At 45.2% G+C, this 461,373-nt stretch carries 418 protein-coding genes, 6 tRNA genes, 1 other RNA gene, 3 pseudogenes and 1 riboswitch (2 of these 429 running past the window's edge); of the genes and pseudogenes, 148 read left to right on the top strand and 280 right to left on the bottom strand.

Annotated features, from left to right (window positions below; translation table 11 throughout):
* The 17 genes from NKE59_RS03690 to NKE59_RS03610 all read right to left on the bottom strand — a co-directional run.
* Positions 1-180, bottom strand: partial view of a BLUF domain-containing protein gene (locus NKE59_RS03690; protein WP_353439630.1) — the start only. The gene continues 222 nt to the left of window position 1, outside the view; the window shows 180 of its 402 coding nt (coding positions 1-180); it begins with the start codon at positions 178-180; the stop codon falls past the left edge of the window.
* Between the two features lie 8 nt (positions 181-188).
* Entirely contained in the window at positions 189-1,016 is an 828-nt protein-coding gene (locus tag NKE59_RS03685) for a prepilin peptidase (RefSeq protein ID WP_353439629.1), read from the bottom strand.
* Entirely contained in the window at positions 1,007-2,041 is a 1,035-nt protein-coding gene (locus NKE59_RS03680) for a transglycosylase SLT domain-containing protein (RefSeq protein WP_353439628.1), read from the bottom strand. The genes NKE59_RS03685 and NKE59_RS03680 overlap by 10 nt, the downstream gene beginning before the upstream one ends.
* A gap of 12 nt (positions 2,042-2,053) precedes the next feature.
* A complete protein-coding gene (locus tag NKE59_RS03675; protein ID WP_353439627.1) occupies positions 2,054-3,286 on the bottom strand; it encodes a type II secretion system F family protein in 1,233 nt (410 codons plus the stop codon).
* On the bottom strand, positions 3,283-5,088 hold the full coding sequence (locus NKE59_RS03670; RefSeq protein WP_353439626.1) for a GspE/PulE family protein: 1,806 nt from the start codon (positions 5,086-5,088) through the stop codon (positions 3,283-3,285). The genes NKE59_RS03675 and NKE59_RS03670 overlap by 4 nt, the downstream gene beginning before the upstream one ends.
* Complete coding sequence (pilQ, locus tag NKE59_RS03665; RefSeq protein ID WP_353439624.1) at positions 5,085-6,671, bottom strand: type IV pilus secretin PilQ; 1,587 nt, start codon at positions 6,669-6,671, stop codon at positions 5,085-5,087. The genes NKE59_RS03670 and pilQ overlap by 4 nt, the downstream gene beginning before the upstream one ends.
* Positions 6,668-7,798, bottom strand: coding sequence for a hypothetical protein (locus NKE59_RS03660; RefSeq protein ID WP_353439623.1), 1,131 nt, complete (start codon positions 7,796-7,798; stop codon positions 6,668-6,670). Before NKE59_RS03660 ends, pilQ begins: the two co-directional genes overlap by 4 nt.
* Positions 7,795-9,378, bottom strand: coding sequence for a pilus assembly protein PilM (pilM, locus tag NKE59_RS03655; protein WP_353439622.1), 1,584 nt, complete (start codon positions 9,376-9,378; stop codon positions 7,795-7,797). Before pilM ends, NKE59_RS03660 begins: the two co-directional genes overlap by 4 nt.
* Entirely contained in the window at positions 9,378-12,956 is a 3,579-nt protein-coding gene (locus NKE59_RS03650) for a VWA domain-containing protein (protein ID WP_353439621.1), read from the bottom strand. The genes pilM and NKE59_RS03650 overlap by 1 nt, the downstream gene beginning before the upstream one ends.
* A complete protein-coding gene (locus NKE59_RS03645) occupies positions 12,931-13,302 on the bottom strand; it encodes a hypothetical protein (protein WP_353439620.1) in 372 nt (123 codons plus the stop codon). The genes NKE59_RS03650 and NKE59_RS03645 overlap by 26 nt, the downstream gene beginning before the upstream one ends.
* A gap of 80 nt (positions 13,303-13,382) precedes the next feature.
* Entirely contained in the window at positions 13,383-13,922 is a 540-nt protein-coding gene (locus NKE59_RS03640; protein WP_353439619.1) for a hypothetical protein, read from the bottom strand.
* Positions 13,888-14,541, bottom strand: coding sequence for a type II secretion system protein (locus tag NKE59_RS03635; protein ID WP_353439618.1), 654 nt, complete (start codon positions 14,539-14,541; stop codon positions 13,888-13,890). The genes NKE59_RS03640 and NKE59_RS03635 overlap by 35 nt, the downstream gene beginning before the upstream one ends.
* Before the next feature lie 3 nt (positions 14,542-14,544).
* Positions 14,545-15,042 (bottom strand): prepilin-type N-terminal cleavage/methylation domain-containing protein, encoded by a 498-nt coding sequence (locus NKE59_RS03630; protein ID WP_353439617.1) that lies wholly within the window; start codon positions 15,040-15,042, stop codon positions 14,545-14,547.
* Positions 15,023-15,568: a prepilin-type N-terminal cleavage/methylation domain-containing protein gene (locus NKE59_RS03625; protein WP_353439616.1), complete on the bottom strand. Its 546-nt coding sequence runs from the start codon at positions 15,566-15,568 to the stop codon at positions 15,023-15,025. Before NKE59_RS03625 ends, NKE59_RS03630 begins: the two co-directional genes overlap by 20 nt.
* 4 nt (positions 15,569-15,572) lie before the next feature.
* Positions 15,573-16,583, bottom strand: coding sequence for a PilT/PilU family type 4a pilus ATPase (locus NKE59_RS03620; protein WP_353439615.1), 1,011 nt, complete (start codon positions 16,581-16,583; stop codon positions 15,573-15,575).
* 22 nt (positions 16,584-16,605) lie between these two features.
* Complete coding sequence (locus NKE59_RS03615; protein ID WP_353439614.1) at positions 16,606-17,034, bottom strand: type IV pilin protein; 429 nt, start codon at positions 17,032-17,034, stop codon at positions 16,606-16,608.
* A gap of 18 nt (positions 17,035-17,052) precedes the next feature.
* Complete coding sequence (locus tag NKE59_RS03610) at positions 17,053-17,562, bottom strand: prepilin-type N-terminal cleavage/methylation domain-containing protein (protein ID WP_353439613.1); 510 nt, start codon at positions 17,560-17,562, stop codon at positions 17,053-17,055.
* 182 nt (positions 17,563-17,744) lie between these two features.
* Here NKE59_RS03610 and NKE59_RS03605 point away from each other — a divergent pair, with 182 nt between their 5' ends.
* Positions 17,745-18,191 carry a hypothetical protein gene (locus tag NKE59_RS03605; RefSeq protein WP_353439612.1) on the top strand — a complete coding sequence of 149 codons (447 nt, stop codon included), beginning with the start codon at positions 17,745-17,747 and terminating at the stop codon, positions 18,189-18,191.
* Positions 18,192-18,213: 22 nt separating this feature from the next.
* On the opposite strand, the gene NKE59_RS03600 is transcribed toward NKE59_RS03605, so the two are convergent.
* The 4 genes from NKE59_RS03600 to NKE59_RS03585 all read right to left on the bottom strand — a co-directional run bounded on the left by NKE59_RS03600 (position 18,214) and on the right by NKE59_RS03585 (position 22,688).
* Complete coding sequence (locus NKE59_RS03600; RefSeq protein ID WP_353439611.1) at positions 18,214-19,119, bottom strand: DMT family transporter; 906 nt, start codon at positions 19,117-19,119, stop codon at positions 18,214-18,216.
* Positions 19,120-19,161: 42 nt separating this feature from the next.
* Positions 19,162-20,127, bottom strand: a complete 966-nt coding sequence (locus NKE59_RS03595; protein ID WP_353439610.1) for a tripartite tricarboxylate transporter substrate binding protein — start codon at positions 20,125-20,127, stop codon at positions 19,162-19,164.
* Between the two features lie 69 nt (positions 20,128-20,196).
* Positions 20,197-21,621: an amidase gene (locus NKE59_RS03590; protein WP_353439609.1), complete on the bottom strand. Its 1,425-nt coding sequence runs from the start codon at positions 21,619-21,621 to the stop codon at positions 20,197-20,199.
* A gap of 8 nt (positions 21,622-21,629) precedes the next feature.
* Complete coding sequence (locus NKE59_RS03585) at positions 21,630-22,688, bottom strand: malate/lactate/ureidoglycolate dehydrogenase (protein WP_353439608.1); 1,059 nt, start codon at positions 22,686-22,688, stop codon at positions 21,630-21,632.
* Between the two features lie 82 nt (positions 22,689-22,770).
* Here NKE59_RS03585 and araD point away from each other — a divergent pair, with 82 nt between their 5' ends.
* Positions 22,771-24,513, top strand: a complete 1,743-nt coding sequence (araD, locus tag NKE59_RS03580) for an L-arabinonate dehydratase (RefSeq protein WP_353439607.1) — start codon at positions 22,771-22,773, stop codon at positions 24,511-24,513.
* A 36-nt stretch (positions 24,514-24,549) separates the two neighbouring features.
* Here the strand turns inward: araD and NKE59_RS03575 are convergent, their stop codons facing one another.
* From NKE59_RS03575 to NKE59_RS03565, 3 genes are all read right to left on the bottom strand, one after another.
* The gene (locus NKE59_RS03575) at positions 24,550-25,617 is read right to left on the bottom strand and encodes a hypothetical protein (protein WP_353439606.1); all 1,068 of its coding nucleotides are present in this window, start codon (positions 25,615-25,617) and stop codon (positions 24,550-24,552) included.
* 68 nt (positions 25,618-25,685) lie between these two features.
* A complete protein-coding gene (gene parC / locus NKE59_RS03570; RefSeq protein WP_353439898.1) occupies positions 25,686-27,998 on the bottom strand; it encodes a DNA topoisomerase IV subunit A in 2,313 nt (770 codons plus the stop codon).
* 86 nt (positions 27,999-28,084) lie between these two features.
* Positions 28,085-30,073, bottom strand: a complete 1,989-nt coding sequence (locus NKE59_RS03565) for a DNA topoisomerase IV subunit B (RefSeq protein ID WP_353439605.1) — start codon at positions 30,071-30,073, stop codon at positions 28,085-28,087.
* 59 nt (positions 30,074-30,132) lie between these two features.
* Between NKE59_RS03565 and NKE59_RS03560 the strand changes: the two genes are divergently transcribed.
* The 4 genes from NKE59_RS03560 (at position 30,133) to NKE59_RS03545 (ending at position 32,858) form a co-directional block, all read left to right on the top strand.
* Positions 30,133-31,356, top strand: coding sequence for a CaiB/BaiF CoA-transferase family protein (locus NKE59_RS03560; RefSeq protein WP_353439604.1), 1,224 nt, complete (start codon positions 30,133-30,135; stop codon positions 31,354-31,356).
* A gap of 56 nt (positions 31,357-31,412) precedes the next feature.
* On the top strand, positions 31,413-32,579 hold the full coding sequence (locus NKE59_RS03555; RefSeq protein ID WP_353439897.1) for an MFS transporter: 1,167 nt from the start codon (positions 31,413-31,415) through the stop codon (positions 32,577-32,579).
* 31 nt (positions 32,580-32,610) lie between these two features.
* Complete coding sequence (locus tag NKE59_RS03550; RefSeq protein ID WP_353439602.1) at positions 32,611-32,772, top strand: hypothetical protein; 162 nt, start codon at positions 32,611-32,613, stop codon at positions 32,770-32,772.
* An 11-nt stretch (positions 32,773-32,783) separates the two neighbouring features.
* Positions 32,784-32,858 (top strand) — tRNA-Arg (locus NKE59_RS03545).
* A 306-nt stretch (positions 32,859-33,164) separates the two neighbouring features.
* Here the strand turns inward: NKE59_RS03545 and NKE59_RS03540 are convergent.
* Complete coding sequence (locus NKE59_RS03540) at positions 33,165-34,829, bottom strand: thiamine pyrophosphate-binding protein (protein ID WP_353439601.1); 1,665 nt, start codon at positions 34,827-34,829, stop codon at positions 33,165-33,167.
* A gap of 36 nt (positions 34,830-34,865) precedes the next feature.
* On the opposite strand from NKE59_RS03540, the gene NKE59_RS03535 reads away from it, so the two are divergent.
* The 6 genes from NKE59_RS03535 (at position 34,866) to NKE59_RS03510 (ending at position 40,915) form a co-directional block, all read left to right on the top strand.
* On the top strand, positions 34,866-35,684 hold the full coding sequence (locus tag NKE59_RS03535; protein ID WP_353439600.1) for an NUDIX domain-containing protein: 819 nt from the start codon (positions 34,866-34,868) through the stop codon (positions 35,682-35,684).
* A 76-nt stretch (positions 35,685-35,760) separates the two neighbouring features.
* A riboswitch (TPP riboswitch) is annotated at positions 35,761-35,859 on the top strand.
* 47 nt (positions 35,860-35,906) lie between these two features.
* Positions 35,907-37,814 (top strand): phosphomethylpyrimidine synthase ThiC, encoded by a 1,908-nt coding sequence (thiC, locus tag NKE59_RS03530; protein ID WP_353439599.1) that lies wholly within the window; start codon positions 35,907-35,909, stop codon positions 37,812-37,814.
* Between the two features lie 10 nt (positions 37,815-37,824).
* Positions 37,825-38,940 (top strand): FAD-dependent oxidoreductase, encoded by a 1,116-nt coding sequence (locus NKE59_RS03525; RefSeq protein ID WP_353439598.1) that lies wholly within the window; start codon positions 37,825-37,827, stop codon positions 38,938-38,940.
* Complete coding sequence (gene thiS / locus NKE59_RS03520; RefSeq protein ID WP_353439597.1) at positions 38,937-39,137, top strand: sulfur carrier protein ThiS; 201 nt, start codon at positions 38,937-38,939, stop codon at positions 39,135-39,137. The genes NKE59_RS03525 and thiS overlap by 4 nt, the downstream gene beginning before the upstream one ends.
* A 24-nt stretch (positions 39,138-39,161) precedes the next feature.
* Positions 39,162-39,989 carry a thiazole synthase gene (locus NKE59_RS03515; protein WP_353439596.1) on the top strand — a complete coding sequence of 276 codons (828 nt, stop codon included), beginning with the start codon at positions 39,162-39,164 and terminating at the stop codon, positions 39,987-39,989.
* Positions 39,986-40,915, top strand: a complete 930-nt coding sequence (locus tag NKE59_RS03510; RefSeq protein WP_353439595.1) for a thiamine phosphate synthase — start codon at positions 39,986-39,988, stop codon at positions 40,913-40,915. The genes NKE59_RS03515 and NKE59_RS03510 overlap by 4 nt, the downstream gene beginning before the upstream one ends.
* Positions 40,916-40,930: 15 nt before the next feature.
* Here the strand turns inward: NKE59_RS03510 and thiD are convergent, their stop codons facing one another.
* Complete coding sequence (gene thiD, locus NKE59_RS03505; RefSeq protein ID WP_353439594.1) at positions 40,931-41,806, bottom strand: bifunctional hydroxymethylpyrimidine kinase/phosphomethylpyrimidine kinase; 876 nt, start codon at positions 41,804-41,806, stop codon at positions 40,931-40,933.
* A 43-nt stretch (positions 41,807-41,849) separates the two neighbouring features.
* Between thiD and NKE59_RS03500 the strand changes: the two genes are divergently transcribed.
* Both NKE59_RS03500 and NKE59_RS03495 read left to right on the top strand, forming a co-directional pair.
* Positions 41,850-41,925, top strand: a tRNA-Asn gene (locus NKE59_RS03500).
* A 180-nt stretch (positions 41,926-42,105) separates the two neighbouring features.
* Positions 42,106-42,294 (top strand): hypothetical protein, encoded by a 189-nt coding sequence (locus tag NKE59_RS03495; RefSeq protein ID WP_353439593.1) that lies wholly within the window; start codon positions 42,106-42,108, stop codon positions 42,292-42,294.
* 157 nt (positions 42,295-42,451) lie between these two features.
* Here the strand turns inward: NKE59_RS03495 and NKE59_RS03490 are convergent, their stop codons facing one another.
* The 6 genes from NKE59_RS03490 to NKE59_RS03465 all read right to left on the bottom strand — a co-directional run bounded on the left by NKE59_RS03490 (position 42,452) and on the right by NKE59_RS03465 (position 45,562).
* On the bottom strand, positions 42,452-43,096 hold the full coding sequence (locus NKE59_RS03490) for an MIP/aquaporin family protein (protein WP_353439592.1): 645 nt from the start codon (positions 43,094-43,096) through the stop codon (positions 42,452-42,454).
* Positions 43,093-43,572, bottom strand: coding sequence for an arsenate reductase ArsC (locus NKE59_RS03485; RefSeq protein WP_353439591.1), 480 nt, complete (start codon positions 43,570-43,572; stop codon positions 43,093-43,095). The genes NKE59_RS03490 and NKE59_RS03485 overlap by 4 nt, the downstream gene beginning before the upstream one ends.
* Before the next feature lie 18 nt (positions 43,573-43,590).
* Entirely contained in the window at positions 43,591-44,055 is a 465-nt protein-coding gene (locus tag NKE59_RS03480; protein WP_353439590.1) for an ArsI/CadI family heavy metal resistance metalloenzyme, read from the bottom strand.
* Positions 44,052-44,381: a metalloregulator ArsR/SmtB family transcription factor gene (locus NKE59_RS03475; RefSeq protein ID WP_353439589.1), complete on the bottom strand. Its 330-nt coding sequence runs from the start codon at positions 44,379-44,381 to the stop codon at positions 44,052-44,054. The genes NKE59_RS03480 and NKE59_RS03475 overlap by 4 nt, the downstream gene beginning before the upstream one ends.
* Positions 44,382-44,538: 157 nt before the next feature.
* A complete protein-coding gene (locus NKE59_RS03470; RefSeq protein ID WP_353439588.1) occupies positions 44,539-45,270 on the bottom strand; it encodes an SDR family oxidoreductase in 732 nt (243 codons plus the stop codon).
* A gap of 16 nt (positions 45,271-45,286) precedes the next feature.
* Complete coding sequence (locus NKE59_RS03465) at positions 45,287-45,562, bottom strand: hypothetical protein (RefSeq protein WP_353439587.1); 276 nt, start codon at positions 45,560-45,562, stop codon at positions 45,287-45,289.
* Positions 45,563-45,645: 83 nt separating this feature from the next.
* Here NKE59_RS03465 and NKE59_RS03460 point away from each other — a divergent pair, with 83 nt between their 5' ends.
* Positions 45,646-45,918: a hypothetical protein gene (locus NKE59_RS03460; RefSeq protein ID WP_353439586.1), complete on the top strand. Its 273-nt coding sequence runs from the start codon at positions 45,646-45,648 to the stop codon at positions 45,916-45,918.
* A 3-nt stretch (positions 45,919-45,921) separates the two neighbouring features.
* On the opposite strand, the gene NKE59_RS03455 is transcribed toward NKE59_RS03460, so the two are convergent.
* From NKE59_RS03455 to NKE59_RS03440, 4 genes are read right to left on the bottom strand one after another with little or no spacing between them, the layout of a single operon-like run.
* Positions 45,922-47,622, bottom strand: a complete 1,701-nt coding sequence (locus NKE59_RS03455; protein ID WP_353439585.1) for a GMC family oxidoreductase N-terminal domain-containing protein — start codon at positions 47,620-47,622, stop codon at positions 45,922-45,924.
* Between the two features lie 33 nt (positions 47,623-47,655).
* The gene (locus NKE59_RS03450) at positions 47,656-48,528 is read right to left on the bottom strand and encodes a fumarylacetoacetate hydrolase family protein (RefSeq protein ID WP_353439584.1); all 873 of its coding nucleotides are present in this window, start codon (positions 48,526-48,528) and stop codon (positions 47,656-47,658) included.
* 36 nt (positions 48,529-48,564) lie between these two features.
* Positions 48,565-49,002 carry a GGDEF domain-containing protein gene (locus tag NKE59_RS03445; RefSeq protein ID WP_353439896.1) on the bottom strand — a complete coding sequence of 146 codons (438 nt, stop codon included), beginning with the start codon at positions 49,000-49,002 and terminating at the stop codon, positions 48,565-48,567.
* A complete protein-coding gene (locus NKE59_RS03440) occupies positions 48,998-49,603 on the bottom strand; it encodes a nucleotidyltransferase family protein (protein ID WP_353439582.1) in 606 nt (201 codons plus the stop codon). The genes NKE59_RS03445 and NKE59_RS03440 overlap by 5 nt, the downstream gene beginning before the upstream one ends.
* Before the next feature lie 73 nt (positions 49,604-49,676).
* On the opposite strand from NKE59_RS03440, the gene NKE59_RS03435 reads away from it, so the two are divergent.
* The gene (locus NKE59_RS03435; protein ID WP_353439580.1) at positions 49,677-50,624 is read left to right on the top strand and encodes an XdhC family protein; all 948 of its coding nucleotides are present in this window, start codon (positions 49,677-49,679) and stop codon (positions 50,622-50,624) included.
* Here the strand turns inward: NKE59_RS03435 and soxA are convergent.
* The 6 genes from soxA to NKE59_RS03405 are packed head-to-tail and all read right to left on the bottom strand — an operon-like array spanning position 50,621 to position 55,256.
* Positions 50,621-51,382 carry a sulfur oxidation c-type cytochrome SoxA gene (gene soxA / locus NKE59_RS03430; protein WP_353439579.1) on the bottom strand — a complete coding sequence of 254 codons (762 nt, stop codon included), beginning with the start codon at positions 51,380-51,382 and terminating at the stop codon, positions 50,621-50,623. The genes NKE59_RS03435 and soxA overlap by 4 nt on opposite strands.
* Positions 51,379-51,708, bottom strand: a complete 330-nt coding sequence (gene soxZ / locus NKE59_RS03425; protein WP_353439578.1) for a thiosulfate oxidation carrier complex protein SoxZ — start codon at positions 51,706-51,708, stop codon at positions 51,379-51,381. The genes soxA and soxZ overlap by 4 nt, the downstream gene beginning before the upstream one ends.
* Positions 51,705-52,148: a SoxY-related AACIE arm protein gene (locus tag NKE59_RS03420; RefSeq protein ID WP_353439577.1), complete on the bottom strand. Its 444-nt coding sequence runs from the start codon at positions 52,146-52,148 to the stop codon at positions 51,705-51,707. The genes soxZ and NKE59_RS03420 overlap by 4 nt, the downstream gene beginning before the upstream one ends.
* Positions 52,145-52,582 carry a sulfur oxidation c-type cytochrome SoxX gene (gene soxX / locus NKE59_RS03415; protein ID WP_353439576.1) on the bottom strand — a complete coding sequence of 146 codons (438 nt, stop codon included), beginning with the start codon at positions 52,580-52,582 and terminating at the stop codon, positions 52,145-52,147. The genes NKE59_RS03420 and soxX overlap by 4 nt, the downstream gene beginning before the upstream one ends.
* A 3-nt stretch (positions 52,583-52,585) precedes the next feature.
* Entirely contained in the window at positions 52,586-54,796 is a 2,211-nt protein-coding gene (locus NKE59_RS03410) for a molybdopterin cofactor-binding domain-containing protein (protein ID WP_353439575.1), read from the bottom strand.
* Between the two features lie 10 nt (positions 54,797-54,806).
* Positions 54,807-55,256, bottom strand: coding sequence for a (2Fe-2S)-binding protein (locus NKE59_RS03405; RefSeq protein WP_353439574.1), 450 nt, complete (start codon positions 55,254-55,256; stop codon positions 54,807-54,809).
* Positions 55,257-55,522: 266 nt separating this feature from the next.
* Here NKE59_RS03405 and NKE59_RS03400 point away from each other — a divergent pair, with 266 nt between their 5' ends.
* The 3 genes from NKE59_RS03400 (at position 55,523) to NKE59_RS03390 (ending at position 59,003) form a co-directional block, all read left to right on the top strand.
* The gene (locus NKE59_RS03400) at positions 55,523-57,085 is read left to right on the top strand and encodes a cryptochrome/photolyase family protein (RefSeq protein WP_353439572.1); all 1,563 of its coding nucleotides are present in this window, start codon (positions 55,523-55,525) and stop codon (positions 57,083-57,085) included.
* Between the two features lie 413 nt (positions 57,086-57,498).
* Entirely contained in the window at positions 57,499-58,407 is a 909-nt protein-coding gene (locus NKE59_RS03395) for a ChaN family lipoprotein (protein ID WP_353439570.1), read from the top strand.
* A complete protein-coding gene (locus NKE59_RS03390) occupies positions 58,404-59,003 on the top strand; it encodes an MOSC domain-containing protein (protein WP_353439569.1) in 600 nt (199 codons plus the stop codon). The genes NKE59_RS03395 and NKE59_RS03390 overlap by 4 nt, the downstream gene beginning before the upstream one ends.
* A 2-nt stretch (positions 59,004-59,005) precedes the next feature.
* On the opposite strand, the gene NKE59_RS03385 is transcribed toward NKE59_RS03390, so the two are convergent.
* The gene (locus NKE59_RS03385) at positions 59,006-59,425 is read right to left on the bottom strand and encodes a DUF393 domain-containing protein (RefSeq protein WP_353439567.1); all 420 of its coding nucleotides are present in this window, start codon (positions 59,423-59,425) and stop codon (positions 59,006-59,008) included.
* Positions 59,426-59,475: 50 nt separating this feature from the next.
* Between NKE59_RS03385 and NKE59_RS03380 the strand changes: the two genes are divergently transcribed.
* Positions 59,476-59,772, top strand: coding sequence for a hypothetical protein (locus NKE59_RS03380; RefSeq protein WP_353439565.1), 297 nt, complete (start codon positions 59,476-59,478; stop codon positions 59,770-59,772).
* A gap of 4 nt (positions 59,773-59,776) precedes the next feature.
* Here the strand turns inward: NKE59_RS03380 and NKE59_RS03375 are convergent, their stop codons facing one another.
* From NKE59_RS03375 to NKE59_RS03345, 7 genes are read right to left on the bottom strand one after another with little or no spacing between them, the layout of a single operon-like run.
* Positions 59,777-60,379, bottom strand: a complete 603-nt coding sequence (locus NKE59_RS03375) for a hypothetical protein (protein WP_353439564.1) — start codon at positions 60,377-60,379, stop codon at positions 59,777-59,779.
* A 59-nt stretch (positions 60,380-60,438) separates the two neighbouring features.
* The gene (locus NKE59_RS03370; RefSeq protein WP_353439563.1) at positions 60,439-60,576 is read right to left on the bottom strand and encodes a hypothetical protein; all 138 of its coding nucleotides are present in this window, start codon (positions 60,574-60,576) and stop codon (positions 60,439-60,441) included.
* Between the two features lie 54 nt (positions 60,577-60,630).
* Positions 60,631-61,689, bottom strand: coding sequence for a selenide, water dikinase SelD (selD, locus tag NKE59_RS03365; RefSeq protein ID WP_353439562.1), 1,059 nt, complete (start codon positions 61,687-61,689; stop codon positions 60,631-60,633).
* A 17-nt stretch (positions 61,690-61,706) separates the two neighbouring features.
* Positions 61,707-62,501, bottom strand: coding sequence for a hypothetical protein (locus tag NKE59_RS03360; RefSeq protein WP_353439561.1), 795 nt, complete (start codon positions 62,499-62,501; stop codon positions 61,707-61,709).
* Between the two features lie 25 nt (positions 62,502-62,526).
* Entirely contained in the window at positions 62,527-62,790 is a 264-nt protein-coding gene (locus NKE59_RS03355; RefSeq protein ID WP_353439560.1) for a SemiSWEET transporter, read from the bottom strand.
* Between the two features lie 36 nt (positions 62,791-62,826).
* The gene (locus NKE59_RS03350) at positions 62,827-63,108 is read right to left on the bottom strand and encodes a heavy-metal-associated domain-containing protein (protein ID WP_353439559.1); all 282 of its coding nucleotides are present in this window, start codon (positions 63,106-63,108) and stop codon (positions 62,827-62,829) included.
* A gap of 40 nt (positions 63,109-63,148) precedes the next feature.
* On the bottom strand, positions 63,149-63,847 hold the full coding sequence (locus NKE59_RS03345) for a haloacid dehalogenase type II (protein ID WP_353439558.1): 699 nt from the start codon (positions 63,845-63,847) through the stop codon (positions 63,149-63,151).
* 88 nt (positions 63,848-63,935) lie between these two features.
* Here NKE59_RS03345 and NKE59_RS03340 point away from each other — a divergent pair, with 88 nt between their 5' ends.
* Complete coding sequence (locus NKE59_RS03340; protein WP_353439556.1) at positions 63,936-65,081, top strand: alpha-hydroxy acid oxidase; 1,146 nt, start codon at positions 63,936-63,938, stop codon at positions 65,079-65,081.
* Between the two features lie 2 nt (positions 65,082-65,083).
* On the opposite strand, the gene NKE59_RS03335 is transcribed toward NKE59_RS03340, so the two are convergent.
* Positions 65,084-65,896 carry an extracellular solute-binding protein gene (locus NKE59_RS03335; RefSeq protein WP_353439555.1) on the bottom strand — a complete coding sequence of 271 codons (813 nt, stop codon included), beginning with the start codon at positions 65,894-65,896 and terminating at the stop codon, positions 65,084-65,086.
* Positions 65,897-65,972: 76 nt separating this feature from the next.
* Between NKE59_RS03335 and NKE59_RS03330 the strand changes: the two genes are divergently transcribed.
* Positions 65,973-66,968 (top strand): substrate-binding domain-containing protein, encoded by a 996-nt coding sequence (locus NKE59_RS03330; RefSeq protein ID WP_353439554.1) that lies wholly within the window; start codon positions 65,973-65,975, stop codon positions 66,966-66,968.
* Positions 66,969-66,973: 5 nt separating this feature from the next.
* Here NKE59_RS03330 and NKE59_RS03325 read toward each other — a convergent pair whose 3' ends face one another.
* Genes NKE59_RS03325 through NKE59_RS03315 form a run of 3 tightly spaced genes read right to left on the bottom strand, consistent with a single transcriptional unit; the run spans position 66,974 to position 69,190 of the window.
* Entirely contained in the window at positions 66,974-67,441 is a 468-nt protein-coding gene (locus NKE59_RS03325) for an isoprenylcysteine carboxylmethyltransferase family protein (RefSeq protein ID WP_353439552.1), read from the bottom strand.
* Positions 67,438-67,962: a ribosome biogenesis factor YjgA gene (gene yjgA / locus NKE59_RS03320; RefSeq protein ID WP_353439551.1), complete on the bottom strand. Its 525-nt coding sequence runs from the start codon at positions 67,960-67,962 to the stop codon at positions 67,438-67,440. Before yjgA ends, NKE59_RS03325 begins: the two co-directional genes overlap by 4 nt.
* 43 nt (positions 67,963-68,005) lie before the next feature.
* Positions 68,006-69,190 (bottom strand): aminotransferase class V-fold PLP-dependent enzyme, encoded by a 1,185-nt coding sequence (locus tag NKE59_RS03315; protein WP_353439550.1) that lies wholly within the window; start codon positions 69,188-69,190, stop codon positions 68,006-68,008.
* Positions 69,191-69,385: 195 nt separating this feature from the next.
* On the opposite strand from NKE59_RS03315, the gene NKE59_RS03310 reads away from it, so the two are divergent.
* Positions 69,386-70,285 (top strand): 3-hydroxyacyl-CoA dehydrogenase NAD-binding domain-containing protein, encoded by a 900-nt coding sequence (locus tag NKE59_RS03310; RefSeq protein ID WP_353439549.1) that lies wholly within the window; start codon positions 69,386-69,388, stop codon positions 70,283-70,285.
* Here the strand turns inward: NKE59_RS03310 and NKE59_RS03305 are convergent, their stop codons facing one another.
* The 7 genes from NKE59_RS03305 to NKE59_RS03275 all read right to left on the bottom strand — a co-directional run bounded on the left by NKE59_RS03305 (position 70,286) and on the right by NKE59_RS03275 (position 79,997).
* Positions 70,286-71,419, bottom strand: a complete 1,134-nt coding sequence (locus tag NKE59_RS03305) for an alanine--glyoxylate aminotransferase family protein (RefSeq protein ID WP_353439548.1) — start codon at positions 71,417-71,419, stop codon at positions 70,286-70,288.
* Between the two features lie 59 nt (positions 71,420-71,478).
* Positions 71,479-74,295, bottom strand: a complete 2,817-nt coding sequence (gene ppc, locus NKE59_RS03300) for a phosphoenolpyruvate carboxylase (protein ID WP_353439547.1) — start codon at positions 74,293-74,295, stop codon at positions 71,479-71,481.
* 4 nt (positions 74,296-74,299) lie between these two features.
* A complete protein-coding gene (gap, locus tag NKE59_RS03295; protein WP_353439545.1) occupies positions 74,300-75,322 on the bottom strand; it encodes a type I glyceraldehyde-3-phosphate dehydrogenase in 1,023 nt (340 codons plus the stop codon).
* A gap of 34 nt (positions 75,323-75,356) precedes the next feature.
* Positions 75,357-76,421 carry a class II fructose-bisphosphate aldolase gene (fba, locus tag NKE59_RS03290; RefSeq protein WP_353439544.1) on the bottom strand — a complete coding sequence of 355 codons (1,065 nt, stop codon included), beginning with the start codon at positions 76,419-76,421 and terminating at the stop codon, positions 75,357-75,359.
* A 27-nt stretch (positions 76,422-76,448) separates the two neighbouring features.
* Positions 76,449-78,440, bottom strand: a complete 1,992-nt coding sequence (tkt, locus tag NKE59_RS03285; protein WP_353439542.1) for a transketolase — start codon at positions 78,438-78,440, stop codon at positions 76,449-76,451.
* An 8-nt stretch (positions 78,441-78,448) separates the two neighbouring features.
* Positions 78,449-79,459 (bottom strand): class 1 fructose-bisphosphatase, encoded by a 1,011-nt coding sequence (locus NKE59_RS03280; protein ID WP_353439540.1) that lies wholly within the window; start codon positions 79,457-79,459, stop codon positions 78,449-78,451.
* Between the two features lie 79 nt (positions 79,460-79,538).
* Entirely contained in the window at positions 79,539-79,997 is a 459-nt protein-coding gene (locus NKE59_RS03275) for a tetratricopeptide repeat protein (RefSeq protein ID WP_353439539.1), read from the bottom strand.
* A gap of 91 nt (positions 79,998-80,088) precedes the next feature.
* Between NKE59_RS03275 and NKE59_RS03270 the strand changes: the two genes are divergently transcribed.
* Positions 80,089-80,286 (top strand): hypothetical protein, encoded by a 198-nt coding sequence (locus NKE59_RS03270; RefSeq protein WP_353439538.1) that lies wholly within the window; start codon positions 80,089-80,091, stop codon positions 80,284-80,286.
* 118 nt (positions 80,287-80,404) lie between these two features.
* Here NKE59_RS03270 and NKE59_RS03265 read toward each other — a convergent pair whose 3' ends face one another.
* The 9 genes from NKE59_RS03265 to NKE59_RS03225 all read right to left on the bottom strand — a co-directional run bounded on the left by NKE59_RS03265 (position 80,405) and on the right by NKE59_RS03225 (position 89,167).
* Positions 80,405-81,820 (bottom strand): PucC family protein, encoded by a 1,416-nt coding sequence (locus NKE59_RS03265; RefSeq protein WP_353439536.1) that lies wholly within the window; start codon positions 81,818-81,820, stop codon positions 80,405-80,407.
* Positions 81,821-81,922: 102 nt separating this feature from the next.
* A complete protein-coding gene (locus tag NKE59_RS03260; RefSeq protein ID WP_353439535.1) occupies positions 81,923-82,129 on the bottom strand; it encodes a light-harvesting protein in 207 nt (68 codons plus the stop codon).
* Positions 82,130-82,141: 12 nt separating this feature from the next.
* Complete coding sequence (pufB, locus tag NKE59_RS03255; protein WP_108508170.1) at positions 82,142-82,294, bottom strand: light-harvesting antenna LH1, beta subunit; 153 nt, start codon at positions 82,292-82,294, stop codon at positions 82,142-82,144.
* A 271-nt stretch (positions 82,295-82,565) separates the two neighbouring features.
* The gene (locus NKE59_RS03250) at positions 82,566-82,964 is read right to left on the bottom strand and encodes a VOC family protein (protein ID WP_353439534.1); all 399 of its coding nucleotides are present in this window, start codon (positions 82,962-82,964) and stop codon (positions 82,566-82,568) included.
* A 4-nt stretch (positions 82,965-82,968) separates the two neighbouring features.
* Positions 82,969-83,547, bottom strand: coding sequence for a c-type cytochrome (locus NKE59_RS03245; RefSeq protein ID WP_353439533.1), 579 nt, complete (start codon positions 83,545-83,547; stop codon positions 82,969-82,971).
* Positions 83,548-83,561: 14 nt separating this feature from the next.
* Positions 83,562-84,836 carry a PQQ-dependent sugar dehydrogenase gene (locus tag NKE59_RS03240; protein ID WP_353439532.1) on the bottom strand — a complete coding sequence of 425 codons (1,275 nt, stop codon included), beginning with the start codon at positions 84,834-84,836 and terminating at the stop codon, positions 83,562-83,564.
* A 145-nt stretch (positions 84,837-84,981) separates the two neighbouring features.
* Positions 84,982-87,129, bottom strand: a complete 2,148-nt coding sequence (locus NKE59_RS03235) for a TonB-dependent receptor (RefSeq protein ID WP_353439531.1) — start codon at positions 87,127-87,129, stop codon at positions 84,982-84,984.
* A gap of 213 nt (positions 87,130-87,342) precedes the next feature.
* Positions 87,343-88,542: an NAD(P)/FAD-dependent oxidoreductase gene (locus tag NKE59_RS03230; protein ID WP_353439529.1), complete on the bottom strand. Its 1,200-nt coding sequence runs from the start codon at positions 88,540-88,542 to the stop codon at positions 87,343-87,345.
* 118 nt (positions 88,543-88,660) lie between these two features.
* Positions 88,661-89,167: an HPP family protein gene (locus tag NKE59_RS03225; RefSeq protein ID WP_353439528.1), complete on the bottom strand. Its 507-nt coding sequence runs from the start codon at positions 89,165-89,167 to the stop codon at positions 88,661-88,663.
* Between the two features lie 69 nt (positions 89,168-89,236).
* On the opposite strand from NKE59_RS03225, the gene NKE59_RS03220 reads away from it, so the two are divergent.
* Genes NKE59_RS03220 through NKE59_RS03205 form a run of 4 tightly spaced genes read left to right on the top strand, consistent with a single transcriptional unit; the run spans position 89,237 to position 92,847 of the window.
* On the top strand, positions 89,237-90,121 hold the full coding sequence (locus tag NKE59_RS03220; protein WP_353439527.1) for a lipid A biosynthesis acyltransferase: 885 nt from the start codon (positions 89,237-89,239) through the stop codon (positions 90,119-90,121).
* A gap of 32 nt (positions 90,122-90,153) precedes the next feature.
* Complete coding sequence (gene pcaD / locus NKE59_RS03215) at positions 90,154-90,945, top strand: 3-oxoadipate enol-lactonase (protein WP_353439526.1); 792 nt, start codon at positions 90,154-90,156, stop codon at positions 90,943-90,945.
* Between the two features lie 41 nt (positions 90,946-90,986).
* Positions 90,987-91,973: a tripartite tricarboxylate transporter substrate binding protein gene (locus NKE59_RS03210; protein ID WP_353439525.1), complete on the top strand. Its 987-nt coding sequence runs from the start codon at positions 90,987-90,989 to the stop codon at positions 91,971-91,973.
* Positions 91,942-92,847, top strand: coding sequence for an amidohydrolase family protein (locus NKE59_RS03205; RefSeq protein ID WP_353439524.1), 906 nt, complete (start codon positions 91,942-91,944; stop codon positions 92,845-92,847). The genes NKE59_RS03210 and NKE59_RS03205 overlap by 32 nt, the downstream gene beginning before the upstream one ends.
* A gap of 52 nt (positions 92,848-92,899) precedes the next feature.
* On the opposite strand, the gene NKE59_RS03200 is transcribed toward NKE59_RS03205, so the two are convergent.
* Positions 92,900-93,478, bottom strand: a complete 579-nt coding sequence (locus NKE59_RS03200) for a urate hydroxylase PuuD (protein WP_353439523.1) — start codon at positions 93,476-93,478, stop codon at positions 92,900-92,902.
* Positions 93,479-93,579: 101 nt separating this feature from the next.
* Here NKE59_RS03200 and NKE59_RS03195 point away from each other — a divergent pair, with 101 nt between their 5' ends.
* Positions 93,580-94,497 carry a hydroxymethylglutaryl-CoA lyase gene (locus NKE59_RS03195; protein WP_353439521.1) on the top strand — a complete coding sequence of 306 codons (918 nt, stop codon included), beginning with the start codon at positions 93,580-93,582 and terminating at the stop codon, positions 94,495-94,497.
* 1 nt (position 94,498) lies between these two features.
* Here NKE59_RS03195 and NKE59_RS03190 read toward each other — a convergent pair whose 3' ends face one another.
* Together NKE59_RS03190 and NKE59_RS03185 are read right to left on the bottom strand one after the other, a co-directional pair.
* Positions 94,499-95,233: an enoyl-CoA hydratase/isomerase family protein gene (locus NKE59_RS03190; RefSeq protein WP_353439519.1), complete on the bottom strand. Its 735-nt coding sequence runs from the start codon at positions 95,231-95,233 to the stop codon at positions 94,499-94,501.
* A 2-nt stretch (positions 95,234-95,235) separates the two neighbouring features.
* The gene (locus NKE59_RS03185; RefSeq protein WP_353439518.1) at positions 95,236-96,396 is read right to left on the bottom strand and encodes a CoA transferase; all 1,161 of its coding nucleotides are present in this window, start codon (positions 96,394-96,396) and stop codon (positions 95,236-95,238) included.
* Positions 96,397-96,534: 138 nt separating this feature from the next.
* On the opposite strand from NKE59_RS03185, the gene NKE59_RS03180 reads away from it, so the two are divergent.
* Positions 96,535-97,161, top strand: a complete 627-nt coding sequence (locus NKE59_RS03180) for a cysteine dioxygenase (RefSeq protein WP_353439517.1) — start codon at positions 96,535-96,537, stop codon at positions 97,159-97,161.
* Here NKE59_RS03180 and NKE59_RS03175 read toward each other — a convergent pair.
* The 4 genes from NKE59_RS03175 to NKE59_RS03160 are packed head-to-tail and all read right to left on the bottom strand — an operon-like array spanning position 97,158 to position 101,036.
* Complete coding sequence (locus NKE59_RS03175) at positions 97,158-98,486, bottom strand: NAD(P)/FAD-dependent oxidoreductase (protein WP_353439515.1); 1,329 nt, start codon at positions 98,484-98,486, stop codon at positions 97,158-97,160. The two genes, NKE59_RS03180 and NKE59_RS03175, sit on opposite strands and share 4 nt — an antisense overlap.
* A gap of 40 nt (positions 98,487-98,526) precedes the next feature.
* Complete coding sequence (locus NKE59_RS03170) at positions 98,527-99,300, bottom strand: 3-hydroxybutyrate dehydrogenase (protein WP_353439514.1); 774 nt, start codon at positions 99,298-99,300, stop codon at positions 98,527-98,529.
* Between the two features lie 42 nt (positions 99,301-99,342).
* A complete protein-coding gene (locus NKE59_RS03165; RefSeq protein WP_353439512.1) occupies positions 99,343-99,843 on the bottom strand; it encodes a YqaA family protein in 501 nt (166 codons plus the stop codon).
* On the bottom strand, positions 99,843-101,036 hold the full coding sequence (locus NKE59_RS03160; protein ID WP_353439510.1) for a CaiB/BaiF CoA-transferase family protein: 1,194 nt from the start codon (positions 101,034-101,036) through the stop codon (positions 99,843-99,845). Before NKE59_RS03160 ends, NKE59_RS03165 begins: the two co-directional genes overlap by 1 nt.
* 77 nt (positions 101,037-101,113) lie before the next feature.
* Between NKE59_RS03160 and NKE59_RS03155 the strand changes: the two genes are divergently transcribed.
* From NKE59_RS03155 to cynS, 6 genes are all read left to right on the top strand, one after another.
* Positions 101,114-102,283, top strand: coding sequence for an acyl-CoA dehydrogenase family protein (locus NKE59_RS03155; RefSeq protein ID WP_353439508.1), 1,170 nt, complete (start codon positions 101,114-101,116; stop codon positions 102,281-102,283).
* Between the two features lie 16 nt (positions 102,284-102,299).
* Positions 102,300-103,478, top strand: a complete 1,179-nt coding sequence (locus NKE59_RS03150) for a CaiB/BaiF CoA-transferase family protein (protein WP_353439506.1) — start codon at positions 102,300-102,302, stop codon at positions 103,476-103,478.
* 158 nt (positions 103,479-103,636) lie between these two features.
* The gene (locus NKE59_RS03145) at positions 103,637-105,016 is read left to right on the top strand and encodes an ABC transporter substrate-binding protein (protein ID WP_353439504.1); all 1,380 of its coding nucleotides are present in this window, start codon (positions 103,637-103,639) and stop codon (positions 105,014-105,016) included.
* Positions 105,017-105,018: 2 nt separating this feature from the next.
* The gene (gene ntrB, locus NKE59_RS03140) at positions 105,019-105,906 is read left to right on the top strand and encodes a nitrate ABC transporter permease (RefSeq protein ID WP_353439502.1); all 888 of its coding nucleotides are present in this window, start codon (positions 105,019-105,021) and stop codon (positions 105,904-105,906) included.
* Complete coding sequence (locus tag NKE59_RS03135; RefSeq protein ID WP_353439500.1) at positions 105,896-106,804, top strand: ABC transporter ATP-binding protein; 909 nt, start codon at positions 105,896-105,898, stop codon at positions 106,802-106,804. The genes ntrB and NKE59_RS03135 overlap by 11 nt, the downstream gene beginning before the upstream one ends.
* A gap of 14 nt (positions 106,805-106,818) precedes the next feature.
* Positions 106,819-107,262: a cyanase gene (cynS, locus tag NKE59_RS03130; protein ID WP_353439894.1), complete on the top strand. Its 444-nt coding sequence runs from the start codon at positions 106,819-106,821 to the stop codon at positions 107,260-107,262.
* 67 nt (positions 107,263-107,329) lie between these two features.
* Here the strand turns inward: cynS and NKE59_RS03125 are convergent, their stop codons facing one another.
* Both NKE59_RS03125 and NKE59_RS03120 read right to left on the bottom strand, forming a co-directional pair.
* Positions 107,330-107,509: a hypothetical protein gene (locus NKE59_RS03125; RefSeq protein ID WP_353439499.1), complete on the bottom strand. Its 180-nt coding sequence runs from the start codon at positions 107,507-107,509 to the stop codon at positions 107,330-107,332.
* An 18-nt stretch (positions 107,510-107,527) separates the two neighbouring features.
* Positions 107,528-108,076, bottom strand: a complete 549-nt coding sequence (locus NKE59_RS03120) for a TIGR00730 family Rossman fold protein (protein WP_353439497.1) — start codon at positions 108,074-108,076, stop codon at positions 107,528-107,530.
* 89 nt (positions 108,077-108,165) lie between these two features.
* Between NKE59_RS03120 and NKE59_RS03115 the strand changes: the two genes are divergently transcribed.
* The 3 genes from NKE59_RS03115 to NKE59_RS03105 are packed head-to-tail and all read left to right on the top strand — an operon-like array spanning position 108,166 to position 110,201.
* Positions 108,166-108,861, top strand: a complete 696-nt coding sequence (locus NKE59_RS03115) for an ABC transporter permease (RefSeq protein ID WP_353439495.1) — start codon at positions 108,166-108,168, stop codon at positions 108,859-108,861.
* On the top strand, positions 108,854-109,543 hold the full coding sequence (locus NKE59_RS03110; RefSeq protein WP_353439494.1) for an ABC transporter ATP-binding protein: 690 nt from the start codon (positions 108,854-108,856) through the stop codon (positions 109,541-109,543). The genes NKE59_RS03115 and NKE59_RS03110 overlap by 8 nt, the downstream gene beginning before the upstream one ends.
* Before the next feature lie 31 nt (positions 109,544-109,574).
* Entirely contained in the window at positions 109,575-110,201 is a 627-nt protein-coding gene (locus tag NKE59_RS03105) for a YbhB/YbcL family Raf kinase inhibitor-like protein (protein WP_353439492.1), read from the top strand.
* A gap of 51 nt (positions 110,202-110,252) precedes the next feature.
* Here the strand turns inward: NKE59_RS03105 and NKE59_RS03100 are convergent, their stop codons facing one another.
* The 12 genes from NKE59_RS03100 to NKE59_RS03045 form a co-directional block, all read right to left on the bottom strand.
* Positions 110,253-110,549: a hypothetical protein gene (locus tag NKE59_RS03100; protein ID WP_353439490.1), complete on the bottom strand. Its 297-nt coding sequence runs from the start codon at positions 110,547-110,549 to the stop codon at positions 110,253-110,255.
* A gap of 4 nt (positions 110,550-110,553) precedes the next feature.
* Positions 110,554-111,609, bottom strand: a complete 1,056-nt coding sequence (locus NKE59_RS03095; RefSeq protein WP_353439488.1) for a formate dehydrogenase subunit gamma — start codon at positions 111,607-111,609, stop codon at positions 110,554-110,556.
* A gap of 39 nt (positions 111,610-111,648) precedes the next feature.
* Positions 111,649-111,867, bottom strand: a complete 219-nt coding sequence (locus NKE59_RS03090; RefSeq protein WP_353439486.1) for a hypothetical protein — start codon at positions 111,865-111,867, stop codon at positions 111,649-111,651.
* A complete protein-coding gene (fdh3B, locus tag NKE59_RS03085; RefSeq protein ID WP_353439484.1) occupies positions 111,864-112,511 on the bottom strand; it encodes a formate dehydrogenase FDH3 subunit beta in 648 nt (215 codons plus the stop codon). Before fdh3B ends, NKE59_RS03090 begins: the two co-directional genes overlap by 4 nt.
* A gap of 28 nt (positions 112,512-112,539) precedes the next feature.
* A complete protein-coding gene (locus tag NKE59_RS03080) occupies positions 112,540-115,521 on the bottom strand; it encodes a formate dehydrogenase subunit alpha (RefSeq protein WP_353439482.1) in 2,982 nt (993 codons plus the stop codon).
* A gap of 58 nt (positions 115,522-115,579) precedes the next feature.
* Positions 115,580-115,801, bottom strand: a complete 222-nt coding sequence (locus tag NKE59_RS03075; protein ID WP_353439480.1) for a formate dehydrogenase — start codon at positions 115,799-115,801, stop codon at positions 115,580-115,582.
* A gap of 143 nt (positions 115,802-115,944) precedes the next feature.
* A complete protein-coding gene (locus NKE59_RS03070; RefSeq protein WP_353439479.1) occupies positions 115,945-116,583 on the bottom strand; it encodes a molecular chaperone TorD family protein in 639 nt (212 codons plus the stop codon).
* An 8-nt stretch (positions 116,584-116,591) separates the two neighbouring features.
* Positions 116,592-118,649, bottom strand: a complete 2,058-nt coding sequence (locus NKE59_RS03065) for a 4Fe-4S binding protein (protein WP_353439478.1) — start codon at positions 118,647-118,649, stop codon at positions 116,592-116,594.
* Positions 118,650-118,712: 63 nt separating this feature from the next.
* Positions 118,713-119,378: a DUF3306 domain-containing protein gene (locus NKE59_RS03060; protein ID WP_353439476.1), complete on the bottom strand. Its 666-nt coding sequence runs from the start codon at positions 119,376-119,378 to the stop codon at positions 118,713-118,715.
* A complete protein-coding gene (locus NKE59_RS03055) occupies positions 119,375-119,938 on the bottom strand; it encodes a DUF3305 domain-containing protein (RefSeq protein WP_353439474.1) in 564 nt (187 codons plus the stop codon). Before NKE59_RS03055 ends, NKE59_RS03060 begins: the two co-directional genes overlap by 4 nt.
* Before the next feature lie 15 nt (positions 119,939-119,953).
* Positions 119,954-121,042: an iron-sulfur cluster carrier protein ApbC gene (apbC, locus tag NKE59_RS03050; protein WP_353439473.1), complete on the bottom strand. Its 1,089-nt coding sequence runs from the start codon at positions 121,040-121,042 to the stop codon at positions 119,954-119,956.
* A 111-nt stretch (positions 121,043-121,153) separates the two neighbouring features.
* A complete protein-coding gene (locus tag NKE59_RS03045) occupies positions 121,154-121,951 on the bottom strand; it encodes a DUF3047 domain-containing protein (protein ID WP_353439472.1) in 798 nt (265 codons plus the stop codon).
* A 27-nt stretch (positions 121,952-121,978) separates the two neighbouring features.
* On the opposite strand from NKE59_RS03045, the gene NKE59_RS03040 reads away from it, so the two are divergent.
* Genes NKE59_RS03040 through rlmJ form a run of 7 tightly spaced genes read left to right on the top strand, consistent with a single transcriptional unit; the run spans position 121,979 to position 129,564 of the window.
* The gene (locus NKE59_RS03040; RefSeq protein ID WP_353439471.1) at positions 121,979-123,154 is read left to right on the top strand and encodes an MFS transporter; all 1,176 of its coding nucleotides are present in this window, start codon (positions 121,979-121,981) and stop codon (positions 123,152-123,154) included.
* A 9-nt stretch (positions 123,155-123,163) separates the two neighbouring features.
* The gene (locus tag NKE59_RS03035) at positions 123,164-124,051 is read left to right on the top strand and encodes an NAD(P)-dependent oxidoreductase (protein WP_353439470.1); all 888 of its coding nucleotides are present in this window, start codon (positions 123,164-123,166) and stop codon (positions 124,049-124,051) included.
* A 15-nt stretch (positions 124,052-124,066) separates the two neighbouring features.
* Positions 124,067-125,602: a glycosyltransferase family 39 protein gene (locus tag NKE59_RS03030; RefSeq protein WP_353439469.1), complete on the top strand. Its 1,536-nt coding sequence runs from the start codon at positions 124,067-124,069 to the stop codon at positions 125,600-125,602.
* On the top strand, positions 125,599-126,612 hold the full coding sequence (locus NKE59_RS03025) for a lysylphosphatidylglycerol synthase transmembrane domain-containing protein (RefSeq protein WP_353439468.1): 1,014 nt from the start codon (positions 125,599-125,601) through the stop codon (positions 126,610-126,612). The genes NKE59_RS03030 and NKE59_RS03025 overlap by 4 nt, the downstream gene beginning before the upstream one ends.
* Positions 126,613-126,661: 49 nt before the next feature.
* Positions 126,662-127,918, top strand: a complete 1,257-nt coding sequence (locus NKE59_RS03020) for a glycosyltransferase family 9 protein (RefSeq protein WP_353439467.1) — start codon at positions 126,662-126,664, stop codon at positions 127,916-127,918.
* A gap of 13 nt (positions 127,919-127,931) precedes the next feature.
* On the top strand, positions 127,932-128,705 hold the full coding sequence (locus tag NKE59_RS03015; protein WP_353439465.1) for a phosphatase PAP2 family protein: 774 nt from the start codon (positions 127,932-127,934) through the stop codon (positions 128,703-128,705).
* Positions 128,698-129,564, top strand: coding sequence for a 23S rRNA (adenine(2030)-N(6))-methyltransferase RlmJ (gene rlmJ / locus NKE59_RS03010; RefSeq protein ID WP_353439464.1), 867 nt, complete (start codon positions 128,698-128,700; stop codon positions 129,562-129,564). The genes NKE59_RS03015 and rlmJ overlap by 8 nt, the downstream gene beginning before the upstream one ends.
* On the opposite strand, the gene NKE59_RS03005 is transcribed toward rlmJ, so the two are convergent.
* The 9 genes from NKE59_RS03005 to NKE59_RS02965 all read right to left on the bottom strand — a co-directional run bounded on the left by NKE59_RS03005 (position 129,548) and on the right by NKE59_RS02965 (position 136,762).
* Positions 129,548-130,210, bottom strand: a complete 663-nt coding sequence (locus NKE59_RS03005; protein ID WP_353439463.1) for a heme-binding protein — start codon at positions 130,208-130,210, stop codon at positions 129,548-129,550. The genes rlmJ and NKE59_RS03005 overlap by 17 nt on opposite strands.
* Positions 130,204-131,148, bottom strand: coding sequence for an LD-carboxypeptidase (locus NKE59_RS03000; RefSeq protein ID WP_353439462.1), 945 nt, complete (start codon positions 131,146-131,148; stop codon positions 130,204-130,206). Before NKE59_RS03000 ends, NKE59_RS03005 begins: the two co-directional genes overlap by 7 nt.
* On the bottom strand, positions 131,145-131,603 hold the full coding sequence (tadA, locus tag NKE59_RS02995; protein ID WP_353439461.1) for a tRNA adenosine(34) deaminase TadA: 459 nt from the start codon (positions 131,601-131,603) through the stop codon (positions 131,145-131,147). Before tadA ends, NKE59_RS03000 begins: the two co-directional genes overlap by 4 nt.
* Positions 131,603-132,079: a 6-carboxytetrahydropterin synthase gene (locus NKE59_RS02990; protein WP_353439460.1), complete on the bottom strand. Its 477-nt coding sequence runs from the start codon at positions 132,077-132,079 to the stop codon at positions 131,603-131,605. Before NKE59_RS02990 ends, tadA begins: the two co-directional genes overlap by 1 nt.
* Positions 132,079-132,732, bottom strand: coding sequence for a 7-carboxy-7-deazaguanine synthase (queE, locus tag NKE59_RS02985; protein WP_353439459.1), 654 nt, complete (start codon positions 132,730-132,732; stop codon positions 132,079-132,081). Before queE ends, NKE59_RS02990 begins: the two co-directional genes overlap by 1 nt.
* A gap of 25 nt (positions 132,733-132,757) precedes the next feature.
* Entirely contained in the window at positions 132,758-134,365 is a 1,608-nt protein-coding gene (gene guaA, locus NKE59_RS02980; RefSeq protein WP_353439893.1) for a glutamine-hydrolyzing GMP synthase, read from the bottom strand.
* Positions 134,366-134,385: 20 nt separating this feature from the next.
* Positions 134,386-135,852, bottom strand: coding sequence for an IMP dehydrogenase (guaB, locus tag NKE59_RS02975; protein ID WP_353439457.1), 1,467 nt, complete (start codon positions 135,850-135,852; stop codon positions 134,386-134,388).
* 105 nt (positions 135,853-135,957) lie between these two features.
* Entirely contained in the window at positions 135,958-136,338 is a 381-nt protein-coding gene (locus tag NKE59_RS02970) for an RnfH family protein (protein ID WP_353439456.1), read from the bottom strand.
* The gene (locus NKE59_RS02965; RefSeq protein WP_353439455.1) at positions 136,328-136,762 is read right to left on the bottom strand and encodes a type II toxin-antitoxin system RatA family toxin; all 435 of its coding nucleotides are present in this window, start codon (positions 136,760-136,762) and stop codon (positions 136,328-136,330) included. Before NKE59_RS02965 ends, NKE59_RS02970 begins: the two co-directional genes overlap by 11 nt.
* A 35-nt stretch (positions 136,763-136,797) precedes the next feature.
* On the opposite strand from NKE59_RS02965, the gene smpB reads away from it, so the two are divergent.
* A complete protein-coding gene (gene smpB / locus NKE59_RS02960; RefSeq protein WP_353439454.1) occupies positions 136,798-137,247 on the top strand; it encodes an SsrA-binding protein SmpB in 450 nt (149 codons plus the stop codon).
* 54 nt (positions 137,248-137,301) lie between these two features.
* On the opposite strand, the gene ppsA is transcribed toward smpB, so the two are convergent.
* On the bottom strand, positions 137,302-139,686 hold the full coding sequence (ppsA, locus tag NKE59_RS02955; RefSeq protein ID WP_353439453.1) for a phosphoenolpyruvate synthase: 2,385 nt from the start codon (positions 139,684-139,686) through the stop codon (positions 137,302-137,304).
* Positions 139,687-139,819: 133 nt separating this feature from the next.
* Between ppsA and NKE59_RS02950 the strand changes: the two genes are divergently transcribed.
* On the top strand, positions 139,820-140,656 hold the full coding sequence (locus tag NKE59_RS02950) for a pyruvate, water dikinase regulatory protein (RefSeq protein ID WP_353439452.1): 837 nt from the start codon (positions 139,820-139,822) through the stop codon (positions 140,654-140,656).
* 6 nt (positions 140,657-140,662) lie between these two features.
* On the opposite strand, the gene NKE59_RS02945 is transcribed toward NKE59_RS02950, so the two are convergent.
* From NKE59_RS02945 to rpsB, 16 genes are all read right to left on the bottom strand, one after another.
* Positions 140,663-141,481 carry an RNA methyltransferase gene (locus tag NKE59_RS02945; protein WP_353439451.1) on the bottom strand — a complete coding sequence of 273 codons (819 nt, stop codon included), beginning with the start codon at positions 141,479-141,481 and terminating at the stop codon, positions 140,663-140,665.
* The gene (gene rnhB / locus NKE59_RS02940; protein ID WP_353439450.1) at positions 141,474-142,058 is read right to left on the bottom strand and encodes a ribonuclease HII; all 585 of its coding nucleotides are present in this window, start codon (positions 142,056-142,058) and stop codon (positions 141,474-141,476) included. The genes NKE59_RS02945 and rnhB overlap by 8 nt, the downstream gene beginning before the upstream one ends.
* 6 nt (positions 142,059-142,064) lie before the next feature.
* The gene (gene lpxB, locus NKE59_RS02935) at positions 142,065-143,234 is read right to left on the bottom strand and encodes a lipid-A-disaccharide synthase (RefSeq protein WP_353439449.1); all 1,170 of its coding nucleotides are present in this window, start codon (positions 143,232-143,234) and stop codon (positions 142,065-142,067) included.
* Positions 143,235-143,241: 7 nt separating this feature from the next.
* Positions 143,242-144,036: an acyl-ACP--UDP-N-acetylglucosamine O-acyltransferase gene (gene lpxA, locus NKE59_RS02930; protein WP_353439448.1), complete on the bottom strand. Its 795-nt coding sequence runs from the start codon at positions 144,034-144,036 to the stop codon at positions 143,242-143,244.
* Entirely contained in the window at positions 144,036-144,485 is a 450-nt protein-coding gene (fabZ, locus tag NKE59_RS02925; protein WP_353439447.1) for a 3-hydroxyacyl-ACP dehydratase FabZ, read from the bottom strand. Before fabZ ends, lpxA begins: the two co-directional genes overlap by 1 nt.
* Before the next feature lie 62 nt (positions 144,486-144,547).
* Positions 144,548-145,609 (bottom strand): UDP-3-O-(3-hydroxymyristoyl)glucosamine N-acyltransferase, encoded by a 1,062-nt coding sequence (lpxD, locus tag NKE59_RS02920; RefSeq protein ID WP_353439446.1) that lies wholly within the window; start codon positions 145,607-145,609, stop codon positions 144,548-144,550.
* A 4-nt stretch (positions 145,610-145,613) separates the two neighbouring features.
* Positions 145,614-146,141 (bottom strand): OmpH family outer membrane protein, encoded by a 528-nt coding sequence (locus NKE59_RS02915; protein ID WP_353439445.1) that lies wholly within the window; start codon positions 146,139-146,141, stop codon positions 145,614-145,616.
* A 17-nt stretch (positions 146,142-146,158) separates the two neighbouring features.
* Positions 146,159-148,438, bottom strand: coding sequence for an outer membrane protein assembly factor BamA (gene bamA, locus NKE59_RS02910; RefSeq protein WP_353439891.1), 2,280 nt, complete (start codon positions 148,436-148,438; stop codon positions 146,159-146,161).
* A 71-nt stretch (positions 148,439-148,509) separates the two neighbouring features.
* Positions 148,510-149,631, bottom strand: a complete 1,122-nt coding sequence (locus NKE59_RS02905; RefSeq protein WP_353439444.1) for an RIP metalloprotease — start codon at positions 149,629-149,631, stop codon at positions 148,510-148,512.
* A gap of 3 nt (positions 149,632-149,634) precedes the next feature.
* Positions 149,635-150,846 (bottom strand): 1-deoxy-D-xylulose-5-phosphate reductoisomerase, encoded by a 1,212-nt coding sequence (gene ispC, locus NKE59_RS02900; protein ID WP_353439442.1) that lies wholly within the window; start codon positions 150,844-150,846, stop codon positions 149,635-149,637.
* Between the two features lie 22 nt (positions 150,847-150,868).
* On the bottom strand, positions 150,869-151,702 hold the full coding sequence (locus NKE59_RS02895) for a phosphatidate cytidylyltransferase (protein WP_353439441.1): 834 nt from the start codon (positions 151,700-151,702) through the stop codon (positions 150,869-150,871).
* A gap of 5 nt (positions 151,703-151,707) precedes the next feature.
* Positions 151,708-152,496 (bottom strand): polyprenyl diphosphate synthase, encoded by a 789-nt coding sequence (gene uppS / locus NKE59_RS02890; RefSeq protein ID WP_353439439.1) that lies wholly within the window; start codon positions 152,494-152,496, stop codon positions 151,708-151,710.
* A gap of 18 nt (positions 152,497-152,514) precedes the next feature.
* Positions 152,515-153,075, bottom strand: a complete 561-nt coding sequence (frr, locus tag NKE59_RS02885; protein ID WP_353439437.1) for a ribosome recycling factor — start codon at positions 153,073-153,075, stop codon at positions 152,515-152,517.
* Positions 153,076-153,088: 13 nt separating this feature from the next.
* A complete protein-coding gene (gene pyrH / locus NKE59_RS02880; protein WP_353439436.1) occupies positions 153,089-153,799 on the bottom strand; it encodes a UMP kinase in 711 nt (236 codons plus the stop codon).
* 5 nt (positions 153,800-153,804) lie between these two features.
* Positions 153,805-154,686, bottom strand: a complete 882-nt coding sequence (gene tsf / locus NKE59_RS02875) for a translation elongation factor Ts (RefSeq protein WP_353439435.1) — start codon at positions 154,684-154,686, stop codon at positions 153,805-153,807.
* Positions 154,686-155,435, bottom strand: coding sequence for a 30S ribosomal protein S2 (gene rpsB / locus NKE59_RS02870; RefSeq protein WP_353439434.1), 750 nt, complete (start codon positions 155,433-155,435; stop codon positions 154,686-154,688). The genes tsf and rpsB overlap by 1 nt, the downstream gene beginning before the upstream one ends.
* A 185-nt stretch (positions 155,436-155,620) precedes the next feature.
* Between rpsB and map the strand changes: the two genes are divergently transcribed.
* Entirely contained in the window at positions 155,621-156,457 is an 837-nt protein-coding gene (map, locus tag NKE59_RS02865) for a type I methionyl aminopeptidase (protein ID WP_353439433.1), read from the top strand.
* A gap of 29 nt (positions 156,458-156,486) precedes the next feature.
* Entirely contained in the window at positions 156,487-159,063 is a 2,577-nt protein-coding gene (locus tag NKE59_RS02860) for a [protein-PII] uridylyltransferase (protein ID WP_353439432.1), read from the top strand.
* On the opposite strand, the gene ligA is transcribed toward NKE59_RS02860, so the two are convergent.
* Genes ligA through smc form a run of 3 tightly spaced genes read right to left on the bottom strand, consistent with a single transcriptional unit; the run spans position 159,052 to position 165,610 of the window.
* A complete protein-coding gene (gene ligA / locus NKE59_RS02855) occupies positions 159,052-161,067 on the bottom strand; it encodes an NAD-dependent DNA ligase LigA (RefSeq protein WP_353439430.1) in 2,016 nt (671 codons plus the stop codon). The two genes, NKE59_RS02860 and ligA, sit on opposite strands and share 12 nt — an antisense overlap.
* A gap of 8 nt (positions 161,068-161,075) precedes the next feature.
* Positions 161,076-162,095: a cell division protein ZipA C-terminal FtsZ-binding domain-containing protein gene (locus NKE59_RS02850; protein WP_353439428.1), complete on the bottom strand. Its 1,020-nt coding sequence runs from the start codon at positions 162,093-162,095 to the stop codon at positions 161,076-161,078.
* Complete coding sequence (gene smc, locus NKE59_RS02845; RefSeq protein WP_353439427.1) at positions 162,095-165,610, bottom strand: chromosome segregation protein SMC; 3,516 nt, start codon at positions 165,608-165,610, stop codon at positions 162,095-162,097. The genes NKE59_RS02850 and smc overlap by 1 nt, the downstream gene beginning before the upstream one ends.
* A 179-nt stretch (positions 165,611-165,789) precedes the next feature.
* Here smc and dapD point away from each other — a divergent pair, with 179 nt between their 5' ends.
* Genes dapD through prmB form a run of 3 tightly spaced genes read left to right on the top strand, consistent with a single transcriptional unit; the run spans position 165,790 to position 168,730 of the window.
* Positions 165,790-166,617 carry a 2,3,4,5-tetrahydropyridine-2,6-dicarboxylate N-succinyltransferase gene (gene dapD, locus NKE59_RS02840; protein ID WP_353439426.1) on the top strand — a complete coding sequence of 276 codons (828 nt, stop codon included), beginning with the start codon at positions 165,790-165,792 and terminating at the stop codon, positions 166,615-166,617.
* A 17-nt stretch (positions 166,618-166,634) separates the two neighbouring features.
* Positions 166,635-167,783 carry a succinyl-diaminopimelate desuccinylase gene (dapE, locus tag NKE59_RS02835; RefSeq protein ID WP_353439425.1) on the top strand — a complete coding sequence of 383 codons (1,149 nt, stop codon included), beginning with the start codon at positions 166,635-166,637 and terminating at the stop codon, positions 167,781-167,783.
* A 35-nt stretch (positions 167,784-167,818) separates the two neighbouring features.
* Complete coding sequence (prmB, locus tag NKE59_RS02830) at positions 167,819-168,730, top strand: 50S ribosomal protein L3 N(5)-glutamine methyltransferase (RefSeq protein WP_353439424.1); 912 nt, start codon at positions 167,819-167,821, stop codon at positions 168,728-168,730.
* Between the two features lie 6 nt (positions 168,731-168,736).
* On the opposite strand, the gene radA is transcribed toward prmB, so the two are convergent.
* Genes radA through NKE59_RS02815 form a run of 3 tightly spaced genes read right to left on the bottom strand, consistent with a single transcriptional unit; the run spans position 168,737 to position 172,441 of the window.
* Positions 168,737-170,101 carry a DNA repair protein RadA gene (gene radA, locus NKE59_RS02825; RefSeq protein ID WP_353439423.1) on the bottom strand — a complete coding sequence of 455 codons (1,365 nt, stop codon included), beginning with the start codon at positions 170,099-170,101 and terminating at the stop codon, positions 168,737-168,739.
* 4 nt (positions 170,102-170,105) lie between these two features.
* Complete coding sequence (locus NKE59_RS02820) at positions 170,106-170,603, bottom strand: hypothetical protein (RefSeq protein WP_353439421.1); 498 nt, start codon at positions 170,601-170,603, stop codon at positions 170,106-170,108.
* A complete protein-coding gene (locus tag NKE59_RS02815; RefSeq protein ID WP_353439889.1) occupies positions 170,600-172,441 on the bottom strand; it encodes a potassium transporter Kup in 1,842 nt (613 codons plus the stop codon). Before NKE59_RS02815 ends, NKE59_RS02820 begins: the two co-directional genes overlap by 4 nt.
* A 210-nt stretch (positions 172,442-172,651) precedes the next feature.
* On the opposite strand from NKE59_RS02815, the gene NKE59_RS02810 reads away from it, so the two are divergent.
* Positions 172,652-172,728, top strand: a tRNA-Met gene (locus NKE59_RS02810).
* 413 nt (positions 172,729-173,141) lie between these two features.
* Here the strand turns inward: NKE59_RS02810 and NKE59_RS02805 are convergent.
* Genes NKE59_RS02805 through NKE59_RS02795 form a run of 3 tightly spaced genes read right to left on the bottom strand, consistent with a single transcriptional unit; the run spans position 173,142 to position 175,912 of the window.
* The gene (locus tag NKE59_RS02805) at positions 173,142-173,954 is read right to left on the bottom strand and encodes a TatD family hydrolase (RefSeq protein WP_353439419.1); all 813 of its coding nucleotides are present in this window, start codon (positions 173,952-173,954) and stop codon (positions 173,142-173,144) included.
* 4 nt (positions 173,955-173,958) lie between these two features.
* The gene (locus tag NKE59_RS02800) at positions 173,959-174,657 is read right to left on the bottom strand and encodes an ABC transporter ATP-binding protein (RefSeq protein ID WP_353439418.1); all 699 of its coding nucleotides are present in this window, start codon (positions 174,655-174,657) and stop codon (positions 173,959-173,961) included.
* Entirely contained in the window at positions 174,650-175,912 is a 1,263-nt protein-coding gene (locus NKE59_RS02795) for a lipoprotein-releasing ABC transporter permease subunit (RefSeq protein ID WP_353439417.1), read from the bottom strand. The genes NKE59_RS02800 and NKE59_RS02795 overlap by 8 nt, the downstream gene beginning before the upstream one ends.
* A gap of 68 nt (positions 175,913-175,980) precedes the next feature.
* On the opposite strand from NKE59_RS02795, the gene NKE59_RS02790 reads away from it, so the two are divergent.
* From NKE59_RS02790 to lysS, 4 genes are all read left to right on the top strand, one after another.
* The gene (locus NKE59_RS02790; protein WP_353439416.1) at positions 175,981-176,892 is read left to right on the top strand and encodes a hypothetical protein; all 912 of its coding nucleotides are present in this window, start codon (positions 175,981-175,983) and stop codon (positions 176,890-176,892) included.
* Positions 176,871-178,637, top strand: a complete 1,767-nt coding sequence (gene recJ, locus NKE59_RS02785; protein WP_353439415.1) for a single-stranded-DNA-specific exonuclease RecJ — start codon at positions 176,871-176,873, stop codon at positions 178,635-178,637. The genes NKE59_RS02790 and recJ overlap by 22 nt, the downstream gene beginning before the upstream one ends.
* Positions 178,638-178,663: 26 nt before the next feature.
* Positions 178,664-179,768, top strand: a protein-coding gene (gene prfB, locus NKE59_RS02780; RefSeq protein ID WP_353439414.1) for a peptide chain release factor 2 whose coding sequence is annotated in 2 segments (ribosomal slippage) — positions 178,664-178,735 and positions 178,737-179,768 — 1,104 coding nt in all. Because the reading frame shifts where the segments join, the coding sequence is not laid out codon by codon here.
* Between the two features lie 19 nt (positions 179,769-179,787).
* Positions 179,788-181,335 (top strand): lysine--tRNA ligase, encoded by a 1,548-nt coding sequence (lysS, locus tag NKE59_RS02775; protein ID WP_353439412.1) that lies wholly within the window; start codon positions 179,788-179,790, stop codon positions 181,333-181,335.
* Positions 181,336-181,339: 4 nt separating this feature from the next.
* Here lysS and NKE59_RS02770 read toward each other — a convergent pair whose 3' ends face one another.
* The 9 genes from NKE59_RS02770 to uvrB all read right to left on the bottom strand — a co-directional run bounded on the left by NKE59_RS02770 (position 181,340) and on the right by uvrB (position 189,377).
* A complete protein-coding gene (locus tag NKE59_RS02770; protein WP_353439411.1) occupies positions 181,340-181,693 on the bottom strand; it encodes an HNH endonuclease in 354 nt (117 codons plus the stop codon).
* Between the two features lie 18 nt (positions 181,694-181,711).
* Positions 181,712-182,050 (bottom strand): ISC system 2Fe-2S type ferredoxin, encoded by a 339-nt coding sequence (fdx, locus tag NKE59_RS02765; protein ID WP_353439410.1) that lies wholly within the window; start codon positions 182,048-182,050, stop codon positions 181,712-181,714.
* Positions 182,051-182,066: 16 nt separating this feature from the next.
* Positions 182,067-183,932: a Fe-S protein assembly chaperone HscA gene (gene hscA / locus NKE59_RS02760; RefSeq protein WP_353439409.1), complete on the bottom strand. Its 1,866-nt coding sequence runs from the start codon at positions 183,930-183,932 to the stop codon at positions 182,067-182,069.
* A 19-nt stretch (positions 183,933-183,951) separates the two neighbouring features.
* On the bottom strand, positions 183,952-184,476 hold the full coding sequence (gene hscB, locus NKE59_RS02755) for a Fe-S protein assembly co-chaperone HscB (protein ID WP_353439408.1): 525 nt from the start codon (positions 184,474-184,476) through the stop codon (positions 183,952-183,954).
* Complete coding sequence (gene iscA / locus NKE59_RS02750) at positions 184,454-184,777, bottom strand: iron-sulfur cluster assembly protein IscA (RefSeq protein ID WP_353439407.1); 324 nt, start codon at positions 184,775-184,777, stop codon at positions 184,454-184,456. Before iscA ends, hscB begins: the two co-directional genes overlap by 23 nt.
* 14 nt (positions 184,778-184,791) lie before the next feature.
* Positions 184,792-185,175 (bottom strand): Fe-S cluster assembly scaffold IscU, encoded by a 384-nt coding sequence (gene iscU, locus NKE59_RS02745; RefSeq protein ID WP_353439406.1) that lies wholly within the window; start codon positions 185,173-185,175, stop codon positions 184,792-184,794.
* A gap of 33 nt (positions 185,176-185,208) precedes the next feature.
* Positions 185,209-186,468: an IscS subfamily cysteine desulfurase gene (locus NKE59_RS02740; protein ID WP_353439404.1), complete on the bottom strand. Its 1,260-nt coding sequence runs from the start codon at positions 186,466-186,468 to the stop codon at positions 185,209-185,211.
* Between the two features lie 2 nt (positions 186,469-186,470).
* Positions 186,471-187,040, bottom strand: coding sequence for a Fe-S cluster assembly transcription factor (locus NKE59_RS02735; RefSeq protein ID WP_353439402.1), 570 nt, complete (start codon positions 187,038-187,040; stop codon positions 186,471-186,473).
* 168 nt (positions 187,041-187,208) lie between these two features.
* Entirely contained in the window at positions 187,209-189,377 is a 2,169-nt protein-coding gene (uvrB, locus tag NKE59_RS02730; RefSeq protein ID WP_353439400.1) for an excinuclease ABC subunit UvrB, read from the bottom strand.
* A 135-nt stretch (positions 189,378-189,512) separates the two neighbouring features.
* Between uvrB and NKE59_RS02725 the strand changes: the two genes are divergently transcribed.
* The 8 genes from NKE59_RS02725 to NKE59_RS02690 all read left to right on the top strand — a co-directional run bounded on the left by NKE59_RS02725 (position 189,513) and on the right by NKE59_RS02690 (position 196,068).
* Positions 189,513-190,718 carry an amino acid aminotransferase gene (locus NKE59_RS02725; RefSeq protein ID WP_353439399.1) on the top strand — a complete coding sequence of 402 codons (1,206 nt, stop codon included), beginning with the start codon at positions 189,513-189,515 and terminating at the stop codon, positions 190,716-190,718.
* A gap of 28 nt (positions 190,719-190,746) precedes the next feature.
* Positions 190,747-192,018 carry a polyhydroxyalkanoate depolymerase gene (gene phaZ, locus NKE59_RS02720; RefSeq protein WP_353439397.1) on the top strand — a complete coding sequence of 424 codons (1,272 nt, stop codon included), beginning with the start codon at positions 190,747-190,749 and terminating at the stop codon, positions 192,016-192,018.
* Between the two features lie 20 nt (positions 192,019-192,038).
* Positions 192,039-192,710: an electron transport complex subunit RsxB gene (gene rsxB / locus NKE59_RS02715; protein WP_353439396.1), complete on the top strand. Its 672-nt coding sequence runs from the start codon at positions 192,039-192,041 to the stop codon at positions 192,708-192,710.
* 7 nt (positions 192,711-192,717) lie between these two features.
* Positions 192,718-193,374, top strand: coding sequence for an endonuclease III (gene nth, locus NKE59_RS02710; RefSeq protein WP_353439395.1), 657 nt, complete (start codon positions 192,718-192,720; stop codon positions 193,372-193,374).
* Positions 193,361-193,792, top strand: coding sequence for a DUF1841 family protein (locus NKE59_RS02705; protein ID WP_353439394.1), 432 nt, complete (start codon positions 193,361-193,363; stop codon positions 193,790-193,792). The genes nth and NKE59_RS02705 overlap by 14 nt, the downstream gene beginning before the upstream one ends.
* A gap of 56 nt (positions 193,793-193,848) precedes the next feature.
* On the top strand, positions 193,849-195,072 hold the full coding sequence (locus NKE59_RS02700) for a TolC family protein (RefSeq protein ID WP_353439393.1): 1,224 nt from the start codon (positions 193,849-193,851) through the stop codon (positions 195,070-195,072).
* Between the two features lie 27 nt (positions 195,073-195,099).
* On the top strand, positions 195,100-195,399 hold the full coding sequence (locus tag NKE59_RS02695) for a hypothetical protein (RefSeq protein ID WP_353439392.1): 300 nt from the start codon (positions 195,100-195,102) through the stop codon (positions 195,397-195,399).
* Between the two features lie 264 nt (positions 195,400-195,663).
* Positions 195,664-196,068, top strand: coding sequence for a hypothetical protein (locus tag NKE59_RS02690; RefSeq protein WP_353439390.1), 405 nt, complete (start codon positions 195,664-195,666; stop codon positions 196,066-196,068).
* A gap of 6 nt (positions 196,069-196,074) precedes the next feature.
* Here the strand turns inward: NKE59_RS02690 and NKE59_RS02685 are convergent, their stop codons facing one another.
* From NKE59_RS02685 to clpB, 4 genes are all read right to left on the bottom strand, one after another.
* Positions 196,075-196,506 (bottom strand): HIT family protein, encoded by a 432-nt coding sequence (locus tag NKE59_RS02685; RefSeq protein WP_353439388.1) that lies wholly within the window; start codon positions 196,504-196,506, stop codon positions 196,075-196,077.
* Positions 196,507-196,607: 101 nt separating this feature from the next.
* On the bottom strand, positions 196,608-197,906 hold the full coding sequence (aceA, locus tag NKE59_RS02680; RefSeq protein ID WP_353439387.1) for an isocitrate lyase: 1,299 nt from the start codon (positions 197,904-197,906) through the stop codon (positions 196,608-196,610).
* A gap of 315 nt (positions 197,907-198,221) precedes the next feature.
* The gene (locus NKE59_RS02675; RefSeq protein WP_353439386.1) at positions 198,222-199,463 is read right to left on the bottom strand and encodes an MFS transporter; all 1,242 of its coding nucleotides are present in this window, start codon (positions 199,461-199,463) and stop codon (positions 198,222-198,224) included.
* Between the two features lie 42 nt (positions 199,464-199,505).
* The gene (clpB, locus tag NKE59_RS02670; protein ID WP_353439385.1) at positions 199,506-202,109 is read right to left on the bottom strand and encodes an ATP-dependent chaperone ClpB; all 2,604 of its coding nucleotides are present in this window, start codon (positions 202,107-202,109) and stop codon (positions 199,506-199,508) included.
* 94 nt (positions 202,110-202,203) lie between these two features.
* Between clpB and NKE59_RS02665 the strand changes: the two genes are divergently transcribed.
* A complete protein-coding gene (locus tag NKE59_RS02665) occupies positions 202,204-202,443 on the top strand; it encodes a GIY-YIG nuclease family protein (RefSeq protein ID WP_353439384.1) in 240 nt (79 codons plus the stop codon).
* 16 nt (positions 202,444-202,459) lie between these two features.
* Here NKE59_RS02665 and moaE read toward each other — a convergent pair whose 3' ends face one another.
* The 6 genes from moaE to NKE59_RS02635 are packed head-to-tail and all read right to left on the bottom strand — an operon-like array spanning position 202,460 to position 208,470.
* Positions 202,460-202,915, bottom strand: a complete 456-nt coding sequence (gene moaE / locus NKE59_RS02660; RefSeq protein ID WP_353439382.1) for a molybdopterin synthase catalytic subunit MoaE — start codon at positions 202,913-202,915, stop codon at positions 202,460-202,462.
* 1 nt (position 202,916) lies between these two features.
* Positions 202,917-203,174 carry a molybdopterin converting factor subunit 1 gene (moaD, locus tag NKE59_RS02655; protein WP_353439380.1) on the bottom strand — a complete coding sequence of 86 codons (258 nt, stop codon included), beginning with the start codon at positions 203,172-203,174 and terminating at the stop codon, positions 202,917-202,919.
* 10 nt (positions 203,175-203,184) lie between these two features.
* Positions 203,185-204,405 carry a gephyrin-like molybdotransferase Glp gene (gene glp / locus NKE59_RS02650; RefSeq protein WP_353439887.1) on the bottom strand — a complete coding sequence of 407 codons (1,221 nt, stop codon included), beginning with the start codon at positions 204,403-204,405 and terminating at the stop codon, positions 203,185-203,187.
* A gap of 41 nt (positions 204,406-204,446) precedes the next feature.
* Positions 204,447-205,889 (bottom strand): threonine synthase, encoded by a 1,443-nt coding sequence (gene thrC, locus NKE59_RS02645; protein WP_353439379.1) that lies wholly within the window; start codon positions 205,887-205,889, stop codon positions 204,447-204,449.
* Positions 205,890-205,903: 14 nt separating this feature from the next.
* Positions 205,904-207,214 carry a homoserine dehydrogenase gene (locus NKE59_RS02640; RefSeq protein ID WP_353439378.1) on the bottom strand — a complete coding sequence of 437 codons (1,311 nt, stop codon included), beginning with the start codon at positions 207,212-207,214 and terminating at the stop codon, positions 205,904-205,906.
* On the bottom strand, positions 207,214-208,470 hold the full coding sequence (locus NKE59_RS02635) for a pyridoxal phosphate-dependent aminotransferase (protein ID WP_353439377.1): 1,257 nt from the start codon (positions 208,468-208,470) through the stop codon (positions 207,214-207,216). Before NKE59_RS02635 ends, NKE59_RS02640 begins: the two co-directional genes overlap by 1 nt.
* An 84-nt stretch (positions 208,471-208,554) precedes the next feature.
* Here NKE59_RS02635 and NKE59_RS02630 point away from each other — a divergent pair, with 84 nt between their 5' ends.
* The 10 genes from NKE59_RS02630 (at position 208,555) to NKE59_RS02585 (ending at position 218,656) form a co-directional block, all read left to right on the top strand.
* On the top strand, positions 208,555-208,941 hold the full coding sequence (locus tag NKE59_RS02630; RefSeq protein ID WP_353439375.1) for an Mth938-like domain-containing protein: 387 nt from the start codon (positions 208,555-208,557) through the stop codon (positions 208,939-208,941).
* Positions 208,942-208,952: 11 nt separating this feature from the next.
* Positions 208,953-210,647, top strand: a complete 1,695-nt coding sequence (locus tag NKE59_RS02625; RefSeq protein WP_353439374.1) for a glycosyltransferase family 39 protein — start codon at positions 208,953-208,955, stop codon at positions 210,645-210,647.
* Between the two features lie 4 nt (positions 210,648-210,651).
* A complete protein-coding gene (locus NKE59_RS02620; RefSeq protein WP_353439372.1) occupies positions 210,652-211,809 on the top strand; it encodes a DegT/DnrJ/EryC1/StrS aminotransferase family protein in 1,158 nt (385 codons plus the stop codon).
* A gap of 33 nt (positions 211,810-211,842) precedes the next feature.
* On the top strand, positions 211,843-212,823 hold the full coding sequence (locus tag NKE59_RS02615; RefSeq protein ID WP_353439371.1) for a glycosyltransferase: 981 nt from the start codon (positions 211,843-211,845) through the stop codon (positions 212,821-212,823).
* A 4-nt stretch (positions 212,824-212,827) separates the two neighbouring features.
* Positions 212,828-213,730 carry a formyltransferase gene (locus NKE59_RS02610; RefSeq protein ID WP_353439370.1) on the top strand — a complete coding sequence of 301 codons (903 nt, stop codon included), beginning with the start codon at positions 212,828-212,830 and terminating at the stop codon, positions 213,728-213,730.
* A gap of 39 nt (positions 213,731-213,769) precedes the next feature.
* Entirely contained in the window at positions 213,770-214,810 is a 1,041-nt protein-coding gene (locus NKE59_RS02605; protein ID WP_353439369.1) for a bifunctional UDP-4-keto-pentose/UDP-xylose synthase, read from the top strand.
* Between the two features lie 12 nt (positions 214,811-214,822).
* On the top strand, positions 214,823-215,755 hold the full coding sequence (locus NKE59_RS02600) for a polysaccharide deacetylase family protein (protein WP_353439368.1): 933 nt from the start codon (positions 214,823-214,825) through the stop codon (positions 215,753-215,755).
* A 24-nt stretch (positions 215,756-215,779) separates the two neighbouring features.
* Complete coding sequence (locus NKE59_RS02595; RefSeq protein WP_353439367.1) at positions 215,780-216,247, top strand: peroxiredoxin; 468 nt, start codon at positions 215,780-215,782, stop codon at positions 216,245-216,247.
* A gap of 215 nt (positions 216,248-216,462) precedes the next feature.
* The gene (locus tag NKE59_RS02590) at positions 216,463-218,130 is read left to right on the top strand and encodes a PhoH family protein (protein ID WP_353439366.1); all 1,668 of its coding nucleotides are present in this window, start codon (positions 216,463-216,465) and stop codon (positions 218,128-218,130) included.
* Positions 218,111-218,656, top strand: coding sequence for a C40 family peptidase (locus NKE59_RS02585; RefSeq protein WP_353439365.1), 546 nt, complete (start codon positions 218,111-218,113; stop codon positions 218,654-218,656). Before NKE59_RS02590 ends, NKE59_RS02585 begins: the two co-directional genes overlap by 20 nt.
* Here NKE59_RS02585 and dnaB read toward each other — a convergent pair whose 3' ends face one another.
* The 6 genes from dnaB to NKE59_RS02555 all read right to left on the bottom strand — a co-directional run bounded on the left by dnaB (position 218,657) and on the right by NKE59_RS02555 (position 222,704).
* Complete coding sequence (gene dnaB, locus NKE59_RS02580; RefSeq protein WP_353439886.1) at positions 218,657-220,063, bottom strand: replicative DNA helicase; 1,407 nt, start codon at positions 220,061-220,063, stop codon at positions 218,657-218,659.
* Positions 220,064-220,127: 64 nt separating this feature from the next.
* Positions 220,128-220,580: a 50S ribosomal protein L9 gene (gene rplI, locus NKE59_RS02575; protein ID WP_353439364.1), complete on the bottom strand. Its 453-nt coding sequence runs from the start codon at positions 220,578-220,580 to the stop codon at positions 220,128-220,130.
* A 13-nt stretch (positions 220,581-220,593) separates the two neighbouring features.
* Positions 220,594-220,875, bottom strand: a complete 282-nt coding sequence (rpsR, locus tag NKE59_RS02570; RefSeq protein WP_353439362.1) for a 30S ribosomal protein S18 — start codon at positions 220,873-220,875, stop codon at positions 220,594-220,596.
* Positions 220,876-220,884: 9 nt separating this feature from the next.
* Positions 220,885-221,193: a primosomal replication protein N gene (gene priB, locus NKE59_RS02565; RefSeq protein WP_353439361.1), complete on the bottom strand. Its 309-nt coding sequence runs from the start codon at positions 221,191-221,193 to the stop codon at positions 220,885-220,887.
* A 39-nt stretch (positions 221,194-221,232) separates the two neighbouring features.
* Positions 221,233-221,607 carry a 30S ribosomal protein S6 gene (rpsF, locus tag NKE59_RS02560; protein WP_353439360.1) on the bottom strand — a complete coding sequence of 125 codons (375 nt, stop codon included), beginning with the start codon at positions 221,605-221,607 and terminating at the stop codon, positions 221,233-221,235.
* 101 nt (positions 221,608-221,708) lie between these two features.
* Positions 221,709-222,704, bottom strand: a complete 996-nt coding sequence (locus tag NKE59_RS02555; RefSeq protein ID WP_353439359.1) for an asparaginase — start codon at positions 222,702-222,704, stop codon at positions 221,709-221,711.
* A gap of 64 nt (positions 222,705-222,768) precedes the next feature.
* On the opposite strand from NKE59_RS02555, the gene lexA reads away from it, so the two are divergent.
* Positions 222,769-223,479, top strand: a complete 711-nt coding sequence (lexA, locus tag NKE59_RS02550) for a transcriptional repressor LexA (RefSeq protein WP_353439358.1) — start codon at positions 222,769-222,771, stop codon at positions 223,477-223,479.
* A gap of 13 nt (positions 223,480-223,492) precedes the next feature.
* On the opposite strand, the gene NKE59_RS02545 is transcribed toward lexA, so the two are convergent.
* The 5 genes from NKE59_RS02545 to uvrC all read right to left on the bottom strand — a co-directional run bounded on the left by NKE59_RS02545 (position 223,493) and on the right by uvrC (position 226,805).
* Entirely contained in the window at positions 223,493-223,957 is a 465-nt protein-coding gene (locus NKE59_RS02545; protein WP_353439357.1) for a hypothetical protein, read from the bottom strand.
* A gap of 80 nt (positions 223,958-224,037) precedes the next feature.
* Positions 224,038-224,111: transfer RNA gene (locus tag NKE59_RS02540), tRNA-Cys, on the bottom strand.
* 72 nt (positions 224,112-224,183) lie between these two features.
* Positions 224,184-224,259, bottom strand: a tRNA-Gly gene (locus tag NKE59_RS02535).
* A 65-nt stretch (positions 224,260-224,324) separates the two neighbouring features.
* Positions 224,325-224,894, bottom strand: coding sequence for a CDP-diacylglycerol--glycerol-3-phosphate 3-phosphatidyltransferase (gene pgsA / locus NKE59_RS02530; RefSeq protein WP_353439355.1), 570 nt, complete (start codon positions 224,892-224,894; stop codon positions 224,325-224,327).
* Between the two features lie 30 nt (positions 224,895-224,924).
* Positions 224,925-226,805 carry an excinuclease ABC subunit UvrC gene (gene uvrC / locus NKE59_RS02525; protein WP_353439354.1) on the bottom strand — a complete coding sequence of 627 codons (1,881 nt, stop codon included), beginning with the start codon at positions 226,803-226,805 and terminating at the stop codon, positions 224,925-224,927.
* On the opposite strand from uvrC, the gene earP reads away from it, so the two are divergent.
* Entirely contained in the window at positions 226,804-227,847 is a 1,044-nt protein-coding gene (earP, locus tag NKE59_RS02520) for an elongation factor P maturation arginine rhamnosyltransferase EarP (protein WP_353439353.1), read from the top strand. The genes uvrC and earP overlap by 2 nt on opposite strands.
* Positions 227,848-227,927: 80 nt before the next feature.
* Positions 227,928-228,488, top strand: coding sequence for an elongation factor P (gene efp, locus NKE59_RS02515; RefSeq protein WP_353439352.1), 561 nt, complete (start codon positions 227,928-227,930; stop codon positions 228,486-228,488).
* Here efp and nagZ read toward each other — a convergent pair.
* From nagZ to NKE59_RS02430, 17 genes are all read right to left on the bottom strand, one after another.
* Positions 228,485-229,564 (bottom strand): beta-N-acetylhexosaminidase, encoded by a 1,080-nt coding sequence (gene nagZ / locus NKE59_RS02510; protein ID WP_353439351.1) that lies wholly within the window; start codon positions 229,562-229,564, stop codon positions 228,485-228,487. The genes efp and nagZ overlap by 4 nt on opposite strands.
* A 9-nt stretch (positions 229,565-229,573) precedes the next feature.
* On the bottom strand, positions 229,574-230,008 hold the full coding sequence (gene acpS, locus NKE59_RS02505) for a holo-ACP synthase (RefSeq protein ID WP_353439349.1): 435 nt from the start codon (positions 230,006-230,008) through the stop codon (positions 229,574-229,576).
* Positions 230,005-230,754, bottom strand: coding sequence for a pyridoxine 5'-phosphate synthase (pdxJ, locus tag NKE59_RS02500; RefSeq protein WP_353439348.1), 750 nt, complete (start codon positions 230,752-230,754; stop codon positions 230,005-230,007). Before pdxJ ends, acpS begins: the two co-directional genes overlap by 4 nt.
* A 9-nt stretch (positions 230,755-230,763) precedes the next feature.
* Positions 230,764-231,498 carry a DNA repair protein RecO gene (gene recO / locus NKE59_RS02495; RefSeq protein WP_353439347.1) on the bottom strand — a complete coding sequence of 245 codons (735 nt, stop codon included), beginning with the start codon at positions 231,496-231,498 and terminating at the stop codon, positions 230,764-230,766.
* Positions 231,499-232,461, bottom strand: a complete 963-nt coding sequence (gene era / locus NKE59_RS02490; protein ID WP_353439346.1) for a GTPase Era — start codon at positions 232,459-232,461, stop codon at positions 231,499-231,501. It lies immediately after the preceding gene.
* Positions 232,462-232,463: 2 nt separating this feature from the next.
* The gene (gene rnc / locus NKE59_RS02485) at positions 232,464-233,255 is read right to left on the bottom strand and encodes a ribonuclease III (protein ID WP_353439345.1); all 792 of its coding nucleotides are present in this window, start codon (positions 233,253-233,255) and stop codon (positions 232,464-232,466) included.
* 2 nt (positions 233,256-233,257) lie between these two features.
* The gene (lepB, locus tag NKE59_RS02480; protein ID WP_353439344.1) at positions 233,258-234,061 is read right to left on the bottom strand and encodes a signal peptidase I; all 804 of its coding nucleotides are present in this window, start codon (positions 234,059-234,061) and stop codon (positions 233,258-233,260) included.
* Complete coding sequence (gene lepA / locus NKE59_RS02475; RefSeq protein ID WP_353439343.1) at positions 234,058-235,866, bottom strand: translation elongation factor 4; 1,809 nt, start codon at positions 235,864-235,866, stop codon at positions 234,058-234,060. The genes lepB and lepA overlap by 4 nt, the downstream gene beginning before the upstream one ends.
* A gap of 194 nt (positions 235,867-236,060) precedes the next feature.
* Positions 236,061-237,521, bottom strand: a complete 1,461-nt coding sequence (locus NKE59_RS02470; RefSeq protein ID WP_353439342.1) for a DegQ family serine endoprotease — start codon at positions 237,519-237,521, stop codon at positions 236,061-236,063.
* 46 nt (positions 237,522-237,567) lie between these two features.
* Positions 237,568-238,815 (bottom strand): beta-ketoacyl-ACP synthase II, encoded by a 1,248-nt coding sequence (gene fabF, locus NKE59_RS02465; protein WP_353439341.1) that lies wholly within the window; start codon positions 238,813-238,815, stop codon positions 237,568-237,570.
* Positions 238,816-238,836: 21 nt separating this feature from the next.
* Positions 238,837-239,079, bottom strand: a complete 243-nt coding sequence (gene acpP / locus NKE59_RS02460) for an acyl carrier protein (protein WP_353439339.1) — start codon at positions 239,077-239,079, stop codon at positions 238,837-238,839.
* Between the two features lie 79 nt (positions 239,080-239,158).
* Positions 239,159-239,902 (bottom strand): 3-oxoacyl-ACP reductase FabG, encoded by a 744-nt coding sequence (gene fabG / locus NKE59_RS02455; protein ID WP_353439338.1) that lies wholly within the window; start codon positions 239,900-239,902, stop codon positions 239,159-239,161.
* A 19-nt stretch (positions 239,903-239,921) separates the two neighbouring features.
* Positions 239,922-240,860 (bottom strand): ACP S-malonyltransferase, encoded by a 939-nt coding sequence (gene fabD, locus NKE59_RS02450; protein WP_353439337.1) that lies wholly within the window; start codon positions 240,858-240,860, stop codon positions 239,922-239,924.
* 38 nt (positions 240,861-240,898) lie between these two features.
* Positions 240,899-241,891, bottom strand: coding sequence for a beta-ketoacyl-ACP synthase III (locus NKE59_RS02445; RefSeq protein ID WP_353439336.1), 993 nt, complete (start codon positions 241,889-241,891; stop codon positions 240,899-240,901).
* Positions 241,888-242,898: a phosphate acyltransferase PlsX gene (plsX, locus tag NKE59_RS02440; RefSeq protein WP_353439335.1), complete on the bottom strand. Its 1,011-nt coding sequence runs from the start codon at positions 242,896-242,898 to the stop codon at positions 241,888-241,890. The genes NKE59_RS02445 and plsX overlap by 4 nt, the downstream gene beginning before the upstream one ends.
* A gap of 74 nt (positions 242,899-242,972) precedes the next feature.
* Complete coding sequence (rpmF, locus tag NKE59_RS02435; RefSeq protein ID WP_108507995.1) at positions 242,973-243,152, bottom strand: 50S ribosomal protein L32; 180 nt, start codon at positions 243,150-243,152, stop codon at positions 242,973-242,975.
* A gap of 73 nt (positions 243,153-243,225) precedes the next feature.
* On the bottom strand, positions 243,226-243,759 hold the full coding sequence (locus tag NKE59_RS02430; protein WP_353439334.1) for a YceD family protein: 534 nt from the start codon (positions 243,757-243,759) through the stop codon (positions 243,226-243,228).
* 73 nt (positions 243,760-243,832) lie between these two features.
* On the opposite strand from NKE59_RS02430, the gene NKE59_RS02425 reads away from it, so the two are divergent.
* Both NKE59_RS02425 and NKE59_RS02420 read left to right on the top strand, forming a co-directional pair.
* Complete coding sequence (locus tag NKE59_RS02425) at positions 243,833-244,420, top strand: Maf family nucleotide pyrophosphatase (RefSeq protein WP_353439333.1); 588 nt, start codon at positions 243,833-243,835, stop codon at positions 244,418-244,420.
* On the top strand, positions 244,413-245,198 hold the full coding sequence (locus NKE59_RS02420; RefSeq protein WP_353439332.1) for an SAM-dependent methyltransferase: 786 nt from the start codon (positions 244,413-244,415) through the stop codon (positions 245,196-245,198). Before NKE59_RS02425 ends, NKE59_RS02420 begins: the two co-directional genes overlap by 8 nt.
* Here the strand turns inward: NKE59_RS02420 and NKE59_RS02415 are convergent.
* The 3 genes from NKE59_RS02415 to NKE59_RS02405 are packed head-to-tail and all read right to left on the bottom strand — an operon-like array spanning position 245,195 to position 247,920.
* A complete protein-coding gene (locus NKE59_RS02415; RefSeq protein WP_353439331.1) occupies positions 245,195-246,160 on the bottom strand; it encodes a S49 family peptidase in 966 nt (321 codons plus the stop codon). The two genes, NKE59_RS02420 and NKE59_RS02415, sit on opposite strands and share 4 nt — an antisense overlap.
* A gap of 8 nt (positions 246,161-246,168) precedes the next feature.
* Entirely contained in the window at positions 246,169-246,870 is a 702-nt protein-coding gene (locus NKE59_RS02410; RefSeq protein ID WP_353439330.1) for an HAD-IA family hydrolase, read from the bottom strand.
* Between the two features lie 12 nt (positions 246,871-246,882).
* Positions 246,883-247,920 (bottom strand): RluA family pseudouridine synthase, encoded by a 1,038-nt coding sequence (locus NKE59_RS02405; RefSeq protein WP_353439329.1) that lies wholly within the window; start codon positions 247,918-247,920, stop codon positions 246,883-246,885.
* Between the two features lie 403 nt (positions 247,921-248,323).
* Between NKE59_RS02405 and NKE59_RS02400 the strand changes: the two genes are divergently transcribed.
* The 5 genes from NKE59_RS02400 to NKE59_RS02380 are packed head-to-tail and all read left to right on the top strand — an operon-like array spanning position 248,324 to position 254,295.
* Complete coding sequence (locus tag NKE59_RS02400; protein WP_353439328.1) at positions 248,324-250,900, top strand: Rne/Rng family ribonuclease; 2,577 nt, start codon at positions 248,324-248,326, stop codon at positions 250,898-250,900.
* A 44-nt stretch (positions 250,901-250,944) separates the two neighbouring features.
* Positions 250,945-252,060, top strand: a complete 1,116-nt coding sequence (gene moaA / locus NKE59_RS02395) for a GTP 3',8-cyclase MoaA (RefSeq protein WP_353439327.1) — start codon at positions 250,945-250,947, stop codon at positions 252,058-252,060.
* A 4-nt stretch (positions 252,061-252,064) separates the two neighbouring features.
* Complete coding sequence (gene mobA / locus NKE59_RS02390) at positions 252,065-252,682, top strand: molybdenum cofactor guanylyltransferase MobA (RefSeq protein ID WP_353439326.1); 618 nt, start codon at positions 252,065-252,067, stop codon at positions 252,680-252,682.
* Positions 252,682-253,986, top strand: coding sequence for a gephyrin-like molybdotransferase Glp (gene glp / locus NKE59_RS02385; protein ID WP_353439324.1), 1,305 nt, complete (start codon positions 252,682-252,684; stop codon positions 253,984-253,986). The genes mobA and glp (NKE59_RS02385) overlap by 1 nt, the downstream gene beginning before the upstream one ends.
* Positions 253,987-253,998: 12 nt before the next feature.
* Positions 253,999-254,295 carry a hypothetical protein gene (locus tag NKE59_RS02380; protein WP_353439322.1) on the top strand — a complete coding sequence of 99 codons (297 nt, stop codon included), beginning with the start codon at positions 253,999-254,001 and terminating at the stop codon, positions 254,293-254,295.
* Positions 254,296-254,311: 16 nt separating this feature from the next.
* Here NKE59_RS02380 and NKE59_RS02375 read toward each other — a convergent pair whose 3' ends face one another.
* The gene (locus NKE59_RS02375; protein WP_353439321.1) at positions 254,312-255,298 is read right to left on the bottom strand and encodes a D-glycerate dehydrogenase; all 987 of its coding nucleotides are present in this window, start codon (positions 255,296-255,298) and stop codon (positions 254,312-254,314) included.
* A gap of 133 nt (positions 255,299-255,431) precedes the next feature.
* Here NKE59_RS02375 and fdxA point away from each other — a divergent pair, with 133 nt between their 5' ends.
* Genes fdxA through NKE59_RS02360 form a run of 3 tightly spaced genes read left to right on the top strand, consistent with a single transcriptional unit; the run spans position 255,432 to position 257,088 of the window.
* The gene (gene fdxA, locus NKE59_RS02370; protein WP_353439320.1) at positions 255,432-255,755 is read left to right on the top strand and encodes a ferredoxin FdxA; all 324 of its coding nucleotides are present in this window, start codon (positions 255,432-255,434) and stop codon (positions 255,753-255,755) included.
* A 34-nt stretch (positions 255,756-255,789) separates the two neighbouring features.
* Positions 255,790-256,584: a thymidylate synthase gene (locus NKE59_RS02365; protein ID WP_353439319.1), complete on the top strand. Its 795-nt coding sequence runs from the start codon at positions 255,790-255,792 to the stop codon at positions 256,582-256,584.
* Positions 256,585-256,596: 12 nt separating this feature from the next.
* Complete coding sequence (locus NKE59_RS02360; RefSeq protein WP_353439318.1) at positions 256,597-257,088, top strand: dihydrofolate reductase; 492 nt, start codon at positions 256,597-256,599, stop codon at positions 257,086-257,088.
* On the opposite strand, the gene pmbA is transcribed toward NKE59_RS02360, so the two are convergent.
* A complete protein-coding gene (gene pmbA / locus NKE59_RS02355) occupies positions 257,089-258,435 on the bottom strand; it encodes a metalloprotease PmbA (RefSeq protein ID WP_353439317.1) in 1,347 nt (448 codons plus the stop codon). It abuts the gene before it with no gap.
* 20 nt (positions 258,436-258,455) lie between these two features.
* Between pmbA and mog the strand changes: the two genes are divergently transcribed.
* Positions 258,456-259,079, top strand: a complete 624-nt coding sequence (gene mog / locus NKE59_RS02350) for a molybdopterin adenylyltransferase (RefSeq protein WP_353439316.1) — start codon at positions 258,456-258,458, stop codon at positions 259,077-259,079.
* A 32-nt stretch (positions 259,080-259,111) separates the two neighbouring features.
* On the opposite strand, the gene orn is transcribed toward mog, so the two are convergent.
* Positions 259,112-259,687, bottom strand: coding sequence for an oligoribonuclease (gene orn, locus NKE59_RS02345; protein ID WP_353439315.1), 576 nt, complete (start codon positions 259,685-259,687; stop codon positions 259,112-259,114).
* A 15-nt stretch (positions 259,688-259,702) separates the two neighbouring features.
* On the opposite strand from orn, the gene NKE59_RS02340 reads away from it, so the two are divergent.
* Both NKE59_RS02340 and rsgA read left to right on the top strand, forming a co-directional pair.
* Positions 259,703-260,953, top strand: a complete 1,251-nt coding sequence (locus tag NKE59_RS02340) for a M48 family metallopeptidase (RefSeq protein ID WP_353439314.1) — start codon at positions 259,703-259,705, stop codon at positions 260,951-260,953.
* 13 nt (positions 260,954-260,966) lie between these two features.
* Positions 260,967-261,962 carry a ribosome small subunit-dependent GTPase A gene (rsgA, locus tag NKE59_RS02335; protein ID WP_353439313.1) on the top strand — a complete coding sequence of 332 codons (996 nt, stop codon included), beginning with the start codon at positions 260,967-260,969 and terminating at the stop codon, positions 261,960-261,962.
* Here rsgA and NKE59_RS02330 read toward each other — a convergent pair.
* The 6 genes from NKE59_RS02330 to rpsP all read right to left on the bottom strand — a co-directional run bounded on the left by NKE59_RS02330 (position 261,907) and on the right by rpsP (position 265,750).
* Positions 261,907-262,863, bottom strand: a complete 957-nt coding sequence (locus NKE59_RS02330) for a CobD/CbiB family protein (RefSeq protein ID WP_353439312.1) — start codon at positions 262,861-262,863, stop codon at positions 261,907-261,909. The two genes, rsgA and NKE59_RS02330, sit on opposite strands and share 56 nt — an antisense overlap.
* Positions 262,860-263,591 (bottom strand): CoA pyrophosphatase, encoded by a 732-nt coding sequence (locus tag NKE59_RS02325; RefSeq protein WP_353439311.1) that lies wholly within the window; start codon positions 263,589-263,591, stop codon positions 262,860-262,862. Before NKE59_RS02325 ends, NKE59_RS02330 begins: the two co-directional genes overlap by 4 nt.
* A 70-nt stretch (positions 263,592-263,661) precedes the next feature.
* A complete protein-coding gene (rplS, locus tag NKE59_RS02320) occupies positions 263,662-264,060 on the bottom strand; it encodes a 50S ribosomal protein L19 (RefSeq protein ID WP_353439310.1) in 399 nt (132 codons plus the stop codon).
* A 99-nt stretch (positions 264,061-264,159) separates the two neighbouring features.
* Positions 264,160-264,912: a tRNA (guanosine(37)-N1)-methyltransferase TrmD gene (trmD, locus tag NKE59_RS02315; RefSeq protein ID WP_353439309.1), complete on the bottom strand. Its 753-nt coding sequence runs from the start codon at positions 264,910-264,912 to the stop codon at positions 264,160-264,162.
* Between the two features lie 17 nt (positions 264,913-264,929).
* A complete protein-coding gene (gene rimM / locus NKE59_RS02310; RefSeq protein WP_353439308.1) occupies positions 264,930-265,472 on the bottom strand; it encodes a ribosome maturation factor RimM in 543 nt (180 codons plus the stop codon).
* Between the two features lie 32 nt (positions 265,473-265,504).
* Complete coding sequence (gene rpsP / locus NKE59_RS02305) at positions 265,505-265,750, bottom strand: 30S ribosomal protein S16 (protein ID WP_353439307.1); 246 nt, start codon at positions 265,748-265,750, stop codon at positions 265,505-265,507.
* A 202-nt stretch (positions 265,751-265,952) separates the two neighbouring features.
* On the opposite strand from rpsP, the gene NKE59_RS02300 reads away from it, so the two are divergent.
* Together NKE59_RS02300 and NKE59_RS02295 are read left to right on the top strand one after the other, a co-directional pair.
* A complete protein-coding gene (locus NKE59_RS02300) occupies positions 265,953-266,459 on the top strand; it encodes an META domain-containing protein (protein WP_353439305.1) in 507 nt (168 codons plus the stop codon).
* A gap of 86 nt (positions 266,460-266,545) precedes the next feature.
* A complete protein-coding gene (locus tag NKE59_RS02295; protein WP_353439303.1) occupies positions 266,546-266,911 on the top strand; it encodes a hypothetical protein in 366 nt (121 codons plus the stop codon).
* A gap of 7 nt (positions 266,912-266,918) precedes the next feature.
* On the opposite strand, the gene NKE59_RS02290 is transcribed toward NKE59_RS02295, so the two are convergent.
* The 3 genes from NKE59_RS02290 to NKE59_RS02280 are packed head-to-tail and all read right to left on the bottom strand — an operon-like array spanning position 266,919 to position 269,562.
* Complete coding sequence (locus NKE59_RS02290; RefSeq protein WP_353439302.1) at positions 266,919-267,848, bottom strand: electron transfer flavoprotein subunit alpha/FixB family protein; 930 nt, start codon at positions 267,846-267,848, stop codon at positions 266,919-266,921.
* Positions 267,849-268,598, bottom strand: a complete 750-nt coding sequence (locus NKE59_RS02285) for an electron transfer flavoprotein subunit beta/FixA family protein (protein WP_353439301.1) — start codon at positions 268,596-268,598, stop codon at positions 267,849-267,851.
* Between the two features lie 43 nt (positions 268,599-268,641).
* Complete coding sequence (locus NKE59_RS02280; protein WP_353439299.1) at positions 268,642-269,562, bottom strand: histone deacetylase family protein; 921 nt, start codon at positions 269,560-269,562, stop codon at positions 268,642-268,644.
* Between the two features lie 91 nt (positions 269,563-269,653).
* Here NKE59_RS02280 and NKE59_RS02275 point away from each other — a divergent pair, with 91 nt between their 5' ends.
* Positions 269,654-270,916 carry a lytic murein transglycosylase gene (locus NKE59_RS02275; RefSeq protein WP_353439297.1) on the top strand — a complete coding sequence of 421 codons (1,263 nt, stop codon included), beginning with the start codon at positions 269,654-269,656 and terminating at the stop codon, positions 270,914-270,916.
* Between the two features lie 2 nt (positions 270,917-270,918).
* On the opposite strand, the gene cysM is transcribed toward NKE59_RS02275, so the two are convergent.
* From cysM to gyrA, 15 genes and pseudogenes are all read right to left on the bottom strand, one after another.
* Entirely contained in the window at positions 270,919-271,845 is a 927-nt protein-coding gene (gene cysM / locus NKE59_RS02270; protein WP_353439295.1) for a cysteine synthase CysM, read from the bottom strand.
* Between the two features lie 41 nt (positions 271,846-271,886).
* Entirely contained in the window at positions 271,887-272,330 is a 444-nt protein-coding gene (locus NKE59_RS02265) for a helix-hairpin-helix domain-containing protein (RefSeq protein WP_353439294.1), read from the bottom strand.
* A gap of 93 nt (positions 272,331-272,423) precedes the next feature.
* A complete protein-coding gene (rfaD, locus tag NKE59_RS02260) occupies positions 272,424-273,443 on the bottom strand; it encodes an ADP-glyceromanno-heptose 6-epimerase (RefSeq protein WP_353439293.1) in 1,020 nt (339 codons plus the stop codon).
* Positions 273,440-274,369, bottom strand: a complete 930-nt coding sequence (gene rfaE1 / locus NKE59_RS02255; protein ID WP_353439885.1) for a D-glycero-beta-D-manno-heptose-7-phosphate kinase — start codon at positions 274,367-274,369, stop codon at positions 273,440-273,442. Before rfaE1 ends, rfaD begins: the two co-directional genes overlap by 4 nt.
* A gap of 32 nt (positions 274,370-274,401) precedes the next feature.
* The gene (locus NKE59_RS02250; RefSeq protein WP_353439292.1) at positions 274,402-275,766 is read right to left on the bottom strand and encodes a UDP-glucose/GDP-mannose dehydrogenase family protein; all 1,365 of its coding nucleotides are present in this window, start codon (positions 275,764-275,766) and stop codon (positions 274,402-274,404) included.
* Between the two features lie 74 nt (positions 275,767-275,840).
* Positions 275,841-277,052, bottom strand: coding sequence for a lipopolysaccharide assembly protein LapB (lapB, locus tag NKE59_RS02245; RefSeq protein ID WP_353439291.1), 1,212 nt, complete (start codon positions 277,050-277,052; stop codon positions 275,841-275,843).
* A gap of 115 nt (positions 277,053-277,167) precedes the next feature.
* A pseudogene (locus NKE59_RS02240) lies at positions 277,168-277,464 on the bottom strand (integration host factor subunit beta); the annotation flags it as partial.
* A gap of 40 nt (positions 277,465-277,504) precedes the next feature.
* Positions 277,505-279,178 carry a 30S ribosomal protein S1 gene (gene rpsA, locus NKE59_RS02235; protein WP_353439290.1) on the bottom strand — a complete coding sequence of 558 codons (1,674 nt, stop codon included), beginning with the start codon at positions 279,176-279,178 and terminating at the stop codon, positions 277,505-277,507.
* A 104-nt stretch (positions 279,179-279,282) separates the two neighbouring features.
* A complete protein-coding gene (cmk, locus tag NKE59_RS02230; protein WP_353439288.1) occupies positions 279,283-279,957 on the bottom strand; it encodes a (d)CMP kinase in 675 nt (224 codons plus the stop codon).
* Between the two features lie 9 nt (positions 279,958-279,966).
* Positions 279,967-281,280: a 3-phosphoshikimate 1-carboxyvinyltransferase gene (gene aroA, locus NKE59_RS02225; protein ID WP_353439287.1), complete on the bottom strand. Its 1,314-nt coding sequence runs from the start codon at positions 281,278-281,280 to the stop codon at positions 279,967-279,969.
* Complete coding sequence (locus NKE59_RS02220) at positions 281,280-282,149, bottom strand: prephenate dehydrogenase/arogenate dehydrogenase family protein (RefSeq protein ID WP_353439286.1); 870 nt, start codon at positions 282,147-282,149, stop codon at positions 281,280-281,282. Before NKE59_RS02220 ends, aroA begins: the two co-directional genes overlap by 1 nt.
* Positions 282,146-283,282, bottom strand: a complete 1,137-nt coding sequence (gene hisC / locus NKE59_RS02215) for a histidinol-phosphate transaminase (protein WP_353439285.1) — start codon at positions 283,280-283,282, stop codon at positions 282,146-282,148. Before hisC ends, NKE59_RS02220 begins: the two co-directional genes overlap by 4 nt.
* Before the next feature lie 30 nt (positions 283,283-283,312).
* On the bottom strand, positions 283,313-284,395 hold the full coding sequence (gene pheA / locus NKE59_RS02210) for a prephenate dehydratase (protein ID WP_353439283.1): 1,083 nt from the start codon (positions 284,393-284,395) through the stop codon (positions 283,313-283,315).
* A complete protein-coding gene (serC, locus tag NKE59_RS02205) occupies positions 284,395-285,489 on the bottom strand; it encodes a 3-phosphoserine/phosphohydroxythreonine transaminase (RefSeq protein ID WP_353439282.1) in 1,095 nt (364 codons plus the stop codon). Before serC ends, pheA begins: the two co-directional genes overlap by 1 nt.
* A 28-nt stretch (positions 285,490-285,517) precedes the next feature.
* Positions 285,518-288,205, bottom strand: a complete 2,688-nt coding sequence (gene gyrA, locus NKE59_RS02200) for a DNA gyrase subunit A (RefSeq protein WP_353439281.1) — start codon at positions 288,203-288,205, stop codon at positions 285,518-285,520.
* Between the two features lie 167 nt (positions 288,206-288,372).
* Between gyrA and ompA the strand changes: the two genes are divergently transcribed.
* The 4 genes from ompA (at position 288,373) to ssrA (ending at position 290,857) form a co-directional block, all read left to right on the top strand.
* The gene (ompA, locus tag NKE59_RS02195) at positions 288,373-288,978 is read left to right on the top strand and encodes an outer membrane protein OmpA (RefSeq protein ID WP_353439280.1); all 606 of its coding nucleotides are present in this window, start codon (positions 288,373-288,375) and stop codon (positions 288,976-288,978) included.
* Between the two features lie 94 nt (positions 288,979-289,072).
* A complete protein-coding gene (gene ubiG / locus NKE59_RS02190) occupies positions 289,073-289,768 on the top strand; it encodes a bifunctional 2-polyprenyl-6-hydroxyphenol methylase/3-demethylubiquinol 3-O-methyltransferase UbiG (protein ID WP_353439279.1) in 696 nt (231 codons plus the stop codon).
* Between the two features lie 2 nt (positions 289,769-289,770).
* Positions 289,771-290,442 (top strand): HAD-IA family hydrolase, encoded by a 672-nt coding sequence (locus NKE59_RS02185; protein WP_353439278.1) that lies wholly within the window; start codon positions 289,771-289,773, stop codon positions 290,440-290,442.
* A 56-nt stretch (positions 290,443-290,498) separates the two neighbouring features.
* Positions 290,499-290,857, top strand: a transfer-messenger RNA (tmRNA) gene (ssrA, locus tag NKE59_RS02180).
* A gap of 72 nt (positions 290,858-290,929) precedes the next feature.
* On the opposite strand, the gene NKE59_RS02175 is transcribed toward ssrA, so the two are convergent.
* The 3 genes from NKE59_RS02175 to NKE59_RS02165 are packed head-to-tail and all read right to left on the bottom strand — an operon-like array spanning position 290,930 to position 293,692.
* A complete protein-coding gene (locus NKE59_RS02175) occupies positions 290,930-292,264 on the bottom strand; it encodes a Gfo/Idh/MocA family oxidoreductase (protein ID WP_353439277.1) in 1,335 nt (444 codons plus the stop codon).
* A gap of 9 nt (positions 292,265-292,273) precedes the next feature.
* Positions 292,274-293,131, bottom strand: a complete 858-nt coding sequence (locus NKE59_RS02170; RefSeq protein ID WP_353439276.1) for a pirin family protein — start codon at positions 293,129-293,131, stop codon at positions 292,274-292,276.
* A 3-nt stretch (positions 293,132-293,134) separates the two neighbouring features.
* Complete coding sequence (locus NKE59_RS02165; RefSeq protein WP_353439275.1) at positions 293,135-293,692, bottom strand: carboxymuconolactone decarboxylase family protein; 558 nt, start codon at positions 293,690-293,692, stop codon at positions 293,135-293,137.
* A gap of 67 nt (positions 293,693-293,759) precedes the next feature.
* Between NKE59_RS02165 and NKE59_RS02160 the strand changes: the two genes are divergently transcribed.
* On the top strand, positions 293,760-294,554 hold the full coding sequence (locus NKE59_RS02160) for a sulfurtransferase (protein WP_353439273.1): 795 nt from the start codon (positions 293,760-293,762) through the stop codon (positions 294,552-294,554).
* On the opposite strand, the gene NKE59_RS02155 is transcribed toward NKE59_RS02160, so the two are convergent.
* Positions 294,551-294,853, bottom strand: a complete 303-nt coding sequence (locus tag NKE59_RS02155) for an antibiotic biosynthesis monooxygenase family protein (RefSeq protein WP_353439272.1) — start codon at positions 294,851-294,853, stop codon at positions 294,551-294,553. The two genes, NKE59_RS02160 and NKE59_RS02155, sit on opposite strands and share 4 nt — an antisense overlap.
* Before the next feature lie 84 nt (positions 294,854-294,937).
* Between NKE59_RS02155 and NKE59_RS02150 the strand changes: the two genes are divergently transcribed.
* The 3 genes from NKE59_RS02150 to NKE59_RS02140 are packed head-to-tail and all read left to right on the top strand — an operon-like array spanning position 294,938 to position 296,982.
* Entirely contained in the window at positions 294,938-295,909 is a 972-nt protein-coding gene (locus tag NKE59_RS02150) for a D-2-hydroxyacid dehydrogenase family protein (protein ID WP_353439271.1), read from the top strand.
* A 21-nt stretch (positions 295,910-295,930) separates the two neighbouring features.
* Positions 295,931-296,464 (top strand): chromate transporter, encoded by a 534-nt coding sequence (locus tag NKE59_RS02145; protein ID WP_353439270.1) that lies wholly within the window; start codon positions 295,931-295,933, stop codon positions 296,462-296,464.
* Positions 296,458-296,982 (top strand): chromate transporter, encoded by a 525-nt coding sequence (locus tag NKE59_RS02140; protein WP_353439269.1) that lies wholly within the window; start codon positions 296,458-296,460, stop codon positions 296,980-296,982. The genes NKE59_RS02145 and NKE59_RS02140 overlap by 7 nt, the downstream gene beginning before the upstream one ends.
* On the opposite strand, the gene crcB is transcribed toward NKE59_RS02140, so the two are convergent.
* The 3 genes from crcB to NKE59_RS02125 are packed head-to-tail and all read right to left on the bottom strand — an operon-like array spanning position 296,975 to position 297,746.
* On the bottom strand, positions 296,975-297,367 hold the full coding sequence (gene crcB, locus NKE59_RS02135) for a fluoride efflux transporter CrcB (RefSeq protein ID WP_353439268.1): 393 nt from the start codon (positions 297,365-297,367) through the stop codon (positions 296,975-296,977). The genes NKE59_RS02140 and crcB overlap by 8 nt on opposite strands.
* A 21-nt stretch (positions 297,368-297,388) precedes the next feature.
* Positions 297,389-297,526, bottom strand: a complete 138-nt coding sequence (locus NKE59_RS02130; protein WP_353439267.1) for a hypothetical protein — start codon at positions 297,524-297,526, stop codon at positions 297,389-297,391.
* A gap of 58 nt (positions 297,527-297,584) precedes the next feature.
* Positions 297,585-297,746 carry a hypothetical protein gene (locus tag NKE59_RS02125; protein WP_353439266.1) on the bottom strand — a complete coding sequence of 54 codons (162 nt, stop codon included), beginning with the start codon at positions 297,744-297,746 and terminating at the stop codon, positions 297,585-297,587.
* Between the two features lie 28 nt (positions 297,747-297,774).
* On the opposite strand from NKE59_RS02125, the gene NKE59_RS02120 reads away from it, so the two are divergent.
* Positions 297,775-298,443, top strand: coding sequence for a site-2 protease family protein (locus NKE59_RS02120; RefSeq protein ID WP_353439265.1), 669 nt, complete (start codon positions 297,775-297,777; stop codon positions 298,441-298,443).
* An 89-nt stretch (positions 298,444-298,532) separates the two neighbouring features.
* On the top strand, positions 298,533-299,012 hold the full coding sequence (locus NKE59_RS02115) for a cytochrome c (RefSeq protein ID WP_353439264.1): 480 nt from the start codon (positions 298,533-298,535) through the stop codon (positions 299,010-299,012).
* A 32-nt stretch (positions 299,013-299,044) separates the two neighbouring features.
* Here NKE59_RS02115 and NKE59_RS02110 read toward each other — a convergent pair whose 3' ends face one another.
* From NKE59_RS02110 to NKE59_RS02100, 3 genes are read right to left on the bottom strand one after another with little or no spacing between them, the layout of a single operon-like run.
* Positions 299,045-299,707 carry a cytochrome b/b6 domain-containing protein gene (locus tag NKE59_RS02110; protein WP_353439263.1) on the bottom strand — a complete coding sequence of 221 codons (663 nt, stop codon included), beginning with the start codon at positions 299,705-299,707 and terminating at the stop codon, positions 299,045-299,047.
* Position 299,708: 1 nt separating this feature from the next.
* Positions 299,709-300,650 (bottom strand): 3-hydroxyacyl-CoA dehydrogenase NAD-binding domain-containing protein, encoded by a 942-nt coding sequence (locus NKE59_RS02105; protein WP_353439262.1) that lies wholly within the window; start codon positions 300,648-300,650, stop codon positions 299,709-299,711.
* Between the two features lies 1 nt (position 300,651).
* A complete protein-coding gene (locus tag NKE59_RS02100; RefSeq protein ID WP_353439261.1) occupies positions 300,652-302,436 on the bottom strand; it encodes an IlvD/Edd family dehydratase in 1,785 nt (594 codons plus the stop codon).
* A gap of 72 nt (positions 302,437-302,508) precedes the next feature.
* On the opposite strand from NKE59_RS02100, the gene NKE59_RS02095 reads away from it, so the two are divergent.
* From NKE59_RS02095 to NKE59_RS02080, 4 genes are all read left to right on the top strand, one after another.
* A complete protein-coding gene (locus tag NKE59_RS02095; protein ID WP_353439260.1) occupies positions 302,509-303,438 on the top strand; it encodes a 2-hydroxyacid dehydrogenase in 930 nt (309 codons plus the stop codon).
* A 12-nt stretch (positions 303,439-303,450) separates the two neighbouring features.
* A complete protein-coding gene (locus NKE59_RS02090; RefSeq protein ID WP_353439259.1) occupies positions 303,451-304,371 on the top strand; it encodes a dihydrodipicolinate synthase family protein in 921 nt (306 codons plus the stop codon).
* A gap of 67 nt (positions 304,372-304,438) precedes the next feature.
* On the top strand, positions 304,439-305,389 hold the full coding sequence (locus NKE59_RS02085) for a TAXI family TRAP transporter solute-binding subunit (protein ID WP_353439257.1): 951 nt from the start codon (positions 304,439-304,441) through the stop codon (positions 305,387-305,389).
* A 70-nt stretch (positions 305,390-305,459) separates the two neighbouring features.
* Positions 305,460-307,475: a TRAP transporter fused permease subunit gene (locus tag NKE59_RS02080; RefSeq protein WP_353439256.1), complete on the top strand. Its 2,016-nt coding sequence runs from the start codon at positions 305,460-305,462 to the stop codon at positions 307,473-307,475.
* A 65-nt stretch (positions 307,476-307,540) separates the two neighbouring features.
* Here the strand turns inward: NKE59_RS02080 and NKE59_RS02075 are convergent, their stop codons facing one another.
* Both NKE59_RS02075 and NKE59_RS02070 read right to left on the bottom strand, forming a co-directional pair.
* Positions 307,541-308,677 carry a mandelate racemase/muconate lactonizing enzyme family protein gene (locus NKE59_RS02075; RefSeq protein ID WP_353439254.1) on the bottom strand — a complete coding sequence of 379 codons (1,137 nt, stop codon included), beginning with the start codon at positions 308,675-308,677 and terminating at the stop codon, positions 307,541-307,543.
* 47 nt (positions 308,678-308,724) lie between these two features.
* Positions 308,725-308,976, bottom strand: a complete 252-nt coding sequence (locus NKE59_RS02070) for a hypothetical protein (RefSeq protein WP_353439253.1) — start codon at positions 308,974-308,976, stop codon at positions 308,725-308,727.
* A 170-nt stretch (positions 308,977-309,146) separates the two neighbouring features.
* On the opposite strand from NKE59_RS02070, the gene NKE59_RS02065 reads away from it, so the two are divergent.
* From NKE59_RS02065 to ccmI, 10 genes are all read left to right on the top strand, one after another.
* On the top strand, positions 309,147-310,496 hold the full coding sequence (locus NKE59_RS02065; RefSeq protein ID WP_353439252.1) for a M23 family metallopeptidase: 1,350 nt from the start codon (positions 309,147-309,149) through the stop codon (positions 310,494-310,496).
* Positions 310,497-310,503: 7 nt separating this feature from the next.
* Positions 310,504-311,130 carry a cytochrome c biogenesis heme-transporting ATPase CcmA gene (gene ccmA, locus NKE59_RS02060; protein WP_353439251.1) on the top strand — a complete coding sequence of 209 codons (627 nt, stop codon included), beginning with the start codon at positions 310,504-310,506 and terminating at the stop codon, positions 311,128-311,130.
* A complete protein-coding gene (gene ccmB / locus NKE59_RS02055; RefSeq protein WP_353439250.1) occupies positions 311,127-311,813 on the top strand; it encodes a heme exporter protein CcmB in 687 nt (228 codons plus the stop codon). Before ccmA ends, ccmB begins: the two co-directional genes overlap by 4 nt.
* A gap of 68 nt (positions 311,814-311,881) precedes the next feature.
* The gene (locus tag NKE59_RS02050; RefSeq protein WP_353439248.1) at positions 311,882-312,619 is read left to right on the top strand and encodes a heme ABC transporter permease; all 738 of its coding nucleotides are present in this window, start codon (positions 311,882-311,884) and stop codon (positions 312,617-312,619) included.
* Positions 312,619-312,798 (top strand): heme exporter protein CcmD, encoded by a 180-nt coding sequence (gene ccmD, locus NKE59_RS02045; protein WP_353439246.1) that lies wholly within the window; start codon positions 312,619-312,621, stop codon positions 312,796-312,798. The genes NKE59_RS02050 and ccmD overlap by 1 nt, the downstream gene beginning before the upstream one ends.
* A gap of 15 nt (positions 312,799-312,813) precedes the next feature.
* The gene (ccmE, locus tag NKE59_RS02040; protein WP_353439244.1) at positions 312,814-313,290 is read left to right on the top strand and encodes a cytochrome c maturation protein CcmE; all 477 of its coding nucleotides are present in this window, start codon (positions 312,814-312,816) and stop codon (positions 313,288-313,290) included.
* A complete protein-coding gene (locus NKE59_RS02035; protein WP_353439243.1) occupies positions 313,287-315,224 on the top strand; it encodes a heme lyase CcmF/NrfE family subunit in 1,938 nt (645 codons plus the stop codon). The genes ccmE and NKE59_RS02035 overlap by 4 nt, the downstream gene beginning before the upstream one ends.
* A 1-nt stretch (position 315,225) precedes the next feature.
* The gene (locus tag NKE59_RS02030) at positions 315,226-315,750 is read left to right on the top strand and encodes a DsbE family thiol:disulfide interchange protein (RefSeq protein ID WP_353439242.1); all 525 of its coding nucleotides are present in this window, start codon (positions 315,226-315,228) and stop codon (positions 315,748-315,750) included.
* On the top strand, positions 315,747-316,256 hold the full coding sequence (locus NKE59_RS02025) for a cytochrome c-type biogenesis protein (RefSeq protein ID WP_353439241.1): 510 nt from the start codon (positions 315,747-315,749) through the stop codon (positions 316,254-316,256). The genes NKE59_RS02030 and NKE59_RS02025 overlap by 4 nt, the downstream gene beginning before the upstream one ends.
* 2 nt (positions 316,257-316,258) lie before the next feature.
* Positions 316,259-317,128 (top strand): c-type cytochrome biogenesis protein CcmI, encoded by an 870-nt coding sequence (gene ccmI / locus NKE59_RS02020; protein WP_353439240.1) that lies wholly within the window; start codon positions 316,259-316,261, stop codon positions 317,126-317,128.
* Between the two features lie 6 nt (positions 317,129-317,134).
* Here ccmI and NKE59_RS02015 read toward each other — a convergent pair whose 3' ends face one another.
* Positions 317,135-317,575, bottom strand: a complete 441-nt coding sequence (locus NKE59_RS02015; RefSeq protein WP_353439239.1) for a universal stress protein — start codon at positions 317,573-317,575, stop codon at positions 317,135-317,137.
* Between the two features lie 90 nt (positions 317,576-317,665).
* On the opposite strand from NKE59_RS02015, the gene NKE59_RS02010 reads away from it, so the two are divergent.
* The gene (locus tag NKE59_RS02010; RefSeq protein ID WP_353439238.1) at positions 317,666-318,082 is read left to right on the top strand and encodes a DUF2177 family protein; all 417 of its coding nucleotides are present in this window, start codon (positions 317,666-317,668) and stop codon (positions 318,080-318,082) included.
* 11 nt (positions 318,083-318,093) lie between these two features.
* Here the strand turns inward: NKE59_RS02010 and NKE59_RS02005 are convergent, their stop codons facing one another.
* Together NKE59_RS02005 and NKE59_RS02000 are read right to left on the bottom strand one after the other, a co-directional pair.
* Positions 318,094-319,314, bottom strand: coding sequence for an MFS transporter (locus NKE59_RS02005; RefSeq protein WP_353439236.1), 1,221 nt, complete (start codon positions 319,312-319,314; stop codon positions 318,094-318,096).
* A gap of 9 nt (positions 319,315-319,323) precedes the next feature.
* Entirely contained in the window at positions 319,324-320,067 is a 744-nt protein-coding gene (locus NKE59_RS02000) for a 2OG-Fe dioxygenase family protein (RefSeq protein WP_353439235.1), read from the bottom strand.
* A 166-nt stretch (positions 320,068-320,233) separates the two neighbouring features.
* Here NKE59_RS02000 and NKE59_RS01995 point away from each other — a divergent pair, with 166 nt between their 5' ends.
* Positions 320,234-321,001, top strand: coding sequence for an SDR family oxidoreductase (locus tag NKE59_RS01995; protein WP_353439234.1), 768 nt, complete (start codon positions 320,234-320,236; stop codon positions 320,999-321,001).
* A gap of 7 nt (positions 321,002-321,008) precedes the next feature.
* Here NKE59_RS01995 and NKE59_RS01990 read toward each other — a convergent pair whose 3' ends face one another.
* Together NKE59_RS01990 and NKE59_RS01985 are read right to left on the bottom strand one after the other, a co-directional pair.
* Positions 321,009-322,079 (bottom strand): extracellular solute-binding protein, encoded by a 1,071-nt coding sequence (locus tag NKE59_RS01990; RefSeq protein WP_353439233.1) that lies wholly within the window; start codon positions 322,077-322,079, stop codon positions 321,009-321,011.
* Positions 322,080-322,167: 88 nt separating this feature from the next.
* Entirely contained in the window at positions 322,168-323,817 is a 1,650-nt protein-coding gene (locus NKE59_RS01985) for an iron ABC transporter permease (RefSeq protein WP_353439232.1), read from the bottom strand.
* A 21-nt stretch (positions 323,818-323,838) separates the two neighbouring features.
* On the opposite strand from NKE59_RS01985, the gene NKE59_RS01980 reads away from it, so the two are divergent.
* On the top strand, positions 323,839-324,909 hold the full coding sequence (locus NKE59_RS01980) for an ABC transporter ATP-binding protein (protein WP_353439230.1): 1,071 nt from the start codon (positions 323,839-323,841) through the stop codon (positions 324,907-324,909).
* Positions 324,910-324,913: 4 nt separating this feature from the next.
* Here the strand turns inward: NKE59_RS01980 and NKE59_RS01975 are convergent, their stop codons facing one another.
* Positions 324,914-325,837, bottom strand: coding sequence for a DMT family transporter (locus NKE59_RS01975; protein WP_353439229.1), 924 nt, complete (start codon positions 325,835-325,837; stop codon positions 324,914-324,916).
* Positions 325,838-326,106: 269 nt separating this feature from the next.
* Here NKE59_RS01975 and NKE59_RS01970 point away from each other — a divergent pair, with 269 nt between their 5' ends.
* A complete protein-coding gene (locus NKE59_RS01970; protein WP_353439228.1) occupies positions 326,107-326,310 on the top strand; it encodes a hypothetical protein in 204 nt (67 codons plus the stop codon).
* Positions 326,311-326,595: 285 nt separating this feature from the next.
* Positions 326,596-326,763, top strand: coding sequence for a hypothetical protein (locus NKE59_RS01965; RefSeq protein WP_353439227.1), 168 nt, complete (start codon positions 326,596-326,598; stop codon positions 326,761-326,763).
* A 346-nt stretch (positions 326,764-327,109) separates the two neighbouring features.
* Here the strand turns inward: NKE59_RS01965 and NKE59_RS01960 are convergent, their stop codons facing one another.
* From NKE59_RS01960 to NKE59_RS01945, 4 genes are all read right to left on the bottom strand, one after another.
* A complete protein-coding gene (locus NKE59_RS01960) occupies positions 327,110-327,490 on the bottom strand; it encodes a rhodanese-like domain-containing protein (RefSeq protein ID WP_353439226.1) in 381 nt (126 codons plus the stop codon).
* A 96-nt stretch (positions 327,491-327,586) separates the two neighbouring features.
* Positions 327,587-327,670: a DUF2892 domain-containing protein gene (locus NKE59_RS01955; protein WP_353439884.1), complete on the bottom strand. Its 84-nt coding sequence runs from the start codon at positions 327,668-327,670 to the stop codon at positions 327,587-327,589.
* A 51-nt stretch (positions 327,671-327,721) separates the two neighbouring features.
* Positions 327,722-328,246: a DUF2796 domain-containing protein gene (locus NKE59_RS01950; protein ID WP_353439225.1), complete on the bottom strand. Its 525-nt coding sequence runs from the start codon at positions 328,244-328,246 to the stop codon at positions 327,722-327,724.
* Positions 328,233-328,697, bottom strand: coding sequence for a transcriptional repressor (locus tag NKE59_RS01945; protein ID WP_353439224.1), 465 nt, complete (start codon positions 328,695-328,697; stop codon positions 328,233-328,235). Before NKE59_RS01945 ends, NKE59_RS01950 begins: the two co-directional genes overlap by 14 nt.
* Positions 328,698-328,804: 107 nt before the next feature.
* Between NKE59_RS01945 and NKE59_RS01940 the strand changes: the two are divergent.
* Together NKE59_RS01940 and NKE59_RS01935 are read left to right on the top strand one after the other, a co-directional pair.
* Positions 328,805-329,449 (top strand): annotated as a pseudogene (locus NKE59_RS01940) (GTP-binding protein); the annotation flags it as partial.
* Positions 329,450-329,536: 87 nt separating this feature from the next.
* Complete coding sequence (locus NKE59_RS01935; RefSeq protein WP_353439883.1) at positions 329,537-330,034, top strand: GTP-binding protein; 498 nt, start codon at positions 329,537-329,539, stop codon at positions 330,032-330,034.
* 158 nt (positions 330,035-330,192) lie between these two features.
* On the opposite strand, the gene NKE59_RS01930 is transcribed toward NKE59_RS01935, so the two are convergent.
* From NKE59_RS01930 to NKE59_RS01920, 3 genes and pseudogenes are all read right to left on the bottom strand, one after another.
* Complete coding sequence (locus NKE59_RS01930; RefSeq protein WP_353439223.1) at positions 330,193-330,648, bottom strand: hypothetical protein; 456 nt, start codon at positions 330,646-330,648, stop codon at positions 330,193-330,195.
* 235 nt (positions 330,649-330,883) lie between these two features.
* Positions 330,884-332,149, bottom strand: coding sequence for a hypothetical protein (locus NKE59_RS01925; RefSeq protein WP_353439222.1), 1,266 nt, complete (start codon positions 332,147-332,149; stop codon positions 330,884-330,886).
* A 164-nt stretch (positions 332,150-332,313) separates the two neighbouring features.
* Positions 332,314-332,463, bottom strand: a pseudogene (locus tag NKE59_RS01920) (HU family DNA-binding protein); the annotation flags it as partial.
* Between the two features lie 325 nt (positions 332,464-332,788).
* Between NKE59_RS01920 and NKE59_RS01915 the strand changes: the two are divergent.
* The 5 genes from NKE59_RS01915 (at position 332,789) to asnB (NKE59_RS01895) (ending at position 337,597) form a co-directional block, all read left to right on the top strand.
* Entirely contained in the window at positions 332,789-333,790 is a 1,002-nt protein-coding gene (locus NKE59_RS01915) for a transporter (RefSeq protein WP_353439220.1), read from the top strand.
* A gap of 109 nt (positions 333,791-333,899) precedes the next feature.
* Positions 333,900-334,664, top strand: a complete 765-nt coding sequence (locus tag NKE59_RS01910; protein ID WP_353439218.1) for an alpha/beta fold hydrolase — start codon at positions 333,900-333,902, stop codon at positions 334,662-334,664.
* A gap of 173 nt (positions 334,665-334,837) precedes the next feature.
* Entirely contained in the window at positions 334,838-335,179 is a 342-nt protein-coding gene (locus NKE59_RS01905; RefSeq protein WP_353439217.1) for a DUF6072 family protein, read from the top strand.
* A 164-nt stretch (positions 335,180-335,343) separates the two neighbouring features.
* Positions 335,344-335,625 carry a hypothetical protein gene (locus tag NKE59_RS01900; protein WP_353439216.1) on the top strand — a complete coding sequence of 94 codons (282 nt, stop codon included), beginning with the start codon at positions 335,344-335,346 and terminating at the stop codon, positions 335,623-335,625.
* Positions 335,626-335,629: 4 nt separating this feature from the next.
* Positions 335,630-337,597 (top strand): asparagine synthase (glutamine-hydrolyzing), encoded by a 1,968-nt coding sequence (gene asnB, locus NKE59_RS01895; RefSeq protein ID WP_353439215.1) that lies wholly within the window; start codon positions 335,630-335,632, stop codon positions 337,595-337,597.
* A gap of 12 nt (positions 337,598-337,609) precedes the next feature.
* Here the strand turns inward: asnB (NKE59_RS01895) and NKE59_RS01890 are convergent, their stop codons facing one another.
* From NKE59_RS01890 to NKE59_RS01825, 14 genes are all read right to left on the bottom strand, one after another.
* On the bottom strand, positions 337,610-338,395 hold the full coding sequence (locus NKE59_RS01890) for an enoyl-CoA hydratase/isomerase (RefSeq protein WP_353439214.1): 786 nt from the start codon (positions 338,393-338,395) through the stop codon (positions 337,610-337,612).
* Between the two features lie 12 nt (positions 338,396-338,407).
* Positions 338,408-339,673: a beta-ketoacyl synthase N-terminal-like domain-containing protein gene (locus NKE59_RS01885; RefSeq protein ID WP_353439213.1), complete on the bottom strand. Its 1,266-nt coding sequence runs from the start codon at positions 339,671-339,673 to the stop codon at positions 338,408-338,410.
* Complete coding sequence (locus tag NKE59_RS01880; protein WP_353439211.1) at positions 339,615-339,860, bottom strand: acyl carrier protein; 246 nt, start codon at positions 339,858-339,860, stop codon at positions 339,615-339,617. Before NKE59_RS01880 ends, NKE59_RS01885 begins: the two co-directional genes overlap by 59 nt.
* Positions 339,861-339,927: 67 nt before the next feature.
* Entirely contained in the window at positions 339,928-341,193 is a 1,266-nt protein-coding gene (locus NKE59_RS01875) for a hydroxymethylglutaryl-CoA synthase (protein ID WP_353439210.1), read from the bottom strand.
* Positions 341,193-342,437, bottom strand: a complete 1,245-nt coding sequence (locus NKE59_RS01870; RefSeq protein ID WP_353439209.1) for a cytochrome P450 — start codon at positions 342,435-342,437, stop codon at positions 341,193-341,195. The genes NKE59_RS01875 and NKE59_RS01870 overlap by 1 nt, the downstream gene beginning before the upstream one ends.
* 95 nt (positions 342,438-342,532) lie before the next feature.
* Positions 342,533-363,286 (bottom strand): amino acid adenylation domain-containing protein, encoded by a 20,754-nt coding sequence (locus tag NKE59_RS01865; RefSeq protein ID WP_353439208.1) that lies wholly within the window; start codon positions 363,284-363,286, stop codon positions 342,533-342,535.
* 68 nt (positions 363,287-363,354) lie between these two features.
* The gene (locus tag NKE59_RS01860; RefSeq protein WP_353439207.1) at positions 363,355-364,674 is read right to left on the bottom strand and encodes an NAD(P)-binding domain-containing protein; all 1,320 of its coding nucleotides are present in this window, start codon (positions 364,672-364,674) and stop codon (positions 363,355-363,357) included.
* A gap of 8 nt (positions 364,675-364,682) precedes the next feature.
* Positions 364,683-385,721, bottom strand: coding sequence for an SDR family NAD(P)-dependent oxidoreductase (locus tag NKE59_RS01855; RefSeq protein ID WP_353439206.1), 21,039 nt, complete (start codon positions 385,719-385,721; stop codon positions 364,683-364,685).
* Between the two features lie 15 nt (positions 385,722-385,736).
* Positions 385,737-388,028 carry an ACP S-malonyltransferase gene (gene fabD, locus NKE59_RS01850; RefSeq protein WP_353439882.1) on the bottom strand — a complete coding sequence of 764 codons (2,292 nt, stop codon included), beginning with the start codon at positions 388,026-388,028 and terminating at the stop codon, positions 385,737-385,739.
* Positions 388,029-388,094: 66 nt separating this feature from the next.
* The gene (locus tag NKE59_RS01845; RefSeq protein ID WP_353439205.1) at positions 388,095-388,934 is read right to left on the bottom strand and encodes a prohibitin family protein; all 840 of its coding nucleotides are present in this window, start codon (positions 388,932-388,934) and stop codon (positions 388,095-388,097) included.
* Between the two features lie 447 nt (positions 388,935-389,381).
* A complete protein-coding gene (locus NKE59_RS01840; protein WP_353439204.1) occupies positions 389,382-391,073 on the bottom strand; it encodes a cyclic peptide export ABC transporter in 1,692 nt (563 codons plus the stop codon).
* Positions 391,042-392,697 (bottom strand): cyclic peptide export ABC transporter, encoded by a 1,656-nt coding sequence (locus NKE59_RS01835; protein ID WP_353439203.1) that lies wholly within the window; start codon positions 392,695-392,697, stop codon positions 391,042-391,044. The genes NKE59_RS01840 and NKE59_RS01835 overlap by 32 nt, the downstream gene beginning before the upstream one ends.
* 71 nt (positions 392,698-392,768) lie before the next feature.
* Positions 392,769-393,428 (bottom strand): 4'-phosphopantetheinyl transferase superfamily protein, encoded by a 660-nt coding sequence (locus tag NKE59_RS01830; protein WP_353439202.1) that lies wholly within the window; start codon positions 393,426-393,428, stop codon positions 392,769-392,771.
* Positions 393,429-393,505: 77 nt separating this feature from the next.
* On the bottom strand, positions 393,506-395,167 hold the full coding sequence (locus NKE59_RS01825) for a carboxylesterase family protein (RefSeq protein WP_353439200.1): 1,662 nt from the start codon (positions 395,165-395,167) through the stop codon (positions 393,506-393,508).
* A gap of 228 nt (positions 395,168-395,395) precedes the next feature.
* Here NKE59_RS01825 and NKE59_RS01820 point away from each other — a divergent pair, with 228 nt between their 5' ends.
* Positions 395,396-396,205 (top strand): FkbM family methyltransferase, encoded by an 810-nt coding sequence (locus tag NKE59_RS01820; RefSeq protein ID WP_353439199.1) that lies wholly within the window; start codon positions 395,396-395,398, stop codon positions 396,203-396,205.
* A gap of 16 nt (positions 396,206-396,221) precedes the next feature.
* On the opposite strand, the gene NKE59_RS01815 is transcribed toward NKE59_RS01820, so the two are convergent.
* The 6 genes from NKE59_RS01815 to rpsU form a co-directional block, all read right to left on the bottom strand.
* Positions 396,222-397,478 carry a cytochrome P450 gene (locus tag NKE59_RS01815; RefSeq protein ID WP_353439198.1) on the bottom strand — a complete coding sequence of 419 codons (1,257 nt, stop codon included), beginning with the start codon at positions 397,476-397,478 and terminating at the stop codon, positions 396,222-396,224.
* A gap of 73 nt (positions 397,479-397,551) precedes the next feature.
* Positions 397,552-398,847, bottom strand: coding sequence for a cytochrome P450 (locus NKE59_RS01810; RefSeq protein ID WP_353439197.1), 1,296 nt, complete (start codon positions 398,845-398,847; stop codon positions 397,552-397,554).
* Between the two features lie 850 nt (positions 398,848-399,697).
* Entirely contained in the window at positions 399,698-402,163 is a 2,466-nt protein-coding gene (gene rpoD / locus NKE59_RS01805; protein ID WP_353439196.1) for an RNA polymerase sigma factor RpoD, read from the bottom strand.
* Positions 402,164-402,402: 239 nt separating this feature from the next.
* Positions 402,403-404,337 (bottom strand): DNA primase, encoded by a 1,935-nt coding sequence (gene dnaG / locus NKE59_RS01800; protein ID WP_353439195.1) that lies wholly within the window; start codon positions 404,335-404,337, stop codon positions 402,403-402,405.
* A gap of 13 nt (positions 404,338-404,350) precedes the next feature.
* Positions 404,351-404,797, bottom strand: a complete 447-nt coding sequence (locus NKE59_RS01795) for a GatB/YqeY domain-containing protein (RefSeq protein ID WP_353439194.1) — start codon at positions 404,795-404,797, stop codon at positions 404,351-404,353.
* A gap of 128 nt (positions 404,798-404,925) precedes the next feature.
* Complete coding sequence (rpsU, locus tag NKE59_RS01790) at positions 404,926-405,138, bottom strand: 30S ribosomal protein S21 (protein ID WP_011903537.1); 213 nt, start codon at positions 405,136-405,138, stop codon at positions 404,926-404,928.
* Between the two features lie 86 nt (positions 405,139-405,224).
* On the opposite strand from rpsU, the gene tsaD reads away from it, so the two are divergent.
* Positions 405,225-406,286, top strand: a complete 1,062-nt coding sequence (gene tsaD, locus NKE59_RS01785; RefSeq protein ID WP_353439193.1) for a tRNA (adenosine(37)-N6)-threonylcarbamoyltransferase complex transferase subunit TsaD — start codon at positions 405,225-405,227, stop codon at positions 406,284-406,286.
* 5 nt (positions 406,287-406,291) lie between these two features.
* On the opposite strand, the gene folE2 is transcribed toward tsaD, so the two are convergent.
* The 4 genes from folE2 to xseB are packed head-to-tail and all read right to left on the bottom strand — an operon-like array spanning position 406,292 to position 410,261.
* On the bottom strand, positions 406,292-407,116 hold the full coding sequence (gene folE2 / locus NKE59_RS01780; protein WP_353439192.1) for a GTP cyclohydrolase FolE2: 825 nt from the start codon (positions 407,114-407,116) through the stop codon (positions 406,292-406,294).
* 45 nt (positions 407,117-407,161) lie between these two features.
* Positions 407,162-409,084 carry a 1-deoxy-D-xylulose-5-phosphate synthase gene (gene dxs, locus NKE59_RS01775; RefSeq protein WP_353439190.1) on the bottom strand — a complete coding sequence of 641 codons (1,923 nt, stop codon included), beginning with the start codon at positions 409,082-409,084 and terminating at the stop codon, positions 407,162-407,164.
* Position 409,085: 1 nt separating this feature from the next.
* Positions 409,086-409,997 (bottom strand): polyprenyl synthetase family protein, encoded by a 912-nt coding sequence (locus NKE59_RS01770; RefSeq protein WP_353439189.1) that lies wholly within the window; start codon positions 409,995-409,997, stop codon positions 409,086-409,088.
* Positions 409,998-410,018: 21 nt separating this feature from the next.
* On the bottom strand, positions 410,019-410,261 hold the full coding sequence (xseB, locus tag NKE59_RS01765; RefSeq protein WP_353439188.1) for an exodeoxyribonuclease VII small subunit: 243 nt from the start codon (positions 410,259-410,261) through the stop codon (positions 410,019-410,021).
* Positions 410,262-410,460: 199 nt separating this feature from the next.
* Here xseB and NKE59_RS01760 point away from each other — a divergent pair, with 199 nt between their 5' ends.
* Together NKE59_RS01760 and NKE59_RS01755 are read left to right on the top strand one after the other, a co-directional pair.
* Positions 410,461-411,573: an aromatic ring-hydroxylating dioxygenase subunit alpha gene (locus tag NKE59_RS01760; protein WP_353439187.1), complete on the top strand. Its 1,113-nt coding sequence runs from the start codon at positions 410,461-410,463 to the stop codon at positions 411,571-411,573.
* A gap of 19 nt (positions 411,574-411,592) precedes the next feature.
* Entirely contained in the window at positions 411,593-412,426 is an 834-nt protein-coding gene (locus tag NKE59_RS01755) for a sulfurtransferase (RefSeq protein ID WP_353439185.1), read from the top strand.
* Positions 412,427-412,442: 16 nt separating this feature from the next.
* On the opposite strand, the gene NKE59_RS01750 is transcribed toward NKE59_RS01755, so the two are convergent.
* The 3 genes from NKE59_RS01750 to polA form a co-directional block, all read right to left on the bottom strand.
* Positions 412,443-413,225: a ZIP family metal transporter gene (locus tag NKE59_RS01750; RefSeq protein ID WP_353439184.1), complete on the bottom strand. Its 783-nt coding sequence runs from the start codon at positions 413,223-413,225 to the stop codon at positions 412,443-412,445.
* A gap of 29 nt (positions 413,226-413,254) precedes the next feature.
* Positions 413,255-414,109 (bottom strand): dienelactone hydrolase family protein, encoded by an 855-nt coding sequence (locus tag NKE59_RS01745; protein ID WP_353439881.1) that lies wholly within the window; start codon positions 414,107-414,109, stop codon positions 413,255-413,257.
* Positions 414,110-414,189: 80 nt separating this feature from the next.
* The gene (gene polA, locus NKE59_RS01740) at positions 414,190-416,982 is read right to left on the bottom strand and encodes a DNA polymerase I (protein WP_353439183.1); all 2,793 of its coding nucleotides are present in this window, start codon (positions 416,980-416,982) and stop codon (positions 414,190-414,192) included.
* A gap of 128 nt (positions 416,983-417,110) precedes the next feature.
* On the opposite strand from polA, the gene NKE59_RS01735 reads away from it, so the two are divergent.
* The 3 genes from NKE59_RS01735 to NKE59_RS01725 are packed head-to-tail and all read left to right on the top strand — an operon-like array spanning position 417,111 to position 419,322.
* Positions 417,111-417,515, top strand: coding sequence for a hypothetical protein (locus NKE59_RS01735; protein WP_353439182.1), 405 nt, complete (start codon positions 417,111-417,113; stop codon positions 417,513-417,515).
* An 18-nt stretch (positions 417,516-417,533) separates the two neighbouring features.
* On the top strand, positions 417,534-418,514 hold the full coding sequence (locus tag NKE59_RS01730; RefSeq protein ID WP_353439181.1) for a homoserine kinase: 981 nt from the start codon (positions 417,534-417,536) through the stop codon (positions 418,512-418,514).
* 16 nt (positions 418,515-418,530) lie between these two features.
* Entirely contained in the window at positions 418,531-419,322 is a 792-nt protein-coding gene (locus NKE59_RS01725; RefSeq protein ID WP_353439180.1) for a BPSS1780 family membrane protein, read from the top strand.
* Positions 419,323-419,325: 3 nt separating this feature from the next.
* Here NKE59_RS01725 and NKE59_RS01720 read toward each other — a convergent pair whose 3' ends face one another.
* A complete protein-coding gene (locus NKE59_RS01720; protein ID WP_353439179.1) occupies positions 419,326-421,674 on the bottom strand; it encodes a UvrD-helicase domain-containing protein in 2,349 nt (782 codons plus the stop codon).
* Positions 421,675-421,698: 24 nt separating this feature from the next.
* Between NKE59_RS01720 and NKE59_RS01715 the strand changes: the two genes are divergently transcribed.
* Complete coding sequence (locus NKE59_RS01715) at positions 421,699-424,602, top strand: valine--tRNA ligase (RefSeq protein WP_353439178.1); 2,904 nt, start codon at positions 421,699-421,701, stop codon at positions 424,600-424,602.
* A gap of 22 nt (positions 424,603-424,624) precedes the next feature.
* Positions 424,625-425,494, top strand: coding sequence for a UTP--glucose-1-phosphate uridylyltransferase GalU (galU, locus tag NKE59_RS01710; RefSeq protein ID WP_353439177.1), 870 nt, complete (start codon positions 424,625-424,627; stop codon positions 425,492-425,494).
* Between the two features lie 17 nt (positions 425,495-425,511).
* Here galU and dnaE read toward each other — a convergent pair whose 3' ends face one another.
* Positions 425,512-429,162, bottom strand: coding sequence for a DNA polymerase III subunit alpha (dnaE, locus tag NKE59_RS01705; protein ID WP_353439176.1), 3,651 nt, complete (start codon positions 429,160-429,162; stop codon positions 425,512-425,514).
* A 40-nt stretch (positions 429,163-429,202) separates the two neighbouring features.
* On the opposite strand from dnaE, the gene gluQRS reads away from it, so the two are divergent.
* The 3 genes from gluQRS to NKE59_RS01690 all read left to right on the top strand — a co-directional run bounded on the left by gluQRS (position 429,203) and on the right by NKE59_RS01690 (position 430,939).
* Positions 429,203-430,156, top strand: coding sequence for a tRNA glutamyl-Q(34) synthetase GluQRS (gene gluQRS / locus NKE59_RS01700; protein ID WP_353439175.1), 954 nt, complete (start codon positions 429,203-429,205; stop codon positions 430,154-430,156).
* Between the two features lie 124 nt (positions 430,157-430,280).
* A complete protein-coding gene (locus tag NKE59_RS01695) occupies positions 430,281-430,541 on the top strand; it encodes an AbrB/MazE/SpoVT family DNA-binding domain-containing protein (RefSeq protein ID WP_353439174.1) in 261 nt (86 codons plus the stop codon).
* Complete coding sequence (locus NKE59_RS01690; RefSeq protein ID WP_353439173.1) at positions 430,538-430,939, top strand: type II toxin-antitoxin system VapC family toxin; 402 nt, start codon at positions 430,538-430,540, stop codon at positions 430,937-430,939. The genes NKE59_RS01695 and NKE59_RS01690 overlap by 4 nt, the downstream gene beginning before the upstream one ends.
* A gap of 52 nt (positions 430,940-430,991) precedes the next feature.
* Here the strand turns inward: NKE59_RS01690 and NKE59_RS01685 are convergent, their stop codons facing one another.
* On the bottom strand, positions 430,992-432,347 hold the full coding sequence (locus tag NKE59_RS01685; RefSeq protein WP_353439880.1) for a DEAD/DEAH box helicase: 1,356 nt from the start codon (positions 432,345-432,347) through the stop codon (positions 430,992-430,994).
* A gap of 85 nt (positions 432,348-432,432) precedes the next feature.
* The gene (locus NKE59_RS01680) at positions 432,433-432,840 is read right to left on the bottom strand and encodes a heme-binding protein (protein WP_353439172.1); all 408 of its coding nucleotides are present in this window, start codon (positions 432,838-432,840) and stop codon (positions 432,433-432,435) included.
* Between the two features lie 122 nt (positions 432,841-432,962).
* On the opposite strand from NKE59_RS01680, the gene NKE59_RS01675 reads away from it, so the two are divergent.
* On the top strand, positions 432,963-436,034 hold the full coding sequence (locus NKE59_RS01675) for an FAD-linked oxidase C-terminal domain-containing protein (RefSeq protein ID WP_353439171.1): 3,072 nt from the start codon (positions 432,963-432,965) through the stop codon (positions 436,032-436,034).
* A 33-nt stretch (positions 436,035-436,067) separates the two neighbouring features.
* Here the strand turns inward: NKE59_RS01675 and NKE59_RS01670 are convergent, their stop codons facing one another.
* From NKE59_RS01670 to queG, 3 genes are all read right to left on the bottom strand, one after another.
* The gene (locus tag NKE59_RS01670; RefSeq protein ID WP_353439170.1) at positions 436,068-436,448 is read right to left on the bottom strand and encodes an AzlD domain-containing protein; all 381 of its coding nucleotides are present in this window, start codon (positions 436,446-436,448) and stop codon (positions 436,068-436,070) included.
* On the bottom strand, positions 436,445-437,227 hold the full coding sequence (locus NKE59_RS01665) for an AzlC family ABC transporter permease (protein ID WP_353439169.1): 783 nt from the start codon (positions 437,225-437,227) through the stop codon (positions 436,445-436,447). The genes NKE59_RS01670 and NKE59_RS01665 overlap by 4 nt, the downstream gene beginning before the upstream one ends.
* A gap of 80 nt (positions 437,228-437,307) precedes the next feature.
* Positions 437,308-438,453 carry a tRNA epoxyqueuosine(34) reductase QueG gene (queG, locus tag NKE59_RS01660; protein WP_353439168.1) on the bottom strand — a complete coding sequence of 382 codons (1,146 nt, stop codon included), beginning with the start codon at positions 438,451-438,453 and terminating at the stop codon, positions 437,308-437,310.
* A 62-nt stretch (positions 438,454-438,515) separates the two neighbouring features.
* On the opposite strand from queG, the gene tsaE reads away from it, so the two are divergent.
* The 3 genes from tsaE (at position 438,516) to NKE59_RS01645 (ending at position 440,758) form a co-directional block, all read left to right on the top strand.
* Positions 438,516-439,130 carry a tRNA (adenosine(37)-N6)-threonylcarbamoyltransferase complex ATPase subunit type 1 TsaE gene (gene tsaE, locus NKE59_RS01655; protein ID WP_353439167.1) on the top strand — a complete coding sequence of 205 codons (615 nt, stop codon included), beginning with the start codon at positions 438,516-438,518 and terminating at the stop codon, positions 439,128-439,130.
* Between the two features lie 23 nt (positions 439,131-439,153).
* On the top strand, positions 439,154-440,527 hold the full coding sequence (locus tag NKE59_RS01650; RefSeq protein WP_353439166.1) for an N-acetylmuramoyl-L-alanine amidase: 1,374 nt from the start codon (positions 439,154-439,156) through the stop codon (positions 440,525-440,527).
* 155 nt (positions 440,528-440,682) lie between these two features.
* Positions 440,683-440,758, top strand: a tRNA-Lys gene (locus tag NKE59_RS01645).
* Between the two features lie 946 nt (positions 440,759-441,704).
* Here NKE59_RS01645 and NKE59_RS01640 read toward each other — a convergent pair.
* From NKE59_RS01640 to NKE59_RS01555, 18 genes are all read right to left on the bottom strand, one after another.
* Positions 441,705-442,802 (bottom strand): glycosyltransferase, encoded by a 1,098-nt coding sequence (locus NKE59_RS01640; RefSeq protein WP_353439165.1) that lies wholly within the window; start codon positions 442,800-442,802, stop codon positions 441,705-441,707.
* Positions 442,803-442,861: 59 nt separating this feature from the next.
* Positions 442,862-444,061, bottom strand: a complete 1,200-nt coding sequence (locus tag NKE59_RS01635) for an oligosaccharide flippase family protein (RefSeq protein ID WP_353439879.1) — start codon at positions 444,059-444,061, stop codon at positions 442,862-442,864.
* A 26-nt stretch (positions 444,062-444,087) separates the two neighbouring features.
* Entirely contained in the window at positions 444,088-445,410 is a 1,323-nt protein-coding gene (locus NKE59_RS01630) for a glycosyltransferase (RefSeq protein WP_353439164.1), read from the bottom strand.
* Positions 445,410-447,314, bottom strand: coding sequence for an asparagine synthase (glutamine-hydrolyzing) (gene asnB, locus NKE59_RS01625; protein WP_353439163.1), 1,905 nt, complete (start codon positions 447,312-447,314; stop codon positions 445,410-445,412). Before asnB (NKE59_RS01625) ends, NKE59_RS01630 begins: the two co-directional genes overlap by 1 nt.
* A gap of 120 nt (positions 447,315-447,434) precedes the next feature.
* A complete protein-coding gene (locus NKE59_RS01620) occupies positions 447,435-448,724 on the bottom strand; it encodes a hypothetical protein (RefSeq protein ID WP_353439162.1) in 1,290 nt (429 codons plus the stop codon).
* Between the two features lie 5 nt (positions 448,725-448,729).
* Complete coding sequence (locus tag NKE59_RS01615; RefSeq protein ID WP_353439161.1) at positions 448,730-449,554, bottom strand: class I SAM-dependent methyltransferase; 825 nt, start codon at positions 449,552-449,554, stop codon at positions 448,730-448,732.
* 142 nt (positions 449,555-449,696) lie between these two features.
* On the bottom strand, positions 449,697-450,488 hold the full coding sequence (locus NKE59_RS01610) for an ABC transporter permease (protein ID WP_353439159.1): 792 nt from the start codon (positions 450,486-450,488) through the stop codon (positions 449,697-449,699).
* Positions 450,488-451,696 (bottom strand): ABC transporter ATP-binding protein, encoded by a 1,209-nt coding sequence (locus NKE59_RS01605; RefSeq protein ID WP_353439157.1) that lies wholly within the window; start codon positions 451,694-451,696, stop codon positions 450,488-450,490. Before NKE59_RS01605 ends, NKE59_RS01610 begins: the two co-directional genes overlap by 1 nt.
* Positions 451,693-452,850, bottom strand: coding sequence for an ABC transporter ATP-binding protein (locus NKE59_RS01600; RefSeq protein ID WP_353439156.1), 1,158 nt, complete (start codon positions 452,848-452,850; stop codon positions 451,693-451,695). The genes NKE59_RS01605 and NKE59_RS01600 overlap by 4 nt, the downstream gene beginning before the upstream one ends.
* Complete coding sequence (locus NKE59_RS01595; protein ID WP_353439155.1) at positions 452,847-454,148, bottom strand: glycosyltransferase; 1,302 nt, start codon at positions 454,146-454,148, stop codon at positions 452,847-452,849. The genes NKE59_RS01600 and NKE59_RS01595 overlap by 4 nt, the downstream gene beginning before the upstream one ends.
* Positions 454,138-454,848 carry a WbqC family protein gene (locus NKE59_RS01590; RefSeq protein WP_353439154.1) on the bottom strand — a complete coding sequence of 237 codons (711 nt, stop codon included), beginning with the start codon at positions 454,846-454,848 and terminating at the stop codon, positions 454,138-454,140. The genes NKE59_RS01595 and NKE59_RS01590 overlap by 11 nt, the downstream gene beginning before the upstream one ends.
* Positions 454,841-455,356, bottom strand: a complete 516-nt coding sequence (locus NKE59_RS01585) for a GNAT family protein (RefSeq protein ID WP_353439152.1) — start codon at positions 455,354-455,356, stop codon at positions 454,841-454,843. Before NKE59_RS01585 ends, NKE59_RS01590 begins: the two co-directional genes overlap by 8 nt.
* Before the next feature lie 94 nt (positions 455,357-455,450).
* Positions 455,451-456,242, bottom strand: coding sequence for a hypothetical protein (locus tag NKE59_RS01580; RefSeq protein ID WP_353439151.1), 792 nt, complete (start codon positions 456,240-456,242; stop codon positions 455,451-455,453).
* Positions 456,239-457,105: an NAD(P)-dependent oxidoreductase gene (locus NKE59_RS01575; protein WP_353439150.1), complete on the bottom strand. Its 867-nt coding sequence runs from the start codon at positions 457,103-457,105 to the stop codon at positions 456,239-456,241. The genes NKE59_RS01580 and NKE59_RS01575 overlap by 4 nt, the downstream gene beginning before the upstream one ends.
* A 38-nt stretch (positions 457,106-457,143) precedes the next feature.
* Entirely contained in the window at positions 457,144-457,983 is an 840-nt protein-coding gene (locus NKE59_RS01570; RefSeq protein WP_353439149.1) for a class I SAM-dependent methyltransferase, read from the bottom strand.
* 3 nt (positions 457,984-457,986) lie between these two features.
* Entirely contained in the window at positions 457,987-459,873 is a 1,887-nt protein-coding gene (asnB, locus tag NKE59_RS01565) for an asparagine synthase (glutamine-hydrolyzing) (protein ID WP_353439148.1), read from the bottom strand.
* A gap of 53 nt (positions 459,874-459,926) precedes the next feature.
* Positions 459,927-460,928 (bottom strand): NAD-dependent epimerase/dehydratase family protein, encoded by a 1,002-nt coding sequence (locus NKE59_RS01560; protein WP_353439147.1) that lies wholly within the window; start codon positions 460,926-460,928, stop codon positions 459,927-459,929.
* An 18-nt stretch (positions 460,929-460,946) separates the two neighbouring features.
* Positions 460,947-461,373 carry the 3' portion of an NAD-dependent epimerase/dehydratase family protein gene (locus tag NKE59_RS01555; RefSeq protein ID WP_353439146.1) on the bottom strand. It continues 641 nt past the right edge of the window, so only the last 427 of its 1,068 coding nucleotides appear in the window; the start codon falls outside the window, past its right edge; it ends in the stop codon at positions 460,947-460,949.

Genomic DNA, 461,373 nt, shown 5'->3' with positions numbered 1-461,373 from the left:
TAAGAAATATATATCAGAATCATCACCCTCAATCCATTGAAAAAAATAATTCTTATGATAAATAAGTAGCCCTGAAATATTTTTTAATTTATTTCTATTTGAAAATTCCCGAGAAATCGCATCTATTTCAACTGCTTTAAATAAAGAAGTTGCTACGCTTCGATAAACTAGTGCTTTCATTTTGAAATTCAAATATTAGTGAACAGTTTAGATAAAAAAATTAAACCAGCAGAAATACATAAGGGAGGTCCAAATGCTAGCCTAAGTTGCCAAACATCTTGATTCGTAGATTTAAATTTAGAATAAATAATAACAATAATTCCCAATAAACTTGCTAGGAACAAAAATAGAGGAAACAAATCAAAGCCAATCCAGCAAGAGAGGCTTGCTGCCAACATTGGGTCGCCCTCCCCAAGAACATCCTTTTTTAAGGCTATGACATAGAAAAGGGAGATCCCTTTTAATATTAAATAAATTATAAGAATTGTATAAATTGAATTTTCAATATTAAGACCAAATAAACCAAAAAGAGACGCAAATAATCCAAACCATAAAACTAAATAAGTATATTGATCCGGAATCAAAAGATACTTTAAATCAAAGTGAGTAATCAAAAAAATAAGGCTAAAAAAAATTAAAGCAAAGAATTGATGCTGCAATGAATCGGGAAACTTAATGTAGATTAATAAAAAAATTAAAGAAAAAATAAATTCAGATATAAAAATTGAAGGGGATATTTTATTTTTACAATGGGAACATTTGCCCCCTAAAACAAAAAAGGATACTAATGGTATATTAAAAAACCAAGGAATTTTTACTTTACAATGATCACATCTGGAGTAAGAATTACAAAAAAAATTCTTAAGTGAAATTCGAAGATAATTTTGGTATCTCATAGTTTTTGAATTTGAGATCAAAATGTGAGAATTCAAAAGAAAGCGTTCTACGCGCAGTGATGTAGCATGTATAAAAGACCCCCAAACTGCTCCCAGAACTAAAACTAAAATTAGAAGCATGAAGAATCTAACTTTTTTGAAGACATTCTAATTACCATGCCAACTTTTAATTTTCCATCACGAACATAATTCTTATTTATTAACAACTCATCTTTTCCTAGTAATTTAGATAACGAAATAACAGTATCGGTACTTTTAATAATATAACTTGTTTGGTATGAATCGTCAAAAAAACATTTATTTTGCTTACTCTTTACAACCGTCTTCGAATTAGATTTTACGTTTACGTTATGCTGGTAATACTTATTGAAATTCTCAGTAGGAACAACATAAAAATTTCGATGAAAGCCAATGGGGTTTAAGAAACTAGAAATTTTATTATTGTTATATAAAATATCATTTAAATTATCTTTTTTTGTTACTGTCATCAAATAATGCACATCTGGATAAGACCATATTGGGTGACTAAAGTTTATAGTTTGTAAATTGTTGTTTATACGATAGAATTTTCTAATATACGATTTTGTCTCCTCTGGTAAGTTCAAAAAAAAATCATCAGTATTGTTAAACTTTTTTAATAAGCGATCAACATTTGCACCGCCCCAGTTATACGCAGCTAAAACGATCGCTAAGTTTCCAAAATATTTCTCATCCAGTATCTTTATATGACGAACAGCAACCATAGTTGATAAATATAGATCGTGTCTGTAGTCGTAACTATTATGATAAAAAATACCTCCGTCAAAAGCCGTGCTTGGCATGAGTTGCCAAACACCAGATGCCCCAGCAGAAGAAACTGCTGTTGGTAAATTTGAACTCTCTATTAACGGGATAAATGCATAATAGCCAGGAATGCCCTGTTGATTTAATGCCTCTGAATAATATTTAAGCAATGGTATAGCTGAAATTAAGGAACTTATCTCTTTATCAATTTGGATTTTTTGTAAAGATGAATATCCGAGATCTCTTTCAAAGCATAAAATATTTTTGCAAACTGGAAAATCATTAATTATTTTCGCCATAAGCGAACCAAAAGCAACATGAGGATATGCCAATAAAATTATTAGCAGCAACTTTTGAACCATGATTAATTAAGACTAATTTAAACCAGATCCCATACTAAATATTGGGAGATACATAGCTACAAGAATAAAACCAATAGTTGTCCCTAAAAATACAATCATTACGGGCTCAAGTAGTTGAGATAGGCGGTCGACAGAACCATCAAATTCTTCCTCATAATATTTAGCAATGGAAGCCAGCATATCGTTTAACTTACCTGTCCGCTCACCAACACCAATAAATGCTTTGAATGTCTCTGGAAAGCGATTATCTTTTTTTAAGATTGCCTCTAATGACATTCCAGAAAAAACATCACGCTTCATATTTTCAAGCGCCTCTTTGAGAAATTCATTTCTAATAGATAATCTAGAAATTTCAATAGCTTCAATTAAGCCAACGCCCGCAGAAACTAAATTAGATAAAACTGTTGCTATTCTTGCAATCGCTGAATTTCGAATTAAATCCCCAAAAACAGGTAATCTCAGTAATTTTTCATCAACTTTTCTTTTTAAAGTAAGATTACTATTTACTTTTTTCTTGAAAAAAATAAAGCCAATAAATAATAAAATCACAAAAAGAATAGCAAAAGGACTTCGAATCCAATTGCTTATGTTCATAATTATTTGAGTTGGCAATGGTAATGCTTTTCCCATGTTGCTATACATTTCTGCAAACACGGGCACAACAAAAGTCATCATGACAATAATTACGCCAATAGCAACTACCAAAAGGATAATAGGATATGTTAGCGCACTTCTGAGTGAAGACATGATCTTTATCTTTTTTTCAAGACTTTGACAAATCTTATCTAGAAATTTTTCAAGTGATCCACTTGATTCTCCAGCTTTTATGAGATTTAAATAAACACTATCAAATGTATCGGGATAGCGTTCAAATGATTTTGATATTGAAATACCAGAATTTACTTCCTCAACAATTGAAGATAGTATTTTCTTTATGCCTTCATTTTCAGATTGATCTCTCAACATCTCCAATGCAGGCACTATCGGAAGTCCTGACGAAAGCATTGCAGATAATTTTCGAGTAAAAAGTAATAACTGCTTTTCTGATATTTTATTTTTACTTGAGAATAAAGTTAATTTTGTTTTAGTTTTTACTTTTACTATCTTTGGTGATTCATCACCAAATAAATCTGTGATGATGATGTTTTTCTCTTTCAATAAAAAAACAGCCTCATCTCGTGTTAAAGCTTCAATAACTCCGCTTTCGAATTCGCCAGCTTTTAATCCTTTCCACAAATATTTCATGAGGTCTCTACTGGAACAACTCGTAAAATTTCATCTATAGTTGTTAATCCCTCATAAACCAGATCCCTAGACCGATCAATCATCGGGAGGTAGCCTTCTTTTTTAGCAAATTCAACAATATCCTGTTCACTAGAATCCTTATTAATTAGAGCTTTAATACCAAATGAAATATTGAGAACCTCATGTACGGCCATTCGCGATACAAATCCAGTCCCGAGGCATTTTTGACAGCCATCACTTTTCTTCAATAAATGTCGAAGATTAACATCAAAGAGAGGGTTATTTGATATCTCATCTAGCTCATTTGGTCTATAGGGGCGGATACAATTTTTACAATTAATTCTCACCAACCGTTGCGCTACAACACAAGTTAAGGCGTTAGAAACTAAATAGCGTGGTAGCCCCATGTTAATTAATCTGGTAATTGCACCCACAGCACTATTTGTATGCAATGTACTTAGTACTAAATGACCAGTTAAAGCTGCTTTTGTCGCAATATCCGCCGTTTCAGCATCACGTATCTCACCGACCAAGATAATCTCAGGATCTTGTCTTAAAAAGGAACGTAATGCTGAGGCAAATGTTAGTCCTATCTCTTCTCTAACTTGAACTTGCCCGATCCCAGATATAGAATATTCCACAGGATCCTCAGCAGTTAGTATATTTACATCATTTTTATTTAAATGATTAATAGCTCCGTATAATGTAGTTGATTTACCGCTGCCTGTTGGCCCCGTTACCAATACCAACCCTTGGGGTGCTTCTATAGATTTTTGAAAGATAGCTCGTTGGCCGTCACTAAAGCCAAGAGAATTTATATCTAACGATAAAGAGGATTTATTTAAAATACGAATAACAACTCTCTCGCCAAATGATGTTGGTACGATGGATATTCTCAAGTCAACATCAATCTGATTTTTTTGAGAAATATAGTTTGCACCCCCATCTTGAGGAAGCCTTCTCTCAGCTATGTCCAAACCAGATAATATTTTTATTCTAGAAACTATTGCTAAAAAGTTTTTAGAAACAAAAGGTTGAAATTCCTCGGGGGTAAATAAAGCGCCATTACGGCGAAAACGTACCCTAGCTTCGTTTTTATGCTGTTCGAAATGAATATCACTTATTTTTTGAGTAATTGCAGAATCAAAAATCTCATTTATACCCGATATAACATCTCCTGTAAGAGATTTTACAACTTTCGTATTTTTTTCATATTTCTTTGAATCATTTTCATGATTAAGACTGTGATCTACCGAGCCTGTTTTAGATGTTAAATTACTATTAATGGATGGATTCAAACTCTCATTTGACTTCTTAACAGATTCATTTTGATTAATGCCATCATTTACGATCCCCAACTTTTCAAAGTTTAAAAGTTCATTTTTTAACTTTGAAAATGGAACAAAAATAGCTTCTGCCTTAGCCCCCACTAAAACAGAAAGGTTTTTTAATGAATTTAAAGAAGAAGGTGCCGCTAAGGCTATTAAAAACTTATTATTCTTATCTTCGACCGGTAATAAGAAATTTTGTACACAATATTTCTTAGGAAATTTATTATCAACTAATTTTGTATCAAATTCCTTATTTGAATTAAAGCCATATCGATCTGCTAATTTTTTAATAAACTCATTTTCATTGATTAACCCATCTGCTTGAATAATTGAATAAATATCTTGATGAGTCTCTTTAGAATGTTTTTGTGCCTGAATAAATTGATCTGCAGAGATGATATTTAACTCTAAAGCTAGAGAAGCTAGCTCGGCAGAAAGTTGATTACAAATACTAGAGAACGCTGATTTCATATCTCAGCTGGTGACAAGAAAATGAATAACTGACGACGTTCATTTCCTTGCGCAGTACTTTTAAACAAGTTACCAATTAAAGGTATGCTACCTAAAATTGGTACTTGGGTATCCGTAGATGAAGCTGTGGAAATATTAATACCTCCTATCATTGCAATTCCTCCATCACGAATAAGTAATTTTGTCCTTACCTCACGCTTATCAATTGCTGGTGGGTTGGTTGCATAGTTAGGAGAGTCTTTGTTGACAACTACCTCAATATAAATATTTCCATCCCCAACGATTGATGGCTTAACATCGAGCTTAAGAGCTGCATCTTTAAACTCATATGTTATTTGACTTGGACCAACTCCTGGTACTGGATAAGGTATTTGTACGCCATCTGTAATGGATGCTTGCTCATTATCAATGATAAATAACCTCGGATTAGAGACAATCTTTGTCAAGCCATCTTTTTCCATAGCAAGTAACTCAGCTTTGAGTTGACCTGTGCCGGTTGCCAATAAAAATCCAAGACCACCAACTGCTGTTGTAGCATTTCCACCGCTTACGGCAGTTCCTATGCTTGAACCAGTACCCGTTCCAAGCACCATGCTAGATTGACTGGTAGCGCCCTCCCCCAATACGCCAGATAAAGATCGGGGTTGACCTCTGGAATTTGTCCCAGCGGCATAAATGCCTAGTCTAACTCCTAGTTCTTGCTGAAAATTATCACGCCCTTCAACGATATAGGCCTCTACCATTACCTGTTTAGAAGGTTTATCTATATGCGATACCGTCTTCTTAATCCAATCAATATCTGCAGCCGAGGCTTGAACCACAATCGAATTTGTTCTAACATCTACTGTAAATGCTGCTCTAGCAGATTGAGCTTGAGCGCCGACAGCAGCACCAGCACCCGGTCTTGCTTCGAGTCCCAAAAGCATTTCACGTAACATTTTTGAAACGGTATCTGCCTTTGAGTAAAAAACTCTAATCACAGCTGTATTTTTTTGTTCAAGACCCTGGCGTACCCTCTGCTCTTCGAATCTTTGTGTCAATAATTTTTTTACTGTGTCGCTTCGTTCGGCAACAAATTCAATCGAATTAATTCTTACCGACTTACCATCATCTGATATTTCAGCTACTAGCCGTTTTGTTGCCAAAACAATATCTACAATATCCTTCCAGGCCATATCTTTAACCTGTAAAGAAACTTCGCCGCTAACATCTTGTCCAACATAAAAATTAATACCATTTAACTCCCCGACTAAAGCAAAAAAATCAGCGATAGAAACTATTGCGAAGTCAGCGCTAAACTTATCTGACTTCCAGGTCGGATAATTGAAAATTGTAGGGTCGCTATGCGATTTAACGCTAAATAAGTCTTTCGATCTTATTTCTTCAGGGGCAGGTCTTTCGTTTTTTGTAAGACCACGAGTATCAATAGGATCTACTTGTCTCGTTTTTGCAATAATTTCTCTTACATCATCAGGGCTTTTTGGAACAGATGACTTATCTAACTGCCTGTTTGCGAGTCCAGCACAACCAGAAAGGATCGTTGTTAAGAAAATAGCAATAAAAAAATTAAAGTTTGTATTCATCTTATTTGATCGCCGATCTTTACTCTTACTTCTTTTCCTTCATTACGGATAACAATACTATCTGAATTAACCCTAACTAGTATAAGATTTTTAGAAATCTGACCACCTAAATTAATAATAGAAGTAGTGCCATCTGAAAGTTGAAAAATACAAGCTGATTTTTTATTTGATGCCATACACCCAGTTACATATAAACCATCGTTACTTCTTACAGGTAAGGCTCTGGTGGCCCCACTGACTGATGAGCCCACACCACCAGCCGGAAAGCCACCTGTTGAAACTCCTGCAGGTCCAGCAGGTACAAAAAAAGGATTTATTTCAGGCGCCATAGGTTCATTACCTGACCTTTGAGGTGGCGATGGAGACTTGGGGGTTAATTGTTGATCATTATTATTAGGGCGCGGCGTAAATTGAACTTGCTTGAAATCTTTTCTATTAGCAAACCTCAAAAGGCTATCACCATCATCATAGACTTCGTCAATCAAAGGAAAAAAGCTTACTTTCGTAGGAGTGGGTGTAGTGAAGTTCTCAAATTTTGGTGGAGTCACAAATTTAAATGTTGTCGTTAATATCAAGGTTCGCCTTGTTGGCTCCGCAGTTATGCCGATCGCTTTTATGTCCATAGAAGCTGAGTAATATCTTAGTTCAGTAAGCAACATACGGATACCGCCATATCCACCTTCAGCCTCTATGACAAAAACATCTGGGGCTTGACTTCCCGCTGAAGAAACTTTAGTTACGACCATGCCAGAGCGCTGTATCGACTCGGAAATTAATCTCAACAAGTCCGAAGATGTCTTCGGTGCTAGCTTTGCTTGCTCCAAAGACAGGCTATTTTGCTTGTAAATATTAGTCAACTTTTGAGCCGTTAAATTTATCTCTTCCTCTGTTGTCAATATTTTTTCTGATAACTCATCATGTTGTTTACTTAATGACCATTGGTTAAGTAAATTACCGAAGCCAACCACCACCATAAATATAGAGAATAAAACGATCCCAACTAATTTTCGATCAGCCTTACCCAGCAAACCATCTAAAGAAAAATTAGGGGCGCCTTTAGCACCACTATTCGCCTTAAAAGAACTTATTTGGCGTTTAATTTCATTTGCTATATCTGTAAATTTCATTTGAGCACCATCACGATCTTACCTAATTGTTGATCCCTTTTTCCTGATTCTAATTCAATTCCCTCTAATTTAGCAGCACTAATATCAGGGTGTTTATTTAAAAGAGCAACAACGTTAGAAAACTGAGAGGCATCTTTTGCCATCAAAATAAGTACAGATGGGGTTTCGTAATTTAATTTTAATTCTTTAACCATTACTGAACGAGGAAGTCCATTTAAAAAACGAAGCCCTAAAATACGTTCATTTCGAGCAGCCCTTTGATTAATAAATGACTGCATATTTGTTAACTGTGTATCAACCAGTGTTTTCTTTTGCTCAAGCTCTTGATACTTTTTTGTTAATTCAGTTACTTTGTCCGAATAACTGAACATAAAAGAAAAAACTACTGACAATGTAAAAACAAAAATTCCGATGGCAGAAAATAAAATTCCGATTTTCTTCGCAGAATCGCTAATCACAACCTTTCTTTTTTGCTGGTCTAAACGCTCTTCACGATTGGGCAAAAGATTGATATTTGAAACTGCAGTTACAAATTTATAATACCCAAAAACATCCAGTCGCCTACTGGCCAACCCAATACTAACTGCTTTACTCGATTTATTTTTATCAGCCTGGATATTAGCTTTTAAATTTTCAGGCACCAAAATTGTTTTAATAGGATCCAGAATTTCAATCTTGAAATCAGGCATTGCTTGTTTAATCTTAGTTAAAACTAAATCGGCATTTGATAGTGAACTTGCAAATTCAATTACATTGATAGTATTTCTTCCGCTTTGAATAAAAAAAGATTGAATTGCTGCCCTAATTTGATCAGACAATCGAGTAAATACATAATCTAAATTATCAAACTGTCCAAGTTGTATTAATTGGTTGTCATCCTCAGATAAGAATATGTCATAGATAAATGGCAAATTTCCATCTACTATAACTAAGTAATTTTCATCACCACTAAGCTCTAAAAAAGCATTAAGCTGATTGGGTGCCTGCTCACCACGCGTTCGTAATATATTCCGAAGAGCAAAGCATCGGACGTCCACAACTAATGCATCTAAACCAGCGCGAGATAATAGCTCTACCGTGTTATCAATTTCACTCTTTTTTGAGGCAACAAAAAGGATGGACATTTCATTTTTAGCCTCATTCTTACTGACGACTTGCCAAAAAACAGAATATTCACTTAGCTCGGAAGGGAGTTGAATTGTGCTCTCCCAAAGGGAGCCATTTTCAACCGCCTGTTTAAGCTCAAAATCCTTTAAAAGCGGTATTTTAACAACCTTTACAATTGCAGCAGTTATTGGTAAAGAAACAGCGCACTTATCAGTATTAAATTTATTTTCTTTTAGTAATTGCTGAATAACGCGAACCTGCTCAATTTCTAGAGCCTCTGTATCTTTTATGGACGATTCAATTGCGCGTGATGCAAATTTTGAAAGAACCCATGATTCACCAGATTTATCTAGCTGCGAAATCCTAACGTAATGATGTGAAAAATCTATTCCTAGGACAGGAATTTGATCAGCAGCTTTTTTACTAAATTTTTCTTTAAATTTAGCTATCAATCCATTATTAAAATCCATCATTAACGCTTTCTTTGCTTTCCATACACCGTTAAGCTACCACTCGATGAGGTACTGGTAAAGTTCCCTTTTCCAGAAATTAAATTATCTGTCCGATTAAATCCACCCGCTAATGATTCTGATCCTGCATTCCCAGATACCCCAATAAATACAGCATCTCCAAAGACACTAATTCCACCTATCATAGCATTTGAAAAACAAGAACTATTTTTTGAATAGCCACAAGCGGCATCTCTTTCAAAAAAACAAGAATTACCCATAGAGCACGCACTAGAAGTTTGTGGTGCATAAATACCAATCAACGCTGAAGAACCGTATTGAACAATTCTCGAGGCTAACTTACCATAAGTCATGGCTATAGTTGCCCCGGACTTTGAAACACCATTCAAGCTATTAATCTGTAATTTCCAACCTGCTGAAGTGCTAGGTAGCGGACACTGAGCAGATGATGAAGCTGTGGATCCTAAACTGGCTGTAGTCAATACTGGTGAAGAAGACATCAAAGAAGCTTCAGAATTTTGAATAGAATAAATATAGTTATCGGGACTTGTGCCAGCGATTGCAAGTCTGTCCATATCACCAGTGCCAAAAATGATATTAATATCATCAACACCTTTTCTAGAAGTGTTTCTTGAAATCGATATGGGCATAGTAATTAGCCTATCATTCGTAACAGTTGTTTCAGAATTAAAAATAGTTCTCGGACTATTTGCCAAGTTAACAGCTCCAACACTTGTTCCCGAGAAATCTGCAGTCTGAAGAACGCCATTTGAATTCGGAATAAACATTTCCACTCCGTAACGACCCTTCATACGCTCTGACCGACCGGATTCAATCACCTCCACATCTGTTGAAATATCGTTTTGGGGAAAACTTGCAAAACCGGTCAAGCTAGTCCATGGCCCAACGGTGGTTCTCTCCACCACAATTCCTGAATCATTGCCATCAATGTCTATGTAATAAATTACATTTCCAGATGCAATTTCAGTGCCTGTGGTTCCGGCACCCAAAATTAAAATGGGTATATACCTACTAATTAAATCTGACATAAACGCAAATACTGGGGAGGATGTTGTATAAGCCAAGGAACGATAAGAATAATTTCCTGTATCAGTAGAGTTATGTTGAGATTGATTTCCGTTTGCATCCCAGCGGTATAAAACCCACTGACCACCTTCATAAACATTATCTATCGAAAAAATATGTTTTGGCACATCTGGATTGGTTACATCGATCACCGTAACAGCTCTTCTGCCTAGCCCGTATGTAATAGCGACATAGGTCTTCCATTGACCATCGACATACAGATCGCGAGCACTTAATGTTCCATCAATTCCATAAATGGATACGCTTGTTTTTTTTCCAGTGCTTGGATTGGTGCTGGGTAGCTCACTAAGCTTTCGCAACATTGGCGGTGGAATAAAGCCCCATAGCTCGGTTCCAGTCTTTGCATCAATGGCATGCAAAACGCCGCTATTGGAGCCTGCCAAGACAATTTCACGACGATTTTTATAAGACGCATAAAAACGGGCATATGAGCCTGGGTCTCTAGCCTCGTAATAAACCTCCGCCCCAGCAAAACTAGAATCAGAAGAAATACTTGACTTTGGAACGCCTATAAAAATAGGACGAGAATGAAAAATATCTTGTAACTTCCAGCGAGTGTCTGAGGTTGAATTATTACTATTTTCATCATATGCATCAAACCCCCTAACAAAATTTAACAAAGTGGTTGCATCTGTATCGGTCACAACATTGTTAGGGCCGAAAATTGCACTCTTTAGGGAAGTAGGAACATAGCCAGAAAGAAAGTTGTTAAACCCAGTATTCGCTGGGAGTGGTAGGTTAGGGGCAACCGTCCACAATTTTCTTGAGTTTGGACTAGTAGAGTTCAAATTTGCACCGAATTCCCATAACAAGCTGGAAGGGGTCAAGCTTGAGCTTAATGTATATGCTTTTAGATACCCTTTCCACTGGCCAGTTGAGTTGTACTCAAAAGTCGGCTGAATAACCAAGTTACCAATTTGGGAACTAGGCATTACCGTTGGTGCTACCGAGGTAAATGAAGACGCCAGGGCAACATAGAGAGCTTGCTTTAAACGATCCTTTAGCTGTGCACTGTCGTTTGCATACATCGGACTGGTGGGTGATGATTTTCCTGCAATCGATAGGCTTTGATAATTAGCTGTATTTCCAATCCCATTTCCAAAACCAATCGCGTATGTTTCAATGCCTCTTGTACTGTAAAGAGTAGATGCGATATTATTTGCCAGCGATGCATTGGACCAATCACCATCACTAATTACAATGATAATTGTTTTTGAGCAAGTCGACGCATTCGAGCTAAAGGAGGAACTAGATAGATAACTGCTCGCCGCCTGCATCGCTCTATATAAATCAGTTCCTCCATACGGACTCAAAGCGCCTTGCAATACACTCAAAATTTGGGCATTAGAGGAAGGGCCAATATCCACCCTTCTAACTGCGTTGCTGTCCCATGTCATAAGGCCAAAATATGCCCGCTTATTAAACTCTGAATCCTGTAAGACATCTCTAATTACCTGTTTAGCCACATCAAGCCGTGTCATGGTGGTAACAGTAGGGCTATAAGTATCTGTTTGAAGATTATTAGTATAAACATAGACTTGCGGAAGTGAATTCGCGAAAGAAATAATATTAGTATTTAGGGGAGAAATCGTCAGGGCATAAGAACTATTAAATACGCCTGTACTAATGATTGTGGTTGGCACAAGAGTTGTTGCATTAATTCTCGTTATAGATCCAGGGGTTATGCCATAAAATAAATTGGGGTTCACCGAATCAATTGCCAGCTCTGTATATTGGGTAAGGGTAACTTGTGTAATTACATTTGCCCCCGGTACAAAACGATAGGTCCCATAGCCACTTGCGCTGATATAGTAATTACCGCCCGCAAAGGCACAGCCCATAAACGAAGAATTTGTTGGTCTTCGGGTGCTTAGGGGGGAGGTTCTGGTAAAAGCATATTTTGGTGAGACGCCATTTGTGGCCAAATTAACAACAAAGTGGCCTGTTGCGTCTACTAATACAACCGTATTATTTTGATTGTTGTAGCATATTTGATCCATGAAACTACCGGCATTACTTACGGTGAGTGTTTTTTGCACAACCCCGGAATTCGAATAAACCACAAGATAGCGTACAGTTCCGCTTCTAAAAAGAGCCAGCATTGATCCACTCGCACCGCGTTTGAGGGCAAGTGGGGCGCCAAGGCTTGGAATAAAACTAGTCTGTAAAGTGCCATTAGAACTAATTAAAAATCTACCATACGCAGCGTCGTAAAGCCATAATCTACCATCGGAGGCATATTCCGCTAGATTTACCTGTGAGCCCACTTGCAAGCCCCCTTTGGCAGGAGTGGAGACATTACCTTGAACAGTGGCACTCATACTGCCTGAGGTATCTAACATTAAATAAATGTTTGCTGTTGCGGCTCCCCCACTTATTCCTTGTGGAGGCAACTTAGCAAAGCTATTGCTTGCGAAAATAGTAATGAAACTTAGACAAGTTAGAAGCTTAATTTTCATTTGGGCGACCCCCATAAAAAATCTCCTCTTGAAAGCCATAACCGGTCTTGGTTACTGCATACCCTAATTGACTAGAAATCCTTGGGATTGAGACAGGATAAAAAAATGCAGCGTTATCTTTTTGATATTGTTTATTTAAAGCCAATCGATCAAGAGAGTCTAAAAAAAGAATTAGATTTAACTCTCTACTAAAAACCATTAATTTAAACTCTCTAACAAGGCCCAATTCAGCACGTAAATACACTAGGCCAGGACCAAAAATCGAGCATGGGCCGTCGATGGGTGAATCGATCAGCATGGTGCCATCACCCTGCCCTTGCAGACGATTTGAAAGCCGAGGTGGCTCACTATTAACTTGCATATACCAGGCCAGGCAGTTTTGTAATTCAGCAGAATAGCAATTGCTAGCAAAAAGAAAGAGGGTTATGAATAAGGACCGTTTCATTTAAGCCCAACAAAAAATATAGTTTCGACGGTAGCTGAGCCAGCAACAGGTTTAGAAGTAATACTATAGAATTTTTCTAACTGTTGATTTGTATTGTATTCACGCGCGGTACTAATTTCACCCCCAGACACTGTACCTTGAGAAATTTTATCGTTACCAACTAGATAGGCATAAGTGCAAGATCCCAAGCTAGATGACGAATACAAAGAGCGTATCCCCCTCGCGTTTGTATTTACATAATTAGTAATTTCAGTAGTAATGGATGGCGTGGCAGAAAGTGACGTCTCAACCGTAATAGTCGGGAATTGATTGAGGAGTGCCTGACTTTGCAAATATTGAGCAACTTTATTCATACATAAATATGCAATATCTTGAGTAACCGACTCTTCCTCAATACGAATTGCAGCTGAAAAATAATTTTTTTGCATTAATACGAGTGAAGCACCAACGACAGCCATTACAGCAATCGAAATTAACACCATAACGGTGGCGCTACCTGATTTAATAAACCTGTTCAGAATTGGCTTCAAAATCATAAGTTAAAACTCGACTATTTAAATTTAAATCAGAATAAACTTCTAAACGACAGCTCAGTCCTTTTGTAATACCTGAAATCTTTCTCTCAATACAGGTAAATGCTTTAACAAGCCCTAGGGCCAATTGTTTAGTATTGAACACTTTTAACGGCGCTGTTGGGGTACCACTTGTAGATGTTCGATAGCTCCGGTCAACATAAATGCCATTTGTAAAGGCTGCTCTACCATCCATTAGCTGAACTGAATACGTTACATAGTTTCTTCGATTAAGGTTACTCGCACCTGAATGATTATATGAATCATAACTGATTCTGATCATACTAACATTGCCATCCGAAGCATTGGTTATAAAAATAGCGGCATTTCCTGTTTCCGCTGTTAATGCTGGTACCAAAATAGAGCCGACTGGGGTAAACCCGGCCTGTGACATATCATAAGAAAATCGATCGATAAAAGACCGAACAGATAAATCGGCATAAATATCTTTGCTAAAGCTAGTAGCAGTATTCATAAAAGCCTTAGAAAAAAATACTAAAGAAGCCATTAGCATTGAGATGATAATAAGAGCTAACATTAGCTCAAGCAATGTAAACGCCCTTCGCAGTAGAAATTGATTCATTATTTACTTCACCATATAGCTAACACGTTGATACACAGGAGAAGTTCTGCTGGTATCAGTGGGAGAATAAAAACTTACAGTCACACGCATGTAAGTAATACCACTAATTACTGCAGTAACAGTATTGGATAAGGTAATTACATAATTTGCCATGCCAACGGGATATGACACACCGCATAAAATAGTTTGCGTTTGTTGCTGAATCGTAATTCCAGCAGCAGAAGGACAAGAAGAATTACTTAAGGTTGGCAAGCTTTGATTAACAACGCTAGGAAGCTCGGATGACTGTATGCTCAACAAAATTAAACGATACTGACCAAAAAGATTATCAGACAAACGTTGATAAGTTGTTCTTTCAACAATTGCACTTCTACCTGAATTTAAAATCTTGATAATCGAAAAAGATGAGAGTAATGCAACTGAAATAAGAGCGGCACAAACCATTGCTTCAATTAAAGTAAAGCCTGACCTTAAGGATTGATTAAATATCCCCGTACGCATTTAGCTTCTCTCGTAGATAAATTCTTCCTAACGCATTCTCTCCTGAAATAACTAGTTTTGATGTGTACAAATTATTAGGTAAATTGAACTCAAGTTCAACACCACCAATCGCATCTCCAGAAAAGAAATTACCATTTGAGGCTATGTAAAAATTTTTGTTACTTGAGCAATTTAACGTAGTCCAAGATGCCGATAAATAGATATCATTATTTGAAGCTTCAATATCAATTGTTGCGCCAACCTTGGCACTTGAAGTAGTTGCAGCAACGGCACTGGCAAAGCTATCGCTTTTCAATGGGTACCACTCAAGCTGAATGCCAGCAGGCGAGCAAATAAGCTTAGCAGTTCGCCCCGATGCTCTAGCGTCCAGACTGGCTTGTCCCAATCGCTGTGACACTAATTTGGTCTCTGCAATTAATTTTTCCAATGGTAACTGATCGCGGCTATTAACCATCACGAGCGCAGCAATAATTCCAATAAGACCGATTGAAATCAATACCTCTAGAAAAGTTACCCCTCTTTGCATGTTTCTAAGTGATGCTCAACATGGCATCTTGAGCCACTTTGCCCTCCGCAATAAGCGCTCTGATTGATGCCTCCATAGACATCATTCCTTCATTTCGTGCAGTTTGCATCACATTTGGAATCTGAAAAACTTTATTTTCCCGAATAAGATTTTTGATAGCTTGATTACAAATCATTATTTCGTAGGCGCCGACTCTACCTGAGCCATCAATGCGCTTTAATAAGCGTTGGGTAATAACACATCGAAGGGTTGACGATAGCTGAGATCTAATTTGATCTTGCTGTGATGGTGGAAAAACATCAATTATTCGAGTAATAGTGCTAGGGGCGCTATTGGTGTGTAATGTGCCAAATACAAGGTGACCAGTCTCCGCAGCAGTTAAAGCTAACTGTATGGTCTCCAAATCACGAAGCTCTCCAACTAAGATAACGTCCGGATCTTCACGCAATGAGGCTCTTAAAGCATTTAGGAATGATTTGGTATCACGCCCTATTTCGCGCTGATTAACCACACATCGTTTTGCCGGATGTTTAAATTCAACAGGATCCTCTACGGTAATAATATGCCCCGCTAACGTTTGATTAATAACATCGATAATCGCCGCTAAAGTAGTGCTTTTACCTGAACCTGTGGGTCCGGTAACAAGAACTAATCCTGTTTCAATACTTGGAACTGTTCGCACATAGGCAGGGAGGCTTAAGGTATCAAAGTTTGGAATTGAAGTTTCGATCTTACGAAGAACTAAACCAATTTGCTCATCCGCCCAAAAGGCATTAATACGAAAGCGAAATCCCTTTTTTTCGGCTGCAAAATCTAGATCGCGGCTATCTAAAAATTTTGCAAAATCCTCTGGGGGTAGCTCTTCTTTTAAGAAATTCAATAACTCTTGTTGCTGGACTGTCTGATCAGTTTTTACGATTTCGCCATATTCCCTATAGGCTACTAGTTCCCCCGCCCTTAAATGTATATCAGAAAGTTTTTTAGAGGCGGCCAACTCAATGAACAAATCCCACATTTATACCTCTGTAAAAAAATAATTAAAGACAGTTACCAGTTCCAGTAGTTGCGTTTAGTCTTAGGCAGTCAGTTTGATCGATAGAAAAATAATAGTTTGTAACTCTTATACTATCTGCACGCACTAAAAAGGCAGTTGCGCTACTTGAAACTATAGAAAAGTTGTAGTTTTTGGTACTAACGTTAACGCCTGATAATAAGTTTGTAACGATGGTGGCATTACTATTGCATATTGGATTAGAGGTTGGCCCACAGTAAGTCCCATACAATAACTTAAAGCGCTCCTGAGATGCAGATATGGCTCTCAAACTCATTTGAGCATCGGTATCTCTCCCTTTTTGCAAGTACCCAGTGTATTGAGGTATAGCAATAGCCGACAATATACCAATCACCACAACCACTACAACCAGTTCTAGCAAGGAGAAACCGCTGCGCAGAACTGGCTGCTTCATAAGGCCAACTAAATAAAGTTACTCTAGGGTTGAAATGGATGCCGTTGAGAGACTTGCAGTGCCGTCAGACTTTCCAACGTTCGCTGTAACGTCTAAATTATTTCCATTCACAACAATGCCCATATTGCCTAATGTGGTAGTGGTACTCGCAGGGGCAGTATTAGTTACTGGACAAGTAGTGCTTGCAGGGGAATATGGATTTTTCATACTTGACCCAAGGGCTGAAATGAAATATGTTTGATATTCGGCTGCAGTAGGTCTAGTTGTGCAACTGCGTGTAACGGCCGTACAACCATTTGCAGCTGCTATAGCAGCTAAATCGGTACCGGAATTACATTTGGTAATCTCTGCAGCAATAAACTTCTTAGCATTTGCAAAATTAGCGGTAGCAGCCTGAACTCTCGCATTCGCTTGGTATCCTTGATACATTGGAACACCTACGGCAGCCAAGATTCCGATAATCGCAATAACAACTAAGAGCTCAACTAGTGTAAAGGCGCGTTTAAGTTTTGAGTGATTTAAGTTCATCGTTTCTCCATGGATGATATTTACTGTCAATTTATTATTACAACTTTTCTACTTCTTTGAAATATGTTTTGTAATAATAATACGTACTTAAATGAATTTAGTGACCATTTTGTATATATTAGGGTTAACCCTAATACTCTAATCTAGTAGAAAATAGCGTATAACACCATACATCTTATACATTGAATTCCCCAATTTTGGCATTAGAGAGCTATTGGCTAGCCCAAGCCATGAAATACTCGACCTGGCTCTACCCCACTGTTGAAACTGTGCACATTTGGGGGGTTGGTATGCTCTTTGGCAGTGTGGTGTTAATGGATTTACGCGTATTGGGTCTAGTCAAAGCTCTTGATTACTCTGCTCTCTCGCGTTTAGGAATCGCAGTATCTCTACTCGGGTTCTCTTTGGCTGTACTCACAGGTTCGATGCTATTTATCACCCATGCTGGAGATCTGATTGCCTCACGTTTATTCATTCTCAAGATGTGTCTGATCTTCTTGTTAATTACCAATGCTGTGTTGTTGCGAATGCGCGTAGTCATTAATGCGACTACTAAAGCACAAGCAGTCATCTCTCTAGTGGGCTGGGCCAGCGTCATTGGTTTGGGACGCTGGTTAGCGTATGTCTAATTAAGACTAAATCAATTAAGGGTTAGATGCGTTTCTTCTTCTGAATCGATAGATAAATACCAGCCAAGATCAGTGCAAAGGCGACACCCTGAAATAGCTCAGGGGGTTTTTGTAGTAACAAGGTTGAAAGGATGGCTGTAAAGAGCGGAATTAAGTTTGTAAAGAATGTCGCTACCGTAGCCCCTGCACCACTAACGCCTAGACCCCAACAACGGTAGGCGATCAAGGATGGGCCGATGATCACGTAAATGATCATGAATACAGTTGGCCATGACCACGTGAAGTAACTGTATTCCAACTGCCATTCGGTCACTGCAAAGCCCAAAGACCAACAGAAGCCAAAGCCTACCTGTGCTAATAAGAAATAGCTCCACGGCCAGGTTCGCTCGGTACTCTCTTTTGGATGACTTAGCATCCAGCTATAAGCGCCCCATAAGATGGTGGCAAGAACCATCAGCAGGTCACCGGCCACAAACTCAATCTCAATCAAACGCTCAAGCTCTCCACGGACAATCACTACGATTACACCAATTAAGGAGATGACCGCACCAATGATTTGTTTTATGTTTGGCTGTTCTTTATAAAACAAGGCCCCAATCACAATGGCCCAGATCGGCATGCTTGCACCAATTAAGGTGACATTAATTGGCGTAGAACTCTCTAGTGCCAAGTAGAGTAAGACGTTATAACTGCCTACCCCCAAAAGACTCAGTAGCGCAAACCGTTTACTGGATTGCCACAATGGACTGGCAGATCCAAAGACTCTCCAAGCAAATGGCAACAGAATGAGTGCAGTGACTCCCCAACGGATGCTATTGAGCAAAACGGGTGAACTAGATTGTACTAATATCTTGCCAACAATGGCATTGCCCGCCCACATCAATGCGGCGGTAGTGAGATAAAAAGCAGTAAGGGCCGATACGTGCATCGGCCCTACTGTATCAAGTTTATATTGCGGGGTAGCTTTTTGTTACTCTGCAGTTGCTCCAGAGAACTTTACGACCTTAGCCCATTTGTCGGTCTCGGCCTGAATAATCTTGCCAAAATCTGCTGGTGTGCCAGTAATGGGTACGCCACCTAACTCAGCTAAGCGCTCCCGAATTTTTGGATTACTCATCACCTTATTAATCGCAGCGTTCATCTTATTAACAATGTCTGGTGGAGTACCGCGAGGCATTCCAACACCAAACCATGCGGTCGCTTCGTATCCAGGGATGGTCTCACCCACGGTTTGGATATTCGGTAAAGATGGTTCACGCTTTTCTGAGGTCACGGCCAAGGCTTTTAGACGACCGGACTTAATATGCCCAGCCGAAGATGGCAAGTTATCAAAGAGTACTTGTACTTGGTTGCCCATGAGATCGACCAATGCAGGGCCAGCACCCTTATAAGGAACGTGCAGCATATTGCAACCGGTCATCGATTTAAATAGCTCACCAGACATATGAACGGAAGTACCGCTACCCGACGATGCCATATTAATTTTGCTGACGTTGTTTTTGCAATACGCCAAGAACTCGGCCACGTTATTGGCTGGAAAACTTGGTGGCACAACCATCACATTGGGAGAGCGAATTATCCCCGCAACCGGAGCAATGTCGCGGATGAAGTTAAACGGCAAACTTTTATAGAGGGTTGTATTAATCCCGTTAGCAGGATTAACTAAGAGCATGGTGTAGCCATCGGGCGGTGATTTAACAACCGCATCCACACCAATATTGTTCCCTCCACCCGGTCGGTTCTCGACAATCACTTGTTGACCCAATATCTCACTTAAGGGTGGTGCAATAATCCGTGCAATCACATCGGTAGTTCCCGCTGGTGGATACGGCACGATCCATTTAACCGCACGATCAGGATACTGTTGAGCCCATGCTGAACTAAAGGCGGTCAGAAATGCAAATACGCCCAGCACAAGCTTTTGGTGATAACGCATAGTAAGGTCTCCTAGTTTTTTATTAATGTACTACTGCTTCTTGAACTTATTATTTATTGAATTTTTATTTTAAGCAACCGTACAAATAGAAGGGCGTTTTAGGCCAAATTGGGTTGCTTGCTCAAAGGCGTACGCCATTTGCAGGACCGCAAGGTCTTGACGGTGACCTCCAACGATTTGCACTCCTACAGGTAAACCCGAATCGGTAAAACCCGCGGGCACTGAAATAGCAGGGTTACCCATCGCACTAATAAAGTAAGCGGTCTTTTGCCAATCGATATAGGTGTTCATTTTGACCCCATTAATTTCGCGTGGGTAGTCAAGATCAACCGAGAATGGCACAACTTGGTTCACCGGCAATATAAAGAACTCATAGGTGTTCATAAACTCGCGCATCCGATGATAGATCTCAGTGCGCTTAGCTTCTGCCCTTGCCAACTGTGGTCCAGTGAGATCAAGGCCCTGCTCTGCGTTCCAAATCACGGTGTCTTTGAGTTGATCCTTATGACTGGCTAATAGCGGTGCAATCCGTAACTCAGTGCGCCATGCCCGCCAGAGCATAAAGATCTCACCGGCTTCGCTTAGATCAATCTCAGCATCAACCACCTCACAACCTAAACGCTCAAACACCTCACGCGCTGCTCGCATTACGGTTCGCACCTCGGGCTCTAGAGGCAACCCACCTAAATCTTCACTGTAAGCAACTTTGCAACCCTTGAAGTTACGCTGGAGTGGTGAAGCAAATATTGCTCCAGGAGTATCAATAGCAATCGGTGAGCGATCATCAGGTCCTGACAACACAGACATCATGAGCGCAAGGTCCTCTACGCTACGTGCCATGGGTCCAGCCACACTCATGGTGTACCAACCCAATTGCTCAGGCCACGTTGGCACCCGCCCAACCGATGGGCGCATACCAACTAAATTACAAAAGTTAGCGGGGTTGCGTAATGACCCAGCTAGATCAGTCCCATCAGCAAGCGCCACCATCCCGGCTGCCAATGCTACGGCGCCACCACCCGATGAGCCCCCACACGTTTTAGTCAGGTCATAGGGGTTTAATGTGGCTCCAAAGAGCGTATTAAATGTTTGACTACCAGCACCAAACTCGGGGGTATTGGTTTTGCCTAAGCTAATCGCTCCGGCATTTTTCTGCCGCTCCACGGGCAAGGAGTCAACCTGAGGAATATTGTCTTTATAGATGGGTGAGCCAAAAGTAGTCTTCACACCCTTGGTCAAAAATAAATCTTTATGCGCCACGGGCAGACCATGTAAAGCACCGATCGCATCTTGTCTTGCCAATTGAGCATCGGCCTCTTTAGCAGCTTGCAAGGCACTCTCGGCGGTCAGGGTCACAATGGCATTGAGTTTTGGATTAAAGCGCTCAACCTGATCAAGATGGGCAGTGATTAATTGGGTCACACTAATTTTTTTAGAGCGAATCAACTGCTCTTGCTCACACGCCCCCAGAAAACAGAGATCATTACTTGGCATATCGGGTCCTATTTATTAATGGGCACATCAAACTGCTTTGCAGCATGAACAATATCGGCCCAGGTCTGGTCATCGATCCCGATACCCTGTTTCATTCTAGTTTGCATGATCGCCAACTCTGGTTCTCCCGCTACTTGAACTGGGCTAGATGGATGTGCCGCTGGACTTTGTTTGACCCATGAAACGAAAGATGCCACTTCTGCATCAAACTGTTCTTGGGTGTTGGTGCTCTGGGGATTAATCAAGATGCTCAACATGCCATTCCAAATGGCCCGACTTTTTTTGGGTCTTGGCTTCCAAGTACCACTTCCAGTTAACGCGCCCGCCAATAGCTCGCATGCAATAGCAAGCCCCGATCCTTTGTGTTCGCCAAAGGGCATCAAGGCGCCCATCTTGCCATCCGCATTGGGTTTGACCACGACACCAGGATCTTGTGTGGGTCGCCCTTGCGGATCAATCAAATATCCTGGCTCCATGGTTTTGCCTTGGTTATAGGCCACGCGCATCTTTCCTTGAGCAACTCGACTAGTTGCAAAGTCTAAGATGAATGGTGCTTTGTTTTTAATCGGCACACCGATACAAAAGGGGTTAGTGCCATGGCGTCCATCACCTCCACCCCAAACAGCCACTACAGGTAAAGAGCGAACATTTACTAAATGAATCGATACCAAACCTTGACTAGCTGCAATCTCGGCAAAGTGACCAATCCGTCCAAGGTGATGGGCGTTAGATAAAGATACGATGCAACTACCGTGCTTATGAGCACGCTCAATACCCAGTTGCATTGCTTCTTCTCCCACCACTTGACCATAGCCCTGCTGAGCATCGAGCACAAGCAATGAACCAAGATCACTGCGCACCTGACATCCTTGATTAATTTTGAGCACTCCCTCTAGAAATGCCTCCACATATCTCGGAATCATTCCTACGCCATGCGAGTCGTGTCCTTTGAGATTGGCAAGCACTAAGTTATGAGCCACTGTTTTAGCTTCGGCTAGGCTACTACCCATTGCCTTAACTATTTTTGTGATCTGTTTTTCTAGTTCTTGGTGTGCAATAACAGGCATGGTGGTGAGAGGTTCTATTGTTTTAATGAATTTAGGTTCTCGTGTATATTAAATCATCACTTATCGCTCATTACGGATATCTATGTCTACTCGCAAGTTAAAAAAGCCCGAAGAGTTACGAAGTCATCGCTGGTATGGAGTTAAAGATCTCCGCAGCTTTGGTCACCGGTCGCGGACTGCGCAAATGGGCTACACCCGCCAAGACTATGCGGGAAAACCAGTAATTGCCATCATCAATACTTGGAGCGACATTAATCCTTGCCATGGTCATTTTCGGCAACGGGCTGAGGAAGTAAAACGGGGGGTATGGCAAGCGGGCGGCTTTCCTGTAGAAATGCCAGCGATGTCACTATCCGAGCCTTTCCAAAAACCTACCACCATGCTCTATCGCAATTTATTAGCCATGGAGACCGAAGAATTATTGCGCTCCTATCCAGCAGATGCGTGCGTCTTAATGGGTGGTTGCGATAAGACCACTCCCGCACTTCTCATGGGTGCGATTAGCATGAACTTACCCACCATCTTCTTGCCCGCTGGTCCGATGCTGCGCGGTGATTACCAAGGTAATTACTTGGGAAGCGGTAGCGATACTTGGAAATATTGGGCAGAGTTACGGGCGGGCAATATTACCGAGAGCGATTGGCGGAATATTGAAAACGGGATTGCACGCTCACCCGGTCACTGCATGACCATGGGAACCGCCTCCACCATGACGAGCGCCACTGAGGCCTTGGGTTTATCGCTCTCAGGCTTTGCCTCGATTCCGGCATCCGACTCGCGTCATTCTCAGATGGCTAGCATGACCGGGCGGCGTATTGTGGAAATGGCCTGGGAAGATCTCAAACCCTCTGATATTTTGACCAGGGCATCTTTTGACAATGCCATGAGTACAGTCTTAGCGCTCGCAGGCTCTACCAACTCGGTCGTACATATGATTGCCGTGTCGCGCCGTGCTGGCTTTCCATTAACGCTCGATCATATCGATGCACTAGCTCGTAAGGTTCCAGTTCTAGCCAACCTTCGTCCTGCCGGCGAGTATCTGATGGAAGATTTTTATTACGCGGGTGGTTTACGAGCACTCTTAAAGCAACTATCGCCCTTATTAGATCTCACGCAGCAAACTGTTGATGGTAAATCCTTAGGTGAATTGATTTCAGAAGCGAAAGTGTTTAAGCCCGAGGTTATCCGCTCGCTGGATAACCCTTTAGTAGCCAGCGATAGCTTGGCGATCCTCAAGGGGAACCTTGCACCCGATGGTGCGGTCATCAAACCGCCTGCTGCTGAATCGCATCTTCTCAAACATACTGGCAAGGCGGTGGTCTTTAAGAACTACGATGACCTCTCCGCACGCATTGATGACCCACAGCTGGATGTCGACAAAGACTCGGTAATTGTGTTGCAAAACGCGGGTCCCTTGGGTGCCCCAGGTATGCCTGAGTGGGGTCAATTACCCATTCCGCAAAAACTGCTCAAGCAAGGTGTGCGCGATATGGTACGCATCTCCGATGCCCGCATGAGTGGTACCAGTTACGGCGCCTGTGTCTTGCATGTGGCTCCAGAGTCTTATGTTGGCGGGCCATTGGCTTTAGTCAGGGATGGTGATTTGATTGAATTGGATGTGCCAGCGCGCAAACTCAATGTCTTAATCTCAGACGCAGAGATGACCAAGCGAAAGCAAACCTGGCAAGCCCCTCTCAAGAAATTTGATCGTGGCTTTGGCAAGATGTACAGTGCGCATGTCTTGCAGGCCGATCAAGGCTGTGACTTTGACTTTTTAGAAACGTCGCACCAAGAGCAATCTGGAACAGATCCTGAGATCCATTAAGTAAATAATCCTATGCAACTTCGTCGGTATAAGGCTTTATCCTGCTAGTTTTTTACGATTGATTTCAAGTCGTCGATCTACTAATGCCACTTGGGCATCAATGGCAGGGTTACTCATTCCCTTTGAGCGGGCAATTAACTGGACCAATTTATCAGCGCGTTCAATATTGGGCGCTCCATTTTGTAGGGCTCTAGCAGCAGATGCTGGGCGTGAGAGTGACTGTGCAGCAGCTGCATATTTCTCAAAAGGAACCAAGTCGTTTGGCTGAGCGCCAAGTGCTACACACATATCAAACACAAAGTTATAAACCGAACGCGACTCCTCGATATTGGCATGAACTGCATCCTGGGTATTACGCATTCCATCTTCAGTAATGCAGCGGTAATTCCCAGCCAACAACATCGACCATTTAGCCAATGGCACAAACAAGGAGTCATGCACCTTTAATTTGACCGGGAGTTCAATTTTTCCTTCTGGTGTCTCAAAACGGGCATTAGCAACATCCGTTTCTAGTTGGCGCAGTATGGTGTTATAGCGATCATTGTCAAAAGTAGCGCACTTGAAATTAGTTGGCAAGGTAACTTGCAAGAAATTTGCCTGCTCGCCTGGTGGACGAATGGCCTGCGGATCTGGGCTATTGAGGGTCATATTGGCTGGATCAAACGAGTCCCAAATTCTCGCATCGGTATAGGCAGATTCAAGCGACTTGTAATCCAAGCCTGGTATGCGCTTAATGAAAGGTAATGGTGGCATGTTCATGATGGACATACAAGGTAAGCCCGAGCGACCAATTGCATCCATCAACTCCCGAACTCCAGCAGAACGGTATTGTGGTTCTTGCATGCAAAGTCCTACCAAGTCATATTGGCTTAGATCATTCCCCTCAGCAGGTCCAGCAGTAACGCGACCTGGGAGTAAACGTGACTCCAATAAAACGGGTTCCGTACGACCACGGATTGGGAGTCGGACCTTAAAGCCCTCTTTATTAATCAGCGCAGCCTCTTCAGGTAAACACACTAAGTGGATATGGTGGCCTCCATATAAAAGTTTTGAGGCCAAGAGAGAGCCATAAGAGGCTCCAAGTAATAAGATTTTATAGGGCATTTTTTAGGCGGGATTTAATTTCTTCATTTAGTGAATGATCTTATCAGAACCAATATCCTAAATTAGACTTAGTTCGCCTTGAGTCTTGCTTCTTTGAGTCGCGGCTCTACCAGATGGCCTTTACGTGCTCGGTTGCCAGCAAATCCCTTCAATGCTTTTGCATCTAAGATAGTGTCGGTTGGTTTGCCACCCCTGCCAAGACCACTATAGCTAGCCCCTTGTGCTCCAAATGCGATGGCTGATTTTAGAAATTCTTTTGGATCAAGCCCCATCAAGATGACGCCCTTGCCACCGGTTGGTAAGCGTTTGAGTTCATCAAGCGGGAATACCAATAAGCGACCATTTTCGGAGAGGCAAGCAACCTGTCGCATACCCTCCACTACTTTGGCTGCTCCAAGCGGTGCGTCACCCTGCATTTTTTTGTCTAAGCCCACAAACGATTTACCAGCCTTATTACGAGTAAACATATCCGCCACATTCGCCAAGAAACCATTGCCGCCTTTGGTCGAGATCAAAACAAGATCATCGGCATGCCCTGCGTAATAGGCCACCATCTGCGACCCAGGGGCAAGATTAACAAAGCTGGTTAAGGGCGAACCATCACCCCGTGCACCGGGTAATTCGCTTACGGGAACGGTGTAAACCCGGCCATCAGTTCCAAAGCCCAGCATCTGATCGACAGTACGGCACTCAAAGGTGTCATAGAGAGCATCGCCTGCCTTAAACGTGAACTGTTGCGAGTCATGCTCATGACCTTGGCGTACCCGCACCCAGCCTTTTTGCGAGACGATGACCGTAACGGGCTCATCAATCACCTTGACCTCTGCCACTGCGCGCTCGTCTTGCTTCATCAGGGTGCGGCGCTGATCACCAAAGTCCTTCGCATCGGCCTCAATCTCTTTAATGATGTGCTTACGAAGCGAAGACTCATTGTTGAGGAGCTCATCCAACTCTGTTTTTTGCCCTTTGAGTTCTTTGAGTTCTTGTTCGATCTTAATGCCTTCTAATCTAGCGAGCTGACGCAGACGAATCTCCAAAATATCTTCAGCCTGGCGCTCACTCAATTTAAAGGCTTTCATCAGATCCGGTTTAGGCTCATCGCTGTTCCGAATCAACTTAATTACCTTATCAACATTAAGGAAGACGATCTTGCGTCCTTCCAAAATATGCATGCGGTCTTTGACCTTACCAAGACGATGGCTCGTGCGCCGCGTGACCGTTCCTACTCTGAATTCAATCCACTCACTCAGGATTTCCTCAAGGCCTTTTTGTCGGGGTCGACCATCGTTCCCAATCATCACGAGATTGATCGAGGCGTTAGATTCTAAGGAAGTGTGTGCCAAGAGCAGTGTGACAAACTCATGTTGCTCAATGTTCTTGCTCTTTGGTTCAAAAACGAGGCGGACAGGAGCGCCACGGGTTGACTCATCGCGAACGCTATCTAAGACATTGAGGATGGTTTGTCTTAGATTAATTTGTTCAGCACTTAAGGACTTCTTACCTAATTTCACCTTCGGATTAGTGAGCTCTTCAATCTCTTGCAAGACCTTCTGTGTGGAGGTAGCAGGTGGTAACTCATTAACCACAACCTGCCATTGCCCACGCGCCAACTCTTCAATGCTCCAACGGGCACGCACTTTAATAGACCCGCGGCCGTTCTCATAAATTTGCGCGATCTCACTCGCCGAGGAAATAATCTGCCCGCCACCCGGAAAATCTGGTCCCGGTATGAGTTTGAGTAAATCCGCTGTACTTGTTTTAGCGGACTTCATTAAGGCAATGGTAGCTGCTGCAACTTCGCGAATATTGTGCGATGGAATCTCAGTCGCCATCCCTACCGCAATACCCGATGCGCCATTAAGTAATACAAAGGGTAGGCGAGCTGGTAGCAGTTTAGGCTCTTTGAATGAGCCGTCGTAGTTCGGTACAAAATCAACCGTACCCTCATCAATCTCGGCTAACAGTAAATTAGCAATTTTGGTTAAACGCGCTTCGGTGTAACGCATCGCCGCTGCGCCATCGCCATCGCGTGAACCAAAATTACCTTGCCCATCAATCAATGGGTAACGTAAGGAAAAATCTTGTGCGAGCCGAACGAGTGCATCGTACGCCGATTGATCACCATGCGGATGGAATTTGCCTAAGACATCACCAACCACTCGCGCACTCTTCACTGGTTTGGCATCCGCACGCAGCCCCATCTCGTTCATCGAGTACAGAATGCGGCGCTGCACAGGCTTTTGCCCATCGGCAACCTCAGGAAGAGCCCTGCCCTTGACCACGCTAATGGCGTAATCTAGATACGCGCGTTCTGCATAGACTCCCAATGAAAGAGCTTCGTCTGCTAGAGTGATTTTTTTAGGGGGGTGCTCATCGACCATGGCAAATAGATCACCTTGATCAGAGACTTTCTTGCTCTTGCTATTTTTAGAAGTGGGGCTTGGTTTTTTACTGGGCATGATGGATCCTAAATATCGGCCTCGACCTCGTTACCGCGCTCTTCTAACCAATCGCGTCTGGCGCCCGACTCTGATTTACCCATCAACATATCCATCGTTTTAATCGTATCGCTCTCACTCATCTCACCCAAACTCATAGGAAGAAGTCTGCGCGTATCCGGATTTAAAGTGGTGTCCCACAACTGCTCGGCACTCATCTCGCCCAAGCCCTTAAAGCGTGAGATCTGCCATGCGCCATCGCGCACGCCATCTTTGCGTAATTTATCTTCAATTGCAATCAACTCGCTTTCATCGAGCGCATAAATCTTTTGTGCAGGCTTCTTACCACGCGCGGGCGCATCGACCCTAAACAAGGGTGGTCTAGCGATATACACATTGCCATTCTCAATCAGTCTTGGAAAGTGTTTATAAAAGAGTGTGAGTAGGAGAACTTGAATATGCGAGCCATCCACATCCGCATCCGAGAGGATACAGATCTTGCCATAGCGCAAATTGCTGAGATTGGGCTCATCGGTCGGTCCGTGCGGATCAACCCCAATCGCTACCGCAATATCATGCACCTCATTATTGGCAAAGAGCCGATCACGCTCGGTCTCCCAAGTGTTAAGTACCTTACCACGCAGAGGCAAGATGGCTTGATATTCTTTATTGCGACCCATTTTTGCTGAGCCCCCGGCTGAGTCTCCCTCGACTAAGAAGAGTTCATTAAGAGCAATGTCTTGGCTCTCACAATCGGTGAGCTTACCGGGCAGTACCGCAACCCCGGAGGATTTTTTCTTTTCCACCTTTTGACCAGCACGGGTCCTTGCTTGCGCTTGCTTAATCACAAGTTCAGCCAGGGTGCGACCGTAATCCACATGTTGGTTTAACCACAACTCTAGCGCTGACTTCACAAAGCCCGAGACCAAGCGTACGGCATCCCTGGAGTTCAAGCGCTCCTTAATTTGCCCTTGAAACTGTGGGTCCAATACTTTGGCAGACAAAATGAATGAGGCACGAGCAAAGACATCCTCTGGCATGAGCTTCACACCTTTGGGTTGCAGCGCGTGTATCTCCACAAAGCTCTTCACTGCATTAAAGAGTCCTTCACGTAGTCCACTTTCGTGTGTTCCACCGGCTGGTGTAGGAATCAAGTTCACGTAACTCTCACGCACGGGGGCGCCATCTTCGGTCCAACTCACTACCCACGCAGCACCTTCGCCCTCGGCAAAGGACTCTTCCTCGCCAGCACCCGAGGCGTAATGCTCGCCCTCAAAGGCTGGAATGACGGGTGCACTATGGCCCCCTTGAGCCAGAGACTCATCCAAGTAGCCCTTGAGTCCTTGAGCATAGAGCCAGGATTGGCTTTGACCATTCTTTTCGTAAACCAGGGTGACCTTCACTCCTGGTAATAAGACCGCCTTGGAACGTAAGAGTCGCTCAAGATCGGCTAGCGGAATTTGTGCACTATCAAAATATTTAGGGTTGGGCCACGCGCGCACTTTCGTGCCATGCGCTTTATCACCTTTGGTGGCAGCTTTGGATTTGAGTTTCTCGATCACATCGCCATCGGCAAAGGTAATGGTGGATACCTGTTGTTCGCGCCAAACCGTGACCTCGAGTCGTTTGGAGAGTGCATTGGTGACCGATACGCCCACGCCATGCAAACCACCTGAGAATGCATAGGCACCACCAGCACCCTTCTCAAACTTTCCTCCCGCATGCAGTTGGGTAAACACAATCTCAACCACTGGTTTCTTTTCTTGTGAATGGATCCCTACTGGAATACCCCGGCCATCATCTTCCACGCTCACGCTGCCATCGGTATGCAGGGTAACGACCACTTCCTTGCCATAGCCTCCGAGAGCTTCATCCGAGGCGTTATCCAAGACCTCCTGAATGATATGCAGGGGATTATCGGTCCGGGTATACATCCCAGGACGCTGTCGAACGGGCTCCAAGCCCTTTAAGACTTTGATGGAGGATTCGCTGTATTGCGCGGTTTTACGAGTAGCCATGCGCAGAAATTGTATCCATAAGCGAGAGCCTGGGGAATAAAGCGTGCAAAAATGGGGGTATGGGAGCCTTAAGTCATATTCGAGTTCTAGATCTAAGCCGAGTTTTAGCGGGTCCGTGGTGCGCTCAGAACCTAGCCGATTTGGGGGCTGAGGTGATTAAAGTGGAGCGCCCTAAGAGCGGGGATGACACTCGCCACTGGGGTCCCCCTTTTGCTAAAGATCCATCGGGTAACGATACAACCGAGTCAGCCTATTACATTTCCATTAATCGTAATAAGAAATCCATCACGCTCGATATCAGCACACCCGAGGGTCAAGAAATTGTGCGCGGTCTGGTTGCACAGTCCGATGTGGTGATTGAGAACTATAAAGTTGGGCAACTCGCTAAGTATGGTTTGGATTACGAGAGCCTTTTGAAGATCAAACCCAATTTAATTTATTGCTCCATCACCGGATTTGGTCAAACGGGTCCTTATCAACATCGCGCAGGATACGATTTCATATTGCAAGGCATGGGCGGGTTCATGAGTATTACGGGTGAAGCTGATCATCTACCTGGCGGTGGTCCTCAAAAGGCAGGTGTTGCCATTGTCGATCTCTTTACTGGCATGTATGCCAGTTCTGCCATCCTCGCAGCGGTGATCCATCGCGATCGCAGTGGTGAAGGTCAATACATCGATATGGCTCTACTCGATACTCAAGTGGCCATGCTTGCCAATATCTCCAGTAATTATTTATGTAGCGGCGTATCACCCCATCGTTGGGGAAATGCCCACCCGAATGTGGTGCCCTACCAAACCTTCCAAACCTCCGATAGCTGGATCATTGTTGCGGTTGGAAATGATGGTCAATTTAAACACTTTGTGCAAGTGGGTGGACGCGAGCACTTAGCCGATGATCCACGCTTTGCTAATAATCCCGCTCGCATTGAAAACCGCGCTGCGCTGATCCCTCTATTGGCCGAGATGGTGAAAGAAAAGACCAAAGCCCAGTGGATCTCTCTTCTAGAATCAGCGGGCGTGCCTTGCGGCCCCATTAATAATCTCCAAGAGGTCTTTGAAAACGAACAGGTGATTGCCAGAGGGATTGAGTTACATGTTCCACACCCCCGCGCGGGCACCATGAAACTCGTGGCAAGCCCAATGCGTTTATCCAAAACTCCGGTCGAGGTACGTATGCCACCGCCCTTACTCGGTGAGCATACCGATGAAGTGTTGCGCTCCGATCTAAACCTCACCATTCAAGAAATCGCGCACTTACGCTCCAAAGGAGTCATCGATTGAACACAGCACGCACCCCTTCTTTATCACTTGTGCAGGTCTTAGTTTTTGGTAGCCTGATGGTGACCCTCTCGATGGGCATTCGGCATGGCTTTGGTTTATTTAATTTACCCATCACTTCTGCCAATGGCTGGGGTCGCGAGACCTATGCCTTAGCAATTGCCCTGCAAAACTTAGTGTGGGGCTTTGCACAACCGGTGGCTGGGGCATTGGCTGATCGGTATGGTCCATTTAAGATCATGGTGATCGGTGGGCTCTTGTACGGGCTTGGCTTAATTGGGATGGCACTCACTAGTGATCCATTCCTGTTTAATCTTGCAGGCGGCCTATCGATCGGAATTGGTTTAGCAGCAACCACCTATAGCGTGGTGTACGGTATCTTGGGGCGCAATGTATCAGCCGAGAAGCGCGTTTGGGCTATGGGCATTACTGCAGCAGCAGGATCTTTTGGGCAGTTCTTAATGATGCCGCTAGAGCAAGGGCTCATTAGTAGTTTTGGTGCCAATGAAGCGCTGATTTATTTAGGCTTACTTGCCTCGCTCATGATCCCCCTCGCATTTTTTCTGCGCGAGAGTAACTTCAGTGCCAATCAAGGAGGCAATCAAACCATCAGTGAGGCCCTGCGTGAGGCGATGGGGAATCGTAATTTTCGGTTTTTGATGATGGGCTATTTTGTATGCGGTTTTCAGGTGGTCTTTATTACTTTGCATCTTGCGCCCTACCTCAAGGATATGTCCCTCAAATATCCTGAGATCAATGGTGCAACGGTTGCTACCACCGCACTAGCTTTGATTGGCCTATTTAACGTGATTGGCACCTACTATGCAGGGGTCTTGGGTCAACGCTTTCCCAAGCGCTTTTTACTATCGGGCATTTACATCACGCGCTCAGTCGCGATTAGCCTGTTTTTACTGATACCACTGAGTGCAACGAGTACCTACGTCTTTGCAGCAGTAATGGGTGTGCTGTGGCTCTCTACCATTCCACTCACCAATGCCATCGTCGCCCAAATTTTTGGGGTGAAGTACCTCACCATGCTCTCTGGCCTGGTGTTCTTCTCGCATCAGCTCGGTAGTTTTTGTGGGGCCTATTTTGGGGGCTATTTATACGACCTCACAGGTTCTTACCAAATCGTTTGGGGCATTGCTATTGCCTTGGGTGTCTTTGCATGCCTTATTAATCTACCCATTCGCGAAGAGCCCTTGGTGCGCCCTGCGATGGCCTAAGGCACCTATTTGCTTTCGGTAGAATAAGACTATGGGCAAGTATTTATTCCTAAGCGATACCAGTGCTTCTTGGAAGAAGCGCTTGGGCTATCTGATTGCAGCATTGGTGCTTGCTTTGGTATTCGCGCTCTACTCCATCCCCGAGGTGGTCATTGGTCTAGCCAATCAAGCTTGGGCCATGTGTGGATGGTGATTCTGTTTTAACCCGCTGTAGCACAATGGATAGTGCAATCGCCTCCTAAGCGATAGATCCAGGTTCGACTCCTGGCAGGGGGACCATTAAAGCCATATAAAGATTCTATTGGGATTAATCCTAATCTCTGCAAATGAATCGATGTCAAGCAGTATTTATTTATTTTTCTGTGATGCCATTGAAGTTATCCACAGCGAATGTGGATAAATACATGAATTGTTTTCTAAGTACTGATTTTGTATAGAGTGAACTAGGATGCACAATTATTAAGCAGTCATGAACGTACTTTTCGTGCACCCATATCACTGTATTTATTTATAGACACTTCGAATGAAAATAAAATTGCTAGGTCTTGCCTTTTTACAAAAGTCGTATTAGGCATGCGCTCATTCTTATCGCCCAAGTTCCGATAAGCGCTTACTTGGACTAATTGCTTCAGGATCAATCACGATCTCGATGATCGCTCCCTCTGGGCTCTTCAGACCAGCCTGGATTGCAGATGCGAACTCTTCGGTCTTCTCGATTCGATAAGCTGGCATGGAGAAGCTCTTGGCAAAGTCAATAAAGTTAGGGTTGGTGAGTTCGGTGCCTGAGACCCGCGCCTTGTACTCCCGCTCCTGATGCATACGGATCGTGCCGTACATGCCATTGTTCACAATAATCACGATCGGTTTAGCCTGATAGCGCATGGCCGTAGCGAGCTCTTGGCAGTTCATCATAAAGTCGCCATCGCCGCAGAATGCGACAGCAACGCGTTTGGGATCAACGATCTTGGCAGCAATCGCAGCAGGCAGTCCGTAGCCCATCGAGCCGTTGGCGGGTGCTAATTGGGATTTAAATCCCCCGTAGGGATAAAAGCGATGTAAGAAGGCGGCAAAGTTACCAGCCCCATTCGTGAGGATTGCATTGCGAGGCAAGTGAGATTGAAGGGCAGACACAATCTCGCTTAATTGCACAGGACCTGGGATGGTGGTGGGTTTACTAAATGCGAGATACGCATCGTGTGCTGCTTGCATTGATCCGCGCTCATACTGTGAACCCATTGTGATGCTACTAAGTGCCTCACAAAATGCCTGTGGTGATGCACTGATTGGATAGTCGGCGTAGTACACCCTACCTAGTTCATCTGGGCTGGGTAGCACATGAATGAGTGGCATTTGTGTCTTAGGGACTGTGAGCACGGTGTATCCAGCCATGGTCATCTCACCTAAGCGCTCGCCGATCACCAACAAAATGTCGGCCTCTTGTACACGCTTGACTAATGCGGGGTTGGCTGCAATGCCTAGGTCACCTGCAAAGCAAGGGTCTAAGTTATCGAGCAGGTCTTGAGACCGAAAGCTCGTTGCCACAGGTATCTGCTCACGATTTGCCCAGGCCGAAAGTGCATGACACGCTGTTTTGGTCCACGAGCCACCGCCTGCGATCACCATCGGTCGTTTGGCTTTAGCAAAATCTTGCATCGCATTGGCAAAGAGTGTTTGATCAAGGCCTGTTGTAATAATCTGTGCCGCTGGGGTAATGCGTTCTTGTGCGTCTTTAAATAGAACATCTTCCGGAAGAGCTAAAACTACGGGCCCCTTTCGGCCAGACTGCGCTAGATGAAAAGCATGCGAGACGAACTCGTCAATCCGATCGGTGCGATCAATACTCCCCACCCATTTGGCGCACTCGGAGTAGACCTTGCGGTAATCCATCTCTTGGAAAGCCTCGCGCTCCACCATATCGGTTCCTACTTGACCAATCAGGACAACCATCGGGGTAGAGTCTTGATAGGCGGTATGAACTCCAATGAGTGCATTGGCTGCGCCTGGCCCGCGCGTCACCATGACCACCCCGGGTTTACCGGTCAACTTGGCATAGGCTTCTGCCATATACGCAGCCCCACCCTCTTGCCGGCAGGTAATAAATTTTAGACGGTCTTGATGATCCACCAAGCCATCCAATAGGGGCAAGAAACTCTCACCGGGCACCCCAAACGCAAGCTCTACGCCTTGACGGACTAAGGCATTGGCTAATATCTGGCCGCCATGCATCGTGTTGGGGTGGGTTTGACTCATGGTGCTCTTTCCTTGTTTTGCTAATACACTATTTAGATGAATAGTTTAACGACAAGTACCTTGGCCGCCCTGGAAGAAATGCTCCAGAACGCCAAACGCAATGCAAGTCAAGATTGTTTGCCGGTGTACTTTGAAAAAACATACATTGGCAATATCGGTCGTCCATTGATTGGGGCGGTTGAAGAGCTCCTAAAAAATGGTTCGTATCCACATATTCAGATGGACATTACACGAATTATTTTAAAGAGTGCACCGCCGGCACAACTCAGTGATGATCTGCGCGCTCTAGCAAATGGTCTTCATCAGGCTGGCTTCATCCCTGCTTGGCGTAATGAAGAGTTTGCTTGGTATGGACCCGATGGGCATGAGTACTTTCGGGTTGAGCGGGCAGCCTTTCGTACCTTTGGATTTCGGAGTCAAGCGGCACATATCAATGGGTATACCTCGGCAGGAACGCTTTGGTTAGGTCGACGCAGTGAGAGTAAACAAATTGATCCCGGTAAATTAGACAACCTCAGTGCTGGTGGCATTAATGCGAATGAGACCGTGGTGCAGTGTGCCATTCGCGAACTCTGGGAAGAGGCTGGCGTTCCCGAAGCAATTGCGCAGCAAATTAATCCTACTGGGAAGTTACTGATCCACACCCCTCATCCACCGCATGGTATTCATCATGAGTCTTTATTTATGTTTGATCTTGAGTTGCCACGTAATCTTGTGCCGGTCAATCACGATGGCGAGGTAAGTCGTTTTATTGAGGTCAATCTTGCCGAAGCAGCTGCCCGTATTTTGGCTGATGAGTTCACAAGCGATGCTGCTCTGGTGACCGCAGACTTTATCTTGCGGCGCAATAGATAATCCGAGCTCGGGTCTAGAGCCCTTCATCCATATGGTTCCATGATCAGGATGGGGAATTCATGGTTAAATACTCCTAAGGATGAAACAGGGGTGCCCCCACATGGTTGTGGTGCTGAGAAAGACCCTTTAACCCGATCCAGATAATGCTGGCGTGGGGAGTTCCATCAGACCGACACCCGGTTTCGTCCACTCTATATCAATGCATTTTGCGAGGAGATGGACATGAGTGTGAGCACCGATACAAAAGATCAAAAAAGAAGTAAGCCTGAAATCCCCAGCTTAAAGAGTTTGGAGCGAGATTTTGGGCAGAAGTTTGCCTACCCTGCTTCTACTAAAACTTATTTAGAAGGCTCACGTCCTGATATCAAAGCACCGATTCGGATGATTGAGCAATTGCCCACCAAAACAGGTGAGACCGAAACGTCTAACCCACCGATCCCGGTGTATGACACCTCGGGCCCATACAGCGATCCAGATATCGTTATTAATTTAGAGAAGGGTCTTCCAAAACTACGCAGCGGTTGGATTAGAGAGCGCAAGGATACCGAACAACTTACCGGCCCATCCTCAGAATATGGTGTTGCGCGTGCTCACGATGCAGCAACCTCGCATTTGCGTTTTGCCCATATCGCTGCTCCACGAGTTGCTAAATCAGGTGCGAATGTTAGTCAGATGCACTATGCCCGTAAAGGCATCATCACCCCTGAGATGGAATACGTTGCCCTACGCGAGTCCTTAGGTCTTGAGAAACTCCGTCAAGATCCTCGCTATACCCAAATCCTCAAGCAGCATCCTGGTAAATCCTTTGGTGCCAATATTCCGGATGTAATTACTCCAGAGTTTGTGCGCTCTGAGATTGCAGCGGGTCGCGCCATTATTCCTGCCAACATCAATCACCCTGAGTTAGAGCCGATGATTATTGGTCGTAACTTCCGTGTGAAGATCAATGGCAATTTAGGCAACTCCGCAGTGACCTCATCAATCAATGAAGAGGTCGAGAAAATGGTCTGGGCAATTCGTTGGGGCGCCGACACCATCATGGATCTTTCCACCGGTAAGCATATTCATGAGACACGTGAGTGGATTATTCGTAACTCTCCAGTACCGATTGGTACAGTTCCTATTTATCAAGCTCTCGATAAGACCGGTGGCATTGCCGAAGACCTCACCTGGGAAATGTTCCGAGATACGCTCGTTGAACAAGCCGAGCAAGGAGTGGATTACTTCACCATCCATGCAGGCGTCTTACTCCGTTACGTCCCACTGACCGCTGATCGCATTACCGGTATCGTCTCACGCGGTGGCTCGATCATGGCGAAATGGTGTCTTGCCCACCATAAGGAGAACTTCCTTTACACCCGCTTTGATGAGATCTGCGAGATCATGAAGGCGTATGACGTCTCCTTTAGCTTAGGCGATGGTCTACGCCCGGGTTGTATTGCCGACTCCAATGATGCTGCGCAGTTTGGTGAACTCCATACCTTAGGTGAGCTCACTGCCAAAGCCTGGGAGCACGATGTGCAAGTGATGATTGAAGGCCCTGGTCACGTTCCAATGCAGCGCATTGAAGAGAACATGACCGAAGAGCTCAAGCATTGCTTAGAGGCGCCTTTTTATACCCTTGGACCCTTGATCACAGATATCGCTCCCGGTTACGATCACATCACCAGTGGTGTGGGAGCCGCCCAAATTGGTTGGTATGGCACGGCAATGCTTTGCTATGTCACACCGAAAGAGCATTTAGGTTTGCCTGATAAGGAAGATGTGCGTGAGGGCATCATTACTTATAAGATTGCTGCCCACGGTGCTGATTTAGCCAAAGGCTTTCCAGGCACTCAGTTACGCGATAACGCACTCTCTAAAGCGCGCTTTGAGTTCCGCTGGGAAGATCAGTTCAATCTGGGTCTCGATCCAGAGCGTGCTCGCGAGTATCACGACGCTACCCTGCCCGCTGAAGGTGCGAAGATCGCCCACTTCTGCTCGATGTGTGGTCCCAAGTTCTGCTCGATGAAGATCACCCAAGATGTCCGTGATTACGCTGCTAGTCTCAAAGAAGGTGTGGATCCTAGCAAGGCGATGGAAGAAAAATCAATCGAGTTTCGCAAACGCGGTAGCGAGATCTATCAGTAAGGATCTTTGCATGTCTCGGTCCTACGCCATCCTCGGTGCCGGCCTGATGGGTCGGATGATGGCGTATGCCCTTGCGCAAGGTGGAGCACGCGTTGAGATATTCGAGCGCAGTGGCCCTGATGCAGAGCAATCGGCTGCACGGGTTGCTGCCTCGATGCTTGCTCCTCTAGCAGAGTCTGCAATTACCGAACCATCCGTAGTGCGCATGGGTCTGTATGGGCTTGATCGCTGGAAGAGTTTGATTGAGCAACTCAATAACAAGGTTGAACAACAGACCTTTTTTCAGCAAAACGGCACCCTAGTCTTGTGGCATCGTCTTGATGCTGCCGAGGCGCAACGCTTTGCTGAGCATCTCGAGCGCAATGTCCGTTTGAACCCAGCACTCTCTTCCCCATGGCATCTCGATAGCAAGGCCTTAGCCGAGCTTGAGCCCAGTGTGGCGGAGCGCTTTTCACAAGGTTTGTTCTTGCCCCGTGAAGGGCAGTTGGATAATCGCCAGTTATTAACGGCCCTCTTAGAAGCACTCCAGCAGTTACATGTGAAGTTGCATTGGCATACCCCTTGCGAACCCGATGATCTTGCAGATCACGGTTTTGATTGGGTGATTGATTGTCGTGGCTTGGGTGCAAAATCGTCTTGGTCTAATACACATAATCCATTACGTGGTGTGCGGGGTGAGGTCATTCGTGTGCATGCGCCTGAAGTGAAATTGCAACGCCCTACTCGTTTGATCCACCCACGTTATCCCATTTATATTGCTCCCAAAGAAAATGATCTCTATGTTATTGGCGCTACTGAGATTGAGTCTGAGGATCTCTCACCGGTCAGCGTACGCTCATCAATGGAGCTCTTATCAGCAGCGTATTCGGTTCACTCTGGCTTTGCAGAAGCCCGAATTCTGGAATCTGCAACGCAATGCCGCCCTACCCTCAAGAACAATTTGCCCGAGATCTGTGTGCCACGTGCCGGCATAATGCAAATCAACGGCTTGTATCGCCATGGTTATTTAATTGCTCCTGCGGTGATGGATGCCGCACAAGAACTTCTTCACGAAACCGGTAGCGCCTTAGCGAAGCGCTTTGAGATTGCTATCCAGCATCATGATCTAACCAGTTCTTTTGCATGATGCGCGTACTCGTTAACCAAAATCCCCGAGAGCTTGCGCCTGCTTCGAAGGTGAGTGATCTCTTAGCTCTCATCGATGCCAAACCGCCGTATGCGGTTGCCGTCAACTTACAGTTCTTGCCAAAGTCGCAACATGCGGACTATGTACTGCAAGAGAACGATGCGGTTGAGATCATCTCCCCAGTAACCGGTGGTTAAGCTTTTTATTCTGATTATTTTTTTATGACCGCTCCTCTTCCTTCCCATCTCAACGATCCATTAATTCTGTATGGTGAGTCTTTTGCGAGTCGCTTATTACTAGGTACTTCTCGCTATCCATCGCCTCAGGTTCTCGAGACCGCGGTGCAACGTGCGCGCCCTGCCATGATTACAGCGAGTCTGCGCCGTCAGGGCTCTGCTGCAACAGAAGCGCACAGCGGCTTTTGGGAACTCCTCAAGAAAATGGCAGTCCCGGTTTTGCCCAATACTGCTGGCTGTCATAGTCCTCAAGAGGTCATTACCACCGCCCAAATGGCGCGTGAGGTTTTTGAGACCCACTGGATCAAGCTCGAGTTAATTGGTGATGACTACACTTTGCAACCCGATACCTTACGTCTTGTTCAAACCGCTGAGCATCTGATTAAAGATGGCTTTAAGGTTTTGCCCTATTGCACCGAGGATTTAATTTTGTGTCAGCGTTTGGTCGATGTAGGTTGCCAGGCGGTGATGCCATGGGCTGCTCCGATTGGCACGGGTCAAGGCCCCCTCAATCCCTATGCTCTCAAGTTATTACGCGAGCGCCTATCAGTCCCCCTGCTTGTGGATGCGGGTCTTGGCCTTCCCTCGCATGCGTGCACGGTAATGGAATGGGGCTTTGATGGGGTGTTACTCAATACTGCTGTTGCTCTAGCCCACGACCCAGTATCAATGGCTAATGCCTTTGCACAAGCAGTTGATGCCGGACGTCAAGCCTACTTATCTGGTGCCATGCAAGCGCAAGACTCTGCGCAAGCCAGCACTCCATTAGTCGGGACTCCGTTCTGGCATCAAGATCAAGGAGCTAACTCGTGAGCCATATCCGCGAGTTAGCAAAACACATTGTGGCGGCGCATCGCAACGATGATCTTTGTTTGCCATTGCCTGCTTTTAGCCCCAGTAATCCTCTACCGGTGATAAAGACCGAGAGCGGGCAAGATCAATATGAATTAGCCAGCACGATTGCTGCCATTGAGATGGGCTTCATTGAGAGTGATGCTCGGGTCTTGGGAAAAGCCTGGTCGCGCATGATCAAGCATGAAGGTGACTTTAATCCAAAAGCTTGGCCCACTCGACCTGAGTACTTCGATATGCTTCCTTACTCTCGTGAAATGAACCCCAAAGCCTTTAAGGCTTGTCCTAAGCATTTGGGTTTGTATGGAGTCTTTCCAGATTCCGATTGGATTGCGCGCATGGTCGATGCAGAATTACCCACAGCACAATTACGCTTTAAGTCGGAGGACCCTAAAGAGATCAGTAAACAGATTAAGGCTGCCGTTGCAGCGGTAGAAGGTAGTAAGACCCTACTCTTTATTAATGACCATTGGCAAGAGGCTATTGCAGCAGGTGCCTATGGTGTGCATTTGGGGCAAGAAGATCTAGCAGATGCTAATTTAGATGCGATTCGGGATGCGGGTCTTCGTTTAGGCTTAAGTACCCATGGTTATGCCGAGCTCGTTATTGCAGATCGAATTTGTCCTAGCTATATTGCAATGGGCGCTGTGTTCCCTACGAACCTCAAGAGGATGCCTACAGCGCCACAAGGACTGGGGCGCTTATATGCCTATGCCAAACTGATGCAGCACTACCCCTTGGTGGCCATTGGTGGCATTGATGAGACTAGTATCAATGCGGTGGCACAAAGTGGCGTTGGCTCTGTTGCTGTGGTTAGAGCAATTGTGGCTGCTGCGGATCCCAAAGCGGCGGTCAAGCGTCTACAAGAGCTCATGAAGACCAACTAGACGTAAAACAAGGTTTTAATCGGCTTCGGGTAGTTTGGTGGGATAGAAGTCATGCATATGCCACAAAGGTCCAGGACCCTTTCCGATATCCAATCTCTGCCCCGCTTCAATGGCTGCTGTTACAAATGAGATTGCCTTTGCGACTGAATGTTTTAGATCATGCTTATCAGCTAAATAGGTAGCGATCGCAGAGGATAAAGAGCAACCCGTTCCGTGGGTGTTTAGAGTCGGAATACGGGGATGCAAAAACTCTTGATGCAAAACGACTGGCTCGCCATCCTTCATGTCATGCCAGATTAAATAGTCCAGCAGATCTTTAGGCTCACCCTCAAGATGACCACCTTTAATTAATACGGCCTTGGGTCCCATTGCTAAGAGCTCTTGTGCGGCCTCTTTAAAGTGAGATGTTTTCTGGATAGGTCTGCCTAGCAAGATCGATGCTTCGTGTAGATTAGGCGTAATGATGGTAGTGAGTGGAAAAAGTTCTGCAACCATCGCTTTTGCCGTATCATCGCCACCCAAACTAGCACCTGAGGTTGCCATTAAGACTGGGTCGAGAACAATCTGTTTGATTTGGTGTTTCTTGAGGCAACGAGCAACAGTTTTAACAATTGCGGGGCTTGCCAGCATACCGATCTTCACAATATCAACGCCGATATCGGTAACCACGGCATCAATTTGGGCTTCCACGACATCTAAATCAATATCTTGAATGCGGGTCACACCCATCGTGTTTTGTGCCGTGATCGCTGTAATTGCGGTCATACCAAAGCCACCCAATGCAGTGATCACCTTCAGATCCGCCTGAATACCAGCTCCACCACCACTATCAGAGCCAGCAATACTAAGTACTTTGGGGATAAAGATGGGGCTTGGTGTGGATGGTTTCATCAAATGGGAAGGGTCTTAATCTATTCGCTATAATAGCGTCTATTCCCTGATAGCTCAGTCGGTAGAGCGACGGACTGTTAATCCGCAGGTCCCTGGTTCGAGTCCAGGTCGGGGAGCCAAATGCAGTCAATAAAAATTAGTTTAAATAGGGTTCTCATTTATTACACCCATTAGTAATTAAGAACAATAGAATACCAATATGGTGTTAAGCTGTCATTAATCACTATTCTGTGCCCAACGATGGGGTCTCAACCAATCTAAGATTGGTTTATTCATTCAATCTCCATAAAAGGCACACCATGGCTGCAGGCCAAAATCAACGCAACAGAAAAAATGATCCAATGCTTACCAAAACGGGTAAACCCCGCTTAGGTCCGCTCAACCTCGACCAACTAAATAAGCTTCTAGAGGCTAGCAACAAGCCTAAACAGAAAGACAAAATACGTCGTGAGATTAGTGGCCGGGCTAAGGTAGTTGCGGTTCATTGACTGAATCAGTAGGATCCATCGATCCTACTGATATGACTAGAATGTGCATAAATATTATGAAGGGCGGGACCCTAGGATGACACTTTAGAAAGCAGCCCGTATTGGCGGCTATATTGAGTAAGGCCTAGAAGAACTCTGAAATCTAGATGGGCACGAGTTACTTTGTGGCCTTGCAAAAGAATAAAACAATGATGAGAGCGGCAATCATTTCGGCAATCACAAACCCAGGCACATCCAATGGCGCAATGCCCACAAAGGTATTGGTCATGCTTCTTGCTACTGCTACAGCGGGATTGGCAAAAAAGGTAGATGAGGTAAACCAATACCCTGCGGTGACGGTCAAGGCTACTAACATCGGCACTTTATCTTTTGTTCCCTGATCACCAATCCGAATCACTGAGAGTAATACTAGGGTTGAGATTAACTCGCTAGCCCAGATGCCTAATCCAGTCCTCTCCTTGGCGGACTCTTGCATGATCGCTAGACCGAACATCAGATGGGTGATCCAAATACCTACTATGGCACCACTGAACTGACAAGCCCAGTAAGTAATGAGTTTTTTGAGATCAAGGTGCCCAAGCTTCCAAAACATGAGGCTCACCACCGGATTAAAGTGTGCTCCAGATATTGGTCCCAACAGAACAATCAATACATAGAGCCCTGCTCCGGTCGCGATACTGTTTCCTAATAAAGCAACGGCAGCATTTCCTCCCGCTAGGGTATCGCCCATAATGCCGCTACCTGCAACAATAGCGAGCAATAAAGCAGTACCAACGAACTCGGCAATATAGGATTTCATCATGCTTTCTGATGAATCTCTTTGAGCGCCATAGAATCGAGTTTCTCAAGCGACATGCTAGCCAATAGATCAATCCGTTTCTTAAGTCCATTGGCAACGGCAACAAATGCAGTTCGCTTCTCAAGGTCTGTACCCGTCACTTGCGATGGATCAGGAAAACCCCAGTGTGCGGTAGCTGGATTGCCGGGCCATATCGGACAAACCTCACCGGCAGCGTTATCGCAAACGGTGATGATGATATCCATCTTGGGTGCATTGGGTAAACCAAACTCATCCCAGCTCTTGCTACGTAATTTGGACTCGTCATATCCCATCTCGAGCGCTAAGGCCTTCGCAAATGGATTGACCGCTGTACCTGGTGTTGAGCCTGCAGAATAGCCCACAAAGAGGCCGCTATTATGGGTTGAAGCCAAGGCCTCACCCAGCACTGAGCGCGCGGAGTTATGGGTACACAAAAAGAGAACGTTGTATTTTTTCATGGGAGTCCTATCGATCAATTAACAACATGATTTTTTAGTAATCGACGAAATAGCAACACTTGCTACTGGGGATGGAACACAGCAGGCATCAGCACTTGTCGATTCAGATTGATTAAAAACAGGGATTGAATCCAGGGTATGAAAAGTTTCCCAAGGGATTCCAGCGGGATCATTCACCCAATACTTATCAGATTGCGCATAGCAGCATGCCGTGCCCATCTCCTCAACCACCTCCCCTTGGATTTGATCCAAACGAGTCTTCATCTCACTCAACTCACTCGCATCATCAACTTGAATACCAAGATGATTAATCCCTACCGGTGCGCCACGAGCTGATATTGCAAAATTTACCTTAGGATCCTCGAGCTGCCATTTTGCATAATCACTTTTAATTACCGTAGGTTCGCAACCAAACAGTTTGGAGTAAAACGGGATACTGCCTGAGATCTCTTTCACAGCAACATGAACATGGAGTCGTTTCATGGGCACACCACCTTTTTCTTGCTAACTGAAGGACTGCACGATTTACCCCCGCAACAGTTGTCCATCAGAAAGTCACTAAGGCTCTCAATTTGCTTGGGATTGGGGCGATAAATTAGGTTGCGGCTCTGACGCTCAACTAGGAGTAACTTCGCTTTGGCTAACTCTTTCAGATGAAAGCTCAGGGTTGCATTGGGTATCCCTAACTTCTCGATTAATTGACTAGGGGTTAAGCCTGCTTCACCGCGTTGCACGATCAAGCGGAAGATATTAAGACGAGACTCCTGACCTAAAGCTAGGAGGACTTCAATGGCATCTATGTTTTTCATGTTTCTAATTATATCGAAATATATGACAAATTAGTGACAGCCTATTCACTTGCCGCCTCGGTAAATCGAAAAGATGTCATCTACAGCGCAGAGACTCGTATTGTTTCTCATCAAAAATCTACTGGCTAAATATTCTTAGAGTGTGCATTAGCCTATGCTAGGTTGCATTACTTAATCCTACGGTCATGCCACCGCAGACAAAATGTATTTGCCCTGTAATGAAGCCAGCACGATCATCCAATAAGGATGCAACCGCATGCGCCACATCCTCTGGTTGCCCCATGCGTTGCACCGGGATATTTTGTATGATCTTGATCGTTTTTGGGTCATCGGGTGGGTTACCCGAAGTAAAGAGTTCTGTAGCAATTGGGCCGGGCCCAATCGCATTCACAGTAATCCCAAATTTCGCCATCTCCAGCGCCCAGGTTTTGGTCATCCCAACAAGCCCTGCTTTACTAGCTGCATAGACCGTCCGCTCCTCCTTGCCCAGTGCAGCTCGGCTCGCAATACTCACAATACGACCAAATTTAGCCTGGCGCATATGGGGTAATAGTTGTTGAGCCAAGAGCATTGGTGCCCTTAAGTTAAGCGCCATCACTGCTTCAAAGTCATCGAGGGTGGTATTTTCTAGAGCGCCAGGTCTAATAAATCCAGCATTGTTCACTAAGCGCAGAATTGGTTCTTGCTTTGTTATCTTTGGTATGAGCTCTTCAATCGCCTGAGGGTCCATTAGATCAATGGAATGATAGGTCTCCCCTTCTAATAAGCTCTTAGGCGCCTTTTTATCGAGATTAATCACCCGATATCCATCTTGGATGACTCGAGTGGCAATTGCCCTGCCAATGCCTTGGCTTGCTCCAGTGATTAAAACAAGATTATTGATTTGCATCTATTTTTCCTTATCGCTATCGACTGACGGTTAATGCGCGGCACATGGATCGTTGATCATTATTGTTAATGAAGCCGCACTGACTTGAATCCTTCTCCACAATTGCTCGACACATCGAGCGCAGATTGCTCTCAGAAATAAATCCGCATTGGCTAGAGTTTTTTTCAGCCAAGGCTCGGCAGAGCGATCGGTAATTACTTTCAGAGATAAACCCACACTGGCTTGGGTCTTGGGCAAAGGAAGACTGAGCCCCCAGTAGCCCTAGACCGATTAACAAAGAAACTGTTCTCATCGGCTCATCTTAAAGGATTTTAGAGGGGTCCCTTTACATCTTTAAACGCTCAGCGTATTCTTTTCCTATTACAAAGGAAAGAGATGAACTACACCCTCAAATCCGCCCTACTCCTCATTGGTCTATTGGTCTTCGTGCCATTTTCTGAGCCACTATTGGCAAACGAGCCAAGCCCTGAGCAAAGAATGATTGAGCATTGCCAAAAACGTCATCCGGAGATGAGTGTTGAGCAATGCAGAAATATGTATCAGAACATGAAGAATATGACCCCAGAGCAACGGGTTGAGCGCTGCAGACGCAATCATCCTGAGATGAGTCTTGAGCAGTGCCAGAAGAAATACGGCTCTTCAACCTAAGGGCTAAGCTCTCTGCGCCACAATCTTTCTGGCGACGGTTTCTGCGATTAGCATGACCGGGGCATTGGTGTTGCCCGAGGTTATACACGGCATAGCAGAGGCATCAATCACGCGTAGGCGAGCTACCCCTCTGACCCGACATTCAGAATCCAAAACGGTGTTGGGATTTTCTACTCTACCGGATTGATCCACCTTACCCATCACGCAAGTACCCACCGGATGAAAGATGGTGGTTCCCAAGTCTCTGGCTGCTTGTTCTAGATCGTGATCACTTTGAATACTTGGGCCTGGTAATACTTCCTTTGGTCTATAAGACTCTAGTGCTGAGCTTGCCATAATCTGTCGGGTGATTTTAAGACTATTAACAGCGACAGAGAGATCGTCAGGAGTCGATAAATAATTACACTGAATCTTAGGGTCGTCTAAGACATTGGGTGTTGTCCCCCGAATCCAACCTCGACTACTTGGCCTGAGATTGCAAACGCTTGGGGTAATCGCATTAAACGGATGGAGGGGCTCCCCAAACTTCGGCAGCGAGAGAGGTTGAACATGCCATTCGATATTAGCGCTGACTTGATTGGGATCGCTCTTCGTAAATGCACCCAAGGTCGATGGCGGCATCGTTAGTGGGCCCGTACGCTTTAGTAGATACTCGAGCCCCATCCCAATCCGTGTGAACCAGTTTTTATACAGTGTGTTCACCGTTTTGCAGTTCTCCACCTGATAAACGGTACGGATTTGTAAGTGGTCTTGGAGGTTCTCTCCGACTCCGGGTAAATCGACCTGCGTTTTAACGCCGATACTATCTAAATGGCCTCGCGGTCCAATTCCAGAAACTTGCAAAAGATGTGGTGAGCCAATCGACCCAGCCGACAGAATCACCTGATCCTTGGCGATAATCGTTTTACGAACTCCTTGATGCAAAAGTTCCAAGCCCCGAACTTCACTGTGCGCACCGCGCCAGGCACTTTGGGTATAGCAAGCTTGGTTCAATGTCTCTGGGGCAATTGTGCTGAGATTAAGTTTTAAGACCTGTGCTCGAGTAAGCACAGTAAGGTTATGCCGATGGCGGATAGGGTGTAGATAAGCATCTGCCATTGACCAACGCACACCGCGCTGTTGGGTCATCTGAAAGTATGCGCAGCCTTCATTATTGCCACGATTAAACTCCTCAATCTTTGGTATGCCTTGCTCGTGCGCTGCCTCACGCCATGCATCCAAAATATCCCACTGCACACGCGGGCGCTCTACCCGCATCTCGCCCGCATCGCCATGCCAAGCGTTAGAGCCTGCGTAATAGCTCTCTAGTGATTTATAGGTCTCTAGGGTGGTGCTCCACTGCCATATGGGATCACCAGTCAGTTCTGCCCAACGCTCATAATCACTGGCCTGCCCCCGCATATAGATCATGGCATTAATAGAGGATGAGCCACCAATGACCCTGCCTCTGGCGTAATGAATCGATCGTTGATTGAGTCCCGGATCTGCTTCGGTCTTAAAACACCAATCGGTTCTGGGATTGGCAATCGTGAATAAATATCCCACGGGGACTTTTATCCAAAACCAATCGTCCTCACCGCCTGCCTCGAGTAATAGAACGCGGTGGTTTGGATTAGCGGATAGACGATTTGCCAAAAGGCAGCCTGCGCTTCCAGCCCCGACAATAACGGTATCAAACTCCAAATTGGGTGAAGACGTATTCATTTAACGTGCTATGTTAAATGATCTTTTAGCCAGTTAGCTCTCGTCTGCAATAGTATTGCGTAGGATACCAATTCCTTCGATCTCCACTTCGCAAATATCTCCTGGCTTCATAAACACGGGTGGGGTTCTGGCATAACCAACGCCTGCTGGTGTACCAGTAATCACCACATCACCAGGTTCTAAACTCATACATTCAGTGATGAGCACTATGGTCTCAGCAACACCCCATAAGAAATCCTTAGTATTGGCATTTTGCATGACCTGACCATTTAGGCGAGACTGGATCTGAAGTCCCGAGGCTCCTAGGGGTAGCTCATCTGTGCTCACCAGCCATGGACCAAAAGCACCCGTTTGGTCAAAGTTTTTACCGATGGTCCATTGGGTTGACTTACGTTGGTAGTCGCGCACACTGCCATCATTAAAGATGCTATAGCCCACTACATGCTCTAGGGCGTTTTCAAGCGTGCAGTGTCTAGCCTGCTTACCGATCACAAAGGCAAGCTCTGCCTCGTAATCTAGTTTTGTCGATACCCGAGGACGAATGATGGGTGCTTGATGCGCTGTTAAAGAACTAGGTCCTCGCATAAAAAAACTGGGGTACTCGGGTCTAGCATGGCCACCCTCTTTGGCATGATCGGCATAGTTAAGCCCCATGCAGATGATCTTTCCGGGGCGATCAATCAAGGTAGTAAAGGTGATTTCACTTAACTCCCCTCGCACAGCCTGAGGGTTGGCTAAGGCATCTTTCACCATTAAAAAATGAGGGTCCGCTTCAATAAGCTCCAGCAGACGATTAGGAATCCTAGAGTCCGTGGCGCAAAGATCAATAAAACTACTTACGTTCTGGTTGTTGATTACACCAACAGTATGCCGACCTTTTTTATCTTGATAGCTAAATAATCGCATTGATAGACTCTCTCCCAATACGATTAAAGCATAGAACTAAGTGGCCTTCCAAACTCTAGTTTGATTGCGCCCCTTTTGTTTTGCCAAATACATAGCAAAATCAGCTTGCTGATAGTATTTGTCGGCTAAGACGGAATGGATCAAATCAATTTCATTCTTAGGATCAAAAATTGCGATGCCATTACTAATCGTAATTTTTATTTTATTTTGATTAGCCAACGCTAGGGTCTTTTGAGATATTTGAGTACGTAAACGCTCGGCAACATCCATCGCCCTACCTTCATCGGTATTTGGCAATATCACCAAAAACTCTTCCCCGCCCACTCGACCCAATAGATCAATATCTCGCAAAATTGACTGGCAGTGGGTCACTAGATTTTTAAGCACAAGGTCGCCCACTAAGTGGCCATATTGATCATTCACATATTTAAAATGGTCGATATCGAACATAATTAATGCAAAGGATTCTTTAATACTCTAGATGCTCTCTCTGAAGATCCTCTAGAGTATCGACATCTGCAATGAATTCAGCTCGATTAGTTTCCAGAAAATGAACTCGGCTAGGATGCAGATCTAGCCATTCGCGACACACTTGTGTAGGCGTATCTAAGATCTCAAGCACTGCTCTACGGCGCATCACAATTGGATTACCACGCTGTCCTTGATAGCATGGCACTAGTGCATCTATTTCGTCCCCTTGCGTCTCAAAAGTATTGAGTAATAACTCTAGTGATGTTTGAGTAATGCTGGGTTGATCGACTAAAGCAATCAGTAGAAGATCAAAATGGGTATCGAGAGACTCCAGTCCTAACCGTACTGACGATCCATGTCCCTCTTCTGCTTGCTGATTGATTACTACCCGTGAATATTGTTTTGCTAGTGGCTCAATCCCATCTGCATAAAACCCCAAGACGCTGATCGATTCGATGGCATTTAATGAGGATGCCTCTTGCCAAAAGCGCTGGATCAAGGGTATGCCATCTTTTTTTAGGAGCGCCTTCGCAATGTTTCCCAAGCGACTGCCTTGCCCAGCCGCCAGAAGAAGTATTGCGAGTTTTGTTTGCTTTGCGTTCATGATTACTGAGTTTGGTATGACGATCTCTAATGACTCTACAATAGCATTGAGCAATAGCACTGAGCTAATTTCCATGAATAGTACAGATTACATCGTCCTCAAAACTGCCCTAGCGTGGTTACACGAAGGCAAGCGCATGGCCATCGCGACGGTGGTCCAAACCTGGGGCTCCTCCCCGCGGCCTGTTGGTTCATGGCTTGCGATTCGGGAGGATGGACAAGTGGTTGGCTCGGTATCTGGTGGATGCGTGGAGGATGATTTAATCCGGCGGGTACAGACTGAGATCTTGACGCGCAATACCCCTGAACTCGTGGTGTATGGCGTTAGCAAAGAGGAAGCGGCTCGCTTTGGTTTGCCCTGTGGTGGCACAATACGCTTATTGGTTGAGCCCAGACCAGAGCAAGGTATTTTAGACAGCATTCTCGAGAAGATTGAAAGCCATCAGATCATATTACGACGGGTTAATCTTGGTTCAGGTAAATCCACCCTTCACCTGGGAACCAGAGAAGATGGTTTCTCGCTAAGCGAGTCTGAGATGCAAACCTCCTACGGACCCCGTTGGCGTATGTTCGTGATTGGCGCAGGACAACTCTCTTTATATGTTGCTAATTTTGCTCTAGCGGCAGACTTTGATGTAGTGGTCATTGACCCCCGTGAGGAATACACCGAGGGTCTTAGCCAAGAAGGTATCCAGTTCATCAAAGGCATGCCCGATGATGTGATGCAAGAATTAGGGATTGACTCCCACACTGCGATTGTGGCTCTCACGCACGACCCCAAGATTGATGATCTTGCCCTGATCGACGCCCTGCAATCAAAAGCCTTCTATATTGGAGCGCTAGGCAGTTACACCAACACCGTCAAGCGTAAAGAGCGTCTGCGGGAGTTCAATTTATCGACCGAGCAACTCGATCGTTTGCATGGGCCTGTGGGTTTATCCATTGGCGCCCTAACGCCTCCAGAGATTGCGGTCTCGGTAATGGCCGAAGTGATTGCAGTCAAGTACGGCAAGCAAACCTAAGGTCTGATTGCTGGGCTTTCAATCCGCATACCATTTGCACGACGCATTAGATAAAGCTCGATTTGGGCAAGCTCCACAGAACCATAAGGATATTGTTCTGCCCGCACTCCCGACATACAATTACGTAACCTACGCTGTAAGGAGCCGACGTTCTGCCACTCCAAACGATAGATCGGATACCCAGTAGGATGCGCCTGGGGAATAACGCTACCCGCCAGCTTTAAGCCTGCTCTGTCATCGTGGCACTGCGCACACGATAGATTTAGCTGCCCCATTCTCTGAAAATAAAGAGTTTTACCTTTTTGAAAATCAGCATCTATTGCAGAATCTTTCGAAGCAGCAATACGCAAGCCTCTGGATTGATAGGCAATTAGAGTGCTTAGCGCTAGTAATGGCTTAGACTCATACGCAAAAGTGGGTGATTGTTGGCGAGTGGTACGGCATTGATTAATTTGCCCTTCCAGATTGAGTAATTTACCTTGAACCCGTTTTGGAAAGGTGGCAGAGATACCTTTCATGGATTGCTTCACATCACTATGACAATCACCGCAGGCTTTACTACTGGGATTATTACGATCGATCCAAAGAGCCTCGCCGTCCATGATCCAAAACATGGCTGGATTTAAGCTCATATCATTTTGCATCGCCTGATTAGTGGGCGACATCAATGCATAAGCTGATACCCTAGAATCAGCCTGTAAGAAAGGTGTGCTTGTCAGCAATAAACCCAATAAGGCACATTGCCCTAGCAATCTCATAAAACAGTAATGGCCTGTTTTACGATCGTGAGGTAATCGCTATCGCCCGTCCACTTAAACTCGAGAGTTCCGGATTGGTCTGCTTTGGCATAGAAAATAAAGAGTGGGTTCGAACCGACGCCCGGATGAAGGTCAGCCTTAAATACTTCTTTGCCGTTATAGGTACAAACAAACTCCCGAATAATGTCGCGGGGCACGCGAACACCCTGCTCGGTATGCCGAAAGCCCGACTCCATCTCATGCTGCACAATGGCGCGGATTGAAAATACCTCACCCCGTTTTGCTGTTTTGGGAAGCGTAACGACTGCTCGAGAGGAACGACTCATATCATCTCCGTACAGGCAGAGAGAGTTACCACCGTATCAACGCTGGTGCGCCAAAATGAGCCATCGCTCATTTGTGCCAAAGCCCATACCTTTTGGGAGTCAGCCAAACGAATCCGCGTGCTTGCTTCCGCCTTACCCGATAGGGGTGTGAAATAACAACTCACCACGTTTGGTAATGGATTAGCCTCGGCGATGATGTGTATGGCTTTTACGTAATCGTTTTGCGTCATTGGGCTTTGTACAGAAAACTTAATCGCCACTAAATTACCGTTCTCGACAAGGGGCGGTAACTCAAAATAGATACGCCCCGTGTTTACAGGACGATTGCCGACAATCGCTTTCATCGCTTGCATTGCATCGCTTGGGGTCGCGCTAGCGCTCTGCCATGGGCTTAATGTAAGCGCAGTCAATGAGGTAATAAATACACGACGCTGGTTCATGGTGTTTTGATGGTTAACAAATAGGCAATGACATCTTCAATTTCTTGGGCACTCAATACGGTCTTACCAGCAAATTGAGGGGCAACGCGCTGGAGATGATCGATTCTAAAGTAGGAAGGCATGATCGTGTTGGCACTGGTTTTAGAAGGGTCTACTAAGCGAGCGCGCAGTTGTGCGGCCGATAGATTAGCAACGCTGAGTTTTAACTCTGGGGCTAAGTTACCTTGAAAACGTTCTTCTGGAAACGGGCCGGCATGGCACAAGATGCATAAGCCGGTCTGCCGACTGGTCACAAGTGTGCGGCCCTTGATGGGGTCTCCAGGTTTACCGCTTAATGAATTTGGGATGGCATCGCCATCCCAAATGATTTGCGCCTGAGAGCTTGTGGGAAGCGCTAGCAGCGCACTAATCGCTAGCGCAATCCCAAACCGCATACCTTAGACGAGCGTAATACCGCTGTTCTTTAGAGGTACTGTGCGGATCCGCTTACCCGTTGCTCGGTAAAAGGCGTTTAAAACGGCAGGTGCCGCTACTGAAATAGTAGGTTCACCAATACCGCCCCACTCCTTGCCACCACCCTGAATAATGATGGTCTCTACTTTAGGCATCTGTTTTAAGCGAATCGATCCAAAGGTATCGAAGTTGGTCTGCTCAATCCGACCATTCTTGACCGTGCACTCTTCCTCGAATAAGGCAGATAAGCCATATACAAACGAGCCGGAGACTTGACGCTCAATTTGGGCAGGATTAACTGCGTATCCAGGATCGGTTGCTGCAACGATGCGATGAATCTTGACCTTGTTGCCATCGGTGACCGATAGCTCACAGGCAGCAGCTACGAAACTACCAAAGGATTTTTGCTGTGCAATCCCACGGAATACCCCGGCGGGTGCTGGCTTGGTCCAACCAATCCGATCGGCTACTGCATTAAGCACCGCTAGATTACGTGGATAGTTCGCAGAGTACTTGCGACGGAACTCGACTGGATCGACTCCAGCGTATTCTGCCAACTCATCCATAAAGCATTCCATGAACACCGCATTTTGGTTAATGTTCACGCCCCGCCAAAATCCTGGAGGTACGTGCGTATTGCGCATCGCGTGATCGATCATCAGGTTCGGGAAGTCATAGCTAATACCATGCTCGCCGCCCTTCGCAACGCCTTGGAATACCAATGGGTCCATACCCTTGTTTTGCGCAACCACTGCAGGGCGCACGGAGGTCAAGATCGATTGACCCGATAAACGCATATGAACACCCGTCAGGTTTTTCTTGCTATCAAAGCTAGCGCTCATTTTGCACATCATGATGGGATGATAGCGACCTTGGGTCATATCTTCTTCACGAGTCCAAATCAACTTGATCGGTGTGCCTGGCATTTGCTTGGCGATATTGACCACCTGGGTGGTGTAGTCCTGGAAAGCACCGCGACGACCAAAGCCACCGCCTAGATTTACCTTAATGACATCACACTTATCAGCGGTTAAGCCCGAGGCAGCAATCACCGCGGCCAAAGAGGCTTCACCGTCTTGAGTTGGTACCCAAGCACGGCAACTGTCTGGGGTCCATACCGCTGTTGCGTTCATTGGCTCCATTGGTGCATGGTTTAAGAACGGATAGAAGAACTGCGCTTCAATCGTTTTAGAAGAGTCTGCAGCGACCTTCTTGTAATCACCGTTCGCATTACCTACAAAGGTTTGCTCTGCTTTTAAGCCTTCTTCTAAACGCTTCAGAATATCGGCTTGTTGCACATTTGCATTAGGACCTTCATCCCATACGATTGGCAAACGATCCATCGCTGTTTTTGCTTGCCAAAATGTGTCAGCAATCACGGCAACCGCTGAATCACCAACCTGCACAACCTTTTTGACACCCTTCATGCCAGCTACTTTGCTAGCATCAAAGCTTTTGAGCTTGCCACCAAATACGGGGCTGTCCTTAATGGTTGCGTTCAGCATGCCGGGCATCTTGAGGTCGATCGCATAGACCTGCTTACCGGTGACCTTATCAGCCAAACTATCCAAGCGATCCATCGGCTTACCGATCACCTTCCAACGCTTCGGATCTTTTAGTTCAATACCCTTTGCATCGGGTACGGGTAACTTAGCAGCTGCGGCTGCAACCTTGCCAAAGCTAACGGAGCGACCACTAGCCTGATGTGTAATGATGCTATTGACTGCCAAGCATTCGACTGCAGGAACACCCCACTGATTAGCAGCAGCCTGAACCAACATGATACGGGCAGCCGCACCGCCCTTGCGCACATAGTCTTCTGAGGTACGAATACCGCGGCTACCGCCGGTGGAGAATGATCCCCAAACACCCTTGCGTTTTAGGCTCTCACCTGGTGTTGGGTAATCGATGGTAATTTTTTTCCAATCACACTCTAGCTCTTCAGCAACCAATTGGGCTAAGCCAGTAATAGTGCCCTGGCCCATCTCGGAGCGAACAACCCGAATCACAACGGTGTCGTTTGGCTGAATTACAACCCAAACACCAATCTCAGGGGCGCTGGCTTTATCAGCAGCTTGTGCATGAGCAGTTCCAATGACGCCGGGAAACTCTAGACCAATGGCTAAGCCCGTTGTAATTGCAGATGTGCCAACAATAAATTGGCGACGGGATAAATTAGGTACGCGTGCATTCATGATTTTCTCCTTATGCCTTCGCTGCTGCATGGATTGCGGCACGCACTTCTTGGAAGGTTCCACAACGGCAGATATTGGTCACGGCAGCATCAATATCGGCATCGCTGGGCTTGGGATTTTTTCTGAGCAAGGCAGTAGCAGCCATAATCATGCCGGTTTGGCAGTAGCCGCATTGCGGTGCCTGTTTATCAACCCATGCTTGCTGTAATTTATTTAATTTGCCACCAACGGAGAGGCTCTCAACGGTTTCAATTTTCTTACCCTCAGCTGCGCTGACTGGCAAAGCACATGAACGAATTGCTGCTCCATCGAGCAATACTGTGCAGGAGCCACATTGCGCAATACCGCAACCGTATTTAGTACCTGTTAAGCCAACTTGCTCACGAATCGCCCAAAGTAAGGGGGTATTTGGATCTACATCTACAGTTCGTACTTTTCCATTGATGGTCAACTTTGCCATTAGGATCTCCTCATTGATGATTATTTTTAGTTCAGACTTTCAACAGTCTTTTTAATAAAAAGCCTCGTTAATCATAAACGAATTACCCCAAAGAGCACTCGGGTTTTTGCCTAATTCGAGCGTCGCCACGTGCGCCCCAAGACTTCTTTGGTATGAGTCAGAAAGTCATTGAATTTATTAGCTATTTTCTGCACATCCCAATTTATGGAGAGCTACACACTTTCTTGACTTCCTCGATAATGAGATAAATCATTTATATAAACTCAATGCCTAAGCCCACCTCTACCCGCCACCTGATTGTGGTGCTTGGCGACCAACTCAATGCAGATTCCAGCGCCTTTACTGGCTTTGATCCCAAGCGTGATTGCGTTTGGATGGCCGAGGTTCATCAGGAATCTACGCATATTTGGTCCTCCAAGCAGCGGATTGCACTATTTATTAGTGCCATGCGGCATTTTGCTAAACAACTGGAGGAGGCTAAGGTCCCCTTGCACTACAGCGCCTTGGAAGATTCTGACAACACTCAATCGCTTGACGGTGAGTTACTTCGTGCCATCAAGACCCTCAGACCACAAACTCTCATCATGACCGCTCCTGGTGACTGGCGCGTACTTGAGAAGATTAAAGGCGTTGCCAAACAGACGAACACACCGATAGAGATTCGGGAGGATGAGTATTTCTTTTCCACCGTTCGTGACTTTGCCCAACATCGCAAAGGCCGTAAGCAAATCCGCCTAGAGTATTGGTATCGGGAGTTGCGTAAGAAACATACCATCTTGATGGAGGGCGATCAACCCGTTGGCGGCGAATGGAACTACGACCACGATAATCGTAGCGCCTTTAGTAAAGCAGGTCCTCCACCCATCCCCGCACCACTTCGATTTAAACCCGATGCAATCAGCAGCGCAGTTATTCAGTTAGTAAACCAACGCTTTGCTGATCATCCTGGAGAACTAGCACCCACCAGCGAAGGATTTGGGTGGCCTGTAAAGCGTGCTGATGCACTCTTAGTGCTCGCTGATTTTATGAAGAATCGTTTGCCACTGTATGGTCAGTTTCAAGATGCGATGTGGACTAACGAAACGTGGTTATTTCATGCGCATATTGCTAGCTCCCTCAATCTGAAGTTGCTCTCTGCCCAAGAGGTGGTTGCTGCAGCCCAAATAGAGTTCACAAAGGGCCGGGCTCCGATCACGGCAGTAGAGGGCTTCATTCGACAAATATTAGGTTGGCGTGAATACGTCCGCGGTATTTATTGGACCCAGATGCCTAGCTATCTTGAGCAAAATGCACTCAATGCAAGCGCCCCACTTCCAGCATTCTTTTGGGATGGCAAGACTACGATGCAATGCCTGCAACAAACCATTACACAAAGTTTGAGTACAGGATACGCACACCATATCCAGCGCTTAATGGTCACTGGTTTGTACACCCTTCTACTAGGGGTCAATCCCAAAGAGGTACATGCTTGGTATTTAAGTATGTATGTCGATGCTGTCGAGTGGGTTGAACTTCCAAACGTCATCGGTATGAGTCAATTTGCAGATGGCGGTCTCATGGCCAGTAAGCCCTATATCGCAACCGGTAAGTACATTGATCGCATGAGTAATTACTGCAAGACCTGTATTTACAAGCCTGATCAATCCCATGGCAAGGATGCCTGTCCAATGACGACCCTCTATTGGGATTTTTTGATGCGTCATGAGTCAAGCATGAGCAAGAACCCCCGCATGGTATTACAAGTACGTAATCTCAACCGTATGACCGATGAGACAAAGCAAGCAATCCAGTCTCAAGCCAAACAACACCGCACGGCATTAATAAGCTAGTAAAGATACGAGTTTGTAGCGTCCGTCACTGCTCATGAGCTTGAGCGTGTACTCTTCAACGAAAACTGCATCACTTAATTTTGGAAAATAGAATTCGTGCGACTTGCCGCGAGGCTCATCGGCGACAAACACCAATTCCTTTGCTGTATCAATTTTTGTTATTCGGTACATAAATACAAATCAACTCAGTAAATCACTGCGATGCGTTGATCAGAGATTATTATTAATATTAGTATTTGTTTCTCAAAATTACTCTTTAAGCTACATCTGCTACTGTTTCATATTTAGAGAATTAAAGCAATCGGGCACTCCACCTAAGCCGCAAATTAGATAAGAGCGTTGGAACTATCTCAATTAAGTACCAAAATACAAGGATCGGCTAAGCCATTAACACCCAATCATGACTATTTTTAATGAATACCATTAAGAGAACCTATTTAATAGCTACGCTGGTATTTTTACTCAACGGCATAGTTGGTTCTGTTGCGCACAGTCAGACATCGGCTGGCAAAGTAGATCCTCAGCGTCCTATCCTAGATACTCGAACACAGAAGACTCTCTCAGTGGCGGAATTGATTCAGAAACTGGATCGAGTGGATTACATATTGCTGGGAGAGTTTCATGACAACCCCAGTCATCACCAATTACGCGGTGAGTTCATTCTGCGACTTAACAAACCTAAGCAAGCGGTGATTGTGGAATATCTACTTGCCGGTAAAGAAGTTCGGTTTACAGATTCCACCCAAGACTCTCTGCATGCAGCCGGCTTTAACAGTAAGGCTTGGCCCTGGTCAATCTACAGCCCTCTTTTTGAGCAATTACGTATTAGTCAACGACCAATCTTTGGAAGCAATCTAGATCGCTCGATTTCGAAGGCCATTTTCTCAGGAGAGCCTAATCCGCTTCCTGTGCAGTTCAAGACCGACTACCAAAAAAGCACGTTATCCGGATCAGCAATGTCTGCACTGGAGCAAGATCTCATTGATGGCCACTGTGGCAAATTACCGCCCACCTATTTAAAACCCATGATGATCGTTCAGCGCTTAACGGATATTTCGATGGCACAGGCTTTACTCGAGCGCCCCTCTGGAATTCTTTTGGCTGGCAATGGGCATATTCGTAAGGATTACGGAGTGCCCCAGGTTCTCAAGGCGATTGCTCCTCATCGATCGGTGGTCAATATTGCCTTTATAGAAGATGATGGTCTTGACTCAAAGAATCTTGCCAAGGATCGAGATCGCTATGATTACGTTTGGCTAAGCAAGCCCATTGAGCGCAAGGATCCCTGTGCAGATCTACATTTTAGTAAGCCCAGTAAATGATGCCTCGTATTGAAACTATCTCAGCCGGTCTCGTCGCTCCACTTTGGGTCCGCGAGGATCATGAATTACGCTCAGTCATGTCGGGCATCAAGAAATCTCCTATCAGCACTCTTGCAAAGCCTTGTCCCATTGAAATTACCGCAAGTGGTATTGCAAGTGATGAGCAAGCTGATCATCTGGCCCATGGTGGTATTGAAAAAGCTCTATACGCCTACCCCATTGAGCACTATCCTCACTGGACTAATTATCTTAGCGAGGCTAAGAAGACCGCAATGGACCTCCCGCACGGCTATTTTGGTGAGAACCTCACAATTAGTGGCTTACTAGAAGATTCTGTATTTGTTGGTGATCGTTGGCAAATGGGTGGTGTTGAATGCGTGGTGGTGAAGTTAAGGACCCCCTACTATAAGTTCACTGCTCGAACAGGGGTTAGCACCGTTGGCAAAGAAATGATCCGCACTGCTCGAAGTGGTTGGTATCTTCGCGTCTTGCAACTTGGATCGATTTGTCCGGGTGATGCCATTACAGTGATTCCAGGACCTCGAGAAACGAGCATCTTAGAACAGAATCAGGCATTACTCAAAAGCCAATCCTAAGATTAAATTGAAGTTGATTTTGAATGGCTTACTCGTTTTGCCAGTCGCAGAAAGAATGGTCCGATCAGTCCGGAGATCGTATGCCGATATTTTGCAAAGAATCGATACGAGAGGTTCCAGATCGGTCTTAATAAAGGTTGCGAGAACAACCAAGCCAATACAGGTAGGTTAGCGCGACGATAGGCTTCTGCAAAGACGGGTACTCCATGAATCGCTTCCCGCCCTTCCATTTGTCCATACATCCGTGCGAGTGCTTGTTCGCAACTAACGCCTACTACTTGGGGGTCATACTCTGGGCCATTGATATCCACAAAGCGCAACAATCCCTGCTGATTGCGGGAAGATAGATAAATAATCTCAGCCTGACACAAAGGACAGGCGCCGTCATAAAAAAGAGTTAGGGGTAAGAGCGCATGGCGCATACGTTTTACAGATACACTCGTAAGATGAATAATGATCCATTGTCCCTGAAATGCGCATTCTTTACATTTTGAGTATTGGTATGGCTCTCAGCGCCTGCGGCCAGGCTGACTACAGCACATGGAACTGCTATGCAGATGGCCAACCCGATCAGAAAGTAGTGATGGTTCTTCAAGAATCTACCATGAAGATTGGGGATCAAAAGCTGAGTTACTGTGGCAGTCTAGGTCTAGTAAGTTATTTTGATCGTTCCTGTAAAGCAGAGACTAAAAACTCGATAGCGCAATTGATTCCGAGCCAATCTCTCTTGACCATTGATACAAAGCAATACCGGTGTGAAAAGCTCTAATTATTTATTGGGTACGCTTTAATAGAATCTGTGCGGTCATCCTGCCTGCGAATACAAGATCCATCTCAAGCCCGTCTTGCGATTGTTGGATGCGAACACCATCCTGACTATGGGGTTTGGTCTCCTCGACAGCTAAGAGCTGATTAGGCCATGAGAACTTCATATTAGCGCTCATGGGTAAATAGCCATCAAATAAACGACGCATTAGAGGTCCGGCATTGAGCTGATACATTCCATTCCCTAAAGAATCTAATGCGCGTGATTGCAAATCAATACAAATCGAGCCACCTTTTTGTACCTCGCTTAATGTGACCCGATTGTCACGCACCTCAGCCATTGCAATTCCATCGTGGCTGCGCACCTGAATATCTTTAATTCGGTCTTTATTAAAGAGAATGACGACCTTGCGGATAGGGTCTAATTGCTTATGGCAGGTCTGGATCTCGACCAAGCCAGACTCTAAGCTAGCTTTACTGATCGTCACCTTAGACTCGTAGGTGTACGCGCCAGGATCTGGCCGATTCTTTAAGTAACGGATTTGACCCTCACCCACCACATCGGCATTCTCTAAAGAATTAGCGAGACTCGAGAAAAGAAAAAGGCACACACCGAGGTGTATGCCTATACGATTTCTTGATGAACAGATCACATCAAGACCAAAACAAATTAATATACTTTTTTGCTAAGACGCTGGTCACGCTTCTCAATCATTAACTGCAAAAACCACTCGCCACGCTTCGTGGGGGACTGCATCATATTCTTAATGAATGCCTGAAAGCATGCTGCTAGATTCTGATTACTCATTATCGCTCCCTAGAAATAACTACCTTGATTGTAATTTGTTTGCTGTTTCTTAGTTTAGACCAGGCCAAGGCCCTTGCCAGCAGTAAATCGGCCAATGGTTTTAGCCTGCATAAAGCCAGATTGCTGCAAAAGTTGGATTACTTCCTGCTCGGCCTGCGGAGCACAAGAAATAAGCAAGCCCCCACTCGTTTGCGGATCTGTAATGAGGTTTTGTTGCCATTCCTGCATGGTGGCTGACAGATTGATCTCATGACCATACGCTTGCCAATTACGAGTCGATGCGCCTGTATAGATATCAGCCTTTGCAAGCTCTACCGCCTCGGTGACAAGCGGTATTTGATCCCACCGAAGCTCGGCCCGTAAATGTGCACCGCGGCCCATCTCAAGTAAGTGCCCTGCTAACCCAAAACCGGTCACATCGGTTAAGGCATGAACACCAGTCATCTTGGCTAAGTCCACCCCTGGTTTATTAAGCTGGGTGGTGAGAGCAATCATTTGCTCGTACCCCGATGGTGATAGACGCTCTTTCTTTAAGCCTGCACTAAGGATGCCAACTCCTATTGGTTTACTGACGATGATGCAATCGCCATCCTGCGCGCCGCTATTACGTTTTAAGTTTGTAGGATCAACAATCCCAATGACCACTAGGCCATAGATTGGCTCCACACTATCAATCGAGTGGCCGCCCGCAATCGGAATTCCAGCTAATTGACAGACAGACTCACCCCCTGCGGTTATCTTTTGAATGGTCTCTATCGGTAGGACTTGAATCGGCATTCCCAAGAGAGCAAGTGCAAACAATGGCTGCCCACCCATGGCATACACATCAGAGATCGCATTAGTTGCTGCAATCCGTCCAAAGTCGAAAGGATCATCCACAATTGGCATGAAAAAATCAGTGGTTGCCACAATCGCTTGCCGATCATTGATTTGATAGACAGCCGCATCCTCATTATTTTCAGAGCCTGCCAATAAAGCTTGTGAGATCGTTTTAAAGGGAGAATCCTTCAAGATATCGCTCAAGATACCGGGGGCGATCTTGCAACCGCAACCGCCACCATGGGATAAGGATGTTAGTCGGCCGTTATAGATAGGGGTAGTGGAATTCACCATTTAATCTCAATTTAAAATTACTGTTTTTGGAAGAACTTCTTAATATTGGTAACTGCCTCTTTACCCAACTGCTGGGCACTGTCGCTTACATTTCGTAAGGTATCGGTAGCGACATCAAGATAGGCTGCAACACTTTTTATAGCAGCCTGCTTAACAGCAGGAACAATCGCATTCACAATCTTGCTCACAGCTTCTTGTGTACCAGCACCATTCTTGCCTGTATCGATATCTGTAATATGAATATCGTCTAACTTTAAATTAACCGTTGTACTGACAATGCGAGTATCACGGTACGATAAATTAGCTCCCTCAATATCGAACTTCTTGATCAAAATTCTGGGCTGTTGGCGATCCTTATCCTTCTTACCTTTTGGATCTCCCGCCTGATCCGAGCTCTGGTGCTCTTTGTCAGACCGGGCAACATTATCCTGAAGTGCCGATAAATTATCTGTTTGTTTGGTCTTGATGTAATAGACCATCGGACTATTTAGCAAAATACGATCAATCACTACTGAGTCTAATTTGGATTCTTTGGAATTTAGCGTAATCTGAATCAGGCCTGCTTTAAATGCCGCTGGATCATTAAAGCCGGGGGGATTAGCAATCTCAAGATTTGTGATCGTGGCGGTGGTCTGACGCAAACTAATATTGACCTCCCCAACACTGACCTTAGTACCCAGTGACTCTGATCCATACTGCTCGATCGCAGTCTTTACATACGCATCAATCTTGCCTGAACTGTAATAGGCTACGCCGAGGATGATGGCCGCTAGAACAACAACTGAAATAATGATCATCTTGAGGATTTTCATGGTTAGACTCTAGTAAGCATGTATTTTATTTCCGTACTTCCCGAATCTTCATGAACAGAATACTAAGGGCAAACGCTAGGGTTAAGGCATTGGTCACAATCAGTGGCATGCTATCTATCGCAATGCCGTAGGCTAGCCACAAAGCTACGCCGCTAGCAAACATGGTGTACATCCCCAAGGAAATGCCCGATAGGTCCTTCGTTTTCCAAGACTTTACTGCCTGAACTAAAAAGGAGAATGTCGTTAGGCAGGCAGCTAAGTAGCCAATGATGTCAACATGAAGCACCATGGGATCTTAGCGCATCTAAAAAACTTCTAGCCTACTTTAACTAATTCGACCAATGGCACAACTCACAAACGATTTTGCAGTCGCAATGCCTTTATCGAGTCCGGCCACTGATCCTTTTTCTGGATAGCCCATGCCCAACAACTTCGCCACAACCTGCGGGCGTAAGTTTGCATCAGCTTCCAGAACTACTGCTTTCTGAGCATGGTCGACAATTACACCAGCGACTCCCGTAATCGACATCAAACCCTTCATAATCGTGTTCTCACAACCACCGCACTTCAGGTTCTCAATTTCCACAGTCATTTGGTTTGCCATCATTCTCTCCTTGAGAAAGTAGTTCTATATTCATTGTAGGTCTTTATCGGGTTTTTAGCTGTTTGGCGAGATCCAGAAAATCGGTAGCGTGGTAATCAGTCCAGGTCTCACGATGCAGATCGTTTCTGGCTTGCTTGGGACCAAACTCCAGCGGCCGCTCAATAAATGCTGTTTGCAGACCACAGGCATGGGCAGCTTGGAGATCGTCCTTGTGAGAGGCAACCAACATCACCTCGTTGGGCTCTAGATCAAAGATATTGCAAACCCCTAAATAGGTTTCTGGATCGGGCTTGTAGTGACGAAATACCTCTGCTGACAAGATCAGATCCCAAGGTAAACCCGCTTTCTTGGCCATATTTGCCAAGAGCCCTAAATTACCATTGGAGAGGGTCACGATCGTGTGATCTTGTTTTAAGAGTGTCAGTCCAGAAACGGTATCGGGCCATGGATGCAAGCGGTGCCATACGAGATTCAAATGCCTTTTCTGAGATTCGGTGAGCCTGTCGATACTGAACTCTTTTAAAACTTGGTCGAGGATGATGCGGTGTAAATCATCAATTCGGGTCCATCCCAACTCCCCAGAGCGCACTCTCGCCATGGCAGGTTTATAACCACTGCGCCAGCTACTGGTAAATGAAATGGCATCAATCTCCGGGATAAGGCTAGCAACCTCCGCAGTAATCGAGCCATGCCAATCGACAACCGTCCCAAATACATCAAAAGCTAATACTCTAGGTTTCATATCCAGTAATCCGTCAGAATTAAGCAATAATCCATAATAGACAAAAAATAACTCTTACCTCTATAAATAACCTTGAACTCCATACCCCATGCCTATCATTACCAATATTGAAGACCTGCGCGTTTTACATCAAAAACGTACCCCCAAAATGTTTTATGACTATGCCGACTCCGGTTCGTGGACCGAGTCGACCTATCGCGCCAATGAATCCGATTTTCAGAAGATCAAATTACGGCAACGGGTGGCGGTCAATATGCTCAATCGGACCACCAAAACCAAAATGATTGGCCAAGACGTTGCAATGCCTGTGGCATTGGCGCCCACTGGCTTAACGGGTATGCAGTTCGCCGATGGTGAGATCCTTGCTGCCCAAGCCGCAGAAAAATTTGGGGTGCCATTCTGCTTATCGACCATGAGTATTTGCTCGATTGAAGATGTTGCCGAACGCACTACAAAACCATTTTGGTTCCAGCTCTACGTCATGAAAGACCGTGGCTTTATTGAGCGCTTGATCGAACGAGCCAAAGCAGCCAATTGCTCGGCCCTGGTTCTTACATTAGATCTTCAGATCTTAGGTCAACGCCATAAAGACATTAAGAATGGCTTAAGTGCTCCACCCAAATTAACTATTCCCAACATTTTGAACATGATGACCAAACCACGTTGGTGCATGGGGATGCTACAAACACCCCGTCGCACCTTCCGTAATATTGTTGGTCATGCTACCGGTGTTGGCAACATGTCTTCACTATCTTCATGGACCGCTGAGCAATTTGATCCGGGACTCAATTGGGGAGACGTTGAGTGGATTAAGAAGCTTTGGGGTGGCAAGCTCATTATCAAGGGCATCTTAGATCCTGATGATGCCCGTGCTGCGGCACAATCGGGTGCCGATGCCCTCATTGTGTCGAATCATGGTGGTCGTCAACTTGACGGCGCTGTATCGAGCATCAAAGCACTGCCCGGTATCGTTGATGCAGCGGGCAAGGATATTGAAGTGTGGATGGATGGCGGTATTCGGTCAGGCCAAGATGTCCTCAAAGCGTGGGCTTTGGGTGCCAAGGGAACAATGATTGGTCGCTCCTTTTTATATGGCTTAGGCGCTATGGGTGGCCCTGGTGTTACTAAATGCTTAGAGATTATTCATAGGGAGTTAGATCTCACCATGGCATTTACCGGCCATCGTGATATTCAGGATGTGACGAAAGATATCTTGTACCCGGGGACTTACTAGATTTATTTTGCATTAGGGAAGAAGGACTGCTCACCAGCAACGCGGTAGGATGCGATGCTATCTTGACCTTCTTTGGAGACAATCCAATCAATAAATGCTTGGCCTTCTGCTTTCTTCACCTTTGGGTGCTTCGCAGAACTCACGAGCATCACGCCATATTGATTGAAGAGTTTTGGGTCGCCCTGAACCAGAATGGTGAGATCACCACGGTTCTTGAAGGTCAACCAGGTAGCGCGATCTGACAAGATATATCCATTCATGCCAGATGCAGTATTGAGCGCGGGACCCATTCCAGAACCAGTCTCTTTGTACCAAGGCATATTGGCAGACACTTCTACACCAGCGCCCTTCCAATAACGCAACTCAGCAGCATGGGTGCCACTCTTGTCACCGCGTGATACAAAGCTTGCTTTGCTATCTGCAATTTTCTTGAGAGCCACTTGAATATCTTTCCCACCAGCAACCTTGGCCGGATCGCTCTTAGGTCCAAGAAGTATGAAGTCGTTGTACATCACTTCAATGCGTTTATCAGCAAAACCATCGGCAACGAACTTCTCTTCGGCCACTTTGTCATGAACAAAGACAACGTCGGCGTCACCACGACGACCAATATCAAGAGCTTGACCAGTTCCTACAGCGACCACCTTGACCTGAATCCCTGTTTTTTTCTCAAAGGGAGGCAAGATATGCCCAAAGAGTCCCGACTGTTCAGTCGATGTGGTTGAAGAAAGAACAATACTCTTTTGAGCATAGGCCTGACCTAGAAGGGTGGCTGATAACAAAGATGCTAGAAGTAATTTGTGTAGGATTTTCATGATGGGAATGTGCTTGAGTTAAAACCACGTATCATGCATAAATGATTTGATTTAATCAATATGCAAAAATATTCATATGAAGCTAGTCATCCAACCCACCCTACTCCTTAAAGCCCCTAACTACCATCAGCAAAGTCTTGACCTTAGCCATATTGGCAATCTACTAAAAAGTGTCGAGCAAGGTCGCACCCTTGCGTCTGCTGCCAAAGACCTTAATATTTCGTATCGCACTGTATGGAATGAGCTCAAAGAGGCAGAGCAAGAACTGGGTTGTCGATTTCTGGATCGGGTCAAAGGCCATGGCTCCAAATTAACCCCTGCTGGCAGATTACTGATTCATTCGCTCGATAGACTTGATCTTCAACTATCGGATGAATTGCAACGCCTTGCCGATGATATCGGTACCAAATTAGCCAATCACATCCAAAAGAAGTTCAATACCTTAATTTTTTGCAGCAGTAATGACCCCTTAATTGAATACATTAGCCCCAAGTTTGAGGAGATCACCTTCGAGACCATGGGCTCGGGTCAGGCCTTAGATCGATTGCTAGAAGATAAAGCCAATATTGCAGGTTTTCATATATCGGACCCGCAAGAAATTAAGGGTATCCAGGATCATTTACAACGCCGTGGCCTCGTTGCCATTCCCTTAATGCAACGCATTCAAGGGCTCATTCTTGCAAAGGGCAATCCTTTGAAGATTAAATCGGTACGCGATCTAGCAAGGCCAGAGGTGCGCTTTATCAATCGTCAAAAAGGTGCTGGTACGCGTTTGTTGTTAGACCGACTGATTGAACGCGAAGGACTCAAGACTAGGCAAATTAAGGGCTATGCTCATGAAGAATTTACCCACAATGCCATTGCGACCAGTATTTTGGCTGGGCAAGCGGACGCTGGAATGGGACTGCAATACATTGCTAAAGAATTTAGCCTAAGCTGTATCCCGCTTGAAACAGAGACTTTTTATCTAGCCATGAAGCCTGAGCTCAGAAAAAACAAGACCATTGTTAGTTTTATAAAGAGTATTCAGAACCGCTCGAACAAAACAGCCGGCTATAAAGCATTAACCTAAGTCACTTAATACACAAATGGAATTAACTTCTTAGTCGTTATTTTGTACTCGGCATACTCAGAAAACTTTTCTGTTAACCAGATCTCTTCTTGTCTAGATTTAAGATCAAAGAAGATTAGCAAGATGATGGCGAGCACCAAGGTGTTGAGGGTTTGCTCTATTCCAGCCCACCCAAAGCACACTAAGATCACCCCAAAATAAATGGGGTGCCTTACAAATCGATATAGCCCAGTCCGTATTAGCTCACCATTCTGTTTGGGTTTGGGTAGCGGTGTCAAATTAGGTCCGAGTAATATTGCCGCCCAAATTGCGATGGCAATACCCAAGTAGAAGAGAATTTGACCAATCCACCATAAGGTTTGATTGACCTTAGTTGGCAACCCCAATAGATCCTTTGGTCCAAAGAACAAGGCGATCAATAAAATTGCCTGTACCAGCACATAGAGTTCACCGCGCGATTGTTTGGAGCTCATGGGCTTTGGGTATCCAGTTCCCGTAATACTTGGAATATCTCCCGATAGGCCTTCGGAGGCTTGTTCGATTCTTTCTCTTTGCGTGCATTGCGAATCAAGGTTCTCAGATTTTGCACATCCAAGCCTGGATGCTGAGCAATCAATTCGGTAAGCACTTCGTCATTACTAAGTAAGCGCTCTCGTAGACGCTCTAAGCGGTGCAAATGAGCAGTTTCTACTCGTCCAGGTCCCTCAATAATCTCAATCTGTTTTTTTATACCCTGGATCTCATCATCCGTTAGCAAGCGCATCAGTTTTCCTAAGTACTGCTTATGACGACGAATCCCACCAAAGGTCTTTATCTTGGCAGTCTCCAAGAGAGCGCTTCGCAAACCATCTTCGATTGGAACTGTTTTAAGTGATTCTGAGCTAAAGCCAGCCAGGGTCTCGGCTAACTTTTGGCGCTCGCTCATTTGGCGCTTGAGCTCTGACTTACTTGGTCCCGCATCTTCATCGGGATCGATTTGATCAACTTTACTCATATGCTCCATTACGAACTAATATAGAGCGGAAATAAATAACAAATTACTGTAAAACTTCTTGCGCAGCCAATACACCACTACCCTTGAGCTTGATGCCAAAGCGGTTCATACCCATCTCACAACCGCTAATGGCTGCAAGCAGCGATAGCTCATTGCAATCACCCAAATGACCAATCCGAAATAGCTGTCCTTTTGCTTTACCAAGACCTGTACCAAGGGATAAGTTGTAGCGCTCGAATATCACTTTACGTAGAGCATCAGCATCAACACCCTGTGGAGTTCTCACCCCAGTTAGTACTGGGGAATAAACGGCAGGATCTTTGCACTGCACTTCCAGACCCCACGCCTCAACAGCAGCACGACATGCTTTTGCTAAATGCTGATGACGCGCAAATACATTATCTAAACCTTCTGCCAAAATCATATCAATCGCTTCATGCAAACCATATAGCAAGTTAGTTGCTGGGGTTGATGGCCAATAGCCGGTCTTATTAGATTCGAGGATCTCATCCCATGCCCAATAGGCCTTGGGCAATGTCGCCTTCTTGCTGGCCTCAATTGCTTTAGGTGAAATTGCATTAAAGCCGATACCCGGTGGCAGCATTAAGCCTTTTTGAGAACCGCTCACTGTAACGTCAACGCCCCACTCATCGTGGCGATAGTCAGCAGACGCCAATCCTGAGATCGTATCTACCATCAATAAGGCTGGATGCTTTGCTGCATCGATGGCTTTACGAACTGCAGCGATATTGGAAGTGACTCCGGTCGAGGTCTCATTATGAACAACACAGACCGCTTTAATTTGATGATTGGTATCTGCCTTGAGGCGCTCTTCGATCTTGGCCGCATCGACTCCATGACGCCAACCTTCTGCACCAGGCATACCAACAAACTCTGTTTTGATTCCTAAACGGATCGCCAGCTTATTCCACAAAGTAGCAAAGTGACCGGTCTCATACATCAAGACCAAATCACCAGCCGATAAGGTGTTCACTAAAGCACCTTCCCATGCGCCCGTTCCTGAACTTGGATAAATGATGACCGGATGCTTGGTCTTAAAAATGGTTTGCATACCCGATAACAATTTAAGGCCTAGCTCACCAAACTCAGGGCCGCGATGATCGATAGTTTGATAGCTAATGGCTCGTAGCACTCTAGCCGGCACAGGGCTTGGGCCGGGGATATGTAAGAAATGTCTACCTGAGGGATGTTGGTCCAGTTTTAGCATGGGGGGGTCAAATTAATAAGGGATTGATCTAAAAATGCAAAGTCCTATTTATACCAGTTCCCAATGCGACTCGCCTTGACCTAGGTTAGGAATTTATGGCGCTTAGCCTACCCGCAAGGCATTCTGGGTAATGAGTTTTGTGTTTTGTAAACTGAATTAGACTGCTACTGTTGACCCCTCATTTAAAGGACTTTCATGAATTATGTTGCGGTAATTGGCACGGGCACAATGGCCGCAGGAATTGCTGCCGGCTTCATCGAAGCAGGTCTCGCTGTCACGATTTTGGGGCGATCTGCGGATAAGGCCAAAGCCTGTTTAGATGTTGCCATCGGCTTAGTACAAGCCGAAGGGAATGCTAAGCACCGTTGTGGACTGATTGATCAATGGAATGACTGGGACGATTGCATCTGGGTGGTAGAAACCATTGCCGAGGATCTTGCATTAAAGCAAGCACTCTTTCGGTCACTCGATGAGCGTGTCCCAGCACATATTCCAATTGGGAGCAATAGCTCTGCCTATCCAATTAGCAAGATAGCTGAAGGCCTAAAGACGGCAGAGCGCATGATGGGCGCTCACTACTTTATGCCTGCAGAAGTTGTGCCCTTGGTAGAGATTGTGATGGGTGAAAAAACAGAACTCGCGCACGCTCAACATGTCTGTGAGCTCTATAAGTCGGTCAATAAGAAACCGGTTCTTGTTAAGAAAGATATTCCTGGATTTTTAGCCAATCGGATACAGCATGCATTGATGCGCGAAGCCTTACATCTAATCGATGCAGGAATTGCGTCACCCGAAGATGTTGATGACGCCGTGCGCTACAGCTTTGGCTTTCGCTACGCCGCCGTTGGCCCCATTACTCAGAAGGAGTTATCCGGTTGGGACGTCAGCTGTCATTCGGCGAAGGAGATTTACCCCACCCTATGTAACAGTAACGCAATACCTCAATCCATCTTGGATATGGTGATAGCAGGTAAATCTGGTGTCAAGACGATGCAGGGGTATTGGCAATGGTCCCCAGAAAAGGTAAAGGCGCTTAAAGCAATTTACTCTAAGCGTCTAAAAGCTGCGTTTGCAGTTCTTAAAATGGAATCGTAATTACTTCGCAGTAATTTTATTCATGGCCGTTTCAAGATGACTAATGGCTCGCTCGATATGCAAGAGTTTCTCTAGACCAAATAGACCGAGACGGAATGTGCGGAACTCAGCGCTTTCACCCACCTGCAATGGTACCCCCGCAGCCGTTTGTAAGCCAACATCGATAAACTTTTTACCAGATTGCATGTCTGGGTCAGTGGTGTAACTTACCACTACACATGGCGCCTGATAACCGGCAGCGGCCACGCTAGGAAATCCCTTAGAGACCATTAATGCCCTTACTTTGGAACCCAACAGAATCTGCTGTTGCATTAAATAATCAAAGCCGTGCGACTGGGTCTCTTTCATGGCGTTCCGTAGGATCTTCAATGCGTCGGTTGGCATAGTGGTGTGATACACATGCGCGCCCTTCTCATAGGTCTCCATAATCTGTAACCACTTCTTGAGATCAAGCGAGAAGCTATTGCTTTGAGTGTGTTCGATCTTTTGGCGGGCACGCTCACTCATACCAATCAGGGCACAGCAAGGGGAGCTACTCCAACCCTTTTGTGGAGCACTAATCAGAACATCGACTTTGCTCGCCTTCATATCCACCCACATTGCACCGGAGGCAATACAGTCGAGCACAAATAAGCCGTCTACTGACTCAACTGCATCGCCAATAGCGCGCAGATATTCAGGGGGCAGAATAATGCCGGCGGAGGTCTCTACATGGGGAGCAAAAACAACCTCTGGTTTCTCTTTCTTAATAAATGCAACTACTTCTTCAATCGGAGGAGGTGCATATGGCCCTTGTGCGCTGACCTCTTGCTGACGCCCTTTAATAATGTGAATGTCTTTCGTAAATTTCTCAAGATCAAAAATTTGGGTCCAGCGATAACTAAACCAACCATTCCGAATAATTAAGCATTTTTTACCAGGTGCAAACTGGCGTGCAACTGCCTCCATGCCATAAGTACCACTCCCAGGGATAACCACTGTGGAATGAGCCTTATAGACATCCTTCAAGATTGCTGAGATGTCAGTAATAACCTTCTTAAACTCAGCAGACATGTGGTTGAGGGAGCGGTCGGTGTATACCACCGAGAATTCAAGTAAACCATCAGGGTCTACATTGGGAAGCAAGCCTGGCATGCAAATTCCTTATTGAGCAAGATAAAAAGGGTTAATTGATTATTTTACTGGTTTGGAGGCTATCCCGTATTACGCAGTCCGGAAGCAATCCCATTAATCGATAAATGAATCCCGCGCTGGACCCGTTCATCCGTATGGCCGGCGCGATAGCGTCGCACCAACTCTACCTGAATATGGTGCAAGGGATCGATATAGGGGAAGCGGTGACGAATCGAGCGAGCCAAGATAGGATTATTAGCTAAGCGCTGCTTCTCGCCAGTAATAATAGTTAGTGCATGCACCGTCTTATCCCATTCAGCACAAAGCGCAGTAAAAATCTTCTTGCGTAAGCGCACATCGTCAACCAGCTCACTGTAGAGCGCCGCTAAATCAAGATCTGCTTTCGATAAAGCCATATCCATATTTGATAACAGGGTGCGAAAGAATGGCCACTGGCGATACATCTTTTGTAACAGGGCTAAGGCAGCTTTTTGCTTAGCGGCACTGGATTGATGCAGTAAAGAATCAACTGCAGACCCAAAACCAAACCAGCCTGGCAACGTTAAGCGGCATTGTCCCCAACTAAAGCCCCATGGAATTGCACGCAGATCCTCGATCCGCTGACTAGCCTTGCGCGATGCTGGCCGCGAGCCAATATTAAGTCCTGCAATTTCTCGAATAGGGGTTGCCTGAAAGAAAAACTCTGCAAAGCCATCCGTTTCATATATCAAAGATCGGTATGCATTCATACTCGCTTGCGAGATTTGTGCAGCGGTCTCTAAAAATATTGCGCTTGCTGGTTTGGTTGGCTGTAAGAGTGTTGCCTCAAGCGTGGCGGCAATGAGTGCTTCGAGGTTTTGACGTCCAATGGCAGGATTGGAATATTTAGATCCAATCACCTCCCCTTGTTCGGTCAAACGGATTTGGCCACGCACTGTTCCTGGAGGTTGTGCCAAAATTGCTTCATAGCTAGGCCCGCCACCACGACCCACCGTACCGCCTCGCCCATGAAATAAACGTAGTTGGATATTATGGCTATTGGCTAAGCGTTCAAATAGATCAACGAGTGCAATCTCAGCACAATACAACTCCCAATTACTAGTAAAGATGCCGCCATCTTTATTACTATCCGAGTAGCCCAACATGATATCTTGCTCACCACCCGAACGTTTTATCAAATTTGCAATGCCTGGTAAGGTATAAAAATCAGACATGATGGGAGCTGCATTACGCAGATCGCCGATGGTTTCAAACAAAGGGACCGTGATCAAATCAATCCTTGATTTTGTATCTAAAGTACCGTGCATGAGTCCTACTTCTTTTTGGAGCAACATGACCTCAAGAAGATCACTGACGGTCTCGGTGTGACTAATGATGTAGTGCCGTATAGCATCACTTCCAAAGCGCTCTCTGAGTTCTTTGGCTAAGGAAACTATTTTTAGTTCGGCTAAGGTGTGGCTCGAGTAATTAGCCCCAATCACCCTCAAAGGTCTAGCTTCCTTTAACAATTGCAGCAAGATCGCCTGCTTCGATAACTCATTCAGAGTAGAGTAATTGTTTTCAATATTCGCTAGCAATAGAAGCTCATGGATTACCTCTTCGTGCTTATCAGAACTTTGGCGTAAATCAACGGTCGCTAAATGAAATCCAAATACCTCCACCGAGCGAATTAGTGGTCGTAAGCGTTGATTGACAAGAGCCTGTGCTGAATGGGAACGAAGAGAATGCTCAATGATTTTGAGGTCTTCTAAAAACTCATGAGCGCTTGTGTAAGGATTTTGTGGTGGCACTGCATGGCGTGCCGCATCTCCACCCGTCAAAGTCTTCAGTGTGGCGGCGAGGCGGGAGTAAATTCCGGTGAGTGCGCGACGATAGGGTTCGTCCATACGGTGTTCGTTGGTGTCGGGGGAGCGTCCTGCCAACTCTTGCATGGGCTTTGGAAAGTCAACCAATAAAGCGGATAGGGATAGCTCAGTTCCTAAGTAATGCACCTCCGTTAAGTAATGGCGCAAGATCATATCCGCTTGACGTCTGAGTGCATAGTCCAAAGTCTCAGCAGTCACATTGGGGTTTCCATCGCGATCCCCACCGGTCCATTGCCCCATCTTTAAGAAGGAGGCAACTGGCTGGTTTCCTAAACGATCCTCGAGTTGGGCATAGAGCTTCGGAATCTCTCTCAAGAAAGTAGCTTCATAGTAACTAAGCGCGTTCTCGATTTCGTCAACAACCTTAAGCTTGGTAACCCGCAATAAGCGGGTTTGCCAGAGCTGTATCACCCTCGCCTTCATCAATGACTCGTTATCGGATAACTCGCGCTCACACAAGACATCTTTCTTGAGATGAAAAGCCTTGGCACGATCTTTAATTTGATCTCGGATCTGAAGTAATTGGGCAATACTGCGCTCTGCATCCAAGATACTCTTGCGCTGTACTTCGGTTGGATGTGCAGTTAATACGGGAGAAAGATGGCTATGGGCTAAGGTCTTTGATATTGCTTGGTTGCTAATCCCAGCTGCTCGAATTCGCTCGAGAGCAAGATCAATACTACCCTCTTGTTTAGTGGCAAGGCGCTCTTGGGCTGCTTGCCGACGCAATTGATGTCGATCCTCAGCAAGGTTTGCTAGATGACTAAAGTAGGTAAAGGCCCGAATCACCTTCACCGACTCATCTGCGCTCAACCCCTTTAAAAGCTTCTTGAGTGCTTTATTGGCTTGCTCGTCACTATGCCGATGAAAGCGGACCGACAGGGTTCTGATGGTCTCAATCAGATTAAAAACATCAACCCCCTCCTGCTCCCGAATAACATCACCCAGGATTCGCCCTAGCAGGCGAATATCTTCAACTAAAGCAGAATCTGGATCTTGCTTTTTAGATCTTGTGGCAGGCTTCCTAGCCAATGATTTATACCGCCATTAAAGCTTCGGCTGCATTGAGCATCTGCACCGAGTAGCCCCACTCGTTGTCATACCAGGACAAGACCTTCACCAACTTACCATCGGCAGAAACGCGGGTTTGTGAAGCGTCATAGATACTGGCGCGAGGATCATGATTAAAGTCAATCGAGACCAGTGGCAAAGTATTAAATCCAAGGATGCCTTTTAATTCGCTCTCACTAGCGCTCTTAAGAATGTTATTTATCTCGTCGACCGAGGTAGAGCGCTTAGCAACAAATGTCAGATCAACGACCGAGACATTAATAGTGGGAACGCGCATCGCAAAACCATCAAAACGTCCTGCTAGTTCCGGCAGCACCAAGCCTATGGCTTTAGCGGCACCCGTTTTGGTAGGAATCATGCTGCTTACTGCCGAGCGAGCGCGGCGCTTATCGCTGTGATAGACATCAGTTAAGACCTGATCATTGGTAAAAGCATGAATGGTGGTCATGAGGCCTGATTCAATACCAATCTTCTCCAAAAGCGGCTTGACCAATGGAGCTAAGCAGTTCGTGGTACAGCTTGCATTAGAAACCACGACATCGCTTGGCCTCAGAACCTTCTCGTTGACACCATACACAATGGTGGCATCGACATCTTTGTCACCAGGGGCAGAGATTAAGACCTTCTTAGCCCCCTGCTGAATATGCACCATTGCCTTTTCTTTAGACGTAAATTTACCGGAGCACTCCAGAACAAGATCAACGCCCTCTTTGCCCCATGGGGTCTCCAAGGGATTACGGGTCGAGTACATACGAATACGATCACCATTGACCACCATGTACTCACCATCGACGGTGACGGTTCCAGGAAAACGCCCGTGAGCAGAGTCGTATTGCGTAAGGTGGGCATTGATATCGATATCTCCCATGGCATTAATCGCCACAATTTTGATATCACGCTTCTTGTTTTGCATTGCCTCTTCATACAGCGCCCGCAACACCATGCGTCCGATTCGGCCATAGCCATTAATTGCAACTCGGATGGTCATCTTCTTCCTCTTTACTCTATTAACGAATACATTGTTACTGAATCACTGCCTTGAGTTCACCTTTAGCATAGCGTGTTGCCATCTTTTCCAAGGGGATTACCTTAATCTTGCTTGCTTGACCAGCACAGCCAAAAGACTTAAAGCGCGCTTCACAAATCCCTTTGGCAGCTGCCGTAGCAACCTTTAAGAATGCACGAGGATCAAACTCTTCGGGGTGTTGGGTAAAGAACTGACGGATCGCACCGGTCATTGCCAAACGAATATCGGTATCAATATTAATTTTGCGCACACCATGTTTGATGCCTTCCACGATTTCTTCGACCGGGACGCCATAGGTCTCTTTAATCTTGCCACCGTTGTGCCGAATAATCTCAAGCCACTCTTGAGGAACACTCGAGGAGCCGTGCATAACCAAATGCGTATTCGGGATACGTTGATTAATAGCTTTAATACGATCAATCGCTAAGATATCGCCTGTTGGTGGGCGGGTGAACTTATAAGCACCATGACTGGTACCGATTGCGATGGCTAAAGCATCGACCTGGGTCTTGGCCACGAAGTCAGCGGCCTCGTCTGGATCGGTTAATAGTTGCGAGTGATCCAAGACTCCTTCAGCACCACTGCCGTCCTCATCGCCTGCTTGGCCGGTTTCAAGTGACCCAAGGCAACCCAACTCGCCCTCAACGGATACACCAACAGCATGGGCCATATTAACCACTCGACGGGTCACATCAACGTTATAGGCAAAGTCCGCAGGCGTTTTAGCATCCTCTTTTAGAGAACCGTCCATCATTACACTCGAGAAACCACTACGAATCGATGCTTGGCAAACCGCTGGTGAAGCACCATGATCTTGGTGCATACAAATTGGAATGTGCGGGTATTGCTCCACTGCTGCCTCTACTAGCATCCGCAAAAAAGGTTCTCCTGCATATTTACGTGCGCCGGCAGAAGCTTGCAAAATCACAGGGCTATCTAACTGATCCGCTGCCTGCATGATGGCATGGATCTGCTCCATATTATTGACATTAAATGCTGGCAGGCCATACTGATGCTCTGCTGCGTGATCCAGTAACTGTCTTAACGAAATTAATGCCATTCTTTTTTCCTCTATCCCAATCTCTAGTTATACGAGTTCCACAATGTGCTCAACCGTCACACCCAATGCTTTGTATACTGCGGCGGCTGGAGCAGACTCACCGAAACGATTAATACCCACAACGGCGCCATCTAAACCAACATACTTCCACCACGGGTCGGGGTGACCCGCTTCGATCGCAATCCGTTTGATGCCGCTTGGTAACACCTTTTCTTGCCAGCTTTTATCTTGGCGATCAAATAGAGAAGTGCATGGCATGGAAACCACGCTCACGGACTTTCCTTGAGTACGCAGAATTTCTTGCGCTTGCATAGCTAGGCCAACTTCAGACCCCGTTGCGATTAAGACCGCATCCGGTTTGTCCTCACAATCCGACAAGACATAGCCCCCTCGCATCACATCGGCTTCACTGATGTTCTTACTGAGTTGTGGCAAGTTTTGTCGAGACAAGAACAAAGCACTCGGCCCATCGGTGCGCTGAATCGCAGCAGTCCAAGCAATCGCAGTTTCAAAGCCATCGCAAGGACGCCACAAATCGAGATGAGGAATGAGACGCAAACTCGCCGCATGCTCAATCGGTTGATGGGTGGGGCCATCTTCACCCAGACCAATCGAGTCATGGGTTAAAACATAAATAACGCGTTGCTTCATGAGAGCACTCATGCGAATCGCATTGCGCGCATAGTCGGAGAACACCGCAAAGGTGCCGCCATAGGGAATAAATCCTTTATGCAATGCCACCCCGTTCATGATGGCGCTCATACCAAACTCACGCACTCCATAAGAAATGTAGTTTGCAGCTTGATCGGTCTTGTGATGCCAGGTAATGCTGGTCTTCGCAGCCGTGAGGTTTGAACCGGTAAGGTCTGCTGACCCACCAAGGAGTTCTGGTAATGCGGGCACCAGGATATCTAAAGTTTGTTGAGAGGATTTACGACTGGCGGTTGGTGATTCTATTGCCTTCATGCTGGCAAACAATTGAGTCTTGGTGGATGACCAAGTCGCTGGTAGCTTTTCAGTAGCGCAACGCATCAGCTCTTTGGCTAGCTCTGGGAATGCCGCTTGATACTTTGCTAATTGCTCATTCCATTGGGCCTGTTTTGCTTTACCGCTCTCTACTGCGTCCCAAGCAGTCTTAATCGGCGCAGGGACCTCAAAGGGACCATACTTCCAACCCAAAGCTTCGCGGGTTGCTGCAGCCTCTTTCTCACCTAAGGGTGCTCCATGAACATCATGCGTGCCTGCCATATTCGGTGCGCCCAAACCAATGGTAGTTTTACAGATGATCAGAGTCGGTTTGGCGGTTTCAGATTGAGCGGCGGTCGTGGCGGCATTTACTGCTTGAGCATCGTGCCCATCGATCGGACCAATGACATTCCAGCCATAGGCTTTAAACCGACTTGCCGTATCGTCTTTGAACCAACCATCGACATGACCATCAATCGAGATGCCGTTGTCATCGTAGAAGCAAATTAATTTGTTCAGCCCCCAAACGCCCGCGAGAGAACAAACCTCATGACTAATACCCTCCATCAAGCAACCATCGCCTAAGAAGGTATAGGTATGGTGATCGATGATCGTATGTCCTGGACGGTTAAAGCGTTTAGCAAGAAGCGATTCGGCAAGAGCCATGCCTACTGCGTTTGCTAGGCCCTGACCTAATGGTCCGGTGGTGGTCTCGACCCCTGGCGTAATGTTCACCTCGGGGTGTCCGGCAGTAATGCTATGCAACTGCCTAAAGTTTTTAATATCCTCAATCGAGACTGCGTAACCGGTCAGATGCAACAGGGCATAGATCAACATCGAACCATGGCCATTAGAGAGTACAAAGCGATCACGATTGATCCAATGTGGATCTGCTGGATTATGGTTTAAATGATGGCGCCAGAGCACCTCGGCAATATCTGCCATGCCCATCGGAGCTCCGGGGTGACCCGATTTTGATTTCTCTACCGCATCGATGGCTAAGAAACGAATCGCATTGGCTAACTCTCTACTAGTAATTTGTGCTGTGCTCATATCCAAGATTAATTTGTACTATCGTGTTCACGGTGATACTGCTCAACCCGCTCGACTTCATTGCGCGATCCCAAAACAACAGGAACACGTTGATGAATACTTTCTGGTTTTAGATCCAAGATACGTTGACGTCCTGTGGATCCCAAACCGCCTGCCTGCTCCACCACGAAACTCATAGGATTGGCTTCATACATTAGGCGAAGACGCCCTGGCTTACTTAAATCTTTTGTATCTTTGGGGTACATGAATATGCCACCGCGCATTAGGATGCGATGTACATCCGCAACCATACTAGCAATCCAACGCATATTAAAGTCGCGGGACCGCACATCGGTCTTGCCCTTTTTGCATTCACTAATGTAGCGCGCAACGGGTGCTTCCCAAAAACGCTCATTGCTCGCATTAATTGCAAACTCACTGGTGTCTGCGGGGATCTGAATATTGGGATGGGTCAGGATGAACTCACCGGAGCTGGCGTCCAAAGTAAATCCATGAGTGCCCCTACCGATACTTAATACGAGCATTGTGGATGGTCCATACACCGCATAGCCCGCAGCAATTTGTTTTCTGCCCGGCTGTAAATAATCCGCTAACTGTGGGCTGCGATCTTTAGGGGCATGCTGAATTGAAAAGATCGTTCCCACCGAAACGTTGACATCAATATTAGAAGAGCCATCTAAGGGGTCAAACAAACACAGAAAAGGCCCACCATTTTTATTAGCAATCGGCTCATCATTTTCTTCAGAGGCAATGCCAGCGACTAAGTTCCCCGATCGAAAGGTTTGAATGAGGATCTCATCGGAGAGAACATCGAGTTTCTTTTGGGTCTCGCCCTGAACATTTTGACTGGCTAAATTACCCAAGACCCCAGCTAATGCCCCTTGCGAGGTCAATATGGCAATTTCTTGAACGGCGGTGGCAATATCGAGGATGAGTTTTCCTAAATCCCGATGAATCGACTGATCTGCGTCAAGCTGCTGGCTTAAATGGTCAGAAAGTCTGGTTCTCCCTGCTTCCATGGTGGGGGTCTTTAGGCTTATTAATGAAACCTCTATTTTCTCAGATATTGAGCCAGAACCCTGAGTTTTTGAGAATGTCCTACTTTGAGCCCTTTTTGGCCTTGTACTTTGCAATTTCTTCTTTTAAATCCCGGTATTCCTCGCACGAGAAAATACAAACCTTATTCAGACGTGCCAACATTTGTTCTGCGCCTGGAAGATCATTTTTCATCAGAAAGAGTTCGCCGTAGTACTCCAAAGCACCCTTATGTTTTGGATCTATTTTTAAGGCTGCTTGGTAATAACGCTCTGCCGCATTTAAATCCGGTGGAGACTTCTTACGTTGGGCATAGCCCAGCAGATTATTCCAGTCTGCTGAGTTTGGTTCATTAGCAGCCAAGAGAGTTTTAATTGCGCCATCATAGTTCTTCGCCTTGATTTCTTTCTGGGCTTCTGCTTGCCACGACGAGGCTGAAGACGACGGGGTTGTATCTGCCGCATAGGAGAATGATGCGCTCGCAACAAAAAGGGCAGCAATGAGATGTTTCATTTTGACCATGGTTTTACTCCTAGGCTATTTTGTGATGATCCCATTATGTCCCTGATCAAAGTTATTTGCTCAGGCCCAAAGAATGGGTAAGATAATGCTGATGAAAGGCACCAAAGACTATCTTTTTCTGATCCCCTACTTGCTAGCCGTTTGCCTTGGCCTTAAGTTTGGCTATGACTTTGGCATGCAGATCAGCGGGCCTATAATGGCCGTCATCACTGCCATTATTGGAGCGGTGTTCTGCTCCATCGTCGTGGAATCGTTTCTGGGTAAAAAACGCAGAGGTGATTCCAAGTAACTACTTACGGCGATTCATATTCCGTATCGCAACCATTGCACCAATCGCCACAATTAAAATTGCAATTACATATCCTGCAGCCATATCACTCTCCTCTTCACGGTTGATTAATACTCTTCTAACTCGTCTGTAATTTACGCACTGGTAACTTGCTTTTGATCAGAGGCGCCATCGCAATGATGGTTGCCATTAATAAAATCATTTCAATTAAATACACTGCAACATAGCCGGTGCTAGGATCAGCCAAGCTCTCTCCCAAGCTATTTCGCATGGCAAAGTAGTTCACAATGTCCCGAATAATTCCTCCGAGCGCTACTGCCACTCCGGCGCCGGTTGCCTGTACTGCGCCCCACGCTCCCAATGCCAATCCACGTTGCTCTGGAGGTGCAAGGTTCATGGTTGCAGTGAGCGTGCCATGACCAAAGAGACCGCCCCCAAAGCCGATTAAGAAAACTCCGAAACTAAATAGGTAGGCTGAGGCCATCGGCGCAGCAACAATCACAGCCATAAATGCGGGAAGGCCTACCATCGCCCCAATACTGGCCATCCGAAATGGATCAGCCCCTTTGCTCAAAATATGCGACGCTAATGCAAAACCAAAGAGCCCGCCACATGCTAAAGCAGCCGTCAGGTAGGTAGTAGAACTAACGCTCAATTTCAATATCTCGCCACCATAAGGCTCAAGCAAGACATCTTCCATCGTAAACGCCATCGTACCGAGTCCTACCGCCAATAAACGACGTAGGGCATGTTCACCTTGGCAAAAAAGATCCCACGATTGCTTAAAGGTCGGTTGATCTGGATTCTTAAAGCGTCTGCTGCGATCTCGTGATTCTTGCTTCCAGAGCGCAATCACATTCAAGATCATGGTGGTGATAGCACATCCCTGAATCACTTGAATCAAACGTCCTGGGGTAAATTCTTCAAGGACCGCCCCAAAGATAAACGCACTCACAATCATTCCTAGTAGGAGCATCACGTACATGAGTCCCACCACTTTGGGTTGCGATTCTTGTGGTGCTAAGTCCGTAGCGAGTGCAAGGCCCACGGTCTGGGTAATATGAACTCCAGCACCCACCAGCAAGAACGCCAAGGCCGCAGAGGCTTGTCCAATCCATGCTGGCGCACTTGCTGATTGACCGCCGCCCGATAGAACCAATAATGCAAATGGCATGATCGCTAACCCACCAAATTGCACTAAGGTTCCCATCCACATATAGGGAACCCGACGCCATCCCAGTTCCGAACGATGCGTATCCGAACGAAACCCAATTAAGGCCCGAAATGGGGCAAACACAAGGGGCAAGGAGACCATCACAGCCACGAGGGATGCAGGTACACCAAGCTCAACAATCATGACCCGATTTAAGGTCCCAATCAGTAGCACCAAAACCATGCCAACTGAAACCTGAAAGAGTGAAAGTCGGAGCAGTCGAGAAAGCGGTAAATCAGGAGTGGCGGCGTCCGCAAAAGGTAAAAACCTTGGACCTAAGTTGGCCCACGATTGCACAAGTTTTTGACTAAGGCGTTTCATAATTGAATCTCACCATCAGCATAATCTGTTGTCAAGACTCCGTCTCTAAAAGTAAAAAGTCCGAGACCCGCCGACCTCGGACTAGTGAAAAATTAAAGTACTTTACTTCTTCGCTGCAGGTGCCGCCGGTGCCGCTGATGCTGATGCTGAAGCTGTTGCTGCAGCATTGCCGTTCAAGAATGCTTTAACCCACGTTGTATTGTTGAGAATCATTGTATGAACAGCGAATGAGCCAACTGCGCAAGCGCCCAAAAATAATGGGATGCCTACTGAAGGCTTTACTACACACCACATTTTTCCGTAAATCATTTTTTTATCTCCTTATTTCAGCCAGGGCGAATAAATATACGCAAGTAAATGGGCAAGAGCTGCGATCATGCCAAAAAACTGCGTGCCTTGGATCAGATTACGGTGTAACTCCTCAGATTCGGCCTCAGTTAAGCCTGTAGGCCATACCTTATTTGGGTCTGACATAGTTTTCTCCCTTTGAAAGACACCCTACTTCTCGTGCTCAACCCGCACGCGGGTTTTATGGCACTCTCTGCCACAAAAATCTTAATAACCTTTATTTTCTAGGTGTAATTCTAAATTTACATAAATATTTGTCAATAAAAATATACATATCTAAGCTCTTTAAATAGATTTTTTATGGTCTTTTAATAAAATACCTATATAAATCAGTGAATTAATGAAATAAAAAAAGCCTCCAAGTGGAGGCTTTTGAGAGCTAAAAATGGGATTTTTGCTAGATGTATTCCGCCACTTCGACCAAATTTCCATCCGGATCCCGGAAATAAACTGACCGAATCGGGCCTAAAGCACCCCGCCTTTGAACGGGTCCTGTATCAATTGGAACCCCAATTTTTTTCAGATGGACTATGAACTCGTCCAAAGGAACTTTAGAGATTAAGCAAAAATCGCCTGCGCCGATGGTGGGCACCCTGGCTTTTGTAGGTGTTTCTGTTTGTTTATCTTGTAAATTGATTTTGTATTGCCCAAACAAGAGTGCATAACGGGGTTGTCCTTCCGGGCCCTTAAAGAACTCGCGCTCAAATCCAAGAGTCTTCTCATAAAACAGGGTGGTTTTCTCGATATCCGTGACGGTGAGTACTAAGTGGTCAACGCGATCAATGAATGCAGTCATAGGTTTACTTTAATTGTGAGAGGTAATGTGCAATGGCTTTTAGATCATCATCACTCATGCCATATAGAGATGCCGCCATGATTGTATCTCTGCCTGTAGCCTGGTTAGAGCGAAACTGTCGCATGCTATACAAGAGATAATCTTCACGCTGAGCCGCAATCCGAGGCATCTGATCTCTACCAACGTAGTTGGGTAAATGGCAAGTACCACACAGCGCTTCCTTTGAAATGACTTGACCCTTTTCAAATAAGGCGGGATTGCGTGGTCCTGCTTGCGATATGGCTGGGCTATTGGTGTAAAACTTGGCGATCGCAACAATTGTGGCATCGCTTAATCCATCTAGCTGTCCTTTCATAGCAGGGATGTCGCGCATACCCTCTCGGATCATCACCATCTGGTTTTCTAAAAACGTCTTGGGCTGTCCCGCCAAGGATGGGGTGCCTACAATCTTGGAATTACCATCAAGGCCATGACAAGCGCCGCATACCTGAATCTTTGCGCTAATATCCTGCGCAAACGAAAGCGACGTTGCGCTGGAACAAATAAGTCCTAGTGCTAACGTCGCGATTCGTAAATACTGCACTTCAATACTGCGAATTACTTCGCTGCTACTTGCTGCTTTTTATAGGTCACTCGATAAATTGCGCCCAACTGCTCATCCGATACCAACATTGAGCCGTCAGGCATCTGCAGTAGGTAAGCTGGACGACCCCAGAAGGATTGATCGGCTGGGTTCATAAATCCGGTAATAAATGGTACGGTTTTGGCATTTTTGCCATCTGCGCTTGCCTTAACCATCACAACATCAAAACCAATCTTTTGATTACGGTTCCATGAACCTTTGCGTGCAATAAAGGCAGCATTTTTATATTCAGGAGGGAACATATTGCCGGTATAGAACTTAAGACCCATCACTGCAGTATGTGGGCCCATCAAGGCAACAGGTTGTTCAACGCCTGCGCATGGATTGGCCTTCTTCACAACATCATCGGGCATATTACCTTCATGGCAATGAGGGAAGCCGTAGTTCAATCCGGTTTTTTGCATCCGACTCAAGGTGTCATTCGGCTTATCGTCACCCATCCAATCGCGTCCATGATTTGTAAACCAGAGTTGCTTAGTGGTGGGATGCCAATCAAAACCAACGGTATTGCGCACTCCGGTTGCTAACACTTCCATACCCGATCCATCTGGGTTATAGCGACGAATCTGGGCATACTCGGGGGTTGGCAACTCGCAAATGTTGCAAGGCGCTCCAAATGGAACATACAACTTCCCATCAGGTCCAAATGCAATGTACTTCCAGTTATGGTGTTGCTCGGGTGGCAGATTAAATTTAGCTGTTAGGTCTACTGGTGCCACGCTTGGATTTTTTTCAATCCCGTCGTAACGCAGAACCTTATTAATAGACATCACATATAAAGAGCCATTCTTAAATGCAACGCCAGCGGGCTGAACTAATTTATCAACTACTACACGGCTGGTTCGCTCTTTACCGTTGTCGCTCAACTCATAGACACGTCCAATCGCACGGGTGCCAATGTAAATTTTGCCGTTATCTCCGCGCGCCATCGCACGAGCACCAGGCATGCCGGTTGCCCAAACCTCAATCTTGAAGCCTGGGGGTAATTTCAGCTTATCAATTGGAATTTCACTAACAGGGGTAACCGTCATTTTTCCAGGCAAAGGAGCTAACTTGGAATTGGCCATATCAGGGCCCATACCCTGCTTCCATGCTGGTGCTGGTGCCGCTGCTACAGGAGCTGGGGCAGCCTCAGCTTTGGGAGGCGGTGCAGTCGCACAGCCTTGCAGAATCATCAGTGATGAGGCGAGTGTCGAAAGTGTTGCTACTGAAATCAGTCGCTGGTTCATGGTTATATCCCTTCTTTTTCTAATTACTTTTATTCCAATTGCAGATTCTCTAATTTAATCCCTTTTGAGCGTAATGGATATAGTTCTGAATTAGGGTTTTGCCTTAGATAGGTCTCGACAATTTGCCCTGAGAACCATTTTTTTCCTACTTAAACTGATAGCTCGCCTTAGCGCCAATCATCCAATTTCGGGTTGGGGCTGGCTCATACGAACGAAGGAAAAATTGATTCACAATCACTGAACCAACATAAGAGCGATCAAACACATTGTTGAGCCTAAAGAATTGTGAAAAAGACCAGCCGCCAGCAATTTCTTGACGCACTACTCCGCGAATATTCATCACTGCATAACCTGGTGCCTTATATTGAGTATTCAGATCATTAGCGTCCATTGCCCCATTCGCCCGCGCTTCAATAGCGGCTTCTACTGACTTATTGGGCTTGACCCAGAGTAACTCTGCGAATAAGCCCTGATTGGGAACCCCTGGAATCCGATTACCACTTGCAACGGTATTGAATGTTGACAAATTGGTAGAGTTTGTAAGGTACGACTCCTTTACCGTTGCTCTCAACCACGTATATGCCAAGTTAGTTTCAAAGTTATAAGGTAACTTAAACTGCGCACCACCCTCCACACCTTGACGATTTGTCTTTGGAGCATTTGTGAATGAATTTCTCCCTGCATTTGATGCACCAATAACAATATCATTTGCAGTATCCGCATTAAATACTGCAATATTGGTTTTGATGAAGGGCGATAATCTTGATTTAAAACCTAGCTCTACTTGCTTCGTTTTGGCGGCTAAAAGCCCGAAATTAGAACACGAAGACGTACAACTAGAACCATTAACTGCTCCATTAGCACTATAAAAGACTTGATTTAATGTCGGGGTATCAAAACTTGAGCCATACGATACATATACATTAGACATCTCGTTTAAGTAATACTGCAACGATGCCATATAAGTCATAGCCCTAAATTCAGTTGAGCCTGTATTTAGATTTATGGAGTTATTCGTTGTTGAGCTCAAATTGGTTTGAGAGTTTCTGATTCCTGCATTAAAAGCGAAGCGCTCTGAAAACCGAAAATCGGCTTGCAGATATTGATCGAAATTCTTGGCATTCATAGCATAATCTTGTGAGGCGGTGCTGCTATACACTGCAGTGCCCCCACTATTGGTATACGTTCGGCGACGATCGTCGTTCTCATTCATGTCAATGCCAGTCACCATAGTCAACGGAATATCAAAAAATTTATTTTGATGGACCCATTTACTATCCATGCCATAAAAAGAACGAACTAAATCAATCACTCCAGATCCTGCTGTAGCGGAAGTCAAATACTGAAGGACATGACGCTGACCCAAGTAAGGGGAGAATAAAAAATTATTGTTTGCGTTAATACGAAAATCGATCGATGCGCCGACTTGCGTTTGATCGACTGATTTGCGAGAATTTTGCGATACAGCGCTTGTACCAGCCTGCTTGGGATTTGCAATTAACTGGCTCTCGGTTAATCCGGTAGGATCTTGCGCTTTAAGGCTCACGTTATTTGCGATCAGGGTTATCCTAGTATCGGGACCCCCCATAAAACTGAGTTTTGCATTGGCATTACGTCTATCAGCAGCACTTTGATCTCGATATCCATTGGTATGGAATTGCCCGGCATCAATTACGTAACCAAGCTCATCAGATTTACCACTTGCTTTTAGTCCAGCTCTACGTTGTCCATAGGAACCAACTTCGAAGTAGGGTTGCACCTCGGTCTTGGGGCCACCATCTTGGGTAAATACACGAATCACGCCACCCGATGAATTACCGTAAAGCACAGAGAATGGGCCTCGCATTACCTCAATGCGATCAGTGGATGGCAAATCTATATGGGATATCTGACCCTGTCCATCGGCAACAGTTCCCGGAATATTATCAACAATAAGTCGGATACCGCGCGTACCAAAGGTCGAGTTTGCCCCAAAACCACGAGATGATATTTGTAGGTCTTGTGCGTAGTTCTGGCGATTGAGGGCAAAAATGCCGGGTACTCGGTTTAATGGCTCAGAAAGATTGTCTCTAGCTTGTCCATTTTGAATCTGATTTATGGTTACTAGATTAATGGAGGCAGCAGTATCCATAATTTTCTGCTCATATCCACTGGCTGAGACCACAATCTCATCCAGTGGTGGAGCTTCATACTCAGGCTTGTTTGCAAGTGCTAGTTCTATAAAAACGCTTCCTATCAAAAGGGTTAGCGCCTCTTTGCGAAAAGCAAGAATTCTGGAATTATTTTTTAACATAACAAACAACTAATTATTAGTAATAGTTGCAAGCCAACCACCACCCCTAGGAGTATATAGATCAAAGCAATTAACAATGACGATAGATCTTCATTTGCTAAATTGCCGACATCAATACTAAGCTCTAACTGCGGGATTGGTAATAGAGAAACTATATGGTCTAGTTTGGTTTTTCCAATGGAGTGAAATGCAATTGAATATGTGAAATATCACTTAATTAACGAGTGCCTGCGCGCACACATAGGCCGAGGACCAAGCCCATTGGAAATTATGGCCACCGAGATGACCTGTAACGTCCACGCATTCGCCAATAAAGAATAAATTTGGATGCTGTTTGGACATCATAGTTTTACCATCCAAAGCCTTAGTATCGACACCGCCTAACATCACCTCGGCTTTTTTCCAACCCAGTGTACCGGCGGGTTTGGCTTCAGTATGCTTAAGGTAGTTTCTCAGGCGCTCGCGATCCTTTTTTGAGATTTCCGCCCAATTGCGCTGACTCATATCAAATTGCTCTGCAATGAGCTTGGCAAAGCGCTGGGGCAAAAGATCTGCCAATAAAGAATCCACCGATCGTGTATTTGCATCAAGGCTTGTGAATAGTTCTGCATCATCTTTTTTGCCAAGCCAATTAATATGAATCGACTCCCCTTCCATCCAATAACTACTCGCTTGCAATACGGCTGGGCCAGACAGCCCTTTGTGCGTCAGTAATAAATCCTCTTCAAACTGATATGTGCCATAACGCTTCCCTTTTTGTCCAGACGATATGGTCACCGGAATGCTAATCCCCGACAAATCACTCATCTGCAAAAACTCACCCGCTGTAAATGAGAGGGGAACCAGTGCCGGGCGAACTGGATTGACAGGGATGTCAAATTGTCTTGCTAGATCTAAGGCGTATTCAGTTGCACCAATGGCGGGTACAGGTAAACCGCCTGTCGCAATAACTAAGTGGCGTGTCTGTTGACTGCCTTGGCTTGTTGCTAACTCCCAAACATCCTGACTACGGGTGATGGCTGAGATAGTAACCGGGTTTTGTATCTGAACGCCGCCTTGCTGACATTCAGAGAACAGCATCTGAATGATGTCATTAGCAGACTCATCACAAAATAACTGCCCTTGGTGTTTCTCATGAAAAGGGATGCGATATTGCTTAACAAGATTAATGAAGTCTTGTGAGGAATAGCGAGCCAATGGACTCTTCACAAAATGCGGGTTGAGTGAAAGAAAATGATTGGGTGCACTGTGAAGATTAGTGAAATTACAACGCCCGCCACCGCTAATCCGAATCTTTTCGCCTAAGACGCTCGCATGATCGAGAACCAGAACTTTTTTACCTAATTGCCCAGCAATACCTGCACAAAATAATCCGGCTGCTCCGCCTCCAACAATAATGGCATCCCAAATCACGCCGTGCTTTCCGTCTTTAGGGCAAGATGATTACCGCAGGTGAAGCAATTACGCACATAGTCAATGCTGGCTCGCGATGAATATAAGTCGCTGGCAATACTCATGAATATTCTCATTCCTAGTGCCAGATACCCCACTGGTCGGTTGGCGGTGACTTTTGATTCCAGCTCACGGGATAGCGCACTTGTCCAATCCCCAAACGCGACCATAAATAGGTAGTCAATGCCAAGACCAAGACCCCAGCAAAAACATGAGTCCAAATATCAATAAAACCCGCATGAGAATGGATCATGATTAAAGGATTAGCGCCTGCAGGTGGGTGAACCGTTCTACTCAGAATCAAAGCAGCGATCGTAATCAAAACAGACATCACCATGACCCATGTCGCATCACCAAATAGTTGATAACAAATCACTCCGATCAAAGCAGAAATTAAGTGTCCACCAAAAAGAGCGCGGGGCTGAGTTGGCGGTAAGGCTGTCAGACCAAACAGAAATAAAGTAGATCCGCCCAAGGAGGCTAACAATAGTGTTGAATCTGCTGGGCGCACGACATGCAAGGCCAATACCAAGGCGACACTAGCGCCGGCCAAGACCCAGAGAACCCGTAGGATGGTCTGTTTCACGAAGACAGTGTAAAGCATGGGGGTATTGAGTTCGGGTAGCGGTATATAGTGAGGCTCTTAAGGGTTCATGTGCAAACACTATTTAACTACCTAGCGCTATTACTATTGCGCGTCTTCTCGGCTCTACCCTACTCTTGGATCATATTTACCGGAGACAAGCTCGGTTGGTTGATCGCCCATATTCCGAGCGAACGCAACCGCGTGGTCAATATTAATCTGCGCCTATGTTTTCCAACGCTTTCAGACTCTGAGCGCCATGCATTAGCACTCGATCACTGGCGCCTATTTGCCCGGAGCGTGCTAGAACGTAGCCGGATTTGGCTGGGTAACCCAGCACAAATTGCGGAGATGGTAGAGATCAATTCTGAGATCACTTTAGGAGACCAAAAGCCTCGTATCTTGGTCAATCCACACTTTGTTGGCATTGAAGGCGGTATGGCGCTTTGTGCCCTTTCTGAAAAAATGAATTGGCAGCGCGGTATAACCCTCTATCAAAAAATGAAGAATGCTTTTTTTGATCGTAAGATTATCGAGTGGCGCGGACGCTTTGGGGGTAAGTCCATTCCGAGACAAGGCCATCTCACAGAGACCCTACGTGAGATCAAGAAAGGTAACTTTGTCTTTATTGCGCCCGATATTGATCTTGGCATTAAAGACTCGGTATTTGTGCCCTTCTTTGGCGTTGAGACCAACACCATTACAGCAATCTCGCGCTTGGCCAGCATGACTGGTGCAGAGGTCTGCATCATGAAAACGACCCTGAAGCCAGATCGATCTGGCTATATTTGCCATATTAGTAAACCCCTTACTAATTTCCCGACCAAAGATCCCATTGCAGATACTGCGAGACTCAATCGTTGTTTTGAAGATGAGATCCGCTTACGTCCTGCCGAATACTATTGGGTTCACAAACGCTTCAAGAATCGACCTGCTGGGGAGGCTAAGATTTATTAGTGTCAAAATAGAGTCTTCCTGGAGACCCTACTATGAAAAATCACATTAACGCCAATCAAATCAAGATGGCTTATCAAATCGATGGTCCGGAAAATGGGCCAATAGTCATCATGAGTAATAGCCTCATGTCCAGTTTGGAAATGTGGGATAGTAATATCAGCGCTCTAACCGATCGCTATCGCGTGATTCGGTATGACACCCGCGGTCATGGTCAAACTCAGGTGACTGAAGGTCCATATAGCATTGCCCTACTTGCACAAGATCTAGTTGCCCTCATGGATGCTCTGCAGATAAAACAAGCGCATTTGGTGGGACTCTCGATGGGCGGGATGATCTGCCAATACATTGGTGCTAACTATCCCGATCGCGCTCTTTCCCTAAGCCTTTGCGACACTGCCAGCGAGATGCCCCCACGCAGCTTATGGGAGGAGCGTTTTGCTATCGCCCGCACCAGTGGCATTATGGGTCTCGTCGATGGAACCATAAAGCGCTGGTTTCTGGGTGATTTTATTCAACGCGAGCCTCAACAGATTGAACACGTTAAGCACATGATTTTGGGAACCCCAGTGGATGGTTACCTAGCCTGCGCCAGCGCAGTGCGTGATATGGCTCAGTCCACTATGCTGCTCAAGATCAAAGCGCCCACCATGGTGCTGGTCGGCAAACAAGATCCTGCTTGCACCGTAGACCAAGCGACGGTCTTGCATCGTCTGATACCGCACTCCTCCATGGTGGTCCTTGATCAAGCGGCACACCTTGCCAACATCGAGCAGCCACAGGCATTTAACAAGGCCTTACGGGGATTCTTAGACTCTGTGGCATAGTTAACCCTAGTAAGTTAATCATAAAATCAATAGGAGACAACATGCATATTCCTTTCAATGCGTATCGAATCACTGCGCTCGCATTATTTACTGGGATGCTCTCGTTGCAGCCCCTTTTCGTAAGCGCTCAAGCTAACTATCCAAATAAAACGGTCAAGATGATTGTGCCCCTGACTCCAGGATCAGGCGCTGATATTGCCGGACGTATTGTGGCTAAGAACTTATCAGAGAGCTGGAAGCAGCCTGTGATTATTGAGAATCGCCCTGGCGCCGGTGGCTTGGTGGGCACTGGTGTCGTCGTGAACTCTGATCCAGACGGCTATACACTCTTAGTGCAATCGGCTTCTTATGCAGCGAATCCAGCCATCTATAAGAAATTACCTTATGACCTCAAAAGCCTCAAGGATGTCAACATCTTGGGTACCAGCCCTTATGCATTGGTTGTATCTGCAGAGAGTCCCTACAAATCCATAAAGGACTTGGTCAACGCCGCCAAGAGTAAACCAGAGATTATTCCGTTTGCCAGCGCAGGCGTTGGTAGCTCAACCCACCTTGCGGCTGAGTACTTTAATCAGACCATGGGTATCAAAATGCTCCATGTACCTTTTAAGGGATCCCCTGAAGCTATTCAAGAAACCATTGCGGGACGCACTGCCTATTACATGGCGCCACTACAAACCGCGATTGCTCAAATACAAGGCGGGAAAGTGCGTGCTCTTGGTGTAACTAGTGCGACTCGTGCCGAGGCTGCACCAGAGATCCCGACGATTGCCGAACAGGGTTTTCAAAACTTTGAAATTGGTTTATGGGTTGGCGTATGGGCACCATCAGCCACACCCGCTGGTGTTCTCCAAAAGATTAATACCGACATCAATCGTGCCCTGCAAGATTCTGATGTGAAGTCTGCCTACGCAAAGGCCGGAATCACCATCAAACCAATGAGCTTGGCTGAGACGGAAAAGTTTGTCCGCAGTGAGATCATTAAGTACACCAAGATTGCTAAAGACGCTGGAATCGAACCCCAATAATCCCCCACTGTGCCAAGCACCAGACCAGGCCCTCAAAAAACCTGGTCTTGTTCTAGATGAACATGCTTGTGATTGCCATGCTCATATTTGTGGGCCAGCAGCGCTTTACCCTTACTCCTCAAAAAGAATTTACACCCCTCCCGATGCGCTATTACCGCAGTATCGGGCCTTATTAAATCATTTGGGCATTGAGAGGGCCGTACTCGTTCAGCCTAGTATTTATGCGGATGACAATCGCGCCCTCTTGGCAGCCCTCAAAGAAGATCCTCTTCACTTACGGGGTATTGCTGTTGTGGATTGGGAGATCTCAGAACAGGATTTAGAAAAGATGCATCACGCAGGTATTCGTGGGGTGCGTTGCAATATTGTTGATCTCGCTGAGGCAAAAGGTGTACTACCGATTATGAAGCTTCGTTATCTTGCCGATAAGATTGCACCACTCGGTTGGCATATTGAGTTCTTAATGCACGTTAATGAATTCCCAGCTCTTGATCAAACCCTCAGAAACTTTCCGGTGCCAGTCGTGCTTGGTCATCTAGGCTATCTTAAAACTAGTCTTGGTGTTAATGATCCTGGCTTTCAGGGTCTTTTATCACTGATGCGCGAGGAACGCGCCTGGGTCAAGCTAACCGGACCCTACCGAATCTCTTCGCAAGATCGTCCGCCCTATTCCGATACCAATCCATTTGCCCATGCACTCTTGGATGCAAATTCGCACCAAGTTGTTTGGGGCACTGACTGGCCCCATGTCATGGTGAATAGTTTTATGCCAAACGATGCCGATCTATTGGATCTACTCAATACGTGGGTTCCAGAACCTGCGTTACGCAAGCAGGTACTGAGTACTAATCCCGCTCGGCTCTATCAGTTCTAAGCTGGAAAAGAAAAAGCCCGCTATTGCGGGCTTTTACTAATGCGGTTCTGTATTACAGACCCATATTTTGCTGCGCCACCATGAGGTAAAGCATGGGGATCGATAGGATTGTATTAATCCGTGAGGTCAACATTGCGGTACGAGCAGATTTTGCTTTTAGTTCAGCGTCCACGACCACAATACCTAGGGCACGCTTTTGATTAGGCCAAATAATGAACCAGACATTAAATGCCATGATCAGCGCAATCCACATACCCAAGCCAATCGCTAAGAATGGTTGTTGTAAGGTAAAGGCTTTGTGCGCATAACCATTCAGAATCGCTAAGATAATTCCGGTGAGAACGGTTGCCATGGCAGCGAAACGGAACCAGAACAACGCAGTTGGGGCAATGACTTTACCAATCGCTGGTTTTTGCTCATCGGGGATCTTTGGCATGGATGGAATTTGTACGAAATTGAAATACCATAACAAACCAATCCACATTACTCCTGAGAGCACATGAAGGTAGCGGAATAAAAAGGCAACCCAACCTGGACTTCCCACATTGGAGCCAAATAAAACCACAATTAATAGAGTCAGGACAAAGCCTGCCAGCACTGTACGGCCAAGAGAGGTCAAGATTGACGACATGTATATCTCCTAAATAGGTACAAAACCTTGCAACTATAAACCATCTGCCCTATGTTTGCCTTGATGGACATCCCCTTTCTGAAAGGTTTAAGATTATTCCCATGCAAAGACTCTATATTCAAGAGGTGGTCACTCGCGACGGCTTTCAGGCTGAAAGCAACTTCATACCTACCGAAGACAAGGTTCAGCTTCTCAACCGCCTTAGTCGTGCCGGATACGCCAAAATTGAAGTGACCTCCTTTACTAGCCCTAAGGCGATCCCCATGCTCGCCGATGCAGAAGAGGTGATGAGCAAGATTGAGCGCGTACCAGGTGTGGAGTACACCGTTTTGATTCCAAACCTTAAAGGTGCTGAGCGCGCCCTTCGAGTCGGTGTTGATGAATTCAACTTAGTGATGTCTGTGAGTGAGACCCATAATCAATCGAATCTTCGCATGACGCGCGCAGATTCTGTAACAGCACTGGGTGATGTTATTCGTCTAGCGCATGATGCTAAGGTAGCGGTCAATGTCTCTCTGTCCACCAGTTTTGGTTGCCCCATGAGTGGCATGACCCCACTATCTGAGCTAATGCACTGGATTGATCATTTTGCCAATGAAGGGGTGCGTGGCATCAGTATCTGCGATACCACCGGCATGGCAAACCCGCAGCATGTCAAGGAAGTTTGCGAACAGGCGCAGTCTAAATATCCAGCGATGGAATGGACTTTGCATTTTCATAATACGCGGGGCATGGGTTTAGCGAATGCTTTAGCGGCTGTAGAGGTTGGTATCAATCGCTTTGATTCTTCCTTGGGAGGACTTGGTGGTTGCCCTTATGCCCCAGGAGCAACGGGCAATGTCTGTACCGAAGAGCTCGTGCATATGTTTGATCTAATGGGCTACAACACCAATATCAATTTAGATCTCTTATTGGAATGTTCTGCTCAACTCCGTGATCTGGTTGGCAGAGCGCTACCTAGCCAACTCTTGTTGGCAGGTAAAGTAGATCGTATCTATGAAACGGTTTGCCAAAGCTAGTTTATTTCTTGGCCGCTTGCACTTTTGCTAAATACTCGGCAATCCGATGTTTGATATCAGGAACTGAACCCGATTGCACGAGATCGTATAAATCGACTGCGCGAGTATCCCGTTTGCATGCATGAAGAGCCATCGCTCTAGCATCCGGAGGAATCTCCAAAATATGCTCGAGTATCTGAGCTTCATAGGCATGCCAATCGGTTGCCTCAAGCACTGCGGTCAAGATACCAAACTCTTTTGCCTGATGGGCATCAATCCGTCTGGGGTTCCCAATTAACTGCTGTGCGCGATCTGAACCTACAGATTCAGCAAGGCGACGTGAGCCAAGGATTAATCCAAAACGCGCCCCTGGGAACATCATGCGCATATCCTCAGAGCCGACACGATGGCGGCAAGCTAAGAGGAGGTCAGCGCCAGCACCAATGGTTTGACCATGTGCAAACGCCATCGTATCAAACGGTGCATGCGCAATCGCTTGCAGCATTTGTTCAATACGTACGAAATGTAAGAGTAGATCGCCTGCGCTAGCATCATCCAAGTTCGAGAAATCAAAGCCTGCACAGAAGCCCTGCCCTGCTCCCTTAAGAATCAATAGTCGGGTGCCATCAAGTTCAGACTCTTTGCTTACCTGAAGAAGCTCATTAGCGAGCTCATAACTAATGGCATTTCGTTTCTCGGGACGATTAAGCGTAACGCGTTTGATATGCCCAGAATGCTCTACCTGAATTGTGTTCATCTTTACCCCACTAACTCGTCATTATGCTCACCCAAGCGGGGTGGTCGCTTTGCAATATCTGCATTCTTACCATTGAACTTCACTGGGCTCACTACGGTCTTCGTTTGATGACCATTCGCCATTTCTAGGGGCTGCACCCATTCCATAGCAACTGTCTGGGGATCGCTTAAAACGGCAGAGTACTGGTTGATGGGGCAGCACGGTACCCCTGCTTTACTAAATGCCTCAATCCAATAGGCAGCAGTATTGGTTTGCAAGATTAGTTCTATCAAGTCTTTTAAAGCAACTTGATTTTTTGCACGCAGTGCGGTTGTACTAAAGCGCTCATCGCGTAAGAGCGCATCACTTTTTAGAATATGGCAAACACTTTCCCACAGGGCTTGGGTACCAGCCGCCATCACTAGATAATCATCATTTGCTTTGAAGGCTTGATAAGGTGCATTACGCGGATGGGCCGATCCCAGCTTGACAGGATCCTTGCCAACACCAAAATACTCTGAAGTTTGTAAAGCAGCGATGGCGAGCGATGTTCCCATCATTGGCACATCAATATGAACCCCCTGTCCAGTAAGCTGCACATGGCACAATTGCGCGCAGATACTCATTGCGCCATATAAGCCCGCCGTGAAATCGGCTACCGGTACACCACACTTCACTGGCGCACCGCCCGCCTCACCGGTCACACTCATGATGCCACTCATTGCTTGGATCGTGACATCAAAGCCGCCTTCATTGGCCCTTGGTCCTGTTTGTCCGTATGCCGAGATTGAGCAATAAATAAGCTTGGGATTAAGTTTCAAGGCCGAGTCAAAATCCAGACCCAAGCGCTTCATTACTCCAGGGCGGTTGTTCTCAATCAGGACATCGGCTTTTGCAATGAGCTCCTTCGCTTTCGCATTGTCTTTGGGATTTTTAAGATCTAAAGTAATCGAACGCTTATTCCGATTGAGCGAGGCAAAGTTTTCACTGAGACGATCGTTCTCAGGACCGGTATGGGGTGGCCAAGCTCTGAGAGTATCACCTGCTCCAGGGCTCTCAAGTTTAATAACATCCGCTCCTAGGTCCCCCATCAGCATTCCACAAAAGGGGCCTGCAGCAACATTGCAAATCTCGATGACACAAACGCCATGGAGTGGGCTTAATACAGATGCAGTTGTCGGCATGTTCGGGAGCATTCTATTTAATGGAATGCTTTATTCTAACGATCTTAGTAAAGCATCTAAGATTTAGGCTCCGTTCAACATACCACTCTACGATTTAATGGATAATAGAACGTACTATTTATAAAGTTCTTAGAGAATATGTCTACTCATTTACCCACTGATTCGATTGCACCATTACGGCATTTTGTGACCCAAATGACCCACTTAATTGGTCAATCTCTTGAGGAGTCTTTTGTGCGGCCCAAAGCTAAAGTGCTTCTTAAAGAGCTGATTGCGTCGGATGACTGGTTACCAGAGTTTTGCACCGTGCCACACCCACAGTTCTACCAACAATATTTACTCTATGCCGATCCACTGGAGCGATTTTCGGTGGTTAGTTTCGTATGGGGTCCGGGACAAGCGACCCCGATTCATGATCATATGGTGTGGGGTCTGATTGGGATGCTACGTGGTTCAGAAACAGGGCAACGCTATGAACGCGATGCCGATGGGTCATTAAAGCCCGTAGGCCATGAAGAAGCCTTAATGCCTGGCGATATTGACGAGGTTAGCCCAACGATTGGCGATATTCATATTGTGAAGAATGCCTTTGCCGATAAAACCTCGATTAGCATTCATGTATACGGTGGCAATATTGGTGGTGTGAAGCGTCACGTTTACGACCCTAGCTCTGGAGCAATCAAAAACTTTGTTTCAGGCTATTCCTCTATGCAAGTACCAAACCTTTGGGATCGATCCGCTGAGATTCGTGCGCAACTGAGTTAATGCAATTTAACGTGTGGTTCTGTGCGACGCGTAATCATCCGCGCCAGAGTATCAAGACTAACCTTTGCCCAGCCATGCAACGCTAGTTCGTGCATCTTATATAAAGAGAGATACATTAGCTTAGCAAAGCTACCCTCAATCATGAGGTTGCCGCCAATGAGACCGCCCATCATACTGCCCACGGTACTGTATTTACCGAGTGACACGAGAGAACCAAAATCGCGATAGCGATAAATCTTCAGTGCTTTATTGGCCATGCGTAACTGAATTTGTTTAAAGAGATGCGAGGCCTGTTGATGAGCAGCTTGAGCACGGGGTGGCACAAAACCACCCTTCCCATCATTGGCCTCAGGCCATGGGCACGCAGCGCAATCTCCCATGGCAAAAATATTAGGGTCCCTACTGGTTTGCAAGGTTGGCAAAACCACTAGCTGATTAATACGGTTGGTTTCTAAACCCGCAATATCTTTTAAGAAATCCGGGGCCTTCACACCCGCGGCCCACACAATTAACTCAGCAGGTAAGCTGCTGCCATCTGCAAAGTGGACTTCATTAGGCACAACCTCAGCAACTTTCTTATTCGTAATGACCTCAACACCCATGCGCTCTAGCAATGCCGTAGTAGCAAGCGATAGACGTAGCGGTAAGGCTGGGAGAATACGCGGAGCTGCCTCAATCACACTCACTTTTAGATCTTTATTGGGGTCCACGCGGTCTAAGCCATATGAGACCACCTCACGCGTCGTGCGATATAACTCCGCAGCGAGCTCTACTCCAGTTGCTCCGGCACCAATAATGGCAACATGCAATTGATCTGGTGTTAAGGAACTCGTTTGTGCCTGCGCCCGAATAATGGCATTGAGCATTTTGGTATGAAAATGCTTGGCATCATTTTGCGACTCCAAGCGAAGGGCAAATTGTTCTACGCCGGGCGTTGCAAAATCATTACTCAGACTACCAATTGAAAGAATCAATGTGTCGTACGGGACGGTACGTTGTGGCGTAATCTCAATTCCCTGATCATCACAATAAGGAGCGACCAACACCTCTTGACGCTCACGATCAAGACCAATCATCTCGCCAATCCGGTATGTGAAATGATGCCAATGGGCTTGAGCGATATAGTCCACTTCATGATCACCCAGATCCATACTGCCCGCAGCAATCTCATGCAGTTTTGGTTTCCAAATGTGGGTTCGATTCTTATCAATTAGCGTAATCGATAGCTCTCCTGTTCGTCCTTTGCGCGGGCCATAACGATCACCCAAGCGAGTTGCTAACTCCAGACCACCAGCACCGCCACCCACAATCACTATTCGATGCATAAATTTACCTTCTTCTTATTGTTTATTTAAGGAGTAAGCGTTATTGTGCAGTCCAACCACCATCCATATTCCAGGCAGCGCCTCTCACTTCAGAGGCATCCGGTCCGCATAAAAAGACTGCGAGAGCGGCTAATTGTTCTGGTTTAACAAACTCGCCAGATGGCTGTTTCTCAGAAACCAAGGCATGCTTTGCGGCGTCATTAGAAATTCCTACACGTTCGGCACGAGCATCCACCTGCTTTTGTACTAATGGTGTCAATACCCATCCTGGACAAATCGCATTACAGGTCACGCCGGTGTTAGCGGTCTCTAATGCGACCACTTTGGTTAAGCCAATGATGCCGTGCTTCGCTGCCACATAAGCAGCCTTTTGCATGGAGGCTACCAAGCCGTGGACCGAGGCAATATTAATGATCCGTCCCCAATTGCGTTGTTTCATTCCGGGGAGTGCTAAACGCGTAGCATGAAACGCTGAACTTAAATTAATCGCAATCACCGCATCCCAGCGATCGATGGGAAAATCTTCCACATTAGCAACATGCTGAATGCCCGCATTGTTTAACAACACATCAATCGAGCCAAAGCGCTTCTCGGTCGCAGTAATCATTTGAGCAATCTCATCGGGCTTACTCATGTCGGCGCCGTGATAATCCACCGCAACTCCATAGGCCTTCACCGCAGCAATAGCAGCCTCTTTATCACCAAAACCGTTCATCATCACATTGGCACCTTGCTTAGCCATTGCTTTAGCCATTGCCAAACCGATTCCGCTAGTGGATCCAGTAACGAGTGCTGTTTTTCCTTTTAAGATCATTTTTTTATCCTTCCATTACCAACTAAAACTAACATCATATTCTTATAGGCCAATAAGCTTTCCAATCCCCTCCCAAAACTCTTTCGGTATCTCCGTGAGAAGCCACGTTAGGGTGATGTAGCGCAGTAGTTTGCCAATCGCCATAAAAATCAAGCATTGCAGCCAATTAAAGCGGAGCCAGCCGGCAACTAGGCACAGAGGGTCGCCTATCGCGGGTAACCATGACAGCAATAACATTGGTGGCCCCTTCTGTTCTAACCAAGCTTGTGCTCGAGAGTTCGTTTCACCTTTCAGTGATTCATAGGTATTTCGTGCCAAGAGTCCCAGCCACCAATTAATCATTCCCCCGATCGTATTGCCTACTGTGGCAACTGCAATTGCTAACCAGTAGTCTTGTGGATTGAGACTCACATAAGCAAACAACACGGGCTCGGAACCCATCGGTATTAAGGTTGCCGAAACAGTTGCTACGATAAATACAGCGGGTAGACCCACTGTAGGCATTCCAAACCAATCCAACAGGGTTTGAAGCACCGCTTCCATTAATTTAGGACGCCAGCCTCTTTTAGGGCTTTAATTTGCTCTGCACTCAGGCCAATCGATTGAAGAATCGTCTGCGTATGCTCACCCAATGTGGGTGCGCGATGACGAATGGCGCCAGGATTATTAGATAATTTCGGAATGATTCCGGGCATCTCCACCTTAAGTCCATTAGCACTTTCAATCGTTTCAATCACGCCGCGAGCACGATAGTGTGGATCCTCTGCAATATCCTTTGCCGTATAAATACGCCCTGCCGGTACTGCGATTTCTTGCAATGCGTTTAAGACCTGATCAATGGATTGGGTTTGTGTCCACTGCCCGATGATCTGATCAATCTCATCGGCACGTTTTGCTCGCCCATCATTTCTGGCTAAGTCAGGATCATGGGCTAAATCCGATCGCCCAATGAATTCCATGAAGCGCTTAAATAATGAATCGCCATTGGCGGCAATCAAAATATATTGTCCGTCTGCGCATGGGTAAGCATTCGACGGGGCAATCCCAGGTAATGCGCCTCCAGCAGGTTGGCGCACCGCTCCGAATACATGGTATTCGGGTAATAAGCTCTCGGTTAAATTAAACACTGCCTCGTATAAAGCCACATCAATCATTTGGCCTTTGCCACCCCTAGCATCACGCTCATAGAGCGCTAGCAATACACCAAGGGCACCATGTAAACCGGCGATCGTATCACCCAAGGACAAACCGGCGCGTGCTGGTACATCCCCCGGGTGACCTGTAAGATAGCGTAGGCCTGCCGTTGCCTCGGCAATTGCCGCAAAGCCCGGCTCATCCCGTCGCGGTCCATCTTGACCATAACCAGAAATGCGCAACATGATCAACTTAGGATTGAGTTGATGCAACTCATCCCAACCCATCCCCCACTTCTCCATGGTGCCCGGTCGAAAGTTCTCAATCAGCACATCGGCCTCTTTGGCTAAGCGGCGAACGATGTCTTGTCCCTCTTTCACTCGCAAATCAATGCAAATGGATTGTTTGTTACGGGATTGAGCCTGCCACCATACCGAAGTGCCCTCATGAATCATGCGCCACTTCCTCAAGGGATCACCATCTTGAGGGGATTCCACCTTAATAATCTCCGCCCCAAAATCAGCCAAAGTCTTGGCAGCAAAGGGCCCTGCAATTAATTGCCCTAGCTCTAAGACACGGATTCCAGAAAGAATTTGATGCATTGCAATGAGCCCATTAACCAAATAAGTATCTAGCTTAAACTATTGATATCAGCAATAAATTAATCAACTAAGCTCTTATGACTCACCCCATTCCAAAACCCGATCAATATCAAGAAATGCGCGAGGCACTGCGCGACTTATGCTCCCGCTATGACTCCGCATACTGGCAACAGGTCGATCACGAGCGAGGCTACCCCGAAGCCTTTGTGAATGCCATTACTGAGGCTGGCTGGCTGGCAGCCTTGATCCCCGAACAGTATGGCGGCTCTGGTCTGGGTCTCGCAGAGGCCTCGGTGATCATGGAGGAAATTAATCTCTCAGGCGGTAATGCGGGCTCATGCCATGGTCAGATGTACAACATGGGTACCTTGCTGCGCCACGGCTCTGATGAGCAGAAGAAACTGTACCTCCCAAAAATTGCCTCTGGTGAACTTCGCCTACAAAGTATGGCAGTTACTGAACCAACTACAGGGACTGATACGACGAAGCTCAAGACCACTGCCGTCAAAAAAGGTGATCGCTATGTAATCAACGGGCAGAAGGTTTGGATCTCTCGGATTCAGCATTCTGACTTAATGATTTTGCTAGCCCGCACCACTCCACTTGCAGACGTTAAGAAAAAATCAGAGGGCATGTCCATCTTTATCGTTGATCTTCATCAGGCAATTGGCAAGGGGATGGAAGTTCGTCCGATTGCAAACATGGTAAATCACGAAACCAATGAGGTCTTCTTTGACAATCTCGAAATCCCCGCGGAGAACTTAATCGGTACCGAGGGTCAAGGCTTTAAATATATTCTGGATGGCCTCAATGCAGAACGCACCTTAATTGCAGCTGAGTGTATTGGTGATGCCTATTGGTTTATTGATCGTGCTAGACGGTATGCTAATGATCGGGTGGTCTTTGATCGCCCCATCGGTATGAACCAAGGAATCCAGTTTCCGATTGCGGATAGTTATATTGAGACCGAAGCGGCAAATCTCATGCGCTTTAAGGCCTGTGAACTCTTCGATCGTAATGAGCCCTGCGGCGCCGAGTCCAATATGGCGAAATATCTCGCTGCAAAGGCTTCATGGGAGGCTGCGAATGTGTGCATGCAAACTCATGGAGGCTTTGGTTTTGCCTGTGAATACGATGTCGAGCGTAAGTTTAGAGAAACCCGTCTCTACCAAGTAGCGCCAATCTCAACGAATCTGATTTATTCCTACGTTGCAGAGCATTTGCTTGGTTTGCCCCGTTCGTTCTAACTAGAGTTCCTTACGCATGCGTCCATTAGATGGCATCACAATCGTCGCCCTAGAGCACGTCATTGCCGCACCTTTTGCGACACGCCAACTTGCTGACTTAGGGGCGCGCGTTATCAAGATTGAGCGTCCTGGTGCCGGTGACTTTGCCCGTCATTATGATGAACGGGCCAAGGGGATGTCATCGCACTTTGCCTGGGTCAATCGCTCTAAAGAAAGTTTGACCCTCGATCTCAAGCAAGATGCTGCACTCTCGATCCTCAAGAAACTATTACAAACGGCTGATGTCTTTGTTCAAAATCTAGCCCCAGGTGCTGCAGTACGCATGGGTTTAAGCCCTGAAGCACTGCAAGCCATCAATCCACAATTGATCTATTGCAATCTATCAGGCTATGGTGAGGATGGCCCCTACCGAGATAAGAAAGCATACGACCTTCTTATTCAGAGTGAGGCGGGTCTCCTCTCCATTACGGGCACTCCGGATGAGCCGAGTAAAGCGGGTATCTCGATTGCTGATATTGCGGCGGGTATGTATACCTATACCAACATCATGGCAGCGTTATTGCTGCGCCAGAAAACCGGTAAGGGGTCGGTAATTGATGTGTCTATGCTAGAAGCTCTTGGCGAGTGGATGGGGTATGCCATGTACTACAGTACCGATGGCGCATCACCCCCACCCCGAACTGGGGCAACGCATGCCACGATTTATCCCTATGGTCCATTTCAAGCAGGTGACGGTAAAACGATCATGCTGGGTTTGCAGAATGAACGGGAGTGGGAACTCTTTTGTGAAAAAGTGTTAGATCAGCCCGCATTAGCCAAGGACCCGCGCTTTGAGAAGAACTTCAAGCGTAATGAGAACCGTATTGAGCTGCAACAAATTATCTTGGACCGATTTGCAAGCTTAACGAGCGAGCAGGTGATTACCAAACTCGATGCAGCACAGATTGCGAATGCCTCCTTAAATGATATGCATCAGTTTTGGGATCATGAGCAACTCAAAGCCCGGCAACGCTGGGTATCGGTGGACTCCCCGAGGGGGCAAATGCCTGCCTTGCTTCCACCCGGGCTTAATAACGCCTATCAATACCGTATGGATAAGATCCCCAGCGTGGGTGAGCACACGGTTGCCATCCTAAAAGAGCTGGGCTATTCGGACAGTGAGATTGCCAATCTAAGGCAAATGCAGTCCATCTAGCTAGTCTGGTGCAAAAACTGCACCAATAGCGTGAATCTAGTCTGTACGCGCACAAGAACTAAGCGCTAATACTCAACAAGCCCTTGCAGTGCCCAATACGATGGGGTTGGTACGTTTTTTGCATGAGAGTGAGTAACCAACTTTTTAAGGAGCCTGCAATGAGTATTCATAAGCCGTTTGATCCTGATCGCCCTTTATTTAGCAACCGTTGTAGTTGTGGCCAACACGCCTCTGAGTCAGAGCACCTCGCTGCTCAGTTACGTAAAGCTGATGTTGAGGAAGATAGTGCTAACTTCATTGAAGCTAGCCTAGTAAAAGCACTCTTTCCGCAAGAAGCCCGTCGCCGTGCATTCTTAAAAGCTGTAGGAACTGGTGGTGCGATGAGCGCCCTCTCAGGCTTCTTACCTGTTGGCTCCTTACAAGCGATGGCGCAAGAGAAGGCGCCGCTAGAGAAAAAAGATCTCAGCATTGGCTTCATTGCAATTACCTGTGCTACCCCACTAATCATGGCTGACCCCTTGGGTTTTTATAAAAAACAAGGTTTAAATGTCACCCTGAACAAGACCGCTGGTTGGGCCTTAATACGTGACAAGATGCTCAACAGGGAGCATGACGCATCACACTTTTTATCACCGATGCCAATTTCAATGTCGATGGGCCTAGGCTCCGACCCAAGGCAAATGCGGGTAGCAACAATCCAGAATACGAATGGGCAAGCTATTACCTTAGCCAATAAGCACAAAGATAAACGTGACCCTAAGATGTGGAAAGGGATGAAGTTTGCAGTTCCCTTTGAGTACTCGATGCATAACTTCTTGTTGCGCTATTACGTAGCGCAAGCGGGTCTTGATCCTGATAAAGATATCCAGATTCGGGTAACGCCTCCACCTGAGATGGTTGCTAATTTGCGAGCAGGCAACATTGATGGCTTCTTAGGGCCTGATCCGTTTAACCAACGGGCGGTCTATGACGAAGTTGGCTTCATTACAATTTTGACTAAAGATATTTGGGATGGACACCCCTGCTGTGCATTTGGTACTTCCGAAGAATTTATTAAGAAGAACCCCAATACCTTTGCTGCACTCTATCGCGCTGTGATTAATGCATCGACCATGGCACGTAATCCAGAAAACCGTCCCTTAATTGCGAAAGTGATTTCTCCACAGAATTATCTCAACCAACCCGAAACCGTAGTTATGCAAGTGCTTACCGGAAAGTTTGCCGATGGTTTAGGAAATGTTCAAAACGTACCAGACCGCATCGATTTCAATCCAATTCCATGGTATTCAATGGCGACTTGGATGCTCACACAAATGCAACGTTGGGGTTATGTCAAGGGTGATGTTAATTACAAAGACATTTCCGAGAAAGTATTCCTCTTAACGGATGCGAAGAAATACATGCAAGAAACCAATGCACCAATCACTGCGCAAGCTAAGGCAAACACAGGAAATCCGAAGTTCAGAATAATGGGTAAAGAGTTTGACCCGGCTACAGCAGCAGCGTATAGCAAATCCTTTGCCATCTCCAAGAGCTAGTAATGGATAAGGTTTCTATCAAGATCAAAGGAGCTGTCCTCTCGATCATCCTATTTTTCATGATGTTATCGGTTTGGCATCTAGCGACAATGCCAAAATCTGGTTCGGGTAAATCGGAGGCCACTGTCATTGCCAATCCCACAAGCTCCCAATCCGAGTATGACCTTCTAATGGGCAAAGGAAGTAAGGATGTGCCTGCAGAAATGAAGTCAGGATTTCCAACCTTAAGTCAAATGGGTGAGACCTTTTATAAGCAGTTGTCTGATCCGTTTTACGACAAAGGTCCAAACGATAAGGGTATTGGCATTCAGCTGGCCTACTCACTAGGGCGAGTCAGTTTAGGATTTTTATTAGCTCTTTTAGTTGCTTTACCAGTAGGATTTTTAATCGGTATGTCACCCCTTCTATCGGCGGCCTTTAATCCCTTTATCCAGATCTTAAAACCCATTTCGCCACTTGCTTGGATGCCCATTGCACTCTATACGATCAAGGACTCATCCATATCAGGCGTATTCGTCATTTTTATCTGTTCGATTTGGCCGATGTTGATTAATACTGCGTTTGGGGTTGCCAGTGTTCGTAAAGAATTACTGAATGTAGCCAAGACGCTTGAGGTGAGCCCCTTACGAAAGGCCTTCAAAGTAATTTTGCCGGCGACCGCTCCAACAATCCTCACTGGAATGCGAATCTCCATGGGTATTGCGTGGTTAGTCATTGTGGCTGCAGAGATGTTAGTTGGCGGCACCGGGATCGGCTACTTTCTCTGGAATGAGTGGAATAACTTAGCAATCTCTAGCGTCATTTTTGCCATCGTGGTGATTGGCTTTGTAGGCATGCTACTGGATATGTTCTTCGCAAAACTCCAAAAGATGGTGACCTATGCAGATTAATCATGAGTTTTTAAAAGTTGAAGGTCTTTCTAAAACCTATGTGCCAGGCGCTGCCCCTGTTTTTGAGAATGTTAACTTTGATATTGCTCAAGGAGAGTTTGTTTGCATCATTGGCCACTCTGGCTGTGGTAAGACAACCATCCTAAATGTTCTAGCAGGATTAGAGGAAGCAAGCTCAGGCTATGCCTACATGCTCGGTCGAGAAATTAAAGGCCCCAGTTTAGAGCGCGGGGTTGTCTTTCAAGGGCATGCCTTAATGCCGTGGATGACCGTTCTTCAAAATATTAATTTTGCAGTGAAGTCAAAGTTTGCCGACTGGCCTAAAGCTAAGATTGAGGAACATTCTGAGAAATACCTCGATCTGGTTGGTCTATCTGCGGCAAAGCATAAAAGACCAGCAGAACTCTCTGGTGGCATGAAACAGCGCGTGGGGATTGCCCGGGCATTTGCGATTGAGCCAAAAATGCTTTTGCTCGATGAGCCATTTGGCGCCTTAGATGCTTTGACGCGCGGCGTCATTCAAGATGAACTCCTCAAAATTTGCTCATCTACCAAGCAAACTGTGTTCATGATTACGCACGATGTTGATGAAGCTATTTTACTATCGGACAAGATAATGCTCATGAGCAATGGTCCTAACGCGCGCATCGCCGAGATTGTTGAAAACACTCTTCCCAAAAACCGGGAACGTGCCACGATGCATCATGACCCGATGTACTACCCTATGCGCAATCATTTAGTCGATTTCTTGGTACATCGCTCTAAATTAGTACAGCAGGCTGCTAGCACTGGCAGCCCCGTTAGTAATGTGACTGATATCACGCAACGTCTCAAGCCCAAACTTGTGCGTCCTGGTAAAGATAATCTCACCTCTAATCCATCCATTCAAATTAATTAAGGAGTTTTTATATGATGAATCGTGACGTTGTAACCCAAAAAATTATTGAAGCTAAAGTCAAGAAAAAGCTCAAATGGGCTGATATCGCCAAGTCGATTGGCGAGTCTAAAGAATGGGTAACAGCAGGCTGCCTAGGTCAAATGACCTTTACCAAAGCGCAAGCTGAAGCGGCTGGCAAGTTATTTGATTTGACTGACGAAGAAATGGCCTGGTTACAAATTGTGCCGTACAAAGGATCCTTGCCCACTGCAGTCCCAACTGATCCCCTCATTTATCGCTGGTACGAAATCGTTAGTGTTTATGGAACCACAATCAAAGAATTAATCCATGAAGAGTTTGGGGATGGCATTATGAGTGCGATTGATTTCTCGATGGATATTCAGCGTGAGCCAGATCCTAAAGGAGATCGTGTACAAGTTGTTCTATCCGGAAAATATTTATCCTATAAAACATATTAGTTTGTAGTTCTTACAATAGCGGTGAGGCCAAGTGTGCCGTATTCTCTAAGAGCTTACGCCACCTTGGTTAGCGTTTCATACGCGCATGATAGATTTCTGCTTGTACCAGTTCTTCACACTGCATACATTTATTACAAATCGATGCTTCTTCCCGCAACTCTTCAATCGAATTAATCTCATGATTTGCGAGATACTCACGCAAATCTTCATCCCAAATTTGATTACATAAACAGATAACTTCTGCCATAGTTGTAATGATCGTAATTTAGTGTGCCTGTTCCTGCAATAAGGCAATTGCTTCAGTGACTGAGTTAACCACCTTCAGATGGGTAAAGTGCTGCTCAATCAGAAACTCTTCTTTACGAACCTCATTGGCGAATGCAAGTAAGCCATCGTAGAACCCCTCGAGATTAACAAGAACAATGGGCTTGGTATAAGCCTTGATGTGATTACCCGTCCAAACCTCAAACAACTCTTCAAAGGTACCAATACCACCGGGAAGCACTACGAAGGCATCGGAGAGTTCAATCATCATCTCCTTGCGTTCAACCATGTTCTCCACCACATGGAGATCGTGAAGCCCTTCTAAAACTGGCTCAGCCTCCGTCAGAAAACCTGGAATGATCCCAACCACTTTTCCTTGGCAAGAAAGTGCGCCACGCGCCACCTCGCCCATTAAGCCCCGTCCTCCCCCACCAAAAACGAGACGCCAACCAAGACCGGCAATTTGGCAACCCAGATCTTGTGCCGCAGAGGCCCAGTTGGGGTTCTTACCAGGCCGTGAGCCACAGAAAACGCAGACGGTATATTCCATTCCCTGATTGTGCCACTGTCGTCCCACGTTGCTTTGATTGGCTTGTTAGAATCACAAGACTTCACTGATAGGAACGCTATCCAAGAATCATGTACCAAGCATTTGTCGACGCCTTTTCCTTACTGGCCCAGCTTGACTCCGCAATCATTCGGATCGTTCTAACCTCGATCCAGGTTAGCTTAACCGCCCTCATTCTTGGAACCCTCATCGGACTTCCTTTGGGCGCATGGCTAGCTACTGAAGAGTTTGCTGGTAAGAAGGTGGCTATTGTGATCCTCAATAGCCTAATGGGGGTACCCACGGTGATCGTCGGGGTCTTGGTCTATTTAATCCTATCGCGTAGCGGTCCCTTTGGCGAATGGGGCTGGTTATTTACAGTTAAAGGGATGATCGTTGCCCAGTTTTTTATTACGACCCCACTTATTGCTGCATTGAGCCGTCAGATCTTAGAAGACTCGTGGAGGGTTCATCGGGAGCCATTTATGGCCTTACGTCTACCGCCCCTTGCGCGCCTTAAATGGCTGATTTGGGACTGTCGCTTCTCCCTCACCATTGCCATCCTAGCGGGTTTTGCTAGAGCCATCTCCGAAGTGGGTGCTGTAATGATTGTGGGTGGCAATATTGATCGGGTTACCCGCACCATGACCACAGCGATTGCTTTAGAGACCAGCAAGGGTGATCTTGCTTTAGCGCTCTCTCTAGGCATTGTGCTCCTCGGCATTGTCTTACTGGCAAATATTTTCATATTTGTAGTGCGCCAAATTGCGGAGCGTCGTTATGGATAAACTCTTAACACTAGACCAAACGAAGGTGTTTGCCGATGGGCGTTCGATCTTTAGTGCTAATCACATTGAGATCCCCATGAACGGCATGATTGCCTTGGTTGGCCCCAATGGAGCCGGCAAAACCACCTTATTGCGCCTTATCCATGGCTTGATTAAACCTGATGCGGGATCCTGTGTAAGCCCATTTGATAAACATGAAAGTGCATTGGTCTTGCACTACACCCCTATGCTCAAGGCAAGTGTGCGCGAGCATCTAAAACTATTACGTGACACCAATATTGCCGTGAGTGATGCTGACATTGATCAAGCGCTAGCGAGAGTAGGCCTCAGTCATCTAGCAAATAATCCCGCCCAGAAACTGTCTGCGGGTGAGCGTCAAAAATTATGCTTCGCACGAGCCCGTTTACAAAATCCCAAATTAGTCATGCTCGACGAGCCCACCGCTAATCTAGATCCAAATGCAAGCGATGATGTTGAGGCCATGATGATGCAATTGGCTCAAGAATCTAAGGTGGTGATATTTGCATCCCACAACATGGCTCAGGTCCAACGCTTAGCCAATACGGTGCTCTTTATGCAAGATGGCCAAATCCTAGAAATCGCCACGCCTGAACAATTCTTTAAAAACCCTCAAAGTAAAGAGGCTACCAAGTTCCTAGCCCGAGAATTTATTGCACAATAGCTTTATCTATCGTCATCACTAGGAGACCTCTATGCGCCTGATTAGCAATAGCTTTAAGAATGGTGAGTTGATACCCGGAGAATTTGCCTTTTGTATCCCGAATGATCGTGGCCATGTTTGCTTAGGCTCTAATCGCAATCCCCATTTAGTATGGGATGATGTGCCCGCTGGCACCCAATCATTTGCCATCATTTGCCATGATCCTGACGTACCTTCCAAGCCCGATGATGTGAACCAAGAGGGTAAAACGGTACCGGCTTCTTTGCCCCGAATTGATTTCTTTCACTGGGTTCTGGTCGATATCCCAAAGGATGTTCGTGAGATCCCCGCTGGTAAGCTTTCTTCAGAGGTTAGCCCCAAAGGCAAGCCAGGACCCGATACGCCCATTGGTGGCGCTCATGGTATTAATGATTACACCGTATGGTTTTCAGGCGATGCAGAAATGAAGGGTAATTACTTTGGCTACGATGGCCCCTGCCCTCCCTGGAATGACAGTATCTGGCATCACTACATTTTTACGATCTACGCCCTAGACACCCCATCCCTCGCTTTAGGTGGGATTTTTGATGGCAAAACTGCACTGGCAGCACTTCAGCGTCATATTCTGGGTAATGCTCAAATCATGGGGCGATATACCCTCAATCCCGAGTTGGGATAAAAAAATCCCCAAGATAAAACTTGGGGATCTTGGTTTGCCTACCTGCTGGGCTTATTTCTTGGCAGGGGCAGCAGCTGGAGCCGGTGCCGGTGCAGCGGCGGTCACTGGAGCTACGAATGGTGGCGGCGCAACACATGGTGCAGGGTCTGGAGTACCTGCTTTTTTGTACTTCATCGCAACCGCATTAATCGATTGGCATAACTGAAAATTTCCAACAGCGCCTGCATGGGCAGTCTTCGCTTTTGCGAGGTTGGCTGCCTCTGCTTGTTGTGGAGTTGGCGGAGGAAGCGCAGCAAGGGCTACAGAACTTCCGAGTGCGCAAACAGCGCTAATCATTAGCTTTTTCATTAAATCAACCCTTTCCTAATTTGTTATACCAACGTTGATGATGCTCTTTAGCCCAAGTTTCGTCACAATTTCCAGTGCGCATCCCATCCAATGAGCCCTGCATACCGATTGAGCCAATATACATATGACCAAGCGCCATTGCTACCATCAGAATAGAGCCAACGTTATGGATAATATTAGCTATTTGCATCGTGCCACGGAAGTACTCAATTTGAATAAACGGCACAATCATATTAAGCACCCAACCTGAAGCTGAAACAATCGAGCCAAGGATTACTAGGAGCACCCAGAACAACATTTTTTCACCAGGATTAAAGAAATTAGCTGGGATATGCTTTCCTGTAAGCAAGCCACCCAAACCTTTAACCCATTCCCAATCACCCTGTTCTGGGAGATTACGTCTCACAAACAAAATGAAGAAAACTAGAATGCTGACCGTAAATGCAGGTCCAACGAAGTTATGAATATTCTTACAGGCTAGTAAAAATGGTCCGTATAGACCAGGGCCCATAAGCGGCAATAAGAAATACTTGCCCCACAAAATTAATATTCCGGTAAGGGCAAGGGCCACAAAGGTGAAAGCCATAGTCCAATGGGTAATGCGCTCTAGCAAGGTAAAGCGCTGAATCTTCTTACCGGACATTGGCTCATGCAACTTAATTGAACCCTTCAGAATAAACACAGCAACAATCGCACAAAATACAAAAGTGAGTAGCCATGCACCGTACACAGTAATTACACCATTACGAATTAAGCGCCATTCTTGACCGGTTTTCTGGATCAATACACCATTCTCTGCACCAGGAATAGAAACGTAATTAATTGTTTCGCTATTCACTGCTCTCCAAATAGGAGCATTGTTACCCGGTTGATTTTTACCGGCTTCAACTGCTGCTTGTGATGTGGCATTCGGGGCACGGCCGACATCCATGATGTTGACTGACTCCACCTTTTGGGGAGTAGGTGATTGCGCTCCTTGCTGAGCAGCAGTAACCCCTGCTGTAGCAAGTCCAACGGTCAAAAGCAAAACGCGAGCAATTCTGCTCAATGATGAGTTCATGAGGGCTTCCTTCAAAACAATACGTGATGGAGTAATCGTTTACTTGATGCGGCTATATTCCGACTGAGACTGATTACGTTTGGTAATTTCAGCACTCCAGCTAGCTTGATCGCCTGGCTTCCAACCCTTTGCCATGAACCCATTATCAGCGCCCATGTAAGGAGCTACATCCGGACGCTTAGAGGCACTCATGCCCGACTCGTTACAGCCCACCAAGAGTGAGGCTGCAACGAGGGAACCCACGAGGGCTAATTTCATGACTTACCTCCAGCTGGTTTAGCTGCAGGTGCTGGTGCACCTGGCTTACCATAAGCAGTTGCCCAACCGAATACATCGGCACCCGCATTCTTACCAGCAGCCATACGCTTGACAACACGAGTACGGAATACATCCGCAATCACATCACCATCACCACCAATTAATGCCTTGGTAGAGCAGAGCTCAGCACACAGTGGCAACTTACCTTCTGCCAAACGATTGCGGCCATACTTCTCAAACTCAGCAACGCTACCGTTTTTCTCGGGACCACCACTACAGAATGTGCACTTGTCCATCTTGCCGCGCAATCCAAAGGTTCCGGAACTTGGGAACTGAGGTGCACCAAATGGGCAGGCATACGAGCAATAGGCGCAACCAATGCAGGTATCTTTGTTATGCAGAACAACACCCTCATCGGTACGATAGAAGCAATCCACTGGGCAAACCGCCATGCAAGGCGCATCAGCGCAATGCATACAGGCTACCGAGATGGATTTCTCAGCACCAATAATGCCGTCATTAATCGTAACGACGCGCCGGCGGTTTACACCCCAAGGCACTTCGTTCTCGTTTTTACATGCTGTGACGCAACCGTTGCATTCAATACACCGTTCTGCGTCGCAGATAAATTTCATTCTTGCCATTTTTGATCTCCTGACTATGCGGTGTTAATTAAGCGACCTTTTCGATCTCACAGATCGTGGTCTTGGTTTCTTGCATCATCGTGACGCGGTCATAACCATAAGTTGTAGCGGTGTTCACTGCCTCGCCACGAACGACTGGATACGCCCCCTTTGGATAAAAGTCGAGCAAGTCCTTGCCTTCCCACCATCCCGAGAAATGGAATGGTACGAACGCTGTGTCTGGTCCAACACGCTCGGTTACTAATGCGCGCACCTTGATCTTGGCACCTGTTGGAGATTTAACCCAAACAAAGTCCCAGTTCTTGATGCCACGACGTGAGGCAGCACTAGGATTAATCTCAACGAAGTTCTCCTGTTGCAACTCTGCAAGCCATGGGTTCGAACGCGTCTCCTCGCCTCCACCCTCGTACTCAACCAAACGACCGGAGGTCAGAATGATTGGGAACTTTTCATGTAACTTATCAGCCGTATTTTTATCTTGAACGGTCTTAAAGAGAGTTGGCATTCTCCAGAAGGTCTTCACGTCATCATGGGTTGGGTACTTCGCAACCATATCAGGACGTGTGCTGTATAGCGCCTCGCGGTGAATTGGAATAGCATCAGGGAAGTTCCACACCACGGCACGTGCTTTCGCATTTCCGAATGGATGGCAACCATGGTTCTTCATGGTGACACGAATAATTCCGCCAGAGAGGTCGGTCTTCCAGTTTTTACCTTCGGCCGCCTTCTTCTCATCTTCTGTCAATTCATTCCACCAGCCGAGTTTCTTCAGCATGACGTGGTCTACCTCAGGATAGCCAGTCTTAATATCAGCACCCTTCGAGTAAGAACCATCTGCAGCTAGCAGTGACTTACCATCTTTCTCAACACCGAAGTTAGCGCGGAAGTTACCACCGCCATCCATCACGTGCTTACTGGTGTCATACAGATTGGGTGATCCTGGATGCTTCAATGCGGCATTGCCGTAGCAAGGCCATGGCAAACCAAAGTAATCTCCGGCAGTATCGTATCCAGTCACTGGATCTTTACCACCACGTGAACGCAATGTCTTCGGATCAAACACGCTCATCATTCTCATGTGAGCTTTAAGGCGCTCTGGTGTCTGACCGGTATAACCAATCGTCCAAACTGCTTGATTAATCTCACGCAGGATCGATTCAATCTCTGGCTCTTTCCAGGTCTTGCCAGCAAACTTCGAATCCATCATCTTGAAGTTCTTAGACAGTTCTTTACCGAAACCAAGACGGTCAGCAAATGCTTGCATGAGGACGTGGTCAGGTACCGACTCAAATAATGGGTCAATTACTTTCTCACGCCATTGAATCGAACGGTTAGATGCTGTAACCGAACCAACGCACTCAAACTGAGTGGTGGTTGGCAATAGATAAACGCCACGATTTTTATTAACAGCACCGCCAGCAGCTGGGGGCATCGCCGCCATCGCCGCTGTAGCACTTGGATATGGGTCAACTACCACGAGTAATTCGAGTTTATCCATGGCACGCTTCATGTCCAAACCACGGGTTTGGGAGTTTGGTGCATGGCCCCAGAAGAACACGCCTTTGACAGCAGTTGCTTGATCGACCATGTCGTCTTTCTCAAGCACCGCATCAACCCAACGCGATACAGTAGTACCAGACTTCTCCATCATGTCAGGGGCATAACGACCCTTGATCCAGTCATAGTCCACACCCCAAACAGCAGCGTAATGTTTCCATGATCCAGCGGCAAGGCCATAATAGCCTGGCAAAGAATCTGGATTAGGACCAACGTCAGTAGCGCCCTGTACGTTATCGTGACCGCGGAAAATGTTTGCACCGCCGCCAGATACGCCGATATTACCCAAGGCTAACTGGAGGATGCACGATGCACGAACCATCGCATTGCCAATGGTATGTTGGGTTTGACCCATACACCAGACGATCGTACCTGGACGGCTCTTAGCCATGGTCTCAGCAACTTTTTTGACTTGAGCTTCTGGAACACCGCAAGCTTCTTCAACGTTTGCTGGGGTCCACTTCTCCATCACCTCTTTACGAATGTCATCCATTCCAAAGACGCGATCATTGATGTATTTCTTATCTTCCCAACCGTTGTTGAAGATGTGATAAAGAACACCAAACAGGAAAGGAATATCTGTGCCCGAACGGATACGGACATACTGATCCGATTTCGCAGCGGTACGGGTATAACGTGGATCAACCACGATTACCTTACAACCATTCTCTTTGGCATGCAGCAAATGCAACATCGATACAGGGTGAGCTTCAGCAGCATTGGAACCAATGTATAACGCTGCTTTGGAATTCATCATGTCGTTATAGCTATTAGTCATCGCACCATAACCCCATGTATTCGCAACACCCGCAACTGTGGTGGAGTGGCAAATACGTGCCTGGTGGTCGGTGTTGTTAGTACCGTAGAACGAAACGAACTTACGAAGCAAATAAGCTTGCTCGTTGTTGTACTTTGATGAACCAATGAAGAAAATCGAATCCGGGGTGTACTTAGAGCGAAGCTCTTTCATCTTGGCAGAAATTTCATCAAGGGCCTGATCCCAAGAAATCTTTTGATACTTGCCATCTACTAATTTCATGGGGGTACGTAAGCGATAGTCGCCATGACCGTGCTCACGTAACGCTGCGCCTTTGGCACATGCGCCGCCCATATTGATTGGTGACTCAAACACTGGATCCTGACGAACCCAAACACCGTTCTCAACAGTTGCATCAAAGGAGCAACCTACTGAGCAGTGCGAGCAAACTGTACGCTTAACTTCAATCTTGCCCTTCCCATCGAGCATTGCTGTCTTCGGATCAGCGGCATTAGCCTTTTGCAACATATTCAATTGAGTGGCTGCAATACCAGCGCCGACGCCGATACCGGAACGCTTTAAAAAGGCTCGACGATCCATGGTTGGCACAGCGGCACGAAGACCGCGAGACAAACTACCAATCAGTTGGGAGGGAATTTGGCTCGATGTTGAGTTTGATTTGCGAATTAAGCTCATTGTGAGACTCCTGCGAGAGTGCGTAATTAAATAAAGTTCAGAAAAAGAAAACGCTCAATTAAACGAGCGTTGTTTCGTAATACTTCTTGATGTGTGCGGTCAGGTGATATCCATCCTTACTGCCTGCTACTGCGGTACCTACTTCTTGCACCAGCGCCTGACCGATTGGTGTCTGGGACACAAGCGCTGCAGCACCGACAGTTGCACCCGCTCCAATGAAAAATTTGCGGCGAGAAGGTTTAGCGCTTTGATCTGCGTTGAGAGGCTTTTTGCTATCCATAAATATTCCTTTATACGAATATAGTTACTGCGTTGCAATAGAGTGAGTGTATTGGAATTACAGTATTTGTGTTAGGTTTTGCATATATGTGTAGGCTAGGACTTACCCTTAAAGAAAGGGGTAATCACCCTGATAGGAATTGCCTAAATCATGTCAAAACTCTGACCCTCGACCGCCAAAAACTCGCGTGTTAGGGCAGAAACTGATTTGTACAGATGAATTTCTTGATCTGCATCAATTGCATCGCACAAATCATCGAACCAAGGACGAATATGGTCATTGAAAAAGACCCTTTGATTTGTAAGGTTTGAAACCTCGACATCCTCTCCGGCAATCAGATACCGCATGACTTCGAACAAGGCTGCAATATGGTCTTCGGTCTCGCTTATCGAATCCGAGGCCTCAAGCCCAAATTGTTGAAGAGATCGACGAATTTCTAGAAGTGGTTTTTCATGAAGATGGCCTGCCATGTAAAAGGAGCCATACAAAAACACGTTGGGTTTACCAACCCCTAGAAAACTATTGTCGTACTCGACCTTCCAGTCGAGTGCTTTACTGTTTTTTGCAGCCCCCATGAGGTTCATCCAAACATCCTCAAGGGGCGCCTCACCAGTTTGGCCGCCTTCTTGCTTGCCCGAGGCAACAATCTGATCCAACATGATTTGATCGGGTGGCTGAAAAAATAAACTGGCTAGAAGACCGTATAGATCAGCGCGTGCTAGATCTTCTGCAAGGCCCTCTTGGCTCAGTTCGGCTTTTTGGTCTGCTTCGTTTTTAGTCATTCGTTCGATCACAACTCTTTTTTCATCATATCAACGACACGGCAATCGCTACACATCTTTAGACGATCCAGTGCTTCTCCAGAAAATGCTTGATGGGAACCAATGCGGCCCAACATCAACTCCACCATCTTTAGGGTTCCAAAGGCCTTGCCACAACTAACGCAATGGAAGGGTTCGGTTTTATTGAGGGTTACTTTTTCTTTACGGTGTTCAATCGAACGCAAGCGTGGGCTCAGCGTAATGGCGCTCTCCGGGCAGGTTTGCTCACACAGTCCGCACTGCACGCACTGTTTCTCAATAAAGGACAGCTGTGGCTCATCGGGATTGTCGAGTAATGCACCCTCGGGGCAAGCGCCCACGCAGGACATACACAATGTGCAAGCATCTTTATTGACGATCAAACCGCCCAGTGGCGAATGAGCCGGCAATGGCACCCCTTCTGCAGGCAAGGCTTGGGGCGCAAATTGCAAAAGGTGCTCCAAACTAGTTTCCAAGGTCTCACGCTTTTGTAAAGAAAGCGCAAAACTTGCAGGGTTCGCAAGTAATTTGTGAGCCTTACGCTGGCGCAGTTCAGACATGACTTTGCTAACCGGTGCAATATCCTCACTGGAGTTTGCAATGATGCACTGAATGCGTTTGCTGTAACCCATCGCTACTAATATTGAGTTAGCCAGATCTACCTGTTCAGTAAGCGCTAATCGATAGCCAGGGTCCTCGTCACCGCTTAGCAAAAGTAGTATTTCCCCAAAGCCATAGGCCAAGGATCCAAACCATAAATCAATTCCGGTCGAGGCAATGTGCTCAACCGCTAATGGAATAACAAACGCTGGCAGGCCGGTGGTTTCCTTGGCGCGCAAGCGGGCTGCGCGTCCGAGGTGATCTAAGAGAGCGGTACCGGCTTTTTGACTATGTATCAATAAACTTGGAGCAGCATCGCCGGCTTTCGTACTTTTTAGAGCCCCTAAATACGTTTGCGCCAAGGTCTTTACTTGTTTACCTTGATAAGCAACGCTGGGGTAGTTGTAACGCATCGCGCCCGATGGACAAACGGTCGCGCATGCTCCACAACCCATACATAAATTAGGATTAACTTCGACCTTACCTTGGCCATCTTTGAACGTAGACTGAATTGCCTTCGTAGAACAAACATCAATACAAGCGGAGCAACCTACCTGACCATTGCGTCCATGCGCACATATCTTGTCGTTATATGAGAAGTATTTTGGTTTCTCAAACTCTCCGACCATGCCGATCAATTGACTAGCAGCCATTGATTGTTCGAAGAGGTCCGAGCCGGGTGCAAAATAGCCCTGTGGTTTTTGACTAATCTGAATGCTGGGGATTTCTTGTAAATCTAGGATGAGATCAAACTCACCCTCACGCGCTTGATCAGTACGCTCAAAATTAATTGCGCCGATGCTAGCGCACGCGGTCACACATGCCCGATGGGACTTACATTTATTTAGATCGATTTGAAAGGATGCGTCGATGGCATTTTCAGGACAAACTGAGACGCACGCACCACAACGCGTACACATCTCCGGATCAATCGGGTTCTTTAAATCCCACTTGGCTTTGAACTGTCCTAGATATCCTTCTAACTGAGTCACCTTCCCAGTGAAAGTTGGGTAGTCTCGTCCGGTTGGTAATGACCCAGGCTCAGTACATAAAACACTGACCTGCAAGCTGTCACCTAATTTATTTGCCCATTGAAAGGCGGTCTTGCCAGGGCCGATCACTAGTAGCCGACCTTCGCTGTTGTAATCAACCACAGGCACAGCATCTGGTTCCGATAGATCCGATAAAGCGAGTAAAGCCTTAATCTTGGGCGTCGACTTATCTGCCTCCTGCGTCCAGCCCGCAAGTTCACGAATATTGACAAACTTTAGGGGGGCAATCAGAGGCTTCTCGGCCTGCGTAGCTAGTTCTGAGAATAAGGCCCGCTCCTGAGTACAAGCAACAACAATCGCCTCAGGCTCATTGAGCGCATTCAGAAATTGACCTACCTCTTGCCGGCACAAAGCCGTATGGACAGGAAGGCCCAGCTCCTTAGTATCAAGGGGCATACTTTTATTACAGTCACAAATAAGTTTTTTAGTCATTCAATCAGAAAACTAAGGATTTCAGTACTAGGTACTGGAATCAGGCTTAATTTGTCTCTCTCCAGTTTGCTGGTTTTGGATTTCGTTTGGGTCAGAATCGCTAGATTCTATATCGATCCGCCGGTGAGCGTGGCGAGGGTTTGGATTAACAGTCACATTGTCATTGGGCGAGGGCTCTGCTAAGGCCTCTTTGCTATCTGTCTCGAACTGCGCATTCCCTTCCGTATCAGAATCCTTTTTGGCATCCTTAAACTCGGGATACAGCTCATCGGTGGTCTTAAAAATACCCAACATATCGGATTGAGCCATACGCTTGAGCATTTCCATCGGAATGGGATCGGGCTTGGTGTAGTCGTCAATATAAATATCAAGGCCATCCATCACATTAAAGTGCGGGTCACTAAACATTTTTTTCATAGCGGCCTGCTGAACTACTGGGTCCACATCTGCTCGCATAAAAGCTGAGAAATCAGCAGCTTTCACATCAATCTTTTCAACATCTTCTAATGTGAGTGCTTGCGGTGTCTCTGATGGTTTCGTTAAATCATCGGGTGCAGGAGTTAATGCGGGGTCTGGCTGCAAGGCCTTATCAACAAGACCGGGGGCAGTCTGCTGCGACCCATCCTTAACGGACTCCTCTGTGACTCCCGCCTTCTTGCGCGCCCACCGATTTAAGAAATTAGATTGGGTCATTGGGGCTCTGCAGGACGGTTTGCACCTTTGAATGAAGCGGGCCGGGCACGTTTCTTGGGTTCAGGTTTGTAGTTTGCTGTGACATATTCCGCTAAGTATGATTTCATCTCTGCTTGCAATGGTGCCGTATCGACCGACTCGCCACCATCAATTAAACGAGATGCCTCGTTATAACTCAGCATCAAACGATGTGGTACTGCAATGCCTGCACCATCTTCATTAATCACAGATGCCATTGAATTTGGTTCCAAGTAGTCTTGATAATCCACTTCCAGACGCCACATGACAAACCAACAAGGCTCGGGTGCAGTGATATTTAGAAAATAGCCCTCTGCCTCATCGGCGAAGAAATGATAATCAAAACCTGCAAACAACCAGGATTCGCCCTCATCATCTCGCTCCAGAAAGCGGCCTACCACTTTACGGTTTTGCTCCGTGCCGGCAAGCTCTAGACTTTTACCAAACTGACCGATATCAGGAATGACCTCAATGGGTTTCCAACGATAGTTCTGCCATGGATTATCAATCTTCTGTTTGCGAATAATGATGGCAAAACGCATGATGAGCTTCTATTACTAAGTCTTTTGCACAACGATACTGGGGAACTTACTGCTCATATCTTTGGTCAGGTTCGCAACCCGAATCGCTACTTGTCGTGCAATCCCTTTGTAAATTGCGCTAATCGCACCATCGGGGTCCGCAACAACAGTAGGTCTTCCAGAGTCTGCCTGCTCCCGAATGGATAAGTTCAATGGCAGTGCGCCCAAGAAGTCAACGCCATAGTCTTGGCACATTTTCTTGCCACCGCCCTCACCAAAAATATGTTCTTCATGACTACATTTGGGACAAACATAGGTGCTCATATTCTCAATAATGCCGATGATGGGAATGCCAACCTTCTCGAACATTTTGAGACCTTTGCGCGCATCCAGCAGTGCGATATCTTGCGGGGTAGTCACAATCACAGACCCAGTCACCGGAACTTTTTGTGACAAGGTTAATTGAATATCACCCGTCCCAGGGGGCATATCCACAATCAGGTAATCCAGATCGCGCCAACGTGTTTGCCGCAGCAATTGCTCTAGGGCAGAGGTCACCATTGGGCCACGCCATACCATGGGGTTGTCTGCCTCAATCAAGAAACCAATCGAGCTGGCTTGTATGCCATGACCTTCCATTGGCTCAATAGTGTTCTCAGCCAATGATTCTGGGCGCCCCGTAATACCAAGCATCATGGGTTGGCTTGGACCATAAATATCCGCATCCAAAATACCGACTTGCGCACCCTCGGCAGCGAGAGCTAATGCAAGATTGACTGCTGTGGTTGACTTACCAACGCCACCCTTGCCACTGGCAACTGCAATAATATTTTTGACGCCCGGTAATAGTTTGACGCCACGCTGCACCGAGTGGGCTACGATGTCGGTCGTAATGGCGACGCTCACGTTCTTCACGCCGGGTAACTCACGGATTGCCGTGACCACTAATTTACGGATGAGATCGATCTGGCTCTTAGCGGGATAGCCTAAGACGATATCCATCGATACATCCCCATCGTTTACTTTGATGTTGCGTGCTGACTTAGCACTGACAAAGTCAATCTGGGTGTTAGGATCTTTTACAGACTTAAGTGCCTGTTGCACTGATTCAATACTGACCGACAATTCTGTCTCCTCAATAAGCCTTACGATATATGGGGGTTAACCAACTATCATAACTGGATTGGCCTAATTTTTCCAAAAGTCCCACAGAAAGATCTTGTTTGACTGAACTAATTAGCGGTATTTTCTGTATAGGAGTTCAATATCACCGTAATACGCCTTGGTCTGTGATTTCGTGGCATCGGTGTCAGTCATCAAAGCAATCCCGATTAAGTTGCCAGGTGCGTAGCCATAGGCCTTGATGTAATCGGCAGTGAGATCGCGTTGATGCATGCGCCATTGACCTAGGTTCTCTTTACCAGCATCAACAGCGATCAGCTTGACGCGCTCGGTGTAAGGATTGTTATTGATTTGCTCCAACTGCCCTTTGGGGGACCAAACATACATTAAGGTGGCATAAGGCATTTCTTGGCCACTCAGAAGTTGCGCCATCTCGGCAACCATTCTGTCTTTCAGTGATAGTTTCGAGCGATCACCATCAAACGCGACCATCAGACGAAGTGGCGCATCGTCGGCATATTTATCAAGGTTATCTGCTTGATCAAGGTGTGATAGTGCCTTCCATTCCCATTTGAGCCATAAGTGCTGAGATGGACGTGGATTCAGTTTGACTGCCAATCCGGAAGCAGATTGATTGGATTCAGCTTTTAGGACTGTGCGACCTTGATATTGCTGCAGACGATAAGCCGTGTTCTTTTTATTGGGTGTGACTCGATAAAAACTCCACCCTTTGGGTAGACGACCATCCTCTTGTACTGAGAACTTTTGTGGCTCTTCGCGCGGAACAAGTGGATCAAGCTTTTTGACCTCCGCGTGATCCTCATGCTCGGAATAGCTAGCGCAGGCCACAAGACCAGTAATTACAGCCCCCATCAGAATGAGATTGAAATATCGGCGCATAAGTTGATGCATTATCGTAGAGCTTTGCCTGTCTTGCATATGAATAAAAACTTGTGGTTTTTGACCTTAGCCCAAGGTCTTTATTTAACGAATAATGTCACTTTTATTGCCATTAATGGTCTAGTGGGTTTTGCGCTAGCGCCAGCCTCTTGGATGGCCACCTTGCCAGTGATGGGCTATGTAGTAGGTAGTGCTTTGGCAACCACCATCGTGGCCAGAATTCAAAAGCAACTGGGTCGTCAGCGCTCGTTTCAGATTGCACTCATCGTTGCGTTCTTTGCATCCTTACTGTGCGCTTATGCGACCCTTGAGAAACACTTTTGGCTTCTTAATTTAGGAACGGTTATTGCAGGGTTTTATAACGCTAACGCCCAACTCTATCGCTTTGCAGCGGCAGAGCTAGCTGATAAAACGGCAAAAGAGAAAGCAATCTCGTGGGTGCTAGCGGGCGGCATCCTCGGTGCAGTCTTGGGTCCTAATCTGGCCAACTGGACTCGCGATTGGTTTATGCAACCCTTTGCGGGGGCATACATTACGTTAGCAGGAGTCTCTGTGATTGCTCTATGGGTGATTACTCAAATTCAATTTCAAGAAAAAGTGTTGGCTCAGAATTCGAGTGAAAGTCGGCCTCTGTCCGAGATCATGCGCCAACCGCTCTTTATTGTGTGCACCCTAACTGCTGCATTAGCGTATGGCGTGATGAATTTACTCATGGCAGCCACCCCACTAGCTATGGAAGTGTGTGGCTTTAGTTTTGATAAGACGGTGTGGGTATTGGAGTGGCATGTGATTGGTATGTTTGCCCCCGGATTTTTTACGGGCACCCTGATCAAACGCATTGGGGTCATGTGGGTCCTACGAATTGGTGCTGCCCTTAATCTCATCTGCGTCATGATTGCTCTCTCTGGTGTGAGCTTTACACATTTTTTGATTGCGCTCTTTCTTTTGGGTGTGGGTTGGAACTTTTTGTTCACTAGCAGCACTGCTTTGGCGCTCGAATCTTATCGACCTGCTGAACGTGACAAAGCGCAAGGTGCAATTAATTTCTTTGTATTTTTGGCAACTGCCCTCTCCGCCTTAAGCTCTGGTGTCTTAGTAACGACACAAGGCTGGACCTTGCTTAATTTAGGCTCCATCATCCCGATGAGTGTTATTGTGCTGGCCTTGATTTGGCTTGGGATTCAACGCAAACAAGGTAAGGCTCAGCCCCTCTAAAATAGAACGATGAATACAAAAACACTTCCTACCATTGGCTTTATTGGTACCGGCATTATGGGTAAGAGCATGGCTCTCCATATCATCAAAGCGGGATATCCCTTGCATGTATTCAATCGCTCAAAAGAGAAAACAGCCTCACTCATCGAGCAAGGCGCCATCTGGCATCACTCTCCCAAAGAGCTTGCGACACACGCCGACATCATTATCACCATCATTGGCTACCCTAAAGATGTAGAAGAGGTATATCTAGGTGTCGATGGTATTTTGGCTGGAGCCAAAGCAGGATCGATTGCAATCGACATGACCACCTCTAGTCCAAGTTTGGCGGCTCGTATTGCTAAAGATGCTCTTTCAAAAAAAATAGCTGTACTTGATGCGCCAGTATCGGGTGGTGATATCGGTGCGCGCGATGCACGACTATCGATTATGGTGGGCGGCGATGCAGATGCATTTAAACAGGTCTTCCCTATTTTGGAATGTATGGGCAATAACATTGCTCTTCTTGGCCCAGCAGGCTCCGGGCAGCATGCCAAACTTTGTAATCAAATTGTGATTGCTTCCACCATCATGGGGGTATGTGAAGGCATTCGGTATGCCCAAAAGTCGGGCTTGGATGCCACTGCGGTATTAAAAGTAATTGGCAGCGGTGCTGCTGGCGGCACACAGCTTAATGTTCAAGGTCCCCGCATGATCAAGGGAGACTTTGCACCAGGCTTTATGGCAGAGCATTTTGTGAAAGATATTGGTCTTGCAATTGATTCTGCTGAAGAAATGGGATTAAAGCTACCGGGGTTGGCACAAGCGAAGCGCTTATACCAATTGATGCTTGATAAGGGAATGAGCCGAGATGGCTACCATGCCCTTTATCAACTCTATCGCGCCAACGAAGTCTAAGGCGACTCTCTGTTCATGTCATCCCCAGTATCCAAGCAGTCTCCCTTTACTTGGTCTCTTATCTTGGTGTTGCTGGGTACCGCCATTCATTTGGTATTGGGGTTTACTACGGAGCTGTCAGTGGACGAGGCTCACTACGCCCTCTACGCCAATCACCTAGCCTGGAGTTATTTTGATCACCCTCCCTTAGTAGGCTGGATCCAATGGCCCTTGGTTGCCATTAATGCGCCCGATGGCATTTTGCGCCTAATACCAATTACGTTATGGATGATCTCCTGTCTATTGGTTTACCAAATCGCAGATCAACTCAATACGTATTGCTCCAATCGTTCACTGTTTATAAAAAGGGTTGATCACAACAATCCATCTTTTGCAGGTCTTGCTGCAGTAGCCATCATTGTGTTTGCACCCTTGCCCCATGTTCTTGCCGTCGGCTTGGTGCCTGATTCTTTATTAACACCGCTAAGCCTTGGTGTCCTCTGGATGGCATTGCAATGGCTTAAACAAGATGGGCAACTACGTTTTTATCAATGGATTATCTTAGGTTTATTGTTTGGTTTAGCAGGTCTTAGTAAGTACACTGCCATTCTGTTTGTGCTTGCCTTCGCTATCGCCTGTATCAGCATTCCCCGCTTTACCTTTCTAAAGCAGGCAGGTTTTTATAGTGCCATTGCAATCGCACTTCTTCTCATTAGCCCCGTATTGCTTTGGAATGCCCAACATGATTGGATCTCATTTAAATATCAGATCGATCATGGCAGTGGTGGCACTTGGCTATGGCGACGTGTTGCTGCATTCGTCGGGGCACAGGTAATGGTCTTTGGCTTTTTGCCTCTCCTCGGATTATGGTTGTATTCACGGGCGATCGGTTTTTCTGTGCGCCCATTTGTGAGTATCTTGCTAGTGTTCTTTGTTTTGCCATTTAGTGTCTTCGCTATTTTGTCCGGGGGTGGAGGCTTGCCGCACTGGACCACCCCTGCGTGGTTTTGTTTAGCACCCATTGCGGGGCTGGGTCTTGCGCAATGGTGGCAAAGCGGTAAACGCTGGTTGATCTCTCTTATTCTGGCGGTCCAAGGTACTCTAGTGATTAGCGGACTGACATTGGTTATGACCGCAGGCTATCCGATTGCGAGTCAGTTCAAGACAAATCCCTTGGCCGATTTATACGGCTGGCGTTCTGCGTCCACGCGCGCCAATCTCTTGGTCAATGAATTGAAGGCGAGCGGCATTGCAGTTCAAAATTGGACATTGGCTAGTCGGGTGGCATGGTACGCCAAGCCAACACCTATTTTTGTGTTGGATGATCGTCAGGATCAGTTTGATTTGTGGTTTGGTAAGCTTCCCGAGGGATCAAATGTCATCTTACTGAACTGGTCTGAGATGTCATTTAAGGCTCCGGTGGGTGAAGGGCAATTTAGAACCTGTCGCCCCCTAGATCGCTTACGGATAGCCCATTTAGGTCAAGCCTTAAGCCAATTTGAACTTAGTTATTGTCAAGGCTGGGGTGGAAAGTCAAAACCAGAGCGCGAGGCATTATCCTTACGTCCATGAGCTCTCAATGGAAAGTAATACTAAAGCGCAGCTGGCCCACCATTCGGATTGTTCTATCGATTGCGTTGTTATGGAAAGCCACTAGCGGTATCGATTGGAAAGCCCTGTTTGAGTCCGAACTGCAATTACAAGCCCAGTGGCTCGTTGCGGGTGGTCTTTGTATTACTGCTGCCTTTATCTGTGGCGGTCTACGCTGGGGTTTATTTATGCAACGAGCAGGCTTTCAGGGAAGCTTGCTTGGGTATGTGGCTTTATATTTCTCGGGAGGTTTAATTAATCAGGGTCTGCCCAGCACGCTGGGTGGCGATAGCTACCGCGCTATTGCCGGTACTCACTTAACTCGGAGCGGGCAACTTAGCCAAGAAAAAGAACTGGCTGAAGAACTCAGTCATGCGGATGATCTTAAGCAGCAAAGCCCTAAATTACGTTTAGGTTTTTCCATGACCCTGTTAGATCGAGTCGTGGGTCTTATGGGTAACAATATCTTAGGCGGCATTGGTCTAGTGATTGGCGGCGCCACGCTAGGCACCTGGGGCACTGAATTGGGTTACTTGATTCTGCTAGTGATGTTGGGTGCTGGGTGCGCACTTGCTTTTGCTCTGAGCTATAAACCGCTACTGATCTGGATTGAAAAACTCTTAGCGCGCTTTGATTTGCATCATGCTCTTCCCGGAATCCGTCTGGCGTTTGCCTGGCCCACCAATATTGCTCAAGGGATATTTGCGGTATCCATTCATTGCTTCAATATTTTGGCTTTAGGTTTTTGTCTCAAAGCCTATGGTGCTGAGGTACCGACTGAGGCCCTGATGATTGGTTTACCCGCCTTGAGTCTTTTACTCATGTTACCAATTAGTATCTCGGGTTGGGGCTTACGTGAAGCCACCCTAGCCTCCGTCTTGGCCCTCTGGGGAGTTAATCCCTCCCTAACTGTTTTGGGATCCATTAGCTATGGCGCAATTACTTTATTGTGCGTCTTGCCAGGCGCCTACAAATTACTAAAGCGTAGTTAGACGGTCGTGGGCATAAAATATAGCCTAGGACATAAAGGATAAAAGCAGAATGGCAATTAGCGTCAATGCAATGCGGACCATTGATCACTGGGTAGGGGTGCCACTTTGTGCGATTGCTAGCCCCATTGTTGCCTTACTGGATATCCTTTCTAGGCCATTTACACGGTCGGGCGATCCTAAAAAGCTTCTCTTTATTGAGCTCTCCGAAATGGGGAGCGCCATCTTGGTGGATCCAGCTATGCGCAAAGCCCAAGCGAATGGTGCCGAGATCTACTTCCTTATATTCAAGAGCAATGCTGCCAGTCTTGGTTTGTTAAATACCGTTCATCCCAACCATATTTTTACAATTGATTCCTCTAGCTTGTGGAAGTTAGCTTTCGATACTCTGCGCTTCTTAGTGAAGGCACGTTTTTATCGGATTGATACAGTGATTGATCTAGAACTGTTCTCTCGTTTCACAGCACTTCTGACTGGTCTGTGTGGTGCGAGAAGGCGTGTTGGCTATGATATTTTTCATGGGGAAGGTTTATGGCGTGGCACGATGCTAACCCGTAAAGTGCATTACAACCCGCATATTCATATTGCTAAAAACTTTATTTCGCTCGTGTATGCAGCTTTTGCAAACGAAGAAGAAAGGCCCTTTAGCAAAATAGCCATCACCGATCAAGAGATTGAGCTTGCGCAGGCAGTTATTGACCCTATGGTCAAGCAACACCTGCAACTCCGTATTGAGAATCTAGCCCAACAGGCCATGATTCCGTTTAAGTATGGTCAACAACGCATCATCTTAATTAACCCGAATGCGAGTGATTTGCTCCCGCAACGTCGTTGGGCCCCAGAACGCTTCTCAGAGCTGATCGTTGCAACACATCAGCACTGGCCCGAAGATCTCATTTTAATCACGGGCTCACCCGCAGAGCATACTTATGTTGAGGGAGTACGCTTAGCTGCCAAGGTAAAACATGCCATCAATTTTGCAGGTCACGTGCGCTTCTCTGAACTTCCAGCTCTATACACCCTATCGCATGCGATGGTTACCAATGACTCGGGCCCAGGCCACTTCTCTTCGGTCACCGATTTACATACTGTAGTTCTCTTCGGTCCAGAGACCCCGGCGTTATATGGCTCTCTTGGTAAATCGATTCCGATTACAGCCCAATTAGCATGTTCGCCTTGCGTAAGCGCTGCTAACCATCGCAAGACCCCTTGCCAAGATAATGTTTGCATGAAAGCTATTACGGTCCCACAAGTGATGAATCAACTCGCTGCTCAAATTGCTGCGGCCGATCGCACTCGAACTTTATAAAGACCGCCAGCCCATGAACTTTGGTCGCGCTTGGGCTATCCCACTCATCCCTCTGAGTCTATGGCTCATCTTAATAACGAGCGGTAAAGAGTTAGAGCTCTTTCTTTGGCTTAATCACGCAGCTCAAGTGTTACCCAACTGGGCATGGGCTTGGTTCACCTTTTTGGGTAACGGTTGGGGTATTTTTGCTTTGTGCTTTCCGCTGGTGCTCTATGCGCCTCGACAACTCTGTGCAGCATTGATCTCTGGGGCGCTTGCAGCCGTAATCAGTTTGAGTCTTAAGCCTCTGATTGGCTTACCTCGCCCTGCCGGGGTTCTTAGCCAAAATAGCTTTCATATACTGGGCGATCCCCTGTTACATCACGCCTTGCCTTCAGGACATACCCTAACGGTCTTTTCGGTGGCAAGTGCGCTATTCTTTTCCACCCCCCAGCCCAAGCGTAATTTATTGATTGTTTTATTTGTCTTAGCAATCCTCACCGGCATCTCTCGTAATGCCGTTGGGGCACATTGGCCAGGCGATGTATTGGTGGGCTCTGCATTAGGTATTTGGTGTGGCTTAATCGCCAGTCGCTGGGCACTCAGTATTAGAGATGCTCAATTGAGTCCCACCAACCTGGTCCCTCGTGTCATTGCTATTGCAGGTTTTGTAGTGCTGTATGTTTTACAAACTACGGTCTTAGACTTTCCGCATAATCAGATATTGCAATACATCGGCAGTGCTATTTTGGTGATTACGCTCGTCTTGTTTGTCTTACGTCAGAACAAGCCTCAAGCTGATGTTTAGTTATCGCCATGCCTTTCATGCTGGCAATCATGCGGATGTTCTAAAGCACCTTGTTTTGATTCATAGCGTTTCTTATTTGCAAGAAAAGGATGGCGCCCTCCTGCTAGTTGATACCCATGCGGGCGCAGGACTGTATTCATTACGAGAGGGCTTTGCGACCGTCAGTCAAGAGGCACTTACCGGCATTGATCGTATTATTAGTAATCAAGATCCTCAGACGAATTACTCTGAGCTTCAAGCGTACATTGATCTTGTTAACAGTATTAATCCGCCGAATCGAATTGATTTTTATCCTGGTTCACCATTCTTGATGGCCAAGCTCCTACGCACTCAAGATCGTCTACGACTGTTTGAACTCCATCCGAGTGATATTGACTTGTTGGAGCAAAATATTAAGCAACTTCATTTAGATCGACAAATCGAGGTTCGCAAAGAGGATGGTTTTACTAGCTTAAAAGCCCTGCTTCCTCCGCCGAGCCGAAGAGGTTTGATCCTTATTGATCCTTCCTATGAAAATAAGCAGGATTATTTCTTATTAGAGACCTGCTTAACTGAGGCATTAGACCGTTTTGCAACAGGCTCTTATCTCATTTGGTATCCAATACTCCAGCGCACTGAGTCCATTCAATTACCCAAACGACTCAAAGCAATTGCAGAAAACTATGGGCGCCCCTGGACCCATGCAGAACTCCGAATTACCCATGAGCCAACAGAGCGTCGTCTTCAGGCGAGCGGGATGTTTGTCATTAATCCCGTATGGACCTTACATCCCTATCTAGAAAAACTACTACCTACCTTACAAACCGCTTTGGGAGAGGATGCTGGGGCATCTTATCGGGTTCTTAGTAGTCAAACATAACTTCGTTACGCCGCAAGAATGGAATACTCCATGGTGGGTTGTAGCGCGCGAGTTGCGGCTCACTAGCAGGAGTCAAGTTTTTAGATTTCATCCAGACGCGCAGTTCTTGGGCTTTCTCTTGCGTCTTTTCATCTGAATTAAAGCCGCTATAGGTAATCACCGCTTTTTTCTGGGGAGGGATCTCTCTAAGCTTAACTTCAGGGCTGGTAGGGGTTGGTAAGCTAGTCAATGTGTATTGACTAGGCATGACAAAAAACATGCGCCATTGATTGGAGTTTTTCTTTTGGGTCTCCATGGTCACGGGGGCGGTCATCGCAATCTTCTCGCTACCCCCTGTCTTTGGCTCCATCGTGACGGGTACAGTCATGGCAATCTTCTCACTACCTTGCAGGTCATCGGCTAGCTTGGTTTTGGATTGGTTCTTGCCAAAGATATAACCCGCAATGAGACGAAAGCCTTTACTGCCCGCATCACTCATATCACCATCCACATACACCTCGGCCACAATCATAGGTGCATACTGACGCAATTCAAAGGGTGGGGAACTTTCAATCACGGTGTATTTTGGTTCCTCAAGGGCCATTACTGTGCTCGCAAATAAGAAACAGAGTCCTGCCAGAATAATCGAATGGGCACGTTTTACCATTTTCCTTCCAATACAAAACCTTTGGTACTTGCTTGTAAGTTCACTTGAGCTCCCACTGGAAGTGTTAATTTATCTTTAATATGACCAAATGGCAAACCAGTCAGAATGGGGATTGACTTAGGCACACGTTTACGAATCAAATCAATTGCAGTATCTAGCTTATAGCCCCGATCGACTTCGTACAAGCGGTATTGACTAAAATGCCCCAAAAGAATAGCGCGCTGTTTACCCAAAACCCCTGCCTCATGCAATTGCAGCAGCATGCGCTCAATCCGATAAGGATGCTCATTGATATCCTCAATAAAAAGGATACCGCCCATTATTTGTTTATCCGATGGAAAATACTCCGTTCCCAATAGAGTAGTGATGATGCTTAAATTACCGCCCCAAAGCATACCTTCAATATTTTGGGAAAGATCAACGGCACCTGCCCAGGGTTGGGCATCGGGTACTGCAATACTAAATCGGCGGTTCTCTACTGCACTCTGAAAATGAGTCCAGGTAAATTGGCTTGGAGCCTCGGATTCGCCAAACTCATTGAGGGGGCCAAAGTCGTAATTGAGCATTGGGCCTGCAAGGCTAATTGTGCCGGTCTTGGCTAATAGCCCCATCTGAAATCCCGTGAAATCACTATGGCCACAGATCTGCAAACCCTGCTTGACGGCAATCGCAATTGCCTTCCAGTTAACCTGATCGAGGAGTCGGTGCAATCCATAGCCACCTCGTACAGAGATTACAACCTGATTGGGGTCTAGATTAGCAATTGCATTTAACTCACCAAGGCGTTCTGCATCAGTGCCTGCAAAGCGCTCAAATACTCTTTGTGCGCATTGCGCATTAGAGACCATAACGCCCTGCTGCTTAAGCCAATGCAAAGCGCTTTCTGGGCTACGCATATCTGGGCTCGCTCCCGAGGGAGCAATTAAATGGATCTTCATGTACGTCGCTGTTTAAAAAACTCTCTGAGTAACTCACCGCACTCGTCTGCCAATACCCCGCCCTCTACCTCGGTCTGATGATTAATCTGCTGGATTGCAAACAAATCACCAACACTACCAGCCATTCCAGTTTTAGGATCGGTCGCACCAAACACCACACGCTTGACTCTAGCATGAAGTATTACCCCACAACACATCGCGCAGGGTTCCAAGGTCACATATAGGGTTGATTCTGGAATCCGATAGTTCTCTAGGGATTTAGCAGCCTCTCGAATAGCTACCATCTCTGCATGAGCGCTGGGGTCATGTAATGTAATGGGCTGATTAAAACCCTTTCCAATCACTTGCTCTTTGTGAACCAAGATGGCGCCTACGGGGACCTCTCCTTGGGCACCAGCCAATCTAGCCTGCTCGATAGCAAGACGCATATAAGCTTGGTCTTGGGTACCGGTCATCAAGTTTTGGAACCGCTTTTTGCTCGATAGTCAGCCCAACAGTTTGGGGTCTCATATAAACGGATTGCCTGCAAGACCAGCTGTCCTTTTGTTTCCGTTGCAAACACTGGAGCCAAAATATCAAAGGCGAATTTAACCAGGTTTTCAACGGTGGGGACATCCTCTAAGATCACTGTTTTGTGACTAGGCAAACTTTCCAAGAATTTCACCAAGACGGTATCCTGCTTTGCGACCAGAAAGGCATGATCCCAGGGCTCTACCAGGTGCTTGAGTGCTAGTTGCTTAATGTCTCCAAAATCGATCACCATGCCATCGTCAGACTGACCGCGCGATGCATGTACCGGTCCAGACACAGTAAGCTCAATCGCATATCGATGGCCATGCAAATGACAGCACTTACCAGCATGATGCGGAATACGATGTCCCGCATCAAACTCGAGGCGCCGAGTAATCGTTACAGAGTTTTGGTCCACCATTACAGAATTCCGATCATTTTGTGAGTCTGCACACTTAAGCGCCATAAGGGATTTTTTTGGCACAACTCAACGGCATATGCCGTATTTTCACTTAAATTAGGGCCATCCATGGGTTGTAAATAACGATGCCTAAAATCCATACCCTCAAAACGGTGCAAAGTTGTTTCAATGGGTTGATGTTCTATCTGCGGAACAACTAACTTGATTTCATCAGCCTGCATTACCATCAGATCAGCATTGGCTTTGGGGCTTAAACAAACCCAGTCAATCCCTTTAGGGATCTTGATCGTGCCATTGGTCTCAATTGCTATTTCAAAATGCCGATGATGTAAGGCCTCTATCAATGAGGCATCTAATTGCAATAAAGGCTCGCCACCGGTCATCACCACATAGCGATAGTGCTGTGTGTTCATAGCCTCTTGCCATGCAGACTCAATCGCTTTTGCTAAATCATCGGCGCTCTCAAATTTCCCACCACCTATACCATCCGTTCCAACAAAATTGGTGTCACAGAACTGACAAACAGCAGTAGCGCGATCTTCCTCTCTCCCCGACCAGAGATTACAGCCAGCAAAGCGACAAAATACGGCTGCACGCCCTGCTTGCGCACCCTCTCCTTGCAAAGTGGTAAAGAGTTCTTTAACTGAGTACATAACAATGAATATCTAAAATAATTTGTTATTCCCACTCGATCGTCGAGGGAGGTTTACCGCTGATATCAAAAACAACGCGATTGATACCGCGCACTTCATTAATGATGCGGTTGGATACTTTACCCAATAGCTCATGAGGTAGATGTGCCCAGTGGGCGGTCATAAAGTCTTGGGTTTGTACTGCTCGTAGAGCAACGACATACTCATAGGTCCGACCATCACCCATCACACCCACTGATTTAACAGGCAGGAAGACGGCAAAGGCTTGACTGGTAAGCTCATACCAAGTTTTATGAGAATTTGGATCTATAGTATTTCTAAGTTCTTCAATAAAGATAGAATCAGCGTGCCTGAGAAGATCTGCAAACTCTGGCTTCACTTCACCCAATATTCTGACCCCAAGTCCTGGGCCCGGGAATGGATGACGATCAACCATCTCTTTAGGTAAGCCCAAGGCAATACCAAGTGTTCTTACTTCGTCTTTAAACAACTCTCGAAGCGGCTCCAATAGCTTGAGGTGCATATCCTCTGGAAGTCCACCGACGTTGTGGTGACTCTTAATCGTATGGGCGCCCTTCTTACCTTTACCAGCAGACTCTATGACATCGGGGTAAATCGTTCCCTGAGCAAGCCACTTGGCATTCTTAATCTTGGCAGACTCTTTCTGAAATACTTCCACAAATTCTTTACCAATGATCTTACGTTTTTGTTCTGGATCGGTAACGCCCTTGAGTTTTCCTAGGAACTCATTAGCGGCATTGACATGAATGACCTTCACGCCAAGGTTACGAGCAAACATATCCATAACCATCTTGCCTTCATTAAGGCGCAAAAGCCCATGATCGACAAATACACAAGTTAATTGCTGACCAATGGCCCGATGAATAAGTGCTGCAGAAACACTAGAGTCTACGCCGCCCGATAGGCCCAAAATCACCTCATCTGTGCCAACCTGCTCTTTTATCTTGGCCACCGCTTCTTGAATGTAATCTCCCATCACCCAATCAGGGCGACATTCACAAATGTCATGAACGAAGCGATTGAGGATGGCAGTTCCCTGCAGTGTATGAGTCACCTCAGGATGAAACTGCAGACCATAGAAATGCTTCTCCTCATTAGCCATTCCCGCAATTGGACAAGAGGGAGTTGAAGCCATTAACTTGAACTGGGGAGGCAACTCTGTCACTGAATCGCCATGACTCATCCAAACTTTCAAAATGCCATGACCTTCCTCAGTTCGATGGTCCTCAACGTCTTTGAGTAACTCGGTATGACCACGAGCACGCACTTCGGCATACCCAAACTCACGTGCCTTACCAAGAGACTCTGCCGAGGCAACCCTTCCACCAAGCTGAGTTGCCATGGTTTGCATGCCATAGCAGATCCCGAATACAGGGACGCCTAGTTCAAAGACAATTTGTGGGGCGCGAGGGCTATTTGGCTCCGTAACCGAGCTTGGGCCACCAGAGAGGATGATCCCCTTGCAAGACTGACTTCTTACAAACTCTTTAATTTGCTCTGGATCACAATCGTATGGCCAGATCTCAGAATAAACCTTAGCCTCTCGTACGCGGCGAGCGATTAGTTGAGTAACTTGGGAACCAAAATCCAGAATCAGAATCTTATCGTGCACGGCTTTGCTCAATTGGATTCTTAGTCAATATGGTAATTGGGGGCTTCCTTCGTGATCTTTACATCATGGACATGCGACTCGCGCACTCCAGCAGAAGTAATCTCCACAAAACTTGCCTTCTCATGCAACTCAGAAATAGTCTTACAACCACAGTAGCCCATTGAGGAGCGAATGCCACCAGTTAGTTGATGCAAGATGCTCAACACACTTCCTTTGTAAGGAACCTGCCCCTCAATACCCTCTGGAACTAATTTATCAGCATTGGCTGCACTAATATCTTCTTGGAAATATCGATCGGCGGCTCCATCCGACATCGCACCTAATGAGCCCATACCTCGGTAACTCTTGTAAGAACGGCCTTGGTATAAAAATACTTCGCCAGGAGCTTCTTCGGTACCCGCAAACATACCGCCCATCATGACTGAGTTTGCTCCAGCCGCTAAAGCCTTAGCAACATCGCCCGAGTAACGCACACCACCATCAGCAATCAAGGGAATACCGGTCCCCTTTAAGGCCTTTGCCACATTTACGACCGCAGTAATTTGAGGGACCCCAACGCCCGCAACGATACGGGTTGTGCAAATGGATCCGGGACCAATACCAACTTTTACACCATCAGCACCATGATCTGCCAGGGCTTTAGCAGCTTCGCCTGTTGCAATATTACCGCCAATCACTTGTACTTGAGGATAGTGTTTCTTGACCCACTTCACTCGATCAAGAACGCCTTGACTATGACCGTGGGCAGTATCCACCACGATTAGATCGACACCTGCCTTCACCAGAAGCTCAACCCGCTCATCGTTATCCGGACCAACGCCAACTGCTGCACCGACACGTAACTTACCTTCACTATCTTTACAAGCATTAGGATGCTCTGTAGCCTTCATGATGTCTTTAACTGTTACTAGGCCACGAAGTTCAAAGGAGTCGTTCACAACAAGCACCCGCTCTAGGCGATGCTTATTCATTAAGCGTTTTGCTTCTTCTAAGCTAGCACCCTCTTTGACAGTAACCAAACGTTCACGTGGGGTCATCTTGGATTTCACAGGTGCATCAAGATCTTCTTCAAAGCGCAGATCGCGGTTTGTAATAATGCCCACTACAGTTTTACCTTGTAACACCGGAAATCCGGAGAACCCATGCTCTTTAGATAAGTGAATAACTTGGCGAACCGTCATATCTGGGCCGATTGAGATTGGATCGCGCAGAACCCCAGACTCATAGCGCTTTACTTTAGCAACCTCTTTAGCCTGCTCCGCAGGCTTAAGGTTTTTATGAACAATCCCAACGCCGCCCTCGGTTGCCATGGCAATCGCAAGACGTCCTTCCGTAACAGTATCCATTGCAGCCGATACCAATGGAATATTGATCGTGATATCGCGGGTTAATTGAGTGACCAAATTAGTGTCACGCGGGAGGATGGCCGAGTATGCCGGCACGAGGAGCACATCGTCGAACGTCAGTGCTTTTTGTATGAGTCGCATGCAAAACCCCTAGTCGCAAAATCAGATTATAGAGGTTCTCCAGAATTAACTCTTAAATCCCTTCCTGATCAGGGCCTTAGGACTCAAGTAGTCGGGTTTTTAAGCCTATTTGGAGGCTTTTGCTTTCGCCGTTCGTGCGCTGGCTCGATCTTGTGCCTTGGCTTTTAATTGACTATCTTTATCTCGGTTGGCTTTCTTGCGACGGGCCATTTTGGGGTCAATTTGTAAGGGCGCGTACAACTCAAGACGATCTCCCGCATAGATGGGACTATCCCACTCTTTGCGTTTACCAAATACCCCATAGCAACCCTTACGGCTTATTACCGGATCATCCTTGGCGTGAGCAATTTGTAGAGATTGAAGAGCCCAGCCTACCGTTGGAGATCCTTCCTTGGGCAAATGAAGTTGATGTGTTTGTAGTTTGGGTGGGTCTACCCGAGCATCGCACAGAAGAATCTCAATGGTGATGGGGGTATTAGTGGCCATAGAGTTGATCCGCTCGTTTTACAAAACAATCCACAAAGGTGCCTGCTATATAAGAAAACACAGGGCCGATCACTTTATCAAGAATGATATTCTTAAACTCCCAATGAAGATTGAACTCGATCTTACAAGCGTCCTCACGCAATGCAATGAAACGCCACTGCCCAGTGAAACTCTTAAAGGGGCCATCGACAAATTGCATATCAATTAAATCTGGTCGATGATTGGCATTGCGAGTATGAAAATACTGCTCAATTCCTTTGAAGTGAATCTTAATTTTGGCGTCCAGCACGGTCTCGGTTTGCTCGTAGATATCCACACCGCCGCACCAGGGTAAAAAATCTGGGTAGCTCGCCACATCCGTAACTAAGCTGTACATGCACTCGGCGGAGTGCCCAATTAAAACGGTCTTATTGACGTCTGCCATAATCAATACGATGGAACCTATAAAAACTCTAAAACATGAGTATCGTCGATAACAAAAAAGCCTTCTTCGACTATTTTATTGAAGAACGCTACGAAGCTGGGCTCGTCCTTGAGGGGTGGGAGGTTAAGGCCATTCGTGCGGGTCGCGCTCAGATCAAAGAGGCTTATGTCGTGGTGCGTAATGCAGAGATCTTTTTAATCGGCTCGCACATCAGTCCACTCTCCTCGACCTCAACCCATATTCATGCAGATCCTACTCGAACGCGCAAGCTCCTCTTAAACGATAGCGAGATTCGTAAGTTAATCGGTAAAGTTGAACAACGTGGCTATACCCTAGTACCACTCAATATGCATTTCTCAAAAGGACGAGTGAAATGCGAAATCGGTTTAGCTCGGGGTAAGAAGCAACACGACAAACGTGAGGCTAGTAAAGAAAAGGATTGGGAGCGCGAGAAAGCCCGAATCGTGCGCGGGCAACTCTCCTGAGCCAAGAAATAAAAAGGCAGGTGTAATCCTGCCTTTAGGTAGTCATTTAGTAGCTTATGGATTGTTGGCCAGAAACTCCCAGGTTTGAACGACGCTATCTGGGTTGAGCGAGATCGAGGTAATCCCTTTTTTGACCAGCCATTTAGCAAAGTCTGGGTGATCCGATGGACCCTGACCACAGATGCCCACATACTTACCTTGCTTGACACAGGCATCAATGGAGCGCTCGATCATAAACTCAACTGCGGGATCACGCTCATCAAAATCAATAGCAAGTAACTCCATACCAGAGTCTCGATCCAATCCAAGAGTTAATTGGGTCATATCGTTTGAGCCAATTGAGAACCCGTCAAAGTATTCGAGGAATTGGTCGGCCAAAATAGCATTAGACGGGATCTCGCACATCATGATGAGTCTGAGTCCATTACTACCTCGCTTCAAACCTAAGGTTGCCATCATATCAATGACCCGCTTAGCCTGTGGGATGGTGCGCACAAAGGGAACCATGATCTCCACATTATCGAGCCCCATATCCTCGCGGACTCGCTTCATTGCGGCACACTCTAGAGCAAAAGCTTCTCCAAAATCTTTTGAGACATAACGCGAGGCTCCCCTAAATCCCAACATCGGATTCTCTTCATCGGGCTCATAACGCGATCCACCAATAAGCTTCTTGTACTCATTCGATTTAAAGTCTGATAGACGAACAATTACTGGCTTTGGATAAAAAGCTGCTGCAATCGTTGCTACGCCCTCCACTAACTTATCTTCATAAAATGCTTTGGGACTTGCGTAACCACGTGCAACACTCTCAACGGCTCGCTTAAGTTCTTCATCAATATTGGGATACTCCAATACGGCACGGGGATGTAAACCAATATAGTTGTTAATGATGAACTCAAGACGCGCCAGACCTACTCCCGCATTCGGTAACTGACAGAAATCAAATGCCAGTTGTGGATTACCAATGTTCATCGTAATCTTTACAGGGATCTCTGGTAATACGCCTCGCTTCACCTCGGTGACTTCGGTTTCGATCAAACCATCATAGATCCGTCCCTCATCACCCTCAGCACACGATACAGTAACAACTGCGCCGTCTTGCAAGAGATCGGTAGCATTACTGCAGCCAACCACTGCAGGAACACCTAGCTCTCTAGCAATAATGGCGGCGTGACAGGTGCGTCCACCACGATTGGTCACAATCGCAGAAGCCCGTTTCATGACCGGCTCCCAATTGGGATCGGTCATATCAGCCACCAAGACATCGCCTGGTTGCACACGATCCATTTCACTTGCATCCCGAATCACACGAACGGGGCCCCCACCAATCTTTTGTCCAATAGCGCGTCCCGTGGTGATGGCTTTGGAGTTTCCTTTGAGTCGATAGCGTAACTCGACCTGACCAGCAGCTTGGCTCTTCACTGTCTCGGGGCGTGCTTGCAGAATATAGATCTTGCCGTCTTGGCCGTCTTTACCCCACTCAATATCCATGGGTCGACCGTAATGCTTTTCAATAATCACAGCATACTTTGCTAACTCCGTGACATCCTCGTCGGAAATCGAGAAACGATTACGCAGTTCGGGGCTAACCTCAACGGTCTCAACACGCTCCTTAGAACCTGCGGGAGCAAATTGCATTTGGATTAACTTTGATCCTAATGATCTCCGAATAATAGCCTTCTTACCCTGCGCCAAGGTCTCTTTAAACACATAGAACTCATCGGGATTGACGGCACCCTGCACCACGGTCTCACCTAGACCATAACTGGATGTAATAAAGACCACCCCCGGAAAGCCCGATTCAGTATCCAAGGTAAACATGACCCCAGCAGCACCGGTATCTGAGCGAACCATACGCTGCACACCGGCCGATAATGCAACCTCAGCATGAGCAAAGCCCTTGTGAACGCGGTATGAGATTGCCCGATCGTTATAAAGGGATGCAAAGACCTCTCGGATCTTATGCAGTACATCCTCAATACCACTCACATTTAGAAAGGTCTCTTGCTGGCCCGCAAATGAGGCATCTGGTAAATCTTCTGCGGTAGCGGAGGACCGAACTGCAAAAGACCCTTTGCCAGAGTTATCCAAGGCTTTAAATGCCTCCCGAATCTCGCTTTCTAAACGGGGCTGAAAGGATGCTCCCTCAATCCAAGAGCGAATCTCAGCGCCCGCTTCTGCAAGAGCGCGCACATCATCCACATTTAATTGGACAAGGCGCTCAGAAATCTTACGATCGAGCTGATTGTGTTGTAGAAAATCACGGAATGCGAGGGAGGTGGTGGCAAATCCAGTTGGAACTCGTACACCCGCTGAAGCTAATTGTGAAATCATTTCACCCAAGGAGGAATTTTTACCACCCACCGACTCAACGTCGCCGACGCGCAACTCCTCAAAAGGCAAAACATAGGCGTTTTGCTTATTTTGCATAGACATAAAGACTCTCTTAAAGTAAAAAAACTGCTTAAGTAGCGTCCGTAAAATCGGGCATACTTGAATTAAAGCTATTGTATTCCCTGACCCTTAATTGCCTATTTTTTAATCAGTTAGAATTTCCCTGACTTTCATCATGAATACAGTTACTCCATCTACTCCCCGAGTTGTTTACATTGTTTCGGATGGTACCGGGATTACGGCAGAGAACTTCAGCCAATCAATCCTGGCGCAATTTGAAACTAGCTTTAAGCAGATCCGCATACCCTTTGTTGATACGGTTGATAAGGCCCATGATGCCGTTCGCCAGATTAATGGGGCCGACCCTAAGCATGGGCAAGCCATTGTTTTTACTACTCTGGTCAATCCAGAGGTCAATCAAGTAGTTAGCAAAGCCAATGCCTTGGTATTAGATATGTTTCAGACCTTTGTCGCACCTCTAGAACAAACCCTTGGTATGCGCTCTACCCATGCCATTAATCGACTTCACCACAATGCTGATACCGATGCTTATAAAAATCGGATTGAAGCCATCAATTACTCACTGGCTCACGATGATGGTCAATCCAATCAAAATCTAGCGGATGCAAATGTCATCTTAGTAGGGGTATCGCGGGTCGGTAAAACCCCAACGAGTCTTTATCTAGCCATGCAGTATGGTTTGAAGGCGGCCAACTATCCACTAATACCAGAAGACTTTGAACGTGGGCAACTCCCAAAAGATCTCCTGCCTCATAAACAAAAGATTTATGGTCTGACTATTGATGCTGACCGCTTGTGCGAGATACGAAATGAGCGCAGACCAGGAAGTAATTACGCCAAACTAGAGAACTGCCGTTATGAGATCAATGAGGCAACCTCGATGATGCGCCGCGAGTCCATTCCCTGGGTCTCTACTACGAGTAAATCCATTGAAGAGATTGCAACCACGATTTTGCAAGCCATCCGTTCTGATAAAACAATCCTAGGATAGGCAATCTTATTGGGTGGTTCGTACTCTCACAGTTTCATATAAGCACACGGCAGCGGCAGTTGCTACATTTAAAGACTCGATCTGAGGATTTTGCGGAATCCGTATTTGTTTTGCTTGCGCCAGTAAATCCCCAGAAACGCCCTGTCCTTCGTTCCCAAAAATCCAGGCCACTGGCGCATTTAAGATCTTCCCAATCGAATATAAATCGTCTTTCGCATCCATATTGGTTGCCAATAAAGATGATTCGATATTACTTGCTACATCGTTGACACTCCAGCCCTCATAAAAATGAAGATGCCGATGCGCGCCCATGGCCGCACGCAGTACTTTGGGTGACCAAATATGAGCAGTTCCAGTAGTGCAAACTATTTGCTTGAAATCTGTCGCTAGAGCCGTGCGCAAGATGGTTCCTACGTTACCGGCATCTTGTATCGCATCCAAAATGAGTACATCCCCAGTAATGGTCTTACTGTTAGGCTTTGTGAGCTCCAACTCAAGAAGTCCCATAATTTGCGGAGCATTCTCTAGCTCGCTAATGGATTCCCATAAAGTTTCATCAACCCAATGAACTTGTGTATTTGGGCAGATCTCTAGATGGCATCCGATCAAGTTAGCGATCTCTGGATGACTTTGAGCACTTTTGCTTGTAATCAGTGAATCAAGACGTGCATCACCAGACCATGTTTGCATGAGATGAATGCCGTCAAGAACAGCGTGTTGCTGCTCTACCCTTGCTTTTTGCCCCTTGCTACCCGAGAGCTGCAATTGCCGAATGCATTTGAGTAAAGCATTGTCCCGCGAGTAAATGATGTCGTCTTTAGCCACTGATTAAATTCCTCACCGGTGCAAACGTACGCCGATGTTCTTCACAAGGTCCGTACTGCTTGAGTGCCTGCATATGGACCTCTGTGGGATAGCCCATATGCTGATTAAATCCGTACTGTGGATACTGCGTATGCAGCGCTTGCATTTGTTGGTCACGAGTGACCTTGGCAATAATCGATGCTGCTGAAATAGCGGGCTCTTTCGCATCACCCTTAATAATAGCTTCACTAGCAATCGGCAATATTGGGCAACGGTTGCCATCAATCAAGGCCTTACTGGGCCATTCTCCCAAACGCTCAGACAACGCCTCTATCGCACGGCGCATCGCTAACATAGTGGCTTGTAAGATATTGAGTGTATCGATCTCGCTTGGACTGGCTTGTCCAATCCCCCAGGCTCGTGCTTTTTGCATAATTTCTGCATACAGCTGCTCACGGCGGGCGGGCGATAACTTTTTAGAATCCCTCAAACCCATAATGGGCTGATTGGGGTCCAACACTACCGCTCCAGCAACCACAGAGCCCACTAGGGGGCCCCTGCCCGCTTCGTCCACACCGCAGATCCAAACAGTGCTCATGGGTGCCTATCTAGACCGTCGATTAAGGGTTTGTTCAATCACTTGCGCAACTAGTAAACCAGTAGGTCTTTTTAAACTCAAGTGCAATTGCTCAAAACGGGTCTCAAGTGCTTTCACTGCCGCCGGTCGATCTAACCACGATAAAACCGCATCTGCCAAAGCCTCTGGCTTTGCCTCATCTTGCAAGAGCTCTGGCACTACAAACTCACCACACAAAATATTAGGTAGCCCCACATAGGGTAGATAGCCCTGTCGCTTCATGATCTGCGCGGTTAACCAAGGCACCTTATACGAAATCACCATGGGCTTTTTCCAAAGAGCAGCTTGCAAAGTGGCTGTGCCACTAGCAATGAGGACACCATCAGCAGCAGCCAAGGCAAGATCGGCCTGACCATCTAACAATATCAGATCAATTTCTGGATGGTCCATCAATAAATTTGCACGGAGGGATTCAATCGCGGGTCGCAAATGTGGGGCAGCAATTGGTACTACAAAGTGAAGCTTCTGACCTACTAGACGTTTTGCTATCAGGGCGATTGTTTCAAAGAAAACAGGGCCAATTAACTCGATCTCAGATCGACGGCTGCCAGGCAAGACTGCGATCACAAGGCCTTCAAGCCCACCATTAATTTTTTTCTTGGCTGCTACAGTATCAACAATTTCTGGGATTTCACTGGCCATGGGATGCCCTACATAACTTGCAGCAATACCAGCTTTCTCATAAATCTCAGGCTCAAATGGAAACAAGCACAAGACACGATCAACTGCTTGTTTGATTTTCTTGATACGACTGCCACGCCAAGCCCAGATCGAGGGGGAAACAAAATGAATCGTGGGGATTCCTGCTTCTTTTAAACGTAACTCAACGCCCAAATTAAAGTCTGGAGCATCAATCCCCATAAAGAGATCGGGGCGTTGCTCGCCAAGCAGTTGTTCAACCAACTCGGATCGCAGACGCAAAATAGCTGGTAACTGGCGTAAAGCCTCAACATAACCTCTGACGCTTAAAGTCTCCATCGGCCAAAGCGACCTAAATCCCTGTGCTTGCATTGCTTGACCACCGATACCGTACGCATCTAGCCCAGCCATCGATGGTATCTGATGGAGGGCACTAAAGATCGGGGCTGCGATTAGATCCCCGGATGGCTCTCCCGCTACACAAGCCAGCTTAGGCAAGGGCCAACTACCGAATAATGCCGCGCGTCGATGCGGCTAAAAATTGATGAAACTGACTGAGTGCCTCTTGCGTCTGCTGATCCGAATTCTTTGTAGCCATCGCCTGGATTGCAAGCTTAGCTTCCTCAAAACTGAGGCCATCTTTATAAAGAATCTTATAAGCAGCGCGCAGCTCCAACACACACTCTGGCGAATAGCCTCGTCGCTTTAAGCCTTCCACATTAATGCCATGAGGCTGGGCTTTATCACCAGCAGCCATCACAAAGGGAGGAATATCTTGCACCAAGGCAGACGCACCACCCAGCATCGCATGGGCACCAATCCGAACAAACTGATGGACGCCTGACATACCACCCATAATGGCCCAGTCACCGACTTCTACATGGCCTGCAATTTGTGCATTACTCGAGAATATGGTGTGATTACCAATCTGACAATCATGCGCTATGTGCACATATGCCATGATCCAGTTATCGTTGCCGATGCTAGTGATTCCCTTATCTTGAGAAGTTCCTGTATGAATCGTGGTGAACTCACGAATCGTATTACGATCACCGATGATTAATTGTGTTGGCTCACCACGGTATTTCATATCCTGGGGCTCACCGCCGATCGCTGCAAAGTGACCAATCCGATTACCCTTACCTAAGGTGGTATGCCCTTCAACAACGCTATGTGACCCTACCATGCAACCCGTGCCCATTTTGACATGAGCCCCAATCACTGCATAAGGGCCAATGACCACATCATCGGCCAATTGAGCGTTGCTATCAACGATGGCAGAAGCATGTATCTTGGCCATCAGTTTCCCTTCTTGCGAACGGCACAGGTAATGGCTGCCTCGGCTGCTAACTCGTCATTAACCGTCGCCTTGACCTGAAACTTATAAATCCCTGCTTTGCCACGCTCAAAGTTAGCATGCAATATCAATTGATCTCCTGGCAAGACAATACGCTTGAAGCGCGCGCCATCAATACCAGCAAAGTAGTAAACATCTTCGGGATCATGCGCCTCAGAGAAGGTCAATAAGGCGGCTGTTTGAGCCAAGGCTTCGATAATCAATACGCCTGGCATCACCGGATAGTCGGGAAAATGCCCCTGAAAAAATGGTTCATTCATGGTTACATTTTTAAGAGCTTTGATCGTTTTTCCAGGCTCAATCTCTAATACACGATCGACCAATAGAAATGGATAGCGGTGTGGTAATAACCGCAAAATTTTGTTGATATCAATCGCTGATGTCTGACTCATAAACGCTTCCAATGTAGTAATACTTCCTTGTTACCAGTATCAATCTATGCAACCCTACGCTTCTATGCCTTTGGGTCCTTTTTTTCAAGATCCCGTATACGTTGCCGTATTTTATCTAGTCCGCGCAGAATGGCTGCATTCTTTTCCCACAAGGCATGCGGCATTGATGGAAAGACGCCCGTTAAATGGGTGCCGGGCTCTGTAATTGAGCGAATAACTGCGGTACCCCCTGAAATCGTAGTTCGGTCAGCAATAGTTAAATGCCCTGCAAAATTAGCATTGCCACCAATCACACAGTAGTTGCCAATAGCGGTGCTTCCAGCGATGGCCGCACATCCCGCTATGACGGTATGCGCCCCAACGCTAACGTTATGTGCAATTTGCACCTGATTATCAATTTTGCAGCCTTGTCCAATCGTGGTATTCGCCATCGCACCCCGATCAATCGTCGTACAGGCCCCAATCTCAACATCATTTCCGATAGCAACCGCCCCTGTCTGTGGGATCTTGACCCATTCACCGCCTTGAGCAGAAAAATCAGGGGCAAAGCCAAAGCCATCGGCACCAATGACCGCTCCACTATGCAGTATGCAACGCTCGCCAATCTTACATGCCGAATAGATGGATACATTGGAATAAATCAGGGAGTCATCACCAATGACGACGTTTGCACCTAAGCTGATATGACCAAGAAGCACAACCCGCTCTCCCAAACGTACGTTTTGGCCTATTTGCACAAAGGGTCCAATATGGCAAGAGCTCGGGATAACAGCGCTTAGATCAACGACTGCCATTGGGCTTATTCCAGGGGAATGTATTGGAGCACTCTCTTTAGCGAACCATTGCGCCATTCGAGCAAAAGTGGCGTACGGATTTTTAGAGAGGAAATAAACTTTACTCTCAGAACCCTTCCCCTGCTCCTGTAAAAAGCTCAGATCAGTCTGACTAAGAATTAAAGCGCCCGCCTTACTTTCTATCGCCTGCTGGCGATAAAGGGGGTTTGACAAGAAAGAGATTTGGTCGGACTGTGCCGTTTCCAAAGGACAAAGTCCCCGAAGCGGTCGGGAACCATCCCCCACCAAGCTCGCTTGAAATTGTTCGGCCAGCTCGATGGCGGTAGGCATAGAATTACTTAAGGTTATTAAGGACCTTAATCACTTCATCCGTAATATCAAGTCTTGGATTAAGGTATGCGGGGGATTCTTGAAAAATGATATCAATTTTTCGTTGCTCAGCAATTTGACGGAGGGCAGCGCTGGCCCTCTCCGCAATTTTTGCCCTTTCTTCAGCATTACGCTGAGCGGCATCATCATTGAGCTCACGATTTTTTCTTTGTAGATCACGATCAAAGTCAGCTAGCTCCCGTTGCTTACGAATTCGCTCTGCTTCAGGCATCACAGCAGCATCACGATCTAGCTTCTCAGCGGTTGCTTTAATCTTTTGGGCGCCATCCCTAATTTCATTTTGGCGTTTAGCAAATTCATTTTGGAGTCTAGACTGTGCTGCTTTAGCCATGTTTGATTCAACAAAAATCTTTTCAGCATTCACAAACGCAATGCGCGCACCAGCATCTTGGGCCTGGACCATTGAACCGAACAGAGTCAGCAAAGTTACCGTGCCTAATTTAGCCCAATTTGTCATTAATATTCTTTTCATCTTTTCTTTCCTTACCTTTAAAACGCCGTGCCTACCTGGAACTGTAATCTTTGAATATTATCATTGGGTTGTGATTTGATTGGAATACCGTAACTAAATTTTAAGGGTCCCAATGGTGATATCCATGATAAACCGACGCCATAGGAGTAGCGCAAGACCAAATTAATGTCCTGAAAGGCATTACCACCGTCGGCAAAGGTAAAGATACGCAAAGTCTTATCCACTCCAGATCCGGGAACTGGGAAGGTGTACTCCACATTGGTAACAATCTTGGACTGACCGCCCGTTGGCAACCAAGTCCCGACAGTAGAGTTGTAATACTTGGGCCCCAAAGACCCGGGTGCATAGCCCCTCACAGAACCAATGCCGCCAACGAAGTAGTTCTTGGTAATTGGGTAAGGCTTATTTCCGTACGCCTCGCCATAACCAAGTTCACCATTAAAGGACAAAATATTACCTTTAGAGAAAGAGTGGTATTGCTGGTACTGTGCATTCAATTGATAGAACAACAAATTACCCAGAGGTGTACCCACCTCACCCGACAATCGTTGCAATGAACCCTTTGAGGGAATTAATGCACTATCTCGGCCGTCACGCGCCCACCCCACAGTAGCAGGAATATTGTAGGTTTGGACACGGCCACCTGGTGGGGTTGCAACCCCCCAAGCATTTGCATAATTTTGGTAAGGTTGCGGCGTGTTTTGAGTGACATTAATATCAAACAACTCAAAGGCGGTTCCAAAGAATACTCGATCGACTTCAGTGTAAGGAACTCCAAATTTTAAGTTTGTTCCGACTGATTTAATTTGATAAGCAGAATCGCCAACGTAATACAGGGGCTTACTCGAACGATAGAACAAATCGGTATAGCGACTAATGCCATTCTCTGTAAAGTATGGGTCGTATTGAGAAAGGGCTAAGGACTGGTTAATTTTACCCAGTGCGAAATTTAAGCCAATACTAGTACCTGTTCCAAAGGCATTCTCTTGATTAATACCTGCGGACAGGATTAACTTCTCAGTGGATGAGAATCCAGCACCAATCGAGATCGCCCCTGTAGGCTTCTCCTCTACCTTCACATTAACGTCAACCTGATCTGGAGAGCCTGGAACATCCGCCGTGGTGATTTCACTATCCTTAACATAGCCTGTACGGTTAATGCGCTCCTTCGATAAGCGAATTTTTTCACTATCAAACCAAGAGCTCTCAAACTGACGCATCTCCCGCCGAATAACTAAATCACGCGTTTTAGCATTCCCTGTAATCTCAACCTTGCGAACATAAACACGCCGTCCGGCGTCCACCACCAAAGTAATATCAACCTCATTGAGATCTCGACGGATATCGGGTTGAGGATTAATCACTGCAAAAGCGTATCCATAGGAACCCAATTTCTCAGCAATCGCTTTGGTGCTTTCGGCTAACTTGGCAGATGAAAAGGTCTCACCCGGTTTAACGGTAAGAAGAGACCGAAACTCCTTCTCCTTGCCCAGTAACTCGCCAGCCAAACTAATGTTCTTAACCGTAAATTTATTGCCCTCACGAATACTCACAGTGAGATAAATATCTTTTTTGTCTGGTGTAATCGAAACCTGGGTCGACTCAATCACAAACTCGAGATAGCCCCGATTTAAATAATAGGAACGTATTGTTTCTAGATCAGCGGTCAGTTTTTGCTTGGAGTACAAATTATCTTTTGAATACCAAGATAACCATCCCCCCGTTTGCAATTGCATCTCGCTACGCAAAGCGCTCTCACTGAAAGCCTTGTTACCAATAAAATTAATTTCTTTGATCTTGGCAGTTGGGCCTTCATCAATATTGAAAAAGATAGCAACCTGATTGCGCGCCCCAGGCGTAACCGTGGTTACAACCTCGGCAGCAAAAAGCCCCTTGCTCACATACTGACGCTTTAACTCTTGCTCTGCTTTATCAATCAGGGCTTTGTCATAAAAACGAGCATCAGCAACACCAACGGTACGCAGGGACTTACGAACAACCTCTGAGTCAAATTCTTTCATCCCCGTGAACTCGATTCGCGAGATGGTTGGACGTTCTTCCACGATCACAATTAAAACATTGCCTTGCGCCTGAATCTGCACATCCCGAAAGAAGCCGGTCGCATATAAAGCCTTGATAGAATCTGCTGCCTTCTCGCTCGTAAAGCGCTCACCCACTTGAACAGGTAGATAACTAAACACTGTTCCAGGCTCCACGCGCTGTAAACCCTCCACCCGAATATCTTTAACCACAAATGGCTCTGCAGCATGCACAGACTTTACTGGGATACCAAGCATTAAAACCAGAGATGCAATCACATAAATCGATTGCTTAAGAATTGCTAAGAGAGAGGTATTAGAACGTGGCATTAGGACGGAAAAAATCGTTGTAGGTCATTAAATACAGCAAAAATAGTTAAGGAAATGATCAATATAAAGCCAAATTTTTGAAAGATCTCTTGAAGCTCAATCGACAAGCGTTTTCCAGAGACCAACTCCCATGCATCATACAGGAGCTGACCGCCATCGAGCATGGGTAAAGGCACTAAGTTTAATAAGCCAATACTGATGCTCAAAAGTGCCAAAAAGGATAAGAACGACTGCCAACCAAACTGGGCTGACTTGCCAGCCATATCCGCAATACTAATGGGGCCGCTCAATTGCTTTAGAGAGGTCGATCCAGTAATGAGCCCTGTCATCATGCGGGTTGATACTTTCGTGATTAACCATACTCGCTCTCCTGCATAAATCAAAGCATCAAGGGGGTCTAGTTGAAGCTCGAACCAAGTGGATTCTCCTTTGTCATCTTTGCCCGGCATCGGTAAGATCCCTAAGCGTGCAAATGGGTCTGAATCCGGCGTCAGCCGAGGCAAGTTCTCAGCCCTAAACTGAACCACATGGCCCTTGCCGTCCTTTGATTCCAGCTCTAATGAAAAGCCCTCTTCTGCGGTAATGGCATCCAATAATCTCCAACGCAAATCATTCCAACTCACTATTGGTACAAACTCACTATCGGAGTCTAACTTCATAGCAAGAATCTCATCACCAGCCTCCATATCTAATTGGGCGGCCAAGGTTTGTACGGCAGGAGCTTTAATCTGAGCAGGCAGTTGCTGTACACCGTTGATGTAAATAAATGCCAATAGGAGAATGGCTAGCAAAAAATTAGCCAACGGTCCGGCAGCAACAATAAAAGAGCGCCGCCATAAAGGTTGGGTATCAAATGCACAAGGCCTATCTTCATCACTGATGATTTGCTCAGTGTCGCGCCCGTCGAGTAATTTGACGTAACCGCCTAATGGAATGGCTGCAATAACCCACTCTGTTTGCGATTTCGACCGAAAGCTTAAAAGGGGTTTTCCAAAGCCCACTGCAAAACGTAAAACTTTTACACCGCACAAACGTGCTGCCGCGTAGTGGCCAAACTCATGAAAACTCACCAAGATACCGATGGTGACCAAAAAATAAAGAAGGGTTGAGAGGACTTCCACGAACTAGGCCTGTATCAAATAAGTAGTGGCGGCTTCTCGAGCCTTACGATCAGACTCTAGTACATCCTCGATCGATTGGGCCTGTTTGCTCTCTAGGTGATTAAGTGTTGCCTCAACCACTTGCGCAATTCGGAGATAAGGTAACTTGCCACTCAGAAATGCTGCCACTGCGATTTCATTAGCGGCATTTAGGATTGTTGGGCTTGTGCCGCCCTGCTTTGCAGCTGCAAAAGCGAGTGCAAGGCAGGGAAAGCGCTTTAGCTCAGGCTCCGTAAAATGCAAACCCGATAACTGGGTTAGATTAAGTGGTGCGACTCCCGCATGAATTCGGTTGGGCCATGCTAGACCAAATGCAATGGGGGTTCTCATATCAGGCTGGCCTAATTGAGCCATCACCGAACCATCGCGGTAGCGGACCATCGAATGCACCACGCTCTCAGGATGAATCAATACCTTTATTTTCTCCAAGGGAAGATCAAATAACCAATGGGCCTCGATCACCTCTAAGCCTTTGTTCATCATCGTCGCTGAGTCTACTGAAATCTTTCGCCCCATGACCCAATTTGGATGTGCGCAGGCTTGATCTGGGGTAATTGAAGCGAGATCCTCTAGAGGGGTGTTTCTAAACGGCCCGCCTGAGGCAGTCAACCAGATCTCCTCAACCCCCAGCAGCTCTTTCATGCTAGGCGTGTGCTTTGCACTCATAAATTGAGGGGGAAGACATTGAAAAATAGCATTGTGCTCACTATCTATTGGCAATAACTCAGCGCCACCCTTACGTACAGCATTCATAAATAGATCGCCTGACATGACCAAGGCTTCTTTATTGGCGAGTAATACGCGCTTTCCTAATTGTGCCGCTCTTAAAGTGGGTAACAGTCCTGCTGCGCCGACAATGGCTGCCATGACCGTATCGCAATCACTATCTTCTACTGCGGTAATCAATCCCTCTTGTCCATACAAGACCTGAGTAGAGGAGCCCTTCCCTTGCAAAAGGGTAGAAAGGGATTGCGCATCTTCTGCAGAACTCAATACCGCAATGGCCGGCTTAAACTCCAAACACTGTTGCGCCAATCGTTCGATTTGTTGGCCAGCAGTTAATGCCACGACCTTAAATTGCTCTGGGTGAGCCCGCACCACATCTAATGTGCTCATCCCAATCGAACCAGTCGATCCCAAAATACATAAATGGCGGGTCTGTAGAGAATTGGTCATAGCAAGGTCAGGATAGCAAGATTTATGCTCTTACGATTATTGAGAATAAAGTGGCCAAAGGCATCACAGGCAATAAGGCATCCACTCGATCTAAAAACCCACCATGGCCTGGTAATAGATGACTACTATCTTTAACTTTTGCCAATCGCTTTAATTGCGATTCAAAGAGATCTCCAAGAACACTAAACAGAACCAATATCGCGGTCATAAAAAGCATTGCCCCCCAACCCCATTTGGCTTGCCAAGTACCAAAAAGGGTCTCACTGGGAGGGAAATACATACAACATAGAATCGCATAGATTAGGCAGAGTGCAAGGCCGCCTAGCGCCCCCTCTATGGACTTACCAGGACTAATTTGACTCGCCAGTTTGTTCTTACCAATGGCGCGCCCCACAAAGTAAGCCCCGATATCTGCAAGCCAAACCAAAATCATGGCGCTGAGCAGCCAAACTAAACCGATTTCTCTTAAGACATCGAGCGATAGCCATGCAGCAGGCAAAATAATGAAGCCGAGAACGCTAAATACAAGGCGCCAGCGCAATAAGGATAGATGCAAGCCTTGAGACAGTATGAATGGTATTCCGAATAGCCAGAAAGCAAGCGCAATACTCAATAGCGCGATTTCAATCGAGGGTTCTGCACTAAGCCACAGAAGTGCTACGATGACTGCACAAATTAGGGCATAGATGTAAGCAGACCGATTTGCATTGGGAGTAATCAAACGACTCCACTCCCATCCTGCCGCCACCAACATCATAAAAAATAGTGCAGAGAGATAAACAGGAGGAAGCAGGAATAGCACTGGCAATAAAATTGCCAACATGATCAAAGCTGTTATGACCCGTGTCTTAAGCATCCGAACTAGACTGCGTCGCTTAAGGGCATCACGTTCAATTCATCTGCAAGCTGTGCACTGGTTCGACCAAAACGTCTTTCACGTTGGGCATACCAAGTAAAGGCTTTTTGCAACTGAGTTGCATCAAAGTCTGGCCAAAGGGTATCGGTGAAATATAACTCTGTGTAAGCAAGCTGCCAGAGCAGAAAATTACTGACTCGCTGCTCACCACCGGTCCGAATAAATAAATCTGGTTCAGGCGCATAGGCCATTGATAAATGGGGCAAAAGGAGAGATTCTGTTAGATCGGTAGCTTTCAAATTAGGATTTCCGATCAATACTTTTTGCATCGCCTGCAAAATATCCCATCGGCCTCCGTAGTTAGCGGCAATTGTTAAGGTTAAGCGATTGCAGTCTTTGGTTTTTTCTTCGGAGAACTCAACCATTTCGGTAATTGCAGTTCCAAAACGACTCAGATCACCAATCATCTTTAGGCGAATATTATTTTCAGCTAAACGAGCAACTTCTTTCTTCAAAGACTTGAGAAAGAGTCTTGTCAGAAAGCCAACCTCTTCTGGAGGTCTACGCCAGTTCTCAGAGCTAAACGCGAATAGAGTGAGGTACTGTACGTTTTGGCGAACACACTCTTCTACCACCTTTCGTACTGCCTCTAAACCCTCTGAATGGCCAGCAACCCTCGGCATAAAACGCTTCGTTGCCCAACGGCCGTTCCCATCCATGATGATGGCAACATGGCGGGGAATACTTCCTACCGCAGGGACCGCGAGCGTAGAGCTAGTATTTGCTTGGCTCATTAGACAGGCTCACGACGGTCAAACCGTCATGATTTCCTTATCCTTCTCAACTACCAATTTATCAACATCTGCAACAAAGCGGTCGGTCAGTTTCTGAATCTCGTCTTGCGCACGACGCTCTTCATCCTCAGAAATCTCTTTATCTTTAATGAGGCGCTTGAGATGCTCATTGGCATCACGACGCAGATTACGGATAGCTATCTTAGTCTCTTCACCTTCAGACTTAACTACCTTGGTCAACTCCTTGCGACGCTCTTCAGTCAAAGGAGGCATTGGCACCCGAATCACAACTCCTTGGGTAGCTGGATTTAATCCCAGATCAGAATCACGAATCGCTTTCTCAACAACCGCAACCATATTTTTTTCCCAAGGAGTCACATTAATAGTTCTGGCATCAGCCAAACCTAAATTAGCAACCTGCGAGATGGGGGTAGGATTACCGTAATAATCCACCATGATGTGTTCCAAGATACCGGGATTAGCGCGCCCCGTTCTTATTTTTGCGAGATTAGCCTTAAACGCCTCAATCGACTTCTGCATCTTTTGATCTGCATTGGTCTTTATTTGTGCAGCAGACATGCCACTCTCCTTTTTATACGTGTACTAGGGTACCTTCTGGCTCACCACGCACAACGCTTAATAAAGCGCCGGGCTTGAGTATTGAAAATACCCGGATTGGTAATTTACGATCACGACACAAAGCAAATGCGGTCGCATCCATCACTTGTAAATTTTTAATAAGTGCTTCATCAAAACTGATGGTGGAATACAAGGTTGCGTTTGGGTCCTTATTGGGATCGCTACTGTAGATGCCATCCACTTTTGTAGCCTTAAGCATTACCTCAACACCCATCTCTGCAGCACGTAATGCCGCTGCAGTATCAGTGGTGAAAAATGGATTACCTGTGCCGGCTGCAAAGATAACGACCTTACCTTCTTTCATGGCGCGGATTGCACGTGGTCGAATGTAGGGCTCTACCACTTGATCCATGCGCAGGGCAGATTGCACGCGGGCCTCGACCCCTTTTTGGCGCAATGCATCTTGCAAGGCGAGCGAGTTCATCATCGTGGCCAACATACCCATGTAGTCGGCAGTGGCGCGATCCATACCGGCCGCACCGCCTGCCACTCCACGGAATATATTACCGCCGCCAATCACAATCGCGATCTCCACACCAAGGCTTAGCACTTGTGCGATTTCAGTGACCATTGAATCAATTGTTTTAGGATTAATTCCATAGGCATCTTCACCCATTAGGGCTTCGCCTGATAACTTAAGAAGAATGCGTTTGTATCCGGGCATAAGGTTTAAGCAGTTGCCTTTGCAGCTGCAACTTGAGCAGCAACCTCAGCAGCAAAGTCATCTTGACGCTTCTCAATACCCTCGCCAACAACAAATAAGCTAAATGACTTGATGGTGGTATTGGCAGCTTTGAGCATTTGCTCAACCGTTTGCTTATCGTTCTTTACAAAAGTTTGATTTAAGAGCGATACCTCTTTAAGGTATTTTTGTACTGATCCCTCAACCATTTTTGCCGCAATCTCAGCAGGCTTACCCGACTCGATTGCCTTTTGTTCAGCAATTTTTCGTTCCATTGCAATATTCTCTGCAGGAACATCAGCGGTTGATAACGATACAGGCTTCATCGCAGCGATATGCATTGCCACATCTTTAGCAGCAGTAGCATCACCCTCATATTCCACCATCACACCAATACGATTGCCGTGGAGATAGGAAACCAATTGACCGCCACCCGCAAAACGCTTAAAGCGACGAGGGTTCATGTTCTCGCCAATCTTGCCAATCAACTCAGCGCGAATAGCTTCTACTGTTTTACTATCTAAAGACAGGGTCGCTAGAGCGCTAACGTCAGCAGGGTTTTTCTCAGCCACCAACTTAGCGCAGCCATTACTAAAGCCAAGGAAGTCATCATTCTTTGAAACGAAATCAGTTTCGCAGTTGACTTCTAAGAGTGCGCCCGTATTCCCCTGAATATAGGAAACAATCACACCCTCTGCCGTGACACGCGATGCTGCCTTGCTCGCCTTGCTACCTAACTTAACCCGTAGAATTTCTTCTGCTTTGGTCATATCGCCATCGGCTTCTGTCAATGCTTTTTTGCACTCCATCATGGGAGCATCGGTCTTGGCGCGGAGTTCGCCAACCATTGCTGCAGTAATCGCGGGCATTAGTCTACCTTCCCTTCTTCAATAAACTCTTCTTCGCCCTCTTTAACAGACTCAAGAACTTGTTGAACTGCATTTGCCTTGCCTTCAAGAATTGCATCGGCAATTCCGCGAACATACAAAACAACTGCTTTACTGGAATCATCATTACCAGGAACGATGTAATCAACACCTTCTGGAGAATGGTTGGTATCTACAACAGCAATGACAGGAATACCTAACTTATTCGCTTCGGTGATCGCAATCTTATGATAGCCAACGTCGACGATAAAAATTGCATCGGGCACACCATTAAGATCCTGAATCCCGCCCAGTGATTTTTGTAATTTATCGAGATCACGCTCATTGGTAAGCGCCTCTTTCTTCGAAAGCTTCTCCCAATCACCCGCTTCTTTAGCAGCGGTCATATCTTTTAAGCGCTTGATCGAACCCTTCACAGTTTTGAAGTTCGTTAAGGTACCGCCCAGCCAGCGGCTATCAACATAAGGCATACCCGCACGTGCCGCTTCCTCAGCGATTACCTCGCGAGACTGGCGCTTAGTACCGACAAAGAGAACGGTGCCGCGGTTGGAGGCAACCTGACGCACAAATTTCAGGGCGTCCTGAAACATGGGCAAGGTTTTCTCTAAATTGATGATGTGAATCTTATTGCGATGACCAAAAATATAAGGGGCCATCTTGGGGGACCAGAAGCGAGTTTGGTGACCAAAATGGCACCCAGCTTCCAGCATTTCACGCATTGTCACTGACATTACAATCTCCTAAGGGTTGGTTCTAAGGTCAAGTCCTGACTGCGCTCAAAAGCGCCACCCTGGATGGCTTGACCTGGGATTTCGCCCCCACTATGAGGACGACTGGTAAATTATACCTTAAATATCAGTCATCTAGTGTGTTTTAGATCCGGCCTGATTCAGGATATTCAGCCATAATGTGAGCTATGCACAGCATATTTACTGATGAAAAAGACCTACAAGGGATGCGCGAAGCTGGTCGCCTTGCTAGCGAGGTCTTGGATTACATTGCCCCGTTGATTAAACCGGGGATAAGCACTGGGGAGCTAAACCGACTTTGTCATGCCTATATGAGAGATGTCCAAAAGACTATTCCTGCGCCACTCAACTACCAACCTCCGGGGTATCCCCCTTTTCCTGCCGCCATTTGCACCTCGGTGAATGATGTCATTTGCCATGGCATTCCAGGCGATAAGGTTCTCAAAAATGGGGATGTGGTTAATTTAGACATTACTGTGATTACGCAGGCTGGTTACTACGGCGATACCAGTCGCATGTTCAATGTTGGCGAGATTTCGATCATGGCCGCTCGCTTAAACCAAATTACCTTTGAATCTATGTGGCTCGGAATTGCACAAGTTAAGCCGGGCACCCGACTTGGTGACATTGGCTACTCGATTCAATCTCATGCAGAAAATGCGGGCTACTCAGTAGTTCGGGAGTATTGTGGTCATGGTATTGGCAAAGTCTTTCATCAAGATCCTCAAATCCTGCATTACGGCAAACCCGGCACTGGAGAAACTCTTGTAGAGGGTATGACATTCACGATTGAGCCTATGATTAATGCCGGCCGACGTGAGATCCGCACCATGCCCGATCAGTGGACCGTCAAAACGAAAGACCGTAGTTTGTCCGCACAATGGGAACACACTGTTTTAGTGACCCATACTGGCGTGGAGGTTTTAACCTGGTCAAACGGCACCCCCAAGGCGCCTGACTGTGTTGGTCCATTGCAATATCGTCCTAACCCAGTCGCAGCATAAGCCTTACCATCGCCAGACAATTTTTAGTAATGCGTTCAGGGGCCAATCCACTCAACGATGCAAGAGCTTTAGCTTGCTCTGACTTCTTGCAGAATCAGAATGTAACGAAGCTGATGCAAAAGCTTAGTCAAGCAACCGATGCATTACTCCTTCACCTGTGGAATGAGTCTGGTCTTCATCACGATGCAGCCTTACTAGCCGTGGGTGGCTATGGGCGAGGAGAACTCTTTCCCCACTCTGATATTGATATCTTGGTCTTACTAGATGATCAAACGAATTCACACGATCAACATGTGTCTAGCAATATTGAGAAATTTATTGCTCGTTGCTGGGACTCCGGCTTAGAAATCGGTTCGGCGGTTCGATCCCTATCCGAGTGCTTATCCGAAGCTGCTGGTGACATTACGGTTCGCACCTCTGTTTTGGAAGCGCGCCTGATTGGCGGTAACCGTGGTCTCTTCAAACACTTCAAGCACAATTTAGATGAGGCCATGGATCCCAAAGCCTTTTTTCAGGCAAAGCTCTTAGAGCTTCAGCAACGACACTACAAGTATCAAGAGACCCCATACTCACTAGAACCCAACTGCAAAGAGAGCCCAGGCGGTTTGCGTGATTTGCAAATAATCTTGTGGGTGAGTAAAGCGGCTGGGCTTGGTAATAGTTTTGCGGACCTACATAAAAAAGGGTTGATTACCGCCCGAGAACTCAAAGAGCTTAATCGCAATCAAAAACTCTTGCAAACGATTCGGGCCAACCTGCATCTCTTAGCAAAACGGCGGCAAGATGTCTTGGTATTTGATTTACAGGCGGCCCTTGCCAAACAATTTGGTATTCAACAAGAGTCCACTCGTCTAGCCAGCGAGGAACTGATGCGGCAATATTATTGGGCGGCGAAGGCTGTTAGCCAGCTCAATACCATTTTGGTACAAAACATTGAGGCCTTACTGTTTCCAAAAGAAGCGCGTACGACACACCCCATCCCCGGACTTGGTAACGAGATGTTTATCGAGAGGCAGGGCTTATTGGATATTGTGGATTCAGACCTCTATCAAAAACATCCTGAAGCAATTTTGCAAACCTTTTTGGTCTTTGCAAAAAATCCAGCCATCAATGGCCTATCCGCCACTGTATTTAGATCTCTATACAACGCTCGCCAATTAATGGATGCCTCATGGCGCAAGGATCCCAGAAACCGTATCGCATTCATGGATCTACTCAAACTGCCAGACGGCGTGACCACTGCATTTCGTTTAATGAACCAGACCAGTGTGCTGGGTCGCTATCTACCCGCATTTCGACGAATCGTCGGGCAAATGCAACACGATCTTTTTCATGTCTACACTGTTGACCAGCATATCCTGATGGTGTTGCGCAATGTTAGGCGCTTCATGATTATTGAGCACACCCATGAGTTCCCAGTTTGTAGCAAATTAATTGCCAGCTTTGAAAAGAGTTGGATCATTGTCTTGGCAGCTCTCTTTCATGATATTGCTAAAGGACGTGGTGGCGATCATTCTGAGCTTGGGAAACGAGATTCACGGGCCTTTGCAAAGGATCATGGGCTCTCTGCCGATGAGACTGAACTCTTAGTATGGTTAGTGGCAGAACATTTAACCATGAGTCAAATTGCCCAAAAACAAGATATTACTGATCCCGAAGTCATTACTGCCTTTGCAAAACGCATGCGAGATGAGCGTCATCTGACCGCCCTCTATCTACTCACTGTTGCTGATATACGGGGGACCAGTCCTAAGGTTTGGAATGCTTGGAAGGGGAAATTATTAGAGGATCTGTATCGCGCTACTTTACGAGTCCTGGGGGGTGCCAAACCAGACCCATCCTCGGAGTTGATCCAGAATCAAGAAGAGGCTTATCGTCAGCTGCGATTATTTGGCATTGAGGACAGCGCTTGCAATGAGTTATGGCAGCAACTAGATGTTGCATTCTTTTTAAGGCAAGAAGCGGGTGACATTGCTTGGCTCACACGCCACCTCTTTAATCGAGTTCATGCGGATGAAGCGATTGTGCGTGGACGCCTCTCTCCCGCTGGCGACGGCTTACAAATTGCCGTGTATGTGAGAGACCAAGCTGATTTGTTTGCTCGGATTTGCGCCTATTTTGAGCGACATCATTTCTCAATTTGGGATGCCAGAATCCATACAACTAAACATGGATACGCCTTAGATACCTTCCAGATCTCTGGGAGTCATTTGATCGAGGAAGGTGGCAGCTATCGCGATCTAATTCAGCTAGTTGAGTATGAACTCGCAGAATCGATTCAGAAATCAGCGCCCCTACCGGAGCCTAGTATTGGTCGTCTCTCCCGTCAATCCAAAAGCTTCCCGATTCAGGCAAGAGTTAGCTTACAGCCCGATGAACGCAATCAATACTTCGCCCTCACCCTCTCTGCATCAGATCGCTCCGGCCTCTTATATGCAGTCGCTAAGGCTTTAGCAAAACATCGTGTTTCGTTACACACCGCCCGCATTAATACCCTAGGTGAGCGAGTAGAAGACATTATGTTGCTAGATGGCACCAACTTGAGCAAGAACCCTAAGTTACAAATTCAGCTTGAAACAGAGTTGCTAGAAGTCTTAGCGGCCTAAGAGCTTCATTAAAGCATCTTCATCAAGAACTGAGATGCCCAGCTCAGTTGCTTTCTCGAGCTTGCTGCCTGCATCGGTTCCAGCAACAACGTATGAGGTTTTTTGAGATACCGAACCTGCTACTTTAGCTCCCGCTGCTTCAAGCAGAGCCTTTGCTTGGTCGCGCGACATCGTTGGTAATGTACCAGTTAGTACAAAGGTCTTGCCACTCAAATCAACACCAGCAATCCGCTCTTCTACCTGAAACTCAATCCCTGATGCTAGCAATTGCTCAATTACCTCTCGGTTATGGCTCTCCGACATAAAGCTAATGATGGAATTGGCTACTACAGGACCTACATCATTGACTGTAAGAAGATCATCCAGTTGCGCATCCATCAAAGCATGCATATTGCCAAAGTGCTTGGCCAAGTCTTTCGCTGTACTTTCTCCTACATGGCGAATGCCAAGACCAAAGATAAAGCGCGGCAGGCTTGTAGACTTTGATTGTGTGATCGATTGAATTAGATTGTCAGCCGACTTATCACCCATCCGCTCTAAGTTAGCTAGAGCAGAAAAACCTAAGCGATAAAGATCAGCAGGGGTTCGAACTAAGTTGAGATCAACCAACTGATCCACAATTTTGTCACCAAGACCCTCAATGTCCATGGCGCGACGATGCGCAAAATGGAGTAAAGCTTGCTTGCGTTGGGCAGCACAAAATAGACCACCACTACACCTTGCTACTGCTTCATCAACCAAACGTTCGATATGAGAATCGCAAATTGGGCATTGGCTAGGTATCTCAAAGGGCTTAGCATTCTTTGGCCTGCGATCGAGTACGACAGAAACTACCTCAGGGATCACATCACCGGCTCTGCGGACAACAACCGTATCGCCTACCCGTACGTCCTTACGACGGACCTCATCCTCATTGTGAAGTGTGGCATTCGTTACGGTAACGCCGCCGACTATGACTGGTGATAAACGGGCAACTGGGGTAATAGCACCGGTTCGCCCAACCTGGACATTGATATCCAATACGGTCGTGATTTCTTCTTGAGCGGGATATTTATGTGCTATGGCAAAACGTGGCGCACGTGAGACAAACCCCAAGGTGTTTTGCTGTTTAAACAAATTGACCTTATAGACGACGCCATCAATTTCATAGGGCAATTGATTACGCTTTGCTCCAATCTCTTGATAGAACTGCTGAAGTCCCTCTACGGAACTTACAACACGACGTTCATGACAAACTGGCAGACCAAGTTCCAGATATAAGTCGAGTAGTTGACTATGACTTTTAGGAAGCCAGTTCGCAGGCTCTAGTGCGCCCAATCCATAGGCAAAGAAACTTAGGGGTCGCTTCGCAGTGATCTTCGAGTCGAGTTGACGCAAGCTTCCAGCAGCGGCATTTCTAGGATTCGCAAATTCTTTTTCTCCTAGGGTTGCAGCATGTTTATTCATCCGCTCAAAATCTTTACGGTGCATAAAGACTTCACCACGCACTTCCAGCACATCCGGAATTTTTTTTCCAGTCAAGCGCAAAGGGATGGAGTGAATTGTGCGGATATTAGCTGTGACATCCTCGCCACTTGCACCATCGCCCCGAGTAGCCGCTTGGATCAATACTCCACCTTCATAACGCAAAGAGATTGCGAGGCCATCAAACTTGAGTTCGCAAGCGTACTCCACCGTCTCAAGCCCCAATCCCTCGCGGCAGCGACGATCAAAACTGACTAACTCTGACTCCTCAAACGCATTATTTAATGAGAGCATGGGTACAGCATGCTTAACCTCATTAAATACCTTAAGAGGAGTACCGCCGACGCGCTGTGATAAAGAATCTGCTGTTATCCAATCTGGATGGTTTTGCTCTAGGTCTAGAAGCTCTCGATACAAGCGATCGTATTCTGCATCGGGTACCAAGGGTTGATCAAGCACATAATAAGCATGCTCCAGACGCGCAAGCTCTGTCTGTAAATAACAATAACGATCCGCTTCTGAGGATCTACCTTTACTCAATTGCTATCCTAACTAAATAATCGAATGGCAGTAGCTGATCCAGCAGCAATGCCAGATTTTTCTAACTGGGCATACAGGACATCAAGCTGCTTCCGAATCACATTCACAGAGCCTTCGGTGAGATTAACGCCGTTATCGTCCACTAGACGCCCTTGCAACGCTTCTGCAATATCAGCCGCTTCATTCAGCATTCGATCGAATGGTTGTAATACGGCAGAAACGACCGGGACCTCGAGCAAAAGAGTGATCTGGCTAATGGGTGAGTGATGATCCAATTGTGCCGTACGAAATACTGTCTTACCTTGAATGGGATATTCAAGTGATGTGCCATCATTACTTCGTTTAAAGCCCCGTTGGGTGAGTACCGAATCCAAATGAGGCCAAGACCATGCTTGCTGATCAAACACGATATTGATGCCTAAGAGAACATCACTTTGTGCAGCAAGTGCATCCAACTCCTTGGAGCTATCGAGCATCGTACCTACTGCTGGCATATCGATCTGAGCATCCAAAGTCTCTGCGAGGGCTTGCACCCGAGAGCAAAAATCGGATAACTCAAGGACCCCAATAGGGCCTCGACGACTGGCTAACTGCACTGCTAATTGAATCTCCGCATATAAGCGATTGGCATCTAGGACTCCCCAAACACCCTCACCAGAATTTGTGGGGACTAGGCCATCAGCCATCCAAGGTATTTGTAGGTCAGACCACTCCCTAAGAGCTTCTAAGATCTCGATCCCTGAAATGGGCTCTGGAAAACGCAGGGCAATCACACAATCAATGCGTGGGTCGATTGCTTGCACCAATGGAGTTTGGTAGAGATTAGGAGAAACAACAATTGGCTCTTCAACAATGGGTTCTGCAGGCTCAGAGGATGGTTCTATTCGTAAATCTTCGTCACCTTTTCGACTCTTGGCATTACGAATGTTATAAACAATTACCCATACCAAAAAAAGTAGGCCAATAAAACCAAGAGCTAGTTGCAGCTCTGACAAGCCCCATTGGGAAGCAAATTTCTCAAGCGGCATTAAGCCGCCTCCACCATTGATACAGCCGAAGTGATGTCAACTGCAACAATCCGCGAGACACCCTGTTCCTGCATCGTTACTCCAATCAATTGGCTAGCAATTTCCATGGTGATCTTGTTATGCGAGATAAATACAAACTGGGTCTTATCTGACATCCTCGATACCATATCAGCATAGCGCATCGTGTTCGCATCATCTAATGGCGCATCTACCTCATCGAGCAAACAGAATGGGGCTGGGTTCAATAAGAATAGTGAAAATACGAGAGCAATTGCTGTTAAAGCCTTCTCACCGCCAGAGAGTAAATGAATCGTGCTGTTCTTCTTGCCAGGTGGCTGAGCCATCACTTGCACTCCTGCATCCAAGATCTCTTCGCCGGTCATCACCAACTGGGCGTGACCACCACCAAATAGCTCAGGGAAGAGTCGTCCGAAATGGGTGTTCACTTGATCAAAGGTTCCTTGGAGAAGATCTCTGGTCTCTGCATCAATTTTGGCAATCGCATCCGTTAAGGTTTGAATTGCCTCATTTAAGTCAGCAGATTGCGCATCCAAGAAAGATTTACGTTCACGACTACTCGATAACTCATCGAGTGCTGCCATATTGACTGGGCCGAGTGACTGGATCTCGTTATTCAGACGGGTTACCTCTCCCTGCAGACTACTGGCTCGTAGATCTGGGCTATAGCGCTCTGCTAAAGCCTGTAGATCTGCCTCATCATCGTTTAATAAGGTGGTGAACTGCTCATAGCTTAGGCGTGCAGCTTGCTCACGTAATTGCAGATCAACTACGCGATCGCGCATGGGCTGCAAGGTTTGCTCCAAAAATAGACGGGCTTCATCTGCCTCGCGTAACTGATGCTGCATTGCCTCTTGCTCGGTCCGTGCTTTAGCAAGAGCGGCTTCTCGCTCGGAGCGAGTAACCAGTAATGACTGTAATTTAGTTTGTGCCGCCTCATCGCTTAAGCCTTTAAGTTCTACTTGGCTTGCATCAAAGCGATCCTGCAGTTCCATGATCTGGGTTCTGGCGGTGGATTGATCACGCTGTAAATCATTAATCTTTTGTTGCAATGAGCGCGTATTAAATGCAGCCTCTTGAGCGGTCATCTCGGCTTGACGGAGTGACTCTCTTAAAGTCTCACGGGCTGACTCTGCTTGCTCCAGATTTTGTTGCGCCGAACTAAGGCCATTTTGGAGACCGGTCTTCTCCGACTCGGAGTTGGTCAGTTGTGTATTAATTTGCGCATTGGCATCTTGAACCTGCGTTAACTGTTGCGCAATTTCTTCAAGCTCGCTATCAATCTGTGCAGCACGTGTACTGTACTGTTCTTGCGCTTGCAGTAACTGCATCTTCTCTACTTCGAAACTGTGCGCCTCTTGTACCGACTGATCGGCCGCAACCCGTGCCTGCTCCGCCGCTTGTTGAGCAGCTTGATAGTTCGCGTTCGCCTGCTCGAGCTCACTTTGAACCTCACTTTGGATCAGCTGTTGAGCCTTGAGTTGTTTCTCAAGACTTTCCATCTCTTGAGCCCTTGCCAACATTCCTGCTTGCTCAGAGTCTGGTGCATACAACTGCACGCCCACTCGGGTCATCATATGACCCTCTTGGGTCACCAGAGCGGATCCCTTAGTTAGTTGTGAACGACGGCGAAGTGCATCCTCTAAATTATCAGCAATATAGATATTGCTGAGCCATTCTTGAAGAACGCCTGCGGTTGTTCCACTCGCCTGCACGCGGGATAAAAGAGTAATAAAACCAGCCGGCACCTTAGAGTCCGATTGGTCTGTGCCATCGGTTAATAAAATAGCTAAGCGACTAGGAGGTGCATCCTTAGCAAGACTGAGAGTCTCATTAATGCTCTTACCAGTTAATGCCGCTAAACGCTCTCGCAATACAGACTCAAGGGCGGGCTCCCAGCCTTTTTCTACTTTGAGCTCTTGCCATAGCCGTTTACTTTCTTTCAGGCCTTTACTCTCCAACCAAGGACCGATCTTGCCTTGGGCCTGCACACTGGCTTGCAAAGCGGTCAAGGCAGTTAACTTTGCCTCGCTTTGATGTACGTCTTGATTGGCTTTTTGGATTTGCTCTAAGGCTTTTTGACGAATAGCATCCGTCGCAGGAACATGCTCTTGGGTCTGACTGACCTTTAATTTTGCGTCTTCTGCCTTACGTTGCGCCATGATGTGGCGATCGGTAGCCATTTGGAGTGCCTGATCATCTGGCTTGCGCATACCTGCTAACTCATCCCGCAGACGACTTGCACGACCACTCACTTCCTCAGTTTGTGATTCGCCCGCTTTATAGCGCTCTTGCAAACTAACAATGCGTTGCTCCATGCCAGAGAGCACAGAGCGTGCTTGGTCCAGAGCATTACTAGCCGATTGATAGGCCTGATCTTGAACGGGTAAACGTTGCTGTAATTGCACAAACTCTGCCTGCAAGCTTGTCTCATTCTCACTCGCTTGACGGAACTCTTGTTCAGCCTGACGCTGGGCTTGTGCCGCATCTTTCTCTTGAGTGGTCCAACGATCGAGTTGAGCTTGCAAATCAGCGGCCTGCTCTTGTAAACGCTGGCGCGACTCATGCACGTATTTAATTTCAGATTCGATCTGACTCACTTCTGCATTGGTCTCATAGAGATCACCTTGAGCCTTAGAGACCACGTCTTGCAGAGCATATTGCTGAGTGCGCATGGTCTCTAGTTCAGATTCTGCATGGCGCAGTTTCGAGGTTTCTTCTTCTAACTTGACTTGGGTCTCACGGATTGCATTTGCATGCTTCTCTTGCTCCTTACCAGACTCAGTTTGTTTTACAAACCATAGCAGGTGTTGTTGCGACTTCATTTGCGCTAATAGCTCATTGTGACGGCTAGCAACCTCGGCCTGCGCCTCAAGGCGAGCAAGTTGTTGCTCTAGCTCCCGCAAGATATCTTGAACACGCACCAAGTTTTCTTGAGTATCTTCTAGACGAGATGCGGTTTCTTTGCGTCGCTCTTTATACTTGGATACACCAGCCGCTTCTTCTAAAAAGACTCGCAGTTCTTCCGGCTTGGACTCCAAGATTCGGGAAATCGTTCCCTGTCCAATAATGGCATAAGCACGCGGGCCAAGACCAGTACCCAAGAAAATATCTTGCACGTCCTTACGACGCACTACCTGATTATTGATGTAATAGCTGGAGTTGCCATCACGCGTTAAGACACGCTTTACAGATAACTCTGTGAAGCTTGACCATTGCCCATGCGCACGACCATCGGCATTATCAAAAATGAGCTCCACACTGGCGCGGCCAGAGGGTTTACGTAAACCCGAGCCATTAAAAATAACGTCTTGCATCGACTCACCGCGTAACTCGCTGGCACGCGACTCACCCAGCACCCACCGAACCGCATCAATAATGTTGGACTTACCGCAACCATTTGGGCCCACAACCCCAATTAACTGGCCAGGTAACTCAAAATGGGTAGGATCAACAAAGGATTTAAAGCCAGATAATTTAATAGATTTAAGTTGCACGGAGGTTCTTCTTGGGGGACAAAATCAGGGGTTTTAGGATTAAAAAGTTCTCAGAGGAGATGATAACAATCCTGCGGGCAACTAACCCTTTAGTACAACCCCCAATATAATAAAAGACTCATGATTTAAACCATGTATTTTCTAAAAATCCTTATCAATCCTATAGTTATCCACACCCTATGAGTCAAGCCCTACAAACCACCATCGATCAGGCCTGGGAAAACCGCGCCAATCTCTCTCCTAGCTCCGCTCCTGCCGATATTAGACAGGCGGTCAATGCAGTCTTAGAAGGCCTCAATAATGGCACCATCCGTGTTGCCGAGCGGCGAAGTGTGGGTAAGTGGGATGTTAATCAATGGGTTAAAAAAGCAGTTTTACTGTCCTTTCGTCTTGAAGATAACCAAACAATGTCAGCAGGTGGTTTCACTCAGTTCTATGACAAAGTCCCCAGCAAGTTTGCGAACTACACCCCGGAAGACTTTGCCAAAGGTGGCTTTCGTGTCGTCCCCCCAGCATTTGCCCGCAGAGGTTCTTATGTGGCCAAGAATGTGGTCCTAATGCCCTCTTACGTCAACATTGGCGCTTATGTCGATGAAGGCAGCATGGTTGATACCTGGGCTACTGTAGGATCGTGCGCTCAAATTGGTAAGAACGTTCACCTCTCAGGTGGAGTTGGGATTGGTGGGGTCTTAGAACCCATTCAGGCAGGTCCGGTGATTATTGAAGACAACTGCTTTATTGGCGCACGCTCCGAAGTGGTCGAAGGTGTTGTCATTGAAGAAAACAGCGTGCTCTCAATGGGTGTCTATATTGGTCAAAGCACCAAGATCTATGACCGCGAGACCGGTGAGGTTCACTATGGCCGAGTGCCCGCAGGCTCCGTGGTGGTCCCTGGCTCAATCCCTGCCAGTAACGGCAAGTACAGTTTGTATGCTGCTGTGATCGTGAAAAAGGTTGATGCGCAAACACGTGCTAAGACTGCGATTAATGAACTCTTGCGCGATTAAGCTACCGCGATTAAGCCATGCAAAGCGCCCTTGAGCTAACAAAAGAACTAATTGCCTGCCGTTCGGTAACACCTGCCGATGGTGGTTGCCAAGAGCTGATTGCAAAGCGTCTGGCTGCCATTGGTTTTGAAACCGAGACTATTGTGAGCGGGCCGGCTGATTTTCAGGTGACTAATTTATGGGCTATCAAACGGGGTGCTGACCCCAAAGGTAAGGTGCTTGCTTTTGCAGGTCATACCGATGTGGTGCCAACTGGACCCCTAGAAAAATGGACCACCGACCCCTTTATGCCCAGTGAGCGCGATGACCATTTGTATGGTCGCGGTGCAGCCGATATGAAAACGTCTCTGGCTGGCTTTGTTGTTGCTAGCGAAGAATTTGTGAAGCAATACCCCAATCACCAAGGCTCGATTGCGTTTTTAATTACTAGTGATGAAGAAGGTCCTGCCAATGATGGTACTGTGATCGTGTGCGATCTTCTCAAAAAAAGAGGGCAAAAACTCGACTACTGTGTGATTGGAGAACCCACCTCCGTCAATCAATTGGGTGACATGATTAAAAATGGCCGCCGCGGTTCTCTTTCCGGAAAATTAAAGGTCAAGGGCATACAAGCCCATATTGCCTATCCTCATCTAGGTCGCAATCCCATTCATGAGCTTGCCCCTGCGCTTAGCAAACTAGTTACCAAAGAGTGGGATCGTGGCAACCTGTATTTTCAGCCAACCAGTTTTCAGATCTCTAATGTTCATGCGGGCACGGGTGCTAACAATGTCATACCAGGTGAACTCACGCTTGACTTCAATTTCCGTTTCTCCACCGAAAGCAAACCAGAACAGCTCAAAGGCGGGCTTGAGAGTATCTTAAGAGATGCAGGTTTGGAGTTTGAGATTACTTGGACATTAGGGGGTGAGCCTTTCTTAACAGGCGATGGCGCTCTAGCAGGTGCCATGCGTGAGGCCATCATGGCTGAAACGAATGTGAGCGCTGAGCTCTCGACCACAGGTGGCACAAGCGATGGGCGCTTTATTGCCAAAATCTGTTCTGAGCTTGTCGAATTTGGGCCCATCAATGCGACGAGTCATAAAATTGATGAGCGTGTTGCGCTTAATTCGATTGAGCCGCTTAAGAATATCTATCGTCGCACTCTCGAAAAACTTATTGCCTGATCACAACTTACTGACCCTCGGTTAGTGTGAGCTCTATGGATCCCTCCCCCAACCCGTTCAATCCATCTGTATTAACCGTGGAGGACTGTTGTACAAAAATTACTCAATTACTAGAGTCCGCTCATTTGCACTATGGCCATGGCGCTAACAATGCGCAAAGTGAAGCGCTCTGGATCGTCAGTAAACAATTGGGTATTTCTCCAACCGAGGCACTGGATCTTGGCGATAAACCCCTTTCTACGAAGATGACTCAAGATGCCATCAACATTGCACAACAACGAATTAGTCGTCGTGAGCCATTGGCATATCTGCTTGGCGAAGCATGGCTCATGGGCATACCATTTGACTGCACCCCACAAAGCATCATTCCGCGTTCCTTTATTGCAGAGCTTATTGTCCATGGCGAACTAGATCCTTGGTTACCAGCCGATGGCAAGGTTCTGGATTTATGCACTGGTAATGGCTCATTAGCTATCTTGACCGCACTTCACTATCCCGATTTGCACATCACAGCAAGCGATCTTTCTTTGCCAGCGCTCGCTTTAGCAGCGCGTAATGTTGAGCGTCACCATGTGAACAATCAGATTGATGTTTTCCATGGAGATTTATGGAATGCACTGCCAGATACCGAGGAGGACCATCGTTTTGATCTCATCATTTGCAATCCCCCTTACGTCAATGAAGCCTCTATGCGCGCCCTCCCCCCAGAATATCAAGCCGAGCCTAGGGAAGCTCTGGCAGGCGGTCTTAATGGCATGGATATCATCACGAGAATTATTGCGGGCGCCGCCGATTACTTAAATGAACGCGGGGCGCTTGTTATGGAAATTGGTAACGAGTATGAATACTTCCATCAGGCATTTCCGCACATACCAGCGATTTGGCTGGAAGTATCGGCTGGTGATCAACAAGTCTGCATCATTTTGGCAGAGGATCTTCAGAAATAGATCTTGTTAACTCAGATCATTCGCAGCACGAATAGCTTCATCAATGCGCTCAACCGCAATCACTTGTAAATTGGCAATCTTTGTCTTGGGTAAGTTTGCCTTGGGAATAATAGCGACCGAAAATCCCAACTTGGCAGCTTCTTTGAGGCGCTCTTGACCGCGGGGACATGGTCGAATCTCACCGGCGAGTCCCACCTCACCAAAAACCGCTAAGCTTTTTGGCAAAGCCCGATTACGGATCGACGAGGCGATTGCCAAGAGAACAGCGAGGTCTGCAGCGGGCTCACTAATCTTGACGCCTCCCACCGCATTTAAAAACACATCTTGATCAAAACAGGCAATACCGGCATGACGATGCAAGACCGCTAACAACATCGCAAGACGTGCCTGCTCCAAGCCCACTGCCAAGCGCCGTGGATTGGGGATATGCGCCGTATCCACCAAAGCCTGAATCTCTACTAATAAGGGACGACTACCCTCTTGGGTCACTAGTACACAAGAGCCCGGAACGGTTTCTGGATGTTGGGACAAAAATAATGCCGATGGATTATTAACACCCTTCAGACCGCGCTCGGTCATCGCAAAGACACCTAACTCATTAACCGCACCAAAGCGGTTTTTGATAGACCGTACTAAGCGAAACGAGGAATGGGTATCACCCTCAAAATACAAAACAGTATCAACAATATGCTCCAGCACCCTGGGGCCTGCTAGATGCCCATCTTTGGTCACATGGCCAACTAACAAAACACAGATACCACTCGATTTAGCCAAGCGCGTGAGCTGTGCTGCGCACTCCCGAACCTGCGCAACCGATCCGGGTGCCGATGAAAACGCTTCTGAATACAGAGTTTGAATCGAATCCACTACCAAGACTTGGGGCTGTGCAGCTTCCACAGAAAGTAACAATTTCTCTAATTGGATCTCCGCAAGCACTTCAAGCGAAGGCGAATCCAACACAATGCGCTTTGCGCGCAATGCAATTTGGGCAGCAGATTCCTCACCGCTGCTATAGAGCACATCGACTCCTTTTGCGCTCAGCTCTGCTAGGGCTTGTAGCAGCAAGGTAGACTTGCCAATACCGGGGTCGCCTCCCAAAAGAACAACTCCACCAGGCACTAAACCGCCACCTAAAACACGATCAAGCTCTTCAATACCGGTTGGTAAACGTGGAGAATCCTCAGCATTAATGCTCACTAATTTTTGCCGCGGTATGGAGTTGGTAAGCCCTTGGAAACGATTACCTGATGATGTCTCGGAAAGCGATTCTTCTAAGGTATTCCAAGCCTGGCAAGCGGGACACTGCCCTTGCCATTTGGGTGAACTGCCACCACAGGCTTGGCAGACATAGAGAGTTTTAGTCTTAGCCACAGATCTAATCTAACTTCACACCAGATTTATTCTCTTGGGCGCGGCGTGGGGCATCTTTACGGCGTTCCTCAAGATCCGCAGCACGTGCGGCAGCCTCTTTTTGTTTCTGTTGGAATGCTTTCTCGTTATCAGCACGTTCTTGGGCACGCTTTGGATCGGAGCGCTCAGCGGCACGCTCAGCATCTCGCTGAGTTTTAATTCGGTCCCGAAGAATGCGTTGATTATCATTGAGTAAAACCTCTTGGGCGCGAATCGGGTCAATTTCACGACGATATTTAGCGCGCGCATCTTGCAGGCACGAGTTCACAAAAAACTTGGCATAACACTCAGAGTTTGTTTTCTTCCAACGATAGTCAGCCCATTCTCGTTGGAGAGTGAGCTCTTCCTCAATCTGATTTAAACGTTCAAGCTCCAATTGATCATTGGTGGCAGCATGGCTAAGTGTAGAAAAAAGTACCCATGGCGCTAGTAATGCAAGAGAAAAATACTTGATCAATTTCAAATCTCAACTTTGGCACCAAGCTCTACTAAGCGATTGGCTGGAATGTTATAAAAATCAGATGGCTTTGCTGCGTTTTGCATCATGGTGGCAAATAAACGCTCACGCCACACGGCCATTCCTGGAGATTTTGCAGGAGTAATCGCATCGCGTGCCAAGAAGAAGGTGGTATCCATCAGATCAAATGGAAGATTGTATTGTTTGCTAATTAGCTCAATCACTTTATTGATATCAGGGGTCTCTTTAAAACCATGGACATAGCGCACCACATACACATTGCCACCCAAATCGTTTAAGGACAAACGCTCATCGTCCCGTACAAAAGGAACATCCCAGGTGCTGAGCTTTAAAAAGAAAATCCGCTGATGCATCACATGATTGTGTTTGAGATTATGGAGCATCGCTGCTGGTACGAAATCAATGTGCGGTGTTAAGAACACGGCAGTACCCTCTACCCGATGGGGTGGATGTTGCAGAAGATTTTTAATAAACATCTCCAGCGGGATTGACTCTTTAATCAATTTATCTCTGAGTAATTGCCGACCGCGATACCAGGTAATGATGCAAGTAAATATCAAGAGTCCGAGCGCTAATGGATACCAACCACCATCTTTAATCTTAATGAGGGTTGCAGTCCAAAACGCGAGATCAATCACAAAGAAGCTAATAATTAAAAACCCAATGATGAATGGATTGATATGCCACTCACGGCGCATCACGATACTTAATAGAATGGTGGTAATCAACATGGTGGAGCTCACCGATATTCCATACGCGGCGGCTAGGTTGACCGATTCACCAAATTCCATGACGGTCACAATCACCATAATTAAGAGTGCCCAATTAACAGCGGGAATATAAATCTGACCACGCTCAGAATCCGAGGTGTGCAAAATATTCATGCGGGGCATAAAGCCAAGCAAGATGCCTTGGTTCACGAGCGAGAATGCGCCGGAGATCACCGCCTGGGATGCGATTACGGTTGCGGCAGTAGCCAAAGCAACTACTGGCCACAAAGCCCATTCCGGTACCATTAAATAAAAAGGGTTTGCAGCAGCTGCGGGGTTCGCAATTAAGACTGCACCTTGGCCCAAGTAATTAATCAGTAAGCAAGGCAAGACGATAAGAAGCCATGCATAGCGCACTGGATTGCGCCCAAAATGACCCATATCCAGATAAAGAGCTTCTACCCCGGTGACTACAAGCACTACCGCACCCATCACGATGTATGCCGTTAGCGGGTAATCGATCACAAAATTAATTGCGTAGAGCGGATTAAATGCGTAAATAATTTCTGGGGCTTTACCAATATTCATGAGACCCAAAATGGCCAAGGTAATAAACCAAACAAAGGTGATGGGTCCAAACCACTTACCGACGGCTGCAGTCCCGTATTTTTGAATCACAAATAACGCGATCAAAATAATGACTGATATTGGAATCACCGCATTAGCCAATTGCGGGGTGGCAATCGAAATACCTTCCACCGCTGAGAGTACCGAAATTGCCGGGGTGATAACCGACTCGCCAAGCAACATACAAGCACCCAACATCCCTAAGACCATAATCACAAAATATTGCCGAGTGCCACTCTTAATTGAGCGCAGGGCAAGCGCCATAAGAGAAAGTACTCCACCCTCACCTTTATTGTCGGCACGCATCACAAAAAAGACGTACTTAAAGGTCACCACAATAAAGAGTGCCCAAATCATCATGGAGATGACCCCATAGAGCGCCTCGACCGAGAATGGAATGCCATGCTTGGGATCAAAACATTCTTTTAATGCGTAGAGTGGGCTCGTACCAATGTCACCAAAGACCACGCCAATAGCGGCCAACATTACTGCGGGTAGACTTTTTTTGGTGTGGTGATCAGGGCCGTGAATATCAACGGGCTTTAGAAGCGATGAATTGGAATACTCTGGATTACTAATTGTCATTGGATAGATGCAAAGAAGTGACCAAAGACCATATGATACGCCCGTAAGGGCCTGCTATCTAGAGCTTTGCTCGACATTGGGGCATAAAAATGCTAGAATCTAAGGCTCAGACGCGGGGTGGAGCAGTCTGGCAGCTCGTCGGGCTCATAACCCGAAGGTCATAGGTTCAAATCCTATCCCCGCAACCAAACATCTAAAGGGTTTGATCGCACTGTGCGTCAAACCCTTTTTTTATTTTGGCAATGGATCGCCCTGCTGTTTTTAAAACATAAGAGCAAGCACAAAGAACTTGGGAGCAGACCACCCCAAGCATTGCGCTTGGGGGTGGTTTATCGGCAACTTTAATTGTTAAAGAAAATTGCATGACACGCAAAACTGCATGCCATATGCTACAAATTACATCAGACCAAAATCAGGAAGTGCTTGATTAATCTGGAGAATCTGGCATTTCGTTTTTTCCAACGACCACTTTCGGAATCTCATGGGGGAGCACGATATTCTCAAAGGTATTCGGCGGCGTCACCTGTAAGCGTCGGTGGGCCATGAGTACATACTCGTCTTGCAACTTACGTATCCAAACGTTATATCTAAACGCAGCTCGCTATTCGGTTAGTAGTTGGCCCCAGCGAGGCAATGCCACACTGGCATTTTGGATAACCGCATCCGCGAGATCGCGCTCGGCAATACCCCGAAGACCAGCTAAGACTTGAGCGATGCGGGGCAAATAAGCAGGCTCATTACGACGCACCGGCTCATCTTTTAACCAGGCCGGTGGAATGTCAGGCGAATCGGTCTCCGTCACAATCGCCTCGAGCGGCAGTTCTTTTAAGAGACGCCTGATTTGTAAAGCGCGCTCATAGGTCGCCGCACCCCCAAAGCCTAATTTAAATCCTAGGTCGATAAATTGTTCCGCTTGCTGATGACTTCCATTAAACGCATGGGCAATGCCACCGGATAAAGAGCGTTGACGTAAGGCTTTTAAAATCATGTCTTGGGAGCGACGCACATGCAGGATCACGGGCAGGTTCTTTTTCTGAGCAAGATCTAATTGCGCATCAAAAAAGAATGCCTGTCGATGCGGATCTAAATCGGGTACAAAATAATCCAGGCCAATCTCACCAATACCCACAAAATGCGGATCATCAAGAGCCTCTGTCACCGCTTGATCTAAGGTCTTTAAATCCTCTTCTTTAGCCCGATCGGTATAAAGGGGATGAATACCCAAGGTATAGACTAAATACGGAATGCGATCTTTGTAGGTATGTACCAACTCTTTAACCGCTACAAAATCATTCGCTTGCACCGAAGGTAATAGTATTCCCCGAACACCGGCAGCGCGCGCATTCTCAATAATTTGCCCTAAATCAGTTAAAAACTCAGGGGCGTCTAGGTGGCAATGTGTATCAAGCCACATGCTTTTACAAACCACTAAATGGCTTTAGAACACCGCGCTCTAGATGCAAAATACGATCACACCGCTTAGCACGAATCGGGTCGTGGGTCACAATCAAAAATGCTGTACCTTGTTGGCGGGCAATCTCAAGCATTAAATCAAAGACACGGTCGGCGGTCTCGGTATCTAAATTACCGGTAGGCTCATCGGCTAAGACACAATCGGGTTTGCCTACCAAGGCTCTAGCTACAGCAACGCGTTGACGCTCGCCACCCGATAACTCGGCTGGGGTATGCATTAAACGTTGACTAAGCCCCACCGCTTCAAGAAGTATTTTTGCTTGCGCATGGGACTCGCCCTGATCCAAACCTCGAATACGAAGCGGCAGAGCAACGTTCTCGATCGCAGTCAACTCATCGAGTAGATGATGAAACTGATACACAAAGCCTAGGTGATGATTGCGTAATTGATCGAGTTCTTTGGGACTTAGGCGATTAATCACCTGGCCACCCATTTGCACCTCACCAGAGGTGGCAGTATCCAATCCGCCTAGCAAATGCAATAAGGTGCTCTTGCCTGATCCCGAGGAGCCCACAATCGCCACTTTCTCAGCGCAATCTAACTCCAGATCAACAGACTTTAGGACCTCTACTGCGGTCGCTCCAGCGCCATAGGTTTTGGCAAGTCCTGTAGCACGTAATACAGGATTAGTGGATTTATTCATAGCGCAAGGCCTCGGCTGGCTTTACCTGAGCCGCTCTTCTACTGGGATAAATAGTAGCGAGAATGGAAAGAACAAAAGCCATCACACCGACTGTGAGTACATCATCAAAACGAACATCGGATGGCAACTGGCTAATGAAATAAATATCACGAGGTAAGAACTGAACCCGAAAGAGAGCTTCAATGAACGGAACAATCACATCAATATTAAGCGCTATTAATAAACCAAATACCACGCCCGATAGACTACCCAATAGTCCAATTGCCAATCCCTGAACTAAAAAGATGCGTTGGACCAAACCAGCACTTGCTCCCATGGTACGTAAGATCGCAATATCAGCTTGTTTATCGGTTACGGTCATCACGAGAGTGGAAACAAGATTAAAGGCAGCGACCGCGATGATCAAGGTCAGAATAATGAACATCATTTTTTTTTCGGTCTGAACTGCTGCAAACCAATTGCGATTGGAGCGCGACCAATCACTCACCCATAATGCTTGAGGTACCACCTGCGCTAATTTCACTGCGATCTCTGGCGCTCTTTGCATATCATCGACCTTCACCCTTAATCCCGTTGGATCGGACATGCGTAACAGTGCGGCGGCATCCCGCCAATGCATGATGGTCAATGTACTGTCGTATTCATAATGACCACTATCAATAATGCCAACGACCTGCAAAGTCCGCATGCGCGGCATCATACCCGCTGGGGTTAAATCGCCTTCGGGTACTAATAGGCTCACTCGATCACCAATGCGCACTCCAAGCGTGCCCGCTAATTGAGCGCCTAGCACCACACCAAATTGGCCCGGCTTTAAATCATTCATCGAGCCCGCCACAAATTGTTTGGGAAGATCAGAGACCTTGCCCTCCAGCTCTGGGGCAACGCCACGAAGAGCGACGCCTCGCATGGACTCGCCACGCGATAAGAGCCCTTGGGAACTCACCATGGGTGCGACGCCAAGAACGTGAGTTTGGCCCGATAGCTTCTCAGATACCGATTCCCAGTTGGCTAAACCAGCAGGTGAAGTGATTTCAATATGAGAAAGTACGGAGAGCATCCGATCACGCACTTCTTTTTGAAAGCCGTTCATCACCGAGAGCACCACAATTAAGGCAGCAACGCCCAAAGCAATCCCCGCCATCGAGATCCCCGATATAAAGGATAAAAAGCCATCACGTTGGCTTACAGCCTTACGGCGTCTAGAGCGCGTGTACTTTAGGCCAATCTCAAGTTCAATCGGAATCTTCCACATACCCACAGTTTAGTGAATCACAAGCCCCTACTGGGCAACTCTCGCAAATGCCACCTAAAATTGAGGGTATGCCTAAACATCTCATGCTTTTGCTTCATGGCGAAAACAAACTCGATGACGAGTCTATTGCCTTAGTGGGCAATGGCTTAGCCCGTGAGCAATACCTTCTGGGTGAGTCATTTCCACTGGCTGGAGCTCTGGCAGGCCCAGAATCCGACAATCTCCAACGCATCTGCATTGAGCCAGTTCATCTTCATGCAACCCGCGATCATCTCGTGCTGCTTCAACTCGATCCTTTTCAGATCGCCCAAGAAGATCTTTCACAACTGATGAACGAAGCCAGTGCTATTTTTAGTGAAGAAGGTTTGGGACCTCTGACACAAGTCGCGCCCTTTCAGTGGTTAGGTAAAACCGAGGGATTTAAAACACTGCATACGCATAGTGCTGCGCAAGCACAAGGTCGCAACATTGACTGGTGGCTACCCAAAGATACACGAGTAGTCGGTTTAGCCAAACGCTGGCGCCAAATCCAAAACGAAGTCCAAATACGCTGGCATATTCATCCCATCAATCAAGCGAGAAGTGAGCAGGGACTGCCCACCATTAATTCCATTTGGCTAAGCGGCATTAGTTATCAACACGATGTGCATTTGGCCCACGAACTCAAGATCGCCCAAAAGGTCATTAGTGATCAAGCGTGGATGCCTCGTGTGGCACACAATCATTCCTTGGTATGCATGAGCGACCCCATCTCTTGCTGGGAGGATCTCGCGGAGAACACCTTGATTTACCATCGTCAGGCAAAACAGATGTGGCCTGCCATTTATCAGATGTTGCTCGATCACGATCTAGTCCTTGAGGTAATTGATTTTCCAAAATCAGTTCGTAAGCGTCGCTTTGCCTCGGACGATTTTCGCGCTCACCCGCTCGCCTTTTGGCGAAAATCCAAAGTTCCCACATGGGAAGAGCTCAACGCGTGAGTATCTTTAGCCAAAGGCCGTATTCGTCAGAGATTGCGAAGACTCTTGCGTCAGGTGAGTTACATCCCCTCTTAGCAAGACTCTACGCCGCACGGGGTGTAGAAAGTGTTGATGAACTTGGCTTAGAGCTCAAGTATCTCTTACCACCCAATACCCTCTTACATTGCGAGGATGCCGCCAAGATCTTAGCTGATGCAATACGTGATCAACGTCAGATGCTGATTGTCGCCGACTATGATTGCGACGGTGCCACAGCCTGCGCTGTGGGTATTCGTGGTTTGAAGATGCTTGGTGCATCATCCAAGCAAATTGATTTTTTAGTACCCAACCGCTTTACGATGGGATACGGCTTAACGCCTGAAGTGATCGATCTAGCAAAAGAGCAGACTCCCAAACCCTCTTTACTCATTACGGTCGATAACGGAATTGCCAGTCATGCAGGAATTGACTATGCCAAAGAGCATGGCATGGATGTGCTCGTGACCGATCATCATTTACCAAGCGAGCAATTACCCAATGCCCTAGCCATTGTGAACCCCAATCAACCCCAATGTGGTTTTCAGAGTAAAGTGCTTGCCGGTGTTGGGGTCATGTTCTATCTCTTAATTGCTCTGCGCGCAGAGCTGCGCCAACGCGGCATCTTTACAACAGAGACCCAACCCAAGCTCGAACAGTTATTAGGGCTTGTGGCTCTTGGCACCGTTGCGGATGTTGCGCAACTGGATCGCAATAATCGCATTTTGGTATCACAAGGTCTAAAGAGGATCCGCCAAGGTATTACGCCGCCTGGACTCCTTGCCTTGTTTGAGGTCGCTGGGCGCAATCCCCAAACGGCAAACCCGTTTGATCTGGGGTTTGCCGTGGGGCCAAGACTTAATGCCGCAGGACGTCTTGCCGATATGAGTTTAGGTATCCAACTACTCCTGTGTGATGATCCAAAGATCGCTCTGGAGATTGCGCAAGAATTAGACCGGATTAATCGTGAGCGCCGGGTAATTGAATCGGGAATGCAAGAGTCTGCCCTAGCGCACCTCACGCATCTTAATACGGATGAACGACCAGCGCTTTGTTTATGGAATCCAAATTGGCATCAAGGAGTGGTTGGTATTGTGGCTTCTCGTCTAAAGGAGCGCTTTAATCGTCCCGCGATTATTTTTGCTCCGGCAGAGGGGGTTGATGGTGAAGCGCTTTTGCGAGGATCGGGGCGCTCCATTGCTGGATTTCATTTACGGGATGCTTTGGATCTGGTCTCTAAGCGCAAACCTTCTCTCATTCAAAAGTTTGGAGGGCATGCTATGGCTGCAGGTCTTACGATTCGGCAGGCCGATTTTGGGTTCTTTGAAGAATCCTTTTTACAGGTCAGTCGTGAGCTCTTAAACGACGATCTTCTCCAACGGCGCTGTATCCATGATGGCGAACTAAGCCCTGAAGAATTAAATGTGCAGACCGGCGACATCCTCATGAATGAGATTTGGGGTCATGGCTTTCCAGAGCCTCTTTTTTATGGGGAGTTTGATGTTCTCCAGCAATCCCTCATGAAGGATAAGCACTTACGCTTACAACTAAAACCAAGGGTCCTCGATTCGGAAACGGTAGGGCATGCGCCGGTTATTGGGGCGGTCTGGTTTAACCGCACCCAAACCCTTCCCCCAAAAGCTCGTCTGGCCTATCGTTTAGTCAGCGATCGATTTCATGCAGAGGCGCGCGTGCAGTTAATGATTGAGGCGCTCAACGATCAAGCCTAGTTGGCACTTACCCGTATAATTTGGGTATGGAAGCCGAACAACTCAATCAAATTACGAATGCCTTAAAAGATCTTCTCTCGCGTGAGCAAGCACTACGGGGGTATCTTTGACTTCAATACGAAGTCAAACCGTCTTGTAGAAGTTAATCAGATCCTTGAAGATCCCAAAATCTGGGATGATCCCAAGCAAGCGCAAGCGCTGGGTAAGGAGAAAAAATTACTTGAGGGTGTTGTCAATACCCTAACAGAGCTCAATCAAAACATCACAAGCAGTATGGAGCTCATGGAATTAGCACGTGCCGAGAACGATCAAGAGACCTTACTAGCTCTTCAAGCTGACTCGGATTCTTATGAAAAAATCATTGCGGATTTAGAATTTAGAAGAATGTTTCACAATGAGATGGATCCCTGTCATTGCTTTATTGATATTCAAGCAGGTGCAGGTGGTACGGAAGCCTGCGATTGGGCAAGCATGTTGTATCGCCAATATCTCAAATACTGCGAGCGTAAAGGTTATAAGACTGAAATCCTAGAAGAATCTGATGGTGATGTCGCCGGTATTAAAAGTGCCACCATTAAAGTCGATGGTGAGTACGCATACGGGCACCTGCGCTCTGAGACGGGGGTTCATCGTTTGGTACGCAAATCTCCTTTTGATTCGTCAGGTGGTCGACATACTTCCTTTGCCAGCATTTATGTCTATCCAGAGATTGATGACTCGATTGAAATTGATGTTAATCCTGCTGATATCCGCACCGATACCTACCGTGCATCCGGAGCAGGTGGCCAACATATCAATAAAACAGATTCAGCAGTGCGTCTTACACATATTCCTACGGGGATTGTGGTGCAGTGCCAAAATGATCGCAGCCAACACCGCAATCGCGCTGAGGCGATGAGTATGCTCAAATCCCGTTTGTACGAACACGAGATGCGTAAGCGTCGTGCTGAGCAAGATAAGTTAGAGGCCAATAAAACTGATGTAGGCTGGGGTCATCAAATTCGATCCTATGTTTTGGATCAAAGTCGCATTAAAGATTTAAGAACCAATGTTGAAATATCTAACACCCAAAAAGTTTTAGATGGGGATCTCGATGCATTTATCGAGGCCAGTCTAAAACAAGGTGTGTAATATCCAGAGAGCTATCCCTATGAATACCACTGTACCTAATTCTGATGAGCAAAACCAAGCACCGGATGAGAACCACATCATTGCCGAGCGGCGCGAGAAATTAGCCAAACTACGCCAGGCTGGCATACCGTTTCCCAATGACTTTATCCCAACGCATTTAGCAGCAGATCTGCATGATCATTACGATGGCTTGAGTAAAGAAGAATTAGCAAGCAAAAAGATTGGCGTTAAGGTCGCCGGTCGAATGGTATTAAAACGGGTGATGGGTAAAGCTAGTTTTGCCACGATTCAAGATCGTAGCGGTCAGATCCAGTTCTATATCAGCGACGACCTAACAGGCACCGATATCCATGCAGCCTTTAAACATTGGGATCTCGGTGACATTATTGCCGCTGAGGGTCATCTCTTTAAGACCAACAAAGGCGAGCTCTCAGTCGAGTGCTCCACACTGCGCCTACTGAGCAAATCGTTGCGACCACTGCCAGATAAGTTTCATGGTCTATCGGATCAAGAACTCAAATACCGGCAACGCTATGTCGATTTAATTGTGAACCCAGAAAGCCGTAATACTTTCTTGGCACGTAGCAAAGCCATTGCCTCGCTGCGTCGACATATGATCGAAGCACACTTCATGGAAGTTGAAACACCCATGTTGCACCCTATTCCTGGGGGAGCAGCAGCTAAGCCATTCATCACCCACCACAATGCGCTTGATATGCAAATGTATATGCGGATCGCTCCAGAGCTTTATCTAAAGCGTCTGGTAGTTGGTGGCTTTGAGCGGGTCTTTGAGATTAATCGTAACTTCAGAAATGAAGGTCTTAGCCCGCGCCATAATCCAGAGTTCACCATGATGGAGTTCTATGCGGCCTATACCGACTATCGCTGGCTGATGGACTTTACCGAGAATTTAATCCGCAGCGCCGCCATCGATGCGCAAGGGACAGCAACACTCACTCACCAAGGGCGAGGTCTTGATTTAGCTAAACCCTTTGATCGTCTCACCATTACCGAAGCAATCCTCAAATACGCCCCACTCTCGCAAAAGACCTATGCTGCGGCCCAATTAGAAGATCTTGACTTTATTCGTGCCGAGCTAAAAAAGGGAGGAGAAAATATCAATTCCCCAGCACTCAAAAATGCGGGGCTAGGTGCCCTGCAATTGGCTTTATTTGAGCTCGTTGCCGAAGAGCATCTCTGGGATCCTACTTACATTATTGATTATCCGATTGAGGTTAGCCCCCTCGCGCGTGAGTCGGATACTCGCAAGGGTGTTACCGAGCGCTTTGAGCTCTTTATCACGGGTCGAGAAATCGCCAATGGCTTCTCAGAGCTCAATGATGCTGAAGATCAGGCCGAACGTTTTCGCAAACAAGCCGCACAAAAAGAGGCGGGCGATGAAGAGGCAATGTACTTTGACCATGATTTCATCCGCGCCCTGGAATATGGCATGCCGCCAACAGGGGGTTGCGGAATTGGTATTGACCGCTTAGTGATGCTACTAACTGATATGCCTAATATTCGGGATGTGATTTTGTTTCCGCATTTGCGTCGCGAAGAGGAGTGATCGTCTAGCGATTACGCACGCGGTCGCTTTTAGTAACCCGCTCATAAAATGCATTCGGCTTAGTCTCAACCCAGCGGATAAATTTTTGCATCGCGGGATCTTGCAAAATTGCTTCTGCCGTATTGAATTTAGCGGCTAACTGCGTATCGGTAAAGAGCGCATGAATCTGTCGATGGCAAATCTTGTGTAAATACTCAGTGGCTCTGCCGCCCTTTGATTTCGGAATCAAATGATGGGCTTCTTGTTGGTCTGGCGGTATCTCACGCATGCAAATCGGGCAAATTGCAAGCGCAACGGCATTGAGTTCCTCGCTTGCTTGAAGTTCTAGCAATTGCTTTTGACGTATCCGACCGACCATGGTGCTTAATAGAATTACTTAGTGATTTTCTTTGGCATGATTGATCGAATACTTTGGAATCTCAATCACTAAATCGGTTTTAGAGACAATGGCCCGACACGAAAGTCGCGATTGGGGGCATAAGCCCCAAGCACGATCGAGCATATCTTCCTCGTTCTCATCGGGCTCATTTAAGCTATTTCCCCCCTCTCGCACAATCACATGACAGGTTGTGCAGGCACACACCATATCGCAGGCATGCTCAATCTCAATATCATTAGCGAGCAAGGTCTCGCAAATGCTAGTGCCTGGATCTGCTTCAATGACCGCTCCGTCAGGGCAATACTCAGAATGAGGTAGAACAACAATTTGGGTCATGGGTCAGTCTCGATAATTAGATCTCTGCTACATTTTTTCCGGTCAAGGCTTTCTGAATGCTGGCATTCATCCGCTTTTCAGCAAACTGATCGGTGGTTTTTGCTGCCTTCTCAACCGCTTTACGCAATTGAGAACTATCTTTTTCAACCATCACTTGCTCACGGAGCAAACTCATTTCTTTACGAATTAGAGCATGCTCAACATCGGTTAATAAATGTCTGTCTTGCTCTAAAGCAGCTCCTACAGCTACGAGTAATCGCTCTGCCTCTACCTGCTCCTCACGCAAAGAGCGAGCTTGCATATCGTCCTTGGCAGACGCAAATCCATCTTGCAGCATCCGCGTAATGTCTGTATCGGTAAGACCATAAGACGGTTTGATCTCGATCGAGGCTTGCACCCCCGAGCTTTGCTCTAATGCATGAACCGATAAAAGACCGTCGGCATCGACCTGAAAGGTCACCCGAATACGAGCTGCGCCGGCCACCATCGGTGGTATCCCCTTCAACTCAAAACGCGCCAAAGATCGACACGCATCAACCACCTCGCGTTCACCCTGAACAATATGAAGCGATAAACCGGTCTGGCCGTCTTTGAAGGTCGTGAACTCCTGTGCCTGAGCAACTGGGATGGGGGTGTTACGTGGAATGATTTTTTCTACTAAGCCACCCATGGTCTCAAGCCCTAGGGACAGAGGAATCACATCGAGCAATAACCATTCATTATTCTTGCTTTGATTACCAGCCAATAAATCCGCCTGCATCGCAGCACCCAGGGCAACCACTTGATCAGGATTTAAATTATTTAAGGGTTGCTTTGCAAAGAGATCTGCTACAGCAGCTTGTACATGGGGCATCCGTGTCGCGCCGCCAACCATGACTACGCCCTTAACTTCATTCGCCTGTAAATGTGCATCGCGCAAGGCCTTACGCACCGAGGTCATTGTTTTACTAACCAAGGTCTGAGTCATCTCAAAAAATTGGGCCTGACTCACTTCCACATGAACGACGGTACCCGTACTTAGAGTGAGATGCACGCTCGCAAGCGGAACATGACTTAATTGTTCTTTGGTTTGCTTAGCTGCTAGCAATAAAGCACGTTGGTCTTGGGGTGCAAGAGGTGGCAACTTAGCTTGCTCAATCACCCAGCCATACAGGTGTTGATCAAAATCATCGCCACCCAAGGCAGAATCACCCCCGGTGGATAAGACCTCAAAGACACCCTGACTCATTCGTAAAATAGAGATGTCAAATGTGCCACCACCCAAATCATAAACAGCGTAGATTCCTTCCGAGGCATTATCTAAACCATAGGCAATCGCCGCTGCCGTTGGCTCATTTAATAATCGTAAGACCTTAAGGCCTGCTAGTTGGGCAGCATCTTTGGTCGCTTGACGCTGGGCATCATCAAAATATGCGGGGACTGTAATCACCGCTCCGACGATCTCATCTTGGACAGAGTCTTCAGCCAGTTGACGTAAGCGCGCTAGGATCTGTGCACTAATCTCTACCGGAGTTTTGTCTCCTGCGACTGTGCGCAACTTGACCATACCTGGCTCATCGATAAACTCATAGGGAGAGCTCTCCACATGCGATACATCATGAAGGCCACGTCCCATAAAACGCTTCACCGAAATAATCGTATTTTTAGGATCATCGATTACATGCTCTAAGGCCTCATAACCGCCCTGAGTTCGACCGCCTGGTAAATACCGAATCACCGATGGAAATAGTTCCTTGCCATTGATATCGGCTAGAACCTTAGGTAGCGCATCTTTGACAATGGCAACGAGTGAGTTGGTGGTGCCCAGATCAATACCAATAGCGATTCTCCGCTCGTGCGGAGCAAGAGCCATTCCAGGTTCAGCGATTTGCAGTAAGGCCATCGTATTTTTCTATATAAATTTAAGCCAGCTCAGCAATCGCATCATCAAGTTCGATGGCAAATTTATCAATAAAGAGAAGGCCGCGAACGGTCTCGATTGCCTTTTGATAATGCCCCTTCTCGCACTCTTGTTCTAAAAGAGTGACGGCATTTTGCTGGGCTTGACCCACTTCGGCTGCCAAAGTCTCGAGGGTGCTTAAGTCCTCTGCAGACTCATCGAGGGTCTCACGCCATTCCATTTGCTTCATTAGAAATTGAACTGGCATGGCCGTATTGGTTTCTAAATGAGCCTCTACACCATTTAACTGGCAAAGATATAAGCCTCTTTGGATAGGATCTTTTAATGTGCGATAGGCGGTGTTCGCATAAGTCGCTAATTGCATTGCGACCCGTTGCTCTGCTTCAGTTCCATGAGCGTGACGATCGGGATGAACTTCTTTTTGAATAGCTAAATAGGCTTGGTCCAAAACCAACGTATCAAGCTTGAAACGGGGTGTTAGTCCAAAAAAAGTGAAGTAGTTGTCAGACGCGGAAAGATTCGCCACAACCACACTCATCTTTCACATTGGGGTTCTGAAACTTAAACCCTTCATTTAATCCTTCGCGCACAAAATCAAGCTCGGTGCCATCAATATAGGCGAGGCTCTTCGGATCAACAAAGATTTTAATGCCGTGGGACTCAAATACTTGATCCTCTGCGACAGCCTCATCCACATACTCTAATTGATAGGCAAGACCAGAACAACCCGTTGTGCGAACACCCAAGCGCAAGCCACAACCCTTACCGCGTTTTTGCAAACTACGATTTACATGAGTCGCTGCTTTTTCGGTCAGGGTAATCGACATATCAATCTACTTTATTAATTGGAATGCTTGTCTTTGTAATCTTTCACTGCCGCTTTAATAGCATCCTCTGCCAAAATTGAACAGTGGATCTTTACGGGTGGCAAGGAAAGCTCTTGGGCAATCTGCGAGTTCTTAATCTCGAGCGCTTGATCCAAAGTTTTACCCTTTACCCACTCGGTCACCAAGGAGGAAGAGGCAATCGCCGATCCGCAACCATAGGTTTTGAACTTAGCATCTTCAATCACACCTTGATCATTGACCCGAATTTGCAACTTCATCACGTCACCACATGCGGGTGCGCCGACCATACCGGTACCAATTTGCTCATCGCCCTTGGCAAATGAACCCACATTACGAGGGTTCTCATAATGATCAATTACTTTATCGCTATATGCCATGTCGTTACCTTTTTAATCTCAATACATGAATGATTAATGCGCTGCCCACTGAATCGTGTTTAGGTCAACGCCATCTTTGTACATTTCCCATAAAGGAGAAAGCTCTCGCAATTTGGCAATTTTCTCTTTCACTAAATGAATGGTGAAGTCCACTTCTTCTTCATTGGTAAAGCGTCCGATCGTAAAACGAATCGAGCTATGGGCTAACTCATCATTACGTCCAAGTGCACGTAATACATAAGAAGGTTCTAGAGATGCGGATGTGCATGCAGATCCAGAAGAGATCGCAATGTCTTTCAATGCCATCAGCATAGACTCGCCTTCAACATAGTTAAAACTAATATTGAGGTTATGCGCTACACGCTTGTCCATATCACCATTGACATAAACCTCTTCAATGTCTTTTAAACCTGCTAACAAACGATCGCGTAATTTACGAATACGGGCGCTCTCCTCAACCATCTCCACTCGAGCTATCCGAAACGCCTCGCCCATACCAACAATTTGATGGACAGGTAAGGTGCCTGAGCGCATGCCGCGCTCATGACCACCGCCATGGATTTGCGCTTCAATGCGCACCCGGGGCTTGCGGCGAACATACAACGCGCCAATACCCTTAGGTCCATAGGTTTTATGTGCCGAGAAGCTCATCAGATCAACTTTTTGCTTCTCTAAATCAATATCAACTTTACCGGTTGCTTGGGCAGAATCCACATGGAAAATGATTCCACGTGAGCGGCAAAGTTCTCCAATTTTGGGAATATCTTGAATAACGCCGATTTCATTATTGACAAACATGACCGATACCAAAATGGTATCTGGGCGAATAGCAGCTTCGAGCTGTGCAAAGTCAATCAGGCCGTTATCCATCACATCCAGATACGTGACATCGTAGCCCTCACGCTCAAGTTCACGGCAGGTATCGAGCGTCGCTTTGTGCTCAGTCTTCACCGTAATAATGTGCTTGCCCTTCTCTTTATAGAAATGGGCAGCGCCTTTGATCGCTAAATTGATACTCTCTGTCGCACCGCTGGTCCACACGATTTCACGGGGATCAGCATTGACTAGCTTGGCAACTTCCACACGAGCTTCCTCAACAGCTTCTTCGGCAGCCCAACCAAACGCATGACTGCGCGAGGCTGCATTGCCAAACTGCTCCCGCAAATAGGGAAGCATCTTATCGACCACACGCTGATCAATCGGCGTGGTTGCCGAGTAATCCATGTAGACAGGAAAATGCTTCGGGCTATACAGCGAAACAGGTTGAAGGGGAACTTTTTGTGGAGCGTTCATGCTTAGCCTTGTTTGGCGAGGTTAAATACCGAGTTAATGAGAGGTCTCTTAGGAGCTTCTGCCTTCTTAGCGGCGCCAACTGGGTTTAATTTTTTAGTTTTGATGGAGTCAACGCGAACTTTCTTTTCACGCAGATCCTGAATCACTACGCCACGACTCTCTTGCTGCTTGGCTAGATCACGTAAGCTCACTGAATCAAGGTACTCGACCATCTTGGAGTTCAAATTGGTCCATAAGTCATGCGTCATACAACGACTTTGGGTGCTTTCTTCGTTATTGCAGTTTCCCTTGCCGCCGCACTGGGTCGCATCTAAGGGCTCATCCACGGCCACAATAATATCGGCAACACTGATCTCCTCAGCCTTACGCGCAAGTGTGTAGCCGCCGCCAGGACCGCGGGTGCTCTCAACAATATTAAAACGGCGTAACTTACCAAAAAGTTGCTCTAAATACGATAGAGAAATCTTTTGGCGCTGACTAATTCCAGCCAGTGTCACAGGACCATGGGTTTCACGCAACGCCAAATCAATCATTGCGGTTACTGCAAATCGACCTTTAGTAGTAAGTCTCATAGATCACCTCGGTTGTGGGTTGTTATGGACAACAACTGTCAGCAGGGTAATACCTGACAATTGCGATCAAGTTTAACATATTCCCGACTATTTTTATCGGGAATAAACCTTAGGGTGAATAAGGGAAAGGGGTTGTTAAGTCTAGGGCAAAAGCAAGCCCAGAGGCCCTTAGAGGGAGTCTTTGGCTAAAGCACCAAAGGCGAGTTCCTTAATTTTCGCAATCTGGTCTCGAGTGGCTGCTGCTCTCTCAAATTCCAGATTTTTGGCCTCTGCCATCATTTGCTTCTCAAGGCGACCAATTTCTTTGGCGAGCTCCTTCTCGCTCATGCTTTCGTAATGCGCACGATTTTGAGCAACTTGCATCTCACAACGCTTCTCTTGTACGTCATACACCCCATCAATGATGTCTTTAATACGCTTGCGAACCCCCTTGGGCTCAATGCCGTGTTCGAGATTAAAGGCAACTTGCTTGGTTCTGCGGCGCTCGGTCTCACCCATGGCGCGCTTCATCGAGTCGGTGATTCGGTCGGCATACAAAATCGCTTTACCGTTGACATTTCGGGCAGCGCGCCCAATCGTTTGAATCAAACTGCGTTCAGCCCGCAAGAAGCCCTCTTTGTCAGCATCCAAAATAGCAACTAAAGACACTTCCGGAATATCGAGACCCTCGCGTAATAAGTTAATGCCAACCAACACATCAAACACCCCGAGTCGCAAATCACGAATGATCTCAACGCGTTCAACCGTATCAATGTCCGAGTGAACATACCGGACCTTCACCCCGTTATCCGAGAGATACTCGGTTAATTGCTCGGCCATGCGCTTGGTTAAAACCGTTACTAAAACCCGTTCACTCACCTTCACTCGTTCGTGGATTTGATTCAGAAGATCATCGACCTGAGTGCTCGCTGGCAATACCTCAATAGCAGGGTCCACTAAACCCGTAGGGCGGACCAATTGCTCGACCACCTGCCCCGTTTTTTGGTTCTCATAATCGGCTGGGGTTGCTGACACAAATATGGCTTGGCGCATTTTGGTCTCAAATTCAGGGAACTTCAGTGGCCGATTATCCATTGCGGATGGCAAACGAAATCCATATTCAACCAAGGTGTGTTTGCGCGAGCGATCTCCGTTATACATGCCATTGAGCTGTCCAATCAAGACGTGGCTCTCATCCAAAAACATCAGGGCATCGGGTGGCAAATAATCAACCAAGGTGGGTGGCGCCTCACCCGGTTTTGCACCGGATAAATGCCGTGAATAATTCTCAATTCCTTTACAAAAGCCTAGCTCGGAGAGCATCTCTAGATCAAAGCGAGTGCGCTGCTCTAGGCGCTGCGCCTCTACTAATTTAGAGCCTTTGACAAACTCATCAAGGCGTTCGCGCAACTCAATCTTAATAGTTTCAATCGCTCGTAGAATCGTTTCACGAGGGGTTACATAGTGAGAACTGGGGTAAACCGTGAAGCGAGGTAACTTCTGTTTAATCTTACCGGTTAGTGGATCGAAGAAATGCAAGGACTCTACTTGATCATCAAATAGCTCGACCCGAATGGCTAATTCATTATGCTCGGCCGGAAAGATATCAATCGTGTCGCCCCGAACTCGAAAGATACCCCGATGAAAATCGAGTTCATTACGCTCGTATTGCATCGAAATTAAACGTGTGACGACATCACGCTGCGTCAACTTGTCGCCAGGTCTGAGAGTTAAGACCATGCTGTGATAGTCACCTGGGTTACCGATACCGTAGATCGCCGAGACCGTTGCCACAATCACCACATCGCGACGCTCCAATAAGCTCTTAGTAGCAGACAAACGCATTTGCTCGATGTGCTCATTGATCGAAGAGTCTTTCTCAATAAATAGGTCGCGCGTCGGGACGTAAGCTTCGGGCTGGTAGTAGTCGTAATAACTCACGAAGTACTCCACTGCATTGCGGGGGAAAAACTCCCTAAACTCCGAGTACAACTGTGCGGCTAATGTTTTGTTAGGTGCAAACACGATGGCAGGTCGGCCCATTCGCGCAATCACATTAGCCATGGTGAAGGTCTTCCCAGAGCCCGTCACCCCCAAAAGGGTCTGAAACGATAAGCCATCATCAATACCCGCACACAACTGATCAATCGCTGCGGGCTGATCACCCGCTGGAGGAAAGGGTTGGTATAGCTGATAGGGGGAATCTGGGAAACGTATAAATTGAGACTCAATTAGGGGAGGGTCTTGTATACCCCGATTAAGGATGGCGCCCTCTTCCTTGGCTGTTTTTTTTGAACCAGCCACAGCCGTTTTATTTTTAGGGCTGGCATTGGCTAATTTTGGGGTGGGCTTACTCATCTCGGCTATCATTTATAGCTGTGAACTTAATCGCACAGCAAATTTCCAACAATCGTTAATTTTGCCGTTTTTATTCCAATTGCACCAATCATTCCTAAGAACCTGATTTACAACAAATAAACTACTTCAATAAAAATGAATCTGTTTGCTTCCGTCCAATTAGCCCCTAAAGACCCTATTTTTGGCCTCACTGAAGCCTACACTGCCGATCAGCGTCCAGGTAAAGTGAATTTAGGAGTTGGTGTCTATTACACCGATGACGGTAAGGTGCCCTTACTAAAGGCGGTATTGGCAGCAGAACAAGAGGTAGTTGCCAAACAATCGCCCCGCGCCTACATTCCGATTGAAGGTCCAAATCCCTATAACTCAGCTGTGCAAAACCTTCTGTTTGGTGCAGACTCCCCCCTTATTAAAGAGGGCCGTGTAGTGACTGCAGAGTGTCTGGGCGGAACTGGGGCGCTGCGCGTAGGCGGTGACTTTGTGAAACGTCTTGATACTGGTGCACCGGCTGCGATCAGCGCGCCGAGTTGGGAAAACCATCGAGGTATTTTTGAATCCGCCGGCTATCAGGTCTTGGAGTACACCTACTTTGACCCCAAGACCCGCGGTGTTGATTTTGATGGCATGGTTAAATCTTTAGAGTCCTTTCCCGCAAAAACATTAGTGATTCTGCATGCCTGCTGTCACAACCCAACCGGCGCTGATCTCACAGCAGAGCAATGGAAAAAAATTATTTCTATTTGCCAAACTCGACAGTTAATTCCTTTTCTGGATATTGCCTATCAAGGTTTTGCTAGCGGTATTGAGCAAGATGGCGCTGCAGTTCGCATGTTTGCGGACTCCGGAATGTCTTTCTTCGTGTCTAGCTCATTCTCAAAATCATTCTCACTCTATGGTGAACGTGTTGGCGCACTTTCGATCGTTACCCAAAGCAAGGAAGAATCTGCCCGAGTTTTATCGCAGTTAAAGCGTGTCATTCGTACTAATTACTCTAATCCGCCGACTCATGGGGCCGCCATTGTGGCGACTGTTCTGAACTCCCCTACGTTACGGCAGATGTGGGAAGACGAACTCGCAGAGATGCGTGAGCGCATTAAAGCCATGCGCCATGGCCTCAACCAAAAATTAGCGGCTTCTGGTGTGCAACAGGATTTCTCATTTATTGAAGCCCAGCGTGGCATGTTTTCCTATTCCGGCCTCACTGCTGACCAAGTTGCCAAACTACAAGAGCAAGACGGTATCTACGCACTTTCGACTGGGCGCATCTGTGTGGCAGCCTTGAATACCAAAAATTTAGATCGGGTTGCACAGGCTATCGCTCGGGTTCTCGTGTCAAAATAGGGTTTTTGCTGTATCTGGAGGGTAATCAATGCTTTATCAAATATACGATTTTCAGAAAGCGCTGTTACAACCCCTAACATCTTGGGCTAAAACCACCTCTGAGACTTTCATCAACCCAGCAAACCCTTTGTCCTTGTTGCCAGGCGCAGAACGCTTTGCAGCTAGCTACGAACTCTTACACCGTCTGGGTAAAGATTACAAAAAACCCGAGTTTGGAATACGCAGCGTCAAAGCCCACGGTAAAGATGTGGTGGTTCAAGAGATCACAGCCCTTTCGAAGCCATTTTGTAACCTCGTTCGCTTCAAGCGCTTCTCTGATGATGTCGAAGTCATCACCAAAATGAAGCAAGATCCGATTGTGTTAATTGTTGCCCCTCTCTCGGGCCATCATTCCACTTTATTACGCGATACTGTGCGCACAATGTTGCAAGACCACAAGGTCTATATCACTGACTGGGTGGATGCGCGGATGGTTCCAAATGACCAAGGGGTGTTTGGATTAAGTGACTATGTTAACTACATTGAAGATTTCATTCGCTTGATTGGCGCTAATAATCTTCATGTGATTTCTGTATGCCAACCTACCGTACCGGTGCTGGGAGCAGTTTCCTTAATGGCTTCACGGGGCGAGGCAACTCCTAAATCGCTAATTATGATGGGCGGCCCGATTGATGCCCGCAAACATCCTACAGCCGTCAACTCCTTGGCCACAAATAAATCGATTCAATGGTTTGAAGCCAATACGATACATAACGTTCCGCCACCCCATCCTGGCGTGGGTCGCCGTGTTTATCCTGGCTTCTTACAGCACCTTGGTTTTATTGCTATGAACCCCAGCAATCATATGCAGTCTCATTGGGATTTCTTCCAAAACTTAGTACGGGGTGATGAGCAAGATGCCAAAGCGCATATTCGTTTCTATGATGAGTACAACGCCGTGCTTGACATGGATGCACACTACTATCTGGATACCATCAGAACTGTATTCCAAGAGTGCGCATTACCCAATGGCACTTGGATGGTGAATGACGAACTTGTTAAACCGTACGATATCCATCAATCTGCCCTACTCACCATTGAGGGTGAAATGGATGACATTTCTGGAAGCGGGCAAACCCGCGCTGCTCACAAACTCTGCAAAGGGATAGATGAGTCAAAGAAACAGCATTACGAGGTAAGCGGCGCTGGGCACTATGGCATCTTTTCTGGAAGACGCTGGCGTAATAAGGTGTATCCGCAGATACAGAGCTTTATACGCGCTCACCATGCTAACAGTCCAAATAATCAAGACCCAAATTAAGTCAGTTTCTATCGAAGTCAATGCGCTCTACCAAGCTAGCTGACTTATTAGAGGACACATTACCTCAAACGCAGTGCACGAAGTGTGGCTATCCAGATTGCCGAGCTTATGCCGAAGCAATGGCCAATGGCGAACTTCCTAATCGCTGTCCTCCAGGCGGGCAAGAGGGCATCATTCGGCTCAGCCAGATTTTAGAGTTCAAGCTCAATGAAAAAACGAAGCAGATTAATCCAGAATGTGGCATCGAACGTCCCAGACCGGTTGCTTTGATTGACCCCAAAGCATGTATTGGTTGCACCCTATGTATCCAAGCATGCCCAGTTGATGCGATCGTGGGCGCTTCTAAACAAATGCATACGGTCCTACCAGAATGGTGTACTGGTTGCGATCTATGTGTTGCTCCTTGCCCTGTGGACTGTATCACCATGATCAACACCACAAACGATCAAACAGGGTGGGATGCATGGTCTAGCTCTCAAGCAGATCTTGCGAGAGCGCGTTACCAAACGCACCAAGAACGGCTAGAACGTGAAGAGCGCGATAATGAGCTGCGTCTTGCTAAGAAGGCAAAGGCAAAACTCGCAGCGCTGAACGAGAGTCAAGCTGGCTCCCAAACCGAACTAGATGAAATTGAGCGTAAGCGCGCCATCATTGCTGCCGCTATAGCGCGCGTCAAACAATCAAGCCAATAGTCTTTCTATGAATGCCGAAGAACGCATTGCTTTTTTTGAACAGCTAAAAGCCAATAACCCAAAACCGAGTACCGAACTGGAATACAGCTCCCCATTTGAGCTATTAACAGCCGTTCTTTTATCTGCACAAGCGACCGATATCTCCGTAAACAAAGGGACACGACGGCTCTTCCCAATAGCGAATACCCCAGCAGCCCTTCTGGCTCTTGGAGAGGCAGGTGTTCGACCTTATATTCAACATATTGGCCTGTATAAAACTAAGGGGCGGCATCTACAAGAAACCTGTCGCATATTAATGAAGCAGCATGGTGGTGAAGTTCCTAAAAAACGAGAAGATCTAGAGGCTCTTCCGGGAGTTGGTCGTAAGACCGCCAATGTCATTCTAAATACCGCGTTTGGTGAGGCCACCATTGCTGTCGATACTCATATTTTTAGAGTCTCCAACCGGACAGGTTTGGCGCCAGGTAGGAATGTAGCGGAGGTTGAAAAGAAATTAATGAAACGTGTTCCACAAGAATTTTTACACGATGCCCATCATTGGCTGATTTTGCATGGTCGCTATATCTGCAAAGCCCGCAATCCCGATTGTGCACATTGCGCTGTTGAGCCCCTTTGTTCGTATAAACAGAAAATTGGCACTGGAAAAGTACGTGGCCCTATTTAATCCATCCCGTGAGGAGGTCCGAGAATTCTTTTGCTCAACCTGGCAAAAGCATCAAGATGGGCATGTTTTAACTCCACTAGAGATGATTGCCAGTCAGTGGATGGAGCAGCATCCAGAGTTTCATAAAATCTTGTGTGATCCATCAGGCGCCCTCGAGCAAGAATTTACCCCCGAGAAAGGAAAGACAAACCCCTTTCTTCATCTATCCATGCATCTATCCATTAGTGAACAAATTTCAATTGATCAACCCCCAAGCATTCGGCATATTGCAAATACGTTGAGTAGAAAATTAGATTCCGAACACGAAGCACAACATCAAATTATGGAGTGCCTGGGACAAGTCTTGTGGCAAGCACAAAACCAAAGTAAGCCAATTGATGTGACTGACTACATTGAATTACTTAAAAAATTGATTTAAGTAAAAAATATATGCTATCGTAGCTGGGTTATTAATAATAATTTTTAAAACTAAAAATGAAAATAATCATTGCACTTTTTATAAGTATTGGCATATCAAACCTAACATTTGCCCAATCTGATCCAGAGCTTAATATTGAAGGGTTTAAATATAAGACTATTTCTTTTGCTGAATACATCAAAGAAGTGCATCAAAATAGTGCATCGATTAATTCGAAGCAATTATCTTTGCTAAGCTCTAAGGCAATGGTTGCCCCCATGGCAGCCAGAAATATCAACCCCTCTTTTAACTATAGCAAGGGGGCTTATTACGCTTTGGTCCCATATACACCTTATGTTTCGCCGTCTTCAAGTACCTATTCGTTATCGGGGACGTTGGAAGGCTGGGGAAAGCGTGGCGCTCGCGAAGAATTTGCGAATGCCGAAGTAGCTAGAAATGAATCTGAACTAAGCTCCCTAAAAAGAACAGTTGAAAGCGATGCAATTTTTGCTTACCTTGATACGCAACGGGTCAAGCTCAACTGGCTGGCCTTTCGAAAAGCGATTGATGAGCTGTCTCTCATCAAAGGGAAAGAGGCCCAAAATTCAATTAGTGATCTGACAGCGACACTTAATAACATTTCAAATGATCTTAAATTCTTCGGTTACGGCTTAATCACATTTGTCGGCAAACCGAGTGAAGAAGGGTTCATTCCCCAAGGCAATACCATCAACACCTTTCCCAGAAATCTGAAAGTAAATGATCTTATCAATGAGGCTTTAAGTAAACGGGTTGATTTAATTGCACTGAATGATAATGTGAAATCAGCAGATGCAGGTGCAAATTTGGTTAGCAAAAATCGAAATATTGATTTATCACCAAGCGCTTGGTACTCGACTACTCCAGCGTATGTTTCGAGTGGAACGCAGTATGGAACTACCCATTCGTATGGGTTTTCAGTATCAATACCAATTCCATTACAGCTTCGCTTTGATGGAGATTTAGTATCCGCAGCTAATAACAAAATGCAAGCAGAATATGCCTTCAATGATGCAAAAAATAGGGTTACAGTTGAAGTAAAACAGGCCTTTTTGCAATACAGTGTTGCTAAAGAAAAGTTAAAAATAGCGGAGCAGAATTTTTTAGCATCTCAAGAGAAAAGTAAGCCAAGGACCGTTCAGTCCATTACACAGATTCGGGAAAAATCAACCGAATTAATTGATGCTAAAGTGAATCATGCAAAGGCGTTAATTTTTCTACTAAGAGTAAGCGGTGACTATGAAATTCCTCAATTTAATTAGAGTTATATTTTTTGAAATGGATTCTTAATGAATTGGCTTCCTAATAAATCTCTGCTTCTTTTTTTTAGTGCATTACTATCGTTTTCTGTTTTTGCGAACGAGGAACGTCATGCAAATTCGCCCCCACCTGCTACCAATCCTCAGAATCCACAAAGTCAAATGAATAACCAAAACCCTAGTTCTGTTAACCAACAAATGCTAAGGGAGCAAAATACAAGGACTATTCGTAATCAACAAGAACGAAAAGATAGTCTTCCTGTGTCTCCAAAAGCCAAGCCCGAATCCAGTGGCGACTATGTCAATCCGCTTGAACAAAAACAGAAATAATTTATCTAATTTCATCTTAATATGTTCAACGTATATAGAAAATTGAATGACTGTAGTCGCTTTATATATTCAATAACTACGCTTTTACTTCTTGGATTACCGCTTGCTGTTTCTGCACAAAATCCACCTCCTCCACCTAGTGGACCACCTCCAGGTTGTAATCCAGGCGGACCACCCCAACCCGGTTGCCCGCCACCGCCTGGAGGAGGAAGCGGTAGTGGAGGCCCAGGGAGCCCCCAACAAATGATGTTGAGAATGCAGCAAATGCAGCAACTTCAAAAAAAGCCAGGGGGATCTGGTCAAACTCAAAATACCGGGGTGCCTAGTGGTGGAATGCGTGGCGGCCCCTTTGCAGGCCCAGGTGGTGGTGGCGTTCCTGGGTCTGGAATGCCTAGTGGTCCCTTTGCAGGCCCAGGTGGTGGTGGCGTTCCTGGGTCTGGAATGCCTAGTGGTCCCTTTGCTGGGCCTGGTGGTGGTGGCGTTCCTAGCGGCGGAATGTCAAAATCCGGTATGCCTGGCGGTTCTTTCGCTGGTCCTAGTCAAAATATTGGTGGAACTCGACCTGGCGGCACACAAAATGTCGCGGGTGCAACTGGAGCTGTAACTAACAACTCATACTCGGGTCCGGTATCAGGGAATGCGTTTATTACCCCCTCTCCATTCAAGTAAAGAGTGCTAGGCTAAATCGGCTATACCGGAGCGTATGGCATCAGGCAAACTTTTAGCAGCTTCTCGTCTTGCTTTTCTTGTGGTATCGGAGAGCTCGCGCTGTTTACTTGACCAAATGGATCCCGGGAAAAATGGATCATCTACAAAACGAGGTATTACATGCCAATGCAGGTGAGGCACTTGATTGCCTAACGAAGCAATATTGATCTTCTGAGGATGCATCACTCGACGAATTGCAAACTCAGTAACATCCACCAAGGCCATCAAAATCTCTCGCTCTACTTGTGAGAGATCACTCATTTCTGCAACATGTCGATTCCAGATAATACGGCAATACCCTGGAAGGTCGGGATCATCAATCAAGACAACGCGCGCATCATCCCCGCGCCATATTAGTTGGCCACCATCCTCCTTACATAAAATGCAATTAGTGCTCATGCTTTTAATGTAAAACAAAAAAGCACTTAAGTCATCCTTTTGGAATAATTTAAGTGCTTCCCTTACTGCCCGCCTATTCGCCGGATTGGCGAGTGATGGCTTTAGTGAAACTGCTCTTCTTCGGTAGATCCGGTTAATGCCGTTACCGATGACTTACCGCCCTGAATGACAGTAGTTACATCATCAAAGTAACCGGTGCCAACCTCTTGCTGATGCGATACAAAGCTATAGCCACGATCGCGCGCTGCAAACTCGGGTTCTTGTACTTTCTCAACATAAGCGGTCATACCGCGCTTGACGTAATCTTGTGAGAGGTCAAACATGTTGTACCACATGGAATGAATGCCCGCCAAGGTAATAAACTGATACTTATAGCCCATTGCACCAAGCTCACGTTGGAACTTGGCAATCGTGGTGTCATCCAGATTTTTCTTCCAGTTAAACGATGGCGAACAGTTATATGCCAACATCTTGCCGGGGAACTTCTCCCGAATTGCTTCTGCAAATTTCTTGGCAAACTCAAGATCAGGCGTACCTGTTTCGCACCACACCATATCGGCGTATTGGGCATAAGCTAAACCACGCGAGATAGCTTGCCCTAATCCTTTGCGGGTCTTATAAAAGCCCTCTGGGGTACGCTCACCGGTTAAGAATGGCTGGTCATTCTCATCATAATCAGAGGTGATTAAATCAGCAGCCTCCGCATCCGTTCTTGCCAAGATGATCGTTGGCACGCCCATAACGTCTGCTGCTAGACGAGCTGCAATCAATTTTTGTACAGACTCTTGGGTTGGTAATAAGACCTTGCCGCCGAGATGGCCGCACTTTTTTACAGAAGACAATTGATCTTCAAAGTGGACGCCTGCAGCACCATTTTTAATTAATGCTTTACTGAGCTCGTAAGCATTTAATACACCACCGAATCCAGCTTCTGCATCAGCCACAATCGGCGCAAAGTAATCAATGTATCCAGGATCGCCTGGGTTAATACCTTTAGACCACTGAATTTGATCGGCTCGCTCAAAAGTGTTATTGATCCTCTCCACAACCTTGGGAACAGAGTCCACCGGATACAAAGATTGGTCTGGATACATCGCCGCATAACTATTGTTATCAGCGGCCACTTGCCATCCCGATAAATAAATGGCTTTTACACCGGCCTTAACTTGTTGCATTGCCTGTCCACCAGTTAATGCGCCGAGGCAGTTTACATATGCCTCATTATTGACAAGATTCCATAACTTATCGGCACCTTGTCGTGCAAGGGTGTACTCGGGTCGCACTGAGCCACGCAAGCGCACCACATCCTCTGCGCTATAGCCACGTTTGATACCCTGCCAACGTGGATTGGTATCCCAATCCTTTTGTATTGTTGCTGCCTCTGCCTTACGGGTCACCATATTGCTCTCCTTATATCAAGATAAAAACTCTTAAGAATTGAACGTTTGTTCGTATCAACTCTTATGTCTTATATAAGAGTTTAGAGAGGAATATGAAGACTGAGCCTATTTGTCAGAGGTGAAACAAAAAAATATTATTCATTTAGATCAATTATTTGTATTCTTATTATCACAATACGAAAACAATGATTAGAGAATGAAAAAGGTTTATGAGGTATGGTTTTGAGTGGTTTTATCTTGTGGAATCAATATTTCACAATACGGAAAGAAATGCTGTGGCCAAATCTCCAGTATTTCGCCCTAGACAGGATGCACTTAAGCAGGAGCCTTGCTTGGGATATTGCTGGCCACCTTAAATGCCGTGAAGATGATGAGGCATTGAATAAAGGCAACGCCTAAAAAGAGCCAGTTCGGTTGGCCTGCATCAAGCAAGATTCCAAAGGCTAAGGGGCCGACTGATGCGCCGAGATCAATGCCGGAATAGACAATGCCGTATACACGGCCAGAGGCACCTTGCGGCGTTGCCGAACGAATCATCAAATCACGTGAAGGGGCAGCAACTCCAAGACCAATGCCAATAACTACAAACAGACTAGGTATGAACGCAGCGGGTGCAAACTCCGTACCAATGATGACAGCCATGAAGGCGCTAATCATTAAACAAATAACCACGGTACGCTCTGGCGAAGCTAGCTTACTGGCAATATACCCTCCTAAAATCATACCCCCCGCACTACCTAAGGCCAATAGGGTGAGGAAGAAATTACCTGATGCCACTGAAATATCGTATATCTTTAAAAGAGCACTGGGAGCAAACGATTGAATGCCAGCCATTGCTACCATGCTTAAGAAGAAAAATATCCAGCACAACCAAACAGCCGGCAATTTTAGGAAATCAAATGTACCTATGGCAGTGTGATTGGGATCGTTCTTACGTGCATTAGCTAGATTAGATTCATGGCGGGCCTTGGCGTCATCGGTTAAAAGTTCACGATTAATCCAAAGGAAGAATAAAACCACAAATGCCAAAATGGCAGCGGCCATCATGGCCGTACGCCAGTTTGCTAGCTCTGCAATCGCTACCATAAAGACTGGGGCAAAGGCCCAACCAAGGTAACCCGTTACACCATGGAAGGAATACGCATACGGCAAACGCTTGGGCGAGATCTTATGGTTCATGAGGGTGTAATCTACGGGATGGAAAACACCATTACCGCAACCCATCAAGACTGCCCCAATCACTAAACCAACATAACTCGAGCTCACTGCATAGGTCAATGCGGACATAGCTAATAAGCCAACGCCAGCAAATAAAACTGGGCGAGCGCCCTTGTGATCTACCAAAAATCCTGAGGAGGCCTGCACAACGCAGGAGACCACAAAGAAGATGGTCATCAACAATCCGAGCTCTGCGTATGAAAGAGCGAACTCGATTTTTAGCCAAGGAAAAAGTGGTGGCAATACGAGGTGATAAAAATGCGAGGTGCCATGCGCTAGGCTGATTAGGCCTATCGTCCGATTGTCACTGGGGTTCAAGCTACCTTGAGCTACCGACATGGCACTAGTTTAGCGCCAGTCAGGAATTGCTCCGGAAAAGGACTAATGGACTAGGCGGGAGAAGCTAAAGTCGCCCTTCTTATCCACATCGACCGGTATGACATCCTGTGGCCCAAACTTACCCTCCAAGATCATCTTGGAAACGGGGTTCTCAATATGCTGTTGAATCGCACGCTTTAATGGTCTAGCTCCGTATACAGGATCAAAGCCTACTTCGGCGATCTTACTCAACGCCGCATCACTGACATCAAGTTGCATATCAATGCGAGCCAAACGTTCAGACAAGTTTTGTAACAAGATCTTTGCGATAGCTGCAATGTTCTTTTGATCCAAGCCATGGAAAACCACAATCTCATCCACCCGATTTAAAAACTCTGGGCGGAAATGATTCTTTAGCTCTCCAAAGACAGCATCCTTAACTTCAGATTGATTCTTACCGGTCATCGACTGAATTAAATGCGAGCCAATATTACTGGTCATAACGATCACTGTGTTTTTAAAGTCGACCGTACGGCCCTGGCCATCAGTTAATCTGCCATCATCTAGCACTTGTAAAAGAACATTGAAAACATCGGGGTGGGCTTTCTCAATCTCATCAAACAAAATAACGCTATAGGGCTTGCGCCTTACTTGCTCTGTGAGATAACCGCCCTCTTCATAGCCAACATAACCTGGGGGCGCCCCAATCAGGCGAGCCACGCTATGCTTTTCCATAAACTCGCTCATATCAATCCGAATCAAGCGATCATCGCTATCAAACAGAAACTCGGCAAGGGCTTTACATAACTCAGTCTTGCCAACACCGGTTGGCCCCAAGAACATAAACGAACCATAAGGCTTATTTTCTTCAGAGAGTCCGGCACGCGAGCGACGAATCGCATCCGACACTGCACGAATTGCTTCGTCTTGACCAATCACTCGCTCGTGCAAGTGGTCCTCCATCTTCAATAATTTATCGCGCTCTCCTTGCATCATTTTGGATACAGGAATACCCGTTGCCCGCGAGACCACTTCAGCAATCTCCTCCGCACCCACTTGGGTACGTAATAGTCTAGGGCGATGACCATCCTTGTTGTGGACTTTCGCTTCAGCGGCGGCAGCTGACTTTAACTTCGCCTCTAGTTCAGGTAACTTGCCATATTGAAGTTCTGCCACCTTCTCAAGCTTACCCTCGCGCTGCAGTTTAGTAATCTCTGCCTTTACTCGCTCAATCTCTTCTTTGACCGATGCGGCACCCAGAGCCGCGCCCTTTTCTGCTTTCCAGATTTCTTCTAGATCAGCATACTCTGCACCTAAGCGCTTGATTTCTTCCTCAATTAACTCAAGGCGTTTTTTTGAAGCGTCATCCTTTTCTTTCTTGACTGCTTCGCGCTCAATCTTGAGCTGAATCAGACGACGATCTAATTTATCCATCACCTCGGGTTTGGAGTCAATCTCCATCTTGATGCGTGATCCAGCCTCATCAATTAGATCAATAGCCTTATCTGGCAAAAAACGATCTGTGATGTAGCGATGTGATAGCTCGGCTGCGGCCACAATCGCTGGATCTGTAATTTCAATACCGTGATGCAGCTCATATTTTTCTTGCAGACCACGTAAGATGGCAATCGTTGCCTCAACGCTGGGCTCATCAACCATGACCTTTTGGAAACGACGTTCCAATGCAGCATCTTTCTCAATGTATTTACGATATTCATCTAAGGTAGTTGCGCCAATACAGTGGAGCTCTCCACGAGCTAAAGCGGGCTTAAGCATATTGCCGGCATCCATTGCGCCATCCGCCTTACCGGCACCCACCATCGTATGAATCTCATCGATAAAGATAATGGTGCGACCTGCATCCTTGGCAATGTCGTTCAAGACTGCCTTCAGACGTTCCTCAAACTCACCACGATATTTAGCACCAGCAAGCAACAAGGCCATATCAAGCACTAAAACACGCTTATCTTTCAGTGTTTCTGGAACTTCGCCGTTCACAATACGTTGCGCCAGACCTTCCACAATGGCCGTTTTACCAACTCCTGGCTCCCCAATTAAAACTGGGTTATTTTTGGTTCGGCGTTGCAGAATCTGTATCGTGCGACGAATTTCATCATCTCGCCCAATGACAGGATCTAGTTTGCCCAAGCGGGCACGCTCAGTGAGATCCAGTGTATATTTTTTCAGAGCCTCGCGCTGACCTTCCGCATCTGCTGAGTTCACAGCCTCACCGCCCCGAACTAGATCAATGGCTGCCTCAAGTGCTTTGCGACTTAAGCCATTCTCACGCGCAGCCTTACCCAGCTCGCCCTTATCGTCAGCCAAAACCAGCAAGAAGAGTTCGCCCGCAATGTATTGATCGCCACGCTTGCTAGCCTCTTTTTCTGTCTGATTAAGCCAACCGAGTAGTGTGCGCCCTATTTGCACATCACCGCCAGTCCCTTGCACTTGAGGTAATTTATTAATCATTGCCTCGGCAAGCTTCTCAAGCCCAGTGACGTTTACCCCGGCCCGAGTTAAGAGGCTACGGGTACCGCCATCTTGCTGCCGTAACATCGCTAACAGCAAATGTTCTGGCTCAATGAACTGGTTATCTTTAGCTAAAGCAAGGCTTTGGGCATCTCCTAGCGCCTCCTGAAACTTCGTCGTTAATTTATCTATACGCATGATTTATCTCAATATATTTGCAAAATTACTAATCTACATAGAATATGGGGATGAATAGCATATATTCAAGTATTCACTTGATTTAAAACAAATTATGGCTTGGTTTCTTTATCTTCTCGAATGCAGTGATGGCAGTTTCTATGCTGGTATTACCAACCGCCTGCCAGAGCGGATTGAAGCTCATAACTCTGGTCTTGGAGCACGTTATACCCGCGGCAGGGGTCCGGTCAAACTCCTCGCCAGCAAGGAATATTTGGATCGCTCAAGCGCCTCCAAAGCAGAGGCTCTGATTAAACGGATGCCGCGTCACAAAAAACTGGATTTCTTTGATTAACCCAAATCGCGCCGGATTACTTTTTAGCCCAACGCTCCATCGCTTGATCGTCCGAGACCCTCGCGTCAACCCAGCGAGCTCCTTGTGGCGTATCCTCTTTCTTCCAAAAGGGGGCTAATGTTTTTAGATAATCCATGATGAACTCACAGGCTGCAAATGCCTCGCCCCGATGCGCGCTCGTAACCGCCACCAACACAATTTGATCCAGGGGCATCAAAGGGCCCACTCGATGAATTACCAAAGCATCCTTTAGGTCCCAGCGCTTCTTTGCTTCATCAACAATATCGTGCAGGGCTTTTTCGGTCATACCCGGATAGTGCTCCAGGGTCATGGCTTTTACTTGACTACCTTCATTGAGGTCGCGAACAGTTCCAATAAAAATAGCAACTGCCCCGATTTGCGGCTCATCCTTACGCAAAAGAGCAATCTCTTGCGTTAGATCAAAGTCATGTTCTTGGATTCGAACTGGCATCTTAGCCCCCGGTAACTGGAGGAAAGAAGGCGACTTCAGCATCCTCTATCAAGGTTGCATCAGCGCTCACCATTTGTTGATTGAGAGCACAGCGCAAGACCTTATCCTTCGCCAAGGTCTCAGCCCACGGATGACCCCGTGCAATGAGATGGGTGCGCAGATCATCAATGGTCTTAATATGTTCTGGTAGATCAATATCCTCGTGCGAAAGACCGAGTGATTCTCGAATAGAGGCAAAAAAACGTAGGTGTAGCTTCATCTTTGCTTAATTAACTTAGAAGTCCACTAAAAGGGATATAGCGCACCATATCACCTTTTTTAAATCCCTGACCAGCAGGACAATCCAGCAAACCATCGCCCCAAGCAGCACTGGTTAAGACCCCGGAGCTTTGGTTGGGGAACAAATCTAAGCCACCTTGTGCATTGATCTTCACCCGCAAGAACTCATTGCGTCGATCCGGTTTTAACCAATCAAAATCAGCTCTCATTAAATATGAAGGTGATGAAAGATCTGAGCGGCCTTGTAGTTTTAAGATAAACGGCCGTACAAACAGCAGGAAGGTTACAAAACTCGATACGGGATTTCCTGGTAATCCAATAAACCAAGTCTCCTGATCGCTCTGTTGCTGTTTACGAACTGCTCCAAAAGCCAGCGGCTTACCAGGTTTAATCCCAATCTGCCAGAGATCTAAACGACCCTCTGCATTCACTGCAGGCTTAATATGATCCTCTTCGCCTACTGAGACCCCTCCTGAAGTAATGATCAAATCATGATTAGCGCTGGCAGTGCGCAAAGCTGCGCGGGTTGCCTCGAGGCGATCGGGGACAATTCCGTAATCCGTCGCCTCACAACCCAAACTCCGAATCACTCCTAATAAGGTATCCCGATTGGAGTTATAAATACCGCCAGGTTTTAATGGCTCGCCGGGTAAAGAAAGTTCGTCTCCAGTAAAAAAGGCAGCGACCCGTACTTTGCGTTTTACTGGTAATTGTGCATAACCGGCCGAGGCAGCAACGCCTAACTGCTGAGGCCTCAGTAAGCTTCCAGCTGTTAAAGCAAGCTTGCCCGCGGTCAAATCCTCGCCGCGTCGACGAATCCACTGGCCAGCATTTGGAACGCTATTGATTTGCACTAATTCGTTTTGATCTTGAACGATGCAATCTTCTTGCATCACCACTGCATCGGCTCCCTGAGGAATAGGTGCGCCTGTAAAAATTCGGGCAATGGTCCCTGTCTCCAGACTTTGTCCTACCGATCCAGCAGGAATACGCTGGGCCATCCGTAGCACGGTTCCAACCTGCGTAATTTCCGAAGAACGCACCGCATAGCCATCCATAGAGGTGTTATCCAATGGAGGAACATCAACCTGGCTAGCGATATCCTTCGCGAGTACACGCCCTAAGGCTGCCTGCGTTGGAACCGTTTCTTCCTCGTTGACAGGACTTGCATTTTTTAATAAATGGGCAAGGGCCTCTACCGCACTGAGCATTGGTGGCTTACTTGGAGTGGATTGCATCGTACTTAAATTTATTAAATGACGTGTTGTTCAATAAACTGCTTTATCTGCATCGTATCGGCTGGCATGTTCATAACCCGTTGTGGCTTTGCCTTAATGTCTTTGAAAGCACTGGGGCACTCAGCAGGACGTCCCAAGGCTTCCTGAATGGTCTCTTCAAATTTAATAGGCAAGGCCGTTTCTAAAACGAGCATCGGCACATCCTCTTGCAAATAATGTCTGGCCACCTGAACGCCATCTGCTGTATGCGTATCAATCATGACCCCATATTGCTGATCAATCTGACGAATGGTTTCTAAACGGTTTTGATGTGTACTCCGACCCGAGACAAAACCAAATTGCTGAATCCTTTGATAAGCAACATCCTTCGACAAATCAAAGCCGCCCTCGGTCTCAACTTGCTTAAATAGCTGGGCGGTCCTCGCACCATCCTGCCCGAGCAAGTCAAATACAAATCGTTCAAAATTGCTCGCCTTGGAGATATCCATCGATGGACTGGAGGTATGTAAAGTCTCGGCAGATTTACGAGCGCGGTAGATACCGGTCTTAAAGAACTCATCGAGCACATCGTTTTCATTGGTAGCAACTACTAATCGCTCAATGGGTAAGCCCATCATGCGTGCAATGTGGCCGGCGCAGACATTGCCAAAGTTTCCTGAGGGCACAGCAAAGGAGACCTTCTCGGCGCTTGATTGGGTAGCTAGGAGATATCCCTGAAAGTAATAAACCACTTGAGCCAGTACGCGACCCCAATTAATCGAGTTCACTGTGCCGATACGGTATTTGGCTTTAAACACCAAATCATTACTTACTGCCTTCACGATATCTTGGCAATCGTCAAATACACCTTCAACAGCCAAGTTGAATATATTGGGGTCTTGCAAGGAATACATTTGTGCAGACTGAAATGGGCTCATCTTGCCGCGTGGGGAGAGCATAAATACTTTTATGCCATGCTTACCCCGCATTGCATACTCTGCGGCACTGCCTGTGTCACCCGAAGTGGCCCCCAAAATATTCAGGTCTTGATTGGCGCGCTTTAGAGCGTACTCAAATAAATTACCCAGCAATTGCATCGCCATATCTTTAAACGCCAAGGTTGGGCCATTGGATAAACAAAGCAGTCCAAGCTTTGCACCCTTTTCTTCGCCTAACCAATGGATGGGGGTGATATCACTCGCCCGATCGCTTGCTCGCCCATTACAGTAAACCTGAGGGGTATAGGTTTTATGCAATAAGGTTTTTAAATCCTCTGCTGGGATGTCATCGCAATAGAGACTCAAAATCTCAAAGGCAAGGTCGGCGTACGATAGACCCCGCCATGAATCGAGTTGCTGTGTTGTTACCAGGGGATACTGATTAGGTAAATACAGTCCGCCATCTGGGGCCAAGCCCCCTAACAGTATTCCCTGAAACGATTGCACAGGACTGGCACCACGAGTCGACTGATAACGCATATAAGTCTCTCTAATTAGGAGAGGTTTTCAAGGCGAATCTTGACAATCTCGCCGAGCACAGTCTTGAGAGCTTGCATCTCTGTGATTGCTGCCATCATATTTTTTTCTTTGGTCTCGTGGGTCAAAATCACCAGATCCGTTTGGCTCTCACCCTCTGCGGCCTCTTTCTGTAACAGGGCATCAATGGATACCCCATGAGCAGCCAAAATACGTGTTATCTCAGCCAAAACACCAGCCTGGTCTGCCACCGCAAAACGTAAGTAATAACTTGTGGTGACCTCTGCCATTGGCAAAATCGGCGTGTTTTGTAATGCATCGGGCTGAAATGCCAAATGCGGGACCCGATTTTCTGGATCGGCAGTTTGTAGGCGTGTCACATCGACCAAATCTGCAATCACTGCGGATGCAGTTGGCTCAGAGCCAGCGCCTTTACCGTAATACAAAGTAGTGCCAACCGCATCGCCGTGAACTTGAACGGCATTCATCGCACCTTCCACATTAGCCAATAAGCGTTTGGTAGGAATTAAGGTTGGGTGCACACGTAACTCAATACCACTTGGGGTCTTCTTGGTAATACCGAGTAACTTAATGCGGTACCCCAATTGTTCTGCATATTTAATGTCGATTGCAGAAAGCTTGGTAATTCCTTCCACATGGGCCTTTGCAAATTGCATTGGTACACCAAATGCAATCGCACTCATGATCGTGGCCTTATGGGCAGCATCAATACCTTCAATATCAAAAGTAGGATCTGCCTCGGCATAGCCCAAGCGCTGAGCCTCTTTTAAGACAGTATTAAAGTCCAAGCCTTTATCACGCATCTCGGACAAAATAAAGTTAGTAGTGCCATTAATGATGCCCGCAATCCACTCGATTCGGTTAGCACTTAAGCCCTCGCGTAATGCTTTAATGATGGGGATGCCACCAGCAACCGCTGCTTCAAAGGCAACCATCACCCCTTTGGCGTGGGCTGCCTTAAAGATCTCATTACCATGAACAGCAATTAAGGCTTTGTTCGCAGTGACGACATGCTTGCCGGCAGCAATAGCTTCAAGCACTAGATCCTTAGCAATTCCATACCCACCAATTAACTCAACCACGATATCAATTTCAGGGTTCTGAATCACCTTCCGCGCGTCAGCCACCACCTCAGCCTGACCGTTCACCATTTCTTGGGCACGCTTAGTATCGAGATCGGCAACCATATGAATCCGAATACCGCGGCCAGCGCGGCGTTTAATTTCTTCTTGGTTGCGAGCTAAAACAGTAAATACTCCGCTACCAACGGTTCCGATACCGAGAAGTCCTACTTGAATGGGTTTCATTATGCTTTTGCTGTCGCCGCAGCACCCTTTTTTAATGCGTGTTTATTACGATACCGTTCCAAGAAATGGGCAATACGCTTAATTGCCTCGCGTAAGGTATCTTCATGAGGCAAGAACGTTATCCGGAAATGATCTGGGTGTGGCCAATTAAATCCAGTTCCTTGAACTAACAGCACTTTCTCCTCTTTCAGTAAATCAGCAATAAATTGCTGATCGTCCTTAATGGGGTACATATCTGGATCTAATTTTGGAAACAGATATAAAGCAGCCTTTGGCTTAGTAACCGTTACACCCGGTATCTCGCTCATTAATTTATACGCAAGATCACGCTGTCTTGCGAGCCGCCCGTCCTTGGCAACCAAGTCATTAATACTTTGATAACCCCCTAATGCGGTCTGAATCGCATATTGTCCAGGTACGTTTGCACATAGACGCATGGAAGACAACATATTGAGCCCTTCAATATAGTCAGCGACCATCGCCTTATCACCCGAGACCACCATCCAGCCAGAGCGATACCCGCACGAACGGTAGTTTTTGGAGAGTCCGTTAAAGGTAATGGTGACGACATCGGTCGAGAGCGATGCCAGAGAAATATGTTTCTCACCATCAAACAACATCTTGTCATAAATCTCATCAACAAACAGAATTAAATTATGTTGACGTGCAACTGCAATCATTTCCAACAAAATGTCTTTGGAATACAAAGCACCCGTTGGATTATTGGGATTGATGACAACAATTGCCTTGGTGCGCAGCGTAATCTTTGAGCGCAGATTATTCATATCAGGCGCCCAGTCTTTAGTTTCATCACACAAGTAATGATGGGGGGTGCCTCCCGATAAAGACACAGCAGCCGTCCATAATGGATAGTCAGGTGCCGGTACGAGCACTTCATCACCATTATTTAGCAATGCGTTCATGGCCAACACAATTAATTCAGAGGCACCATTGCCGGTATAAATATCGTCAAGGGTAACGCCCTGAATACCCTTCTCTTGGCAGTACTGCATGATTGCTTTGCGAGCTGCAAAAATACCTTTTGAGTCAGAATAGGCTGAGGCATTACCTAAATTACGAATCATGTCCAACTGAATCTCTTCGGGCGGGTCAAAACCAAATACACCGACGTTCCCAATGTTGAGCTTAATAATCTTCTGACCCTCTTCTTCCATGCGCTGAGCAAGCTCCAGAACGGGGCCACGAATGTCATAACAGACATTATTTAGTTTGTCGGACTTTTGGATCGGTTTCACAATGAGGTCTTCTAAATGGTTAAGCTCTTGAAATCTAGGGATAAATTGCTAGCTATAATCCCTTAATTATGACAGAGCCTCGGCGTGAAGTTACATTCTGACCCCCAATCCAGCCTAAATACAATCACAGGCTACGGAATTGGCTATATCGAGGTCAACTCAAAGGTCTATCCACATGCGCTAATTGTCCAACCAGAGGGTGAAATAAGCCCCTGGCCCGTAAGTGCGTTTGCGGATCTATCGTCAGATAATTTAGCCAGCTTATGCGTATTTAAGCCAGAGCTCATCATCATTGGTACGGGTAAGAAACAGCAGTTCTTGAAACCAGAGTTAATTAAGCCCCTCATACAAGCCAAAATTGGATTTGAAATGATGGACTCCCAAGCAGCCTGCCGCACGTACAACATTTTGATGAACGAGGGTCGTCAGGTATTAGCAGCCATCATTCTAGATACAAGCAATTTGGTTTAAAACGGACTCTCATGAACGCCAATCGCCAAATTACGCCCTTAAGCTCCCCAGCACTGTTGCTATTATTTACTTTAGCGACTCTGCTTTGGTTTGGCACACTTGATTACCGCCACCTCATCCCAAGCGATGAGGGTCGCTATGCACAGATGGCTCGTGAAATGATGGTGAGCGGTGATTACATTACGCCTCGCTATAACGACTATAAGTATTTTGAGAAGCCGCCCTTTCACATCTGGGTTACTGCAATCACCTTTCAATTATTTGGTTTAGGAGAGTGGCAGGCTCGATTCTGGAGTGGCATCACTAGCTACTTCACTATTCTGTTGGTGGGCTTTACTGCATTTCGTCTGTATGGATCACTCGCAGGCTATCTTGCAGCACTCATCTTATTGGCAAGTCCAATGTGGGTGGTGGGTGGGCACTTTAATGCTCTCGATATGGGACTGTCTGCCTTTTTGAATCTGGCGCTATGTTCATTACTTCTGGCTCAACATAATTTTAATGAGAATCGTCTGCGCGCAGCGCGACATTGGATGTGGATTTGTTGGTTAGCAATGGGTCTAGCGACCCTCTCAAAAGGCCTCATTGGTGTTGTGATCCCGGGGATGGTGTTATTTGCATACATGATCACTCGCTGGGATTGGCGTATTTTGACTAGGCTTCACATTGTTAGCGGCTTAATCATTTTCCTAGCAGTGACTGCACCTTGGTTTATTGCAGTATCGATACAAAATCCAGAGTTTGCGCATTTCTTTTTCATTCATGAGCACTTTGAACGCTTCACAGCTGATGCGCATCGGCGTACTGCGCCCTTTTACTTCTTCTTGCCCCTAGTGATAATTGGTTTTCTGCCATGGATGCCTCAGTTCTTCCAATCGGCTTGGCAAACTATCAAGCAGTATTGCCTTGGTCAATTCTCGGCAAGCTGGATGCTCTGGGCATGGTTTGTCATCATCCTGCTTTTCTTTAGCGTGTCACGCTCTAAATTACCGGGGTACATCATGCCGGTATTTCCAGCGCTCGCTATCTTGGCAAGCAAATCCATCATTGACTATTTAGAAACCCACCCCAGTCTATCGAATGGCTGGAGAGTACAAACAGTCTTTTTTGCAGTTCTGGCAATCGTCGGCTTTTTCTTTCTGTCTGAGGTTGGACGAAACGGTCAACCCGATGAGGTCGAGGCATATCAAGCCTATACCGTTTGGATTACGGTAGCACTTCTATGCTTGTTCAGTTTTAGCCTCTGTGCAGCGCTGCTTGCTAAAAGAAATTCCCTGCTCAGTATTGGATTGTTTGCGTTTGGATTTTTCCTAACAGCAACGATCGCCGGCACCGGTCACGAAACTCTAGGTCGTGCGGTATCTGGCTATGACCTTGCCCAAAAGGTGAAAGGTCAAATACCTAGTGATGCCAAGATATACTCCGTGCGTCTGCTTGACCATACCCTACCGTTTTACTTAGAGCGTAATACCATCATGGTGGAATTTACCGATGAGCTGACCTTTGGTTCCAAACAAGAGCCTCATAAATTGGTTCCTTCTTTACAAGAGTTCATCGCCCTCTGGAACCAAGACCCCAAAGCAATCGCAGTCATGATTCCCTCTCAATATGAGGAGCTCAAGCAAATGAATCTTCCCATGGAGGAGCTGGGGAGAGACTCCAGACGAGTAATCGTTAGACACCCTTCGCCAGCTTTGCGACAATAGACGAATGAGTCAAGACACCCTGCCATTTATTCCGTTTACCAAACCCACGATTGATGAGGCGACGATTGCTGCCGTTGCTGATGTTCTACGCTCAGGTTGGATTACCTCAGGCCCTAAGGTTCTAGAGTTTGAGAATGCTCTCGGAGATTATCTGGGCGGCGCAACTGTGCGCTGTTTTGCAAACGGTACAGCCACAATGAAGATTGCACTTCAGGTTGCCGGAATTGGTCCGGGCGATGAGGTAATTACAACCCCGATTTCTTGGGTAGCCACGTCCAATGTCATTCTGGCCGTTGGCGCAAAGCCAATATTTGTTGATGTTGATCCTCAAACACGTAATCTAGATCTCAATCAAGTAGCTAAGGCTATTAGTAAAAATACAAAAGCTATCATGCCAGTCTACCTAGCAGGCTTACCGCTTGATGTAGATGCTTTATATGCATTGGCAAATCAACACGGTTTGCGCGTGATTGAAGATGCGGCGCAAGCCTTAGGATCTTCCTGGAATGGAACCCGAATTGGTCATGCAGGTAAACATGATTTAGTCAGTTTTAGTTTTCAGGCAAATAAAAACCTCACCACCATTGAAGGTGGTTGTTTAGTTTTTAATACTGAACGTTTTGGCGAAGACCAAGTACGTCTAGCAGAGAAATTACGATTACAAGGTTTAGTTCGCAGCGGTCCCGACGGGATGGAAGTGGACATCTTGGGCGGTAAAGATAATTTAACCGATATCAATGCCGTGATTGGCTTGCATCAGATCAAACAGTTAGATCAATTTCAGAAGAGGCGTATCGAGTTAGCTAAAGAATATTTCCAGAAAATTACTCAAGCCGGTTTAGCTAACAAAGGCTTAGGTCTGCCCGTAGCTGACTATGAACAGAGTAACTGGCATATGTTTCAGGTTACTTTGCCATTGACTCGCTTGCAACGCTCTCGTGGTGACATGATGACGACCCTGAAAGAGCGTGGCATTGGTACTGGGGTGCATTACCCCATCATTACTGGGTTTGAGCTCTATCGTAAATTAGGCTATCGCCCCGAATCCACCCCCATTGCTGCGGAGATTGGTCGCTCTATCCTGACCATCCCTTTATTCCCCACCATGAGCTCACACGATATTGATAGCGTGGTCGAGGCCCTCACTCAAGTCCTGAACTAATAACGCAAGTCGCTGTTCAGGCAAAATGTAGACATGAACAACTCTCCAATCCAATTTAGCAGTGATGCGCCTCGCCTTAGCGTGGTCATTCCGGTCTACAACGAGGAAGATGGTCTAAATGCTTTGTTTGATCGACTCTATCCCGCGCTTGATCAAATCACTTCTCAATTTGCCCTATCGTATGAAATTGTTTTTGTGAACGATGGAAGCAAAGATCGCTCTGCGGCTATTTTGGCGATGCAGTATGAAAAGCGTCCTGATGTAACTCGTGTAGTTCTGTTTGCTAATAATTTTGGTCAGCATATGGCGATCATGGCTGGCTTTGAATACGCTCGTGGTGAATACGTCATTACGCTAGATGCTGATTTGCAAAATCCTCCGGAAGAAATTAGAAAAATTGTTCGTCAACTAGAGGAGGGGCATGATTATGTTGGCACCATTCGCGAGAATCGCCAAGACTCTTGGTTTCGAAAGAGTGCCTCGCGTGCCATGAATCATCTGCGTGACAAAATGACTCGGATCACCATGACCGATCAGGGTTGCATGATGCGGGGTTACCATCGTCGCATTGTTCATTTGGTATCACAGTGCGAGGAAGCTAATACATTTATTCCTGCGCTCGCCTACACCTTTGCAAATAAGCCGATTGAGATCTCTGTCAAACACGAAGAACGTTTTGCAGGGGAATCTAAATATAGCTTGTATCAACTCATCCGGCTTAATTTTGATTTGGTCACTGGTTTCTCGGTGATGCCACTCCAGATTTTTTCTATCCTTGGGATGTTGTTGGCTGGAGCGGCAGGCTCTCTATTTTTATTACTCTTGATTCGGCGCTTTGTATTAGGCGCTGAGGTCGAGGGTGTCTTTACCCTGTTTGCGCTTACTTTCTTCCTTATTGGGGTCATGCTCTTTGGGCTTGGACTGCTTGGTGAGTACATTGGTCGCATCTATCAACAAGTTCGGCAACGCCCACGCTACATGGTCAGCGCCGTTCTAGAGCAAGCAAAATCCTAGATTCTTGAATCAAGTCAATCAACATGCAGTTGTTTTTGCCTACCATGATGTGGGCGTATATTGTTTGCAGGCTCTGCTCGATGCAGGAATGCATATCGATCTAGTCATTACGCACGAGGATGACCCCAATGAAAATATTTGGTTTGGCAGTGTTGCCAAGCTATGCCAAGAGAATCATATTCCCTATGAAATAGTAGAACGCGATCAATTACTAAAACTTTTACCTCGACTTATAGCGCTATCACCAGACTATATTTTTTCCTTCTATTACCGCTTCATGATTCCGGTAGAGTTATTGAAAGTGCCCAAGCTTGCAGCGCTGAATATGCACGGCTCTCTATTACCAAAGTATCGTGGGCGCGCCCCCGTTAATTGGGCAGTTTTGCATGGAGAAGTGGAAACCGGGGCTACTTTGCACGTGATGGAAGCTAAACCTGATGCCGGTGATATCGTTGACCAAATTGCAGTCTCTATTGAGATCCATGAAACTGCCCATGATGTATTTAATAAGGTAAGTAATGCAGCTAAGCGAGTAATAGAAAGAGTGTTACCAAAGCTTATGAAGGGTGAGATTCCAAGAAGCCCAAATGATCTCAGCCGAGGCAATTATTACGGGGGCCGCAAACCTGAGGATGGCCGTATTGATTGGTCTCAGCCTGCCATCACAATTTACAACTTAATTCGGGCCGTTGCCCCGCCCTATCCAGGCGCATTTACCGAGTTTCAAGGAAGGGTATGGATTCTTTCCAAAAGCTCACTACCCCTTATTATTGAAACTGATCTCAGCCCCCAAGTTGCTCAGATCCTCAAAAAATCGACGCCAGGACTTCATCTAGTCGATAATCGATACTTCGGCCTCTGTGGTGATGGCAAAGTACTTGAACTTCTATCCGTAGAAGTTCAATGAATGCCTAGTGGTGTAGTTCAATCAAAAGGAATTAGTTTTATGAAAAAAGTCCTCATTTTGGGTGTGAATGGTTTTATTGGTCATCATCTATCCAAGCGCATTCTAGAGACCACCTCATGGGAGGTCTATGGCATGGACATGCAAAACGACCGAATCGGTGATTTGCTCAGCAATCCCAGAATGCATTTCTTTGAAGGCGACATCACTATCAATCGCGAATGGGTTGAGTACCATGTTCGTAAATGCGATGTCATTCTGCCCCTAGTGGCAATTGCGACCCCAGCTACCTATGTACAACAGCCCCTGCGAGTTTTTGAGCTCGACTTTGAGGCAAATCTCCCCATCGTCCGTTCCGCGGTCAAGTACGGCAAACATTTAGTCTTCCCATCCACCTCTGAGGTCTATGGCATGTGCGAAGATGCCGAGTTTGATCCAGCACAATCTAATTTGGTCTATGGCCCCATTAATAAACCACGTTGGATCTATGCGTGTGCAAAACAATTAATGGATCGTGTGATTTGGGGTTACGGTATGGAAGGGTTACGGTTCACACTATTTAGACCCTTTAATTGGATCGGGCCAGGTCTTGATAGTATCTACACTCCCAAAGAAGGATCCTCGCGCGTAGTTACTCAGTTCTTAGGTCATATTGTGCGCGGTGAACCGATCAATCTCGTGGATGGTGGCTCACAAAAGCGGGCCTTTACGTATATTGATGATGGCATTGACGCTTTAATGCATATCATTGCCAATGAAAATGATATTGCCAACGGCAAGATCTATAACATTGGTAACCCAAAGAATAATCACTCGGTCAAAGAATTGGCCAATATGATGCTAACGATTGCGAAAAAGATACCGGAATACGTCGTTACAGCTGACAAAGTAAAGCTGATTGAGACAACATCCAAAGCCTATTACGGTATTGGGTATCAAGATGTACAAAATCGTGTGCCCGCTATTAGCAATACGATGCAAGAGCTGGGCTGGAAGCCAAGTACTGCGATGGAAGACGCTCTTGCCAAAATCTTTGAAGCCTATCGCAATGATGTTGATAAAGCCCGTCATCTCGTCGACTAGATCCTATTCCTGATGGCCAAGATCGCCTTAAAAGTCGATGTTGATACCCTGTTGGGTACTCAAGTTGGCACCCCTAACTTAGCCAAACTCTTTGCTGAACTCGGAGTGGGTGCAACCTTTTTATTTAGCTTAGGCCCAGATCATACGGGTTGGGCACTAAAGCGTGTATTTAGACCTGGATTCTTAAAAAAAGTTTCGCGCACATCGGTTGTTGAGCACTATGGCATAAAGACCCTCTTGTATGGTGTTTTACTGCCTGCTCCTGACATTGGCAAACGAGCTGCCAATGAAATGCGTGCGGTGGATCAAGCGGGACATGAGACTGGGATTCATACATGGGATCATGTGTATTGGCAAGATAATGTCCATCAGCGTGATGCCTCGTGGACGCGTCAGCAGATGCAAAAAGCCTACGATCGTTTTATCGAGATCTTTGGTCACCCTCCAGTAACCCATGGTGCCGCAGGCTGGCAAATGAATCTTGCTGCTTTAGAGCAAATTGACGCTTGGGGAATGCTCTATGCTTCCGATGGTCGCTCTGCCCCAAATTTGGTTCCTTATCGAATCGCGTTTGGTCAGCAAAAAAGTAAACATGTCCAATACCCCACCACTCTACCTACTTTTGATGAGCTAATCGGTATAGATGGTACGGATGCATTTGGAGCTGCACAACAAATTCTGGCAATGACACAGAGCAATCCCAATGATCAGGTCTTTACTCTGCATGCAGAGCTCGAAGGTCAAAAGCTGCTACCGGCCTTTCGCAAACTACTCCTAGGATGGCTGGAGCAAGGACATGAACTTGTGACAATGGGGGTATTACATCGCTCTTGGGCAGCTACTGGACAGCTCGATAAAATAGCGACTGAGCAATTTAAGTACGGAAGTATTGCTAATCGAAGTGGCGAGTTGATGGTGCAGGCTAGTACAAGCACAGATTTTTAATGAATACTAATGAAGGAATGTAATATGACTATCAAAATTGGGCAAACCATACCGTACTGTGAGATCCCAGCAACATCACAACTCACCTTCTCTCCCAAAGCCTATCAAGGCAAGAAATTGGTCTTGTACTTTTATCCCAAAGACTCAACGCCTGGATGTACTGTCGAGGCTGGCGAATTTAGAGATCACATTGAATCCTTTAATCAAGCGAATGCTTTGGTCGTTGGTGTATCGAGAGATCACCTGCGCTCGCATGAGAACTTTCGCCAAAAACTTGATCTACCCTTTGAGCTGGTTGCCGATACTGAAGAAAAGCTTTGCGCTATCTTTGGTGTCATGAAAATGAAAAATATGTATGGCAAACAGGTCCGGGGGCTTGATCGCAGCACCTTCTTATTTGATAGCAAAGGAGTTCTGCAAAAAGAGTGGCGGGGTATCAAGGTAACAGGTCATGTGGCTGAGGTTTTAGCTGCCGCCAAGAAACTGGACTAGGTATTTTTACTGTACTTGCAAAGACACAAAATTGGGGTACAGTATGGATATATGCACCGTAAGCGATGGGATTGGATTAATCAGCTTCTAGGTCTCCTTAGACGGGGCCCAAGTCCCAGTCCCCTCAAAATCTGTGCATACCGCCGAAGTCCTCGCACCCCCCTAAACCGCCCACAGCATCAGCTAGGCGGTTTTTTCATTTAGGAGAAGCTTGCATGCCGTTACCTCCCCTACCTACCCAAATTGCTGACCAAGTGAATTTGAGTCATCAGAAACAACCTGATCTCAAAAACCCTCCCAAAAAGGTCAAGAAATTAGCTACTAGCTCAGTCTGGGTTGAAAACGGAGATGTTGTGGAAGAAGTGGAACACGATCTATCCGCTGCCGAAGAGGCGCTTGAGCGAATCAAAACGGATGCACCAGCACAATACTTAGAAAAGAAATTAGAAGCCAAGAATGAACGGCCTAAGCGTACCATCCGTACCGGCCCCCCCAGTCTTTTTGTACTAGATACCAATGTATTAATGCATGACCCATCCTCTCTGTTCCGCTTCGAGGAGCATGATTTGTATTTACCCATGACCACCTTAGAGGAATTGGATAACCATAAAAAGGGGATGAGTGAAGTTGCGCGCAATGCTCGTATGGTCAGTCGCTCCCTAGATCAACTTATCGCTGGTACTAGCGGTCAACTCGATAAGGGTATACCGCTGAATAAATTAGGAAATCAGGATGCGACTGGGCGCCTGTTCTTCCAAACTCATTTCTCAAGTACGCCCCTTCCTGAAGGATTACCAGAGGGCAAAGGTGATAATCTAATTCTGGGAGTGGTAAGCGACCTGCAAAAGGCGAAGCCCAATCAAGAAGTAGTCTTAGTCTCCAAAGATATCAATATGCGCATCAAAGCGCGTGCTCTTGGGCTGCCTGCAGAAGATTATTTCAATGATCAAGTCTTAGAAGACCGTGACCTGATGTATTCAGGGGTCATGACCCTGCCCGCTGATTTTTGGCCCAAACATGGCAAGGCAATGGAAAGTTGGGCAGACGGCAAAAGTGGCACTATGTTCTATCGAGTGACTGGGCCACTTGTTCCCAGTATGTTGGTGAATCAATTTGTCTATCAAGAAAATCCTGACGGCTCTACTCCTTTTTATGCATTAGTTCGGGAGATTAACGGTAAGACTGCCTTATTACAAACCCTAAAAGATTTCTCGCACCAGAAAAATAATGTGTGGAGCATTACTGCCCGCAATCGTGAGCAAAACTTTGCCATGAACTTGCTCATGAACCCTGATATTGATTTTGTGACGCTCTTAGGTCAGGCTGGTACTGGCAAAACCCTATTAGCTCTGGCTGCAGGACTAGAGCAGGTTCTAGACAGCAAACGCTATAACGAAATCATCATTACCCGTGCGACCGTTCCGGTTGGGGAAGATATTGGATTCTTGCCAGGTACTGAAGAAGAAAAAATGCAGCCGTGGATGGGTGCTTTTGATGACAACCTTGAGGTCTTACATCGCAATGATGACAGTGCAGGAGAATGGGGTCGTGCTGCTACTCAGGAGTTAATCCGTTCACGCATCAAAGTTAAAAGCATGAACTTCATGCGCGGTCGCACCTTTGTGAGTAAGTTTCTGATTATTGATGAGGCGCAGAACTTAACTCCTAAACAGATGAAGACTTTGGTAACGCGAGCTGGGCCGGGCACCAAGATTGTGTGTTTGGGCAATATTGCTCAGATCGACACACCCTATCTCACAGAGGGTTCGTCGGGCCTCACCTATGTGGTTGATCGTTTTAAAGGTTGGCGCCATAGTGGTCACATTACATTGGCTCGTGGCGAACGTTCGCGACTAGCTGACCATGCTGCTGAAGCTTTGTAAAAATTCTGCTCGATGGATTGCCCTGCTTGTACTGAGTGTGTCAACGCTCAGTGCTTGCAGCACATTTAGCCCTCGTACTTCCAGTGAGGCCTCATCGAGCCCAAGGATTGCACACTTCAAAAATGATACGAGTGTTGGCAGTGAAGACATCTCCATCGCAGCAATTGGGCTTGTGGGCGTGCCTTATCGCTATGGTGGTAATACCCCCGCGGGTGGCTTTGATTGCAGCGGTTTAATTGCTTATGTCTTCAATAAAAGCTCTGGAATTCAGTTGCCACGCACCATCCAGCAAATGAGTAATGCTGGGCGTGGAATTGGTCAGCAAGCCCCAGCACCGGGTGATTTGGTCTTCTTTAACACTACGGGTGAGCGCTACTCGCACGCTGGAATCTATGTGGGTAAAGGTCGCTTTGTTCATGCTCCTAGTGCAGGTGGCACTGTTCGCTTAGATCGAATTGATACACCCTATTGGGCTTCACGCTATACCGAAGCAAGACGGGTGGCTAGCGTAACGACTGGTAACTAATTAAAAGGGTGTGAAACCACCGCCATAGGAGGCGCCGGTATTTGCAGCGAGGTTATCAAACTTTGTAAATTGACCTTGCCAGCTTAAGCGGACTGTTCCAATAGGGCCATTTCGTTGCTTACCGATAATTATTTCAGCAATACCTTTATCGGTTGTGGTGTCGGGATGGTAGACCTCATCACGATAAATAAACAAAATGAGGTCAGCATCCTGCTCAATAGCACCCGATTCACGTAAGTCTGACATCACGGGTCGTTTATTGGGTCTTTGCTCTAAGCCACGGTTTAACTGGGAAAGTGCCACGACAGGGCATTGCAATTCTTTTGCCAAAGACTTTAAAGACCGTGAGATCTCAGAAATCTCAGTAGCCCTGTTTTCACCACTACCGCCTGTGCTACCGCTCATTAACTGTAAATAATCCACCACGACCATACCCAAGGTACCGCCGTAGTTACGAGCAATACGTCGCGCCCGTGCACGCAACTCTAAGCAGGTAAGCGAACCAGTTTCATCAATCAGAATTTGGGTATTACTTAAACGTGCAATAGCATCGGTTACCCGTGGCCACTCATCATCACCTAATTTACCAGTGCGCATCCGACTTTGGTCAACGCGCCCTACAGAACCTAAAAGACGAGTTGCTAACTGCGCGCCTGACATCTCCATCGAGAACACTACAACCGGTAAACCCTCATTGAGGGCAACATTCTCCGCAATGTTGAGTGCCATAGCAGTCTTTCCCATTGAAGGTCTTCCCGCTACGATAACCAAATCACCTTTTTGCAAACCGCTTGTTTGTTTGTCCAGGTCAATAAATCCGGTCGCAATACCAGTGATATCGCTACCGCCATCACGGTTATAGAGCTCATCGATTCTGGCAACTACTTGTTTAAGAAGGGGCTCAATCTCTAAGTAATCCGCTTTACGATTACCCTCTTCGCCAATCTGCAAGATGCGTGACTCTGCTTCGTCAAGCAAGGTTTGAACCGATCGGCCCTCAGTCAGGAATGCAGAGTTAACAATCCCGTCCGATACCTGAATTAAGCGTCGCAAGATACTGCGATCACGAATGATCTCTGCATAACCTTTGATATTAGCTGCACTCGGCGTGTTATGCGCTAATGAGTTGAGATAATCGATGCCGATAAGATCAGCCTCAGGCTCCGTTTTAATGGATTCATAAACGGTAATGACATCTGCTGGACGGTTATCACTAATTAGCCGCTGAACCACTCGGTAAATCAGGGAGTGCTCGGGTCGATAGAAATCATTTTCGGAGAGAATGCCACCCAATCGATCCCAAGCGGTATTGTCTAAAAGCAAACCGCCGAGAACTGATTGCTCAGCCTCGACGGAATGTGGTGGCACCTTAAGTGCCTGTACAACTGCGTCCCCTGCCCCAGACATTCCCGGGGTCATTGAAATAGTACGGTTACGGGATTCAGCCATACGACTAGTTTACCGAAGTCAACTAGGCTTGATCACCAATAACACGAATATTAATATCCACCACAACGTCAGTATGCACAGCAATCGCAACAGGATGATCACCCACTAACTTCAGAGGACCTGTAGGCATACGCACAGATGCTTTCTCAATTTGGAAGCCTTTAGCTGCCAAACTTTCAGCAATGTCATGATTGGTCACAGAGCCAAACAAACGACCATCTACACCAGCCTTTTGAGTGATCTCGAGGACGAGGCCCTTTAACTTATCGCCAATCACTTGAGCGGCGGCAAGCTTCTCAGCAGCCAAATTCTCAAGCTCAGCACGGCGGGCTGCAAAATCTGCAATCGCAGCCTCGGTAGCACGACGCGCTTTACGCTGAGGGATCAAAAAGTTACGAGCAAAACCATCCTTAACGCGCACAACATCGCCAAGGTTGCCCAGATTGGTTAATTTTTCAAGCAGAATAACTTGCATAGTGGGCTCCTAATTACTTCTTATGTTGATCAGAGAATGGCAATAGCGCCAAGAAGCGAGCGCGCTTAATCGCTGTATCCAACTGGCGCTGATACAAAGCTTTGGTACCAGTCAAACGCGCTGGAGTAATCTTGGCATTTTCACCAACAAAATCCTTTAGGGTCTCGACGTCTTTGTAATCAATTTGCTCAACACCGCCAACCGTAAAGCGGCAATAGCGCTTACGCTTGAACAGTGGGTTTTGTGCAGGCTTCTTTTTGAAGTCTGTCTTTTTGTTTGTTTTTCCAAAAGCCATAATAATTTCCTATTTAGCAATCAATTCAATCTTCGTTATATGAAAGACAAGGCGCTCATTTCGTAAGGTCTTCTGAGTCAAGAACCCTTCAAACACTGCATTTGCCCCTAAATCCATTTGCTCTAGGCTTTTATAAATCTCACCTATTGCAATTGCTTCGACATTCATCTGAATTTGGCGCATTTGATTTGCTTCGTATGCTTCACCATCATGATGTAACTGACAATGAATCACTGGCAAACCAGCTGGCGTATATCGAATGGCGTCTTTAGCGATTAAGGAAGCAGTCAGGGTGAGAAGGTTTGAACTACGCTTCACAATCAGACCACTGCTTACAGATTTAAGCCTCCGTCTTTATTAATAAGCTGCAGCAGGCGCATCCGCCTGGGCAACCTTGCGAGCCTCTTCGCGCTGAACTTCCTTCATCATGATGGAAGGCTCAACTTCAGCCTTCTTCAACTTCACAATCAAGTGGCGCAATACGGCGTCGTTAAACTTAAATGCATGCTCGAGCTCTTCCAGAGTTTTCTGGTCACACTCAATGTTCATGCAAACGTAATGGGCTTTAGCAAGTTTGTCGATCATGTAAGCCATTTGACGACGGCCCCAATCCTCGATGCGATGCACCTTACCACCATGAGTAGTAAGAATCGACTTATAGCGATCGATCATCGCAGGTACTTGCTCGCTTTGGTCCGGATGGACGATAAAAACGATTTCATAATGACGCATTAATCACTCCTTATGGATAAAACTGCCTAGGCGTCTTGCTAATTTCCGCTGTCTAGAAATCAGCACCAGTGCAGCAAGGGTGGAACAAGTTGTAAAAAGCCTTACCTAAAATTAGGCAAGATCGCTATTCTAGCAAAAATATCCTGCCAACTCAATGCTTTAGCTTTTGGGTGGAGACTAGCGAATAGAGCCAGCTGGAGGGCAATACGCGCCTTGGGCGGGTTCAAATCACCAGCCCCGATAGAAGCGTCTAGGCGAGCATTGGCTAATTGACCCGGAATCACCCCCAATCCTACCCGCGACGATCGAACTAGAGCCCCGCCATCTTTCATAAAGTCTTCCAAGCTGAGCGCTAGATCTTGATGGACGGTTCCTCCCCCTGTTCCAGCCAGGACAATACCCAGCACCCCCAGCTTTTTATAGACCTCAATCTGGTCGCCCTTAGCACCAATATGATTGGTCACAATTTCAACTCTAGGCCAATTATCTATTGATGGTATAGGTAAGTCTTCGCTAACTTGACTGCTAAGATCCAAATTAACTGGCTCGCTATTCATAAAGGCATCTAAGCTTGAGGTATGACGCTTTGCCATACTCCTCGCCTGAAAGACCTTCCCGCCCATCAACCCAAAAATCCCACTTGGCCCATCCTGATCCTCTACTAGAGCGACTGCCCGATTAAGATTTTCTGGGCCATCGGCCTTGGGGTGGTCCGCCGGCAACATGGCGCCCGTGATCACCACTTTTTTGCCTGCAGTCTTTGCTAAATGCCCACAAACAAGCTCTAGAAAAAGTGCTGTTTCCTCCATGGTATCTGTGCCATGGGTAACCACCACCCCGACAATATGAGGATCATGAAGCGCTTGAACGACCTCCTGACCCAGTTGAGTTAATAAAGACTCGGTCATATCACAGCTATCAATATTAGATAACTGTTTGTTTTTTATAGATAATTTACTTTTAATCTGCCCCGAAAGGGTCTCGATCGGCACTTGGCCGGCTAGGTAGCCCTTTCCATCCCCGTTCACTTGGAGGCCGGCGATCGTGCCGCCCATGCCAATGAGCAAAATCAAGGGTGTATTTGATAAATCAGTCATATTTGCATTATCAAGCCTTACAAAAGTTCTTGAAATGCTAATTTTTACTGTATACAATCCCAGTATGAACATAAACACAGTAAATGACTTGATAGAAACCACCCTACCTAAGCTAACCGCTCGGCAAGAGGAGATTTTGGGTCTCATCACCCTAGCTATCGAAGAGAGTGGCTTACCCCCCACTCGGGCTGAGATTGCAAACCGCTTAGGTTTTGCATCCGCCAATGCGGCTGAAGAGCATTTGCGAGCTCTGGCCAAAAAAGGGTATATCGAATTAAGTCCTGGTACATCCCGAGGTATCCGTATCACGCACTCCAACAATCACTCGTCAGCCAATAACTTTAGACAACTTAATTTACCGTCCGGCGGTTTACAACAATTAACCCTGCCTTTGATTGGACGTGTTGCAGCAGGTTGCCCCATTACTGCTATCGAACATATTGAAAAACAAGTGCCCGTAGACCCAAGCCTGTTTAGTAAAGGTGCAGACTATTTATTACGCGTCAAGGGAATGAGTATGCGTGATGCTGGAATTTTGGATGGCGACTATCTTGCTGTGAAGAAAACTACTGAGGCGCGGAATGGCGATATCGTTGTTGCCCGAATTGATGATGAGGTAACCGTCAAGCGCTTACAGCGCAAGAAAGATTCAAGCGGGAGCTACATTGAACTGCAAGCTGAAAACCCTGAGTTCAAAAACATTATTGTTACGGCTGAGGCTGACTTTACCCTTGAGGGACAAGCCGTTGGCTTGATCCGTGCCAACGGTATCTAAATCCTTTTCTTAACTAGGGCTTACGCGTCGGCGCAATCACGTTGGCGTTCTTCGGCGAGGATGTGATCGTAATGATTGATTTGGGACCGGCTAACGAGCCCTCGTTAATTTCAACAGCGCAGGTACGATCACCCTTTGTAAATACCAAGAAACTTGTTTTTGCTTTAGTTGCAGTCACCGTTGTCCATCCCGCTTTGGGGTACTCTGACTGAAAGAATGCATACACATCGGTAGCGCCTTGCAGGGCACTGATATTGACACGACCAACCCATCCATCACCACGACCAATAATTAAAGAGTCGGAGCCCATGATCTTGGCGCCTGTTGGGAGAGGCATATCGCCTAGCAGCTGCGATTGAATCTGATTGATTTCATCTTGAGAACCCGTAGGACTGTCACCCATCGCACAAGCTCCCAAGAGCAAGGCGGCTATCAAGGCTAGAAATTTAGATTTATGGGTAAATAAGCAGTTCATCATTTTTTCTCAATGTGTTCTAGTGAAATTAGTGCCAATATGGATCATTTTAGAGAAGTAAGCCGATTCGTCAAGACTGATTTTGGAGGCGCGTGAGGGAATCGAACCCCCGTACGAAGCTTTGCAGGCTCCTGCCTAACCACTCGGCCAACGCGCCCTGGTTGGTTTGATGCAAACCAAACTTCATCCCAAATAAAATGGGAAGCTTTTCGGGCTTCCCATTAATTAATGGAGCGGGAAACGAGGCTCGAACTCGCGACCTCAACCTTGGCAAGGTTGCGCTCTACCAACTGAGCTATTCCCGCATTACAGGATCGACAGTTTAGCAAAGATTCAGGTTCAGGGCTTTAATTGCCCAAATATAGGTGAGCTAAGGCCTATTTGTGAGCTGGGGTAAAGCCTTCTGGAGGTAATAAAACATTGACCAGAGGGTTAGGAAGGCTGCAACCCAAATAAGCCAGGTTCCAAGTTGGGCGCTATGTATACCAAATAGCTGCCCGTTAAATAGTAGGAATGGGATCGCAATTAATTGTGCGGTGGTCTTTAACTTCCCCACCATATGCACAGCCACACTTCTTGAGGCGCCGACTTGAGCCATCCACTCTCTTAGCGCAGAAATAGTAATTTCTCGTCCGATAATTACTAGAGCAACCCAGACCTGAACGCGATCCATATTGAGAAGCACCAATAAAGCAGCCGCCACAATTAATTTATCTGCTACTGGATCTAAAAACTCTCCAAAGGCAGACTCTTGTTTCATTCGCCTTGCCAGAAATCCATCTAGCCAATCAGTAATCGCAGCGAAGACAAATAAAGCGGTTGCAAATACATTTTTTTCTTCAATGCTGAGCCAACTACTGGGTAAATAAAAAATACCTACCAATAATGGAATGGCAGCAACGCGCAACCAGGTCAATGCAATTGGTAGATTAAATGGCATATTTAGAGAATAAACGATTCGTAATGCTATTTAGTGAAGTTGGCGATAGATTTGTTCAGCCAAGGTATTTGAGATCCCTTCTACGCTAGATAACTCTTCCACACTCGCGTTCGCCACTCCTTTAATGCCGCCAAAGCGGGCCAGCAACTTCTGTCTTCGCCTTGCACCAATTCCTTCAATTTCTTCTAGCCGTGAGACCGTTCGAGCCTTAGCTCTCTTTGCACGCATTCCAGTAATTGCAAAACGGTGCGCCTCATCCCGGATCTGTGCAATCAACATCAGGGCTTGGCTATCCTGACCGAGGAATAATGACTTTCTGCCGTCAGCAAAGATGAGGGTTTCTAAACCCACCTTACGATCCTCCCCCTTAGCAACCCCAACTATCAAACTGATATCAATGCCTAGCTCACTAAAGACTTGCCTAGCTATTTCAACCTGTCCCTTGCCGCCGTCAATGAGGACCACTTGGGGGTTCTTATCCACTGGGGTTTCTTGATAATTAGAGTAACGCCGGATTAAGACCTGCCGCATGGCAGCATAGTCATCTCCACCAGTAATTCCGGTGATATTGAAGCGACGATATTCACTTGATTGCATTTCATTTTTGGCAAAGACCACACACGATGCTTGAGTTGCCTCTCCGGATGTATGGCTGATATCAAAACATTCAATGCGAAGTTGATCCAAGTGTTCAAGATCAAGATTTAATACATCTGCAAGGGCTCTCACTCTAGCTAATTGCCCACCAGTCTCTGAGATGCGCCTTAGTAAAGCAATTTTGGCATTCCCTTCGGCCATAGAAAGCCAATGCTTTCGTTGTCCTTGAGGTTGATGCAGTAACTGGACCTTACGCGATAAGCGCTCGGTCAAACCTTGTAATAAAACATCAACTGATTCGCCCTTCAAAGCTACATTAGTAATCAATACCGAGGGTAACAATGAACTTGGCTCTGCATTAACATCCACATCGAGATAATGCTGCTGAATAAAGGTCTCCAGAATTTCACTGGGATTATAGGTAGCATCTGAACTAGCCTTTATCCCTCTTTGGAAGTAAGCCCGATCTCCTAAGTGTCGACCTCCTCGTACCATTGCTAAATTGACGCAGATGTTTCCATTCATGATCTCGGCAGCCAAAATATCGACATCACCCTCTCCCTCTGCGACGACATCCATTGCTTGTTGTTGTAAGACGCTTGAGAGATCCGTAATCCGGTCCCGAATAACTGCTGCCATCTCAAACTCCATCGCAGCACTATGCTCTTCCATTTCTACTTCAAGATCAGCCAATACAGCCCGATGGTTTCCTTCTAGAAATCGCAGTGCCTGTTGCACATCTTGCGAATACTGTTCTTTGCTCAACATGCCAACACAGGGTGCGCTACAACGGTGAATTTGATGCAGTAAACAAGGACGGCTACGATTCTTAAAAACTGGGTCCTCACAGGTACGCAAGCGGAATACCTTTTGTAAGATTTGTACGCTATTACGGACTGCCCATGAATTGGGGAATGGTCCAAAATACCGATTGCGTCGATCGACCTTGCCGCGATACGAGGCAAGGCGAGGATAATCATGGCCACTCAGCATCAAATACGGATAGGACTTATCATCCCGAAATAAAATATTAAATGGCGGGGTATGCTCCTTAATTAAGTTATTCTCCAGAATCAATGCCTCTGTTTCAGTCCGCGTTACAGTGATTTCAAAGCGAAGAATCCGTTTGACCATACGCTCGATACGGGGCGATAACTGAGTGCGCTGAAAGTAGCTCGATATGCGCTTCTTAAGATCCTTGGCCTTGCCGACATATAAGATGTGTCCAGCCTCATCAAAGAAGCGATACACACCTGGGAGACCAGGTACGCGTTTTAGATCTTTTTGAAGGGTTTCTAGGGGCAAATTTGTCATGCGTTGGGATATTTTCTGCCAAATCGTTGATAACTATGGTGATGCTGGTATTTGCTGGCGTCTAGCCCGGTCTTTGGCTGTTCAACACCATCAAAATATACGCCTATTTTGCGATGACCTTCATACCCTCAAACTATTAATGATGGGTAGCGGTGATATCCAAGGTATTGAGGTTTTGCCATGGGAGGCTAGCTATGCGAATACACGACAAGGGCCAGAAACTCCCGATGTTGTGATTCAGGCCTTCTCCTGCGACCTACCCGAACGTTATCTGAATTATTTAATCCTTGCCCCACAAAAACCGATCTTGATCCATTTGGAATATTTAAGTGCCGAACCCTGGGTTGTGGATTTTCATGGCAAAGCATCTCCTCAAAATAATGGTCTCCAGAAATATTTCTTTTTCCCTGGTTTTCAAAAAGAGGTTGGTGGACTGTTATTGGATCCCACCCCCCCAAGCAGACAAGATATGTGTCCAAAAAGTCTTTCCTCGATTTGGGACCAATCTCGGGAAGGGGCCAAGAAGATCAGTATCTTTTCTTATCCAGGGGCACCCATCAAGCAATGGCTTACTCAGCTTAATCAATTGGATATCCCCGTTGATATATTCATGGCTTTTGGTAACGCTGAATTACTCAACCTGCAAAAGCAAGCATGGTCGAACTTAAAACTAATCTCGCTACCCTTCATCCCGCAAGATGATTTTGACTATCTCCTTGCCCAATGTGACTTCAATATTGTCCGCGGGGAAGACTCTTTTGTACGAGCCCAACTAGCGGGCAGACCTTTTATTTGGAATATCTACCCTCAAGACGATGGTGCGCACTTGGTTAAATTGAGTGCATTTCTAGACCTCTATCTCAAAGAAGCACCCCCAGACTTAAGCAATTCAGTTACTGAAGCCATGGCATGGTCTGACATCGATCTATGGTGGACAGCCCTCTCCCAATGGAATCAGCATGCCAGAGCATGGCGCACGCAGCTACTTGAAGGCCAGGCTGACGGCGGTCTGGCGGCCCGCCTCCTCCGGTTTGTCAGCTAAAGCCACAAAAGGTTAAAATGCTAGGTTTGATTAATTTGGCTTCATGAGCCAAGCCAATATAGAAGACATTAGGGACTGTTATGAAAATCGCTCAAGAAATCCGCGTCGGCAACGTTGTTATGATCAATGGTGAACCCATGGTCGTCCAAAAACATGAATACAGCCGCTCTGGTCGTAACTCAGCTGTGGTCAAAATGAAATACAAAAATTTACTGACTGCCACACCGAATGAAGGCATTTATAAAGCGGATGATAAGTTCGATATCGTGATCCTAGACAAGAAAGAATGTACTTATTCTTATTTTGCTGATCCGATGTTTACATTCATGGATACTGAATACAACCAGTATGAGGTTGAAAAAGATAATATGGGTGACTCGCTCAATTATTTAGAAGAAGGCATGGCTGTAGAAGTGGTGTTCTATGACGGCAGAGCTATCTCTGTTGAGTTACCGACCTCCGTAGTCCGTGAAATTACATACACAGAGCCAGCAGTCAAAGGTGATACCAGCTCTGGAAAAGTACTCAAGAATGCAAAGATTTCAACTGGCTTTGAAATCCAAGTGCCATTGTTCTGTAGCACTGGCGACAAGATTGAAATCGATACTCGCACTGGCGAATATCGGAGTCGTGCTAATTAATTTGTAATCAGCTTAAGGCTTTTTAATAAAGCCTTAGCATGAATATACTCAGACTCTGTCTGAAGAGATTCCCAAGATTGGGCAGCAGCTTTCGGAAAGAGTCTATTAAGGTGCTTAGCAGACTCTGCTAGTTTTGACTTTGATACCTTGAGCTTACTGAGCATTTGATCTGCTAGGTCTGGACGGTTGCAAATGAGTACTGCATCGCAACCCGCTTCAAGAGCTAAGTGTGCGCCTTGTACAACATCACCGGCAATGCTTGCACCTTCCATGGAGAGATCATCGCTAAAGATTACTCCCTCAAATTTAAGCTTTTTGCGTAAGATATCTTGTAGCCAGATCTTAGAGAATCCTGCGGGCATTGAATCAACTTTTGGATAAACCACGTGTGCAGGCATTACGGATGCCAGACTAATATCTAACCATTCATAAGGTTTCATATCATCACGCGCAATACGTTTTAAGGATCGATCATCAATAGGGATATCAATATGGGAATCAGCCTTAGCCCACCCATGCCCTGGAAAATGTTTTCCACAATTTGCCATATCGCCCAAACGCAAGCCTTCATTCAGACTTTTTGCAAGTGCAAACACAACTTCAGGTAAAGAATGAAATGCGCGGTCTCCAATGACACTGCTATTTCCATAATCAAGATCAAGGACTGGGGTAAAGCTGAAATCAACTCCACAGGACCTCAGTTCGCTTGCCAGAATATATCCGCATGCCGTAGCTGCTTGCATCCCCTCAATCGCAGCCTCTATACTCGATTCGCCTGAAGACCATAGTTCTCCAAAAGCTCGCATTGCGGGCAAATGAGTAAAGCCATCTGTCTTGCAGCGTTGCACTCGCCCACCTTCGTGATCAATACAAATTAAGACATCTTTACGAACTGCCATAATTTGATTAGTTAACTTCATTAGCTGAGAGCGAGATGTAAAGTTACGTCCAAATAAAATGACGCCACCCGTTAAAGGGTGTGAGATTCGTTCTTCATCCCGCCGACTTAGCTCTAAGCCCTCAACATCCAAAATAACGGGGCCTGGATTTCGATTGTCTTGCTCATTACTCCGCATACTTAATAATCATCCTATGTAGTTGCTTGGATCAAAAGTACTAACAATGGGGGTACCATAACTCACCACCACAAATGCCATCACCATATCTTGCTCATCAGTCACGGTTACTTGAGCGTGCCATTGCTTCTCATCCATAAAGTCTGCCAATGCGCCCGAGTACTTGGTATAAGGTTTACCGCTAGGCTCATTGAGAGTCTGTAGGGACCTCCAGGTCATGGGTGTATGCATTCCCAAGCCAATCGCCTTAGAAAAGGCTTCTTTTGCTGCAAAACGAGTGGCTAAATAGGCAATACCACGTTTGTGATTACGTTTTAGCCTTTGCTCAAAGACAATGAGTTCCTCGTCCCCGAGTACTCGCTTTGCCAAACGGCCTTGTGTCCGTTCATAGGCTGCCTCTAGTCGTTTTAATTGCAACAAATCTGCACCTATTCCGACGATCATTGTGCGCGAGCCTCATTCATCAAATGGCGCATATCTTGGATAGCCAAAGCCCAACCCTTAAAAACCGCCTCTGCGACGATGGCATGCCCAATATTAAGCTCACTAATCTCCTGTATTTGAGCAATGGCTTTGACATTCCCTTCATTTAGACCATGACCAGCGTTGACACGAAATCCCAATGACTTTGCATAATGGGCCGCTTCCTGGATTCGTTTTAACTGCTGGGTCTGCGTAGACTGATTGGCATCTGCATAGGCACCGGTATGTAGTTCAATAACATGCGCGCCCACTTCTTTTGCTGCATCGATTTGTTCACTATCAGGATCAATAAATAATGACACCCGAATACCAGCCTCTGTCAATTGAGTAATGGCAGATTTAACTTCTGCAGCATGACCGATAACATCTAACCCACCCTCTGTAGTTATCTCAGTTCGCTTTTCGGGGACTAAACAAACATCATGAGGTCTAACCTTCACTGCGATTTCTAACATTTCTGGGGTGATAGCACATTCCAAGTTCATGCGCGTTTTGATTAGTGGACGCAAGGCAAATAGATCAGCGTCCTTAATATGTCGACGGTCCTCCCGTAAATGCAAGGTAATGAGATCGGCCCCAGCCTCTTCGGCAAGACGTGCAGCCAATATAGGGTCTGGATATGAAGTACCACGCGCATTGCGCAAGGTTGCGACATGATCGATATTGATTCCGAGCTCAAGAGAGGACATACCTAATTCTAAAGGCATAAATCTCGCTTAGATCTTTTTAAGATCAATTAATATTTGGCGTGTGGTTAATTGTTGATCTTGCAGATGAATTCCTAATAAGAAACGCATGAGCTGTTTACTTTGTGTCAAGGTTTCTGCATCTGAGAAATCCCCATTTGCCATTGCCTCCAAAGCCAATCCAGTCAGGACAGGCCAATGCCCAGGGTCATCACTTTGAAGGGGGCGTATCCCCTTCTCGGGTTGATACACATAGCGTTCTGTTGCAACGGGTTTGGTTTGGGTCTCGACACAATGATCGAGAGCGGCTGCATAGCCTGTCTCTCGTAACAATGCTAACTCAAAGGGCCTCAGTGTCTGCTCAATACCTGCGCCTGACTCCATAATTTGGGACAAGGCATATACGGTACTTGCGTACTGATCATAGAGCGTCTCATAGGCATCTTCTCGCGCCAAGAACTTCACTAAAAGCTCATTGAGGTAAAACCCGCACAACAGTGCATCACCGACTAATGCGGGCGAGCCTCCAACCCATTCTGATTTCGTTAAGGTTCGAAGTTCTGACTTGCCACTCCAAGAAATGAGTAAGGGCTGAAAGCGCTGCAATACTGGGCGCAGACTAGAATGAGGTCGTTTAGCCCCTTTTGCAATTAAGGCAAGCCGGCCATGAGAGCGGGTAAATACATCGAGAATGAGGCTTGTTTCCTTGTAGGGAATGCTATGGAGCACAAAACCAGGCTCATCTAAGACACGTGTTCCAGCCATTTATTCCAGACCTTGCGCCCGTAGCTCTGCCAAATCATCCGCCCAGCCCCGCTTTACTTTGACCCAAGTTTCTAAAAACACTTTGCCATCAAACAGTTTTTCCATATCTAAGCGGGCTTCGGTTGAAATCTTTTTTAATCGCTCGCCTTTTTGACCGATGATCATTGCTTTGTGACTATCGCGATCTACCAAAATAGTCGCGGCTATTCGTCGCATCTTACCGTCTAACTTAAATTGATCAATAACTACCGAGCTTGCATAGGGTAATTCATCGCCGGTATACCGAAATACCTTCTCACGCAAAATCTCGGCAGCCATAAAGCGCTCACTACGATCGGTTAAGGTTTCAGCATCATATACAGCCACACCCTCTGGCAAATGCTCTTCGATAATATCTAGCAAGCGCCCAATATCATCTTTGTTCTTGCCGCTCATCGGGATGATCTCAGCAAACTCGCCTAGAGGCGATGAAATACTTTCGGACTCAAAACCCTTGGTTTGAGCTGCGATTTCTCCCCAAGTTTGACCCATCATCCCCATAAACTCAAATAAGGCGGTATCACGATCTTGGGGGATCTCAAAGCGCGATGCAAATAAATCTAATTTGTTAGCAATCAATAAAACTGGCTTATCCGATGGCAACAAACGTAATACTTTTGCATCATCCACACCCCAATACCCTGCCTCCACAATAAAACAGATGACATCGACATCGTTCAAGGTGCTTGTGACAGTACGATTCAATGTTTGATTTAAGGTATTCATCACCCGCGTCTGAAACCCGGGCGTATCAATAAATATAAATTGCGCACTGTCGCGTGTCTGCACACCAGCAATGCGATATCGGGTGGTCTGTGCTTTGCGTGAGGTAATGCTTATTTTTTGACCAACCAAGGCATTCAACAAAGTTGATTTGCCCATATTGGGTCTGCCTACCAATGCGATCGTGCCGCATTTAAACATCACTAATCCTTTAGCTTCAGGGGCAACTGGCCCTTACCAGTATCGGCTTTTGCTGCTTTTTTCTTGGCAGCGCGGGTCTTCTTTGGCTTACGACTTTCTTGCGGTAGCGCCTTTTGAACAGCAGCCAGCGCTAATTTAGCAGCGACTTGCTCTGCAGCACGCCGCGAGGCACCTTCGCCCTTAACGTTTACCTTCAGATTCAGAATGGCGCACTCAACTTCAAATTGCTGATTGTGTGCAGCCCCTGATGTGCCAACCACCTTGTATGCAGGTAGTGGTAACTGAAATCCCTGTAAATATTCTTGTAACAATGTTTTATCGTCCTTACCCAAGGTTTTAGGATCGACATTTTGCAAAATGCTCGAATACAACTTACGCAAACTTGCTTTAGCAGCATCAAAACCACCATCAATAAAAATTGCGCCTGTGATCGCCTCTAAGGTATCCGCCAAAATAGATGGTCTGCGAAAGCCACCGCTTTTTAACTCACCCTCGCCTAACTTTAAGTAATCAGATAGCAACAATCCTTGAGCAATTTCATAGAGAGCCTGCTGCTTGACTAAATTAGCGCGCACCCTCGATAGGTCGCCCTCATCTAAATCTGAATAACGTTCATACAAAATTTCAGCAACCGCACAGTTCAATACAGAGTCCCCCAAAAACTCAAGGCGCTCATTATTCTTTTTGCTATGACTTCGATGTGTTAAAGCCTGATTTAAGAGCTCTGGCTTCTTAAACGGATAGCCCAAGCGCTCCTGAAGAGGGCCTAGATCAAGAGTCGCGCGAGCGTTCATATCTACTGAAAACTTCCAATACGTCCCAAGGAGCCCATATTGAGCCAAATAAAGAAGGCTCGCCCTACTAAATTTTGATCCGGCACAAATCCCCAGAATCTAGAATCCAAACTGTTATCCCGGTTATCACCCATCACAAAATAATGGCCTGGAGGCACCTTGCAACTCATCGAAGTGCCAATGTATTGGCAAAACTCTGCGCCTGGAAAACGCTCGGGTTGATAAATTGTGCTGCGATCAGGATCGTTCAAAATCTCATGTTGATTACCACCCAAATCCGTTGGAAAACTTTCCTTGTAGAAATTAGCGTAACGCATGCTCTCTGGATCCAGGTATGGAGTGCCACCTGCATATAAAAGAGGCTTGCCATTAATAACTACTTTTTTGTCCTGATATACGATCTCATCCCCCGGAATTGCAATAACGCGTTTGATGTAATCGACCGACTCATCTTTGGGATATCGAAAGACAACCACATCGCCCCGTTTTGGGGTACCTACATCAAGCACTTTTTTGTTGATCACTGGCAAACGGATTCCATAGGTATATTTATTAACCACAATAAAATCACCTATGTGTAAAGTAGGAATCATTGAGCCCGAGGGGATCTTAAAAGGCTCAATTAAAAATGAGCGTAGGACAAATACAGCCACAATGACTGGAAAGAAACTTGCCGAGTACTCAAGCCATAATGGCATGCGATCTATTCCCGCAGCTTTGCGTTGCGGAGCAAAGTAAAGCTTGTCGGCAATCCAAGCAATGCCGGTAATCACCACTAAGGTAAATAGAATTAAAGCGAAGTTCATTTTTCCTCTACCTGCAAAATGGCTAAGAAAGCTTCCTGTGGAATCTCCACATTACCAACTTGCTTCATGCGCTTCTTACCTTCTTTTTGTTTTTCTAGCAACTTGCGCTTACGCGAGATATCTCCACCATAGCATTTAGCTAAAACGTTCTTGCGTAATGCCTTGACGTTCTCACGAGCAATAATATTGCTGCCAATAGCTGCCTGAATGGCAACATCAAACATTTGCCTTGGAATAATGCCGCGCATTTTTGCAACCACCTCACGACCTCGATGCTGACTATTGCTGCGATGAACAATGATCGATAAAGCGTCCACTCGATCACCATTAATCAAAATATCTACTTTCACTACATCAGCCGGACGATATTCTTTAAACTCATAATCCATCGATGCATAACCACGGGAGACCGATTTCAGGCGATCAAAGAAATCCAACACAATTTCAGCCATTGGTAACTCGTAGGTGAGCTGTACTTGACGACCCAAATAGGTCATATTAGTTTGAACTCCACGCTTGCCAGTACACAAAGTAATCACCGAACCAACATACTCTTGTGGCATGTAGAGATTAACGGTCACAATAGGCTCTAAGATAGTTTCAATCTTGCTGGGATCGGGCATCTTGGATGGGTTATCAACCACGATTGTTGTGCCATCGCGCTGCAAGACTTCGTACACCACAGTTGGTGCAGTAGTAATTAAACTCATGTCAAACTGACGCTCTAGGCGCTCTTGCACGATCTCCATATGCAGAAGCCCCAAAAATCCACAACGAAATCCAAAGCCTAGAGCTTGGGAGACCTCGGGGTCGTATTGCAAAGAAGCGTCATTGAGTTTGAGTTTCTCAAGAGATTCGCGCAGAGCGTCATATTGATTCGCCTCGACAGGATAAAGCCCTGCAAACACCTGAGGTTTAACTTCTTTAAATCCAGGAAGAGGATCTGCTGCGGGAGTCCTGCCTTGTTGACCAGCGGCATGCGTCACAGTATCACCAACTTTTGCAGCTTTAAGTTCTTTAATGCCGGAGATAATAAAGCCCACCTGCCCAGCAGAAAGCTCACTGCGAGTTAATGACTTCGGTGTAAAAACACCTACTTGCTCGACTAAATGGGTAGAGCCGGTTGCCATTAACAAAATTTTGTCTTTTGGTTTGAGGGTGCCGTTCATTACCCGAACCAACATCACAACACCAACATAATTATCAAACCAAGAATCAATAATTAAAGCTTGCAATGGTTTAGTAACATCGCCTTTTGGAGGCGGTACACGCCGAATCATCTCTTCTAAAACATCAGCAACACCTAAGCCTGTTTTTGCAGAACAGGTTACCGCATCACTCGCATCAATACCGATAACATCCTCAATTTCTTTCTTGGCCGACTCTGGGTCTGCTGATGGTAGATCAATTTTGTTGAGAATAGGAATAACCTCTACTCCAAGCTCGGTGGCGGTATAGCAATTTGCGACAGTTTGGGCCTCAACACCCTGACTGGCGTCAACCACTAGTAATGCGCCCTCACAGGCCGACAAAGAACGGCTAACCTCATAAGAGAAATCCACATGCCCTGGGGTATCGATCAAATTAAGGTTGTAGGTCTTGCCGTCTTTGGCTTTATAAGATAGGGCTGCAGTTTGGGCTTTGATCGTAATCCCCCGCTCGCGCTCAATATCCATAGAATCAAGGACTTGCTCACCCATCTCCCGATCGGATAAGCCCCCGCATAACTGAATAATTCGGTCCGCCAAGGTTGATTTGCCATGATCAATATGGGCGATGATGGAGAAATTGCGGATGTGATCCATTGGCTGTTCTATAGGTGTTGTACAAAACGCCTTGTCGCAACGCAACACAATGATGCGCTGCAATAAGATGTCTTTCCTCCATTGTAATGGGATAGGGAAAAGGGCTTATTTTCCTTATCTAAAGGGGATATTACCCCTGCACCCATGAAAAAAGGGTGTCTTTCAACACCCTTTTTGAACCTAAAACTATGCGCTTATTTTTGAGCTGGTCGAATTGGGACCACAATCGTGCCATCCCCCCGTCGAACAAAGACTGGAACTGATTTATTAGGATCCATCGCCTTTACTGCGGACTCAAACTGTTTTACGCCAGTAATATCAGTATCGCCAATCCGCACGATGACATCACCAACTCGTAAGCCTGCTCGACCGGCTGCGCCCTCACCAACATTGGTAATTTCCACCCCACCCCTGCTACCAAGATCTTTCTTCTTTGCATCCGAGACATCAGAAACACTGATACCTAGGGACTTGTTTGCAGTACCAGCTTGTGGACTTGGGGTCTCCACTTTCTTAGCAACCGCCTTATCGGGTTCGGCATCGGCTACAACAACCGTTAGATCACGGGTTGTACCCTTACGCCAAACTTTGACAGTAGCACTAGTGCCTGGCTTAGTATCGCCAACAATACGGGGTAAATCAGTAGACTTAGTAATGTCTTTACCATTGAAGCTCAGAATCACATCACCGGCCTCAATACCGCCCTGTGCAGCTGGCGCACCTGGCTCAGCATTACGAACAAATGCGCCACGAGGTTTTCCTAAACCAAGACTCTCGGCAACCTCTTTATTGATTTCGCCAATCGCCACGCCAATTCGACCGCGCACTAAACGACCTGTAGTGCGAAGCTGATCAGCAACGCGCATGGCCTCATCGATGGGGATCGCAAAAGAGATTCCCATATATCCACCCGAGCGACTAAAGATTTGAGAGTTAATCCCAATTACCTGACCGGCAGTATTAAGAAGAGGCCCCCCTGAATTACCAGGGTTTACAGCAACGTCCGTCTGAATAAAAGGCAAATAATCACCGGTGTCACGACTCTTGGCCGACACAATACCTGCTGTTACTGTATTTTCTAAACCAAAGGGTGAGCCAATCGCAACAACCCACTCACCTACTCTCACCTTAGACGAGTCACCGAGAGGTAACTTGGGTAAACCAGTTGAATCAATCTTTAAAACGGCTAGGTCGGTTCGCTTATCGGCGCCCAATAACTTTGCCTTGAACTCGCGCTTGTCAGTTAGGGTGACATAAATAGTGGTCGCACCTTCAACCACGTGAGCGTTGGTAAGCACGACACCCGAGGAGTCGATAATGAATCCTGAGCCTACCCCGCGCTCAATCTCTTCAGGTTGACCCCGACGATTTTGTGGTCCCTTGGGGCCACCCGGCGCTCCAGGTAATGGAACACCAAAGAAGCGACGAAAGAATTCAGCTTGCTCATCAGGAATACCAGGGGCGCCGCCCTGAGCCTGCTGAGTAGCTTGCTTCTCAGTGGTGCGGATATTTACAACCGCAGGGCTTGCCTTTTCGACTAAATCAACAAAGTCGGGCAAAGCAACCCGAGGAGGTGTTTGAGCCTGCGTTATAGGGGCAAAAGATAGGACCCCCCAGCTAAAGACTGAAAAGACCGCTAATAGGATTTTTTTCATAAGAAATTGAGCTTAACTCAATCCAGTAGTTGCAATACTGACAATATTAGGGCGTATTCCCAAATATCAAGGTACCGTTAGTACCCCCAAATCCAAAATTGTTTTTAACCGCGTAGCTAATCCTCAGATCCCTAGCTGCATTAGCGCAGTAGTCTAAATCACATTCTGGGTCCTGATTAAAGATATTAATAGTAGGCGGTGACTTTTGATGGTGCAGTGCAAGAACTGTAAATACGGACTCTAAGCCACCAGCGCCACCCAAAAGGTGTCCAGTCATGGATTTAGTGGAGTTCACAACTACTTTTTTAGCATGATCACCTAAAGCCGCTTTTATTGCCTCAGTTTCATTTTTATCACCCAAAGGCGTGGACGTGCCGTGCGCATTGACATATTGAATTTGATCGGCATTTAAACCAGCATCTCGTAAGGCATTGGTCATGCAACGTCTTGGGCCATCCATATTGGGTGCAGTCATATGGTATGCATCACCACTCATCCCAAAACCACATAACTCTGCATAGATTTTTGCTCCACGAGCACGAGCATGCTCATACTCTTCTAGCACCATCACACCGGCACCCTCACCGAGAACAAACCCATCGCGATCTTTATCCCAAGGACGTGAAGCGGTCGCAGGATCATCATTGCGAGTTGAGAGTGCACGAGCTGCTGCAAAACCACCCACTCCTAATGGCGAAATAGTCGACTCTGCGCCACCGGCAACCATCACATCAGCATCCCCATACTGAATTAACCGAGCTGCCAAGCCAATGCTATGCAAACCGGTCGTGCAAGCGGTTACCGCTGCCACATTGGGACCCTTGAGGTTAAACAGAATACTGAGATGACCTGAGATCATATTAATGATCGATCCAGGAACAAAGAAGGGGGAGATGCGTCGTGGGCCACGCGAGAGTAACTCTGACTTAGTATCTTCGATCATGGGAAGGCCGCCGATACCAGAGCCAACCATTACTCCAATACGTTCCGCATTTTGATCGCTAATCGTGATACCACTGTCACGAATTGCTTGGGTGCCAGCAGCAATGCCATAGTGGATAAAAGTATCCATATGGCGCGCCTCTTTAGCAGAGACGTATTCCTCGACATTAAAGTCTTTTACTTCCCCAGCAAAGTGAACACTTAGTGCAGAGTGATCAAACTTTGTTATGGTGGCAATACCAGTACTACCCGCAATGAGGTTATCCCAAGCGGTCGCAACTGAATTGCCTACTGGTGAAATCAGACCTAAGCCAGTGACCACCACGCGACGTGGTTGTTTTAATGCGGGCACGACTTGGCCTAAATAATGATGTTAGCCCTGTCCAGCTTTCGTTTTAGCGAAATCAATCGCAAGCTGAACAGTGGTGATTTTTTCGGCTTCTTCGTCTGGGATTTCAATACCAAACTCATCTTCTAAAGCCATGACCAATTCAACAGTGTCAAGAGAGTCTGCGCCGAGGTCATTCACAAAAGAAGACTCATTCTTAATGTCTGCTTCTGGCACGCCTAATTGCTCAGCCACAATTTTCTTAACGCGTTGTTCGATGTTGTCCATTCATTCCCTCCGGGGCTTGTTAAAACGAATTACAGGATTTTATCAGTTTGTTAGCCGATGTCTCAATTTACTAGAATAATTAAACTAAATATAGGCCGCCATTGACGTGCAGGGTCGTTCCGGTGATATAGGCAGCGGCTGGGGAGGCCAAAAATGCCACTGCATGAGCCACATCCTCAGGGGTGCCTAGACGGGCTAAGGGAATGTTTGCCTTAAGACTATTTTGCTGCTCTTCACTCAGCGCACGCGTCATATCCGTGTCAATAAAGCCGGGAGCAACGCAATTTACGGTGATATTGCGGCTACCAATCTCGCGCGCTAAGGCACGAGTCATTCCCGCTACACCTGCTTTTGCAGCGGCGTAATTTGCCTGTCCAGCATTACCCATATGTCCGACAATCGAAGTGATATTAATGATGCGGCCACTTCGTGCCTTCATCATAGGTCGCATAACCGCTTGCGAAAGTTTAAATACAGAACTTAAGTTGGTAGAAATGACATCGGTCCACTCATCACCCTTCATCCGCATTGCCAAATTATCTTTAGTAATCCCCGCATTGTTGACCAAAATGTCGATGCGACCAAATTCTTGAACAATGCTCTCAATAATGCTTTCACACGCTGCGTTATCGGTGACATTTAAAACCTTAGCCGTACCGCCATGTGCTTGCAGGCGCGCTGCAATCGCTTGTGCGCCTGACTCTGTGGTTGCCGTTCCAATAACCGTTGCGCCGCACGCGGCAAGTTCTTGTGCAATCGCTTGGCCAATACCTCGGGATGCTCCTGTTACTAAAGCAATTTGATTTTTAAGATCTAAATTCATGCTTGTCTCTTTAATAGGTCTACGATTTTAATGTTTGCATGACTTCCATGAGGCTGGCCTCATCCATCAATGCCATACCCTGCAATTGATCGTCAATTCGTTTCGTTAAGCCAGCTAATACCTTACCAGGGCCACACTCAACCACCTGACCCACGCCACGCGCTGACATTGCCCGAATTGTTTCTTGCCAACGTACTGGTTTGGCAGCCTGGCGCACCAAGGCGTCCTTGATGGCAGCGAGATTATCCAAAATACTCACGTCTACATTGTTAATTACAGGAATGGTAGGAACATGAAACTCAATATTCTCAAGGTATGTCTTTAACTTCTCAGACGCAGGCTTGAGCAAGGAGGAATGAAATGGGGCGGATACCGGTAAGGGTAAGGCACGTTTAGCTCCGGCTGCTTTTAGCAACTCGCATGCTTTGGTGACTGCCTCTGATGCACCTGCAATAACAATTTGTCCTGGGGCATTGAAATTAACCGCTTCCACAATCATTCCAGATTGCGCACTAGCAGATGCGCATACCTCAATAACTATCGTATCTTCTAAACCTAAGATTGCCGCCATACCGCCTGTGCCAACTGGGACCGCTGACTGCATTGCCTCAGCACGAAAACGTACTAGCGGAACTGCATCTTTAAAACTAATAACGCCAGAAGCTACTAAAGCGGAGTACTCGCCTAAACTATGACCAGCCATAACGCTGGGTTTTGGTCCGCCAGCAGCCAACCAAGCTCGATAACAGGCGACCCCTGCGGTAAGCATCACTGGCTGGGTATTGGTGGTTAATGCCAAAGCCTCTGCTGGACCTTCAGCAATTAATTTGCCGATATTCTCACCAAGAGCATCGGATGCTTCTTGCAAAGTGGCATGAACCTCAGTCCGAGCAGCAAGGGAATTTAGCATCCCTACCGATTGAGAACCCTGTCCTGGGAAAACAAAAGCAAATGTCATATCAATCTCATGAAATAGTTTTATATGGAGTTAATCAATTAGTAGCGCAAGATTACTGCACCCCAAGCAAAGCCACCACCTACTCCCTCAAGCAATACGTGTTGTCCGCGCTTAATGTGACCAGAACGAATGCCAGTATCTAAAGCCAATGGAATCGATGCAGCCGAGGTATTGCCATGCTCAGCAACGGTCACAATTACCTTGTCCATCGACATTCCCATTTTGCGCGCAGTGCCCTCCATGATCCTAATATTGGCTTGATGTGGAACCAACCAATCAATTTGATCAGCGGTCATATTAGCCTTTTCTAAAACCTCGTTAGCAACCTGCTCTAAAACCTTCACCGCTAATTTAAAAACCGCTTGACCATCCATGGTCAAAAATGGTGAGCCTTCGATACCACCACAGATTGCTCGTCCAGGCACGCACAAAATATTGCGCTGACTACCGTCTGCATGCAAAGCACTGGCCAAGATGCCAGGTTGATCCGATGCCTCAAGGACTACAGCGCCAGCGCCATCTCCAAACAATACACAGGTAGAGCGATCCGTAAAATCCAATATACGGGAGAACACTTCTGCGCCAATGACTAATATCTTTTGATGCGCACCAGCCCGAATAAATGCATCAGCAATGCTCAAGGCATACGAAAACCCTGCACAGACAGCCTGCACATCAAAGGCTGCGCACCCATGCTTGGCGCCTAATTTATCCTGTATCACGCAAGCCGTACTAGGAAACCCACCCAAATGATCAGGAGTGGACGTTGCCAAAATAATGAGGTCGATATCACTGACAGCGCATGCGGCTGACTGCATTGCAGCTTGCGCTGCTTTGACTGCTAAATCGCTCGTTAGCTCATGATTTGCAGCAAAATGTCTCGCAGAGATCCCGCTCCGGGTTTTAATCCACTCGTCACTGGTCTCCAAACCTTGTTTTGCAAGACGTGCAACGAGATCTTGGTTGCTAACGCGTTGCTCTGGCAAATAACTGCCCGTGCCTGCAATGCGTGCATAGCGAACGGCGCTCATGCGGACCTCATACCAAAGGTTTCTGCAATCTTATCAACCATCCGGTTCTTAGCAGCGTCATATGCCCGGTCGAGGGCAATCTTAAATGCAAAACGATCCGCTGATCCATGACTCTTGATCACACAACCACGTAATCCCAATAAAACCGCCCCGTTATATCGGCGGTGGTCTACTCGCTTACGCACCCTCCCCAAGGGTAAGAGTGCTGCCAAGCCCATTAATTTAGTTAACAGTGAACGACTAAATTCTTCACGGATCATGCCGCTCATCATCTTTGCTAAGCCTTCGCTGGCTTTTAAAACTACATTTCCTACAAAGCCATCACAGACAACAATATCAGTTGTCCCCTTAAAAATATCATTGCCCTCTACATTGCCATAGAAGTTGAGATTACTTTGCCTTAACAGCTCTGCTGTTTGTTTGACAACATCATTGCCTTTGATAACCTCTTCACCAATATTCAGTAAGCCAATGGATGGGCTTGGATTACCGTTCACGACACGTAACATCACATCGGCCATTTGGGCAAACTGTAGAAGATGAATCGGCTCACAATCTGCATTGGCCCCTAAATCCAATACTGTCGTGCCCTTACCTAGCTCATTTGGGATCGCCGTTGCAATGGCGGGACGATCAATACCATCCAAAGTTTTGAGGAGATAGCGCGAAATCGCCATTAAGGCGCCAGTATTCCCTGCAGATATCACGGCATCTGCTTTACCTTCCTGTACTTGTGTAATCGCAACTCGCATAGAAGAATCTTTTTTGCGACGCAATGCCACCTCAATGGGGTCATCCATCAGAACAATTTCGGTGGCGCCAATAATCTCAAAACGAGTAAGCATTTCTGCATTACATTGTTTAATGGCTTCATTAAGCAATTTTGGATCACCTACTGCTATTACCATGGCATCAGGATGTTCTTGCAAAAAATCGCAGCAGGCTGGGATAGTCACAGAGACACCATGATCTCCGCCCATAGCATCGACTGCAAGGGTCACACTCATTGTTTTATGTTTGCAACGTGGATTGTGTCTAAGAAAAAAGCGGCTTTGAGCCGCTTCAATCCAGCAATATGAAATTAGTCGTTTTTGGTCTTAACGACTTTTCGACCACGGTAGTAGCCATTTGGAGAAACGTGATGACGCAAATGCGCCTCACCAGTAGTGGACTCAACCGCAATTGCAGGGGCGGTCAAAAAGTCATGGGCGCGGTGCATGCCACGTTTCGAAGGGGATTTTTTATTCTGTTGGACGGCCATAATGAACTCCTAAGCAAGCAAGAATTCTAGCATAGAAACAGGTAAAAACCCGTATTCGGTGACCAATTTAATACTATTTCTTCAGACTTTTCAGTACCTTAAAGGGATTTTGGGGTTCTGTACCCCCTCCCTCTTGGCTAATTTGGCAGTCCTCAATGGAGTGTTTTGGGGCATTGGGGATAGCTAGCAAGATCTCATCCTCAATAGCCTCCAAGAGGTCAAAGCTGTGACTGGCAACCATTGCCTCTTCGGCGTCATTGTCCATGGGGAAATCGTCAGCCTCTTCTTCAGTTTTCACAAAAACAAAGTGTTTTTTCTGCCCAAACTCAAATACCAAGGGCTGCAAACAACGCTGACAGGACAGTGTTAATTGCCCCTTAAGGTTAATTTCCAATACTGGCATTCCATCTCGATGATGGCTGCGTAGTTCGCAATAAAAACCATCGAGGGGATCAAGGTGTACGGCCTCATTTCGTAATCTGCCGAAATCTGCCAGATTCAGGAAACCCTCTCCAACATAAGAAACTGGGGCTAATATGTCTATCTTCCCAAGGGATTTTGGGGTGATTGCCAGCTGAACGATTGGATTAGCAGAATGAGAACTCATAGGAGAAGTCTAAAACGAGTCTTGAAACTAAGCCACAATATTGCAATATTGAATTCCCCAATGTAATTTTCTTATGGCAAATACCAAACAACTTGTTCTGGCTTCTAGCTCTATTTATCGTCGCCAACTGCTAGAGCGCTTGGGTTTGCCATTTACTATTGCGTCTCCCGATGTTGATGAGACCCCCCTAAAGCATGAGTTACCAGAGACAATGACACGGCGACTCGCCCAATTAAAAGCAAGTGCTCTTAGCAAACAGTTCCCCGAGGCATGGATTATTGGCTCCGATCAAAGCGCAGACCTTCATGGCCAAATCATTGGCAAGCCTGGCAATCATGAGCGAGCGCTTGCCCAACTAAAACAGATGCAAGGGCAAACTGTCGTCTTTCATACCGCCTTATGTCTTCTTAAGGGAAAAGAATATAAAACGCTTAGCGTTCCCACGCTTGTGCGTTTTCGTAATCTACCTGATGAAAGCCTAGAGAATTATTTACGGATTGAGAAACCTTATGATTGTGCAGGGAGCGCCAAGTCGGAAGGAATGGGAATCATTCTTCTTGAGCGAATAGAAAGTGATGATCCAACTGCTTTGATTGGTCTACCCCTAATTGCACTCTCTGGCCTTTTACGCGAAGCGGGTTTTGTAATTCCTCATGTCTAAGTCTTCAAATACAAGCGTCTTAGGATGTTTATATCTAGTGCCCAATACCCTCGGTGAAGAAGATCGAGTGACACAATTATCGCGGGTCATTCCACCGGATGCTCTTTGCCAAATGGCCTCTCTCAAAAATTGGATTGTTGAGGATGCAAAGACCGCAAGAGCCCTACTCAACGCCGTCAACCAAATTACTCCTTTGAGTCACCCTCTCCAAAGCATGCAAATGAACGAATGGCGCGGACCTCAGAGTAAAAACAAGACTGGTCTTAAACCCCACGAACTACTAAAACCCTTAATACAGGGTGAGGATGTGGGCCTGATGTCAGAAGCGGGGGTTCCAGGTGTCGCTGACCCTGGTGCAGAGATCATTAATATGGCACATCATTTGGGGGCACGGGTTAAACCTTTGGTTGGGCCAAGCTCGATCTTGTTGGGTTTAATGGCGAGCGGTTTAAATGGTCAATGCTTTAGTTTTCATGGCTACCTTCCGGTTGATGTTGTCGAGCGCTCCAAAAAGATCAAACAGCTTGAACATCGCTCCAAACAAAATCATGAAACTCAGCTATGGATTGAAACACCCTACCGTAATACGGCGATGTTAGAAACTTGCCTAGCCACTCTCCTACCTCAGACTCAACTATGTCTAGCCATCGACTTAAGTCTTGAAACCGAATGGATTTGGACGGCCCCTATCAACGAATGGCAAAAACGATTTACCAATCAATCCAGCATGAATGATGTTTTAAAAAATCGTCCTGCTATTTTTTTAATGCTGGCTTAGCGCATCTCTGCGCCACGCATCAGTGCTTTGCTAATTGCAGCGCCTGTTTCGGCACCAAAACGCTTAGCGACTCGTTCAGCAAAATTCTCTTTGAGTGTGTAGTCAACTAAATCAGGCGCTTTCAAAATATCGCGCGCCACAGAGTCAATCGTGCCATACCCATCGACCAGTCCCAATTGCAAAGCTTGTTCGCCATTCCATACGCGCCCCGTAAAGATGTCAGGATCATTTTTTAAGCGTTCGCCACGACCCTGCTTTACCACTGTAATAAATTGCTGATGGATGTCCTCAAGCATTTTTTTAACCATCTCAACTTGTTTGGGGTTTTCTTTGGAGAAAGGATCCAACATACCTTTGTCTGACCCCGCTGTGATTAAGCGCCTAGAGATGCCCATTTTTTCCATGAGCCCTGTAAAACCAAAACCGCCCATGACCACGCCAATAGAGCCTACGAGACTTGCCTTATCCACCAATATCTTGTCACCGGCAACGGCGATGTAATAACCGCCGGATGCACATACATCCTCAACGACTACATAAAAGGGTTTCTCAGGATGCAAGGTTCGCAAACGTCTGATCTCATCATTAATCATGCCCGCCTGGACGGGTGAACCACCAGGGCTATTAATGCGCAAAACGACACCAACTGCCTCTTTGCTTTCAAAGGCTGCGGTAAGCGCTGAATTGATATCCAAGGCATTTGCTATAGAGTTTGGGGAAATCTCACCCTCGATGCTCACGAGGGCGGTATGTTTTCCACTTCCACCACTACCCGGCAACTGAATATCAAACACTTGATAAATTAAGCCCACCAACACAAACAAACTCAATATCCTTAACAGAGCTTTCCAGCGCCTTGCCTTGCGATTCTCTTTTAAGTTCTCAAGCAAGAGCAGTTCAAGCGCGTTTCGCTCCCATTGAGAGTTGGATTTTTCTGATTCAGGGCTTTGCTTTGTATCCATAGTGAACTCTATTTACTTATCTCAATAGGGGTGGGATGCTGAATGTCTAAATTACTGTACAACCAAGCAGCTAACTGTTCCACATTATCAAGGCAGGCGAGAGATTTTGCAGACCTCAAGGCATCGGCTGGATGTGCGCCGTAGCTTACTGCTATTCCATCAACCCCTGCGGACTCAGCCATCTCAAGGTCATGGGTGGTATCGCCAATCATTAACATTTTGCGCACCGGTACTTGTAGACTATCCGATAGGTCTAGCAACATGCCGGGATGTGGCTTAGAAAAGGATTCGTCGGCAGTGCGAGTGTCATGAAAGATGTGCTTGAGTTCATGAAAGTCCAAGGAGCGATTTAACCCTCGCCTTGGCTTACCGGTAGCCACGCCCAACAAAAATCCTTTGTTTTTTAAGTCCTCTAATAACTCTCTGATACCTACAAATAAGTGAAGCTCATGATCTTTAGAGAGATAGTGATAACGAAACCGATCGACTAATTCAGGAAAGCGCGCGGGATGGACCGAAGGAGCCACTCGACGTAATGAATCTTGCACACCCAAACCAATCACATAGCTTGCGATGGAATCATCCGGAACCGGAAAATCAAGATCACGGCAGGCCTGCTGGATGCAATGCACAATCGTGGGCGTCGAATCCATAATGGTTCCGTCCCAATCCCAGACAATCAAATCGTAGCGTCGCTCTTCGTATTTCACTGAAGTTCTTTCTTATGTTTGCATGGGTAGAGTCTTGCACTCCCACCGAGTTAACCATTCTCTGAATGCCTTTGGTACATCTGCCTCGATCCGCATTTTTTCCTGAGTCTTGGGGTGTGCAAATACTGCGAGGTGAGCATGCAAGAACAAATGCTTTACCTTAAGACGTTTATCTTCATCATCAATGCCGTATTTATCATCCCCCAAAATGGGATGGCCAATCTTTTGCAAGTGCACCCGAATCTGATGAGTACGACCCGTTTTCAATTGCGCTTCAGCAAGAGTAATGCTACCTAGATCACTTTTTAGAATCTCCGTGACCCGAAGATTGGTATGACTAACCTGACCCTTTGGATCAACCCGAACCCTGCGTTCTCCATTTTCCAAAAGATACTTTAGTAGGGGAAACTTAAGTTGCGCAGTACCAGCCCCTTGAGAAATCTCACCATGAGCCAGGAGCCTATAACGCTTATCCGTTAAACCCTCACGGATCTGTCGATGCATCTCTACAAGAGCGCTACGTTTTTTTGCAAAGATCAAAATACCAGAAGTATCACGGTCTAGACGATGAACCAATTCTAAGAACTTACTCTCTGGTCTTGCCTTCCGGAGTAACTCAATCGCCCCCAAACTCACACCCGATCCACCATGAACAGCCAATCCGGAGGGTTTATCGATGATGAGCAAATAATCATCTTCAAACAGGGTGGGTATCTTTGCAGCCAGCTCAGTTGCCTTCGTCTGAGAAATCCCAGCACCAGTTTTTGGGGCTTCGGCTAGCCGAGTGGGCGGAAGGCGAACAATATCGCCCTCGACAAGCCTGGATGTCGGTAGGGCCCTTTTTTTATTAATGCGGACCTCACCAGAGCGAATAATTCGATAAACATGGCTTTTGGGCACACCTTTAGCCCAGCGGAGTAAGTAATTATCAAGCCTCTGGCCAGCAGAATCCTGGCCAATGGTCTCAAAAACAGCCTGTAATGCAGGTGTTTTACTAGATTTCTTGGCAGAAACGCTCTTTTTTGGGGCGGGATTAATGGTTTTCCTCATGTGATAGGCCCCATTGTCATTCGTTTTGTGACCTATAATCAAGGATCTAGGTAATTTATTACCAGATTGATTTGAATTCCGGAGCTTGGAGTCGCCCATTAATAGACTCCCGGGGTTGCCCCTCTCCCGTTTTAATGAGGCGCAGGGTTGGCGTGATGTATGCCGCGACCCACGAAGCAGATGACCTTTTTTAGGCGAGCGCCTACATTGAGATCTTAAGGAGATCTCTGTGGCGAGCGTTGGTGTGAGATTCAAACTATGGAATTCTTGGTTTGATCGTTATTTCCTGTAGAGGAATGTTTTAGACTCTCTCACCTCTTAATGTCTGAGGATTTATTCCTTAGAACAATCTTAGTCATCCTCTTCGCGTCGCACAAAAGCGCCTCCCATGAAGGAGAGTGTTATGAAACGCATGTTATTTAATGCAACGCAACAGGAAGAGTTGCGAGTCGCAATTGTTGATGGTCAGAAATTAATCGACATCGATATTGAATCCGCCGGACGCGAGCAGCGCAAAGGCAATATTTACAAAGGTGTCATTACCCGCATTGAGCCCTCTCTCGAGGCCTGCTTTGTGAACTATGGTGAAGAGCGCCATGGCTTCTTGCCATTTAAAGAGGTTGCCCGCACCTACTTTAAGGAAGGTATTGATGTCCGCAATGCGTCGATCAAAGATGCCTTGCGCGAAGGTCAAGAAATTATTGTTCAGGTAGAAAAGGAAGAGCGGGGCCAAAAAGGTGCTGCACTGACCTCTTTTGTCTCCCTAGCTGGTCGCTATCTCGTTCTAATGCCCAATAATCCCCGAGGAGGCGGAGTATCCCGTCGTATCGAGGGGGAGGATCGTCAAGAGCTGCGTGAGGCGATGGCACAGTTAGAGGTGCCTGATGGCATGAGCATTATTGCCAGAACTGCAGGTATTGGTCGCGATGCCGTTGAATTGCAATGGGATCTGAACTATCTCATGCAGTTATGGAAAGCCATTGATGAAGCAGTCAAGGGAAACTCAGCGCCATTATTGATTTATCTTGAATCAAGCTTGGTAATTCGTGCAATCCGCGACTATTTCCAACCGGATATCGGTGAAATCCTGATTGATACCGATGATATCTATGAGCAAGCTCAGGCATTTATGTCGGTCGTGATGCCAGATAACTTACCGCGAGTTAAGCGCTATCAAGACGATGTGCCCCTGTTTTCTCGATTCCAGATTGAGCATCAGATCGAGACCGCCTACTCCAGAACCGTCCCTCTACCATCTGGTGGAGCAATTGTTATCGATCACACTGAAGCCTTGGTATCGGTTGACGTCAACTCGGCGCGTGCAACACGTGGATCTGATATTGAAGAAACTGCTACTCGTACCAACCTTGAGGCTGCCGATGAGATCGCTAGACAAATGCGTCTTCGTGACCTAGGCGGTCTGATCGTGATTGATTTCATTGATATGGAATCAGCGAAGAGTCAACGAGATGTTGAAAATCGCTTACGCGACGCCCTTCGTCATGATCGTGCACGGGTTCAAACCGGCAAGATCTCCAAGTTTGGCTTGATGGAATTATCACGTCAGCGTTTGCGACCAGCCCTATCGGAAGCAAGTCATGTCACATGCCCACGGTGTAATGGCACAGGCCATATTCGTGATACAGAATCCTCTGCCCTTCAGGTATTGCGCATTATTCAAGAAGAGGCGATGAAGGAGAACACGGCTGCAATCCACTGTCAGGTTCCAGTCGATGTCGTTGCCTTCCTCTTAAATGAGAAACGTGCTGAGGTTATCAAGATTGAGTCTCGCTTTAAGGTTCATGTCTTAATGATTCCAAATAAGCATCTTGAGACGCCCCATTACAAATTAGAGCGCTTACGTCACGATGACCCCCGCCTAGATGAACAAAAGCTTAGCTATGTAATGGTGGAAGAGTCTACGCGTGAGCTTGAGACCGACACTGTGATTGGTCGCAAGAATGAAGAAGTGCGCACACGTCCTGAGGCGGCCGTCAAGGGCATTACTCCCAGCCAGCCAGCGCCCATGGCAAGTGCTCGCCCCGCTCGCGAAAGCGCCTCTGCTAAAACAGGTGAGGCATCCTCTGGTGGAATCTTCGGATTCTTTAAAAAGATATTCTCTCCTGCTACCCCCGCCAAACCCGAAGAGGTCAAACCTAATGCTCGTCCAGAAGGTCGGGGACGTAACGGCGATCACAATAATCGTAATCGCGGTCGCAATCGTCAAGACAGAACTGCGCGTAGCGATAATACGGATCGTCCAGAAAAAGCTGCAGATACTGGTGAGCAAAACCAGAATCGCCCACGTCAGGCAGGTCGGGGACGTAACCGCGGTGAGCGCAATCAACAGCAAGAGCGTAACGATCAAGCATCCCCCCAACAAACTAAGGGTCCAGCGCCTGACTTAAGCGATTCAGAAGTGAGTAACGAGGATCAGCGTCGTGGTCGTAATCGTCGTGGTCGCGGTCGTAACCGCGGTGAGCGATCTGAGCGCAATGACAGTCCCGCCCAAGAATTAAATAGCGGTATTCCAATGGGTCTAGGTGGTCGTTCTGCCTCAATGCCGCTATCGGATCTGACTCGCAGCTTTAGAGAGGGTTCTGCACCGCGTCGTTCAGGATCTAATCGCAGCCCCAGACCAGAACAAAGAGTGCAAAGTGAGAGCGTCCCTACTCCAACATCTAGCGGCCAGAGCATTTCGGAGACTAGAGTTACAGCACCGATTATTGTTCCCGAACTACCCAAAGTTGCCTTCACGCCACTTGCTGAAGAACCGCTAAAAAATGTTATTCAGACTGCTGGAATGGTTTGGGTTGGTACCGATAGCAACAAACTCGCTGAAGTACAAAACCAGATTCAGTCTGAGAGCCCTGCGCCTAGAGCGCAACGTGAGCCAAAGCCACCTACCAATCTCCCTGCAGGGCCTATGGTTCTTGTGGAAACGGGTGGCCAAGAAAAAACCATTGATAAAAATGGTTAGAGCTTCCGTACGCCTAAGATAGACTTTTGAAGCCATAATGCATCATGGTTGAACGCGTAATCCCCATTCGCAAAGAGACTCGAGAGGGTCCTTTGCCATTGATTCCTGAGACTCTTTCTGAGGCTCATGGTCGAACCTTGGATCTACGACATAGACCTTTGCGAGACTTACGCATATCCGTGACCGATCGGTGCAACTTTCGTTGTACCTATTGCATGCCTAAAGAGGTTTTTGATCAAAACTATCCGTACCTAGCTCAACAAGAATTGTTGAGCTTTGAAGAAATTTATCGCTTAGCTCATATTTTTGCCACACTGGGTGTTGAGAAAATTCGCTTGACTGGTGGCGAGCCTCTTCTGCGTAAAGATATTGAAAAACTCATTACCATGTTGTCCGAGATCAAAACACCCAAGGGTCAATCTCTCGATCTAACACTCACAACAAATGGCAGTCTTTTGCAAAAAAAGTCGGCGCAGTTAAAGACCGCTGGCTTACAGCGTATTACCGTGAGTCTTGATGCAATCGACGATGCCATTTTCAAAAAAATGAATGATGTTGACTATCCCGTTTCCGATGTCTTAAATGGAATTGAAGCGGCTAAGAACGCCGGCTTTACCGGAATTAAAGTCAATATGGTTGTTAAAAAAGGTACGAATGAGCAAGAGATTTTGCCAATGGCAAAACACTTTCGTAATAGCGGGGTTACCTTACGATTTATCGAGTTTATGGATGTTGGTAGTTCAAATGGTTGGAACTTGGCTGAGGTGCTTCCCTCGGCAGATGTCATTGCAATGATTCATGAGCATTTTCCACTTGAGCAAGTTGATCCCAATTACTCTGGGGAAGTAGCTCAGCGTTGGCGCTATCAAGATGGCTCTGGTGAAATTGGTGTGATCTCGAGCGTGACCCAAACCTTTTGCCACGAATGTACTCGCGCACGTCTATCTACCGATGGCCAACTATTTTTATGTTTATTTGCGACGCAAGGGTTTGACTTCAAAACACTTCTGCGTTCTGGAAAAAGTGACCTAGAAATTGCGAATGCAGTGATGCATACCTGGTCCTCCAGAGAGGATCGCTACTCTGAACTAAGACACCTCAATACCCAAGATCCGAAACGAGCTGATCGTAAAGTTGAAATGTCTTATATCGGCGGCTAATTCAATGGGATCAATTTCGGTATCCGATATCACTGGTCTTGTCTTAGCAGGTGGTCGCGCTCAACGAATGGGCGGTATTGATAAAGGCTTGATTCCGTTTAAAGGATTGCCTTTAATCGAGTCTGCTCTCGAAAGACTCAAACCCCAAGTGAATACGATACTGATCAATGCCAATCGCAATCATTCAATCTACTCATCGTATGGCTATCCTGTTTTAGCAGATGAGGACGATAGTTTTTCAGGCCCCCTAGCTGGGTTTGTGGCAGGACTCAAGGCTTGCAAAACCCCCTATTTAATGACCGTACCCTGTGATTCCCCACTCTTCCCTCTTAATCTTGCCAAGCAACTGGCGATTACTCTTGAGGCAGAGCAGTCAAAGATTGGATATGCATCTAGCAAAGACATGGCCGGTAAGGTATGGGCACAACCGGTCTTTTGTTTGATGCGTAGAGATCTACTGGATTCCTTAACAAGCTTCTTAGCGAGTGGTGAACGAAAAATAGACCGTTGGTTTGCTAATGAAAATGCAGCATCCACACTATTTGCTGATGACGTTGTATTTGCAAATGCCAATACTCCCGAAGAATTAGCACAGCTGGAATCATTTACACATTCGCATTGATGAATAAACCAGTAAACGCCAATCAAGAGTTTCAGTCTGATTTTTTATCAGTTACCGAGGCTCGGACCGCCATCTCCGCTGTCATCCATTCGCTTCAAGCGCAAGCTAGACTTCATGAGGCCATAGAAAGCCTCCCTCTAAAAGAGTGTTTAGGTCGCATTTTGGCAAGTGATGTGTTATCCCCTATCAATGTTCCTGCAAACGATAACTCAGCGATGGATGGGTTTGCATTCAATGGTAAAGAGCTTGATACAGCGCAAGACCCTGTCAATTTGCGCATCGCGGGTGCGATTTACGCAGGTCAAACCCATTCCCCGTCTATTCAAATGGGTGAATGCATTAAGGTGATGACTGGCGCAATGATGCCCCCGAATTGCGATACCGTAATTCCTCAGGAGTTTACGAAGTCAAGCGAGGAGGGATCAATCACCTTTGCTAAAGATACTGTTCGTGCGGGCGATAATCGTCGTTTATGCGGTGAGGACTTGCAAGCGGGTAAACCTGCAATCCAGCGTGGGCGGATACTAAAAGCATCCGATATTGGTTTAGCGGCCTCATTAGGAATCGCCAAGCTTGAGGTTTATCAACGGATTAAAGTTGCTATTCTCTCGTCGGGTGATGAGCTCTGCAGTATTGGTGTCCCGTTACAGCCTGGCAAAATTTACGATAGTAATCGTTTTAGTCTTCATGCCTGCCTTAGTAAGCTTGGCTTTGAAATCATTGACTGCGGGATCGTCCGCGATACCCCCGATGATCTTCGTCAAGCATTTATGCAAGCAGCACAGAAAGCGGACGTAATTATCTCCTCAGGCGGAGTATCTGTTGGAGAGGCTGACTTCACCAAACAAATTATGGAAGAGTTGGGGCAAGTAGGATTTTGGAAAATTGCAATGCGTCCAGGCAGACCAATGGCTTTTGGTAGCCTAAAGCCGGTTTCCCCAAAGACGGCTCCCACCGTATTTTTTGGTTTACCAGGGAACCCCGTAGCGGTGATGGTTACCTTTTACCAATTTGTGCGTAATGCGCTATTACAGTTAAGTGGCGCCCTTAACCCTGAGATCCCGCTCGTATCAATCCAATCTGCCGAGGCTATTCGGAAAAAGTCGGGTCGTACAGAGTTCCAACGCGGGATTTTGTTTCGGGATCCAGAAGGTAGGTTGTTAGTCAAATCGACTGGTAGTCAGGGTGCGGGCATTCTGCGCTCGATGAGCGAAGCAGATTGCTTCATGATTCTTCATCACCATCAAGGCAATATTGCCCCCGGAGACTGGGTGGATGTAGAGATTTTTGATGGACTGCTTTAAGATTGCAGGATCATGAAATTCACTAAAAAAGAAATTGTCTTCTTAGACCCAATGCATACCGCCAAAACTCTTGTTTTGGTCTACCTATGCTTCTCCGTACCCATCGTTTTATTAGCCCTTTTTGTAGCCTTTATTCGAGATGGCTCGATGCCCGGGTTTACTGTGATCTCAGCACTTATTTTGAACGCTGTTCTGGGCTTTGGACTTCTTTGGATCGCATGTAAAGTCTACAACTGGGTTGCCCAAAAATTTGGGGGTATTGAGTTAGCCCTTAAAGAACTATCTGAAGAGACTGACGATATCCAGTAAGGTATTTTTGTGTACCCTATTTCTTCCAGAGCTCGGTATTAATTAAACTGGGTGGCTTCTCACCCGCTAATGCTGCTCGCAAATTACGAACTGCTAAGTTAATCATTGCGCGCCGAGTCTTCTCAGTGGCACTCGCAATATGTGGGGCTAGTACCACATTGCTTAACTTCAAGAGCTCAGGATGAACCTTCGGCTCTCCCTCGTATACATCTAAGCCAGCAGCAAAGATTTTTTTTGCCTTCAGGGCTTCTGCCAGAGCGGCATCATCCACAATACCGCCGCGCGCAATATTAACAAGCGTTGCTGTGGATTTCATCAACGCAATTTCTTTTGCGCCAATCAGATGATGGCTTTCTGCAGAATAGGGGACAACTAAAACCACATGGTCTGCTTCGCGTAATAAGGTCTCCTTATCAACGTAACGAGCTCCACAGGCTTTCTCATCGGACTCACTTAGGCGCTTACGATTGTGATAGATCACATTCATACCAAAACCAAGTCCACGCTTCGCAATTCCTTGTCCAATTCTGCCCATACCGATAATACCAAGGGTGGTGTGATGCAAATCCATCCCCAATGGGTTGTATACGATGGACATCTTGTCCCACTGGCCATTACGAATCCAATGCTCAGACTCTGTGATACGTCTAGCAGCAGCCATCATCAACGCAAAGCCAAAGTCTGCCGTACTATCCGTTAAAACATCTGGGGTATTCGTTGCCATCACCCCAGCTGTGGTCATTGCTGGCACATCAAAATTGTTATAACCCACCGAGATATTGGCCACAATTTTTAGATTCTTTGCATCCGCCAGGGCATTTTGATCGATTCGCTCACTTCCGAATACCAGTGCGCCCGCAACTTGTGCAAGCTCTTTGCGTAAGTTATCTGTGGAGAAGACCTCATCGGCCTGATTGGACTTCACCTCAAAGCTCTCCTCTAAGCTTGCTAAGGCATCTGGAAAAATAGCTCTGGCGACAAGAATTCGTGGTTTAGTGGACATAGGATTCAATAGAAAATGAGGTAAAAGGCTCGGAAGCAAAACTTTACACCATTTGGGCTAAAATCAATTCAGAGGCAATAATCTGTTGTATTGCTTGGTTTATATCCTTAAACAATCGTCGTAGAGCCAAATCATGACTTACGTTGTTACTGAATCTTGTATCCGTTGTAAATACACCGATTGCGTGGACGTCTGTCCAGTTGACTGTTTTCGTGAGGGGCCCAACTTCCTAACAATCGATCCTAATGAATGCATCGATTGTGCAGTTTGCGTCCCAGAGTGTCCTGTCAATGCAATTTATGCAGAGGACGATGTGCCTGGTGACCAGCAACAATTTATCAAAATGAATTTGGAGCTTGCCAAACAGTGGCCATCCATCACCAAATCAAAGGCTCCACTGCCAGATGCAGATGATTGGAAGGATGTAAAGAGCAAGCTTGAGCATCTCGAAAAATAATCCTCGCCAACGCTCCATTCAATGAGCCTTTTCTATGCGCCAATTTCATGACTTAATGCGCCATGTCCTTGATCATGGGGCAAAGAAATCAGATCGTACTGGTACGGGCACTTTATCGGTCTTTGGTCATCAAATGCGCTTTGATTTATCAGAAGGTTTTCCTCTGGTCACCACGAAGAAACTTCACCTCAAATCCATTGTGTATGAACTCCTTTGGTTTCTAAGTGGTAATACTAATAATCAATGGCTCAAGGAACGCGGAGTCTCTATCTGGGATGAATGGGCGGCGCCTGATGGTGATCTTGGCCCGGTCTATGGCTACCAATGGCGCTCTTGGCCAGCACCGAATGGGCAACATATTGACCAGATCAAGGAGATTATTCAGACCATTAAAACCAATCCCGACTCACGACGCATTATTGTGTCGGCCTGGAACGTGGCAGATATCCCCAAGATGGCGCTAGCGCCCTGCCATGCATTCTTCCAGTTTTATGTGGCCGATGGTAAGTTATCGTGTCAACTCTATCAGCGCAGCGCAGATATATTTTTAGGTGTACCTTTTAATATTGCTAGCTATGCATTGCTGACCCATATGGTGGCGCAGCAATGCAGTCTTGATGTCGGTGAGTTCATTTGGACTGGTGGTGATTGCCATCTGTACAGCAATCACCTCGAGCAGGTTGAGTTACAGCTATCTCGAAAGCCATACTCTCTTCCCCAATTAAAAATCCATCGTAAGCCCGATAGTATTTTTGACTACCAATTTGAGGACTTTGAAATTGTGGGCTATGAATCCCACCCCCACATCAAAGCTCCAGTTGCAGTTTGAGCTAATTAGCCCATGAGTACACCTGCTATTTCAATGATCGTGGCGCGCTCTCGTAATCATGTCATTGGCAAAGATAATCAAATGCCATGGAAAATATCGGCTGATTTACAGTTCTTCAAAAAAGTAACCATGGGATACCCCATCATTATGGGTCGCAAAACCTGGGAATCAATTGGTAGGCCTTTGCCGGGTCGGCGCAATGTAGTGGTGAGTCGTAACACCAATTACTCAGCAATCGGTGCTGAATTGGTTGGTTCCTTAGATCAGGCTTTAGAGTTGTTAAAAGAATTTAAGCGTGTCTTTGTTATTGGTGGTCAGCAATTATTTACCCAAGCCTTCCCTCAAGCCGATGAGCTCTTCATTACTGAGATTGAAATTCAGGTCGATGGTGATACGTATTTTGAAATTCCAGATCCCAATGACTGGCAAGAGGCAGAACGCATCTTAGAAAGTGAGGGCGATATTCAGTTTGCCTATGTGACTCTTCGACGAAAGGCAGTCTAATTACTTTCCACCAATCGTCATTGAGCCCAGCAAAATTGATCCAGTCTCTTTAGTTCCCCGAATAATCGTGTCATCGCCCACCGCCTGAATATCCATCAACATTTCTTTTAAGTTACCAGCGATAGTGATTTCTTCAACAGGATGTTGGATGATGCCGTTTTCGACCCAATAACCAAATGCCCCTCGCGAGTAATCTCCCGTCACATAGTTGACCCCTTGGCCCATCAGCTCTGTTACCAACAGGCCGGTTCCCATTTCTTTTAACAAACCTGGCAAGCCCCCAGATGGGGTATGCATACTATGCAACTTCAGATGATGTGCGCCTCCAGCATTACCGGTAGTTTGCATGCCCAACTTTCTGGCTGAGTAGGTAGACAAGAAGTAGCCTTGCAATTCTCCTTTGGATATCACCGATCGAGCTTTAGTGCGGACACCCTCCTCATCAAACGGTGCGCTTCCACTCATTCGCTTTAGGTGAGGCAACTCAAACAAGTCGATATGCTTTGGCATTACTTGCTTCCCCAGGCTATCGAGCAAAAAACTAGAACGACGATACAAAGCACCACCTGAGGTTGCTTGGACCAAAGAGCCAATCAGACCGACTGCGATCGGGGCTTCAAAGATCACTGGGCAACGCCGTGTTGTTAACGATTTTGCGTTTAGCTTTGCCAATGCTCGTTGAGCAGCATACCGACCAATCAAAGAGGGGTTTGCTAACTCACTCGCAATGCGAGAAGTGCTGTACCAATCATCGCGTTGCATCGCACTCGAATTTTTAGAGGAACTGGCAATGGGGGCGCAGGATATGAAATGCCTTGAATATGGATATCCACCCATAAAGCCATTACTGGTTCCCAGCATAAAGTGCGCCTGATGGGCAGATACCGATGCTCCATCACTGTTCTGGATTGCTTTATCAACTGCAAATGCTGCCTTTTCTGCTTTACGAGCGATCTGAATCGCCTCTTTAGTATCTAGATCCCAGGGATGAAATAAATCAAGATCCTGAGGGTTCTGCTCTAAGAGATCTGGCTCGGCCAAGCCAGCGCAATCATCTTCTGCAGTGTGTTGGGCAATATGAAAAGCCGCCTCTACCGTTAAACGTAATGAGTCTGGAGAAAAATCGCTGGTACTGGCATTACCTCGGCGCTGACCTAGATAGATGCTTACGCCCACCTGCTTATCAACGCTTTGCTCAATGGTTTCTACTTCACCCTTGCGGACCGTTACAGAGAGACCTTGACCCTCGGAGATTTCTGCGGCGGCGTCTGAAGCCCCAACGCGCTTGGCTTCTGCCAAAATAAAGTCAATAATGATCCTAAATTGATCCGGAGAATATGCAAACATTCCTCAATGATAGCTAGAATATGTCCATGAAGCATCAAAACCCTTTTCATCGCAATAGTCCTAATGAGGTAAAGATTGGTTTGGTATCGATTTCTGATCGTGCCAGCCAAGGGGTATATGTCGATGAAGGCATCCCTTCCTTAAAAAATTGGCTTGGCAAGGTGATCACCACTCCAGTTGTTTTCCATGAGCGCCTTATTCCGGATGAGACCGAGCACATTTCATCCTCATTGATCGAGTTGGTTGATGAGTTGGGGTGTGATTTGGTATTGACTACCGGTGGTACAGGCCCGTCGCGACGAGATGTGACACCGGAAGCCACTCTGGATGTGGGAACTCGTGAAATGCCAGGATTTGGCGAGCAGATGCGGCAAATTAGCCTTCATTTTGTGCCCACCGCCATTCTCTCTCGTCAAGTTGCTGTATTACGAGAGATTGAGAATCATGCTGCATTGATTATGAATCTTCCTGGGCAACCAAAGTCGATTCAGGAGACTTTAGAAGGCTTGAAAGATGCTAATGGCAAAGTGCTTGCACACGGTATTTTTGCTGCTGTACCCTATTGCATCGATTTAATCGGCGGGCCTTGTATTGAAACGGATGAGGCAATTGTGAAAGCGTTCCGTCCAAAGAAAAAGAAGTAGCGCTAACAGTCTTTCATTATCTCTTCTAAACATTAGTTTTGAGAGGGAATAAAGAATCGCTCGCGATAGTATTTGAGCTCTTCAATCGATTCCATAATATCGGCTAGGGCGGTATGGGCTTGTTGCTTATTAAAGCCCTTCACAAGCTCCGGTTGCCAGCGTTTACATAGCTCCTTCACAGTCGATACATCGACATTCCGGTAATGAAAATAACTCTCTAGCTTTGGCATATAGCGAGCCATAAACCGCCGGTCTTGGCAGATCGAGTTACCGCACATCGGCGCAGTATTGGCTTTGACGTATTGCTTTAGAAAAGCGATACATTGCTCTTCCACCGCCCCCTCATCTAAATCAGATGCTCTAACCTTATCCACTAAGCCCGATTTGGTGTGAGTGCCAGTATTCCAAGCGTCCATGCTGCCAAGAACCTCATTAGCTTGATGGACCACCCATACCGGGGCGGTAGCAATGATATTTAGGTGGGCATCGGTCACAATCATGGCGATCTCTAATATACGGTCAGAATCAGGCTTTAATCCCGACATCTCCATATCTACCCAAATCATGGGTTCTGCGCTATTACCAGACCCCTTATTTTCCGTACTCATCTTTATAATGACTCCATGACCTTTACATATCTATTTATTTTGGCTTTAGTCCTTAGCGTTGGTTTACGCCATTGGCTCGCAATGCGCCAAATTCGCCATGTCGCCAACCACCGCACTAGTGTACCTAATGAATTCGCCCATACGATCAGTTTAGTGGATCATCAAAAGGCAGCTGACTATACGATTGCTAAATTACGTCTTGGCCTGATTGAAAACTTCTTTGCTGCTTTTGTATTAATTGCATTCACTCTATTGGGCGGACTAGAGCTTCTCAATCAAATGCTAATCGATCTTTTGGGTCCAGGCACTTTGCAACAGATGGCTTTGTTGATATCTATATTTTTAATCTCGGGCATTTTGGATTTACCTTTTACCTGGAAAAAACAATTTGGTATTGAGGCTGCCTATGGCTTTAACCGAATGACCCCTGGTCTCTTTTGGCTGGACATGATCAAAGGTGTCGCATTAGCCTCGGCCCTTGGGCTTCCTCTTCTCTGGTTGGTCTTGGAGTTGATGTCTAGTAGTGGGCCCTACTGGTGGCTATGGACCTGGATTGTCTGGACCGCTTTTAATGCTCTTCTTCTTTGGCTCTTTCCTACCTTTATTGCACCCCTGTTTAATAAGTTCAAGGCCTTAGAAGATGGCCCCCTGAAAGCACAAATCGAGCGTCTCTTAGAACGTTGTGATTTTGCTAGTCAAGGTTTATTTGTGATGGATGGTAGCAAACGAAGTGCGCATGGCAATGCTTATTTCACAGGCATTGGTAAGGCAAAGCGGATTGTGTTCTTTGACACTTTGATTGAGAAGCTTGAGCCCCTAGAAGTAGAGGCTGTTCTTGCCCATGAGCTTGGTCACTTTAAACGTCAACATATTCGTAAGCGTTTACTAGTCTCATTTGCTCTGAGCTTTGTCATGCTGGCTATTTTGGGCTGGGTGAGCTCACAGCCGTGGTTCTATCTCGGTCTTGGTGTCAGCCCCGATCTCAATGGCTATAACGGCGGTCTAGCCTTGGCTTTGTTTATGTTGGTTGCCCCTGTATTTAGTTTCTTCTTTACTCCATTAGGAAGCCTGGCGTCTCGCAAACATGAATACGAAGCTGATCACTTTGCTGCCCAAAAATCTTCGGCGAGCGCATTAATTTCTGCTCTAGTAAAACTCTATCAAGATAATGCCTCGACCCTAACCCCTGATCCGCTCTATACCGCGTTCTATAGCTCCCATCCTCCTGCGCCCCTGCGGATTGCGCATTTACAACGATTTGCATGAGCGGTGTTTGCTGATGGGCCAATTTCGTGCCCTGCTAAGCGCTTCCTACGGGAGACATTACTTAGCGCAAACTATTCAGGCGGATGGCTCCCATGCTGGGCCCTTAATACAAGTTAGCACACCGGCTAAGCGCCACGTCGGCGCTGTCGGTGATATCTTGATTCTGGAGGAGACAGGTCCAAATCAGGCACGAATTATCGAAATCGAGAAGCGCAAGAACTTACTTTATCGATCAGACGCATTTAAGAGTAAATCGATTGCAGCGAATGTTGACCAGATTCTGGTGGTGCTTGCAACTGCTCCGGCTTTCTCACCCGATCTCCTAGGACGCGCTGTAGTTGCTGCTGAGCTAGATCAAATTGAACTGCGCATCATCCTGAATAAATGCGATCTGCAGGATCAATTAACGATTGCGAGACGAGGTCTTGTTCCATATCAAAACATGGGCTATCCAGTCCACGAGGTCTCGGCTAAATTTGATCCCCAATCACTTGAGGGTCTCCAACCTTTCTTGAAAGGAAAGGTATCGGTATTGGTTGGGCAATCTGGCATGGGTAAGTCGACTTTACTGAATAGTTGGGCACCAAATGCGGCCGCTCTCACACAAGAATATTCCTTAAAACTGGATAGCGGTAAGCACACCACCACAGCATGCCGTTACTTTGATTTACCCGAGTGGTCTCGCAATCAAGCGCATTTAGGGGGGATGATTGACTCACCCGGTTTTCAAGAATTTGGTCTTGCCCATCTCTCTGAAAGCCAACTACAGCATGCCTTTAGAGAGTTCAAGCCTTTGCTGGGTAAATGTCGCTTCCATAACTGTAAGCATGATAGCGAGCCTGGATGCGTGATCCAGGAGGCTGTTCTTGCGGGTGAGATTGCTGCAGAACGTCTAGCGCTTTTTAAACAGTTGCTATCGGACTCTAAAACCGCAGATATTCAACTGCAGGGTTTTAGCCAAGCCAAAGAGCGATGGTCAACATCGCCAAAACCACCATACAAACGATAAGGGCTCGCCACACCAAGCCGATAGCTGATCTCATGGAGTGTTCGCTAGGCTCTTTCCCAATCTCATAGACGGGCGGCTCACCGGTCTCAGCTCTAGATAGGGCCTCATCACTGGTCGGCTCTCGTAGTGGTTCACCCAGACGGACACCCAAGGCACCACTACCAGATGCCAGTAATACTGCACTTAAAGGGTCCGACCACTTGCTTGTTAAATTACGCCACGCATAGACCGAGTCCTCAAAATTACCAACGATGGCAAAACTCATGGCACTCAAGCGAACAGGCAACCAATCTAATATATAAAAAAAGTGTTTTGCTGCTTCGGATAAATTAAACCCATATTGCTCCCAACGCAAAGAGGCCTTATCCGCCAAGCGATATAGAACAACGCCCGCAGGGCCAATTGGTACTAAGAACCAGAAAAAGACCCCAAAAACATGGCGATGGGCGCCAATAATTGCCCTCTCGAGCGCTACCGCAATAATCTCAGTCTTTGATAAATGGGTAACATCAATATCATCCCCCAACCAGCTTTGGAGAGCAGCACGGGCTGCCGGCACATCATGGTTTTGAATGGCTTCATGGACCTCTGTAAAGGAATGACTAAATTGTCTAAACCCAAAAAAGAGATAAACGATGATGATGTTCCAGACGAAGGCTAATAAGGGATGAGCCACAAACGCTACGACATAAATAGCAAACACAAAAATAGTAGGCAAGCCAAAGCCCACTAAACAAGCTAACCGAGCACCCACTGGTGTTGCCCCATCTGCAGACTTGCCACCAAACTCCTTGGCAACCCAATCAAGCCATGCAAGGCTCGCCCTCCGGATCCAATGGGATGAGGTAACTGGCCGATATTGTTCGGCAATTAGAGCGAAGAGGATAGAAAAAAAGGTCATGCTTTTAATAGATGATATAGATTTCGTAACATTCCAGCGGTGGCGCCCCAAATGAACCGCTCCGCATAGGGCATTGCATAAAAGCGGCGTGAGCCCTCTGTACTTTGCCATACCCGGATCTCATGATTAGCAGGATCCATTAAGAAACGTAAAGGGACCTCAAATACATCTGCGACTTCAAAGGGATCTGGCCGATATTGCGAAACGGGTTTCACCAAAGCAACCACTGGGGTAACCTGATAGCCCGAGACCGTAAGATATTCTGGTAAAGAGCCAATCACCTCGACATTCTGACTGGGAAGCCCAATTTCTTCCTCGCTTTCCCGAATTGCAGTTGCAACAATAGAAGCATCCCCCTCATCCATTCGTCCCCCAGGAAAACTAATCTGACCCGCGTGATCATGCAAATGATCGGTACGTTGGGTTAATAAAACATGCAGTCCATTTGACTGTATTACCAGGGGCATTAGAACCGCCGCCTTCGTTATCGCGCCCTGCTCTTGCTTGCGGGCGATGATATTACTTGCTAATACATGGCGGTTTTCATCGGTAATCTCGGGGGTCCATGTGGGTGAGGTCTCAAACTGAGCACGCAGCCCATCCTCACAAAATAAAGCTTCGGGTACTGGCTTTTGGCCAATGCAACGACGATCAATCGGCACTAAGCGGGGATCGAATCCGGGGGGCGCAGCCAAGCTTTTTTTGAGGGAGTCCAGAGTATTCGACATGGATCCATTTTAGGTGATTTAAGAAAACAAAAAGGCGACCGAGGTCGCCTTGATGCACATAAGAGTGAGATTACTCTGCGGCTGTCTCGGCAACTGTTTCTTTAACACGCGCCTTGAGCTTCTCTTTAATACGAGCAGACTTACCAGAGCGGTCGCGCAAGTAATACAACTTCGCACGACGCACATCACCACGACGCTTCACTTCGATGCTAGCGATTAATGGTGAATAAGTTTGAAAAGTGCGCTCCACACCTTCGCCAGATGAAATCTTGCGAACGATGAAACTAGAATTCAGGCCACGGTTACGCTTGGCAATCACAACGCCCTCAAAAGCCTGAGCACGTTTACGACTACCTTCAACCACGTTTACACTGACTACAACGGTATCGCCGGGTGCAAAACTTGGAATCGTTTTGTTGGCGGTTAGACGAGCAATTTCTTCTTGCTCGATTTTTTGGATCAAGTTCATTACAACTCCTTAGGCATCATGTTGGCGTTAATCCCGTGATCAATCAGCGGGCCCAATAGAGGATGCAGTTAAAACAACTAAGCCAAACCAATATTCTTATTACTCTGAGAGTTCCTTTAAAAACAGCTCATCGTCTTGGTTTAGCAACCCATTTGCGCGCGCAGCCTCAATGAGGTCTGGACGACGCTTTAACGTCAGCTCTAAAGACCTTTGCCGACGCCAATCCATTATTTTAGCGTGATGTCCGCCTAAAAGCACGTCTGGAACGCATAAATTTTCATAAATTTCAGGCCGGGTATAGTGTGGATGGTCTAAAAGGCCATTAACAAAACTATCTTGTAAGGCTGAATTCTCGTCCCCCAACACCCCCGGAATCAAGCGAATCATGGCATCCATAACCGCCATGGCAGGGATTTCACCTCCGGAAAGTACAAAATCGCCGATGGATAGCTCAAAATCCACATTTCGGTCAATAAAACGCTGGTCTACTGCCTCATATCGTCCACAAATTAGCGTTAAGTTACTGTATTTAAGCATATCTGTTGCTAACTTTTGCGAAAATGTCTTTCCTTGAGGGCTTAAAAGACAAACTGGACCGGACTCTATCCCAGATTGTTGATGGGATTTCTGAATCGCCGCCAAGGTCTCCTCAAGCGGCTTAATGAGCATGACCATACCAGGCCCTCCCCCATAAGCACGATCATCGACTGTTTTACGAGGATCCTCACAAAAATCTCTTATATTCCATGTACTTACAGTTGTAAGTCCGTGCTCACATGCTCGCCCAGTTACCCCACTTTTTGTCAAAGCGGTGAACATTTCAGGGAAAAGAGTAACAACATCAAAATGCATACGGGCCTTCAAATTACTTATTTGCTCCAATTGGCTTGCCAGGCAACCACTATGGTTCCAACGCCCCCGGCATCGCTAGCCTGAAGATCTACTGACTTTACAAGATCGGGCACAAAGGGGATCAGTTCCTTCCCCACGGTCATGACTGGATGGGCGCCATATTCAGCGATCTCATCAACGAAACCAAGTTCAGCGCCCTCCTCATTCAGCACCCTGCAACCAATCAGATCAATCCAGTAATAGGTACCTTGCTCCGTCTTGGGGAAGCTAGTTCTAGGAAGCTTTAAGGACGAGCCCTTTAATAACAAAGCAGCATCACGATCGGTAACGCCCTCAAGAGCCATGACCACAAAACCGCTGTGTAATTTTGCCTGGTTGACTGTGTAGGTAGCATCGATTGAAGCCCCTCGAGCGCCATCCCGTTGCAAACAGATTTGCTTACATTGGAGAAGGGCTACAGGGTCAGGAGAGTAGGGGCGCACCTTAATGTGCCCCTTGAGGCCTTGGGCATCAAATACCTGCCCAAGCTCTATCAGGTCAGAAGGAGGCTGATGAATCACAACACCTCCATGAAAGCTCGTAAGCCTATGAATTAGGCTGCAGGATGGTCCTTGATTAAACGCTTAACGGTTGGGGAGATCTGAGCTCCAACGCCAGTCCAATAAGTTAAACGGTCCTGAGCAAGGCGCATTGCTTGCTCTTTCTCAGCTGCTTTTGGATTGAAATAACCTAAACGCTCAATGTAATTTGAGTCGCGACGATTACGTTTATCGGTAGCAACAATGCTGTAAAAAGGGCGCTTTTTTGAACCGCCGCGTGCGAGTCGAATGACGACCATATTTATTCCTTAAGATCCTAGTAATACGGGTTAATTAACTGGTTAAATACACCGACTGTCTGCAAAGGCAATGCAATAAGGTGTAGAGACAGCAGAAAACCTAATATTCTAGACGAAAACCCTTATAAACTCTACTAACTTACCAAACTATTATTAAAGATAACTATAAAAGTACATATAAATCAATAACTTATAAAAAAATATGCTTAAGCTTCTAACTCCTTTTGGTAAACGAATCCAACGATCCATCCTATTGGTCTCGGGAGTCTGCGTTTTGGGGGCTTGCGCCAATATAACCCCCCCGTGCGCCGCTAAAAATACTCCCCCGGCTGCCGAGCTCAAAGGAACGCACTGGGAACTGTCTCGCTGGAATCTACCGCCCAATGCGATGGGTGAGGTTCGTCTTCGTTCATTACCAAATGATCAGGGTCAAAAAATCCAACTACAGTTCAGCGGCAATCGAATGAGCGGGTATAGCGCCTGCAATCGCTTTACGGCGCAGATCGTAGAAGATACCCGTGGATTTCAAATTAATCAAATTGCTACAACGCGCATGGCTTGCTCTACAGCACGAGAAGAAATCGAACGCGATTTCTTGTACCTCTTAAATGATTACAGAACGATTGCGCGCGATGGCGATCGCTTACTGATTATTGGGCCCAATCGTGAGGTCTTAAGCTTTTCTCAAATCAATCTTTCCTCCAAATGACGCAATCATTTCGATCTAAATTAAGGTTCTGCGCTCTGGGATTATTTTTGCCGGGGACTGGATTCAATTGCTTTTATCTCCAAGGCATGAAAAGCTTTTGGGCTTGGATGCAATTGCTTTCCTTGCTGGGTGGCGCCATGGGCTATTGGCTTCTACAACAAAATACTAGCTCATCAGGCGCCGCTTGGTTCTTACTGATCCTAGGGTTTATTGCTATCGAGGCAAGTTGGTTAACAACCATTGCATTTGGCTTACGCCCTGATGAAAAATGGGATGCGCAGTTCAATACTGAAGCTAAGGATAATCAAAAGACAGAGTCTGGATGGCCGGTGGTTATTTCCGTGATCCTGTCGTTAATCCTTGGAGCGGGAGTAATGATGATCTTCTTAGCAATTGGCTTTGAGCAGTTCTTCATGTATCAGATTGAAGAAGCCAGAAAAATTAGTCAGTAACTTTTTACTAAATCGCAGCTGTTAACTCGGGTACCAAAGTAAATAAATCCCCCACTAAGCCATAATCGGCTACACCAAAGATCGGTGCGTCAGGATCTTTATTGATCGCCACAATTATTTTTGAGTCCTTCATTCCAGCCAAGTGCTGGATTGCTCCTGAGATACCAACCGCAATATATAGCTGTGGTGCAACAATTTTTCCAGTTTGACCAACCTGATAATCATTCGGCACATAACCTGCGTCTACGGCAGCGCGGGAGGCTCCGAGAGCAGCACCCAATTTATCAGCCAAAGGCTCAATTAATTCCTTATATTTCTCGGCAGAACCTAAGCCGCGCCCACCAGACACAATGATTTTGGCAGCGGATAACTCAGGTCGATCCGACTTTGTCAGTTCTCGCCCAATAAATTGAGATGCTTCATATGGATCTACAGGTTTAATCGACTCAATCACAGCCGAGCCACCCTCCGGCGCAGCCTCAAAATTTGTTGTGCGTACCGTGATTACTTTTTTAGCGTCACTCGATTGCACTGTTGCAATCGCATTACCTGCATAAATGGGACGCTCAAATGTATCGCCTGAGACCACCCTCGTAATATCTGAAAGCTGAGCAATATCTAATTTGGCAGCAACACGAGGCATCACACTTTTTCCGTGAGCGGTGGCGGGTGCCAAGAAATAATCATAATCCGAGGCCAGAGCAATCATTTGTTCGGCAACAGACTCTGGTAGCTGATCTGCAAACTGTGTTGCATCGGCATGCAAAACTTTACGGATACCAGCAATACCTGCTGCAGCTTGAGCAATAGCCCCAGCATTGCTACCGATTAACAACAGATCAACCTCAGGACTGCAGAGCTTTGCCGCACTCACAGCGTGACGGGTAGCCGCTTTTAAAGAATGATGGTCATGTTCGACCAGAACTAAAGCAGCCATTTATAGAACCTTTGCTTCGTTTTTTAATTTATCGATCAGGCTAGCCACATCTGGTACTTTGATGCCTGCAATGCGCTTTGGGGGCTCTTCCACCCGAATCGTTTTCAAACGAGGCGCAATATCAACCCCCAAATCCTCTGGCTTAAGAACATCTAGCTGCTTTTTCTTGGCCTTCATGATGTTTGGCAGAGTTACATACCGAGGCTCATTTAAGCGTAAATCAGTTGTGATCACGGCTGGTAATGAAATCGATACGGTCTCAAGGCCGCCATCCACCTCGCGAGTTACCTGAGCCTTGCCATCTGCAATGCTTACTTTTGAGGCAAAAGTTGCTTGGGGAAGGTTCAGTAAAGCCGCAAGCATTTGACCGGTCTGATTACTATCATCATCAATCGCTTGTTTTCCTAAAATAATCAGTTGCACTTGCTCTTTTTGGTAAATCGCTTGCAGTAATTTTGCAACTGCTAGCGGCTGGAGCTCGGTATCGGTTTCTAACAATATAGCGCGGTCAGCGCCAATCGCGAGAGCGGTACGCAAGGTCTCTTGACACTGTTGAGGGCCAGCGGAGAAAACAATAACCTCACTGACGATACCTGCCTCTTTAAGTCGAACGGCCTCTTCAACGGCGATCTCATCAAACGGGTTCATGCTCATCTTTACATTCGCAATATCAACCCCGGATTGATCTGACTTCACGCGCACTTTGACGTTGTAATCAACAACTCGCTTAACGGATACCAAGACCTTCATTTGCTACCTTTATCAACCAAATAAGTTCTTATTTTATCGCTATTTAGAGCTCAGCCAAGGTCTTCAAATGAGCAGCAACACTCCTACCCAATGCGGATAGGTTATAGCCACCCTCGAGGCAGCTAACAATTTTTCCATCGCAAGACTGATTGGCAACATTCATGAGCTGCTGTGTAATCCACACATAATCATCCTCTACTAAGCCCATTTGCCCCAAATCATCCTCTCGGTGGGCATCAAAGCCTGCGGAGATCATAATCAATTGAGGTTTGAACTCTTGCAGGCGTGGAATCCATATCTTATTAATCATCTCTCGAACAAGCTTTCCGCTTGTACTGGCTGGCAAGGGGATGTTCACCATATTATCCCCACCCTCCAAACCACTGTAGGGATAGAACGGGTGCTGAAAGAAGCTACACATGAGCACATGGGGGTCATCGATAAATGCTGCTTCGGTACCGTTGCCATGATGTACATCAAAATCAATCACGGTAACTCGATCTAGGTCATACTGCTCAATCGCGTATCGGGTTGCAATGGCAATGGTATTAAAAACACAAAAGCCCATTGAGCGATGGGGCTCTGCATGATGTCCTGGGGGGCGAATTGCACAAAAGGCGTTATTAACCTCGCCCTTCATCACTGCGTCTACCGCTGCAATAGCAGCTCCAGCGGCACGCAAAGAGACATTCCAGGTTGAGCTGTTCATGATCGTATCACCATCGATCATGGCGTAGCCACTCGTTGGAGCCTTACTTTTTATGAATGCCAAGTGATCCTCGCTATGCACACGGGTAATATCAGCCTCAGTTGCCAGAGGTGGGTCAATTCGTTTTAAATGGCCATCTAAGCGACTCTGAATTAATTGATCTTCAATAGCTTGGATACGCTCGGGACACTCGGGATGATGGCACCCCATCTCGTGTTTCATAAAATCGGGATGACTGATATAGGCTGTCGTCATTTACTTGTCTCTCTTATATTTTGTATACAAATTACTACTTTGCTCACTAAACTAGCATCTCTATCAAAACTACTTCTATCTTAGCGCCAACTTGAGAACACTATCCTACCTATCGATTTTAGGGCTGAGCCTTATTTTGGGGGCCTGCGCCACCCCCACCCCCACTCCAATTACCCAAGAAGGTTCGGCCTCTACCAAATTAGAAGAGGTATCAGAACCTCCTGTTGATCCAAAAACAGAGGCAAACTACCAAGAGCAGTTACGGGCATTAATCGCCGAGGTCTCCAAAAGTCACTCAATTCCTCTAGAAAGCCTTGAACTGGGCTTTCGGGATAGCAAAAACTTAAGCCAGATTAAGAAACTCGTTGCCCCTCCTCCGGTCACTTTTCAGAAGAATTGGCGGGTTTATCGCAGTCGTTTTGTGGAACCCGTTCGGATTAAGGCAGGCCTCACCTTTATTGAACAAAACCGTTCAGCCTTAGTGGCAGCAGAGCAAGAAAGTGGGGTGCCCTATCAGGTCATTGCAGCCATTATTGGTGTTGAAACAATCTATGGCCGCCAAATGGGTAACTTTAGAGTGAAAGATGTCCTAACGAGCCTTTCCTTTGACTACCCAGAGGCTCCAAACCGACCTGCTCGTCAGGCCTTATTTAGGGATCAATTAAAAGATTTGATTGCCCTATGTTGGCGAGATGCGAATCGCAAACAAGAAGGCTTTAACCGCTGTCTTAATCAAAGTAGCTCCTACGCCGGTGCCATTGGCCTTCCACAATTTATGCCGGGCAGTATCTTGCAATTTGCTAAGGATGGCGATAACAACGGAATTATTGATTTGCGTAAAAGTAATAGAGATGCAATCTTTAGCGTAGCCAACTTTCTTAAAGTACATGGTTGGCAGGCTGGTATGCCAATCTACTTTCCTACCATAATCAATGAGCAGACGCGGCCCAAGATTATGGAGCTGGCGGATGGTCAACCCATTGCTAAATTAACGGTCAACCAGTTAATAGAGTTAGGCATCCTAGACCCTAAGCAAGGCGATCTTCTTCAAGGTGGGGTTGAATCCAACAGTAAGGCTCTTATTGTTGATCTTCCATCCCCTGGCAATAGACAGGATCCTGAAGTGGAATATGTCGTGGGTCTTGCCAACTTCTTGAGTATCGTCAACTACAACCGTAGCTATTTTTATGCACAGAGTGTTGCGGAGTTTGCAGAGTCGCTTGGCTATAGCAATAAAAGCGTCTTCCCCGTTCAGGAGCAAGGCACTCAAAAGCGAGCAAAGGAGCAGCAAAAGCCTAAGAAACAGGAAAAGAAAGTGAAAAAGCTTAAGAAGACTGAGAATCCTGCAAACTGAATTTATGCAGGAAATACGCCTGTCGATAAATAACGATCACCGCGATCACACACAATAAAGACAATCGTTGCGTTCTCAACTGTTCGTGCGACACGCAATGCAATCACCAATGCGCCAGCTGCTGAGATTCCACAGAAAATCCCTTCCTCTTTAGCCATGCGACGTGCCATCTCTTCAGCTTCAGCCTGGGTCACATACTCAATACGATCTACCCGCTCCCCTTGATAGATTTTAGGAAGATATGCTGGTGCCCATTTACGAATCCCCGGAATTTGGGAACCATCCTCCGGCTGCCCACCAATAATTTGTATCTCGGGATTCATTGACTTTAGGTAAGTGGAGACCCCAGTAATGGTTCCCGTCGTTCCCATCGCCGACACAAAATGAGTGATTTGCCCATGTGTATCACGCCAGATCTCGGGGCCGGTGGTTTCAATATGAGCGCGGGGATTATCTGTATTAGCAAATTGATCCAGAAGTTTGCCGCGCCCTTCTTTTTGCAATTGCTCGGCATAATCACGGGCTAACTCCATGCCTCCAGAACTAGAGGTCAAAATTAACTCGGCCCCATAAGCCGCCATACTCTGCCTACGCTCTAGACTTTGATTCTCAGGCATGACCAAAATAATTTTGTAACCTAACATTGCGCCAACCATGGCGATTGCAATGCCTGTATTACCACTGGTGGCCTCAATTAAGGTATCGCCAGGCTTAATATCACCGCGCTCTTGTGCATGCAAGATCATTGAAAGTGCGGGGCGGTCTTTCACCGACCCCGCAGGATTATTACCTTCTAATTTGCCCAGAATGATATTGCCACGGCGCTCATTCTCCATTCCTGGAATACGCTGTAAGCGAACCAAGGGTGTATTCCCAATGGTTTGAGAAATAGTTGGATATAGGGAATGAGCAGGGTTTGATTGAGTCATAAACCCATTTTAGCCACAAGCAAATAAATCGGTAAATTTACTCAAAACCGTTTACGCGTACTCGGCTTCTCGGTCTCAGTCTGAGGCGCTTTAGCTTGGCTCTTGGAACTTCTCCGGTTTGATCGTGACTCTGTACGCGCATTACTTTTGGTCTCACGATACCCGCTCTGTCCCTCAATCTTTAAACCATTCTCCATCAGCTTACCAACCGATCGCTCACCAATGCCGCGCACCCGTGAATGCAAATCATAGGAATCATAAAAGACGCCACCCTTCTCTCGCTCCGCAATTATTGCTTTGGCCTTTGATGGCCCTAAACCACGAATACTTTCGAGCTCTGACTGGCTAGCAGTGTTCACATTAATAGGACTTGAATGCGCATAGTTCATACAAAGTGGCGCAGCAAGCGCTAACGCAATCATCCAAATAGCTGATTTTTTGGATAAGCTATTTTTAGATGTATTGATAAGTGCTGATAAACCCATATTTTCTCCTTGAGTGTTAACGAAATTCCCATGACAAAAAGACATGGTCTTCCTCAACGCTAGGAAATAGATTGTGTTGACTAAAAAAAGGGTTTAGAGAGGATTAGCCAAAAAATCAGAATTCGCTGACAGCCAAGCGATGTATCGGCTGACACCCTCCTCAACATTTAGGAAGTCTGCTGCATAACCCGCAGTCCGCAATTGAGTAAGGTCGGCCTGGGTAAAACATTGATACTTACCGCGTAAGTCATCCGGGAATGGAATGTACTGAATCAGACCCGCTTTTACTAACTCTGTTAAAGGTAATGCATTCTCACCTTTTAATTTACGCATTGTATTGACAGTAGCAATGGCTACATCATTAAAGGGTTGCGCTCTTCCCGTTCCTAAATTAAAGATACCGCTCTTCTCAGGATGATCAAGAAAGAACATATTGACCTTTACGACATCCTCAACTGAGACAAAGTCTCGAGCCTGCTGACCTGCTGCATAACCTCCATACTCACCAAAGAGTTTTACAGTTTGATTGGTCTTAAATTGGTGATAGTGATGAAATGCTACGGAAGCCATGCGACCCTTGTGAGATTCACGTGGGCCATAGACATTGAAATACCGAAAACCAACAACTTGGGCGGTTGGCGCTCTCTCAGCAAAACGAGCACGCATATACTGATCAAATAAAAATTTAGAGTAGCCGTAAATATTCAAAGGCTTCTCATGTTGTCGTTGCTCCACAAAAACATCCGATCCGCCATAGGTTGCCGCAGATGAGGCATATAAAAATGGAACTTTTTGTGTAGTGCAAATCTCATATAGATTGACGGAGTACTGATAATTGTTATTCATCATAAAAACACCATCCGTTTCCATGGTGTCAGAACAGGCCCCCTCATGAAAGACTGCCTTTATCTTCCCAAACCAGCCCTCATCAAATCCTTCTAAGAAATCGTTTTTGTCGATGTAATCAGCAATATCAAGATCAGCTAAATTTCGATATTTATCAGCAGGACGCAAATCGTCAACAGCGATAATATTTTTTTCGCCACGAGCATTCAGTGCCCGCACAATATTTGCGCCTACAAAACCAGCTGCGCCAGTTACGATATATGTCACTGAAGCTCCTCTGCGGAAACGGTTGCTGTACCCAGCTTACCCACCACTATACCGCCTGCACGATTTGCTAATGCCATCGCACGCTCAAGTGGCCAACCGGCTGCCATAGCTACTGCCAGGGTAGCGATCACGGTATCTCCAGCACCCGAGACATCAAATACCTCACGCGCCTGAGCGCGAACATGTTCCGTACCCTTTTCGGTAAAGAGAGTCATGCCCTCTTCCGAGCGGGTCAATAGCAATGCACTAAGCTCTAGTTCTTGACGCAAGGACTGAGCCCTTTTTGTAAGATCAGCCTCATCACTCCATTGCCCAATCACCTGACGCAACTCACTCCGATTGGGAGTTAAAACCGTAGCGCCTTTGTATTTGCTATAAGCATCACCCTTGGGATCGACTAAAACTAGTTTCTTATTCGCCTTCGCAAGAGCAATCATGGCGGACACTTGCTCTAATGCGCCTTTGCCATAATCAGACAAAATGACGACATCTACTTGGGGCAGCAAACTCTCAAAACGTTTTAGCTTCTCATCCAAGGAGTTTTGACTGGGCGTCTCTTCAAAGTCGAGACGAATGAGCTGCTGCTGTCTAGCAATTACTCGCAGCTTAACTGTAGTGGGTACCATACTATCAGCTTGTAATTGACTTTGGACACCACTTTCTTGGAGTAACTGCTCAACCCGCTTACCAGCCTCATCTTGACCAATAACACCGAGGATCGTGGTTTTCGCACCCAAGGCAGAGGCATTGCGAGCCACGTTGGCAGCACCGCCTAAACGTTCATCAATTTTTGCGACCTGGACCACTGGCACCGGGGCTTCGGGTGAGATGCGTCCAGTATCTCCAAACCAATAACGATCTAGCATGACATCACCCACCACTAGCAAGCGCGCCTTACTAAATTGATTGCGATCGGCTTTTTCTATAGTCAATTTGAGCTCTTTACCTATTAAACACTCTAATTATGCCGACCAATACCTTGATACTCAAAACCGAGCTCTTTCATAGTTTGGGGCTCATATAAATTACGTCCATCAAAAATGATAGGGGTTTTCATCTTCTGTTTTAGTATCTCAAAATCAGGGCTTCTAAACGCTTTCCACTCGGTCACAATAATCAGAGCGCTAGCTTGGTCCAGAGCATCTTCTGGAGCCTTTACCATCTTTACTTGATCCAAAAACTTAGGGTGCGACTTAAAGTCAAGCTCCAGACAGCGCTGCGCCTCTGGCATGGCTACAGGATCGTGCGCCAAAATATTAGCGCCTCGCTTGACCAATTCGGAAATAATTAGGCGACTGGGTGCCTCACGCATATCATCGGTATTCGGTTTAAATGCCAAACCCCAAAGAGCAAATTGGTGGCCCTTTAGGTTCTCCCCGAATCGCTTAACGATCTTCTCAATCAGGATCGTTTTTTGAGCTTGATTCACAGACTCAACAGCTTCCAGAATCTTTAGATCACGTCCATATTGGTGTGCAGTTTGAGAAAGTGCCGAAACATCCTTCGGAAAACAAGAGCCGCCATATCCTGTGCCTGCATATAAAAAACCATAACCAATGCGAGAGTCTGAACCAATCCCTTGGCGAACTGCCTCAATATCAGCGCCAACTTCATCTGCCAAATTGGCTAACTCATTCATAAATGAGATTCGGGTAGCTAGCATGGCATTGGCTGCATACTTTGTTAACTCTGCACTTTTTACATCCATGTAATAAGTACGCTCATGATGACGATTGAAGGGCGCATAGAGCTTGCGCATCATTTCCTTGGCCCGTAATCCCGCTGGATCTGCATTGGTGCCAATCACGATACGATCAGGGCGCATAAAGTCTTCGACTGCAGCCCCCTCTTTTAAAAACTCAGGATTTGAAACCACTGAACACAAAGCAGGATCAAGATTTCGTATCTTAAGCTCTTCTTGTATAGCAGTGGTTACCTTTTCTGCAGTACCAACCGGCACAGTAGATTTATCCACAATAACCTTTGGGCTAGTCATGTGCTTACCAATATTACGAGCGGCAGCGATCACATATTGCAAATCAGCAGAACCATCTTCATCGGGGGGTGTGCCTACCGCAATAAATTGGATATCGCCATGCGCTACTGCGGCCGCTACATCGGTAGAAAACTGAATACGTCCCGCAGCACGATTACGGGCGATCATCTCTTGCAGACCAGGCTCATAAATGGGGACGCCGCCAGAGTTCAAGATATCAATCTTTTTTTGATCAATATCTAAACAAAAAATCGTATTACCAAGCTCTGCTAAGCAAGCTCCAGTAACAAGCCCCACGTATCCGCTTCCAACAATCGTTACCCTCAATTAAGCTCCTTAAAATCCTCGTGAATTTATTCCTTAACTACCGCTTATTATTCCTAACAATTTTGAATCATTTCTTACATAGACGGGCCACTTGGTACAGCGCCTTCACTCCGCCTTGGAGAATACGCTTCCCAATGATTGCAGCCTGGGCACTGCCAATAAAAACGTCGAGCTCTAAAGCCACAATTGCCGCAGGTATAACGCGCTAGGGCTGTCGTGCGCTGTTTGAGTAAACCCAAGGTGGATTTCAAATCAGCGACTCGGCTTTCGGGCCCAGAGACCTCGGCAAGTACTAAGCGCGTCTCTGCTAATTTTGAGAGTGCGCTCAAGGTAGGTGAATGTTGCATCACCTCTACTAGCATTTTCTCAGCGGCTTGTGCGCCACGTATTTGCATAACATGCCTATGCGCAATATCTAACAACTCTCCAATAGCTTGGGTCTTTAATAGAGCCAACAATTGGTCTAAGCCTGTATCGGCCTGACTCACTGCAGAATGTGCAGCCATCCAGCGATCAGCCACTAAATGCATAAAAGCAGGACTCTCTTTGGCAACAACCCCCCAAACCTCGATAGCCTGTAATGGACGCTCCATTGCCAGAAAGTAATCGCCTTGCAAAATAAGAGCGCGGGCTTGATTCGGGATCGCTTGTAAGGCATGGTTAATACTTGTTTCAGCCTCTGCCATGTCTTTACGTCTTAAGGCTTCCTGTGCGATCTCGCAGTAAAACTGGGCAATCTCTAGTTGATGGCTTTTGTCTTGCAAACCTTGGAGTTCTGTAGCCGCAATGATTGCTTTTTTCCAATCCTTCTCAACCTGATACATCTCCAACAAACTCTCTTTTGCTGGAATGGCATATTTACCCTGCCCCACCTGATTTAAAGACGCCTCTGCGCGATCCAATAGACCTGCACGTAAGAAGTCTCGGCCTAACTCATAGGCCGCATGATCCCGATCACGCGGCTTAATATCATCACGATTTGCTAAATGTTGATGTACCCGAATTGCACGTTCGGTCTCGCCACGGCGGCGAAACAAATTGCCTAGCGAGAAGTGCAAATCGACTGTCTCTGGATCAAGTTGTGCGACCTTGACCAAAGTTTCAATGGCCTGATCCGGCTGCTCATTGAGCAAAAGGTTTAAACCTTTAAAGGTGGAACGCTGTTGCTTTAAGCGCTCGCGCTCATCTTGACGCGCCTCTAAACGCAAATCCCAGCGCGAAGCAATCCAACCCAAACCAAAAAAGATAGGTATTAGGAGTAACCAACCGGTTTCTATTTGAATCATGTTCAGTGGCTTTTAGAAAAGAACTTATTTTTAGATCTGTAGCAGACCTGCCACCGCGGGACTAGGCACCCGAACTCCCTTTGTCTGTAACTAATTTTTGATTAAGTGGTTTGTAATCCACTCGCTCACGTAGCTCTTTACCTGGCTTGAAATGAGGTACCCGCTTTTCAGGTATTAATACTTTCTCACCGGACTTGGGATTGCGCCCCGTACGAGCAGGACGATGGTGCAGAACAAAACTACCAACGCCACGTAACTCAATACGCTTACCTTCAGCCAATGCTTGGGTCATGGTGTCGAGTAATGTTTTGACGGCCAACTCAACGTCACGAGGCAAGAGTTGCGGAAACTGCTCCGCTAAACTCTCGACTAACTCGGAACGGGTAATGGCTTGATGCTCTTGATCTGACATAGTCTAATCAGTCCGCCACTCTAAGAGTGGCGGAATCACCTTAGCTTTGGTTATCCATTTTCGCTTTTAACAAGGCACCTAAATTCGTTGTACCAGAGCCAGCATCACTCTGTAACTTATTCATCGTATCTTGTTGATCAGCGCTATCTTTTGCCTTAATCGACAAATTAATAGCGCGTGACTTGCGATCAATATTGATAATCATGGCAGACACAGTATCACCCTCTTTAAGGGCATTACGCGCATCTTCCACACGATCCGTTGAGATCTCAGAAGCGCGGAGATAACCTTCTACCTCATCCGCCAAATGAATCACTGCACCCTTTGCATCCACACTCTTCACAGTACCAGAGACTAGGCTACCCTTGTCGCTAGTTGATGTGTAATTATTGAAGGGGTCGCCTGACATCTGTTTAATGCCAAGAGAAATGCGCTCTTTCTCAACATCAATAGCCAAGACCACTGCCTCGAGCTCATCGCCCTTCTTAAACGCTTTAACAGCCTCTTCGCCTGGCTCGTTCCAAGACAGGTCAGATAAATGAACCAGGCCATCAATACCGCCAGGCAAACCAATGAAAACACCAAAATCAGTAATCGATTTAATGGCGCCCTTAATTTTGTCGCCCTTTTGATGGCTGCGTGAGAACTCTTCCCAAGGATTGGCTTTGCATTGCTTGATACCCAAGCTAATACGACGCTTGTCTTCATCAATATCCAAGACCATCACCTCAACTTCGGTCCCCAAAGAAACAGCTTTACTTGGAGCAACGTTCTTATTGGTCCAATCCATTTCAGAAACGTGCACCAAACCTTCAATGCCGCTTTCGATTTCAACGAATGCGCCGTAATCAGTGAGGTTGGTTACCTTACCAAAGAGACGTGTGTTGGGTGGGTAACGGCGTGCAATACCAACCCATGGGTCATCGCCTAATTGCTTAATACCCAAGGAAACACGATTCTTCTCTTGATCAAACTTCAAAATCTTGGCGGTCACTTCTTGGCCAACGGTCAACATCTCACTGGGGTGACGCACGCGACGCCATGCCAAATCGGTAATGTGCAAGAGTCCATCGATACCACCAAGGTCTACGAATGCGCCGTAATCGGTAATATTTTTGATGGTGCCTTGAACAACGCTACCCTCTTGGAGGTTAGACATCATCTTGGCGCGCTCTTCGCCTTGGCTAGCTTCTACAACAGCACGACGAGAGAGGACAACGTTATTACGCTTACGATCTAATTTAATGACCTTGAACTCCATGGTCTTACCTTCATAAGGACTGGTGTCCTTAATGGGGCGAGTATCGACCAAAGATCCTGGGAGGAACGCACGGATACCGTTAACCATAACGGTCAGGCCGCCCTTCACTTTGCCAGTAACAGTACCGGTCACGATCTCTGCGCCTTCAAGCGCTTTCTCAAGGTTCATCCATGAGGCCAAACGCTTGGCTTTATCACGAGAAAGGATGGTATCGCCGTAACCATTTTCTAGCGCATCGATTGCGACAGAAACGAAATCACCAGGATTTACTTCGAGCTCGCCCTGGTCATTTTGGAATTCTTCAACAGGAATAAATGCTTCGGACTTTAGTCCCGCATTCACAACGACAAAATTATGATCAATACGAACGACTTCGGCCGAGATAACCTGGCCGGTTTTCATATTGGATCGGGTTAGGGATTCTTCAAATAATGCTGCAAACGATTCAGACATGAGTTTCACTTTTTGTGCCGTCAAAAAAACCGACGGGTTAAATTAATAAAACCTTAGAAGGCGGGTATAAACCGTAGATGCCAACTAAAGCGCCAAAACAACAACTAGTGATGCAATTTTGCATACCAGTTTAAAACCTGCGTAACTGCCTGATCGACCGATAAATCCGAGGTATCCAGCAAATATGCCCCTTCCACGCGCTGGAGGGGCGCAGTGCCGCGATTGATATCGCGGGCGTCGCGCTCCTGCAAATCCTGCAAAAGGACATTCATTCTAGCAGAAATTCCCTTAGCGATCAATTGCTTATATCGACGCTCCGCTCTGGCTTGTACGCTAGCTGTCAAATAGACCTTTAAAACCGCATCGGTAAAGATCCGGCTGGCCATATCGCGGCCATCGGCCACCAAGCCGGGGTTTTGTCTAAATTCCCTCTGAAGGGTCAATAAAGCGTCCCTAACCTTGGGGTAAATAGCCAGCCGCGATGCTCTAGTCCCTATTTTTTCCTCCCGAATAAGCTTAGTAACATCCTTACCGTTCAGAAAAATCTTATTGTCCTTAAAAATAACCTGCATACGGGACGCAATAGCCCCCAAACCCGACTCATCGTCTACTGAAATACCGGCCTCTTCACTTGCGAAAGCAACTAGACGATAGAGCGCCCCACTATCTAAGTAATGAAAACTCAGTTGGTCAGCCACACGCATCGCTACGGTTCCTTTACCCGAAGCAGTAGGGCCATCAATGGCAATAACTGGGGGTGGATTACTCGCTGTTCTCATGGAAGTCAATTAATACGTAATACTGGCTAGCTCAGAGAAATAGTGGGGGAAGGTTTTAGCAACGCAATGAGGATCATTAATTTGAATTTGCTTGGGACCAAATGCGCACAATGAAAAGCACATGGCCATACGATGATCATCGTAGGTATCAATTCCATTGACCGGTGATTGCCAATCTTGCTGACCCAAGGGATGAATCTCAATAAAGTCGGGGCCCTCAATAACTTGGGTTCCTAATTTTCGCAACTCCTTTGCCATCGCTGCAATGCGGTCGGTTTCTTTAACACGCCAACTCGCAATCTTTTCTAGACGGGTTTTGCCTTTGGCAAAGAGTGCCATCACTGCCAGTGTCATCGCAGCATCCGGTATAGCAGTGCAATCGATGGTGATGCCATTTAACTGGCCATGACGAACGCCACTAGTTTGTAAATAATGGTCGCCGCGCTCAACCACAGCACCCATTTTTTCAATCGCATCTGCAAAGGCAATGTCACCTTGAATGCTGGTCTTACCCACTCCTAAAATACGTACCGGTCCTTGTCCTAAAACTCCGGCCGCCAAGAAATAGGATGCTGATGAGGCATCGCCCTCAACATACAAAGTCTGTGGGCTGGTATAGACAGCACCCGCCTCAGTGGGAGCAATCACAAAGGTATTTCCATCTGGACAGCTCACCTCAACACCAAAACGTGCCATAAGCTTCGTAGTGATATCAATGTATGGTCGAGAAATTAATTCTCCGAGCACCTCAATCCGAACTGCTTTGCGAGCTATTAATGGAAGCGCCATCAATAAGGCTGTTAAGAATTGGCTCGATACATCACCCCTAACCTGAATCGCCTCCGGAATGCTAATCACACTCTGATGAATCAACAACGGCGGATACCCCACTTCTTTTTCGTAATCAATTTGTGCACCCACTTGCCGCAGCCCATCAACCAAATCACCAATTGGGCGCTCATGCATTCGGGGTACGCCCGATAAACGGTAATTGCCCTGCTGCATTACTAATGCTGCAGTTAATGGACGTATTACGGTCCCAGCATTACCCATGAATAAATCAGTTTCTTTATTTGGAAATAACCCACCACATCCGTTCACAATGCAATCAAGACCATGATCTTCAAGCTGGACACCAAGTTGACGTAAGGCCTTGCGCATCACCTGCGTATCATCGGCATCCAGTAATTGCTTAAGGGTTGTGGTTCCTTTGGCAAGAGCGGCTAGCAATAGAACACGATTTGAAATACTTTTAGAGCCCGGTAAGGTAATCTGACCTTTTGCCCCCTGAAATGGTCCAATCTGAATTGCTGGACTGGCCATTAAGACGCATCCCACTTTTGTCGTGCCTGACTTGCCTTTTGAAAAACCTTTTCAAGACCAGCTGCGTCTTCTTTAGCAATCATCTCGCGCAAACGTCCAGTCACACTCAAGTATTGGTCGAGTTCTTTGAGGATTGCTTGCTTATTCGCAATACAGATATCGCGCCACATCTCTGGGCTCGATGCAGCAATCCGTGTGAAATCTCTAAACCCCGCGCCCGCATGCCCAAGCTTTTGTTCCGCATCCTCCGAATTAAGCACGCTTGCCATCAAAGCATAGGAGAGGATATGGGGTAAATGAGAGACCGCAGCATAGATCGCATCATGCTGTACTGCTGATATCCGTTTAGTATTTGAACCCAGTACTTTCCAAAACTCTTCTACCAGAGCGACATCGGCTGCGCTATTTTCTTGAAACTGACAAATGATTGTTTGTTTTCCTTGAAATAAATCAGCGCGAGCTGCAGCAGCACCGTGCTGCGCTCCTCCCGCGATCGGATGTGCAGGAACAAATTGACAGACTTTTTTACCTAAGACTTCTTTGGCAGCCAAAATTACATCGCTCTTGGTACTGCCTGCATCTGTAATTAAGGTGTTGGATCCCAAATGGGGCTCTAATTGAGTAAAGATTGCTCGCATTTGTGCAACCGGTACGCACAAGACGATCCATTGTGAAGATTGCACAGCTTCGGCTAAATCAGCCACCCGATCAATAGCGCCCATCTTTTTGGCTTGATCTAAATTGGCGCTACTTCGCCCCACACCAATGACTTCGCGCACGACCCCCGCCCCTTTGAGCGCTAATCCTAATGATGCGCCTATTAAGCCGACACCAACAATACTCACAACACCAAACTGATTTGTGCTCATGCCAGCACCTTCTCATCTTTGAGGATTTGAGAAAAGGCTTCCAAGAAGGCCGCGTTCTCTTCTGGTAATCCAATCGAAATCCTAAGCCATTGAGGCAAACCATAATTAGCAACTGGTCTCACGATCACGCCACGCTTAAGTAACTCTTGATTAACTCGTGCGCCGGCCTGATCATCATTGCCTACTTTGACGAGAACAAAATTACCCGCTGATGGAATAAATGCGAGTTTCATCTGCTCAAATGCCTTTGTTAATTGCGCATAGCCAGCTCTATTCAGCTCATAGCCCTTCAATAAGAACGCTTCATCTTGCAATGCCGCAATGGCTGCAGCTTGAGCTAAGCTATTCACATTAAACGGTTGACGAATCCGATTGAGCAAATCAGTGAGAGCAGGTTGAGCAATGCCATAACCAATGCGTAGGCCAGCTAATCCATAAGCCTTTGAAAAACTTCGCGATACCATCAAATTAGGGTGAGCGCGAACCCAAGCAATGGCGTCATAGCGCTGTTCAGGAGATAAGTACTCGTTGTAGGCTTCATCCAAAACGATCACAACATTTTCAGGGACTTGGGTAATAAATGCTTGAATAGCATCAGGCTGTAAATAGCTGCCGGTTGGATTATTGGGATTCGCAATAAATACCAACTTAACTTGATCGCCTAAAGACCGAATGACCTTTAACATCGCTGGCAGATCATGGCCATAGTTGGCATCCGCAGAAACTTCAATAGCCTTTGCGCCAATAGCCTGAGTGGCCAAGGGATAGACCGCAAAAGCATGTCGAGAGAACACCACTGCATCTCCTGCATCCGCAACAGCTCGAGCGGTAAGCTCAAGGATGTCGTTACTACCATTACCGAGCGTAATCCAATCCTCTGGAACTGCAAGGCGCTTCGATAGAACTTGCTTTAACTCAAAGCCGTTGGAGTCTGGGTAGCGCCCTAGATCACTGGCCGCCTTCATCATCGCCTGTTTAGCCGATTCGGGCATCCCAAGAGGATTTTCATTGGAGGCCAACTTCACAATCTTGCTCTCGTCTAAGCCATATTGACGGGCAACCTCGCTAATGGGCCTGCCACCTACATAAGGAGCAATTGCTTGCACATGGTCTAAACCAATTTTCTTTGCCATTGAATTCAGTTGTACGTAATAAGGATGGGCCTAGTTTTTAGCTCTCGGGTAAGAGCCAAGCTTTTTATAGAACGCTGCGATTGTTTTTAACTCTTCAATAGCTTTGGCTACTTTTACATCGTCCGCATGGCCTTCAATATCGATATAAAAGTGATACTCCCAAGAGCCCTTGCGAGCTGGTCTTGACTCAAAGCGGGTCATCGAGACGCCATGTTTAGCTAATGGGCCTAGCAAATGATGAACAGCGCCAGGTTGATTTGAGACCGACAACACCAAAGAGGTTTGATCTTGACCGCAGGGTTGGCAAGCATATTGGCCTATCACTACGAAGCGAGTGCGATTATTTGGATCATCCTGAATTTGCGCAGCAATACTTTGTAGCCCATAAGCAATTTGAGCAGGATCCCCGGCAATAGCTGCAATACTTGTATCAACACTTGCCATACGAGCAGCTTCTGCATTGCTACTAACCGCTTGGCGTTGTAAGTGAGGGACATGCACACTCAACCATTGCTGACACTGGGCTAATGCTTGCGCGTGAGCACAGACCGTCTTGATACCATCCAAACTTCCGGTCTTGCTTAATAGGTGATGACGAATCGGCAATACCACCTCGCCGCTAATTTGTAGTGGGCTCTCCAACAGCAAGTCGAGAGTGCGGGAGATGGCACCCTCGCTAGAGTTCTCCACTGGCACTACCCCAAAATTTGCAGCGCCCTTCTCAACCGATTTAAAAACTTCATCCAAACTAACGCACGGTAAGCCTTGGACAGATTGACCAAAATACTGGTGCGCCGCCAGCTCTGAAAAGGTGCCTACGGGTCCTAAATAGGCAACTGTTTGTCTTGATTCCAACGCTCTGCACGCAGACATAATCTCACGCCAAATCGAAGCAATCCCATCTGCCAGCAAAGGCCCTGAATTTTTCTGGAGGACATTCTGAATGACTTGATTCTCACGCTCGGGTCTAAAAATGGGAGCCGAGGATTCATTTTTAATATGCCCGACCTCTTGAGCTGCCTTAGCTCTTTTAGTCAAAAGCTCCAAGAGTTGAGTATCAATCTCATCAATCTTGGCTCGCAAGGGAGTTAAACGTTGTTCATCCTTTGACATTAGGCCCGCCTCTCAAATTCCTGCATGAACGCCAGCAAGGCTTCCACTCCAGCAATAGGCATCGCGTTGTAGATGCTCGCACGCATGCCACCTGCGGCTTTGTGCCCTCGCAGGGCAGCCAATCCTGCCTCATTGGACTGTGCCAAAAACTCTGCATTCAAACCTTCATCTTTCAGAAAAAAAGTGACATTCGTTCTAGATCGGCAATTTTTATCAACGCGACTCTCATAAAGAGAGCTTTGATCAATAAAGTCATACAACAAAGATGATTTGACCTGACTGCGGCGTTCCATCTCTTTAATTCCGCCCTGACGCTTAATCCACTTAAATACTAAGCCTGAAACGTAAATTGGGAAAGTGGGTGGGGTATTAAACATCGACTGATTAGCAACTTCCTTGGCCCAATCCCAAATCGATGGGGTGATTGCCATGGCATGACCGATCAAGTCTTTGCGAACAATGACAATCGTTACTCCTGCAGGTCCAATATTCTTTTGGGCGCCAGCAAATAAGACTCCACATTGGCGCACATCCATTTTTTTTGAGAGGATATTACTAGAAATGTCAGCAACCAAGGGGGCTGTGCCAACATCCGGAAAGTGTGCAAACTCAACGCCGCCAATCGTTTCATTGGCACAAATATGAACGTAGGCGGCATCCTTAGACAATTGCCAAGTACTTCGCTCAGGAATGCTTCTGAAGTGACCATTAAGGGATGTGGCCGCAACATGGGCTTCCCCATATTTTTGGGCCTCCTTCACTGATTTTTCAGACCAAATCCCTGTCACAATAAAATCAGCCTTGGGCTTTTTGGCAAGCGGCATCAGATTCATGGGAATGGCAGCATTCTGACCAATACCACCGCCTTGCAATAACAAAATCTCGTAATCGTCGGGGATGGACATTAGCTCACGGAGATCGGCGAGCGTTTCTTCATAAACCGCCATGAACTCTTTGCTGCGATGGCTGATCTCCATCACGCTCGTACCAAGTCCATGCCAATTAAGTAACTCATCAGCAGTCTGTTGCAAGACCTCCTCTGGCAAGGTTGCTGGACCCGCTGCGAAGTTATAAATGCGGCGGTCAAAGCTCATGATAGTTTACGGTTTAGGATCGATGAGCTTAGGCATCGCCTGCCGGTGGTTCTGAATCTTTCTCAGACTGCTCATCACCAAGCTCATCATCATCGGAGTCGCTTTCAGCAATCCGCTGCAGACCAGATAAATGTGTTCCTTCATCGACATTGATTAAGGTAACCCCTTGCGTGGATCTGCCCATCTCCCGAATCTCAGAGACGCGGGTTCTAACCAGAACGCCACCGGTGGTAATCAACATGATCTGATCTTCGGGTGAGACTAATGCTGCAGCAACAACTTTGCCATTACGCTCGCTAGTCTGAATCGCAATCATCCCCTTCGTGCCACGACCATGACGAGTGTATTCAGCAATTGGCGTACGCTTACCAAAACCATTCTCGGTCGCGGTTAAGACGCTGCTCGGGGCAGCATCACTCACAGCATCATCCGCACTCACTGGCGTGCCCTCTGCAATCTCTGCAGGCGCAACTAGCATCGCAATCACTTCCTGACCTTCGGCCAAGTTCATGCCACGAACACCGCGTGCTGTTCGACCCATCGGACGGACATCATTCTCATCAAAGCGTACTGCCTTACCGGCATCGGAGAACAACATCACATCATGCTTGCCATCCGTAATTGCTGCACCGACTAAGAAATCGCCTTCATCCAAATCAACAGCGATGATGCCGGCTTTACGAGGATTGGAGAAATCCGATAAACGGGTTTTCTTAACCGTGCCGCGTCGGGTTGACATGAAAACATATTGATCATCCTGATAGCCTTTGATAGGCAATATGACCGTAATCTTCTCGCCCTCAATCAAGGGGAACATATTAACAATCGGCTTACCTCTAGAAGTTCGGCTGCCTTGCGGCACCTCCCAAACTTTTAACCAATACATCCGACCGCGATCGGAGAAGCAAAGAATGGTGTCGTGCGTATTCGCAACAAACAAGGTATCGATCCAATCCTCATCTTTGGTTGTGGCTGCTTGCTTGCCGCGCCCACCGCGTTTTTGAGCACGGTACTCGCTTAAGGGTTGGCTCTTCATATAGCCAGCATGCGACAAGGTCACCACCATATCCGTTGGGGTAATGAGATCTTCTGTGAAAAGCTCTGTTGCGTTCATCTCGATATATGAACGACGACCTGTATCACCACCCGCCTGACCAAACTCGTCCTGCACTTCCTTCAACTCCGCCTCGATGACCTTGGTCACTCGATCTGGTTTAGCCAAAAGATCTAAGAGATCAGCAATCTGATCCATCACCTCTTTGTACTCAGCAACAATCTTGTCTTGCTCTAACCCTGTTAAGCGTTGCAAGCGCATTTGCAAAATCTCTTGAGCCTGTCCATCCGAAAGACGATAGAGCCCACTGTCTTGCATACCGTACTCTGGCAACAAACCCTCGGGTCGGAATGCATTGCGTCCACCAGGTGCCTCGCCCTCAGCTCTTGCGAGCATCTCACGCACCAAAGAAGAGTCCCACGCTTGTGCCATGAGCTCTTGTTTAGCTTCAACTGGATTAGCGGCAGCTTTGATGATGCCAATAAAGCGATCAATATTAGCTAAGGCAACAGCAAGACCTTCCAAAACGTGTCCGCGCTCACGCGCCTTACGCAGTTCAAAGATCGTCCGTCTGGTAATCACTTCACGGCGATGTGCCAAGAAATATTCCAGCATTTGCTTTAAGTTGAGTAAGCGTGGTTGGTTATCCACCAAGGCCACCATATTCATCCCAAAGTTATCTTGGAGTTGCGTGCTCTTATATAAATTGTTGAGCACTACCTCGGGCACCTCACCGCGCTTGAGTTCTATGACTACGCGCATTCCTGATTTATCTGACTCATCACGCAGATCAGAAATACCCTCAATCTTTTTATCATTGACAAGCTCGGCAATCCGCTCGAGTAAGTTTTTCTTATTAACCTGATAAGGCAACTCATCGACAATAATTGCCTGGCGTTGGCCTTTGTCCATATCTTCAAAATGGGTCTTGGCGCGCATAACTACTCTGCCCCGCCCAGTTCGATAGCCCTCTCGCACTCCCTGAACGCCGTATATGATTCCGGCAGTTGGAAAATCGGGAGCTGGCACAATTTCAATTAACTCATCAACTGTGCACTCAGGGTTATGGAGCACATGTAGACAAGCCCTGATAACCTCATCTAGATTATGAGGCGGGATATTGGTCGCCATTCCCACGGCAATACCAGAGGATCCATTAATCAATAAGTTAGGTACTTTGGCGGGGAGAATCAGGGGTTCTTTTTCGCTACCGTCGTAATTGGGGCCAAAATCAACGGTTTCTTTATCCAAATCGGCTAATAGCTCATGAGCTATCTTGCGAAGACGAATCTCGGTATAACGCATTGCTGCCGCGTTGTCCCCATCAACTGACCCAAAGTTACCCTGACCGTCTACCAGCATGTAGCGTAGGGAGAAATCCTGAGCCATCCGGACGATCGTGTCATAAACGGCAGTATCCCCGTGGGGATGGTATTTACCGATTACGTCACCCACAATACGGGCCGATTTCTTAAAAGCCCGATTCCAATCGTTGTTTAATTCATACATTGCAAACAAAACCCTACGATGAACGGGTTTTAACCCGTCCCTCACGTCTGGTAAGGCTCGGCCGACGATAACGCTCATGGCGTAGTCCAGATAGGACCGCCGCATTTCGTCTTCTAGGGATATCGGGAGAGTTTCTTTAGCGGCTTGTTCCATCTCGAAATAATATCATTTCGCCGGCACAGAACCTGTGCTAACATTCTGATAGTTGGTACCTATTTTAATATTGATGCTTTAAGCTTTTATGAGCTTTTATGAGCTTTTATGAGCTTTTAGGCATTTAGTCTGCATTAACTTATTTAAATGTTTTTTGAGGATAAAAAATGAACAAAACCCTAAAACTGATGCTCGCAGCATTGATTACTATTTCTGCTGGTTCAGTCATGGCTCAGCCAAAGAATGTTGACAACTGGGTCAACTCAGCCGGAACTCCTTGGAGAAACGGCGACGGCACATTGTGCTGGCGTGATGCTGCTTGGACCCCTGCTACTGCTGCTGCTAATTGCGACGGCTGGCTTGCTCCAAAACCTGCGGCTGCCGCTAAGCCAGCTGCTAGCAAAGTAGCTCAAAAGAAAATTACCCTCCAAGCCGACACATTGTTTGACTTTGATAAGTCGACCTTGAAATCAGAGGGAATTGCTACTCTCAATAAGGTTGCTCAAGATATTACTAAGATGAAGCTTGAGGTAGTGATTATTGTTGGTTACACCGACAGTGTTGGTTCCGATGCATATAACATTGCCCTAGGTCAACGCCGTGCAAACGCCGTGAAGTCTTTCCTCACCAATGCTGGTGGTGTTGAGGCAACTCGCGTTTACACCGAGAGCAAAGGTAAAGCTGATCCTGTAGCTAGTAACGCTACTGCAGAAGGTCGTGCTAAGAACCGCCGTGCTGTGATCGAAGTAGTTGGTACACAGCCAGTTAAGTAATCTGTCTCTTAAGACTTTAAAAGCCCGGTTCGCCGGGCTTTTTTATTGGTTCTTTTGTATAGTGGTGGTTTCCTGCCGATAAGTGATTTAAGCCATGAGTAATGTAGACCAAAGCGAGATTGATAAATTTAGCGCCCTAGCCCATCGCTGGTGGGATCCTACAAGTGAGTTCAAACCTCTTCATGCTATCAATCCCCTCCGCTTAGGCTGGATTGAGTCGATCACTGCACTGTCTGGTAAAAAAGTATTAGATGTTGGCTGTGGCGGGGGTATCTTAGCTGAATCTCTATCCAAAGCCGGTGGCATCGTTACAGGAATAGATTTATCGGCAAAGGCTTTAAAGGTGGCTGAACTGCATCAATTAGAAAGCGGCACATCTGTTCGTTATCGCTCAATTGCAGCGGAGGATTTAGCCAAAGAAGAGCCTGAGCAATATGATGTAGTGACCTGCATGGAAATGTTAGAGCACGTTCCAGATCCAAGCTCAGTCGTTCAAGCATGTGCCTCTCTTTGTAAGCCCGGTGGAAATATTTTCTTTTCTACTCTGAACCGCAACCCTAAGTCGTATTTATTTGCCATTATTGGAGCGGAGTACATCCTGAAGCTATTGCCCAAGGGAACACATGAGTACGATAAATTTATCAAGCCATCAGAATTAGCAAACTTCACAAGGCAAGCAGGTCTTGAGCTAAATGATATCAAGGGTATGACCTATAACCCAATTACCCAGATCTATCGACTAGGCAGCGATACGGATGTGAACTATATGATTGCTACACGCAAACCATAGCCATGCCTTCTCTTGCTTCATTCGAGGGGGTCTTCTTTGATCTGGATGGCACCTTAGCCGACACTGCTCCTGATCTGGTGGCTGCGGCAAACCGCTTATTAATTGCTAAGAACAAGTTACCGATGCCCTATGAGACTCTGCGACCCATGGCATCTGCGGGCGCCAGAGGATTGATCCAAAAAAGTTTTGGGATCAATAAAGATCATCCGGAGTTTATTGCTTTGCGAGATCAATTTTTAAGCTTCTACGAGGAAGCTCTCTTGGTTCATAGCAAGCTTTACGAGGGCATGGAAGAATTACTGCAAAGGCTCGAAGATGAAAAGCTTCCATGGGGTATTGTGACCAATAAACAAGAACGTTTTACCGTTCCACTCACCGAGCAAATGGGCCTCATGCAGCGAGCGCATTGTGTCGTTTCTGGTGATACCACCCCTTTCTCCAAGCCCCATCCGGAACCCATTTTGCATGCCGCTAAGCTAGCTAAAGTTGACCCCAAAAAGGCACTCTATGTAGGTGACGATATTAGAGATATTGTATCGGGCAAGGCAGCTGGGATGCATACCGCTGCAGCCTTGTATGGCTATTGTGGCTGTGACGAACCCCCTCACCAATGGGGGGCTGACTACCAAATTCAGCATCCTTGGGAACTTCAGCAAATCATCTTTGCAAAATAAGGTGTGCAATTTAAGTCCAAACGACTTAAAATTGTGACCCCAATGCAAGGAATTCCGGGGTCGACATGGTTTCGACGTGGATTACAAAGCATCAAGGGCATACCGAGGACCCGTTATCTCGTAAATCAATGGGAATGCAATAACTGCTAACGACGAACGTTACGCACTAGCCGCTTAATTGCGGCTGCCCCTGAACTGATTCTCTCTTGGGTCAGGTAGCGAAAGCTACATCAGGGTCATATACAAGAGATAAGGTCATCTCGAGTCACGAGGGATGATTCGAAAATCTAGTGAATCGCTAATGCAAAGCGTGTCGATTCGCGTTGCACTGGTTAAATCAAATAATTAGACTAAGTATGTAGAACTTGTTGTAGAGTGTTTGCGGACGCGGGTTCGATTCCCGCCGACTCCACCATTTTTTAGATCAACCCTTTTGCTAGGATTATCTCCTTTCGACTATCGCGCAGAGCGATCAGTCATTTTTCCATCAAAACATGGCTTCCATTTCTTTACGAACGCGATAGGCGTCGGTTGTTTTATCAATGGCGACATCGTCCCAACAAAGGCTTTGACCCTTTTTAACTGGTCGCACCACTTTCACTTGATGCGCCAAGCCTAAAGGCAGTCCACCCATTTGTGATGATTTTTTAGCTGGCAAGAGTTTGCCCCAAACCGTATATCCACCCTCTCCATCTAATACATCTCCAGGATTTAGATCGCGCTTGGCAGTAGCAACCACGTCAGCATTCCAGCAATAAGGAACTCCAGTAGCTTCTTTTCGAAGAGCAACGCTAGCTACCGACATACCGACTTCTAGACCAATTAAGTGCCAACGCTTATAGAGCGTAAAGTAACGCCCGCTGGGGTCAGTATGTGCTTTATATTCTTCAAAACAATTTTTGATGTATTCGGTTTCAGCCTCAACTGTGACCCAGATGCCCATGCGAATGTCATAAGGGATTGTTCTGCCATCTTTTTCAAGGGATGAAATTACTTCTACCATTCCCTTTTGTTCAAGGTGCCCGCCTTCACTCATAGGTCTTGTGACAACTGGGATATCTTCAACGCTAGCAGGAGGGTAGAGCAAACCATTGCTTGGTACGAGTAGCCCCGTTGCATTGGCAACCGCGGTCGATTCGATAGAGGGTTTAGAGCCATCCAAAAAGCTATTAAACATTTTTGGGTTTAATCCACCTCGTACCGCTTGCTCAGGGCTAAGACCGTAATGATTCCATACTGTATCTGGAGTGGAATCAGCATAATGCGGCAACCACTTATGGCCACGCCCTGCTGCGACCACTGGGAATCCACAGGTACGCGCCCAATCCACTAAATCACAAATTAAGGCAGGCTGATCACCAAATGCTAGGGAATAAATCACATTGGCCTCTTTGGCCTTTTTTGCTAATAGCGGTCCACAAAATGCATCAGCCTCTACGGTGACATTCACCACATGTTTACCTTGGGAGAAAGCTTTTAAACAATGTTCGACTGCAGCAATGGGGTTGCCAGTACATTCCACAATTACATCAATCTGTGGTGCATTAACTAATTTTGTCCAATCGTCTGTAATAAAGCAGCTTTTTTCCTGAACTGCCATCTCAATCGATTTAGCCTGAATCCGGTTCATATCCCATCCAACCCGCTTTAAATTGGTTCTAGCAGCATCTGGGGATAAATCAGCAATTCCAACTAAATGGACCCCTGGGGTTCTGGGTATTTGTGCCAGATACATGGCGCCAAATTTACCGGCTCCAATCAGACCAATCCGAACAGGTTTCTGACTGATTTCGCGTTCTTGTAACTGTTGATAAAGGCTCATGAAATTTAGTTATATCGCTGTTAATCGGTTATGTTGATAGTCATCAATCGCTTGCTCAATCTCTTCACGGGTGTTCATCACAAACGGTCCGTGTTGAACAATGGGTTCATGAAGGGGTTTTGCGGCCAACACAATCGCCTTTGCTCCCTGCTCTGAGGCGGTAATGTTTAATTGATCACCCTCACTCAAAATAATTGCTGATTGTTTGGGTAAGGCCTGTAAGGCTGAGCCGATCTTCAGATCGCCCTCGTAGATATAGATGAAAGCGTTATGGGTAATGGGTATTGAATGAGAAAAAGACTCTTGAGCGTGTAGGTGAATATCAAAAAAGAGTGGTTCGGTACTTAAACCATAAATAGGACCACGAATAACTTCCCCGCGCAGATTGCGATACTCACCAGCGATCACTTTGATAAGGCCTCCGCCTGGAAGAGTGCTGCGAGGAATCGCATCCTCTTGAATGTCCTGATAGCCGGCTGGCTTCATTTTTTCTTTAGCGGGTAAATTAATCCACAGTTGAAAGCCGCGCATTGCACCACTTTCTTGCTGTGGCATCTCTGAATGAATAATGCCTCGACCAGCGGTCATCCATTGGACGCCGCCTGTTTTTAAATGCCCCCGATTGACCAAATGATCTTCATGCAACATATGGCCCTCGAGCATATAGGTCACGGTCTCAAAACCGCGATGGGGGTGCGGCGGAAAGCCAGCTACATAATCATTCGGATCATTGGATGAGAACTCATCCAACATCAAAAAGGGATCCAAGCGTTGGCGATCTTGCCCACCCAAACTTCGGCGCAGACGTACTCCTGCGCCATCCGATGTAAGGACCCCAGGAATAATGCGCGTAATTTCTCGATTCATAATTTAAGAGCTTAGTGGGTGGTCTTCGGGATGAATATCTAATGCGATTAAGAAACGAGAGACCATATTGTAGCTAGCGATTACGCCCACTAACTCTACTAAGGCAGTGCTTCCTAATACGTTTAAAAGTCGCTCCATTAATGCGGGATCAACTTTAATGTGACGGGTCATTTGCAAGGTTAACTCCAGGACATCATTTTCTAAATCACTAAAACAGTCTGGGTTAAATGTTTTTTGGCCAAGGTGGCGCATAGCATCCACTTGCTCTTGCGTCCCTCCTGCTTTTAGAAACGGTGGCGCATGGTGAAAGAATTCATATTCGGCACCATTCAGAATCGCGACGCCACACATACCAAGCTCTCTTAATTTAGGATCTAAAGATAGCTTCTCTCGAACATTGCCGATGAAGACATTCCAGCCCCTGGCAAACGGTTCGCTATGCAACAACATGCGATCAAGGTTAATAAACTGACCGCCACGCCGCTTTCTGATCTCAGCGACCAGATCAGCGGGTTCTGATAAATCAAGGGGTTGATACGGTATTAAGCGGGAATTTGACATGATTGTAGGGGTTCGATGTTTTTCTTTCCCTCTAGTTTAGCGACAAACTTGATTAATAATACGGCTTATGAACGATTTAACGAACAAGCCCAAGTCGCTACCTATCCTAAATATTGCTGGGTATCAGTTTGTTCGCTTAGATCAATTAGAGTCTTTGCGGGAGTCTTTACAAGAATCCGCCCTTCTTCATCAACTCAAGGGGACCATTCTTCTTGCCGAAGAAGGTATTAATTTATTTCTGGCAGGTCTAGAAAGCGATATTCAAGATTTCCTAAAAACTCTTCGAGCAGATCCTCGACTGCGAACTTTTACAACAAAAGATAGCTGGTCGTCATCCCAGCCTTTTCGTAAGTTGCTGATCAAGATAAAGAAAGAGATTATTCGGATGAATCATCCGACAATCACCCCAGAAAAAGGTAGGGCAAAATTTATTGCTCCTGAGAAGTTAAAGCAATGGCTTGACCAAGGGCATGATGATTTAGGACGACCCGTAGTCATGATTGATACACGCAATAGCTTTGAAGTGGAATATGGCAGCTTTGACAATGCCATGCATTTCAATATCAATAAATTTAGTGAGTTTCCGGAGGCGATTGAATCGCATCTTTTGGAACTTGCTGATAAGACCTTAGTAAGCTTTTGTACGGGCGGGATTCGTTGCGAGAAATCTGGCTTATACCTGCGAGAGCGTGGCTTAGAGCATAGCTACCAATTGGATGGCGGCATTCTCCAATACTTCGAAGATATTGGCTCCGCACACTACCAAGGAGACTGCTTTGTCTTTGATGAGCGCGAAACTCTAGAGCCAACCCTGGCAGCCAAGCCGCAAGGTCGACTCAAACCTAAAAAAACGAATCCCTAATCAGATTTACCGACTAAGTTGAAGTGCTCTACAGCTGGGGGCTGGATAAAAAATGGTCCGACAATGCTACGCCATTCTGTAAATGCTGGTGACCCCCGAAAATCAACCATATGATTTTCTAATGTGTCCCAGTAGATCATCAAAAGATAGCGGTTGGGGGACTCAATACTGTGGTTTACTTTAAAACCCCGAAATCCCTTGGCTGGGGCAATAGCTGTTCGTACTCCTCGAACAATAGCCTCATCAAACTCGGCTTGTTTGCTTTCCTCTATACGTATGTCAACGACCTCTAAAATCATCTGGCTTCCTTTTCAAATCTTTACTAGAAACATCAATTATCATCGATTTATCACCGATTTAATACAAGGATGACTATTTTCTGTATGCAAGCAAAACCAAGAATTGTCGTTTTGGGCGACTATGAGCATTGCCTCCAACGCTTTGCAGATTGGTCATCCATTGCCGAGCGTTCGCAACTTAGCTTTCACCACGAACCTCTTTCTGGAGAGGACTTATATGAAGTGGTCAAGGATGCAGAGGTAATTGCCTTGGTTCGAGATCGCTCTCCCTTTAATTCTGAACTGATTGCTCGCCTCCCTAAGCTCCAATTATTTTTATTTACGGGTGCTCGAAACAATCTTCTAGACCATCAAGTACTGATTAATCGGGGGATTCCGATAGCGTGCACGTCTGGAGGTCCGTCAAAAGAAACAACTGCTGAACTCACATGGGCGCTGATCCTCGCCGCTACTAAAAATATCGTTGATCAAACTCAATTACTACAGCAAGGTCAATGGCGCAATTCTGACTCTGTCTTACCGATGTTAAGCGGTCAACGCCTTGGCATTATTGGTCTTGGCGCCATTGGCGGCATTGTTGCCAAGGTAGGAGCAGCATTTGGCATGGATGTTGTTTGCTGGAGCCCTAATATGACCCCGGAGAGAGCTAAAGCTGCTCATTGCGAATTCGTTCCACTTGACACTCTTTTGCAAACCTCAAAAGTGGTTAGTCTTCATTTAGTAGTAGGTCCAAATACAAAAGATCTCATAAATAAAGAACGGCTACAACTTATGCGAGCAGATTCTGTGTTGGTGAATACGGCGCGTTCTGCATTAATTGTTACTGCTGATTTAATGGAAGCTCTGAAGATGGGTCGCCCCGGTAAGGCAGCCCTAGATGTGTTCGATATAGAGCCCATTCCACAGGACTCTCCCTTGCGACATACTCCAAATCTACTCATGAGCCCTCACCTCGGTTTTATCGCAGAGCCCATCTTTAGCAGTTTTGCAAAAGGTATGGTTGACTCACTTACAGCATGGCTTGATGGCAAACCCATCCCCTTACCTTTTAAATAAATATTCTCCATAAAGCCCACGGTGCAACACAGTCCTGGTCACTTATTTATCACATTCACCTTCATTGGTTTATCGGGTTTTGGTGGTGTATTGCCATGGGCTAGACGCACTTTAGTGGAACAAAAGAAATGGCTCAGCGCACAAGAGTTCAATGCTCTCTTAGGCGTCTGTCAACTGGTACCAGGGCCTAATATCGTGAACTTAGCGGTCTGCGTTGGTCAGCGATTTGGAGGTCTACGTGGAGCCATTGCCGCAGTGGCAGGACTAATGCTTGCCCCAATGACCGTTGTCATTCTGCTGGCGCTTTTGTACGATCACTATGGTCAATTTGAACAGGTGCAAGGAATGTTACGGGGCATCTCAGCCGTTGGTGTTGGATTGATTGCTGCTACTGGTTTTAAGATGCTCAAAGAGGAGCTCTCATATCTTCCAATGCTGATTGTGATTATAATTAGCATTGTCATGGCGACTGTATTTCATTTGGCCTTAGGCTGGGTGGTTGCCATCACTCTTCCCTTAGCTCTCCTGTTTGCCTGGAATAAAGCCAAATGTTGATCGGCTTATTAGGCTTATTTATCAAGCTATCTCTGTTTTCCTTAATTGCCTTTGGTGGAGTCAATGCACTGCTGCCCACTCTTTATGATATTTCTGTAAATCAAGAAAAATGGATTGATGCAGATACTTTTATTCATTACTTTGCAATTGCTCAAGCGGCGCCAGGCCCCAATCTTTTAACGGTCACACTCATTGGTTGGAATGCGTTTGGCTTGGCTGGGGCATTACTGGCCACCCTTGCAGTCTGCTGGCCCTCTTGTATTCTTATTTTTTATTTACAACGGGTGCTCGCTAATCTCCAACACATTCGTTGGAAAAAAACGATTGAGTATTCAGCTGGTGCGCTCGCGGTTGGGCTTGTTTTAGCATCGGCTTGGCAAATTGCAGAACGGATTAACGGCAACGCAATGGCTTATACTCTAACAGTCTTTTGCATTGTTTTTGTCTTAGTAAGTCGCAAGCATCCGCTGTACTTAATTGGCTTAGGGGCTTTGCTCGGTGTATTGGGTTTTATTTAAAAGACTGATAGGTCCAAATACCTAAAAGAGTTAATGCAATCGCCCCACAAACATGCATCAAGGCCAGACCTAAGCCCCAGGTGAGCTGACCTCGCTCAATGAGAGCCACAACCTCTGCGGAGAAGCTAGAGAAGGTTGTCAGCCCTCCTAAAAACCCAGTGATGATAAAAAGTCGCCACTCTGAAGAGACGGAGGGATGGTTTACAAAGTATGCGACTGCAATTCCGACGAGATAGCAACCAAATAGATTTGAAATTAAGGTACCCAGCGGCACAATCGCCGAAAGGCCAGCCGAGATTGTATTAAACCAAACTCTCAGTAGAGCACCAAGACCTGCCCCACAAAAAATAGCTGCGAGCGATAGGCCGCTCAGTGAGAGTCCCATTGTTGGGATGATGAATAGGTTCTAACTAAACACATAGCCGGTATGGGCGGCAACCAAAGCAAACAAAATAGCAAGACTTGTGGCAGCAGCAAGCATCACAATCAACGTAATAATTTTTTTGTTGATAGAGCCTTTATCTTCGTTATGCCATTCATTCATCTTTATCCCCTAATTCCAGCAATACTGTAAAAATGACATTATCCACGATTGCATTTATCTAACGACCGCGGCCAGCCTTACGCATCATTCCTTTGCCTCCACCAAAGCCCTGCTGAGGCTTTCCGCCTAAGCTTTGTGGGCCCTTGCCCGTTGGAGGACGCTGAGGAACTTTAGGGGCTTTGACTGCGGGTTTGGCTAGGGGTTTCTTCTCATCGGTCACAATGGGCTCCTGTCGATATGATGTAGCTATGTTTACTGACTATTCTATCCAAGCAATCGCAATTAATGCTATTCCCCTCATTTTTGCCATCACAATCCATGAGGCTGCTCATGGCTATGCTGCAAAACGCTTTGGTGATAACACCGCTTTTTTACTTGGTAGGGTTACTTTAAACCCATTAAAACACATTGACCCCATCGGCACAGTTTTAATCCCGATTGCCCTGGTCTTGGCAAACTCCCCTTTTTTGGTGGGGTATGCCAAACCCGTCCCGGTTCGCTTTGATCATCTTCGTAATCCACGTATTGACATGATTTGGGTAGCCCTAGCCGGTCCGGGATCTAATTTCATACAGGCTATTTTCTGGGCGGTATTTTGGATATTGATACAGGGCTTTGGTATTAATGAGCCATTCCTGATTTCGATGGCAAAGGCGGGGATTTTTTGGAATATTGGTCTTTTGGTTTTTAATTTGTTTCCCTTGCCACCCCTTGATGGCGGTCGCATCCTTGCCGGAATACTGCCCTATAGACAAGCCGTGATGTTTGGCAAACTAGAGCCTTGGGGCTTTTTTATCGTTCTTGGTCTTCTCTTTACGGGTGTCATCTCGCAGTGGTGGATGGTTCCATTGAGTGACTTTTTTATTGCCATCGTTCGCACCCTCACCTCCCCGCTCAGAATGGTGTTTACACCCTAAAATCGACTGAGGCAAACTTAATAATATCCTTCATAAAATTCAGGTATGCTTTACAGCACCTAAGCAGTTTTTACCCCTTGGAGGTTTACATGAAGACCCACTATTCCCGTATTACTCTTGGAACACTTGTTTCTGCTATTTGCCTAAGTATGGCAACCCCAGCTTTTGCTCAGTTTGCGAAACCAGAAGATGCAGTTAAATATCGCCAAAGTGCGTTTGCACTCATGGGCGCTCACATGGGGCGCTTGGCAGCAGTCGTTAAGGGTGAGACGCCATACAACAAAGATGATGTGGTTCGCAATGCGGCCATCATTAGCATGCTATCTGGCATGCCATGGCAAGCATTTACCTCTGGAACCGAGAGTGGAAAAACGTCAGGGAAAAATGATGCACTTCCCGTCATTTGGTCTGAGGGCGCCAAGTTCAAATCTGCCTCTGAGAAAATGATGGCTGCTGTAGCCGATCTAAATAGCGCAGCTCAATCAGGTAATCCTGAGAACCTCAAAAAAGCATTGGGGGCTACTAGCCAAACCTGCAAAGCCTGTCACGACGATTTCCGCAAGAAGTAATAAGTGTATTACACGGACTGTACTAACTGTAGCTAGTTAATCAGGTAATACAGTCCAAGCCCTACCGCTATAAAAATCGTCAGGGCGACCAAGCGCTGTTTCCCTGTATCAATAGGCTCGGGGGGAGCTGTACCCCCAAAAGCCTCTTCGCCATTCTTATCTCCGGTAATCATTGGGGCTACTAAACTTTCTTTTTTATAGAATTGATAAAAAAGAATGGCGCCTATATGCAATGCAACCAGTGCCATGATGATGTATTGATTAAAGCGATGCATGCTCGTTAAAAACGCAACAGTCGCATTCGATACATATTTAGCAAATGGCCCCTGGAAAAAGATGTCGTCGTCAGCAAAGAGGCCAGTGGAAGCTTGTATCAAAACCGCCAACAAGATCGCAATCACCGAGAGTGCTCCGAGGGGGTTATGACCAAGACTGTCACCCATTCCACCCCTAAGATAGGCAATGAGACGTTTTGGGGTGGGGATAAAGTTGGCAAAACGGGAATGCCAAGACCCTAGAAAGCCCCAAATAATCCGAAACAGTACTAAGGCTAAAGCAATGTATCCACAATACGCATGCCATTGCATGGCATTGCCCCCAATTTTTACAAAGATGATTCCTAGAATGACACAAAGGGCAAGCGCCCAATGAAACAACCTTATCGGCAAATCCCAGACGCGAATCTTTTGTTTCACCTTATTTAATTTCAGGTAGTTCTTTTTGGATGAGCTTCAAACCGGCTCGTAGCAACTCGTCGTAACGTTGTCGCTCAGCTTTAATGGCGTCCGCATCCCATGAATAAAATCCTTGTCCAGTTTTCATACCCAAGTTTTTAGCATCCACTTTTTCTTTCAGGCATTTGGCTACTTCGCCTTTGTTGTTAAGAGAGGGGTAAATACTGGCACCTGCAGCCGCATGAATCTCCAAACCCGCGTGATCGCGTTGCAATACGGGCCCGGCTGCTAGATAACGAAAGCCAAAACCAAAACGTACCGCTTTATCGACGTCTTCGGGGGTCACAATACCTGCATCGATTAAATCAAAGGCCTCACGAGAGAGTGCGTGTTGTAAGCGATTAGCTAAGAATCCAGGCAAATCCTTTTTAACAGTAACCGGCACCATGCCGCATGCGGTCATTAAACGGCTTAAGCTATCTGCAACAAGGGGTGATGTTTTTTCACCATAAACCACTTCCACGCATGGAACAATATGTGCGGGCATAAAGAAATGCAGGCCAACCATTCTGGCAGAGGTTTTTAAGCCTTCTGCAATTTGACTGATCGGAAAACTAGAGCTATTACTAGCCAATACAGTCTGAGGATTAACAACTTGCTCTAATTGAGCAAACAAGTCCTGCTTAATATCTAATTTCTCTGGAACGCACTCGATTACTAAATCAATTTCTGACCAATCAAACTGATTAAGCGAATCTACCAAAGAAATTAAGTGGGCTCGCTGACCATAGCCCATGTCCAGTAATTTAGTTTGAAAGTAATGTGGCAAGACTTTACAGCGCTCAGCATTTGCTTCAAATACATATGTCGTACAACCACCGCGTGCACAAACAAGTGCAACGTCAGCGCCCATCGTTCCGCCACCCACAATCAGAACCTTAGTATCTACTGGACTAAATAGCATCTTACCGACCTTTCAAGACGGGAGCAGTTCCTGTCATCGATGGAACCATGAAATCAAAATCACAACCAATATCTGCTTGCGTTACGGTAGTTTGATACAAACGCCGATATCCTGATTCTGGAATAGCGAGACGCTCTGCTGGAGATGCGAGCGCATCGATGCGTTTGCGTATCTCGGCATCATCGACCTCCAGATGCAAAAGTCTCTGACTGACATCTAAGACAATCATGTCGCCATTACGAACGACTGCAAGTGGGCCATTCTCGGCAGATTCTGGGGTGATGTGCAACACGATTGTTCCAAATGCTGTTCCACTCATCCGCGCATCCGAGATACGAACCATATCTTTAACACCAGCCTGCGCTAATTTTTTAGGGATCGGCAGATACCCCGCCTCTGGCATTCCTGGGGCGCCCTTTGGTCCAGCATTTTGCAAGACCAAAATATCATCGGCATTGACATCCAAGTCAGGGCTATCAATCCGCAATGCCAAGTCTTCTAGTGAGCTAAATACCACCGCACGCCCGCGATGCTTTAATAAATCTGGGCTAGCTGCCGAGTGTTTAATCACAGCGCCCCTAGGAGCTAAATTACCTCTCAAGATTGCCAAACCGCCCACAGGATAAATCGGATCGCTTGAGATCCGTATCACCTTTCTCGCTTTGCTCACCTTGGCGTCCTCAATCTCCTCGCCCAAGGTTTTTCCTGAAACAGTCAAACAATCGAGATACAAATGGGGTTTGAGCTCTCTTAGCACCGCCATCAGCCCCCCATCCTCATAAAGATGTTCCATGTAATGAGCGCCGCTAGGTTTTAGGTCAACCAAAACAGGAACATTTCTACCTAATTGATCGACCATATCCAAATCAATCTTGATGCCCAAGCGAGCTGCCACGGCTGTAATATGAATTAAGGCATTAGTAGAACCACCAATCGCGTGTAACACAGTCAAGGCATTTGTGAGAGCTTTGGGTGTGAGGATTGCTCGTGGTGAGAACGTTTTTTGATCTGCTGTTTTTGCTAACTCTACGGCTCTACGTCCGGTTAGTTCCGACAAACGAAAACGTTCTGCCATGACTGCTGGTGCGGCTGCCGTTCCTGGCAAACTGAGTCCTGCTGTTTCCACCATACAAGCGATCGTACTGGCAGTGCCCATCACCATACAGGTTCCAGTTGTTGGGGCCAGCTTACCGTTGACCTCATCAATCTCCTCTTGGTCAATCTCGCCTGCTCTAAATTTTCCCCAATAGCGCCGGCAATCTGTACAAGCGCCTAAGCGATCTCCCTGATGAAGCGTCGTTAACATCGGACCCGTGGGTATTGAAAGCACCGGAATATCCAAGCTAGCTGCCGCCATCAGTTGAGCGGGAATTGTTTTATCGCATCCCCCCACTAAAACAACTGCATCGACGGGTTGTGAGCGCATCATCTCTTCGGTATCGAGTGCCATCAAGTTGCGCAAATACATACTGGTTGGAAATGCAAAGGACTCATGAATTGAAATGGTTGGAAATACCATTGGCATACCACCCGCCTGCATCACCCCACGCTTGATGGCCTCAATCATTTGCGGCACATTGCCATGACATGGATTGAAATCACTATAGGTATTTGTGATGCCAATAATAGGTCGCTCTAAAGCGCTATCGCTGTAGCCCATTGCCTTAATGAAGGCTTTACGAAGAAACAACGAGAACTCTGTGTCGCCGTAGCGAGTCAGCCCCTTTCGAATTCCAGTTTGTAGGCTCTGATTTGCCTGTGCCTTCGGGTCTTTCGCTACACTCATTTGATGGGTTCCAAAATGACAAAAATATCGACTTACAATGACACATTATTCCAATAAAACTGCAAAAGAGACATGATTCCAGTCAATAGCGTATTACAGGTCGGCTTTTTCCCTGAAATCATGCAGTTAGAGATTGATCGCCGTCTTGTTCCCGTTTCCATGCTGGACCCAAAGGGACCGGTCCCCGACCGAAATGTAAAGGCCATCTTAACGCGCCCCAGCTTTACCATTAACCCCACCCTACTGGACCAACTGCCCGAAATCAAAATGATTGCCTGTTGCGGAGTGGGATACGACAACCTTCCACTAGATTACTTAAAACAAAGGGGGATCATTGCCTCCAATACGCCCGGCGTACTAAATGATGCGGTGTGCGAATTAACTATTGGGCTCCTATTTGGTCTCTTGAGAAAGATTCCGGAGGCTCACCAATTTGTTCTCCAGAAAACTTGGGCGGCCGAGACCTTTCCATTCACCACCTCCCTGGCTGGAAAGAAAGTAGGGATTGTCGGTATGGGTCGTATCGGTCAAGAACTGGCTGCGCGTCTCTTGCCATTCAAAGTGGAGATTGCTTATCACGGCCCTAGTTCAAAAAGCCTACCGTATGTATTTTTTCCATCCCTGATGGATTTAGCGCGAGAGAGTGATGTCCTCATACTGACATGCCCTGGGGGCAAGGCAACCGAGAAAATTATTAATACTTCGATCCTGAACGCATTGGGTCCAAAGGGTTACTTGATTAATGTCGCAAGAGGCAGTGTGGTTAACGAAGATGATCTCATCAGCGCCTTGCAAAACAAAGTCATTGCAGGCGCCGCCCTTGATGTTTTTGAAAACGAGCCGAATCCCAAGCCTGCTTTCTTAAGTCTTTCTAACGTACTACTAGCCCCTCATATTGGCAGCGCTACCCAAGAAACCCGTCAAGCAATGACCAATTTAGCGATCGATAATCTTGAGGCATTTTTTAATCACCAATCACTTCCAACCCCCATTTCTATTTAGTCGGAGATTTTTATGTCTACTCATACCTCTACCCTATCTGCTGTTTTATCTCCCGTATTGACCCCCTTTAATGCGGACGGCAGTCCCAATTGCAAAAAGTTGTTACGTCAATGCCAATGGCTCCAAAGTAATGGGGTTGGACAAGCTGTATTTGGGACCAACTCAGAGGCCAACTCAATGTCTGCTGGTCAAAAAATAGATGTACTTCATGAGCTTATTGGAGGAGGACTTGATCCTAAGAACATGATGCCAGGGACTGGGGCATGCTCTGTAGCGGATGCATCGACGATGACCAAGGCTGCTGTCAAAGCAGGTTGTGCTGGAGTGTTAATGCTCCCACCCTTCTATTACAAGGATGTCGCGGATGATGGACTCTTTCAGTATTACGCAGAGATTATTGAAGCAGTGGGTGATGCAAAGTTAAAAATTTATGTTTACAACATCCCCCCAGTAACCAAAATTGGTTTGAGTGTTCCCCTACTAGAGCGCTTGGTAAAAACGTATCCCAACACAGTCATTGGGATTAAAGATAGCTCGGGAGATTGGCCCTATACCGAGTCTGTCATTAAAGCCTTGCTTGGGACTGGTTTTCGGGTTTATGCCGGTAGCGAGGTATTTTTACTTCGCGCCCTACGTGCAGGCGGAGTAGGTTGTATATCAGCAATGGCAAATGTTAACCCTAAGGCAATTGCGGATTTAGCAGCTCGCTGGCAGGAGCCGGCTGCAGATCATGCGCAAGAGGCTCTAACAGCTCTTCGCTCGGTCTATGCCCAATATCCAATGATTCCGGCGATGAAGGCCGCCGTAGCCCATTACAGCAAAGACCCAGAATGGTCTCGGGTCAGGCCGCCGCTACTGGCACTTGTGCCCAGTCAACACAGCAAGCTAATCGCGGAACTTGAAAAAATTGGCTTCCAGATGCCTGGGCTTTAATAGTCAAAAATGATATAGACTTATACGCTAAGCATTCATTATTAATAGAAAAATTAGGAGATATTGCATGAAACTTTTTAAAGCTCTCGCCCTTTGCTCTGCCCTCGTTTGGGGCAGCGTACAAGCGCAGAATATTTCTATTGCAACCGGCGGTACTGGTGGCGTTTACTACCCGATGGGTGGCGGATTAGCATCGGTTCTCTCCAAAAAAGTACCGGGTATGTCAGCAACCGCAGAAGTCACGGGTGGATCGGTGGACAACCTAAATCTTATTGGTACCGGCAAACCCTACGTTGGCTTCTCGATGGCCGACGCTGCTAAAGACGCACAATCGGGTCAGGATAAATTTACAGGTAAAAAGGTAGATCTCAGCACCCTACTCGTTTTGTATCCTAATCGGATGCACATTGTGACCACTGGTGCTACTGGTATCAAAACGATGCAAGACCTCAAAGGGAAGCGCGTTAGCACTGGCAGCCCTGGAAGTGCAACCGAAGTGATGGCATTTCGTGTAATCGAGGCTGCTGGTCTCGATAAAGATAAAGACATGAGACGTGAGCGTTTAAGTGTTGCCGAGTCTGTAAATGCTGTTAAAGACCGTAAGATTGATGCATTTTTCTGGGTAGGTGGTTTACCAACTGCGGCTGTTACCGATCTTGCTAATACCCCGAATACTCAAATTGTCATGATTGATCACTCCAAAGAAGTGGATGCGATGAACAAAAAATATGGCAATCTGTACTTTAAAGATGTGATCCCAAAAACAACCTACAAGGGTATGGAGAAAGACAATAATGTGATCTCAGTTGCTAATATTTTAGTAACCAGTCCAAAAATGTCTGAAAAGGATGCCTATAACATTGTCAAAGCTGTTTTTGATAATAAGATTGAGTTGGTCCGGACTCATTATGAGTACATCAGCGTAACATTGGAAGGTCAAAAAACTGCTTCCACACCAATACCTTTTCATCCTGGCGCTTTGAAGTACTTTAAAGAAAAGAATGTCAAATTGAATTAAGGCTAGATTGTTGAGAATGCTGTGTAGTAATGGCCGCTAATGCGGCCATTTTTTAATAGAGAATAAAAATATGAGCCAAAGTGCAATCGACAGTGCAACCCAAGAAAAACTAGATGCCCTGATACGACAAGAAGAAGGTGATTCTAATAGCTATAAAGGCTTATTTGCGATCTTCCTAACGCTTGCAGCAGTGGCAATGTCTTTATTCCATCTATATGCAGCCTATGCCATTGTTCCCACTCAGGTATTAAGAACTGTCCACGTTAGCTTTGTACTTTTTCTGGTGTTCTTAAGCTTTCCACTTACTGCCAAGTTTAAAAATCGACTAATGTGGTGGGACATTATCTTTTCCTTAGCGGCCATCTACATTGCCTATTACGCCATCTCTGGTGGCGATAATTTTGGTGATCGTAACACTGCACCAAACTCTACTGATGTGTTCATTGGCGTGGGGCTTATTCTGTTGATCTTGGAAGGCGTGCGCCGAACCAATGGCATGATTCTGGTTACGGTTACCGTCCTCTTTTTGATGTATGCACTTTTTGGTGACCTCCTGCCTGCTCCATGGACTCACAAGGGTTACTCCGTCGATCGCCTTGTCGGTTTTATGTATATGACCTTGGAGGGTATTTACGGTACTGCTGTCGATGTCTCAGCTACTTTAATTATCTTATTTACGATCTTTGGTGCCTTCCTACAATTTACCGGGGCTGGTAAGTTTTTTATTGACTTCTCCTTTGCAGCCATGGGTGGTAAATCCTCTGGGGTTGGGCGAACGATTGTTCTATCCTCTTTCTTACTTGGCGGCCCCTCTGGCTCCGGTGTTGCTACAACAGTTACTGTAGGCTCCGTTGCCGCTCCCATGTTAGATAAAGTAGGCTATGAGAAAAACGCTGCGGGCGGTCTTTTAGCGGCCGGTGGTTTAGGTGCGATTATTTCTCCGCCCGTATTGGGAGCAGCCGCTTTCTTGATTGCTGACTTTCTCCGGATCTCCTATCTAGACGTCTTACTAATGTCGTGCATTCCAACCATTTTGTTTTATCTGGGTCTCTTTACGATGGTGGAAATTGATGTACGTAAATACGGGATGAAGGCAATTCATTTTGAGACCGTGGAGAGCGCTTGGTCACTTAGTAAAAAATATTGGTTCCACTTCTTCTCACTCATTTCAATTGTTGTCTTCATGATGATGGGCTTCTCACCCATCATGTCAGTATTTTGGGCAACCGTTGTTTCTGCACTGACAAGTATGTTGCGCCGTGATACCGCTATTCTTTCTTACGATTGGCTTACTGGTAAGCAGCCTTTCTTAAAAGGTCTCTACGAATCTAACTTAACGAAGGCGCTTTCTTCTGGGTCTACTGGTGTGCTTGCCATTGCAGCGACCTGCGCTGGCGCCGGTCTCATTGTTGGTACTGTTACGCTGACTGGCTTAGGGCTTAAATTTAGCTCGATCGTCATTGCATATGCAGGCGGCTCATTACTTTTAACGGCTATCTTTACCGCCCTGATTGTTTGGATTGTGGGTCTGGCTGTACCTGTCACCGCCTCTTACATTATTTGTGCAGTGATTGCGGCTCCAGCACTAATTAATCTTGGGGTGCCCGCCTTTGCCGCACACATGTTTATCTTTTACTACGCTGTTTTATCTGAGGTGTCTCCGCCAACAGCACTGTCACCCTTTGCGGCAGCGGCAATCTGTAAGGGCAATCCCTACAAAACAACGTTACAAAGCTGGAAATACGTTGCGCCAGCCATATTGGTTCCATTTATGTTCACCCTAGATAAATCCGGTGTGAGCTTGCTCCTCATGGGCTCAACCACAGCATTAGCACAAGCGAATTGGATTGAGATTGCTTGGTCAACCTTTACAGCAATTGTGGGTATTGTTTGCCTTGCTGGTGGTTTACAAGGATGGTTTATTGAGAAAACAAATATTGTTGAACGTCTCTTAATGATCGTATCGGGTGTCGCTCTTGCCTATACATCACCCACGAGTGACATGATTGGCTTTGCCGGCTTTGCGATTGTCTTGGTCATTCAGTTCTTTAAGCACTTCAAGACAAGACCTAAACAAGCCAGCTAACTCCCTTCATTAAAAAAATAGCCAGTATTGAACTGGCTATTTTTCTTGTGCTACGGGACTACTATTTACTTACCAATCTTGCTCCAAGCAGATTTGCCAGCATATTTTTTCACAGCCGCTTCATCAAACTCAAATCCCAAACCAGGGTTTTTATGCAAGATCAGATCACCATTCTTGAACGTTAATTGCTTGTTCACTAAACGCCTGAAATTTAAGACCTGGTTGTCTGGGAAGAACTCCACAAAGCGTGCATTCGGAGTTGCAGCAACGAGTGGCGCGTGCAGATCATGAAACCAATGAGGACATACAGTGACCCCTTTGGAGTCGGCATACGCTGCAATCCGCCTAAACTCACTGATACCACCGCATACCGCCGCATCGGCTTGCAAGATGCCAGCACCGCCTGCATCTACTAGTTCTCTAAACCGCCACCGACCAACTTCAATTTCTCCGGTAGCAATCGTGATCGATGTGCTTTTAGCTAAGCGAGCATGCAAATCGATGGCATCAGGAGAGAATGGCTCTTCTAACCAATAGGGATTGTATTTCTCAAACCGGCGAACATATTCCATCGCAGTTGGAAGATCACGCCAAGCGTTGTTGGCATCAAGGGTTAGTAATATATCCTCACCGATAGAGCTACGTGCGGCTTTCACTCGCGCCTCTTCTTCTCGTGGCGATAGGCGCCCAACTTTCATTTTGACCGCCTTGAAACCTAGTTTTACAAAAGACTCCATCTCTTTGCCCAATTTGGCGGGGGTTTTGCCTTCCAGATAGTAGCCCCCGCTTGCGTAGGCTGGAACGCGGTCGTCGACGACGCAGCCCATAAAATGATGCAAGGGTAGGCCCACAGAGCGTGCATTGAGATCCCAAATAGCAGTATCCAAAATTGAGATACCTCGCATGACCGAACCAGCTCGTCCCTGGAGAATGGATTCAGCATACATATCGTTCCAGAGACCTTCACTACGATGACTATTCTGCCCAATTAGTTTGGGTGCTAAGAGCTGCTCAACCGCAGTCTTTGCAATATCACCTGCTGCAGAGCCAACGTAGCAAAAGCCAATGCCTTCAACACCCTCTCGACTTCTAACTTTAACAATGCAATAGTGTCGCTCGCTGACAGTTCGGGTCGAAAAGGAGGTTACTACATCTAAAGGGATAGGCACTGTTGCGACCTGAACAGATTCAATAATCGGCATTTTTTTCTCCTACTTAATCATCAATCAAAGAAAAATGATTGTAGCGATTATTTTCCTGTAGCTTCAGCAAGACAACGTTTCATAAAAGTATCTTTTGCAGCATCAATTAATTTACGCTGACGGGCACTGTGCTCGCACTCAGACTGTGCTTGTGCCATGCAATCTTGATAGGATAGGGGTTTGGAGTTAGGGTTTGATGGATTTTGGCTTCCAGACTTCTGAGCACAAGTCTTACCCCACGCCTCCGATAAGGGGGAAAAAGAAAGAAGGGCTGCAGTCATTAAGGACATTTTCATCATCGCTACCTCCTGGTGATGGACTAGACATCATACCCAATTTACATCTAGAAAAATGGTGCAGCACCGCATAATAGTTATCCCTAAATTTTGGGATATTGGATAATCAGTCTGTGCATCAAAAAAATATCCTCAAGTCCCAAAGACCACATATTCTTTTTAACCTAGTGGGGGTGTTTTTTTCTATCTTCGTCGTCGTGCCCCTCACTAGCTCTGTAGTGAGCGCTCAAAATATTCCGGCGAGTAAAGCTGTTCAAGCGAAGGCGGTTAGCAAACAAAAAGGGATTCAGGTCAATCAACGTCAGGCAAATAAAACGGTTAAAGATACAAGCGCTTCTTTGACCGACCCTGGAACTGAAGAATATAGTCAATTTGATATTGCTCCCGACTTTAGGGTTAGCAGAGGGTGCATGCAACGTGGTTTTCGAGATAGCCGACTACCTGAAAGAATTGGTATCGAAGACCCTGAATTTTTAGATTACTTTAGAAATCAGACGGCTCGTTTTTTTAACACCATCCAAGGTTCATGCATTCCCTATGTTGCAGCATTTGGTAAACGCAATCGGCTAGAGTCACTCAGTATTATGAATGGGCCGACTCGTAACGAAAAATCGCAAATTCTTACATTCAGTATGTCGTCTTTTGGGGGATATCGCGTTCAGGAAGAAAACCTAGTCGACCAAATGCAATTCTGGACCGAAGTTCTGATTCCACTTCAAGAAGTCCTCTATGATCCCCAACGTCTTGGAGACAAATTGCCGGTAGAACTCGTTTGGGAATTAAACTCTATTGTGAAGCAGATTTATCCAGATGATTCTGGATCGATTGAGAGCACACCCATGCAGGTTCGCTTAATTGTTGATTTTGGAACCCGCGACCGTTGGGCACAAATTTGGGCAGTAGAAATCCTCAATACCAAAACGAATCAAATTGTTGCAGATGCATTTTGGCTCAATCGCCCTGAAATCTCCGGCTCATTTTTTACTTCGAGTGGTGAGTCGATCGAACGAACTTTCTGGACCAATCCACTCAGTTACCGACGAATTTCGAGAGGGGTTGGGCAAGTTTTGATTCGGTCCAGACCAAATCCGAATAATCCACAAGCACAAAATAAAGACCGGCGCTATCGAACTCATATGGGCATTGACTATGCAGCCCCAACGGGCACGCCAGTCTTTAGCGTCGCAGACGGTAAAGTGGCCTACATTGGATTTAACGGTGCCTATGGAAAGCTCATCATCATTGATCACCCTGGCAACTACCGAACCTACTATGCCCATTTAAGCAACTACAACAATGAGTTGATGGTGGGTAACGATATTCGGCGAGGGATGGAGATTGGCTATGTAGGCTCAACCGGTCGGTCAACCGGTCCCCACCTGCATTACGAGTTACGTAAGAATGGAATTTACGTTGACCCCTATAACCCAAAGATACAGTTAGATTTATGGACAATGCGGCCAAGTGATAGTGGTCAATTTACTAAACAGCTTTTATTGCTTGGTAACATTAATCCAGAATGAAGTTGCCATGTTAAAAACTCTTCGACTTGAATCCGTCTTCTGCATCCGGGGAGGTAAGTCTTTATTTACTAATCTTGATCTAGAAATAAAGCCTGGCTCCATTTTGCGCATCTCAGGTGATAACGGCTCGGGTAAGTCCAGCCTCTTGCGTATTCTGTGCGGACTTCTACCCCCTCAAGCAGGAAAGGTAGTTTGGGGTGACCGATTGATCCATGAAGATCGCGATCAATTTCATAGCGAACTAATTTATCTGGGTCATATTCCTGCTTTAAAAGCAGATTTCACTGCGATTGAGAACTTGATGAGTCTTGCGCTCCTTAGTGGTCAATCGATTACAGCGGAAGAGGCCTTGAGCGCCCTCACCGCGGCAGATTTAGCAGATCAAGCCCATCGTGCTATTCGCACCCTTTCACAAGGTCAAAAGCAGCGTATCGCACTTGCTCGCCTCCGCTTACCCAACCCGAAGCCTCTCTGGATTTTGGATGAGCCATTTAATGCCTTGGATCAACAATCTAATCAACTGCTTCAATCTTTATTGCTTGCCCATGTGAGACAGAATGGAATGGTGGCGATTAGCAGTCATCAAGCTCTGAGTATTGATGATGACCCGCAAGTAATGAGGCTCGTACTATGAGTCATTCTGCAACGAGTACCTCTATCTTTATCGGCATTATCAAACGTGATCTGCAACTTGCCCTGCGACGTAAGAGTGACAGTCTTTCGGCATTGATATTTTTTGCAGTTGTTGCCAGCTTGTTTCCTCTCGGGATTGGTCCTGAAACAAAACTCTTAATGCAAATTGCCCCCGGTATGCTGTGGATCGCTGCACTATTAGCAGCCATGCTGTCTTTGCATAAGATGTTTACTGAGGATTTTATGGACGGATCCTTAGATCAAATTCTATTGACAAAACTACCACTATCTCTTGTGGTCTTGGCAAAGACCATCGCACATTGGCTGAGTAGTGGTGTCTTGTTAGCGCTGATCTCACCAATTCTGGCTTTGCAATTTAACCTGCCGTTTGATAGCGTTGTTGTACTCTTTTTATCTCTTCTCTTAGGCACCCCCCTACTAAGCCTGATTGGCTCGATTGGCGCGGGTTTAACCCTAGCTAGCCGGGGCGGCGGTACCCTCTTGTCCTTAATTATTCTTCCGCTGGTAGCGCCAGTGCTCATTTTTGGAGCAGGCGCTGTAGAGGCCTATCAAGCAGGCTTAGGATTAACTGCTCATTTTTCACTATTGGGTGCAATGCTGGCAATTGCTTTATTTCTGGCACCCATCGCCACCGCTGCTAGTTTACGAATTGCACTGGAATAAGACCAATCAATACAATGATTCGACTTACAATACTTGCCAAGACCACCATTAAGAACTTGTGACCTATTTTGTCTATTCGTGATAACAACTGGTTTAAGTATGCCCCGCCGCAGCGCTTTTATGAGCTCTCAGGAAAGCTGATCCCGTGGTTTACGATCAGCGGCATTATTCTCAGCATCATCGGTCTTGTTGTTGGTCTTGGTATCGCCCCAACCGATCATCAACAAGGTAATTCCTATCGGATTATTTTTATTCATGTACCGGCTGCTTGGATGTCCATGCTGATTTATGTTGTGATGGCATTTTGGGCTGCAATTGGTCTCATCTTTAATGCCCGCTTAGCAAGCATGTTGGCTTTATCGCTCGCCCCCACTGGGGCAATCATGACCTTTATTGCACTCTTGACAGGGGCGGTCTGGGGGAAACCCACATGGGGCACATGGTGGGTCTGGGATGCGCGCCTGACCTCCGAGCTTGTTTTATTGTTCTTATATTTTGGTTTCTTATCTCTGCACGCCTCAATCGATGATGTGCGCAAGGCAGATCGTAGCGCAGCCCTATTAGCTATTGTTGGGGTGGTGAACGTGCCTATTATTTACTTCTCGGTGAAGTGGTGGAACACCCTTCACCAAGGAGCCTCCATTAGCCTCACCAAGGCACCAACCATGGCAACCCAAATGCTAACCGGTATGTTAATTATGGTTTTTGCGTTTTGGATGTACTCCATTGCAGTAGCCCTATACCGCTGCCGAACTCTGATCTTAGAGCGTGATCGCAATGCCCAATGGGTTAAGGAGGCTATGTAATGTTTTACTGGTCAAACTTTGCCGATTTCTTGAATATGGGGGGTTATGGCCTATATGTCTGGGGGTCTTATCTAGTCACCGCTTTAGTCCTAATCATTGAGGTTTTAAGGCTAAGAAGCCGAAATCGGGCCCTCAGAAAAACCCTATTCTCTGAATTCCACGAGTCTTCTAAAAATTAGGCAAAATACGAGGTTATGAAACCCCGTACAAAACGCGGTCTTGCGATCGCTGGCGGCCTAGCCTCTTTAGGGATTGCAACCTATCTAGTCTTGCAAACTTTTCAAAGTAATTTGGTTTTCTTTTTTAGCCCCTCCCAGGTGGTGGCAAATGAAGCTCCAAAAAATAAACCCTTTCGCATTGGCGGGCTTGTTAAGGAAGGAAGTATTCAGCGTGACCCGGGTGGCCTCAAAGTGTCTTTTATTGTGACGGATACGGCCCATGATGTTCAGGTTCAATACGAGGGACTTCTGCCAGATCTTTTTAAAGAAGGCAAAGGCGTTGTCGCACAAGGTCAGCTTGGTAGCAATGGCATCTTTGCCGCCAAACAAGTTCTTGCCAAACATGATGAAAACTATATGCCTCCAGAAGCTGCTGAAGCTCTCGAAAAAGCGAAATCCAAACAACCACAAACAGCGCCCACTCTTAAAGAATCTGCGGGAGGCAAAAATTGATTGCTGAAATTGGTCAATACTCTTTAGTGCTGGCTTTGTTTACCGCAATCATCTTGGCGGTATTTCCAATCCTTGGCGCACAAACCAATCGTCCGCAACTCAATGCCATTGCCAGACCCGCTTCATGGGGGCTTTTTGTTTGGGTGGCCATCTCTTTTATTTGCTTAACTATTACATTTATTGAGAATGATTTCAGTGTTCTCTATGTGGCACAAAACTCAAACTCCCAACTTCCTCTCATTTACCGAATCTGTGCAGTTTGGGGCGGCCATGAGGGATCGATTCTCCTATGGGCTCTTATGCTGGCTGGTTGGACCTTAGCCGTTGCGGTATTTTCTAAACACTTACCCGACAAAATGGTTGCACGGATTTTAGGGATTCTGGGTATTTTGAGTATTGGTGTGTTGTTATTTACGCTCTTAACCTCCAACCCTTTTGATCGTTTATTTCCTCCTGCGCCTGAAGGTAGAGATCTCAATCCTCTTTTACAAGACCCCGGGATGATTATTCATCCGCCGTTTTTATATATGGGCTATGTGGGCTCTGCTGTAGCCTTTGCCTTTGCTATCGCTGCCTTGCTATCGGGTCGCTTAGATGCTGCATGGGCAAGGTGGTCGCGCCCATGGGTAACAACCGCATGGTGCTTTCTGACCATTGGTATTGCCTTAGGTAGCGCATGGGCATACTACGAACTGGGCTGGGGTGGATGGTGGTTCTGGGATCCGGTGGAGAATGCATCCTTCATGCCTTGGTTGGTGGGCACCGCTCTGATTCATTCATTGGCAGTTACCGAGAAACGTGGCGGCTTTAAGATGTGGACCGCCCTCTTAGCGATTCTTGCGTTCTCACTCTCCTTACTAGGTACCTTCCTAGTTCGCTCTGGCGTCATTACCTCTGTGCATGCTTTTGCTACCGATCCAGAGCGCGGTATCTTTATTTTGGGTTTCCTCGCTTTCGTGGTCGGCGGCTCACTTTTACTCTTTGCGTGGCGTGCCCCAAAAGCCAACATCGGTGGTAATTTTGAGACTGTGTCGCGTGAGGGCATGCTCCTCGTCAATAACGTTTTGTTACTCGTAGCTGCTGCTGCAGTTTTATTAGGAACTCTGTATCCATTAATCTTAGATGCGCTTAATCTAGGCAAGATCTCAGTTGGCGAGCCCTATTTTGAGGCGGTATTTGTTCCTCTAATGACCCCTGCTCTCTTTTTAATGGGCGTTGGGCCAATTGCACGCTGGCGACAGTCTCCGCCGATTGAACTAGTTGTGAAGTTGAAATGGGCTTTTGCTGTGAGCGCTATAACGGCTGTCATTGCACCAATCATGCTGCGGTCGTGGACCCCAATGATTGGCTTTGGACTCTTGGTCTCTGCCTGGATTATTAGCTCTGGGGTTACACAATTGGTGGATCGTGCGCGCATTAATCCTGATCGATCCTGGTGGCAGAATTTACGGATTCAGCCTGCTGGATATTACGGCATGCTAATGGCGCATTTTGGAGTTGCCGTTTTTATTATTGGTGTCACTGCAGTACGTGGCTTTGAAACCGAACAAGATGTGCGGATGCAAGTGGGTGGCGTCTCTCAATCAGGTGGCTATGATTTCCAATTAGTTTCCTTAAAAACCATTGCTGGTCCCAATTACGCTGCTATACAGGGTCATTTTGATGTGAGCCGAAATGGTAAGCCGGTGACAAGTCTATATCCAGAAAAACGGATTTATACCGCTAGCCAGATGCCGATGACCGAAGCGGCCATTGACTCTGGCCTAACACGAGACCTATATGTTTCATTGGGTGAGCCTATTAATGACAATGAATGGAGTGTGCGTATTTATCACAAACCCTTTGTTGATTGGATCTGGGGTGGTTGTTTTCTAATGGCCTTAGGTGGCTTCTTGGCTATTACAGATCGTCGGTATCGCAAGAAAGAGGCTTGAGATGAAACGCTATCTCATTCCGTTGTTAATCTTTGTTGTGTTACTAGTATTTTTAGTCATCGGACTTCAGCTCAAGCCCCGCGAGGTACCATCCCCATTCATTGGTAAGCCAGCACCAGTATTTTCTCTGCCAGTATTAGGAAAAGAGCAAAGCGCCTTCTCACCAGAGCAAATGAAAGGCAAAGTTTGGATCCTCAATGTGTGGGCCTCTTGGTGCGTAGCCTGCCGCGAGGAGCACCCTTTACTGCTTGATTTTGCAAAATCACAAAATACCCCCTTGATTGGCTTAGATTACAAAGATAAACCCGAGGCCGCCAAGGCATGGCTAAAACAATACGGCGATCCTTATGAACTCTCTATTTCTGATCTTACGGGTCAAGTGGGTATTGATTATGGCGTGTATGGAGTCCCAGAAACATTTGTGATCGATCGTTCTGGAATTATTCGATATAAACATATTGGCCCCCTTACTCAGGAGGCGATCAGCCAGAAGATTATTCCCTTGATTGCAAAGTTACAGCAATGAAGTTCATTAGGCCTCCCATTCTTGCAACCCTCTCGCTACTCCTGATAGTTTGTGCTGATGTAGGCGCCCAAGTTAGTGCGAGCGCTAATAGCTCAGCAAAGATAGCAACTCCGGTTGCCAGCAATCCCGAATTAGAGAAAAGAGTATTAGAACTCTCTCATGAGCTACGGTGCCTTGTCTGCCAAAATCAAACCATTGCAGACTCTAATGCAGATTTAGCAGTGGATTTGAAAAATCAAGTACGCAAACAACTAAGTGAGGGTCGCTCTAAAGAAGAAATCCTTAAATACATGACTGATCGTTATGGTGACTTCGTTTTGTATAAACCGCCTTTTAATGGTGCAACGATCATGCTGTGGGTAGGCCCGTTTTTACTAATGTTGTTTGGTCTATTTTTCTTAGTCCGTCAAATTAAACAACGCCGGCAAGACCTTTTAGGTGAATCCTTCTCTCCCCAAGACATTGAACGTGCCCGACAACTATTAGATCGTAAGACAGAAAACTAGTAATGACCATTTTCATCATCCTTGCCATCATCATGACTGTACTTGCGGTCTTGATTATTGTGATTCCATTTCGCAGAAAGCAATTAGACCTTCAAAAAATTAGCCTTGAGCAAGATGAGAATATTGCCATCCTACAGAATCAGTTAAGTCAGTTTGAATTGGATTTTAAGGAAGGGCGAATTAATCAAGAGCAATTAGATGAATCTCGTCTTGATATTGAGAAACGCCTTTTACAAGAAGAGCGTGCTATTGCTGCAGATCAGTTTAATCCGGAGAAAGTCACTCAAAAGACTGGTAAGAAATGGCCAACAATTTGGATTGCGACAGGTTTACCACTATGCGCCATTCTTCTTTATCTCCTAGTTGGCTCACCACTCGCCCTCTATCTTCCTGAAGCAAATCAAGGGCAACCACAGCTGACCCAAAAAGATATTGAAGGAATGGTCGAGCGCCTTGCTGATAAGCTCAAGAAAGAGCCCAATAATGCCGAAGGTTGGCAAATGTTAGGTCGGTCTTATGCTGCCCTACAGAAAATGCCTGAGGCTCTTGCTGCTTATAAAAAAGCATTAGAGCTGAGTCCCAATAATGCACAACTGATGGTTGATTATGCGGATTTACTTGCTTTCCAGAACAAGAGCGTTCGAGGCGAGCCGATGCGCCTAATCCAACAAGCTTTAAAAATTGAGCCGAATAATCTAAAAGCCCTTGCTTTAGGAGGCACCGCTTATTTTGAGCTAGGTGACTTTAAGAAGGCTGAGGAATACTGGACTAAGGCAAAGAACTTGGTTCCTGCCGATAGCGAGTTTGCTCGCGGTATGACAGAAAATATTGCCTCCGCAAAGGCAGAGGCAATGAATCGTTCTAAAAAATAAATGGGGTTAACCTAAGACCAAAACGGGCAAATTGCTGTGAACGATCACTGCATGCGTTTCGCTTCCTAGCAAAATTCCTTTTAAGCCTGTGTTTGTGTTCGATGCCATCACAATGACATCCCCTTTGGCTTTTTTAGCCGTCTCAATAATGCCCTCAAATAAATTGACATTGAAAACATGGCGCATGTCCACAGTTAAGCCCTTGCCTATTTTTTCCATCGATTTCTTGAGGATTTTCTTAGCAAATGATTCGCAGGCTTTTTTATGCTGAGCATCAGAGAAAGGTATCCCTATCGTGCTATCTGCATATGCAATGGGTGGCAATGGGTCAGATACATACACCAAGGTGATCTTAGCTCCACCCGATTTAGCCAATTGTGCAACTTTTTTTAAGGATTTAAAACTAAGATCGCTACCATCAACTGGAACAATTAAATTCTTAAACATTGAACACCCCTTATTAGTAGTTTTGAGGATTTATACTCATAAGACTATGTTAAGTCTTATTACCCCGAAAAGGGAAGGGTTCTAACCAAAATGCTCAAGTATTTAGTCCCATATTTGTCCTTCTTAATTGGTCTCTTGGTGATAGATCTCATTTGGCTATTAGGCATTGCCAAAGGTCTTTATCGCTCCGAAATGGGTTCTCTGATGACCGCAAATCCTAATTTAGTTGCTGCCTTAGGCTTTTATCTTCTTTATAGTCTGGGAGCAACCATCTTTGCTGTTTACCCTGCTCTCCAAAAGCAAGCTTGGCTTGATGCCTTGATATATGGCGCCCTCTTTGGGTTCTTTTGCTACATGACCTATAACTTAACAAATCTAGCAGTGATTCGTGACTTTCCCAGCAAGTTAGCTTTAATAGATATCGTTTGGGGAAGTATTTTGACCGCTTCATGCTCTGTTCTTGCTTATTACGTGAGTCAATACTCAGAAAAATGGTTTAGAGGCTAACACAAGGGGACTTAATGCACCCAACCCTTACGGCGCTCATAGATCACAAATAGCACTCCCCAAATCACAATCGATGCGTATGCACAGATCCATGAAATCCGATCCGTTTGTGAGCCGCTTAGGTCAAGAACGAAGCCAAAAATAGCGGGGCCAAGAAGTCCGCCGCCAAAGCCCATCAGAGAATGCAAACCCATTGCCGCACCTTTAATCTTTGGGTCAGCACTAGTAACCAAGCCAGCCGTCAAGGTCGCTGAATCGGCCATAATAAAAATGGCATGTCCAATAGCCAAAGCCAAAATGAGCCAACTGGCGTGACCCATCGAGTAGGCTAGAGCAACTCCAAAGATAGCGCTCGTGATCATCACAATGCAGATCCACTTTTGACGACCTATTTTGAGAGCTAACTCATTACCTAATATAGATGCTGGCACCCCAAAGAAATTAATAACGCCGGCTAGAGTAGTCGCTGCTAAGAAAAATTGCTCACCAGATAACTGAGTACTCAAAATGAAGAATGCCACTAACCAGCTACGCGATGCGAACAGCTCTAGAGAATGAAAGGTGTAGCCTAGAATAAAGCCAGATGCATTGCGATCTTGTAATACCTGCTGCCACTTTGCCACTGGAAAAATATCGCGCCAGTTAATTACTATCCTATCGTGCCAATGAACATCATGCATCGGCCGAACGCAGAAATAAACGATCAATAAAGAAATCGTAGGGCCTAGTGCAAGCCACCGATAAACATGATGCCAATCTCCTAAATTAAGAACCCAGCCAGATACAACATACGATAAACCGGTACCAACACCAAAGAACGCGGTGTAAAAAGAGATGTGACGGGTGATCTCGCCCTGCGTCAAACGATCGGATAAGATCTTAAGTCCTGGCATATAAGTAGCGGCAAGTCCTGCGCCATTAATTGCCATGCACAGGCAAGCGCTATAGAAATCGTTTGCCAGAAAGCCCATTCCCAATAAACCAGAAATTGCTAATGTACTGCCAAATAAATAAATACGGCGCGCATCCATTTGATCGGTTAGCGCAGTTGCAAAAGGTACTAAAAGAACATAACCAACAAAAAAGGAGCTCGCGATTAAGCCAGATTCAAAATTACTAAGACCCCACTCATTCTGTAAGGTGGTCAAGGTAACTGCATACGCCGCAAATCCTAATAAAGCACCAATCTGTGCCAATAACATTAGTGGCGTATTACCTTTCAAAATACTCATGTATTGGTCTTATTGATCTTGGCCGTGGGGTGGCTCTTGAAAGCCGTTGCGACGAAAGGTAATAACTAAGGTATCGCGATAGCCGTGTGCAGCAGTTGGCTGAATTGGGGTCGTTTCATGAATCATCTTGGCATCATTTAGCAGCAATACACTCCATGAGTTTTGCAAGGTAAAGCGCAGTCCTATTGAGCCCTGAGACTCAAAAATACGGGTCTCCCCACCCTTTACCCCAACCCGATCAACTAAGATCACTGCCACAAAATCAACTCCGTCTCGATGCGCACCCTCTGGAGTGGGCCGACCAATTCCATCACTCGTATCGATACGGAATGGATGCACTTCTACAAACCATGCAGGTGATGGAGCGATTGCGGATAGCAATTGAGCTATCTTGATAATTAGTTGTTGCCAGTGTTGATTCTGAGCAAGTTCAGGCTGCAATGGCTCAAACCAACGCTCAATGCCGCCATGCAAGGCGTTGTAATCCAATGATTGCCAATGCGCTCGATGTGGTGCCATTTCCAGGCTAGAGTCACGTACGATATAGCTAGCATGCCTACGATAACGATAGCGCCCGCCATCCTTTAAATAAGGATCACGGGGTAAATGATTCCAATATGACTTAAACATATTTAACTGATCTAGGGATAAAGAAACCTGTTTAGCCAAGTTATCAGGAGACAAAACAACATAACCACGCTCTCCTAAAAAAGAGTGTGCTTGCTCAATTGGTGTAAAGGGAGGAAGTAACATCAAATAATTAAACAAATAGTTATGGTTGGTTAATCTGAATTTAGCCTATTTACCCATATTCAAGTTAAGAAAAAATCTCATGAAATAAGACTAACTAGAAAGTGAGCTGATAAAAGGTTCATGGCTTTATCATTGTATTTTTAACAATTATGCCCTGATTAATCAAATGACTATGAACTCAAACTCTTTACGTGTTGCCCTTATTACTGGTGCTGGAACTGGAATAGGAAAAGCTGCTGCCAAAGCCCTTTTAGCAGACGGCTTCTGCATTGTGCTGACAGGTCGCAAGCTAGAACGCCTTACGAAGGCCATTGAGGAGATTGGGGGTAATGACAAGAACTGTCTAGCGGTCTCTTGTGATATTGGAAAGCCCGAGGAGGTTAAATCGCTATTTACCGCTCTCAAGAATAAGTTCGGTCGGATTGACGTGCTCTTTAATAATGCTGGTACTGGTGCTCCCGCTATTCCGATGGATGAACTTACGTACGATCAGTGGATGAATGTGGTCAATAGTAATTTATGCGGTGCGTTCTTGTGCTCACAAGAGGCCATGCGCATGATGAAAGCACAATCTCCACAAGGAGGTCGCATAATAAATAATGGCTCCATCTCTGCTCATGCACCCCGCCCCAACACAGCTCCCTATACGTCAACCAAGCATGCGATTACAGGTCTGACCAAATCTATAGCATTAGATGGTCGTCCCTTTAATATTAATTGTGGGCAAATTGATATTGGTAATGCAGCTACGGAGATGACCGAGCGAATGGCCAATGGCATTATGCAAGCCGATGGGTCTATCAAGGTAGAACCTCGTATGGATGTTGATCATGTAGGTCAGGCGGTGTTGCACATGGCAAAGCTACCGCCCGAGAGCAATGTCTTATTTATGACCATCATGGCTAGCAAAATGCCTTTTGTGGGTCGTGGCTAAAACTAATTTATTTATATCCAACCTTATCCAAGATTCGCTGTGCGACCACCTGGTTACGCCCAATAGCTGCTACCGAGACCTTCTCGACTTGATAAGGTCCTAAGGCTTTCAGGGCTGGGTTATCTACTTTCACTGAGGCCACTGCAGGCCATTCATTATTGCCATCTGCCAAATAGATCTGCGCAGCATCGCTAGCCAAATACTCCAAAAATAGGACAGCGGCTTTTGGGTTAGGGGCATTTTTGGCTAAGCCGCCTCCAGAGATATTGATATGAACTCCGCCAGCATTTTGGTTGGGCCAAATGTGACCAATCTTAGAGATGACCGCAATGTCCTCTGGTTTTGTGGAGCGCATTAAGCGAGCAAGATAGTAAGAATTTGTTAGAGCAACGCCACACTCCCCCGAGGCTACTGCTTTGATTTGATCAGTATCGCCTCCCTTTGGTGCGCGAGCCATGTTAGCCACCATGCCCTTGGCCCATTGCTCTGTAGCTACCGATCCATCACGCTCAATCAATGCGCCTACTAAAGACAGCATATAGGGGTGAGAACCTGAGCGCGTACAGACCTTACCTTTATTCATAGGGTCGGCAAGTTTTTCATAGGTATTCACATGTTGTGGATCGATACTAGCTTTGTTATACACAATGACGCGGGCACGGGTTGAGAACCCAAACCAAGTAATACCATCGGCATCTGCTTTGGCCCGTAAATTAGCTGGAATACGCTGATCTAATATCTTCGATTGAATAGGTCTAAATAAGCCATTGACTTGGGCACGCCAAAGTCGTGCAGCATCAACCAATAAAATAACATCTGCTGGGCTTCTTGAGCCCTCACTGTTTAAACGCTCTAACAGGGCATTGTCATCGGCCTCAATGCGATTAATCTTAATTCCTGTTGACTTCGTAAAGTTAGCGTACAAAGCCTCGTCCGTTTGGTAATGACGAGCAGAATATAGATTTAGCTCTTTATTTGGTTCTACGGCATATCCGCTGTTTAAGAGAGTAAAAGATAAAGCAATGCTGAAAAAGAATTTTCTTGCTTTCCCGTACAAACTGCTTAACACCGAAACCATTTCGCCATTCCTTATTGATGAATTCTATAGGCATCATCCTATCACAAATGAGAATGATTATCAATAATATTGATGGTTCCTGGGGTTTCTAGCGCCCCTTGGAGATGGCCCTTGAAAGCAAGATGACTGGTAAAAGTCCAACTAATACAATACTTAAGGCTGGTAGCACAAGCTCAGAAAGTCGCTCGTCAGCAGCCAGCTGATAGGTAGCGACTGCCAAGGTATCAAGGTTAAAGGGCCGCAATAGCAAGGTAGCAGGTAACTCTTTCATCACATCGACAAACACAAACAGTAAAGCTGTCAGCACGCTACGGCGCAGTAATGGCAAATGAATTCTGCGAATCATTTCCCACGGTTTTGCTCCCAGAAGTGCGGCCGTTCCATCCATCGCTGGAGTAATTCGGGTTAATCCAGTTTCAATACTTTGCAAGCCAGAAGATAAAAAACGTATTAGATAGGCATAAATCAAAACAGCAACGCTCGCCGACATAAACCATGCAATATCAAGCAATCCCATCAATGACAAGATTCCAACACCCAATACAGCTCCGGGTAGCGCATAGCCAACCGTTAGAACGCGATTGACCCCCCGCAGTATTTTGCTTTGACTCAGGCGCGCAGCATAAGCAAGAAATATGGCACAAATCACTGCTAGGATTGCAGTGAGCGCGGATAGTCCTAAAGAATTCTTGAGCCAAGAAAAATAGCGTGGATCGATACTGAAGCTCTCACTCATGAGCAGGTGAAGCAATACCCACATGGGCAATATAAATGCTGAGAATAAAGTGACCCCACAAAAGGAAGATGCATAGAATGCATGTGATCCCCTTAAGCGTTTTGGTATTGGTGGCTGAGTATTGGTATTACCTAAGGCATAACGCTGACGAGAACGATTATGTTGTTCCCAATAAAATACGATGAGCACAAAAGCTAATAACATGAGTGATAAGTGCACAGCAGCAATTCGGTCCCCAAACGAAAGCCACGCTTTAAAGATACCGGTTGCAAAAGTCTGTAAACCAAAATACGAGACCGCCCCAAAATCTGCCAGGACCTCCATCAATGCCAAAGCAATGCCGGTAAAGATAGCAGGTCTTGTCATCGGTAGCACTAGACGAATAAAGGCCTCAACACTGCTATAGCCCAATGTTTCTGCTGCCTCCATCAGACGCGCACTTCGATCTAAAAATGAAGTACGAGCCACTAAGTACACATAGGGATATAAACAGAGGGAAAAGGTCCAGATGGCTCCACCCAAAGAACGAGGATCAGGCAAAGATGAACTGATTCCGAAACTATCACGCATCATGGTTTGCAAAGGTCCTGAGAACTGCAAAAAGTCGACAAAGAGATAGGCCATCACATAGGTGGGCACTGCCAAGGGCAGAATAAGCGCCCACTCGAATACTTTCTTACCAGGAAATTGATAGTTTGCGACTAACCAGGCATTACCCACCCCTAGAATAAAAACGCCAATGCTAACACCAAAACTTAACAAAACTGTCGTGACAACATAGTCATTTAAGACATAGCTCCACAGATGAAAAAGCGTACTTCCTCCTATTTCTCCTAATTCGGCAGAAGATAAAGGCTGACCTGTTCCAAAAAAAATGGGTAATAGCAAGCCAATCATCGGCAATGCCAAAAACAGAGAAAGGAGAATTGCAGTAGCGCGCATTAAATGGAGATCTGTGGGGGTCTTATCTGCTATTTGTACAGTATTTGTGAATTTAAGCAATTCAATGAGAAAATTATAGGGATGAATTCCAATCCAACCCTAATTTCTCTTGAAAACATCGCCATTCAGTTTCCACGGCAAGATGGTTCTGGCATCCTAGAAATTGTGAAGGGGCTTAGCTTTAGCCTGCCCCAAGGCGATATTGCCTGCTTACTGGGCCCGTCTGGCTGTGGTAAATCAACCGTTTTGCGCGCTATTTGTGGCTTTGAACCCTTGCAAATGGGTGATATCAAGATTCATGGCAAAACGGTTAGCTCAAAGAATATGCGCATTCCCCCTGCCGATCGTAAGGTTGGCATGGTCTTTCAAGACTTTGCCCTTTTTCCTCACCTCACCGTTCTTGAGAATGTGATCTTTGGCTTGCGTGAAGGCTCCATCAGTACACGTAAACAAACGGGGATGCAATGGTTAGAGCGAGTGTCCTTGCAAGACAAAGCAGCAGCCTATCCTCATGAACTTTCGGGAGGACAGCAGCAACGCGTGGCCTTGGCAAGAGCAATGGCACCCGAACCGGATTTAATTCTTCTAGATGAGCCGTTCTCGAATCTAGATATTGATCTACGTGAGCGATTGGCTGACGAAATGCGCGATATTCTCAAAGCAAACAATGTAACCGCCTTACTCGTGACACACGATCAATTTGAAGCTTTTGCTATCGCTGATCATATTGGCGTCATGAACAATGGCAAGATTGTGCAATGGGATAGCCCTTACGATCTTTATCACAAACCGATTGATCGCTATGTCGCTGAATTTATTGGACGCGGGGTATTCATACAAGGGCAAACGCAAGCTGGCGGTGAGGTGGTTATAGAACTGGGTAACCTACAACTAGATGATGGGGAACATATTTCCCCTGGCAAACAGATTGATGTGCTCTTACGCGCCGATGATATTCAACACGACGATGAGAGTCCCATGCAAGCAGAAGTGGTACGCAAAGCGTTTAGGGGTGCGGATTTTTTATACACCCTCAAACTCCATTCGGGACAAGAAGTTTTTGCATTTGTACCCAGCCATCACAATCATGCGATCGGAGAGAAAATTGGTATCCGCCTGGGTGCTGATCACGTAGTGACCTTCAAACGATAAATCCTTATTCCGTAGGGGCTGAGCTTATATTCGATTTATTACCAATCGATAGTAAGATGGCGATTCCGATCAACACCACAGCGATACCAACAAGCTGAAGAGTACTAATCTTTTCATCCAAGAAGTACCACCCTAAAAAGGCAGTGCCAACAGGACCGATAGTCCCAGCCTGCGCTGTCATGCTTGAGCCAATACGTTGAACGGCCATCATGATGCATACCATCGGTATAAATGTACAAAATAGTGCATTAATCCATGCTAGCTGATAAACATTAGGAGTTTGAATAAATAACTGATTGAAATCCAAGACAAGAGACTGGAGACAAGCTGCAATGGTTGCCGAAGCACTTGCTAAGGCCACTAAGCGAATGCTACCCACACGCCCAACCAATTCACCCGCAAAGATTAAGTAGAACGAGTACACCACGGCTGCCAAAAAGACTAGCGTACTTCCTAATGCCACCGCACCGCTACCATTTAGCTCAATATCGTGGATAAACACAAGAACAATGCCGAGATATGCAACTGCCATCGCCCAATATTGCTGACGATCGATTTCTTTCTTTAACAGAAATTTAGACAACACTAAAACGATGGCGGGGGTTAGATATAAGATCACTCTCTCTAACCCAGCAGAAATATATTGAAGGCCTAGAAAATCTAAATAAGCTGACAAAAAATATCCTAAGAGGCCGATACCGAAAACCTTAACAACATCTTTTCGAATTAAGGGTTGCAATGAGGTATTTCGCTGGCTCCACCAGACGGCAAACCAGAAAATAGGCAAGGAGAACACCATTCGAAGTGTTAGAACAACATCGGCTGTCGCGCCATACTGATAGGAAAATTTCACCACGATGGCTTTAGCAGCAAAGAGAATCGCCCCTAAACTGGCTAGGACGATCGAGATTACAAATTGAGATTGCATCTAGGGCCTTAAAAAGGAATGGGGATAAGTCTTAAGCATGTATGGTGGGGTCAGCCGGACTTGAACCTGGGGCTAGGGCTAAAAAAAATGATCACTTAGCGAGCATAAGCCTTAATTAAACTTACAATTTCGTCATAAAACTTTCGAGCCCGTCTGATGAAGTTCATGAAAATGTTCTTTTTTGAATAGATCAGTAATATCTAGAAATATTATCACCTTAACAAGCCCATATATTAAGTTATAAAATTTTTGATTTAAGCAAATCTAAGTTGATTACCGTACAACATAACTCCGAAACATACGAATTTAATACATTAGACCAAGCCATGGCGTGGGCAAAAGAATTAGGTGAGTTTGTGACGATTCAATTTAATGGCATGGAAGTGTCTGGTAAATTTGGAGCGGATGGCATTATTGACGGTAAGTTCCCCAACGGGGAGGCTTACACATGGAAAAAACGCCGAAGACAATAGTTTCTGTATTAAAAATCTTTCTACTAGTTATTGAATTCTTATAAAAGTGCTAATCTAGGGGTAAAAGATAAAGCCAAACAAGGAGAATCTGTATTGGGTTTTGACGGTAGATGATTGAGTTAATTTTATTAAGCATTTTTATGTTGCTACTCTATGTAGATAATAAGATTTATCAGATACTGTTCATTATTAGTATTGGAATACTTCTCTACTTGATATCAGTAAACTCAAATACAGAAACCCTTGCAATGCAAATTAGGTTTGGCTAGCCATATAGGGATATGTATGAGTGATCTGGAAATACTAGGTAGACCGCAATATTGCTCTCGTAAACTCAAAGAAGAGCAGAAACAGAACTCTTCTATTCATAAAGAATCAGAGAAGAGACCATCAGATCCTGACCTTGAGTATGAACGGGATGAAAAAGATTGGTGGTGGTGTGACGATGTATGACTGAGCAATTACAGAAGAAAATCAGGCCAACCTAAAGACAAAACCCCCACCATTTCTAGTGAGGGTTTGCTTTTCTGGTGGGCCCACCAGGACTTGAACCTGGGACCAAAGGATTATGAGAGCAGACATCCAAAGAAAACCATTAGGATTTCAAGAGGTTACAGCGTCTCATTATCGGTGTGTGAGTATTTGTGTGACTAATTTAAACAGAGCAGAAGAAACACTAGCTCGCTCTTTGGTTTTCAAAACTACAGGATTTTTGGAGCAGCCATGTAACACTATGTTTCTCCAACAGATTGCAAAAAGAGTAGGCGTTACTTAAAGTAACGCTACCGTATAGATTTTTTTATTCAAATTTGATCGCCTCTGGCTTAGCCACAGTATTGCCCGCACCAGCCCAGGCATCAAATCCACCGGCTATTGACTGAACATGCAAATATCCCATCTCATGCAAAACTTTAGAGGCCAATGCTGCTCTCCCACTATTTTTACAATACAGAACTATTTTTAAACTACGCGGACTCAAATCAGGATCGTTACTTAACTTAAACTCCAGCAACCCTCTTGAAATATGAACAGCTCCAGGAATGTGGCCATTCATATATTCGTCAGCCTCCCTAACATCGAGCAATACATCAGAATTCTGAATAGCTAATTGGGCATCCGCTAAGCTTAGCTCATCAATCGCAGCTTTAGCCGCAGTGACTAGATCATGTGCTGTCTTCATTGATATCCTTTTAGATATGTTGCGTATATACGTTTATACGCATATATTGTTAACATAAGCCTTCATGAAAACCTGAGGAAGCTAGAGCAATTGATCTCAACCGCAATTTCTGCCGGTATTGATTCCTAGCAATGTGTAAGCTGGGCAGAATTTAAATAACCCTGTTGCTAGTGGAACCACAAGCAAACGATAAATCCACTACCCGTATCGCAGCTGTCGATTGCAATGCCGTCAATTGAACGCAACCGTGCTGGATTTTGCGCTAGCCGTACTCGACTTTTGACCACTTGGGCCAACAAACTCGACTCGCACTTCTTTTAAGTGTTTTGTGTCTTTGAAAAGATGAATGGTCATTTGCTTGAGGGCAGCAGGTTTGGCGCAGGTAAATTCCAATTGGTAATGCAAATCAGCATGTTTGTTAGCGGCATCCCGAACAATCTTATTTTCTAGAATGGCAGGTTTACATTCTGCTTCTGCGTTCATACTAAAGACTGTGACAGGATTTAGTAAGCGCTGATTTAGAGTAGCAATTGCATCCGTTTCCGCCTGGTTTTTGGGTGGGCGCTCAAAACCGACTAAGGCTTCTAAGGGCGAGGTAAAACGGCTGACGATGCGATTTTTATCCAGCGTGATTTCTAAATTCCCTTTGCCATGCTCATGGGCATGGCTGTGCTTTTGCTGGGCTAAAGCGACTGGACTTGCCAATCCCACTAAAGTGGCAAGGCAAAAAAAATAAAGTTGCTTACGAACAATCATGGCATCTCCCTTGAACATTGAATGAGATCGCAAACGCGGCATCGCCTTTGCGCTTCAGTTGAGTACTAAATTGCTCTAACAACGTGACCAGCGGAGAGCTTCGGGGTAGATTAAAGTGCTGATGGCATGATTCGCACTCGTAAAAACCATGCAGCCGCTCGCCAGCAACGGTATAGCGCCATATGCGATCAGAGCCCAACACTTTTTCAATCAATTTAGCCTGACTCAAGCGATCCAAAATACGGTAAAGCGTTACCGAATCGACTAATGCACTCGGGCTTTGCTGACTAAGGTACTGCTGTAAATCATCATGCGATATGGGCTTTTCCATGCTATGAATGCTTTTTAATACGGAAACGGCGGCACGCGTTGCCCGCAACCCTTTTGTATGGAGTAACCCCTCCCAATCGGCATCGGGGGGCGTGGCATTGCGCTGCATCGGGATGGGCATGGTGTTAATGCAAGTCAGTTACGATAGATGATAAGATCATATCGCAGTTTAGTTGCAATAACAAGCAGCGCTATATCCCCCACCCATTTCTGCTCGAAGGCAAAACCATGAAACCCAGTCCAGCACCACGCCTCCCGGTTACAGTTTTATCTGGCTTTTTGGGGGCCGGCAAAACCACCTTATTAAATAGAGTACTAGCTAATCGAGTGGGGCTAAAAGTAGCAGTGATCGTAAATGACATGAGCGAGCTCAACATTGATGCCTCCCTGATCGCCAAAAGCACTAATAATGCGGGGGCAGCCCTATCTCGCACGGATGAAAAATTAGTAGAGATGAGTAATGGCTGCATTTGTTGCACGCTCCGCGAAGACCTGCTCATCGAGGTGCGCAAGCTAGCCGAAGAAAAGCGATTTGACTATCTGCTAATTGAGTCCACAGGCATTTGAGAGCCAATGCCGGTTGCCGCGACCTTTGATTTTGAGGACGAGGATGGGAATTCACTCAATGACGTTGCCCGGCTCGACACGATGGTTACTGTAGTTGATGCCGTTAATTTATTTAATGACTATCACTCTGAAGACTTACTCGCCGATCGTGGAACCGTAGCAGATGAAACCGACAATCGCAGTTTAGCCAGCCTATTAACGGAGCAAATTGAATTTGCCAATGTGATCGTCATCAGCAAAATTGATTTGGTAGATCAGCAGCAACTGGAAAAAGTAAGGGCTGTAGTGAAATCCCTCAACCCCAGCGCAAATGTAATCTATGCAAGCCAGGGGGACGTTCCGCTGAAATCGATTTTAGGTACCGAGTTATTTGATTTTGAGAAGGCCAGTGCTATGCCCGGCTGGATACGAGAGCTCGAGGGGCACCACACCCCAGAAACCGAAGAGTATGGAATCCAGAGTTTCATTTACACCTCTCGTGAACCGCTGCATGCAGGTCGATTCGCCGCATTTTTAGAGTTGCCACTGTCTGGCGTTCTGCGTGCCAAAGGCTATGTATGGCTAGCTAGCCGACCCGAATGGGCTATCTCGTATTCGCGGGCTGGCAATATTGCTAACGTAGAGCCCGTTGGCTATTGGTGGGCCGCAACCGAGCGCGCGCGTTGGCCAGAAAAAAAAGATCCTGAACATGCCCTCATTTTAGAAAACTGGCAAGAGCCCTATGGCGATCGTGTCAACGAGATTGTATTTATTGGTCAGTACCTAGATCGCCCTGCAATTGAGGCAATTCTTGCGGCCTGTCAGCTTACTGCCGCAGAAAAAGAACTGCCTGATTCCCACTGGGTTAAGGCAGGTGATCCGTTTCCGGTTTGGGATCGGATCGAAAACTAAAGTGACTTAACAGGCGCCTTATAAGAGCCACCTGTTTACCCAACCATCCCTACGCCTTAGAAGAATTCGTGGCTGCTGGAATGTCTATATATTTCAATGACTTAGACGCTTAAATCGGGACTGTGTAATACCTTATTAGAGTTTATTCATTTACCTACTTACTTAAGTCCCATACAGTTTGCATAGTAGGTAACAGTTGCAGGCCAGTCTGAAAATATCCCCTTAATACCAACTTGCTTAGCTAGTACATCTAAAACCTCGTAAATTTGGCCATCGGTGTAAATGGCAGATTTAATTGACTGGTGGTACCAGCCTCCCCCCTTATTCATCGGCCCATCACGCTCTAGAGACCATGTAATGATGTTTAATTTAGCCTCTTTTGCCGCCCTAGCATAAGCCGATGGAGTAATTTCTCCATCACTACCTGTAGTCAGTAGCACCCATATAGGAGGAGCAATATAGCGCACACCTTTTGCATAGAGCTCTTGCATGGTGGGCTTTAATAATTCAGGCTGTGCAGCATTAAATCCTTTCTGCTCATATCTACCATCCAAATAAATTAATTGCTTTTCAAACTCGGGTTCGTTCTGAATCCAGTAAATCACATCATTCAAATTAAATGATTGTGGAAAAACGTCTTTAGGAGAAGCGCTGGCCCACTTATATTCATTAATGAGAGCTTGTGGATATTACTCTTGGGTAAAGCCTAAATAAGGCATGGGCACAGTTGCCTTATTAATTCAGGAGTGAATTTACCGCCAAATTGTTTAAATAAAGCAATTTTTTAAAGGATGGTTGATATTTCAGTTACTCTATAAAACTACATGTTAGAAACGTCTTATAAAAAATCTATCTAACAATCACCGCCGGAGAAGAAGGAATGGCGCCAGGGATCTTGGCAATAGTTACAAGAGTAGACATAAATACCATCACATCTTTACTGTAAGAATCGTCATCATCGGCTATGGAATAGGTTACCCCTTTGTATTTGACAGTAGCGACAGGGTTAACAACTGACTGATCTTTATATATTTTAAATAATGGCTGAGCATTTTTATAGCGTTCGTTATAGCTATCAAAAACTGATAAAGAAGGCTTAATCATCACCATCTTTGATCCATCATTCATAAGTTGGGCATTCAAGACTGCGCCTAAGAAATCGAAAACATTCCCAGGGGAGCGAATCCCAATAACCAACTCCATATTTTTTGCATTTGGATAGTGCTCTCTAAATGATTTAATTACATTAGGATAGTTAAAATCGGTCTTGGGAAATTTTGGTGAATCAGTGCAGTAAGCCTCTGAACTCAATAAATTTCCAAGGAGTTCCTTAGCCAGAGCTTCGTTAACGCAAACTCGAGGGCGAAAGTCTTTACGAACCAGTTGATATGCATCGCTGTTGTGAGCATTTACTTTTTCAAATGAAATTACGCCTTTTGCTAGGTTATCAACTGTAGAAGAACCCCATGAATCCAATGATTTTGTAAGCAGTCTTTTATCTATTGGAGGGCCTAATGGAGTTTTGATTTTCTTATTCTCGGCCGTTAAACCCACTTCGATCAGCAAATAAAGCAGGTTTTGAAATTCTTGATAATTTGGATCCAAAGGATCGTTATTAAATCGATGCACTAATGAATTATCAGAGCGCAATTCAATACTTTCAATGAGCAATGTATAAGAGACTGCCCTTGGTAAAAGTCGCTCCGTACCCTTGAGACCTAAAACGCTCAATGGAATCTCTTTGAGAAATGATTGCATGAATTGCGCATTATCTAAAGATGCTTGAGTAAATGTAAAGCCATTATTTACAGCCAAGCCCACATTAGCAGTAGTTGATGTTGGCGGGAGGGAGCTGGAAGGAACTCCCGCCTGGTAGCTTGTAACGCCTGCACTAGAAAGAACGCTTCCTGTACCAATAACAGATGGAATATCCAAAAAACTTAATGGCATATTTTTGGATGATCTAACAACATTTAAAAGAATGTTGTCATTACTGTATCTCTCAACCACCTCACGATAGGCTGATGACATATCACTAAAGCTTGTTGAATTAATTGATGTGCAACCAGAATTCAACCCTAAGATGCCAATGGTTACTAAAGTACGAATTTTCATAATCAAACTCTATTTATTAAGATATACAAATCCCGAATCACTCGGGATGGTTTTCATTCCAGAATTAACAACAATTATTCAAATCAAACTATATGATCAGTATCTATATCTAAAATAAAAAATTCAAACCATTTCTGATTAGTGCTTTAGATTCTTAGGCTAAATTACTTGCGTATATTGACGGCGACTTTAAATACCTTACCAGCCGTCAACTTAACTGTTTTAGAAGCTGGTATCTGAAGCTTAGCACTAGTTTGTGGATTACGCCCAATAGGAGCGGCACGCTTGCCTGATTTAAAAGCACCAAACTATAAATCAATTGAGCAGTCATTGATGGATGGTCTTCTACAGTTCGAAAGAGAAGCAGATCATCGCCGGGGAGTGGGTCAAAATTACAACCGTGTTAGGGCCACATAGTAGATTAGCTTATAGACCACCAGCACCCCAAACCCAAGCACCCAAACCCATACAAAATCAACCCATTTTGCTGCGATGATTTACTATAGGGTGGTGTTCTTTAGTCATGGACCTAAATTGACGGAAGTTCAATTTCAAAAAACCTTATCGCTTTCTGAGTGAATATATGGCCAATTCATTACCATTCGCATTAGATTTCAATCATTTGCTTGAAAAATTCAAATGAAAAACAATGTCAAAAAAATAACTGCTTTGACGGTAAACTTCTTAGTGCTAGGTAGCTTAACGCTTATCAATACCTCGTCATATGCGGATGAGAATGGGGGGGGATTTTGGTTACCAGGTTCGTATGCTAGCGGCTCAGCCCTGCCACCAACACCAGGATTTGCATTAACCACCCTTTATTACAACTATAAGGGTACTTCAAACACCACTAGCAATGGAGTTAACACCAAAATTAACGCTACTGCGCAAGATATCTTGTTACAACCAAGCTACGCATTCGAGACAAAAATCTTAGGCGCCACTCCTTCGATTGGCATCGGCATTGGTGGAGGCAGTGCCTTCACAGGGCTTAACTATCTTTACGGTGGCCAACCAATGTATTCCGGAAACCAAACAACCAAAGGTGCCTCGGATCTTTACCTAAACACTAATCTCTATTGGACGGATAGCGATCAAAATCACGTGATGGCATACATTACTGGTAACGTTCCAACAGGAAATTACAGCAAAAATAATCTAGCTAACATTGGCATGGGACACGCTGCTATTGATGGAGGTGGCGGCTATACCTATACCAATAGACAAACTCTTATTGAGGCCTCAGCAGTCCTAGGCGTAACTAACAACTTCAAAAACACTACCACCAACTACAAGAGCGGCATTGACTCCCATTTAGACTTCGCTGTGTCTAAAGGCATCACTAGAGAATTATCTGCAGGTATTGCCGGCTATGTTTACTACCAGTTAACAGCAGACGGTGGCAGTGGCAACACTGTAGGCCCTAACAAAGGGAGGGTTTTGGGTTTAGGTCCCGAGGTAGGATATTTATTTACCCTAGGTGGGAATGGCATCCCAATGACATATTTAAACGTTCGTGGATATAAAGAATCTTGGGTAGAAAATCGTATCGGTGGTTATGCCATGTTTGCAGTACTTACCTTACGTTGGGGTGAAAATAATATTAGTAAATTCTCACCCAATAACTTAACTACTAGATAACTCAGTTAAATACGTAATCCTTATTAGTCGTGGACCTAAATTGCACTGTAAATACTGAAAACCCGTTGTAGTTTTACTTGTCCCCCTTAAAAAACCCTCAAAGAAAAAAATGTTAAGCCCCTGGATAGTACCAATCGCAAGCACTGAAAAACGTTCATTGCGATTATTTTGCCTACCTTATGCGGGAGGCGGAGCATCAGTCTTTAGGAAATGGAAGGAGTTTTTGGCGCCCAACATTGAATTATTTGCCATCCAACTACCTGGAAGAGAATCCAGATATTCTGAGCCACCAATTCAAGACCTTAGTCTTCTTATTCAGGAGATTGCTAACATCATCATGAACTTTGGACATTGTCCTTTTGCTATTTATGGCCACAGTCTTGGGGGAAGCCTAGCATTTGAATTAACACTTGAGCTTGAGCGAAAAGGATTCTATCCCGAATATTTATTTATCTCAGGAAGACAATCACCCGGCCATATATCTCTAAGAAGCCCAATAGGCCATTTACCTGATGATCAATTTTTAAATGAATTAGCGCAATACAAAAGCACCCCCCCTGAGATACTCCAAAATCAAGAGTTCATTAAGATATTGCTACCAATGCTTAAGGCTGATTTTTCTATTGCCGAGAAATGCACACATGAACCCAATAAAAAAGTTCTTGCCGATCTTATAGCCATTGGTTCACACAAAGATATATGGTTGCTGCCAACCTCCCTAGAAGGATGGGGCAATTACACCACAGGCAAATTCTCTACTCAATGGTTTGATGGGGGGCATCTTTTTTTAAATGAAAATACACAGACTTTGGTCGACTTCATAATGTCAAAATTACAGCCAGGCACACAAAGCCTCTGCGATAAAAAGCCTTAAAATCCCAAAAATCTGTATTTTTGCCATTTTTCCCCAAATAGGTGCAAATTAACCAAGCTGCTAAAACAGCAAAAAAAACTCCGAATGGCTTGATTTAATCAAAAAAATGCTAAAATCGAGATAATTTTTATTGTTCTTATTGATGTAAATTACTACCACTAGGAGATGATTACATGGCACAAATCGAAGCTCAAAACCCTACAGGCGTTCTAGCTAACGGCGTAAAACTAGTCGGAGAGTCTTTTTTGCCGGGAGCAAGTCTGCTAATGGAAGGTAAATTTTTGGATGGGGCTGCGCATTCAATAATCGGCCTTGGTGCAAAAGTTGTTTTTGGTCCCTTAGGTCTGCTACTAGTATGTGCCGACTCTTTCGCAAAGGCCACTACTCATAAATCTCTCTGGAATTACGCTACTGATACATACCATGCGCAAATAGAAAAAAGAAAAAAGGATCATGAAGCGAGTGCTGCATCAACTGAAGCTCCAGCCGTAAAAGTCATCAAAAATACTGCTTGACTATCTAAACGCTCAATTAGCTAGTGAACAGAAAAAGCCGGTCTCAGTCCGGCTTTTTTATATGGGAGTTTGGTAATTAGCAATTCAGATGAAACCTGCTGTAGATTTAATTTATTTTCGCCAATGTCTAGCTGTGTAGGCCCCTTATTTTCCTGAAAAATACAATGGACAAAATTCGTACATTCATTGAAGAGCAATTCCTCATAACATTCGACGAATCATTCCCAGAAGAAACTGATCTATTCAAAGAAGGGGTAATGGACTCTTTTGGCTATGTACAACTATGCCGTTTTCTTGAGCGAGAATTCTCAATTGTTTTTTCTGAGCAAGACATGACTAATAATGTAATGGTTAGCCTAACTCGGATTCAAGAACATGTTGCCCGAAAATTGAAATTAATTGCTCAAGAAAAATTGAGCAATCCAGATTCCGGGCAGACCCCTTAATTACATGTGTGGTATCGCAGGCTTCTTTCAGCCCCCTCTAGATGTCTCTGAATACCCCTCCACAATCATACAAATGGTTGGGAGAATTGAACATCGCGGTCCCGATGGCTTGGGATACTTTATTGATGACAATTGCGCCATTGGAGCGGCACGTCTAAGCATCATAGATCATCAATTAGGCACACAACCTATAAGCGCTCAGCATGATCGCTACTGGATTTGTTACAACGGAGAAATTTATAACTATAAAGAGCTAAGAACAGAGCTAGAGGCGCTTGGACAAATACTTCATACTCAGTCTGATACCGAAGTAGTACTACAGTCATGGATTACATGGGGAGAAGCTTGTCTAACAAAATTAAATGGCGGCTTTGCTTTTGCTATCTATGATCGCAAAACAACATCACTTGTTCTGGCCCGAGATCGCTTTGGAAAACGTCCTTTATTTTATGTAAAAAAAGGTAAAGGGTTGCTATTTGCGTCTGAAATGAAAGCTTTTTTAGCTTTTCCAAGTTTCTACTTTGAACAAGATACTGAACAACTCTCATCCATACTTGCACAATGGACTCCTTTACCAGAACAAACTGGGTTTTCCAATATTAATAGCTTGCCAATGGGTGAATATCTATTAGTCAAATCAAATGAAGTAATAAAGCGGCGCTACACTTCATTATCATTACACCCTACTATTCCCATTTCAAATGAAGATGAAGCAATAGAGATTGTCCAAAAAACACTAGAAGAGAGTGTGCGATTGCGAATGCGAAGTGATGTAGGTGTTGGCGTGTATTTAAGTGGCGGTCTAGATTCGGCAATTATTACTATGCTAGCAAGTAAGGTTAGCGGCCAAAAGATAAAGACCTTCTCAATTAAATTTGAAGAAGCTCAATTTGATGAATCAGCAGAGCAGGAGGAAATTTCCTCAATGCTTAATACTGAGCATGAATCGGTTCACATCACTGATGGCGATATAACTGAAAATTTTCCTGAAGCGATATTTCATGCTGAGATACCTGCATTTCGGAGCGCTTTTGTGCCCATGTTCATGCTTTCCAAAAAAACATCTGAGAAAGGTACTAAAGTAGTTCTTTCAGGCGAAGGTGCAGATGAAGCTTTTCTTGGATATGATATTTTTAAGGAAACCCAGCTTCGCTCTAAATGGTCTGAGCTGGATGACTCCAAGAGGAGAATGGAGTTATCTAAACTTTACCCCCATTTGGATCACTTTGGTCCACAGGATCTTGAGGCAATTGTTGGACTTTATAAGCAATTCTCAAGCGAGCGATTATCGGGACTTTTTTCACATGAACTTAGATTCCAAAATGGTCGTTTTTGCACAAGGTTAATGCGGGAGCCAGGCGACCCTTTTCGCGCAATTGTCTCGCTAGTTGAGCGAGAGCCTAGTTTCACGAGTCTATCGCCAATTCAAAAAGCTCAATGGCTTGAATTTCACACACTTCTTCCAGGTTATTTATTATCAACTCAAGGAGATCGGATGAGCCTAGCCCATGGGGTTGAAAATCGATGCCCTTTTCTTGACCAATCAGTAGTTGATGTAGCCTCATCAATCAACCATCGTTTTGATGACGGATTCGAGGAAAAGCGCATTCTTCGTCGAGCTTTTCAACATAATTTACCTGAAAGTGTCATCAAGAAAAGGAAATTTCCCTATAGATCTCCAGATAGTGCAGCCTTTGCTGCAAAGCCGCCTGATTACCTCGAATTATTACAATCTGAAGCTGAGCTATCAAAATTACCTTATCTCCACCATCAATTTGCAAGGGCCTTAACTAAAAAGGTACTCACAAATCCGCCTAACACTATTAGCACCAAGGAAAATCAGGCTTTTATTTTTTTGATTTCAATAATTTTGCTTCATCATTTTTTTGTAGAGCAAAATGAAATAAATAGATTCGTTACTAAATCTTCAACTCAAATCAAGACAGTTGATATGCGAACAAATTACAACTAAGACTTTGAAGCACTATTTTTCCCAGGGAAATTTAGATTCCTCTATATATCGACTAATATTCTTCAGATTTATGGGATCCTTAAATAAGAGTTGATTAGCCGATATTGCAATTTGCTTGTCCCTAATAGGTTGATCAAATATCTCACTACAGTATTTTTTATATTGGCAAATGCTTTTCTTGCTAATCCGCTGCAGTCTATTCAGATGTGCTCGTAATAAAACTTCAGTCGAATCCCCCAATACATCAACAAGCCCCATATTAAGAGCCTCTTCTGCTGTAAAGACGCGAGTCATTAACGTCATATAGTGGGATTTTTGCTTGCCTATACGGTTTGATAAAAAGGGTAGTACGCAAGCAGGGAAAAGCCCAAATAAGAGCTCTGAAAGACTAAAACTTGCGCTGCTATCGGCCAGCACAATATCTGATGCCGCTACGAAACCTAGACCACCCGCATTTACACGGCCTCTTACAACGCTAATAGTAATGAAGGAGGAATACATAAAATCCAACCAAAGATTATAAAGAGGATTTGGGTCTGGAGATTCAAGAGCCCCCTTCTTAATCTTGTCATTCATTTCATCAAAATCTCCACCCACACAAAATATATCTGGTGAACCCTCAAGCACTAGAATCGTAATCGGTATATCACGCACCTCATCTTTGCATAGCGCAACTATTGAAGCAAGCTCAGTAATAAGCTGTGCATTAATTGCATTATTTTTTTCAGGGCGATCAATGCGTACTCTACAAATATTTCCAGTCACTTCAGCACGAATGGTTTTGAATGGCTCTTTCATAAATACCTCATATTATGGTGCCCGTACCACTAAAGCAGTATCCACACCACCAAATCCCGATGAAAGTGATAGTGCATGCATGAATCGATGTGGTTTGGAAGATTCTAATACCCAATTAAAGTCAGTATTAATTGGATTAATTAAGTTTCGTGTTGGATGCAAATAACCCTCACGCATTTGAAGAAGAATAGCGGCTAATTCTACAGATGCTGCTGAGCTAAGCCCATGCCCAATGATTGACTTTGTAGAATTGATTGCAGCATGCTCTAAACCAAGTATGTGAAGGGCCTTTAACTCAATATCATCGCCAGAAGGAGCGCCTGTACCATGCGTATTAACGTAATCGATCTCAGAGGCAGTTAATTTCGCCTGAGCAAGAGCCATCTTAATTGCTCGAATTTCACCTTCAAGGGATGATTGGGGCCCGCGATTTCCATTCGTAATATGAGCGCCACCTATTAAACTGCCGTAATTGTTTTTCAATGACTTAAGGTCACTGCGACACACTACGATTGCAGCACAAGATTCGCCATAAATAAATCCACTATGATCTCGGTCAAACGGCCTACATGCCTGATCCGGCTTTAAATCAGAGGCTCCCATTGCACCTAATGATTGAAATGCTTGGCATTCTAAATAAGAAATATCTTGCAATGCTCCGAGTGCGATACATGCATCAACACGACCAGAGCTTACTTCTTCCATAGCATGTAATATTGCTATCGCACTGGATGCCGAGGCGCCACCTAAGCTATAGCTAAATCCACGAATTGGATAAGTGTTAGAACATAGTCCGCATAAATCATTATCAAAAAAAGTATAGCTGTATCGAGGATTTAATAAATGGGGTCGATCTATATATGATTGAAGCAATAGCATATGTTCACGTGACTGTAAATTAGAGCCACCTACTACCAAACCAATCCTATTAGGATCGATCAAATCAAGCTGCGCTTCTTGCCAAGCCTCATCTATTACTGCAATAGCTACCTGTCCTGTTAATCCTGTCTGCCTGGAGAGGCGTGGGGATAAAATTTGGGGAGGATCAGGTAATTCGGCGCCAATAAATGGCATAACTTGTGTTTTACTAATACGTCCAGGTCGTCGAAGATAGCCAAAAACATTACTAGAATTCAACAAAACATTTAAAAAAGAGGATTTGCCGTACCCCGCTGAGGTTGCAACCCCAATTCCACTTACTACTGGGGCATTCACTTGGTCAAGCACCACATTTGATAAAAAGCAAATCAGCAAGTTCACCAAGATTTTTGGGGCCATGCAGTTGTACCATTGGTAATTCCAAGCCAATTACTTCAAGAACAAGAATAATAATCTCTTGTCGATCAACCGAATCGATACCTAATTCACTCATTTGATCATTTGGGTCTATGGGTGTGCCAACAAGGTTCGGACAAACAATGTATATTTGTTCAACAATAATCGAAAATATTTTATTTTTATCCAACTAACTCTCCAAAAATTAAATAATCAATATAGTTGCTGGGTATAAGATTAAATATAATCTTCAGGGATTAAAGCCAGCGATATTTTCGATGATAGCTATCAACTCTATCTAGTACAAATCTTTTAGAATCCTTAAAAGAAGACCATGCATTAGGAATAATATCATAGTCGAGCTTAATATCTTTAACACCAAATCGAATTGCGTTTCCACCACGTAAAATTAATTCATACTCAGGCATAGTGAGACGATATCTCTGTTTTAGGCCAGCAGCAATTGACATGCTACGTAATTTTTCTTGTGCACCAGCTGCGACTACTCCACTGAAAAATTCAGAGCAACAACCTGAACCATATGAAAAAAGACCGACTCGCTTTGGAGTAGTAAAGATTCCGGTTTCAATAATCCCAGCTAGCGCAAGCAAAACAGATGCTCCAGCAGTATTTCCGACTTGCTGTCCAAATATCATACTACCGCTAACTCTTTTTATGAAATCTGTTTCAATCTCTGATGGAGATGCTCGACATATTTTTCTCATTAACTGACGATGCGCACCTTTGACCATACCCCCAAATGGAGTATGAAAGCATAAGTAAGAGAAAGATTCTTTCAAATCCGCGCCCTCTACTCGAATAGCATAATCTTTATAAGCATGCTCGCAACAATCAAGATATGCCATTAAAGATAAATCTGCATCCCCTGATTCCGTATCAGGACCCGGCCTACAAGTATCCATCACCTCAAATGCATGATTACCATAAGCGCCTGGATCAATGCGAAAAATATGTGGTTTATCGCTCAGCAAGATCGCAACAGCTCCAGCCCCTGATGTCGGCTCTGAATATGCCCACTCTTGAATTGCATTGGCATCTGCAAGCGCAAAACGAGATACATCAGTAGCAATTACAAGTGCTTTTGCCCCTGGTGAAGTGCCTGATAAAAGAAAGTTAATAGCCATTTGCATCCCGGCTGTCCCGGAATAACAAGCTTGCTTGATTTCAAATAATCTACAACTAGGTTTCAACCCTAAATAATGGTGGATATAAGTACTAATTGATTTACCAAAATCTATTCCTGATTCAGTGCAAGTAATAACCATCTCAATTCTTGCAAAATCCTCTTCAGATAGCTGACTGACGATAGGAAATGCGGCATTAACGGCAAAGCTGACTGGATCCTCATATGGCATTGCAACAGTCTTCTCTTTGATCATTAAATTTTCGAACCTACTGGGCTCAAGGCCACGATAAGCGCAAAGTTCCAAAGCATCTACATAGGCACCACCCCCATAAACATTCATAGCTTCAATACCGACAGCCTTAATAGAGCTATTCATCAATTAATCCTTAAGCGCACCGGTAGTGTTTTAAGTCCACGAGCATTTAGGCGATCAAGACGCCAAATAGGCTCCCCTGATAGCTCAATTTGAGGAAATTGTTTAAGAATTTTATTAAAAGCAATTTCACTCTCAAGGTGCGCAAGAGGCGCCCCGATACAAATATGGATTCCTGCACCATAAGTAAAATGTGGATTTGGTTTCCGTTGAATATCCAATATATCTGCTTGGTTAAATCGTAGGGGATCTCTATTAATTGCCCCAACCATTCCAATTACCATAGAACCAGTAGGAATAGTGATACCGTTCAATTCAAAATCTTCAATAGCTATGCGTAAAATCATATTCCCCCCAGGCTCATAACGAAGGAACTCATCAATAGCAGTTTCAATTAATATTGGATCAGATATTAATAAATTACGTTGATCTGAATGGCGTAATAGAGCTAACATACCATTTCCGATGAGTGTAACTGTAGTTTCATGCCCCGCAACAAGCATAGACATCAAATTTGTCAAAGTTTCCTGTTCATTCATAAATCCATTTTCAAACGCTGAAATGACTGAATTCATTAGAGTATTCTGATGACTAGCACGATAGTATTTAATATGGTCACGCAAATAATATTTAAACTCCCTCAATGCAAGCAAGGCTTCAACTTTTTGTTCTTGCATCATCATAACATCGCCAATTTTGATCAATGAAGCGCTCCAACGCTGCATATCTTGATCCATATCAGCAGGAATTTCTAAGAGATTACGCAATACTCTTAAAGGTAAAGGTGCTGCAAAATTATCAATTAAATCAATATCATTTGTTGCTGCAAGTTGCTCTAATAATAGATCTGTCTCACGCTCGATCATAGGTCTGATGGATGCAACTGCGCTTGGTTTAAAAGCCTGTTGATATACTGAGCGCATTCTGCCATGATCAGGCTCATTCATCATAATCATTTGCGATTGAAATTCACTAAATAATTCATATGACGTTGGATCCGATACTTTATTATCAGGATTAAACCAGCCATCGCGCCATAGTCGAGTATCCCGCCCCATCTTTGATGAACGCGCAATCAATCCAAATTCATGATGACCCAGCACGAAGTAAATACCAGTCTTTTTATCTAAATGTATAGGGCCTAACTTTTGTAATTCTTTAAGCTGTGGATATGGATTTTCCAAATAATTTTTATTTGCTATCAGACTCCACCAATCAATATCTTCACGCTCTAAAAAACGGGACATCACTTGCCCCAATCATTATGAAAACAGGATTTATCTATCGCCATCAAAGTTTGAGAGAGCACTCGTTGATTCCGTCTAGAACGTATCATTATTATTTACTTCCATTTATCAATAGAAAAGTCAACTGTTAATAAATCGGTACTTAAAAGTGCAACTAAAACATCTAAGTGACTTGCTTCTAACATTGAGTAGTGGTGACCAGGTAAGGCATGCATAGTCAGACCAGAGCGAATTAATTCACCCCAACCTAGTGTTAAGTCTTGAGGCTGGTGGTCGCTTGCATAAAATAACGTTACTTGACCGTGATATGGCTTTGGAAGATAGCGACGTAAATGATCACTTAAGGTCACTTCATATTTAGACCGAGGATGTTCTAGATAAAAATGTTTATTTGGATTTATTAGGATCTGATTAGATACATTATCTTTAAATTCCAACTCTAATTTTTCTATTAAAGAAGGTGTATAACTGTCAATTAATGCGAGCATTTGAACCTGTTGTCCAGCAGCCTTTAATTGTTGCGCAATTTCATATGCGATCACACCACCCAAGGACCAGCCACCTAATTGATAGGGCCCACTTGGCTGAACCTGGCGGATCAATGCAACGTAGCTTTCAGCTATATGTTCAATATTAATAAAACGAGAGCTTTCGTTAAGCTCAATATAGCGCAATCCATAAATAGATCGTTTACCCCCAAGTGCGCGTGCTAAAGGAACATAGCAAAGCACATCGCCACCAATAGGATGTATTAAGAATAAGGGGACCATATTAGGCTCCCCTTCTGCCAACAAGACCAGTGGTGAATCTAAATCATAATTTGATACTCGACCTTGTCGTAGTAATTGAGCCTGTGCAAGAAAAGTTGATGCACGCAATAGTGCACTTGTCTCAAGCGTTTGGTCAAATTCAGAGGAAATGGCTGCTAAAAGTCTAATGGCCATTAAAGAATTGCCACCTTCAACAAAAAAATCAGAATGAACATCTAATACTTCTTTACCAAGTATTTCAAACCATAGTTTTGCTAACCGTATTTCTGTTTCATCGCTTGGTTGATAAATTTCATTTTTTAATTCCTGAACTTCACTAGTTTTGCTCAGAATAAAATCACGATCAAGCTTACCGCTGTTATTCAAGGGTAATTTGTCACATACCACATAGGAAGCGGGACACATAATTGTGGGCAAACGTTCAGACATAAAAATATCGAGCTCTTCTCGATCAAATTTTTCCGTACCTGGAACAATACAAGCATGGAGAATTTGTTCGCCATTTTCCGATAGAGTCGAAAAAACTGCGGCTTCTAGCATTCCAAACTCACGTAATACTGCCTCTATTTCGCTTAGTTCAACTCTAAATCCTCGAATTTTAATTTGGTGATCTACTCTGCCATGAAAGGAAATAATGCCATTGCCGCCTTTTACATGACTGGCAAGATCACCCGTGCGATATAAAAGACTATCAGAAGAATCATTAAACTTAATAAGCTCAACTGGGCAAGGTATAAATCTATCGTGATTCAAAGAAGAACGGCGATGATATGAGTTAGCAAGACGTACGCCGCCAATATGCAACTCCCCAATAACACCCTCAGGTACAAGGTTTCCATCCCTATCCAAAATGACTATAAAACCGCCTGGCAAAGGTTTTCCAATAGGTATAGAGGTGTCAAATTTTTGTAAATCTACCTCATGAATACTGCTCGTTATGGTAGCCTCGGTTGGACCGTATGCATTTAACAAACGGGTACCTACAAAAGGACCGGAACGTAAAAGATCAATTATGGATGGGGAGAGTACCTCGCCCCCGACTATTAAAAGTCGTGGAAAATGCCTGGGTGCTCTTTTAGGATCATTCTTCCAAGCTTGTAATACTTCTCGTAAGTATGCGGGAGGTAAATCAGCTACGCTTACTAAATGAGCATCAAGAATAGCACTAAATTCATTAGGGGACCATAGATCGCCTTCCCGTATTAGCAAGCTTGCACCACAAGTTAACGATGCAAAAATTTGCTCCAGGGAAGTATCAACATGATGAGCGGCAAATTGCAAGACTACATCAGTATTAGAAAGATCATAGCAAGCTATAGCAGCTCGGCAATGTGTCGAAATAGACCGATGACTAATCAGAACGCCTTTTGGTTGACCCGTCGTACCAGAAGTGTAAATCATATATGCAGCACTATTTGGAGGAATGTCTATTGACAGTAACTTTTCCAAGGACATATGATTGGCGGCATCAATCAGGCCATCAATATTTAGAATTGTGCAATTCTTACTGTCCAATTGTGCAATTCGTATATTTGTTTTACGATCAACTACTACAAAACATCTTCCAACATCATCTAATATAGTTCTTAGTCTTTGAATTGGGCAATCCACTTCTAACGGAATCCATATTCCACCATTTTTAAGAATAGCCAGTAAAAGAACAATGCTTGTAATGCCACGCTCTATCGATACAACAACTGGCATGCCTAAGCGCATACCACTAGCTCGTAGATATTGGGCTAATTGATTGGAGCGTACATGTAGCTCTTGGTAGGATAAGGATTGCTTTCCACATATGAGTGCAATTGCATCTGGATTTAATTGGGCTTGTAGATCAACTAACTCGTGAACCAGACTATCCTCAACACCAGCACTATTCTCAATGCCACTAAAGCTCACCAATAAACTTTTCTCGGATTGTCGAAGCATTTCCAATTTACTCAAAGTCTTTTCTGGATTGATGCTCATTTCATTGATTAAATTGACATAATGATTAAGTAAATTATTAATAGTAGAAATAGTAAATTGATTTGGATCGTAATTAACTAAAATACGTAATTCATCGCCCTCTTCAAACAAATCAAATCCTAACAATGCATCACTACCTTGGCGGATTTCAGGTATATGTGTGACTAAAGATCGGCCAATTGCTTGAGGGCTACCCTGGAATTCGTTATCTGTAAAATTCTGATAGGCATAACTTACTTGATATAAAAGATCAATGGAGCTTCTATTCAGTTCACGTACTACTGCCACATGTGGATATAACGAGTGATCTAGTCCATTAGTCACTATAACTTGTAATTTTTCAAGAAAATTACGAACCGTTTGAGACCCAGTAAGAGCACTTCTGATCGATATCATATTTGCAAAATAGCCAATTGTATTTTCGAATCGACTATCAGGCCTTGCCATAGTAGGCATGCCAATCAATATGTCATTTTGCCCAGTATATCGATACAGTAAAACCTTAAGCGCCCCCAAAAAGAAGACAGAATCATTAATTCCAAGTTTACGAGTACATTTTTTAATCTCTGAAAGTGATTGGCTATCAAGTAAAAATTCAGTTGAAAGGGATGTGGATGAGTCAATTGGTTTAGCAGTTTTATCAAAGGGTAACTGTAGTTTTTCAACCCCACCTCTCAGATTATCTTTCCAATACTTAATATGAATCTCGCCATCTTTGGAATTCAATAGCTCGCGCTCATATTGAAAAAATAGAGAATAGTTAGATTGAGGAACCGGCAAAGGAAGCTGTATTCCACTAGCAAAACAGTCATAGGCATCCCAAAAATTACGGGCAAGTATAACTGCCGATAGTCCATCAAAAATAATATGGTGAACTACAATGAGCAAAATATCTTTGCTACCCCTCAACAGCTCAAAACGAGCTGGCGTAGAGTTAGGTGTAAATGTGAAAGGCTCTAAAGCCCTTTTTTTTGCAAAATAAACGGGGTCAATGTCATCGGGAATTGGAACTATATTCAAAGGATTTGAAATTACTTTCGGAACCATGGCAGGATAACCACTGGACTGATCTATGTGAATAGTCAGTATTGGGAAACATTTAAATATATATGCGCAGGTATCCTTTAAAGCCTGCAAATTCAAATCTTCTACATGAAATGTAAGGGGAACATTATATGCACTAGTATTGGGATACAGCCTCTGTAATGCCCATAGACCACTCTGACCTAAAGTAAGAGGTGTATTGATACTATGGTCTTGTTGGGCCCATTTTTCATCAGTCTTCTGAATAATGAGCCCATCCTTACTAACAACTCGCTGTGAAATTAGTGCAGCTAATTCTTTCGGTGATCCATTTTTTTCAACATCCAGATGGGTTATTGAAATTTTCATTTCATTCATAACGGTATAGATAAGACGCGTTACAAACATTGAATCTGCGCCTTGAGAGCGCATCGATTCATAATCATTTATCAACCTATTATCTAGCCTTAGTTGATCGACCATTTGTGCGCGAATGATTTTCAAAGCCTGACTAATAGGATCTTCTGAGAAAATCTGAGTTTTTATTTCTTCATTTGGTTCATCTACTCTTAATGCTATAGATTCATTATTAATCCAGTAAGAATCCAAACAAAATGGATAGCTAGGTAATTCTATAGGTAGAAATTTTTCTTTATCATCAAATTTATTTAAGGATGGGGTTAATAAAGGATGTACATCCTGTAGACCCCACACTTTCAATTGCTCAACTAAGTCTTGGTAACTACTCGCAATAATAGATGTTACAAAAAATAGTCTTTCACGATGCATTGATAAAGTTTGCGCTAATTTCTTCAAACTTATATGAGGATGCCGTACCAAATGTTCATAAACTTGACTAATCACCAATGGAAGTCGATCCATTCTGTGAGTAGAGAATATAAATTCATAGGATTCTTCAGGGATTGAATCTACATCCTTATTGACCTCCATTCCGGGGGCCTCTTCAAGAATTAAATGTACATTCGTTCCACCAGCTCCGAAAGCACTAATTGTTGCGCGCAGTGGTGTAACTATTCCATCAATTTCTTTTCTTTTCCATTGTGAAAGTTCAGCCTGAGGTATAAAGGGAGAACCTTTAAAAAGAATATTTGGATTTAGTGTTGTCTTACGAATAGACGGAACAAGAATTTGATTTTCAAGTTGTAATATAACTTTAGTTAATTGAGCGAAACCAGAAGCTGCTTCAGGATGACCAACATTACTTTTGACTGAGCCAATACTACAAAACTCTATATCATTAGTAAATAAACGAAATGCTTCAGTCAAAGCACGGAACTCAATAGCGTCGCCTAAAGGTGAACCATTTGCAGCAGCTTCTACATAGCCTATAGTTCTTGGATCAACACCACAATTCACAAAATTTTCACTAATTAAACGTGTTTGTAAATGAGCATTGGGAACTCCGTAACCGCCTGAATGGCCTCCATGATTAGTGGCACTGCCACGAATTATGGCCAGAATTCGATCGCCGTCACGCAAAGCATCGGTCAAAGGCTTGAGTAAAACAGCGCCTACTCCTTCTGAAGGCAGATAGCCGTCTCCATCAGCAAAGCTACGACATTCTTGATGGCTTCCTAATAATCCTGCCTTACTCAGCCCAAGATATTTATTTGGGTGAATGGTTAAATTTACACCTCCCGCAATTGCTAAGCGGCATTCTCCTTGTCTCAAACTTTGACAAGCCTGGTGAATTGCCATCAAACCAGAAGAACACATAGTATCAATTGCAATACTGGGCCCCTGGAGATCATAGAAGCTAGAAATTCTATTAGCCATAGAAGCATAAGAAGATAATGAAACCATCACACTACTCTCTGAATCAGCATCAAGTGAATGGTATTGCTGATACATAGCTCCTACAAAAACTCCGACCCGTGAATCATAATGTTTACTTAAAAAATCTCTCGTATAACCTGCGCGCTCTAAAAGGTGCCAGCTAGTCTGAAGTAATAATCGTTCCTGAGGATCCATAAGTGCCGCATCTCTTGGATTAATTCCGAAAAATTCAGGATCAAAACATTTAATATTATTAAGAAAGCCTCCCCACTTGCAATTAGTAGCGCCTGGTTTTCCCTTAAGCTCGGAATATATAGCCTGATGATCCCAGCGATCAGGCGGCACTTCAGTAATACCATCACCTCCATTGCGCAACATTTCCCAAAATTCTTCAACTGAATCTGCTCCAGGATATTGACCCGCAACTGAAATGATTGCTATTCCATCCTTACTAATGTCAATTGGGGTAGGAGATAACGTAGTAATAGTATCTGCAATGATAGGCTCCTCAAGAGAAGCCATATTTGTAGCTAAGATAACTTGTAAAGGCTCAAGATGGCTTTTGAGTAAAGCATTAGCCAGTAAAGTAATTTTGGGATACTCGAATAAAAGAGTGCTGGGCAGGCTACCGAGATCAGTTGCTATCGCCTCAATAATTTGAAGCGCAAGGACTGAATCAATTCCATATCTATCTATTGGATCATTGTGATCTAAACGATCTAGGGGCAAATGCAATACATCACTAAAATATTTTGCCAAATAAATACAGGTCTTTTCATGCAGATCTATCATGGAAATACTGGCTGATACCTCGCCCTCCAAAATGTCTTTATTGGATACATCAATAGTCTTCTGTATTTCGTGAGAAAGCATCAATGGCATCATCCATTGACGTATCAAATCATGGTTGCCGTCAAGAACAAGTACTTGAGGTTCATGCGCTTCAAATGAAGCCCATAGAGATCTCATTGCAATGTTAGTCGCTAGTGGGACTACACCTAAATTTTTCTGAATTGAGTTTAGAGCATTAATATCAATACGCATACCGCCATCATTCCAGTATGGCCAATTAATAGATAGTGTTAATCCATAGCGCTCTCCGCGGCTTACTTGTTCATAACGCAATAAAGCAAAAGAATCCATAAATCCATTGGCAGCTGCATAATCAGCCTGACCTGGATTGCCAAGGGCTCCAGAAACCGAAGAGAACAGTAAGAAAAAATCAAGCTCGCATTGGGCAGTAGCACTATCGATATTAAATAGTCCTTGCACTTTTGGAGCAAGAACATCTTTTATATCATCTATGTTTTTACGAATTAGAAATTTATCCCGCGTAATACCAGCAGCATGAAAAATACCATTGAGGCGTCCAAAAGAAGTTGTCAAGTGCTGGATAAGCGCGTGGACATCATCTAAATTGGTAACATCTATTTGCTTATGAATTACCTTGCATGGTAACGCAGCGATACGCTCGCTCTCTTCAACACTCAAAGCAGAACGGCTCACGATATATAGTATTGGATTGTTTACTGAAGCAGAAATATTCTCTGCAACATGCAATGCAACACCGCCTGTTCCTCCTGTAATGAGGTACACCCCATTATCTTTTAATAACTCTTTTCTAAAAGTTTCAGTCTGCCTGGGTTGGTACTCACGCCATACTTGAATTTGACGGTTACCGCCAACGTAACGTATAAGTGCATCGTCTGTTGATTGCTCTCGCTTTAAAATAGACGCCAAGTCTCTGGTGAGATCTGTGAGTCCTATTAGCTGACAACGGAAACGAGAATGCTCGAGCTGTACCGTGCGCAATAAGCCACTCAGCCCTTGAAAAATTAAACGCTCTCCATCCAGCGGTACAACTAATTGTAAAAGAGTATTTACTTGATCTTGTTTGAGAATATTCTGAATAAGGACTATTAATTGCTCTGAATAAGAGGTGTAGCGTTCCCAAATTTTAGAAAAATTAGATTCAAGAACGATAGTTTCTACATCTCCTAATTGTTGTTGATAGCCTCTAGAAATATCCTTATTAAAATCACAAATTACTATAATGGTACGACCATTATTTAAATTTATATTCGGGCTTCGTATCGCTTCAGCCAAACTCCAATGAGGTACAAATAGAAGCGCAGAATTCTCTTTAATTGAATTCTCTACAAGATGAGCCCTCTTCGTATTCTGGGACGAAATATCCTCAGAGGCTATATTAGGAATCCAGTAACGCTCTCGAGAAAATGGATAAGTTGGCAAACTAATTTTATGTGGCGGTTCTCCGGGACGCTGTAAATTTAACCAATTTGCTTTACCAGTCTTCGCCCATTGCTCAGCAAGCTTACGTTCAACACTATCAATTCTTCTATTATCCTCAATGATAGATAGCTGTTCAGCTCTGAAGTTGGAGCTGCAGTAAATATCGATTAGATCTAACTTATTTGCAAGTATGTTTTTAAGTTTATGCGCCAGATCTACGCGACTGGACGCTACAATGACAACGCGGTATTCAAATGTCACACGGCCATTTTGCAAGGTGCATGCTATAGAAGGTAATTCAGAATCCTTAAATTGATCTAAAACTTCAACATAGCGTACTAATAGTTGCGTTAATCTCTCTGGATCTCTAGCCGAAAATGGAAAGACACCGGGGCTTGTAATTGTAAATAGATCGTTAAATTTAAACTCTTGTGGATCAACATATTCTTGAATAATGAAGTGGGCATTTGAGCCCCCTGCCCCAAATGAGGATAGCCCTGCAATGCGGGGCAACTCAATCGAACCTTGTGATGTTTCACGAGATTTTCTAGGCCATTCATTCAGATGCTGCTGGACTATAAATGGAGATGTTGAAAAATTTATGGCAGGATTAAGGATATCAGCATGAATAGAGGGAGCTAATTTACGATTCTTTATTTGTAATAAGATCTTAGTGAGCCCCGCAATGCCTGCTGCACTTTCGCAATGCCCAATATTAGACTTTACTGAACCTAATGCACAAAATTGATGGATATTTGTATCTTGCTGATATGCCTTAGATAAAGCGGCAATCTCAATTGGGTCTCCAAGAATGGTTCCAGTACCATGTGCTTCAAGATAGGTGACATCACCTGCTTGTAAGCCAGAACGAGCTAATGCATTTGAAATGACAGATGTTTGCGCATGAGGATTTGGAACTGAATAGCCATTAGTCTTACCCCCATGATTAATAGCTGTTGATTTGATAACTCCATAAATATGATCCCCATCCGCAATTGCCTTATCAATAGGTTTAAGTAGTACCGCACCTACTCCTTCACCTGGAACATATCCATCACCACCTTTACCAAAACTTTCGCATCGTCCCTTACTTGAAGTAAAACGTCCCTGACCAAGGGCTAAATACTTATTTTGATGCAGGCTTAAATTTACTCCACCAGCAAGAGCTACTTCACAGCTACCTGAGTACAAGCTCTCACATGCCAGGTGAATACTGGTTAATGATGAGGAACACATTGTGTCAATGGCCATACTTGGACCATGAAAATTAAAGAAATAAGAAACACGATTGGCAATTGATGCCGCACTACTAGAAAGTGCGATAGGGTGTCCTTTTTGCGTCTGTTCTACGCCATATAACTGATATTCCTGATACATAACCCCAACAAATACACCTACTTTTCCACCTGCAAAGGGAGCTAATTCAGGAGCAATATTTTCAGGAGTGTAGCCTGCATCCTCAATCGTTTCCCAAGCGCATTGGAGGAAAAGGCGCTCTTGTGGATCAATGAATTCGGCTTCTCGTGGAGACATGTTAAAAAATAGAGGATCAAAGCAATCAGCATCCTCAATAAAACCACCCCACTTACTATTACTTTTTCCAGGTTTTCCACGTACAGGATCATATAAGGAAGAATGATCCCATCTCTCAATAGGGATTTGACTAATAGAGTCAATCCCAGCAGCTAAATTTTCCCAAAACTGTGTTAAGTTATTTGCACCAGGATACCGACCGGCTAAACCAATGATAGCCACATCCATTGATTTAGCCAAAGGCGCTAAAACCAGCTCTCGAGAAGCTGGCTCCGGATCAGTTGAGCTTTGCTGACTTAAAGTAGCTGTAGGTTCACTCTTAGGATTTTGATGTTGCTCTTGTTTCAGTTTTTGAACTGGTATTTCTGTAGACCCCAATAAATCAAGTAATTTTAAGGTATGCAGTTTTATAAAATAGTCCGCGACTGCATCAAGCGTCTGACATTCAAAGAAAATTGTTTTAGACAATATTCCAAAATCTTTTTCTAAGCGATCTGTCAGACTCATAATCATCATTGAATCTATTCCGTAAGAATCTAGCGATAAATTTGGCTCAATTTCCCCCTGTCGAATTCCAGTCTCAGCAGAAAATAGATTCTTGAAGTACCCAATTACTCGTTCGCGATCAATTGATTCAAATTTTGAAGAGTTAGTAGATGCTTGCGTCAAGGGAGAAACGAATAAGTCTGACTTAACCATTCGAAATGTAAAACCTTCGATACTTATACAAACCCTACCTTGTTGATCAAGCAAGTCAATATCTAGCTTTCGGATAGATCCATTAGATGGTAAAGCTCGAACGTGTACCCACATCTCAGTGGTTGTCGGACTCAGAAGTATCAATCTATCAATTGCGAAAGGGAGGGCTAGTTCTTGATTATTTGAGGCAGTAAATATAGCCAAACATGATTGAAAGGCGCTATCTAATACAGAAGGATGGATATAAAAGCTTTCTCCACCATAAGCAGGTGAAATAAAAAGCTCAGATGGTAATTGCAAGTTAGCCAATAACTCCTCGTGACCTATCCAAATATTGGAAATGGATCGCATAGTCGGGCCATAGTGAATACCTAATTCACTCAATTGCTCATATATGTCATCTACATTTAGCGCTAATTCACAACGAGCTTTGAGCAACGGTAAGTCGTGTACCGCTTGCGCTGAATTAGAATTTTCATGAAATCTAATAGCACCTTGAAGATAAATAGTACTCAGTTCTGAATTTTTATCTTCATGCTTTAGGGTAAATTTATTTACTTGTTCCGATTGTTCCTCAAATAAAACTTCGATATTAGTTGCTTTGGAGTCAACCCTCAGCGGACTTCTCCAAACAATGTGTCTAAATTCTAAATGTGGATTTGAATGATCAATAGCAGGCCGGTCTTTATGCTTCATATAAAAATCGTAAGCCATACGAATGATTTCTAAACTCATCGCACCGGGTAAGATAGAATGGCCTTTTACTAAGTGATCGCGTAAATAGAATTGATCGTTATTCAGTTCAAACCCAATAGTATTACTATCTTTAATAAATTCCATCATTGGAACTGCATTAAGCATAGAAAGCTTAAATGTTTCCTCAATTTTGGACCGGGAAAAAGAACTCTTGTACTCAGTATGAGCAAAACAATATGTGGGAAGGTGAACGCGAAGACGCTTTCCATCATCTACCCACTTTACATCTTCATATGCTAACCATCGTGCTGCAATGGAAGTAGAAGAAACTAACCAAGTATTCTGTATGCTTGAGAGTGCTGCATCCGTCTGAGTAATAAACTCAAGTAGACTTGACTGTAGTTGCTCTATAGACTCAACTTCAAAAGCAATACGGCACTTCATATGCTCGCGTCCAAATTGCAAAGTAAAGGCAATATCAAGCAAGGGAATATCTTTAAAATCTCCTAAGGAAATGGCGTTATATAGTGCTTGCGCCTGTTCACGAAGACTTGCTTCATTTTTTGCAGATAAGGGAATAATTACTGGGTCAATAGATTGAGCAAAAGATCGTTTGCATGGGAGATACTCCTCTAAAATAAGATGAGCGTTGACACCTCCAAAACCAAAGCTACTAACGCCAGCACGTCTAGGCACAATATTATTTTCTTGATCATTTATTAAAGTCCAGGGCTGATTCTTTCGGACTATATAAAATGGACTATTCTCTAGTGAAATGTACGGATTTTGGGTCTCACAATGCAAGCTAGCAACTAATGTTTGATGCTGCATTTGCTTGAGCACTTTAATGACGCCAGCTACCCCCGCAGCTAATTCAAGATGACCAATATTACTTTTTACTGAGCCAAGACCACATACACCATTTAAGTTATCTGCACCCATAGAGTGGAAGGCCTGTTTAAGTGCGTTAACTTCAACAGGGTCACCAATAGCTGTACCAGTTCCATGTGTCTCAATATAGGTCACAGTACTGGGATCTATTCCAGACTGACGATATCCAGACCTAATAAGATCTGCTTGTGCTTTAGTATTTGGAGCTGTAAGGGAGTTAGCGCGGCCACCATGGTTAATTGAACTACCACGCACTACCCCATAAATTGCATCTCGATCTCGCTCTGCCTGTGATAGGCGCTTTATTACCAAAAGGCCGGCACCCTCTCCACGTACATAACCATTCGCTAAATCTGAAAATGGTTGACATCTGCCATCTGGAGATAACATGCCAGCTTTTGAAAAATTAACATGGCCCTCAGGAGTAACAATACTATTAATACCACCGACGATTGCTAGCTCACATTCTCCATCTCGTATTGCTTGAATACCTCTGTGTATTGCAACCAATGAACTAGAGCATGCAGTTTCTACAGGCTCACTTGGCCCATGCCAGTCAAAGTAATAACTTACCCGGTTAGGGCCCATAGAGACCACAGATCCAGTGGCAATATAACCGCTTTGATCAAAAGTATTCTCTGCTGCATAGCCACTGGATGCGGTCCCTACGAATAATCCTATGGGGCGGCCAGATAAGCTAAGGGGGTTATACCCAGCATCTTCAATTGCTTTCCAGGCGTGTTGCAGCAACTGACGCTGCTGTGGATCCATAGAGGCAGCTTCGCGAGGAGATATTCCAAAAAATAGAGCATCAAACTCGAAAATCCCATCCGCAAAACCACCCCAACGAATATTCGTTTTACCAGTTTCTAATTTAGGATTTCCATAAATTGCTCTCCAATCCCACCGATCAGAAGGAATTTCACTAATGCAGTCTCGACCTTCATATAGATTTTTCCAGAATTCATTACCATCTTTTGCCATTGGAAAGCAGCAACTAATACCTATGATTGCAATTGACTCACCGCGTAAATCATTATTATTTTTTAAAATCAGAGGAATCTCAGAAATATTTTGAGATTCAATACCAACCTTAGCAGAAGCAATCCAATTTATATCTAAGTTAGCATTGTTTAAAACATGCAATGCATCTGAATTCTCTATCTCAAGCAATGAACTGATAACTATCTCATCTGAGATATGTCTTGCTAAGCTTTCTAATGTTGAAAATTCAAAAAAGTCGGCTGGAGTAAGATTCAAACTAAGCTGTTCATTTGCACGTGATGCAAAGACCGTCATCATAATAGAATCGAAACCATACTCACCTAAATCAACATCTGGATCAAGGGATTCCAGATTAACTTCCAACACCTCAGCAGCAATTTTTGAAAGTGCACTTAATGCGCTTAAGTTAGACTTTACTGTTTTAATAGTCTCTGAATTTTCGCTATCTTGTATTTTTATCTTGCTGCGTGTTTCTTTAAAATCTAGAGATCTAACCATAAAACCTTCGATTCTGATACAGACTTGCCCTTTGTCGTTACAAAGATCAATCGAATATGACGCATTCTCAGAAGAGGATTCGCCATCTTTCCAAAGAACTGCCCAGGCAGTTTTTCCAATAGATTTCAATACAACTAATCTTTTTACCGAAAATGGTAATGCTCGCTCGACTAATAAATCAGGCATTAGGCCAATTAATGATTGAAATGCACCATCAAGCAATGCAGGATGCATAGCATATTCATTAGTAAAAATTTCATCAGGTACAACTAAATATGCTATGGCATTTGTAGTGGAAGTTCTTAACTCATGAATAATGCGTAAACGAGGACCATAACTGATACCTACAGAGGAAAATGTCTTATAACATTCTTCAACATTTACCGAACGGCCAGCAGATAATTTAAGAGAATGAATATCATATTCTGGAATAGAATCAGGAATATGGTTAAGTAATCTGCCAATGCCTATGCTACAGAGTTGACTCTCATTCTCGCCTTCATTGCTAATTTTATAATTTATTCCGCCTGTACTTGGCGATGAACTAAATTCGATAGCTACCTGTAATCCATTGCTTGAACCAACCATTGGCTGGAGCCATGTATGCCCAGTTAATTGTATAGCTTTTCCACGACCATATATATTTTGAAGTGCTGTGTACACCATCGAAAGAAATACAGCTCCACATACAACTGGCCTTCCCCCAACAATGTGATCTTGTAAAAAGAATTCATCGCCATTAAATGTACTTATATATCGATGATGATCATGCTTAGATGCGTTTTTTTGCAAGAGAATAGAAGAATCTTCTTCAGGAATTTTCTCATCATCTATCCAGCAACGTATATTTTCAAATGGGTACCCAGGTAAGACAACGCGTCGTAAAGCATTTTGACCTTCCTGTTGATAAAATATTTTTCGCCAATCTATTGAAAAGCCCTGCGTCCATAATCTAAGCAATAACTCATGCTTACCTCTATGAGGAAGGCTTGCTATTGCATCATTTACCTGCTGATCCTCTTCAAGCATGTCAAGTGTCACATGATTAGGCTTAACACGACCAATATATAGACCTGCCTCAGACCTCCCCTCAATATATTTATCTAGGAATCTACGCACCTGATCTATCGACTCAGCCATAAAACCCATGCGATATTCCATAGGATCGCGCGCAATCTGTAAAGAATACGCAAGTGAAGAAAGCTCTGTTTGATCAGTCAACATATTAGATATCTGTTGAGCGCAAGAATGTAACTGCTTAGCAGTTTTAGCAGATAAAACTATTATTACAGGCTGTATATTGGCAACACTTTTTTGCACACTTCCTTTGTAACCTTCAAGCACTACATGCGCATTGCTTCCACCAAAACCAAAGCTACTGACTCCTGCCCGCAATGGTAATTTTTCTCCATTCAAATCTAGAGGGCACCATATTTTATTTTCAACTACAACTTCAAAACGACTATCAGATAACTTTAGGTATGGATTAAGCTTTTCGCAATGCAAAGTCTTAACAATCGTTCTATGTTGCATCTGTAAGACAGTTTTTATTAATCCTGCTATTCCAGCAGCAATTTCGAGATGACCTATGTTTGACTTCACTGATCCTATGTTGCATACAATTTCGGGTTGATCTACATATTGATTTTTTGTCTCTCGGTTTAAATCCGAGAATGCAGATATCAATGCTTCCACCTCAATCGGGTCCCCTAGTGGGGTACCAGTTCCGTGCATTTCAATATAACTAACCGTACGTGGATCAAACCCAGCTTGTAGGTATACCCTGCGGATTAAGTCTGCCTGTGCCTTAGGATTTGGGGCAGTCAAGGAGCTTGCGTGACCGCCATGATTTTCCTGCGTTGCCCGAATGACAGCATAAATTTTATCTCCGTCCCGCTCTGCATCTTCAAGCCGCTTCAAATAAATTAGGCCTGCACCCTCACCCCGGCCATAACCATCTGCTGCATCTGAAAATGGCTTAGATCGTCCATCCGGGGCGAGCATTCCAGCCTTTGCAAATCCAATGAATGTATCGGGCAGTAAAAGTGTATTTATTCCTCCAGCAATTGCTGTATCACAACTACCTCGAACTATTGATTCAACTGCTCGATGAACTGCTACTAAGGCACTAGAACAAGCAGTTTCAACAGCCTCACTGGGGCCCTGTAGATTAAAGAAATAACTAATGCGATTTGGGCCAAGGGATGGTGCTAGTCCAGTCATTGAAAATGCTTCAATGTCAGCTCCAGCTCTCGCTAATAGTTGACCATACCCGGTATCCGCAATACCAATAAAAACACCAGTTTTAGTTCCAGATAAACTTGATGGAGCATATCCCGCATCTTCAATAACGCGCCAAGCTTGGGTCAACAGTATTCTCTGCTGAGGATCCATTGCATGAGACTCACGGGGGGAAATATTAAAGAAGGCTGGATCAAAATCTGCGATGCCATCCAAAAAACCGCCCCATTTAACATTAGTTCGACCTACGTCGACCTTTGGATCACCCCAATATTTACGCCAATCCCATCGATCAATTGGAATTTCATCAATACAGTCTCTGCCATTGAGGAGATTGTCCCAGTAACTGGCAAGATCATGAGACTTAGGGAAGACACCACTCATTCCAATGATGGCAACAGCAGATTCAGTCTTTGACTCTTCTAAAAATTTATCTTGAATCGAATTACCTACAGGTAAAGCAGGCCTTAGTAAAGATTGGTCGTGCGCTATTGCACTCTCTTTGATTTTTTCATTCTTTGCTGGGGTATGTGATAACTTTTGGTCAAGTGATATTTTGAAAAAAGTTGCAATTTTTGCTGCATGAGATTTTATTAAGGTAGAACAAAGTTGTGCAATTGTGGGAGCTTCGAAAAATAATACAGGAGTTATGTCAAGATTTAGAGATTCATTCAGCTTATTAGAAAATTGTGTAAAGCTAATTGAATCAAATCCATACTCAGTTAATTCAACATCAAGCCCAAGTTCATCTTCCTCTACTTTTAGTAAAGTACTAATACAGTTCATTAAAAATAATTTTAGATGACCAGATATTTTTTGCTCAATATCTCTATCAAAAATAGGACTACCATTTTTGATTGAATCATTAGTAAATCGAGCAGGAGCACCATACTCAAGCCCTTTAATAAAATCAGTAATTCGCTTGGAATCACCGGCAGTAACCATAACTTGACAAGCTTCAGACGCAAGTGATTTATAAACTGCAGCAAACCCATCGTTACTATTCAGCGGAGATAAGCCAGTACTCTGCTTCATGAATTTTTGGATTGCCGGATCCATCTTCATACCACCATCAACCCATAATGGCCAATCTATAGATAAGGTACGCCCAAACCTTTCACCTTGTTTTCTTGCTATTTCGCGCCTATGTGCAAATATATCAAGATAAGCATTGGCTGCAGCATAATCTGCTTGACCGTGGTTACCAAAAACGCCAGATAACGAAGCAAACATGACAAAGAAATCGAGAGCACTATTTCCAATAGCGCGATCAAGGTTTTCTACACCATTCACTTTGGGACTAAAGACTTTGCGTAATTCTTCAGGGGACTTTACTGCAATCGAAGAATCTTGTAACACCCCTGCCAAATGGAAAACGCCATTTAGCTGCCCATAATCACGATAAATACTTTTGACCAAATCATTAACTTCGTTAGCATCAGAAACATCAACCTGTCGGTATATGATTTCAAGCCTCTCTGATGAAGTAACAAAAATCCAGTCCCTCAAAGCAGAATTCATCTCTGAACTGCCTACTAGAATAACTTTTCCTACATCAATATTCATAGTAATTTCTGCTGCGAGACTCTTTCCTAACGCGCCTGCCCCTCCAGTAATTAAGTAAATACCGCCTGATCGCCATGGTTTAACTGATATTTCATCGGGTCTAATAAACCCAATAGAGCGCCAACTTTTTACTTCAGCCTCATTGCCTCCGTATCGCCAACAAGGGCGTTGAGGTTCTGAAGCAGATGTCTTTAAATGTGATGCAATAGAGTTAATATCCGATGTGGTATCCAAGCTAATTACTTGGAAAGAAAGCCATGGATATTCAAGAGATACACTTTGCAAGAAGCTGGATAAGGCCTCCAAGGATAGAGAAGAACTTACTGCTGGAAAAACCAGCTGAATTAGCTTAGGTGAAGTTGATTTCGGCAATGCTTTAGTCAGGACTTGTAATTGCTTTAATATGCACTCAGCATAAAAAGCAAACTTTACGTCATGACTATTTTCCACACACTTAGGGAGAGAGATGCATTTCCAACTTGTTAGTTTTGAATTTAAGGTAATAGCATCTATCTCATCAATATCAGAAAGCCAAACAATGATTTCATCAAAATTGTCTTCTTCTAATTTTGCGCTATTTGAAAGATAGTATTTCGACCAATAAGGTTCAAATAACTGAGTCTGATTTGAAACATCTGACTCATAGGTACGCGTAGCAAAACCTAGCAAAAGCATAGTTAATGAACCTTGTTCATCCATCAATGTAAGATCTAGCGTACGTACCCTATTATTAGAACTCTCCACTTGAGAATTTTTAATATGAACCCACATATTTCTTGAGCATTCCCCAAGCAGACGAATACTTTCAATAGCGAACGGTAATGCTGCCAACTCCTTGCTTTCACCTTTATCGTCTAATGTCATTCCTACTGCAGCTTGGAATGCACCATCCAAAAGACTCGGGTGCAACCCAAAGGCTTCAGGAAAGCCTGGCAAGTGGGGAGGAAGATGTAATTTGGCTAATACCTGAGGATTGCCATTTTCATCTTTTGCAACGGCTAAGGACTCAATTGCCTGATGACCAGGTCCATAATTGATCCCAAGAGTCTTAAAGGTGCTATAGATATCATCAGCAGAAAATGTCCGCGGATTCATATCATAGAACTTTTGAATACTTTGGACTGGATAAATACCTGCCTTAATTTGAATAGAAACTGAATCTGGGGCACCATCCTTAGTAATGCGAGCTTGGGCATAAACGTTAGAAACACCATCATTATCTACACTACTTACCTCAATGCGGACTGGCAGGTCATCGCTATCAATCACTTTTGTTAAACGCACTACACATGGTCCTTTAACCTTAAGAGGCTTTAGCCATACAACTTGCCCTATGTGGAATGAGGTTCCAAAATATTGTGTTGCAGCGATACGAATTAATTCCAGATAAAGAACTCCAGGCATAACTGGTTCATTACCGATGCAATGATCTACGATAAAAAATTCTGCGCCCGTTAAATCAATCTCTAGAATATTTTCATCAATTTTACGCAGTAAAAAAGAGGAGTTATTATTGTTATTAACAGTTTTGATGAGTGGATTAGGGCCTTCTTGCTCAAGCCAAAATCTTTTTCCCTCAAAGGGATAAGTTGGTAGCCATATTCTTTTGCGTTCGCCAATAAGGGAAAGAGAGGGCCATTGAATAGGCCCGCCAAGCACCCACTGAGAAGCTACTTCTCGGGCAGTTCCGGCAATCTCTTTTATGCCACTAGTTTTGCGATTAACAACGCCTTCGAGAGCTTGCGAACTATCTCCATCTAAATAGGCATTCAATTGGCTAATAAGATCAAAGCCATCTTGAACAATGAAAGCCAGGCGATAGCGCATTGAGTCTCTTCCAACCTGGAGGGTAAAAGCAATATCAGCTAATTGATCATCACTTATCTCATTAAAACCTGTCAAATGTACTTGTAAATTTTTTACTATTTTGTTGAGTGCTGACTCAGTTCTAGCAGAAAGTGGAACAATATAGGGCTTGTTCATATTAGATGAGTGGCCGACATAGTCTTCTTGAGGGGCTCTGTATTCCTCAAGCACTATGTGCGCATTTGCACCACCCGCCCCAAACGAGCTCAATCCAGCTCTCCTGGGAACTTCCAATCCATCAATGATGGGGCGATCCCATTTTCGAGGTTTATCAAGCAGATAGAATGGACTATTTAATAAATCAATTAATTGATTTGGTTTCGAACAGTGTAAGCTTTGATACATTAATCCATGCTTCATCGATAATAGAATTTTAATTATTCCAGCGACGCCTGCCGCTGTTTCAGCATGACCTATATTGGACTTCACTGATCCAATTCCGCAGTGCGGAATTATTGGACTTTTATACCCATGTTCACGATACAGTTCCTCAAAAGATTTTTTTAAACCATCTATTTCAATAGGATCACCTAAAGAGGTTCCTGTACCATGACATTCAATCATCGATATTGAACGGGGATCAAAGCCGGCTTGACGATGAGCCTCAACTATCAATTGAGCCTGTGCCTTTGCGTTTGGAGCAGTTAATGAAGTAGCGCTTCCGCCATGATTTTCAGAGGATCCTCTAATAACTCCCAATATAGAATCGCCATCTCGCTCTGCATAATCAAGACGCTTAAGTAGTATTGCTCCCACTCCATCTGCACGTGCATAACCATTCGCATCCTCTGAAAATGTTTTACATCTTCCATCAATACTGAGCATGCCTACTTTAGAAAACATAATGTGTTGATCCGGCGTCAAAATAAGATTTGAACCGCCTGCAATTGCCATCTCACAACCTTCATGACGAATACTCATTACTGCTCGATGAATAGCTACTAGAGAGCTAGAACATGCAGTATCAATCACTTGACTTGGACCACTTATATCAAGCATATAAGAAAGACGATTCGGGCAAAAAACATGCCCAAGCCCTGTCATCTGCATAGCATCCATTAATCCACTGCGATTAACTAAATTGGTGTAATCCTGTAAATTAATACCAAGAAAAATTCCGATCTTTTTTCCGGATAGGGAGGAAGGGGCATAACCAGCACCTTCTATCAAATTCCATACACATTCTATAAATACTCGATGTTGGGGATCTATTAACTCTGCCTCCTTGGGGGAGATAGAGAAAAAAGATGCATCAAAATGATCATGCCCTGGTATGAAACCACCGAACTTAACATCAGTGAAGGCCCCTTTTTTAGGGTCACCATCGACGCTCTTCCAGTTCCAACGGTCTGGTGGAATTTCTTCAATGCAATCATCTCCGTTACGTAGATGTTGCTCAAAAGTATGCAAATTAGTGCTTTTAGAAAACTTTCCTTCCATTGAAATTATTGCTATAGGCATTGAAGCAAGCTTAGAAGCTTTTTTATCACCCTCTTGCGAATTCAAGGAACTTGAGAGATCATTAGATTGAATATTTTTACTATTAATAGCACGATGACGACTCAACCATTTAGCCGCGCTAGAATTATCAATAATGCCATCAGTAGTAGCGCTATCAGCTGGTGCGCCAGTACCTATAGTATTAAGCTGCAATTTGTCTGTAAAATTATTTTTTACGTAATGCGCTTCAATCTCTTTGCTATAACGGGAACTCAAAATAGCTATAAGCTCTTCATAGTTTTTTGCTTCAAAAAAAGTTGTAGGGGCAATAGAGACTTTTAAAAATCTTGAAATTTGAACCATTAGTTCTGTAATAGCAATTGAATCAACGCCATAGCTAGATAAACTTACTGTAGGATCTATTTGACTCAAAGGCATCTTTAAAACTTTTGAGACAATACTTAAAATATCGCTCTCAAGGCGCTGTGTATTAATGTTCTCCGGCTGCGTTACATCAAATCCAACTGGTGAATTATTAGTTTTTAAAACTTGGGAATAGATATTTGCCAGAATACGGAGCTCCTGATCAATTAAATCAGACATCTTTGACTCTAATGATCCATTTAAGTTGGATGCCTCCAACTTGGATTGATCTTGACTATTTGTCATAATTAGACTCTTGCACTTTCAGACACTTCATCTAGCATATCTCTGTACTTACGCATTTGTGAAAGTAACTTCCAAAGATCGGCTTCCCATAAATGTCGATGTGAATTCACAAAGTAATTTTGTCCAATATCAGGCACATCATTTCGTTTTGCATTTAGAAATTTCTTTAACCCATCAGTTTGACCAAAATAAGCACGCGTATAACTCACAACATAAGAGCCCTGCGTCTTCAAACCATCACCAAGACCACCAGCTGCATTAATGAAACCCATAAATAAGAGATTATCCAGATTGCGCGGAGTTGAATGCAAGAATAAATCTGGAATAGCAGAAGACCATTCTAGTAAAGCAGAATCAATAAAAGGAAAATCTCTGTCGTAACCTGTCGCATAGATCACTACATCTACCTCTTCCTTGGAGCCATCCTTAAACCATATTTGCTTATCGTCAAATCGAGAAACTTCCCCTTTCGAGACAATATCCCCATGTCCAATGTAGTAAAGAATTTGAGAATTCATAATGGGGTGTGCGGCATCTAGTGGATAGTCTGGTCGCAAAAGTCCATAGTCTTGGCCATCAAAACCAGCCAAACGGAATACCTGCTCAATATAGGCTAAAGTTTCTGCTTTGCTAGAAAATTTACCCCCCAATTCCATCATCCACTGTGGAGTTGGTTTGCCCCCAATAAACTTTGGTTGATAATAATAGCCACGACGAGTACTATGAAAAACTGCACTGCCGTGATGTACTGCGTCTACGGCAATATCGCAACCTGAATTTCCCGCTCCAATTACTAGGACTCTCTTTTGCTTGAGCTGATTTGGAGACTTATATTGACAAGTATGAAATATATCGCCGCTAAATTTACCGGGGATAGCAAAATCCGGATATCGCGGTTTACGTTGTAATCCATTACAAATAACAACTAATCCATATATTTCTTTTTTTCCATTTTCAGTAATAATTTGCCAGTTTCCATCCATTGGCTTAAGTGATATTACTCGAGAGTTAAAATAGGTATGATCATATATCCCATAATGAAGAGCATATGCACGAATATATTCAAGCATCTTGTCATGCCGTGGATATTGGGCATAGCTTTCAGGCATTGGGAAATCAGGTATTTGCGTATTAAATTTTGGTGATATCAAATGTAAACTTGGGTAGGTTCTCCCACACTCAGCCGAGCTATTCCATACGCCGCCAAAATCATCTTCGGACTCATATAAATCAAAAGTAATCCCTGCCTCTTTAAGTTCGCGTCCAACTCCTATTCCAGTAGGGCCGCCGCCTATGATTGCTACTTTTTTAAGAATATTCATGGAATTTTCTACTGAAGTCTAATTTGCGAGAGATTGCTATAGTCTTCTGCCATTAAGCCATCCAAAACTAATTTTGGCTTACCATCAGAATCAAATATCTCTATATTTACTGATCGATTTGCACTGTTTGACCAAACTCGAATAATGAAATTATCTGGCAAAGGTCCATCTTGCTGAATTGAATTCAACATAAATGGAAAATGAGTTGCTAATTTCTTATTTTTATTCTGTACAGTTTCAATACTTTCTATATCTATACATTCCATCATATAAAAAGAATATAAATCCCAAATGAAATTAAGAGGGAGTGATGGGGCTATCTTAGTAGTCTGATCTTTTTGACTAACCCGAGCTATAAGTTGTATTTCATTAAGTAAAACACTACTAATTTCGAAATTCATTAGAGTTTCGCGCTTAGAAAATTTAATGAATTTTTTTGTTATATCGGTAGCAGAAAGATTTTTCTTCAAATCAAATTCTGCAGGCCAGTATCCTTCATTAAAATCGAGTATTACTTCACCTACATGGTAGGCTACTGTTTCATCTCCATCTGCTGAAATATGGTAAATCAAACCATGCTCATCAGATTCAATCACGACCTGCAATTCACGAGCATGCCCGTTAATTGCTACTGGGCTACCCCAAACTAAGTTCTTTAAACCAACCACCTTTTTAGTAGTTGCTTTTTCTGCAGCCGCTAGGGCCATCGCCGGATAGAAGAATCCTGGTAGTAATTTTTCACCATCAATTTCATATCGGTTCAACCAGGACTCAGATCCGTTTAAGGTTTTTGAAGAGTTACTAAACTGAGGCATCACATGTATTTCTTCGACTATCTGAGGCGAAGAAATTTGTAAAGAATCTTCAGCATCAATCCAATGTCGAGTTCTTGCAAAGGGATAGCCAGGCAAACCAATGCGTCTGTGTAGACAAGCATCCTGTAGCTTCATCCAATTAATTTTTACTCCCGATACCCATAATTGAGAAATTTTTTCCACACTATTAGAGGCGAACCATGGCTCCAACAGCAAAGCAATGTCTTCATCATTACTAAACAGAGCAGAGATTGGTTTGCCTTCCGCTTCTAAGTAAATATCATTATTAAATTGTGATTGAGTAATCCGAGATAGCTTCTCTAATAAATCTTCTCTGCTATTAAATACAAAAGAAATTCTTGCATCGTAAATTTGCCTAGCAACTTGTAGCGTGTGCGCTAGATTTCCAAGGCTTATATCAAACTTAGATTCAACAAAATTTTTGATAGAGAACACATAATCAATCAACTGTTCTTTTGTTTTTGCAGAAAGAACAAAAATATACTTACTTATTAATGGTAATTTATTTTCAGTATGCAAATTAGCATCAACTGATTGACCTTCTTCAAGGACCAGATGTGCATTAGTTCCACTAAATCCAAATGCACTAATTGCAGCACGCCTAGGTATAGAGCTAACTTTATCCCAATTTTTTAACTCTTGATTTATGTAAAATGGGGTGTTATCCAACTGAATATGGCTATTCTGTACTTTGAAATTTGCGCTTGGGGGTAGCTTTTGATATTCCAAAGCTAGCAATGCTTTAAGAACGCCGGCGATACCCGCGCTCGCGAGCAAATGGCCAACATTAGCCTTTACTGAACCAATAGCGCAATAGCTTTGCTTCTCTGAAAGAACACCAAAAACTTCACTTAATCCTTCAATCTCAATGGGATCACCAAGCGCTGTACCGGTCCCATGCGCTTCAATTAGGCTAATTGTGGCGGGATCAATGGAGAATTTATTATAAATATCCCCAATTAAACGACTCTGTGCCTGTGGATTTGGTGCAGTGATGCCGTTTGTTTTGCCGTCTTGATTGACACCCCAGCCTCGGATAATTCCACGGATCGGATCTCCATCTCGTTCAGCATCGGCCAAACGTTTTAGCAGCACAACACCAATACCTTCACCAGGCACAAAACCATTAGCCCTGCTATCAAAAGGGAAACAACGTCCTTCAGGGGATAGCATACCCACTTTTGAAGTGTCAATATGCATATCAGGCCCAATCAATATACATACACCTCCAGCTATGGCAAGATCAACTTCGCCGAGCAAAAGACTATTACATGCCTGAGTAACTGCAACAAGAGAACTTGAGCATGCGGTATCAATAGAGATACATGGGCCGTGAAGATCTAAAATATAAGCAATTCGCGCAGCCAAAATAGAGCCAGAGCTTCCTATTAAGCTATAAGCATTTCGCGCTTTAACTAGTTCAGAATAACCACTATTTCCGCTGGCTACAAAAACACCGCATTGGGAACCTGCTAATTCTGAGGGTAAAATAGCAGCGTTTTCAATTACATGCCAGGCATGCTGAAGAAATAAACGCTGCTGTGGATCCATCAACTCTGCTTCACGTGGATTGATGTTGAAGAAATCAGCATCAAATCTATCAATATCATCGATGCTACCCATCCACTTAGAATAAGATTTTTCTATTGCAGTTGGATCAGAATCATAGTATTTAGAAACATCCCATCGATCAAATGGGACCTCCTCAATGCAATCTCGTCCAGAGCTAATATTTTTCCAGAAATCTACAAGATTTAAGGCTTTGGGAAACCTCCCCGAGGCACCAATAATAGCAATGGCATCTGAAGACTCACGATTTATAAATTTCGGCAATGATTTGTGTCTATTCAAATCCTCAGGTTCAAATTTTTCTTGGGTATTGATACTCTTAAGTTGAGAGTCTAACTCAAACAATGCATTGAACTTTTCGGCTTGTAATGTTTCATGAGTATTCTGATTTGTGAGTGCATCATCACGCAATAAGAGTGAATTATTTTTGATCAGCGTTTCAATATGTTCTGCAAGTACATTGACCGTTGGATGCATATAGACAACTGTTGCTGGCAAACTAATGTCAAATATTGAATTTATTTTTCTTACCCAAATCAGTGCCAAAATAGAATCAAGACCTAGATCTAAAAATGTAGATTGAGCACGAATCTCAGTAGAATCAATCATGAGTTCGTTTGCCAAGGATTTAACTAATTTATCTCGAATCCATTCGGTAGCGTCAAGTTTGCCTAAGAAAGAATTAATAGGAGCCTCATCTGAAATATTAGACTCTGTATTTGATAGAAAGCTCAGATTGACTTCTTCAGCCACCAAATTGACAGACAAATCCTTAATATGAGCAATAAATGCACCTACTGTAGGATGTCTATAAACAACTGTTGCAGGTAAATTTAAATCAAATATATGATTTATTTTTCTTATCCAAGTTACGGCTAGTATTGAGTCTAGTCCAAGCGCAAGAAACCCAGATGCATCTGAAATTTCTGAAACATCAATCATTAATTCTTCGGCCAATGTCGAAAGCAACTTAGAGCGAACATCCAAAGGGTCGCTCTTATTAACATTCCCACTAGAACTACTTTTTTTAGCTAAAGACAGATCAGCATTAATGCTTACTGAAGTGCCTTCAGAAAAATGTTGATTAATTTTTTCTAATACCTTCCTATTTCCAATGAAGGTTTTTTCATGCATAGATAACTCTTTTACAAATATCTCTTCAAGACGCGCTGAAATTAAACGTCTTTTACTAGCTTTTTGAAAAATAAGCTCTTCCCGCGAAGATCGAGCTAACTGGTGAGCTCGCTTAAGAGCTTGTGTTAGTACTTCCGCCCCTGGTATTGCAGTTATGCCAACGCCACGTTCTAATAGAGTGTGCCCTCTATACTCTGCTGCAGTAAATAATATTTCTCTACCTAAATGATCACCCAGTCGTTCTGGAAAGATGAATGTTGCGCCTGCACCAGGAGTAAAACCAAACCGCATGTAATTACTGTGATAGATACTCTCTAAACTAAACAATGTTTCATCACAAAACATGCCTAACGACCAGCCAGCCCCAATAGCATGTCCTTGCATTGCCGCAATAACTGGTAATTCACATTCAATTGGAAGCGTATAGACTTTTAAATCTGTAAATTTAGATTTTCCACTTTGAAGGCTTTCCAAGCCCTCCTGAGTTCCACCACAAGCAAAATAAGCTCCATATCCAGTAAGTACCAATACTTTTAATTCTGGCATTTGAGATATACGTTCAAAAACTTCTATCAAACCATTCATTAATGCATCGTTAAATGAATTTTTCTGCTTTTCCTCGCGCATATGAATCACTGCAACTCCATCATCAAAGACTTCTAGACTAACAACGGTTGTCTTTAATGAAATTTCCTGGCGATGCTGCGGATTAGATGTTAACTCCTCTAAAGGAATCGAAAGAGGGGTCATTTTTAAATCAAGAAACTCAAATGAGTTTTTCCTCATATGCTGCTTCAATAGAACCAGAGACAATCGAGGAATAGCAACTAAATGATGAATGATCTCAAGTGCATAATCACTCATTTGATTTTGATCAACTGCAATCATCCCCGTTCTACAGGACTGGCATTCTAAACCAGTCATGAAGGCACTATTTCCTAAGATTCTCTTTGCAATATTGACATCTAAGTACCGTTGAAAAAATTCGAAATCTTCAGTTATGTCTAATGGAGGAAAGCCATATTGTCCATGGCTATCTAATATTACAAAATCGCAGAGCAATAGAAACATTAATCCTCTGCCTGATGCCCCACCCTTAACAGCTGCAACAATTGGAATTGAACATTCGAAGGTAGGTTTAGGTAATCTATTTTTAATTACCGAAAAATGGCCAGAATCATTCCATGAGGAATTAGCGTTGATGAAAACAGCTTTAATAGCTTCGTTCCGACCTGCAATTTCTAATTCCCTAACAAGCGCCTCTTGAAATTCTGCAGACCAAGAGCCATCAGTGATCAGGTGTCGAATGCCCTCACGGTCAGGGGCCCTGGATATTGAAAATAACCCCCTACCTTCATCAGACTCCTGAATGGGTTGCAATAGCACTTTTTTTCTTACTAACTCAGTCGATGTGTTTTCTAAGCCTGATTGTTTCAAATCTAGATAAATATTTTGATTTCTTGAATTTTTATTACCTTGTTTGATAATTGGAAAAAAATCATTAACGGGGACGTCCCCACCTACCCAATAACGATCCGACTTAAAAGGATATGTTGGGAGAGCTAATCGCCGATGCTTGGATTGATCGAATTGCAAATCTAATCTAGCTTTGCTACCCCTCAAAAAGAGTTCACCCAACTGCTTCAAGCAGTTTAAATATTCTTCATTCTCTAGAAGCGTGTAGTTACGTATTTTCTGAATGATAGTATTTGCACTCTCGAGATCTGATGGCTCTTCATCTAATTCAGACTCAATCAATCTCATCTCTACGCCAGATGCAGAACCATTATTAAGCCATTGATATAATTTGGTACGTAAGTCATCAAGACTTGTCGCTACTATTGCAAGTCTATGAGAAAGGGGCCGCCGACCAGCGAGCAATGTAAATGCAAGATCTGCACAGTTAGATACCTGAGTAAGCTCTAAAAACTCAAGTAAATCCTTAGCGTACTGCTTAAGTTGTGCCTCACTCCGTGTTGAGAGTGCTATTAAATAGGCAGGACGGAGATTCTCATGGGCCTCTAATGGTGGTGGCTCTTGAATAACAAGATGTGCATTTGTTCCACTAAATCCAAATGAGCTAATTGCAGCAAGTCGATTAGCCTCAGATGATGGGCCCCACTCAATCGACTTATCGTTTAGATAAAAAGCACTATTTTCCAGGTGTATAGCAGGATTAAGGCCATTTAAATGAATTGTAGGCGGAATTCGTTCATGCTTAATGGCTAGCAATACTTTAATTAAACCTGTAATGCCAGCCGCAGTAGTGGCATGACCTAAGTTTGATTTTACTGACCCAAGAGCACAATAATGCTTATGTGAAGAGCTAGATGTATACACTCTATCCAGAGCTGAAAATTCAATTGGGTCCCCTAAAGGGGTGCCGGTTCCGTGAGCCTCAACCATACTGATTTCAGCAGGATTAATATTAAACTCAGAATATATTTGTCGTAATAATTGCTCTTGTGAAACTCCACTTGGCGCAGTTATACCATTGGTTGTGCCATCCTGATTTGTACCAACACCTGCAATTACACCCAAAATATTATCGCCATCTGCCAGGGCGTCCGCTAAAGGTCTCAGCAATACTGCAGCTGCAGCCTCTCCTGGAACAATACCATCGGCATGATTTCCAAATGCTGCGCAACGACCACTTAAAGATAGCATTTGAGCTTGATTTGCATAACGGTAAAAACGCGAAGTGCAATGTACAAAGACTCCGCCAGCTAAGGCCATTTCAGATTCACCACTCCATATACTCTGACAGGCCAATTGAACCGCTACTAGTGAACTCGAACAAGCAGTATCTACTGCTATCGCAGGACCTTTGAAATCAAGAAAATAAGAAATACGAGCCGGGATCAGTGAGCTGGTGTTTCCCCAAAATGCCTGTCCTGGTGGCTGAGAAGCAAATAGCTCTTGATAATCACCTGAGCTGCATCCAACAAATACACCGCAGCGGCGTCCGATCATATCTAAACCTGCATGTCCCGCACTCTCTAAAGTCTTCCACGCTTCTTCAAGAAAAAGCCTTTGCTGAGGATCCATATAGGTGGCCTCAAGACCAGAAATAGAGAAAAAAACAGGGTCAAATTTATCAACGCCATCAATAAAGCTCCCACGGTCACAATAAGATCCTAATGAAGCATCTTTATAGAAAGACGAAAGATCAAAGCGAGAAACAGGGGTCACTAAATCATGTCCAGCTAACAAATGCGCCCATAGCTCTTCAACATTTTTAGATCCTGAAAAACGACCACTCATCCCTACTATAGCTATAGGCTCACGCTTTAAAGAGAGAGAAATTGGGCTGGCAATTTTTTCATTATTAGTACTGGGAACTTTCTTCGGGGAAATTTCATCAACAAAATCGCTAGGTTTGCTACTTAGATCATAATTATTGGTAAACGCCTGAACAGCAAGAGTTGGCTTACTTAAAGTATCTGCATATTCACTACCGATAAAAGATTCAAGCTGTTTAACACTAGAGAAGTCAAATAATCGTGTAACCTCAAGGTCTATCCCTAGGCTTGTTCGTAATTTTTGTGCAAGCTCAACTGCAAGAATGGAGTCAAGACCGTAATCAGCAAAAGATAATTGAGTATCTATTGATGATTTAGCGATATTAAGGGTCTCACTGAGAGAATTCAAAATTGCATCTCTTAAACCACTGAATTGATATTGTTGTTCCAAGCTGTCAATCAATTGACTGCCAGATGGTACGGTTGTTATATCTGGTGAAAAGTTAGATTTCTTAAAACCTTCCTTATCTATTGCTGTTACTTTAGATTGGTCAACAATAATATTTTTAGATTTTGCGCGAACTGCAATAATCTGCTGCCCCAATGCCTGTTCAGAATTAGGGCTTGCCGCAACCCATTCAAAATCTGAGGACTCTAAGATTCCTCTCCATGTTTGAGTATTCAATGCAGGAGTGCCAGGAATTCTGAGATGTTTATCTTGAAACTTCCACCATCCATCAAGCAATCCAAATGTAACATGAGTAAACATGGTTCCATGATTAATCTCATTTATTAATAACAGTGCATCATCTGCCATAGCGGTGCGAACTATTGCTAGCGTAGAGTGCATATCCTGAGTAGCATGAAGAACATTTGAAGCAATTACAAGATCATATGCACCCAGATCTATATTCTGAGAATTCAGTGGTCGCTCTATATCTAATAGTGCAGTTTTGAAATAAGGCATATTCTCAGTGAAATTGCGTTCTGCTCTTATTAAAAAAGCACGTGAAATATCTGTAAATAAATATTCTTCAATGGACTCTGTAAAAGGTGACAAAGTTGAGCACAAAATACTTGTAGACGAGCCTGTGCCCCCTCCAATTTCTAAAATGCGTATAGGCTTAGAAGGATTTTGACGCAATCTTTGTTTTATAAAATTACAAGCTGCTAAACCAAGAGTCACATTAAAACGACTCGCCACTCTATCTTCTTTATAAACAGCCTCTACCAAAGACATATTAGCTTCTGGAAATATTATGCTTGTAGCAAGCTGCGATCCTGTGAGAATTGAAGGAAGAGAATGCAATACAGTTTCTGCAAGAGTAATTTGAGCAACCGGTCCACCGTGGGCATGTGCAGTATTAGAATATTGGTCCCAGAGTGCCCAAGCAGTCTCTAAAGTACCATGATTATCAATTTCACTGCTCTCAAGTGAAAGTTTGATTGACTGGTACCAGTCCTTATAAGCAGAAACAATTCTATCCTTAGGAATTTCTTCTAGAATCGCATTTACGAGAAGTGTTAATTGGCGTTGAAGCTCAAGGCTGTCGGCTAATAAAGCCGTGTGCTCTTCATCAACCATTGCAGTTCCAACTAACTCAGCAACAGACACATAACTCATTGGCGAAGGAATCCAAAATTGCTCCGAAGAAAAGGGGTAGGTTGGCAATGAAATGATATTTCCTCGCAGGGAGGGAAATAAATTAATCCAATCAATGCTCATACCTTGAACCCAGAAATCCAAGACCTTTCCAATGCGTCCTTTAGTCAATAAGCGTGAAAGTGAGTCATTAAAATCCCCATCGTTATTTAATGCTACCAAAGCCTTTTCTTGCGCGGCGATAAAAATACCACTTACAATTTCTTGATCCAGGAATGCTTTTAACTTAGTTTTTAATTCAGCCAATGTAGAGGCCTCGATACCTAGGCGAGCAGTCATTTGCTCACGATGGGCTAGAGTATAGGCAATATCTCTCAAGTCTAATTTAGAGGACTTCTCCAATCTTGATGTCAATATCGTAGACATAAGATTGATTAAATCAGCAATATTTCTCGAAAGAGAAAAATCAGTTTTACTTAATACGATCCCAAATCTATTTTCAAGTATTTTGCGAATTGCATGCAAATGTAGCAATGTAATTCCATATTCTGTAAACTGTTCGTCTGTATTGAGATCAGCTTTTGATACGCTCAAAATCTCTGCAATTGCCTCTTGGATTACGGCTTCAATTTCACTTATGCTAACGGCAGAAATGCTAGAAGTATTGTGCAATTGAATTTCACTACCCGACCCTTCTAATACAGCTAATAAATTTAATGCCATTTCACGAAGTTTTATAGAGTCTTTTGCTGATAAAAGAATAGGAAGTGAAAGTCTATTTTCTGTAAAAGACATCCTATTTAAATCTTGACTACCATATGTGCTTGATGGCCATTCCTCTATGATCAGATGTGCATTAGTCCCTCCAGCGCCAAAAGAAGATACGCCAGCAATACGTGATTGATTTTTAATCACTCCATCAATTTTGATTACCTTTGGATACCAAGGTTGCAATTTTCTTTGAATATCAAAGGGTGATTCAGAAAACTGTATATTGGGGTTTTCCTTTTCTGCATGTAAGCTAGGCACTAATGTGCCATGCTTCATTTGCAAAACTATCTTTGTTAGACCTGCAATGCCAGCCGCAGCCTCGAGATGCCCAATATTCGATTTAACTGATCCTATTGCACAAAATCCACATTCTGCTGTATCAACTCTGAAAGCATTTGTTAATCCCTGTATCTCTATTGGGTCACCTAATTCAGTGCCAGTACCATGAGCCTCAATATATGTAACTGAGCGTGCATCAATTCCAGCTTTATCTAAGGCTATACGCACTACCTCACTTTGTGCCGTAGGATTAGGAACGGTATAACCATTTGTTTTGCCGCCATGGTTAACAGCACTCGAGCGGATCAACGCATGAATATTATCGCCATCGGCGATAGCATACGACAAAGGTTTAAGCAAAACACATCCAACCCCCTCACCCGGCACAAATCCATTGGCTTCATCTCCAAAACTTTTGCACTGTCCATCGGGACTGAGCATCCTTGACGCGCTAAGCTCAATATAATTAGAGGGATGCAGGTATAGATTGACGCCTCCAGCAATTGCCATTTCGCACTCACCTGAATACAGGCTAGCACATGCTTGATGAATTGCAACAAGCGAAGAGGAGCACATGGTATCAATAGGCATGCTGGGACCATTGAGATCAAACACATGCGAAACTCGATTAGCAACACTACTAAAAGACGTACTGGGACGAACTGTGGTGCCCGTTTCGGTAAGAAATGGTTCATATAGGGCATAACCTGTTTTCGTAATTCCAACAAATACGCCCACACGCGAATCATGCTGTTGTGCAAAACGTAAACGCGTATATCCCCCATCCTCACAGGCAGCCCAAGCATTCATTAAAAATAAACGCTCTTGCGGATCCATTGCAAGAGCATCACGTGGTGCAATACGGAAAAATAATGGGTCGAATTTTGCAAAATCCTCAAGAAAGCCGCCCCACTTAGAGTAACTTTGACCACTCTCAACTGCTTTAGAGGAATCAGGATTATAAAAATCTTGGAGCGGCCATCTATCCATGGGTATTTCGGAAACAGCATCTATACCCTGAGTAAGGTTTTGCCAAAATTTCTGGAGATCAGGGGCTTTAGGATATTGACCGCTCATTCCAACAATAGCAATTGGCTCGTTAATATCCACTTTAGCTATTCGGCTAGATGGAATCTTGTCGGTAATCTCTGAACCTGCTTGTAATCTCACTGTATCTAGCTTTTTATTGCTTTGATAGCCAACCCAATTAACGCAGGCTAGTTTTTGCGTGTTTACCAAATATCGTGCCACTTGCGTTAGCGTTCGATGTTCAAAAAATAAGGTCTTACTTAAATTTTCAAAAGTTGAGCTCAGGGATTTATTTAGGTTAGTAATCAGCAGTGAATCAATTCCATATACCTCTAAAGGTGTATCACCCTGAATTTCATCTGCTTTCATACCTGTTAACTTTGCTAATAATCTTCCTAGATGAAGTGCAACGTGATCAATCAAAGCTGAGCGATCTTCATCTGCAGTATTAGTAAATTCTCTATGGGATATAACTTCATTAGTTTGACTTGATACAGAATCAAAGAATGAGCGAATACGCTTAGAATCCCCCGCAATTACAGCGACATTGGGAGCGCTAACACTAATTAAAGTACTTAAAGAATTTAACCCTGCGGTTGAGGATAGAGCTCTTTGACCCATTTTCTCAAAAAATGCTTGCTCGTAGCTTGCACTCACCTTCATACCACCATCGCGCCATAATGGCCAAGAAATAGACCGCATTGAATTACTACGGAACGATGCTAGCGCATCCAGAAAGCCATTAGCAGCTGCATAATCTGCTTGACCGGCATTACCAACTGCGCCTGCAAGAGAGGAGAACATCACAAAAAAATCAAGATTTAGATTGCTGCAAGCTCTATCAAGTGAATATGCGCCACTCACTTTAGACCTCATTACAGCATCGACCTGCTGATTTGTTTTAAATACAATTGCAGCATCTTGATGAGTGCCTGCACAATGTATCACACCATGTAAATTACCAAAAGAATTTACACAATCATTCACAATTCTAGCCGTAGCCTCAAAATCCTCAAGATTGAGTTGGTGATAATTTACTTTCGCACTATTTGTCTTCAAATTACCGATGAATTCAGTACGCTCCTGGTTTAATGGAATTGTTCCAAGTAAAATTAGCGTAATATTTTTATAATGAGTAGTTATGTGCTTTGCTACTATGCGTCCTAATGCGCCAAGACCTCCGCTAATAAGATACACTCCTCCATCACGCCATGGATCAGGTTTCGCTACTGGCAGCAAATTAGCTAAATCATTCCAACGACGGACAAAACGCTGTCCATCAACATACCTTATCCGCCGCTCACCTACCTGTCTTGATTCTTGGATAAGAATATCCTCTAATTGATTAGAGGAGGTTGAAGAAGATACGCTAATTACTTGGGCTAGTAGTCGTGGACACTCAGCGCACGCACTATCAAGCATAGCTCCTAAGCCCTCATATAATTCTTTTTCACCGTCAAGCGGTACCACAAGCTGAACCAAATAAGTATCAGAATCAGGTCTTTGTAGAAGTTTTTGCAATATCTTAAATAATTCAATGGCCGTTGATATATAGCGCTGACTGATATCACCCATGACATTCTCAACATTAATTACTTCGCATTTCAATGTTGAAATTTTTGGAATTGAAATTTCACAAGGGAAAATAATGTGCAGGTTTGGAGATGTAAATACATTTCTGGAGAGTGGTGACAATACCCATTCTGGTTTAAGCATCACCGTTTCTTCAGATAAATTTAGATTAGGTATCCAAAAACGCGTTTTAGAAAAACGATGTAACGGGAGAGCTTGGCGACGAAAACCCTCTTTGATGGGATACTCTTCTAGAATTAAATGTGCATTACTTCCCCCAAATCCAAAACTACTCACTGCAGCCCGTCTAAATACTATCTTTTTTTCATTATCAAGATTACGCGGCCATTCTTGTCGAGCTTTTACAAAATAAAATGGGCTGCCTTCTAGAGAAATATGGGGGTTTATCTCTTCACAATGGAGAGTGGCTGGTAATTCACCGGCCCGCATTGCCATCAATACTTTAACTACACCAGCAAGACCAGCGGCAGCCTCTAAGTGACCAATATTAGACTTGACTGAGCCAAGCCCAATACTAGGCGCAATTGTTCGATTTGAACTCATCAAGCTACGATAGGCCTGTTGTAACCCATTAATTTCAACTGGGTCCCCAAGAATCGTACCGGTACCATGGGTCTCAATATATCCAATAGTAGTTGGATCAATACCAGCCATAGCCCTTTTAATTAAGTCGGCCTGAGCATGGGTATTAGGAGCAGTTAATGAGCCTGCATGACCGCCATGGTTCTCAGCTCCCCCTAGTAGAACGCCTATAATTTGATCACCATCCCGCTCTGCCAAATGCAAAGGCTTTATTAGCAGCGCAACTACTCCTTCACCACGTACATAACCATCTGCCTTGGATGAAAATGAATGGCATCGTCCTGTAGGACTAAGCATTCCAGCTTTGTAAGGGCCCTCAAAACCTTCGAGACTTAAAGCAAGATTAACTGCGCCAACTATTGCAGCACTACATTGCCCAGAGCGAATGGATTCTACTGCTCGAAGAATAGCCACTAAAGAGCTAGAACAAGCAGTATCTATTGCCTGACTTGGACCATGAATATTCAATTTATAAGAAATTCTATTGGCAACCATTGCAAGTGAATTCCCAGTTGCTACAAAGCCATCCGTCTCAATTCCATAAGCCTGCAGTAGTGAGGCGTAATCATGTCCACTAACACCTATAAAAACACCAGTATCTGATGGCAATTGTTCTGGTGCATAGCCTGCATCTTCAAGAGCATGCACTGCTGTTTCAAGCATTAACCTTTGCTGCGGATCCATTCGCTGAGCTTCGTGCGGCGAAATATTGAAATACTCCGCATCAAAAGAATCTATATCTTGAAGAAAGGCTCCGAATTGCGGAAATTCTGCGCTGAGAATACGCTTAAGATAGGGCTCTGAGTAACGCTCAAACGGTAGATTTCCGACGAGATCGTGACCTGCTAAAAGGTGATTGAAAAACTCTTGCGGTGTATTTGCTCCAGGCAAGCGTGCTGACATTCCAATAATAGCTATTGGTGCACTCGAGGCTGCCTCAGTTTTTGAGCTTTGATCAACCTCCTCTAAATATTGTTCATGTTTAGATAATTGATTATTTATTAGATTGGATTCTTTGATCCCAGCAGGAACTATTGCATTCTTGGAGTTCACTGCATAACGCACCCTTAAATGTGAGCTTAATGCTTGAATATCTTCATATTCAAAAAAAATAGATGGGTTAAGCGAGGTCCCATAAATAGTATTTATTTCTGTCGCAAGTCGTGTAAGTGATATTGAGTCGAAGCCAAGATCAAAAAAATGTGTGCGCGCGCTAACCTCTGTTACTGGAAATTTTAATAGCCTTGCTACTACATCACGCAATTCAAGCTCTAGCTGTTTAGAATCATCAGCTATTAGAGGTACCCCATCGTTCAAAGAGTCAGAAGTCGAGGGACTAAATTGCTTTACAGGAAGAGAGAATTCCTGCTGCCTGGACAACTGTCCAATCTGATGAGCTGGAAGCATTTTTACATCTTCCAGAATTGCTGATATATCACCATGCTCGTCAACGAATAGAATGTCTCTATATTCTTGACTTTTACCTAATTTTACTAAAACATACTTAGCTTCAGAATCAAATACGAGCACTCTTGCAATCTCATCGAGTGCTAATGTGGCACCTTGCGGCATGCTCAAAATAATACTTTGGTATGCAACGCCAAGTAAATATGAAGGTAATCGAATGTTGGCTTTAGAATAATCTTGCTGTAAAAAGGATGGCATTAATTCGCAAAAAACTGATCCATCTTGATGCATATAAGCACATTTCAATACTTCAAGAAAAGGGTCAAAATGCATGCCCACATCTGCTAAGCCTGCATACCATGCTTCTCGCTCTATTATTTTTGTGCCGGAACGAGTTAGCTCTATAGAAATAGGATCTATTTTTACAGTATTTTTTTGCTTACTTGCTTTAGCATAGGCCAGTGGATACCATTTATCACCTTGGTCACTTGCATTAAGAACTATATCTATAGTATTTTCATCCAACAATTTAACTTGAATCTCTAAACGAGAAATATCCTCCCAACGAGGCACTTGTAAGACTCTTAAGCCACTCATTACTGAAGATGAATTGAAACCTGCGATCTGTATCGCCGCCATAAATATTTCAGGCAGCACTAATGGCAATACGCTTTGATTTCGCCCTATCTTATAGGCGTAATCAAGCATTTCATTCAAATATATTTCAGTTGTATAGCGCATCCCAGAAAGATCAGAATTATTCATCCCAATAAATGGATGCAGCTTTAATTTACTACCTAAAGGGTGAGTTACTGAAGGCGCATCAGGATATAACTCGTACCAACAACGAATTTTTTCAAATGGATAGGATGGTAGTGAAACGCGTTTTGGCTGATCTTTTAGATGAAATTGAAACCAATCAATTTTTATTCCATTAACCCAATATTGCGCTAATCGATCAAGATCTTTTGTACTAATTGCTTTAGCTACCAATTCAGGGTCAACAATAAAGTCAGACTCTAAAATTGTTGGAACATAATATAGGCACGTTCCATTCTGTGGTGCCTCTACAGAATACTTCTGCAAAGTTGATAACAATGAACTCCGGCTATCGCATATGATTGCCAAGCGACAGGGTAGCTCATTCTTCCCTACCTGCAGAGTAAATGCGATGTTAGAAAGCTCAAGCGAAGGTTCATCCAACATTTGAGCATGCAAACGTTCAATTGAATTCTGCAACGCTAAAGGTGTCATTGCCGAGAATACTAATAACTCAGGCTTATCTACTACAGTCTTACTGACTGTAGTGTCTAAGTACTCCTCTAGGATAATATGAGAATTCATTCCACCCGCACCAATTGAAGTAACACCAGCCCGTCTTGGTATTGGCAGTCCAGCAGAATCTTTCAGTCTTTTCCAGGTTGTAAGTTCACGTTGAACATAAAAAGGAGTTTTTGCAAATGGTATATTTGGGTTGAGAACTTCGGCATGCAAGGAAGGTGCCAACTGCTCATGCTTAATTTGCATTAATACCTTAGCTATACCCGCCAACCCAGAGGCGCCTAAGAGATGAGCAATGTTTGATTTAACAGTACCAATTGGGCAAAACTGTAGATCTGAGGAATATTTTGAGTAAACCTGGGTAAGTGCCTTAATCTCAATTGGATCGCCTAGCGCAGTTCCTGAGCCGTGGCCCTCAATATATCCAATCGAACGTGGATCAACTCCTGCATCATCGAGAGCTTCTTGAATTGCCCTTGCTTGTTGATTAGGGTTTGGAACAGTGAAACCATTACGAACGCCTGCATTACTAATGCCAGTTCCCTTGATGATCGCATAAATATGGTCGTTATCACGCTTGGCATCAGCCAAAGTTTTTAATACTATTGCGCCCACACCCTCACCGAGGATAGTCCCATCTGCTCCTACCCCATAACCTCTAATAACTTCAGCAGTTTTTGTTGTGAAATGCTCTTGGGATGTTGCAATCAGTTTCTGTGGATGCAATAGCAGGCTGACACCTCCTGCGAGTGCCATCTTGCAGCGCCCAGCACGCAACATATGAACTGCCTCATGAACACAAGTAGCTGATGCAGAACACATGGTATCTAGAAAATAGGATGGTCCGGTAAACCCATAAAAATATGAAACCATATTAGGAACTGTTCCTGTGTAACTCCCACTTGCTAAAGAGCCACGCATTAACATATTCTGAAAACCAAATAAATCATATTCATTGGTCATAGATCCAACTATTACAGCAACATCCCCACCATATTTAGAGAGCATAGTTTCGCGCGAATAACCTGCATCTTCAAAAGCCTCAACAGCACTTTGCAGAAAGAGTCGAACCTCTGGTGACATAAGCTCTGCTTCAGATTGAGATATTCGGAAATATCTTGGATCAAACTCATCAACTCCGTTCAGAAAAGCGCCAGTTTGAGCTACTGATTTTCCAAGCACATCTCGTTCGGGATATAGTAATTTCTCATGATCCCAACGTTGCTCAGGGTATTTTTCGAATCCATGCTGCCCTTTTGACAGCATCTCCCAAAATGCATTTTGATCATCAGCCTTAGCTACTCGTAACGACAACCCTATGATTGCAATATCATGGGTATCATCATTGACTTTTTTTTCTTCAAGAACCATGTCATCAGCGGACGAAAAATTTAGTATTTCATCTTTCGATTTATTGATGACTTCTTCTAGGGGTATAAATTGTTCATTTATTAAAAGATTCTGTAGAGCTGGGCCATGCTCTTCAATTAAATAAGTGGCCACACTATCTAAATCTACATATTCAAAAAAGAGGGTTTTAGATAGCGGTCCCAAAGACTCCTCAAGCTTATTGGTCATTTCTACAATAATGATCGAGTCAAGTCCATACTCCTCAAGCTTTCGATTTGATCTAATTTTGACTGGATCCATTTGTATTAGATCAGCAAGAGTTTCTTTCAGGAAGGTCACTGTCAACGGAAAAAGATTGAGTGCTAGCTCATGCTTATTGGGTGGACTACCTACAACAATTGGCTGATCCTCTAGTTGAGTTAGTCCCAAATCATTTTGAGATAAAAGGTTTGAAATTTTCTCAGTAACTCCGTAATAGACTGTTATTGGAGTTGTGACCCTACTATTTAGAATCTGCTCGAATGCCTTAATACCCTCATAGGTAGGCATCGGCACAGTACCGAAATGATGATGCAGAGTAATTAGGGATGCTTGATCCACTTGCATCCCCCCATCTTTCCATAGTGGCCAAGCAATAGAAATACTGGCGCCACTTCTCTGTCCAGACTTTACCAAGGCTTGACGACTCTCAAGAAAGCTCGCCATAAAAGCATTGGCTGCAGCATAATCAGCTTGACCAGCATTTCCGAAAACACTGGCAATGGATGAACAACATAATAGGAAATCAAGGTCTATTGCTTTTGTGGCTTGATCTAGATTGATAAGACCGGTAACCTTGGGTGCAAATACTTTGCTTATTTCATCATTATTCTTTTTTAGAATATAGCTATCTCTCAATACCCCGGCAGCATGTAGCACACCCTTCAGAGGGCCAATATTTGCCTCGATCCACTGAGTTACATTCTGAACCTCTTCGTATTTAGTGATGTCACAGGAAAGATAGTCAACCCTAACTCCTTTTGCTCTATAGACGTCTAATTCATCTATAACTCTTGATGTCATCGAAGAGTTGCGACCACTCAAAACTATTTTAGTCGCACCAGCTGAGACTAAACTTTCTATAAAATGTAGTCCCAGTCCACCTCCTCCACCCGTTATCCAATAAGCTCCGTCCCCGTCAAGAAGTATAGATGAGGACTTTTTTTCTGGAACAAAAAACGCTTGCGTACAAGCATAGCGAGTCTTATCTTCATCATATCGAATCTGAGTCAGTCCATTACCAAATTTGCTCTCACTTTCGATAACATCATTGATGCGCACTACATTAGAGTGGCCCTGTAATGTTATTACTGAGCCGCTAAATTTAGGATTTTCAAGCGCTACAGTCTTCAATAAAGCCAAGAGGGGAGCGGATAAATATTCAGCTACAGAATCATTTACCAATACCATAAAATATTGGTTCAATTTTGGCTTCAAACGAATTGCATCGCGCAATCTATCTATAAGAGTAATAAACCATGTCTCGACTAAATTGGCCATGGGTATATTCAAGTCATATTTCAAGATGACGGCTGATATATGACTCTTTTCTAAAACTTGATCCACAATATCAGGAGAAAAGCCTGCAAGAAAAACACTTGTCTCACGATCTATGACTAGAGTTATATCGCTAATTAAAGGACGCTCTTTCCATTCACTTTTAGAGAAAAGAAGCGTTTCAGCTACAGTAACATCGCTCATTACGCGTAAAGCAAGATCTTTAAAGCGTAAACATACCACGCCACTGCTACTACATATGTCAATATCAAAATGTTTTAATTTTGGATTAGATAAAGCAGTAGTACTTTGCCTAACCACTGCCCACATAATGCTTTCACATGGAGCATGTACCTCTATATGCCTACATGCAAAAGGCACAACAGGAGAGGAAGGTGATTCGTCATCAAAACATATCCATGCCTGAATTGCCGCATCTAGCAACATAGGATGAAGGTAATATTTATCTAAAGAATTATGTAAATTTCTAGGCAACCTGAGGTTAGCCAAGATAAAGTTTTCGCCGCGATATAACTTATTTACTATTTGAAATGTAGCTCCATGATGTACACCACTAGATCGCAGTCGACTATACAGTTCACTAGATTCAATAATTTTATTAGAAGAAATGCGCAGGCTATCGATCTCAATCAAAGTCGGTGTATTTTCATCTAAACGAATCGATACCCTCCCTTGGACATTTGGCAAATTCTGGAACTGGTTACTTGTCTCCATAATTTGAAAAGATGTTTCATGCTGATCTTTTTTATCTATCAGAATATCTACATGTACTGGACTGGTGCCAGCAATAATTGGCTTAGTCCATACAACATTATCAAAATTGATCTTTGTTCCCGGTTTTAGCTTCTCTGCATATTCATAAGCTGCACGAGCCATTTCTAAATAAACTACTCCCGGTAGCACTTGTAATGAGCTAACTTGATGTTCCTGCCAAAAGAATTCATGGCCAATAAAGCTTGATCGATAACGCTGCTCATTAAGTCGTGACTCATTACGATGCAATAAAGGATGTATTGCAAATTGCTCATCGCGTACACCTTGAGATAGATCCATCCAATATCTTTTTCGCTCAAATGGATAAGTTGGTGCATGTATACGCCCAGGACGCTGATCGCTATATAAAGCATTCCAATCTACCGATTTCCCATTTAACCAATTGACAATAATTTCGTTGTGGATACTGCCAGTATTAACAATATCTCCCTGAGTAAAAACACGCACATCCTCAATACCATCAATGAAAGAGTGCAGAGCCTCGCACAACTCGTCCAAATTTTCTACATTAAATATGATGCGGCAATCCATTTGCTTGCGAGCAACCTGCATGGTGTAAGCCAAATTGAATATTGGCGAGAGTTTTGGCTGGTTTTGTATAAAAGCCAATAATTCTTTGGCATAGGCTTTTAAGCGCTCATCATTAAGAGCGGATAATGGGATTAATAATGGAGCGGTACTGTTGAATAACTTATCTTCATGTTTAGAGTTATTTATTTCAAGCGCTTCTTCTAGCAATACATGGGCATTGCTTCCACCAAAACCAAAAGCGCTCACTCCTGCGCGACGTATTTTTCCAGGTTCTTGAACCCATTTTGTTAGTTCACTTTGAACTCTAAAGGGGGTACCTTTCAAATCAATTAATGTATTTATCTCTGAGAAGCCAACATTGCCTGGCAAAGCATCATGACGCATTGCTGCAAGAACTTTAATAACTCCAATTACTCCAGCAGCACCTTCAAGATGCCCAACATTTGTCTTGACTGATCCCACTCCACAACTACCCTCAATTGGCTCACTACCATTCTCTTTATGGAGTATTGAAAACGCCTGCTTTAGTCCCGCAATTTCAATTGGATCCCCAAGTGGAGTTCCTGTTCCATGGGCTTCAATATAAGTAACACTACCTGGGTCAATTCCTGCATTACGGTAAACTTCAGAAATTAACGAAGCCTGTGCAACAGGATTAGTTATTGTTAGTGAATTTGTTTTCCCACCGTGATTACTTCCTATACCTCTAATGGTCGCATATATTGGATCACCATCTGAACGAGCCTGTTTAGCCTTTTTCAGCAGCAACATTGCCCCACCCTCACCGCGTACGTAACCATCGGCCTGCTGATCAAATGCTTTACTACTTCCTGTTTTAGATAGCATTCCACTTTTTGAGAAGGAAATGAAATGATTTGGAGACCAAATCAAATTCACTCCACCAGCCAAAGCAAGATCGCATTGACCAGACTTTAGGGCATTTACTGCTTCATAAATAGACATCATTGAAGCCGCACAGGCTGTATCGTTGACAATACTAGGCCCATGAAAATCGAAAAAATGAGATATCCTATTCGCAATAATTGAAAAAGCTATGCCTGTTGGAGTATATGCATCCACATGCGAAAGATTTTTTTCAATCAGCTCAGCATAATCCCAATGACAAACCCCCATATAAACACCAGTTCGAGATCCAGCTAATGAACTTGGACAATAGCCAGCATCTTCAATGGCCTTCCATGCTAATTCCAAACTAAATCGTTGTTGCGGATCCATCCAAACCGCCTCACGCGGAGATATATTAAAAAATTCCGCATCAAAGCAATCGGCGTCAGGAAGAAATCCACCCCAAATACTATTAGTCTTATTACCCTTTGATGGGTTACCAAATAACTCTTCGGCACTCCATCGTTCCCGAGGAACTTTAGTAATTAGCGAATTACCTTTAGCTAAATGCGTCCAGAATGTATCAAGTGAATCGGCCTGGGGAAGTCGAACACTTGCGCCAATGATGGCAATATCTTCTTCATCTAAGTATATGCGTGACATATTTCTACGTGAGTTTTAATGAGAAACTCGGGGCTGATGCATTAATAAAAAACGTTTATTAAGCAGAGCGGCAGTTTCTTGCATTAGTAAAGAAGCAATATCATCAACATGACGTTCACGCCAATCAATCAATGGTCCTCCAGCTATCCATTGATTAAAGGCTCCCAATGCTGGCCCACAGTGAATTTGAAAGTCTACCTTATGTTCAAGATTCCCTGTCAAGGCCCAACGAGTCGCATCCTTAAAATATCGTTTAAATATTAAAGCCATTCTGTGCTTAGGCAAACGTTCGGCTCGTTCAATCTCCGCTGAAGGATAAGCACTTCGTACTTCACTAAAAACATCATCAAAAGAGCGTTTGAAATAGCGTCCCTCTATCTGTTGACGAGTCTGTGAATCAATTTGCTCTATTCCCTCATATTGATGATATAAAGCGACTAATTTATTTGCCCGTGCCGGAAAGAATAAGCCCTTTTTAAGCACTTGAACTTTAGCGCCTAATTCAAACAATTCGCCAGAGGGAGCATAATCAGTGTCATACACATTCATCGCTTGCAGTAAGTCCTTTACTACATCGCTTGTATCTGCCTCAATGGTGCATTGGTTGATAGAGCCAGTCAGAATAAAGTCAACCCCCATAACAAATAAAGCCGCAGCAGCTTCTGGAGTTCCAATACCACCAGCTCCTCCTACATAGATTGGACCAAAAGTTGGATAGCGCTGTTGATACTCGTCACGCACTCGAAGCATGGCAGGAACTAAAGTAAATGGCATACCCTGATCAGTATGCCCACCAGAATCAGACTCTACGCAGAGCGCATCCACCATGGGGACCCCGCTAAGAAGCTCAGCTTGTTCGCGGTCAATCATATTGCTTTCGAGTAACTTATTAATAATTCGATCAGGTGCCGGCGAGAGGAATTGCGCACCAACATCAGGACGCGATACTTTTGCAATAATCTTATTGAGCGCCAATATATTTCCGGTGCTTTGACGCACAAGACCCTTTGCTCGATAACGTACGAGCGATGGTGTCACCTCCATAAATGCAGAAGCCTCAATAGTTCTAACTTGGTGCTTAAGCAGAAGATCAACCAAAGATTCTTCTAGCTCTGGAAAGTTGGAGTGGGCAATAAAGTTAACGCCATAAGGTGACCCATTAGCTATGCGCGACTGAATAGTGAGAATTGCACTTTCAATATCCTCTATCTTTAGCCCGCCAGTGCCAAAAAAAGCCATAAGCCCTGCTTTAGCCATTCGAACAACAATATCTACTGATGCTATACCTTGATACATTCCGCCAGCTAAATAGGCATACTTAAGATTAAAATCTTCACAAAATCTTGCAGAACCTAAAGAGCGTGCATCATATACACTTGAAATTGAACTTCTTTCATTGGCTACTTGGGAATCTTGAGTAGTAGCAAGTTCCTCTTGCGCAAGGATAGCTAAATCAAGAGGACCCGCCTCAGCATTAGTGCGAATGACCATTGGCTTAACGATTGGCATAATCGCTGGGCTAATTTCTTCGAAATCATTTACCCCTACCCCTTTGGCCAGAACGTATCTTATGCTATCAGACCAACGAACAGGAGCCGTAATTTGTTGAACCATTAACTCAGCAATGTGGCCTGCTACGTGAGGACGTGAAGTAACGTTAGATATCACTGGAATTGTAGGTGGAGCGAAAGAAAATTGATGAACAAACTCTTGAAATTGTTCTTGAGCATTAGCCATCAATGGCGTGTGAAAGGCTCCCCCAACCTGAAGCATCTTAAAGTGAGTTGCACCACTATTAAGAAATAAAGATTCTGTTCCCTCAACTTCTTCGCGCAGGCCTGAAAGAACTATTTGGTGAGGAGTATTAAAGTTTGCAATAAAGACATTTTGAACAGCATGTTGTTCGAGTACATTTGCAACTTCATCCGCCTTGAGTCCAAGCACTGCAGCCATTCCCCCGGCCTTTGCTTGTCCCATTAGTTCACCGCGCTTTTTTACAATCCTTAGACCACTTTCAAAATCAATCACTCCGGAAGCGAACAATGCAACATATTCAGCAACACTATGTCCTAAAAGATAATCAGGAGCAGAAGAATTGCGTTGCTTGTCTAAAAAGGATAATGCAGTTACTACATATATTGCAGGTTGTGTAAAGGAGGTTGATACCAATCGCTCATTCGGACCGTTTGTACATAATTCTGCGAGAGAATAGCCCAGAATTTCGTCAGCAGACTTTACCAATGACGAAAATTGGTCAAATAATTCCTCTCCCATTCCTAAACGTTGGGCGCCTTGTCCGGGGAAAATGATAGCCCTGATTTAGAAATCTCCTGATATGAATAAGTAGCTTAAATGAAAGCAATATAAGAATACCTATTTATCCGCATTTAATAGCAAGGGGAGAGACTTTTCGCCAGTACCCATAATAATGATTTTGCTATTTGGAGAGCTGGCAAGCTCAGAAGTAACTGCAAGCCCACGCCATTTCAATATAGACACCCCTGATATCTTTTCAAATTCTTTAATACCAGTAGCCTCAATCACTTGACGTTTGCGTTCCTGCTCTTGTGAAGCCAACTTATAGACATAAGTTTGTAAAGTTTGTTCAGCAACTTTTTTATTTTCTATGCCCTTTGTCACATCAGCCGGAAGTTCTAGCTTCACAATAAATACATCTTCATAATTAATTGGAAGTTCTTGTTCGGTTTCTTTGATTTCTTTTTGAAAATCTTTTCGAATTGTCCACTCTATGGTGGAGTAGATTTCTTCAGCTGTGAAGCGACTGATAATTAATCTAATTGCATTAGTAATTTCTGGAATAACCACAACCCTAGCATAATCAGGGCCTATAGTGCGATGTAACTCTGGCAATCGGTTTGGCATCACTGCAAAACGTGAAACCCAACCAACATAGATCACCAAACCATCTTTAGTCAAAAATCCAGTAGTATCTTCAAAAACATTAGAGCGAACATCATAAACAATAATTTGGTCCCATGGTAACTTGAAGGCAGTGCCTTCAGTAATAATCCAATTCTTAGTGCCTCCAAAAAAACGACTCCAATAAACACCTTGGTATCCTGCATAAATTGGCACCGTAATGAATTCCCAACACAACACAGTAATAAATGCGACTACCAAGGAAGTTAAAGTTATGCGGAAGCGTTGACGATGTAGGGTCAAATCAATCTTATTCAATGCTTGCTTAATCATAGTGTCGTATTGGCCGATATTATTCTTAGTTAAAATATTTATTGCTAAGTAACTTGATATTGCTCTAGCTGCATAAAAGTAAGCTTCTAGCTTTAATTCAAATAATTATCATCAACGGCAGAAGACTTATTTGCAGGAGCGAACAGCAGCAGGATTAACAAAGAAATTACAGGGGTGATAATGAAAGAGAGTGCCGCAGTTCCCCATACTCCCAGACGAGAGTTTCGACCTAATAAACCCGCTATTAAGCACAATAATGTATATAGAGTCCAAAACCACATGTTATAACTCCCACTATTCTGATAGTACCTAAACTGCCATTTTGAAGAAAATAGCCCTTTTATGTGACTTTTTAGTGTACATTAATATGGTAACGGATTTGTGAAAAATTTACCCCCAGGGATAATAGCTCTACCAGGTCATCAGCCTGAGGGTCATGGGGGGGGTTCAGTCTTTGGGCTTTCCCGAGCGCTCCCACTGGATTTTTCCTAGTTCAAACTTAACAATCCTGTCGGCAACCCCCCAATATCGCTCATCATGCGTTACTGCAATGACTGTTTTACCTTGATTCCTTAATTTTGGGAGGATTTGCTCATAGTAAACAGCTCTAAAATGAACATCTTGCTCAGCGGACCATTCGTCAAATATGTAAATTGGCTTGTCTTCAAGCAAGGCTACAATTAAGGCAAGTCTTTTACGCTGTCCAGTAGACAAATTTAGATCCGTAAAGCGACCGTGCTCATATTTTACCTTTCCAGATAATTGCATTTCGTCTATTAACTGGTTTACCCTATGCTCCTCAATATTTTCATGACCGTATAACCTATCAAACAAGTGGAAATTACTAAATATTGCTGAAAATAGCTCCCTAAAATTACTTCTGGAATTCTCATCCAACTTCTTCCCATCTACGAGAATCTCACCAGCATTTAAATGATAGAGGCCTGTTATCAAATGTAGTGCTGTAGATTTTCCGCTACCGTTCCCGCCGACCAGAAATATGATTTCACCCGGCTTTACTTCGAGACTCCAAGGACCAGATGTAAAAGTCTGATCGCTATCAACATCAGGATAGTGATAAGTAATTTTTGAATACTCAACACAATGAAACTTATTCCAGGATGGAGTCGGTTGCTGTATTTTTGAATAAGTGGTGTCCCTACTTTCACTTAAGCCTAAATTCATTAAAGAAATTGCTGTAAGTCCAGTTTCAGCTCGAATAAACATTGGAAACTGGCCAACAATTTTTGCAACAGGTCCTATACAAAATAGAATTGTTGGAATTAACTGGAAGATGATCAAATTATCTTGTGGAATATAAATAGGTAAGACGAATACAACCAGACCAAGCATTGAGTATTGCAAAGCACAAAAGAGAAGCATAATCATTGCTACATGATTGCCAGATTTAATCATCATTAACTCTGACTGACTTGATAAATCACTATAAGATTTCATCACAGAATCACTTAGCTTCGTATTTTGACGCATCTCTTTACTACCATTAAGAAATTCAGACACTAGTTCCGTCATTTTATTTTGATGATGATGTGCGGAGATGATTGATGATTGAAACTTTTTGGAGATTAAAAAGTAGGCTATCGTACCAATCAAAGTCACGCTAATAAAAATAAAAAATGCATAAAGTGAAAGGTATGCAAGGTAAGCTAATGAGGCAATTAGTAAAACAAATTGCTGACAAGAATCGATAATAATTGGAAAGGCGACAGAAAGATGGTTCGTTTCCCGAGATAGAATACTAGGTATAGATTGGTATTTTTTTCCTTCAAATATTTCAACGCTAGATTCACGCAAAAGAGAAACCGTATGCTGTCGAAGATACTTAAGCTCTCGCTCTACAGCTAAATTAGATCGCAACATAGCATTACGATCGCAGAAATAATAAATACAAAATGCCCCGACAAAAAGAGTAAATCCTAAAAAATTGGGGGGGTGATTATTGGCAAACTGATAAGCTACATCATTTACGGAAACAATCAACAATGAGTTAGAGATGCCGGCTATAAGCGTTAATAAAAGTATCACATTTAATTCAGGACGCCCTATTTTTTTAAAAAAGTTAATTAGATACATATCTTTAGCTATTTTAAATAGGGTTTGGATTACTTGGATCAACACTTAACACGCCTAGATCAAGCGTATAGAGGGTATCGCACAAATGCCAATATTGCTCATCATGAGTGACGGCTATGATTGTTTTATTTCTACTTTTTAATTCAGGAAGGATTTGTTGATAGAAAACTTTGCGAAAGTGAGCATCCTGATCTGCTGCCCATTCGTCAAAAATATAAATATCCTTATCCACCAAAAGACTTGCTATCATCGCAAGTCTTTTACGTTGGCCATGAGATAGCTTCAAAGTAGAAAAGCGATTATTTTCTAAATTAACTTTCCCTGTTAATTCCATTAACTCAACTAGCTCTGAAAAACGGTTAGCACTGACTTTATCTACACCATATAAATTATCAAACAAATGAAAATCTGTAAAAATGCATGAAAAAATTTCACGATACGATTGTGCATTAATATCAGAAATGGCAATATCATCGACTTCAATTATTCCCTCCTCAGGAAGATAAAGTCCGCTCACTAATTTCATCAGCGTTGACTTGCCACTACCATTTCCACCGCGAATAAAAATGATATCGCCTCTATTAATTTGCATATTAAAGGGCCCACTAGCAAATGTGACTTCACCAGCTGCATTTCGATAACCAAAGGTGACATTATGAAGAGCTATTTTTTCAAAGTTTTTAAACAAAGGTTCAGCGGTATTTGAATTACTTTGTTTATAGGTGCTATTGCTATCTAAACTTTTCTCTAAATTATAAATTTCATCAAGCTCAGCATTTGCCCTTGAGAAGATTGGAAGCGTAATAGTAATGGTCGTAAATGGACCAACACTAAAAATTGCTGTAGCAGCAATTTTGTATATCACATCAGAAAAACCTTGTAAAAAAAATGGTAGAACGAAAACTACAATTCCCAGAAGAACATAAAGAAATGCATTTGTAAACATCAAAAGTGATACCCATTGCCCCCCTACCTTTACAATACTGGCTTCCAACTGATCTCCAATCTCGAGAAATTGTTGATATAGCGCATTGCTTTTAACTCTATTAAGACGAATTTCCTTATGTCCCTTTAAAAAATGTCCTATAGATTCAAACAATGATTGCTCGTGTTGATTCACATCTAATAAAGCTAAATTGAGGGATTGACGACTAGACCAGAAATAAAATAAGGCAAAAATTGTAATAGATGTAATAACGAGGAAGGCAGGTATTGATAAATAGGCAATATAGAGTAAGCAAAAAATTAACGAAATGACACTTTGAATCGCACTCACAAGCATTGGAAAGTTTTGCGAGAGATAATCGCCTTCTTTCGCTAAAGCAGAGTAAATTTGACTTTGATTAAGGGACTCCAGAGCGCGAAGCTGTGAGAGTCGAATCTTATTCATAATCCTTAATCTTAGCTCTCCTAATCTTTGTTGTAAAAAATGATTAGCAACAAAAAGAGAGCTGCGAATAGATAAGAAGAAAATAGCGAACCCAATTAAAAAAAGGATTCGTGACTTTGTAGAAACCGGCTCCATTAGAGAGGTTTGTTCTGCAGCAATATTAATAAGAGCAATTAATACTACATTTGATAGACCAGCAAGACATGTCACTATAGCAGCGTATTTCAGGGTCTGTGACGATCCCGTTTTCAATAGCCCAATCACATGGGAACCCAGCATGTTAAAAAGCTACCCGGGAGGATAGAAGCAATCTCTTAGTTCTTGCTTGATTGAGCTGCATTTTTATATTGTTAGATGAGTGCATTAGCGGCAGTTAGTAGGTAATTGTTTGTTTTTGCAACAAAAATATTTCCGTGAATAGAATTTCCTAGTAGCTTATATTGTAGCCGACCAGATTTATATATTTCTATATCTCGCATATCAATAAACGAATCCAACTTGTAGCGTAAAGCTTTGATCACAGATTCCTTGATACTAAATAATAATACTGCTGGATCCATTGAAATATTAATTGAATTCATGGCTTCTAGCTCAGATTGTCTAGTCATAAAAATAGATGTTAAGTCTGACATATTTTTAAGCCTAGATGATATCTTTACTAAATCGACCCCTATTCCACATATGCCATGAAGATCTTTTTGTGCAAGTACGACCGCACAAACCTCGCCATCATGGCTAATGCTACCGAGAATAGATTCAGGCCATACCGGCTCTCTTAATAAGCCTATCTTAACTGGATAGTCCTCAAAACCAAAAAAATGCAGGCCCTGCCTAGAAATCCATCTTCCGGTTGAAAATTCATTTTGTCGCCTTTGAACTGCTTTACTTATAAATGACTCCTCTTCCGGCAAGATTGGATAGGCATCTATTGGGGCGCCTTGAACAAAAGCACCCAAAAACCATTGCTTCAAAAAACCTTCAATAATCTGTATTTCTAGCTCAAGCTTCATTTTATGAAATCTCAATAGAACGGCTTACATCAGCATTATGGTCGCATGATAAACACGACAAAATTAAGCGTCCTATCTTATTCCTTAGCACGCATCCAAGGATTACTAAAGTTATACCCAATACTATCCCAAAATTCACAGGCCTCAGCATTTGGGTCTGATTGAATTGAATTAAGCGTATTGAAAACCATATACTTTTTATCAGGCACTTCAAATGCAGGCCAATGAGTCAAAGTTAATGGGGACTTCTCGAGTCCATTGGGATTTAGATATTTTACAAAATTAGTCCAATAATCCATGATTTCATTAGAAACTTTATTTTCTATTGGCGTAAATTGGTAATTTATTTTTTCGGCAGTATGAAATACAAAAGGCAATTCTGCTCCGTGAAGTACATATCCTTCGCGCTTATAAATTGTTGGCGCCCACAATTGAATAGGCGCTGAAAAATCATAAGAATAAAGATATGTTAATCCATTTTGACTCAACCCCACATTTCTGGAGCCACATTTAAAAAATGCATTATTAAATACTTTTGCCATAGAAATCGTATTCAAACTTTCATGCTGAGGAGGATATATTTTTATTATTTTTTCAAAATTTAATCCAAAGAGGCTTGCGATATTACTAACGTATTGAGTTGTTGTTTTGTATGAACCGGCAAACAGAATCCCCTCGTTTTTATTAGTCCCTAACAGAATTGGTTTATTTCGCTTTTTTGAAAGCGCAACATGTATAGGCTGTTCAGTCAATAGTACGCCATCGATAACAGGCCCGAATGGAATTATAAATTCGCTCGAGGAAAAAATTTCTGGAAGGGAAGCTGCAAAATTATTTTGAGCAGTCAGTAAATCTTGAGTATCAGCCTTACGTAAGCACTCAATATCTGAGCATTTCAAACTCCATTTAAAAATATTTCCTACGTCTTTTGCTTGCTCCAACCTGGGATATGGAAGCGCAATCAAATTACTTTGCATTAAACCAGCCCTAAATAAGGGAATACTTTTGGGTGCAGAAAGAATATGAAGTCCAATAGACATTGCACCGGCACTTTCGCCAAAAATCGTTACCTTATCAGGATCACCCCCAAAGTTCGATATATTATCTCTAACCCATCCCAAAGCAAGTTGTTGATCCATAAAACCAAAGTTGCCAGACACTTCATCTGTCGCCAAAAAACCTAACGCCCCAAGTCGGTAATTAAAATTGACAACAATTACATCTCTATTTGCGGCAAGGTAGGACCCATCATAAAGCGGATAACTTCCTGCGCCCCTATTGAAGCTTCCTCCATGTATAAAGACCATTACTGCGCGTTTTTTTGACTTCGAATCCACGCCTTCTGGGGTCCATACATTCAAACTTAAGCAATCCTCACTTTGCGCAACATCAAACTTTGGATCCCTGCTCTGTGGACAAATAGATCCAAACTCAAATGCCCTATAAACGTCAGGCCATGAAGTTTTAGGAACTGGTGACTGCCATCGTTCTTCTTTTTCAGTAGATTCTGCATAGGGAATTCCTAAAAATGCTTGTGACTGTTTGCCAGTATCTGTCATTACAGTTTTCCCGCAAATTGGGCCCGCCTTACTGATGATGACATCCGTTGTGCATTCTAGGTTAGCTGATAAATTACTGCCAGAAATGACTGAAGGACAATGCAGGGCAACCATAAGCCCAAAAACATGAGAAGTTACTAATACATTTCGCTTGCGATTATTTTTATTTAAGTCGTTCATGAATTCTATTTATAAAGTACATTAATCATCACCAACTATAAAATTTGATTGGATAATGGATGCCAAGTGAATACTTGACTATTCTGGTAAATAATCAGAGAATAGTAACGCAAAATTCCTAAATAAGTTTTTTATGACAATGATGCTGAGGTCTGATTAATATAGCTCTTGCCTTATGTCAAACTAACTTTAATATCACTTAACTCAATTGTTTATGAAGGCAATGCTATGTCAATAAAAAGCACTATCACCACATTACCCGATGGTCGTGAGATTTATTGTGTAAATGCATATGAGGTTGACTTTTCAGTAAATGAAATCTTTAATGATGAACTGCTTACCCATGGAATCAAGTTGCCAATAGATGGAACATTTATCGACGTTGGCGCCAATATCGGACTATTTTCTTTATTTTTACTTGATAAGTGCCCTCAATCTAATATATTTGCATATGAGCCGATGCCTGAGCCTTTTTTTGCTCTACAAAAAAACCTTACAGGTAAAGCACAAGTCTTCAGCATGGGTCTCGGCATTGAGCCAGGAGAACTTTTATTCGAATACTTTCCAGGTATTAGTGCCCTATCATCATCTAATCCAGTAATTAGCAATGAAATGTCTCGCGGCTTACGCAGAGTTCTCCTTGAACCATCTGGCGATGCTGATGTAAACGAAATTCTAGACAAGACTGGCGCAAATCAACGAATTCAACTTGAGCCTGATTTCGTTGAGCAACTTTTCGTTGCTCAAAAAGTTATAGCCCCTATAGACACTTTGAGCAATCAAATAGATAAACTTGACATTCATAATATCGACCTACTTAAAATTGATACTGAAGGCTCTGAAAAAGATGTTTTAGCTGGCATAACAGAGGCGCATTGGTTACTTATTCAGCAACTTGTAGTAGAGGTTCATCTTGGAAAAGAAGAGACCTATCTGATGGAGCAAGAATTTAAGAATAGAGGCTATAAAACCGCGGTTGGTTTTCACCCTCTAGCATCTAGTGGTGCACCAGTCTTTCATATTTATGCCGCCAGATAAGTAATAGGTTGAGGCTTTAGGCTGCATGTCGACTAATCATTATTGGCAAACTTTGCAAACCTCTTTGATTTGTTCTATCAACCCACCACAAAGGCTCCCCAGCAATCTCAATCCGAGGAAATTCCTCCAATAAAGCAGAAAAACAGCTTTGAGCCTCCATACGCGCCAGTGCTGCTCCAATGCATACATGAGGGCCCCCACCAAATATAGATTGAGCATTTGGCTGTCTGCTGATATCAAATTTTTCAGGGTCATTAAAGCGTTCTGGGTCACGATTGATGGCGCTAACCAATCCAATCGCCATAGATCCTTGTGGAATGAGGACGCCGCTACATTGAAAATCTTTAATTGCCACTCTAAGAATAAAGTTAATGCTCGGTTCATGACGCAGCATTTCTTCAATTCCTGAGCGCATTAAGCCTGAGTCTTTTCTTAACCTCTCTAATTCCTGGGGATGTTGCAACAGACTTAAAAGCCCATTACCCAAAAGAGAAACCGTGGTTTCATTTCCTGAAATTAGTCCTAGACAATTGTTAATAACCTCTTCTTCATCCATAGTGCCTGCAGATAAAGCCTCTAAAGTCAAAGAAATAAAAATCTCCTTAGAGTCTTTTGTCTTTGAAGAAAGATACTTTCGAAGATAATCCTTATATTCGCGCAAGGCGAGTAGCGCCTCACTCTTTTGATCTGGAGACATTAGAATATCCCCAATTTTAATTAATGCAGAATTCCATTTGGCTAATTGATGATCCATATCAGCAGAAATGCCAAATAAATTACGAGAAATAATAAGTGGCAATTTATTTGCAAAATTTGTCATGAAATCAAATGGGGCACCTTCAGGCAAACTATTTACTAGCTTTTTAGTCTCAGCTTCAATCATCGGAAAAAATTCAAGCATTCTTTTTGGACTAAATGCATGTTCATATACATCCCGCATCCGACGATGATCAGGTGGATTAGAATTTACCATTTGTCGCTGAAATTCACTAAATAAGTCATAGCTAAGTGGGTCCCGCTGACGACTTTCAGGGCTGCTCCAGCCATTAGTCCATAACTGCGTATCGCGCCCCATTTCAGGCGCTAACGCAAGCTGACGAAATTCACGATGACCCAAAATAAAGTAAATACCCGTCTCTGGGTCAAGCTGAACAGCGCCTGACTTACGAATTAATTCAAGCTTCTGATGCGGACTTTTAATAAAGTCAGGATCGAGTAGCATCTGCCACCAGTCTATTTTTTCGTTTGAAGGAGAATCTGACGAGAAGCTCATATTTTTTAGTGATGCAGACTGAGAATGGTAAGTAAAAACATCATAAATATATGTAATTCAAATACCAATATGCTTAGCTAAGTTGAATAGGCAGTGAAGAAAGTCCTCGTTGATCACTCCTGTCAGTCCACCAAACAGGATCGCCAGCACATTCTATTTTTTCAAAATGATCCATTAAAGTATTGAATGCTACCTGGCCGGTATAGCGTGCAAGAGCCTTACCAATGCATATATGTGCTCCGCCACCAAAGGCTGAATTGGGCTTTGGCTGTCGTGCCACATCAAAAACTTCAGGATTGTCAAAACGCTCTGGGTCTCGATTAATTGCACCGACTAAGGAAATAGCCATAGAGCCAGCTGGTATTACGATTTCACCACACTGAAAATCTGCTATCCCTGCCCTAGGTATTAAACTACTACCAGGCTCATATCGTAGCATTTCCTCTATAGCAGTTCGCATTAGTTCACGATTCTCCCTGAGCAACTTAAATTGATCAGGATGCTTTAGCAAAGTGAATAAACCATTCCCTAAAAGCGTTAATGATGTTCTGCTACCAGAAATTAGCATGACGACATTATTCAACATTTCTTCCTCATTCATCGTGCCGTGCTTACATGCTGCAATAGCCAAATCAATAAATCGAGTGCCCGACTCTCTTGCATGAGATGCTAAATGGCCATGAATGTACTCTTTAAAACCTTTTTGAGCCTTTTGTGCATCCCTCTTCTGCTCTGGCGATACGATGATGTTGCCAAGCCAGCTTAAAGCAGCGATCCACTTAGAAATCTGCTCATCCATTTCTTCGGGTATATCAAAAAGCTTAAGGGAAATACGATGAGGCAGGGGATTTGCGAAGGCGCTCATAAAATCAAAAGACTTATTAACAGGTAAGAACTTTATTAATTTATCGCACTCATCTTGTATCAGAGGAATATAGTTCGCAATTGATGCAGGGCGGAATGCCTTTTCAAAAACACCCCTCATTCGACGATGGTCTGGTGCATTTACATTAATCATCTGAGGCTGGAATTCAGTAAACATTGCGTAGGTCTCTGGATCACGCAGTCTATTCTCAGGACTATTCCAGCCGTTTCGCCAAAAGGTAGTATCCCTACCCATTTGGGTTGTCGTAGCCATTTCGCTAAATAGGCGGTAGTTCAATATAAAGTAAATGCCTGTAGTAGGGTCATAATGGACTGGCCCAAGTTCACGAATACGGTTTAACTCTGGATATGGATTAGTCAAAAAATCTGGGTCTGTTAACAATGTCCACCAATCTATCTCAAAATTTGGTGGTATGGAGCGTGAAGGGGCTCCAGAAACAAAATCTTGGCTTGAGTTACCAGGCGCTCTTTTGTCTTTAGCCATCACTGCTCCCTATATTAAAGCTAACTCATTTTAAACAATAAGCATCTATATGGGCAGCTCCTACTTAGTATGCGCATCAAAAATCGCTTAACTTGGTCAAAATAGGCGTATAAATTAATCCTAGTCGGCATAGTCTTTTTTTGAGATTTTCACCCGCAGGCCTTTATTTTACATGCTTTTGAATTTGAGGTTTTTGGCCTGCCCAGCACGATTCGAACGTGCGACCTACGCCTTAGAAGAGCGTTACCTCTACTGATCTAAAGTCTCTTATTGGCCGTAAGCAGACTCACAACCGTTACTTAAAGTAACGCTCAAAAAAATACCAACCCGAAGGTTGGTATTTTTATTTCTGGTGGGCCCACCAGGACTTGAACCTGGGACCAAAGGATTCCGGTTTGTGTTAGTTTCCTAACTCCCTGGACTATGCCTTCATCATATCGATTGCTCGACTTAGATGGGTGCCGTCTAGTCTCTACACCTTCAGAATCTTGCGATCCCGCTTGGCTCGGCGTTGGCGTATCTTGCGACTTAGCTTTCTCCGAATTTGACACCATTCACACAGCAGCTTTCGCTATCTGGTGCACAACTTTCGCTATGAGTCCTCTGCTCTAACCAACTGAGCTATGGGCCCTTCTTAACTTTTTTAACACACCAAAAACCACACTAAAACTCTATTTACTACACACCATGAAAAACCGCCTGGTGTGTAAGCGGTGTGTAAGCAATTTTGACTACCATTTTCACCACTAACCACTTGAAATCATTGAGGTCTTTGCGACAAGACCCCTAGGGCTTCTCTCTTATGAGTCCTCTGCTCTAACCAACTGAGCTATGGGCCCCTTAGATCGAATCAATCTTCTTCGAGGAAGGTCTTGAGCTTATCACTTCGACTTGGGTGACGCATCTTCCGCAGAGCCTTGGCTTCGATTTGACGGATTCGCTCACGCGTTACATCAAATTGCTTACCAACTTCTTCCAGGGTATGGTCGGTACTCATCTCAACACCAAAACGCATACGGAGTACTTTTGCCTCGCGGGGTGTTAATGAATCCAAGACATCTTTCACTACATCGCGCATGGAGTCATGCAGAGCAGCGTCGGCAGGAGCCAGAGTATTGGAGTCTTCAATAAAGTCGCCTAGATGAGAATCCTCATCATCGCCAATTGGTGTTTCCATGGAAATAGGCTCTTTAGCAATCTTCATGATCTTCCGAATCTTATCTTCAGGAATTTCCATTTTGAGGGCTAAGGTTGCAGCATCTGGCTCATGACCAGTTTCTTGTAGTATCTGGCGGCTAATGCGATTCATCTTATTGATGGTTTCAATCATATGCACTGGGATACGAATGGTTCTCGCCTGATCTGCAATCGATCGAGTAATAGCCTGACGAATCCACCAGGTCGCATAGGTTGAGAACTTATAACCACGGCGGTATTCAAATTTATCGACCGCCTTCATCAAACCAATATTGCCTTCTTGAATCAGATCTAAGAACTGCAAACCTCGATTGGTGTACTTCTTCGCAATCGATATCACCAAACGCAAGTTTGCTACGGTCATTTCACGTTTAGCTTCTCGAGCACGTTTCTCACCCGCAATCATTTGCTTATTCACTTCTTTTAACTCATTGAGGGGCAATACCACCTTGGTTTGGATATCAATAAGTTTTTGTTGAAGCTCTTGAATTGCTGGGACATTACGCTCTAATAGTGCACTGTAGGGCTTAGAGTCCTTAAGTAGATTATTTGTCCAGCGTAAGTTCATGGACATCTTTGGAAAGGATTGCAAAACTTCAGAACGGGGTACGCCAATCTTGTCTACCAAGATGCTCACGATTCCACGCTCAAGCTTCCAAACCTCATCTACTTGCGAGCGCATCGTGTCACAGAGTTTCTCGACACTCTTAGCAGTTAAGCGGAATCCAAGTAACTCATTGCGAATAGCATCTTGCGCTTTCAGATAACCTGGAGAGTTATAACCATCCCGGTCATGGGCACGGCGCATTTTGTCAAACTGAGTACGAATGACTGCAAACTTTTCGAGGGAGCGTTGCTTTAACTCTTCTAACTGTTTAGCGCTTGCCGTGCTCGAACCACCGCCACCGCCCTCTTCATCGTCACCCTCTTCACCCTCATCCATCATCTCAAGCTCATCGGGCTCATCGGGTGCCATGGGAATATCTTCGGCATTCGGATCAACTAAACCATCCACAAATTGGTCAATCTCCATCTCACCGCTTGTAATCTTCTCTACATTGCCCAAGATTTCAGTAATCGTTACAGGGCAAGCTGACAGGGCCATCACCATGTCCTTAAGACCTGCCTCAATCTTTTTGGCGATCACAATCTCACCCTCACGAGTTAAGAGATCAACTGTTCCCATCTCGCGCATATACATGCGGACCGGATCGGTTGTTCGTCCAAACTCAGAATCAACGGTCGAGAGCGCTGCCTCCGCCTCTTCTTCGGCCTCTTCTTCGGAACTTGCGGTGTGACCATGCTCATTTAGTAGCAAAGTTTCGGCATCGGGTGCCTGTTCGTAAACCGTAATACCAATATCGTTTAACAAGCCAATTAAGGTCTCCAATGCATCTGCATCGGATAACTCATCAGACATCACATCATTCATTTCTCCATGGGTGAGGTAGCCCTTGGACTTACCCATCTTGATCAGGGTCTTTAAACGTGAGCGGCGGAGCTCTTGCTGCTCTTCCGTACCAAGCTGTTGAGCAGCAAACTCTTTTAAGAGTGCCTTTTCTTTTGCTTTACGATCGCGCGCCTTTTGACGGTCGGTGCGGTTATCAACGCCTGGTTCGCCAACTACCTCGACCTTGGGTTTGCGACCTCGCGTTTTTTTAATAGGCTGGCCATTCTCATCGAGCTCAATCGCTGCTTCTTTTGCTTTGAGCTTAGCGGCTTTTGCATCTGCCTTGGCTTGCTCTTTTGCAGCTTTTTCTTGGGCTTTCTTTATGGCCTTCTCTGCAGCGGCTTTTTTGGCCAACTCTTTAGCACTTAGCTTAGGAGCGGCTTTTACAGACTTTGCGGGCAATTTAGTATTTTTAGCTGCAGTTTTGCTGGTTGGCTTTGCGCTTACTTTTTTAACAGGTACTTTCGCAGACTTCGTTGCTGGCTTAGCGCGGACTTTAGTGACAGACTTGGTGAGAGGCTTACTCACTTTCTTGGCCGCAACCTTGGTTACTTTAGCCTTTAATGCCGGCTTGGCTTTTTTTGCTAATGGCTTTGCAGAGGTTTTGCCATTGCTAACTGGTTTACTGGTTTTTTTACTAGCTGGCACTTTGGAAACTGGTTTTTTCATTGTCATCTTTGCAATGGTAGGTCGTATAAGTTAGTAATTACTTACATTAAGCTTATTTCGTATTGAAGGGGCCTCTTTTTGCCGTTTCTATCAATTTGTACCGAAATAGTCTCAAGCCATGTAGGTAAGTGGCTGATTCAAAAAGTATTTTCTGGAAGTGCGAATTATACTCGATTGAGCAAATTTGATCCGATTTGAACTACAAATTTACCTATTGAGTGTTGATTTTGCTGGGTTTCCTAGCCCTTCGCAAGCCTTTCCCCTAACTCGCGATATCGTGCAATATCCATTGGGCTAGCCTCATTTTTAGCCATTTTTTGGGCAATTTCGGTCATTTCTGCCTTCAAATCTGATCGCCCCAGCTTTTGGAAAACTGCATCCAAATCAGACTTAGCGCCCGCAAAATCCAAATCCGAGCCCAAAATTCGTTGACGCAATATTTCATACAAATCAGCCAATGGGCTATTGGCTAACTGATCTTGAAAAACAGCAAAATAAGAATTGGGGTTTGTTTCATTTAATTGCAAAGAATCGCATTGCTGCAGGAGGTCTTGCATCAGTTCTAATGCCTTCGCAGAACGCCTCTCGGCGGTGCTCAATGCAAACTGTCTTTGTACTTGATCCATATCCTTGCCAAGCACCGGATACTGAATCAAGAGGCGCATGATGTGCTCCGATAAATCGGTTGGTGCCTTTGGAGGCTGACTTGGCTTTAGGGGCAAGGGCTTAAATCGCGTTGTGGCTTGCTTTGATACTTGTCCCGTTTTGACGGAAACCCGTCCTTGGTTTTCGAAAGAATTTTGTAACGGGCCCTGCTTTGGAAGCCCCGATCCAGACGAAGTGTTTTGGGTAGCAAGTTTAGGTAGATCACAAAATTGCTCTAGCTCACTCACGCTCGAGGCTGTGCGATTTGCTAACTCGCGAAGCAATTGTGAGCGCAGGGCAATCGGAGGCATGGATTGCAATAAAGGTTTAGCGGTGTGATGCGTTTTAGCTCTTCCCTCAGGACTGGATAAATCATTCCCTTCGCTGGCAAGCTTGAAAAAGAATCCGGATAATGGCATCGCTTGGGACACCGCTTGTTCAAAAGTAGCTGTTCCATATTGCCGAATATAGCTATCAGGGTCGTGTTCGCTGGGCAAGAATAAAAACCGGATTTCTTTATCGTCCCCCAAGATCGGCAAAGAAGCTTCTAGCGCACGCTGAGCTGCTCGCTGCCCTGCACTGTCGCCATCAAACGAAAATACGATGCGATCGGTTTGACGAAGCAGCGTCCGTACATGAAAGGGTGTGCAAGCAGTCCCAAGGGTGGCCACTGCATTCGCAAAGCCCAACTGTGCCAATGCCACAACATCCATATAGCCTTCACAGACCAAGACATAACCTTGATCACGTATTGCCTTGCGTCCCTCAAACAGTCCATACAAGGTGTTCCCTTTGGAGAACAGTGGGGTCTCTGGCGAATTTAGATACTTCGGCTCGCCTTGATCCAGTATGCGACCGCCAAAAGCGATTACTTGCCCTTTGGGATTGCGTATTGGAAACATGATGCGATCCCGAAACCGATCATATCGTTTAGCATTTCCTTGGCTATCGTTGCCCTCGCCCTGAATCATTAATCCTGCTTCTTGCAAGATCTTGGCAGTTTCATCATTACTATAGGAATGAAAAACGGCCTCTAGGCCCTGCCAACCATCTGGCGCATAACCCAAGGCGTAGCGCTTGGCAACTTCACCAGTGAGGCCTCTACCTTTTAGATAATCAATCGCACGCTGGGATACTTTTAGTTGTTGAGCATACCAATCGCTTGCCATGTTCATGACCTCACTCAAAGCAATCGCTTGCTTTTGTTTGATGACATCACGCACACTCCGCTCTTCTCTGGGCACCACTAGGCCGGCTGAACGAGCTAGATCCTCGATTGCATCAACATACGATAGGCCTGAGTATTCCATCATGAACCCAATGGCTGAGCCATGGGCAGCACAACCAAAGCAGTGATAAAACTGTTTGGTAGGCGATACTGAAAAAGATGGTGACTTCTCTTGATGAAAAGGGCACAAGCCTTGATAGTTCGCGCCCGCCTTTTTTAATTTGACATGCTTACCAACGACATCAACAATATCGACCCGATTGAGCAAATCGGAGATAAAGGATTGCGGTATGAGTGCCATGGGATTTGTGGTCTTACTTTGCTAGTGCAGCTTTCACCATTCCCGAGACCATCCCCATGTCGGCCTTACCTGCTAACTGAGCTTTTAGTGCGCCAATCACTTTACCCATATCTTGGGGGCCGCTGGCACCAAGATCAGCAATTGTTTTGCTCACAATGCCAGTGATCTCCTCGGCAGATAATTGAGCTGGCATATACGCCTGTAATATTTTGAGCTCATTGCTCTCTTGATTAACCAGATCGGCACGACCTGCTTTTTCAAACTGCGTAATAGAATCTTTGCGCTGCTTCATCAGCTTCTCAATAATGGCCACAATCCCGGCGTCATCCACCACAATTCGCTCATCGACCTCACGCTGCTTAATTGCTGCCAATAACAAACGGATGGTTCCCAAACGCTCAGTTTCTTTAGCGCGCATGGCAGACTTCATATCTTCAGTAATTTGCTCTTTAAGGCTCATATTGATAACTCCAGAAAAGATAGGCTCTTGCTACATTATCCAAGAGATTGAAAAACAAAAACCCGCTTAGTGAGCGGGTTCCAGAAAACCTAGACTAGCTTTTGGTCCTAGTTGTGACCCAAAATAACTTAATACAGTTTCTTGGGAAGCATCTGGCTACGAATACGCTTGTAATGGCGCTTTGCAGCCGCTGCTTTCTTGCGCTTACGCTCAGCTGTAGGTTTCTCATAAAACTCACGAGCGCGAAGATCGGTCAAAAGACCATTCTTCTCAATGGTGCGCTTGAAGCGGCGAAGTGCTACTTCAAAAGGTTCGTTTTCGCGAAGACGGACTGTGGTCATACTGTTTTACTCGCTTTTACTCTTCTATTGCTAGAAAATGATCAAAATTTACTAAAACACGGATTCTAGCACGATAAGCCCCAATAATGATAGTTCTAGGTATTGAGACCTCCTGTGATGAAACTGGCTTGGCCCTATACGACTCAAGGCCTTGGGAACAGGGTCAGCCTGCCCATTTAGGCATTTTGGGTCAAGCGCTTCACTCCCAAATTGAGATGCACCAAGATTATGGCGGGGTTGTACCTGAATTGGCCTCCCGCGACCATATTCGGCGAGTAATTCCCCTATTAAACAAGACCTTAAAAGAATCTCATTGCTCCCTAGAGGCCATTGATGCGATTGCCTATACCCAAGGACCAGGATTGGCTGGAGCCCTCCTAGTGGGCTCAGCCTTTGCCAATGCCTTAGCAAGCTCCCTTAAAAAGCCGATTATTGGAGTACATCATCTGGAAGGCCACCTACTTTCCCCGCTCTTGGCCAAAGAAGGCCCACCGCACCCTGAATTTCCTTTTGTTGCCCTTTTGGTATCTGGCGGCCATACCCAACTCATGTTGGTCAAAGGGATAGGCCAATACGAACTCTTGGGAGAAACCGTCGATGATGCTGCGGGGGAAGCTTTTGATAAGACCGCCAAATTGCTTGGTCTGGATTATCCAGGGGGTGCCGCGCTTTCAAAACTAGCCGAGGGCGGCCAACGGGGCCGCTTTGAGTTACCGCGCCCGATGCTGCATTCAGGTGACTTAGATTTTTCGTTCTCGGGTCTCAAAACAGCTGTTTTGAATCAGGTCAAAAAAGCAGAAGCCAACAACACCTTGAATGAAAATTTTCGTCAGGATATTGCCTTTGCGTTCGTTGAATCTCTAGTGGAGGTTATTACGCATAAGGCAATGAGCGCACTTGATAAGACGGGTTGTCGTGATTTAGTACTCGCAGGCGGTGTGGGGGCCAATCGCCAACTACGCGCAGCACTAACCGGGATGGTCAATAAAAAAGGCTGGGCTGTCCACTACCCACCTCTAGAACTTTGTACAGACAACGGTGTCATGATCGCATTTGCGGGAGCACTTCGCCTATTACAGAAAGAATTTAGCCCCCCTGACTTACAGGGTAGCTTTGATATCAAGCCGCGCTGGGAGCTTAGTTCGTAACGTTACTAAGGGAGACTAATTCGTGCAAACGCACTATGGTTATGGATCGACTCAAAGTTCTCAGCTTCGATCATTAAGGACAGAATGCGTTGATCATTTTTTAATCGACACGCCACATCGCGCACTAGATCCTCTACAAACTTAGGGTTTTCATAAGCATGCTCAGTGACCCACTTCTCATCCGGGCGCTTCAAGATAGCCCACAATTCACTCGATGCTTCGCTCTCTGCAATTCGAACTAATTCTTCTACGGTAAGTTGCGCATCTGAATCTAATTTAACCAACATGGTGATGTGAGAGCGTTGATTATGTGCACCGTAATCTGAGATCTCCTTGGAGCAAGGACACAAGCTCATGACTGGCACCACTGCCTGCAAATACAAATCTACCTCAATGTGCTCATCAACACCTTGTTTAGCCTCCGCCAAGTAAGTAACCTGGTAGTCCATCCAGCTTTGTACTGCTGATACAGGCGCAATTTTTTTAACGAAGTGGGTATAGCGCATCTGAATACGTCCCTGCTTCGCTTGCAATAGTGGAAGCATCTCTTTAGCCATGGTGGCAACGCTTGCGCTATCTATTTCTTTACGGTCTTGCTCTAAGAGACTCACAAAACGAGACATATGAGTCCCTTTTTTATCTGCTGGTAAGGCCACATCCATCTCAAAGCTGGCAACGGTCGAAAATGATCCATTGGAGCTACGCATCAAAACAGGTTGTTTAATTCCTCGAATACCAACGCGCTCAATCGGCAATGCGCGACTATCCTGATTGCTTTGCACATCAGGCAATGTATTGGTCTTCAAAAAAGAAGTATTGAGATCATTCATATCCGCTATTTTCCCTCAAAATGCCAATAGGGTCTTACTAGGGCTTTATTTTCCTACCGGCACTTGGCTTGGCTTGAGTTTTGAGGCTATGGATTCTGGAGCGAGATCTGGGAAACGTTTGAGTATTGAGGCTTCGATTCCAGCAGAGTCTAAGCCGCATTTAGCCATTAATAAATTGTAGTCACCATGCTCAATAAATACATCGGGGAGACCCAATGTTAATAAGGGTTGAGAAATCCCTAAGCCACTCATTGCCTCTAAGCAAGCACTTCCGGCGCTGCCTTGCACAGAGGCATCTTCAACACTTACAAAGTAATCGTGGTCTTTTGCCAGATTTTGAATGAGCTCAATATCGATTGGCTTAACAAAACGCATATTGACAACAGTAGCATTGAGCTTTTCTGCAACGTCTAAGGCGGGGTAGAGTAAGGTTCCAAAGGCCAAGATCGCCAAGCGCTTTGTGCTGGCAGTCGACTTACGTCGAACCTCTCCGCGTCCCAATGGTAAAGTGCGCAACTCTTTGGATGGCGGATTCCCAATACCAGCACCACGCGGATAGCGGACTGCGGTGGGATGGTCTTGGTGATAAGCCGTAGTTAATAAATCACGGCACTCAGCCTCATCAGCCGGGGTCATGATCATCATATTAGGAATGCAACGTAAGTAGGCAATATCGTAAGCGCCGGCATGGGTAGCGCCATCAGCACCCACTAAACCAGCGCGATCCACTGCAAAGACAATCGGTAAATCCTGCAAAGCGACATCATGGATTAATTGATCATAGGCACGCTGCAAGAATGTTGAATAAATCGCGACCACCGGCTTCATCCCCTCGCAAGCCATTCCCGCTGCAAAGGTTACGGAGTGCTGCTCGGCTATACCGACATCGTAGTAACGCTCCGGAAAGCGCTTCTCAAATTCCACTAAACCAGAACCCTCACGCATCGCAGGAGTAATGCCAACTAGTTTTGGATCGGCTTGAGCCATATCGCATAACCAATCCCCAAATACTTGTGTAAAGGTCTTCTTAGAAACACCGCTCGATTTAATGCCTTCTTGCGGATTGAACTTACCAGGGCCGTGGTAAAGAATGGGATCGGCCTCAGCCAACATATAACCTTGACCTTTACGGGTAATGACATGCAAAAACTGTGGGCCATTCCCCTCTTTAGCTAGACGTCGTACGTTTTGCATCATCGGAACTAAAGTATTGAGATCATGCCCATCGATCGGACCAAAATAAGTAAATCCAAATTCTTCAAAAATGGTAGAGGGGGACACAAACCCCTTGGCGTGATCCTCTAAGCGTTTTGCAAACTCGCGCAATGGAGGTGCCATCGAAGACAGAACAGAATCAATTCCTTTTTTGGTCGCTGAATAAATATTGCCACTCAGTAGGCGTGCGAGATAACGATTAAGCGCACCCACCGCTGGAGAAATCGACATATCGTTATCATTCAAAATAACAACTAAGGGCATGGTCTCGTATACACCAGCATTGTTCATCGCCTCAAATGCCATCCCTGCGCTCATGGCACCATCACCAATCACAGCAACGGCAACACGGTCTTCACCCTTTGTTTGTGCTGCGCGCGCCATCCCCATTGCCGCAGAAATACTTGTCGATGAGTGTGCAGTACCAAATGTGTCGTATTCACTTTCCTCGCGCCTTGGGAAACCCGATAATCCAGAATACTGGCGCAGTGTATCCATCCGATCACGACGACCGGTCAATATCTTATGGGGGTAACTCTGATGACCCACATCCCATACGATCCGGTCGTGTGGTGTATCAAATACATAATGCAAGGCAATTGACAACTCAACCGTCCCCAAATTAGAGGAAAGATGACCGCCGGTCTTGGATACCGAGTCAACAATGTATTGTCTTAGCTCATCTGCTAAAGCGGGGAGCTGATCGCGATCAAGCTTACGAAGCTCGCTAGGGTCGTTAATTGAATGAAGCATATTATTTTTTTCGGTCCACAACCAAGTCTGCAAGATAGCGTAATGCATCTGCCTCAGGTCCAAAATGACTTAGGCTGTTTAGAGCTCTCCCTTTTAGTTCTTTTGCTAGTTCTTGTGCATAGTCTAAACCCTTCAGGGTCACATAGGTAGGCTTGTCATTGGCAGCGTCCTTACCGGCTGTTTTTCCGAGGGTGGCGCTATCGGCGGTTGCATCCAAAATATCATCGACCACTTGAAAAGCCAGTCCAAGTGCCTTAGCGTAGGAATGCAGGCTTTTTAAATCCTCTTTAGAAACCTGGGCTGCAATCCCGCCCAGTTGAACGGCACATATTAATAGGGCGCCGGTTTTCATGGCATGCATCTGTTCTAAAGCAGGCAGATCCATTTTTTTACCAACGTGTTGCAAATCGATGGCTTGTCCACCAGCCATACCCTTAGAACCCGAGGCCCCAGCAAGCGCCTCAATCATGGCTAAGCGCACAGCAATAGTTTGAGCGCCATCGGCTTGTGAATGGTCTGCAAGAATCTCAAAGGCGCGGGTTTGTAAAGCATCACCAACCAATAGCGCAGTCGCCTCATCAAAGGCCTTATGAACCGTTGGACGCCCACGTCGCAAATCATCATCATCCATACAAGGCAAATCATCATGAACCAAGGAATAAGCATGGATCATCTCAATCGCTGCTGCAGCGCTGTCTACCAATTTTGGGTTTAAGTTTTCTTTTGATCCAAGTTCACTCGCGGCATATACCAATAATGGCCGCATTCGTTTTCCGCCACCCAATACTGCGTAACGCATAGCGCTGTGCAATAGTTGAGGGATCGAGTTCTCAGAATCTAAATAATGTAATAGCGCGCTCTCGGCGCGTTGTGATTGCGAGCTAAGCCATGGCTCTAATTGAAAATGCTGCATATTCGAGATCGATTGAGTCAATTAGGTCTCGATGAGCTTAACCTGTTGTTCAACCTTGGATAAAACACCCTGACAGTGTTTTAGCAGAGCCGTTCCCCTCTGATAAGCTGACAAAGTCTCCTCCAAGGAGAATTTGCCGGACTCCATCTGGCTCACTAATTTCTCGAGCTCTTTTAAGGCCTCCTCATAGCGCAAGGCAGGGTCGACCGCAGGAATAGTGGCAGTAGAGTCGGATTCGGCTGGGTTCATTTTTTTGCTAGGCATATAGCAACATATTAATACTGAATTGATGAGGGCTATTAGGGGTATCCCCTTGCCCTTGAATCTATCTGGTTTCAGAGAAGGATTTCTGCACAAAATTCCCCGATGGGTATAATTCTTTCTTCCTTTCCAATATCGACATGTCGATGGTTGGATTGGTTGTTCCGCTTAGCTTCGGCTGACTTTTTCGGGGGTGGGGAGAATGACTAATCTGGCTACCGCGCAGTTTCTTGCGCCGTCCAACTTACAACTGCCGGTTTCGGCATATTTTGATGTTGATTTATTTCAACGTGAGATGCGATTGCTCTTTAAGCAAGGCCCGGGTTATGTGGGTCACGAGCTCATGGTTCCCGAGAAGGGATCCTACCGTACCTTAACTGCCGAGAACGAAGGTCGCATTTTGGTGCGCAACAGTGAGGGTCATCAAGGCGTTGAACTACTCTCTAATGTATGCCGCCATCGTCAAGCACTGATGCTCAATGGCAGCGGTCAAGTAGACAATATTGTTTGCCCCCTTCACCGTTGGACCTACGATCTTGAAGGCCAGTTGCTTGGGGCGCCTCATTTTGGCGATAAGCCATGCTTGCATTTAGGAAAGTCACCCTTGCAAAATTGGCAAGGCCTTCTATTTGAAGGTCCTCGGGATGTGCATGCTGATTTGGGCAAGCTGGGTGTTGCCAAAGATCTCGATTTTTCTGGCTACCTCTTAGACCATGTTGAAGTGCATGAATGCAGCTACAACTGGAAGACCTTTATTGAGGTTTATCTCGAGGATTACCATGTGGCGCCCTTCCACCCCGGTTTAGGTAAATTTGTTTCCTGCGAAGACCTTCATTGGGAATTTGGTTCCTGGCATAGCGTTCAAACTGTTGGCATCCACAAAGGCTTAAGTAAGCCTGGGACACCAACCTATCGCGCCTGGCACGAGGCAGTATTGCGTCATCACAAAGGCGAAATGCCTAAACATGGGGCAATCTGGTTAACCTACTACCCCAATGTGATGGTCGAGTGGTACCCCGGGGTTTTGTGTATTTCTACTTTACATCCCCTTGCTCCAAATAAAACTCGCAACATTGTGGAGTTCTACTATCCAGAAGAGATTGTTCTTTTTGAGCGTGAGTTTGTCAAAGCCGAGCGCGCTGCCTATATGGAAACCTGTATCGAAGACGATGAAATTGCTGAGCGTATGGATGCAGGACGAGCTGCTTTAATGGCCAGGGGTCAAAATGAGGTTGGTCCTTATCAAAGTCCGATGGAAGATGGTATGCAACATTTTCATGAGTGGTATCGTCGAGAAATAAATTACCCAGCCTAGATCACCTTAGGAGTCTTTCATGAACCCTATCATTACCGCCAATCAGTTAGAAGAATTAATCAACGAGGGCAGCGATGTCCTAATATGCGACTGTCGCTTTGATCTCACGAATGCCAAAGCGGGCTTCGAGATGTACAAAACAGCCCATATTACGGGCGCTATCTATGTTAATGTCGACCAAGACCTCTCCGGCAAGAAAACTGGAGGCAATGGAAGGCACCCACTCCCTACGCCAGAAGAATGGACCAAGACCCGTCAAGGTTTAGGAATTGCTAATCACACGCACGTAGTTGCTTACGATAGTCATGGGGGTACCTTTGCAAGTCGTTTATGGTGGATGTTACGCTCCATTGGCCACGCTTCCGTTCAGGTCTTAGACGGCGGTCTCGATGCTTGGAATGGTAGTTTTAGTAGTGTAGGGAGAGCGCCAAAGCCGCTAAGCACGAAGCCCGAAGCGTATCCCTACCAGGGCGTTGTGCTAATTGATGAGATGGAAAAAAATGTTACTGCTCAGGAACGTAAGATGGTGATCGATGCACGAGCACCCGATCGCTTTCGGGGTGAGAATGAAACTCTAGACCCCGTAGGTGGCCACATACCAGGGGCAACCAATCGATGCTTTAAAGAAAACTTAGTGGCTGGTAAGTTCAAATCTCCGGAGCTGCTGTATAAAGAATTTGTCTTACTAATCGGCCAACAAAAGCCTGGCACGATTATTCATTCCTGTGGCTCAGGTGTGAGTGCTTGTCATAATCTTTTAGCAATGGAAGCGGCAGGACTCAGTGGCTCACGACTGCATGTGGGAAGTTGGAGTGAATGGTGCTCGGATCCCAAGCGCCCCATTGAAACCTAGGCCTCTACAAAAAGAGTTAATGGTGGTGATCGGTTAGAAACACCACAATACCGACACCCATTGCAATCAAAACGATCTGACGAAGAGACTCTTGCCAGTGGGGTCGGCGATGCATTTGGGGAATCAAATCACTCACGGCGATATAGATAAAACTACTTGAAGCAATAACCAGCAAATAGGGCATTGCTTGATTGGCTTTTTCCAGAAAGTAATAAGCCAATACCCCACCGATTACTGCCATTAAGCCACTCAATGCGTTATAGCAAAGAGCGCGCAGTCTTGAGAACCCTGCATTTAAGAGAATAATGAAATCACCAATCTCTTGCGGGATCTCGTGCGCAATGATTGCAACGGCAGTAAAGATGCCTACTTGTATATCCACCATAAAAGCTGCGGCTATCAACACACCGTCGACAAAATTATGGATACTGTCACCTACCAAAATCATCCAACCGCTGTTGCCCGCCTCTTCAGCATCGTGACCGTGATGATGGCCGTGGCCATCGCCTTCGTGATGATGGCTATGACGCAATAGTGCAATCTTTTCTAACAAGAAAAATCCCAACAAGCCACCAAGCAAGGTAGCAAACAAATAATGGACTTGGGCACCAGCTAACTCAAAAGCCTCTGGCAGAGAATGCAAGAAAGTCGTTGCCAGCAAAATACCGACTGACAGACTCACCATGTTGTTCACAATTTTGGCAAGCAGGGTTAAAGACAAACTAGCGGCCGTCAGGATGCTAATCAGTCCCGCCCCTGCGGTTACCAAAATAATTAACTGTAGTGTGCTGAAGGTCACAGAGAATCCAAAAGAGATTGATTCGGGCCTTATGCAACACCGTGTTGCTTAAACCAGGCGAGGCATTTTGCCCAGCCATCTTTTGCAGGGCCTTCACGATAGGTCGCGCGATAGTCTGCATGGAATGCATGAGGTGCCTCTGGATAGATCTCAAACTTGGATGCTTTAGCAGAAGGATTAGAGCTTGCTTTAGCCAAGGCGGCTTTCATTTGATCCACGGTATCCACAGGAATGCCAGTATCGGCTGATCCATACAAACCAAGAACAGGGGCTTTTAGCTCAGCAGCTATCTCCACAGGCTGCTTAGGATTATTGGCAGTCTTGTCGCCCACTAAGCGACCATACCAGGCGACGCCTGCTTTGACCTCAGGCATCGTGGCGGATAACCACGTAATACGACCGCCCCAACAGAATCCAGTTACGGCGACTTTCTTAGGATCGCCACCGTTCTTTCCAGCCCAAGTGATTGCTGCTTTTAGATCACCTAATACTTGGGTGTCAGGAGTTTTAGCAACAATATTGCTCTGAATTTCTGCGATGGTTCCAAAGGTATTTGGATCGCCTGCTCGAATAAAAAACTCGGGAGCAATAGCTAAATAGCCAAGCTTTGCAAAACGACGCGTCACGTCTGCAATGTACTCGTGCACTCCAAAGATCTCGCTCACTACGATCACAACCGGTAAGGGGCCGGTGGCTTTTTCAGGACGAGAGATGTATGCAGGTAAATTAAAACTGCCCACAGGAATATCTTGCTCCCCCGCTTTAATCCCAGCAAAGTCGGTCTTAATTGCCTGGGCCATCACCGGCTCTGAAGCAGCAACAAAACCTAGGCTTAAGGCGCTAGCTGTCACTGTAGCTGTGGAGGCCCTAAGGGATGTTTTCATAAAAGCACGGCGGCTGGATTGCTCTTGTTTTATCTTGATGGTCATCATTTGTCTCCTCAATCATTGATTTGTTTATACGGTTAATGCGCTTCTTCCCAATTGTCGCCCACACCAATACTCACTATAAGTGGCACCTTGAGTTGCGCAATCGAACCCATTAACCCTGGTAGGGATGATTTTAGATGCTCCAGCTCATCGGGCGCAGCCTCAAATACTAGTTCATCATGAACCTGTAAAAGCATACGGGTCTTTAATTTCTCACGTTCCAACCAATCTTGTACCGCTACCATTGCTAATTTAATCAAGTCTGCGGCCGTACCCTGCATAGGTGCATTAATAGCAGCTCGCTCCGCACCTTGACGTCGCGGGCCGCTTGCTTTAATTTCGGGTAACCACAGGCGACGTCCAAAGACGGTTTCTACATAACCTCTGGAGCGCGCTACCTCGCGAGTCCTCTCCATGTAAGCAGCAACTCCAGGGTAACGCTCGAAATAGGTAGCAATGTATTTTTGAGCGGCAGCCCGCTCGATCTTCAAATTACCCGCCAATCCATAAGCACTCATGCCATAGATCAAGCCAAAATTAATGACTTTGGCATAACGTCGCTGTTCCGAACTCACCTGCTCTAGAGGAATAGCAAAAATCTCGGCAGCAGTTGCCTGATGAATATCTTTACCCGCCCTAAATGCAGCAAGCAGATTGTCGTCCTCGGCGATGTGCGCCATGATGCGTAACTCAATCTGCGAGTAGTCGGCAGATACTAAGCGGTAGCCCTTTGCGGGTATGAAGGCTTCCCGAATTCTGCGGCCCTCTTCGGTTCGTACTGGAATATTCTGCAAATTAGGTTCATTAGATGCCAAACGACCTGTCACCGCTACCGCTTGTGCGTAGTTAGTATGCACACGTCCGGTCTTTGGATTGATCATTCTTGGTAGCTTCTCAATGTAAGTCGACATCAATTTAGCAAGACTGCGGTAATCTAAAATTCGAGCTGGTAGGGGGTAGTCCTCGGCTAACTTTTGCAATACCTCTTCATCAGTAGATGGTGCACCCGATGGCGTCTTCTTGACGACTGGTAGTTGTAATTGACCAAATAAGATTTCAGCAATTTGCTTGGGTGACTGAATATTAAATGACTGCTTTGCAAGTTCATGAATTTCTTTTTCAAGGGCTAGTAATTTTTTTCCTACCTCTTGACCTTGCTGTGCTAATTTTGCACTATCAATAGTAATGCCGTTGCGCTCCATGATCCCCAAGACACGCATCGCAGGCATCTCAATATGCTCATACACATAACGCAAGCCGGGCTCTTGTTCTAACTGGGGCCATAGATACTCATGGAGTCGTAAGGTGATATCCGCATCTTCTGCAGCATAGTCCGTCGCTGTTTTCAGGTCGACCTGATCAAACCCAATCTGATGAGCCCCCTTACCGCAGACATCTTCGTAGCGAATCGTCTTGATTCCTAAATGCCGCTCTGCGAGACTATCCATACCGTGGCTTAAGTGCGACTCCAATACATAAGACTCTAACAAGGTGTCATGAGCCACGCCTTGTATCGTAATTTGATAGTTCTCAAATACATGGATATCGTATTTAAGATTCTGACCCACCTTTTTAGCCTGTGAGTTTTCTAACCAAGGCTTTAGTTGTGCAAGAACCCAGGTGCGATCCAGCTGGTCTTCACCAGTACGATGCGCTACTGGGATATAACAAGCCTCACCCACTTTGACCGATAGTGAAATGCCAACTAATTCGGCTTGCATCGCATCAAGGCTAGTGGTTTCGGTATCAATACATGTAAGAGCTGCATCCTGTATTTTGTGCACCCATGTCTGAAAAGTAGTCTTATCGGTGATGCATACATAATTTCGCGGTAGATCAGACAGATGGGATGAGGATGGCTTATTTTGGGTAGCTGGACTAGCTTGAATATCTCCCTTGTCTTGCGAAAGAGGCTTAGGCACCTCATCGCTACCTTGGGTAGCAAAATTTGGTTTGCTCGAGTTACCACTTTCACCAATTTCTTTTAACCAGGTCCTAAAAGAGTATTTCTCAAAAAGTTCTTTGAGGCGATCATGATCTTCTGGTTTTGCATGCAAGTCATGCAATGAAGCAATATGTGGGCTCAGATCACAATCTAACTTAACGGTTAGAAGCTTGCGGGCTTTCGGCAGCCAGTCCAAGCTAGCGCGCAGATTATCACCCACCACCCCCTTGATCTCTGCGGCATGCGCAATTAAGTTATCAAGATCGCCATACTCGGCTAACCATTTATTGGCTGTTTTGGGACCGGCTTTATGAACGCCTGGGACGTTATCCACAGTATCACCAACGATCGTTAGGTAATCAACGATCCGATCAGGAGCTACCCCAAATTTTGCCTCGACACCTTGAGTATCTAATTTCTCATTACTCATGGTGTTTACTAAGCTGACCTTATCGTTAACCAGCTGAGCAAGGTCTTTATCTCCGGTAGAAATGACCGTTGACCAACCCATTTCAGCAGCCTGCCTCGCTAAGGTCCCAATCACATCATCGGCTTCTACACCAGAGATCATCAATACAGGCCAACCCAAAGCCTTTACAACTTCATGAATCGGCTCAATTTGGGCAACCAAATCCTCCGGCATGGGCGAGCGATGCGCTTTGTATTCCGGATAGAGATCTTCCCGAAAGGTTTTCCCTTTGGCATCAAACACACAGGCAATATGATCGGCCCCGATTTCAGCGCGGGCCCGACGCATCATATTGACCATTCCATAGATCGCCCCAGTTGGCTCCCCAGCCGGGTTTCGCAAATCAGGCATGGCGTGGAAGGCTCGATATAGATAGCTAGAGCCGTCTACCAGCAATAATTGATGTGTTGACATCCCTCAATCGTACAATCTAGTTGGAAGTGCCTGAAGAAAGCCTCTATTTAGGGGATTCCCGAGCTAAACCTTCAGGTCATTTTTTCTCAGGATAATAGAGAACATTAATTATTCCATTAAGGGCACCAATGATTTTGACCCCCTCCACCTTTCCTGCCTTTGCCCTCAGTAGCCTTTTGGCGCTTGGTGGCTTGCATTGGAGTCTTGGTATAGCAAACGCACAATCAGGCGGCACTCAAGCTTTGACTAAAGAAGATCTCAACCGGATTAATAAACAGCCCCTAGTACCCCCTGCTTCGAATCCAGCGGGATTGGGTAAAAAAGAGGAGCGCAAGCCTAGTTTTGAATATACCGAAACCACCGGCACTCAGATACGGGAATACCGCGAGAGTAATTTGCCGACAGAAATTGAGGTTAAATCTACTTTTGGTACTTATGAGATGTCTCCTCCGCAAACTGTTTTCCCTACGACTGGTTCGCAACAAGACAATAATTTACTAAGCGTACCCAGTATTCGTATTCCCTTAAAGTAGATTTGAAATAGAACGGTTATGGCGGTCTTTACCCCAGTCAGTCTTGAGGAAATCACTCCTCGCATTGCAGCTGATTTTGTAATCGGCGAGGCTATTCTTCTTAAAGGAATTCATGGGGGGATCGAGAACTCCAATTTCTTTCTAAACTGTCAAGACGATGGGCAAGTTAATGAATATGTTCTAACAATCTTTGAGAGACTCTCGTTTACACAGCTTCCCTATTACTTAGAGCTGATGTTGCATTTGGCTAATCAAGGCATCCCCGTTCCCAAGCCGATTATAAATCGGCAGGGTGCTCTAGTGATTGAACTCAAAGGCAAGCCTGCTTGTATTGTGACCAAACTTCCGGGTCAATCAGAGCTTGCGCCACAGCCAGAGCACTGTGAAGAAGTGGGCAGCATGTTAGCTAAGATGCATCTAGCTGGCCAATCTTTTTCTTTATCACAGCCTAATTTGCGCAGTCTGTCATGGTGGCAAGAAACCGTTCCCCTCATTCTGCCGCACATTACTGACTCTCAAAAAGAACTCTTGGTCTCAGAAATGCAGTACCAAGAAAGTTTTTTTAAATCCGGCACGTATCAATCCCTTCCCGCAGGACCATGTCATTGCGACTTATTCCGTGACAATGTGCTCTTTACTAGCAAACAAGGTCAAAGCATGCTGGGGGGCTTCTTTGATTTCTATTTTGCCGGCAATGATAAATGGCTCTTTGATCTGGCAGTTACTGCCAATGATTGGTGTTTAAAGCAGCCCATTCAAAATGGTACCGGGGAGATCGATCGAGATCGCTTACACGCTCTTTTAAGTGGATATTTACAGGTTCGTCCTTTAACCGATGCCGAAGAAGATGCTTGGCCCGCAATGCTTCGGACTGCAGCCTTACGCTTCTGGATATCCCGTCTTTGGGATTTTTACTTGCCCCGCAATGCACAAATGCTGACCCCCCATGACCCTAGTCACTTTGAGCGTATATTGCTTAGTCGCCGTCACACAACTTAAGGTAAGCTAAGCACCCATGAACCTGAACTCTGTTTCGACCAATGAAGGCTATGTCTGGGTCCGCCAAGGAGTGTGGCTGTTTAAGCAAAATCCACTTGGCTTTCTGATGCTGGTCTTTATGTATGTGTTCATTGCCCAACTGGCTGTGATGATTCCCTTGGCGGGCATTTTTGCTGTTCTCATTTTGACCCCTGCTCTCTCGGTAGGCTTTATGACCGCCTGTCGCCAAACCATTCAGAAAGAACGGATTTTGCCAACGGCTTATTTAGCAGCTTTTAGGTCTAATAATCCTGAGGTAAAGAAGCGGATTTTGCAATTAGGCTTGGTCTATGCAGTAATGATTTTTGCATTGAGCCTCATTGCTAGCATGGTGATTGATTTTCAGGCATTACTGCCATTTGTTACTAATGACAAACCCATTACCCCTGAAGTCATGCAAACCCTGTACTACTCTCTCATGATCGGTGGAGTCATTTATATCCCGATTGCAATGTTAATGTGGTTTGCTCCTGTCTTAGTGGCTTGGGCAGATATGCCACCTAGTAAAGCAATGTTTGCGAGTTGGATGGCCTGCTGGACCAATAAAGGCGCCTTTTTTTATTACATCACTATTTGGAGTGTTGCTCTCATTGCAATCCCATTAATTCTTGGGATGCTGATGGACGTGCTTGGATTAAGTCAGTACGCATCCTTTGTTGTTGCCCCTCTCTCAATGGCAGGGCTCACTGTCATGTATTGCTCCTTCTTTGCCACCTGGAAGGGATGCTTTACTGGAAATGATTTTGATCAGTTACCCGATCAAGGTTAAGCTTTAATTTTCAACAGCTACCAATTTAGCAATCGATAGCTGCAGCCATTTAGCACCATGGCGCTTGAAGTTTACTTGGGCTTTTGCATCAAGCCCCTCTCCCTCTAGTGCACTCACTCGACCTTCACCAAATTTAGTATGAAAGACCTCTTGCCCAACCCGAAAGGTATGGCCTCGTTTTTTGTTCTGCTCTAGTTGCTTCGCGCTGATCACAATGGCATTGGTGCTTTGATTGGTGTCATCACGTACAGGCACATCGTCACCACTCCACCATGCTTGATCCACACTATCTTCATCAGACTTCTTCAGTGTTGTCCCTTTTTGCCATGAGCCTCCACCCCAGCGAGCATCTTTTGCTTTAGGGGTGAGGTATTTGACATTCTCCGCGGGTAATTCATCGAGGAATCGTGATGGCATGTTGTATCGAACTTGACCGTGCAACATTCTCGACTGAGTATGAGATAGATAAAGCCTCTCTTTGGCTCGGGTAATCGCTACATACATCAGTCTGCGCTCTTCTTCTAGGCCGTGCGGCTCGGAAATACTATTCTCATGAGGAAATAGTCCTTCTTCTAAGCCCGTCATAAATACGGCGGAGAACTCCAAGCCCTTGGCGGAATGTACCGTCATTAATTGAATCGCATCCTGCCCAGCCTCTGCTTGATTATCCCCAGCCTCCAAGGAAGCGTGCGCTAAAAATCCAGCCAATGGTGAGATATCTTCAACCCCAGCTTGATCTTCTCCCGGTGGCGTCGCCGCTTGCACGTCTTGTCCATAACCCTCTTCTGCAACAAAGGCTGTAGCTGCATTAATCAACTCTTGTAAGTTCTCAACGCGATCTTGTCCCTCGCGCTCACTTAAATAATGCTGAATCAAGCCGCTATGCTGAATCACATACTCGACGGTCTCTGGCAAGGTGTTGTGCTTAGTTGCATCGCGCAGGTGCTCAATTAAGCGCACAAAACCCGCAATGCTGGAACCGGCCTTGCCCTCAATAAAGGAGGCTGCCGCATAGAACGAGCACTGGTGTAGCTTGGCAGCATCTTGTAATGCTTCTAAAGAACGAGCACCGATACCACGAGTTGGGAAATTAACGACTCGGGCAAATGAGGTGTCGTCATTCGGGTTCTCTAAAAGGCGCATATAGGCAAGAGCATGCTTAATCTCAGCGCGCTCAAAGAAGCGTAAGCCGCCATATACCCGGTACGGAATATTGGATGAAAAGAGTCCATGCTCAATAATCCGTGACTGGGCGTTACTACGATACAAAATAGCAACTTCGCTACGACTCAAACCTGCACGAACCAATGCCTTAATCTCATCAATCAACCAAGCACTCTCCATGCCATCGCTTGCCGCCTCATAAATTCTGACAGGCTCACCATAGCCAGCTTCGGTACGTAGGTTTTTTCCAAGGCGCTCTACATTGTGTGCAATTAAATGATTGGCAGCATCTAGAATGTGTCCGTGCGAGCGATAGTTCTGTTCCAGTTTTACAGTTACTGGTTTGTATTGCTTTTCATAAAGGCGCATATTCTCCACATCAGCACCGCGGAACGCATAAATACTTTGGTCATCATCGCCTACCGCAAAAAGCGCACTTGTTGATTGATGCCGTCCATGACCCGATAGGAGTTTGAGCCATGCATATTGCAGGGCATTGGTATCCTGAAACTCATCGATCAAAATATGTTGGAAGCGCTCTTGATAATGCGTCCGAATAATCTCGTTGTGTTTAAGTAGTTCATAACTTCGTAACAAGAGCTCAGAGAAATCACAGACGCCTTCGCGTTGGCATTGAGCATCATAGGCTTCATATAACTGAATCATCTTCGCCTCAAAATCATCGCCTGGATCTAAATCCTTGGCGCGCTTACCCCGCTCCTTGGAATTGGATATTAAGTACTGTAATTGACGAGGCGGGAACTTCTCATCATCAATATTGAGACTCTTCAATAATCGCTTGATCGCCGAGAGCTGGTCTTGGGTATCTAGAATCTGAAATGTCGATGGCAGCCCAGCATCTCGGTGATGGGCTCGTAATAATCGATTACAGAGGCCATGGAAGGTGCCAACCCACATGCCCCGCGTATTAATCGGTAACATGGCACTTAATCGGGTTAGCATCTCTTTTGCAGCTTTATTTGTAAATGTAACTGCCAAGATACCAATTGGTGATATTTGTCCCGTTTGAATGAGCCACGCAATTCGGGTGGTCAGAACTCGAGTTTTACCACTACCTGCCCCCGCCAGAATCAGTGCGGATTGAGCGCGGCCATTGGTATCAACCGGTGGGAGGGTTACTGCCTCTCGTTGTTCGGGATTGAGGTTCTCAAGTAAATCTGCATGCATCGTCCCAATTATAATTTGCCTCTTATGTCAAACGCTCAAAATCCTCCACAAAAACTCGATGCTGATAGCAATCCAGACTTAGCAAAACTAGCAAAGTCCTATGAGCCTGCCCCAATTGAAGCTTTTTGGGGTCCCGAGTGGGAAAAACGCGGAATTGCAGAGGCAAGCTTGGAGGATGGCAAGGAAGATTTCTGTGTGCAACTTCCTCCACCCAATGTTACTGGCACCTTACATATGGGGCATGCATTTAATCAAACAATCATGGATGGTCTGGTACGCCATGCTCGTATGTCTAATAAGAATACGCTTTGGGTACCCGGTACCGATCATGCTGGTATCGCTACACAGATTGTGGTTGAGCGACAACTCGATGCCCAAAAAATATCGCGTCATGATTTAGGTCGAGAGTCATTTCTTAAAAAAGTATGGGAATGGAAAGAAGAATCAGGTTCCACCATCACACGTCAGATTCGGCGCTTGGGAGCTTCGATTGATTGGTCCCGTGAATACTTCACGATGGACCCAAAGATGTCCGCTGCAGTTGTAGAGGTATTTGTAACACTCTATGAGCAAGGCCTGATCTATCGGGGTAAGCGATTGGTCAATTGGGATCCTGTTCTTGGTACTGCTGTATCTGATTTGGAAGTTGTTAGTTCCGAAGAACAAGGCAGTTTGTGGCATATCCGCTATCCACTGTCCGATGGTAGCAGTCAATTAATTGTTGCGACTACTCGTCCCGAGACCTTGCTGGGTGACGTGGCCGTCATGGTGCATCCTGATGATGAGCGCTATCGTCATCTCATTGGTAAAACTGTTGACCTACCTTTATGCGAGCGCAGTATTCCGATTATTGCCGACTCCTATGTAGACATGAGTTTTGGAACGGGTGTGGTGAAGGTTACCCCAGCCCATGATTTTAATGACTATGCAGTGGGTCAACGTCATCAATTACCGCTCATTGCTGTGCTTACCCTCGACGCCAAGATTAATGAGAATGCTCCAAAACAATATCAAGGTCTTGATCGCTTTACTGCACGCAAACAAATTGTGGCTGATCTTGAATCGACCAAGCTACTAGATAAAGTTCAACCCCATACATTGATGGTACCTCGCGGTGATCGTACTCAGACAGTCATTGAGCCAATGCTGACTGACCAGTGGTTCGTAGCTATGTCCAAGCCCAGCCCAGATAATTGTTATCAGCCCGGCCAATCGATTGCTGGTGCAGCACTGCATGCAGTTACTTCCGGTGATATCAAACTCGTCCCTGAAAACTGGATTAATACCTATACCCAGTGGCTTGAGAATATTCAGGATTGGTGTATTTCAAGGCAGCTGTGGTGGGGTCATCAAATTCCAGCTTGGTATGGTGATGCAGGAGAGATCTTTGTTGCTCGTTCAGAAGACGAGGCAAAAAGCAAAGCAAAGGCTGCTGGATATGCAGGATCCCTAAGGCGCGATGATGATGTCTTAGATACTTGGTTTAGCTCTGCACTTGTTCCATTTAGCTCATTGGGCTGGCCCAAACAAACCAAAGAGTTAGAGCACTTTTTACCCTCCTCTGTATTGGTTACTGGTTTTGACATCATCTTTTTCTGGGTTGCGCGCATGGTGATGATGACCTGTCACTTTACCGGTAAGGTTCCATTTCATACGGTTTATGTGCATGGCCTAATGCGGGATGCTGAGGGCCAAAAGATGAGTAAGTCTAAAGGTAATACCTTGGACCCGATTGATTTAATTGATGGCATTGATCTCGATAGCTTAGTTAATAAGCGCACTTCTGGTCTGATGAACCCTAAACAAGCAGAGAGCATTACCAAAAAGACAAAAAAAGAATTTGCGGATGGTATCCCCCCCTTTGGAACCGATGCCTTGCGCTTTACCTTTGCCTCACTGGCCTCATTGGGTCGAAATATTAATTTTGATCAGAAGCGTTGTGAGGGCTATCGTAATTTTTGTAATAAGCTCTGGAATGCAACCCGATTTGTCTTAATGAACTGTCCTGGTGATGAGAAAGATAATGGCTTTGCTTCGTGCGATAACCTATGTGGGCCTGAAGGGTATTTAGATTTTTCAGCGGCTGATCGCTGGATTGTCTCGATCTTGCAGCGCACGGAGGCAGACGTGGCTAAGGGTTTTGCCGATTACCGTTTTGACAATATTGCCACAGCGATTTATCAATTTGTCTGGGATGAATACTGCGATTGGTATCTAGAGCTAGCTAAAGTACAGTTACAAAGCGGTACTCCTGCCCAGCAGCGCGCTACTCGTCGCACCCTGTTGCGGGTTCTAGAAACAATCTTGCGTCTTGCCCACCCCATCATTCCATTCATTACAGAAGAGTTATGGCAAACCATTGGACCCAAGAGTGGCAAAGATCTATCACAGCAACCCGCTCAATCCATTGCCTTGCAGGCCTATCCAGTTTCCGAGCCCAATAAGATTGATCCAAAGAGTGAAGCATGGATAAATGAGGTCAAAGCTATTGTGGATGCCTGTCGCAACCTGCGTGGTGAAATGCAAATCTCTCCTGCTCAAAAACTACCGCTATGGATTAGTGGTGACCGATCATTCTTAGAGAAAGCCGTCCCATATCTCAGCGCTTTGGCTAAATTATCGGAGGTGAAGATAGTTGACAATGAATCTGATCTAGAGCGCGATGCACCAGAATCCCCTATAGCGCTTGTGGGGCAACATAAGTTACTTCTTAAGGTTGAAATAGACCCCAAAGTTGAGCAATTACGATTATCAAAAGAGATTGCCCGTTTAGCGGGTGAGATTAATAAATGCCAGAGCAAATTAGGCAATGAAGGCTTTGTAGCACGAGCACCTGCAGAGGTCATTGACCAAGAGAAAAAGCGCCTTGCTGAGTTTGAAGCCAGTCATGCCAAACTGAGTCAGCAACTCAATAAGTTGAAGAGTTAAAAAAGTAGTCATAATTACACTCATGAATCCTAAACCAATCACAAAAGCTGTCTTTCCTGTTGCGGGACTGGGCACACGCTTCCTACCAGCTACAAAGGCAAGTCCGAAAGAGATGCTTAATGTGGTGGATAAGCCCTTAATTCAGTATGCCGTTGAAGAGGCGATTTCTGCGGGTATCACCGAAATGATTTTCGTCACTGGTCGCAGTAAGCGTGCCATTGAGGATCACTTTGATAAGGCCTATGAACTCGAGGCAGAACTTGAAGCAAAGAATAAACAAAGCCTCTTAGAGATTGTGCGCAATGTCAAACCCAGCCATGTTGATTGCGTCTATGTACGTCAAGCAGAACCCTTGGGTCTAGGGCATGCCGTTCTTTGTGCTGAGAAACTAGTTCGCGATGAATCCTTTGCCGTGATCCTGGCAGACGATCTTTTAGATGGTCAACCTACTGTTCTAAAACAAATGGTTGACCTATATGCGAAAGAGAGCGCCTCGATCCTAGCAGTAGAAACGATTAGCCCAGCGCAGAGCAAATCCTATGGGGTGGTTGCAGGAAGTGCTCATGGACATAAAACGCATAAGCTGAGTGGTATTGTCGAAAAGCCTGATCCCCAAAATGCTCCATCGAATTTAGGAGTTGTTGGTCGCTATATCCTTTCTTCATCGATCTTTGAACATATTCGCAATCTCAAGCCGGGCTCCGGTGGAGAATATCAACTGACAGATGCTATTCAAGCGTTACTCAAACAGGAAACTGTTCTCGCCTATGAGTACGATGGTATTCGGTATGACTGCGGTAGTAAGCTGGGGTATCTAAAAGCTACTATCGAGTTTGCTCTCAAGCACCCTGAGCTAAAAGATGAGTTCGGGGCGTATTTAAAAAGTCGTTAGTAATGTCCTATCCTTAATTAGGCATATTGCACTTCAACCGGATTAGCTTGGATATTAGTACCAGCTTTACTGCCTAAGATTTGATGCAGATTGCGCAAGCAATTATCATCAGGATATAGACGCATCTCATCTGGGAACTGAACAAGGCATGCACCGCCTTTTGCCATTACTGCGGCTGTGAGTGGTAAACCTTTATGCGTAGCATTAGCAGGTGACACAGAATGATTACTATTTGCCTTGATGAGAAACGGATTGATTTGGGCGCGTAGTACCTTTAGATCGATGCCCGAATCGAGATTGAGATGTACATTTCTTGCAAAGCGTAGACGTGCACCAACAATATCCATCACACTCTCAGCAACCACTCGTAAACCTCCTGAGAACTTATCTGGGCTAACATTTACCTTGGCAATCAATAACTCATCTTCTTTTAACCAAGATCGGTTGGGTTCATATACTTCACTATAGAGTGTTAATTCAAGTGCTGTAGTGCCATCATCAATCGTTGCGATCATCATGCGGCCACGCTGACCCATCAGCATCCTCGAGGATGTGATAATTCCGGCGACTAATTGATCTTTCCCATCAGTCACCTTTACCAGTGGCTGACGAATAAAGTGATTGACTTCGGATCGATAGGCATCGAATAAGTGACCGGTCAGACATAAGCCTAAGGCAGTCTTCTCATCTTGTAGGCGCTTTTTCTCGGAGGATGCTAATTCACGAACAAACTCTGGAGCATGTCTCTCTGAATCGTCACCAAGATCAAATAGGCTAACCTGATGAATCGATGCCTCGGCCTGCTCAGCAGACTCAATCGCGCGCGAGAGCGATGCCAAAAGTGTCGCTCGCGCCTCATAGGAGTGCGTATAGCCCTTTGCAGCATCTCCAGCAATAGAATCAAATGCTCCCGCACGAATCAGTGCTTCAATTGCTCGACGATTTACTTGACGGCGGTCGACTCTGCCACAGAAATCAAATAAATCTTTGAACGGTCCGGTCTTGCGGGCTTCAACAATAATTTGGATAGCGCTCTCTCCGGTTCCTCGAACCGCTCCCAAGCCATACCGAATCGTTCTCAAAGGAGACCGATGTTGCGTCTGTTGAGTGCTTATGGGTGCTTGTTGAGTGTTTTCCTCATCCATAATCGGTGTGAACTCATACATCCCGGTATTGATATCAGGGGCGAGTATCTTTAGGCCATTATGCAAACTGTCGTCATACAAAATCTTGATCTTATCGGTATCATCCATCGATAAAGATAAGTTGGCCGCCATGAATTCAGCGGGATAGTAGGCCTTTAGCCAAGCGGTTTGATAGGCGAGTAGTGCATACGCAGCTGCATGTGACTTATTAAAGCCATAGCCAGCAAAGCGCTCCATGAGGTCATAAATCTCATCCGCTTTATATTCAGTTAACCCATTGTTTTGGGCACCCTCTCGAAAGATCTTGCGATGCTGCGCCATTTCCTCTGGCTTTTTCTTACCCATCGCACGGCGCAAGAGATCCGCACCCCCCAAAGAGTAGCCACCTATCATCTGTGCCATTTGCATGACCTGCTCTTGATACACCATGATGCCGTATGTCTCTCGCAAAACAGGCTCAATCCGTGGGTCCGGATACTCAACCCGTTGTTGACCATGCTTACGTTTAATGTAATCAGGTATCAGATCCATAGGACCAGGACGATACAACGCAACTAGCGCAATAATGTCTTCAAAGCGATCTGGTTTGGCATCACGCAGCATGCCTTGCATGCCCCGACTTTCTAACTGGAACACAGCAACGGTATTACCACGCTTTAATAGCTCAAATGCCGCTGGATCATCGAGCGGTATATCCCCAATACTCCAGTTCTTTCGCTCTGCATGCAGCGCTTTGATCCAGCGCTCAGCCCCTGCCAGGATGGTTAAAGTCGTCAGGCCCAAGAAGTCAAACTTTACAAGGCCAATGGACTCAACATCATCCTTATCAAATTGACTAATTACTCCTGCGTCTTGGTCTTTTGCATCCTGCGTATAAAGAGGACAAAAATCGGTGAGTTTTCCAGGGGCAATTAAGACCCCGCCGGCATGCATCCCCACATTACGGGTCATGCCCTCAAGTTGTTGTGCGAGTGCAAGGAGTTGCTTTACTTCCTCTTCATTCTTTTCGCGTTCTGCTAGCTGCTTTTCTTCTTTCTTAGCCGATTCAATCGTGACCACCTGACCGGGTTTAAAGGGAACGAGCTTCGCAATACCATCCACAAAACCATAAGGCTGCTCAAGAACGCGCCCCACATCACGGATCGCCGCTTTGGCAGCCATTGTTCCAAAAGTAGCAATCTGACTGACCGCATTCTTGCCGTATTTTTCTTTTACGTAGGCAATTACCCGATCGCGTCCATGCTGACAAAAATCGATATCAAAGTCTGGCATCGAGACTCGCTCTGGATTTAGAAAGCGCTCAAAGAGTAGGTTGTAACGCAAGGGGTCTAGGTTGGTAATCCCCAAAGAGAATGCCACTAAGGAACCGGCTCCCGATCCCCTGCCAGGACCGACAGGCACCCCATTATTCTTGGCCCAATTAATAAAGTCGGCAACAATTAAGAAGTAGCCTGGGAAACCCATCTGTGCAATGGTGTTCACTTCAAACTTGAGGCGATCAAAATAACGGGGCTCAATGGATGTTCGCTCTTCGGTGTCGGGATAGAGTTTGAGGAGATTTTTATGTAACCCAATCTCTGCCTCTTGCATGAGATAGGCATCCAAAGCCATTCCCTTAGGGGTTGGGAACTCTGGTAATCGAGCTTGGCCTAAGGTCAGCGTTAAGTTACACATCTTAGCGATCTCAACCGAATTAGCAAGCGCTGAGGGCAGATCAGAAAACCGCTCTTGCATTTGTGCTTGGGTCAAAAAATACTGATTCTCAGTAAACAATTTTGGGCGGCGCGGATTACCCAACAACTCTCCCTCTGCAATACAGACCCGTGCCTCATGCGCGATGAAATCATCAGGCTTCATGAACTGAATGGGGTGAGTGGCCACGACAGGTATCTGTAGTTCGCTGGCTAACTGACAGCCCAACTGAATATGAGCCTCGTCTTGGGAATGGCCCGAGCGCTGTACCTCAATAAAGTACCGATGATCAAATACCGTTTGCCAATGGATGGCAAGCGCTCTAGCCTGTTCTGGATTACCAGCTAACAATGCGGACCCAACATCACCACTATGAGCGCCTGAAAGGGCGATCAAACCCGACGCCAATGTCTGTCCGGATTTTTGCTCCCCAATCTTTTGAGCGCCACCCTTGGTAGCTTGTTCTAAGAGCCATTTGGGATGGATCTCTGCTCGACCATGATGTTGATTGTGGAGTGATGCTCGCGTTAGTAACTCGCACAAATTAAGATAGCCAGAGTGATTTTGGACAAGCAATAACATGCGATGCGGCTGATCGGGCTCCTGCTCATTACTTAGCCAAATATCGGCTCCTGCGATTGGCTTAATACCTCCAGAGCGGGCTGCTGAATAGAACTTGATTAAACCAAAGAGATTACCCAAATCCGTGAGCGCTAATGCGCCCATGCCATCTTCAGAGGCTGTAGTAATGGCATCGTCGATGCGTACCATCCCATCGGTAATGGAATATTCGGAATGAAGGCGAAGATGAACAAATTGGGGTGCAGCCATGAGATCATTTTAGCTGTGAGCACCCCAAAATTTGGTCTAAATGAATACCCTGCAAAATCCTCAATCCAGTCAAGGCTCTAGCCAAGAGACGTCTCGCCAAGCCTTCCCCTATCGGGGTCGGTTTGCGCCCTCCCCAACCGGCCCTTTGCATGCTGGGTCCTTAGCAAGTGCTTTAGGAAGCTGGCTCGATGCCAGAGCTCATGGGGGTCAATGGTTGGTTCGCATTGAGGATGTGGATACTCCAAGAACTGTCCAGGGCTCCGATCAGATCATTCTGCAACAGCTAATCGCCTGCGGTCTTTATTGGGACGAAGAAGTGGTCTGGCAATCAAAACGGACAGCCCTATATCAAGCCGCATTAGATCAACTAAACAAAGATCAAATGACTTATCGCTGTATTTGCTCACGCAAACACATTGAGGAGACCTTAAGAGCAAATGGCGCTGAACTAGGGCGTCACGAAGAACTTATTTACCCAGGAAACTGTCGCAACCAAAATAGGCACGAAGAAAAAGCTGCTATTCGAGTATCCTTACCAAGCTCATGCGTATTGCAATTTAAGGATCGCATGAAGGGAGTCCAATCACAAGACCTTACGACCCAAGTTGGAGATTTTGTTCTTCGACGTGCCGATGGATTATTTACCTACCAACTCGCTGTTGTGGTTGATGATCATCTTCAAGACATTACCCATATCGTGCGGGGCGAAGATCTTTTTAGTAATACAGCGCGACAACTCTATTTGCAACAGATATTGGGGTACCAAATACCTAGCTATCTACACCTGCCACTTGTCACGAATGCTGCAGGAGAAAAGTTGAGTAAGCAAACTCAGGCTTTAGGAATTAATACAAACACTAAAGAGGCAACTCTCGACGCATTGAATACAGCTGCCAGTCATCTAGATATTTGGGGGGATGCCTTAAAGCCTCTTTCCACTATTGATGAATGGCTATCCATAGCAATTAAAATTTGGCAACATAAAGGATGGTGATTCAAAACCTATCATTGTTTTGATTGATGAATGTATTGCCCAATTAAACAAAAAAGGGCCGCTCTGATGAACTGTATTTTGGTATATACTATGATATATACCAAACATATAGGGGAGTCCCAATATGAAGCAAACTGCAAAATTGTTTACCAATGGACGTAGTCAAGCAATCCGACTACCTAAAGAGTTTCGCTTTAACTCAACCGAAGTATTTTTGGATAAAGATCTAGATACAGGTAATTTAATTATTTCTGCTAAACCGGCTGATTGGTCTGGTTTCACAGCAATGCTCGACACATTAAAAACTCCCAAAGATTTTCTTAGCAAGAAAGAGCGCAAGCAAAAATTATCGTCTCGGGATCCATTTAAGGGATTGGCAGAATGAAATGTTACTTGCTCGATACTAATACGATCAGTCATATTGTAAAAAATCAACAAAAAGTGATTAAACGACTGGTATCTATCCCAATGTCAGCAATTTATATCTCGTCGATTACGTATGCGGAGATTCAATATGGCTTAGCAAAAAGGCCTGGGGCTAAGACACTTAAAAACACAATAAATGAACTACTTAAACATATTGATGTTCTGAGCTGGGATCTCTCTACCGCTGAAGTCTATGGAAAGTTAAGGGCGAGTTTGGAGCAGCAAGGTAAATCTATTGATACTTTGGATCTTCTCATTGCCAGTCATGCTGTCTCGAACAATATGACCCTTGTAAGTGATGATCTAGCTTTTAAACACCTTAAAACTCTTAAGCTAGAGAATTGGCTAAGAATGTAAATCTCTAGACTTTAGACCGCCACAGATCTAAAGCGAAGTGATGGTTGGCAATTTACTTCTTCGCTCCGCCCAAGAGGGCTCCCAAGACAGGCTTCTTATTTTTACCATCAGCCAGTTTTGGCTTGTTAACTGACGAAGCAGTTTCTGCAATTACATCCTTACCTTCTTTATTTGGCTCGTATGGCATGAAGAAGAATGGGTCTGCTGCGATTGGTTTAGTTGTTCCCGCCGCTTTGATGCCGCTACTAGCAATGGGTAAAGCAGAAACTGGTAGTTTGCGCTTTATGAGCTTCTCAATATCCTCAAGTAAACGTTTCTCACTATCGTCCACCAGTGCAATCGCATCGCCTTTACTGCCAGCTCTGCCGGTTCTACCGATACGATGGATAAAGTCCTCAGCATTAAAGGGCAGTTCGTGATTAATCACGCAGGGCATGTCAGGAATATCCAAACCTCTGGCAGCCACATCGGTCGCCACTAAGGCATCGATGCTGCCACTCTTAAAAGCCTCAAGGGTCAGCATTCGTTCAGTCTGACTCTTATCACCATGAATTGCCGATGCTTTAATACCATCGCGCTCTAATGCATTGGCCAGTCGCGCGCACCCTAGTCGACTGTTGGTAAAGATGATGCATTGTTTAGTATGTCCTGCCTTCACTCGATTTTGCAAAATTGCCACAATAGCTGCACGTTTATTCTCTGACTTTACAAAATGCACGACTTGATTGACTGTATCAGCAGCCGCATTTTGTCTTGCCACTTCGATGGTCACAGGATTACGCAAATAGGTCTGGGCTAATTTCTTGATCTCGGGCGAGAAGGTGGCCGAGAATAAAAGAGTTTGGCGTTGCGCCGGAATAAGATTAATGATGCGCTGCAGATCTGGCAAGAATCCCATATCAAGCATTCGGTCAGCCTCATCAAGCACTAAGATTTGGACTTGTGAGAGATCTGCAGTCTTAGAGCCCAGGTGATCGAGTAAGCGTCCTGGGGTCGCAATCAAAATCTCTACACCAGCACGCAGGGTCATGGCTTGAGGTTTGATATCTACCCCACCAAAAACAACTGCTGTTCGTAAATCGGTGTGTTTGGCATACAAACTAGCGTTATCAGCAACTTGGTCACTCAACTCTCGAGTGGGGGTAAGAATCAGGGCTCGAATGGGGTGGCGGGCTGGCGATGTACTTGCATTGGAATTAGGCAATAACTTCTGAATGATTGGCAGCGTGAATGCAGCTGTCTTCCCTGTGCCAGTCTGAGCAGCCCCCATTACATCACGACCTTCCAAAACAATTGGAATGGCTTTCGCTTGGATGGGGGTAGCTTGTGTATAACCTTGCTCAGCTACCGCCTTGAGAATCTTGGGGTCTAAATGGAAGTCAGCAAAGTTTGCTAACTCAGACGAAATATCAGAATTTGGAGTGATTTGATCAGTTAGTGTAGACACCCATTCATTTTACAGGGCTTGGACATCACTTAAGTTAAAGTGGTAATTAAAGAATGGCAGCAATTCCAGCGCGTGCAATGCCAGCATCATCTGCAGATTTAACACCTGATACGCCAACCGCTCCAATCGTGTGCCCATCCACATCAATATTGACTCCACCTTCGAGCATTCCTTTGATATGAGGCACGGTGGCAAACGCTGTTCTGCCGTTATTAATAATATCTTCATAGACTTTGCTCTCACGCTTACCCATTGCGGAAGCACGTGCTTTATCTTGGGCTATGTAGGACGAAACAGGGGCGCAGCCATCTCTGCGAATCAAGCCCAAAAGATGACCGCCATCATCACATACCGCAATGGTTACCGCCCAATTGTATTTCTCGGCATGGGCATTAGCCGCATCCAGAATTTTTTGGACATCCTCTTGGCGTAAAAAGGGTTTATTGGCTAGCATCGCAGTCTCCTTGGTATTTTGATGTGCTCTTTAGGGAGATTCTGCCACGGAATGGTAGCTCACCCCGATTTTTGACTAAATCAATACAATCGAATTCTCATTTGATTTAAAACACATGTTTCATGACCAAAATACCTGCCGATCCAAGTTTTACCCTAAAAAGCCTGCCCCCAGAAATTACCTCTAAGCTTCAAAAAGAGGTTAAAGGTCAGGTCATGGTCGATAGTGCTAGCCGAGGTCGGTATTCCACGGATGCCTCGATCTACCAGCAGTTTCCATTAGCAGTTTTGGTACCAGAGTCTGCGCAGGATATTGAGGCAGGTCTATCGATTGCAAAAGAGTCTGGTATTCCCGTTTTGCCTCGGGGTGGTGGTACCAGTCAATGCGGCCAAACGACCGGCGCCGCACTGGTAATTGATAACAGTAAGTACTTTCGTAATATTTTGAGTTCTGATCTGGCTAATGCCGATAAGGCCACGATTGAGGTAGAACCTGGCATCGTTTTGGATCACCTTAATGCTTTTCTCAAACCCCATGGTCTGTGGTATCCGGTGGATGTATCTACAGGGGCTCAAGCCACCATTGGCGGTATGGCCGGCAATAACTCTTGCGGAAGCCGCTCGATTGCCTATGGCAATATGGTTCATAACGTCTTGGGTATTAATGCTTGGCTAGCTAATGGTCAACTCGCTCACTTTGGCTCCTATGACAGTAGTGTGGGCGAAGCAAAGGTCTTGGGTAATTTTGTCAAGGGTTTGGTTGATCACTTAAAGCCTGAAATTGAGGCTCATTGGCCTAAGGTCATGCGCCGTGTTGCGGGTTACAACTTGGATGTCTTTCATCCACAAAGTGAGCTACCCTATACACTCGATAACAGCGTTAATCTTTCTCATCTGCTTGTTGGTAGCGAAGGGACGCTCGCTTACTTTAAATCCCTGAAACTCAAGCTTGCACGATTACCAAAACATAAAGTGTTAGGTGTGGTCAACTTTGCAAGCTTTTACAAAGCAATGGATAGTGCGCAGCACATTGTTAAGTTAGGTCCGACAGCTGTGGAGTTAGTCGATCGCACCATGATTGATCTCTCGCGCAATAACCCGGCCTTTCGGAAGACCATTGAAACCGCACTGGTTGATGCGCAGGCGAAGACAGTTGATGCCATTTTGCTCGTTGAGTTCTCGGGTGAAGAGCATGCGCCCCTCTTACAAAAACTCAAGGATCTCGATACCCTCATCAGTGATCTAGGCTCACCGAACTCGGTTGTGATGATGCCCGATCCGGCGATGCAAAAGAACTTATGGGAAGTCCGTAAGGCAGGCCTTAACATCATGATGAGTCTCAAGGGTGATGGCAAGCCGGTGAGTTTCATTGAGGATTGCGCAGTACCACTTGAGCATCTCGCTAATTACACCCAAGCCCTCACTGAGGTATTTAGTAAATACGGCTCACGCGGCACTTGGTACGCTCATGCCTCGGTAGGCACCTTACATGTTCGTCCTATTTTGGATATGCGTCGCGATGGCGCAACAAAGATGCGTACTATTGCAGAAGAGGCCTCTGAGTTGGTACGTAAATACAAAGGCGCCTTCAGTGGGGAGCATGGTGATGGTCTGTGTCGTGGTGAGTGGATCTCTTGGCAATTTGGGCCAAAGATCACCGAAGCGCTAGCGCAGATCAAACACCAATTTGATCCAAGCAATCTCTTTAATCCTGGCAAGATTGTGAACCCGCCCAAGATGGATGATGCGAGTTACTTTCGCTACCCACCTAGCTATACTGTCATTCCAGTGCGCCCCAAGCTCGACTGGTCCGCTTGGAACGTCCAAAATAATCCTGTGACCGAAGCAATTACGGCAGCGGGCACTGGGGGCGATCCCGCCCAAGGCTTAGCCAAAGCGATTGAGATGTGTAATAACAATGGGCATTGCCGTAAGTTTGATGCCGATGTCATGTGCCCCAGTTATCGCATTACCCGTAATGAGAAAGATCTTACCCGGGGCCGAGCCAACACCTTACGACTTGCAATGTCTGGGCAACTGGTCATGAACGGTAATGACGTTCCACCAGCCCATCTTCCACTGGCTACGCAAGCAGTAAAAGAGGTAATGGATCTGTGTGTTAGTTGCAAAGGATGTAAACGTGAGTGCCCCACTGGCGTTGATATGGCCAAAATGAAAATTGAGTTCTTGGCACAATATAAAGAACGTTTTGGACATACGCTGCGCGATCGCTTGGTTGCTCACTTGCCTCGCTATGCACCCATGATTAGCAAAGTACCTGGCTTACCGCCCCTACTGAATCTACGCAATCACATTCCACTCATTGCCAAGGCACAAGAGTGGTTAACAAGTATTAGTGCCAAACGCTCCTTGCCGGTTTGGCAGGGTAAGCATTTTTGGAATCAAGGTGATTTGCCGTTTGCCACACCCCAGGAATTGGCTAAATCGAATAAACGCGTCGTGCTCTTTGCGGACACCTTTAATGCTTACTTCGAGAATGAAAACTTGCAAGCAGCACTCTCCGTGTTGCATAAGTCCGGATACATAGTGCATGTAGCCAGACCATCCTCTAGTACAAGCAATCCAAATCCGTTTTGCTGTGGTCGCACTTATCTTGCCGCTGGCATGGTGGATGAAGCAAAGTCTCGACTTGCAGCTCTCATTGGGCATTTAGCGCCGTATGCTGAGCAAGGGATCGCGATTGTTGGTCTAGAGCCCTCCTGCTTATTTACATTACGCGATGAAGCCTTGCAAATGGGCTTAGGGCCAAAGGCAGAACTGGTAAGCCAGCAAGCGCAGTTGCTCGAAGAGTTTTTGGCCAAAGAACAAAAAGCTGGACGCTTTACCCCACGCTTTAAAGAATCGGCTCAACCAATACTGGTTCATGGGCATTGTCATCAAAAAGCCTTTGCTGCTGTCAGCCCCGCATTAGAGCTTCTTAGGCTAATTCCGAATGCCAATCCACAACTCATTGAATCGTCCTGTTGCGGGATGGCTGGTAGCTTTGGTTATGAAGTTGAACACATTGAGGCATCCAAGCAAATGGCAGAGCTCAGTTTATTACCAACCATCCGCAAGCATCCTGATGCGCTTGTGGTGGCCGATGGCACGAGCTGTCGTCACCAAATTGCGGATGGAACACAGCGAGATGTGTTACATATTGTCAGAGTTTTAGAAGGCCACCTAGATAGCTGAGATGTGGCACATAAAACGAATATTGTTTTTTTACTAGAGAAAAATTCCGATCGTCACCATCAAGAGCGTTCCAGTTAGCAATGCAGGCACCAAGCGTCGGCTGGGGTTACAGATCATTACTCCCAGCGCTAGAAGACATAGCAATACTCTTAGGTAGAGCGGCACGGTTGATAGTAGGCCGATGGGTAAAAAGATAAGACGAATTGTGAGTGCTGCCACCATCGCATAGGTAACCGCCGAGAGCCAGCGAAAGAACTCACTATCTTGGTTCACTTGACCCGAGAGTTTCACACCAATGGCTCTACATATATAGGTACCCAGAGAAGCAGCCATTAGAGCGAGCCATGCTTCCCAACCTTGTTTGAAGACAAAGGCTGTATCTAGATTTTGATAGAGAGAATCGAGGATAGTCATGCAGACCTCTTTTGGTCATAGCGCCTAATCCATTTGCGATCAACCCAATACGCCAGCGTGCCACCAACGAGTCCGGCGGTTAACAAACTAGTGTCGCGATCAATCAAATAAAAAATCGGACCAGCAATACAGCCCATGAAAATAGCTAGGCGGTAGCCTGCCACCTTGATCTCGGTAAAGGTAAGTAAGAAAAATAGTGGGTTTATAAATATCAAGCCCAAGGTAATGGGCATGGGTACACTACCCGCAATCAAGAACCCGACAATAGTCCCCGGTACAGAAATCAACCAACACAAAATACCCAAACCAACAAAATAGCTCAAGCGATGCTTAGGCTCAATTGTCTGAAACTCTTTTAAAGAAACGGCCCATGCGGTCATGGCAAGTAAATGCACCTTGGCATACAGTTGTTTATTGCGATCACGCTCGTGCAAGAGCGGGAAGAGGGTCGCGGTCATGGTCACAAAACGCGTTGCAGTCAGAGATGTAGCTAGAGCAATTGTGACCGATGAGGCACCCAGCAAAATCATCTCGAGCATCACAATCTGCCCAGGAAGGGCAAACATCAAAAAACTCGTGGCTGTCGTAAACCAGAGATCAAAGCCATTGGTACGCCCCATCGCCCCAAAGCCCACCATTCCAGCAAAAAGCACCATGGCTGGGGCCCCACGACCATCGCGCACCCCACTCCAGAAGGCATCTTTGCGATCCTGAAAGCGCGGACTCACCCTCTCCAGATTATCTGAAGAAGGGTCTGGAGATGGATCGGAAATACTCATAGAAGATAAAGCTTATTTTAGAGGAATACGAGCCTCGTAAAGGAGGTCATGCTCATTTGTCTACTTGTGGGGTTACTTGCTTAGCGCTGAGACTGCTCCAAAGCCCAAGTGATATGTTCTGTAACTAGCAGGTCTGCGTTTTGCAATCCATCCCGCAACTGATTCGTAATATCTTCTTTACTCTGTATATCCAGATCAGAGGCAAGCGTATTTCCCAGAGCAATCGCTAGATTGCGACGCCAGCGTGAGTAGCCAATACGCCGAATCGCACTACCCTCATGGCGCTGATTAAAGTGCATTTCACTCCATGACCACAGCTCTAAAAGAGTAGAGCTGCCTAGCTGATGGCGCTCCGCAAAATCCGGCACGCTCGTATGCTGGGCATATTTATTCCATGGACAGACCAATTGGCAATCATCGCATCCATACACACGATTGCCAATTGCTCTTCGAAACTCCACCGGTATCGATCCAGGATGTTCAATCGTCAGATAGGAAATACAGCGCCTTGCATCCAATGCGTATGGGGCGGTAATAGCCTGAGTGGGGCAAATATCGATACAAGCCTGACAAGAGCCGCAATGGGGCTCCACGGGCTCATCCACTGCCAGGGGTAGATTAATCAGAATCTCCCCCAAGAAAAAGAAGGAGCCAAACTCGCGGTGTAGCAGCAAAGTATGTTTACCTCGCCAACCAAGACCTGCTTTTCTGGCTAGCTCTACTTCCATGATCGGAGCAGAATCGGTAAACACGCGGTATTGCAATCCACCCTCATTCGATTGCAAGTGCGCGATCTTTTCCTCGAGTTCAGTGACTAAGATTTGTAGCTTCGCTCTTAAGATCTTGTGGTAATCACGGCCCCGGGCATAGAGAGAAATCACTGCTTCCTGGGACTGTTCTAGACGAGCTAACTCTGCAGAAAACTGCTCTTCTATTGTTTTCGAAGAGTTTTGGGGTAAATAGGGCATGGTCACGCAGATCGAGCGAATGGCGCCTGCTTGTAACTGCTCAGGTTGTGCGCGCAAACTGGCATGGCGCTCCATATAGCCCATCTCACCGTGACGACCTTCTGCCAACCAACTTGCAAGCTTAGGAACTGCCTCGCTCACATCGGTATCGCTAATCCGTAATTGGCCAAAGCCCAACTCATAGGCTCGGATATCCAACCAGCTCCGAATGCCTTCCAATTGGTTGTGCAATTCAGATGAAAATGCCTGAGAATGCATATAAATTGAGAGAAATGTCCTGTCTAAAATACTTTATTTAATCTTCACTATAAAGGCTTGATGTGAGTACTTCGCCCACCAGTAAGCTGACTGGCAACCCAGCTGAGCAATTAAATAAAAACTCCTTCTATGAACTTCATTGTAACGATGAAGCCGCTACTGCCGCCTTAGTTCAAGCACTAGCCCAGGCACTCTCCACTTCCATGAATTCGCAAGTAAGCCAAAGCCCTGCATCGGCCCACCTTTATATCAGTCTGCAGGGTGATTTAGGCTCTGGGAAGACCACAGCAGTACGTTATCTCTTGAAGGAACTGGGCTACACCGGTAAGGTGAAGAGTCCTACCTATAGTTTATGTGAGCCCCATATTTTGCAGATCAATCAATACCCCATCCAACTCTATCATTTTGATTTCTATCGCATGCAATCGCCATCTGAATGGACCGAGGCAGGCTTACAAGAACACTTCACTAGTCATGAGCCCACGATTTGCATCGTCGAGTGGTCCGAGAAAGCAGACAATACTCTACCGTTAATGGATCTTAGTATTAGGATTAAAGCAAGCGACCCCCTCGATCATCACAAAGAGTATGAGCGCCTGATTGCATTTCATGCCAATACCTCTATTGGTCTAGAGCTCCTGAACAATCTAGTCTCCAAGACTACAACCCTCAATTAGTTCTAGAGTCTTTATCAATATCCATGGATCCAAAACGCCGCTTAGTCCTAGAGCACGGTCTGAAGTCTATGGGGTCTTTGGGGGTGCTCGTTTTATTACTGACCGAGAGTGAGTTAGTAGGCGCCAACACTAGCGCGAAGTTAATTGGCGTGCGCATTTGGCCTTCGGAAGAATACACCCGCATTGCCTTAGAGTCTGATCAAGTCTTACCTATTAGCCATCAACTCTTAACGGGGCCCGATCGCTTGGTAGTGGATATTGAGGGTCTGCAGCTCAACCCCACCCTGAAAGATCTGGTGGCCAAGGTCAAACCCAATGATCCCTATGTGTCCCAAATTCGGGTTGGGCAGTTTCAACCGACGGTGGTACGCTTAGTCTTTGATCTCAAAGAGGCTGTAAAGCCCCAACTCTTTTCCTTAGACCCCGTCGCGGAATACCAATACCGCTTGGTGTTTGATCTCTACCCCACCAATCCCACAGACCCTCTCATGCAGTTGGTCAAGGAGAGTGCCAAGAAAGAGAAATTGTTGCTCGAGGCACAGGGTAAGAAGGATGATGACCCCATTGCTGCTTTTGCTAAGTCAGGCAACCTTCCTGAGCTTAAATCTGAAAAGGGGATCAAGCCCTCTGTGCCTCAAGCCAGCGCTGGCAAAGCAAATGATCTATCGGGAGCCCAACAGCGCATTCCGTTTAAACGCCTTGTGACCATTGCACTAGACCCCGGTCATGGCGGTGAAGATCCGGGAGCGATTGGTGCCCGAGGTTCTTATGAGAAAAATATTGTTTTGTCCATTGCTAAACGCCTAAAGAGCAAGATCGATCAAGAAGCGTCAATGCGCCCGTTTCTAACCCGCGAGGGTGATTACTTTGTACCACTGCACCGTCGGGTCTCCAAAGCCCGCCAAGTGGAGGCTGATCTCTTTATCTCGATTCATGCCGATGCTTTCATTCAGCCCCATGCCAGGGGGGCATCGGTCTTTGCCCTCTCGCAACAGGGAGCAACGAGTTCAACGGCGCGCTGGATGGCCAATAAAGAGAATTCCTCAGACTTAATTGGAGGTATCAACATCAAGGTCAAGGACAAGCAGGTTGCTCACCTGCTCCTGGATATGTCGACCACTGCCCAGATTAATGATTCTCTACGGGTAGGCAACTCTGTACTGCGCAACATTGGTGATTTTGCCCCCTTACACAAGAATAAGGTCGAGCAGGCTGGCTTTGCGGTCCTCAAAGCCCCAGATATACCTTCCATCCTCATAGAAACAGCATTTATCAGCAATCCCCAAGAAGAAAAAAGGCTTAATGACGAGGGTTACCAAGAGAGGATTGCCGAAGCCATCCTAGCGGGCATTAAGGACTATTTTTCTAAGAATCCCCCCGTAGCAAGGCGTGGCTAATAGAGATTCCTAGACTCCTAAAAAGAGCTTAGGGGAGGGGGTTCTACATCTTGCTATAATTTGGGGTTTGCTGGACTTAATATTACAAAAAGTCTCTTTTTGACAGCAAACAATCCAATAAGCCCTTGGATCATTTTTGGCAGCACCATGAAAATGGGACGGTAGCTCAGTCGGTAGAGCAGCGGACTTTTAATCCGTTGGTCGCGAGTTCGAATCTCGCCCGTCCTACCAAGAATTAATGGTGTAAACCAGTCACATGGTTTGCACTTTGCCGCACACACTCTAAGCACTTTGGGGGGAAATGGATTTTCAAGAGCCTGTGCCCGAGAAGGTTCCGTATCAAAGTACGCCATATCGCAATCCACAAAGTTTTCTTCATGATGCCAGTCAAAAAATAGCCGGCGCTTCCTGATCAAAGACATTCGGGGGAGTGTAGTATGAAAAAATCTACAGATTAACGCATCCTTGAACTCAAAGAGCTACTGGAAAAGAGATCGTGCACCAAAGACCTGCACTGCTTCATATGCAAGATGATTTAGGGGCCTCAGAGTCACTACCGCATTCTCAACTGCAGACTACGCCTCAAGCAATCGAATCCAATTTCGATCCAAAGGCTAATCAGCTTGATACCAACTAGGCGCCACTATGCTCGCCGGAACCAAAGCAGTCAATTACGGCGATGGCTACATTATTAAATAAAGAAAACATCAAATCGTCAACTGGCTTGGATCTGGATGAAGTAAAATTAAGAGCTTAGCTCCATCTTCAACAGTCAGCAACAATTGCAGCCGTTGGGGTTATTACGCACCATGCGCCATTTGTGTAGCTAGACCTTTTTTTGCGACGATCTAAGTCTGATGTAGTATGAGGATGGCCATTGGCAGGCTCACGTCACTATCGAGTGATGCTCTACCTTACTTAACCGGCACCCCTAATTCAATGGTCTTACTTTTAGTCAGGTACTTGCATTGCAGGCATACCGGGGTTGATTAAGCGCACCATATATCGGCGAGAACGGGAAATGCCTATGACTGTGCGTAAATATTTGATTGAGATACAGGCCGAAAAGTCGATTTGGGGAAAGATGCCCCACCGAATGTTATGCAATCGAGAACTACAATAATGCAAAGGCTAGTAATTGACTAATACAATCTACCTAAATTAGGAGGACCGTACTTTAAATGCTTTTTAAGTGCATCCACCTGGGTGACTTAAAGCGCACAATAGCCCAGTACAACCAGACGTAAGTCACTGCAAATAAAACAGCAAAGCCTTTGAGTACCAGGTGATATTGCCAAAACAAAATGGCTGGAATGACCGCTAATGCAGTCAGGATCCACAAATAAGGTGAAGTCAAGGCATTGCATTGAGCCTTAGCGGCATCTGAATGACCGCCAACCGAGGGTCGAACAATCCGCATATAAATTAACTGATGTAAATGCAATGCGTCAGGCATGCCGGGGTGTGCTTTTTGTAGTAAAACGCGGCGATAGATCGTAAACACTGTCTCAAAGATTGGGTACAGGCAAAGTAGTAAGGGAAACCATTTTGAAACTTCTGGATGACGAGCCGTTAACAACACCGAGAGCTCAGCAATCCAAAAACCCACAAAATAAGCCCCGCCATCACCCAAAAAGATAGCCCCGCGCGGGTAATTAAAAACGAGGAAACCCAGTAAAGCACCGATCATTGCTAGCGCAGCAATCATGATGGGATAGTCATTTACCTGAAAGGCAACATAAGTAATGCCAGACAAAATAATGACGGCTACCATCGACGATAAGCCGTTATAGCCATCAATAATGTTAAAAGCGTTGGCTACCCCACCAACAGCAAAGCAAGTAATGGCTATAGCCACAAAGGGATAAGCCATCATCAGGTTATCAATACCTAAAATCTGCACACTACCCAGCCAAGCATTTAAAAAATAGCCCGCCAGCCCTGCCGAGACCATGGTGGCGAGCAATCTAACCTTAACACCTACCTTTTTGGTTAAATCCTCAGTCAACCCAGAAAGAAAGGCTGGCAAGGAGCACATCACCAAAAGCAAGCCAAATAACCCTACTTCAGCATTTTCAAAATAGCGCGCGAAAAGCGCTACTAACGATCCAAAGAAAATAGCAATCCCCCCAACACGAGGCACCGGTACTGCATGAAATTTTTGGACCCCAGATAAATCAGAATCTGCCGTAAAAGCTAAATGCAATTTCTTCGATTGCACTATGAATAAATTAGTGACTAGTGATGAAATAAAAGCAAGTACTAAAGTAGACATACGAATCCAGAAAAATTAAACAGCATTATAAAAATAAAAATTCATAGAAATGAAACTAATCACTTATTTTTATGTTTTAGAAAATAGAAGCGTAATAGTAATAATAATAGAAGCTGGGTCAAAACCGATATCCAAGCACAGACTTCAATTCCATAAATAGGCAGCGCTATCGCATTCAGAGTTACATTAAAAATCGCAGCTACGACTGTGATACTCATTAGCAAACGCTGCAGCTCAAGTGCCAGAAAGGCTTGAAATAAAACCGTGTTGCCTAAAAAAAATATAAATCCAATCGTTAAAACCTCAAATAACTGAACTGAAGCACTATATTGCTCACCAAAAAAAAAGGGAATAATAGTTGATGAAAATAAAAATGCGCAAACACATATTATCGATCCAATAAATAGTGCTAAGTAAAGGGCATTCAAAATTTTTCCAGTGGAAACCTCTATAGATAGCTGAGACATGCGAAATTTACGTAACAAGACGATTGCAACTGGTCCCCCAAAAACTTGTAGGGCCTCAACCAATCGACAGGCAACACCATATTCACCAACATCAGAACGTGGGATATCAAATAACCTACAAAGCAAAAGATCAGACCTAGCATACAAGCCACATGCAATGGCCCAAGCAGCCAAAGGAATGGTAACCCTAAAAATTTTCCATGGGATCAAAAATATTGGCTTTATCTTAGATCTAAACATCAATACAAAACAAACTACATAGCCTCCGATACCTTGGGCAAATAAGACTGAAGAAGGACTATCAAAACCATACAATATAAAAGTTACAACAAAAAAGGCTGTTAAAAATCGAGTCATAACCTGCAAAAATGCATCTCGCGCCAATCTCCCTTGGCCACGCAAGACTGACATTGATTGCGCAATTAAAACAACCGGACAAAAAGCAAAAATGATAGCGAATAAAGTGGTTAGATCTTGTTCAAACGGGTTGATAATTGCCATTAGAATTAGAATTGCTACGAGCAAAAGTGTATATCCAAATGCGTAACGACTCAGCGTTTGATCTTCAATCGCAATATCCAAAGAGGCTAGAGCTGACTCCCGCTGGAGCAATGCAATAAAACCGCCGTCAAGCAGTATTGTGATAAAAAAACCTGCAGACATTGCAATTGCGTACACTCCAAATTGATCCACGCCTAAATGACGAGCAACTAAGATGCTCAAGCCAAAGCTAATCAGAGCCTGGATTGCCGTTGCTACCCACTGGTAACTTAAGAGCCAAAGGGTTAACAGAAAAATATCCTCAAATTATTGGTGGATTATCTAGATATAATTCGGGCGAATGGCCGTGCTATTTTTTGTAAAGGATATGGAAGAGCGTTCCAAAGCCCAAAAAGAGCCTTTCTTGCTAAAGGAAATCCGAGCAATATAGACTGCATAGCTAATGCACTTCTTCTGCGAAGAATATATCCAAAACTCATCATCATGGCCCACTTAAACTCTTGAGGAGAGTATGGATGCTTAGACCTTACTGTACCCAGTTTATCAACCTCCACATCAATTGCTTGATCAATCACCCTGATAAACTCTCGATAACTCCAGCGGGGGTTTAGTGCTACCTCTAGGTATGTTCGATCTGCCATTTTTTGTAGATATTCATGGTCTTTTATTTTTTCAACAACCTCTTCAAAGTTTGAAAAATCTTTCTTTAGAACTACGAAATGGCGGCCTGGCTCTAAAACATTTGAATATTCACCTTCAAATAAAACCATAGGCGTCCTGAGTGCTGCAGCCTCAAAACACCGAGGTGAAATCTGATGCAGTCTTAATGAGCCCTCATATTCTTTTAAAAAGAGTTCAGAAACCTCTTCAAATGTAGCTTGAGGATGTTCGGAAACGTACTGATCAACTCTTCGCTCGAGCTGACCATCAAAATCAATAATACTAGCCCCGCTCTCTACTCCAATTACAGTTTTGCAAGATGCTACGAAATTAGTCCAAGCGTGACCATATAAGCGTTCATATTCGCGCGTTGACAAGTCTAGATTCAAGCCAAGAGATTTTGCTTTTGCGCGCCGCTTAAACTCTTCAGATATGAACCATTTTTCATAGGCAAGCGCACCAAGCCAGTACCACATCTTCCTAGTTCTATATCCAACATCAATTGGTCTTTTTGCTACCGGTACGACCTCAAGCTTTAGCAATGCTTCAGGAACATAGCCAGTCAAAACATTGATTACCCTTAAATTTGGTACTTTTTCAGCAGGATAAACTTTTGGTATTTCGCCCTCTGGAACGCATGAGAAAAGGACATTAATTCCTAATTCGTTAATGTGCTTCCAATAGGTCTTAATTTCACGGTACTCATCCTGCAAGAAGGCGGCTTTGAGCCCTTTGAATTGCCTGAGTTTCCTAACCAGATCTTCACCAAAGTAGTGCTTTAACAATGGTCCAATCGAAAGAGAATAATGGGAAATTACTACATCAAAACGATCTAAATCAATGCGGGCTGGAAAATGATGCAACATCGAAATTTCGTAAACATTGTGTTCGGAATATTTATGTAGCGCATCTAAATACTCCGTAACCGTTGCTGCTTGCGTATTAGCTGTTGGGCGATTTGTTAAAAACAGTATTTCCATCAGGATTTACTGTCAATAAATTGCTGATGCCAAAGTTCTAAACTGAGCAAGGCCCATAAATTTCTGCCATAAATACTTTGGGTATCAAGAATTGAATCAAGGGTGACTCCATCCCGCAAATAAGGCCTTGTTCTTGCCTTATGAGAAGAAAATGTATCGCCAATAAAATCACGCGCAGGACCTCCCTGTCTAAGCCAAAGATTTAAAGGTACGGGAAAGCCCATCTTGTCTTTGCGTTCTCGAATAGCCTTGGGGAGTTTGTGGGAAAAGGATTCTTTGAGTAAGCGTTTTAACTCGCCATTCAGGAATTTCACATTTGCTGGGATAGTTGCAGCTAATTCAACTAAAGGATGATCCAGAAATGGGACGCGTGACTCGAGCCCATGCGCCATGCTCATTCGATCCTCTACCTGTAGCAATGCGGGTAAAAGAGTTTTAAAGTCAAAATGGGTCATCAAGTCAAAATAGGATTCATGACCAACATTATTTCCCCAAAAAATTGATCTAAACTCCTCAAACGCTTTTTCTCTTTGGATGATCCCAGGGCGCAACATTGGCTCTATCGTATTTGATCGATTAATTAGCCTGAAATAACGCTGATCCTTAGGCTCAAATAAGCCGGCTGAAAAAAATTCCTTCATTAATGGCTTATATTCCCGCAAAGTTCTTAAATTAGGAATGATTGACTCATAGGTCACAACAAAGTGTCCATTATTCAAGGTGCCATCAATTGCTCCTTGAATACACTGCTCAAAATAAGCAATCAAATATCTTGCGTAGCCACCAAAAATCTCATCGCCGCCCTGCCCCCCAAGAACCACTTTTAGATGCTTGCTTGCAACTTTTGAAACCATGTACTGAGGAAATGAGCCGGGCCCTGCAATAGGACTATCAAGATGATAAATAACTTCCGCAATGTTATCTACAAAGTCTTGCTCGGTAATAGAAGCAATATATAAATCCATATCGTGATCTTCTGCAACCGCACGAGCATATCTAGATTCATCAAATGCGTCACTATCCGTAAATCTGCCATTGAAAATCTTAAATCGAGAATTTGAGTCCTGATATTTAGAGCCTAAGATTGCTAAAAGGCTAGAGTCTACCCCACCACTAACATAGGCGCCAATTTCAACATCAGCACGCATATGCATTTTTGTGGAGTCATCCATCAGTCCCTGAATCTTTTCGATAAAGTACTTATCGGCATGTTCAAAATCCAGGTTGTAGTGCACCTCCCAATAGCGCTTAATGCTAATTGCGCCATCCTTAGTGACCCAGCCGCAATGAGCAGGCTCAATTTGCTTCACGCCCTCCAACAGCGTTTTGGATCCAAGGCAGAATTGAAAACTGAAATAGTCACTGAGGGCATGCGTATCGACAGATCTAGTATTAATAAATGGCAGTAAGGCCTTAATTTCGGAGGCAAAATAAATCACCCCATCAGGCCCTTGAAGCCAGTAAAGCGGCTTTATGCCAAAACGATCTCGGGCAAAAAAGATGGCATCCTTTTTTGCATCCCAAATTAAAAAAGCAAACATGCCGCGTAAATGCTGGACGCAATCCTCACCCCACTTCTGATAAGCATACAAAATGACTTCGGTATCAGAATGGGTCTTAAATAAATCTAAACCCAGCTCCTCACGTAACTCAATATAGTTATAGATCTCACCATTAAAGATAATAGTAGTGCCATTATCCAAAGACATGGGTTGAGCACCGCTATCTAGATCAACAATAGTCAAGCGAACATGGCCAAATCCTATCCGAGACTGAGGGTCAATCCAAACACCATTAGCATCTGGACCACGATGATGAATTTGCTTGACACCCGCCTGAATACTATTTTGCAATTCCTCTTTAATAAGAGGTAGAGGAGAGATTATTGAAAAGATTCCGCACATATTAAATTAGCGCTAATAAAGATCACTGCTTAAGATCTGCCAAGAATCTTTTTTAACGAGACTTCTGACTAGAGGGAGGAGATAAGGCCATATTTTAAGGGCAAATTCATATAAATTGGGCTAGAAATACATTTTGCGAATAATCTTCTTAATGGGAGTTCTTGCAAGAAGGGGAATATATGGCCATATTTTAAGAGCAAAGGACAAATTTCCCATAATCCATGAATCAGCACTTCCATGAAAAAGTGCTGGCACCCTAACGGGATCCTTTGAAAAGTTACCGCTTAGAGTTACTGAGGAAGTAATAGGGCTTAATGAATCCTTAGTAGATAGCTCACTTAACTCTAGATCAATCATGCTAACAAATTGCTGGTAACTATATTTGCCTGTTTCGATGATGTCAGTTTTTACCCTAGAGGCCATTTCGTCAATGAAATCGCCGTCCCTCAACTTGGCAATAATCTCAGGCAGATTGCTGTGATCCTTTTTTAAAGAAAGAAAGTGGCGATTTGGCTCAATAACATTACTGTAAGTCCCTTCATAAAGAATCATAATAGTACCGGCTGCTGCCATTTCAAATATACGTGGAGATATTTGATTCATGAGTCCGGGTCGCTCTAAAGTCTGAATAAAATTCTCGTATATCTCATCTTCAGACATGGAGGAGTTTAGCTTACGATATTTTTTTATCGCCTGATCCAGATTACCATCCCAATCAAATACATTGCTACCACTCTCTGATCCAAGCATTGATTTGCAATTTGCTATAAATTTATACCAATTGTCGCCATAAATACGGGACTGCTCATCCCATTCAATGTCATGGACGATATTATTTAATTTGCAATATTGCTTTACAGACACCCCAATTCTAACTTTTTCCCTAGCTAAATCACCATACTTAATAGGTAAATGTCTGCCGCGATATCCAATCTCTATACTACGACTAGAGGGTGGCACCTTCACCCACTTGGAAAAAGAATTTAAATTTTCTGGCACATATCCAGTTAAGTTATTAACGAACTTCGTATTCGAAAATTCTTCTTTTGGATAAATAATTGAAATTGAAATTTTAGGCACGACGCTGAATACAATATCGAACTTAATTTTTTTAATCCAGTATTTAGTACGCGCTACCTTATCATACTCATCCTGAATAAATAAAACCTTGGCACCTCGATATTGGGAAAGGGTTTCTCCCATAGCCTCAGAAATCTGATCAGCAGGCAACCTAACCGAGTAATGCAAAAAAATAATTTGAAAATATTCTAGAGATTCTTTTTCTTTAGCAAGATTTTCATAGTGAAGATAGTAAAATTTATTTTGAGAAAACTTTCTAAACGCATCGAGATGCTCAAAAACCGTTTGAGTGTAGGTTTGAGATTCGTTGTAGAGAATTAATATTTTCAATTTTGCTATTTTATACAGGAAACATATAAATCGAGACCCATACTATTGGGTATATTAGTTTTAAGTAATGACCTTCTTTTCCAAAAAATAAATGGTGGATCGCGATCAATGTTTTCTATTTTAGGTTGAAATTTGGAAAATTTTGAACAAAGGCTAGCCAGTGATTTCTTTGAAATCCAGTCAGTATGAGGGGCGCCATCACCGCTTGAGTTTTTATCGTACGCAACTCGATCCCTTGAAGCGGATAGGCCAACAACCCCTCGGTATCCTTTAAATTCCCTAAAAGCATATTTAAGGGTTGCCAGAGGAGATCTAGTCCAGCGGCGATATGAATATGCGTAGTACACCATAAATATAAATTGACCACCTTCACGTAAAAGTGAATAGCATTCATCAATTGCCTTTTGAAGATCGCCCGTGTGATGCAAGCAGCCTATAGCAATAATCGCATCAAATGATTCTAGTTGAAATGATGGCGCAAGAATACTGCCCTGAATTGCTTTACCGGCAACTCCACTCTGCTGGAGACGATGGGCAACCATACTTACAGGGCCGATAGCAATATCTAACCCCTGATATTTTGTACCACTTTCTGCCAATCTTTGAGAGACAGTTCCATATCCAAGTCCAACCTCAAGGACATTCTTATCTTTTAAGTCATTAAAGGGGATATGATCAAAAAGATAGGGATAAAAATCAAAATACCAGTCATCAAATTTCTTAAGCGAAGCTGGACTTGAGTCTGTAACACCGATTGAATTTGCTAGCTGAGTTCCACACAGCTCATTCCAAAAACTTTCATTTGCTGAAGATATTGATGAATTAGTCATATGTTGCCTATCAAAATTTTTTATCATTAAATTATATAACTAATAATCAATAAATTTGAGAATAACCAAAGAAGTTAATAATTTGAGTCTACCTAACACTTCTACATACATAGGATTAATAAATTCAATCACAAAAATGCCTTCAAACAACTGCTGGAAAGAAACCCTTAACTCTCCGAAAAATTCCAAGAGTTACCGTCAATAAACCCAAACTTACAATACTCAAAATTAAGAGGGGTAGGATAGGAGGCATTTGATGTTCAACCAAGACTGATCTATAGGCAAGCGCAATAATATAAGCAGGATTGAACATCATAAATTTCGCTAATGCGCTTGGGACTGCCTCTAAAGGATAAAAAATTGGCGTTGCAAATAAAATAATCATTAATAGGTTTGGTAGTACGACTCCAAAGTCTCGTACAAATGTTGTTAATGCCGCCAAGAATATTCCCATGGCAATAAGAAATATAAACTGTACAGCAATAATTACAGGCAACCACAACAATGTAAAACTTAAACTATCCCCATTGAATGCTTGGAGTATCAATATAAATACGATGCTAACTGCAAGCGGAATCAAACCAAGCAAAGTTGCTGCGATTGGGAGCACTTCAGTCTTGAAAGACATATTTTTAACTAGTCCAGCATTGCCGATAATAGAATTAGATGCCGATGTTAAGGCCTCAGTATTTGCCATCCAGGTACCGTATCCACAAATAAGCCAAATTGAATATTCCAAAGTAGATTCCGCGCCAGGCAACCTGGCCTTAAATACAAACCCAAAAACGAAAGTAAACAATGCAAACATTAATAAGGGATTGAGAATTGCCCAGGCACCACCTAGTGCAGACCCCAGATAACGGTCAGCCAGATTCATTCGCCAAACATTCAATGTAAAGCGCAGATCGTGACGATCAAGCCCAAGTATTTCCATTAGATTTCCTTTTTGACCTCAATGCTTTGAATGTTTCCGACATCAAGCAGAATGGGTCGACCGCCAGTTGGGACGTCATTAGCAACAACTTCAATTATGGCGCTACATTCAGCACGCTTTTCGCCCTGAGGTCCAACCCACTCCAACTGAAGCCTGTAGAGTCCCGGCGCTAAGTTAAAGCGGGGGTAGATGACTCTTAGATTTAATTTTTGCGGCCTTTGATCTAGAAGAATTTTTTCCTCGCTAATTAATGCGCCGTCAAGTCGAATACAACGAAGAATAAATTGCCCTAGTGGTTTCGAATCAGGCATATTCAACTTACAATCAATCTGAAGCGGCTTACCACTCAAAAACTGGCTAAACCGCTGACTATCTGATGATAGGTTAATTTCGTCAAGCCCATATTCAGGGATAAATGATTGGGCCCCTACTAGCTCGCGAAAACGGGTCAAGTGATCACCTTCATCAGTTTTTCGAACGGATTCTACATACGCTTCAGTTACCACCTGGGGCGATCCGTCCATTAATAAATTTCCCGCATCAAGCCATAAGCAACGATTACAAAGATCCCTAATGCTCTGCATGCTATGCGAGACAACCAGCACAATAGCACCCTGCCCACAGAGTTGTGAAATTCGTTTTCCAGCCTTTATAGAAAATGCTGCATCACCGACTGATAGCGCTTCATCAATAATCAATATTTCTGGATCGATCTGGGTAATTATCGAAAAAGCTAGTCGGGCCTTCATTCCAGTCGAATATGTGCGTAATGGCAAATCAATAAACTTACCGAGTTCTGCAAATTCAACGATAGCACTAACATGGGCATCTATTTCCTCATGTGTCTTTCCCTGCGCTTCCCCATCGAGATAAATATTTTCCCTGCCCGAAAGATCTTCTCGTAGGCCAACGCCGAGGGTCAACACAGCGGTAACCTTTCCAGATATTTTTAACTGCCCAGAGGTGGGCTCGCTGATACCTGCAAGCATTTGCAAAAGTGTTGATTTCCCCGCACCGTTACGTCCAATGATTCCGACGCGCTCCCCTTCACGAATAGCCAAGGTTAGATCTGACAACGCTACACCGCCGCCCGAACTTTCCCTTGGGCGACCAAGAGCGGCCATAGTTACAGCCGCAATCTGCTCTCCAAGTTGACGCGGATACACCTTACGTAGTTTTTTTAATTCAATACCAAGAGGCTGGGTCATACAAACTCCGTGATAAAAGGTAGCTTCACTAAGGCAGATTCCTTAATACCGTCAACATGTAGCTTGATGCTATTGCCAGTTGTCCAACTACGAATATCAAAGTTTTGCTTTATCCCACCATCTTCTGGCTTTGTGCCGCTCAAAAATAAATTGAGCCGATATTGGCCACTAGGTAACGGAAGATTTGGCACCTGTATTTTTACAGAGTAGTCTCCCCGAGATGACGCAACTAAAGTTTCAGATCCAATGAACAAGATTTGCCAATCTTCCCCGAGGATTAATTTTTCAATCGAATAGTTAAAAAAAACCAAACTATCAGCGGCAACAACGATAGGCACTTCAAAATCCCAATTTTTACCGCTAATTCCGCTTACCGATATTGGACACTCATCCGAGAAACGAGCTAAACGATTCGGATCTAATTGGTCAGACAACTTAAGGTATCCGCAGATAACTGCCTCAGAGTCCCCCTCTGCTACGATTTGCCCACCTTCAAGCTCGCAGGTAAATTCGCAAAGGCGCATAATTGCCGACCAGTCATGCGTTACTAAGACACCAGAAACACCTTTTGCTAGGCGTTCACGAACACGCTTCCAGCACTTTGCTTGAAAATGCTCATCACCAACCGAGAGCACTTCATCAATTAAGTAAATCTCATTCCCAATGCTTGTTGCTGTTGAAAAATAAAGGCGAGCAGCCATACCAGCAGAGTAGGTGTAAATGCGGTCATCAAGGCGATCACCCAACTCCGAAAAGTTTCTGATTTCCTCAATCAAATCTACCCAGTCGCCTCGAGGAACGCCATTTAAGCGCAGCCATCGAATTACATACTGCTGCCCAGTCATCAGCAGCCCACCCATTCCGCCCAATTCGAAAAGTGCACTGATGGGGCCTAGGCGAATCACTCGCCCAGCTGCCAAAGGGTAAACGCCAGCCAAAGTGCGCAAAAGCGTACTTTTACCGGCGCCATTTCGGCCAATCACCCCAATAATCTTGCCACGTGGAACGCTAAGCGAAACATTGGTTAAAGCATCGTGCCAGCTATCAATTCCCCTCCCAAACAATAACCTCCACCTGCTGGCTGATGAGTTCAAGGGAAAACGCACACTGACATTTTTGCTCACTAACACTGGGGCATTTGATTTAGTGCTCACGAATTTAAACCCAACAATTCACTATAAATTCGATCGAAGCGACGTGCGCCAGCCTCAGCTGAATGCCACTTTTCAGCAAACAGCCTACTATCACGACCAATTTTTAAACGCTTTTCCTTATTCATAATTAGGTCCAGCAGAACGGCTTTAACAGTTTGCGGCGTGGCACTAACGACTGGCAACTCATCAATATAATTTGGTATTTCTTTGCGAGCACTTTCTAGCCATTCAGGGCGTAAAAAACAGATTACCGGTTTACCCAGCATCATCGCTTCACGTGCATTAGCGCCGAACCAGCCATAGGTCAACATGTCCAAAAAGATATCAGCCTGCGCCTGAAGAAATACAACTTCACGATTCGGAATGCCGCTAGGCTCAATTAAATCCAAATGGTGACCTTCGTTACGCAATTGATTTATAAGGGGCAAGTAAATATGGGATGACTTAATATTCACACCATCGCTACTCGTACGCTCAGCACGATGTCCAACTGCATGATAAAGACGCACCCTATCGAAGGGCAAAGCTGGTAGGCGATATTTTTCCGGAATTTCAATATTTGGATGCCAAAATTCTTTGTCTAAACAATAAAATTCAGGCACCTCATGAACCCGCGGATCATCGTTGTAGTCAACTCTATTGCCACCTAATAAGCATTGATAATCAGCTACCTCGTTACGGAACTTGCCCCAAGCCAGATTTCGTTCGTCACTACACACGGCTGGCTCATTCTGCCATCGACAAATTGAGCACACTGATTCAGACCCCCACTGACTAAAGGCTGTCTGAGAAACACCATCTAAACATCCATTATTTGAATAAACAATTTTTTTGCCCAGGGCCTTCAAAAATCTGATTTCAAATCCTTCTTCATTTAGAATTTTTTTGATAGCACTACTCATGGGCTGCCCAAATTGCAAGCCACCTTTATTTGCAAAATGGAACACATCATATTTTGATAAGGATTTTAAATAGAATTTAAAGAAATTCAAAACATCATTATGAGATTTATACTCAATACGAAAATCTTCACCATGATAATAAATCTGAGACCCTTGGTTAAGGTCCCAATTCAGCAGATCGGCAGTCCAATCCAGTTTCCGAAGAGCTCGTGATAGATACCAATTATTGTAATAAGCCTGTCCAACATAAAGAACGCTTTTACGGTTTTGGTTCCCCCAGCCAGTCAATCTCAATATTGGTGCCAATATATACGAGAGAATCCATCTAAGCAAACTTTGTAACGAAGCGCTTCCAGTGATAAAAGCGTTAAGCTTATTTGTAATTTTATTCACCATTATTTTGCAACAATTGTTGCACCCCGTTAAACCCAAGATTCATCAGCGCATCCACTATTGAAAGACCAGCAAAAAATTCTTTATTTCCAAATTGTGAATAGGTTGGATGTAAAAAGTTTTGATATGTTAATTTTATTCCAACCCTTTCAAAAATCTCATCCTCTTGATAATTGCTAGCACCACCACCGCAAAGGTAGCCTGTTCCAGAAACATGCCTTATTAGCTCAACTAGCCTCTCGGTAGCAAATGAAGATGTTGGCAAATCAGAGCTACAAATTAATGAATTTGTCGAATAACCCAATGCGCTCACAAGAGCCTTAATTGCATAAATATTGTATTCGGCAACATTATCTTGAGGGTTTTTAACTAGCGGCTCAATAATTGAATATGTCTCATCAAAAAACGGTGCCCCCCTATATGCAAAGAGTAAAGTCTTGAGTGTCTTGCTGCGCCACTCCTCTCTGGAGGAGAAAACCATCTCGTTGATATTTCGCATGCCATTGAAACTACGCTCAACTGGTGCCGTTAGCCATCGCGCCTCATTATTAATGAGCAATTTGACTCGATTAGACCAGTTACCCCCCGTTTTCTGGTACTGAGAATCATCTAGAAATATAAAAATATCGGCACGACGAATCTTGTCGAAATAGCCCAACCAAGGAAAAAAGTTGGGCTGGTGAATGGCAATAATCCTAGTCATCAACCCCTCGTATTTTTGCCATACAAATCACATCTACCCAGCATTCATTGATTCGTATTGCCTGCCTAAGTCGACCTTCGTGAATATAACCATTCTTTTCATAGGTTCTAATTGCCCGTGTATTTGTTGCAAAAACATGAAGTGAGATTCGACGTAAGTTCAGCACCTTAAATCCGTAATCAGTTAACTTACCTACCGCTTCACTGCCAGCGCCAAGATTCTGAAAGTCGATTGCGCCAATGCGTATTTGAAGCTCAGCGGAGCGATGAGTGGGATGGATATTGAGAAGTTGACACGAGCCTATCGCAATGCCAGTTTTCACATCCTCAATAATGAAAAAAGTAGCGCTTTCTTCAGTTCGAATGCGAGCAAACCATGCATCGTGCTCAGCACTAGAAATTGTACGAAATGGCGCATTAAAAACTACTAAGTCACGATTGTTAATCCACTCGAACAAAACATCTGAATCTGAATCGAGGGCGGGTCGCAAGTTTATTAACTGAATCATGACTCGGCCTGGCTAGTATGCAATTGTTTTATTACAATCCCGGCGTACATGAGGATATAAGCGCTAAATAATCTGATAACTTTAGACTTAGATATCACCTTGAAGAATCCTCGTCGACCAATCCTTTCGAAATGTTTATACTCCGAGTCGATCCGTATGCGCGTTCTGTTTCCAGCAGCTGTTGTTGGGAAGAGTGAAAATTGCGCTCAATGGCCCTATCCCAACAATCCATAGTTTGAGCTTCCTCACACATCCACCATATTGGATGAATAAGTATGTGTAGTCGGTCAAATCCATGCGCTGCGATCTCGAATGGATTCATTTCCCGCCAAACGCGATTAGAATCAGAAATGTATTTGTATCCTACAAGCTGGTCTGGATGGTATGTGTTGATAACCCCCGGAATTTCAACTCGAGAGGAAATTTCCTTTTCGTTCGGCTGATGAAATGAAAATGCTTTCACATGCTGACCTAGAAGACTAGATAAAATATCTAACTCAAAACGAATGTCATTTTCAAGAGTCACACCCTGTCGACGCAAGCATCCTGCATCAAAGTGCAACCCAATATCATGGCCAAGATCGATCAGACGCCTCAGCACTGTCGTTGAGTGGCGACTCATCAAGTTATACATGGGTGAGCGCAGCATAAGAAAATACGTAGAGCACACACCGATCTCTCGCTCTAATATTGCCATATCCAATGCATAGTCCATGCTGATATCGATGTCGTGACGCAGAAGACACCGTTGACCGAATGCATTCTTGGGAGATGCATCCATCTCTTTAGAAAATGTGGAAAACTGGTAACCAGACTCCCTAAGCTTTTTTAGCAAAGCTAAGTAGTTGTCGCGTGTAAAATAAAATCGACTCGCTTCGGTTGTCATTGGAGTAATTGAGAAATTCCTTCTGCAAACCCGGTAAGCCCGCGGCCAAGCAGAGCCTCCACTGCTCGATGATCTGCAATCAACCTGCCTTCATCACCGTCTATTTTCTCAAAAATCGGTGAGCGACCTAATTGTGCTCCAATCACCTCAGCAATTGTGCGTATTGATACGATATCGGGGCCGGCCGTTATAACAGTTCGGCTTCCCGGTGCATCTAGAATGGCTATTAACAGATTCACGACATCATCCACGAATATAGGGTTAATTATCAAGCCGTCGCTGCCCGTAAGCTTGATGGGCTGGTCCTTGCGAATAGATTCTACCAATCGCATAATCAGTTTATCAGCTTGTTGGCCAGGCCCATACATGAAAAAAGGACGAAGAATTGAGATATCCATTAAGGACTCGTATGAAGTGGTTAGTAATTCAGCGGCCTGCTTGCACCTAAAATAATGCGCAAGCGGACCGTCCGGCGGATCAATTTGTGAATGTTCTCCGATCACGGATGAGGATGGACGATGGAGCCCACCAGTTGATGCAAGAACAAACCGCTTAGCTCCTGCTCGCGATGCATACTCTAGCAGTTTCGCGGTCGATGCAAGGTTGACATCAAAGACCTCCAGAGCTTGTTGTGGAAATTCTCGATAATGTCGAGACTGCGCCAGGTGAATCACTGCATCTATTTGATTGGGCAATACTTCACTGGACCAATCACTAGAAAAATCTATAGCTTGGTAGACGACATTGCGCTTTGTGGCTTTTGGAGTACTCCGCACAACAGCGTAAACTTCATTCTTTATGCTTAACTCTTCAACAGCTCGCGTCCCGAGATGACCGCTAGCTCCCGTTATAAGTATTTTCATGTCGCTCATTTTAACGATCAATAATTTTCGGATTAACCTTAATCCTTGCGTCGCGTACCCATGACATAGAGTCCATAGCGGTGTGTTGCATGTTTAGGATCTTCATAACGGCGGACGTCCTCAATTTCAAAATATTTTTCCATAGCGCCAAAAATTTCAAACTCTCGAAAGTGGTGAAAATGAACAGAGTCAGTGAGCAAAGTTGCAGCTTCAATCCATGCATAAGTTGCAATTACAATTCGACCTCCTGGTCTCAATACGCGGTACGCCTCTTCAATTGCGGTGTGATAATCAAGCATATGATCTAAGCTTGTATTAAAAAGTACGGCATCTACGGAGGAATGATTAATCGGCAATATCTCACCTAGCCCAATTAGGCGGAATTCCCCATCTCCAGCATACGGGTCTAATCCCAAATATTCACAATCTGACGGCAAAAATTGCATTGAATGGCTTGGCTTGTCCGAGCCAACATCAAGTATTAAGCCAGTTAATCCTTTACAAAAATCTTTAAAGCGAAACTGGTGCTTACGTGCTGGAACACTGTCCAAAGGAGCATTAATTTCTTTTGATTGTTTGATTTGACTGAGTAAAACATACTGCTGCATGGGACTTACAGAATAACTCAAAGGTATACTACCGTCTAACCATGCATTTGAAATTTCTTTAGGGTAAAGCACAGGACACCCATTTTTAATATCATAGCTATTTAAGTTATCTTCTAGAGAATCACCAGCTATTGATGAAATCAACTCTTTTTTATTATCAGGGCTTATGAGTAATTGCCGCTCAAGACAGTCAGCAAGGGATAAGGGGTGGATCGAACTACCTTCAGAGGGAAGAAACTGCCCCTCTTCTTTAATCAATTGATAAAGCATTTTTTATAATCCTAGGTTATTTTGGGCTAGATAATTTTCTACGTTCAGCAGAGACCAGATTAAAAGTCGTCGGTTTTGTACGCCGCTCAGATGTTGTTCAATAAGCTGCTCAACAACTTGTCGATCTAAAACTTCGTAGATAAGCGCATTGTCACTTAGCAAGGTGCGGCGCACAAAGTCGATGCTCTCGCCCTTGAACCAGCTTGCATCAGGCCCCGAAAAGCCCTGTTTTTCTGCTATTACTATATCGCTGGGAATATTTAGATTCATTACATCGCGCAAAATTTGTTTACCATCGCGGGTTCGAGAGAAATATTTTGCTCCTTTTCCCCCAGACTCATTCTCATTCATGCGAACCACCTCGACTAGATTATTGAGCTTCAGTGAAACAGGGCAGCGCATGGCAAAATCAACTAAGTCGTTGTCCAGAAATGGCACCCGACTCTCTAGACCATGCGCCATACTCAGCTTGTCCTCTACGACGAGCAGCCCGTGCAAGAACGTCTTAGCTTCGAAATATAGAGAATGATTAATGTAGTCCTCTGGAGTATTAAGCTGATCCGCATGATGTCGGAATACATCTCTAAAGATGTCTCGAGTCCAGAGGTGTTCTACATCCTTCCAGATGGGCGAAAACACTTGCTTGATCTCGCTGTTGGGGAGTAAACGTTGCCAGAACTGATAGTACTTATCTACGTAATGCTCAAAGTCATCATTAACAACAGCGCGATAGTAGCGCCAAGGGTATCCCCCAAATAATTCATCACCACCAGCGCCAGACAATACCACTTTGACAAACTTAGAGGCGAGTTTAGCGGCATAATAGTTCGGATAACTCTGGCCTACACGCGGCTCTTCCAGATGCCAGGCTAATTTAGGTAAAACACGCTCCATATCACCCGACTTCAACACAATTTCATAGTGTTCGGTCTTAAAACAGTACGACATATACTCAGCCTTCCGGCGTTCGTCAAAGCCCAATTCCAGCCCAGAAGCCGAGGTAAGGTCGAATCCACAAGTAAATGTCTTCATGAAGGGGATTGACTGCGCTGCTATGGCAGTAATAGAGCCTGAATCCATTCCTCCGCTTAAGTAGCTCCCCAACTCTACATCCGTCACGAGTTGGCGATTTACCGCTTGACGAAAAAGTCGATCTAGCTCTTCATGATAGGCTCGCTTGTCGATTTTGCCGGTAGGTTCGCGAAAATTAAAGTCCCAGTATTGGGTCAGTTGTAAACCTTTATTTGGTTTAGACAAATCAAGGATGCCATAGTATCCAGCTGGACACATCTTCACGCCTTGAATAAGCGTTTTATCAGTAAAGATATTCTGGAATGTGAAGTATTCCAATAAAGCGTCTTTATCTAATTTTCGAGTAAACCCTGGTTGCGCGAGGATGGCTTTTTGTTCGGATCCAAAGACTAGAGTATTACTGGTAAGCGCGTAGTAAAGTGGCTTGATACCATAGCGGTCACGGGCCAATAAAAGCTTTTGCTCTTGTTTATCCCACAAGGCAAATGCGAACATTCCATTCAGCTTATCGAGCGCTTTTGGACCCCAGGCTATGAGAGCATATAGCAGTACTTCAGTATCACTTTGCGAGCGAAATCGGAAACCCTCAGACTCGAGATCAGCTTTAAGCTCCCGATAATTATAAATTTCTCCGTTATAAGTGATGACGTAACGCTGATCCCATGAAATCATTGGCTGATGGCCTGCGGGACTAAGGTCAATAATTGCCAAACGACGATGACCTAAACCAATGTTTCGATCGATCCATTGACCCTCACCGTCCGGGCCACGATGAGAGATGGCGTCCGTCATCATTTTCAGAACGACTGGAGAGACGGGGGCTCCGTCAAAATTAATTAAGCCGGCGATTCCGCACATAGATCAGTTAGGAGCAATCATAATTTACCCAATTAAAACTTGGTATCTAATAATTATGTTGGCAAACCTACTGCTTGACGACGAGCTGCTACCTCGGCTTTGTGTGAGGCACGCCAGTCAATTAATTTTTTTAGACCCTCTAGTAAATCAATTTCTGCAGCGAACCCAATTTGTTCAATTGCTTTTTTAGGTGAGCCAATTCTGTTTCTGACCAAAGTTGCCTGGCTCCGAGGTGCATATTGAATGGGTTTTTCGCATTTTGTTAATACACGCAGCATCTCAGCCAATTCTTTGAGCGAAGTTCGCTTTCCGGTTCCTACGTTATAAAACTGGTCGGTCGTATTAGCCTTCATTGCGCAGACATTCGCCAATCCACAGTCTTCAACGGCAACAAAGTCAAATGCTTCTGAGCCATCACCCATGATAGTTGGACTATCGCCCCGATCGATCGCATCAAGCATTTTCATTATCACGGCGATGTAAGCTCCATGATAATCCTGACGTGGGCCATAAACATTCATGTAGCGCAAGCCTACATAATCAAGTCCATAACGATGATGAAATGATCTCAAGAATGCTTCGCCAGCAATTTTAGTTGCGCCATAAAAATTTTGATTATTAAATGGATGTGACTCTGTCATTGGCTCCTCTACTGCATCTCCATAAACAGATGCTGACGAGGAATAAACAAGTCGTTTAACGCCCTTCTTTACACAGGCCTCCATTACGTTAAAGGTGCCTCGCACATTGACGTCAAAGGCGCTACGCGGAAACTCATGGCACTGCAGTAGCCAGAGAGCCGCTAAATGAAAGACGCCATCGGCACCATCTATAGCGGACTCTAAAATATCAGCCTGAAGAATGTCTCCGCCAATATCGTAAATTTTCACACGAGGGTCCTTGAGAGCATTAGATAAATTTTCAGCCCTGCCTCTTATAAAGTTATCGTAAATCAGCACCTGTTTTACATCATGCTTTAATAATTGATCTACCGTATGCGATCCAATCAATCCAGCACCACCGATAACAACTAGTTTCTTATTTTGAATATCCATGGAATTCCATTCTTTTTCTTATGTTTTAGCTGAGAGTTGGGTTTGTGACATACATTTGCCATGCCTGTTGATATTACTTTGAATAAGATCTTGATTGATCTTAGTCCACTCTACGGCTCTCTTAACACCATCTGAGATGGAGACTTTAGCCTCAAAACCAAGAATACTTCTTGCTTTTTCAGTAGACGCAAAGCGCTTGCCAGAGCGATCCCAATCTCTGGCCGGCTTAAGGTCCAATGGGGTTTTATTACCAGTGTATTGATTAATCAGGGTAGCTAATTCCAAAATGCTGGTTTCCTTGCCTGTAGCAAGGTTGTAAATTTCACCAGGCTGACCCTTTAGCGCACAAGCCATAAGCCCCCGCGCCATATCTTCAACAAAAATAAAGTCGCGACTTGCGTTACCGCCGTTATCAAGGGGCAGAGCTTCTCCGTTGAGAGAGCGC

Origin of the sequence: Polynucleobacter sp. UK-FUSCHL-C3 (genome assembly GCF_040409815.1) — a bacterium.
Taxonomy (GTDB): Bacteria; Pseudomonadota; Gammaproteobacteria; order Burkholderiales; family Burkholderiaceae; genus Polynucleobacter.
The sequence above is the reverse complement of the archived record's forward strand: the minus strand, read 5'-3'. Positions and strand labels throughout refer to the sequence as shown.

Coding starts and splice junctions, on each gene's coding strand:
- NKE59_RS03685 (WP_353439629.1), bottom strand. CDS start 1,016: ATGCTTCTAATTTTAGTTTTAGTTCTGGGAGCAGTTTGGGGGTCTTTT.
- NKE59_RS03680 (WP_353439628.1), bottom strand. CDS start 2,041: ATGGTTCAAAAGTTGCTGCTAATAATTTTATTGGCATATCCTCATGTT.
- NKE59_RS03675 (WP_353439627.1), bottom strand. CDS start 3,286: ATGAAATATTTGTGGAAAGGATTAAAAGCTGGCGAATTCGAAAGCGGA.
- NKE59_RS03670 (WP_353439626.1), bottom strand. CDS start 5,088: ATGAAATCAGCGTTCTCTAGTATTTGTAATCAACTTTCTGCCGAGCTA.
- pilQ (WP_353439624.1), bottom strand. CDS start 6,671: ATGAATACAAACTTTAATTTTTTTATTGCTATTTTCTTAACAACGATC.
- NKE59_RS03660 (WP_353439623.1), bottom strand. CDS start 7,798: ATGAAATTTACAGATATAGCAAATGAAATTAAACGCCAAATAAGTTCT.
- pilM (WP_353439622.1), bottom strand. CDS start 9,378: ATGATGGATTTTAATAATGGATTGATAGCTAAATTTAAAGAAAAATTT.
- NKE59_RS03650 (WP_353439621.1), bottom strand. CDS start 12,956: ATGGGGGTCGCCCAAATGAAAATTAAGCTTCTAACTTGTCTAAGTTTC.
- NKE59_RS03645 (WP_353439620.1), bottom strand. CDS start 13,302: ATGCAAGTTAATAGTGAGCCACCTCGGCTTTCAAATCGTCTGCAAGGG.
- NKE59_RS03640 (WP_353439619.1), bottom strand. CDS start 13,922: ATGATTTTGAAGCCAATTCTGAACAGGTTTATTAAATCAGGTAGCGCC.
- NKE59_RS03635 (WP_353439618.1), bottom strand. CDS start 14,541: ATGAATCAATTTCTACTGCGAAGGGCGTTTACATTGCTTGAGCTAATG.
- NKE59_RS03630 (WP_353439617.1), bottom strand. CDS start 15,042: ATGCGTACGGGGATATTTAATCAATCCTTAAGGTCAGGCTTTACTTTA.
- NKE59_RS03625 (WP_353439616.1), bottom strand. CDS start 15,568: ATGCAAAGAGGGGTAACTTTTCTAGAGGTATTGATTTCAATCGGTCTT.
- NKE59_RS03620 (WP_353439615.1), bottom strand. CDS start 16,583: ATGTGGGATTTGTTCATTGAGTTGGCCGCCTCTAAAAAACTTTCTGAT.
- NKE59_RS03615 (WP_353439614.1), bottom strand. CDS start 17,034: ATGAAGCAGCCAGTTCTGCGCAGCGGTTTCTCCTTGCTAGAACTGGTT.
- NKE59_RS03610 (WP_353439613.1), bottom strand. CDS start 17,562: ATGAACTTAAATCACTCAAAACTTAAACGCGCCTTTACACTAGTTGAG.
- NKE59_RS03600 (WP_353439611.1), bottom strand. CDS start 19,119: ATGCACGTATCGGCCCTTACTGCTTTTTATCTCACTACCGCCGCATTG.
- NKE59_RS03595 (WP_353439610.1), bottom strand. CDS start 20,127: ATGCGTTATCACCAAAAGCTTGTGCTGGGCGTATTTGCATTTCTGACC.
- NKE59_RS03590 (WP_353439609.1), bottom strand. CDS start 21,621: ATGCCAAGTAATGATCTCTGTTTTCTGGGGGCGTGTGAGCAAGAGCAG.
- NKE59_RS03585 (WP_353439608.1), bottom strand. CDS start 22,688: ATGCCTGTTATTGCACACCAAGAACTAGAAAAACAGATCACAAAAATA.
- araD (WP_353439607.1), top strand. CDS start 22,771: ATGTCTACTCGCAAGTTAAAAAAGCCCGAAGAGTTACGAAGTCATCGC.
- NKE59_RS03575 (WP_353439606.1), bottom strand. CDS start 25,617: ATGCCCTATAAAATCTTATTACTTGGAGCCTCTTATGGCTCTCTCTTG.
- parC (WP_353439898.1), bottom strand. CDS start 27,998: ATGGTCGATGAGCACCCCCCTAAAAAAATCACTCTAGCAGACGAAGCT.
- NKE59_RS03565 (WP_353439605.1), bottom strand. CDS start 30,073: ATGGCTACTCGTAAAACCGCGCAATACAGCGAATCCTCCATCAAAGTC.
- NKE59_RS03560 (WP_353439604.1), top strand. CDS start 30,133: ATGGGAGCCTTAAGTCATATTCGAGTTCTAGATCTAAGCCGAGTTTTA.
- NKE59_RS03555 (WP_353439897.1), top strand. CDS start 31,413: ATGGTGACCCTCTCGATGGGCATTCGGCATGGCTTTGGTTTATTTAAT.
- NKE59_RS03550 (WP_353439602.1), top strand. CDS start 32,611: ATGGGCAAGTATTTATTCCTAAGCGATACCAGTGCTTCTTGGAAGAAG.
- NKE59_RS03540 (WP_353439601.1), bottom strand. CDS start 34,829: ATGAGTCAAACCCACCCCAACACGATGCATGGCGGCCAGATATTAGCC.
- NKE59_RS03535 (WP_353439600.1), top strand. CDS start 34,866: ATGAATAGTTTAACGACAAGTACCTTGGCCGCCCTGGAAGAAATGCTC.
- thiC (WP_353439599.1), top strand. CDS start 35,907: ATGAGTGTGAGCACCGATACAAAAGATCAAAAAAGAAGTAAGCCTGAA.
- NKE59_RS03525 (WP_353439598.1), top strand. CDS start 37,825: ATGTCTCGGTCCTACGCCATCCTCGGTGCCGGCCTGATGGGTCGGATG.
- thiS (WP_353439597.1), top strand. CDS start 38,937: ATGATGCGCGTACTCGTTAACCAAAATCCCCGAGAGCTTGCGCCTGCT.
- NKE59_RS03515 (WP_353439596.1), top strand. CDS start 39,162: ATGACCGCTCCTCTTCCTTCCCATCTCAACGATCCATTAATTCTGTAT.
- thiD (WP_353439594.1), bottom strand. CDS start 41,806: ATGAAACCATCCACACCAAGCCCCATCTTTATCCCCAAAGTACTTAGT.
- NKE59_RS03495 (WP_353439593.1), top strand. CDS start 42,106: ATGGCTGCAGGCCAAAATCAACGCAACAGAAAAAATGATCCAATGCTT.
- NKE59_RS03490 (WP_353439592.1), bottom strand. CDS start 43,096: ATGATGAAATCCTATATTGCCGAGTTCGTTGGTACTGCTTTATTGCTC.
- NKE59_RS03485 (WP_353439591.1), bottom strand. CDS start 43,572: ATGAAAAAATACAACGTTCTCTTTTTGTGTACCCATAACTCCGCGCGC.
- NKE59_RS03480 (WP_353439590.1), bottom strand. CDS start 44,055: ATGAAACGACTCCATGTTCATGTTGCTGTGAAAGAGATCTCAGGCAGT.
- NKE59_RS03475 (WP_353439589.1), bottom strand. CDS start 44,381: ATGAAAAACATAGATGCCATTGAAGTCCTCCTAGCTTTAGGTCAGGAG.
- NKE59_RS03470 (WP_353439588.1), bottom strand. CDS start 45,270: ATGCAAATCAATAATCTTGTTTTAATCACTGGAGCAAGCCAAGGCATT.
- NKE59_RS03465 (WP_353439587.1), bottom strand. CDS start 45,562: ATGAGAACAGTTTCTTTGTTAATCGGTCTAGGGCTACTGGGGGCTCAG.
- NKE59_RS03460 (WP_353439586.1), top strand. CDS start 45,646: ATGAACTACACCCTCAAATCCGCCCTACTCCTCATTGGTCTATTGGTC.
- NKE59_RS03455 (WP_353439585.1), bottom strand. CDS start 47,622: ATGAATACGTCTTCACCCAATTTGGAGTTTGATACCGTTATTGTCGGG.
- NKE59_RS03450 (WP_353439584.1), bottom strand. CDS start 48,528: ATGCGATTATTTAGCTATCAAGATAAAAAAGGTCGGCATACTGTTGGT.
- NKE59_RS03440 (WP_353439582.1), bottom strand. CDS start 49,603: ATGAACGCAAAGCAAACAAAACTCGCAATACTTCTTCTGGCGGCTGGG.
- NKE59_RS03435 (WP_353439580.1), top strand. CDS start 49,677: ATGAATAGTACAGATTACATCGTCCTCAAAACTGCCCTAGCGTGGTTA.
- soxA (WP_353439579.1), bottom strand. CDS start 51,382: ATGAGATTGCTAGGGCAATGTGCCTTATTGGGTTTATTGCTGACAAGC.
- soxZ (WP_353439578.1), bottom strand. CDS start 51,708: ATGAGTCGTTCCTCTCGAGCAGTCGTTACGCTTCCCAAAACAGCAAAA.
- NKE59_RS03420 (WP_353439577.1), bottom strand. CDS start 52,148: ATGAACCAGCGTCGTGTATTTATTACCTCATTGACTGCGCTTACATTA.
- soxX (WP_353439576.1), bottom strand. CDS start 52,582: ATGCGGTTTGGGATTGCGCTAGCGATTAGTGCGCTGCTAGCGCTTCCC.
- NKE59_RS03410 (WP_353439575.1), bottom strand. CDS start 54,796: ATGAATGCACGCGTACCTAATTTATCCCGTCGCCAATTTATTGTTGGC.
- NKE59_RS03405 (WP_353439574.1), bottom strand. CDS start 55,256: ATGGCAAAGTTGACCATCAATGGAAAAGTACGAACTGTAGATGTAGAT.
- NKE59_RS03400 (WP_353439572.1), top strand. CDS start 55,523: ATGCCTAAGCCCACCTCTACCCGCCACCTGATTGTGGTGCTTGGCGAC.
- NKE59_RS03395 (WP_353439570.1), top strand. CDS start 57,499: ATGAATACCATTAAGAGAACCTATTTAATAGCTACGCTGGTATTTTTA.
- NKE59_RS03390 (WP_353439569.1), top strand. CDS start 58,404: ATGATGCCTCGTATTGAAACTATCTCAGCCGGTCTCGTCGCTCCACTT.
- NKE59_RS03385 (WP_353439567.1), bottom strand. CDS start 59,425: ATGCGCCATGCGCTCTTACCCCTAACTCTTTTTTATGACGGCGCCTGT.
- NKE59_RS03380 (WP_353439565.1), top strand. CDS start 59,476: ATGCGCATTCTTTACATTTTGAGTATTGGTATGGCTCTCAGCGCCTGC.
- NKE59_RS03370 (WP_353439563.1), bottom strand. CDS start 60,576: ATGAGTAATCAGAATCTAGCAGCATGCTTTCAGGCATTCATTAAGAAT.
- selD (WP_353439562.1), bottom strand. CDS start 61,689: ATGGTGAATTCCACTACCCCTATCTATAACGGCCGACTAACATCCTTA.
- NKE59_RS03360 (WP_353439561.1), bottom strand. CDS start 62,501: ATGAAAATCCTCAAGATGATCATTATTTCAGTTGTTGTTCTAGCGGCC.
- NKE59_RS03355 (WP_353439560.1), bottom strand. CDS start 62,790: ATGGTGCTTCATGTTGACATCATTGGCTACTTAGCTGCCTGCCTAACG.
- NKE59_RS03350 (WP_353439559.1), bottom strand. CDS start 63,108: ATGATGGCAAACCAAATGACTGTGGAAATTGAGAACCTGAAGTGCGGT.
- NKE59_RS03345 (WP_353439558.1), bottom strand. CDS start 63,847: ATGAAACCTAGAGTATTAGCTTTTGATGTATTTGGGACGGTTGTCGAT.
- NKE59_RS03340 (WP_353439556.1), top strand. CDS start 63,936: ATGCCTATCATTACCAATATTGAAGACCTGCGCGTTTTACATCAAAAA.
- NKE59_RS03335 (WP_353439555.1), bottom strand. CDS start 65,896: ATGAAAATCCTACACAAATTACTTCTAGCATCTTTGTTATCAGCCACC.
- NKE59_RS03330 (WP_353439554.1), top strand. CDS start 65,973: ATGAAGCTAGTCATCCAACCCACCCTACTCCTTAAAGCCCCTAACTAC.
- NKE59_RS03325 (WP_353439552.1), bottom strand. CDS start 67,441: ATGAGCTCCAAACAATCGCGCGGTGAACTCTATGTGCTGGTACAGGCA.
- yjgA (WP_353439551.1), bottom strand. CDS start 67,962: ATGAGTAAAGTTGATCAAATCGATCCCGATGAAGATGCGGGACCAAGT.
- NKE59_RS03315 (WP_353439550.1), bottom strand. CDS start 69,190: ATGCTAAAACTGGACCAACATCCCTCAGGTAGACATTTCTTACATATC.
- NKE59_RS03310 (WP_353439549.1), top strand. CDS start 69,386: ATGAATTATGTTGCGGTAATTGGCACGGGCACAATGGCCGCAGGAATT.
- NKE59_RS03305 (WP_353439548.1), bottom strand. CDS start 71,419: ATGCCAGGCTTGCTTCCCAATGTAGACCCTGATGGTTTACTTGAATTC.
- gap (WP_353439545.1), bottom strand. CDS start 75,322: ATGACCATCCGAGTTGCAATTAATGGCTATGGCCGAATCGGACGCATG.
- fba (WP_353439544.1), bottom strand. CDS start 76,421: ATGGCATTAATTTCGTTAAGACAGTTACTGGATCACGCAGCAGAGCAT.
- tkt (WP_353439542.1), bottom strand. CDS start 78,440: ATGAGCACAGCACAAATTACTAGTAGAGAGTTAGCCAATGCGATTCGT.
- NKE59_RS03280 (WP_353439540.1), bottom strand. CDS start 79,459: ATGGAAGCAGGGAGAACCAGACTTTCTGACCATTTAAGCCAGCAGCTT.
- NKE59_RS03275 (WP_353439539.1), bottom strand. CDS start 79,997: ATGGTCAAAATGAAACATCTCATTGCTGCCCTTTTTGTTGCGAGCGCA.
- NKE59_RS03270 (WP_353439538.1), top strand. CDS start 80,089: ATGAAAGGCACCAAAGACTATCTTTTTCTGATCCCCTACTTGCTAGCC.
- NKE59_RS03265 (WP_353439536.1), bottom strand. CDS start 81,820: ATGAAACGCCTTAGTCAAAAACTTGTGCAATCGTGGGCCAACTTAGGT.
- NKE59_RS03260 (WP_353439535.1), bottom strand. CDS start 82,129: ATGATTTACGGAAAAATGTGGTGTGTAGTAAAGCCTTCAGTAGGCATC.
- pufB (WP_108508170.1), bottom strand. CDS start 82,294: ATGTCAGACCCAAATAAGGTATGGCCTACAGGCTTAACTGAGGCCGAA.
- NKE59_RS03250 (WP_353439534.1), bottom strand. CDS start 82,964: ATGACTGCATTCATTGATCGCGTTGACCACTTAGTACTCACCGTCACG.
- NKE59_RS03240 (WP_353439532.1), bottom strand. CDS start 84,836: ATGAACCAGCGACTGATTTCAGTAGCAACACTTTCGACACTCGCCTCA.
- NKE59_RS03235 (WP_353439531.1), bottom strand. CDS start 87,129: ATGTTAAAAAATAATTCCAGAATTCTTGCTTTTCGCAAAGAGGCGCTA.
- pcaD (WP_353439526.1), top strand. CDS start 90,154: ATGAAAAATCACATTAACGCCAATCAAATCAAGATGGCTTATCAAATC.
- NKE59_RS03210 (WP_353439525.1), top strand. CDS start 90,987: ATGCATATTCCTTTCAATGCGTATCGAATCACTGCGCTCGCATTATTT.
- NKE59_RS03200 (WP_353439523.1), bottom strand. CDS start 93,478: ATGTCGTCAATCTTGACCTCTCTTGGCCGTACAGTGCTGGCAGGCTTT.
- NKE59_RS03195 (WP_353439521.1), top strand. CDS start 93,580: ATGCAAAGACTCTATATTCAAGAGGTGGTCACTCGCGACGGCTTTCAG.
- NKE59_RS03190 (WP_353439519.1), bottom strand. CDS start 95,233: ATGAACACAATTCAGGTAGAGCATTCTGGGCATATCAAACGCGTTACG.
- NKE59_RS03185 (WP_353439518.1), bottom strand. CDS start 96,396: ATGCCGACAACTGCATCTGTATTAAGCCCACTCCATGGCGTTTGTGTC.
- NKE59_RS03180 (WP_353439517.1), top strand. CDS start 96,535: ATGTCTACTCATTTACCCACTGATTCGATTGCACCATTACGGCATTTT.
- NKE59_RS03175 (WP_353439515.1), bottom strand. CDS start 98,486: ATGCATCGAATAGTGATTGTGGGTGGCGGTGCTGGTGGTCTGGAGTTA.
- NKE59_RS03170 (WP_353439514.1), bottom strand. CDS start 99,300: ATGATCTTAAAAGGAAAAACAGCACTCGTTACTGGATCCACTAGCGGA.
- NKE59_RS03165 (WP_353439512.1), bottom strand. CDS start 99,843: ATGGAAGCGGTGCTTCAAACCCTGTTGGATTGGTTTGGAATGCCTACA.
- NKE59_RS03160 (WP_353439510.1), bottom strand. CDS start 101,036: ATGCATCAAATTCTTTCTGGAATCCGTGTCTTAGAGCTAGGGCAATTA.
- NKE59_RS03155 (WP_353439508.1), top strand. CDS start 101,114: ATGACTCACCCCATTCCAAAACCCGATCAATATCAAGAAATGCGCGAG.
- NKE59_RS03150 (WP_353439506.1), top strand. CDS start 102,300: ATGCGTCCATTAGATGGCATCACAATCGTCGCCCTAGAGCACGTCATT.
- NKE59_RS03145 (WP_353439504.1), top strand. CDS start 103,637: ATGAGTATTCATAAGCCGTTTGATCCTGATCGCCCTTTATTTAGCAAC.
- ntrB (WP_353439502.1), top strand. CDS start 105,019: ATGGATAAGGTTTCTATCAAGATCAAAGGAGCTGTCCTCTCGATCATC.
- NKE59_RS03135 (WP_353439500.1), top strand. CDS start 105,896: ATGCAGATTAATCATGAGTTTTTAAAAGTTGAAGGTCTTTCTAAAACC.
- cynS (WP_353439894.1), top strand. CDS start 106,819: ATGAATCGTGACGTTGTAACCCAAAAAATTATTGAAGCTAAAGTCAAG.
- NKE59_RS03125 (WP_353439499.1), bottom strand. CDS start 107,509: ATGGCAGAAGTTATCTGTTTATGTAATCAAATTTGGGATGAAGATTTG.
- NKE59_RS03120 (WP_353439497.1), bottom strand. CDS start 108,076: ATGGAATATACCGTCTGCGTTTTCTGTGGCTCACGGCCTGGTAAGAAC.
- NKE59_RS03115 (WP_353439495.1), top strand. CDS start 108,166: ATGTACCAAGCATTTGTCGACGCCTTTTCCTTACTGGCCCAGCTTGAC.
- NKE59_RS03110 (WP_353439494.1), top strand. CDS start 108,854: ATGGATAAACTCTTAACACTAGACCAAACGAAGGTGTTTGCCGATGGG.
- NKE59_RS03105 (WP_353439492.1), top strand. CDS start 109,575: ATGCGCCTGATTAGCAATAGCTTTAAGAATGGTGAGTTGATACCCGGA.
- NKE59_RS03100 (WP_353439490.1), bottom strand. CDS start 110,549: ATGAAAAAGCTAATGATTAGCGCTGTTTGCGCACTCGGAAGTTCTGTA.
- NKE59_RS03095 (WP_353439488.1), bottom strand. CDS start 111,609: ATGAACTCATCATTGAGCAGAATTGCTCGCGTTTTGCTTTTGACCGTT.
- NKE59_RS03090 (WP_353439486.1), bottom strand. CDS start 111,867: ATGAAATTAGCCCTCGTGGGTTCCCTCGTTGCAGCCTCACTCTTGGTG.
- fdh3B (WP_353439484.1), bottom strand. CDS start 112,511: ATGGCAAGAATGAAATTTATCTGCGACGCAGAACGGTGTATTGAATGC.
- NKE59_RS03080 (WP_353439482.1), bottom strand. CDS start 115,521: ATGAGCTTAATTCGCAAATCAAACTCAACATCGAGCCAAATTCCCTCC.
- NKE59_RS03075 (WP_353439480.1), bottom strand. CDS start 115,801: ATGGATAGCAAAAAGCCTCTCAACGCAGATCAAAGCGCTAAACCTTCT.
- NKE59_RS03070 (WP_353439479.1), bottom strand. CDS start 116,583: ATGACTAAAAACGAAGCAGACCAAAAAGCCGAACTGAGCCAAGAGGGC.
- NKE59_RS03065 (WP_353439478.1), bottom strand. CDS start 118,649: ATGCCCCTTGATACTAAGGAGCTGGGCCTTCCTGTCCATACGGCTTTG.
- NKE59_RS03060 (WP_353439476.1), bottom strand. CDS start 119,378: ATGACCCAATCTAATTTCTTAAATCGGTGGGCGCGCAAGAAGGCGGGA.
- NKE59_RS03055 (WP_353439474.1), bottom strand. CDS start 119,938: ATGCGTTTTGCCATCATTATTCGCAAACAGAAGATTGATAATCCATGG.
- NKE59_RS03045 (WP_353439472.1), bottom strand. CDS start 121,951: ATGCATCAACTTATGCGCCGATATTTCAATCTCATTCTGATGGGGGCT.
- NKE59_RS03040 (WP_353439471.1), top strand. CDS start 121,979: ATGAATAAAAACTTGTGGTTTTTGACCTTAGCCCAAGGTCTTTATTTA.
- NKE59_RS03035 (WP_353439470.1), top strand. CDS start 123,164: ATGAATACAAAAACACTTCCTACCATTGGCTTTATTGGTACCGGCATT.
- NKE59_RS03030 (WP_353439469.1), top strand. CDS start 124,067: ATGTCATCCCCAGTATCCAAGCAGTCTCCCTTTACTTGGTCTCTTATC.
- NKE59_RS03025 (WP_353439468.1), top strand. CDS start 125,599: ATGAGCTCTCAATGGAAAGTAATACTAAAGCGCAGCTGGCCCACCATT.
- NKE59_RS03020 (WP_353439467.1), top strand. CDS start 126,662: ATGGCAATTAGCGTCAATGCAATGCGGACCATTGATCACTGGGTAGGG.
- NKE59_RS03015 (WP_353439465.1), top strand. CDS start 127,932: ATGAACTTTGGTCGCGCTTGGGCTATCCCACTCATCCCTCTGAGTCTA.
- rlmJ (WP_353439464.1), top strand. CDS start 128,698: ATGTTTAGTTATCGCCATGCCTTTCATGCTGGCAATCATGCGGATGTT.
- NKE59_RS03005 (WP_353439463.1), bottom strand. CDS start 130,210: ATGGTAAAACGTGCCCATTCGATTATTCTGGCAGGACTCTGTTTCTTA.
- NKE59_RS03000 (WP_353439462.1), bottom strand. CDS start 131,148: ATGAAGATCCATTTAATTGCTCCCTCGGGAGCGAGCCCAGATATGCGT.
- tadA (WP_353439461.1), bottom strand. CDS start 131,603: ATGACCGGTACCCAAGACCAAGCTTATATGCGTCTTGCTATCGAGCAG.
- NKE59_RS02990 (WP_353439460.1), bottom strand. CDS start 132,079: ATGGTGGACCAAAACTCTGTAACGATTACTCGGCGCCTCGAGTTTGAT.
- queE (WP_353439459.1), bottom strand. CDS start 132,732: ATGTACTCAGTTAAAGAACTCTTTACCACTTTGCAAGGAGAGGGTGCG.
- guaB (WP_353439457.1), bottom strand. CDS start 135,852: ATGCGACTCATACAAAAAGCACTGACGTTCGACGATGTGCTCCTCGTG.
- NKE59_RS02970 (WP_353439456.1), bottom strand. CDS start 136,338: ATGGCCACTAATACCCCCATCACCATTGAGATTCTTCTGTGCGATGCT.
- NKE59_RS02965 (WP_353439455.1), bottom strand. CDS start 136,762: ATGGCAGACGTCAATAAGACCGTTTTAATTGGGCACTCCGCCGAGTGC.
- smpB (WP_353439454.1), top strand. CDS start 136,798: ATGAGTATCGTCGATAACAAAAAAGCCTTCTTCGACTATTTTATTGAA.
- ppsA (WP_353439453.1), bottom strand. CDS start 139,686: ATGTCTATGCAAAATAAGCAAAACGCCTATGTTTTGCCTTTTGAGGAG.
- NKE59_RS02950 (WP_353439452.1), top strand. CDS start 139,820: ATGAATACAGTTACTCCATCTACTCCCCGAGTTGTTTACATTGTTTCG.
- rnhB (WP_353439450.1), bottom strand. CDS start 142,058: ATGAGCACTGTTTGGATCTGCGGTGTGGACGAAGCGGGCAGGGGCCCC.
- lpxA (WP_353439448.1), bottom strand. CDS start 144,036: ATGGCCAAGATACATGCTTCTGCCATCGTTGATAGCAACGCTCAATTG.
- fabZ (WP_353439447.1), bottom strand. CDS start 144,485: ATGAGTCAGACATCAGCGATTGATATCAACAAAATTTTGCGGTTATTA.
- lpxD (WP_353439446.1), bottom strand. CDS start 145,609: ATGCCTACCGCCATCGAGCTGGCCGAACAATTTCAAGCGAGCTTGGTG.
- NKE59_RS02915 (WP_353439445.1), bottom strand. CDS start 146,141: ATGAAAAGAATATTAATGACAAATTGGGCTAAATTAGGCACGGTAACT.
- bamA (WP_353439891.1), bottom strand. CDS start 148,438: ATGCTTGGTATCCCAGTAAAGTCTGTGCATGCTGCAGAGCCATTTGTG.
- ispC (WP_353439442.1), bottom strand. CDS start 150,846: ATGACCAATTCTCTACAGACCCGCCATTTATGTATTTTGGGATCGACT.
- NKE59_RS02895 (WP_353439441.1), bottom strand. CDS start 151,702: ATGCTTAAGACACGGGTCATAACAGCTTTGATCATGTTGGCAATTTTA.
- uppS (WP_353439439.1), bottom strand. CDS start 152,496: ATGAGCCAAGCAAATACTAGCTCTACGCTCGCGGTCCCTGCGGTAGGA.
- frr (WP_353439437.1), bottom strand. CDS start 153,075: ATGTCTGCTGCACAAATAAAGACCAATGCAGATCAAAAGATGCAGAAG.
- pyrH (WP_353439436.1), bottom strand. CDS start 153,799: ATGCCCGGATACAAACGCATTCTTCTTAAGTTATCAGGCGAAGCCCTA.
- tsf (WP_353439435.1), bottom strand. CDS start 154,686: ATGCCCGCGATTACTGCAGCAATGGTTGGCGAACTCCGCGCCAAGACC.
- rpsB (WP_353439434.1), bottom strand. CDS start 155,435: ATGTCAGTGACAATGCGTGAAATGCTGGAAGCTGGGTGCCATTTTGGT.
- map (WP_353439433.1), top strand. CDS start 155,621: ATGCACAGCATATTTACTGATGAAAAAGACCTACAAGGGATGCGCGAA.
- NKE59_RS02860 (WP_353439432.1), top strand. CDS start 156,487: ATGCGTTCAGGGGCCAATCCACTCAACGATGCAAGAGCTTTAGCTTGC.
- NKE59_RS02850 (WP_353439428.1), bottom strand. CDS start 162,095: ATGCCGCTTGAGAAATTTGCTTCCCAATGGGGCTTGTCAGAGCTGCAA.
- dapD (WP_353439426.1), top strand. CDS start 165,790: ATGAGTCAAGCCCTACAAACCACCATCGATCAGGCCTGGGAAAACCGC.
- dapE (WP_353439425.1), top strand. CDS start 166,635: ATGCAAAGCGCCCTTGAGCTAACAAAAGAACTAATTGCCTGCCGTTCG.
- prmB (WP_353439424.1), top strand. CDS start 167,819: ATGGATCCCTCCCCCAACCCGTTCAATCCATCTGTATTAACCGTGGAG.
- NKE59_RS02815 (WP_353439889.1), bottom strand. CDS start 172,441: ATGTTGGCCGCTATTGGCGTGGTCTTTGGTGACATTGGTACGAGCCCA.
- NKE59_RS02805 (WP_353439419.1), bottom strand. CDS start 173,954: ATGTGGCTTGATACACATTGCCACCTAGACGCCCCTGAGTTTTTAACT.
- NKE59_RS02800 (WP_353439418.1), bottom strand. CDS start 174,657: ATGAATAAATCCACTAATCCTGTATTACGTGCTACAGGACTTGCCAAA.
- NKE59_RS02795 (WP_353439417.1), bottom strand. CDS start 175,912: ATGTGGAAGATTCCGATTGAACTTGAGATTGGCCTAAAGTACACGCGC.
- NKE59_RS02790 (WP_353439416.1), top strand. CDS start 175,981: ATGCCTAAACATCTCATGCTTTTGCTTCATGGCGAAAACAAACTCGAT.
- recJ (WP_353439415.1), top strand. CDS start 176,871: ATGGGAAGAGCTCAACGCGTGAGTATCTTTAGCCAAAGGCCGTATTCG.
- lysS (WP_353439412.1), top strand. CDS start 179,788: ATGAATACCACTGTACCTAATTCTGATGAGCAAAACCAAGCACCGGAT.
- NKE59_RS02770 (WP_353439411.1), bottom strand. CDS start 181,693: ATGGTCGGTCGGATACGTCAAAAGCAATTGCTAGAACTTCAAGCAAGC.
- fdx (WP_353439410.1), bottom strand. CDS start 182,050: ATGACCCAAATTGTTGTTCTACCTCATTCTGAGTATTGCCCTGACGGA.
- hscA (WP_353439409.1), bottom strand. CDS start 183,932: ATGGCCTTACTGCAAATCGCTGAACCTGGAATGGCTCTTGCTCCGCAC.
- iscA (WP_353439407.1), bottom strand. CDS start 184,777: ATGTCGATTACCCTGACCGAAAAAGCAGCGACTCATGTAAATCGTAGT.
- iscU (WP_353439406.1), bottom strand. CDS start 185,175: ATGGCATATAGCGATAAAGTAATTGATCATTATGAGAACCCTCGTAAT.
- NKE59_RS02740 (WP_353439404.1), bottom strand. CDS start 186,468: ATGAACGCTCCACAAAAAGTTCCCCTTCAACCTGTTTCGCTGTATAGC.
- NKE59_RS02735 (WP_353439402.1), bottom strand. CDS start 187,040: ATGAGACTTACTACTAAAGGTCGATTTGCAGTAACCGCAATGATTGAT.
- uvrB (WP_353439400.1), bottom strand. CDS start 189,377: ATGAGTAAGCCCACCCCAAAATTAGCCAATGCCAGCCCTAAAAATAAA.
- NKE59_RS02725 (WP_353439399.1), top strand. CDS start 189,513: ATGAATCTGTTTGCTTCCGTCCAATTAGCCCCTAAAGACCCTATTTTT.
- phaZ (WP_353439397.1), top strand. CDS start 190,747: ATGCTTTATCAAATATACGATTTTCAGAAAGCGCTGTTACAACCCCTA.
- rsxB (WP_353439396.1), top strand. CDS start 192,039: ATGCGCTCTACCAAGCTAGCTGACTTATTAGAGGACACATTACCTCAA.
- nth (WP_353439395.1), top strand. CDS start 192,718: ATGAATGCCGAAGAACGCATTGCTTTTTTTGAACAGCTAAAAGCCAAT.
- NKE59_RS02700 (WP_353439393.1), top strand. CDS start 193,849: ATGAAAATAATCATTGCACTTTTTATAAGTATTGGCATATCAAACCTA.
- NKE59_RS02695 (WP_353439392.1), top strand. CDS start 195,100: ATGAATTGGCTTCCTAATAAATCTCTGCTTCTTTTTTTTAGTGCATTA.
- NKE59_RS02690 (WP_353439390.1), top strand. CDS start 195,664: ATGCAGCAACTTCAAAAAAAGCCAGGGGGATCTGGTCAAACTCAAAAT.
- NKE59_RS02685 (WP_353439388.1), bottom strand. CDS start 196,506: ATGAGCACTAATTGCATTTTATGTAAGGAGGATGGTGGCCAACTAATA.
- aceA (WP_353439387.1), bottom strand. CDS start 197,906: ATGGTGACCCGTAAGGCAGAGGCAGCAACAATACAAAAGGATTGGGAT.
- NKE59_RS02675 (WP_353439386.1), bottom strand. CDS start 199,463: ATGTCGGTAGCTCAAGGTAGCTTGAACCCCAGTGACAATCGGACGATA.
- clpB (WP_353439385.1), bottom strand. CDS start 202,109: ATGCGTATAGATAAATTAACGACGAAGTTTCAGGAGGCGCTAGGAGAT.
- NKE59_RS02665 (WP_353439384.1), top strand. CDS start 202,204: ATGGCTTGGTTTCTTTATCTTCTCGAATGCAGTGATGGCAGTTTCTAT.
- moaE (WP_353439382.1), bottom strand. CDS start 202,915: ATGCCAGTTCGAATCCAAGAACATGACTTTGATCTAACGCAAGAGATT.
- moaD (WP_353439380.1), bottom strand. CDS start 203,174: ATGAAGCTACACCTACGTTTTTTTGCCTCTATTCGAGAATCACTCGGT.
- glp (WP_353439887.1), bottom strand. CDS start 204,405: ATGCTCAGTGCGGTAGAGGCCCTTGCCCATTTATTAAAAAATGCAAGT.
- thrC (WP_353439379.1), bottom strand. CDS start 205,889: ATGCGTTATCAGTCGACTCGTGGTGCCAGTCCTGTGCAATCGTTTCAG.
- NKE59_RS02640 (WP_353439378.1), bottom strand. CDS start 207,214: ATGAAACCCATTCAAGTAGGACTTCTCGGTATCGGAACCGTTGGTAGC.
- NKE59_RS02625 (WP_353439374.1), top strand. CDS start 208,953: ATGAACGCCAATCGCCAAATTACGCCCTTAAGCTCCCCAGCACTGTTG.
- NKE59_RS02620 (WP_353439372.1), top strand. CDS start 210,652: ATGAGTCAAGACACCCTGCCATTTATTCCGTTTACCAAACCCACGATT.
- NKE59_RS02615 (WP_353439371.1), top strand. CDS start 211,843: ATGAACAACTCTCCAATCCAATTTAGCAGTGATGCGCCTCGCCTTAGC.
- NKE59_RS02605 (WP_353439369.1), top strand. CDS start 213,770: ATGAAAAAAGTCCTCATTTTGGGTGTGAATGGTTTTATTGGTCATCAT.
- NKE59_RS02600 (WP_353439368.1), top strand. CDS start 214,823: ATGGCCAAGATCGCCTTAAAAGTCGATGTTGATACCCTGTTGGGTACT.
- NKE59_RS02595 (WP_353439367.1), top strand. CDS start 215,780: ATGACTATCAAAATTGGGCAAACCATACCGTACTGTGAGATCCCAGCA.
- NKE59_RS02590 (WP_353439366.1), top strand. CDS start 216,463: ATGCCGTTACCTCCCCTACCTACCCAAATTGCTGACCAAGTGAATTTG.
- NKE59_RS02585 (WP_353439365.1), top strand. CDS start 218,111: ATGCTGCTGAAGCTTTGTAAAAATTCTGCTCGATGGATTGCCCTGCTT.
- dnaB (WP_353439886.1), bottom strand. CDS start 220,063: ATGTCTGGGGCAGGGGACGCAGTTGTACAGGCACTTAAGGTGCCACCA.
- rplI (WP_353439364.1), bottom strand. CDS start 220,580: ATGCAAGTTATTCTGCTTGAAAAATTAACCAATCTGGGCAACCTTGGC.
- rpsR (WP_353439362.1), bottom strand. CDS start 220,875: ATGGCTTTTGGAAAAACAAACAAAAAGACAGACTTCAAAAAGAAGCCT.
- rpsF (WP_353439360.1), bottom strand. CDS start 221,607: ATGCGTCATTATGAAATCGTTTTTATCGTCCATCCGGACCAAAGCGAG.
- NKE59_RS02555 (WP_353439359.1), bottom strand. CDS start 222,704: ATGACTGATTTATCAAATACACCCTTGATTTTGCTCATTGGCATGGGC.
- lexA (WP_353439358.1), top strand. CDS start 222,769: ATGAACATAAACACAGTAAATGACTTGATAGAAACCACCCTACCTAAG.
- NKE59_RS02545 (WP_353439357.1), bottom strand. CDS start 223,957: ATGATGAACTGCTTATTTACCCATAAATCTAAATTTCTAGCCTTGATA.
- pgsA (WP_353439355.1), bottom strand. CDS start 224,894: ATGCCATTTAATCTACCAATTGCATTGACCTGGTTGCGCGTTGCTGCC.
- earP (WP_353439353.1), top strand. CDS start 226,804: ATGCGTTGGGATATTTTCTGCCAAATCGTTGATAACTATGGTGATGCT.
- uvrC (WP_353439354.1), bottom strand. CDS start 226,805: ATGACAAATTTGCCCCTAGAAACCCTTCAAAAAGATCTAAAACGCGTA.
- efp (WP_353439352.1), top strand. CDS start 227,928: ATGAAAATCGCTCAAGAAATCCGCGTCGGCAACGTTGTTATGATCAAT.
- nagZ (WP_353439351.1), bottom strand. CDS start 229,564: ATGCGGAGTAATGAGCAAGACAATCGAAATCCAGGCCCCGTTATTTTG.
- acpS (WP_353439349.1), bottom strand. CDS start 230,008: ATGATCGTCGGAATAGGTGCAGATTTGTTGCAATTAAAACGACTAGAG.
- pdxJ (WP_353439348.1), bottom strand. CDS start 230,754: ATGCCTTTAGAATTAGGTATGTCCTCTCTTGAGCTCGGAATCAATATC.
- recO (WP_353439347.1), bottom strand. CDS start 231,498: ATGGCTGGAACACGTGTCTTAGATGAGCCTGGTTTTGTGCTCCATAGC.
- era (WP_353439346.1), bottom strand. CDS start 232,461: ATGTTTAAATGCGGCACGATCGCATTGGTAGGCAGACCCAATATGGGC.
- rnc (WP_353439345.1), bottom strand. CDS start 233,255: ATGAACGCTCGCGCGACTCTTGATCTAGGCCCTCTTCAGGAGCGCTTG.
- lepB (WP_353439344.1), bottom strand. CDS start 234,061: ATGAACTTCGCTTTAATTCTATTTACCTTAGTGGTGATTACCGGCATT.
- lepA (WP_353439343.1), bottom strand. CDS start 235,866: ATGGATCACATCCGCAATTTCTCCATCATCGCCCATATTGATCATGGC.
- NKE59_RS02470 (WP_353439342.1), bottom strand. CDS start 237,521: ATGAAAAAAATCCTATTAGCGGTCTTTTCAGTCTTTAGCTGGGGGGTC.
- acpP (WP_353439339.1), bottom strand. CDS start 239,079: ATGGACAACATCGAACAACGCGTTAAGAAAATTGTGGCTGAGCAATTA.
- fabG (WP_353439338.1), bottom strand. CDS start 239,902: ATGAATTTAGATCTTAAAAATCAAATTGCTTTAGTAACAGGAGCATCC.
- fabD (WP_353439337.1), bottom strand. CDS start 240,860: ATGACATTTGCTTTTGTTTTCCCAGGACAGGGTTCTCAATCGGTAGGG.
- NKE59_RS02445 (WP_353439336.1), bottom strand. CDS start 241,891: ATGAGCGCCGTTCGCTATGCACGCATTGCAGGCACGGGCAGTTATTTG.
- plsX (WP_353439335.1), bottom strand. CDS start 242,898: ATGAGTGTGACCCTTGCAGTCGATGCTATGGGCGGAGATCATGGTGTC.
- rpmF (WP_108507995.1), bottom strand. CDS start 243,152: ATGGCCGTCCAACAGAATAAAAAATCCCCTTCGAAACGTGGCATGCAC.
- NKE59_RS02430 (WP_353439334.1), bottom strand. CDS start 243,759: ATGAGTTCTCATTCTGCTAATCCAATCGTTCAGCTGGCAATCACCCCA.
- NKE59_RS02425 (WP_353439333.1), top strand. CDS start 243,833: ATGGCAAATACCAAACAACTTGTTCTGGCTTCTAGCTCTATTTATCGT.
- NKE59_RS02420 (WP_353439332.1), top strand. CDS start 244,413: ATGTCTAAGTCTTCAAATACAAGCGTCTTAGGATGTTTATATCTAGTG.
- NKE59_RS02415 (WP_353439331.1), bottom strand. CDS start 246,160: ATGGATACAAAGCAAAGCCCTGAATCAGAAAAATCCAACTCTCAATGG.
- NKE59_RS02405 (WP_353439329.1), bottom strand. CDS start 247,920: ATGAGGAAAACCATTAATCCCGCCCCAAAAAAGAGCGTTTCTGCCAAG.
- NKE59_RS02400 (WP_353439328.1), top strand. CDS start 248,324: ATGAAACGCATGTTATTTAATGCAACGCAACAGGAAGAGTTGCGAGTC.
- moaA (WP_353439327.1), top strand. CDS start 250,945: ATGGTTGAACGCGTAATCCCCATTCGCAAAGAGACTCGAGAGGGTCCT.
- mobA (WP_353439326.1), top strand. CDS start 252,065: ATGGGATCAATTTCGGTATCCGATATCACTGGTCTTGTCTTAGCAGGT.
- glp (WP_353439324.1), top strand. CDS start 252,682: ATGAATAAACCAGTAAACGCCAATCAAGAGTTTCAGTCTGATTTTTTA.
- NKE59_RS02380 (WP_353439322.1), top strand. CDS start 253,999: ATGAAATTCACTAAAAAAGAAATTGTCTTCTTAGACCCAATGCATACC.
- NKE59_RS02375 (WP_353439321.1), bottom strand. CDS start 255,298: ATGTCCACTAAACCACGAATTCTTGTCGCCAGAGCTATTTTTCCAGAT.
- fdxA (WP_353439320.1), top strand. CDS start 255,432: ATGACTTACGTTGTTACTGAATCTTGTATCCGTTGTAAATACACCGAT.
- NKE59_RS02365 (WP_353439319.1), top strand. CDS start 255,790: ATGCGCCAATTTCATGACTTAATGCGCCATGTCCTTGATCATGGGGCA.
- NKE59_RS02360 (WP_353439318.1), top strand. CDS start 256,597: ATGAGTACACCTGCTATTTCAATGATCGTGGCGCGCTCTCGTAATCAT.
- pmbA (WP_353439317.1), bottom strand. CDS start 258,435: ATGTTTGCATATTCTCCGGATCAATTTAGGATCATTATTGACTTTATT.
- mog (WP_353439316.1), top strand. CDS start 258,456: ATGTCCATGAAGCATCAAAACCCTTTTCATCGCAATAGTCCTAATGAG.
- orn (WP_353439315.1), bottom strand. CDS start 259,687: ATGAGTACGGAAAATAAGGGGTCTGGTAATAGCGCAGAACCCATGATT.
- NKE59_RS02340 (WP_353439314.1), top strand. CDS start 259,703: ATGACCTTTACATATCTATTTATTTTGGCTTTAGTCCTTAGCGTTGGT.
- rsgA (WP_353439313.1), top strand. CDS start 260,967: ATGGGCCAATTTCGTGCCCTGCTAAGCGCTTCCTACGGGAGACATTAC.
- NKE59_RS02330 (WP_353439312.1), bottom strand. CDS start 262,863: ATGACCTTTTTTTCTATCCTCTTCGCTCTAATTGCCGAACAATATCGG.
- NKE59_RS02325 (WP_353439311.1), bottom strand. CDS start 263,591: ATGTCGAATACTCTGGACTCCCTCAAAAAAAGCTTGGCTGCGCCCCCC.
- rplS (WP_353439310.1), bottom strand. CDS start 264,060: ATGAACTTGATCCAAAAAATCGAGCAAGAAGAAATTGCTCGTCTAACC.
- trmD (WP_353439309.1), bottom strand. CDS start 264,912: ATGCATTTTGATGTTGTTACTCTTTTCCCTGAAATGTTCACCGCTTTG.
- rpsP (WP_353439307.1), bottom strand. CDS start 265,750: ATGGTCGTCATTCGACTCGCACGCGGCGGTTCAAAAAAGCGCCCTTTT.
- NKE59_RS02300 (WP_353439305.1), top strand. CDS start 265,953: ATGCTTAAGCTTCTAACTCCTTTTGGTAAACGAATCCAACGATCCATC.
- NKE59_RS02295 (WP_353439303.1), top strand. CDS start 266,546: ATGAAAAGCTTTTGGGCTTGGATGCAATTGCTTTCCTTGCTGGGTGGC.
- NKE59_RS02290 (WP_353439302.1), bottom strand. CDS start 267,848: ATGGCTGCTTTAGTTCTGGTCGAACATGACCATCATTCTTTAAAAGCG.
- NKE59_RS02285 (WP_353439301.1), bottom strand. CDS start 268,598: ATGAAGGTCTTGGTATCCGTTAAGCGAGTTGTTGATTACAACGTCAAA.
- NKE59_RS02280 (WP_353439299.1), bottom strand. CDS start 269,562: ATGACGACAGCCTATATCAGTCATCCCGATTTTATGAAACACGAGATG.
- cysM (WP_353439295.1), bottom strand. CDS start 271,845: ATGACTCAATCAAACCCTGCTCATTCCCTATATCCAACTATTTCTCAA.
- NKE59_RS02265 (WP_353439294.1), bottom strand. CDS start 272,330: ATGGGTTTATCAGCACTTATCAATACATCTAAAAATAGCTTATCCAAA.
- lapB (WP_353439291.1), bottom strand. CDS start 277,052: ATGATTCAAATAGAAACCGGTTGGTTACTCCTAATACCTATCTTTTTT.
- rpsA (WP_353439290.1), bottom strand. CDS start 279,178: ATGTCTGAATCGTTTGCAGCATTATTTGAAGAATCCCTAACCCGATCC.
- cmk (WP_353439288.1), bottom strand. CDS start 279,957: ATGAGAACAGCGAGTAATCCACCCCCAGTTATTGCCATTGATGGCCCT.
- aroA (WP_353439287.1), bottom strand. CDS start 281,280: ATGGCCAGTCCAGCAATTCAGATTGGACCATTTCAGGGGGCAAAAGGT.
- NKE59_RS02220 (WP_353439286.1), bottom strand. CDS start 282,149: ATGAGCACAAATCAGTTTGGTGTTGTGAGTATTGTTGGTGTCGGCTTA.
- hisC (WP_353439285.1), bottom strand. CDS start 283,282: ATGGCAAAGAAAATTGGTTTAGACCATGTGCAAGCAATTGCTCCTTAT.
- pheA (WP_353439283.1), bottom strand. CDS start 284,395: ATGTCAAAGGATGAACAACGTTTAACTCCCTTGCGAGCCAAGATTGAT.
- serC (WP_353439282.1), bottom strand. CDS start 285,489: ATGAGCTTTGACCGCCGCATTTATAACTTCGCAGCGGGTCCAGCAACC.
- gyrA (WP_353439281.1), bottom strand. CDS start 288,205: ATGGAACAAGCCGCTAAAGAAACTCTCCCGATATCCCTAGAAGACGAA.
- ompA (WP_353439280.1), top strand. CDS start 288,373: ATGAACAAAACCCTAAAACTGATGCTCGCAGCATTGATTACTATTTCT.
- ubiG (WP_353439279.1), top strand. CDS start 289,073: ATGAGTAATGTAGACCAAAGCGAGATTGATAAATTTAGCGCCCTAGCC.
- NKE59_RS02185 (WP_353439278.1), top strand. CDS start 289,771: ATGCCTTCTCTTGCTTCATTCGAGGGGGTCTTCTTTGATCTGGATGGC.
- NKE59_RS02175 (WP_353439277.1), bottom strand. CDS start 292,264: ATGAGCCTTTATCAACAGTTACAAGAACGCGAAATCAGTCAGAAACCT.
- NKE59_RS02170 (WP_353439276.1), bottom strand. CDS start 293,131: ATGAATCGAGAAATTACGCGCATTATTCCTGGGGTCCTTACATCGGAT.
- NKE59_RS02165 (WP_353439275.1), bottom strand. CDS start 293,692: ATGTCAAATTCCCGCTTAATACCGTATCAACCCCTTGATTTATCAGAA.
- NKE59_RS02160 (WP_353439273.1), top strand. CDS start 293,760: ATGAACGATTTAACGAACAAGCCCAAGTCGCTACCTATCCTAAATATT.
- NKE59_RS02155 (WP_353439272.1), bottom strand. CDS start 294,853: ATGATTTTAGAGGTCGTTGACATACGTATAGAGGAAAGCAAACAAGCC.
- NKE59_RS02150 (WP_353439271.1), top strand. CDS start 294,938: ATGCAAGCAAAACCAAGAATTGTCGTTTTGGGCGACTATGAGCATTGC.
- NKE59_RS02140 (WP_353439269.1), top strand. CDS start 296,458: ATGTTGATCGGCTTATTAGGCTTATTTATCAAGCTATCTCTGTTTTCC.
- crcB (WP_353439268.1), bottom strand. CDS start 297,367: ATGGGACTCTCACTGAGCGGCCTATCGCTCGCAGCTATTTTTTGTGGG.
- NKE59_RS02130 (WP_353439267.1), bottom strand. CDS start 297,526: ATGAATGAATGGCATAACGAAGATAAAGGCTCTATCAACAAAAAAATT.
- NKE59_RS02120 (WP_353439265.1), top strand. CDS start 297,775: ATGTTTACTGACTATTCTATCCAAGCAATCGCAATTAATGCTATTCCC.
- NKE59_RS02115 (WP_353439264.1), top strand. CDS start 298,533: ATGAAGACCCACTATTCCCGTATTACTCTTGGAACACTTGTTTCTGCT.
- NKE59_RS02105 (WP_353439262.1), bottom strand. CDS start 300,650: ATGCTATTTAGTCCAGTAGATACTAAGGTTCTGATTGTGGGTGGCGGA.
- NKE59_RS02100 (WP_353439261.1), bottom strand. CDS start 302,436: ATGAGTGTAGCGAAAGACCCGAAGGCACAGGCAAATCAGAGCCTACAA.
- NKE59_RS02095 (WP_353439260.1), top strand. CDS start 302,509: ATGATTCCAGTCAATAGCGTATTACAGGTCGGCTTTTTCCCTGAAATC.
- NKE59_RS02090 (WP_353439259.1), top strand. CDS start 303,451: ATGTCTACTCATACCTCTACCCTATCTGCTGTTTTATCTCCCGTATTG.
- NKE59_RS02085 (WP_353439257.1), top strand. CDS start 304,439: ATGAAACTTTTTAAAGCTCTCGCCCTTTGCTCTGCCCTCGTTTGGGGC.
- NKE59_RS02080 (WP_353439256.1), top strand. CDS start 305,460: ATGAGCCAAAGTGCAATCGACAGTGCAACCCAAGAAAAACTAGATGCC.
- NKE59_RS02075 (WP_353439254.1), bottom strand. CDS start 308,677: ATGCCGATTATTGAATCTGTTCAGGTCGCAACAGTGCCTATCCCTTTA.
- NKE59_RS02070 (WP_353439253.1), bottom strand. CDS start 308,976: ATGATGAAAATGTCCTTAATGACTGCAGCCCTTCTTTCTTTTTCCCCC.
- ccmA (WP_353439251.1), top strand. CDS start 310,504: ATGTTAAAAACTCTTCGACTTGAATCCGTCTTCTGCATCCGGGGAGGT.
- ccmB (WP_353439250.1), top strand. CDS start 311,127: ATGAGTCATTCTGCAACGAGTACCTCTATCTTTATCGGCATTATCAAA.
- ccmD (WP_353439246.1), top strand. CDS start 312,619: ATGTTTTACTGGTCAAACTTTGCCGATTTCTTGAATATGGGGGGTTAT.
- ccmE (WP_353439244.1), top strand. CDS start 312,814: ATGAAACCCCGTACAAAACGCGGTCTTGCGATCGCTGGCGGCCTAGCC.
- NKE59_RS02030 (WP_353439242.1), top strand. CDS start 315,226: ATGAAACGCTATCTCATTCCGTTGTTAATCTTTGTTGTGTTACTAGTA.
- NKE59_RS02025 (WP_353439241.1), top strand. CDS start 315,747: ATGAAGTTCATTAGGCCTCCCATTCTTGCAACCCTCTCGCTACTCCTG.
- ccmI (WP_353439240.1), top strand. CDS start 316,259: ATGACCATTTTCATCATCCTTGCCATCATCATGACTGTACTTGCGGTC.
- NKE59_RS02015 (WP_353439239.1), bottom strand. CDS start 317,575: ATGTTTAAGAATTTAATTGTTCCAGTTGATGGTAGCGATCTTAGTTTT.
- NKE59_RS02010 (WP_353439238.1), top strand. CDS start 317,666: ATGCTCAAGTATTTAGTCCCATATTTGTCCTTCTTAATTGGTCTCTTG.
- NKE59_RS02005 (WP_353439236.1), bottom strand. CDS start 319,314: ATGAGTATTTTGAAAGGTAATACGCCACTAATGTTATTGGCACAGATT.
- NKE59_RS02000 (WP_353439235.1), bottom strand. CDS start 320,067: ATGTTACTTCCTCCCTTTACACCAATTGAGCAAGCACACTCTTTTTTA.
- NKE59_RS01995 (WP_353439234.1), top strand. CDS start 320,234: ATGACTATGAACTCAAACTCTTTACGTGTTGCCCTTATTACTGGTGCT.
- NKE59_RS01990 (WP_353439233.1), bottom strand. CDS start 322,079: ATGGTTTCGGTGTTAAGCAGTTTGTACGGGAAAGCAAGAAAATTCTTT.
- NKE59_RS01980 (WP_353439230.1), top strand. CDS start 323,839: ATGAATTCCAATCCAACCCTAATTTCTCTTGAAAACATCGCCATTCAG.
- NKE59_RS01975 (WP_353439229.1), bottom strand. CDS start 325,837: ATGCAATCTCAATTTGTAATCTCGATCGTCCTAGCCAGTTTAGGGGCG.
- NKE59_RS01965 (WP_353439227.1), top strand. CDS start 326,596: ATGAGTGATCTGGAAATACTAGGTAGACCGCAATATTGCTCTCGTAAA.
- NKE59_RS01960 (WP_353439226.1), bottom strand. CDS start 327,490: ATGAAGACAGCACATGATCTAGTCACTGCGGCTAAAGCTGCGATTGAT.
- NKE59_RS01950 (WP_353439225.1), bottom strand. CDS start 328,246: ATGATTGTTCGTAAGCAACTTTATTTTTTTTGCCTTGCCACTTTAGTG.
- NKE59_RS01945 (WP_353439224.1), bottom strand. CDS start 328,697: ATGCCCATCCCGATGCAGCGCAATGCCACGCCCCCCGATGCCGATTGG.
- NKE59_RS01935 (WP_353439883.1), top strand. CDS start 329,537: ATGCCCGGCTGGATACGAGAGCTCGAGGGGCACCACACCCCAGAAACC.
- NKE59_RS01925 (WP_353439222.1), bottom strand. CDS start 332,149: ATGAAAATTCGTACTTTAGTAACCATTGGCATCTTAGGGTTGAATTCT.
- NKE59_RS01915 (WP_353439220.1), top strand. CDS start 332,789: ATGAAAAACAATGTCAAAAAAATAACTGCTTTGACGGTAAACTTCTTA.
- NKE59_RS01910 (WP_353439218.1), top strand. CDS start 333,900: ATGTTAAGCCCCTGGATAGTACCAATCGCAAGCACTGAAAAACGTTCA.
- NKE59_RS01905 (WP_353439217.1), top strand. CDS start 334,838: ATGGCACAAATCGAAGCTCAAAACCCTACAGGCGTTCTAGCTAACGGC.
- NKE59_RS01900 (WP_353439216.1), top strand. CDS start 335,344: ATGGACAAAATTCGTACATTCATTGAAGAGCAATTCCTCATAACATTC.
- asnB (WP_353439215.1), top strand. CDS start 335,630: ATGTGTGGTATCGCAGGCTTCTTTCAGCCCCCTCTAGATGTCTCTGAA.
- NKE59_RS01890 (WP_353439214.1), bottom strand. CDS start 338,395: ATGAAAGAGCCATTCAAAACCATTCGTGCTGAAGTGACTGGAAATATT.
- NKE59_RS01885 (WP_353439213.1), bottom strand. CDS start 339,673: ATGGCCCCAAAAATCTTGGTGAACTTGCTGATTTGCTTTTTATCAAAT.
- NKE59_RS01875 (WP_353439210.1), bottom strand. CDS start 341,193: ATGAATAGCTCTATTAAGGCTGTCGGTATTGAAGCTATGAATGTTTAT.
- NKE59_RS01870 (WP_353439209.1), bottom strand. CDS start 342,437: ATGTCCCGTTTTTTAGAGCGTGAAGATATTGATTGGTGGAGTCTGATA.
- NKE59_RS01865 (WP_353439208.1), bottom strand. CDS start 363,286: ATGTCTGATTTAATTGATCAGGAGCTCCGTATTCTGGCAAATATCTAT.
- NKE59_RS01860 (WP_353439207.1), bottom strand. CDS start 364,674: ATGAATATTCTTAAAAAAGTAGCAATCATAGGCGGCGGCCCTACTGGA.
- NKE59_RS01855 (WP_353439206.1), bottom strand. CDS start 385,721: ATGTCACGCATATACTTAGATGAAGAAGATATTGCCATCATTGGCGCA.
- NKE59_RS01845 (WP_353439205.1), bottom strand. CDS start 388,934: ATGATTAAGCAAGCATTGAATAAGATTGATTTGACCCTACATCGTCAA.
- NKE59_RS01835 (WP_353439203.1), bottom strand. CDS start 392,697: ATGCTGGGTTCCCATGTGATTGGGCTATTGAAAACGGGATCGTCACAG.
- NKE59_RS01830 (WP_353439202.1), bottom strand. CDS start 393,428: ATGAAGCTTGAGCTAGAAATACAGATTATTGAAGGTTTTTTGAAGCAA.
- NKE59_RS01825 (WP_353439200.1), bottom strand. CDS start 395,167: ATGAACGACTTAAATAAAAATAATCGCAAGCGAAATGTATTAGTAACT.
- NKE59_RS01820 (WP_353439199.1), top strand. CDS start 395,396: ATGTCAATAAAAAGCACTATCACCACATTACCCGATGGTCGTGAGATT.
- NKE59_RS01815 (WP_353439198.1), bottom strand. CDS start 397,478: ATGAGCTTCTCGTCAGATTCTCCTTCAAACGAAAAAATAGACTGGTGG.
- NKE59_RS01810 (WP_353439197.1), bottom strand. CDS start 398,847: ATGGCTAAAGACAAAAGAGCGCCTGGTAACTCAAGCCAAGATTTTGTT.
- rpoD (WP_353439196.1), bottom strand. CDS start 402,163: ATGAAAAAACCAGTTTCCAAAGTGCCAGCTAGTAAAAAAACCAGTAAA.
- dnaG (WP_353439195.1), bottom strand. CDS start 404,337: ATGGCACTCATACCGCAATCCTTTATCTCCGATTTGCTCAATCGGGTC.
- NKE59_RS01795 (WP_353439194.1), bottom strand. CDS start 404,797: ATGAGCCTTAAAGAGCAAATTACTGAAGATATGAAGTCTGCCATGCGC.
- rpsU (WP_011903537.1), bottom strand. CDS start 405,138: ATGACCACAGTCCGTCTTCGCGAAAACGAACCTTTTGAAGTAGCACTT.
- tsaD (WP_353439193.1), top strand. CDS start 405,225: ATGATAGTTCTAGGTATTGAGACCTCCTGTGATGAAACTGGCTTGGCC.
- folE2 (WP_353439192.1), bottom strand. CDS start 407,116: ATGAATGATCTCAATACTTCTTTTTTGAAGACCAATACATTGCCTGAT.
- dxs (WP_353439190.1), bottom strand. CDS start 409,084: ATGCTTCATTCAATTAACGACCCTAGCGAGCTTCGTAAGCTTGATCGC.
- NKE59_RS01770 (WP_353439189.1), bottom strand. CDS start 409,997: ATGCAGCATTTTCAATTAGAGCCATGGCTTAGCTCGCAATCACAACGC.
- xseB (WP_353439188.1), bottom strand. CDS start 410,261: ATGCCTAGCAAAAAAATGAACCCAGCCGAATCCGACTCTACTGCCACT.
- NKE59_RS01760 (WP_353439187.1), top strand. CDS start 410,461: ATGACTAATCTGGCTACCGCGCAGTTTCTTGCGCCGTCCAACTTACAA.
- NKE59_RS01755 (WP_353439185.1), top strand. CDS start 411,593: ATGAACCCTATCATTACCGCCAATCAGTTAGAAGAATTAATCAACGAG.
- NKE59_RS01745 (WP_353439881.1), bottom strand. CDS start 414,109: ATGAAAACATCCCTTAGGGCCTCCACAGCTACAGTGACAGCTAGCGCC.
- polA (WP_353439183.1), bottom strand. CDS start 416,982: ATGTCAACACATCAATTATTGCTGGTAGACGGCTCTAGCTATCTATAT.
- NKE59_RS01735 (WP_353439182.1), top strand. CDS start 417,111: ATGATTTTGACCCCCTCCACCTTTCCTGCCTTTGCCCTCAGTAGCCTT.
- NKE59_RS01730 (WP_353439181.1), top strand. CDS start 417,534: ATGGCGGTCTTTACCCCAGTCAGTCTTGAGGAAATCACTCCTCGCATT.
- NKE59_RS01725 (WP_353439180.1), top strand. CDS start 418,531: ATGAACCTGAACTCTGTTTCGACCAATGAAGGCTATGTCTGGGTCCGC.
- NKE59_RS01720 (WP_353439179.1), bottom strand. CDS start 421,674: ATGCATGCAGATTTACTTGAGAACCTCAATCCCGAACAACGAGAGGCA.
- NKE59_RS01715 (WP_353439178.1), top strand. CDS start 421,699: ATGTCAAACGCTCAAAATCCTCCACAAAAACTCGATGCTGATAGCAAT.
- galU (WP_353439177.1), top strand. CDS start 424,625: ATGAATCCTAAACCAATCACAAAAGCTGTCTTTCCTGTTGCGGGACTG.
- dnaE (WP_353439176.1), bottom strand. CDS start 429,162: ATGGCTGCACCCCAATTTGTTCATCTTCGCCTTCATTCCGAATATTCC.
- gluQRS (WP_353439175.1), top strand. CDS start 429,203: ATGAATACCCTGCAAAATCCTCAATCCAGTCAAGGCTCTAGCCAAGAG.
- NKE59_RS01695 (WP_353439174.1), top strand. CDS start 430,281: ATGAAGCAAACTGCAAAATTGTTTACCAATGGACGTAGTCAAGCAATC.
- NKE59_RS01690 (WP_353439173.1), top strand. CDS start 430,538: ATGAAATGTTACTTGCTCGATACTAATACGATCAGTCATATTGTAAAA.
- NKE59_RS01680 (WP_353439172.1), bottom strand. CDS start 432,840: ATGCTAGCCAATAAACCCTTTTTACGCCAAGAGGATGTCCAAAAAATT.
- NKE59_RS01675 (WP_353439171.1), top strand. CDS start 432,963: ATGACCAAAATACCTGCCGATCCAAGTTTTACCCTAAAAAGCCTGCCC.
- NKE59_RS01670 (WP_353439170.1), bottom strand. CDS start 436,448: ATGACTATCCTCGATTCTCTCTATCAAAATCTAGATACAGCCTTTGTC.
- NKE59_RS01665 (WP_353439169.1), bottom strand. CDS start 437,227: ATGAGTATTTCCGATCCATCTCCAGACCCTTCTTCAGATAATCTGGAG.
- queG (WP_353439168.1), bottom strand. CDS start 438,453: ATGCATTCTCAGGCATTTTCATCTGAATTGCACAACCAATTGGAAGGC.
- NKE59_RS01650 (WP_353439166.1), top strand. CDS start 439,154: ATGGATCCAAAACGCCGCTTAGTCCTAGAGCACGGTCTGAAGTCTATG.
- NKE59_RS01640 (WP_353439165.1), bottom strand. CDS start 442,802: ATGTCTACTTTAGTACTTGCTTTTATTTCATCACTAGTCACTAATTTA.
- NKE59_RS01630 (WP_353439164.1), bottom strand. CDS start 445,410: ATGGAAATACTGTTTTTAACAAATCGCCCAACAGCTAATACGCAAGCA.
- asnB (WP_353439163.1), bottom strand. CDS start 447,314: ATGTGCGGAATCTTTTCAATAATCTCTCCTCTACCTCTTATTAAAGAG.
- NKE59_RS01615 (WP_353439161.1), bottom strand. CDS start 449,554: ATGACTAATTCATCAATATCTTCAGCAAATGAAAGTTTTTGGAATGAG.
- NKE59_RS01610 (WP_353439159.1), bottom strand. CDS start 450,488: ATGGAAATACTTGGGCTTGATCGTCACGATCTGCGCTTTACATTGAAT.
- NKE59_RS01605 (WP_353439157.1), bottom strand. CDS start 451,696: ATGACCCAGCCTCTTGGTATTGAATTAAAAAAACTACGTAAGGTGTAT.
- NKE59_RS01595 (WP_353439155.1), bottom strand. CDS start 454,148: ATGGTGAATAAAATTACAAATAAGCTTAACGCTTTTATCACTGGAAGC.
- NKE59_RS01590 (WP_353439154.1), bottom strand. CDS start 454,848: ATGACTAGGATTATTGCCATTCACCAGCCCAACTTTTTTCCTTGGTTG.
- NKE59_RS01585 (WP_353439152.1), bottom strand. CDS start 455,356: ATGATTCAGTTAATAAACTTGCGACCCGCCCTCGATTCAGATTCAGAT.
- NKE59_RS01580 (WP_353439151.1), bottom strand. CDS start 456,242: ATGACAACCGAAGCGAGTCGATTTTATTTTACACGCGACAACTACTTA.
- NKE59_RS01575 (WP_353439150.1), bottom strand. CDS start 457,105: ATGAAAATACTTATAACGGGAGCTAGCGGTCATCTCGGGACGCGAGCT.
- NKE59_RS01570 (WP_353439149.1), bottom strand. CDS start 457,983: ATGCTTTATCAATTGATTAAAGAAGAGGGGCAGTTTCTTCCCTCTGAA.
- asnB (WP_353439148.1), bottom strand. CDS start 459,873: ATGTGCGGAATCGCCGGCTTAATTAATTTTGACGGAGCCCCCGTCTCT.
- NKE59_RS01560 (WP_353439147.1), bottom strand. CDS start 460,928: ATGGATATTCAAAATAAGAAACTAGTTGTTATCGGTGGTGCTGGATTG.